The organism is Stenotrophomonas maltophilia group sp. msm1, from assembly GCF_032025805.1.
Lineage (GTDB): Bacteria > Pseudomonadota > Gammaproteobacteria > Xanthomonadales > Xanthomonadaceae > Stenotrophomonas > Stenotrophomonas hibiscicola.
On record NZ_JAVSKH010000001.1, the window covers coordinates 1062501 to 1515013 of the forward strand.

Genomic DNA, 452513 nt, shown 5'->3' on the forward strand with positions numbered 1-452513 from the left:
AAGCGTGCTTGACTGCAAGATCGACGGATCAAGCAGGTAGGAAACTAGGACTTAGTGATCCGGTGGTTCTGTATGGAAGGGCCATCGCTCAACGGATAAAAGGTACTCCGGGGATAACAGGCTGATACCGCCCAAGAGTTCATATCGACGGCGGTGTTTGGCACCTCGATGTCGGCTCATCACATCCTGGGGCTGTAGTCGGTCCCAAGGGTATGGCTGTTCGCCATTTAAAGTGGTACGCGAGCTGGGTTCAGAACGTCGTGAGACAGTTCGGTCCCTATCTGCCATGGGCGTTGGAGATTTGAGAGGGGCTGCTCCTAGTACGAGAGGACCGGAGTGGACGAACCTCTGGTGTTCCGGTTGTCACGCCAGTGGCATTGCCGGGTAGCTATGTTCGGAAGCGATAACCGCTGAAAGCATCTAAGCGGGAAGCGCGCCTCAAGATGAGATCTCCCGGGGCACAAGCCCCCTGAAGGAACCATGTAGACTACGTGGTTGATAGGTCAGGTGTGTAAGTACAGCAATGTATTGAGCTAACTGATACTAATGATCCGTGCGGCTTGACCATATAACCTCAAGTTGCCTTGGCTTTACGACAGCGTCGTAAGAGCATCCAAGTGCACGCTACGTCACAAGAACTACGAGAGGCAGGCGCCTTATCCAGCTGTACCGGATGGCGACGCTCCAACCGCCTCCCTGGTGAAATTAGCGCTGTGGAACCACCCGATCCCATCCCGAACTCGGAAGTGAAACGCAGCTGCGCCGATGGTAGTGTGGCTCAAGCCATGCGAGAGTAGGTCATCGCCAGGGTTTACACCCAAAACCCCGCTGCTTACGCAGCGGGGTTTTTCTTTATAAGTGAAGGCACTGCGTTTTCCGGGTTCCTTCCGCCCCAAGGGCAAAATCGCGAGCTGGCGCTGCAAGCGCTGCTGCAACCGTCTCCCTGGTGAAATTAGCGCTGTGGCACCACCCGATCCCATCCCGAACTCGGAAGTGAAACGCAGCTGCGCCGATGGTAGTGTGGCTCAAGCCATGCGAGAGTAGGTCATCGCCAGGGTTTACACCCAAAACCCCGCTGCTTACGCAGCGGGGTTTTTCTTTGTGCGTAGCAAACGCCGGTAGTGCCGGCCGCTGGCCGGCAACCCGATGGCGTTACATCGCCCGGTAGATTCATGCCATGCGTGGGTAAGATGGTCCCCACGGAAGGCGGTGCCAACCGAGGTTGGCACCCACCAATGGCAGAGCGTACAAAAAAAGCGGCGCCCCCCGGGGCGCCGCTTTGACCTCAACGATGTTCAGTCGAGCATGGCTCGACCCTACTTTGCAGCGGCCGCAGCCTTGTCCTTCATCATCGCGTCGCGGGCAGCCTTGAACGGGTTGCCTTCGTACCAGTTCGGCCAACGATCGCCACCGGCCAGTTCCTTGCCCACGCCGTACATCAACTGAAGGTCTTCGACGGTACCGTCCAGCTTCCAGGTGGCCGCGTCGAACTCGTCCTTCGGGCCGTGGTAACGGTTGGCGCCGTAGTCGGCTGCGGCCTTGCGGCCAGCGTCAACGCCGCCCTCGCGCAGGTCCTCGCCGCCATCGGCGTACAGGGCCGGCACGCCGGCTTTGGCGAAGTTGAAGTGGTCCGAGCGGAAGTAGAAGCCGCTCTGCACCGACGTCTCACCATGCAGCGTGCGGTCCTGGGCAGCGGCCAGCGGCTTGAGGATGTCCTCCAGCTCCGAACTGCCGAAGCCGGTGACGGTCACGTCCTTGGCACGGCCGGCCACTGACATCGCGTCGATGTTGATCACGCCAGCAATCTTGTCCAGCGGGAAAGTCGGATGGGCAACGTAGTACTTCGAACCCAGCAGGCCGGATTCTTCCAGGGTCACCGCCAGGAACACCACCGAGCGCTCCGGCTTCGGATCCTGGTGCGCCATGGCTTCGGCCACTTCGAGAATACCGGCGACGCCGGTCGCATTATCGACGGCGCCGTTGTAGATGTTGTCGCCGGTCTCGCCCTCATGCTTGCCCAGGTGATCCCAGTGCGCCATGTACAGCACCGCCTCGTCAGCGCGCTTGCTACCCGGCAACACACCCACCACGTTGCGCGACTGCTTCTGTGCGATCTGGCTCTTCAGGTCGACCGCAGCGGTGGCCTTCAGCGGCACCGGCTTGAAACCGCGCTTGCTGGCATCCTTGTAGGCCTGCGCCAGGTCCAGGCCGGCTCCGGCAAACAGCGCCTTGGCCGCGTCGGCACTCAGCCAGCCCTGCACCGGAATACGGGCTTCCGGGTCATCCTTGGCCGGCAGGTCGTACTGCGGGCCCGCCCAGGAATTCTTCACCACGTCCCAGCCGTAGGACGCGCCGGCGGTGTCGTGCACGATCAGCGCGGCAGCGGCCCCCTTGCGGGCAGCCTCCTCGAACTTGTACGTCCAGCGGCCGTAGTAGGTCATGCGCTTGCCGTCGAACAGCTTCTCGTCGTCGATATGGAAGCCCGGATCGTTGACGAACATCACGACGGTCTTGCCCTTCCAGTCCTGGCCGGCGTAGTCGTTCCACTTCTGCTCCGGCGCATCGACGCCATAGCCGACGAACACCAGGTCGCTGGCATCGACCTTCACCTCGGCCTGGCCGGTACGAGTCCCCACCACCATGTCGGTGCCGAACTTCAGCTCGGTGGTCTTGCCGCCCTGGGTGATCTTCAGCACGGTCGATTCGTCGGCCGTGGTCTCGGTCATCGGTACATCCTGGAACCAGCTGTCGCCGTTGCCGGGCTGCAGGCCGATGCGCTGCATCTGGTCGCGGATGTAGTTGACCGTCAGTTCTTCGCCCTTGCTGCCCGGCGCGCGGCCTTCGAACTCATCCGAAGCCAGGGTCTTGACCATCTCGGCGAAGTCGCCGGCATTGATCTCCGGGGAGAACGCATGCGCGGCCGGCTTGGCAGCTGCGGTATCGGTGGCCGGCGCGGGCGCCGGAGTGTCTTCGCCTTTGCAGGCACTGAGCGCGGCCGCAGCGGCCAGGCACAGGAGGAGTTTGCGGGGCATCGTCGATTCCTGGGTAACAAAGGGCGGCCGCGCGTCGTGCACGACCGGTGTCAGCGAGTATCACCGAACCCGAAGGCGCGGTGCGCTCAGTCCGCGGGAGCGGTTTCGGTGTCGAACGGGATCGGCTCGGCGCCGGTGACCGGGCCGATGCGCGCAGTGCGATGCACGTACAGCACCACCTCGCGTTCGAACTGCAGTGGACCCTTGACCACGGCATTCGGGCCGATGATCACACGCGGCTTGCGGCTGGCGGTCAGCGAGACACTGAAGTTCGGCTTGCGCACATGCACGCCGCCGTTGACCTGCGAACCGATACCGACGGTGATGTCACCGTTGACGGTCTCCACATCCTTGCCGACGCGGCTTTCGACCAGGCCGATGCCACCATTGACGGTCTCGACACCGCCTTCGACCTGGCTGCCGCGATCGGTGAAGATGCTGCCGTTGACGGTGCTGACGCCGCCGCTGGCGACCACTTCGCGGCCCAGGCGTACGCCGCCGTTGACCGTTTCGATCTTGCCGGTGCGCGCGCCGTCGGCGACCTTGACCCCGCCGTTGACGGTGTCGATGCTGCCGGTCTCGACGCCTTCGCCGACGCGGATGCCACCGTTGACGGTGTCCAGCTTGCCGTAGCGCTGGCCGGGTTCGGCGCTGATGCTGCCGTTGACCTTGCTGATGTTCTCCTGCGCACAGACCGGCCCGGTGGCCAGCAGTACGCCCAACAGCAGCGGAATGGAAAGAATTTTCATGGCGACCTCGATGGAAGTGCGGCTGGCAGGCCGCGTGCGGAGATGTCACCATTCCCCGGTAGCCCCCGCAACTGCCTGAAGTCACTGGAAAGCCCTTGCGCGACAACGTCTTCCCATCACGCCGACATCACATCGCCGCTGCCCGCGGCGGTCGCTGCCTGCTGCTGGGGCTGGCGTTTGCGCTGGCCCTGCCGCTGCCCAGCGGTGCGCAGACCACCCGCGAGACCGAGCGCAAGCTGCAGAAACTGCGTACCGAACTGAAGGGCGTGGCGCAGGAGCGACGGCAGATCGAGGGCCAGCGCGGGCAGGCATCGCGGCAGCTGCGCGAGGCCGACGAGAAGGTAGCCCGCACCGGCCGTGCCCTTGCGCAGACGGAAGCCGCGCTGCGCGAGCAGGGCCGCGCCCTGGCCGAAGCCGAGCAGCGCCGCAGCACGCTGCAGGGCAACCTGGCCCAGCAGCACCGCGAACTGGCCGGGCTGTTGCGCGCGGCGTATCAGCTGGGCAACCACGCACCGCTGAAGCTGCTGCTGTCGCAAGACACGGTGGCCGATGCCAACCGCGCCCTGGCCTACCATCGCTACCTGCAGCGCGAGCGTGCGCAGCGGATCACCACGCTGACCGCCGACCTGAAGGAACTGGAAGCACTGCAGGCGCAGATCGCCGAGCGCAAGCAGAAGCTGCAGGGGACGCAGCAGGACCAGAAACAGCAGGCAGCCGCCCTGGAAGCGGACCGCCGCGATCGCGCAAAGACCGTTGCCTCGCTGGAAGAGCGCTTCAAGGACCAGCGCGAGAAGGAACAGGCGCTGGGCCAGGACGCCAAGGCGCTGGAAACATTGCTGGCCAACCTGCGAGCGGCCGCTGCCCGTGCCGAGGCCGAGCGCCGCGCGGCTGCACGCCGTGCGGCAGCGGAGAAGGCCGCCGCCGAACGTGCTGCACGCCAAGCCGCCGCACAGGGCCGGCCGCCACCGCCACCGACCAAGGTGCCGCCTGCGGTCGCATCGGCACCGGCGCCGAAGGTGGGCGGCCTGGGCTGGCCGTTGTCCGGCAACCTGCTGGCCCGCTATGGCGGCAAGCTGCCCGATGGCCGCACCAGCAGTGGCGTGCTGATCGGCGCACCGGCTGGCAGCACGGTCACCGCCGTGGCTGATGGCACCGTGGTGTTCTCCGACTGGATGACCGGCTACGGCATGATCCTGATCGTCGACCACGGCAACGGCTACATGAGCCTGTACGCGCACAACGACACCCTGCTGAAGGATGCCGGTGCGCGGGTCAGCCGCGGTGATGCAGTGGCCAAGGTCGGCAATTCGGGTGGCCAAGGTGTCACCGCGCTGTACTTCGAGCTGCGTCGTGGCGGGCAGCCGGTCAACCCGGACAGCTGGCTGCAGCGGCGCTGAACCCGGCTCGTTACGCACGGGCCGGATTCAACGGGAATTTAGCTGTGCTTCGCGCATAATCGGTGCATGTGCCTTGGGCACCATGCCACCGTCGACAGGAGTGATCCATGCGCGCAGCCCGTACCGCCACCCTCTTGCTGGCCCTGTTGCCAGCGCTGTCCTGGGCGCAGCAGACCGCGCCTGCCCCAAGCCAGGAAACCAGCGGGCAGGCAGCGAACAGCGAGGAGGCGGTGACCTCGAAGGTGCCGCTGGAGGAAATCCGCCGGTTCGTGGCCGTGTACAACGCGGTGCGCGCCGCCTATGTCGACCCGGTCGATGACAAGAAGCTGATGCAGTCAGCCGTGCGTGGCCTGCTGCTCGACCTTGATCCGCACAGCACCTACTTCAACAAGGAAGACGCGCAGGCTTTCGACGAGCAGGCCAACGGTGCCTACGAGGGCATCGGCGTGGAGCTGCAGCAGCAGCCGGACAACGCCAGCATGAAGGTGATCGCGCCGATCGACGACACGCCGGCAGCCAAGGCCGGCATCCTTGCCGGCGATTTGATCATCGCCATCGACGGCAAGCCGATCAGCGCCATCGATGCGAGTGAACCGCTGCGCGGCCCGGCCGGCAGCAAGGTGGTGCTGACCATCGTGCGCGAAGGCAAGCCGAAGCCGTTCGATGTCAGCCTCACCCGCCAGACCATCCGCGTGACCAGCGTGCGCAGCCGCCTGCTGGAACCCGGCTATGGCTACATCCGCCTGAGCACCTTCCAGGCCGATACCGGCTCGGACTTCCAGAAGCACGTGCAGCAGCTGCAGAAGCAGTCCGGTGGCCAGCTCAAGGGCCTGGTGCTGGATCTGCGCAGCAATCCGGGTGGCCTGCTGACGGCCGCCGTGCAGGTAGCCGACGATCTGCTCGACAAGGGCAACATCGTCAGCACCCGTGGCCGCATCAGCATCAGCGATGCCCGATTCGACGCGACCCCAGGCGACCTGCTGAAGGGTGCACCGGTGGTGGTACTGGCCGATGCCGGTTCGGCCAGTGCCTCGGAAGTGCTCGCCGGCGCGCTGCGCGACAACAAGCGCGCCCGAGTGGTTGGCAGCCGCACCTTTGGCAAGGGCTCGGTGCAGACCGTGTTGCCGCTAGACAACGGTGATTCGGTGAAGCTGACCACCGCGCGCTATTACACGCCCAGCGGCAAGTCGATCCAGGCCACCGGCATCGTGCCGGATGTTGAGTTGAAGCCCGCCGCTACGTCGGCGGAGGATGCCCTGCCGGCCAGCCTGAGCGATTACAGCGAAGCCACCCTGCCAGGCCATCTGCGCGGCGACGACGAAGGCACCGAGGGCTACCACGCCGGTGCGGTGCTGCCGGGCGACGGCCCGATCAACGACGCGCTGGCCGAGCTGAAGAACCCCGGTTCGGTGGCTGTACGGTTGAAGGCCGAGGCCGAGAAGGCGGATGCCGCCAAGACCGCGAAGGCCGCTGCGGCGAAGCCGGAAGCGAAGGTCGAACCTAAGCCGGAAGCAAAGCCGGAAGCAAAGCCCGCACCGGCCCCGGCCAAGCCCTGACGGTAGCGCCGGGCCGTGCCCGGCGGACGCCCCGTTCATCCGGAAGGCGGCGCAGCCGAGGTGTCGCCCGATAGAATCGGTCCATGGATGATTCGAACCTCGCGACCACGATCAGCCAACTGCTTGGTCGCGATCCGCTGCCGATTGACCGTGCCACTGGCTTGCTGGAATCCTTGGCGAGTCGCCATGGAATTGATCCGTGCCTCGTCTATTGGTGGACCGGCAAAGCGTCGGCTGATCAGACGATCCTATACGACGGCAGCGATGAAGGCCTTTCCTGCTTGGCGAAACTGCTGGCGGAAGTGAACGGCGAAATCTGCTTGGTAGCGTCAGATGAGCGCGCATTGCCGTGGCCGATCTGGACTCTGCAGGCAAGTGAACTGATTCCTTTGCTCGGCGAGTTGCCGTTCTTTGAGTACTTCGTGGTGCTGGATGACGGCGCTACGCTGCTGTTCGATACCCACCACAACACGTTGGTGGTCAGTCGCGAGTGACGCATTCAGCATCATCGCGGACGGAGCAGATCCATATCGATGGAGGAGTCGAGCACGCTCGACGCTACGAACCGGCCGGTGAGCGTGGAGCCGGCCAGCGGCCGGCACTACCCGGCGTCAGAAGCCGTGGCGCTTGCGCAGTCGGCGCGCGATCGCAGCCCGCACGTAGACCCCGTACACCACGCCGAACACGAAGCCGCCGATGTGCGCCCACCAGGCCACCATGCCGAAGCTGGGGCCGATGTGGGCGAACACCACCTGCAGTGCCGCCCAGACGCCGATCAACAGATAGGCCGGCGCGCGCACGAACTCCAGGAACAGGCCGAGCGGGATCACCACGCCCAGCCGCGCGCCTGGGAACAGGGCCAGATAGGCGCCGATCAGCGCTGACACCGCGCCGCTGGCGCCGATGATGATCTGGTCCGGGCTGCCCATGGTGTAGATCGCGACCAGGTTCGACACTGCGCCGCCGACCAGGAACAGCAGCAGCAGCCGCCACGGCCCCAGCACCCGCTCGGCGGGCAGGCCGAAGATCAGCAGGAACACCAGGTTGCCCAGCAGATGTGACCAGTCGGCGTGCAGGAACAGGGCGGTGAACAGGCGCAGCACGCTGCCGTCCTGCAGGGTCGCCCACCAGTCCAGCGGGTGGGTCAGGCCGGTGGACAGGGCGCCCCAGTCCAGCCAGAGGCTGCCGCGGGCATCGTCCGGCCGCGAGATCGACCACAGGAACGCCAACCACAGTGCCGCAAACAGCACGGGCGTGGCCCAGCGCAGGGCCGCCTTCTTGCGGGACGGGAGGGAGACGAACATGGCACTAGCCTAGCGTGCGGGCGCTTGCGGCGGGGATTGTCCTGTTCAGCTTTCGAGACGAGAAAACCGACCGCACCGTTATTGTTTCATTAACGGCTCTGGGTAATACTCGCATACGGCGTCGTATGTCGGGAGGGGAATCCGGCGCGCTCCGATGGGTCCCAGGACCTGGCGGGCGCAGGCGCACTCAGAGCACCATCACCGCTTACCGGAGAGAGAGAACTACGATGCAAACCGCTTCCACCATTGCCCGACTGACCCTGCTGGCCGTCGGCGTTGCCGGTGCGCTGGCCGCCGCCGATGCCAATGCTGCCGCCTTCCAGCTGAAGGAAAACAGCGCCAAGGGCCTGGGCCGCGCGTTCGCCGGCTCCACCTCGACCGAAGGTGACGCCTCGGTCATCGCCACCAACCCGGCCTCCATGCGCCTGCTCGACGGCACCCTGGTCCAGGGCGACGTCAGCGCCATCAGCTTCGGCGCCAAGTTCCGCGGCCAGGGCCAGTACGGCAACGGCGCGCCGATTTCCGGTGGCAACGGCGGCGACGCCGGCATGATCGCCCCGGTTCCGGCCGCGTACTTCCACGTGCCGTTCGGCGAGAACGACAACATGCACTTCGGTGCATCGCTGACCGTGCCGTTCGGCTTCAAGACCGAATACGACCGCGACTGGGTCGGCCGCTACAACGGCGTCAAGACCGAGCTGCAGGCCATCGACCTGGGCGTGGCGTTCTCCTATGACGTCAACCCGTACCTGTCGTTCGGTGCTTCGGTGTTCGCCGAGCGCCTGAACGTCGACCTGACCAGCGCTGTCGATACCGGCACCGCGATCAACGCCACGGCCCAGCGCACCGCTGCGGCGCGTGTGCTGGCTGCAGGCGGCACCGCAGCCCAGGCTGCGGCGGCGTCGCAGGCGGCTGCACGCCAGGCCGCCCAGCTCGGCTTCTCGCCGGGCACCGCCGATGGCTACCTGCGCATCAAGGGCGACGAAGTGTCGGTCGGCTACACCCTGGGCATGACGGTCACCCCGGTGGAAGGCACCAACATCGCCTTCAGCTACCGCTCGAAGGTCGAGCACAAGATCACCGACGGCAAGGCCGACTTCACCATCCCGCAGAACGCTGCCGCCTTCCTGGCCACTGCCGCCCCGGGTACCTTCATCGACAGCAACGGCCGCGCCACCATCACCCTGCCGGCCAGCGCCACCATGGGCTTCACCCATCGCGTGAACGACCAGTGGCAGATCATGGCCGAGGTCACGCGCACGGCGTGGAGCAAGTTCGACCAGGTCACCGTCGACTATGACTCCAACCAGCCGGACAGCGTGCTGCCGTTCCACTACCGCGACACCACCTTCGCGTCGATCGGTACCGATTTCCGCGTGAACGACAAGCTGACCCTGCGTGGCGGCCTGGCCTACGACCAGACCCCGACCACCGACGCCCACCGTGACGTGCGCGTGCCGGACACCACCCGCAAGTGGCTGTCGCTGGGCCTGACCTACGCCGCTTCGGACAAGATGGAATACAGCGTGGGTTACACCCACCTGTTCACCAAGGATCCGAACATCACCTCGACCTCGGCCACTGCCAACACCGTGACCGGCAAGTACAAGGTGAGCGGCGACGTGCTGGCGGCGTCGATGCAGTACAAGTTCTGATCCGGGCGATTGCCTGAAGCAGCACGAGGAGAGCCCCGCGCAAGCGGGGCTTTCTTTTTGCGGAGGGTATCCACGCATGGCATGGATCTATTGGTCCGACGACGCAGGGCGCGGATCTACGCGACAATGGTGCGATGAACCTGTCCGACCCGAGCTTCCAGCTGGAGCTGGCCGCCAACATCGCCGTCGCCGGCTCGATCCTGTTGGCCGGCCGCAACAACGTGCACACCTGGTGGCTGGGCATCGTCGGCTGTGCATTGTTTGCTGCCGTGTTCGAACGCTCGCACCTGTACGCGGACATGGTGCTGCAGTTCTTCTTCATCGCGATCAGCGTGCTGGGCTGGTGGCAGTGGCTGCGCGGCGATCATGGTGCGCCGTTGCCGATTACTTCATTGCGGCCGCGTGCCTGGGCCTGGCTGGCGCCGCTGGCGGTAGTGGCCACCTTCGGCTACGGCTGGATGCTGACCCGACTGACCAATGCCTATGCGCCGTACATCGATTCGGCGGTACTGGTGCTGAGCGTGATCGCGCAGATCCTGATGATGCGGCGCAAGCTGGAGTCGTGGTGGGTCTGGCTGCTGGTAAACACCGTTGCAGTGCCGCTGTACTACAGCCGTGGCCTGCACCTGACCTCGATCCTGTACATCGGTTTCTGGGTCAATGCACTTGTTGCTCTCGGGCACTGGCGCAATCTGATGCGGGCCGAGGCCACGACGGCACCTGAATTCCTGTAGAGCCGAGCCCACGCTCGGCTGCGCCGGAAAAGCCGAGCATGGGCCCGGCGCTACAGGAAGCAAAACACAAGAAACCCCGCATTCGCGGGGTTTCTTGTTTACCGCACCAAGCAGGCGATCAGTCGCCCAGGGTCAGCAGCGAGGCGTTGCCGCCGGCGGCGGTGGTGTTCACCGTCACCGTCTTTTCGGTGGCAAAGCGCAGCAGGTAGTGCGGGCCGCCGGCCTTCGGGCCGGTGCCGGACAGGCCCTGGCCGCCGAACGGCTGCACGCCGACCACTGCACCGATCTGGTTGCGGTTGACGTACACGTTGCCGACATGGACGCCATTGCTGATGCGGTCAACGGTTTCGTCGATGCGCGAATGCACGCCCAGGGTCAGGCCGTAGCCAGTAGCGTTGATCTGGTCGATCACCGCGTCGAGCTGGTCGCCCTTCCAGCGGATCACGTGCAGGACCGGACCGAAGACTTCCTTCTGCAGCTGGCCCAGGTCCTTCAGTTCGTATGCGCGCGGCGCGAAGAAGGTGCCGTGCGCCGTTTCGGCGGACAGCTCGGCGGCGGCGATCAGGCGCGCTTCGCGGTCCATGCGCTCAGCGTGGTCCTGCAGGATCTTCAGCGCATCTGCGTCGATCACCGGGCCGACGTCGGTGGACAGCAGGCCCGGGTTGCCGACCTTCAGTTCCTTCATCGCGCCGGCCAGCATGGTCATCACCTTGTCGGCGATGTCGTCCTGCACGAACAGCACGCGCGCGGCCGAGCAGCGCTGGCCGGCGGAGGTGAAGGCCGAACCGATCGCGTCCTTGACCAGCTGTTCCGGCAGCGCCGAGGAATCGGCGATGAAGGCATTCTGGCCGCCGGTCTCGGCAATCAGCACACCGATGGCGGCGTCACGTGCAGCCATCGCGCGGTTGATCGCACGCGCGGTCTCGGTGGAGCCGGTGAAGGCCACGCCGGCCACGCGCGGGTCGGCGGTCAGCGCGGCACCGACGGTGGCACCGTCGCCCGGCAGGAACTGCACCACCTCGGCCGGCACGCCGGCGTCGTGCAGCAGCTTCACCGCGTAGTAGCCGATCAGGTTGGTCTGCTCGGCCGGCTTGGCGATCACGCTGTTGCCGGCGGCCAGTGCGGCGGCGACCTGGCCCAGGAAGATCGCCAGCGGGAAGTTCCACGGGCTGATGCAGACGAACACGCCGCGGCCGTGCAGCTGCAGCTCGTTGGATTCACCGGTCGGGCTGGGCAGCTTCTCGGCGTGGCTGAACTGCTCGCGCGCCTGCTTGGCGTAGTAGCGCAGGAAATCCACGGCTTCGCGCACTTCGGCGATGCTGTCGGGCAGGCTCTTGCCGGCTTCCTTCACGCACAGCGCCATGAACTCCGGCATGCGCGCTTCCAGCTGGTCAGCGGCGTGTTCGAGGATGGCGGCGCGGCTGGCGGCCGGGGTGCGGTTCCAGGCCGGTTGTGCGGCCACGGCGTTGGCCAGGGCCTTCTGCACGGTGGCGGCATCGGCGGCCAGCCACTGGCCGACCACTTCGCGGGTGTCGGCCGGGTTGGTCACCGGCAGCGCGGCGCCGGCCGGGTTGGCACCCGGTACCAGCGGCGAGGCCTGCCACGGCTTCACGGCGGCGTTGAGCTGCTCGGCCAGGGCGCGCAGTTCGTTGTCGTTGGCGAGGTTGGCGCCCATGGAGTTCTTCCTGTCGTGGTTCTGGCTGCGCAGCAGGTCAACCGGCAGCGGGATCTTGGGATGCGGAATCGATTCGAACGAGGCGACCATCTCGACCGGATCGCGGATCAGGTCGGCGATCGGCACGCGCTCGTCGGTGATGCGGTTGACGAAGCTGGAGTTGGCACCGTTTTCCAGCAGGCGGCGCACCAGGTACGGCAGCAGGTCTTCGTGCGAACCGACCGGGGCGTACACGCGGCAGGGCAGGTTCAAGCGGTCGGCCGGCACCACTTCGGCGTACAGGTCGTCGCCCATGCCGTGCAGCTTCTGGTGCTCGTACACGCCGCCGTTGGCGATGCTGCGCACGGCCGCGATGGTGTGCGCGTTGTGCGTGGCGAACATCGGGTAGATCGCGTCCGCATGGGTGAACAGCCGCTTGGCGCAGGCCAGGTAGGACACATCGGTGTTCTGCTTGCGGGTGAACACCGGGTAGCCCGGGTAGCCTTCGATCTGCGCGCGCTTGATCTCGGCATCCCAGTAGGCGCCCTTGACCAGGCGCACCTGCAGGCGGCGACCGGCACGGCGTGCCATGTCGGCCAGGTGGTCGATCGTGTACGGCGTGCGCTTCTGGTAGGCCTGCACGACCACGCCGAAGCCATCCCAGCCAGCCAGCGAGGCGTCGGAGAACACCTGCTCGATGATGTCCAGCGACAGTTCCAGGCGGTCGGACTCTTCGGCGTCGACGGTGCAGCCGATGCCGTAGCTCTTGGCCAGCTGTGCCAGTTCCAGCACGCCCGGCACCAGGTCCTTCAGCACGCGCTCGCGCTTGGCGTGCTCGTAGCGCGGGTACAGCGCCGACAGCTTGATCGAGATGCCCGGCGCGTTGTTGACGTCGCCGTCCGGACGGCCACCGCGGGCCTTGTGATCGCCGCCGATGGCGTGGATCGCACGACGGTAGTCTTCCAGGTAGCGCAGCGCGTCCTTCATGGTCAGCGCGCCTTCGCCGAGCATGTCGAACGAGTAGCGGTAGCTGGCGTTGTCGCCCTTGTGCGAGCGCGCCAGCGCTTCGCTGATGGTGCGGCCCATGACGAACTGGTGGCCCATGATCTTCATCGCCTGGCGCACGGCCAGGCGCACCACCGGCTCACCGACGCGGCCGACCAGGCGCTTGAATGCGCTGGGCGCATCGGCGCGCGTGGCGTCGTTCATCTGCACCAGCTTGCCGGTCAGCATCAGGCCCCAGGTGGAGGCATTGACCAGCACCGAGTCGCTGCCGCCCAGGTGCTTTTCCCAGTCGGCATCGGCCAGCTTGTCGCGGATCAGCTTGTCGGCGGTGTCCTGGTCCGGAATACGCAGCAGCGCTTCGGCCACGCACATCAGCAGCACGCCTTCTTCGCTGCCCAGGTCGTACTGGCGCATGAAGGCTTCGATCGCGCCCTGGTCCTTGGCACGCACGCGCACGCGGCCGACCAGGTCGGCGGCCAGCGCCTGCACCCTGGCCTGTTCCTCGGCGGGCAGGCGCGCCTGCGCCAGCAGCTCGCGGACGTGGCTGGCCTCGTCCTTCAACCAGGCATCGGTGATGGCCTGGCGGAACGGGTTGGGGGGCGCCGGCAGTTCCGGCGACAGCAGCGCGCCCGGACGCGGGGCGTCGTGGGCGGCAGGGGAGGAGGAAGGTGCGTTCATGCCGGTCCGGCCAGTGGAAAACTTGGCGATTTTAATCATTTTTGCGGCCTTCGGAAGTGCCACGCAGACACCTTCATGAAGGGCTGATAGCCACTAACGGTGGTGGATTCGGCGTGTTCAGCAAACCCGGCGATATTTGTGCTGAATTCGTCATCCGTGCCGCCGACCGCATGCTGTGTTGCAGCATCGGAAAAAGTGTGAATGCACCCTTGCTACCGGCGAGAGGGCGGGGCTACCATCGAGACGTTTCCCGCGGCAGGAACGCGGTTGCGACATGATCGAGGTGCTTCCAGCTCCGGATGGGTCAGGTACGCAGCTGCGGCTGCGTCCCCCACGGGCGCTCGATGCCCGGCAGTTCGTCCTGTTGTTCACCGTGTTGTCGGGTGCGATGTGGCTGGTGTCCGCCCTCGGGTGGTGGGCCGGCAATGCATTCGCCCCCCTGTTCGCGCTGCTGTACAGCCTGGTGCTGGCGGCGGCGCTGCGTGCCTTGTGGCGCAGCGGTGAACGGCAGGAGGAGATCCGGGTAGTGCCGGCGTACGTGGAGGTCATCCCCGTACCCGGTGGATCGCCGGTGTTCCGGGCCCACCCGCATTGGGTGCGCCTGCTCACCGACGATGAGAGGGTCCGGCTGGCGTCCAGCGGCCGGCAGGTGGAGGTGGGGAGTTTCCTCGCGCCGGCCGAACGTCAGACGCTTGCAGAGACACTTGAAAGCTTGCTCGCCGCCAGCGATGGCGGCAACCGACGACGCTAAGGGTCTAGGCAATGAAGCAAAGCAGCAGGTGGGGCACGAAGTGCGTGAACGCGGTTGCCGCAGTGCTGGCGACCGGGGGACTGATGCCGGCGTTGGCCTGGGCCCAGGCGGCCGATCCGAAGCCGTGGCAGCTGAACATGGGCAAGGGGGTGACCCAGACCTCGCGCCTGGCCTGGGAATCGAACAATCTCTCGTTGATCATCTGCACGGTGATCGGCGTCATCGTGTTCGGCGCGATGGCCTATGCCATCTTCAAGTTCCGCAAATCCAAGGGCGCTGTCGCCGCCACCTTCAGCCATAACACCAAGGCCGAGATCATCTGGACGGTGATCCCGGTGATCATCCTGATCGTGATGGCCTGGCCGGCCACCGCCAACCTGATCAAGATGTACGACACCCGCGATGCCGAGATGACGGTGAAGGTCACCGGCTACCAGTGGATGTGGAAATACGAATACCTCGGCGAGAACGTCACCTTCACCAGCCGCCTGGATCGCGAGTCCGACCGCGTGCGGCAGAGTGGCATCGTGCCGACCCGCGAAAGCCATCCGCATTACCTGCTGGACGTCGACAACCGGCTGGTGCTGCCGGTCGATACCAAGGTCCGCTTCGTCATCACTTCCGATGATGTGATCCACGCCTGGTGGGTGCCGGCGCTGGGCTGGAAGCAGGACGCGATCCCCGGCTTCATCAATGAAGCCTGGACCAGCATCGAGCAGCCCGGGGTGTATCGCGGCCAATGCGCCGAGCTGTGTGGCAAGGACCACGGCTTCATGCCGATCGTGGTCGAGGCGGTGTCCAAGGAGGACTTCAAGCAGTGGCTGGCGCAGCGCAAGCCTGCACCGCCGGCCGAGCCCGCCCCCCCTGCGGCACCTGCAGAACCGGCTGCCCCTGCGGGCGAAGCACCGGCGGCACCTGCTGCTGCCGAAGCCGGCAGCGCACCTGCGGTTGCGGCCAGCGGCGCGTGATGTAAAGCCCGCGGCCGCTCGCGGCCGTGGTGACAACCGATTCTGAGAGGTGTTTTGCAATGGCGCACTCGGCAGTTGGGCACGACGATCACCATCACCACCAGAGTTTCTTCGAGCGTTGGTTCTTCTCGACCAACCACAAGGACATCGGGACGCTGTACCTGGGTTTCAGCTTCATCATGTTCATCATCGGCGCGGCGATGAGCGTGGTGATCCGCGCCGAGCTGGCGCAGCCGGGCCTGCAGTTCGTCAAGCCCGAGTTCTTCAACCAGATGACGACCGTGCATGCGCTGGTGATGATCTTCGGTGGCGTGATGCCGGCGTTCGTCGGCCTTGCCAACTGGATGATCCCGCTGCAGATCGGCGCGCCGGACATGGCGCTGCCGCGCATGAACAACTGGTCGTTCTGGCTGCTGCCGGTGGCCTTCAGCCTGCTGCTGCTGACGCTGTTCCTGCCCGGTGGTGCACCGGCCGGCGGCTGGACGCTGTACCCGCCGCTGTCGCTGCAGGGCGGCTACAACGTGGCCTTCAGCGTGTTCGCCATCCACGTGGCCGGTATCAGCTCGATCATGGGTGCGATCAACATCATCGCCACCGTGCTCAACATGCGCGCGCCGGGCATCGACCTGCTGAAGATGCCGATCTTCTGCTGGGCCTGGCTGATCACCGCTTTCCTGCTGATCGCGGTGATGCCGGTGCTGGCCGGTGCGGTGACCATGCTGCTGACCGACAAGTTCTTCGGCACCAGCTTCTTCAATGCCGCCGGTGGCGGTGACCCGGTGATGTACCAGCACATCTTCTGGTTCTTCGGCCATCCCGAGGTCTACATCATGATCCTGCCCGCCTTCGGCGTGGTCAGCGAGATCATCCCGACCTTCAGCCGCAAGCCGCTGTTCGGCTACCAGGCGATGGTGTACGCGACCGCCGCGATCGCGTTCCTGTCGTTCATCGTCTGGGCCCACCACATGTTCACCGTGGGCATGCCGCTGGGCGGCGAGATCTACTTCATGTTCGCCACCATGCTGATCTCGATCCCGACCGGGGTGAAGGTGTTCAACTGGGTCAGCACCATGTGGCGGGGCTCGCTGACGTTCGAGGCGCCGATGCTGTGGTCGGTGGCCTTCGTCATCCTGTTCACCATCGGTGGCTTCTCCGGCCTGATGCTGGCCATCGTGGCGGCCGACTTCCAGTACCACGACACCTACTTCGTGGTTGCGCATTTCCACTACGTGCTGGTGACCGGCGCAGTGTTCGCGCTGATCGCGGCGGTGTACTACTGGTGGCCGAAGTGGACCGGACGCATGTACAGCGAGAAGTGGGCCAAGGTGCACTTCTGGTGGTCGATCGTGTTCGTCAACCTGTTGTTCTTCCCGCAGCATTTCCTCGGCCTGGCCGGCATGCCGCGCCGCATTCCCGACTACAGCGTGGCGTTTGCCGACTGGAACCTGATCAGCTCGATCGGTGCGTTCGGCATGTTCGTCACCCCGTTCATGATGGCCGCGATCCTGCTGTCGTCGCTGCGCAACGGTGAGAAGGCCGAAGCACGCAGCTGGGAAGGTGCACGCGGGCTGGAGTGGACGCTGCCGTCGCCGGCACCGGCGCACACCTTCACCACGCCGCCGACCATCCGCCCGGGCGATCTGGCGCATGACGACATCACGCATTGAGGTGGGGCATGCATAACGAGAGCCCACTGCAGACCTGTAGAGCCGAGTCATGCTCGGCTGACGTGGAGCAGCCGAGCATGGCTCGGCTCTACAACAGCCCGGGCGACGCCCCGGAAAACGGCATCGAACAGCAGCGCCAGCGCGCCAGGCGCACGGCGATGTGGGTGGGCGCCATCGCGGTGCTGGTCTACGTCGGCTTCATCCTCAGCGGGGTGATCGGCCGATGAGCGAGGCACCGGCCAGCACGCGGTCACCCAGTGCCGGGCTGCCGCGCCTGATCGGCGTGGCAGTGGCGGTGTTCCTGCTGACCTTCTCGCTGGTGCCGCTGTACCGCATTGCCTGCGAAAAGGTATTCGGCGTGCGCCTGGAACGCGGCCCGGGTGGTGAAGCCAGTACGGGTGCTGCAGCTGGCAAGCGCACCGTGCGGGTGGAGTTCGATGGCGGCGTCAATTCGCGCCTGCCGTGGTCGTTCCATCCCGAGCAGCTGACCATGGATGTGGTGCCCGGCGAACTCAACGAGGCGCTGTACTTCGCCCGCAACGACAGCCAGCAGGCGGTGGTCGGCAGTGCGGTGCCTTCGGTGGCGCCGGCGCGTGCCTCGGGCTTCTTCAGCAAGACCGAATGTTTCTGTTTCACCGCGCAGACGCTGCAGGCCGGCGAGAAGCGCGACATGCCGGTGCGTTTCATCGTCGATCCGGACCTGCCGCCGGAGATCAAGACGATCACCTTGTCCTACACCTTCTACCGCAACGACGCGCTGTCCGATCGGCTGGCCCCGGCCGCCACCTCGGAAGGCGCGCACGCCGCACCCTGACCCGGATACCGACATGGCCCAGACACCGACCGACGCCAACGTGTACTTCGTCCCGGCCCAGAGCAAATGGCCCTTCGTGGGGTCCATCGCGATGATGGTGACCATGGTGGGCGTGGCCAGCTGGCTCAACGATGCCAGCTGGGGGCGCTGGACGTTCTACATCGGCATCGCGATGCTGCTGTTGACCCTGTTCTGGTGGTTCAGCGACGTGGTGCGCGAATCGCAGGCCGGCAACTACAACCACCAGGTCGATGGCTCGTTCCGGATGGGGATGATCTGGTTCATCTTCTCCGAGGTGATGTTCTTCGGCGCCTTCTTCGGCGCGCTGTTCTACACCCGCAACCTGGGCCTGTCGTGGCTCAGTGGCGAAGGCCGCGGGGTGATGACCAACGAGCTGCTCTGGCAGGGCTACTCCGCCGGATGGCCGACCAATGGCCCGGCGGCGATCGGTGGCGCGTTCCAGACCATCCCGGCCTGGGGCCTGCCGCTGATCAATACGCTGATCCTGCTGACCTCCGGCGTGACCTTGACCATCGCCCACCACGCGCTGAAGGCCGGCAACCGCCGCCAGCTGCTGATCTGGCTGGGCCTGACCGTGGTGCTTGGCCTGGGCTTCCTGACCCTGCAGGCGGAGGAGTACATCCACGCCTACAAGGAACTGAACCTGACGCTCGGCTCGGGCATCTACGGTTCAACCTTTTTCATGCTGACCGGCTTCCACGGCGCGCACGTGCTGCTGGGCACGATCATGCTGATCGTGATGTGGCTGCGTTCGGCCAAGGGACACTTCACCCGCGACAACCATTTCGGTTTCGAAGCCGCCGCGTGGTACTGGCACTTCGTCGACGTGGTGTGGCTGATGCTGTTCCTGTTCGTCTACGTGCTTTGACCGCGCACGCATCGGTGGCCTCAGCCGCCGACGCCGTGCGGCTTGATCCAGCCCATGTAGATGCTCACGATCACCAGTACGATCAATGCCACCGACACCGCGATGCGACGTGTCAGCGCGTTGACCGTGCGCTTGGTCTGGCCGCGGTCGACCAGCAGGTAGTACAGGCCGGCGCCCAGATTCCAGACGATGACGATCAGAAACGCGATTACCAGCAGGGTCTTCAGCGAATCACTCATGCGCGGCTCGAGGGCAGGGTGGATGTGCCTATCTGACCGCGTTTGCGCGGACTTGTCATGATGCGCCAGCACACGCGCGTGTTCGGATGGCTGCTGGCCGTGCTGGCGATGGCCGGATTCACCGCATTGGGGCTGTGGCAGCTGCAGCGCATGCATGCCAAACAGGCAATGTTGGATGCACAGGGTCCAGCCGTGGCTCAGACGCTGTCGCTGGCCCAGGCGCTGGCCGCACCGGGCGCGTTGCATGGCGTGGCCGACCATGGCCGCTTCCTGCCCGGCGTGGTGCTGCTGGACAACCAGATCCGGCATGGCCGCGCCGGCGTGAAGATCTATCGCCCGTTCCGCAGTGACGAGGGCAGCGTGCTGCTGGTCGATCTGGGCTGGCGCGCGCTGCCGCCGGATCGCACGCTTCCGGAGGTGCCGTCGCCGCCTTCGCCGGTGGCCGTGCGCGGGTTGCTCGCGCCGCCACCGTCGGCGGGACTGGTGCTGGGGCCGGCATTTTCTGCCACCAGTGAGGCGGGGCGCTGGCTGGCCAGCCGCTTGCCGGCCGAGGGCATGGCCGCAGCACTGGGTGTGCCGGCGTTGCCGGAACGGGTCCTGCGCCTGGACCCGGCGCTGCCCTTCGGCGATGAGCGCGACCTGGACCTGCTGCCGAACACGCTGCCGCCGCAGCGCCACCTGGGCTACGCCGTGCAGTGGTTCGGCCTGGCCCTGACCGTGCTGGTGGTCGTGCTGGTACTGGAGTGGCGCAGGCGACGTGCTGCCTGGTAGTGCCGGCCGCTGGCCGGCAACCCCATTCCTGGATGCCGGCCAGCGGCCGGCACTACCGCGGCGTCACACCCGCATCCCTCACCCAACCATGAGAAAATGCCCCGCATGAACACTGCTACGTCCCCGCAGGCGCGCGGCTCCGGCCGCCGGACCCTGGTGCTGCTGTTTGCCGTGTTCTTCGGGGCGATGGCGCTGGCCGCGGTATTGCGCTTCTCCGGCTGGCAGCCCACCGGGCACCGCAATGCCGGCCAACTGCTGAAGCCGCCCGTGGACCTGCGCCAGCAGACGCCGACCCTGGCCAGTGGCCAGCCCTATCCTTGGAACCCCGAGGCCCGCACCTGGCGCCTGCTGGTGGCACCGGCCGGTGCCTGCGACGCGCAGTGCGTCACTTTGTCGCAGGGACTGGGCAAGGTGTGGCAGCTGTTCGGCCATAACGCCGATAATGTCGAGATCCTGTGGCTGGGTACGCCACCGGCGTCGATCGCCTCGCTGCCCGCGCTGCGGCCGCTGGCTCCGTCGCCAGCCCTGCGCGCGGCGCTGCCGGGCGTCGATGATCCGGCGGGACTGCCGGTCTACGTGATCGATCCGAACGGCTTCGTGATCATGCGCCATGCCCCGGGTTCCGACCTGGGTGGCCTGCGCAAGGACATGGCCACGTTGCTGAAACTGAAGTGAGTCCCGTTTGATGAGCCTTTCCGCGCGTCCGGCGCTGCACCGCAATTTCCACCGCCTGGCGTGGTTCGCCATGATCATGACCGCGAGCACGATCATGTTCGGCGCGTTCGTACGCCTGTCCGATGCCGGCCTGAGCTGTCCGGACTGGCCGACCTGCTATGGCCAGGCCACCTGGCCGCAGCACGTGGAAGAGACCATCGGCCACCCGGCGGCGGAGATCCGCCCGCTGGAGACCCACAAGGCCTGGCGTGAGCAGGTGCACCGCTTCCTGGCCGGCGCGCTGGGCATCGAGATCCTGACCCTGGCCCTGCTGGCCACGCGCAAGCGCCGCTTTGGAACCACGGCAGTGGTGACCGCCTGCGTGCTGGTGGCCGCCGGCATACCGCTGTACATGATGGGCTGGCATGGCACCGCCAGTACCTTGGCTCTGATCGGCGAGGCGATCCTGCTGATCGCCGCGCTGCGCTGGAGCAACATCGACCTGGCGCGCGCTGCACTGCTGACCCTGGCCGTGGTGATCTTCCAGGCCCTGCTGGGCATGTGGACGGTGACCCTGCTGCTCAAGCCCATCGTGGTGATGGGGCACCTGCTGGGCGGCATGCTGATGTTCGCGCTGCTGGCTTGGATGGCGTGGCGTGCCACGCACATGCCGATCACCCTGGCCGAGGCGCCGAAGCTGAAGTGGCTGCTGCGCATCGGCCTGGCCGTGCTGGTCACCCAGATCGCCCTGGGCGGCTGGGTCAGCGCCAACTACGCGGCGCTGGCCTGCGGCGGTGGCAGCGCCTCGCTGGACAACTTCCCGCGCTGCGCCAACCAGTGGTGGCCGCAGCACAACTTCGTCGAAGGCTTCACGCTGTGGCGTGGCATCGGCGTGGATTACGAAGGCGGCGTGCTCGACGGCGCCTCGCGTATCGCCATCCAGATGGCCCATCGCCTGTTCGCCGTGGTGGTGGCCGTCTACCTGCTGTGGCTGGGCGTGCGCCTGTTCCGTTTGCCGAGCATGCGCGGCTGGGCCAGCGCGCTGATCGCGCTGCTGGTGCTGCAGGTCACCCTCGGCATCCTCAATGTGAAGCTGGCGCTGCCGCTGGAAGTGGCGGTGGCCCACAACGGCGTGGCCGTTGCCCTGTTGTTCGTGCTGGTCAGCCTGCTGGCCCGCCTGCGCGCCCCGGACTGACTCCATGTTTTCCAATTACCGCCAGTACTGGGACCTGACCAAGCCCAAGGTCGTTGCCCTGATCGTCTTCACCGCCCTGGTCGGCATGGTCCTGGCAATCCCGGGCGTGCCCAGCTGGGAGCAGGTGCGCGCCGGCCTGCTCGGCTTCCTCGGCATCTGGCTGGCCGCTTCGGCGGCCGCCGCGATCAACCAGCTGCTGGATGCGCACATCGATGCGCAGATGGCACGCACGTCGTGGCGCCCGCTGGTGGTCGGCAAGGTCAAGCCATGGCAGGTGCTGGTGTTCGCCGGCGTGCTGATCGTGCTGTCGATGACCATCCTGGTGCTGTGGGTGAACCTGATCACCGCCGTGCTGACCTTCGCCTCGCTGATCGGCTACGCGGTGATCTACACCGTGTACCTCAAGCGTGCGACCTCGCAGAACATCGTCATCGGTGGCCTGGCCGGCGCGATGCCGCCGATGCTGGGCTGGGCGGCGGTCACCGGCATGCAGGGCTCGTCGGACTGGGCGTACTCGTCGCTGCTGGTGCTGATCATCTTCATCTGGACGCCGCCGCACTTCTGGGCACTGGCGATCTTCCGCCGCGAGGACTACGCCAAGGCGGAAATTCCGATGCTGCCGGTGACCCATGGCGTGGTGCACACCCGCAAGCAGATCATGGTGTATTCGGTGGTGCTGGCACTGGTCTGCCTGCTGCCGTACCTGGTGGGCATGAGCGGTGCGTTCTACCTGGGCGGCGCGATCGTGCTCAACGCCGTGTTCCTCTGGTACGCCTGGCGCATGCTGGACCCGCCGGACGAACTGTTCTCGATGAAGATGTTCTATTACTCCATCGTGTACCTGATGGCGCTGTTCGCCTTCCTGCTGGTGGACCACTGGATCCTGCCCTGGTTGTAAAGCGCCACCTGTAGAGCCGAGCCCATGCTCGGCTGGGGGGGGATGGAAGAGCAGCCGAGCGTGGGCTCGGCTCTACACTTGATCTCTTCCAGCGGCGTCGCCATTGCTGTTCCTGACCCCAAGGAAAGGAGCGAGCAGGGATGCATACGATCTTCCGTTGGACCACCGCGCTGATTCTGGCGCTGGGCATGGTCGTGACCGCGCATGCCGACGACACCGTCGCGCAGATCCGCCAGCATGCCGGTGAGCATCGCATCCTAGTACTGGGTGAGTTCCACGGTACCCGCGAGACGCCGCTGTTGGTACGGGAGCTGATGGAGGCCTACGCGGCCGATGGCACGCCGGTGCGGTTGGCATTGGAGCTGCCGACCGACGAGAACGCCGCGCTGGCGACCTATACGGCGTCTGCCGGCACAGCCGAGGCGCGCGCTGCATTGCGTGGCACGACGTATTGGAACGTCCGTAGCCGGATGCATGACGGCCGTCGCAGCGAGGACATGCTTGAGCTGATCGAGGCGGTACGCGTGCTGCGCAGCCAAGGGCGCGACGTGCAGGTGTTCGGCTTTGATCGCGTGCTTCCCGCCGACATGGCCGGCACTGGTACGCGTGACCGGGTGATGGCCGAAGAAGTAAGGGCGCGCGCGCGGGCACTGCCGAAGAACGGGCGGCTGCTGGTGCTGACCGGCAACGTGCATGGCATGCGTACGCAGCCGAAGATGATTGCGTACCCCCCGATGACGGCACTCCTGGAGGATCTGGACCTTTACAACGTGCGTATCGAGGCGCGTGGCGGGGAAGGCTGGGGCTGCACGGCACCTCAACGCTGTGGTGTACGTCCGCTGCCCAGTTACAACGGTGAGTCGCCCAGGCGGCACACTGCCGGTGACCGCAGTTTTGACCTGCAGGTATGGCTGCCGCGCTTCAGCGTGGCGCGGCTGCTGGACAGCGATTCGGTCTGGTGATCATCCACGTGCCATTCAACCGCCAGCCGAGCATGGGCTCGGCTCTACAGTAGATCCACGCCATGCGTGATGTTTTCCCGCAGCGGCCCACGCGCCCAGTAGATCCACGCCATGCGTGGATGATTTCCCGGATGGTCATGGCTTGCGCCGCGCATACCGCTGCGCGATCACGCCGCAGACGATCAGCTGGATCTGGTGGTAGATCATCACCGGTAGCACGATCGCGCCGAGGCTGCCGCCGGCGAACAGCACCTTGGCGATTGGCACGCCGGTGGCCAGGCTCTTCTTCGAGCCGCAGAACACGATGGCGATCTCGTCCTCGCGGTTGAAGCGCAGCCGACGCGCGATGAAGGCGATCAGCGGCATGGCGATGCCGAGCAGCACGGCAGCCACCACGGCCACGGCCAGCAACGAAAGCAGCGGCGTCTTGCTCCACAACCCTTCGGTCACCGCTTCGCCGAACGCCGAATACACCACCAGCAGGATCGTGCCCTGGTCGGTGTAGCGCAGCAGCGCGCGCTGCTTCTCCACCCAGCCGGCAATCCACGGCCGCAGCAGGTGGCCGGCCACGAACGGCACCAGCAGCTGCAGCATGATGCCGCCGATCGCGTGCAGCGGGTCGTGCACGCCGCCGGAGGTGCCCGCCAGCGCGGTCAGCAGCAGCGGGGTCAGGAATACGCCGAGAATGCTCGACAACGAGGCACTGCACACCGCTGCGGGCACGTTGCCATGCGCCATCGAGGTGAACGCGATGGACGACTGCACGGTGGAGGGCAGGGTGCACAGGAACAGCACGCCCAGGTACAGCTCCGGAGTCAGCAGCCAGCCCGACAGTGGCTTGAACATCAGCCCCAGCAGCGGGAACAGGAGGAAGGTGCAGGCCAGGATGGTCAGGTGCAGCCGCCAGTGCAGCAGGCCGCCGATGATCGACTCGCGCGGCAGGCGCGCGCCATGCAGGAAGAACAGCGCAGCGATGGCGACGGTGGTGACATCGTCCAGGACGATGGCGGCGGCGCCCTTCATCGGCAGCAGAGAGGCCAGGCCGACGGTGCACAGCAGGGCGAGGGTGAAGTTGTCCGGTCGCAGGCGCGACCACCAGCGGGTCATGGTGGGCAGAGTCCTTGGTGCGGAGGGTTCAGGGTGAGGTGACCGGCGTGGCCAGGCGTTGGCGGGTGGCGGCTTCCAGCGAGGTCAGGCCAGCACGCTGGCCCAGCTGAAGGGCCTGTTCGGGGCCGGCATGTTCGTAGCGTGCGTTGACCAGGCCGAGCACGGCGCCGGCGCGGTTGCCGGACGCACAGTGCAGCAGCACCGGCCCCTGGCTCTGCCGCAGGGCCTGGTGCACTGCGCGCACGTTGGCGGCATCGAGCCCGTCGGCACCGGCCACCGGAATGCGCACGTAGCGCAGGCCCAATGATTCGGCGAGGCGGGTTTCGTCGAAACCCCGGTCCTCGCCGGGCTGGCGCAGGTCGATCACGGTGCGCACCCCCTGCGCGGCAAGTTCGCGCAGTTGTGCGGCGGAGGGCTGGCCGCCGGCATACAGGCCCGGGCGGACTTCATTGAGCGGGCCATCTGCGGCCAGGGCCGCCAGTGGCGGGCAGAGCGACAACAACAGCAGGCAGGTCAGGCGCAGCAGCATGGTCCTCTCCGTGAAAACGTTCTGCCGCTACAGGCGCAGTCCGGCGCGCGCCTTCAGCAGCTCGCGCAGTTCGTACTTGTCAGTATCATCCAGGCCCTGCTGGCGCTGCTTTGCCAACAACTCCTCCAGGCGTTGCACCAGCAGCTGTTTCTCCAACTGGGCCACAGCATCGTGCAGTTCCTGGGTCCAGCTGGCCTCGGTGCCGGGCAGCGTCTGAGCGGCCAGCGTATGCAGCGACGCCTGTTCCTCGCGGCCGTCGAAGTGTTCCAGCAGGGCGCCGGTGCTGATGTCCGGGCGCTGTTCGACCAGCCCCAGCAGTTCCAGCAGCAGCTCCACGCCCGGCAGTCGCAGGCCCTGGAAGTGATGCTTTCCGCCCAGGGTCAGCGCCAGCGACGGCTGCTGCAGCAGCACGGCGATCGCGCCGCGCACCAGGCTGCGCTTGGCCACCGGCTGGATCGTCCGCTGTGGCTGGCGTTGCGGCATCGGCGCGCGCGTGGCCTGGGCAGTGCCGCCCAGGCCGGTCAGCTGCGCCAGCTGCTGCTTCATCAGGTCGCCGAAGGCACCGTCGGGAATCTGCGCCAGCATCGGCTTTGCGCGTTCGGCCAGGCGCGCCTTGCCGTCCAGCGTGCCCAGGTTGATCTCGCGGGTCAGTTCATCGAAGAAGAACTGCGACAGCGGCGTGGCCTGCTTCAGGCGCTCGTTGAAGGCCTCGGCGCCTTCCTTGCGCACGATGGTGTCCGGATCCTCGCCATCGGGCAGGAACAGGAAGAAGGCCTGGCGGCCATCCTTCATGCGTGGCAGCACCGACTCCAGGGCCTTCCAGCCGGCGCGGCGGCCGGCGGCGTCGCCGTCGAAGCAGAAGAACACGTCCGGTGCGTTGCGGAACAGCAGCTCGGCGTGGTCCGGCGTGGTCGCCGTACCCAGCGTGGCCACCGCCTGGGTGACCCCGAACTGGAACAGCGAGACCACGTCCATGTAGCCCTCGACCACGATCAACCGCTCGATCTTCTGGTTGGCCTGGCGCACCTGCCACAGGCCGTACAGTTCGCGGCCCTTGTGGAAGAGCGCGGTTTCGGGCGAGTTGAGGTACTTGGGGCCGTCGTCCTTCTCGAACACGCGCCCGCCGAAGGCGATCACCCGGCCACGACGGTCGAAGATCGGGAACATCACCCGGTCGCGGAACTTGTCGTAGACGTGGCCGCGATCATTCTTGGAGAACAGGCCTGCGCGGTCGAGCAGCTTCATGCGGCGCTCGTCCTTGCCCAGCGCATCGCGCAGGCCGCTGTAGCCATCCGGTGCGTAGCCGATCTGGAAGCGCGCGCGGTTCGCTTCGTCCACGCCACGGCTTTCCAGATACGCGCGTGCCTTCTCGCTGCCTTCCAGATTCTTCTGGAAGAACCTGGTGGCGGCGTCCAGCGCCGAGTACAGCTCGCGGCTGTCGTCCTGCTGCTGGGGGCTGCGCGGGTTTTCGTTGCGCGGTACTTCCATGCCGGCACGCTTGGCCAGCTCATCCACCGCGTCGAGGAACTCGAGGCGGTCGTAGTTCATCAGGAAACTGATCGCGGTGCCGTGCGCGCCGCAGCCGAAGCAGTGATAGAACTGCTTGGTGGGCGAGACCGTGAACGACGCCGAGCGCTCGTCATGGAACGGGCAGCGTGCGGCGTATTCCTTGCCCTGGCGCTTCAACGGCACGCGGCTGCCCACCACCTCGACGATGTCGGTGCGGGCGAGCAGGTCGTCGATGAAAGCGTCGGGGATACGGGCCATGGGCAACAGGGCAGGGCGCGGTGCAGGACCACGCGACGGAACCGGGGGCGGTCGGCCTAGTTTACCCCCTGTCGGGCACCTGGCTGGCGGTTGCCGGATCGATGCCGGCTGCGGCCAGGTGATGGCGCGCGCGCAGGCGCTCATCGATCACCGCCGTCATCAGGGCGCCAACGAAGAACACGACGGTGGCGTAGTAGATCCAAACCAGCGAGATCACCAGCGCACCCATCGAGCCGTAGGCACTGCCGGGGGCCACGGTGGCGATGTAGACGCCGATGCCGTAGCGGCCCAGTGCGAACAACGCCGAGGTGATGGCACCGCCGATGAAGGCCTGGCGCCATGCCACGCGGCGGTCGGGCAGGTAGTGGTACATGAAGGCGAACCCCACCGCGTACAGCAGCAGGCTGGTGACGTACCCCAGCGCGGGGAGGATCGAGGGCAGTTGCGCGAAGGCCACCTGCAGTACCGTGGTGGCAGTCATCGACAGGATCAGCAGGAAGCCCAGGGCCAGCACCACGCCGAACGAGAACACACGCTTGCGCAGCCAGGCCTTGATGCCCTCCAGGCGCTCGCCACTGGTGCGGAAGATCAGGTTGAGCGCGTTCTGCAGCTGCGCGAACACGGCGGTGGCGCCGACGAACAGCAGCAGCGTGCTCCACAGCCCTGCCAACGAGCCGACGTCGGGCTGGTTGTCGGCGTTCTTCAGGACGGTCTCGGCCACGATCGCAGCACTGCTGCCGGCCACCGAGCTGATCTGGTCGACCAGCGCCTGCTGTGCCGGCGGGTACAGCGAAGCGGTCAACCACAGCAGCAGCACCAGCAGCGGTGCCATCGACAGCAGGGCGTAGAAGGAAACGGAGGCGGCCTGGGTCAGCACGTCGACGTCGATGAAGCGCTTGGCCACCGCCATCGGAAAGCTGTCCTGCAGGCGCTTGAGGTACTTGTGCAGGGACACGGGAACGTTGGGCTCGGGTTCAACCATGGGTGTGGTTGTAGCAGGCGGCCGACGAAGGTGCGGTGAAGCGGGTGCATCAATGGGGTCAGAGCCCTTTCGCGTTGCGAAAGGGATCCGACTCCGTGTACCGGATTACGCCAGCTGCTGCTTGACCAGCTTGGACACCAGGCCCATGTCGGCCTGGCCAGCGAGCTTGGGCTTCAGTGCGCCCATCAGCTTGCCCATGTCGGCCGGGCCGGAGGCGCCGGTCTCGGCGATGGCGGCCTGGATGGCGGCCACGATCTCGGCTTCGCCCATCTTGGCCGGCAGATAGGCTTCGATGACCACGATCTCGGCGCGCTCGATCTCGGCCAGGTCTTCGCGGTTGGCCGCTTCGTACTGGCTGACCGAGTCCTTGCGCTGCTTGACCATCTTGTCGAGCACGGCGATCACAGCGGTGTCATCCAGCTCGATGCGCTCGTCCACTTCGCGCTGCTTGATGGCGGCATTGATCAGGCGGATCACGCCCAGCTTGTGCTTCTCGCCCGCCTTCATGGCGGCCTTCATGTCTTCGGTGAGCTGCTGCTTCATGCTCATGAGGAACCTCGTGGTGGTAGGTGGGGCGGGGCGGATGCCCGAACCCGGAAACGCAAAAAGCCGGCGACGCTCGCGCGTGCCGGCTTCGGCTCCATTGCGACGGGCAGGCCCGCCGCAATGAAGATGCGTCCGATCAGTACAGGCGCTGACGCTTGGTGACGTCGCGCGACGAGCGGCGCAGCTGACGCTTCACAGCAGCGGCGGCCTTGCGCTTGCGCTCCTGGGTCGGCTTTTCGTAGAACTCGCGCTTGCGGGTTTCGGCCAGCACACCGGCCTTTTCGCAAGTGCGCTTGAAGCGGCGAAGAGCAAACTCGAAGGGCTCGTTCTCGCGGACTTTGACGCTGGGCATGGAATCTCCGGGACACAGTAGAACCGGGTCACGCCCGGCGAGCCGCACATTATAGCGGCGAATCGACAAACTGCAAGCGGCCAACCCTGAATACGGGCCGGCGGTTCGAAAGCAGTGAGATCTGCACGTCCCCCGAGGGGGCGGCAGGGGCGTCATAATAGCAGGCATGCGAGTCCTTGGCATCGAATCTTCCTGTGATGAGACCGGCGTGGCGGTGTATGACACCGACCTGGCCGGCAGCGCGGCCCTGCGCGCCCATGCGGTCTACAGCCAGATCGCCCTGCACGCCGAATACGGTGGCGTGGTGCCCGAACTGGCCAGCCGCGACCACGTCCGCAAGCTGCTGCCACTGGTACGCCAGACCCTGGCCGACGCCGGTCTGGGTGTAGGCGATATCGATGGCGTCGCCTATACGGCCGGTCCCGGCCTGGTCGGCGCGTTGCTGGTCGGCGCCGGCGTGGCCCGATCGCTGGCCTGGGCGCTGGAGGTACCGGCCGTCGGCGTACACCATATGGAAGGCCACCTGCTGGCTCCGCTGATGGAAGACGACCCGCCGGAAGCGCCGTTCGTGGCGCTGCTGGTGTCCGGTGGCCATACCCAGCTGGTGGCGGTGGACGCGATCGGCCAGTACCGCCTGCTGGGCGAAACCCTGGACGATGCGGCTGGCGAGGCCTTCGACAAGACCGCCAAGCTGATGGGCCTGCCGTACCCGGGCGGCCCGCAGCTGGCCAGGCTGGCCGAGCAGGGCACGCCGGGCGCGTACCGCTTCGCGCGGCCGATGACCGACCGCCCGGGGCTGGATTTCAGCTTCTCCGGCCTGAAGACCCAGGTCCTGATGGCCTGGCGCGACAGCGACCAGAGCGAGCAGACCCGCGCCGATATTGCCCGGGGCTTTGAGGACGCGGTGGTCGAGACCCTGTCGATCAAGTGCGAGCGCGCGCTGGAAGCGGCCGGGACCAACGTGATCGTGGTTGCCGGCGGTGTAGGTGCCAACAAGCGCCTGCGCGCCCGCCTGCAGCAGATGGCCGAGCTCCTCGGCGGCCGCGCCTGCTTCCCGCGGCCTGCACTGTGCACCGACAACGGCGCGATGATCGCCTTCGCTGGCGCGCTGCGGCTGCAGGCTGGCCAGCACAGCCCGCCGAAGGTGGATGTGACCCCGCGCTGGGACATGGCGACCCTGCCGGCGGTGTGAACCGATAGCGTCGGGCCATGCCCGGCGGACGCATTACCGATGCACTGCCAACGGCGACGCCGCCAGCACGGTTGTCGCCCGCTCATGGCGCTGCAGCCAGCCCAGGGTGTGTGGGCAGCGGGCATGGATCAGCCGCCCGATCGCGGCCAGGTCGGCGCCGATGTCGCGCTCGAGGATGGGCTCGTGATGGGCGATGCGGTTGCGCAGGTGGCGGATGCGGCCAATATCCGCGTGGATGGCTTTCCGGATGACACTGGGGTGGGCGCAAGGCGCATGGCGCAGGACTCCGCTGAGTGCCGGTATCCACAGCGTGGAATCGAAGCGACATGTGAATAGCTGCTGCCAGAACACCATAGGCAGGTTGGCGACGATTTCAGGTGTATCGCTTGCGCGACTGGCAAGTTGTTCCAGTGCCGTGCGTGGAGAAGTACTGGACGAAGTTGGCAGCCTGCGTCTGAAGGCATCATTCCAGGGCCAACGTGGACCGTGCTGCCGAACAAGAACCATTGCCGCGGCGTTGCGGGTGACCACCTCGCACAGATGGACCGGCATCATCAGTGCACTGCACAGCCGCATGTTCCAGAGGTAGAGGGATTCGGCCGTGACGTCGGGGCCGCAGGTCGATGCGATTCTCTCGTAAGTAGACAGACGCTCCGCTGACAACGCGCGCCGCAGTACATCGTATGGAGCCATCGTCATGTGCGGTGGTGAAGGAGGGATCGATGTTCGCGAGAGTGGGCGGCGGCGACCATCAGGGAACGTCCTTGTCCGCGCGGCTGATTTTCTGCGTTTTGCCTCGGACGAATACCTGACCTGTCCTGTCGGATTTGGCCTTGACCGGCGATCTGGTCCTTGCCTAATCTGCGTGCCTGCGCCACCGGGACTCGCGGCTGGATTCCAGCTCCCCCTGGGGACAAACGGTAGTACCAAAGGGCCCCGCTAGCAGGGCCCTTTGTTTTTTCCGGGCCGCCCCACGCCGGTGGCCCACCGCCCGTTCCGGGCAGGCTCACCGCCGTGCCGTTACCATGGCCGCCTGTATTCGTGCCGGTAAGCGCAATGGACAAGGTTTTCATCGAAGGGCTGACGATCGACGCCCTGATCGGTATCTACGATTGGGAACGACGGATCCGCCAGGACCTGGTGTTCGACCTGGAAATGGGTTTCGACAACCGTCGCCCCGCAGCCACCGATGACATCGCCCACACCCTGAACTACAAGGCGGTGAGCAAGCGCCTGGAACAGTTCGTGCGCGAGTCGGAGTTCGGCCTGGTCGAGACGCTGGCCGAGCGCTGCGCGCAGATCGTGCTGGACGAATTCGACGTGAAGTGGCTGCGCCTGAAGCTGAGCAAGCCGGGCGCAGTGCGCGGCGCGCGTGCGGTGGGCGTGATCATCGAACGCTCGCGGGACTGACCCGGTAAATCCGGCTGACGGCGGGAAACCCCGGTAGTGCCGGCCGCTGGCCAGCAACCTTGGCAACAACGAAACAGACAGGAGACAACCGATGGTGGATGCGGTGGTGGCGGTACAGTGGCTGGAACGGCTGCAGAACACACTGGAACCCTATCCCGGCGCCTACCTGGCGTTGATGATCTCGGCGCTGCTGATCGCGGCCGGCCTGGCCAACTGGGTGACCAAGCGCATCCTGCTGCGTGGCCTGCGGCGCCTGCTCAGCCGCCTCCCCGGCGCTGACACCGGCCGCGGCAGCCATCTGATGCGGGTGATCTCGCGCCTGTCCAACGTGGTGCCCAGCCAGGTGATCGCCTCGGGCATCCGCATCGTGCCGGACCTGCCGCCGGGCCTGGTCAGCTTCATCATCGGCGCCTGCCAGGCGTGGGCGATCCTGACCGTGGTGCTGGCCATCTCGCATGCGCTGGATGCGGCCAACGATTTGTACGAGCGCCGCCCCGAGGCACGCAACAAGCCGATCAAGGGCTACCTGCAGGTCGCCAAGATCGTCCTCTTCGTGATCGCCGGCCTGTCGATCGTTGCCACCCTGGCGGGCGTCGACCTGCGCTATCTGGTCACCGGCCTGGGCGCGGCCACGGCGGTGCTGATGCTGATCTTCCAGGACACCATCCTGTCGCTGGTGGCCAGCGTGCAGATCAGCGGCGATGGCCGGGTGCGCATCGGCGACTGGATCGAGATGCCCAGCCAGAACGCCGACGGCGACGTCATCGACATCGCGCTGCACACCATCACCGTGCAGAACTTCGACAAGACCATCACCACCATCCCGACCAAGAAGCTGGTGACCGAGTCGTTCAAGAACTGGCGCGGCATGCAGGAAGCTGGTGGCCGCCGGATCAAGCGCGCGCTGTACCTGGACCAGCACAGCGTCGGCTTCCTGGACGAGGGCGACCTGGCCTTCCTCGGCCAGTTCGCGCTGCTGCGCGACTACCTGCGCGACAAGGAACAGGAACTGGGGCAGTGGAACGGGCGCCTGCGCGAGCAGGGCATGGCCGAGGTCAACAGCCGCCGGGTGACCAACCTGGGCACGTTCCGCGCGTATGTGGAGCGCTACCTGCGCAGCCATCCGGGCATCCATACCGACATGACCCTGCTGGTGCGGCAGCTGCAGCCGACCACCGAGGGCCTGCCGCTGGAGCTGTACTGCTTCACCCGCAGCACCGCCTGGGGCGAGTACGAGGCCGTGCAGTCGGACATCTTCGACCACCTGCTGGCGATCCTGCCAGCCTTCGGGCTGCGCGTGTTCCAGGCGTCCAGCGACGCCATGTTGATGGCCGGGCAGCGCCAGTTGGCCGGCTCGGAGTAAGCTGCGGTGGCCCCGGCGGAGCCATACGGACCCCGCTGGTGGCTGAAACTGAATGAAGAAACCTCTCGCCAAATGGCTCGGGATCGCTAGAATGCCGGGCTTGTAAACGTTTTCATCAAGGACTGCCGGTGGCCTCCGAACGCATCGAATCCCTCATTGCCCAGATGACCGTCGAGGAAAAGGTCGGCCAGCTGGGTGTCTTCGCGGACATGGTCCGCCCGTTCGCCCCGGACGTGAACCCGGAAGCCAACGTGCGCAATGCCGACCAGGTGCTGCAGCAGGTGCGCGAGGGCAAGGTCGGCTCGCTGTTCAATGGCGTGGGCGCCGAGCTGGGCCGTCGCATCCAGCAGGTCGCCACCGAGGAGAGCCGCCTGGGCATCCCGGTGATCCTGGCCGCCGACGTCATCCACGGCATGCGCACCGTGTTCCCGATTCCGCTGGGCGAGGCCGCCAGCTTCGAGCCGGACCTGGCCGAGCGCACCGCGCGCGCCACCGCCATCGAGGCCACGGCCGCTGGCCTGCACTGGACCTACGCCCCGGCCGTGGATATCGCCCGCGACCAGCGCTGGGGCCGTGGCGCCGAAGGGGCCGGTGAGGACGTGGTGCTGGGCTGTGCGTTCGCCGCCGCCCGCGTGCGCGGCTTCCAGGGCAGCGACCTGCGCGCCGCCGATTCGCTGCTGGCCACGCCGAAGCACTTCGCCGCCTACGGCGCGGTGATGGCCGGCATGGAATACAACATGGTGGACATCTCGCCGCAGACCCTGCGCGACGTGCACCTGCCACCGTTCAAGGCCGCCTTCGACGCCGGCGCGATCACCGTGATGTCCTCGTTCAATGACATCAACGGTGTGCCGGCCAGTGCCAACGCTGAACTGCTGACCGACATCCTGCGCGGCGAATGGAAGTTCCCGGGCGTGGTGATCTCCGACTACACCGCTGACATGGAGCTGGTCGCCCACGGCTATGCCGCCGACGACCGCGATGCCACCGCCAAGGCGTTCACCGCCGGCCTGGACCTGAGCATGCAGAGCGGCTTCTATGCTGAGCACCTGCCGGGCCTGGTCGAGAGCGGCGAGGTGCCGATGGCGGTGCTGGATGAGGGCGTGCGGCGCATCCTGTGGCTGAAGGAAACCATCGGCCTGTTCGACGACCCGTACCGTTCGCTTGACCCGGCACGCGAAGCCGATACCTCGTACCTCGACGCGCATGACCAACTGTCGCGCGACGCCGCGCGGCGTTCGATCGTGCTGCTGAACAACCGCGACAACGTGCTGCCGTTGCAGAAGACCGGGCAGAAGATCGCGCTGATCGGCCCGTTCGTGCAGGACCGCGAGAACATCGAAGGCTGCTGGACGCTGTTCGGCGACAAGCAGCGTTACGTGGACCTGGAGACCGGCGTGCGTGCCGCCATCGGCGACGAAGCGATGCTGGAAATCGTGCCGGGCTGCGAACTGGAAGCGGCCATTCCGGGCGGTACCGAAGCGGCGGTGGCTGCCGCGCTGCGCGCCGATGTGGTGGTGCTGGCGCTGGGCGAACCGCAGCGCTACAGCGGCGAAGCACAGTCGCGCGTGGAGATCACCCTGCCGCCGGCACAGCAGGCGCTGGCCGAGGCCGTGGCGATGACCGGCAAGCCGCTGGTGGTGCTGCTGCGCAATGGCCGCGCGCTGGCGCTGCAGGGCGCGGTGCGCAATGCACAGGCTGTGGCGGTGACCTGGTACCTGGGCACGCAGACCGGCCATGCCGTGGCCGATGTGCTGTTCGGCGACTACAGCCCGTCCGGCCGCCTGCCGGTCAGCTTCCCGCAGGTGTCCGGCCAGCAGCCGTACTTCTACAACCACCCGCGCACCGGTCGCCCGGAACTGCCAACGATGTCGGAGTTCAAGGCCCGCTGGCGCGAGATTCCGAACGAACCGCTGTACCCGTTCGGCCATGGCATCGGCTACACCACCTTCGCCTACGGCGTGCCGCAGCTGAGCACTGCACAGCTCGGCTGGGACGACACCCTGACCATCACCACCACGCTGACCAACACCGGCAGCGTTGCTGGCGAGGAAGTCGTGCAGCTGTACATCCACGACCGTGTGGCCAGCCGCGTGCGTCCGGTGCGCGAACTGAAGGACTTCCGCAAGGTGGCACTGCAGCCGGGCGAGTCGACCGACGTGGTGTTCACCCTGACCCGCGAGCAGCTGGCGTTTACCGGCCGCGACGGCGTGCTGCGTGCCGAGCCGGGCCTGTTCGACCTGTGGGTGTGCGCGTCCTCGGCGGCTGGCGAAGCGGTGCAGTTCGAACTGCTGAAGGCCTGATCAGAAAAAGGGGACGGAGGGGATTAAGTCGTTTGTGCCACTAACGACTTAATCCCCTCCGTCCCCTTTTTGTTGCCGTCACTGTGGCGGCGCTACCATCGGGCTTCCTGTTTCGATGGAGTGCGCGTATGCGCCGGATGGCCTACCTGATTCCCGCTCTGCTGCTGGCGGCCTGTTCGCAGCCTGAGCCGCCGGCGCAGCCTGCGGCGGATGCGCCGCCGCCGATGGAAGCGAACGCAGCAGCGACGCCTGCCGCTGAATCGACAGCGCCGGCTGCTGGCCCCGCCGACTTAGCACCGCCCGCACCGGCAGCCGAGGCGCCCGCCGAGGATGCGCGTGCGCGCATCGAGTCGCTGCTTGGCGATGCCGCGCAGTTCGAGAAGGTCTTCAATGCGTTCAAGACCGCCGTGGTCGGCGGGGATCGCGCTGCGGTGGTCGAGGAAGTGCGATTCCCGTTGAACATCAGCGGCGGAAAGAAGATCTCCGGCCCCGGAGAGTTCCAGCGCAACTACGAGAAGATCATCACGCCGGAGGTGGTCAAGGCAGTGTCCGGGCAGGACTTCGGCAAGGTGTTCGTCAACCAGCAGGGCGTGATGATCGGCAGCGGCCAGGTGTGGTTGAGCGGCCAGTGCCTGGACCAGGCCTGCACGAAGACCGAGGTGAAGGTCATCACCATCCAGTAAACGCAGACGGCCCCGCGTGCGGGGCCGTTTGGCAGGGTAGTGCCGGCCGCTGGCCGGCAACCGCCGGATGCCGGAAGGATCCGGTGCCGGCCAGCGGCCGGCACTACCGGGGCATCAGGTCTTCGGGGTGAGCTTCAGCAGGCGCGCCTTGCTGCCGTCTTCCAGCAGCCACAGGGCGCCATCCGGACCCTGTTCCACTTCGCGGATGCGCTCTCCCATGCTGAAGCGCTCAGCTTCGCGCGCGCCGTCGCCGTCAAAGGCCACACGCACCAGCGAGGTCGACGACAGGCCACCGATGAAGCCGCTGCCCTTCCACTGCGGGAACAGGTTGCCGCTGTAGATCACGAAGCCGGCCGGCGAGATCACCGGCGTCCAGGTCACCTTCGGCGCGGCGAATTCCGGGCGCGTGTCGTGGTCGGGAATCGGCCGGCCGTCGTAATGGTCACCATTGGAAACGATCGGGTAGCCGTAGTTGGCGCCGCGCACGATCAGGTTCAGTTCGTCGCCGCCGGCCGGGCCCATCTCGTGTGCCCACAGCTTGCCGTTCGCGTCGAAGGCCATGCCCAGAATGTTGCGGTGGCCCAGCGACCACACCTGCGCGGCAACGCCGCCCTGTGAGGCGAACGGGTTGTCGGCGGGCAGGCTGCCATCGTCGTTGAGACGGATGATCTTGCCGAGGTTGCCGCCCATGTCCTGGGCCGGATCGAACTTCTGGCGCTCGCTGGAACTGATCCACAGCTTGCCGTCGGGGCCGAACGCGAGGCGATGCCCGTAGTGGCCTTCGCCGCTGACCTTGGGGCTCTGCCGCCAGATCACCTTCAGGTCCTTCAGCTGGCCACCGCCGTTGGCATCCAGTGCCAGCGTGGCCCGGGCCACGGCAGCACCGCGGGTGTCCAGCGTGCCTTCCTCGGCGTAGCTGAGGTAGATCACGTGATTACTCGCGAATTGCGGGTGCAGGATAACGTCACCGAAGCCACCCTGGCCGCCGTAAGCGACCTTCGGAACGCCGGTGATCTCATGCTTCTGGCCGCTGGCCAGGTCCAGGTGCTGCAGCTTGCCGCGCTTTTCGGTGACCAGCAGGCTGCCGTCCGGCAGGAAGGTCATCGCCCACGGCTGGTCGAAGCGGCTGATTTCGGTGGCGGTGAACGGGCGCTGGTCGGCAGTGGTGGAGGCTGCGGGCGCTGCGGTCTGGGCGCCGTTGGCGGCCGGGTCGGCGGCATTGCAGGCGGAGGTGGCAAGGATCGGCACAAGGCCGAGGGCGAGCAGCAGGGGCGTGCGGGTCATGGGTATCTCCAGTGCGGGGATGCGGATGGCCGGGCTGTCCCTTGTATACCACCGGCGCCGTGAGCGTCGTGGCCCGAAGGTCCTGCGACCCCTGTGCGAGCGCGGCGGGATCGTCTAGGGTGGGCACGCCCGGGCAAAGCGTGCCCGTCTGCCTGCCAAGGACCTGCAATGAACACTGCCATGCCCCACAAGCCCTCCACCGCCTTCATCGCCGCCTCATGGGTGGCCCTGCTGCTGGGTGCGGCGGCCTACCTGATCGGCCTGTTCAATGCCACGATGGCGCTCAACGAGAAGGGCTACTACCTGACCCTGCTGCTGTTCGGCCTGTTCGCGGCGGTGTCGCTGCAGAAGAGCGTGCGCGACCGGGTCGAAGGCATTGCGGTGAGTGGCCTGTACTACGCGCTGTGCTGGTTCGCGTTGCTGTCGGCGCTGATGCTGCTGCTGGTTGGCCTGTGGAATGCCACGCTGGCACCGAGCGAGAAGGGCTTCTACGGCATGGCGTATGCACTGTCGCTGTTCGGCGCGGTGGCCGTGCAGAAGAACACCCGCGACCTGATCGCCGCCGGTGGTGGCGGGAGCAAGCACAGCGCGATCGTGCCGCCGCTGCCGGAACAGGAATGATCGATCCGGTGTAGAGCCGAGCCATGCTCGGCTCAGTCGAGCATGGCTCGACGTTACAGACGTGGTGCGAGAGCCGAGCGTAGGCCCGGCTCTACAGAAGCATGGCGCTATCGCTTCAACAGCGGGTCCGCCAGGTGCGCTTCGTCCCAGCCACGGCGCACGGCATTGCGTGCCTGCGCCCATTCCAGCCGGCTGCGGCCACGTTCATTGGCCCAGCGCGATTCCAGCTCGGCTTCGACCTGCTCGTAGGCGCGGATCATGTCCTGCGCACGCGCGGCGTGGCCGATGCGGTAGGCAGGCTCGTAGTCCTCGAAGAACAACTGGTCGTCGTAGTACGGCTCGGCCGTGTAGCGTTCGCGCCAGTAGTTGCTGACCGCGTCGCGCGGCGTGCTGTCGTCCGGTACGCGGCCGGGAATCTGGTACTCGGTCATGGAAGGCTCCGTTGTGGACGAAGCCTGATCGTGCCTGCGTGGCGGTTAACGGCCCGGTCCGGCAGCGTGATCACCAGATCAATCCGCCGGGCATGGCCCGGCGCTATCGGTCATCCGGCGTCGGCATCCTTGCGCGGCAGCTTGTAGATCACCGCGCCGATGGCGAACGCGATCAGTGCAGCTGCGATGTTCTGCCAGCTGGCACTGGCGAACAGGGCCAGGCACAGCAGCAGCGCCAGCACCGGAATCAACGGCCCACCGGGCAGCTTCAACGCGCCCGGGCGGTCGGCGTAGCGCTTGGCCAGTACCAGTACCGCAGCGGCCGTTCCGATGTAGGCGAACAGGCGCGTGGTCATCGACAGCAGGGCCAGCTGCACGAACGAACCGGACAGGGCCAGGCCCAGCGCGATCAGGCCTTGGCACAGGATCGACGCGGCCGGCGTGTGGAAGCGCGGATGCACCTGCGCCAGGATCTTCGGCCCATAGCCATCGCGGGCCAGTGCGAACAGGAAGCGCGGGCCCATCATCATCGTGTTGCTGTTGGTGCCGAGGATGGAGATGGTGGCGCCGACCGTCAGGATCAGCGCCAGTGCTTCGCCGCCGAAGCCGGCAGCGGCATCGGCCAGCGGCGTGGCCGAGCTGGCCAGGCCGGCCAGCGTGCCCTGTGCCACCACCTGCACCGCGCCGTAGATGACGGTGACGGTGATGATCATGGTGATCAGCGCGAACGGAATATCGCGACGCGGATTGCGGTACTCGCCGGCGGCGGCCGGGATGTTCTCGAAGCCGGCATAGGCGTACAGCAGCAGCAAGGCGGCCTCGCCCATGCGCTGCAGGTCATGCGGGTCCGGACGCTGGCCGGAGAAGGCCAGCTGTGGGTCGATGTAGAACGCACCGATGGCCACGAACAGCAGCAGCGGCAGCATCTTGCCGATCACCAGCACCACGCCGGTACGCGCGGCCGAGCGCACGCCGATGATGTTGACGCCGGTCAGGAAGCCCAGCGACACCACGATCACCGCGATGCGCCCCATGCCGGCACCGGCCCACGGCCAGAAACGCGCGACGGCATCGGCCAGCGCGTTGCTGAGTGCGGCCGCCGAGCTGATGCGGGTCAGCCAGATCATCCAGCCGATCTCGAAGCCGGCGAAGCGCCCGAACGCCTCGCGTGCATACAGGTAGCTGCCGCCGGGTTCATCGAAGTAGCTGGCGGCCTGCGCGTAGCACAGCACCAGCAAGGCCACGACGATGCCGGCGGCGACCACGCCCCACAGGCTGAAGGGGCCGAGCAGGGCGACGGTGGCGGCCGGCAGCAGGTAGATGCCGCTGCCGATCACATCGTTGATCGACAGGCCGACGATCTGCCAGCGGCTGACCGCGCGTTGCAGCTGCGGTTCGTCCTGTGCGCTCAATGGCCGTCTCCATTCAATGAAGGCAGCTCCCATTGCGCCTGCAGTCGCCTGTACTCGGCGCGCGGCAGCAGCACGAAACGCGGCGCGTCCTGCGGCCGCAGCCAGTCCAGCAGTGCCTGCATGCGTTCCTGCGGCATGGCCGTGCAGCCGGCGGTGGCCTCGCCGGGCTGGCGCCACAGATGGGCGAAGATGCAGCTGCCCTTGCCGGGCTGGTTGTCCGGGTTGTGGGCGATCACGAAGCCCTCCCGGTAGCGCACGTCGCCCTTGTTGTGCAGATCCAGCCGCATCGGCTCGGTGGAGCCCTTGACCGCTGCATTGCCGACCTTCTTTTCATCAACGATGCGGTTGTAGAACGGCGAACCGGGCACGTCCATGCAGTAGCTGCTGTCCAGCATCGGCTGGTAGGGCATGGCGGTGCCGCGGCGGGTGACGGCATAGCCGAACGCACTGCCGAGCGCGAATATGCCGGCCGGGCTGCGGCCATCGCCTTCCTGCTTCTGCGGGCCGTCGGCCTGCGCCGGGTGCAGGCCCAGGCCCCAGGCACTGCCGGTGCGGCCGAGTGCCACCGGGAACGCCTGTCCATGCGCGTGCCAGCCCTTGCCGTCGCGCACATAGGCCTGCAGTTGCCCCTGGGTGCTGTCCCAGCCTTCGCTGGTGACCACGATCAGCTGGCGCGCGCCATCCAGCGGCGCAGCGTGGACGCATACCGCCGTAGCAAGCAGCAGTGCAGCGGTAGCGAGACGGACCAGTGATTTCATCAACAGGTGCTCCGGTCAGGAATCCAGCAGGTGGTCGATCCGCTCCAGGTTCACCGCAAGCTGCTGCTGGCGGTCCGGATTGGTGTGGCAGAGCAGCACGAACAGGAAATCGAGCAGGGCGTGCATGGCGCTACGGTACAGCAGCTGCGCGACCTGCGGCGTACGATCGTGCGCGCACACCACCAGCGCTGCGTCAGCATGCGCGCGCAGCGGGTTGGCGGTATGGCGGGTGATGGAAATCATCTTGCCCCCCATGTCCTGGAACTGGCGCGACAGCTGCGATAGCTGCGGCAGGTTGCCGAATTCGGAGAACACCAGCAGCGCATCGCCCGGGCGCGCGGCCGAGAGGTTGGCCAGCATCAGGATCGGGTCGGTGTGGGGTACCACCAGCAGCCCGAGCAGCGACAGCCGCATGGCAAACTCGCGGGCGAACAGGCCGTCGTCTCCCAGGCCGTACACGAACAGCTTGGGCGCACCGTCGAGCAGCTGCACGATGCGCTCGATCTCCGCGCGTGGATTGGCCTGGCGTGTTTCCTCCTCGGCCTGCGCCTTGCTGCGGCGCAGCGCCTCGCCCAGGCGCAGGTAGTCATCGCCGCTGTCGGGTTCGTCGGGCGCCTGCTGCGGATCGGCACCGGCGCGGGCGACGTCCTGGCCGATGGAGTACTTCAGGTCCGGGTAGCCCTTGAAGCCGAGCTTCTGGCTGAACTTCACCACGCTGGACTGGCTGATGCCGAGCGCACTGGCCAGCTGCTGTGACGAGTAGTCGCGCAGCAGGTGGGCGTTGTCGAGGATGAAGTCGGCGATGCGGCGCTCGATGGCCGACATCTGCCCGCGCTCGGTGCGGATCTTCAGCAGGGGCGGCATGCGGGGTGTCCGGGCATGTGTGGGCGCGTTGCGGCTGGCAGCGTAGAGCGTGTCATGGAATGGGTCGAGCGGGTTCCAGCCTCGAAGAGGTTACGGAGCGCAGTTGTTGCTTTTGACGTTGAGTCCGCCCTCAAGCGAGCCGGGCACCGCAGGTCCGGCGAGGGCGAAGAGGCGCGGGTGTCTGAGCGTAGCGAGTTCCCGCGCCGTCCCTCGACGGGCCGAGGAGCGCAGGGAACCGGTGCGTAGCACCGGCTAGCGGCCGGCGGAGCGTTTCTTCTGGTTACTTTTCTTTTCGCGAAAAGAAAAGTAACGCGCGACCCAGCGCCAGTGGCACGCAACGTCAGCCGCAAGGCAGAAATCACCCCAGCATCTCCAGCCCACGCACCTCAGTAATGCCCAGCCCCGGCACGTCGCTGATGCTGATCTCCGATTCGTTGAAATGCACGCCACCGCTGACCGGGTCGAACTGGCCCAGCGAGGGACCGTCGAGGTCAACCTTGGTGATCACATCACTCTTGGCCACGGCCAGGTGCACGGCTGCGGCCACGCTGATGCTCGACTCGATCATGCAGCCGATCATGCACGGCACGCCGTAGATGCCGGCGATGTCGGCGATGCGGATCGCGTTGGACAGGCCGCCGGTCTTCATCAGCTTGATGTTGATGATGTCGGCTGCGCGCTGCTGGATCAGGTCCATCACCTGGCTGGGGCTGAACACGCTTTCGTCGGCCATCACCGGCGTGTTGACGCGGTCGGTGACGTACTTCAGGCCACTGATGTCCGCGGCCTTCACCGGCTGCTCCAGCAGCTCCAGTACCACGCCGGCTTCCTCCAGCGTGCGCATCGCATGCACCGCCTGCTTGGCGGTCCAGCCCTGGTTGGCATCCAGGCGCAGCAGGGCGCGGCCTTCCACGGCGGCATGGATCGCCTTGACCCGTTCGATGTCCAGCCCGATGTCCTTGCCGACCTTGATCTTCAACGACTCGAAGCCGCGTTCGATCGCCGACAACGAATCGGCCACCATCTTGTCGATGTAGTCCACGCTGATGGTGATGTCAGTGGTGATCACCGGGTCGCCGCCGCCGAGCATCTGGTACAGCGGCGCACCGTGCAGCTGCGCCCACAGGTCGTACAGGGCGATCTCCACCGCGGCCTTGGCGCTGGTGTTGCGCTCCATCGCGGTCTGCACCAGCGTGCACAGGTGGTTGAGGTTGACCACGTCCTGGCCGATCAGGCGCGGGGCGATGAAGTGGCGGATCGCCTCGATGATCGAGCCGTGCGTATCGCCGGTGATCACGGCGGTGGCCGGGGCTTCACCATAGCCGGTGTTGCCGCTGTCGGTGCGGATCAGCACCACCACGTCTTCCACGGTTTCCACCGTGCGCAGCGCGGTCTTGAACGGTGTCTTCAACGGCACGCGCAGCATGCCCAGTTCGATGGCGGTGATCTTCATTCGGGAGTCTTGGCCCGCAGGCGCTGGATGTTGGTGATGCGGTCGATGTAGCGGACGGTGTCGCTGGCCATCATCGGCTCCAGCGGCGTGACCGAAACACCATTGAGATGGGCCTGCACGCGCGTGCCGTCGGCACCGAACCAGCTGCCGCCCGCCGTATCGTGGATCACCCAGGTGCGGCCGTCGACGTGGCCGATGGCCATCATTACGTGGCCGGGGATGTAGACCAGGTCGCCGACCTTCAGGTCGGTGACGGCACGGTCGCGCGCGGCCTTGCCGACCTTCTCGGTGAACGGCAGGCGATCCAGTGCCGGGCTGACCGCCTGTGCACTGGTATTGCGCGGCAGCAGCACGCCGAAGCTGCGGTAGATCTCGGAAACGAAACCGCTGCAGTCGCGCGTGTCGTAGTCGTGGCCCCAACCGTAGCGCTCGCCGAGGAACTTGAAGGCCTGCTGCAGCAGCAGGCGCGGGGTCAGTGGCAGGTAGTCGGCGGCGGTGTCCTGCGAGCGCGGCAGCAGCGCCGGCACCAGCTTCAGGCGACCATCGGCTTCCCGCACCGGCAACTGCACCACCCACGAGGCGTGCGCCTGCTGGCCGTTCACCGGTTCTGAAGCGGGCCAGTCGGCCAGCACCGGCAGGCGCACGCCCATGTCCAGCTGCAGGCGCGAGACGCGCGGCTCCTCCGGGGTATAGGCGGTCTGTGCGGTGGCGCCGGTGACGATGCGGTAAGGGCCCTTCGTGCCATAACCGAGCACCGTGGCCTTGTCGCCGCCGGCGATGGCGTCGGCTTCGATCCACGCGCTGTAGCGCTCGCTGTGCACGAACAGCCAACGGCCGTCGGCGCTGCGGTGGACCACGGCGACCTTGTCGCCGGGGAACAGTGCCGATTCCTGGAAGCGGTCGATGTCGGTGTCACCGGCAGTGCTGAAGACCCGCTCGCGGGTGGGGAAGGTACGCAGTGCCGCGCGCTTCACCACCAGCCCGTAGGCCGGTGCCACCTTGGCAGGGATCGCATCGAGGCCGAGGTTGGCTTCGATCGCGCTGCGCAGCGCGGGTGCGATCGCCTGGCCCTTGTCGTTGTAGAGGGCGCGGGTGGGCCAGCTCGACAGCGCGGTGATGCTGGCGCGAACCGTCGCCGCATCAAGCTGGGCGGGCAGTGCGGCGATGTCCTGGATGTGGCTGTCCTGCGCCCGCATCCGCGCGTTCTGTGCTTCGATCTGCGCGCGATCCAGAATCGGCGCATCGGCGTTGTCCAGGCGCGCGGCCCAGTACTGCGGGGTCAGATAGGCCTCGTGCAGGCCGATCACATAGGGCAGCGGCGCACCCGGGTCGGGCGGTGGGGCCGCCTGTGCAAAGGCCGGAGCGGCCAGCAGGCACAGGGCCAGGGTCAAGCGGCGCGGCCAATGCCGGTGCCGTTCGCGGAAAGCCAGGCTCATGCGGTGCACACCCTCCTCGAATGCCTGTTGGAATATTTATTCCTTTTGGCATGGAAAGCAAGAATAAATTATTGACCGGCATCCCGGCCCGTGTTACACAGCCATTACCACCCGCGCTGGGGAAGTGTCGCTGTGGATCCTGCCGTTCGCAAACCGCGTCTGACTGCCGCCGCCGGCCTGGGTGCCGTGTTGCTGCTGTGGGTGTCGGCCACGCACGCGACGGATGGGCATAGCAGCCAGCAGCGGGCGCGCCAGACGCAGGTGATCGACCTGATCGACAGCGGTCGCTTCAGCGATGCCGAAGCGCTGCTGGCAACGGCAGGCGATACCACCGAGGGGACCTTCCAGCGCGAGCGCATGCGCCGCATCCGCCTGGATTTTTCCCTCGACGAGGCCGCGGCCAAGGCGGCCGTGCGCCGCTGGATTCCCGATCTGACCGACGAGGAGTTTGCGCGCTGGGACCAACTCGGCCTGATCGAGCATCTCGATACCGATGGCGAGCGTTGGTACTTCAAGCGCGCACCGTCGAACCTGTTCCTGCTCAGCGACGAAGCACGCGCGCGCCGCCGCACGGATGCACCGATGCCGCCTCCGGGCCCCAACGAAGTGCTCAACGCCCACCACGTAGGCGTGGTTGCCGCGGCCGAACAGAGTGGCCAGGCGTCGGTACTGCCGCAGCGCTACGAATTCACCCAGTCGCTCACGGTGAAATCCGATGTGGTGCCCGCCGGTGAAACGATCCGCGCGTGGATTCCGTACCCGCGCGAGATCCCCGGGCAGCAGGAACAGGTGCAGTGGCTGGGCAGCACCCCGGGCAAGGCGCGGGTGGCACCGGCCAGTACCCTGCAGCGCACCGCGTACCTGGAAGCCAAGGCAGTGGCTGGGCAGCCGACGCGCTTCGAGATCCGCTACGCGGTCACGATCCTCGCCCGGCATACCGCGATCGACCCGGCCAAGGTACAGCCAACCCCGGCTGATCCGGCCTTGAAGCCCTATCTGGCCGAGCAGCTGCCGCATGTGCGCTTCACCCCGGCGCTGAAGCTGTTCTCCGACCAGGTACTGCAGGGCGAGACACGTCCGTATGAAGTGCTGCGCAAGCTGTTTGCTGCCGTGGATCGCATTCCCTGGGCCGGTGCGCGCGAATACTCCACGCTCAGCAACATCAGCGATTACGCGCTGCATGCCGGCCATGCCGACTGCGGCCAACAGACCCTGCTGCTGATCGCGCTGCTGCGCATGAACGGCGTTCCCGCGCGCTGGCAGTCGGGCATGGTGTTCTCCGGCGATGGCAGCGGCTACAACAACCTGCATGACTGGGGGCAGGTCTACCTGGCGCCGTATGGCTGGCTGCCGATGGACGTGACCACCGGCGCGCTTGCCAGCGATGTGCCTGCACTGCGCGATTTCTACCTGGGTGGCCTCGACGGCTACCGCATCGCCTTCAACGACGATTTCGGCCAGCCCTTCGTGCCGGCCAAGCAGCACTTCCGCTCGGAAACGGTCGACTCGCAGCGCGGCGAGGCCGAGTGGGCAGGCGGCAACCTGTACTTCGACCAATGGAGCTACGACTTCCAGTGGCGGGTACTGCCAGCCAGGCAACGCTAGCGCGACACACCGCATTCCACACCATTCAATTCTTGCAGGAGAGAGCAGGGGATGAAGGCTTACAGCATCAAGCGGGCGGCGTTGTGCGTCGCCCTTGGGGCGTGTCTGGGCGTAGTGCTGCCCGGCATCGCGATGGCACAGAACGTGAGCGGCGCAGTTGCCGGCCGTGCAACCGCGGGCGACCAGGTGACCGTGGTCAGCAACAGTACGGGTCTGACCCGTACCGTCACCGTCGGCGCCGACGGCAGCTACCGCCTCGGCCAGCTGCCGGTAGGTGACTACCAGCTGCAGCTCAGCCGCGATGGCCAGAAGCTGGGCGATCAGATTGCTGTCAGTGTGGCAGTAGGCGGTACCACCACGGTCAACCTGGCCAGTGGCGGCGGCGTCACCAATCTCGATGCGCTGCAGGTGGTCGGCACCCGCGTGGTCAACCGCGTGGACGTCTACTCCACCGAGACATCCTTCAATATCAACCGCCAGGAAATCTCGCGGTTGCCGGTGGCGCAGGACCTGTCTGCGGTCGCGCTGATGGCGCCGGGCGTGGTCGGCGGCAACTCGTCATTCGGTGGCCTGTCGTTCGCCGGTTCATCGGTGGCCGAGAATGCGGTCTTCATCAACGGCCTGAATGTCACCGACATGTACACCCGTCGTGGCTTCAGCACTGCGCCATTTGCGTTCTTCAAGGAATTCCAGGTCAAGACCGGTGGCTACTCGGTCGAGTTCGGGCGCTCCACCGGTGGCGTGATCAATGCGGTGACCCGTTCGGGCAGCAACGAATTCGAGGGCGGTGTTGAAGTCACCGCCGAGCCCAGTGCGTGGCGCGCCAGTGGCGGCGATCATTTCCACCGCGACGGCACCCCGCATTCCTACGGCAGCCGCGACAACAACTCCTTCCTGAAGACCAACGTGTGGGGCTCCGGCCCGATCGTCAAGGACAAGCTGTTCCTGTTCGCGATGTACGAAGACCGCAGCGACAAGGGACACAACACCTCGTCCGATGGCAGTACCTGGTTCAAGAACGATTCCGGCAACGGCTTCTGGGGCACCAAGCTGGACTGGAACATCAACGACAACCACAGCCTGGCGCTGCTGGCGTTCTCGGATGAGGGCGATGTCACCAATGCGTCGTACGGTTACAACTGGAACGCCGACCAGCTCGGCGCCTGGGGCGGCGATTCGGTCACCGAGACCGGCGGCCGCAACTGGTCGGCCACCTACACCGGCCACTTCGGACAGAACTTCACCGCGCGCGCCATGGTCGGCCAGAACAACCAGCGTGCGTTCACCAATTCATCGCTGGATCAGGCCTGCAGCCCCGTGTTCACCGACAGTACCTACGGCCCGCGCCTGGGCAAGCTGCAGGGCCTGCGCGCAGGCTGCCACCCCACGGGGACGGCAGTGGCCGAGCGTGACGATACCCGTGACGTGGCGCGACTGGACTTCGAATGGCAGCTGGGTGACCACCTGCTGCGCTTCGGTGTCGACCGTGAGCTGATGACCACAAAGCAGTCCACCCGCTACCCCGGCCCGACCGAACTGAGCTACACCGCCTACGTGGCGCGCCCCGGCGATGAAGTCTGGGACGGTGCCAATGCCTACGTACCGGCTGGCGTTACCGAAATGCTGCGTGCGCGCAACCGCAAGTCGGGCGGCACGTTCGAGACCGAAGCCAATGCGCTGTACGTGGAAGACATCTGGAACATCACCCCGAACCTGATGCTGAACCTGGGCGTGCGCTGGGACCGTTTCGAGAACCGTACCGCCGCCGGCAAGGCGTTCATCAAGATGGATGACCTGATCGCACCTCGCGTCGGCTTCTCGTGGGACATGCGCGGTGATGGCAGCACCAAGCTGTTCGGCAACGCCGGCCGCTACTACCTGCCTGTCACCAACAACATCAACGTGAATTTCGCAGGTGGCCTGACCGACGAGTACAGCTACTACGTGCTCAATGGCTGGGAGCGGAAAACCTCGCCGACCGGCTCACCGTACATGGCACCGGTCGTCGGCCAGCAGATCGGGCCGACCGACACCCGCATGAACACCGGCGGTGCCGACCTGCGCCAGAGTGTGGATCGCGACCTCAAGGCGGTCTACCAGGACGAGTACATCCTGGGCTTCCAGAACATGATCAACCAGGCATGGTCGTGGGGCGTCAACGCCACCTATCGACGCATGACCCGTGCGCTGGACGACATCCGCATCAATTACACCCCATGCGGCCCGACCCCCAGCACGCTGTGGCCGATCGCCAACCCGGGCGAGAGCCTGACGATCTGGGGCGACAAGAGCATCGGCTGCGCCACCGAAGGCTGGATCACCATTGACACCGCCAACAGCGGCTATCGGAAGGGCGGCAGCGGCGAGGTGATCGGTTACTCCAAGCCCAAGCGCACCTACAAGGCACTGGAGTTCCAGATCGACCGTGCCTGGGACGAGAAGTGGATGTTCAACGCGTCCTACCTGTGGTCGAAGAGCGAGGGCAATTTCGAAGGCCCGGTGAATTCCGATACCAACTACGGCGACACGGGCATGGTGCAGTTCTGGGACCATCCGGCCACCAACGAGCGCTATGGCGTGCTGTTCAACGACTTCCGCCACCAGTTCAAGCTGCGTGCCGCTTACGCGCTGAATAAGCAATGGTCGTTCGGCACCACGCTGCAGGTGCAGTCCGGTGGCCCGATCACGGCCTACGGCGTGATGTGGCCAAACGATTCCATCGCCGGTGGCAGTACCTCCAGCGAAGGTAGCGGTGGTGGCACCGGCTGGCTGTGCGTGGCCAACTGTTCGGGCCCGTACAACCAGCGCCAGTTCGAGTACAGCCCGCGCGGCGCGTTCGGTCGCCTGCCGTGGACCTGGACCATGGGCGCCAACGTAACCTGGCGCCTGCCGGTGGAGGGTATCGATCTCAGTGCACGGCTGTCTGTGTACAACCTGTTCAACAACCAGAAGACCATCAACGTGCACCAGCGCTATGAAGCGCAGCCCGGCCAGTACCGCGAAGCGACGTTCGCCACCGGGACGCGCTGGCAGGCCCCGCGCTACACCCAGCTGGTGGTGACCTGGAACTTCTGAGGCCACGATCCGCGCCGTCCACCGTGACGGCGCGGGCAATGGAGGGGCTGCGCGCATGTACCACCTGCTGATCGTCGCGGCGGCACTGGCCGCACCGTCCGCTTCGCCGACCGATATCGCCTCCCTCGATGCCGACGTCGCCGCCGTGGTCCAGCACGAGCACCTGCCCGGGCTGGCCATAGCGGTGGTCGACAACGGGCAGGTGGTCTATCGCCACGCCGAAGGCGCGCGTGGCGACGGCGGCCGCATCGACCAGGACACGCTGTTCAAGATCGCCTCCAACAGCAAGGCGATGACCGCCGCGCTGCTGGCGCGGCTGGTGCAGCAGGGCAAGCTGCGCTGGGAGGATCCGGTGCAGCAATATCTGCCGGGCTTCCGCATGCACGATGCGTGGGTGGGCGAGCAGATGCAGGTGCGCGACCTGCTGATCCACAACAGCGGCCTTGGCCTGGGCGCCGGTGACCTGATGCTGTGGCCGGAGCCGAACGCGTTCACCCGTGCCGACATCATCGCGGGGCTGGCGCACCTGAAACCGGTCAGCAGTTTCCGCAGCCGCTACGCCTACGACAACCTGATGTACGTGGTGGCCGGGGAAGTGGCGGCGGCAGCGGGTGGCAAGCCGTACGACCAGCTGATGCGCGAGCAGGTGTTCGAACCACTGGGCATGACGCGCTGCCAGGTGGGGGCGTGGTCGGTGAAGCGCGTGGGCAACGTGGCGCAGCCGCATGCCTGGCGCGGTGATCGCAACGCGGTAGTGAACGCGGATGGAGCGATCAGCCCGGACCTGCCGTCGATGGCGGCCGGCGGCATCCGTTGTTCGCTGCGCGACATGACGCGCTGGATGCAGGTGCTGCTCGATCCCGCCCTGGCACCTGGCTGGTTGGACGCTGAGCAGCGCCGTACGCTGTGGACCCTGCACATGCCGATGGCGCTGGGTGAACGCCAGCGGCGTTGGGACAACGCGCATTTCTATGGCTACGGCTATGGCTGGCGGGTGTCGGACATGGATGGGCAGTGGAAGGTGGCGCACACCGGCACCCTGTCGGGCATGTACTCGTCGCTGGCACTGTTGCCTGACCGCGAGGTGGGCGTGGTGATGCTGATCAACGGTGAAGGCGAGGATGCGCGCACCGCATTGATGCAGGCCGCACTGAAACGCTTCACCGCCCCCGATGATGCGCGCCCGGCGATGGAATACCTGGCCGAACTGAAGGCGGACCAGGCCGCTCGTGCGGCAACCGGGCACCAGCGGCCGCCGACGTCGGACGCGCGGCAGGCGTCGGCTTCCGATCTGCCGCGTTGGCAGGGACGCTACAGCGATCCCTGGCTGGGGCCCGCATCGCTGTGCCCAGGCAAGGACGGCCTGCGCTTCAGCGTGGACAAGTCGCCCCGCCTGCAGGGGGCCGTGCTGCAGCTGCAGGGGCGCTGGCTGCTGCGCTGGGATACGCTGGGTGACGATGCACAGGCGTGGCTGCGGCCGGGCGAGGGCCCGGCACCGACACTGGACCTGCGCGCCATCGATCCGGACATCGACTTCAGCTATGACTTCCAGGACCTGCATTTCACTCGTACTGGCGATTGCCCTGGCGGCGACCACCGGCGCCGCTGAGCCACCGCGCGTTTCACCGGCCACCGACGCGGCCAGCGCCGGACTGGTGGAGATCCGCACGCTGTCGCCGCGCATCGACCTGGATATCCGTTATGCGGGTGCCAACAACTTCACCGGTGCGCGCGTGCCCGGCTACGAGGCGCCATCGTGCTACCTGCTGGCGCCGGTGGCAAAGGCACTGGCACAGGTGGAACAGGACCTGCGCGCCGATGGCTTCGGCCTGCGCCTCTACGACTGCTACCGGCCGGTGCGTTCGGTGCAGGCGTTCATGGCCTGGGTGAACGTTCCGCGCGAGCTCTCGCGCAAGGCGCAGCAGTACCCGGATCTGGACAAGCCACGCCTGCTGGCTGACGGCTACATCGCCGAGCGCTCCGGCCACAGCCGCGGTGCCACGGTGGATCTGGGCCTGCTGGATTGCCGCAGCGGTGCATGTGCGCCGTTGGACATGGGCACTGACTTCGACTTCTTCGGGCCACGTGCGCATACGCAGACGAGCGGGCTGAGCACTGTGCAGCAGGCGAACCGCCAGCAGCTGGTGCAGGCGATGGCGCGCCGTGGCTTCGTCAACTATCCGCAGGAGTGGTGGCATTACACCCTGCAGCCCGAACCGGATTCCGGCACCGCGTACGACGTGCCAGTGCTTTAGGCGGTATCGGCAGGGCACCGCCCCGCCTCTGACAGTTTCCCGCGTGGTCCGTTGTAGAGCCGAGCCCATGCTCGGCTGCTCCTTGTTCAATCGTCGAGATATTCGATTTGGATGGAGATTCATCCACGCATGGCGTGGATCTACTGTGGCTACCGGATCGGGTCCGGGGCAGATCCCTTACACTGGCCGCCTCTTCATCCCTGCCCACCCGATGAACCTTCCTCTGCACTTCGGCCTGCTCGGTACCCTGGAAGCTGGCGCCATCGCCCTGCTGGTCGGGCTGCTGGTGTACTTCCTGTGGTTGCAGCTGTGCCGGCTCCTGCACTGGACAGCGGGGCATGCGATCGGCTGGTCCTGCGTCATCGCCGTGATCATCTCCGCCGGCATCGATGCATGGAAGCTGTTCTACATGGGCATCGTGCGGCTGGAATCGCCGCTGTACGCGCGCATCTTCCTGGCCACCATCCACGATCCCAACGAGCTCGGCAGCCGTGTGGTGCTGGAAATCGCCGGTGCGCTCGCCGGTGTTGCTCTTGCATGGGTGTTGTTCAGTTCGCGGTCATCGGAAAAAACCGTCGACTGACGCAGGTTTTTCGTTGCCTGCCGGTTAAATGCAGAGGCGCTGAATGCGCATCTTATGAGCCACTCACTTCACCCTAACCACCGCGCTAAAGCATGCGTGGAGGCCAGTGGTTAATCGCGCGTGTGGGCGCCGGTCGCGGCGCAAAATCGATTCAGAAACGCGGTGGCAGGGTAGGTGCCGTGCGGAATCAACACGCCGCGCAACACCACCCAATCGGTAGGAGACACCCCTGATGACTATTCGCAACCGCAAGCCCCTGATCGCCCTGATCGTCGCCGCCGGCAGCGTGCTGGCCATCCCGGCGATGGCCCAGTCGGCCAAGCAGCAGGCCGCGCAGGCACAGAACGAGGCCGCCCAGGCGCAGCAGGCAGCGGCACAGGCGGGCCAGGCGGCTGACCAGGCAACCAATGCGGCCGCAGCGGCCTCGGCCCAGGCCAACGGCGGTGGCCAGACCTGGGCCAGCATCGATACCGATGGCAACGGCACCATCAGCAAGACCGAGGCGCAGGTGAACGCCGGCCTGGCCCAGGTGTTCGACCAGGCCGATACCAACAAGGACGGTGAGCTGAGCGCCGATGAGTACAAGGCCTATGTGGCCGCCCAGCAGGCCGGCGCCGGCGGCGCAGCGCAGGGTGCGCAGGGCAGGTAAGACCCGTATCGGGGCGTATGGGAACCCGGGCGGCTTCGGCCGCCCGGGTTTTTTTCGTCACCACGGCCCCTGTATCCTTGCGCGATGAACACCTCCACGCCTGCGCCGTCGCGCGCCATCGGCCTGGTCGGTTTTGACGGTGACGATACGCTGTGGAAGAGCGAGGACTACTACCGCAAGGCCGAGCAGGATTATCTTGACCTGCTGTCGCGCTACGTCGACGTGCATGACACCCAGACCGCGCGCCACCTGCTGGAAGTGCAGCAGCGCCACCTGGGCACCTTCGGCTACGGCGTCAAGAGCATGACCCTGTCGATGATCGAAGCGGCCATCGACATCACTGGCCAGCGCATCGAGGCCAAGGACATCCAGCGCATCCTGGAGATCGGCCACGACACCCTGCGCCACCCGGTCGAGCTGATCGACGGTGTGCGCGAAGCGGTGGCGGCCATCGCCGAGCACTACCCGGTGGTGCTGATCACCAAGGGCGACCTGTTCCACCAGGAAGCGAAGATCAAGGTCGCCAACCTGGCCGAGCTCTTCCCGCGCATCGAGATCGTTTCCGAGAAGGACCCGGAGACCTACGCCCGCGTGCTGGCCGAATTCGACCTGCCGATGCAGCGCTTCGTGATGGTCGGCAACTCGCTGCGCTCGGACATCGAGCCGGTGGTCACCCTGGGTGGCTGGGGCGTGCATACCCCGTACGCAGTGACCTGGGCCCACGAGACCCAGCATGGCGTGGCCGACGACGAACCGCGCATGGTCACTGCCGATACCGCCCACGACTGGCCGGCCGCACTGGCGGCGATCGAGGCCAAGGCCGCTGCGGCCTGACAGGGCCCGTCGGCTGCGGCAGAATCGGGGCATGAACCACCGACTGCGCGCGCTGATGTTGTCCCTGCTGTTGGCGCCGGCCACCGTGCTGGCCCAGCAGACCGCCGAGCGCTCAAGCGCCTACGAAGTGGACACCGGCGACAGCTGGGTCGATGCCCAGCTGCGGGACATCAACCATTACGCCGAACGCTACCCCGACGCTTTCCTCGACGAAGTGTCGCGCTATGCCGACGTGCCGCGTGGCTACATCAGCGCGCTGTTCACCACCCACGGCTGGCAGGCCGGAGACATCTATTTCGCCTGCTTCTGGGCCAAGGCCAGTGGCCAGACCTGCCGCGACAGCGTGCGTGCCTTCAGCCAGGACCCGGAGGGCGGCTGGGAGGCGGTGGTCAAGCGCATGCCCACCAAGCCGGACAATCTGCACTACCGGGCTGTGCGCCATGCCATCGTGGCCAGCTACCAGCACTGGGACCGGCCGATCACGCTGGATGCCACCCTGAAGCGCCAGCTCAAGCGCTAGTGCCGGCCGCTGGCCGGCACCTGCACCATTCCAGGCATCCGGAGGTTGCCGGCCAGCGGCCGGCACTACCGGTTTCCTTATGTTGCTCTGCGTATCGCCGCCGCCGGGCGCTCCGGCGACAATACGGGTCCGAGCTGTTCCCCGTTCCCGTAATCGAGTGACTGATGAGCGCCTCTTTCGTTTCGCCTGATGTGATCCGCCGCCTGTTTGCGCAGGCCATGTCCCGCATGTACCGCACCGAAGTGCCGCTGTACGGCACGCTGGTGGAACTGGTGGAGCGGATCAACGCGCAGGTGCTTGCCCATGACCCGGCGCTGGCCGCGCAGCTGCAGCGCAACGACGAGCGTGCGCGGCTGGATGAAGAGCGTCATGGCGCGATCCGCGTCGGCACCGCGCAGGAGCTGGCGACGCTGCGCCGCCTGTTCGCGGTGATGGGCATGTACCCCGTCGGCTACTACGACCTGTCGGTGGCCGGCGTGCCGGTGCACTCCACCGCGTTCCGCCCACTCACCGGCGCGGCGCTGGCACAGAATCCGTTCCGCGTGTTCACCTCGCTGCTGCGCCTGGAACTGATCGAAGATGAAGCGCTGCGTGCCGAGTCGGCGAAGATCCTGTCACGCCGCCGCATCTTTACCGACGGCGCACTGGCACTGATCGAGCAGGCCGAGCGTGACGGCGGCCTGTCGCAGGCCGATGCCGAGCGCTTCGTCGATGAAGCACTGGAAACCTTCCGCTGGCATGGTGACGCCACGGTCGACCTGCCGACCTACCGCGCGCTGCACAACGCGCACCGGCTGGTGGCCGACGTGGTCAGCTTCCGTGGCCCGCACATCAACCACCTGACCCCGCGCACGCTGGACATCGACGCGGCGCAGGCGGCAATGATCGAGCACGGCATGGCGGCCAAGGCGGTCATCGAAGGTCCGCCGCGCCGTGCCTGCCCGATCCTGCTGCGCCAGACCAGCTTCAAGGCGCTGGAAGAAGCCGTTCATTTCCCGGATGCCGAAGGTGGTGACGCCGGCACGCATACCGCGCGCTTCGGCGAGATCGAACAACGCGGCCTGGCGCTGACCCCGAAGGGCCGCGCGCTGTACGACCAACTGTTGTCGCAGGCCCGCGACGCCGGTGGCGAAGGCAGCACCGGCGGCGACTACGGCCAGCGCCTGCAGGCGGTGTTCGCCAGCTTCCCGGATGACCATGACACGCTGCGCCAGGAAGGCCTGGGGTATTACCGCTACCAGCTGACCGACGCCGGCCGCGCCGCGCCGGAGCGCGTGGCCGATCTTCCCGCTGAAGTGCTGGTGGCCGCCGGCCTGGCGACGGCTGACCCGATCGTCTACGAGGATTTCCTGCCGGTCAGCGCCGCAGGCATTTTCCAGTCGAACCTGGGTGGCGAAGAACAGCGCGCCTATGCCGCGCATGCCAACCGCGAGGCCTTCGAGCAGGCATTGGGCGTGGCGGTGAACGACGAGTTCGAGATCTACGAGCGGCTGCAGGCCGAATCGCTGGCGGCGCTGCGCACCGCGTGAAGGTAGAGCCGGCCGCTGGCCGGGCGCACCGCGTGAGGTAGAGCCGGCCGCTGGCCGGCTGTAGGGAAGCCGGCCAGCGGCCGGCTCTACCCGATGTCCGGACCCGGGGTCAGCCCTTCATCGTGCCCGTATCCAGCCAGCGCTCGTGCCACGACAGCGCTTCCGGCAGCAGGTGCGGGGTGTGCTTGCCGTAGCTTTCGCGGCTGGCACGGTCGAAGTAATCCTGCAACTGCGGGCGGAAATCCGGGTGCGCGCAGTTGTCGATCAGCACCTGCGCGCGCTTGCGCGGGGTCAGCCCGCGCAGGTCGGCCAGGCCCTGTTCGGTGACGATCACCGACACATCGTGCTCGGTGTGATCGACATGGCTGGCCATCGGCACGATCGCCGAGATGGTGCCGTTCTTGGCGGTGGACGGGCTCAGGAACGCTGACAGGAAACCATTGCGGGCAAAGTCACCCGAACCGCCGATGCCGTTCATGATGCGCGTGCCCATCACGTGCGTCGAATTGACGTTGCCGTAGATGTCCACCTCGATCATGCCGTTCATGCCGATGCAGCCCAGGCGGCGCACCAGTTCCGGATGGTTGGAGATTTCCTGCGTACGCATGATGATGCGCTCGCGGTAGAAATCGATGTTCTCCTTGAACGTCTCGTTGGCCTGCGGACTCAGCGCGAAGCCGGTGCACGAGGCGTAGCTCAGCACGCCATCGCGCAGCAGGTCGAGCATGCCGTCCTGGATCACTTCGGTGAACGCGGCCAGGTCGCGGAAACCGCTCTTGGCCAAGCCTGCCAGCACGGCATTGGGGATGTTGCCCACGCCCGACTGCAGCGGCAGCAGGTTCGGCGGCAGGCGGCCCTTCTTCACCTCGTGCTTGAGGAACTCGATCAGGTGCGAAGCGATCTGTTCGCTGGTTGCATCGATCGGGCTGAACGGGCTGTTGCGGTCCGGGCCGTTGGTGCGCACCACGGCCACGATCTTGTCCGGGTCGCAGCGCAGCGCGGTGTCGCCGATGCGGTCGTTGGCGTTCACCAGCGGAATCGGCTTGCGGTGCGGCGGCAGCGCGGTGCCGTAGTAGATGTCGTGCATGCCGTCAACGCCGGCCGGCTGCCATTCGTTGACCTCGACGATCACCTTCCTGGCCAGGTCCAGCCAGGTCTTGTTGTTGCCGACCGAAGTGGAGGGCACCAGCGAACCGTCCTCGCGGATGGCCGAGACTTCGATCACGGCGGTGTCGATCTCGCCGTAGAAACCGAACCACACGTGCTGGGCAACGTGGCTGAGGTGGATGTCGATGTAATCCAGCTTGCCCTCGTTGATACGGTTGCGCGCGTCCGGGTCGCTCTGGAACGGCATGCGCATGGCGATGCCATCGGCCTTGGCCAGCGCGCCATCGAGTTCCGGCGCGGTCGACGCGCCGGTCATCAGCTTGATCTGGAAGGGATTGCCCTGGGCGTGCACCGCTTCGATGCGGCGGGCCAGTTCCACGGGAACGGCCTTGGGATACCCGGAGCCGGTAAAGCCGCTCATGGCCACGGTTTCACCGGGCTGGATCAGCGCGGCTGCGGCCTCGGCGGAGACCACGCGGTCACGAAGACGCGCGTTGGCGATGCGATCAACAGACATGACGACAGTGTTTCTGGGGGGAATCCCGATTATCGGCCATCCTCATCCGTACGGGGGGTTCTACCTTCGTGGAATGGCTTTTCCCCCAAGGGGCTCACCCATACCCATCGGTTCTGTTTTGCAGTGCAGCGTGCAAAGTGCTTTCGCAGCCCGCACGATGGCCCTGCATCCCGACGTGGGGGAGGGAGCAGAGCCCGCTGGCAGTTCGCTGCAAGCGGGCTTTTTTATTGCCTGTCGCCCAGTATGAATGCGCGGCCTCCATTATCGGTAGTGCCGGCCGCTGGCCGGCAACTGCAGCAACCTTCGGCAGGATCATGGGATCTGCCGGCCAGCGGCCGGCACTACCGGGTCCGTCGCGTCCCGACCGGGTCGATACAATCCGCCCATGACCCTCGCCCCCGCTGACCTGCCCGCCTCCCTGCAGCCCCTTGTCGACCGCGCCCTGGCGCGCCTGGCCCAGGTCCTGCCCGAGCCCGTTCCTGCCGAACTGCTGCCGCTGCTGACCCGACTGGCGGTGGCCAGCGACTTCGCGCTGGACACCCTGGTGCGGCAACCGGCGCTGCTGGCGCAGCTGGCTACCCCCGGCTGCCCGCCGATCCCACCACCGGTGCTCGATCCGCTGCAGCCCAGCGACTGGCCGGCGCAGATCCGGCGCTGGCGTACTGCCATGTCGACGCGGCTGATCTGGCGCGACCTGGCTGGGCTGGACGACGTGGCGCAGACGCTGGCTGGCGCCACCACCCTGGCCGAGGACTGCCTGCGGCTGGCGCTGGACGCGCTGCAGCAGGAATTCGCCCAGCGCCACGGTGTGGTCCGCGATGGCGAAGGCGCCGCGCAGCAGCTGGTGGTGTTCGGCCTCGGCAAGCTCGGCGGCGGCGAGCTCAACTTCAGTTCCGATATCGACCTGGTCTACGCCTACCCGCACGGCGGCGAATCCGACGGCCCGCGCGCGCTGGCCGCCGAAGAGTATTTCGCCCGCCTCGGCCAGCGCCTGGCCAAGCTGCTGGACGAAACCACCGTCGATGGCTTCAGCCACCGCGTTGACCTGCGCCTGCGGCCGTTCGGCAGCGCCGGCCGCGTCGCGCTGTCGTTCGCGGCGATGGACCAGTATTTCCAGCGCGAAGGCCGCGACTGGGAGCGCTACGCATGGCTGAAGGCGCGCGCGGTAGCCGGCGACATCGCCGCCGGTGAGGCGTGGCTGCAGACCCTGCGCCCGTTCGTGTACCGCCGCTACCTCGATTTCACCGCGCTCGACGGCCTGCGCGAGATGAAGGCGGCGATCACCGCCGAAGTCGCGCGCCGCGAGCTGCACGAAGACATCAAGCGCGGCGCCGGTGGCATCCGCGAAATCGAGTTCCTGTGCCAGGCGCTGCAGCTGATCCGCGGTGGCCGTGAGCCGGCGCTGCGCGAGCGCCGCCTGCTGGTGGCACTGGACGCGCTGGTGGCCGCGGGGCAGATCGCGCCCGAGGATGGCAGCGCGCTGCGTGAGGCCTACCTGTTCCTGCGCCGGCTGGAGAACCGCCTGCAGATGCTGCGCGACGCGCAGACCCACGTGCTGCCCAGCGACGCGCTGGACCGCGCGCGCATTGCCATCGGCCTCGGCTACCCGGATTGGGAGGTACTGCGCGCGGCACTGGCCGAACAGCAGCAGCGGGTCAGCACCGAATTCGCCGCGCTGCTGGCCCCGCGCAAGGGCCAGGCCGCGCCCGACGCGCTGGCCAACTACTGGCGCAGCCTGCCCGAGGGCAGCAACGCGCCGTTGTTGGCGGAAGCCGGTTTCCTCGATGCCAATGGCGCCGACCAGTCATTGCGTGACTTCGCCCAGGGCACCGGCGTGAAGTCGTTATCCGATGCGGCGCGTGCACGGCTGGATCGCGTACTGCCGGCGCTGCTGCATGCGGCCACGCGCTCGCCGCAACCCGATGCCGCGCTCAAGCGCGTGCTTGGCCTGCTGCAGGCGGTGCTGCGCCGGACCAGCTATCTCGCGCTGCTGGACGAACAACCGAGCGCGTTGGCGCGGCTGGTGGATGTGCTGGCGCGCAGCGCGCTGCTGGCCGAGCGGCTGGCCGCGTACCCGCTGCTGCTGGACGAACTGCTGGACGTGCGCGTGTCCGGGCCGATGCCCGATGCGGCCGGCATGCTGGCCGAGTGCCAGCAGGTGCTGGCGGTGGAAGACCCCGAATCCGCACTGCGCTGGCTCAACGAGACTCGGCTGGCGCTCAGCTTCCGCATGGCGATGGCCACGCTGGACGGTCGCCAGGGCGCAGTGGACAGCACGCGGCAACTGGCCGAGCTGGCCCAGGCGGTGGTCACCACCGTGCTGGCGATGGCCGAAGCGGACATGCGCGCGGCACACGGCGTGATTCCCGGTGGGCGCTTCGCGATCATCGGCTACGGCAGCCTCGGAGGGCTTGAGCTGGGCTTCGGTTCCGACCTGGACCTGGTATTCCTGCACGACAATCCGGCCGGCGTGGAGGCCAGCGATGGCGCACGTCCGCTGGAACCGGGGCGCTGGTATGCGCGGCTGGCGCAGAAGGTGATGGCGCTGCTCGGTGCGGTCACCGCCGCCGGCCGTCTGTACGACATCGACGTGCGCCTGCGCCCGGATGGCGGCAAGGGTTCACTGGTGTCTTCGTTGGCCAGCTACACCGAATACCAGCGCGAACGCGCGTGGACCTGGGAACACCAGGCCCTGGTACGTGCACGCGGCGTGGCCGGTGATGCCAGCCTGCTGGCCGATTTCGAACAGGTGCGTGCACAGACGCTTGGCCGCGAACGCGATCCGGCCACGCTGTATGCCGATGTGTTGAAGATGCGTGGCCGCATGCGCACCGAACTGGACCGCAGCGATGCTGCGCGACTGGACCTGAAGCAGGGTGCCGGTGGCGTGGTGGACCTGGAGTTCCTGCTGCAGACCGGCGTGCTGGCGCGTAGTGCGCAGCATCCTGCGCTGCTGCAGCCGCGCGATACACCGTCGTTGATCGATGCGCTGGCGGTTGCGGGCTTCCTGCCCGGTGCCACCGCGCAGGCACTGCATACCGCGCATGCCACGCTGCTCGACGTAGGCCTGGCCTGCACGCTGGACCGGCGCCCGCGGCTGGCACCGACCACGCCCGCGATTGAAGACGCGTGTGCGGCGATTACGGCGGCGTGCAGAGCGGCGGCGTTGCCGTTCGGGTGATGGGTGCACCCATTAGAACAATTACCCGGGGATGATCCGCTGTTGGTAGGTGCCGACCGTGCTCATGTGCCATCCAAGGTTGGCACCTACCAGGGCAATGGCGGTCAGCTGGCCGCGCGCAGCGGCGCCATCTTCCACAACAACGCGCGGAACGGGGCCAGCAGGCAGACGCCGATCGCCAGCTTCACTGCCAGGTCGCCGGCGGCCCAGCTCACCCACGGCAGCGCGGAGCCGGCAAACGCGATCGACCAGAAAATGGTGGTATCCACCGTCGCGCTGCAGGTGGTGGCCACCATCGGTGCGCGCCACCAGCTGCCACGGCGCAGGCGGTCGAACACGGTGATGTCCAGCAGCTGGGCCACGATGAACGCCGAGCAGGAGGCAATGGCGATGCGCGGGGTGGCCACCCAGATCGACAACAACACCGCCACCGCGAAGCCGATCCACGCCACGCGGCGCGCCGGGCCCGGACCGAAGCGGCGGTTGATCAGGTTGCTGACCAGGAACGCGACCGGATAACTGAAGGCACCCCAGGTCAGCCAGTCGTTGATCGGGTACTGCACCAGCACGTTGGACAGCAGCACCACCGCGCCCATCGCCAGTACCGCCAGCACCAGGGCGCGCGGGGTCAGCGGGGCAAACAGAGGGGCAGGACGCACGGACATGGCGAGCCAGGGGGAGAAAGGGGATCACCCATTATCCGCCCGGGCCGTGGCAAAACCAAAAACGGTCGTTCAGCTTTACAGCGCTTCACTCATCACGTCACCGGCGGCGTAGGCGGTGGGGACGTAAGCCAGGGCCTGGCCCTGCGCGCTCTTCACGGTCCAGCCGGCACCGGCCTCGGTGGGCTCGAAATGCACCCGCTGGCCGACCACGAAGGCCGCCGTCTGGTCTTCATGTACGCGCGCCGGCCAGCGCAGGGTGGCGGTCTGATCGGCCTTGCCGGGCACCTGCAGCTGCACCTGGCGCTCGCCCGCCGCCGTGGTCTCCACCTTTTTCACTTCCATCGGCGGCAGCGGCACCGCCTTGGTGCGGGCCACCCTGCCATTGCGTTCGCTGGCCTTGAACGGCGCCTTGGACAGTTCGGACAGGCCCGCCGATGCAGCGAGCGGCACCGAGACCACGATCAGTGAGGTGATCAGCACGCTGGCCTCGCTGCTGTTCAACTGCGGCGCGGCGCCGGCATGGACGGTGGGCACCAGCAGCGCGGAGAGCAGCAATGCAGAAGCGGGAACGCGCAGGCAACGGAACATGGAGACCTCCTGGTCAGGGGGGAGACGGCGGCTCAGCGCCGGGTATCGAAGATATCGCGCGGGCCGGTGGCCTCGGGCAGGTACTCCAGCGGGCGGCCCTGGTTGTCCTTCAGCTGCCAGCCCTGGTCGTTGCCGGTTGGCTCGAAATTCACGGTCTGGCCCACGGTGAACTGCACGGCCGGGTCGCCGACGCCGCGCGGATACTGCATCGATGCGGTGTTCTGCGGATCGTTGGCATCACGCAGCAGCACTTCGCGGCGGCCATCCACGGTAGTGGAGATGGCACTCACCTCCATCTGCGGCAGCTTGATCTGCTGCGGGCGGGCCAGCGGCTGGCCGGCGTCGGCGGCATCCTGCGCTTCCTTGGCCGCTGCAGCGCGGGCCGAGGCTACCATCTGCGTGGACATTTCCAGGCTTGGTCCCTGCGGACCCGGGTCGTGGATGATCACGATGCGGCGTTCGGCGTGGGCGGCCGTGGACCAGGCCAGGCCGGTGACGATCACCATCGACAACACAGAGGTAAGCAGCGGACGCATGTCGTTCTCCTTGCGGATTCAGGGCGTGGAGGCAGTGGCACCGGCCACCGGCACATGGGGGATCACCAGTTCCTGCTGCAGCTGGCTGCGCTGGTGCAGGAAGTCGAACACCGATTCCACCGTCACCACCGAATAGTTGCCGGAGATGCGTTCGCCGGCTGGATGGTCGGTGGTGGTGGCGTTGGCTACGAACAGGCGCGCACCTACGCGCTTGCCAAGGCCGATGTGCAGCAGGCTGGGCTGGTACTTGCGCTGGCGCAGCCACTGCTGTGCCTGTTCGCGCTTGACGATGGCCGGCGCGCCTTCGGCCTGCGCCATCGCCGCTGCCAGCACCTCCAGCACCCACTGGTTGGAGTTCTGGTAGTCGGTGGCGAACGGGTAGGCGACCACGTTGTACTTCGCTTCGTGCAGCGCCTTGGGCTGGATCGAGGGGGGCACCAGCATCGCGCGCAGCGCTGCACGCAACGGTGCCGACGGCACGCCGATGCGCAGGTCGGTATGGCCGCCGCTCTCGCCGACGAAGTTGCCCAGCCCTTCGTGGTACAGCTGCGAGCGGTCGGTCTTGCAGCGGTTGAGCAGGTGCATCGCGCGCCAGCGGCCGTCGTCCTCGCGCAGCAGGAAGGCCAGGTGGCTGTGGCGCAGGCCGTAGCGGCTCAGGTCCTGGCCACCGCGCGCGGCCACCACCACGTCCACATCGGGCAGCGCGTCCAGGCGTTCGGCGGTGGTCCAGGCCACGTCCAGCATCGCCGCCTGCGAGGCCACGCTCGGGTAGCGCTCGCGGCAGGCGGTGCTGTCGGCCCAGGCCGGTGCGGTCGCCAGCAGGCTGGCGATCAGCAGCGCGGCACGGGGCAGGCGGGCAAAACGATCCATGTCGGTACCTTCAGCGGCGGGCAGGCCCGCGCGCCGATCATACGCTGCTCAGCGCAGCGGGCGATCCACGCCCTTGCGCTGGAGTTCCCTGTCGCAGGCATCGCTGATCGGGGCGATCGGCAGCGGCGGGCGCTCGCCCGTCTTCGGATCGCGCAGCGCCGGCTGCTCGCGGTACGCGTCCAGCTGCTGCTGGCACTGATAGGAGATCGGGTCCAGCTCGGTGGGCGCGGTCGAACACGCGGCGAGCAGGGCCAAGGGCAGCAGGAGCAGGGTACGCATGTAGATGTTCAGTCCAACGGGGGGCCTTGGACTGTAACCGTGGTGCCGGGTCGAAATGTTCAGAAAACGCTGCGCACCCGGGTAGTGCCGGCCGCTGGCCGGCAACGTCAGGTGTTCGGTAATGCGCACAGCGTTGCCGGCCAGGGCCGGCACTACCCCAATGCCAGGCGCTGCTTTACTTCCGCCGCCACGCGCGCGGTTTCGCGCAGTGGCTCGATGCGGTCGTACTGCCAGTCCAGCCAGTGCGGCTGCAAGCGCCCGCGCTCGCGCAGCTGCTGCTGGAAGCGGGCCAGCCGGCCCTGCGCGGTCTCGGCCAGCGCCACCATCACCGGCATGCGCGTGGCGCAGGCTTCAGAGAGCAGGTTCACCGAATCGGGCGAGACCACCACGCGGTTGGCCCAGCCGAGCAGGCCGCCATAGGGATTGGTACCGTCGCCACCATCGCCCCAGATCACGTGCGGTAGGTTGGCGAACTTCGCGCGCAGGATCTCGGCCAGGGCCGGCGGCGTGCGTCGCGAGGTGGTTGCCAGCAGGCTGCCGCCTTCATTGCGGATCTGCTCGGCCAGCGCCTGGAATACGCCGACCATCGCGTTCTCGTCCCACGGTGCCAGCGGCGTCGGCCCGCCCACCAGCAGCGCCGTGCGCGGGCCAGGCAGGGTACTGAAGCCGGCGAACGCGGCGCGGCCCCAGGCCAGCCAGTCGTCGTCCACCGGGTTGAGGCTGCCGAGCAGGGTGAGCACGTTGCTGCCACGCAGGGCATCGTGTTCGGGCACCACCACCACGTCCCAATGGCGGGCGCTGATGCGCGGGTCGAGGATCTGCACCACCTGGCTGCCGCGTGCGCGCAGCACGCGCAGCGCGCCTGCGGCCTGGCGCCCGCAGCCGATGGCCAGCGCCGGCGCCTCGTTGGCCAGTGACGCAAAGGCCTCGCCGTAGCCGTTGACATCGCCGGGCAGGCGCCGCGGCGACAGCCAGCGCCAGGGCGCGCGCGGTTGCAGGAGCAGCGGTCGGTGGGTGCCCTGGCGCAGTGCCGAGGCCAGCGCGACCGCTTGGCGGACATTGCCCGCACGGCCGTCGGTGACCGTCCATGGCGCGCTCGATCGTTTCACCATTGGCATTAATTCGTTTCAGCCCTGCTGGGTGTTGCAACAGTCGCGACACTCTACACTGCGGCTCGTCGTTTCGCCCCGCGCCGCCCGCGGGCACTGACTTCCTTTCGCCGCCCTGGAGATCCACCGATGTCCCACGCGCTCGACGCCGCCGCCCTTGACCAGCTGTTCCGTACGGCCCGCACCCAGAACGCCTTCCTCGACAAGCCGGTCCCCGAGAGCCTGCTGAAGGAACTGTACGACCTGGTGAAGTGGGGCCCCACCGCGGCCAACACCACGCCGGCGCGCTTCGTCTTCGTCACCTCGAAGGAGGCCAAGGACAAGCTGGCCCCGGCGCTGTCCGAAGGCAACCTGGCCAAGACCATGGCTGCGCCGGTCACCGTCATCATCGGTTTCGACCTGGACTTCCACGAGAAGCTGCCGTACCTGTTCCCGCACACCGATGCCAAGGCCTGGTTCGATGGCCCGCAGGAAGGCCGCCACGAAGCCGCCATCCGCAACGGCAGCCTGCAGGGCGCCTACCTGATCCTGGCTGCGCGCGCGCTGGGCCTGGATGCCGGCCCGATGTCCGGCTTCGACCCGGCCAAGGTCGACGAAGCCTTCTTCGCCGGCACCTCCATCAAGTCGAATTTCCTGGTCAACCTGGGTTACGGTGATCCGGCGGGCCTGTTCCCGCGCCTGCCGCGCCTGTCGTTCGACGAAGCGGCGCGCATCGCGTAAGTCGCTGTATCGGTTTCGGGCCCGCTGTTCCGCGGCGGGCCATTGCTGCACCGTGTACCCACCCTACGATCCGGAGAGTTCCTCAGATGAGCGCCACCCGTAAACTGCTGCTGCCGCTGGCCCTGACCCTGGCCATCGCCGCCTGCTCCAAGCCGGCCGACACCGCTGCCCCGGCTGCCGATGCCGCCGCCCCGGCCACCACCGAGCAGGCCGCCACCCCGGCCGCCGATGCCGCCGCTGCCGCGCCGGCCGCCGAAGCGATCAAGATCGCCTCGGGCACCTACAAGCTGGACCCGAGCCACACCGACGTGCTGGCGCAGTGGAGCCACTTCGGCTTCTCCAACCCGAGCGCGCACTTCGGCAACGTCGAAGGCACCCTGGTGTACAACGCCGAAGACGTGACCAAGTCCACCGTGGAAGTGAAGCTGCCGCTGAGCGGCCTGAACAGCTTCACCGCCAAGTTCGACGAGCACCTGAAGAGCGCCGACTTCTTCGACGCCGCCAAGTTCGCCGATGCCACCTTCAAGAGCACCAAGGTGGAAGCGGCCGGCACCAACAAGCTGACCGTCACCGGCGACCTGACCATCAAGGGCATCACCAAGCCGGTCACCCTGGACGTCACCGTCAACGGCGGCGGCGAGCACCCGATGGCCAAGGTTCCGGCGGCTGGCTTCGATGCCACCACCACCCTGAAGCGCAGCGATTTCGGCGTCGGCGCGTATGCCCCGAACGTCAGCGATGAAGTGAAGATCCGCATCACCACCGAAGCCACCGGCGAAAAGCCGGCGGCCTGATGCACCCCACTCACTCGTCGTGAGAAGGCAGAAGGCCCGCTGAAAAGCGGGCCTTCTTTTTGGGCTCTGCATGCGAGGTGCCCGATGCCGATGGGGTTGCCGGCCAGTGGCCGGCACTACCCGGTAGGTGCCAACCGGCATCTGGTGGGTGCGGACCGTTGGTCCGCACGATCCCTCAGCGCAACGCGCCCAACCATGCCACGCACGCTTCGCTCGGGCTCTGCTTGGCCTTCACCGCCAGCCCGCTCACCCGCACGAACGTCTGCGCGGCCTGCGCCACCACCTGGCGGGCGATCAACGCCGCCTGCTTGGTGGCAGCCTGCTGCTTGCGTAGCTGCACGATGTTGATCGAAGGCCGACCCACCGGCGCGTACTTCTGGTCGCGGCGCAGCACGTCGGCCACCTGCGCCACTTCGAATTCGGCCTGCAGGTAGCGGTGCTGTGCCTCCACCAGGTCGCGCAGCGGCGCGCGCAGTGCAGCGGTATCGGCGAAGGCGGCCAGGGCCGCGTCGCAGGCGGCGTCATCGGTGAAGCGGGTACGCAGCGCATCCACGCTGGCCAGGGTCAGTTTGGCCATGTGGGCCTCGTTGCTGCAGGAAAGGAGCGCGATTGTCGCATTGCTTGGCGGCTGATGCGTTGAACCGGGCGGCGGAATACCTGTAGAGCCGAGCCCACGCTCGGCTCAACGCGCGCAGCGCGAGGGTTCGCCGATCGCGGAACGAAGAGCAGCCGAGCATGGGCTCGGCTCTACACAGTCAAAGGCGTGCGGACCAACGGGCCGCACCCACCAGGGAATGTGCATGGCCGCCGATGACCCCTGTAGAGCCGAGCCCACGCTCGGCTTATCGCGCGCAGCGCGAGGGTTCGCCGATCGCGGAACGAAGAGCAGCCGAGCATGGGCTCGGCTCTACACAAAAAGCGTGCGGACCAACGGTCCGCACCCACCAGGGAATGTGCATGGCCGCCGATGACCCCTGTAGAGCCGAGCCCACGCTCGGCTCATCGCGCGTAACGCGAGGGTGGAGCGAAAAGCAGCCGAGCATGGGCTCGGCTCTACATGGTCAAAGGTGTGCGGACCAACGGTCCGCACCCACCAAGCAGGGTCCGCACCCACCGGCTGCCCGGTCAATCGCCGTCGGTTTCGTCCGGGTGCGCCTTCCAGTAGCCGGTGGAACGAATCCAGTCGCGCGGCACGCCCAGGTGGCCTTCGATGAACTTGCGCATCATCCGCGCGCGGCGCGATTCGGTGGCGATCCAGTAGAAGACATCGCCGTCCGGGGCCTCGAAGTCGGTCAGCATGTCTTCCAGCAGCGTACTGCTGGCCGCCGGGAAGCCGTTGCGCTCCAGCCAGTGGATGCGCACGTTCTCGTACTGCGGCAGGTCCTGGCGCTCGTCCTCGTCGCGCACTTCAATGAAGGCCTGCACCTCGGCACCGTCCGGCAGCACGTCCAGCCAGCGGGCGATGGCCGGCAGCGCGGTCTCATCGCCGATCAGCACGTAGGCGTCGTAGCTGTCGGCCACCACGAACGAGCCGCGCGGACCGCCGATCACCAGCGTGTCGCCGGGCTGTGCGCGCTCGGCCCACGGCCCGGCCACGCCCTGGTCGTGCAGCACGAAGTCGATGGCCAGCTCGCCGGTCTCGTGGTCCCACCACCGCGGGGTGTAGTCGCGCGACGGCGAAGGCTCCTTGCCGGCCGGGTAACTGCGGCCTTCAGCGGTCAGCACCGGCAGCACCATCTCGCCCGCAGCGTTGGGGAAGAACAGCTTGATGTGGTCGTCGGCGCCGGGCGAATCGAAGCCGGCCAGGTCGTCGCCACCCAGCACGATGCGGCGCATGTGCGGGGTGACCTCTTCGGTGCGCAGCACGGTCAGTTCACGGAAGCGCACATCCAGGCGCAGGCGCGTGTTGTTGTGTTCGGTCATGGGGGTTACCTGTAAAGGTGTCGCGCGGGGGCGCGCGGCATGGGGGAGACCTGGCTGGATTCAGTCTGGCTGGGTCGTTGAAAACGGTGGGCTCTCGCTGCCGGTGGCACCGTTGAGCAGGGCCGAGGCCCGCGTCAGCAGCGCCGCCACTTCGTCCGCCTCGCCCTCGGCCCAGCGGCCGTGGTGATGCACCAGCGCCCGCTTGAACTCGCGCAGGGCAGTGGCCAGCGGCGGCGGCAGCGAAGCCTTGGTGATCTCGCGGGCGCGGTCGAAGGCACGCCGCTGCGCCAGGCGTACCTGGGTGCGCTGCACCTTCAGCTCGAACTCGCCGGCAGCGGTGATGCGGAAGATCCGCTTGCCATCCACTTCCTCGGCCTCGATCCAGCCGGCCTGCTCGAAGCTGGCCAGCAGCGGGTACATGGTGCCGGCGCTGGGCGTGTAGGCCTGCATGAACTGGTTGCTGATCAGCTGCATCAGCTCGTAGCCATGGCGCGGCTGCTCGCCGATCAGGGCCAGCACCAGCAGGCGCAGGTCGCCGCGGCTGAGGACGCGCGGCTGGCCGTTGCGGCGCGGCACATCCGGATCGGTGGAACGGGCTCTGGCAGAAGCGGTACGGCTCATTTCGATATATCGGTAAACGAGTTTGCAAACGATATATCGATATGTCGAAAGCGACAACACTCGATCCGGCCACAAGCGGGTCTGTTTTGGGCCACGGCGGGCGGCGCGCGCAGAAACGGGGCGCCCTTTGCAGGGCGCCCCGGCAGCAACTGTGGAAGGGAGCGGGGCCTTGGGGCCAGCACTCGGTCTCTACCCTGCGGCCGCCAGCGGCGCACTTCCAGTGCCGGATGCGGCATGTTGCCGCTGGTTCAGTGCCCGGCGCCGGAAGCGGCCGCCCCCGACACCAAACCTGCCCCAGAAGCGTCATCGGCAGTAGTAACACTGCGTCCTGCGCATGGACGCAGCGGGCCTGATGCGACAGCGGGGCGCCGGCCGCAAGAGGCCGTAGCGGCCGGAAACAGGGGCCTGTCCTGCTGCTGGACAGGGCGGGACATGCCTTGCGGACACTGGCCGCATGCATCCATACGCCTGCGTAGCCAAGTGACGAAAGCCCTTGGTGCGCTACACTTTGCGGTCTAGAAATCTATACAACAGTCGCGCGCGTGCGTGCGGTTATGGGAGCGCTAATGAACTGGTTGAACGAGGTGCTGAACAACGACCCGAATCCTGTGGAAACCCAGGAGTGGATCGAGTCGTTGAAGGCCGTTATTGATGTCGAGGGCTCCGAGCGCGCGCATCAGCTGCTGGAAGGCATGGTGGAACTGACCCGTCGTTCGGGCGCCTACCTGCCGTTCTCTCCCACCACCGAATACGTCAATACCATCGAACCGCAGTTCGAGGCCAAGAGCCCGGGCAACGCCGAGCTGGAATGGCGCATCCGTTCGATCATCCGCTGGAACGCGATGGCCACGGTGGTGCGCGCCAACCGCAAGCCGGGTGACCTGGGCGGCCACATCGCCTCGTTCGCCTCCGGCGCCACCCTGTACGACGTGGGCTTCAACCACTTCTGGCGCGCCCCGAGCGAGAACCACCCGGGCGACCTGCTGTTCATCCAGGGCCACAGCGCCCCGGGCATCTACGCGCGTTCCTTCCTGGAAGGCCGCATCAGCGAAGAGCAGCTGGACAAGTTCCGCATGGAAGTGGACGGCGGTGGCCTGTCCTCGTACCCGCACCCGTGGCTGATGCCGGACTACTGGCAGACCCCGACCGTGTCGATGGGCCTGGGCCCGCTGGCCGCCATCTACCAGGCGCAGTTCATGCGCTACCTGGAAAACCGTGGCCTGATCGAGAAGTCCGACCGCAAGGTGTGGTGCTTCATCGGCGACGGCGAGAGCGACGAGCCGGAAACCCTGGGTGCCATCGCCCTGGCCGGCCGTGAAGGCCTGGACAACCTGATCTTCGTGGTGAACTGCAACCTGCAGCGCCTGGACGGCCCGGTGCGCGGCAACGGCAAGATCATCCAGGAACTGGAAGGCGTGTTCCGTGGCGGCGGCTGGAACGTGATCAAGCTGCTGTGGGGCGGTTACTGGGATGCCCTGCTGGCCAAGGACACCAACGGCGTCCTGAAGAAGCTGATGATGGAAACCGTCGACGGCGAATACCAGAACTGCAAGGCCTTCGGCGGCGCCTATACCCGCGAGCATTTCTTCGGCAAGTACCCGGAAACCGCTGCGATGGTCGCCGGCCTTTCCGACGACGACATCTGGCGCCTGAACCGTGGTGGCCACGACCCGCACAAGGTGTACGCCGCCTACCACCAGGCCGTGAACACCAAGGGCATGCCGACCGTCATCCTGGCCAAGACCGTGAAGGGTTACGGCATGGGCAGCGCCGGTGAGGCACTGAACCCGACCCACCAGACCAAGAAGCTGGACGACGAAGCGGTGCGCCACTTCCGCGACCGCTTCAACATTCCGGTGACCGACGCGCAGCTGGCCGACGGCCAGGTGCCGTTCTACCACCCGGGCCCGGATTCGCCGGAAGTGCAGTACCTGCAGGAACGCCGTGCCGCGCTGGGCGGTTACCTGCCGCAGCGCCGCCGCAAGGCCGACAAGACCTTCGTGGCACCGAAGCTGGAAGCCTACGAGCGCCTGCTGAAGAGCAGCGGCGAGCGCAGCTACTCCACCACCATGGCCTTCGTGCAGAGCCTGAACATCACCCTGCGCGACAAGGAACTGGGCCCGCACATCGTGCCGATCGTGGCCGACGAAGCCCGTACCTTCGGCATGGAAGGCCTGTTCCGCCAGATCGGCATCTACGCGCCGTTCGGCCAGAAGTACAAGCCGGTCGATGCGGACCAGCTGATGTTCTACCGCGAAGACCAGAGCGGCCAGGTGCTGCAGCAGGGCATCAGCGAGCCGGGTGCGATCAGCTCGTGGATGGCCGCCGGTACCAGCTATTCGGTCAGCAACGTGCCGATGCTGCCGTTCTACATCTACTACTCGATGTTCGGCTTCCAGCGCGTGGGCGACATCGCCTGGCAGGCCGCCGACATGCGTACCCGCGGCTTCCTGCTGGGTGGCACCGCCGGCCGCACCACGCTGAACGGTGAAGGCCTGCAGCACGAAGATGGCTTCAGCCATCTGGTGGCCGGTGGCATCCCGAACGTGCGCAGCTACGACCCGACCTTCGGCTTCGAAGTGACGGTGATCCTGCAGCACGGCACCAAGCGCATGATGGAAGACCAGGTGGACGAGTACTACTACGTCACCCTGATGAACGAGAACTACACCCACCCGGAAATGCCGGAAGGCGCGGCCGAAGGCATCGTCAAGGGCATGTACCTGCTGACCGACGCCGGCAAGCCGAAGAAGGGCGAGCTGCGCGTGCAGCTGCTGGGTTCGGGCACCATCCTGCGCGAAGCCATTGCCGCCGCCGAGCTGCTGGACAAGGACTTCGGCGTGACCGCCGACATCTGGAGCTGCCCGAGCTTCAACGAACTGCGTCGCGATGGTTTCGACGTGGAACGTGCCAACCGCCTGCATCCGGAAGGCGAGCAGCGCAAGGCCTACGTGACCGAGCTGCTGGAAGGCCGCCAGGGCCCGGCGATTGCCGCCACCGACTACGTGCGTGCGTATGCGGACCAGATCCGTGCGTTCGTGCCGATGTCGTACACCGTGCTGGGTACGGATGGCTTTGGCCGTTCGGATACGCGTGCAAACCTGCGCCGGTTCTTTGAGGTTGACCGGTACTACATCGCGCATGCCGCGATCGCGGCGCTGGCGAAGGACGGGAAGATGACCGCGAAGGATGTGGCCCGGGCGATCAAGCAGTACAAGATTGATCCGGAGAAGGCTAATCCTGTTGGGGTTTGATTGCGCGTAGTCGATCAGATGCTCAAAGGCGAGGATGACTGAGTTGTCCTCGCCTTTTGCAGTTTTGGAAGGCTGAAATTTAGACGGTTGATCAGGAGTAAACTCGATGGATGACTATGAGTCTGCGGCCGTCAGACACTTCAAGGATGCTGAAGCGCTTCGCCTGGCCGGTAGAAAGGACAACGCAGGGCATTTGATAGGCTTCTCTGCAGAGTGTGCTATTAACCACAAAATAAAAACTCTTCGAACCGACGCGTCCGCTCCTCACGGGCACTTTCCGGAGTTGCTAATGATTGCGAGGAAACATCTGCAGGGGCGTTCGCTCAGTGCCTCCATGCACTCACTTTTAAAAAATGATGTCCTTGTAGGGTGGAGCGTAAATCGCCGATATTATGTAACCGGATCAACCTCCGACGCTGAGTTGCAGGATTGGTTTGTAATTGCATCTCGGTTAATGGCAACGGCGGGAATTAAGCGATGATCAAAAAAAGTACGGTTACGTTTGACACTGCGCTGCCGCAATTTGCGCAGGTGCTGTTTAATGGCATGGGATTGGATTTTATCGAATCGGGAGTTTTTCTTAGAGATGTTTCCGGGAAGCTGACGTTCATAATTTCAGAAGAGGCATGGAGTGAGTCAGTTGATGTCGCATCTGAAGAGGTTGCGCGCCTGATTCCGAACTATGTTGATGGCCCGAAATACGCAATATCCACCCCTGACCGCTTGTTTGACGAGGCGTTGAGGGCGAGGGATGGCGCAACACAGGTTGAACTGGACTTTGGTGCCCCTGGGGATCGCAACAAGGTCTGGCTCATCGAGCGTCGCGCGGCAGGACAGGACTGGCTAAAGAAGCCTGTTAACAAGGCTGGAAGTGTCCCTATCATTGTCTTTGCTAGTATCAAGGGCGGGGTTGGCAGAACGACAGCGCTCTGTGTGCTCGCGTCACATTTGGCCTCCACGGGACGTCGCGTGCTTGCGCTCGATATGGACTTTGAAGCGCCTGGTCTAGGGACCATGTTGTTGACGCCGGACACGACACCCAAGTATGGATTGCTTGACTACATCGTTGAAACAGCAATTGGGCAGGTCGATACCAGCTTTGTTGTCGACACCGTAGGGCCGTCTTGGCTTGCAGCAGGCCGAGGGCGGATTGATGTTGTGCCAGTTGTAGGTACGGCGTCAATGACGAGTCCGGAAAATGTGCTTTCCAAAATTGCGCGTGCGTACTTGGCATCGAGTGAGCAGCTTGGGAGTGGTCTCTCAGAGACTATTTCGAATTTCATTGAAGTCCACTCGTTGGACTCGAGATACGACGTTATCCTGGTAGACGCACGAGCTGGTCTGCATGAAACTACTGCATCAGCAATTTTGGGGTTGGGTGGTGAAATATTTGTCTTCGGAGTAAATCAGCCACAAACGTTGCTCGGCTATGACTTTCTTTTCTCCCACGTCGCTGCACGAACACCGAAAGATGATGAGTTCTGGGGGCGCGTCAATTTTGTAGAGGCGAAGTCTGCTGGCGCAGAAGTGAATGTGACGTTTAAAAATGCTGTGGAACTTCTTTTGAAACAAAGGCTATTTGGTTTAAAGGATTCTTCCTCGGGGGAGGATCTGGAAGCAATGGGCGAAGGGTTTGAAGTTGATTGGGCGGACGAGCAAGATGCTGTTTCCAATGTGGCAGATGAAGAGGCGAGCGACTTTGTCGATGGTCTCTCATTTGTTAGCATTCCAGAGTCCGAGCTCTACCGCTCCTTTGATCCGCTGCTCAATCCAGACCTGCTGCAGCTCTCTACACACATGCAGCTCTACGGTCCTTTTGTAGGTGAGGTTGAGAGGGTGCTTGAAAACTATGGTCCAAGGGAGATTTGAATGTATCGTGAGCTGAAAATGGCATTGGCACGCATGCCCTCTGATCATGATGCTGCTGGTGATTACAGACCGTCTGTGGAGGAGGTTTTTTCACCTGATCAGCACGCTAATGCGCTGGATCCCAATTCTCCCGTAGTAGTGGGCGCTCGTGGCACCGGTAAGAGTTTTTGGGCGGGCGTTCTTGAGCAAGAGTCGACTCGAAGTTTTGCCGCAGCTGTCTATCCACACATCGGACTGGAAAGGCTGGAGGTTAAGGCGGGCTATACAGGATTCACTGGTAAGAACGCCATTACCGCAAAAGTTTTGGACGCTAGGGTTCCGGTGGGCGCGGAGCTTACCATCGGATACTTGCTTTGGAATGTCGTTGTTATTCGTGCTGCCCGATCTTTCCTTGATCCAGATGCGGACTTGCCCACCATCAAAAAAATGATGGGTGACTTTGAAGATCCAGAGGATCTAGAGCACGAGCTTGCGGTACTTGATAGGAAAATTTCTGCCTCAGGCAAGGTGCTTCTCGTAACTTTTGATGCTCTTGACACCTGGTCGACTGATTGGAAAAGATCGGTAGCATTGACGGACGCCTTGTTTCGAGTGGTCTGGTCGCTGCGTGTATGCAAAGCGATAAAGACCAAAGTATTCATTCGTCCTGAACAGTTGAACGATGAGATGCTGGAATTTGTGGAGATGCCCAAGCTTAGGAGTGGGCGTGTCCAACTTGAATGGAGCATCACGGACTTGTACGGTCTCCTCTATTGGAGAATGTCTGAGTTCTCCGGAGAGGCGAAGAGGCAGTTCTCTGAGCTCATAGGTGGGACGGTCCCCAGACCGGTCGCCGACCGAATCAAGAAGAGGCGTACTTGGCGGCTGCTTTTTGACAAAGACCTTCAGGAGAGGATCATGGAGGCAATGGCCGGAAAATACATGGGAAACGGCCATAAGAAGGGCAAAGTGTATGACTGGCCTTACAAGCATCTGGCCGATGCAAGAGGTGAGGTAACTCCAAGAAGTTTCATAAAGCTCTTCGCCGAAGCGGCGAAGGTCTCCGACTTGGATTCAACCTTGGTAATTCAACCCGAGGGTATGCGGCATGGTCTTCGTGAAGCCTCAAAAGTTCGTGTGGATCAGCTAGTAGTTGAGTATCGCTGGGTTAAAAGGGCACTGGCGCCGCTTGCGGGCTTGAGAGTGCCCTGCGAGACATCTCTGATCTACGAGCGTTGGGAAAAATCAAACACAGTGGACGTAATTATGCGCGCATCAAGGGATCCGGCGGCTGGTTTTATGCCTCCTTTCCCGCCTCGTTTGCCTAGAGGGACGGATAAGAATGGCCGTCTTCTTCATGCAATGGAGAGAATTGGCGTCGTCTCATTCAGGTCTGATAATAGGCTTGATATGCCAGACCTCTTTCGGGTTGCCGCTAACATGCTTAAAAAGGGCGGCGTTACTCCAAGAATATGATTTGCCCTGACTGTATCAGTGCCTTGTTTCCTCTGGGCCGAGGTTAACCTCGGCTCGGTAGTCCTAAGCTGGGATCTGTTCGTACTGGTTGGTTTGCCTGCTGCACATATCGCCAGGAACTCGCTCGAAATGTGTCTCGCAGGACCAACTCGTTGAGCGGAGTCCGGCTACTGGATTGACTCTGGCGGCTAGAGTTATCAAGTCCAGTCTCAATTTCTGGTTCGCGAGTAATTTGTTCTATTGAAGTTGGCCAATTATGCTGCTATCAATTGTTCTGTCAGGATGAGGCAAGGACAAGGGTAGGCATGGCAGCTTGGCAGTTCAGAATGCTCAATCCGAATGAAAATTCGGGTTCAAGCATTTCCGATGATAATTTTTCGATTGAAGAGCGTACGAACATTGAGATTCTCGTTCGTGAGACGCTTCAGAATCCACTAGACGCTCGATCGTCCGTAGAGGACCAAGTTAAGGTCAGCTACCGCATTGTTGAAATAGACCTTGCAGGCAGCAAGCTCGCGAGTGCCCTGTTTTCTGGTTTTTGGTTGGAGCATGCAAAGGCTGGGCAGCTTCTGCAGGGGCCATTGCCAAGCAAAGCACGCTTTCTTCTGATTGAAGACTTTGGAACGACAGGCCTCGAAGGAGCCTACACAGATTCATCAGTGGATGGTTCAAGCGAGAACTGGAACGCATTCTGGTTCAGAGAAGGCGAAGGTGCGAAGCATGCTCGCGCCAATGGTGGTGCGGGACAAGGCAAGATCACGCTCTACTTGGCAAGCGAGGTGCGAACCGTGATCGCGCTGACCAAGCGGAAGTCAGATGGGAAGGAACTCTTGTTTGGTTGCAGTCGATTCCTGCGTAACTACCGCTTGGAAGGCAAGACAGAGCGTTGGGCAAAGGAGGCCCGATGGGGAAGCGAGGTGGATCCTGACAAGCAAGGCACTCCGATCGTCGATAGATCGCTGATCGAGGCATTCAAGCAGGAGCTCGGACTTTCCCGCGGGGACGAGGCTGGAACGAGTTTTATCGTTCCCTTGCCACAGGAGAACCTCACAGAGGAGGGAATTCGTACCGCCGTCGTTAATGAGTTCTTCTTTGCCATCAGCCGCGGTCGACTTGAAGTCACTGTCGGTGACGCTGTTCTCAATGAGAGTTCAATAGCGGAGGCTTCAGCTGGACTTGCTGAAGCCAGTCGACAAAGCGCTTCGTTCAGAGAATTCCTCAGAATGGCGGCCGCAAAGAGCAAGCGGCCTGCCTTGGCAAGTGCCAAGCATGGATGGCACAACGGCAAGGCAATCGACGAGTCTTCATTTGAATCCGCGGATCTGACCAATCTTAAAAATTCCTTTGAGCTGGGGGATCCTATCGTTGTCGATCTTCCATTGTCGATCAAAACGAAGAAGGGATTGGTCCAATCGACGACGTTTCGAGTGTTCCTCCAGTCTGACGAAGAACTGGAGCGGAGTGAGGAACTTTTCATCAGGCAGGATCTTGCTATTGATGGGGAGAAGAAGTTGAAGTCAGTACGTGCAGCCCAGCCGGTACTGGCACTCACCTTCATCGATGACCAGAACCTATCCGAATTTCTCGTGTGTGCGGAGGAGCCGACACATCGAACCTGGAATGCCCAGCGTCCGAAGGTGAAGAACGCCTACATGACGCCTAACGTCTTCCTTGCTGCCGTTCGGAACGCAGCTGCGAAACTGGTGCAACTGGTTGCGCCCGTTGGGCAGCGAGATGAAACAGCACTGGCTGTCTACTTCGCGGATCCTGCTCAAGCTGTCAAAGTCAAAAAGGGGCCAAGTGGCGACGCTGGCAGTAAGGAAAGGCCGGGCGATATCGAGCTTGTTGATATTCCGGCTCCCCAGCCAAAGCCGGTCAGCTTCAAGCCAGGGAAGGACGGATTCACGGTCCGCGCGCATGCGCTGCCTGACTCAACCTTCGTGCCCTTGGAATGCCGCGTGGAAACCGGCTATGCCACGGTCCATGGCGACCCGTTCAGACTCTGGGATGCGGCAGACTTCTGGCTCGAAGACAAAAAAAGGTTCAGCATCGACGCCAGTGGCGTTACGGACTTGACCGTCGATGGCAACGAGCTCAGATTCCGGATGAACAAGGATGACGCGTCAATTGCCGTGCGCGGATTCGATGAGAACCGACAGCTCGAAGTGCGAGTGAAGTACAAGGAGGTTGCTGATGAAGCAGATATCGCGCAGAACTAATCCTACTGGCCTGAATGAGATTGATCGCCGCCACTTCTCGCTGCGGCTCAGCGACGACGGTAAGTCTGATCGGACCTTCTGGCTTGAGAGATTCGACTTCACAGCCGCCGGCATTGCGCCCGAAGTGCTGATCAATTGCGTCGCCACGTCAGGATCTTCCGAACAATACTTCGCGTTGGGGACGGTATCGAACTTCAGCAGGACCGCCCGACCCATCAACGAGCTGGTTCGCAACAAGCCGGTTCGCTTCAGATTTGTGTTTCACATGCCTGGTGAGAAGAGGTTGATCGGCTTTGCGGACGGCGTCAGGCCCATCGACGAGTCAGGCAATCTGGGTGGAAGTCTTGTTGACATTTTCCCAACGGATCTCAACGGACCAGTATGGGAGCTGGACCTGCCCCCGGCCAGTGCAGACGCCTCTGCCAAGCCATGCATTCTCGTGGAGCGCAGCATCTTTCCTGTTGCGCTGGCGGCGGTAAATCATCACTGGTTTGTCTCGCTGGTGATGCCGGAAGTCATGCGGAAGGTGGCAATGCGCATTGGAGAGCACTCCGGATCGCTTGACGATGACGATACTTGGACAGGGACATGGAAGGCCTACATCGATCAGCTCGATGTGGGGCCACCTCCGGAGGATGAGGACGACCTCGTCGAGGAGTGGGCTGCATCCGTTGTCCGCAGGTTTGCGTCTACTGGACACCTTCGCCTTCAGATCGATCGCCTGATCAGTGAAATGCATGGGGATATGACGGAATGATCCAGGTCAAAGCATTCAATGAGCAGGGTATCGAGCGATTCCGCGCCTGGCTGTCGGCACCTACTGGGCCTGCGCCTTCAGAGATTCTCACGAACGACGCGCTGTGTAGAGAGGCGTTTGGCGAGTGGTATGTCGACACCTCTCTGATGTTCGGTACGACGTACGAGATTGGCGTCTACTTGGTGAGTAGCGTATTTGGACCCGACGCCGATCGTTTTGCGATTAGAGCCGATAGAGGGATGTGGGCTTGGCTGTCTCTGGCGCTGCTTCCGAACTTGCTGAAGCGAGGCCGTGGGAACGATGGAAAGCCATTTGATGTTCCGCATTACATCGAGACTGACGCGCGTCGAGCCTATCGATTGATCGTTCGCACTGCATGGGAACTGGTCCATCTTCATGGAACGAGAGCCCGCGTTGCGCTGAGCTCCCCACGGACAGCTTGGGGGGATGTGGCCGAGCAGATCACGGCCCGGCAGGAGATCTACGCCCATCCTGGATTCTGGAAGGTGGCAGAGAGTATGTACTTGAAGTCCGACGGAACTCCGAAGGCTGGCGTCGCAACCATCAGAAAGAAGGAGCATCGAAAGGATCCGAAGAGCAGAGTCGGGTTAGGCGCAGCCAGGCGACTCATCAGCAGCTTCGGTCAATTCGAACGAACCTATCTGCTTCGTGAGATGAATGCCGAGGAGATCCTGGCCATCCTTCCTGCGGAGTACGCAGGATGGAGCGCTCCTTCTGGTGCTTGATGTATGAGCTGCCCCCGCACACTCTCGTGCGCGGGGTCATCCTGCAAGAAGCAACGTCGGCCGCTTTCGAGCCAGTTCTTCGTCAAAGAACTGCCGGAAGGAAATCACGTTCGTGTCGTGATAGTAGAGGGACTCGTTGGTCTTCATCTTCAACGACTCCGGCACGACCAGCGTGATCTCTGCCTTCTGCAGATCCGCAAGCGCTTCCTTCGAAACCCGGTCATCCACCGTAGCTAGGAAGATTGCGCAGTTGAAGCGTTCGTGGGTGATCTGCTTCCAGCGCTCGCGTAGAGTCGTCTTGGCCGAAAGAATTGCTGCGTCTTCATATCGCCTCTGCGTGTCCAAGGCGACCGTCGCCTGATCAGGAAGGACGAAGTCCGGGCGTCGCTGGCCAAGAATTGCCTGCGCCTCGAACCTCACTCCCCCTGCCCGCAACATGGCGGCCAGATGGGTCTCAAATGACTTTCCAGCACGGCTCTTCCGCTGTTGGCTTGCAGAGAGAAATATCGAGTTCAAGGACGAGAAACCGCGTACGGCCGCAGTCGCAGACCGGTCATGCTGGGCTAGAACTCTGGCGACTTCCACTGCCCTCATACGGAGCTCATGTCGGCGGTAGATTGAGAACTCGATGTCCCTGCTTACGCGCATGAGAGCGTCGCCAGGCTTTTTGATATCCCATGGGTTGAACGTCTTCGACCTCACAGATCTGAGGAAATCCAACCGCGCCTCATCCGCAAGCACAAGCGGATCAGGAAGCTTCGAATACTTCGCAACGAGCGTCTCGATGGTGCCAGTTCTGATCGCGGCATCGATCTCGCTGATCAGTTCCGCAGCTTCGTCCGACTCGATGGCCGAGGCGCGTTTGAACTTCGATGGATCGAAAAGATCGAAGTGGAAGTTCGCTTGGATGTCGAGACGACTCTCAAGCATTTCCGCTTCCGTAGAAGCTGAGTCAATCACCATGAACCAGTGATATGCATTCCCTTCGGGCTCTTCAAGCGTCCCGCCCAGCAGCCACGATGCGGGGTTGAGACCAGCAAAAAGCTCTGCGGGAATCCTTGTGAAATGGCACTCAGAGCCCTTGTTGCTGTAGTACTTGATACCAGAGTCGCTCCTGACCTCGCCGGTCTGGGGCCAGAATGATGGGCAGTCAGCTTCCAGGATATGCGGGATGTCTTCCCGGGCATGAAGCTCGGGAAAGAAGTCTGACTCGCGTACGGCGCGGGGCACATAGAAGCCGTACTGATGGCCGCCACCCTCATTTGCCCACGATGCATCATTGCGGGAGAGCTTTTTCAGAAACAGCTTGCCGCTGCGATTGACAAAGGACTCCATCAGCGACCACTGGTCTGAACTCTGCTCCAGAAAATCCATCTCCACGTTAGTTCTTCCTCAGTGTGCTGTTTGACGTAGGGTCTCGGCCAAGCGATCCAGAAATGAAGCCTGCTCAGTGGCGGTCTTGCCGCGCAGGGAGCACTCCCATACGGTCAGTACCCGCCAGCCCATGGCTTCAAGCTCAGAGGTAACGCGCTGGTCTCGCGTTCTGTTCTTGCCAATCTTATCTGCCCAGAACTCCGGTCGCGTCTTAGGCAACCTATAGAGCGGGCAGTCATGCCCATGCCAGAAGCACCCGTGGACGAACACCACCGCCCGATACTTCGGCAGCACGATGTCCGGCCTGCCAGGCAGCTTCGCGCCACCAAGCCGATACCTCAGTCCCCGCGCATGAAGGCCCTTGCGGACAAGGACCTCCAGCTTGGTGTTCGAACCACGGATCCGCGACATCTGCGCGGACCGCTGCTCCGGGGTAAGGCTGTCGACCAAGGTCAGGCCTTGGCCTTCTTCTTGGCCGGCTTTGCCGGCTCCGAATCAGCTTTCTGGAGCAGGTGAGGAACCATGATGCGGGCGACTTCAGCGATCACCGGCACAACCACTGAGTTTCCGAACTGCTTGTAGGCACGGGTATCGGAAACTGGAATGCGGAAGTTGTCATCAAAGCCCATCAGACGGGCGCACTCGCGCGGCGTCAGTCGGCGCGGATTCTTCTTCGGGCCTTGGGAAATGAGGATCTCCGAACCGTCCTTATAGTAGCGCGCAGAGAGCGTACGACAGGTACTTTCCGGGGTCACCAGACCAAAGCCGAAGCCATTGCCCTTGTCGCGGTGCTTGGCCGCATAGTTCTGCAGGTACTCCCAGAGCTTGTCCGACAGCGTGTACTTGTCCAGTACTTTGCCCTTCGCACCACCGATGTAGGGCTGATCCTCCCCCTCGCTGCCATCCTGCTTGTGCAGAACGGAGGCCATGCGGGGCGAGATGCCAAAGTCAGGCAGTTCGAGGTCATCGAAGGTGAATGCAGTTTCCTCGCGGAAACCCACGATGATGATGCGCTCGCGGTGTTGAGGGCCAAAGTGCTTGCCGTTGATGACCTTTGCCTGCACATGGTAGCCAAGCTCGTTCTGGAGCACGTCCATGATCGTTGAGAACGTGCGGCCCTTGTCGTGGCTCATCAGATTCTTCACGTTCTCCAGAAGGAAAGCGCGAGGACGCTTGGCGTCAATGATGCGCGCCACGTCGAAGAACAGCGTGCCTTGGGTCTTATCGGAGAACCCGTGGGGACGGCCGAGGGAGTTCTTCTTGGACACGCCCGCGATGGAGAATGGCTGGCAGGGGAACCCCGCCAGCAGCACGTCGTGATCCGGCACGTCGTTCTCATGGACCTTGGTGATGTCCGAGGCAAAGACGTGATCGGGACCGTCGTGGAAGTTGGCCTTGTAGGTCTTGATTGCGTACGGGTCCCACTCGCTGGTGAACACACAGCGGCCGCCCTGCTTCTCGAAGGCGGTACGGATGCCGCCGATGCCCGCAAACAGATCAATGAATCGGAACTGGCCCTCGCCCGAAGGCGGTTCGCCGAAGGGCAGCAGACGCTGGCGTATGGCATCTGCGATGTAAGGCTTGGGTTCGGTCTCGCGCAGCTGCCAGCGGCGGACCGTCTTCGGATCAACTCCCAGTGCCTGGGCGACCTCCTTGGGGCTGAAGCGCTGGAGGGAGAGGTCGATCAGTTCGTACGCGTTCATGGGTGCTCCGGGAATTCGGGGGACAGTATGTCCAATTTCTTCCCGTGGGGAAAGCGATCCGTCCAGCTGGCTGGGTCGTGGCAACTCAGTGACCCGTCCTGCTGGATCCGGTCACCAAGCCGCCGCGCGGGTGCGGGCGATCTCCGGCTCGTCGAGATCGGGCGAACCATAGCTGTTGCCGATCTCAAACGGTGCGACACCGCTGCGTGACGATTCATCCTGGAGCCGCCATCAGTGGTGCATCGACCGGCCGGGAAGTCGGTCCTGTAGGCAGTGGAGAGCGTGAGCTGGGGTTTTCACCGTACTGCACGGTGCTAAAGGTCCTGCTGTTGCGGCCGTAACCACCAATACGGCAACTTGGATGTTGTCCGTCAATTCACATTGAACTGAAGAAGGATGGACATGGCTGTTTTTTCATCGCTGGGCGAACTGGTCAAGCGCTTCAAGGCACTGGGTGCGAGGACAATCGTGTTCAAGCCGCTTGAGGAGAACGACAACAGGAAGCAGCAGATCTACGTCGGAGACTCTCTCGAAGCTGTCTATCATCTTCCTACGAAATGGAGGCACGAGAAGGGTACCGATGGAGACATTCAAAAATCGGATCTCAACCTGCGCTGGGTGGACACGACGAGAGAGGAGCGGGCTCCCGAAGCGAAGCTGATCTTCTATCCGCAGTATCCAGAAGTGAGACTTTCAGGGGTCCTGTCAGGCTGTCGCCTCGCGCCGCGGGAACACCTGCAGCCTGTGGCAAAGCCGGACCGGAAGGGGTACGACGAAAGGGTGCTGTTCCTCGGTATCAGCAGCGACGGCAGGGTAGTCGCTCACCTCGCTCCTGCCGGAAGTGCACTCTCGGCCGAAGCGCGTGGAATAGAGGACCAGGACTCACTGTTTACGCAGGTTATCTGAAGGCGCAGCCTTCGTGTCGCGCCTGCGAAGCTGTCGAGGTGTGCCGGTCCCGTACGTGTAGAAAGCCACCAGGGCGGTATCAGCCTGGTGGCAGACACTGCTGCGTCATCTTGGATGCCGGTGGCGATTTTTGCCTCTTCACCAATCGACACGCACTACGGTTACGGCACAACCCGCATGCTCCAATGCGAGAGCACCGGCACAACGCAGGGAACATCAATCTCCCTGCCCGCATACAGCACAATCACAAGCTGCTCCAAAGAGTTGTCCACCAGCATCACGGGTGCACCGTGACAGCTGACCTCGAAGTACCTTTCTCCCGCGTACCGCGCCTGCTGTACAAGGCCCTCGCGCACAAGTCGCACGGCATCCTCGCGCATGACAGCAAACTCAGCGTCGGACACCTTCCGAAACGTTCGCAGTTTCAAGCCAGCCTTGGGTATATGCCGGCTGGCGATCGGCGCAGCCACCGCTGCCAGCAGCACAGCGCCATAGATCACAGGCTTCATTTGATGCTGTGTAGATAGGGGATGGACTAGAAGACGAACGGTCAGCCGACAGCGCTTGGATGGCCAGGTCCAACTGGACTACTCCCGCACGTGCAACCGCTCAGCCACCTGCGCAGTCAACGCCACACACGCCATCTTCAATCCTTCCATCACCCGATCCCCCAGGTACTCCTCGGGCGCGCCGTTCTGCCGCGTCCGCTCCGCAGCCAGCATCAACTCCGCCACCACACGCAGCCCTGCCAACGCGCAATCCGCGTCTGCCAGTTGAAGACGCCGGCCAGGCAGTTGATGCCGCTCCGGCCAGGGCTGGCCATCCGCAGCCGCACCGGTTCCGATGCGGTGCAGCGTTGCGACGAAGGCGTTGGGATCGACGGACGGTTCGCGCTCGGGTTGGGCGTTGTCCGGATCGTACTGCGCGTGCAGGGAACGGAAGTCCGATGTGTTCATGGCAATGCTCCGTACAGGACAGACAGCAGCGCCACCGATAAAAGTGGCGGACGATGCGAGGCTCGAAAACCGGTCAACAACCAATCCGGCGGGTCCGAAGACCCCCACGCACCGCCCGCCATGGACCGCGAACGGATTGCCAGCCGGCGTCACACGAACGTGACGCCGGCTGACAAGCGCAAACACATGGTTGTTGACCGGGTTTTCGACGCCCGCGCCACCCTGTGTGAGGTGGCATGCCAAGGTGTACTCGCATGCTTGCGAGATGCCAAGAAACCGTAGGCCGCAGAGGCCGTAAATGCTGACGCTTACGGCATTGTTGCATGGCGCACGCGCGGCAGAACCCTTGCGGTGCAGTAGTTTCGGCCGGTGTTAAGTTATCGCCCGAATGCGCATTGAAAAGCACGGTTTGCAGCTGTTCGGGATCCCAAAAGCGACACGTAGCCCAGAGGGCCCGTTCGCGCAGCGTGCCGATTGCGACACAGCTTAACTTTGCCCCGTTACGCGCGGCCGAGGCCACAGCGCATCGTCGCGCTCCAGGTCGTAGTCGCTGCCGAACGCCAGGGCAGCCTCACGCGGCGGAAGGTCTGTGTAGCAGCCCAGCAGGTATTCATCCATGCCGGCACCGCGATGGTCGATGGCGAACAGGCGGAGGAGCTCCTTGTCGAAGGCTTCCAGCCATGCGGGGTCGATCTTGGTCATGCGCATCCTCAGTGGGGGAGGGAGAATGGTCTGCCTCCATCTCAGAGGATGCGATGGAGGGCAGAATCTGCCTCTCAGTCATCACTGGGCGGCATCAGCGGAAACCGTGAGCCTGTCGCTGCCTCGAAACGACCATGCCAAGAGGGGTAAGCTCCATCTGCGGTGTCATTGAAGCGAATCCAGGGACGCAGGAGATGAAGCAAAGCCCCATCCAAGGCCCTCAAGCGGGCCAGTACTACTTGTTCTCACCAGATCTGGAAAGCAGCCGTCCTTTCCGGGGCGCCGAGGTTGAGAACCTGTCGGTGTTGCTCGATCCACCGCGCATCATTCTCCGTCCGGACAATGGGGGTTTCCCGGCGCTTTGCGAGAAGCCACGCGTCGTCCTCGATGCTTCCAAGGGCCCTGAGCCGCGCGATCTGGAGGGTGGCTTCGGCGGGTACTGGCTCGTCTCGGAACGGTTGTGGTGGGTAATGAAATCCCTGGATCCGCAGGCGTTCGAATTCGTTGAGTGTGATGTTCGCCTGGCTGATGGCACACCTATGCCACGACGTTTCCTGTGCGACGTGGTACGTGACCTGGACGCGATAGACGAGGAGCGTTCAAGGCTTGATATCGAGATCGATGAGGACTTCGTGAATGGAAAGTTCTATTCGATTGCAGGAGGGGCAAGTCTGGCCATTCGCTCTGACGTGGTGCGAGATGGGCATGTCTTCCTGACTCCATTCAGCACCTTCGTGATCGCGAGCCGCGAATTTGTTGATGCAGTTCACGCGGCGGGGATTCCCATGAGTCCTCGGGATAGCGGCATCTCCTTCGTGGACGTTGCGGCAATCTGACCTTAGGGAGCAGACAACTGATGGCAAACCAGTTGCGACGTGTTGAACAGCCGCACGGTTCAGTCAGGCACCCCCGGCTGTAGCCTCTGCTCATCGTCCGGCCCCAGGTCGTAGTTGCTGCCGAACACCAGGACTGCCTCGTGCGGTGGAAGGTCCCGTAGCAGCTTACGAGCGACTTCGATTCACATTCACAGCGTGAGATGACAAGCATGGGATCAACTTCCACCCACCAGCCGCGCAAGGGCGAGTTCTTCAAGCTACGACCGGATGCTACCCGTGGAGGAGGGGGTCACGGGGTGGTTTTTGATAACGAGGACGCGTTGCTTGCGACTCCCAGGCTGATCTTCTTACCCGAGGCCGGTGGCTTTCCTCCACTGCGTGAAACCCCGCGCTTGGTCTATCGGGAGCGGCAGGGTGTCTCTCCACAGGACCTGGAAGGCGGGTTGAGCGGCTACTGGCTGGTCTCCGAGCGTTTGCGCCAGGACATGGAAGAGATTGACCCTGACGCGTTCGCTTTCGCTGATACCGACTACCGCTTGGAAGACGGTTCAAAGGGGCCAACCTACTTCCTTTGCGACGTGGTCCGCACGCTGGATGCCTTGGATGAGGAAGCATCCCAGCTCAACATCGTGATCAGCGATGAGTACAAGGCAGGGAAATACTACCGCCTGACCGGTGATGTCCGGTTGGCGTTCAAACGCGAAGTGCTGGGTTCGGCTCAGGTGTTCAGATTGCCGTTCCATGGCGGGGTACTCTGCGACCGAACGTTCAAAGATGGGGTGGAAGCTGCCGGCATCGTCACGGCCAAGAGATCCAACGGGCTCTGGTTTGAAGATGTGGTGAACTGCTGAGTCGGCCCCACCGGCGCCAACCTCGCGACCTATGCTGCAAGTGTGCGGAGTACGGTACATGCCTAAATTTGGAGAGAAACAAGCATATGCCCACGCTAAAACGTAATCAGCCTGTGCCTGGTGAATTCTATCTGCTGATGCCCGACACGACCCGAAGGGGAAGAGGGCATGGCGTTGAGATCGAGAATGAAGGCGCACTGCTGACGCCACCCAGGCTGATCATCCGCCCTGAAGAAGGTGGTTTCCCTCCTCTGGCGCAGAGACCGCGCCTGGTTCTCGAACCAAAGCTGGGGGATCCACCGCAGGATCTCGAGGCAGGAATGAGTGGCTACTGGTTGGTATCAGAGCGCCTCAAGATGGCCTTCACCGATATAGATCCCGTTGCCTTTGAGTTCGTGGAGTGTGATTACGTGCTTCCGAACGGCACAGAGGGCCCAACGTACTACTTGTGCGAGGTTGCTCGCGAGCTGGATGCCGTCGATGAGGAAGCATCGAAGTTCCGGGTCATCGTCGATGAGGGCTATCCGGGCGGAAAGTTCTACGACCTTCGTGGCGGAGCAAGCTTGGCATTCAAGAGGGACGTAATCGGGGACAGTCATGTCTTCAGGAGCCCGTACTCCGGCGATCTTGTCTACTGCGATCGCGTGTTCCGGGATGCCATACGCGCTGCGGGAATTGGAAGCGAGTGTGAAACGCGTGGCCTCAGGTTCAAGGACGCGGCCAATGTCTGACATGGCGCGCGTCAGTCTAAGCATAATCCGCATGTCAAAATTGAAGATGGCTGCGGCGCGTCTCATGGAACGGGATCGGTAGTCGAACTTAAGATGGATTTCACTTTTTGTGCGATTTCTTGCCGGTGCAGAACGGGCTAAAAAACAGCCATGCCTATTCAGTACTTGAGTTGAAGGCAGGGCGGTAAGAGGCAGGCCGCATCGGGACTTCAGAGCGGCCAGAGGAATTGGAGAGCAGCAGTAGTGCGCTATGTCGGCGGAGAGGACTTCAGGCTGTGAGCGCTCGGGCATGACTCGAGGAGGGCATGGAAGGTTGGCACCCTCTGATAAGCTCTTGGCACGCTTATTTAGATTGATTCTGAGGTGAGGCAAACAATGACTTCGAATCTGCCAAAGAAGGGCGAGTTCTTCGAGTTGCGCCCAGATGCCCGACGGCGCGGCAAAGGGCATGGCGTCGTTTTTGAGAACGAGTCTTCCCTGAAGACCCCTCCAAATTTCCTCTTGCGTCCCGATCAGGGGGGCTTCCCGCCTCTGCGCGAGACACCGCGTCTAGTGTATTACCCAAGTGAGGGGTGGCCACCGGAGGATCTTGAAGCTGGAATGAGCGGCTATTGGCTCGTTTCCGGGCGTCTCCGCGAGGTGATGGCGGCCGTGGACCCAAGTGCTTTTGCCTTCAGGGAGACTGACTATCGACTCGCTGATGGAGCAATGGGTGGCCCTTATTTCCTTTGCGATGTCATCAGAACCATTGATGCCTTGGATGAGGCAGCATCCCAGCTGAAGATCATCGTGAGTGACGACTATGAAGAGGGGAAATACTACGATCTGACTGGCGACGTCCGCTTGGCGTTCAAGCGGGAGGTCATCGGCGATGCTCACGTATTCCGGCTCCCTTACTACGAAGGTGTCTTCTGCGACCGCACTTTCAAGGAGGCGGTCGAAGCCGCGGGACTGATCGCCAGCGGTACGTCCAACGGTCTGTGGTTCTATGACGCGGTGAACTGCTGAGACCAGGCGATGCTTGAGTCAAGGAGGATTTGTGGCTGGACATTCCACTCATTTGCAGGACCATCACGCGATTGAGCAGCAGACGCTGAGGCACAGCCCGTTGCTCGCAAAGCTGCAGGAGGCCGGGCGATTCAATATTCACGCCCAAGAGAACCGGCTGTTCCTCCCCGCAAACCCTGCCTATGCAGATGCGATGGGCATTACGCCGCACAGTGGCGGACCGTTGGGTGAATACCAGAACGGAATGATTCGGCGCTTGAACGAGATTCAGAGAACGCGAGACGGTAAGGCCGCGCTACTGAATGACTCTGACGCCCTCGATAGAGTGATGGCACGTGTAGAAGCATTGCGAGACACGGTCAAGGTCGGGTTGATCAACGGCGATCTCAACACGAATACTCCGCTGGGAAGCACGCCTGCGATCACGAACAAACGAATCCGGGATTTTTTTGACGGCGTTCCTGAGTACCACCAAACGCATATCGCTCAGATCCAAGCCTTGAGAGGTTTCACCGGGGTCGACCTTGGCTGGGTGGCTGTCACTCATTCCGAAAGTGGTATCGTGACTACGCTCAATAGAATCGAGTATGACGCCAAGCCACTGACTCGCGGTGGAAACATTGAGTTGCAGCGAAGCGGCCTGTCGCTTGCCATTTCCAATGCCCACCACGGTGGCCGAGTTGTTCTGACAGACCCGGGTATCCAGACGGTCGAGCGCGTGCTCGGCGAGGAAGCCGGGCATCGCATTCGCAGCCCGCGCTCGCAGCAAGGCGGTGCGACATTGGACCTCCTAATCGGCGAAGCCTCCACCAGCCAACTTATCCGCTCCGGCGGCCTGCTCGCATCCGGCGCCGACGCCGTCATCACCGCCCGCCGAACCTCGCAGCTGCTGGAAGAAGGCAACGGCACCGCCGCCCAGTCCGAGCTCACCCATGCCTTGGCGCGCAACGGCGGTGGCTGGGTCGGTGGCATGGCCACGGCATCGGTGATCGGCACGTCCAGCTTCGTCCCTGCGGCCATCGTCGCGGGTGATGCGCTGCTGATGAGCAAGGCGTTCGACAAGGGCGCCGATCTGCTCGACAACCGCGCCATCTACCAGCAGACCGACAAGGCCGATGTCACATGGCAGTTCGATGGCCGCAACTGGCAGCGTCAGGCGGTCATGGACAGCGCGGGCGACGGCTTGGGCAATCCGGCTGAGCGTAGTGTGGGCGCCAGTTACGAGAAGGCCCGCGAGCTGGGCGCATATGCCCATGTAAAAGCGGTAGAGCTGGCGCTGGGCAAGGCGCCGCCGCCGCAGGATCCTTTCAGCATCCCGGCGAAGGACGGCGAGGGCCGTCTGGACAATCCCAACTGGCACCGCGATGCGCAGACCGAGCAGTGGACGCGGCAGGTCAAGATCGGCGTGTCCGGTGCCAACGACCGGGGTGTGTATGAGACGCAGACCGCCAGCCCCGAACGCGCCAACGAGTTGAATCGTGAGGCGGTGCAACGCATCGAGAACAACATCGCCAACGGCAAGGCCGCGATTGCCGCCAGCTACCTGGAGACCTACGCCGCTACCCGCGCCAGCGACTTCGTGCCGCTGGTGCCGGAAGCGGTGGAGCAGGCGCGTGCCAAGCCCGACGCCATCCAGGGCTCGGACAACCAGCTCTACCAGCGCGATGAAGCAGGGCAGTGGAGCCATGCTGGCCAGAACGCACAGGGGAACATGGCGCTGGAGCTGGAGCTGACCCGCACCATCCAGCAGCCGTCGCTCGATCAGTTCAACCAGACCATTGCCGCATTGGAATCGCGGCCGCTGCCGTCGGCGGCGGAAGTGAACCAGTACGAGCTGCGCCACAGCTACTACGCTGCGGGCGTCGCGCTGACCCCAGCGTGGGAGCAGGCCATTGCGCTGGCCACGACGCGCACGCGCGAGCAGCACGGCATTACGGGTCCCACGCTGCAGGAACTGGGGCCTGCAGCCGAGGGCAACGCGGGCGCCTCTCGGCCCATCACCCATTACCAGGTAGGCCAGGATGGCGTGGCACGCGCCGTCGCAACGACCAGTACGCAGGAGCTGCAGGCCGCATGGAATGAGGTGCGCGCGCGTGCCAATGAGCAGGCGCCGGTGCCGGAATCACCCGAGCTGCGCATTGCCGCGCTATCGGCGGGTGAGCAGGAGGCGTACCGGCAGGCACTGCAGGAGGCCAATCGGCTGGGTGCTGCGCAGGTGGATGCAGGGCAGGCTGCACGAGCAGCCGCGCAGGTGGCACATGGCGACAAGCCATCCGAGCAGGATGGTAACGTGGAAGTGCGGCCTGAAGAGCCGGCGACTGCGCAACCCATCGCGCCTGCGACGGTTGTGGCGGCGCCGCCCGCGGTAGCGGTCACGCCACCGCCTACGCCTGCGGCACAGGACAAGCCCGCGCCTCAGCGGCACGCCGAGCAGCGCGATCCGCCGCGGCGTGAGGCGGAGCCCCAACCTCGGCCCCATCCAAACAGCGAGGCGCCCACCGAAAACCGTACCGCCTCACAGACGCCGGAGCCCGCTGGGCCGATGCAGGCGCACCCGGTCGAATCCGAGCGTGCGACGCCACACTCTGCCGCGCCTCTGGCAGCGGCAACGCAGACGGTGCCCACGCAGCGCACAGAGCAGGCAGCGGAACCGGAGAAGATGGCCCCGATGCCTGCGGTTGCTCCCACTCCAAAGCAGGACATGGTAGTGCAGGAGAGTGAACCGTTGCCCTTCAAGGAGCCGCTGCCTGCTGAGCCTTCGCGCGATCCATGGCCTTTGGAGCAGGAAGCGGCACAACACGTGCCAGAGCCCGAACCGGCTCCATCGGATGACTTCCGGCCCGTCACTGCGGCTGTCACGGTTCCTGCCGCGCCCACGATAGTGCCAAGCCCCGAGCCAGCCGCGCCCGCACCGGATGAGGCATCGGGCTCGAACCGGGCGCTGCAGGACCCCACGCAGCCCGGCCACCCCGATCACGCGCTGTATCAGCAGATCCGCGAGGGCGTGGAAGCGCTGGACGCCAAGCACGGCCGCAGCTTCGACGAAGTCAGCGAACGCATGACGGCCAGCCTTCTGGTGCTGGCCAAGGACAACGACCTGGAACGGGTGGACCATGTGCTGGTGAGCAACGCCACGCACGAACACCCGGCTGGGCACACGCTGTTCGTGGTGCAGGGCGAGCCAAGCAATCCGGCGCACCAGCGCGCTGCGATGCCGACTGAGCTGGCGGCGCAGACATCAGTTGAAGAGTCACTGCAACAGTTCGACTCTGTCAGCCGTGAAGCGCATCAGCGTGCGCTTGCGAATCAGATGGATCAGCAGCTGGAAGATCAGCGGGTGCAGCACGACATCCAGATTCGTGCGGCCAGCGGGGGATGATCAACGTGTGAGCTGCACTGGGCGAACTGCGAAAAGGACCGAAGATGATGCCACAAGAAAAGCGCCGGATCTGCATGCTCGCTGGACTGCTCGTTCTTCTGGCTACGGGGTGCCGACCCGAGGCGGCTCGCGACGCAGGCTCGATAGCAGCGGCCCATCGTCCGGATCTGGTGCCGCTTGTGCGCGCCATGCCCACCTCGTCAATGGATGCACCATTGACGGTCGAGTTCGATGTGGCTGCTCCCAGCAAAGATTCCTCTCCAACGCTCATGATCGGCATTCGCGTTGACCGCACGGATAACACCGCGGCGTTTTGGGCACTGGCCGATGTTCGGGCGTCCGAGTTACAGGCGAAGGTTTCCATGCAGCGCCTGGAATCGAGTGGATGGAAGGACGTGCCCTTGCACCGGCTGGAATGGGTCATTGGGGAACCTGCCAGAACAATTCCCATCCCCGCCGATGGTCGAGTGACAAATGCGTGGCTGGACGATGTTGACGTGCTGGCGCTGCAGAATGCTGGGCTGGAACGACCCGATGATAACTATGCACAGCTGGCCTTCGCATGGGCACGCAATCCATCGCCGGGCCGATACCGGGTTGAAGTGCAACTGCACTCCCCTCTGCCACAGCTTGAGCCGTACCAGCCGGAACTGCTGGTTGCTTACCTGCGCAGGCCCAAGTAGCGAAGCAGTCAGCTTCTTGGATTGCTGGCTGGTTCGCACATTCAGCATGCCAGTCGTGGCCTCAACTTTGTCCTCCACCTGCCCCCCATCCCACCTATGCCATCATCCGCCCAGGACCGCAGCACCCATCAAGGCTGAACAGGCATGGAGCAGGCAACACGCTACACCGCAACGCTGTACCTGGCTGCCCCCGGTACCCCGCTGAAAAGCGGAGGCACCTCGCCGCGCGGCCATATGTACCTGCAGGTGGCCGCAGGCGACGAGGCCCACAGCTACGGCTTCGCACCGCCGCGCTACGCGCCGGGTGAAGCCCCCACCGGCGTGCAGTACGCGCAGGTGCGTCACGACGATGCCGACGAGCATCTGGACCCGTACTACAGCCGCACCCTGGAAATCACCGAAGAGCATTACGGCTGCCTGCGCGACTTCGCCGAGGAACCGGCCGAGTTCGAATTCGACGTGGATCGCCCGGCCACCATCAACCGCTGCAGCGATTTCGTATGGGCGGCGCTGCATTACGCGGGCCTGCATCCGCTGCCGGCGCCGCTGGATGGGGGCAGCAACCTCGGCGAGTTCGCGGTGCTGTTCAACCTGCCGGAAATCCAGTGCATTGCCGCGCCGTTCCCGGGCAGCGATCTGAATGCCGAAACCCACCACGCGATGCCCGAGCGCGAGGCCGAACATCATCGCCAGGGCGACCGTGCCAGCGATGAGCCGCCGCCGACGCCGATTGAAGTGGCCGGCACGCTGCTGGACCCCTCGCATCCAGACCACCGCCTGTTCTCGCAGCTGATCCAGAAAGTGGCCGAACTCGATGCCGCGCACGGGCGCCCGTTCGATGCCGCCAGCCAGCGCATCAGCGCCAGCTTGCTGGTGCTGGCCAAGCAGAACAATCTCTCGCGCGTGGACCACGTGCTGCTCAGCCGGCCGACGAAGAGCAGCCATGCGGCGGAGAGCATCTTCATCGTGCAGGGGGACCGCAACGACCCGGGGCACCGCCGCGCCAGCATCGCCACCGAGGTGGCGGCCAAGACCGATGTGGCCGATTCGCTGCGGTTGAAGGAGCAATGATGCGGCCACTGCGGCGGGGGCTGGTGGTACTGGCGGTGCTGGGCGCGCTGGCGGCATGCCGTGCGTCACCAGCGCCGGAGGTTGCGCCGCCCCTGCTGACGCGCGCACAGGCCGAGGCGCGCACGGTTGTGCCGTTCACGCGGGCCGTGCAGTTGCAGAAGGCCGGTCGGATTGCCGAGGTCACGTTTGATTTGCCGGCGCCCCAGAAGCCGGCCATTCCGATCCTGAACATCGGGTTGCGGCTGCAGGATACCGATGCGCGACGGCTGCTGGATGCTTCGGAGAAGATCACGCTGGGACGGCTGCCAACGCGGCTGCGCCTGGAGCGTATTGATGGCGGTGCACCTGGTCCTGTGCAGCTCTGGCAGCGTACTCGCGATGGACGCGATTCTCAGAAAATCGGGGAGGATGGCGTGGTAACAGACCTGACGACGGGAAGCGTGGACATCAACAGCTTGGCCGAGGCCGGGTTGTACTCTGAAGACGTGCTCTATCGCACGCTGCAGTTGGCGCAGGTCGGAGGCATTGCACCCGGGCGCTACGTTCTGCGGGTCGACCTTGTGGAGGATCGACCCCAGCTGGATGGCCTGAAAGCAGAACTGATCGTTGGCTACCAATCACTAGGAAAGTAGACATGCACAAGGACGATGCGGAACGCTACAGCGTAACCATCCATCTGGCGGCCCCCGGCACGCCGCGCTACGGCCGTGATGCTGAGGGGAACAGGTTTCTGCTGGAGCCCTCGTTCGCGGGGCACATGTTCCTGTCGCTGCGCCGTTCGGGTGAACCCTTGCCGGAGAGCATGGGTTTCACCCACGCAGGCACCGAGGACGAGCCGAACAGGGGCAAAGTCGATGACATGGACGTGTGGGTCTACGACAAGCCCCGCTTCGAGCGCACGATCGAGATCAGCAAGGAGCAGTACGACCGCATCCTCGAGTTCTCGGCAGACCCGAAGAAGCACGGCTTCGACATGAACTACGACTTCTTCTCCAACGCCTGCACCGATTTCGCTTGGGGTGCCCTGAACCACGCTGGGCTGCGCCCGGTGGGGCTGGCCGGGGAGATCACCAACTATGAGGGCGCTACCAGGGTCCTGGACAACATCCGCGCCGTCAATGCCATTCCGCAGCAGGTGAAGGGCAGCGAGCTGGACAAGGTGCAGTGGAACCCGATGCCGAAGCAAACCTTCCGCGAGTGGATGTTCACCGAGAACGGGGAGCAGTGGCGCGGCAACAGCGTGCTCGCGGCAAGCGGCACGCCCGCAGACCCGGCGCACGATGATCATGCCCGCCTCAACCAGATCCACCAGCAGGTGGCCGACCTCGGCGCTTTCGGTGCGCGCAACGGCAATGTCAGTGCCAGCCTGCTCGCGCTGTCGAAGGAGCAGCAATTCTCGCGCGTGGACGAAGTGGTGCTGGGCGAGCAGCGCGGTGATACCGCACCGAAGCTGTTCATCGTGCAGGGTGACCGCAGTGACCCGGCACACCAGCGCGCCAGCATGCCGGCGGAGTTGGCTGCGCAGGCACCGGTGGAGGCCTCGTTCGATCGCGTCGCGCAGTTGCAGCAGAACGAGCCGCAGCGAGACGCGCAGCGCCTGCAGGAGGAGCAGCAGCTTCAGCAGAGCCACGGTCCACGGATGGCATAGCGGCGGGCGCAGCATCGAGGTCGAGCGTCGGCCATACGCGCGCCGGCGCACGCCACGCCCCCCACCTGCTACCATTCCCCCGCAACCCCAGCCAGCCCACCCGCGCAGACAGATGCGGGGCGGGCCGTCGCAGTACGGCCCAGCGAGCCAGGACACCCTCCCGTGCCCATTCAAGGACGCTCGCATGTTCCGTACTCCTCTCTTCCGGTCGGCCGCCCTGGCCGTTGCCGTTTCGCTCAGCCTCGGCGCGCCCTCCGCGTTCGCCGACAACGCACCCGCTGCCAGTGCTACCACCGCCGCTGTGCAGCGCCAGGCCGTGGCCAAGGGCCTGTACGAGCTGGCCTACAGCCCGAAGCAGAACGCCGTGTTCGTGGCCTCCTCCGGCGGCTTCGGCGATGACGCCGGCCCGGCCCAGGTGCTGCGCCTGAACCCGGCCACGCTGGCGGTGGAAACCCGCATCCCGCTGGAGCGCAAGGCGTTCGGTGTGGTGCTGGATGACGCCCACGACCGCCTGTACGTGGGCAACACCGTGGACCTGTCGGTGACGGTGGTCGACACCGCACAGAACAAGGCCGTCGGCACCATCCAGCTGATGGAGAAAAAGACCGGCAAGGACGGCAAGGCCGCCTACACCCACGACCTGCGCGAGCTGGTGGTCGACAGCGCGACCAACCGCCTGTACGTGACCGGCCACAGCAGCCAGCCGGACGTGAGCAGCGTGCTGTTCGTGATCAATACCACCACGCTGAAGGTGATCAACACCATCGACGGCCTGGGCAATGCCAAGGCGCCGGGCCTGGCGCTGGATGCGGCCAACAAGCGCGTCTACACCAGCAACCTGCTGGCCGACCTGGTGGTGGTGGGCACCGATTCGAACAAGGTGGTGGCGCAGCACAGGATCGCTGCCGAGCAGCCGATGAACATCGCGCTGGACCCGGCCGGCAAGCGCCTGTTCGTGACCGACCAGGGCTCGGAATTCCTGCGTGGCTACCAGGCCAAGAGCAGCGGCTTGGTCAGCAAGCACCCGGGCCAGCGCGTGCTGGTGCTGGACCGCAGCACCGGCAAGGAGCTGGCCAGCATCCCGACCGATGCCGGCCCGCTGGGCATTCTGCTGGATGCACCGCGCAAGCGCCTGTACGTGACCAACCGCGAAGCCGGTACGGTGACCGCCTACAACAGTGACAGCTACCAGAAGGTGGCCACCTACACCGTGCCGACCCACCCGAACAGCCTGGCGCTGGATGCGAAGAACAACGTGTTGTTCGTGAGCATCAAGAACGGTGAGAAGGATGACAAGGGCGCTGACGAGAGCGTGGCGCGCATCCAGCTGTGATGCGCTGACGCAAGGCCCCGCGCCGTCGCGCGTCGCATGAAGAAGGCAGGGTGCAGGCCCTGCCTTTTTCTTTGCCTGGTTGCAGTGCCCAGCGCCAACCCGCTAGGGTTGAAGCCCATGGCAGGGAGCCAAAGGATCTGAATCGTGCTGGATATCCACCGCTGGCTGCGCGTCGGCCTGATCTTCACGCTGGCGGGCGTACTTGGCGCCTGCAACAGCCGCGTACCGGATGCGCTGGAGCTGCTGGATCTGGTCAAGCCGATCAACGTGGCCGAGTCCGGCCAGGCGGTGCGGTTCGAGTTCGAGACGAATGCCCGCAACTTCCACCCGGGTCGCACCTATGCGCTTGAGCTTGAGTTGCAGCACCAAGGGACGCGAAAGCGCGACGAGCCTGACGTGGGCACAATGAGGATCCCGTTCGAGGTGACCCTGCAGCAATGGCGTGCTGATGCCTGGAAGGATGTTCCCACCTACGACAGCTTTCAAGCCGGGGTGCTCAATGCCGGTGAGCAGCTTCCGGAATGGCATGCATCCAGCGAATGGCGGTATACGTCGCCGCACATGGGCAGTGATGGCCAGTACACGATGAGCCTGGTTGGTCTGCCAGTGGAAATTGACTCCCGCTACCGCGTGGACGTGCGCACGGTGCAGAGGACAGAGGCACTGCAGGGCTACTCGGCCCGTTTTCGGATCCATGCCGCCCGACCCGCTGGAAAGTAATCAATCGCCTGGTTGCGACGCCGTTGGTCACCCGCTAGGGTTGAGGCCTATGGCAGGGAGCCAAAGGATCTGAATCATGCTGGGTATCCACCGCTGGCTGCGCGCCGGCCTGATCTTCACGCTGGCGGGCGCACTCGGCGCCTGTAGCAGCCGCGTACCGGATGCGCCGGAGCCGCTGGATCTGGTCAAGCCGATCGACGTGGCCGGGTCCGGCCAAGCGGTGCGGTTCGAGTTCGAGACGAATGCCCGCAACTTCTATCCGGGTCGTCCCTATGTTCTGGATCTTGAAGTGCAGCGACATGGACCCGGACCTGACAGTGAGCCTGACATGGACAATGTTCATGTTCCCTTTCAGCTGTCCCTGCAGCGCTGGGTCGCAGGTGCCTGGCAGGACGTTGCAACGTCTGATGTCTATCAGGCACGGGCGCGCAATCTGGGTGAGCCGCTCCCCGAATGGCATGAGTCGGCAGACTGGCGTTACGCGCAGCAGGTATCGATGGACGCCAGCCGACACAGGTTGAGCATCGTCACGCTGCCGATAGAAATGGGTGCCCGCTACCGCCTGGATGTGCGCACGGTGCAGCCCACCGCTGCGCTCCAGCATTACCCGGCGCAGCTGCGGGTTCATGCCGACCCACTCTCTGGAAAATAGACGTCATCCCACTGCTGGAAGGAACTGAAGGATTTTTCTTATGGATAAGCCGCGCTACACCGTAGAAATCGTCATTGCCGCACCTGGTACGCCGTTGGTGGACGAGAGAGGTGTACAGAAAGTTGTGGACGGGGTTCCGCAGACATCCGGGCCCGGACACATGTTCTACGTGCTCCATGGGCCGGACAAGACCACGCGGAGTTTCGGCTTCGCGCCTACGGAGCATGGAAGCATGAACGGGCCGGGCGAGGTCATGAAGACCGATGCGGTCGAGTACAGGAACCCGCATTACAGCCGCACGCTCGAGATCAGCGAGCAACAGTACAGAAAGCTTGAGGCCTTCGGTGCGCACCCGGATAAGTACGGCTTCGATCTTCAATACAAGGACGTGCGCAACAACTGCGTGGACTTCACCTGGGAAGCCTTGAACCACGCAGGCATCCAGCGGAAAAGCAGCATCGACGTGAACGCGTTGGGAGGTCCCGCTGGCCAGCTTCTTCCGGATGTTCGCATTCCTCTTGACATCAAGGGGGCGGGCAAGGACGCATTCCGACCGCTGCGCAACATCCACGGTGTGGATAGCATTGATCCGCCGTTTCCGGACAGCGAGCTCAACCAGAGGAAAACCAATCCCCTGCCGGAGCGCAGTCTCAAGCAACACATGCTGAGTGATGCCGAGGGCATGGGCGAACGAAGCGGTGATCTTCTGGCCCGGCACAGCAACGACCCGCTGCTCTCGCAGATCCACCAGGGCGTGGCCCGGCTCGATGCAGAGCGGGGCCGTGCCTTCGATGCCACCAGCGAGAACATCAGTGCCAGCCTGTACGCGCTGGCCAAAGCCAATGGCCTGACCCAGGTTGACCATGTGCTGTTGAGCGATCGCACCGCGCAGCCCGACGCTGCGCAGAACATCTTCATCGTGCAGGGCGAGCGCAACGATCCGGCACAGCTGCGCGCCGGCATGCCAACAGCGGTGGCTGCGCAGACACCGGCAGAAACTTCGTTCGAGCGTGCCGAGCAGCTGTCGCAGTCTGCACAGGTGCGTACGCAGGATGAGCTGCAGCAGCGCCAGGTGCAGGAGCAGTCCGGTCCGCGCATGGCCTAGCGCAGCAAGCGCCACGGCGAGCCGCCGTACTCGCGCTGGGCCGCCAGTAACGCTGGAGGCGGCTCAGCCCAGACGGTGTGCCGGGTTCTGCTGCTGCTCCTGCTCACGGGCCTGCTGTTCGGGCACTAGCCCCACGGCCGGCTGCTGCGGGGCCAACCCCAGCTTCTGCATCGACTGCTCCACCGGCGTCTGCGCCGCCACCGCGGTCGGCATCATCGCGCGCAGGTGCGCCGGATTGGCCGGGTCGCCCTGCACCACGAAGACGTTGTGCCCGGCCGGGTGCTGGGCCGTGGCGTTGCTGACCAGCACATGGTCGACCTGCTGCAGGCCCTGCTCGCGGGCCAGCACGGTCAGGCTGGCGGTCAGGCGTTCGCTGGTCTGGTCGAACGCACGGCCATGCTGGGCATCCAGAGCGGCCACGCCTTGGCGGACCTGCTGGTTGAGGCCGTAGTCGGGGTGGTTGGGGGTGAGTTCTGCCATGGCGATCGAACGGTAGCGGTGGGTCGGGGTGAACCCCTTCAGTATAAATCCGGCCGGTGAAGGGCGCCGGAAAGGTCAGTCCGCCGGCCGATGGTCGTAGCTGATCACCCGTTCGGCCAACCAGCGCCCGTCCACGCGGCGCCAGACCTGGATGAAGCGGGCCTGGCCGGTCCAGCGTTCCACGCCATCCTTGCCGCGTTCATGGAAGCGGTGGTTGCCGATTTCGAGCGCCCGCTCATCGTGCAGCGGGAAGACCTGCAGCGAAGATTCCACCAGCTCGCGGCGCAGCTGCCAGCCACCCTTGCGCGCGCTGCTGCACAGGGTGGCCACGCTGCGACGGAAGTCCTCGCGGCTGCTGGCCGACTTGCCGTCCTTGTCATGGAAGAACTCCATGTCGTCGGTCGTCATCGCGGCGGCCCTGTCGGCATTGCAGGCCTCGAAGGCGGCGGCGAACAGCTGGGTGTCGGCCTGGCGGATCTGCTCGCGCAGGGAGTCGGCGGGCGCTGGCGCGGCAACGAGGCCGGCGGCCAGCAAGGGCAGGGTGGGCAGCAGCATGGTGAGGCTCCAGGGAGGGTTCACGCAGGCTCGCATGGCGTTTGGGCCACTGCAGCCGGCGTCCGACGAAACGGCCCTTCCACGGAGTGAACGTCCGCATTGGCGGCCCGGCGCCAGCGTCGGGGCCGTGGCTGTGCAGGCGATGTCATGAGCGGCCGGGATTCCCTCACGGCCGCCACAGGGCACGGCCACTAGCCTGAACGCCTCCCTTTCCACAGGAGCGCCCATGCCTGCTTCCCGCATCCGCCTGCACGTTGAAGACACAGGGGGCCACGGCCGCCCGGTCATCCTGATCCACGGCTGGCCGCTGTCCGCCGATGCCTGGAGGACGCAGGTGACGATTCTGCGCGACGCTCAACACCGGGTGATCAGCTACGACCGGCGTGGCTTCGGCCGCTCCGACAAGCCGGCCGAAGGTTATGATTACGACACGCTGGCGGCGGACCTGGCGGGGTTGATCGAGGAACGTGACCTGCGCGACGTCACCCTGGTCGGCTTCTCGATGGGCGGCGGTGAGGTGGCGCGCTATGTGGCCAACCACGGGCAGCAGCGCCTGCACAGCGTGGTGTTTGCTGCCGCCGTGCCGCCGTACCTGCTGCGCAGTGATGACAACCCGGAAGGCCCGCTGACCCAGGACAAGGCTGACGAAATGCGCAGTGGTCTGGAGAAGGATCGCGAAGCGTTCTTCGACGGCTTCACCCGCGATTTCTTCAGCGCCAACGGCAAGCTGATGGTCACCGAGGAAGCGCGCCAGGCGGCGATTGCGCTGTGTCATCAGTCCGACCAGACGGCAGCGCTGGGCTGCATGAAAGCGTTTGCCACCACGGACTTCCGCGATGATCTGAAGAAGATCACAGTGCCCACCCTGATCCTGCACGGTGACAGCGATGCCATCGTTCCGTTTGAAGGCTCTGGCCAGCGCACGCACCGGGCCATTGCGGGCAGCGAAGTGGTGATCCTTGAAGGCGCGCCGCACGGCTGCAATACCAGCCATGCCGACCACTTCAATCTTGCCCTGCTGAACTTCCTGAAGCGGTAAGCTGCGGCCATGCGCGAACCGAAGATGCCACCGTGGAAGAAGCCCAACCCCAAGGGCCAGACCTCGCAGCCGCTGTCTCCTGCACAGAAGGAGGCGGCGCGGCAGCGGGCGGAAGAGAATGGGCGGCGCTATCCGAATCTGGTGGACAACATGTGGGCCGCCAAGCTGCCGCGCGGACTGTGATCTGTAGAATTGAGCCATGCTCGACTCCGCTCTGCATCCATCCACGCATGGCGTGGATCTACGGCAAAAGCAGCCGAGCGTGGGCTCGGCTCTACAGCTTGGCCAGCGGCTTCCAGCCGGGTTCCATCCAGGGCGCGATCTTGTTCTGGCCGACGGTGATGGCCTCAACTGGTACCCCAGCCAGGCGTGCAAGCTCCGCACGCAGCAGCTCGGCATCCACCGACATGGCCGTAGCCACCTGCAGCCGATCACCCTGATGTCTCACCTGTACCGGTAGCGTGGCACGCGCGTCCTGCTGGCCGCCGGTGCGCCCGATCGGGTAGCGCATTGTTACCGGCCGTGACAGCTGCGCCAGTGCGGGCTGCCACGCCTGCAGCACGAGGGGCTGCCCGGCAGCGGGAACATGTATTTCAGCAATCGTGGCTGGGTAGCCGGTGAGGCTCTCGACCATGACCTGGAAGCGCGCGCCATCTGGTACGGCCAGCACGGCGGCGATCAATACGCACAGCGAAACGAATACCGCCGCCAGGATCCAGCTGCGCGGCGCGGTGGCCGGTCGAGTCGCGTTGCGCAGCCCCGGTTTGCGCCGCAGCTTGCGCGCGTAAATGCGCCGGTCCTTCCTGCGCGGGCTGCTGCTGTGCTCAGGCAGGTTCAAGGGAACGCGCGGAAGGCGCGCCACGCGGGCCTGGATCAGGCGCGAGAGCAGCATCCACGCGATCACGAACGCCAGCAGCGGGAGCAGGGTTCGCACCCACAGATACAACGTGACCATCCACAACACCTCTACAGACGACCATCCATGCTCGTCTACATCCTACCGGGACCACGCGGTGGTTGTCGTATACGCCAGCCGACAGGCACAGGATGCTTGGTTAGGATGGTCCTTTGTTGTCATGGATGAACCGATGGTCTCTGCCGCTGCCCGCTTCTGTCGCATCTGTGGTCCCGGCCCGATCCTGCTGGCGCTGCAGGTGGTGGCGCTGCTGGCGGTAGGCCTTGCAGCCGGCTTCTTCCACTACCGTGTGGGACTGCTGCTGGAGCCGGTGGATGACGCATGCGGTGGGCCCGACGCGGCCGCACGCATACAGGTGGCCGAACAGCTGCTGGCGCGATCCACTGCGCTTGCACCGTGGCAACCGTTGCAGTGGATTCCGATGGCGGGCGTGGTGCTGGCGCTGCTGGGCGCGATGTCGATCAGCGTCTATCGGCTGGGGCGGTTGTCCGGACGGCTGCGGCGGGCCAACCGGGTCTTGATGATGCTGCATGGCGCGTTACTGGTGCTGGCGGTGCGGGCATTGCATCTGTACGACATGGCATGGACCAGTGTGGCCAAGCTGGCGCCGACAACCTGCCTGATGGAACTGGGGGAACAGGGCAGTTTGCCGCTGGCACAGGCGCAGGAGGTGGTGTTCGAGATCCTCACCCACGAGCATGCCCCGCTGCTGCGCAATCCCGATGATCTGGCCCTGGTGCTGGTCGCAGTGATGCTGATGGCGATGGCTGCAGGATTCATGTTGTGGCGGGCGATCGTGCGCGAGCGGGAGGTGCAGTCGCCCAGCCCATAGCAGCTGCATGCCCGACCAGGCGTTCTCAATCACGCTAAAGTCCGTACTTCGCCCCTGCAAGGAAGTGCTGATGCGTTGGTTGCTTCGCGCTGTACCGCTACTGCTCTGTTCGTTGGCGGTACACGCCGCTGAAGTAGATCGCCGGATTGCGGTGACCATCGACGACCTGCCCTGGGCGCGGGTGGATGAGATCGTTCCGCCTGACCTGCAGGCGCGGCATGAAGCGCTGATGGACCAGCTGCGCGAGGCAGGCGTGCCGGTGGTCGGCTTCGTCAACGAGAACAAGCTTGAGATCGACGGGCAGATGCAGCCGGCGCGGGTGCAGATGCTGCGTGACTGGCTGGACGCCGGCTACATGCTGGGCAACCACACCTACTCGCACATGGACCTGAACGCCAAGGGCGTGCCTGCGTTCCAGCGGGATTTCCTGCGTGGCGAGACGGTGCTGCGGCCGTTGCTGGCCGAGCGCGGGCTGAAGCCGCAGTGGATGCGTCACCCCTATCTGCGTGCGGGGCGCACGCCGGAAGACCGCGCGGAAATGGACGTGTTCTTCAAGCAGCTTGGCTACCGCGTGGCGCCGGTGACGGTGGACAACGGCGAGTGGGTGTGGGCGTTCGCCTATGCCAACGTGATGAACGAGCAGGCGGATTCGCCCGCGCGCGCGGCGACGCTGGCGCAGCTGCGCAAGGGCTACGTGCCGTACATGCTGAACAAGCTGGACTATTACGAGAAGCAGTCGCAGGCGCTACTTGGGTACGCGCTGCCGCAGGTGTGGCTGATGCACGCCAATGAGCTCAACGCGGCGACCTTTGCCGAACTGGTCGCGGCCACGAAGCGTCGCGGCTATCGCTTCATTTCATTGGACGAGGCGATGCGTGACCCGGCCTACGCACGGGGTGCCGAGGGCTACAACGGCCGCTATGGCCCGAGCTGGCTGCACCGCTGGGCGATGGCGCAGAACAAGCCGAAGGACTTCTACGCCGGCGAACCCGAGGTGCCGGCGTGGGTGATGAAGCTGGCCAAGGTCGACTCGGAGTGACGCTCAGCGCTTGACGGCCAGCACGCCGTCCAGCGCCAGTTCGGCCTTGAAACCCGCCTTTTCCAGGCGCTTGGCCACTTCACGCGGCACGTCGCGGCCGCTGGTCAGCTTGTTCGGCGCGCCGGTGTAATGGAACAGGCGGCCGCCCTTGCGGATGACGCGGGCGAGGTGGTCATAGAACACCTGGGAGTACAGCTCGCCGGCGATGCCGAAGCGCGGTGGGTCGTGCAGGATCGCATCGACACTGTTGCTGGCCACCTGTTCGATCTGCTGCGAGACGTCACCGTGGCTGAACTGCAGGCGGCCACCGGCGGCAGCCGAGTCTGGATCCGGCGACCACGGGTTGAGCGTGCGCAGCCACATCACATCGGCGTTCTTCTCGAACGAGCGGATCTGGCCGACACCGGCCTCCAGCGCGCAGGCGGCGAAGTAGCCCAGGCCACCGCAGGTATCGAGGATGACCTTGCCGGCCGGCGCGACCAGCTCCACCTTGCGGCGCGCATCCTCGAACGGCGACAGCTTCGAGGTCGGCAGCATCTTGATGCCGTCGATCTCGAAGGTCGGTGCGCCCCATTCGGTCGGCACCAGCTTGATCAGCGAGCCGCTGTAGCGCGAGATCGGCGCGAAGTCCTCGCCATCCCAGTAGTACAGCGTGCGGTCCTTCAGCTTGCCCGGCCACGGGTAGGGCTGGCCCCGGAAGTGGAAGCCGTCGGCATCCAGCACCACGCTGTCCTGGCTGCGGCCGAGGTCGATCGAGCCCTGCCATTCGGCAGCGCCCTTGTCATGGGCACGGCGCAGGGTGTCAGCGCTGTCGCGGGTCAGCAGGGGGCCGAAGTAATGGGGCACGGCGGGTACCGGGGCGTTTCGGGGGAGGGCATGGTACCGCAGGGCGCATGATGGGTTGAAAGAGTGATTTATGACCATGGTCGTTGAAAACAACGGTCTATGGGGCATGTGCAACTAATCTCAGTATGACGGGATGCCGCGACGCGGCCTTCAGTGAAAGGCTGAAGGCCGCCTAAGATCAGTTGCCTACTGAGCGAACTGAGTTCCGCGATTGGATGCGCATTGCCTTGGTATGCACACGTCCAGCGAGGTGCTCACGAATCGTGACTCCATTATGGTGCAGACGACGCCAATTCCCTCGCTGAGATAGAAGGGGGATGAATAATGACGTGTATCGCTAAAATAGCATCTGCCGTTGTCAATACCAATCTTAGCTGTTCGGGCTCCGGCAACGGAGCTCTCTGCATTCATCTGGCCTGTTGAATAATAGGACACGCCCACAGGAACACGTCCATTCGGCGCAGTTGCCGTAACCCAGTCAATACTCTTCGAACTCCATTTTGAGGTTGGATTCCCTGGGGTGTTTTCACGAGTGCATGCCCAGCCTGCTGCCGGCCCTTCAATCGTCCCCTCCCCTTGAGATGGTTCCATATCCATGGAAGCGCAGAAAGCTTGGTGGTAGAGCTTAGTCGCCTCCGACTGGTCGCTGTATCGATAGATCAATCGTCCAAATCCATCAGGCTTCAGATGCTGATCAACTTGAATCTGCCCTCCATCGAAGTCTGGCCAAGTTGTACGGCGAACAATGATGATCTCTCCTTTGGCGCTGAGCTCCGTTCTGTCGACACTCAATGGTGTTTCTGCGAATGCAGGCGAGGCCGTGGCGATTGCCAGACACAGGATCAGTGTGCGATTACTCATCTGCGAGTCTTCGTTCTTCGGTTGCGGAGACACTAGGCTCAACAATGTTCAGTTTTCAGATTGTGACCCGCACCGTACTTGACCAGATTTCAAACTTTTCTTACTAGTTTGAATGTTGATCCATCGCTCAATCGCACTTCACCGCATACACCGGCCCAGCACCGATCAGCATCAACGCCATGTAGTCACTATCGCTGGCCTTGCCGTTCAACGTCGCGTCCTTGTTGAAGTGGAAGATGCCGAAGCCGCCCGCCATGCGGATCAACGCGCTGTCGATCTGCTCGGCGTCATCGCGGAAGTAGCGGCTGATCTCGCTGCGGGTGGCCTTGTGCAGGGCATTCGGCTCGCGTTGCCACTGGTCGCCGCGGCTGAAGGAGACGAAGTACTGGCCGCCTTCCTTGTCGATGCGGAAGTCGGCCGGCTTGCGCGCTCCGGTGGCGAAGCAGCCCTGCAATGGGTCGGCGGAGAAGGGACGCCGCGCATCGTCGCCGCAGGCAGTGAGCAGCAGGAGGGCACCGGGCAGCAGCAGGCGGAGCGCTCGCATGGGATGTCCCTACAGTGCAGGTGCGGCTAGTGTAGGCAGCACGCGGGCGTGGCCCGTACAGAAATTCGGCAAGGACACAGGGGTTTTCGGATGGCGCAGGGCAAGGCACCGTGGTGCGGCGTGGCCAGTTGGGTGGGTATTGCAGTGGGTTGGGGGGCAGGCACCGTAGCGGCACAGGCGGCGGTCGCTGCGGGTGGCAATGGCATGGCCGCAGGGCTGGGCGTGGGCGTGCTGGGTGCGGCGCTGGTGGGCGGCGGCTTGGCCGTAGCCTCGCGCGTGCGCGGTGAGCGCTGGCCATGGATCGGCATCAGCGGTGCGGTGCTGAGCGCGCTGCCGCTGCTGATGTACCTGCTGCGGATGATGCTGAAGCTCTAGCGGTAGTGCCGGCCGCTGGCCGGCACCTGCAGGTCGCATGCGGCGTTCATGGAGTTGCCGGCGCGGCCGGCACTACCGGATGCAGGTCAGGTGCTGCGGTGGATCTCCACGGTGACATGCACCAGCTCCTCATGGATCGCCAGCGCGTTGCGCAGGGTATCGGCATCCAGCGTGGCGTCGCTGGTGACCACGCTGGCGCTGACCGCGTACTTGCCGCGACCGACCTGCCAGACGTGCAGGTCGGCCAGGCGCGCCGGCCACGGGCCCTGTTCGATCACTTCGCGTACTTCGGCCACCACCGGAGCGTCCATCTGCGCGTCGAGCAGGATGCGGCCGCTGTCGCGCAGCAGGCCCACCGCCCACACCGTGACCAGCACGGCGCCGACCAGGCCCATCACCGGGTCCAGCCAGGTCAGGCCCAGCAGCTTGCCGCCGAGCAGGGCGATGATGGCCAGCACCGAGGTGGCGGCGTCGGCCAGCACGTGCACATAGGCCGAGCGCAGGTTGAGGTCGTGACTGTGCGCATGGCCGTGATCGTGGTGTTCGTGGTCATGCCCGTGATGATGGCCATGGTCATGCCCGTGGTGGTGATGCGCGTGGCCCGGGCTGTCGTGCAGCCACCATGCACAGAGCAGGTTCACGCCCAGGCCTACCGCAGCGATGGCGATGGCTTCGTTGTAGTGGATCGGCGCCGGTACCCACAGCCGCTCCAGCGACTGCACGGCCATCAACGCGGCCACGCCGAGCAGAGCGATGGCGCTGGTATAGCCGGCCAGGATCTCGATCTTCCAGGTGCCGAAGGCGAAGCGCGGGTCGTGCGCGTAGCGGCGTGCGCAGCGGTACGCAAACACCGAGAGCCCGAGCGCCAGCGCATGCGAACTCATGTGCCAGCCGTCGGCGAGCACGGCCATGGAGTTGAACCACCAGCCGCCGACGATCTCCACGACCATCATGCTGACGGTGAGCCACAGGGCGCGGCGGGTATTGCGTTCGGCCAGCGGGTTGCCGTCGTCGAAGCGGTGTTCGTGGCGACGGGCGGCGGCGAGGGCGTCCAAGTGCATGGGGGCGGGAGCTGGAGTGGATACCCCCATAGGGTATATGATCCCGCCATGGCGCACGTACACAAAAATCGTAAGCAGCTGCTGACCCGGGTGCGCCGCATCGCGGGCCAGGTGGCGGCGTTGGAGCAGGCGCTGGACCAGCCCGAGGGTAAAGCCGGCGACTGCGCGGACGTGCTGGTGCAGGTCGCCGCCGTGCGCGGTGCCGCCCACAGCCTGCTGATGGAGCTGCTGCACGAGCACCTGCAGGAACACGTGGTGGGCGCCGAAGACCCGCAGCAGCGGGCGGCCGAGGCCGAGGTGCTGGTCGAGCTGCTGCGTCGCTACGGCAAATAGGCCGAGGGGCGGTAGAGTCGACTGTCAGTCGACTGCTCTTCGTACAACCAACGAAAGACCCCGCGCTTCGCGCGATAGTCGACTAACAGTCGACTCTACCCCCCGTGGCGGTGCCGCGCGTTCCAGATGTGCGTGGCGGCCAGCAGCAGGCTGCCGGTGACCGTCATCGGTGTTTCCCAGTCGTGCGAGGGCAGCGCAAGCGCGCCGGCCAGCAGCAGGCCGAGCCCGGCGCCGGCGGTGGCCCAGGCCAGCACGGGGAGGCGACGGCGACGCTCGGCCCGCCACAGCGCGTAGCCGGTCAGCGGCAGGGCGATGGCCACGAACAGCAAGTGCACCCATTCCGCTTCGGCCCACGCGCCGAACAGCGGCAACGCGGCAGCCAGCAGCGGCAGCGCCAGGCAGTGCAGCAGGCACAGGCTGGACAGGGCGACAGCGCCGGCATCGAGCAGGGCGGCAGACGGCGACTTCATCGGGGGAGGCTCCTTGCGCGACAGATGTTATACAGTAACATTTCCGTTCCGCAGCCAACCCGCTCCGACATGAACACTGTTTCCCGCGCCGACCGTCGCCTTCCGGTCACCGTGCTGTCCGGCTTCCTGGGGGCCGGCAAGACCACCCTGCTCAACCAGATCCTGCGCAACCGCGCGGGCCTGCGTGTGGCGGTCATCGTCAACGACATGAGCGAGGTCAACATCGACGCGCAGCAGGTGCGCGAGGGTGGGGCCGAACTGCGCCGCACCGAGGAGACGCTGGTGGAATTCAGCAATGGCTGCATCTGCTGCACGCTGCGCGATGACCTGCTGCAGGAAGTGCGGCGCCTGGCCGACGCCGGCCGCTACGACTACCTGCTGATCGAGTCGACCGGCATCGGCGAGCCGATGCCGGTGGCAGCCACCTTCGCCGTACGCGACGAGCATGGCTTCAGCCTGAGTGACGTCGCGCGACTGGACACGATGGTGACGGTGGTGGATGGCAGCGCGTTCCTCGCCGACTTCGGCTCGACGCTGCGCCTGGCCGAGCGTGGCCAGCAGGCCGGGCCGGACGACGATCGCGGCGTGGTCGACCTGTTGTGCGAGCAGGTCGAATTCGCCGATGTGATCGTGGTCAGCAAGGTCGATCAGACGGAAGATGACTTGCTGCAGGACACGCTGGCCGTGCTGCGCGGCCTGAACCGCGACGCGAAGCTGCTGCTGTCCCGCTTCGGTGACGTGCCACTGGCCGAGCTGCTGGACACTGGCCGCTTCGACTACGAGCGTGCGCAACGTGCGCCGGGCTGGGTGAAGGAACTGCGTGGCGAGCATACGCCGGAGACCGAAGAGTACGGCATCGGCAGCTTTGTCTATCGCTCGCGACGTCCGTTCCACCCCGTGCGATTCGCCCGCGCGCTGCAGTCGGGCATGCCTGGCGTGATCCGCAGCAAGGGCTGGTTCTGGCTGGCCAACCGCATGGACTGGGTGGGCGAACTGAACACCGTGGGCGCAGCGACGCGCACGCAGGCGGCGGGGTTCTGGTACGCCGCGCGTGATCGCGTGCGCGCTGGGCTGGAGGACACCGCGCCATTGCTGCCGCCCACGCCGCTGCCGTACAGCGACCTCGGCTGGGCACGGCAGCAGGCCGATTGCTGGAGCGCACCGTTGCCGGGGCCGGAGGACTTCCCGGATGCGGCCGCGCATTCGGCGATGCAGCGCCTGTGGCATCCGTTGTGGGGGGATCGCCGCCAGGAGCTGGTGGTGATCGGCGTGCACATGGATGAGCGCGCGGTGCGAGCGGAGCTGGACGTGTGCCTGCTCAACGATCAGGAACTGCGTGCGGGGCCGTTGCTGTGGCAGCAGTTGCCGCAGGCGTTCCCGGTGTGGAAGCGGTGAGCGAACGGCTCCAGTAGATTCACGCCATGCGTGGATGGCGGTTCAACCGGTCTTTGCCCGCCTTGTAGAGCCGAGCCCACGCTCGGCTGCAATTGCAGTGGTTCCACGCCATGCGTGATGCGTCAGCCGAGCGTGGGCTCGGCTCTACAGAATCGAACCCACGCATGGCGTGGATCTACAAGGCATCGCGCCATTGCCAGGCGTCGGAGGTGACTCGCAGTACCCGCGTCGGTCGCAATGCCTGCAGCAGGTACCGGTCGTGGCTGACCATCACCAGTGCGCCCGGCCACGCCGCAAGCAATTCTTCCAACGCCTGCAATGCGCTCAGATCCAGCGCATTGCCCGGCTCGTCCAGCAGCAACAGCTGCGGTGCGGGATCGGCATACAGCACGCTGGCCAGCGCGCCTTTCACCCGTTCGCCATCGCTGAGGCTGCTGGCTTGCCGCTGGATGCGCTGCGCGTCCAGCCCAAGCAGGGCCAGCCGTGTGCGCAGTTCGCCGGGGGCCGCGCGCGGGTTGGCGGCCTGCACGGTGTCGAGGATGCTGCGCTCGCCGGACAGCCCCAGCAGCTGCTGGTCGAGCAGGGCCAGGGGCGCATGCCGTTGCACGATGCCGCTGCGCGCAGGCAACTGGCCGGCCAGCACGCGCAGCAGGGTGGATTTTCCAGCACCGTTGTCGCCGATCACGGCGATGCGTTGCCCGCGGCGGATCTCCAGCTGCAACGGCGCACTGCAGCCATGCGGCAGCACCAGGGATTCGGCCTGCAGCAGACGCGTGCTGCCACGTTCGCCTGCGACGGCAAACAGCGCCAGCTCCGGCGCCACATGCACCGCCGATGCCGCTGCGCGAAGCTGCTCTGCGCTGGCCTGCAGGCGTTCGGCCTGTACCAGCTGCGCGCGGCCGTGGCTGGCCTCGGCGCGCTGCTTCTGCCGGCCGAGCAGGATGGGGGCCTGGTTGGCCTGCTTCGCATCGCGATTGCCACGCGCCTGGCGTTGTTGTTGCCGTTCGTGCTGTTCGCGCGCGCTGCGTTGCTGCTGCCGGTGCTGGGCGCGCGCATGGTCGAGCTGGGCGGCGGCAGCTTCGCGCTCGGCGGCGCGCGCATCGGCGTAGTGCTGCCACGGTCCGCCGTAACGATGCAGCCCGCGCCCATCGAGCTCGACGATCTGCTGCATGTGCCCAAGCAGCTCGCGATCATGACTGACCGCCAGCAGGCCGCCGCGCCACTGCTGCAACTGCTCGTACAGCTGTTGGCGATGGCGTGCATCGAGGTGGTTGCTGGGTTCGTCCAGGATCAGCCAATCGGCACCGCTGGCCCAGGCACCGGACAGCGCCACCTGCATCGCCTGGCCACCGCTGAGACGCGCGGCAGGCTGGGCGGAGTCGAGGTCATCGGGCAGCCCGAGCATCTGCCATTGCTGCTGCAGGCATTCGCGCAGATCCCAGCGGTCGCCGATGCAGGCGAAGTCGGCCTCATCCACGCTGCCGGCCTCGATGCGTTGCAACGCGGCCAGTTCCGCGCCGACGCCGGCCAGCTCACCAACCGTGCCGGCGGGTGGATAACCGGGCGTCGGCAACAGGAACACCCGGCCACTGCCGCGTACCTGGCCGCTGTCGGGCAGCAGCCGGCCAGCCAGCAGGCGTGCCAGCACACTCTTGCCGGCGCCATTGGCACCGACCAGGCCGGTAGCAACCGGTTCGAAGGAAAACGTCAGATCGGAAAACAGCAGGCGGCCGTCGGCCAATCGATACGACACGCGATCGAGCGTGAGGGAATGCGGGGTCATGCGACCTCCATGGATGCCGGGTTCTCCCCTGCGCGCAGGGGGCGGGAAGAGTCAGGCCGTCTGGTGGGAAGACGGCGGCATCAATGGCGCATTGGTCGCGAGCCTCTTGGAGGAATGAGCGGCCAGTATAGCGGCAGTGGCTGAATGGTTTGATGGCTCTGCACTACAAGAGCATCCACGCATGGCGTGGATCTACTGTGGGCCGGGCATGGGTGGATTGCTCGTGGCTACGGCACGGTACCCAGGCGGGCGCCGACGAAGTCGATGAACACCCGCAGCTTCGGCAGTACGTGTCGGCCCGACGGCCACAGCAGATGGAAGGTGCCGCAGGAATGCACGTGTTCGTCCAGCACCGTGACCAGGCGGCCGTCGGCCAGGGCATCGCGCACCGAGTGCACCGGCACGAAGGCCAGGCCGATATGGCGCAGTGCGAGCGCCACCCGCGCTTCGATGGTGTTGGCCACCATGTGCACCGGAAGCTCCTGCGGCGTTTCATCGTCGGGCCAGTGGATCGGCCACGGTTCCAGCTTGCCGGTGGTGGGGAAGCGATAGTGCAGCAGCGTGTGCTGCATCAAGCCTGCCGGCGTGCGCGGAACGCCGCAGCGCTGCAGGTAGCCCGGCGAGGCAACGACGCGGCGCGGGAACACACCCAGGCGCCGTGCGTTCATGCGTGAGTCGCTGGGTTCGCCGACGCGCAGCACCGCATCGAAGCCCTCCTCGATGACATCAACCAGGCGGTCACTGAAGTCCAGGTCCAGGCGGATATCCGGGTACGCCGCCATGAATTCGGCCATCAACGGCAGGGTGAGGTCGCCAACCAGGGGCAGGCTGATGCGCAGGGTGCCACGGGGCGAGGCGTGCGGTTGTGCCAGCTCGGTGCGCGCGGCATCGCGCTCGTCCAGGATGCGCCGGCAGCGCGCCAGGAACAGCTGGCCCTCGGCGGTGAGGGTGATGCTGCGCGTGCTGCGATGGAACAGCCGTACGCCCAGCGCGTGCTCCAGCCGTGCCACGCACTTGCCCGCTGCCGAGGCGGAAATACCCTGCAGGCGTCCGGTCTCGACGAAGCTGCGGGTGTCGGCCGCGTGCACGAAGGTCTGCAGGTTGGCGAGGTTGTCCAGGACGGACATGGGCGTGCGGGCAATGAAAGCGGCAGGGTAGGGTGCGTGAACGTAGCGGGCGGCACCGCCATCGCAACACTGTGATGCGCGGTGGCGTGGGGACGGTTGCGGCCATGCAGTTCCGGCAATCATGCCGATTGCGGACTGGACGGTCCATGATGCCCGGAGCGGCAACCGGCTTTTTGCGCGGCCACCCGCTGCCTAACGTGGCGGCCTCTCCCCACGGACCATCGCGATGAATGCTGTTCCTTCCCTTGCCCCTGCGCCGACGCTGCCTTCAGTGGAGCGGCTGCTGCAGCAGGTCCACCCGCAGCGCCTGGTCGGCGCGGTGGTGCTGGTGCGCGAGCACGGCGTACTGCGCCATGCCAGCGCGACCGGGCTGGCCGATCGTGAATCGGTCACGCCGATGCAGCGCGACCAGCTGTTCCGGTTGGCGTCGGTGAGCAAGCCGCTGCTGAGCACGGTGATCCTGCGCCTGGTGGCCGAGGGTGTGCTCGACCTGGACACATCGGTACAGCGCTGGCTGCCGGATTTCCGCCCGGCGTTGGCCGATGGCACTGCGCCGCCGATCAGCCTGCGCCAGCTGCTCAGCCACAGCAGCGGGCTGGGCTACCGCTTCCTCGAAGCCGATGTGGACGGCCCCTATGCGCGCGCCGGGGTCAGCGATGGCCTGGACGCGAACCCGCTCTCGCTGGCCGAGAACGTGCGCCGCATCGCGCAGGCACCGCTGCTGTTCGCGCCGGGCAGCCACTGGCTGTACTCGCTGGGCGTGGACGTTGCCGGTGCCGTGGCTGAAGCAGCGACCGGTGAATCCCTGCAGGCACTGTTCGAGCGCTTGCTGGCCGCACCCCTGGGCCTGCGTGACACCGCCTTCGCTGCGCGCAACGCGGCACGGCTGGCCACGCCCTATGTGAGCGACACACCGCAGCCGCACCGCCTGCGCGAAGGCGAGGTGGTCGCTCCGTTCGAGGGTACTGTCGGTATCGAGTACAGCCTCGCGCGCGCCACCGATGCCAGTCGTTTCCCTTCGGCCGGGGCAGGCCTGGTCGGTAGCGCCGATGAAGTGATGGCGGTGCTGGAGGCCTTGCGTGATGTGCAGCGTTCAGGCCTGTTGCCGCCGGTACTGGCAGCGGAGATGGCCAGCCCGCAGGTGGGCGAACAGGGGCCGCCGGAACCGGCCGGCTGGGGCTTCGGCCTTGGCTTTGCGGTGCTGCGCGATGCGGCCGCCAGCGGTACGCCGCAGAGCGCAGGCACATGGCGTTGGGGCGGCGCCTACGGGCACAGCTGGTTTGTCGATCCTGCGCGTGGGCTCAGCGTGGTGGCGCTGACCAACACCCTGTACGAAGGCATGGATGGCGCCTTCGTCGATGAGCTGCGTGATGCGGTCTACGCCGATCTGGAGGCCGCCCGATGAGCGGCCATGCCATCGATGCGGCTGGCCCGGCCGGTGAAGCCACGCGCCTGCCGTGGGCGGGGCTGCTGGCGCTGGCCGGCGGCGGTTTCATCACCCTGCTGACCGAGACCCTGCCGGCGGGCGTCCTGCGGCCGATGGGCGAAGGCCTGGGCGTGAGCGATGCGGCGGTGGGCCAGCTCGTCAGCGTGTACGCACTGGGCTCGGTGATGGCCGCATTGCCGATGACTGCGTTGACCCAGCGCCTGCCGCGACGCGCCTTGTTGCTGGCCGCCATTGCCGGCTTCGTGGTGGTCAATACGCTGACCGCAGTGAGCAGCAGCTATCCACTGATCCTGGCCGCACGTTTCCTGGCCGGGGTGAGTGGTGGCCTGTTGTGGTCGCTGGTGGCCGGCTATGCGGCGCGCATGGTGGTGCCCTCGCTGCAGGGCCGGGCAATTGCGGTGGCGATGGTCGGATCGCCGTTGGCGCTGTCGCTGGGCGTACCGGCGGGCACGTTGCTGGGGCAGCAGCTCGGCTGGCGCTGGGCATTCGCCCTGATGAGCGTGCTGGCCGTGGTGCTGCTTGCCTACGCACGCTGGGCTCTGCCCGCGCTGCCGGCGGCGGCAGCCGGCCGGCGCACCTCGCTGGCGACGGTGTGGCGCATGCCCGGCGTGCGCAGCGCGCTGGCGGTAATGGTGCTGTACGTGCTGGCGCACAACGTGCTCTACACCTACATCGAACCGCTGGCGGTGGAGGCGGGGGCCGGCCCGTGGCTGGACCGCCTGCTGCTGGCCTTCGGGCTGGCGGCCATTGCCGGTATCGGTATCGCTGGCTGGGGTGTGGATCGCCACCTGCGCACGCTGGTGTGGGCGGCCGTGATCGGCTTCATCGTGCCGGTGCTCGCGCTGCTGCTGTGGCCGGGCGACGCGATCGCGCTGCTGCTGGCGACGATCCTGTGGGGCGTTGCCTTTGGCGCGGTACCTACGTTGTTCCAGACCGCATTGGCGCGGCGTGCCGGTGCCGCCGCAGATCTGGCGCAGTCGATGCTGGTGACCGGCTGGAACCTGGCCATTGCTGCCGGTGGCGTTGCAGGGGGTGTGCTGCTGCAGGCGGGCGGCCCGAACCAGTTGGGATGGCTGCCGTTGCTGCTGCTGGCGGTGAGCGTGGCGTGGTTGCTGGCACGGCCGAAGGCCTGGGCGTAGGCCCGGGTCAAACGTTACGGAGGTGCCGGCCAGCGGCCGGCACTACCGTGGTCCACGCCATCCACGCATGGCGTGGATCCACCGAGCGCAGCGACCCGCGTTTGCTTTTGCTTTTGCTTTCTTCTGTTGATTCCGTGGCAGGACGCCGCCGCAATGTGTCCGTGGCCGGGTGGGTGGGTTGCGCAGGGGCGTGAGCCGCATGGATGCGGCGACCGAGCTTACATGGACGTACTTGCAGCGCCCCCTGCGCGACCCATCCACCCGGCCCCAACTGATGGATTCACCGGGCGCGACCACGAGGGGCTCCGCCGTTCGCCGCCTTACTCCACGCCCTCACGCTCGATCGGCACGCTGCGCGGATTCTGCATGTGCTCCCGCGCCGCGCCATAGCGCTGCTGCCGCTTGTGGTGGAACACCACGAACTCGTCCCGTGGCAGCGGCCGCGAGAACAGCCAGCCCTGCGCGAACTCGACCTTGCGCGCATGCAGATATGCCAACTGCGCCTCGGTCTCCACGCCCTCGGCCACCACCCACAGGCCCAGCTCCTTGGCCATGTCGATGATGTGCGGCGTCACCGGGCTCGTCGCGCTCTCGGTGTCGATCGCATCGATGAACGACTTGTCGATCTTCAGCGCGTCCAGCGGCAGCTGCTCCAGGTACTGCAGGCTGGAGAAGCCGACTCCGAAATCATCGATGGCCACGCTGTGGCCGGCGCGACGTGCCTGCGCCAGCATCGTGCGGGCGCGGTCCAGATCGAGGAAGCCGCGCTCGGTGGCTTCCATCCAGATCTGCTGCGGCAGGATGCCGCTGCCGGTCATGTGCTTGGAGATCATCTTCAGCGCACGGCCGCTGCTGATGTCTTCGGCGGCCAGGTTGATCGCGATGTGTGCGCTGCGGTCGGCGACCAACAGATCGCGCATGTCGCGCACGACGTTCTCAATCACAAGATCGGTGATCGCGCCGATCATGCCGGCCTCTTCGGCCAGCGGAATGAACAGGTCCGGCCGTACCTGCGTGCCATCCGGGCGCTGCCAGCGCACCAGGGCCTCGGCGCCGACGCAGATGCCGGTATCCAGCTCGATGATCGGCTGGTAGTGCAGGTACAGCTCGCGGCGGCGGATCGCCGTGGCCAGTTCGCCGCGCAGGGACAGGCGGCGACGCGACAGCCACACCACCAGGCCGGCACCGGCAGCGGCCAGCAGAACACCGATCGGCACGAACAGCCACGCCTGCTGGCGGAAGGTTGCAGCCAGCGCGGTACGCGGCGTGGTTGCGATCGCCAGCCACTCTTCATTGCGGGCGGTGGCGTACAGGGTGTTGTGGTCCAGGCCTTCCTCGGGCGCACGCAGCAGGGTCTCCAGCAACGCGGGATCCATGCCGCTCTGCCTGGCCAGGAGGCGGCCATCCGGGCTGGCCAGGGCAAGGCGCACGTTCGGGTCGGCGATGACATCGACAAACCGGCGCGGATCGACCAGGACGTCGTAGTTGCCATACAGGATCGACAGCACCTGGCGCCGTCCGCTTGCCTCGGGGCGCACATCCACGGCAATGCCGGCGCCATCACTGGTGACGTGGTCGGCCCTGGGCTGGTTCACGTCGGACAGAAACGGCCCCCACGACGTGCAGCGCAGCTTGCCACCCTCGAAGTAGCCCATCTGGTCAACCGACGGCGAGGTCATCACCAGCGTCTGCATGCGCCGGATATGGTCCGGCCCGCAGGCGTCCTGGGCGCCGGCCTCGGCCGACTGCAGCGCCGCCAGTGCTTCCCGGTAGGACTGGTCGGCACGGCGCAGGGTACGACCGGCGATATCGCGCAGGCGCTGCTGCTCGACACTGACGGCCCGGTCCCAGGTGGCATAGGCCATCACCGCGATCGGCACGGCTGCGGCCAGAATCGCCAGCGCCGTGCCACCGATGATCACGCGCAGCCGGCTCATGGCCGGGGCTCCAGCGGGGTGGGCAGGGCAGGGCACATGGGCGGGCCGATCCTTGGGCAGGAACGGCTATCTGAGCATGGCGCAGGGCCGGGCGGAATGGGATCAATCCGGTATTCGGTCACATTGTGATGAAAGCGGCCAAGTTTGACGTGATTGACCCGTCCGATGCTGGCGCTCCGGGCGCTGGAGGACTACCGTCGAACGCTTCGCCGCCCTCTTGCCCGCGCCCATGACCGAGCCCGCAACGCCCCCCGAGCACCTGCGCCGCAGCCTGTCCAACCGCCACCTGCAACTGATCGCCATCGGCGGTGCCATCGGCACCGGCCTGTTCATGGGCTCGGGCAAGACCATCAGCCTGGCCGGACCCTCCATCGTCTTCGTCTACCTGATCATCGGCGCGATGCTGTTCTTCGTGATGCGCGCGATGGGCGAGCTGCTGCTGTCGAATCTGCAGTACAAGTCCTTCATCGATTTCTCCACGGATCTGCTCGGCCCATGGGCCGGGTTCTTCTGTGGATGGACATACTGGTTCTGCTGGATCGTGACCGCCATCGCCGATGTGATCGCCATTGCCGCCTATGCGCAGTTCTGGTTCCCCGGGCTGGATGCGTGGATACCGGCGCTGGCCTGCGTGCTGCTGTTGCTGGCACTGAACCTGGTGACCGTGAAGCTGTTCGGCGAGATGGAGTTCTGGTTTGCGCTGATCAAGATCGTGGCGATCTGCGCGCTGATCATCACCGGCGCTGGGCTGGTGGCATGGGGCTTCACCTCGCCCAGTGGCCACACCGCGTCGCTGTCGAACCTGTGGAATGACGGCGGCCTGTTCCCGATGGGCCTGGTCGGCTTCTTCGCCGGTTTCCAGATTGCGGTGTTCGCCTTCGTCGGCATCGAGCTGGTCGGCACCACCGCCGCCGAGACCGCCGACCCCGAGCGCAACCTGCCCAAGGCGATCAACTCGATTCCGGTACGCATCATCATCTTCTACGTGCTGGCACTGATTGCGATCATGGCCGTCACCCCGTGGCGCCAGGTGGTGCCGGACAAGAGCCCGTTCGTGCAGCTGTTCGTGCTGGCCGGCATTCCTGCCGCCGCCAGCCTGATCAACTTCGTGGTGCTGACTTCGGCCACGTCCTCGGCCAACAGCGGCATCTTCTCCACCAGTCGCATGCTGTACGGCCTTGCCGAGGAAGGCCACGCACCGCGGGGGCTGTCGAAGTTGTCGCGCGCTGCCGTGCCTGCCCGTGGCCTGCTGTTCTCGTGCCTGTGCCTGCTGGGTGGCACGCTGCTGATCTACCTGATTCCGAACCTGGTGACTGCTTTCACCCTGGTGACCACGCTGGCGACGGTGCTGTTCATCTTCGTCTGGTCGCTGATCCTGGTGGCTTACATGGTCTACCGCCGCCGCCACCCTGAACGTCACGCCGCCTCGATCTTCAAGATGCCCGGCGGCGTCGCCATGTGCTGGGCCTGCCTGGTGTTCTTCGCCGCGGTGCTGGTGCTGCTGAGCCTGCAGGCTGACACCCGCCAGGCGCTGATCGCCAGCCCGGTGTGGTTCGTGCTGCTGGGCGTGGGGTACCGGGTGCGTCTCAGAACGGTGAAATGACCGGGAATGCGGGGTTTCGGCAACGCCGGAAATCGAGAACGTCGGAAATCGGTAGAGTCGACTGTTAGTCGACTGCTCTTCCATGGGCTTCCGGAAAACCCTGCGCTGCGCGCGATAGTCGACTGACAGTCGACTCTACCGCTGCGGGCGCCGGCGCAGGTGCGGGGCGCAGCCCTGCCGACCCCCATTCACCCAACATTCGCGGGCGCGGCCGGATGATCCGGCCGCCATGTCCCGTCGCCCTCTTCTGCTTGTGCTGTTGCTGCTGCCCAGCCTGTGGCCCGGGCTGGCCGCCGCACGCACCGTCTACCGCTGTGTGCAGGGCAACACCGTCAGCCTGGCCACCGCGCCGGAACCGGGTTCGCGCTGTAGCCCGAAGGAAATCGACGACAACGCCATCCAGACCCCGAACCTGTGGGGCAACATGGGCGTGTTCAGCGGCGTACTGTACGAGCGCGAGCAGGATGGCGTGCTTGTCTACTCCACCCGCAACCTGCCCGGCTCGCGGGTATTCCTGAAGTTCACCGTGGCCACGCCGCCGGGCGAGCCTGCCCACGAAGGCCTGGGCAAGGTGGGCAAGCCGCAGCTGGCGCAGCACGCCAGGCAGTTCAAGGCCGCGGCCAAGGCCACGGGCGTCGACGATGCCTGGCTGCGCGCAATCGCCCATGCCGAAAGCAATTTCGATCCGCTGGCGGTGTCCAGCAAGGGCGCACAGGGCGTGATGCAGTTGATGCCGGAGACCGCACAGGAATATGGCGTGCGCGATCCGTTTTCGCCGCAGCAGTCGATCGAGGGCGGCGCGCGCTACATGCGCGCGCTGCTGCGCCGTTACAACGGCGATCGCCCGTTGGCGGCGGCTGCCTACAACGCGGGCATCGGTGCAGTCACCCGCTACAAGGGCGTGCCGCCCTACGCCGAAACCCTGGCCTATGTGGACAAGGTGATGGCGCTGTACGCGCGCTACCGCGAAGCGATGGGCATCCGCACCGAAGTGCCAGCCCGCTAGGCGGGAGGTGTAGTGCCGAGCCCACGCTCGGCTCCACAGGAAATCGGCTCAGCGCGAGGTGGACGTGCTGACCAGGTCGTAGCGCTCGATGCGGCCGACGCGTGCCACCTCGGCCTGCACGTCGGCACGCTGCTTCAGCACACGCCAGGCGGCATCGATCTTCACGTCGCCGGGCAGCGACGGATAGGTGCGCATGTCCTGCAGGGAGGCCAGTGCCTCGCCGCGCTCAACCGGTGAGCGCAGCTGTTCGATCAGCACTGCAGCGGCCGCGTCCAGATTGCCTTCCTCCAGCAGCATCTCGCGCTGGAACAGGCGCGCGTCATCGCCCTGGGCCAGGATGGCTGCGCGCGCGGCCTGTTCGGTCTTGGCATCGCCACGTTCACGGGCGGCAACGAACTGCAGCAGTGCCTGGGCCGCCTTGCCGTAACCGGCCAGGCCCGGCATGTCATTCACCGCGACAGCAGCGTCCTGCATGCGGCCCAGCGAACTGAGCAAGAAGCCGACGTTGAACTGGTGCTCGGCACCATCCGGGCCCAGCGCACCGATGCGTGCGGCCAGCCTGGCTGTGGCCAGCGCATCATCGTTACGGCCCAACCGGCGCAGCGCCATAAGCCGGCTGTTGAGCAGCCACGCCACCCATTCGGCTTCCGTCGCCGAGGGCGACTCACCTTCGGCCGCCACACCGGCCATGCCATCGGTCAGCGCAAGCACTTCCTCGTTGCGGTCCAGCATCAGCAGCGTGCTGCTGAACTCGGCCATGCGTGCGTCCAGCGCCCGGTCGAGCAGGCCGGAAACCCGCAGTTCGTCGAGGTGCTTCTGTGCAGCCTGCACTGGGTCGAAGCGGGCATCGTCGCGGTCGACATAGCGATCAAACCGCTTGTCACTGCGCAGGCGGATGATCTCGGCCGGGCCGGTGATGCGCGCCAACGTGGCCGGGATGTCGTCGCCCCGGCCATTGTCGGCCTGCAGTGTTGCCAGTGCCAGCCACAGTCCGGTGGGTTCCAGGCCGCCGCTCTTCCAGCCGTTGTCGAACAGCGCCTGCAGCAGTTCCATGCGCTGCTGGGGCTGGTCCCGCAGGCGGAACTGCAGGTAGTTGATCGCGTGGCGGTCCACCGGCAACGGCGCGTCGGCATGCTTCAGTGCCTGCACCAGGTGCTTCGTGGCGGGCGCTGGTTGGTTCTCGGACAGTTCCACCGAGACCAGGGTCAGCAGGATCTGCGCGTCGTCCGGCAGTGCTTCCTGTGCGCGCTGCAGGTAGCGGCGGGCCTGGTCCGGCTTCTTCTGCACCATCGCGGTCCAGCCGGCCACCTGCGCGGCGCGGCCGCGATGTTCGGCATCGAAGTCATCCAGCATCGGATCTTCCATCAGCCGTTCCATCGCGATCAGCGCGCCCAGCGTGTTGCCACTGCGTGACTGCTGGATGGCCTCATCCCAGCGCGTGGCATAGGCCATGTGCATCACATCGGCGGTGATTGACGGCTTCTGCGGCGCCACCGTGATCGAAGCGGTGGCGGATGTGCTGGCCAATGCGGCGGCCAGCAGGGCAGCAAGGGGGAGGATGCGGGGCATGGAGGATCTCCATCCGTGGGAACCGCATTGAACCTGCTGCAGCCAGCGAGAACAAGCGCGATGGATGGAACTCTGGCGTTTGGCCGTACGATTGGCCATGGCGGATCGTGCGTTCAGCGTCTATTGTCGGTGCCTCTTCAGGCAGCAGGCAGGCAGCGCAGCACGATGGCACGGTGGCAATGGATGGCGGCAGGCGTAGCGTTGGCGACGGTAGTGGCATTGGCTGCGACCTGGTGGGAGACACCGCTGCATATGCTGGCTGAACCGGCGGGCCCGGCTCCAACGCCGTTGGCGTGGACCGCGCAGATCGAACCGCTGGCCGGCGATGGCCACCCCGGTGACCGCGACGGCGCGTCCGCGCAGGCACGCTTCGCCGATCCCTATGCGTTGCTGCGCAGTGCCGATGGCAGTGTCTATTTCACTGATGCCGGTGATAACAACCGGATCCGTCGCCGCCTGCCCGATGGCCGCGTCGAAACGGTGGCCGGGCAGGGCGAGGGGCGCGTTGATGGCCCGGCACTGCAGGCCAGTTTCAACACGCCTTCGGGCATTGCCGCCGACGCGCAGGGCAACCTGTATGTGGCCGACACCGGCAACCATGCCATCCGCCGCATCGGCACCGACGGCCAGGTGACCACGCTGGCCGGTGGTGAACAGGGCCACGTTGATGGACCTGCCGCGCAGGCGCGCTTCGATGCGCCGATGGGCATCGCAGTGGATGCGCAGGGCCAGGTCTACGTGGCCGATACCTTCAATGACCGCATCCGGGTGATCGGTACCGATGGCAACGTGCGCACACTGGCCGGTGGCGATCGGCCGGGCCTGGCCGATGGCACGGGCGCCGCTGCGCGCTTCGATACGCCGGTGGCACTGGCCTTCGACGCGCAGGGCGCGTTGCTGGTGGCCGACCTGTTCAACAACGCGGTGCGCCGCGTCGGTGCCGATGGCACGGTAAGCACCGTGGTGGGTGGGGGTGGCGTGATCAATGGGCCGCTGTCGTTGGCCACCACCCACGATGGCGTGCTGTACGTGGGCGACATGGATGGCCGCATCGTGCAGGTGACGCCGCAGGGCCATCAGATCGCGCTGGTCGGCAACGGTCGACTGCCACGCCTGGCCCGCCCCAGTGGCCTGGCGATGGACGCCGACGGCAGCGTGCTGGTGGCCGACGCGACGGCCTATCGCCTGCACCGCCTGCGCCCGCTACCGGTGGGGGAACTGCCCGCACCGGCGCTGGTCGGCCCGGCCGCCGATGCCGCGCTGCCCGATACCGGCGGCCGTTGGCCGCTGGCGCCGCAGCAGGGCTGGCACGAAGTCGTCGGCACGCTCGGCGAAGTGCGCGGCAACTTCAAGGGCGAGAGTCGCCATCACCTGCACGGGGGCTTCGACGTGCGCGGTGATGTGGGCCAGACCGTGCTGGCGATTGCCGATGGCAAGATCAGCAGCCCGATGGCGGCCTGGAGCTTGGGCGAGCAGGCTGAGGGCCTGGCCGTGGATCGCCTCAAGTACATCCACATGCGGGTGGGCCGCACCCCACGCAATGAACCGTTCGATGCGCGCTGGCAGGCGCTGTACGACGAGCAGGGCAAGCTGGAGCGGATGCGCGTGCGGCGCGGCATGCGCATTCACGTCGGCGATCGCCTGGGTAGCATCAACAACCAGGCGCATGTGCACCTGGCGGTCGGCACCGGTGGTTTCGAGACCAACGCCGTGGCACTGGGCTTCCAGAACTACGCCGACCACTTCGCACCGCGCATCACCGATGTGGCGTTGCTGGACGACAACGACCAGCCGATGGCCGCAGGCAGCGATGGCGTGGTGATGGTGGCGCGCCAGGGACGCGGTGTGCAGATCGTGGTCGAAGCCTGGGACCAGGTCGGCAACAACCTGCCGCGGCGGCGCCTGGGCATGTACCAGGTGGGTTACCAGATTCTCGATGCGGGCGGCCAACCGCTGCAGGGCTACGAGCAGCCACGCTGGAACATCGTGTTCAACCGCATGCCGCCGCAGCGGGAAGCGGTGCGCGTGGCCTACGCACCGGACAGCGGCATCACCGTGCATGGCAGCGCGGTGACCCGCTTCCGCTACCTGGCCACCAACACCGTGCGTGACGGCCTGATGGAAACCGGGCGTTGGCAGCCGTCGGCGCTGCCGCCGGGCGAGTACATCGTGCGCGCCAGCGTGCGCGACTACAGCGGCAATGAAGGCATCGGCCCGCGCGAGATCAGGGTACGGCTGCTGCCGTAGCCGCAGCCGCAGCCGCAGCCGGCGCGCCGCAGCGTTCGCGCTCGGCGTCCATGTCTTCCAGCGGCCGCACTTCGATGCTGCCGAAGCGTGCCCACGGGAAGTCGCGGGCGATGCGCATGGCTTCGTCGCGGTCGCGGGCGACGATCAGGTTGAGCCGGCCAGCAGTTCGCGGGTTTCGGCGAAGGGGCCATCCAGTACGCGGCTGTGGCCATCACGCACGCGCAGGGTCTGCGCGGTGTCGACCGGCTGCAGCTTCTGCGCGGCCAGCAGCGTGCCTTCGGCCTGCAGCTTGTCGGCGTGGGCCAGGCAGTCGCGCATCAGCGCGTTGAATTCTTCGATGGGCAGGGCCTGCAGCAGGGCAGGCTCGATGTAGATCAGGAGCAGGTACTGCTGCATGGCGCGGTCCTGGCGGGGGCGGGGTGCCCATGATGGCGCAGGTCTGCGCGTGGGCATGTTGCAGCGCGGGAGGCGCGCCTTCGGCGAGGGTCGGCGAACGGCGGAGCCCCTCCGTGGTGGGGTTGGGTTGGTCGCTGAAAGCTGGCTTCCTGCGGGTGGGCCGGGCGGGTGGGATTGGCGGGGACGCCGTGAATCCATCCCTGGAGGCTTAGCCGCGCCATCCCTGGCGCGGATACCCCGCCAACCCCACCCGCCCGGCCCCAGACAGATTCCGGTTGCCGATCCACCACGGGAAATCACAAGCAAGAGCAAAAGCGGGTCGCTTCGCTCGCAAAGCCGAGGCCGCCAGCCAACCGCCGTTGCTGCTGTTGCTGTTGCTGTTGCTGTTGCTGTTGCCTTTTCTCTTGATCTTCCCGTGGTGGATACCGGAGGCAGGAAACTGTCCAGGGCCGGGTGGGGAGGCAGGGCAGGGGCGTGAGCCGCATGGATGCGGCGACCGAGCTTACATGGACGTACTTGCAGCGCCCCCTGCCCTGCCTCCCCACCCGGCCAAACCCATCAACCGAGCTTTCAGAGACCAACCCAACCCCACCACGGAGGGGCTCCGCCGTTCGCCGACCCTCGCCGAAGGCGCGCTTTTCCGCGCAAGAAAAAATTTCCAACAGACGTGTCGATTCCCAGCCCCTGGGTTCGTTGTACCCAGTGAAGGGCACGCACCACGCGTCCCCACGGGAGACTGCAATGAAAGTGATGGTGATCGTGAAGGCCAACGCCGACTCCGAAGCCGGCCGCATGCCCAGCGAACAGGAACTGTCCGAAATGGGCGCCTTCAACGAACAGCTCGTGGCCGCCGGCATCATGCTGGCCGGTGAAGGCCTGCACGCCACCCAGCGCGGCCGTCGCATTCATTTCGGCGGCGGGGCACCCAAGGTCGAGGCCGGTCCGTTCGGTCCTGCCAGCGAACAGATCGCCGGCTTCTGGCTGTGGGAGGTGCGGTCGCTGGACGAGGCCGTTGAATGGGCCAGCCGTGCGCCGTTCGGCGAGGGCGGCACGCTGGAACTGCGTCCCCTGATCTCCGCAGAAGACTTTGGTGAAGCCTTCACCCCCGAATTACAGCAGCAGGAACAGCGTCTGCGTGCACAGCTGGAAGGCTGACCCGATTCCTCTCCCTGCCGGGCACGCCCCGGCACTACCACCCTGAACAACACAACGGAGTATTGCCATGAGACTGATTCCCTTCCTCGGCTTCAGTGGCCAGGCCCATGAGGCGATGGCGTTCTACGCCAAGGCACTCGGTGGCCAGGTCACCTCGGAAATGAGGTACCGCGACATGCCGCCCTCCGATGGGTCGCCCGGCTGCAACGAGATGCCGCCGGAAACCCTGGACCACGTCGCGCACAGCCAGCTGGAAATCGGCAGCGCCATCCTGATGGCGGCCGACGGCCCCGGCGGTGGCGAGGGTGGTTCGACCACCATCAATGTCGACGTCGACAGCATCGAGGAGGCCGAGCGCGTGTTCGCGGCGCTGGCCGAAGGTGGCCAGGTGCAGATGCCGATCGCCGAAACGTTCTGGGCGCACCGCTGGGGCATGCTGATTGATCGCTACGGCAAGCCGTGGATGGTCAATTGCATGAAGCAGCCCTGATCCCTCCCTCTTTCCTCTTCATCCACAAGGAGCGTTACCAATGAGTGCACCACAACCGCAGATGATCTTCGTCAACCTGCCTGTGCAGGATCTCAACGCATCCAAGGCCTTCTTCGCCGCGCTGGGCTACAGCTTCAACCCGACCTTCACCAATGACGATGCGGCCTGCATGGTCATCAGCGAGAGCATCTTCGTGATGCTGCTGACCCAGCCGTTCTTCAAGCAGTTCACCACCAAGCCGATCGCCGACGCACGCAGCCAGACCGAGGTGATCACCTGCCTGTCGGCGGACAGCCGCAAGGCGGTGGACGTGTTGGTGGACAAGGCACTGGCCGCCGGCGCCAGCGAACCGCAGCCGGCGCGCGACCTGGGCTTCATGTACCAGCGCGGCTTCCAGGACCTGGATGGCCATCTCTGGGAAATCGCACACATGGACGGCGAGCCGGGCTGACGGCCGCCGCAAGGGAGAACCCACATGGCTTACGTGGATGCTTACGTGCTGCCGTGCCCACAGGACAAGGTGGCGGCCTACCGCCGCCTTGCCCGCAAGGCCGGCGCGGTGTGGAAGGACCATGGCGCGCTGCAGTACATGGAATGCGTGGCCGACGATGTGGAACCGGGCAAGAGCACCTCGTTCCCGCGTGCGGTCAAGGCGAAACCGGGCGAGACGGTGATCGTCGCCTTCGTGGTGTTCCGCTCGCGCGCGGCACGTGACCGCATCAACGCCAAGGTGATGGCCGACCCGCGGCTGGCGTCGCTGGGCCCGAAGGACATGCCGTTCGATACCAAGCGCATGTTCTGGGGCGGCTTCAAGCCCATCGTCGAAGCGTGAGCCATGGCGCTTGTGCGGGCCGGGCGTGCGTGCTGTGATCGGCGCATGCTCGATCCCGCACTGACGCAGCGTCTGGAAACCCTCTGGCGGATGGAGTCGCCGGTGTTGATCGCGCGCCTGGCGCGGCTGCTCGGCGGTGATGTCGGCCGTGCCGAGGAGCTGGCCCAGGACACCTGGCTGGCCGCGCTGGAGCGCTGGCCGGAACAGGGCATCCCGGACAACCCCGGAGCCTGGCTGATGACCACCGCGCGCAACCGCGCCATCGATGTGCTGCGCCAGCACCAGCGCGTGGCGAAGCAGCATGCGCAATGGGGTGAGGAACTGCATCCGGCACCCCTGCCAGCGCCGGATGACAGCCAGGCGCTGGAGGATGACCTGGGTGACGATCTGCTGCGGCTGATGTTCGTGGCCTGCCATCCGGTGCTGCCGGCCGATGCGCGGGTGGCACTGACCCTGCGCCTGCTCGGTGGCCTGACCACGACCGAGATCGCCCGCGCCTTCCTGCAGCCCGAGCCGACCATCGCCCAACGCATCGTGCGTGCCAAACGCACCCTGGCGCAGAAGCAGGTGCCCTATGAAGTGCCGCGCGCGGAGGCGATGCCCGAGCGGCTGGCTTCAGTGCTGGAGGCGATCTACCTGGTCTTCAACGAAGGCTATGCGGCCAGTGCCGGTGACGACTGGATGCGTCCGGCGCTGTGCGACGAGGCACTGCGACTCGCGCGCATTCTGGCGCACCGGCTGCCGGTGCCGCCGGTGCTGGGCCTGCTGGCGCTGATGGAGCTGCAGGCCTCGCGTGCCGCAGCACGGACCGATGCGCAGGGCGTGCCGGTGCTGCTGGACCAACAGAACCGCGCGCGCTGGGACTGGCTGCAGATTGAACGCGGGCAGCAGGTGCTGGCGCGCGCGCTGGCCGCCGGTGGCGGTGACGATCCCTATGTGCTGCAGGCGCGCATCGCAGCGTGCCATGCGGCGGCGCGGCGCGCCGACGCTACCGACTGGCCGCGTATCGCCGCGCTCTATGCACAGCTGCTGCAGGTGCAACCTTCGCCGGTGGTGGCATTGAACCGGGTGGTGGCGGTACTGCGCAGCGAGGGCGCGTTCGCTGCATGGGTACAACTGCAGCCGCTGCTGGTTGATGCGCGCCTGCGCGACTACGCGCCGCTGCAGGTGGTTCGTGGCGAGCTGTTGCAGGCACTGGGGCGTGAGCAGGATGCGCGTGACGCTTTTGGCGAGGCAGCTCGGCTCAGCCAGAACCGGGCCGAGCGCGGATTGCTGCGGCAACGGGCGGGCCTGCCCCGCACAGACTGAGCCGACAAGGACAGCACTTGTCGCCGCGCGCCTGAGCGGCTATGTTTCGCGCCCAGCGGACGCATCAGCGTCCGCATTCCGTGCGTATTGACCGAGGAGCGGTTGGATGTATTCAAGGACGAAGAGCGCATCGCGCGCTTTTGCGCGCCTGCTTGCCTGTGCCCTGTGCCTGGCCGTGTGGCCGATGGCCACGCAGGCGGCAGACAAATCACAGCAGGCCTATTGGGCAGGCTTCGCCTATACCGCTGACGCCGCCGCCGTGCAGGCGACCACGCCACATGCGCATGCGGTGCTGGAACGGCGTGGCCTGGTCCCGCTGAACCAGGCGCTGGCACAGTCGCTCAAGCGCCGCGCCCCAGCCCACCTGCAGCTGATCGACCAGCCGGTGGCGATGCTCGACGGCACCACCAGCGCGACCGTGCTGGCCGCGGCACTGGACCGCGAACTGGTCTCGGTCGAGCCGATCGGTGACCAGTACAAGGTGCTGGTGGAAGTGGCGCTGCAGGCGCTGTTCTTCGACTTCCGCGAGCGCCAGGTGATCGCGTCCTATCCGCTGACCCTGCAGCGCATCGACGTGCAGGACTACCGCCCGGACAACGACGATATCGACGCGATCGTCGCCGATCTGCTGTACGGCAGCGCCGATACCAGCCTGTCGCAGGTGCTGGCCGCCAGTCTCGCCCAGGCCAAGCTGCCCGATGCCGCCGTGCGTCGCCTGCAGGTCGGTGGCGTAACCCTGTCCGACGCGGTCCGCGCCAAGCTGCCCGACCCGAAGTGGGAAACCCCGCTGCGCGCCACGCTGGCCCATGAACTGTCCAAGACGCTGTCGTCCAATACCGGCGTCGGCCTGCTGCCGCCGGCCTCGGGCCAGGCGATCGGTGGTGCGATGGCCGCCCGCTTTGCCGACGGCAAGGTCTACCAGCTGAAGATCCCCGAGCCGGACTACGTCATCAACCTGCAGGTGGATGCGTTGAAGAACGGCGTGATCGAAGAAACCCCGGCGATGAAGACGATGCTGTTCGGCGCGTTCTTCACCGCCAAGGTGACCGAGCCGTTCTCCGGCAAGGTCTATTTCGAACAGCCGCTGCGCAAGGGGGCCACCAAGGTTGTGCCGGTCACGCAGTGGCAGGTCGACCAGTGGTCGGCCAGCTACGAAACCCTGCTGGCGGGCCTCGATGCCTTCGCCGGCGCCGCCGCCAAGCGCGCCGATTCGCGCGCCTGGCTGGACGAACAGAAGCCGGGCGGCCGCCCGTTGCAGCAGCAGACCCAAGCCCTCCAGGAGTTGATCAAGTCATGTCGTTGATGCGTACCATCCTGCTCATCCTCATCGCGCTGGTGGTGGCCTCGCCGGTCGCTGCGCAGACCGCCAGTTCGCGCGGTACTGGTTCGGCCAGCTACGGCCTGCGCCTGAGTGCCGACACCCGTGCCCAGGCCCTGAACAAGGCCAAGGTCAATGCACTGGAGGCGTACATCGCCGAAACCGGTGCGGCCAAGCTGCGCCTGTTCGAAGCGCGCCGCGCCGAGTTCATCGGCGAGATCGACCGCTACGTGCTCAGTGCCGTGCAGCTGTCGGACACCGAAGACAAGAAGGCCAAGACCTACACCGTCACCGTCCGCGCCGAGATCAACACCACCCTGCTGCAGACCAAGCTGGATGCAGGTTCGGCCGTGGCCGGTGCCACCGCCGCCCAGCGTTCGCTGCTGACCTTCCTGTTCATGGCGCGCTCGCAGGACACCGTGCAGTCGTTCCAGGACAAGGAATACCGCCGCGTCGACGCCAGCAGCAGCTACAGCGAGAACACCCGTGAGGGCGACAGCTTCCGCGGCAACTCGGTCAGCACCAACGGCAGCATCAACCAGAATGGTTCGGTGTCGGTCACCAGCGGCGGAAGCACCACCGCACGCGCCGACAACATCACCTGGAAGGTGGCCAACGCCGCCGAAGTGAACACCGCGATGACCGGTGCCTTCAGCGCCGCCGGCTACGAAGTGGTTGAAGCCGAATACGTGGAGGGCGAGTCGCGCGGCCTGCTCAGCATCGAGCGCATCCGCAAGGACTTCAGCACCGGCAACGACCTGGCCCCGGCCACCCTGCGTGATACCGCCAACGGCATCCGTGCGGCCAACATTCCGTACATCGCCGTCGGCACCCTCGACATCGGCATGCGCGACCGCGATCCGGCCAGTGGCAACACCCGCGTGTTCGTCACGGTCACCGGCAAGGTGCTGGACGTGACCGGTCGCTTTCCGCGCACCGTGTCGTCGGTGGGCCCGGTGCAGTTCTCCGGCACCGGCCCGAATGAAACCGTGGCCCGTACCAACGCGCTGCAGCTGGCTGCCGAAAAGGCCGCCCAGCAGATGATCAACGAACTGAACGTCAAGGCGGTCCGCTGATCCGCCGCCCCGGTGGGTGCCGAGCCCGCTCGGCATCGGCCTGGGATTACCGATTCCCACGTGCCGCTTGGCGGCCGTCTCTCCCAAAGGACACTCATATGATCCGCAATACTGCTCTTGTCGTGGCCATCGCCGCCGCCACCCTGTCGATGCCGGCGCACGCTGGCCTGGGCAAGCTGAAGGACCTGGCCGGTGCCGCCACCGGCGCCTCCAGCAGCAGCGCTTCCAGCGCCGCCGCCCCGGACGAAGCCGCGCAGGAAGCGCTGGTGCGTCGTTTCGTCAGCTCGCAGTCGCACTCGCTGCAGGCCCAGACCTCGTTCGCCCGTGCCTTCGGCCTGGCCGAGCAGGTGCAGCTGCTGGAAGCCGAGCGCCAGGCGCTGTCGTCGGGTTCGGTAAGCGTCGATGCGATGAAGAAGTCGGTGTCGGTCAGCGAAGCGGCACAGGCTGCGATCAACGAGCGCCAGGCCGCGCAGCCGGAACTGAACGCTGAATCCAAGCAGCACTACGCCGAAGGCCTGGTCTCGCTGCTGGCGTCGGCCGCCGAAGCACAGAAGCTCGGTGGCGAGGCCAGCAACTTCACCGCCGGCATGAAGAACCTGGGCGCGACCCAGCTGGCGACCGTCGGCCGCAAGCTGGCCGCCGGTGCATGGGTGGCCAAGGAATCGCCGGGCTTCATCCAGGGCCTGTACGGCTCGACCAAGTCGGCCGTGACCTTCGCCAGGAAGAGCAAGGTGAAGGTGCCGTCCAACGCCGATTCGATGCTCGACACGCTCTGATCCGAGGCGAATCTCCATGCGTATGACCTACCGTTTGATCGGCCTGGGCCTGGTTGCCGCGCTGCTTGCAGCCTGTGGCGAGCAGGACGCCCCGGCTGCCGCGCCCGCCAAGGAAAAGGCAACCAGTGCACTGGCCAGCAATGCGCCAGTGGAAGCGGCGCCCCTGCGTGGCACGCCGGATTTCGGCGGCACCACCCAGGTCGCGCGCGAGGCCGACGGCATCGGCAGCACCCCGGAACTGGCGGTGCTGGCGGCGTTGCAGTCGGCGGTGGCGCAGGTCAACGGCGTACGCGTGGCCAGCCAGATGCAGGGCCTGCGTGCAGGCCTGCATGTGGATGTGGATGACGAACACGTCGGCGACATCCGCGCCGACGCGTTCACCCAGCAGATGATCGCCGGCTCGCAGGGCGCGGTGCTGGGCTATGAAATCCTGTCGCAGGACGAAGTGCGGCAGCTGGACGAGGAGACCATCGCCCGTGTGCGCGCCAGCGACGAAGGCTGGAGCTTCAAGGGCTCGGCGTCGGCCAGTGCGTCCGGCGAAGCCTCGGCCAAGAGCGGTTCGGCTTCGGCCAGTGTCAAGCAGAGCTACGACGAGAAGGTCAACGTCGATGCCAAGCGTGGCGCCAGCTCGTTCGATTCCGACGTGACCCACCGCAGCATGCGCAGCTACTGGAAGGTACGCGTACGTGCCCAGATCGCCCAGTACCGCGCACCGGACGAGCAGGGCAAGCCGAAGATCGTGGTCGCGCTGCCGCGTACCAAGGCCGGCAGCTATGCCGTGGGCGATGGCCGCGTGAGCGCCGATGAAGTGGCCGACGCGATCCGCGCACGCCTGTCCGACACGCTGACCCAGACCCAGCGCTTCATCGTGCTGGACCGTGAGTTCGGCGACGAACTGCAGGCCGAGATCGACCACATCAACAGCGGCAACGTACGTTTGCAGGACACTGCCCGTGTCGGCCAGCAGCTGGCGACCGACCTGATCCTGATCCCGACCATCGAACGCTTCGAGTACCCGCGCAGCGTGCGCAACCTGCGCATGTCCGACCGCCAGGTGACCTCGTACTCCGGTGGCGGCCGCATCACCCTGCGCCTGGTCAACGCCACCACCGGCCAGGTGGTGATGTCCGACAGCTTCGACCACCAGCTGGCCTCGACCGGCCCCAGCACCCTGCCGCGTGTGGTCAACGGCCGCAACATGGCCGCGGCGATGATGGAATCGCTGTCCGGCCAGATCGGCACCAGCATCGTCACCACGCTGTTCCCGGTATCGGTGGTGTCGGTGGACGGTGACCAGGTGGTGCTGAGCCAGGGCGGTGACACCGTGCAGGCCGGCCAGCGCTGGCAGGCCGTGCGCCTGGGCGAAGAACTGAACGACCCGCAGACCGGCCGCTCGCTGGGCCGCAGCGAACACCCGTGCTGCACCATCCGCATCGACCGCGTCGCTGCACAGACCTCATACGGCACCATCGAAGACGGCGTCGACGCGATGCGCGGCGGTTTCCGTCCGGGCCAGATCGAACTGCGCCAGAAGCTGGGCAGCAAGCCGGCGGCCGCCGCCGCAGGAGCGACTGCCTCGGCCGCTCCCGCAGCTGCCGCACGCCCGGCCGCCAAGCCGAAGCCCAAGCCCGCTGCCGCGCCGGCCGAAGATCCGAACTGGTAACAGGCTCAAGCAACACACCGATGGGGTCAGAGCCCTTTCCCGCCGGGAAAGGGATCTGACCCCTTCCTGTTTCAGTCCGTGTCGACCAAGGTCGACACCCACCAACCGCAGCGGGAAGCTGTCGAAGGTGGGGTGGGTCCGGTTGCGGGGGTGTCCGCGGCATGGATGCCGCGGCCAAGCCCCCAAGGGTGAGGGCGCTTTGCTTGCGAAGCATTGCTTCGCAAGCGCCCGAACGCACAGCCGCCAGCGGCTGGGCCGGACCGCGGAGCGGGGTCTACGGCGTCCCCCGCAACCGGACCCACCCCGCCATCCCACCGAATGCCTGCTTCTGCTGTCGCTGTTGCTGTTGCTGTTGCTGTTGCCCTGGCATCGGCAGGTGCGGGGCGCAGCCCTGCCGAATCCCATTACACTCCAGAGAGATTTCCCTGCTGGAGAGAGCAATGAAACGAGTAGTACTGGGCGTGCTGGCCCTGTCGGTGTCGAGCGCACTGATGGCGGCCACCCCGAAATTCGACGGCGCTCGGATCTCCGCCGACGTCAAGGAACTGGCCTCCGACGCCCACGAAGGCCGCTCCCCGGCCACCGCCGGCGAAGAAAAGACCATCGCCTTCCTCAGCAAGCAGTTCGCCGATGCCGGCCTGCTGCCGGGCGGTGACCTCAAGGATGGCAAGCGCCTGTGGACCCAGGCCGTTCCGCTGCGCAAGGGCGACATCGTCGGCGCACCGCAGCTGGCGCTGCACCAGGGCGGCAAGACCGTTGCGCTGGAGCAGGGCAAGCAGATCGCCGTGCGCGCCGCCATGAACGGCGCCAGCAACGTCGATATCAGCAAGGCGCCGCTGGTGTTCCTCGGCTACGGCGTGAAGGCCCCGGAGCGCAACTGGGACGACTTCAAGGGCGTGGACCTGAAGGGCAAGATCGCCGTCGTGCTGATCAACGATCCGGACTTCGAGACCGGCCAGGGCGACTTCGACGGCAAGGGCATGACCTACTACGGCCGTTGGACCTACAAGTACGAAGAAGGTGCCCGCCAGGGCGCGCTGGGCGTGCTGATCGTGCACGAGACCGCACCGGCGTCGTACGGCTGGGCCACCGTGGCCGGCTCCAACACCAACACCATGTTCGATGTGGTGCGCGACAACCCGGCGGAAAGCCACCCGCTGCTGGAAGGCTGGATCCAGCGCGACCTTGCCGTGGAGCTGTTCCGCTCGGCCGGGCAGGACTTCGAAGCGCTGAAGAAGAAGGCGCAGCAGCGCGACTTCACCCCGGTGCCGCTGACCGGCGCCAGTCTGGACGCGAAGTACGCGGTGAAGACCGAAGTGATCACCTCGCACAACGTGGCCGCACGCCTGGAAGGCAGCCGCCACCCGGACGAGACCATCGTCTACAGCGCGCACTGGGACCACATCGGCGTGGGCGAGCCGGACGCGCGCGGTGATCGCATCTTCAACGGTGCGCTGGACAATGCCAGCGGTACCGCTTCGCTGATCGAGCTGGCCCGTGGTTTCGCCAAGGCCAAGCGCCCGGAGAGGTCAGTGCTGTTCCTGGCAGTCACCGCCGAGGAAAAGGGCCTGCTGGGTTCGGAGTACTACGCCACCCATCCGCTGTACCCGCTGGAAAAGACCGTGGCGGTGATCAACATGGATGGCATGGCGCCGTTCGGTCCGTCGCGCGATTTCGGCATCTACGGCGCCGCGCGCTTCGAGCTGCTGGACCAGCTGAAGGACGTGGCCAAGGGCTGGGATATCCGCTACACGCCGGACCCGAAGCCGGAAGCGGGCCTGTTCTTCCGCTCCGATCACTTCCCGTTCGCCAAGCGTGGCGTGCCGGCACTGTCGTGGTCGGCCGGCCAGGACTGGGTGGACGGTGGCGTGGCTGCGGGCAAGAAGGCCTCGGAAGACTACACCGCCAAGCGCTACCACCAGCAGGGCGACGAATGGCAGCCGGACTGGGTGTTCGCCGGTGCCGCCCGCGACCTGGAAGTGCTGTACACGCTGGGCAACCAGCTGGCCAACTCCCGTGCCTGGCCGAACTGGAGCAAGGACGAGTCGTTCCGCGCCGTACGCGACGCCAGCGCCGACCAGCGCAAATAAGGGAATGCGGGGCGCGCTGCCCCGCCAGCCCTGGTAGCGCCGGGCCATGCCCGGCGTTGCACTGAAGGCTTCCATCCCCGCTTTCGGGCCCTTCGTCGCAGCCCGCTTGCTTGCCCGGCGGGCCGCCCTATGCTCGGCTCACCCCCTTCCTCCAAGGCGCCGCCGTGTTCGCCAGCCTTTCTCTCCTGTTACGTCATCTGCTGGCCTGGGCTGCGGCGCTGTTCGTCGCAGGCATGGTCTGGAGCGGCATCTTCAGTGGCATGAACGATGGCCCGGGCTGGATTTTCGGCTTGCTGGCGATGTTCCTGATCATTTCCGCGCTGGGCAGTGCCATCACCCATATCCGCCGGGTCTGGCTGGTGGCCGGTCGCCTGGATGCCACCACCTTGTCCGGGCGCCAGCGCCGCCAGATCGAACTGCCGATGGACGCCGGCCACGCGTTCTCGGTAGTGGAAGCGGCGATCGCCGAACTTCCCCGCGTGGAGGATGTGGAAAGCTCGGCCGGCAGCCTGCAGGTGCGCGCCTATGTTCGCCGCGTGGATCTCTGGAATGGGCGTCAGCCCTCGCGCTGGAACCTGCCGGCGCGGCTGGCGATCAAGCGCAACAGCGTGCTGGCCACGGTCACGCCGGGGCAGGGCACCAGCACCGTCACCCTACTGTTTGAACCGGATGCGGGCTGGTGGGCCGACCTGCTGGCGCTGGACGAGGGCAGCAACTTCGAGAACGCCGAAGCGGTCACCCGTGCGATCAGCCGCCGCGTGGCCGACCAGCGACGTGACGAGCAGGCGGCCGCAGAACAGACCCAGGTGGAAAAGGAACTGTCGGTGGCGCGCTTGAATCTGCTGCACGCGCAGGTGGAACCGCACTTCCTGTACAACACGCTGGCCAACGCGCAGGTGCTGACCCGCACCGACCCGGCGCGTGCCGAACAGATGCTCGGCCACCTGATCCAGTACCTGCGCAGCTCGTTGCCGCAGGTGGACGAATCGGTGTCCACGCTGGGCGTGGAGCTGGAGCGCACCCGCGCCTACCTGGAGATTCTGCGTATCCGCATGGGCGCGCGGCTGGCGGTGGAAGTGCAGGTACCCAATGAACTGCATGGCGTGCACCTGCCGGCGATGGCGTTGCAGACACTGGTGGAAAACGCGATCAAGCACGGCCTGGAACCCAAGCCCGGCGGTGGCACGATCTGGATCCTCGCGCGTGGTTTCGATGACCACGTGACCGTGACCGTCGCCGACGACGGGCTCGGCTTCGGGCAGGGCACCAGCGGTACCGGCATCGGCCTGAAGAACCTGCGCGAGCGCCTGCGCCTGACCTGCGGTGAGCAGGCCGGTGTGGCGATCGTGGCCAATTTCCCCAGCGGCGTGGCCGCGACCATGACCCTGCCGCAGTCGCACAAGGAGCGCAGCCATGCCGCTTGAGGCACTGATCGCTGAAGACGAAGAACTGCTGCGGCAGTCGCTGGTGGAGCAACTTCGCCGGCTGTGGCCGGACCTGAAGCTGGTGGCCGAGTGCGAGGACGGCGCCAGCGCGCTGGAGCAGCTGGCCGAGAAGCAGCCGGACATCGCTTTCCTCGATATCCGCATGCCCGGTATCAGCGGCATCGAGGTCGCGCGCTCGCTGTCCGAGCTGAGTCCGCGCACCCAGGTGGTGTTCGTTACTGCCTACGACCAGTACGCCATCGATGCATTCGAGCAGGGCGCGATGGATTACCTGCTCAAGCCGGTAAGCGACGAGCGCCTGCTTGCCACCCGCGAACGCATCCTGTCGCGGCTGCCATCGACGCGGCAGGACGATGCCGTGCTGGAGCGCCTGCTGCAGCGGTTGGGCCCATCGCAGGGCACTGCAGAGCGACCGCCGCTGGCCTGGATCACCGCCAGCACCGGCCGCGAGACGCAGCTGATCATGCTGGAGGAGGTGGCCTACTTCCGCGCCGACAACAAGTACACCACCGTGGTCACTGCCGCCGGCGAGAGCCTGCTGCGCACGCCGTTGCGCGAACTGCTGGAAGTGCTCGACCCGCAGCATTTCCGCCAGATCCACCGCTCGACCATCGTCAACATGAAGGCCGTGGCGGCGGTCAGCCGCGACGATACCGGGCGGGGCGTGCTGCGCCTGCGTGGCCGAACGGAAACGCTGGTGGTCAGCCAACCGTTCATGAGCCTGTTCCGCGGCATGTAGCCGCAGCCGCATCCCCCCTGCACCGAGGAATGAACATGTCCCGTCTGCTGATTGCGTGCGTTGCCGTGCTGGCACTGGCCGGCTGCGAAAAATCCCGCAACACCTCGATCACCCGCACCCATGCCAACGGCGTGGACACGCTGTACAGCAAGAGTACGGTGGTCGACGGCGAGGCGCGCTTTCAGTGCATTGCCAGCAGCAGTGGCCACTGCCATTACCTGGTGCTGGACCCAGCGTGCAGCACCGATGCCGCGTGCACCACGCCGCCGCTGCGTCGGTTTGCGGTTGCGGCAGGCAAGACCGAGGCCATGCGTGGCCTGCCCGACGGCTTCCGCCAGTGCGTCAGCCAGGACCCGATAGAACACTGCCACCGCGAGTGAGCACGGTGGCAGTGTGGATCCCCCCGCTTCGCTGAAGGGTCAGTAGGCAGGCTGCAGCGTCAGCTCGTGATGGTGTTCGGTTTCGCCGACGTGGTTCAGGCGTCCGACCAGCTCCGAGTGCTGCTTCATCCGCCCGATCTCGGTCATGATGCGGATGTCCTCGTGGCGCAGTTCGCGCTTGGTGGTGACCGCCTGCTTGTAGTCCAGCACTTCCGGGTAGTGCTCGGCCAGGTCCAGTGCCTCGGCCACGTGCTCCACGCTGTCGGCCTTGGAACTGATGCGGGCGCGGCTGTTGAAGGCCTTCATCCAGCGCTCGAAGCCGGCCTGCTGATCGAACATGTTGGCCATGAACCAGATCACGAACAGGATCGAGACCCATGAGCCGAACACGATCACCACGCGGGTGAAGGTGATATGGAAGTCATCGCGCCACAGGTAGTTGGCGATCAGGCCCAGGATCAGCAGAGAGGCTGCCTGCCAGCCGATGATCGATGCGATCAGCCACTGGCACTTGGCCTGGGCCAGCACCGCCACTTCATCGCGGATCTGCTGCTCGCTGAGATTGCGCCAGTGCGCCACCTGTTTGTCGAACGGGCTGCTGTAGAGCTCGTTGTCGCGAAGCAGAATTCCCAAACCCTTGAACAAGGCAATCATGGCTGGCTCCTTGTGGAACGTGCGTCGATCAGCATTGGACGGTGTGGCGGGTCCAGTTCTAGCACTTCCAGCGGGCGGTGCAACGGGGGCAATGCCAAGCGGCGCAAGGGTTTGCCCGACGGGGGTGAAAATTGATGCATTGCATCATCGCGGTCACAGCCTGCGACAGGATGTCGCAGGGTGAAACGTGCTGCGGCCGCACATGAAACGGTCGCTGAGCGTGGAGGCTCGCCGCCTGCGCCGTGATCGCCGAGAATCGGGGCCGACCGCGCAAGATGCGACCGTTCTTCCGACTTTCCTGGACCCGTGATGCCGGCTTTGCTGCAGCGACTCTACCGCCCCGTCACCGCGCCGATCCGGCGCTGGGTACTGGACGCCTTCCCGCGCGGCCAGAGTGGCATCGACTACGACCATCCGCAGGGCGACCCGGGTTGGTTCGGCCCGAACAGCGTCACCTGGCGGCTGCACGCCGAATTTCCCTCGATGCTCGCCGGTGGCCTGTGCGCGCTGATGCTGCAGACACTGCACCCACGCGCGCTGGCCGGGGTCTACGACCACTCCAATTTCCGCCAGGACCTGGTGGGACGCCTGCGCCGCACCACCGCCTTCGTTGCCGGCACCAGCTACGCGCCCACTGGCGAAGTGGAGGCGCTGGTGGCCAAGGTGCGCCGTATTCATGCACGGATCCGCGGCCAGACCGCGCAGGGCGAGCCCTACGCCGCCGACGATCCGCAGTTGTTGACCTGGGTGCACGTGACCGAAGCCTTCGGGTTCCTGCAGGGTTTCCGCCGCTATGGGCGCGAGGTGCCGGGGGACATCGCCGACCGCTACTACGATGAGTACCGCCGTGTGGCCGAGGCGCTGGGTGCAGTGGATGTGCCGTGCAGCGAAGCCGAGGTGGCGGCGTACTTCTGCGCGCGGCAACCGGAGCTGCGTGTGGACGAGCGCTCGCGTGAAGTGCTGGAGGTGCTGTCCGGCGTGCGCCTGCCGGTACCGGTGCCGGGGCTGTCGCGCGAGGTGTTCCTCGGCGCGGGCGCGGCGCTGCTGCCGGACTGGGCCGAAGGCATGCTTGCACGCAGTGGCCGTCAGCGCGCCCAGGCTGCGGCGTCTGCGAAGCTGATGCAGGGCATGGCGCCGCTGTTCCGCCGTGCGCTGCCCGACGGCCTCGCCAGCCGCGCCTGTGCACGCATGGGCGCGCCGGTGGAGATCCTGCGCGAGTGGCCCGCGGTTGCCTGGTAGGTGCCAACCTTGGTTGGCACGCCTTTCACGCGGTGCCGCGGAAGCGCCAACCAAGGTTGGCATCTACCCGAGCGGATTCCGCATTAGATCCACGCCATGCGTGGATGGGCCTTACCCCGCCGACTTCAACCCACGCAACAACGCGTCCAGCGCCGCCGTCGCCTGACGCAGTCGCGCATCACCATCCTCTCCTTCGGCGATCCAGAACGCGGCCTCGGCCAGGCTGCCGTAGATCAGCGACGCCAGCGCCTGCGCGTCCACCGGTGCTACCACGCTCTGCGTGATCAGCTGTTCGATCAACCGCTGCATCGAGTGCACGCAGTGGCGCTGCGATTCCGGTGAGGCGCCACCGAGCACCGCACGTGCATCGCGCAGCACGATGCGATGGATCTCCGGCTCCAGCGCCATCTCCAGATAGGCGCGGCATCGCTGCACGAAGCCCTCCCAGGCATCGTCGGCGCTGTCACTGATCGCCTGCAGGCGCTGGTCGGTCTCGGCATCCAGCTGGGCGACCACCGCCGCCAGCAGGCCCTTCTTGTCGCCGAAGTGGTGATACAGCGCACCGCGGGTGAGCCCGGCCTGGGCAGTCAGGTCATCCATCGAGGTGGCGGCATAGCCATGCGCGCTGAAGACGCGACGGGCGGTGGCCAGCAGGGTGGCGCGGGTTTCTTCCATCTCGGCGCGGGTGCGACGGACCATCCGGAACTCCTTAGATACACAATGCATGATTGTTTACATACGAAGCGTATGAATGTAGCCTCTTATTCATACGCTCTGTATGTATTGTCGTGGCGCCGGGTGCGCCAGGCAAGCCGCTGCCCTGGAGATCCTGATGGCCACCCCCTACCGCGACCTGTTCGCTGCCCCTGGCACCGCCGGCCTCGCCCTGGCCGGCCTGCTGGCCCGCCTGCCGCTGCCGATGACCGGCATCGGCATCATCACCCTGCTGTCGCAGCTGCGCGGCAGCTATGCACTGGCTGGTGCGGTGTCGGCCACCTTCGTGCTGACCTACGCGCTGCTGTCACCGCAGGTGTCGCGCTGGGTTGACCGGCGCGGGCAGGGCAGGGTGCTGCCATGGGCTACTGCGGCCAGTGCGGCGGGGCTGCTGTTGCTGGTCGCGTGCACGCTGTTGGCTGCGCCGGACTGGACGCTGTTCATTGCGGCGATGCTGGCCGGTTGCATGCCCAGCGTGTCGGCGATGGTGCGCGCGCGCTGGACCGCGATCCATCGCGGACGCGCGCAGCTGCAGACCGCGTATTCGCTGGAGACTGTGTTCGACGAGGTGACCTTCATCGCCGGGCCACCGTTGTCGGTGGGATTGTCGGTTGCGGTGTGGCCGCAGGCGGGCGTGCTGGCGGCAGCGTTGCTGCTGGTGATTGGAGTGGCCGCACTGGTAATGCAGCGTGGCACCGAGCCGCCGCTGCAGCATCGCGAAGGTGCCGCACCCTCGCGTTCGTTGCTGCGGCAGCCGGAGATCCGCTTGCTGGCGTTGCTGATGCTGGCGATGGGCGTGATTGTCGGCACCGTCGACATCACCAGCGTGGCGCTCGCCGAAGAGCGGGGCAAGCCGCTTGCCGCCAGCGCGGTGCTGTCGGCCTATGCGCTGGGCAGCTGCACGGCGGGCCTGCTGTTCGGTGCACTGAAGCTGCAGGCACCGTTGCCGCGCCTGCTGCTGGCCGGCGCAGCGGCCACCGCACTGACCACGTTGCCGTTGCTGTGGGTGGGCAACCTGCCTGCACTGGCCGTTGCCGTGCTGCTGGCCGGGGTGTTCTTCGCGCCGACGATGATCGTAGCGATGTCGCTGGTCGAACAGCACGTGCCCGAATCGCGCCTGACCGAGGGCATGACCTGGTTGCTGGCCGGATTGAACATCGGCGTGGCGCTGGGCGCGGCGCTGTCCGGACAGAGCGTTGATGCAGGGGGCGTACGCAGCGGCTTTGTCGTTGCGCTGTTGGCAGGCGGTGGCGTGCTGCTGTTCGCCATGCTCGCGCAACGTGCACTGCGCCCGTCCGCCGCGTCCACATCCCCTGAAGGAATCATCCCGTGAGCGCTTCCTCGCCTGCGCACGCCGCGCCTGGGCCCCGCCATCCGTGGTGGGCAGTTTCCGCCGTCGGCCTCGCCACCTTCTCGGTGGTCACCACCGAAATGCTGCCGGTGGGCCTGCTGACCCCTATCGCCGAAGATCTCGGCGCGTCCACCGGTACCGCCGGTCTGATGATCTCGCTGCCGGCCCTGCTGGCGGCCCTGTTCGCACCGCTGGTGGTGATCGCAGCCGGTGGCATCGATCGCCGTCGCATCCTGTGCGCGTTGCTCGCGCTGCTGCTGGTCGCCAACCTTGCGTCGGCACTGGCACCGGGCATCGGCTGGCTGTTGGCCGCGCGCGTGCTGGTGGGGTTCTGCATGGGCGGCATCTGGGCCATCGCCGGTGGGCTGGCAGCGCGCTTGGTACCTGCGCAGCGCATGGGCCTGGCCACCTCGATCATCTTCGGTGGCGTGGCTGCGGCATCGGTGCTGGGCGTGCCGCTGGGCGCGCTGATCGGGGATGCATTGGGCTGGCGCAGCGCGTTCGTGGCGCTGGCGTTGTTCAGTGCGGCGGTGATGCTGCTGCATCTGCGGGTCGTTCCTGCGTTGCCTGTCAGTACATCGGTGCGGCTGCGGCAGTTCGTACAGCAGCTTGGCCAGCGCGACCTGCGGCGTGGCCTGTGGCTGACCGTGCTGCTGGTGTCCGGGCACTTCATCGCCTTCACCTATGTGCGGCCGCTGCTGACGTGCCTCTCCAGCATGGATGCGTCGTGGATCGGTGCACTGCTGTTTGCCTACGGCCTGGCTGGCATCGCCGGCAACTTCATCGCCGGGCCGCTGGCAGCACGCCATCCACGTGGCATGGTGCTGGCGATCGCATCGGGCCTGATGCTGACGCCGCTGTTGTTCCTGTGGGTGGGAAACACACCGTCCGCTGGCATCGCGGTGCTGCTGCTGTGGGGCCTGGCCTATGGCGGTGTATCGGTGGGCCTGATGAGCTGGATGATGAAAGCGGTGCCGCAGGCCGTGGAGATCGCCACCGCGCTGTATGTGGGTGTATTCAACATCGGCATCGCGCTCGGGGCGTGGGGCGGTGGACTGCTGCTGGATGGCATCGGGCTGCACGCCACGCTGTGGGCTGCGGCGGTGTTGGCAGGGAGTGCTTTGCTGATGGTTGCCACCACCGGCAGGTAGATCCGCGCCATGCCAACCAAGGTTGGCACCCACCGGAGCGGGGCATGTGCCAACCAAGGTTGGCAGCTACCCGCAAGTGAAACGGGCGCCTTGCGGCGCCCGTTCCGGTTACATCACCACACCTTGACCCGCTTGTCCGGGGCCAGGTACAGCTTCTGGCCTTCCTTCACGTCGAACGCCGGGTACCACGCGTCGATGTTGCGCACGGTGAGTGCGCGGAACTGGCCCGGTGCATGCACATCGGTCAGCAGCGAGTTGCGCAGCGCCTGCTCGCGGCTCTTGCTGCGCCAGGCCTGGGCAAAGCCGAGGAAGAAGCGCTGGTCCGGGGTGAAGCCTTCCAGGGTCTGGCCCGGCTTGCCCTGCAGCGACAGCTGGTAGGCGTCGTAGGCGGTACCCAGGCCGGCCACGTCGGCGATGTTCTCGCCCAGGGTCAGCTTGCCATTCACATGCACGCCCGGGAACGGCTCGTAGCTGCTGAACTGCGCGGCCAGCGCATCGCCGGCGGCGTTGAACTGCTTCAGGTCCTCGGCGGTCCACCAGTTGTGCAGCTTGCCGGTTTCATCGAACAGTGCGCCCGCGTTGTCGAAACCGTGGCTGATCTCGTGGCCGATCACGGCGCCGATCGCACCATAGTTCACGGCGTCGTCGGCGGCGCCGTCGAAGAACGGCGGCTGCAGGATCGCGGCCGGGAACACCAGGCGGTTTTCCAGCGGCACATTCATCGCGTTGATGGTCTGCGGCAGCATCGCCCACTCGCCGTGGTCGACCGGCTTGCCCAGCTTGGCGATGTTGCGCTGGTACTCGAACAGCTCGGCGCGCTGTGCATTGCCCAGCGGGTCATCACGGCGGATCTCAAGGCCGGTGTAGTCGCGCCACTTTTCCGGATAGCCCATGCCCACGGTCAGGCCGGCCACCTTCGCCTTGGCGCTCGCCTTGGTCTGCGGCGACATCCACGCCAGCGCGTCGATGCGCTTGGCGAAGGCGGCAATGATGTTCTTGGCCATCTCGTCCGCGCGTTCCTTGGTCTTCGCGTCGAAGTGCTTCTCGACATAGCGCTTGCCGATGGCTTCGCCGACGGCATGGTTGGCATCGTCCACGGCGCGCTTCCAGCGGTCGCTCTGCTGCGGCGTGCCGCTCAGCGCGGTGCCATGGAAGGCGAAGCGGGCATCGGCGAATTTCTTCGGCAGGTAGGCGGCGGCACGGTCCAGCGCGTGGAAGGCCAGGTAGTCCTTCCACACCTCCAGTGGCTCGGTGGCGACCAGCCTGGACAGGCCGGCCACGGCCTTGGGCTGCCACACGATGAAGTCCTGCTGCTTGCCCAGCGCGGCCGCGTCGAGGAAGGCGTTCCAGTCCATGCCGGGCGCCTTGGCGTTGAAGTCGGCCTGGGTCCACGGATTGGCACCCTTGGTCACATCATTGGTTTCTTCCTGGGTGGCATGCGCCTGCGCGATCTTCGTCTCCAGCGCCAGGATGCGTTGTGCCTTGCCGGCCGGATCGGCCACACCGGCCAGCTGCAGCATCTGCGCGATGTAGGCCTGGTACTGCTTGCGCAGCTCGGCCATGCGGCCGCCGCCCAGGTAGAAATCGCGGTCGGGCATGCCCAGCCCGCCCTGCACCAGGTACGGCGCGGTGCGGTCCGGCTGCAGCAGGTCCACCGACACCCACAGGCCGAACAGGCGGTCGGTGTAGAAGTTGGTGGCGTTGAGCAGGTCGACGTCGGCGCGCATCTCGCCGCCGAGGGCACGTGCCAGGCCAGCCTTGTCGGCGATGGTCTCGATGGCCTTCAGCTGCGGCTGCACCGGGGCGATGCCGTGCTGCTCGATGCCGGCTTCGTCCATGTAGGCGGCGTAGTAGTCGCCGATCAGCTTGTCGTCACCGCTGGCCTGCGCATTGCCGGCCGCACCCTCGAGGATGGCGCGGGTGTCGGCCAGGGTCTTTTCAGCAATGACGTTGAAGCTGCCGAAGCGCGAACGGTCGGCCGGAATCTCGGTGTTCTTCACCCAGGTGCCGTTGGCGAAGCCGAAGAAGTCATCGCCGGCCGCGATGCTGCGGTCCATGCCGCTGGCATCGAAGCCGAAGCTGCCCAGCATCGGCTTGGCGGCAGCGGGTGCAGCCTCGGCGGGCTTGGCGGTGCCAGCGGCCGGATCGGCCGGACGGTCGCAGGCAGCCAGGGACAGGCTGGCAACGATGGCCAGTGCCAGGGTGGGACGGCGCAGCTTGGACATGGACTTCTCTTGCAGCGGAAAACCCCAAGTCTAATCCGCCGCAGCCCGGCTGGCCGTCCCTGTGGCTGGCCGGTCCTGTGCAGGATCTGGCTGAACGCGCCGAAGCGATCTTCACGCCGTCACCGGGGTGGTGCATGCTGGGCCCTGGAACCCTGCGCGGACACGGGGAGGTGGCCATGCGGGGGCGGGTCAGGCGTCAAGAATGGCGTCCACCGGCCGTTGAGGTCGGGGACGTGGAGGATTCGTTCGCGCATGAAGCCAGCCGACTGCACAAGGAACACCCGCCGATGCCCGCGCTGAAACGCGCGTTGGCCCGGCCGCTGCGCGCCATTACCTGGGGCGGAGTGCTGCTGGGCGTGCTGCTGGTCACCGGGCTGACCCTCATGCTGGTCAATGACTACCACCGCCGCCTGGAAGCGGCGCAGCGCCAGAGCCGCGCGCTGGCGGTGGGCAGCGAGCGCCTGCTGGCGCTGGAACTGCGCAACCTGGAGCGGGCCATGTCCGGCATCGCCGCCGACGCAGCCGAGCTGTTCCGCAGCGTGCCGGCGCAGGCGCCGGCCCTGCTGGATGCATCCATCGGCGGGGTGCTGGGCCGGCATGCCGAACTGCACAGCATCGCCGTGCTCGACCGCCATGGCCGACCGCTGACGGCCGGCGAGGGCGACCTGCAGCTGCCGCTGTGGACCGACCCGCAGCGTCGTGGCCAGGGCAGCGCGCTGTATATCGGCCCGCCGCAGCGGGCCAGCGATGGCGGTTGGGTGGTCCCGCTGGCGCTGCCGATGGCCGGCGAACGCTGGCTGCTGGCACGGCTGCGCTGCGGCGAACTGCAGCGCATCGTCGGTGGCCTCGACGTCGGCCCCAAGGGACTGGTCTCGATCAGCGATGCCGAAGGCTACATGCTGGCCCGCGTGCCTGACCCGCATGGCACGGTGGGCCACCGCTATGACCTGCCACGCCGTGACCTGCTCGGCACGCAGGCAGTGGTCGAGCTGGGCAGCATGCCGGGCGTGGTGGATGGCGTACCGCGCATCCTCACCATCAGCACGCTCGAACGCAGTCCGCTGGCGGTGCAGGTGGGCCTGGCCGACGAAGACGTGCTGGCACCGTGGTGGCCCTACCTGCAGGCATCGGTGGCAATCGTACTGGCCTACATCGTGCTGCTGCTGGTGCTGCTGTATGCGGTGCGCCGAACCACCCGCAGCCAGCAGTCGATGGCCGAAGAGCTGAAGGCCGGCCACGCCGAGCTGCGCCTTGCGCACCAGGTCGGGCGTGTCTGCACCTGGTACGTGGACGAGGATGCCGCGCTGCTGCGCTGGTCACCCCTGGCGCGCGAGATCTTCGGCGTGCAGACCGATGCCCTGCCGGTGGCCGACTTCTTCGCACGCGTGCATCGCGACGACGCCGCACGCCTGCAGCAGGCCTTCGACCAGGCCTTCGCCGGCGGCGCGGTGCTCGACCAGGTATTCCGCCTGGTGCTGCCCGGAGGCGAGGTGCGCTGGGTCGGGGCACGTGGGCAGCGGGTGGAAGTGGCCGACAGCGAGCGGCGCATGATCGGTGCGCTGACCGACCTGAGCGAACGCTATCAGGCGCGCGAGCAGATGAGCGAAGTGGAACGCCGCTTCCGCCTGCTGTTCGACCGCAATCCGGCGCCGTTCTGGGTATTCGACCCGGACACGCTGCGCTTCATCGAGGTCAACGATGCCGCCGTGCGCCAGTACGGCTACAGCCGCGACGAGTTCCTGGCGATGAGCATCCTCGACATCCGCCCGCGCGAGGGCTGGGACGAGGTGCGTGGTGCCATCCAGCGCGCACAGGTGGGCGATCCTCCGGACGCGACCGTGCGCCTGCACCGGCGCAAGGACGGCAGCGTGTTCGAGGTGCGCGCGCACCTGTCCAAACTCGATTTCGACGGACAGCCCGCGTGCCTGGTGCTGGCCGAGGATGTGAGCGAACGGTTGGCCTACGAGCGCGACCTGGCCTACCAGGCACGGCACAACCCGGCCACCGGCCTGCTCAATGTGCGCGCCCTGACCGAACAGCTGGATGGGCAGGGCGAGGGCTATACCATCGCCTTCGTGCAGCTGCGCGGCCTGCAGCTGGTGGCCGATACGCTGGGCCGCGAGATCGGCGATGCGGTACTGCAGTCGATGGCGACCCGGCTCGGGGGCCTGGGCGCGCGCTATGGCACGCTGGCGTTCCAGCCGGCCGAAGATTTCGTCTTGGCCATTGGTGCCGGGCACGATCCCCAGCGCGTGCTGGACGACCTGCTGCAGATCGTCTCGGCGCCGATGCGCGGCAAGGACTCGCTGCACCAGTTCGAGCCGCGCATCGGCGTGGCCGTGCACATCGCCGGTGACGGGCACACGGCCGAACAGGTGATCGGCATGGCCGCGCAGGCGGCGCACGCGGCGCGTGCCGAGGGCAACGTGGTGGTCTGGTTCGACGCAGCGGTGACCACGCGGCTGGCCGACCGGTTGCGCCTGGCCGGGCGCATCCATGCGGCCATCGACAACGAGTTCCAGCTGTACTTCCAGCCGATCCGGCATGCCAGCGATGGCAGCCCGGCGGCGTTGGAGGCATTGCTGCGCTGGCCGCAGGCTGATGGCAGCTTCATTCCGCCCAATGAGTTCATCCAGCTGTGCGAGGACACCGGGCTGATCCTGGCACTTGGCCGCTGGGTGATCCGAGCGGCAGCGAAGGCGCAGCGGCGGTTGGTCGAGGCCGGGTGGGGCGAACTGCCGATTGCGGTCAACGTCTCGGCCGTGCAGTTCTTCAACAGCGACCTGGTGGCCGAGTTCACCCGCGCCCAGCAGGAGTTCGGGTTGGCGCGGGGTGCGCTGCATGTGGAACTGACCGAGAGCAGCCTGATGCGCAAGCCGGGGCAGGCGATGCAGACCATGCAGCGCCTGCACGAGCAGGGCATCAGCGTGTCGCTGGATGACTTCGGTACCGGCTATTCCAGCATGTCCTACCTGCAGCACCTGCCGCTGGACATCCTGAAGATCGACCGCAGCTTCGTGGCGGACGTGGAAACCAATCCGCGCAATGCCTCGATCTGCCGCGCGCTGCTGTCGCTGGGCCACAGCATGGGGCTGACCATCATCGCCGAAGGCGTGGAGACGCCGGGACAGCTGGACTGGCTGGCGGCACATGGCTGCGATCAGGTGCAGGGCTACCTGCTGGGACGGCCGGCACCGCTGGAACGGATCATCGACGCGCTGGATGAGGTCGCCGCCTAAGTGGTAGTGCCGGCCGCTGGCCGGCATTCGCCCAGGACCGGGAGGTGTCTGATTGCCGGCCAGCGGCCGGCACTACGGCAAACGCCAGGCTCGGCTACACCCCGGCCTCCACCAGGTGGTCGATGAAGCTGCGCACCTTCGGTGCCAGGTGGCTGCGGCTGGTGTAGACCGCGAAGATGCCGATCGGCGCGGCTTCCCACTCGGGCAGGACGCGCACCAGACGGCCGTCGGCCAGTGCGTCTTCCAGCAGGAAGTCCGGTTGCAGGATCACGCCCATGCCGGCGATCGCCGCTTCGCGCAGCACGTCGCCGTTGTTGGCGTGCAGCAGGCTGCTTACCGAGACCTTCACTTCGCCGCCCGGTCCCTGCAGTGGCCAATGGTCGCCAGCGGCCCAGTAGCTGTAGCTCAGGCATGCGTGTGCCTGCAGCTCCTGCGGGGTCTGCGGGGTGCCGTGTGCGGCCAGGTAGGCCGGCGCGGCGCACAGGCTCACCCGCGATTCGCCCAGGCGACGTGCGATCAGCGTGGGACCGGGCTCGCGGGTGATGCGGATGGCCACGTCGTAGCCTTCCTCGACCATGTCCACCAGCCGGTCGGACAGCGCCAGGTCCAGCTCCACCTGCGGGAAGCGCTGGCGATAACTGGCCAGCAGCGGGCCGAGGCGGGCAATGCCCCAGCTCACCGGTGCGTTGATGCGCAGCGTGCCCGAAGGCTCCAGCGCCTGCGCGCCGATACTGGCCTCCAGCGCGTCGAATTCGGCCAGCACGCGCACGCACTGGGCGTAGTAGGCGGCGCCGGCACTGGTCGGGCTGACCCGGCGCGTGGTGCGGTGGAGCAGGCGGGTGGACAGGCGCTTTTCCAGCGCCGCGACCTGGCGCGTGACGCCGGCGGTGGACATGTCCAGGGCCTGGGCGGCGGCACTGAAGCCGTTGCGCTCGACCACCGCCACGAACACGCGCATCGCCTCGAGGGTGTCCATTGTTGCGCCTTATGAAATAAATACGGTCAAACGATCGTATTTATCGGCCCGTGAAGGCGCAATAACCTGTGCCCACTCCCTTCAAGGTGCTTTCCGATGCACACCACCGCTGCTTCTGTTTCGCCGCTGGCGCCGTATGGCGCCACCCTGCTGCGCCTGGCTCTGGGCGTGCTGTTCCTGGTCCACGCGCTGACCAAGCTGCTGGTGTTCACCCCGGCCGGCACGGCGGCGTTCTTCGAGTCTCTGGGCCTGCCCGGTGTGCTCGGCTACCTCACCATCGGCGTCGAACTGGTGATCACCGTCGCGCTGCTGCTGGGCATCTACGCACGCTGGGTGGGCCTGGTCGGCGTGCCGCTGCTGCTGGGCACCATCGTTACCGTGCACGGCGCCAACGGTTTCGGTTTCGCCAATGCCGGCGGCGGCTGGGAATACCCGGCGTTCTGGGCATTGGCGCTGGTGGTGCTGTTCCTGCTCGGCGATGGCAAGTGGACCCTGCGTTCGCGCTGATCGCCGCCTGATCCTGCAACTGGAGAATTCCATGTCCCGCCTGCCTTCGCTGTACATCTCCCATGGTTCGCCGATGACTGCCCTGCAGCCGGGCCAGGTTGGCGTGCGCCTGGCCGAGCTGGCGCGCGATCTGCCGACGCCGCGCGCCATCGTGATGGCTTCGGCGCACTGGCTGGGCCGGCAGCCGCTGGTTGGCGCGCATCCACAGCCGCCGACCATCCACGACTTCGGTGGCTTCCCGCGCGCGCTGTTCGAACTGCAGTACCCGGCACCGGGTGATCCGGCACTGGCCGAAGAAGTGGCCGGCCGCATCGCCGCCGTAGGCCTGCCAGTGGCCATCGACCCGCAGCGTGGCCTCGACCACGGCGCGTGGGTACCGCTGCGGCTGTTGCGCCCTCAGGCGGACATCCCGGTGGTGCCGGTGTCGATCCAGCCGCTGCTCGGCCCCGAGCATCAGTTCGCGCTGGGCCGTGCGCTGGCGCCGCTGCGCGAACAGGGCGTGCTGCTGGTCGGCTCCGGCAGCATCACCCACAACCTGCACGACTGGGGCGACTACCAGGACGGCAAGGAAGCGCCGTACGTGCGGCCCTTCATCGAATGGGTGGAGCAGCGCCTGGCCGCCGATGACCGCCAGGCCCTGCTGGATTACCGCCGGCAGGCGCCGTTCGCCGAACGCGCGCACCCGACCGACGAGCACCTGCTGCCGCTGTTCTTTGCAATGGGCGCGGCCGGCGAGGGCGGCTTCGGTGCGCGTCGCATCGATGCCGGCATCGACGCCGGCTTCCTGGCCATGGACCTGTACCGCTTCGACGGGGCATGAGCCGGGGCTGGCGCGCGACGGCCCCGGCCGTCGCGGCCGTGGCCGCATGTGGTAGTTTTTTCCGGGTTTCCGGCGCTGGCCTTCAAGCCGCCCCACGCGCCGCTTCCTGGAAGAAGCATGCATACCATTGAAGTCGTCCTGGCGATGCTGGTGGCCGTTGTCGCCAGCGGCTACCTGGTTCGCGTCCTGCCGTTCTCGTTGCCGCTGCCGCTGGTGCAGATCGGCCTGGGCGCGGTCATTGCCGGGGTATTCAACCGCGGCCACGCACTGGAGCCGGAAGTGTTCTTCCTGCTGTTCCTGCCGCCGCTGCTGTTCCTGGATGGCTGGCGCATTCCCAAGCAGGGCCTGTTCCGCGACAAGGGCGCGATCCTCGAACTGGCGTTCGGCCTGGTGGTGTTCACCGTCATCGGCGCAGGCTTCCTGATCCACTGGCTGATTCCGGTGATGCCGCTGGCGGTGTGCTTCGCGCTGGCGGCGATCGTGTCGCCGACCGATCCTGTGGCAGTGGGGGCGATCGCCTCCAAGGCGCCGATTCCCAAGCGCCTGATGCACATCCTGGAAGGCGAGTCGCTGCTCAACGATGCATCGGGCCTGGTCTGCTTCCGCTTCGCGGTGGCTGCGGTGATGACCGGCACGTTCTCGCTGGCCACGGCCTCGCTGACCTTCGTGTGGGTGGCCGTGGCCGGCCTTGCGGTGGGCGTGGCGGTCACCCTTGGTGTGTCGACCTTCCAGCGCTGGCTGTGGCGCCGCTTCGGCGAGGAGCCGGGCGCGGCGATGCTGGTCAACCTGCTCATTCCGTTCGCGGCCTACCTGCTGGCCGAAGAGATCCACGCCTCCGGCATCCTCGCCGCGGTCGCCGCCGGTATCGCGATGAGCTACGTCGAGCTGACCGGCCGCGTCTCCGGCAGCATGCGCGTGCAGCGTGCCGGGGTCTGGAACATGCTGCAGTTCAGCTTCAACGGCATCATGTTCGTGCTGCTGGGCGAGCAGCTGCCCGGTATTGTCGAACGTGCCACCACTACCATGAACGAGACCGGCCACCAGAGCGCGTGGTGGCTGCTGGTGTACGTAGTGGTGATCAACCTGGCGCTGGTGGTGCTGCGCCTGCTGTGGGTGTGGCTGTCGCTGCGCTGGAACCTGCTGCGCGCGCGCCGCCGCGGACTGGAGCGGGGCGAAGCGCCGAACTGGCGCATCGTGGTGGCGACCTCGGTGGCCGGCGTGCGTGGTGCGATCACCCTGGCCGGCGTGTTGACCCTGCCGCTGTTCCTGCCTGATGGCAGTGCGTTCCCGGCACGTGACCTGGTGATCTTCCTGGCCGCCTCGGTGATCCTGTTCTCGCTGCTCGGCGCCAGCATCGCGCTGCCGCAGCTGCTGAAGGGCCTGCAGCTGCCGGCCGATTCGGGTGAACGCAAGGAAGAGGACCTGGCGCGCCGCCTGTCGTCGAAGGCGGCGCTGGCCGGGGTCGAGCGCATGCGCCAGCAGCTGGTGATGAACCAGAACACCGAGAACGTGCAGCTGTACAACGATGCGGCCTCGCGGGTGAGCCTGCTGTACCAGCGGCACCTGGAGAAGGACAACGACGGGCCCGACGTAGACCCGGAGAAGGTGCGGCGCATGGAGCTGGGCTACCGCCAGCTGCGCAGCGCCGGCCTCAACGCCGAGCGCGAGGAACTGTTCCGGCTGACCCGGCGCGGGGTGATCTCCGATGAGATCTCGCGGCGCCTGATCCGCAACCTGGACCTGCTGGAATCGCGCAAGCGCGAATGATGCCTGGGACCGGGCGTTGCTGACGCTGACGCGGATTCCGCCCTGGCATGTAGAGCCGAGCCCATGCTCGGCTACGCTTGCTTCAGGCGTCATGAACCCGGAACGAAAAGCAGCCGAGCACAGGCTCGGCTCTACATGCCGGTGCCGGTTATTCCGGTTTCTGGTCCAGGAAATACACCTCGACCTTGCCCTTGACCTTGATCGTCATCGGGTTGCCGCGGCGGTCACGGGCCTTGCCGGCCTGCACGCGGATCCAGCCTTCGCTGACCGAGTATTCCTCGACGTTGTCGCGCTCGATGTCGTTGAAACGCACGCCAACGCCGCGCTCCAGCGCCTGCGCATCATGGAAGGGGCTGGCCGGGTTGATCGCCAGGTGGTCGGGAGGGGTATCGCTCATCGCTTCATTCACAGTGACGGCCACCAAGGCCGGCTTCAGCGGCACAGGATAAACCGTAGAATGCCGGCCTGCCCCAAAGGACGTTCCGCCATGCCCGACAACAGCGATTACTTCGACTTCGAGGAAGACATCCACGACTTCGACGAGGAGGGCTTCGAGGCGCGGGTCTGGAACCTGCTGGTGCTGATCAACCCGGGTGACGAAGAGTTGGCCCTGCAGCAGTTCAACCGCTGGCGCGAGCACCTGGCCGAGGACGGTCAGCCGCTGGAAGCGGACAGCGACTGGCTGCCGGCGCTGTTCACCGCCATCGCCTGGCAGTCCGGTTTCGATGTGGAGCGTGAGGACCTGGAGTCGCTGCAGTCGGCGGTGAACGAGCTTTCGGCGCGCTTCAACCTGCAGCTGGACTGGGGTGGCGACCTGGACGACGAGGACTTTGCCGAAGGCCTGGACGGCGTGCAGCTGATGGCCACCGCCTTCGACCGCCTGCGCGAGCACAACTACACGCTGTGGAGCGTGGATGCCGGCAGTGATGGCTTTACCGGGGTGATGGCGCTGACCCGCGACGATGACGCGATGCTTGCGCTGTGCTCGCTGCTGAACGTGGAAATCCGGCTGGGCAGCGACCCGTTCTGATCGGGCCTGTAGAGCCGAGCCCACGCTCGGCTGCATTTCGCGTAGAGCAGCCGAGCATCGGCTCGGCACTACAGGAGGCACACGGCAGCCGAGCCTACGGCCGGTACTGCGCCCGGGCGTTGGCAATCACCGCCTTGACCAGCTCGCGGTCGGTGTGCCGTGAGATCGCCCGGGCGCCGAGCGCGATGGCCTGTGCGCGCAGCCCGGCAGTGACATCGTAGTGGGCGCCGCTGGCCTTGTTCTGGAAGGCGCGCGGGGGAATGCCGAGCTGCGCGGCCATTGCGTGCAGCTCGGCCAGGGTGTCGGCCATCAGGTGCGCCCAGCGCTGTCCGCGCCAGGGATGCACCGCGTCATCGACGTAGACCGTCACCGCCGCGGCCGGTTCAGGCCTGCGGCTTGCTGTCGCTGTCAGCGGCCGGGGCGGCCTCGGCAGCGGCTTCTTCGGCCGCGTCGCCCTCGACGGCTTCGCCTTCTTCGCCTTCAGCAGCGTCGACGCCTTCGAACTCGGACACCAGCTTGTCCAGGTATTCGTCGGCGGTCTGCTCGGATTCGGCCGCCAGGGTGTCCAGCAGCTTCTGCAGCAGTTCGGAGTACTCCAGGTTGACCTTGCGGCCTTCCTTCTCCTGCACGTTGGCCAGGTGCTTGAGCATGGCCAGCATCGGCACCGGGTTCTCGGCGTTGCCCATGGTCTGGCCGCCGATGGCCAGCAGCCACTCACGGCCCTGCAGGCCGATGGCCGCCACCACCTGGCCGTCTTCGTTGGTCAGCACGGCATGGTTCTGCACCTGCTGCTGCGCGTTCAGGCGGAGGAACGGGCGCTTGCCCTGCTGCTTCTTGCGCTTGTCGCGCTTGGCCTTGGAGTTCTGGGACATGGGGGTGAGATCACCTGGAAACGGAAAGACCGCCATTGTAGCGGGTGCGGCGTGGTGCGCTCGCCCGGCATGGCCCTGTGGATTCGGACCAAGGCGCGCACCCACAGCTTATTCCGCTTGCCCCTGCGCGGCCTGCACGTCCGGGTCGGCGGTGGGCGCCGACAGCCCCACCTGGGGGCCGGCACCCGCCAGCGCTGCCTCCTCGGCGGCCTTGGTCATCACCACGATGCTGATGCGGCGGTTGATCGGGTTCTGCGGGTCGGCCTTGTCGAACAGCACTGACGAGGACAGGCCGACCACGCGGGTGATCTTGCTGTCCTCCAGGCCGCCGTCCACCAGTGCACGGCGTGCAGCGTTGGCGCGGTCGGCGCTCAGTTCCCAGTTGCCGTAGCCGCGTGCGGCCGAATAGGCGGTGATGTCGGTGTGGCCGGTCAGGCTGATCCGGTTCGGCACGTGGTTCAGGTAGTTGGCCAGCTCGTGCAGGATCTGTTGCGTGTACGGCTTCAGCGTAGCGCTGCCGAGGTCGAACATCGGCCGGTTCTGCTTGTCCACGATCTGGATGCGCAGGCCTTCCGGAGTCAGGTCCAGCAGCAGCTGGTCCTTGAAGGGTTCCAGTGCCTGGCTCCGGCTGATCGCTTCCTGCAGCTCCTTCATCAGTGCTTCCAGCTGCTGCTTGTCGCGCTGCTGCTGGTCCACCGGTTGCGGCACTGCTTCCTTCTGGTTCTGGAAGGGATCGTTGCTGCTGCCCCGCGAGATGTCGGTGGCGCCGCCCAGCTTGATCATCGATGTGCTGGCGCCGCCCGGGCCGGCCATGCCGGGTGCCGGCGTGGCACTCTGCCCGCTCAGCGGGCTCGGGTTGCGGAAGTACTCGGAAATGGCCGCACGGTCGTTCTTGTTGGTGGTGGCCATCAGCCACAGCACCAGGAAGAAGGCCATCATCGCGGTCACGAAGTCGGCATAGGCCACCTTCCACGACCCTCCGTGGTGAGCGGCGTGGCCGGCCTTCCTGACCCGGCGGACGATGACGGTGGGCTTGTTCTCGGCCATGGCTTACTTGACCGTCTTCAGGTGCTGCTCGAAATCGGAGAAGGCCGGGCGCACGTTCGACGGCAGCGTCTTGCGGGCGAATTCCAGCGCGATCTTCGGGTTGTAACCGCGCAGGCAGGCCAGCAGGGCAGTCTTGACCGATTCGTAGATGCGGCTGTCCTGTTCGGCGCGGGCTTCCATCGCCGCCGCCATCGGGCCGACGAAGCCGTAGCCCAGCAGGATGCCGAGGAAGGTGCCGACCAGCGCACCGGCCACGTGGCCGCCGACCTCGACGATGTCGCCGCCGATCGAACCCATGGTGATGACGATGCCCAGCACCGCAGCCACGATGCCGAAACCGGGCAGTCCGTCGGCGACCTTGGTCAGCACCTGCGACGGTGCCATGGCCTCGGCGTGGTGCTTCTCCAGTTCCAGCTCCAGCAGCGGCTCGAGCTCGTGCGGCTCGATGTTGCTGCCGATCATCAGGCGCAGGCAGTCGGTGATGAAGTCGATCAGGTGGTGGTCGGCCTGCACCTTGGGGTAGTTGGCGAACAGGGCGCTCTCGGCCGGGCGTTCGACATGGTCTTCCAGTGCCATGAAGCCTTCGCGGCGCGCCTTGTTGAGCAGTTCATAGAGCAGGCTGAGGACATCGATGTAATCCTGCTGCTTGTAGCGCGGGCCCTTGAACACGCCGACCATGGCCTGCAGGGTCTGCTTGACCGTCTTGGCCGGGGTACCGACCAGGAACGCGCCGAGCGCGGCGCCGCCGATGATGACCAGCTCGTAGGGCTGCCAGAGGGCGCCCAGGCGGCCGTGGGCACCGAGGTAGCCCCCGATCACGCTGATGATGACGACCAGGAATCCAACGATGATGAGCATGGGGCGACGCAGGGAGAGGGGATATCTCCTTGTCGGCCCGTCGCCCGGGTTTCTGAAGAGGGAATTCTGTGAAATCGGTCAGCGGGGTGTTTCAGCCGGCCACGCCGCTTTCCGCGCCGCCACGCTGCAACGGATCGGGCCAGGGCTCGCCATTGCCGACGAAGGAAAGTGAGACGGAGTTCAGGCAGTGGCGCTCGTAGGTGGGCGGCGGACCGTCGGGGAACACGTGGCCCAGATGGCTGCCGCAGCGCGCGCAGGTGATCTCGGTGCGGACCATGCCGTGGCTGGTGTCGCGGATCTCGCGCACGTGCGCCGGGTCGAACGGGGCGAAGAAGCTGGGCCAGCCGGTGCCGGAATCGAACTTGGTGCTGGAGCGGAACAGCGGCAGCGCGCACAGCCGGCAGCAGTAGACGCCCTCGCGCTTGTTGTCGAGGAACACGCCGCAGAACGGCGCTTCGGTGCCGTGCTGCAACAGCACGCGGCGTTCCTCACTGCTGAGGCCGGCGACCAGGGCCTCGGTCTGGGTGGCGGTGGGGGGCGTCAGGTCGAAGGCGGTCATGGCGGCGCTCCGTGGGTCGATGGCCTGGGGATGCCGGAAAACGTGGGGGTGCCGGCGCGCGCTTGCAAGTGTGATGGCCGTTCATGGGTGGCACACGGGTGCGGGAGCAAGGTGGGTGTAATAGACGCCGGAGCGTGCCATGAAGCCGACTCTTCCCCTGCTGTTGATCGCCCTGTTGCCGGCACTGGCGCTGGCCCAGGTGCCCACCCCCGACCCCACGGCCACCCGCAGCGCGACCACCGTGGCGCCGCAGCCGGTGGCGCCACCGCCACAGGCGGCCCGGCCGCAGCCGCAGTTGCTGCCTACGCCGCAACCGCCGCAACCAATCAAGTCCACCGGTCCGGCCCAGGTCGCGCCGCCGCCAGCACCGAGGCCGGCCGACAAGGTCTACGACCGCAACGGCCGCATCGTGCCCGGCGTGCGCCCGGCCGGCCCGAACCGCGTGTTCGACTCGCGCACCGGCCGCTACTACGACAGCATGCCGGCCGGCGATGGCCAGCAGATCAAGCGCTGAACCCTGGTGCCACCAAGGTTGGCTGCTGGCTGGCGCTGAGCGGGCTGAACGCGCGAAAACAGCGTCCAGCCGATCACTGCTTTTTCGCCTGCGATTAACCGTTCCGGGGCCACCGTGGCCCTGCGCCGGCATCCCGCCGCCGCATGTCCTTCGTCCACTGGATCGCGACCATGAAAAACCAGCAGAACCGTCATCCCGGCAAGGAACCGCAGGGCCGCAACCCGCAGCAGCAACAGCAGCAACAGCAGATGGAGCCGCAGCAGCACAAGGGCGGCAGGCAGCAGGAACAGCGCCCGCATAAGCATCCGCAGCAGCGCTGACTGTCGCCATGGTCGGGGTCAGAGCCCGCTGTACGGGATCTGGCCCCACCCAGCAGCAGCCTCAGTCCGGAATCGGCAGGCTCAGTGTTTCCTTCACTTCTTCCATCACGATGTAGCTCTTCGACTCACGTACATGCGGCAGTGTCAGCAGCGTGCTGCCGAGCAGCTTGCGGTAGGAGGCCATCTCGCTGATCCGCGCCTTCAGCAGGTAATCGAAGTCGCCCGATACAAGATGGCATTCCAGTACGTTGGGGAGCTTCAGCGCGGCGCGCCGGAACTCCTCGAAGATGTCGCCGGATTTGTACGCCAGGCTGATCTCCACGAACACCAGCAGGCTCGCTTTAACTGCGGCCGGGTCGAGGTGGGCGTGGTAGCCGGTGATCACCCCTTCGCGCTCCAGCCGGCGCACGCGCTCGGTGCACGGGGTGGTCGACAGGCCCACCCGCTCGCCCAGTTCGGTGAGGGAGATGCGGCCCTCGGCCTGCAGGATGCGCAGGATCTTGCGGTCGATCTTGTCCAGTTCGCGGATCCGGGTGGCCATGACCGTCAACCTTCGGGAGTGAATTGAAGTGGAACATCCTGCCGGTTGATTTCAAAACAGGCAAATCAACTGGGAATGGCTGTCTATACTTCCCCAATTATGGTCCCTGTGCGCTCCAGTGCAGGGAATGATCGGGTTGGAGAAGTCCCATGCGAGTCCTAGTTCTCGGCAGCGGCGTGATCGGTACCACCAGTGCCTGGTATCTGCGACAGGCCGGGTTTGAAGTCACGGTCATCGACCGCCAACCCGGCCCGGCGCTGGAAACCAGCTTCGCCAATGCCGGCCAGCTGTCGTTCGGCTACACCTCGCCGTGGGCGGCCCCGGGCGTGCCGAAGAAGGCCATCGGCTGGCTGTTCGAGAAGCACGCGCCGCTGGCGATCCGCCCGGGCATGGACCTGGCCCAGTACCGCTGGCTGTGGCAGATGCTGCGCAACTGCACCCACGAGCGTTATGCGATCAACAAGGCGCGCATGGTGCGCATGTCCGAGTACAGCCGCGACTGCCTGAACGAGCTGCGCGCGCAGATCGGCATCGAATTCGAAGGCCGCGACCTTGGCACCACCCAGCTGTTCCGCACCCAGCAGCAGCTGGATGCTTCGGCGCAGGACATCGAGATCCTGGCCCAGTACGGCGTGCCGTACGAGGTGCTGGACCGCGCCGGCATCATCCAGGCCGAACCGGCCCTGGCCCATGTCGATGGCCTGGTCGGCGCGCTGCGCCTGCCGCGTGACCAGACCGGCGACTGCCAGTTGTTCACCCGCCGGCTGTCGCAGTTGTGCATGGATGCCGGCGTTGAATTCCGTTTCGACCAGGACATCACCGGCCTGGAGTTCGATGGCGACCGCATCACCGGCGTGCGCATCGACGGCAAGCTGGAAACCGCCGACCGCTTCGTGGTCGCGCTTGGCAGCTACTCGCCAGCGCTGGTCGCACCGCTGGGGATGCGCCTGCCGGTGTACCCGCTGAAGGGCTATTCGCTGACCCTGCCGATCACCGACCCGGCGATGGCACCGACCTCGACCATCCTCGATGAGAGCTACAAGGTGGCGGTGACCCGCTTCGACGACCGCATCCGTGTCGGTGGCATGGCCGAAGTGGCCGGCTTCGACCTGTCGCTGTCGCAGCGCCGCCGCGAGACTCTGGAACTTGTGGTCAGGGATCTCTACCCGAAGGGCGGCGACCTGTCGCGCGCGCAGTTCTGGACCGGCCTGCGCCCGGCTACGCCGGACGGTACGCCGGTGATCGGCGCCACGCCGTTCCGCAACCTGTACCTCAACACCGGACACGGCACGCTGGGCTGGACCATGGCCTGCGGCTCGGGCCGCTACCTTGCCGACCTGATGAGCGCGCGACAGCCGCAGATCAGCACCGAAGGCCTGGATATTTTCCGCTACGGCCAGTACGGTCACGCGCCGCAACACGAGAACCGCACATGCGTCCTGCCCGCGCGCTGATCGATCTGGGCGCCCTGCGCAGCAATTACCGCCTCGCCCGTGAACTGGGCGGGGGCAAGGCGCTGGCGATCATCAAGGCCGACGCCTATGGGCATGGCGCGGTGCGCTGTGCGCAGGCGCTGGAAGGCGAGGCCGATGGCTTCGGCGTGGCCACCATCGAAGAGGCATTGGAGCTGCGCCAGGCCGGCATCCGTGCGCCGATCCTGCTGCTGGAAGGCATCTTCGAGCCGAGCGACATGGCGTTGGTGGCGGAGCATGATTTCTGGTTCGCCGTGGGTTCGCCGTGGCAGCTGGAGGCCGTCGCCGCCTTCGACAGCCCGCGCCCGTTGACGGTGTGGCTGAAGCTGGATAGCGGCATGCATCGCCTCGGCCTGGACGTGGACAGCTTCCGCGCGGCGCACGCGCGCCTGTCGGCGCTGCCGCACGTCGAACGCGTCGTGCTGATGACCCACCTGGCGCGTGCCGACGAGCTGGACAGCGAACGCACCCACGAACAGGCGGCGACCTTCGCCCGCGCCATTGATGGACTGGCAGGCGAGACCAGCGTGTGCAACTCGCCTGCGCTGCTGGGCTGGCCGGATGTGCGCAGTGATTGGGTGCGCCCGGGCCTGATGCTGTACGGCGCCAACCCGCTGCCGGACAACACCGTGTTGACCGAGCGGCTGCGCCCGGTGATGACGATGCAGTCGAAGGTGATCGCCGAGCGCTGGATCGAAGCCGGTGAACCGGTGGGGTATGGCGCGCGTTTCGTGGCCAAGGCGCGCACCCGCGTGGGTGTGGTTGCACTCGGCTATGCCGACGGTTATCCGCAGTTCGCTCCAAACGGCACTCCGGTGCTGATCGACGGCCAGCCCGGTGCGCTGATCGGGCGCGTGTCGATGGACATGCTGACGGTGGACCTGACCGCGCATGCGCAGGCCGGCATCGGCAGCGTGGTGGAACTGTGGGGTTCTGCGCCGACCCTGTCGGAGCTGGCGCCGCGCTGTGGCGTGAGCGCCTACCAGCTGCCGTGCGCGGTCAAGCGCGTGGCGAAGGTGTACGTGTAGCGCCGAGCCCGCGCTCGGCACCGGTAGCGGCCGACCTCGATCGGCGCCGTGAATGCGTGTCGACCAAGGTCGACACCTGCCCGGGGGACCTAACGCGCGGCGGTCGCCTGACTGGCCAGCTGGCGCTTCACCCAGTCATCGATCAGACGCTTCTCGTAGCGCAGTGGATCGCTGTCGCTCTTCAGTCCCACGTTGTGTAGGTAGCCGGTATCGCTGAGGCGCGCATCGCCCTCGCTGACAATACGGCCGCTGGCATCCTTCAGCGTGTACTGCAGGGTGATCCGTGGCGGGTAGATGTCGCGCATGATCCGGATGTCGCGGCCACGCGGGCCGTGCCAAGGCTCGTAGTCACCGGCACGCTTGATGTCGACGAGGGTCACATCGAGGGTCTGCCCAGGCTGCAGCGGCTTGGCTGCGGTGGTCTGCAGGTAGCGGGCCAGCTGCTGCACCCAGTCACCGCGTTCGGCCTCGAAGCGGTTGCTGCTCTGGCGTATTTCGGTGAACTTGGCCGGATCTTCCCATCTCACGCTGACCGGTCCATCGGCCTGCAACGCACGCGGCGCGTCTGCATCGGTCACGGTGCGTGGCGCAGCATTGGCGCCACCGGCCGCCAGGGCGCCTGCCAGCAGGGCAATCGCGAGTGAGCGTTTCATGACGGTCTCCTGCGTCCCCGCGCTGGGGGGGTGTTGATCACGGATCGAGTGTGAGCCTGCTGCCGGACGACCGCAATGGCCGATTGCGTCGTGGGCAAGAGCGGTTGCCGCCAATTCATCGACGTCAACCATGACTGACGGCGCTTGACGCTGTGAATACGCCCTTTGGAAGATGCTGTGCTCCCAACCTGGCTTGCAAAGACTCCCTTGTCCACACTGCCGCCCCTCGTGGAGCGCCCACCGATGCTGGTGCCGGCGCCAGAACCCGACCTGCATCGTGGCGTGCTTGAGCGCATCAACGCCGGCTTCTGCGTGATCCAGGTGCTGTTCGAGGGTGATCGTGCGGTCGACTATTGTTTCATCGAAGTCAACGACGCGTTCGAGCGCCACACTGGGCTGAAGGACGCGCGTGGCAAGTGCATGACTGCGCTGGAACCCAACCACGAGCAGGACTGGTTCCGTATCTATGGCGAAGTCGCACGCAGCGGCCGCCCCGCTCAGTTCGAGATGGAAGCCCGTGCGCTGGGCCGCTCGTTCGCGGTCGACGCGGTGCGGGTGGGGCGGCCGGGAGAAGACAAGGTCGGCATCCTGTTCTTCGACATCACCGCGCGCAAGCAGATGGAAGTGGAGCTGGGCGAAAGCGAAGCCCGTTTCAGCGCGCTGGCAGACGGCCTGCCGATGCCGGTGTGGGTGCTCGATGAGCGCGGCCATGCGCGTTTCGTCAACAGTGCCTTCAGCGAGTTCTTCGGTGGTGATGAAACGCGTGTGCCGGAAGATGTCTGGCGCGGTCTCGTGCATCCGGATGACGCGTCCGTGTTCGAATACGAACTGCAGGAAGCGCTGAAGGCGCAGCGTTCGATGCACGCGCTGGTGCGTGCGCGGCGCGCGGATGGCCAGTGGCGCTGGCTGGAGATGAACGCCCGCCCGCGTTTTTCGCGGATGGGCCGCTTCATCGGCCTGGCCGGCAGCAGTCCGGATGTCACCGAACGACGCGAAATTGAACTGGCCCGCGAGGAGCTGCTGCAGTCCGAGCGTGCCGCGCGCAGCGCTGCGGAGAACATGGCGCGGCTGAAGGACGAGTTCCTGGCCACGCTGTCGCATGAACTGCGTACGCCGCTGACCACCATCCTGGGCTGGAGCGAACTGCTGCTGCAGCGCGTGGACAACACCAGTCCGCTGTACAAGGGCCTGAACGTGATCGCCAACAGCGCCGGTGCGCAGAAGCGGCTGATCTCGGACATGCTCGACCTGAGCAGCATGCTGCTGGGCAAGGTGCAGCTGGAGGTGGAGATACTGGACCTGCGCGACCTGCTGAGCGAAGCCATCGGCGCGCAGGAGCTGGTCGCCGAAGGCAAGGCGCTGGATGTGAGCCTGCTGCTGCCGGAACAGCCGTGCCTGGTGCTGGGCGATGCCACCCGCCTGCAGCAGGTGTTGTGGAACCTGCTGTCCAATGCGATCAAGTTCACCCCTGCCGAAGGCCGCGTCGACCTGCAGCTGCAGGCCGATGGCAATCACTGGGTGATCACCGTGCGCGACACCGGCGACGGCATCGCGCCCGAATTCCTCAACCATCTGTTCAGCCGCTTCCGGCAGGCTGATGGCACCACCACGCGCCGTCATGGCGGTCTCGGCCTGGGCCTGGCGATCGTGCAGCAGCTGGTCGAACTGCATGGCGGCACGGTCACTGCCGCCAGCGAAGGGCATGGCCACGGCGCCACCTTCACCGTGCGCCTGCCCCAGCACCTGCCGGATGCAGAGCGCCGACCGCTGCGCGAAGTGATCAGTGGGCCGATCCTGGAGCCGGTGGTCGTCGAACCCTATCCGCTGCGCGGCATGCACGTGCTGGCGGTGGAGGATCAGCCGGAAGTGCTGGAATACCTGCGCCGCATGCTGGAAGAGCAGGGCGCCACCGTATCGGCGGCCAGCTCGGCCGGCGAAGCGCTGGCACTGCTGGCCGACACCGGCCACCTGCAGTACCACGTGCTGCTGACCGACATCGGCATGCCGGGCATGGATGGCTATGGGCTGGTGCGCACCTTGCGCGAGGACATGGGCGTGGACGCGGCGACCTTGCCTGCGGTGGCGGTGACTGCACTGGCGCGTGCCGACGACCGCCGCCGCGCGCTGGCGTCGGGCTTCCAAGAGCATGTGGCCAAGCCGTACTCGGTAGCGCAGCTGGTGGCTGCCGTGCGCAAGGTGCAGGTGGCGCGCGCGGACAGTGCGCTGCACTGAGCATTCACGGCCGATCGGCGACCCTGCAGTCAGGAGGTCGCCGATGTCCCGCATAGCTCCACGTATCCACACCGATCCGGCGCAGATCGCGCGCCTGGAAGCCCTGCTGCCGCAGCTGGATGGCGAAACGCAGGTGGAACTGATTCTGCACGATGGCCGCCGCCTGCTCGGCACGGTGGCGGTGAGGCCAACTGTGCAGCAATACCGCAACGCCGCGGGTGATGAAGGCAGCAACGGCCAGTTGCGCCTGGATGACTACGACACGCCGGTGCAGCAGCACCATGTGTGGCTGGATGAAATCGCCAGTATCAACCGCCTGCCACCCAAGGCGCCTTGATCCGATGTAGAGCCGAGCCCACGCTCGGCTCTGCCGCCGCCCGAGCGTGGGCTCGGGCGCTACAGATGTGTCAGTGCTCGAACAACGTCGGCGTCGCCTCGAATCGGCGTGCGTACGCCCGCTCCTCTGCAACCCTCGCCACCTCGTCATCGGCCAGGTCCGGTGCCCCATAGACGGCGTAGGCAACGCTGCCGTCGGCACCATGACCGATCTGATGCAGCCGATAGCGCGAGTGGCCGCCGCCGGTGTCCTCGGGGTAGTGCACGGGCGGATGGCTGCCTTCCAGGTCCATTTCACTGTTGTCGACCACGCCACCGACGAACAAGGCTCGCATGCAGGTTCTCCTGGGTTTCCGGGGGAGCCTCTACCCTGAACGTTTCAATGTTTCTGGCGGATCAAGGCCCCGTTCGGGTTTCGCAAAGCGGGCCGCCGGGGCCGGCCCGGCCAAGCCGGTACAATGGACGGCCCTCACGCTTGAAGTACCCGCGCCGATGGCCTCCAGCGACGACGCCCCCCTGCAGACCCTGCTCCTGCCGTTCTCCCAAGGCGCCCTGCGCTGGCCGGAGGGCCCGGTGGCCTTCCTGCGTGCCCGCGATGGCTGGCCATTGCGCGAAGTGGCCGGCGATCGCGAGGTGCACTGCGAACAGAGCTTCGCCCCGTTCGCGCAACCGCTGCAGCAGGCTGCCGGCTGGACCGTCAGCGGGCAGCTGGATGACGCGGCCGGCAAGGGCCGCTACCGGTTGGTGCTGGTGCTGCCGCCGCGCCAGCGCGAAGAGGCTCGTGCGTTGTTTGCGCGCGCGCTGGCGCTGGTCGCCGACGGTGGCCGCATCGTCGCCTGCCAGTCCAACAACGAAGGCGCGCGCTCCGGCGAAGGCGACCTCAAGCAGTTGGCCGGCCTCGGCGGCAGCCTGACCAAGAACCATTGCCGCGTGTACTGGACCGCCCCACTGCAGGGCCAGCACGACGCTGACCTGGCCAAGCGCTGGTCGGCACTGGACGCGGTGCGCCCGATCGTCGGCGGTCGTTTCCTCAGTCGTCCGGGCGTGTTCGCCTGGGATCGCATCGACCCGGCCTCGGCACTGTTGGCCGAGCACCTGCCGGCCGAGCTGGCCGGGCGTGCTGCCGACCTGGGCGCTGGCTACGGTTACCTGTCACGCGAACTGCTGGAGCGTTGCCCGAAGATCACCGCGCTGGACCTGTACGAAGCCGAGCAGCGCGCACTGGCGCTGGCCGAGCTGAACCTGGCGCCGCCGCCGCGCCCGCTGCCGCTGCGCTTCCTGTGGCGCGACGTCACCGCCGGCATCGAGCCGGGCTACGACGTCATCATCAGCAACCCGCCGTTCCACACCCCATCGCGTGCCGACCGCCCGGACATCGGCCAGCGCTTCATCGCCGTGGCTGCGCAGGCATTGCGCCCGGGCGGGCGCCTGTACGTGGTGGCCAACCGCCACCTGCCTTACGAGCACACCCTCAACGACAGCTTCGGCGCGGTGCGCGTGGTCGCCGAACGCGACGGTTTCAAGCTGGTGGAAGCAGTGAAGGGGAAGGGCAAGTGAAGCTGGTCAAGCACATTGCCAATCTGGGCTATGGCAGCCGCAAGCAGGTGCAGTGGATGTTCCGCGAAGGCCGCATCACCGACGCCACCGGCGAGGTACTGTACGCCGACGACCAGGTGCCGCACGAGGTGATCCGGGTTGATGGCGAGCCGCTGGACCCGCCGGTGGGCCTGTCGATCGCGCTGCACAAGCCGGCTGGCTACACCTGTTCGACCAAGGATACCGGCCGCCTGATCTACGACCTGTTGCCGCCGCGCTTCCGCGACCGCGATCCGGTGCTGTCCACGGTGGGCCGTCTCGACCGCGAGACCAGCGGCCTGCTGCTGCTGACCGACGATGGCAGCCTGCTGCACCGGATCATCTCGCCGAAGTCGAAGCTGCCGAAAGTCTATGAGGTCGAATTGAGCGAGGACCTGCGCGGCGACGAGGTGGCGCTGTTCGCCAGCGGCACGCTGATGCTGGAGTCCGAGAAGACGCCCCTGCTGCCGGCTGAACTGGAAGTGCTGGATGCGCGTCGCGCGCGCCTGGTGCTGCACGAAGGCCGCTACCATCAGGTACGCCGCATGTTCGCCGCCACCGGCAACCACGTGCAGGCCCTGCACCGCAGTCGTGTTGGCGGGCTGGACCTGCAGGGGCTGGACGAAGGGCAATGGCGGCAGCTCACTTCCACCGACCTGGATACGCTGTTCGCTCCATGACCACCATCGCTGCGCTGCCGTTCCTCCCCGACGCCGTCATCTTCGACATGGACGGCCTGATGATCGACAGCGAGCGGGTCTCGCTGGCCTGCTGGAGCGAGGCCGCCGACGAATTCGCACTGGGCCTGGACGAGGCAGTGTTCCTGCGCATGGTCGGCCTCGGCGACCGGGATTCGCACGCGCTGCTGCGTGCGCAGGGTATCGAGGACAGCGTGATCGAGGCGGTCGCTGCACGCTGCCACGAACTGTACGAAGGACGCACACAGACCGGCCTGCCGTTGCGTCCGGGCATCCTGGAACTGCTGGAGCTGCTGAAGGCGCACGCGGTACCGCGCGCGGTGGCCACCACCACGTGGCAGCCGCGTGCCAACCGCAAGCTGGCGGCGGCCGGACTGCTGCCGTATTTCGACGCGGTGATCACCAGTGGCGACGTGGCGCGGCCGAAACCGGCGCCGGACATCTACCTGCTGGCCGCGCAGCGACTGGGCCAGGTGCCTGGGCGCTGCCTGGCGCTGGAAGACTCACCCGCTGGCACGCGCGCGGCATTGGCCGCTGGCATGACCGTGATCCAGGTACCGGACCTGGTGCATCCTGACGAAGAGCTGCGCGCGCTTGGCCATCGCATTGTCGGTTCGCTGGTGGATGCGCACGCGTTGCTGGTGCCGTTGTTGCCGAAATAAGCGGTAGGTGCCGACCGTTGGCCGGCACTGAGCCGAGCATGGCTCGGCTCTACATCTATTGGTGGGTGCCGACCGTTGGTCGGCACACCTGCCCCCATCACACCCGCCCGAACACCAGCGCGGCGTTGGTGCCACCGAAGCCGAAGCTGTTGGACATCACCGTGTCCAGCGTCTGCGCGCGGCTTTCGCGCAGGATCGGGAAGCTCTCCACCTTCGGGTCCAGTTCGCCGATGTTGGCCGAACCGGCAACGAAGCCATCGCGCATCATCAGCAGGCAGTAGATCGCCTCGTGCACGCTGGCCGCACCCAGCGAATGGCCGGACAGCGCCTTGGTCGAGGACAGCGGCGGCACCGCATCGCCGAACACTTCGCGGATGGCGTTGAGCTCGGTGACGTCGCCCAGCGGCGTGGAGGTGCCGTGGGTGTTGAGGTAATCCAGCGGGCGATCGACGCCCTGCAGTGCCATCTTCATGCAGCGCACCGCGCCTTCACCGGACGGGGCGACCATGTCGGCGCCGTCGGAGGTCACGCCATAGCCGATCAGTTCGGCATGGATGCGCGCGCCGCGCGCAACGGCGTGGTCGTAGTCCTCCAGCACCAGCATGCCACCACCGCCGGCGATGACGAAGCCGTCGCGGTCCTTGTCGTACGGGCGCGAGGCGCTGGCCGGGGTCTCGTTGAAGCTGGTCGACAGCGCGCCCATCGCATCGAACATCACGCTCATCGACCAGTGCAGGTCTTCGCCGCCACCGGCGAACATGATGTCCTGCGCGCCATGGCGGATCATGTCCGCGGCGGCGCCGATGCAGTGCGCCGAGGTCGCGCAGGCGGCCGACAACGAATAGCTGACGCCCTTGATCTGGTAGGCGGTGGCCAGGCAGGCCGAGACCGTCGAGCACATCGTGCGCGGCACCATGTACGGGCCGACCTTGCGCACACCACGTTCGCGCAGCAGGTCGACCGCGCCGATCTGCCATTCGCTGGAGCCGCCACCGGAACCGGCGATCAGGCCGGTGCGCAGGCTGCTGACCTGCTCGGCGCTGAGCCCGGCATCGGCGATGGCATCGCGCATGGCCAGGTAGGCGAAGGCCGCCGCGTCGCTCATGAAGCGCTTCTGCTTGCGGTCGATCAGCGCCTCCAGATCGAGGTCGACACGACCGCCGACCTGGCTGCGCAGGCCCGCTTCGGCGTGGTCGGCCAGGGCGGTGATGCCCGAGCGCCCTTCGCGCAGCGCGGCCGAAACGGTATCCAGATCATTGCCGAGGCAGGAGGTGATGCCCATGCCGGTGATGACGACGCGACGCATCAGAAGCTCCCGGTTTCGGTGAACAGGCCGACGCGCAGGTCGCGGGCGCTGTAGATTTCGCGATCATCCACGTACATGCGGGCATCGGACTGGGCCATCACCAGCTTGCGGTTGATGACCCGGCTGATGTCGATCTCGTAGCGTACGAGCTTGGCGTCCGGCAGTACCTGGCCGGTGAACTTCACCTCGCCACAGCCCAGCGCGCGGCCCTTGCCGGGGGCGCCCAGCCAGGTCAGGAAGAAGCCGGTCAGCTGCCACATGGCATCCAGGCCCAGGCAGCCTGGCATCACCGGGTCGCCGATGAAGTGGCAGCCGAAGAACCACAGGTCCGGGCGGATATCCAGCTCGGCGCGTACCATGCCCTTGCCGTGCGGTCCGCCGTCCTCGTGGATGTCGGTGATGCGGTCGAACATCAGCATCGGATCGTTGGGCAAACGGCCGGCGGCGGTGCCGAACAGTTCACCGCGTGCGCTGGCCAGCAGCTGTTCGCGGTTGAACGCGTGGAGACGGGTCATGAAGCACAATCCTGGAAGCGGGGAAACAGGGAAACAAGCGTTCGAGGATGCCCGTGGAAACTGCGCCGATCAAACATTTCAACCGTACGCAACCGTAGTGTTTTCAATGGAATACGCGCATCCTGTTGATGTGCAACGACCATACTTCGGCGTGTGGCCCGTTCGGCACGCCCCCGCCCTTTCCGCCTGACATGACCCGACTGCGCAAGATCATCCACGTCGACATGGACGCGTTCTACGCGTCGGTGGAGCAGCGCGACGATCCGTCACTGCGCGGCAAGCCGGTGGTTGTGGCATGGCGCGGCGCGCGCTCGGTGGTGTGTGCGGCGTCCTACGAGGCACGCGTGTTCGGCGTGCGTTCGGCGATGCCGGCGCTGCGCGCCGAACGCCTGTGTCCGGACGCGATCTTCGTGCCGCCTGACTTTGCACGTTACAAGGCGGTGTCACGCCAGGTGCGCGAGATCTTCCTGCGCCACACCGACCTGGTCGAGCCGTTGTCGCTGGACGAGGCCTACCTGGACGTGACCGAGCCGAAGAGCGGCATCGAACTGGCCACCGACATCGCCCGCACCATCCGTGCGCAGATCCGTGAGGAGACGAACCTGACCGCTTCAGCCGGGATCGCGCCGAACAAGTTCCTGGCCAAGATCGCTTCGGACTGGCGCAAGCCCGATGGCCAGTTCGTGATTCCACCGCAGCGGGTGGACGCGTTCCTGCAGCCGTTGCCGGTGAACCGGGTGCCCGGCGTCGGCAAGGTGATGGAAGGAAAACTTGCCGCGCGCGGCATCGCCACCTGCGGCGATCTGCGGCAATGGGCATTGACCGATCTGGAAGAGGCGTTCGGCAGTTTCGGCCGCAGCCTGTACAACCGCGCACGCGGCGTCGACGAGCGGCCGGTGGAACCGGACCAGCAGGTACAGTCGATCTCCTCGGAGGACACCTTTGCCGAGGACCTGCTGCTGGAAGACCTGGGCGAGGCGATCGTGCAACTGGCGGAGAAGACCTGGAAGGCCACGCGCAAGACCGAGCGCGTCGGCCACACCGTGGTGCTGAAGCTGAAGACCGCGCAGTTCCGCATCCTCACCCGCAGCTTCACCCCGGAGCGCCCGCCGGAATCGATGGAAGAACTGCGCGACATCGCGCTGGCCCTGCGCGCCCGCGTCGACCTGCCGGCGGAGACCCGTTACCGCCTGGTCGGCGTCGGCCTGGGTGGCTTCCGCGAAAAGGAGGCCGCGGTGCAGGGGGAATTGTTCGAGCACGGATCGAGCCATTCCGCAGGCAATTAAGCGTTCGCCAAACAGCTCTCCCACCCGCACGAACCTGAGGCGCTGACAGCAGCTTGGAGCGCCCCTAGGACTTCTTCAGTTCAATGGGGGCGGAGAGAATGCGTCGCGCTTCCTGCTCCTCATCGACATGGGTTCTTTCGAAATCTGTGCCGGGCAGCTCCACAACAATCACACCGCGCTGTCCGTCGATCATGATTCCCTGATGCTCCGGGAAAAGTTCTGCCACCTTTCCTGACTTCACTATCTGCTTCAGTTGCGTCAGAGAGTGGGTTGCCCCGACCGTGAAGCGGTAGGTGATGGTGCCATGGACAGTGCTCATAGTTCGGGATGGCACTGGCTCGGTCCCGGTCAAACGGACCGTCACGATCATCGGGTTCTCAGTGAAGCTCTTGCCAGCGAAGCGATCAGGCATTCCATCCAGAATGCGCGCAAGCTCTTCACCTGCCGCAATTCGAAGTCTGAGCCGCCTGTCGGCTTCTTGCGTGGTCAACCCCTCATGCTGCGCAAAGGCTTGAACAACGGGGTCGGTGGAGGGCGTCACCTGTTGAGAGAACGCGGGGGGCGCGACCAGCGCGGTGGTGGACAGCAGCAGTTTGGCCAACACACTCTTGATCTTCATCGCGAATTCTCCGTTCCATCGGTTTACTCAACTACGCAATCCATCGTACAGCTGTTGACGTTCAGGCCAGCTTTGGATGTTGAGGGTGCCGGCCAGCGGCCGGCACTACCGCAGGTGCAGGGCGCAGCCCCGCAAAAGAAAACTCCCTACCTCATGGCCACTGCATCTCGCCCTTGGCCACCTTCGCGCTCAGCTCCAGCGATGCCACGCCATCCAGCTTCGGGTAGCGCGACTGCATTGCCTGCACCAGCGCCGCACTGTCCTTCGCCTTTGCCGCTTCGATATCGAACGTGCGGATGTAGTCCGCAGTGAAGCGCAGTGCACTGGCATCCAGCGCCGCACCTGGCGCGTAATGCCCCGGCACCACCACCTTCGGCTTCAGCGCCTGCAGCTGCTGCAGGGTCTGCAGCCAGTCGGCATGTGACTTCGGCGTCTGCGTGTCGGCCATCCACACGTGCTCGCCCGCCACCACCGGAATGCCACCGACGATCGCGCGCAGCGACGGCACCCACAGCACGGTGCGGTCCGGGGTCGGTCCGTCCAGGCCGATCAGCGGCAGGCGCTGGCCTTCCAGTTGCAGGGCATCGCCCTCCAGCACCTGCGGCAGCACGATGCGCGCGGGCACGTCGGCAGCCATCTTCGGGCCCCAGTAGGCCAGCTTGCCGGCCTGTGTCTGCTGGATGTGGGCAACGGTCTGCGCGGTAGCGACGATGCGCGCCTGCGGGAACGCATCCTGCAGCGTGGCGAGGCCGAAGTAGTAGTCCGGATCGCCGTGGCTGATATAGATCGTGGTCAACTGCTTGCCGCTGGCGCGGATCAGCTCGACCAGTTTGCGCGCGTCGCTGGCACCGAACTGCGCATTGACCAGGATCGCGTCGTGGCGGCCTTCGATCAGCACCGAGGACACCGGGAACATTGCCTGCGGGCCGGGATGGAAGGTCTGCAGGTGCAGTTGGGATTTCGTCGCGGTGGTCGGCGCCGCGGTGGCCGGAGCGGCCAGCAGCGGCGCACTGGTGAAAGTGGCGGCCAGGGCGAGGGGAAGCAGCAGGGCAGCGGTACGCATGGGAATTCCTTGTCTAGAGCCGGGCCAATGCCCGGCTGCATGTTCGCGTAGAGCCGAGCGCGGGCTATGCCGGGCGTCCTTGCCCGGCCCCCTACGGGCCGTCGCAAGCGATGTTGGCAACGGCTCCTGCCGTTGCCTTCGGCTCTACAGGGAGGTAGCGCCGGGCCATGCCCGGCGGACGGCATGATCAATACGCTGCCGTGATGATCTGCTTCGGGTACTTGTGCGCTTCCAGCTCGGCGACGAACGCGGCGCCGTAGTCGGCATAACTGATGCGGCTGTGGCCGCTGGCGTCGGCCAGGAACGCCCTGGGCTGCACGCGGTAATGGCCACGCTCTTCGCCCGGGCCGATTTCGGCGGCCGGCGAGAAGAAGGTCCAGTCCAGGTCGTCCACCACCTGCAGTCGATTGAAGGCTTCTCGATGGGCCAGCGCGTATGGCTTGTAGGCCTCCGGGAAGGTGGAGGTATCGACCAGCTGCACGCCGGGTGCGACTTCCAGGCTGCCGGCACCGCCGACCACCACCAGGCGCGGTACACCGGCCTTGCGCGCGGCCGCGGCCAGCTGTGCGGCCACCTCGCCGACGCGGCCGATGTCATCGCCCGGGCGTGGGCCGTAGGCGCTGGCCAGCACGTCGTGGCCGGCGATGGCGGCGACCAGCGCGTCCTGGTCATCCAGCGAGGCGACCACCGGATGGGCGCCGGCCAGTTCGGCCGGAAGATCCTGCGCGCTGCGCACGATGACAGTGAGTTCGTGGCCGTTCGCCAGCGCGTGGCGGGCGATCTGGCGGCCGATGTTGCCGGTGGAACCGACGAAGGCGATCTTCATGGCAGGACTCCGTGGGGCGGTGTGGGGGGGACGCGGCCACTGTAGGCCGCTGCAGTCGCTCGAAAAACAGCGTATAACGCGCTTGTTTGTTGCATGGAGCGAGCATATGGACCGATTGACCGCCATGACCGTGTTCGTCGAGGTGGCCGAGCGCGGCAGCCTGACCGCAGCGGCAGAGGTGCTGGACATGTCACGGGCGATGGTCAGCCGCTACCTGGCCGAGGTCGAGGGCTGGCTGGGTGCACGCCTGCTGCACCGGACCACGCGCCGGGTCAGCCTGACCGGCCCGGGCGAGGCGGCGTTGGCGCGCTTCCGGCAGATGCTGGCGATCGGCGAAGAACTGCAGGGCGAGCTGGCCAGTGATGATCCCGAGCCGCACGGTACGCTGCGCGTGACCGCCAGCGTGTCGTTCGGGCAGAGCCACCTGGCACGGGCGGTGGCCGGTTTCGTCGCGCGCCATCCGGCGGCGCGCATCGAGCTGCTGCTGGTCGACCGCACGGTGAACCTGGTCGAGGAGCGCGTGGACCTGGCCGTGCGCATCGCGCGCCAGATCGACCCCAGCCTGATCGCGCGGCGGCTGGCCACCTGCCGCTCGGTGCTGTGCGCGACGCCGTCCTATCTGGAGGCGCGCGGTACGCCAACCGCTCCCGAACACCTGGCCGCGCACAACTGCCTGACCCACCACTACGTCGGCAAGAGCCTGTGGCAGCTGCACCGCGATGGCCGTTCGCTGTCGGTGGCTGTGGGCGGCAACATCAGTGCCAACGAGGCATCGCTGCTGCTGGAGGCGGTGCGGGCCGGTGCCGGTATCGCCATGCTGCCGACCTACCAGGTGGCGCCGATGCTGCGCAGCGGCGAACTGGTCGAACTGCTGCCCGGATTCAGTCTGGACGAGCTCGGCATTCATGCCGTGTACGCATCACGGCGACAGCAGCCCGCTATCATGCGGCGATTCCTGGACTTCCTGGGCGAGTGCTTCGCCGGCCCGGCCTTCCAGGATCTGGATTGGCGCCCGCCGGGCACGGAGGACACATGAACCATGGACAGGCCTTGATCGACCACAACCGTGCTGCCTGGGACCGCCAGGCCAGTGAAGCGCGCGAATGGTCGCGCCCGGTGGAAAGCTCAACGATTGCTGCCGCGCGCGCAGGCCGCTGGCAGGTGCACCTGACGCCGCGCGCGTTGCCGCTGGACTGGATGGGCGACGTGCGCGGCCGTCGCATCCTGTGCCTGGCCTCGGGTGGTGGCCAACAGGCACCGGTGCTTGCTGCCGCTGGCGCCGATGTCACCGTGTTCGACCTCTCCGACGGGCAGCTTGAACAGGACCGCGCGGTCGCCGCGCGCGATGGCCTGCAGCTGCGCACCGTGCAGGGTGACATGCGCGACCTGCACGTGTTTGCCAATGACAGTTTCGATGTGGTGTTCCACCCGATCTCGAACCTCTACGTCCCTGACGTGCGCCCGGTATGGACTGAATGCCGCCGCGTGCTGGCGCGCGATGGCATGCTGATGGCCAGCTTCTACAATCCGGTGCTGTTCGTGGGTGCACGCGATCCGCAGCTGGATGCACAGGGCCTGATCCGTCCGCAGTACGCCATTCCCTATTCGGATCTGGAAGACCTGCCGCAAGCCGAACGCGAGGCGAAGCTGGCCCGTGGCGACGCATTGACCTTTGGCCACAGCCTGACCGAGCTGATTGGTGGCCAGCTGGATGCCGGCTTCGTCATCGATCGCTTCATGGAAGACTGGCAGCCGCGGCCGCGCTTCCTGATCGACCGTTATCTTCCCACCTTCCTGGCCACCCGAGCGCGCCGGATCGGTTGAGGCGGATCGGCGCGGAAACCAGCGGCGTACAATGGGGGGCCCACGTCGTGCAGGTGCCGTTCCTTGTCATATCCCTATCCACTGGTCGTGTTCGACCTTGATGGCACGCTGGTCGACAGCGCAGCTGATATCGCCGAAGCGCTGAACCGCACGCTGGAGGACATCGGCATGGCACGCGTGCCGGAAGCCACCGTGCTCGGCTGGATCGGCGACGGTGTGCGCCGCCTGGTCGAACAGGCCGTGCATGCGGCAGGCCGCGAGGTCGACCTGGCCGAAGTGATGCCGGTGTTCATGGTGCACTACCGTGAATGCCTGCTGCGCAGCCCGCGCCTGTTCGATGGCGTGGCCGACGCACTGGCGCAGCTGCGCGCGCGCGACGTGCCACTGGCGATCTGCACCAACAAGCCCGAAGCACTGGTGCCGCCGCTGCTGCAGCACCTGGGCATTGGTGATGCGTTCGCGCTGATACTGGGCGGTGATTCGCTGCCGCAGCGCAAGCCCAGTGGCGAACCGCTGCGGCACATCGCCGCGCATTTCGCGCTGCCGGTGGAGGCGTGCCTGATGGTGGGAGATTCGTTGACCGACTACCGCGCCGCCGAAGATGCGGGCATGCCGATCGCGCTGGTGCGCTACGGCTATCCGCGCGGCCTGGACCTGGGCAGCGCGCACGCGGTGGCAGTGATCGACGACCTGCGTGAGTTGCCGGGGTTGGCCGCGGGCGTTCGGGCGTAGAGCTGAGCCCACGCTCGGCTGCTTCATTGCGTGAGCCGAGCATGGGCTCGGCTCTACAGTAGATCGACGCCATGCGTCGATGGCATCAGGAGGCGCCGGGCGATGCCCGGCGCGTGCCTTCATTTCGGCTGGTAACGCACGCTCAGCTGGTACTCGCGGCCGGGCTGGTTGAACCACGCCACGGTCTCGTAGCGGCGATCGAACACATTGGCGGCACGCGCCAGCAGCGTCCACGACGGCGTCAGCGCGTACTCGGCGCGCAGGTCCAGCGTACCGTAACCGCCGACCTTTATCGTGTTGGCCGCATTGTCATAACGCTTGCCTGAACCCTGAACCGTCAGGCCGGCGCGGAAGTCGCCGAAGCGGCGGTCGATGCCCAGGCGTGCGGTCTGCTGCGCGCGGCGCGGCAGCCAGTTGTCGAACTGGGTGCTGCCATGGGTACGGTTGCGCGGGTCGGTGTAGCTGAGCTGTGCGTTGATGTCGAAGCCGGCCAGCAACACGCCACCGGTCAGTTCGGCGCCGCGGATGCGGGCCTTCTCCACTTGCTGCATCCTGAAGGTCGCCGCATCGTAGGTAATCAGATCATCGATGCGGGTTTCATATACGTCCAGGCCCCAGTGCCAGCCCTGTCCCTGCTGCGAAACGCCCAGGTTGGCGCTCTTGGACTTCTCCGGGTTCAACGTCGGCACGCCGCTCCACGGGTCGTACAGATCGCTGAAGGTCGGCGCCTTGAACGCGGTGCCATAGCTGGCGTTGAGGCGCAGGCCGTGGCCCAGTTCCATCGCCCAGCCGGCGCTGCCGGTGGCGTGGTTGCCGAACTGCTGGTTGTCGTCGTTGCGTGCGCTGACCTGCAGCTGGTGGCGGCCGAAGCGGCCCTGGTACTGCACGAACACGCCGGTGTTGCGACGGCTGTCGACGAGGTACCCGGCGCTGCTGCCATCCAGGTTGTCTTCGCTCCAGTCCACGCCGGTGCTCAGCAGCTGGCCTTCGGCCATGCCGAAGTCGCCCTGCAGCGAGGCGCTGTCACGATGGGTCTGGGCGCTGCCACGGGCATCGAAGTCGCCGAAGTTGTCCGACTCGTTGTCACTGCGGCCGACATTGGCGGTGAACGCCAGGCGTTCGGACGGGGTGTAGCGCAGCTTGCCGGACAGCACCTGCTGGCGGGTTTCCGAATAGTTGTAGTAGCCGTCGTAATGGTTCTTTCCGTCGGCACGCAATGCACTGCCTTCCACGTTCCATTGGTCGTTGAAGGTGTAGCCACCGCGCAGGCTCTTGGACAGGTTGCGGTAGCCGTCGCGGTCATGCTCGTCGGCAAAGCAGCCCGCGGTGAACACCGAGGAGGAGCCGCGGCAGGCATCGATGCCATCGGAATGCTGGTAGGCGATGTCAGCGCCGAACCAGCCGCGTTCGGTGCCGCCGCCGATGCCGCCACTGGCCTCGCGCAGTCCATTGCTGCCGCCACCGAGCTGGAAATGCGGGGCGAAGTCACCCTGGCTGCGGCGGGTGAAGATCTGGATCACGCCACCGATGGCGTCCGCGCCGTACAGGCTGGACTGCGGGCCACGCACGATCTCCACGCGCTCGATCTGTGCCAGCGGCAGGTCCTGGTACATCGCCAGGCCGAGGTCGGCGCTGTTGATGCGCACGCCATCGACCAGCACCACGGTGTGGCCGGAGTTGGTGCCGCGCAGGAACAGCGAGCTCTGCTTGCCCAAGCCGCCGGCATTGGTCAGGTTGATGCCGGCGCGGCCGCGCAGCAGTTCCTGCAGCGAGGTGGCCTGGCTGGATTCGATCTGCGCGCGGTCGATCACCTGGGCCGGCGCGATGCTGTCCTGCAGGGCGATCGGGGTGCGGGTCGCAGTGACCAGGATCTGGTCGAGCGCGGTGGTGTCATTGGCGGCCTGGGCCAGCGCGGGCAGGGCGGCCAGCACGGCCAGGGACAACATTCGGGACTGCAGCTTCATGGGGGACTCCAGGTGCCACGCACGCCCGCGTGGCGAAGGGGAGGAGCCGCGAAGGCAGGCACGCGCCGATGCCGCAGCGCACGCCACGGTCATCCAGCGCCATGCCCACCGCATCGCGACCTGAGGCTTCCGGGCCGGTCTCCGGGCTTGCCGCCGGGCGGCGCGAGGCCGCCGTCCAGGCGCCTTCCCATGCCTGAGGCACAGTGGCAGTGTTGCCCGGAACTGACGTGCTTACCGTTGCGGGGGCAGCGCCGGCCTGGCGTGGAATCACGCGTCACCGGCTTCCCGTTTCAACCTGCCGGCCGTGGCCGCAGGTCACCTGGAAGTGCGCGCAGTCTACGGTATCGCAGGCAGTCCCGTTGCGTCGCGCCTGCTCGACTGCCTTTGCTGTGCCCTTAGAATGGTCCCTCGATCCCGTGGTGCCGTTGCCGATGTCCGCCCGTTTTCCGCTGTCCCCGCGTTGCCTGTACGGAACGCACGCATGATCCTCGACCTGGTCCGCCATGCCGGCAACGGTCGCGATGAGTTCCTCGATGGCCGCAGCGACCCACCGCAGCTGGCCCGCCTGCCGCAGGAACTGGTCGACGCCTACGCCGCGCAGCCCTGGGAGCGGGTGATCAGTTCGCCGCGGCTGCGCGCGCTGCACACGGCAATGGCGCTGGGCACGCCGCGCGGGCTGGACGTGGAAGCGGACGAGGAATGGGAGGAACTGGATTTCGGCGATTGGGACGGGCAGTCGCTGTTCGACCTGCCGGAGGATGCACTGGCTGCCTTCCATGCTGACCCGCATGCGTTCCCGCCGCCGAACGGCGAAAGCTGGGGCCACTTCGAGCGGCGCATCGCGCGCGCGCTGGATCGCCTGCTCGATGATGACGATCCGGTGCCGACGCTGGTGGTCAGCCATGGCGGCCCGCTGCGCATGGTGCTGTCGAAGGTCTGCGGCCTGCCGATGTCGCTGTGCTGGGCGCTGCGCATCGACCATGGCACGCGCCTGCGTGTGTGGCTGGAGCGCGGTGAGGCCGGGCTGGTGGGCGAATTGCTGGAGCTGCAGCAGCCCTGAGCTGCTCTTGTAGAGCCGAGCCATGCTCGGCTGCACTTCGATCAGAAAGGCCAGCCGAGCGTGGGCTCGGCTCTACAGGAGGGCGCGGCTCAATCCTCGTCCGCATCCTCGGCAACGCTGTCTTCCGCGTCATCGTCGGCATCGAAGCGCTGCTCATGCACCGGGCCCGACGCCGGGCCGGCTGCCTTCAGCGGATGCGCGGCGATGCGCGCTTCATAGTCCTGCACCAGCGCATCGCGCTGCGGCTCGCTCAGTTCCTGCCAGTGGCAGTCCAGCAACGCGCCTTCCAGGGAATACAGCAGGTTCAGGCTGGGCTTGAAGCCGGCACGCTTGACCTTGACGAAGGCACCGACCGCTCCGATCGCGACCAGGTCGTCGCGGCTGCGCAGGCCGACCTGGCGCAGCCAGGCCGCGCTCTTGGGGCCGATGTTGCGCAGCTTGGGTGCGTTCATCCCAGCGCCTCGACGAACACGCGGGCGATGGCTTCCAGGCCGGCCTGGTCGTCGGCATCGAAGCGGCCCACCTTCGGGCTGTCGATGTCGAACACGCCGATCAGTTCATCGCCGCGCAGCAGCGGCACCACCAGCTCCGAACGCGAGGCCGAATCACAGGCGATGTGGCCGGGGAAGGCGTCGACATCCTCCACGCGCTGGGTGACCCGCTGGCTGGCGGCGGCACCGCACACGCCCTTGTCCAGCGGGATGCGCACGCAGGCCGGCAGGCCCTGGAACGGGCCGACCACCAGTTCCTTGCCATCGTACAGGTAGAAACCCACCCAGTTCAGGTCGGGCAGGGCGTGGTAGACCAGTGCGGAGAGGTTGGCCGCGTTGGCGATGCGGTCGGACTCGGCGTAGACCAGGCCACGGGCCTGTTCCAGCAGCTGGGCGTATTGTTCCGGCTTGCTGCCGGTGAGCGAGGCATTGGCGAACATGCCTGCAGTCTAGCAAGTGCACCGGGCCGGCGATAATGCACGCACTGTTGCCCTGTTGGAGCCCATCGATGCCGTTGCCCGCTACGCTGCCGCCCGCCCTGTTCGTTACCGGCACCGACACCGAAATCGGCAAGACCGCGGCCAGCACCGCGCTGCTGCATGCACTGCGCCAGCGTGGCCTGCGCGCGGTGGGCATGAAGCCGGTGGCCAGCGGCAGCGAGGACCTGGGGCAGGGCCTGCGCAACGAGGACGCGCTGGCACTGCAGGCGGCCAGCTGGCCGGTGCCGGACTATGCCGACCTGAACCCGTATGCGCTGCGGCAGCCGCTGGCACCGGAGCTGGCGGCGGCCGAGGACGGCGTGCAGGTGGAACTGGCGCCGATCGTGGCCGCGTTCGCGCGACTGCGCGCGCAGGCCGATATCGTGGTGGTGGAGGGGGTTGGCGGTTGGCTGGCGCCGGTTTCGGCCACGCTGGACCAGCTCGACCTGGTGCGTGCGCTGCAGCTGCCGGTGCTGCTGGTGGTGGGCATGCGGCTTGGCTGCGTCAACCATGCGCGGTTGACTGCGCAATCACTGCAGGCCAGCGGCGTGGACCGCCTGGGCTGGATCGGCAACCACATTGATCCTGCGATGCAGCGCCAGGACGAGAACATCGCCACGCTGCAGCAGCGCCTGCCGATGCCGTGCTGGGGACGGCTGCCGCATCTGCCGGGGGCGGATGGTGAAGCGTTGAGCGCGCATCTGTTCGACGACCTGGGGTAGTGCCGGCCGCTGGCCGGCAACCTCGATGAATCACGTCCATGCAGTTGCCGGCCAGCGGCCGGCACTACCGTGCTGCAGCCGCCAGCTCCCGCGCAATCGCACCCAGCCGCTCCACCGCACCGATGAAGCGCGCATCCAGGCTCTGGCAGCACGACAGCCGCAGGCAGTGGCGGTAGCGTGCGCCGCGCGAGTACACCTGGCCCGGCATGAACACGATGTCCTCCAGCAGCGCTCGCTCGAACAGCTCGCGCGTGTCCACGCCCGGCAGTTCCAGCCACAGCAGGAAGCCGCCCTGCGGTTCGGTGGCGCGGGTGCCGGCCGGGAAGTGTTCGGCCACCAGCTGGCGCAGCCGCCCGACCTGTTCGCGGTACAGGCGGCGCATGCGGTGCAGATGGTGCTCGTAGCTGCCTGCTTCCAGATACGCGGCCACCGCATCGCCGAGCAGCTGCGGCTCGCCGCCGGTGGACTGGAACTTCAGCAGTGCGATGCGCTCTGCGAAGCGGCCGCCATCCAGCCAGCCGATGCGGTAATCCGGCGCCAGTGTCTTTGAGAAGCCACCCACCACCATCACCCAGCCATCGCGATCGAAGGCTTTCAGCAAGGGTGCCGGTGGTTCGCAGAACTGCAGCTCGGCGTACACCGCATCCTCGATCAGCGGCAGCTGCCGTGCGTTGACCAGCTCGGCCAGGCGTTGTTTGGCGGCGGTCGGCATGGTGCAGCCGAGCGGGTTGTGCACGGTCGGCATCACCACCAGTGCGGCCAGCGGCCTGTGCTCCAGCAGCGCATCCAGTGCATCCACGTCCAGTCCGTGCTGCGGGTGGGTGGGCAACTCGATGGCCTGCAGGCCGAGGTTGGCCAGCAACGGATACAGGTTGAAGTAGGACGGCGCCTCGATGCCCACCGCGTCACCGGGCTGGGTGACCGCGCGCAACGCCAGCTGCAGGGCTTCCATCGCACCATGGGTCAGCAGGAGTCGCTCGGCGTGGGTGTGCAGTCCCATGCGCGGACTGCGGCGCACGATCTGTGCCAGCAGCCGGGGGGAGCCGTTGGGTCTCGCATAGGTCTCCACCGTCTGCTGGCCGTGGCGCAGCACCTGCGCGGTATGCCGGGCCAGCTGCGCGCCGGGATAGAACTGGCGACCACGTGGGCCGGCGAAGGCCAGATCGACCACACCCGGGCGGCGCTGTGCTTCCAGTACCCGGGCCATCAGGACCTGCTGCAGCGGCGCGGTGGGCGCGGATGGGGTGTCGCGCAGCGAACGCTCCGGCACCGACAGCCGCGGCGCGACTTCGAAGCCCGCCTTCGGCCGCGGAATCACCAGTCCGGCGTCCTCCAGCTGGCGATAGGCGGCAATCACCGTGTTCAGGCTGAGCCTGCGCTGCAGGGCCATCTGTCGCAGCGAGGGCAGGCGGCTGCCTACTGGAAGCCGGCCGCCGTGGATGGCCTCGGCCAGTTCGTCGGACAGCCGTTGGTAGCGGGGTGGGATCATCGCGCTCTGGTCATCTGTATCCATCGAACTTCCCGCCATCTGGTGCTGTACCCATGATGAGGGCGAGCCTAGCATGTCGTTGTCGGCCGGGCCTGATCGGGGCACGGCCGATACTTCCCAAACGCACGGCTGGATGGCCGTGCGTCTTTTTTTGTGTGTAGAGCCGAGCCCATGCTCGGCTGCACTTCCGCCAACAGCAGCCGAGCGTGGGCTCGGCTCTACAGAGAGCACCGCCGAGCGTCGGTCAGCCCAAGGGGGAATGCCGGCTACCGCATCGGCACCAGCGCCGCCTCGCGCCGGTACAGCGCCGGGAACTGCTTGCCCAGCGCCGCAAGCTTCGGTGCGTCGTAGTAGCGGATGTAGGCCGCCTGCGGGTAGTTGGTCATGTAGTTCTGGTGGTAGCTTTCGGCCGGGTAGAAGCGCTGGCCGCTGACCAGCTGGGTGACGATCGGTGCGCGGTAGCTGCCGGCCTGGCCGAGCTGGGCGATGTAGGCGCGGCTGGCTGCCTGCTGGCGGGCGTCATCGGTGAAGATTGCCGATCGATACTGGCTGCCGTGGTCCGGCCCCTGGCGGTTGAGCTGGGTCGGGTCGTGTGCCACCGAGAAGAACACCTGCATCAACTGCCCGTAGCTGACCTGGCGCGGGTCGTAGTTGATCCTCACTGCTTCGGCGTGGCCGGTCTGGCCGCTGCTGACCCGCTCGTAACGCGCGTCGGCGGCGCTGCCGCCGATGTAGCCGGACACCGCATTGCTCACGCCCTTGACGTGCTGGAACACGCCCTGCACGCCCCAGAAGCAACCGCCGGCGAACACCACGCTGGCGTGGGTCGCGTCATCGCGGAACGCCGCATCGCCCGTGGGTGCCGGTACTGCCTGGGTCTGCGCGCTGGCTTCGACCGGCGCCGCAGCCGCGCCGTGGTCGACCAGCAGCACACCGGCGATCAATGCGGTGGCCACCAGTCCGGCGACACCGGCGGCGATGCCCTGTTCAAAGGAGAGTTTCATCATGTCCTCCCGTTTCAACCAAAAGTGAAGGCATAGGCCTGCACGCCCGCATCGAGGAATTCGATCTCGAAGCGGTGCGGACCGACCGTGCCGCGCTGGCGCACCAGCTGGTACAGGCGGTGCTCGTCGACCACGCCACTGCCATCGGCATCGACATCGCTGCCGGCATCGGCGGCGGGCAGCGGCTTGCCGTCCAGCCAGACGCGAAAGCGCACCGGCGTGCCGTCGCGGGTCGGTGCCAGCACCAGGTGCAGGTCGCGCGCATGGAACTGGAAGGCAATGCGGCCACCGGCCCGCTGCAGCTCTGCGGCCTCGTCGGTAATGGTCCAGTGGCCGGACAGTCCCCACTGGTTCAACGCCAGGGTGGTCGGCAGCGTGTAGTCGAACGCGCTGTCGCTGCGCTGTCCGCCGGGTGAGGCGAACTGCTCGGCACGGGCGTGGCCGAGGTAGGTTTCCGGCGAGCGCAGGTTGCCCATGTCGGCCTGCACGGCCACGCCCTTCAGGTCGGCGGCAGCGGGATCGGCCGGTGGCGGCAGGTTCGTCTGCCCGGCTTCGGCCAGCAGGCGACGGATCACCTGTTCCGAGCGCGCGTAGTTGCCTTCGCCGAACTGGTGGCCGCGGATGTTGCCCTGCGCATCGACGAAGTACTGCGCCGGCCAGTAGCGGTTGTTGAACGCGCGCCAGATCGTGTACTGGTTGTCGAGCGCCACCGGGTACTCGACCTTCAGCTGCTGCACCGCCTTCATCACGTTGCGTGGGTTACGCTCGAAGGCGAACTCCGGCGTGTGTATGCCGATCACCACCAGGCCGTGGTCACGGTAGCGGCGTTCCCATTCGTGCACGAACGGCATCGCGCGCAGGCAGTTGATGCAGGAGTACGTCCAGAAATCGACCAGTACCACCTTGCCGCGCAGCTGCTGGGCCGTCAGCGGTGGGCTGTTGAGCCAGCCGGTGGCGCCGTCCAGCGCGGGCAGGGTGCCTTCCACCGGCAGCGGTGCATCGGCTGCGGCGTTGGCACCGGCCATCATCATCATCGGCGGTGCCGCCGGCTGCGCGCCGGGTACCGCATCCAGCAGGCCCTGCTCGATGCGTGCGGTGCTGACCGTCGAAAGACGGGTGAGCAGGCCGGTATCCCAGCCCAGACCAATCGCCACCACCGCCAGCAGCGCAGCCACGCCCAGCACCTTGCGCAGTGCGTCGCCGAGACCAAGCCGCGCCTGCAGTGCGCGGAACACGCGGCCGCCCACCCACACCGCCAGTGCCAGCGCGGTGATCGCGCCCAGCGCATACGCCAGCAGCAGGGCACTGGTGCCGACGCTGGCGCCATGCAGGGCGGCACCGGTCAGCACCAGGCCGAGGATCGGCCCCGCGCAGGGCGCCCACAGCAGGCCGGTGGCGACGCCGATCAGCAGCGAGGTCCACGCGCCGCCGTGCCCCGCGGCATCCGCCGCATCGGCACGCGCGCTCAGCCGTGCGCCGACGCGCTGGAATGGCGCCAGCAGATTGTCGGCCAGTCGCGGCCACAACAGTGCCAGCGCGAACAGCGCCATCAGCAGCAGGGCGACCCAGCGTCCGACCTGGTTGGCCTGCGCCACCCATTGGCTGCCCACCGCAGCCAGGCTGGCAACCACGGTGAAGGTGAGCGCCATGCCCAGCAGCAACGGCAGCGTGCTGCGCAGGAAGGGGCGGTCGGCACGCGCGAACACGAACGGCAGCACCGGCAGGATGCACGGGCTGAGCAGGGTCAGCGCGCCGCCGAGGTAGGCAAGCAGCAACAGCAGCATCGTCAGGCTCCGGAAGCAGGGGAAGAACCGACCGGCACCCGCCAGCCGTCGGCGGTACCGTCCGTGGCGCCGGGAACGAACACCATCGCCGCACCGTTCATGCAGTAGCGCAGCCCCGTCGGGCGCGGGCCGTCGTTGAACACGTGGCCAAGGTGGCCACCACAGCGGCGGCAGTGCACCTCCACCCGCAGCATCCCGAAGGTCACGTCGCGGTCTTCGCCGATGGCGTTGTGCAGCGGTGCCCAGAAGCTGGGCCAGCCGGTGCCGCTCTCGAACTTGGTGGAGGAGGAGAACAGCGGCAGTGCACAGCCGGCGCAGGCGAAGGTGCCTTGCCGGTGTTCCTTGTTGAGCGGGCTGCTCCAGGGGCGTTCGGTGCCCTGCTGGCGCAGCACCGCGTACTGCGCCGGGGTCAACCGCTGGCGCCATTGCGCATCGCTGTGCATGACCTCGAACTGTCGCGGCGGGCGCGCTTCAGCGGCCGCCGGGGCGGCGCGGCTGCAGGCCCCCAGACCGAGCAGGCCGGCAGCGGTGGCAACACCACCCAGGCCCAGCAGATGGCGGCGGGACAGGGACATGGCGGACTCCGGGAAGGGGCGACGGGGCCATGCTGCACCCGCCCGGGTCAACGAATCCTCACGCAGGATTCAATTTTTCGTGAGGTATCGGCGGCCGCCCCGCGCCACAATGCTGCCAGCCTCCCCACTGGCCCCGAGCTGCCGATGTCGACCAAACGCGTGCTGATCGTTGAAGACGATGCCCACATCGCCGACCTGCTGCGCATGCACCTGGGCGATGAGGGCTACGACGTGGCCCATGCCGCCAGCGGCGATGCCGGCCTGCGCCTGCTGGAGCAGGAAGGTCCGTGGGATGCATTGGTGCTGGACGTGATGCTGCCCGGCGTGGATGGCCTGCAGGTCTGCCAGCGTGCACGCGCGATGGCGCGCTATGTGCCGATCATCATCATCAGCGCGCGCGGCAGCGAAACCCAGCGCATCGTCGGCCTGGAACTGGGCGCGGACGATTATCTGGCAAAGCCCTTCTCGATGCCGGAACTGGTAGCGCGGGTGCGCGCATTGCTGCGCCGCGCCGAGGCGATGGCGCAGAGCGCACGCATCGATGCCGGCGCGATCGAACTGGGCGGCCTGCAGCTGGATCCGGTCGCGCGCACCGCCTCGGTGGATGGCAACGCGCTGGAGCTGACCCCGCGCGAGTTCGACCTGCTGCTGTTCTTCGCCCGTCATCCGGACCAGGTGTTCGCGCGCATGGAACTGCTCAACCAGGTCTGGGGCTACCAGCACGATGGCTACGAACACACGGTCAACACCCATATCAATCGCCTGCGCAGCAAGATCGAGCCGGACCCGGCCAACCCACGGCGGTTGCTGACGGTGTGGGGCCGCGGCTACAAGCTGGTCGATCCGGCCGGGGCGGCGGCATGATCAAGCCGAACCTGTGGCAGAAGCTGGCGGTGGTGACCGCTGCGCTGATGCTGGCGTGCTGCATGGCGCTGCTTGCACTGCAGATGCGGGCCAACACCCGCCACGAGCAGGAGGTGGTACAGCGGCTGTCGCTGGGCCTGGCCGAGCACATTGCCCAGCGCAGCGAGCTGATGGATACCAGCGGCATGCGCGATGCCGCCGTGCGCGCGCTGTTCGGCCAGCTGATGGCGGTCAACCCGAGCGTCGAGGTCTACCTGCTGGACGACCAGGGCCGCATCCTTGGCCACGATGCGCCCAGTGGGCACCTGGTGCGCACCCGGGTGGACGTGGCGCCGCTGCGCCGCCTGCTGGCGGGAGCACCGTTGCCGATCCTCGGTGATGATCCGCGCAGCGCCGATGGCCGCAAGGTGTTCAGTGCTGCACCGTTGATCGTGCAGGGCCGCCAGGCCGGCTATGTGTACGTGGTGCTGGTGGGCGAGCACCGGCAGATGCTGGCCGACGACCTCGCCGCCGGCAGCCAGTGGAACACCACGCTGTGGTCGGTGGCACTCGTTGGTGGCCTCGGCCTGCTGGCCGGGCTGGTGGCCTTCTACTGGGTGACACGCCCGCTGCGGCGGCTGACCCGGCGCATCCAGGCCTTCGACATCGATGCACCCACGCCACTGCCGCCGGCGGAGCCGCTGCGCCCGGGTGAGCGCGATGAACTGGTGATCCTCGAACATGCGCATGCGCAGATGGCGCAACGGTTGGGCGAGCAGTGGCAGCAGCTGCGCCAGCAGGATCTGCAGCGCCGCGAGCTGGTCGCCAACATCTCGCATGACCTGCGTACGCCGTTGTCGTCGCTGCATGGCTACCTGGAAACACTGGCGTTGAAGGACGCCACGCTGTCGCCGGACGAGCGGCGCCGTTATCTCGGCATCGCGCTGGCACAGAGTGCCAAGGTCGGCCGGCTGGCACGCGCGCTGTTCGAGCTGGCGCGGCTGGAACATGGCGAAGTGCGCCTGGAGTGGGAAGTGTTCGCGCTGCCGGAACTGCTGCAGGACGTGCTGCAGAAATTCGAGCTGGCGGCGCAGGCGCGCAACCAGCACCTGCACGCCAAGTTCCCGCCCGGCCTGCCGCTGGTGCGTGCCGATCTGGGCCTGGTCGAGCGGGTGCTGACCAACCTGCTCGACAACGCGCTGCGGCATGCACCCGAGGGTGGGCAGATCGAGGTGCGCCTGCGCGCAACCGATGACAGCGTGGAGGTGAGCGTGGCCGATGATGGCCCCGGGGTGGCGCCAGCGCTGCGCACCCACCTGTTCCAGGCACCGGCCGCGCTCGGCGCTCGGCGTGGCGACAACGGCGGGCTGGGCCTGCTGATCGTGCAGCGCATCGTGCAGCTGCATGGGCGCAGGATCGAACTGCGTGACAGCGCGAGCGGCGCGTTGTTCGTGTTTGCCCTGCCACGCGCCGAACCGGCGGCCTAGCAGGCCGGTTCGCCCGTCACCGCACCGCCGCTTTCCAGCGGCAGTTTCAGGCGGATGCACGCACCTCCCAGTTCGGAGTCGGTCACTTCAACGTGGCCGCCGTGCTTGTCCGCCACCACCTGCACCAGCGCCAGGCCGAGGCCGAAGCCCGGGCTGCCCGGGTCCAGCCGCACGTAGGGTTGCAGTACCTGGCCGCGCAGTTCGGGTGCGATGCCGGGGCCGTCGTCCTCCACCTGCAGGCACAGCCAGCCGTCATTGACGGTGCTGGCAATACGGATCTGCCGGCGCGCGTAACGCAGTGCATTGCCGAGCAGGTTGCGCAGTGCCAGCTCCAGCATGTGCCGGTTGACGTTGACCAGGCCCACCGGCGACAGCGCCTGCTGAACCGGCACCGGCAGCGGCGCGAACTGGGCGACCACGCCGCGCACCAGCGCCGCCAGCTGCAGGCGCTGGCGGGTCAGCTGATGGCAGCGACCCAGTGCGGCGTACTCGACGCCGGCGTCGGTCAGGTGCTGCAGCCGATCCACATCGGTGCGCAGGCCGCCCAGCGCATCGCGCTGCACGTCGTCGAGTGCGCTGTCTTCCAGCTCGGCCAGGCCGAAACGCATCCGTGCCAACGGCGTGCGGACTTCGTGCGCCACCGCCTGCGCGAGCACCCGCTGGCTTTCCAGCAGTTGCTGCAGCTGCTCGGCCATGTGGTTGAAGGCATTGGCCAGCGGCCGCACCAGTGCGGTGCCGGCGCGCGGCGCACGCGTGTCCAGCTGGCCGTCGCGCATCCGCCGCGCCGCCTGGGCCAGCTGCGAGACGTCGCGCCACAGCCGGTAGACCATCACGTACATCGGCAGTGCCACCGCCACCATCAGGATCAGCAGCAGGATCGCCACGCCGGAGACTTCGCTGTCCTGCCAGCTTTCGTCAGGCAGCGCTTCGTCCAGCGGCCCCAGCATCAGCGCGTAGCCGCTGTCACCGATGCGCTGCAGGCTGCGCATGTGCTCCAGGTCGATCTGCACCCGGCCGTTGTTGAATGGCGGTCGCTGGCTGGACTGCAGCGCCTTCACCGCCTCGGCCAAAGGAACCAGGCGTAGGGCATAGGCGAAATCAGCGTCGAGTTCGCGGGCCAGCGCCGGCCACTGTTCACGCGGGGTTTCGGCGAAGCGATGCTGCAGCAGCGCGTGCGTGCCGCGCATCTCGGCCTGCAGGCCGGCTTCGGTGCGGTCTTCCAGCAGGGCATCCCAGGCCCACAGGCCCAGCACGATCAGCAACAGATGGGCGAGCAGGAAGCCGATGCCGTAGCGCAGGAAGTGGAAGGCGTGGCCGCGCATCGCCGACGGCGTGCGCGTCATCCCCATGCCGAGCGGCTGAACAGGTAGCCGCGGCCGCGAACGGTCTTGATCCGTTCTGGCTGCTCCGGGTTGTCGCCCAGCTTGCGGCGCAGGCGCGAGATGCGGGCATCGATCGAGCGGTCCAGGCCGTCGAAGGCGATCCCGCGCAGGCCGCGCAGCAGCGCATCGCGGTCCAGGATCTGGCCGGCGTTGCTGGCCAGCAGGAACAGCAGGTCGAACTCGGCCGTGGTGAGCTCCAGCAGGCCGCCCTGCAGGTGTACGTTGCGGGTGGAAGGGTCGATGTTCAGCTCGCCGAAGCGCAGGCTGCCGTCACGTGGCTCGACCCGGCGGTGGCGGCGCAGGTGGGCACGCAGCCGGGCCAGCAGCACCCTCGGTTCGATCGGTTTGCCGATGTAATCGTCGGCCCCCAGTTCCAGGCCCAGCACCTGGTCGATGTTGTCGGTGCGGGCGGTCAGCACGCAGATGATGCCGTCATAGTGGGGCCGGATCTGCCGACACACTTCGAAACCATCCTGGTCGGGCAGGCCGACATCGAGCAGGACCAGCGCCGGCTTTTCCGCCAGGATCCGGGCCACTGCCCGCTCGCCGCTGCGTTCATGGGCGACCTGGTAGCCATGCCGCTGCAGGTAGTCACTGACCATCGTTCCCAGGCGGGCATCGTCTTCGACCAGTACGATATCCAGCATTTCCAAGGCCTCCGTGGACGCAAACGTACCGCCACGGCACGAGCGCGGCGATGCTATCCCAGCCTGCGGGCCGCCCGGGTCCAGCGGGTGGGCGCCATTCAGCCGGGGTTGCTGGCGCTGGGGCCGCACTCCAGGCCTGGCAACAGCTTGGCGTTGAGCATAGCCTGAGGCTGTTACAAAGCGTTACCTTCGTGATACGTCTGGTGACCATCGCTGACAGCAACGCGACTGACGCGGGGCCGTCAGGGCGCAGAGCATGGAGTCTCCTCCGCTCCGCGTGCCGTTCCCATGTCGCCCGCCCTCTACCTGCTGAACCCGTCCCGTCGCTGCCGCTGCAGAGGTGCCCGATGAGTGGCGTGGTCGGGGCCTGGCTGCCACCTGCCGAGGACGAACACCTGCTGCAGCGCCTGGCACCGATGCTGCGCGCCCTGCAGCAGCGCGGCCGGGGCCGCATTGGCTACTGGACCGACGCCGGGGCCGGCCTGGCACTGGGCCACTGCCGGGCGCCCACCGATACGCCATTACAGCCGCTGAGCTCGGACTGCGGTCGCTACGTGCTGTGCCTGGACGGCCGCCTGTACAACCGCAGTGACCTGCAGGCGCAGCTGCGCGACCTGCCACGCAGTTGCAGCGATGCGCGGCTGCTGCTGCAGGCGATCGTCGAATGGGGCGTGGAGCGGGCGCTGTCGCGCATCGAGGGCGCGTTCGGTTTCAGTGTGTGGGACCGGGAGGCGCGCGAACTGTGGCTGGCCCGCGACCGGGTCGGCGAGCGGCCGCTGTACTACGGCTGGTACCAGGGCCAGTTCCTGTTTGCCTCGGAGTTGAAGGCGCTTCAGGCCTTCGCCGGATTTGCCCCTGGCATCGACCAGGATGCGCTGAGCCTGCTGCTGCGCCATGACTATGTGCCGGCACCACACACCATCTACCGCGGTATCCACAAGCTGGTGGCCGGCGCGATGCTGCGCATCGATCTGAATGACCATGCGGCTGGCGGTTCCAGCCAGGCCACACAGGGCGGCTCACGCTACTGGTGTGCACGCGATGCGATGCAGAGCGCGCTGCAGGAACCACTGCAGCCGGCACCCAGCCTGGAGCAGGCCACCGACCAGCTGGAAGCGGTACTGCAGAAGGCCATTGCCGCACGCATGCACTCGCCGCTGGCTTGCGGCGCGTTCCTGTCCGGAGGCACCGATTCCTCATTGGTAACCGCAATGATGCAGGCGCAGTCGACTCTGCCGATCGAAGCCTGGACGGTCGGTTTCGACGATCCCGGCCATGATGAGAGCGACTGGGCCTCGCAGGTCGCGCGTCACCTGGGCGTGCAGCATCACCTGCACCGCATGGACGCGCGCCAGGGCCTGGACCTGCTGCAGCGCCTGCCGCAGGTCTGGTGCGAGCCGTTCGCCGATGCCTCGCAGCTGCCGACCCTGCTCGCCAGCGAACTGCTGGGCGCTCGCAAGCCGGTTGCACTGACCGGTGATGGCGGCGATGAACTGTTCTTCGGTCACCCCAGCTACGGCCGCGCGCTGCGCAATGCACGCCTGTGCGGCGGCCTGCCGGACTGGGTGCGTGACCTGGCACGGCGCAGCGGCAACCGGATGAACGTGGAGCGAGGCCGCCTCGGCGGCTGGCGTGCGCTGGTGGCGGAAGTCGCCGCCAACGACGTGGAAGGCCACTACCTGCAGCGCGTGACGCGCTGGCGGCAGCCGGCGCAGGTAGTGCTGGGTGCGCGTGAGCCGCTGACGATCTTCCAGCAGCAGGACACGGCGCTGCCGGCCGAGGCGCGCATCCAGCTGCTGGATTTCCGCATGGACCTGGCCGAGGGCATCCTTGCCAAGGTTGATCGCGCGGGCATGGCGGCGGGCGTTGAAACCCGTGCGCCATTGCTGGACATGGAGGTGGTGCGCCTGGCCTGGCGCCTGCCGCAGCACCTGAAGTACCACGATGGCGAACACAAACTCATTCTGAAGAATCTGTTGGCACGTTACCTGCCCGAGCCGCTGGTGTACCGTCCCAAGCGTGGCTTTGGCCCGCCCATGGCGCGCTGGCTGGCCGGTCCGTTGCGCGATTGGGCGGAGGCGCTGCTGGACCCGCAGCTGCTTCGCAACCAGGGCTGCTTCGATGCGGCACGCGTGCGCGGCATCTGGGAAGCGTTCCTGCGCGGCGAGCGCAAGTGGCACACGCACCTGTGGAACGTGCTGATGTTCCAGGCGTGGCACCAGCACTGGCACGGTGGTCGCGGGCGCTGAGGTTCCTTTGCGGTGTGTTCTGCGTGGCGTGTGGCGGATTCGTTCTGCGTGGCGCAGGGCGGAGACCCTTGCGTACGAATGTCCTCCGGCGCCGGCCGTTGGCCGTCACCTCCCCCTTTACTTCGTACGCAAGGGCCTCCGCCCTGCGTTCGGAGTTCGTCGGTGCCTCATTGAAAAGTTGCCATGAGCACTGAGCTTTAGCTGCCGTAAGCCGAGCCTCGTCGGGGCGGGCAGGGGCCTGGGCAAAGTAAAGGAGGAGGTGACGGCCAACGGCCGGCGCCGGGGGACATTTGCCCAGGCCCCTGCCCGCCCCGGCGGGGCCCATCAGCTCGCAGGAAATCCAGACGAGGAAGCGCTCTTGAATCCAGACAACGGGCAAAAAAAGACCCGGCAGAGGGAGGGATCTGCCGGGTCCGGATTGCATGGGGGGAGGGACCCACGCAATGAGCGTTGCGTCGCGTCAGTGGTTGCTCGCGTCCGCCGTTGATTCGTTGTAACCCTGCACCAGTTCGGACCACGCCTTGCTGGCCACCAGGCCGAGACCGACCACGTCCTGCTGGGCCTGGCCCAGCCGCTGCAGGTTGTCCTGCCACAGCTGTGCGCCCTTGTTGAGCATCCCGGCCGCGTCGTCGCTGCGGGCCAGTTCGCCCAGCCAGCCGCCGGTCGCGGTCAGGTTGCGCTCCATCACCTTCAACTGCACGCCGAACATGCTTTCCGCGTTCTCCAACGCCAATCGGTTTGCGCGCGTTGCGGCGGCGGCGAACTGGCGGGTGGCATCACTGAAGCGATCGCTGAAGGCGGCGGCCATGGGGGCATCAGGGAGTGGCTTGATGCATTGCAGCATACGCCGTTGATGCGGCAATGCAACAAAAATAACAAAGGCGCTCAGGGCGCCTTTGAAAAGCCTTTCAGATCAATGGGTTGATCAGGCCGTCGGGCCGCGGTAGCGACAGCCGGAGGTGCAGGTTTCGTGCACGGTGATCTCGCTCAGCGCCGGCAGGCTGGGCTTGAGTTCGTTCCAGATCCACACCGCCAGGTTCTCGCTGGTCGGGTTCTCCAGGCCGGGGATGTCGTTGAGGTAGTGATGGTCCAGGCGGTCATAGATCGGCTGGAAAGCCGCCTTCACGTCGCCGAAGTCCATGATCCAGCCGGTCTGCGCGCCGGGCTCGCCCTCGACCTTCAGTTCCACCCGGAACGAGTGGCCATGCAGGCGCGCGCACTTGTGACCCGGCGGCACGTTGGGGAGGCGGTGCGCCGCCTCGAGCATGAAGACTTTGAAGATTTCCATGGCGCGATTGTACGCCGCAGGTGGCCGGCCATCCTGAGCGGATGTTGGACTTTCGTGAAGTAACTCCTTCCATCCGGATGAAGAGATGATAGTTTCTCTTATATCCGTATGAAGAGATGTTATTGGCCGGACCCCGGCCAGGCATGGACTACTGCGGAACTACGTCGCCCTTTCCACCTCCCCCACATCGTCATGCCCAAGCACACCCTGCTCGTGGCGGCCCTGGCCGTCGCTCTGGCCGCGCCTTTGTCCGCCGCCGCCGAAACCTCCGCCGACGCCAGTGGCGAAGCCAGCACCCTGGCCGCCGTGCGCATCACCGGTTCCAACATCAAGCGCACCGATACCGAGGCCTCCAACCCGGTGCAGGTGATCGGCCGCCAGCAGTTGGAACAGACCGGCAAGGCCACCGTCGCCGACGTGCTGCGCTCGATCTCGGCCAACACCGGCAACGCTGCCAACGAAACCACCAACAATGGCTGGGCGTCCGGCTCGGCCGGCATCGGCCTGCGCGGCCTGTCGCAGAAGAACACGCTGGTGCTGCTCAACGGCCGCCGGCTGGCCAACTACGGCTTCCCGGCCGGTGGCCTGTCCGACACCTTCGTCGATCTCAATGCGCTGCCGCTGGTCGCGGTCGAGCGCATTGAGGTGCTCAAGGACGGCGCCTCGGCGGTGTACGGCTCCGACGCCGTGGCCGGCGTGGTCAACATCATCACCCGGCAGAACTTCGAAGGCGCCGAGATCGGCGGCAGCTTCGGCGGTGCCGACCAGGGCGGCCTGCACGAGCAGAACCTGAAGTTCGTCGGTGGCCTCGGTGATCTGGACACCGATGGCTACAACATCCTCTTCAGCCTGCAGGGGTACAACCGTGAGCGCCTGGACCAGGACGAACGCAACCTGACCAGGAGCGGCATCTACACCGACAAGCCGGGTGGCCGCTGGAACGGCTGGTCGGCCAAGGGTGCGCGCTACCTGGTCAACGGCGTGTCGGTACCGATGCTCGACGCCAACGGCAACTGCCCGGCCGGCACCACCCGCGTTGCCAGCGCGCCGATTGATGGCCTGTCCGGTGACACCTGCGGCTTCAACCAGGCGCCGTTCACCACGCTGATCCCCTCGACCAAGCGTTACCAGGCCTATGCCAACGGCACCTTCCGCCTGAACGACAACGTCGAGGCCTTCGGCGAAGTGCTGTACAGCCAGATCAAGAGCGCCGCGTGGTTCGGCAGCAGCCCGTTCTTCACCCTGGAAAGCGGCCGCTTCGCGTTGAACGCCAACAGCGGCCTGGCCGAGCCGGTGTCGTCGCTGCTGCCGGCCAACAATCCGTACAACCCGTACGGCCGTGCGATCCCGATCGAGTACACGTTCTTCGACCTTGGTGGCACCATCAAGACCAACCGATCCACGGCCTATCGCGGCGTGTTCGGCCTGCGCGGCACCACCGCCAACTGGGACTGGGAAGTGGCTGCATTCGGTGCGCGCAGCAGCGAACGCGAGAGCGTGTCCGGCGGCTTCGCCAACCGCTGGGCGCTGGCCGATGCGCTGGCCACCGGCAGCTACAACCTGCTCAACCCGGCGGCCACGCCGCAGTCGGTGCGTGATTCGATCAACATCGCCACGCTGCGTCCGGCCGAATCCAAGCTGCAGGGTATCGATGCGAAGATTTCCGGCAGCCTGGGCCATACCTGGGCGGGTGAGATCGGCTTCGCGGCCGGTGCCGAGTGGCGCCGCGAAAAGCTCGACTCCAACAACCCGTGGCAGATCGATGCCGGCCTGCAGGTGCGCCCGGCCATTGCCGAAGTACACGGCAAGCGCCAGGTCAGTGCGGCCTACGCCGAAGTGAACGTGCCGCTGGCCTCGACGCTGGAGCTGTCCGCCGCCGCGCGCGCCGACCACTACGACGATTTCGGCGATGCGTTCTCGCCGAAGATCGGCCTGCGCTGGCAGCCCCTGGATGTCCTGCTGGTGCGTGCGTCCGCTTCGAAGGGCTTCCGCGCACCGTCGCTGTCGGAAAACTCCAACAGCACCAGCATCGCCTACGGCAGCGTGGTTGATCCGCGTGATCCGGACGTGCCGGGCTCGCGCCAGAACCCGACCTTCTTCACCGTCGGTAACAACGCACTGAAGCCGGAGCGAACCAAGAGCGTGAACTTCGGCGTGGTGCTGTCACCGTGGGCCAACACCAACCTGAGCGTGGACTATTACCGCATCCAGCTGGACAACCTGGTCGGCACCAACAATACCCAGACCCTGGTCAACGACAACGTGGCTGGCGCGGTGCAGCGCGATGAGCGCGGCAAGCTGCAGGCGGTCTACAACCGCTACCAGAACCTGAGCGAGCTGAAGACCTCGGGTATCGACGTCGAACTGCGCCAGCGCATCCCGACCGCGGCGCTGGGTGACTTCACCGTGTCCTCGGCCTACACCCACGTGCGCGACTACCGTCGCCCGACCGTGGTCGGTGGCCCGCTGGTGGACTACGCCGGCAGCAACCTGGGCGCGACCCTGCCCAAGGACAAGGCCACCACCACGCTGGACTGGAAGTACGGTGATTTCAATGCCGCAGTAACCTGGTACTACACCAGCAGCTACCGCCAGGAAGCCAGCACCGCAGCCAAGGCCGTGCAGCAGCGCGTCGGCAGCTATAGCCAGTACGACCTGTACCTGGGCTACACCGGCATCGACAAGCTGACGCTGTATGCCAAGGTGCAGAACCTGGCTGACAAGACGCCGCCGTACGACGCTTCGTTCCCGGGCATCCGCGCGCCATACGACTTCAGCCAGTACGACCTGCGCGGCCGCTACTTCACGCTGGGCTTCGATTACCGCTTCTGATCCATCCGCTGCGGCCGGTTTCTTCAGGGAGCCGACCGCGCGACCGTCTGCCGTTGTGTCCTGGGGAGTCACCGTGTCCTTGCATCGTCGTGCCGTTCTTCCGTTGCTGATCGCCGCCGCCACCGCACTGTCCTGCCCGCAGCCAGCGCAGGCACAGAGTGCGTACTTCTTCCCGCAGGCCGTCGACGCGGCCGCGTTCGATACGTCCATTCCCACACCCGAGCAGTTCCTCGGCTACCCGATCGGCAGCCGTTACACCCGGCACGACCAGCTGGTGGCGTACTTCCAGGAACTGGCGAAACGCTCGGACAAGATCAGCGTGCGCGAGATCGGCCGCAGTTACGAGGGCCGCCCGTTGCTGATCGCCACGGTAACCGCTGCCGGCAACCACGCGCGGTTGGAACAGATCCGCCAGCAGCACGCGACCCTGGTCGATCCGGCGCAGCCGCGCAGTGCGGCGGGCGACAGCCCGGTGGTGGTGTGGCTGGGTTACAGCGTGCATGGCAACGAGACCTCCAGCGCCGAGGCGGCGATGCTGACCGCCTACTACCTGGTGGCCAACCGCAGCGCGGAAACCCAGCAGTGGCTGCAGCAGGCGGTGGTGCTGTTCGACCCGGCGCAGAACCCGGACGGCCGCGATCGCGCCGCCAACTGGCACAACGCCTGGGCTTCTGATCCGGCTTCGGCCGACCCGGCCGACAAGGAGCACGTGGAGCCCTTCCCGCAGGGCCGCACCAACCACTACTTCACCGATCTCAACCGCGACTGGCTGGCGCTGACCCAGCAGGAGTCGCGGCCAAAGGTGGAACTGTTCCACCAGTGGTACCCGAACGTGCAGATCGATTTTCATGAGATGGGCAAGGACAGCACCTATTACTTCGAGCCCTCGCCGAAGAGCATGCACAGCCCGCTGATTCCGGCGGCGTCGTACGAATTCAACAGGACCCTGGCCAAGTACCACACGCAGGCACTGGATGCGCTGGGCTCGCTGTACTACACCGGCGAGAACTTCGACAACTTCTCGCCGGTATACGGCTCTACCTATCCGGACTTCCATGGTGCCGTCGGCGTGACCGTCGAGCAGGCCAGTTCGCGTGGCCGCGTGCAGGAGTCGGTGAACGGCCTGCTGACTTTCCCGTTCACCATTCGCAACCAGGTCGCTACCGGCCTCGGCACGGTGCGTGGTGCAGTGGCCGAGCGTAGTGGCCTGTTCGACCTGCAGAAGCAGTTCTTCCAGAGCGCGCTGAAGCAGGCCGCACAGCAGCCGGTGAAGAGCTTCGTGTTCGGCGACGCGCACGATCCGGCACTGACCCGCCGCCTGCTGGAACTGTTGCTGCTGCATCGCATCGAGGTACGTGCGCTGGAGCGTGCAGTCACCGTCGATGGGCAGCGCTTCGATGCCGGCAGCGCCTACGTGGTGCAGGTGCAGCAGGCGCAGTTCCGCCTGGTGCATTCGATCTTTGCCGAGACGCCGCCGATCAAGGGCGACGTGTTCTACGGCAGCACCAGCTATGCAATCGCACCGGCCTACGGCGTGGCCTTTGCCGGTAGCCGCAGCCGTATCGAAGGCGGCGCACGGGTGACTGCGTTGCCGGCGCAGCAGGGCGCGGTGCTGGGTGGCCAGGCCGGGTTCGCCTACGCGATCGACTGGCGCGACTACAACGCCGGGCGCGCGCTGGCCGCGCTGCAGGGCAAAGGCGTGAGCGCACGTGCAGCATTCCAGCCGTTCACCACCGCGACCGCGCAGGGCGACGTCAGCTTCGCCGCCGGCAGCCTGGTGATTCCGGTTGCCGGGCAAGCGCTGCAGGGCGCGGCGCTGCTTGAGGCAGTGACATCGGCCGCGCGCGAGGCAGGTGTGCAGGTGCACGCGCTGTCCAGTGGCCGCAGCCGCGAAGGCATCGATCTGGGCAGTGACGGCGTCAAGGCGCTGCGCAAACCCGCGGTTGCGCTGGTGATGGGTGAGGGCGTGGCCGCCACCGAGATCGGCTCGGCTTGGTTCCTGCTCGACCAGCAGTTGTATTTGCCTGCCAGCAAGCTGGACCCGCAGCAGCTGGGCAAAGTGTCCCTGGACCGCTACACCACGATCGTGCTGTCCGGGGGGACCTACACCGGCGTCGATACCACGGCGGTGGCTGCGCTGAAGCGCTGGGTGCAGGCGGGTGGCTCGCTGGTTACCTACGGCAGTGCATCGAAGTGGGCGATCGAGCAGAAGTTGGCCGACGGCGAGAAGCTCGGCAAGGAAGAAGAGACTGCCGACGAGAGCCGCCGTGCATTCGGTGACCAGCGCGACATCGCCGCGATCGAGCGGATCAGCGGCAACATCCTGAGCGCCGATGTGGACACCAGTCATCCGCTGGCGTTTGGCGTGCCGCGCCGGCAACTGGCGATCAACAAGGAGAGCACGGTGACGCTGCAGCCGAGCACGAATCCGTTCTCGACGGTGGTACGCATCGACACACCGCCGCGGGTGAATGGCTATCTTTCCGAGCGCAACCGTGCGCGGGTGGCGGGCAGCGCGTGGCTGCTGGTGTCGGCGCAGGGGCAGGGCAACGTGGTGCTGTTTGCCGATGACCCGGCGCACCGCAAGTACTGGCACGGGACGGATCGGCTGCTGATCAACGCGATCTTCTTCGGGAATCTGGTGAATCCGAGTAAAGCGCGGGGTTGAGGCGTTTGGCGCCGAGTCGTTGTTGTGCTTGGGAGGCAGGGGGCCTCAGCCAGGACACGCCGTGAACCCATCCATGGGGGCTCGATGGCGCCATCCTTGGCGCCAACGGTCCTGGCTGAGGCCCCCTGCCTCCCATGACAGTTTCCTGCGGGCGCGGACGCATCAGACCCCAAGGCGGGAGCAAGGGCAAAAGCAAAAGCAAAGGCAAAGCTAGGAATTGCGGCTTCGGCTTTTGACTTTGAATTTGAATTTGAATTTGATCTTTCTTCTCCCGGCTACCCGGCGGGAGAAGAAGGCGCGGGCAATGCTTGAAGCGGATGGGCGTGGGGCCAGCGCAAAACCGTGAGGCGCATGGATGCGCCGACCGAGCCCCCATGGTGAAGTGACCCCCGAGACTTGGACAGGGGTCAGGCGGCCGATTGGGCCTGTTGGGCCTGCTCCCGGTACTGTACCGGGCTCAGGCCCTTCAATTTCAATTTGATTCGCTCTTGGTTGTAGTACTGGATGTATTCCACCAGCCCCGCCTCCAGACTCTCGATGCTGTCAAAGCTGTTCAGGTAAAAGAACTCCGACTTCAGCGTCCCAAAGAAGCTCTCCATCGCTGCATTGTCCAGGCAGTTGCCACGCCGGGACATGCTTTGTTTCAAAGAGTGCTTCTCCAGTATGTGCCGGTAGTTTTCATGCTGGTACTGCCAGCCCTGGTCGGAGTGGATCATCGGTCGCTCATCCGGCGAAAGCTTCTTGATGGCCTCCTCCAGCATCTGACCTACCAGATCGAACACGGGCTGGCGCTTGATCTGATAAGCCACGATTTCGCCGTTGTAGAGGTCCATGATCGGCGACAGATACAGCTTCATGCCTTGTACCTTGAACTCGGTCACGTCGGTCACCCACTTCTGGTTGGGGCGCTCGGCGTGGAATTGGCGATTGAGGTCATTGCCAACCACAACATTGGCGGCCCCCTTGAAGGACCGGTAGCGCTTCACCCGTACCCGTGATTTCAGGCCCATCTCCCCCATCAGGCGCTGTACCCGCTTGTGATTGGTCCGATGACCCTGATTGGCCAATTCCAGCGTCACCGTGCGATAGCCATAGCGCCCTTGGCTTTGATCGTAGATTGCACGGATGCGCTCGCACAGGGCTGCCTCGTCCTGATCCGGATGGGCCAGGACATGGTTCTGGTAATAGAACGTACTGCGTGACAGCTCCGCCGCTTCGAGCAGAAGCGACAGCGTATGAACCTGCCTCAATCCTTGGATGGCTTGCGCTTTGCGTCTTGCGCCGCCTGCTCTTCCCGGATCAAGGCATCGAGTTTTTTTAGGTAGTCGGTCTCCGCACGCAGATAGGCGACTTCCTTGAGCAGCTCATCGCGGCTCATTTCCTCAGGTGGCTTGGACGAACGGGTCTTTTTCATCGGCTTTCGGGGCAGCGGCGGAGGCGGTGCCAACGCTTGGGCACCGCCTTGAGCATACAGGCGCCGCCATCGCCCCACCGCGCCGGCATCACCGATCTGGAAGTAGGTGGTGGCCTCCCGCCCGGACATGCCGTCCTGGCTCATTTTTTCCAGGACAGCCAACTTGAACGGGAGGTCATAGAACCGGGCCTGGCGATGAAATCCGCGCCAACCATGCAGCCGATAGGTCGCCACCCAGCGCCTGACCGTGGAGGCCTCCAGGCTGTGGCGACGAGCAACGGCTTTGACTGATGTGGAGGTCTTGCAGGCCTCTTTGGCGACCTGCAGTTTGAAACGAGCGTCGTATCTGTTCATGTATCCCTCGGGGTTGGATCTGGCGTCCAACTCCCGGGGGTCACTTCATGGATGGGTTTACGGCGTGTTTTGCGCTGGCCCCACGCCCATCCGCCCTCAGCGCAGCACACCGCCGGCTTCTACTCACGGTAGCCAGCAACAAAAAAGGACGGCGCGTCAGCGCCGTCCTTCGATAGCCCCCCGCGCAGCGGGAAGCACCCTCCATGTCAGCTGGGATCAGCCAGCGCGACCACCGCCGCCACCCTGGCCACGACCACGGCCGCCACCATTGCCACCACCGCCACGGCGCTGGCCCTGGCCGGCACCTGCACGCTGCTGGCCATTTCCTCCGCCTTCGCGGCGGCCACCGCCGGCCTTCTTCGGGCCGGCATGCGCATGGCGCGGCGCATCACCGTGCGGACGGCGCGCGTGGCTCTTGCGCGGTGCGCGCTCACCGGTATCGTGCTCGGCCTTGCCCGGCGCACTGTTGCCCCAGCGGATCGGAACCTGCAGTTCGAAGCCCGGTACATCGCGGATGTCCATGTCGCGGCCCAGCAGGCGCACGATCGCGCGCAGTAGCTTCACTTCATCCTGCGCCACCAGCGAAATCGCCTGGCCGGTCGCGCCGTTGCGGCCGGTACGACCGATGCGGTGCACGTAGTCCTCGGCCACCATCGGCAGGTCGAAGTTGATCACCTTCGGCAGCTCGTTGATGTCGATGCCGCGCGCAGCGATGTCGGTGGCCACCAGCACCGTCACGCGGCCGGCCTTGAAGTCGCCCAGCGCACGCAGGCGCTGGCCCTGGCTCTTGTTGCCATGGATCGCCGCAGTCTTGATGCCCGACTTTTCCAGGAACGTGGCCAGCTTGTCGCTGCCGTGCTTGGTACGGGCGAACACCAGGGTCTGCTCGCGGCTGTCCTGCGCCAGCAGGTGCAGCAGCAGGTCGCGCTTGCGGCCGGCATCGACCGGGTGCACGCGGTGGGTGATGGTTTCGGCCACGGTGTTCTTCGGCGTCACCTGGATCTGTTCCGGGTTGCGCATGAACTCCAGCGCCAACTGGCGGATGTTGTCCTCGAAGGTGGCCGAGAACAGCAGGGTCTGGCGGTTCTGCTTCGGCAGCTTGGCCAGGATGCGCTTGATCGACGGCAGGAAGCCCATGTCGAGCATGCGGTCGGCTTCGTCCAGCACCAGCAGTTCAATGCCGGACAGGTCGACGCTGCGACGCTCCAGGTGGTCGATCAGGCGGCCCGGGCAGGCCACCAGCAGGTCCACGCCACGGCGCAGGATGTCCAGCTGGTTGCCCATGCCGACACCGCCGTAGATGCAGGCGCTGGGGATACGCAGGTACTTGCTGTAGCCGCGCAGGCTGTCATGCACCTGGGTGGCCAGTTCGCGGGTCGGGGCCAGGATCAGCGCACGCGGCTTGCGCGGGCCGGCACGCACTTCCTGCGAGGCGGTGCCCAGGTGCTGCAGCAACGGCAGGCCGAACGCGGCAGTTTTGCCGGTACCGGTCTGTGCGCCGGCCAGCAGGTCGCGACCGGCCAGCGCCAGCGGGATCGCCTGCTGCTGGATCGGGGTCGGGTTTTCGTAGCCCTGCTCGGCAAGCGCACGCAGCAGGAAGGGCGCCAGGCCCAGCGATTCAAAAGACATTGAGATTGCTCCAGGTACAAGAAACGCCTGTCCGAACGGGCAGACGGGGGCAGATCAAAGTGATCGGCTGACTCGGAGCGTTCCCGTGAACCGCGCTGCGAGAAGTTGGGTGCAGCCGGCACGAAGCGCCGGCTGGAATGCGTGACGAACGGCGTCGGAGTGGGGGCGGGCGAAGAGGGCGGACCCTGGTCGCCGGCGATCCCGGAGGGAAACGGACGGCCGCTGCAGACCTGCCTAGTCTAACCGATGGCTGAGACCTCGCGCAAAAAGGCCTGTTCAGGTAAGGGGCTCGCTGCAGGGCTGCGCCCTGTACCCGCAGGGGCCCGAGCCAAGGCCAGAGCAACGTCAGAAGCCGGGTGCCTGCGGGTAGGCGGGGTGGGTCCGGTGGCAGGGGACGCTGCAAGTACGTCCATGTAAGCTCGGTCGCCGCATCCATGCGGCTCACGCCCCTGCAACCGGACCCACACCGCCCCACCCAACTCACAGGAAACCAGAGCCGCTTTGGCATTTGACGTTGCCCTGGCTTGACGCAGGTGCAGGGCTGCAAGCCCTGCCGACCCCCCACTACGGTAGGGTGGGCCGATGCCGCGCTGCAGCTTGGCGTCGTCGCAGATTTGATTACACTTGAAACTTGTTTGCCCACGACTCCGGACACCCACCATGAAGCTTGGTTCCTTGAAGGAAGGCGGCCGCGACGGCACCCTTATCGTCGTCTCGCGTGACCTGCGCCACGGCGTCCGCGCCACCGGCATTGCCGCCACCCTGCAGCAGGCCCTGGAGGACTGGAGCCACATCGCGCCGCGCCTGAACGCCCTGTACGAATCGCTCAACGCTGGCGACGCCGATGGCGTGTTCGACCTCGATCCGCAGGCGCTGGCCGCACCGATGCCGCGTGCCTATGAGTTCGTCGATGGCAGCGCCTACCTGCCGCACGTCGAGCGCGTGCGCCGCGCCCGCGGTGCCGAGGTGCCCGAGAGCTTCTACACCGACCCGCTGATGTACCAGGCCACCAGTGCGGGCTTCTACGGCCCGCGCGATGCGGTCAAGGTGGTCAGCGAGGACTACGGCATCGACCTGGAAGCGGAGATCGTGGTGATCACCGACGACGTGCCGATGGCAGCCACCCCGGAACAGGCCGCCAGCCACATCCAGCTGGTCGGCCTGGTCAACGATGTCTCGCTGCGCAACCTGATCCCGGGCGAGCTGGCCAAGGGCTTCGGCTTCCTGCAGTCCAAGCCGCGTTCGGCGCTGTCGCCGGTGTTCGTCACCCCCGATGAGCTGGGTGCTGCGTGGCAGGACAGCAAGGTGCACCTGCCGCTGCTGACCCACATCAACGGCCAGTGGTTCGGTGCGCCGGAGGCGGGCGTGGACATGCAGTTCAACTTCGCCCAGCTGGTCGCGCATGCGGCCAAGACCCGTCCGCTGGGTGCCGGCACCATTGTCGGTTCGGGCACCATCGCCAACGAAGACACCAGCAAGGGCGCCTCGTGCTTTGCCGAGCAGCGCGTGGTGGAAACCCTGCGCGACGGCAAGCCGAGCACGCCGTTCATGTCCTTCGGCGACGTGGTCCGCATCGAGATGCTTGATGCTGCCGGCAACAGCATCTTCGGTGCGATCGAGCAGCGCATCGAACAGGCGGCCAAGCCCTGAGCATGGAGGCGGCCATGGACATTCCGGTCGACGACGGCATCGTGCTGTACACCTACTGGCGATCCAGCGCCGCCTACCGCGTGCGCATCGGCCTGGAGCTGAAGGGCCTGGCCTGGGAGGCGCGGCCGGTGCATCTGGTGCGCGACGGTGGCGAGCAGCACCGGGATGCCTATCGCGCGCTCAATCCGCAGCAGCAGGTGCCGACGCTGCTGCATGAGGGGCATGTGCTGACCCAGTCGCTGGCGATCCTCGAATACCTGGACGAGCGCTTTCCGCAGGTACCGCTGCTGCCGGCCGACGCCGCCGGCCGTGCGCGGGTGCGGGCGCTGGCCCAGTTGGTGGCCTGCGACATCCACCCGATCAACAACCTGCGGGTGATGCAGTACCTGGAGCGCACGCTGCAGGTGCCCACCGACGCACGCACGCAGTGGACGCTGCACTGGATCGCCGAGGGCTTTGCGGCGATGGAAACGCTGTTGGCCAACAGCCGCGACACCGGCACCTTCTGCCACGGCGACCGTCCCGGCCTGGCCGATATCTGCCTGCTGCCGCAGCTCTACAACGCGCACCGCTTCGGTCTGGACCTGGCGCCGTATCCAACGTTGCGCCGGATTGAAGCGGCCTGCCAGGCGCTGGATGCCTTTGATCGCGCGCGCCCGGAAAACCAGCTCGACGCCGCCTGACGGGCCGCTTCGCTCGCCGGGCGCGGCCCGGCGCTACCGGTCCCCGGTCCGTGGTAGCGCCGGGCCATGCCCGGCGGATGCCCCATCCCCTCGCAACATCTGCCGAAGGTCTTCCCGGAACAGCCGATAGCCGGCCTCGCGGCGTGCATCGTCGGTCTGCCGCAACACCCACGCCGGGTGCACCGTGGCGTAGCCGCGCGTGCCATCTTCGAGGGTGTGCCAGCGTCCGCGGTCGCGTGAGAGGTCGAAGTCACGACCGAATACCGAGGCTGCCGCTGTCGCGCCCAGGCATACGATCACCTGGGGCCGCACACGCGCGATCTCGCCCATCAGCCAGGGGCGGCAGGCCTGGATGTGGCGGCTTTCCGGTCGCTTGTGCAGCCGCACCTTGCCGCTCCGCTCATGGTGGAAGTGCTTCACCGCGTTGGTGAGGTACAGCTGGGCGCGATCGATTCCCAGCTCCGCCAGTGCGCGGTCCAGCACCTGGCCGGCGGGTCCTGCGAACGGCTGCCCGCGCAGATCCTCGGTGTCGCCGGGTTGTTCTCCGACCAGCATCACCTCGGCCCCTGCCGGCCCCTGGCCGAACACGGTCTGCGTGGCCTGCTCCCACAACGGGCACTGGCGGCAGGCGCTGGCCTGTCCGCGCAGATTGTCCAGACTGCTGGCATCGGTTGCCGGCGCCGCAGCGTTCGCACGTGGGCGAATCCTGCGTTGCGGCGCCTGCGCCGGCCGGTCATGCATCTCCTGCACGCGGTCGGCCGCATCGCGCACCAGGCGTGGCAGCAACTGTGCTTCAGGCAGATGGCGCCAGTACTTGGCCGGCATTTCCTGCATCATCATCCGCGTGTTGAGCCGGGCCGGATTGAAGATGCTGGCGTAGTAGGTCTGCCACAGCGACTCGCGTGCATCCTCGGCCGGGGCATCTTCGCGCCGTGCACCGGGGCCGAAGGCAAGCGCCTGCCCATCCCAGGCGACGCTGCGCGAAGGCGTGAGGATGGCCCAGCGCATGCCGGTGAAGCGGCGCGCGAAGAAGGGCGCGACCCGGTCGACGATGTGGTGCTGTGGCTCGAACCAGGCGATGAACGCATCAGGCTGGCCAGGCACCTCGCGGAAGCGCACGAATGCCTTCATCTTGTGCGTGTCACGGCGGACCGCCTGTGCCATGGCCAACGCCCGCAGTACGTCGGCATCGGCGGGGTTTGACAGCACCGAGCGTTCGTCATGGGTGATGCGCCACAGCAACCGGTACAGGAGGGCCATGCGCTGTCCGTCGCGATGGCACAGGCAGGTGGCCGCCAGCTCCAGGAAGTCGCGCGGTACCGTCGGTGCGCCAGCATCGGCCTGTGCGGGCGCCGAGGTGACCGCTGGCGCGTCCAGCAGTGATGCGTCGCTACCCTCGAGCCAGTCCAGCTGCTCCGGCGCGACGCCGCGCAGCAGGGCTTCGCGCGCACCGCTGCGCCAGGCGTCCAGCGACCATGGCGGATCCACTCGCAGCGACCAGCGCTGCGCGTCAGGCCGCGGACGGGGCATCGAACAGCGAACCCTGGCGCGGCGGCGGGGCCAGCTGCGCGCGCAGCGCCGCCGGATCATCCAGTGCTTTGCGCGGGTGATGGTCGGCCAGCAGCACGAACGGCAGCAGCTTGCTCATCGGTGCTTTCAGGCGCGCGATGTCGGCCACGCGCAGCCGCCCGTGACGGCGCGCCATCAGCACGCGCTTGACGTTGCGCACGCCGAGGCCGGGCACGCGCAGCAGCATTTCCTTCGGTGCCCGGTTCAGATCGACCGGAAAGCGCTCGGGGTGGCGGATCGCCCAGGCCATCTTCGGGTCGATATCCAGGTCGAGCATGCCGTCCTGGGTGGTATCGGTAATCTCATCCACGCCGTAGCCGTAGAAGCGCAGCAGCCAGTCAGCCTGGTAAAGGCGATGTTCGCGCTGCAGCGGTGGCGGCTGCAGTGGCAGCTGCCGGCTGGCGTCCGGAATCGGGCTGAACGCGGAGTAGTAGACCCGGCGCATCCGGTAACTGCCGTACAGGCTGTCGGCGCTGGCCAGGATCTGCTGGTCGTTGGCCCCGTCCGCGCCGACGATCATCTGCGTGCTCTGCCCGGCCGGGGCGAAACGGGGAGGGCGCGGGCGTGCGCTGCGGCTGGCCGTCGGCGCCACCGCTGCGGGGGCCTTGCGCGCCTCCTTGGCTTCCTCGATGCGCCAACGCAGTTCGCCCATCGCGCCACGGATGGAATGAACCGTCTTCTCCGGCGCCAAGGCGCTCAGGCCGGCTTCGGTCGGCAGTTCCACGTTGATGGACAGGCGGTCGGCATAGCGCCCGGCACTGGCCAGCAGTTCCGGCGAGGCCTCGGGAATGGTCTTGAGGTGGATGTAGCCGGCGTAGCGGTGTTCTTCGCGCAGTTGCCGGGCCACCTCCACCATCTGCTCCATGGTGTAGTCCGCATTGCGGATGATGCCGCTGGAGAGGAACAGGCCCTCGATATAGTTGCGCTTGTAGAAGTCCAGGGTGAGCGTGACCACCTCGTCTACGCTGAAACGTGCACGCGGCACGTTGCTGGAGACCCGGTTCACGCAGTAGGCGCAGTCGTAGATGCAGAAATTGGTCAGCAGGATCTTCAGCAGCGAAACGCAGCGGCCATCCGGTGTATAGCTGTGGCAGATGCCCATGCCCTCGGTGCTGCCGATACCGCCGCTGGCGCGCGAATCGCGCTTGCCCGAGCCGCTGGAGGCGCAGGAGGCATCGTATTTGGCGGCATCGGCCAGAATGGCCAGCTTGCGGATGGTTTCCATCGAGGAAACCTACGGATGAGCGGTCTCATTGGATGAGACCGCCCCTGAATTCTTCAGGAAACGGGACGGAGGGCATCAAGTCGCACGTGTACAAACGACTTGATCCCCCTCCGTCCCTTTTTCGTGCGGTCAGAAGCCGTGGGTGATGCTGGGTGCGCCTGCCGAGAAATCGGCGTACGGGTCGTGTTCGCCGCTGCTGCCTTCGGACAGGCGGAACTTCAGGGCCAGGCCATCGCGCGAGTCGGCCGCGCGCAGGGCCTCCTCCTGCTCGATGGTGCCAGCCTTGGCCAGCCGGAACAGGCACTGGTCGAAGCTCTCCATGCCTTCCTCCAGCGAGGCTTCCATCGCCGCCTTGATTTCGTGCACCTGGCCGCGGCGCAGCAGGTCGCGGATCATCGGCGTGTTGATCAGCACCTCGGTGGCCGGCAGGCGTCGGCCCTCCTTGTTCTTCACCAGGCGCTGGCTGATCACCGCGCGCAGGTTCAGCGCCAGGTTCATCAGCACGTTCTTGTGCGCGCTTTCCGGGAAGAAGTTGAGGATGCGCTCGATGGTCTGGTCGGCGTTGTTGGAATGCAGGGTCGCCAGGCACAGGTGGCCGGTCTCGGCGAAGGCGATCGCCGCCTCCATCGTTTCCGCATCCAGGATCTCGCCGATCAGGATCACGTCCGGCGCTTCACGCATCGCGTTCTTCAGCGCGTTGTGGAAGGCATGGGTATCCAGGCCGACCTCGCGCTGGTTGACGATCGACATCTTGTGCTTGTGCAGGTACTCGATCGGGTCCTCGATGGTGAGGATGTGACCGGTGGTGGTGCTGTTGCGGTGGTCGATCATCGACGCCAGCGAGGTGGACTTGCCGGAGCCGGTGGACCCCACCACCAGCACCAGCCCGCGCGGGGTCATGATGACGTCCTTCAGCACCTGCGGAAGGTTCAGCTCCTCGATGCTCGGGATGCGGCTGCGGATGGCGCGGATGACCATGCCGACCTCGCCCCGCTGCTTGAACACGTTGACGCGGAAGCGCCCGGCGTCGGGCAGGGCGATGGCCATGTTGAGCTCGAGTTCGCGCTCAAACTGCGGCACCTGGCCCTCGTCCATCAGCGAGTAGGCAATCTTCTTCACCATGCCCGGCGGCAGGCCGGTGTTGCCCAGCGGATAGAGCTTCCCCTCGATCTTGATGTAGACCGGTGCCCCGGTGGTCAAAAACATGTCCGAAGCGTTCTTTTCGGTCATCAGCTTCAGGAAGTAGCCGATATCCATTGCGAATTTTCCCCAACGAAACGGCCGACGCCCGTTGCCAGCACGGTGTCGGCTTGACGACAATGGCCGTGAACCGACAACCGGTACGGCCTCCCCAATGAAACGACTTAGCTTCGCACGAATGCGCCATGGCCTGTATGTGATGGCGTTTGCATTCGCACTGTCTGCCCCCGCCTGGGCGCAGGACGCCGCCCTGGAACTGGCGCAGGCCCGGCAGGCGGTCGACAAGGCCACCCAGGCCGATGCCGACCAGTACGCCCCGGACCTGATCGGGCTGGCCCGGCAGGGGCTGGAGCAGGCCCAGCGCGCCGCAGGCGACCGCCGCGAGCGCAAGAATGCGCCGGCAATGGCCCTGCGCGCCGCCGCCGATGCCGACCTGGCCCGCGTTCGCAGCGAGGAAGCCACCGTCAGCGCGCAGCTGCAGCTGCGCCGCAACGAGGTCAACCAGCTGCAACGCCAGCTGTCGACTGGGGAGGACCGCCGGTGAAGCCGATGACCGCCGCAACCCTGGCCGCGCTGCTGGCGCTGCCGACCCTGGCCATGGCCGCCGACAACCCGATGGTGGCGCAGCTGAGCCAGCGCCTGATGGCCATCCAGGCCAACCCGGATACCGCTGAGCTGGGCGCGTTCGAGCGCATGCAGGCCCAGCAGGCCATCGCCACCCTGGACAAGGCCAAGCGCCGCGACCAGGAGCTGGCCACGTACCTGGCCGAGCGCCGGGTGGAGATTGCCGAGACCGCCGTGCGCACCGCGCTGGCCGCGCGCGAGGTCGACCGCCTGGATCGGACCCGCAGCGACCTGCTGATCGAGGCCAGCCGCCGCGATGCGGCCCGTGCCCGCCAGGAAGCCGAGCAGCTGCGCATGCAGGCGCAGATGCAGGCCGAGGAGGCCGAACGGTTGCGCCAGGCCGCCGAAGCCGAGACCCTGGCCCGCCAGGACGCCGAGAACGCCCTGACCAGCGTGGCCGGCAAGCAGCAGCAGCGCCTCAGCGCCGCCCAGCAGAACGCCGCCAAGCTGGCCCGCGAGGAAGCCGAGCTGGTGTCCGGGCAGAAGCTGCCCGGTTCGAAGTTCGACGCTCGCGGTGAGGTCTTCACCTTCGGTGGTGACGCGTTCGCCGCAGGCGCCTCCAGCCTGTCGGGTGGCGCCCGCAACCAGGCCAAGGCCCTGGCCGAGTACCTGAACATCGGCAAGAAGGGCCGCCTGCGCATCGAGGCCTACGACAGTGCCAACGGCGTGGGCCAGAAGCGTGCCGAAGCGCTGCGCGACGCCCTGGTCGCGGGTGGTGTCGCCAGCAACCGCATCCAGGTCAGCGGCAAGAAGGCCGCGTCCACCCGGGCGCGCTCGGCCGAGGTCATCATTGCCCCGTAATGCATTGATATTGTTTGTTTTTCGTTGTGATGAGCATTCAGCCTGAACCCCGCCCCGGCGGGGTTCGGTCTTTTTGACGCAGGGGTCTTGTACCCCGCCTTGAGCAGGCGTAGGGTCAATCGTCCGGGACGCAATGCCGCGGACCGGACGATGGGAGGGCCGGGCCGATGCAAGCAGGGCGCGAACCGCAGCAGATCGACGTGCGCAGGCCAGTGCCGCAGGTCGTTGCAGGCGTCCAGGTGGCCATCGACCGGCGCTCCTCCATGAACAACGCCCCGTGCCTTTCGGCCGGGGCGTTCGCGTATCTGTCGAAGGAGGTCCATCATGTTTGAAGATCAGCCCCAGAGCGAGATCGACGCACGTCGCGCGCGTGATCCGGAGTTCAGGGCACTCCATGACCAGCACCGCAAGTTGAACAAGAAGTGCATGGACGCGGAGTTGGGTGTACTCCCGATCGATGATGTCACCCTGGGTCGCATGAAGCGCGAGAAGCTGCTGGCCAAGCAACGTCTTCTGCGAATGTACGAAACACCGCTCCCAACGACGTCCCCCACGCTTTGACGCACATCGTCGCGCCCGGAACGGCGTGACCCGGCCATCGATGGCCCTGCCGGGGGCTCCTGCCCCGGCATCGCGGCAGCGCCGATGAGGCGGCCGCGCCAAGGCACCACAGGCGGTGGTGCCTTGGCCTTCAGGCACAACTCACCGATGCGGGCGGCACCGGTCTCCTCGTCGATCCGGGGCCGTCCGCATCCCTTTTTTGCGGGCTTCCGGCCCCGCGGCGCAACGACCTGACATTCATCGCCATCCGACGGATAATCATCGGTCCGGCCCTGCGCGGCGCGAATCGAAAGTCCTCCGAATGCCCATTCATTCTTCCGTCCTCGAACTCATCGGCCAGACCCCGATCGTCAAGGCCCAGCGCCTGGACACCGGCGTCTGCGAGCTCTACCTGAAGCTGGAGAGCGCCAACCCGGGCGGATCGATCAAGGATCGCATCGGCCTGTCGATGATCGAGGCGGCGGAGCAGCGTGGCGACCTGAAGCCGGGCGCGACCCTGGTTGAAGGTACCGCCGGCAACACCGGCCTGGGCCTGGCGCTGGTGGCACAGCAGAAGGGCTACAAGCTGATCCTCGTCGTTCCCGACAAGATGAGCCGCGAGAAGATCTTCAACCTGAAGGCGATGGGCGCCGAAGTGCGCCTGACCCGTTCGGACGTGGCCAAGGGCCATCCGGAGTACTACCAGGACCTGGCCAAGACCATCGCCGAGCAGACCCCGGGCGCCTACTTCATCAACCAGTTCGGCAACCCGGACAATCCGGCAGCGCACGAATTCGGTACCGGCCCGGAGATCCTGGAGCAGATGGGGGGTGACCTCGACGCCATCGTGTTCGGCTGCGGCAGCTCCGGCACCATGACCGGCCTGTCGCGCGCGTTCGCCAAGCTGTCGCCCAAGACCGAGCTGGTGCTGGCCGATCCGGTCGGCTCGATCCTGGCCGAATACATCAACGACGGCGTGCTCAACGACAAGTCGGGCAGCTGGCTGGTGGAGGGCATCGGCGAGGACTTCCTGCCGTCGATCTCCGATTTCAGCCGTGTCAAGAAAGCCTATGCAATCAGCGACGCCGAGAGCTTCCACACCGCGCGCGAGCTGCTGGGCAAGGAAGGCATCCTGGGCGGTTCGTCCACCGGCACCCTGCTGGCCGCAGCGCTGAAGTACTGCAAGGAGCAGACCACGCCGAAGAAGGTGCTGGTACTGGTCTGCGATACCGGCAACAAGTACCTGTCGAAGATGTACAACGACTACTGGATGCTGGACAACGGCTTCCTGCAGCGCCCGCAGCACGGCGACCTGCGCGACCTGATCCTGCGTCCGTACGGCCAGCGCGACACTGTCGTTATTGGCCCGAACGACCTGCTGACCACCGCCTACCAGCGCATGAAGCTGTATGACGTGTCGCAGCTGCCGGTGATGGACGGTGACCAGCTGGTCGGCATCGTCGATGAAAGCGACGTCCTGCTGCATGTCTATGGCGACGAAGCGCGCTTCCGCGACACGGTTGCCACGGCGATGGTCAGCAAGCTGGACCGGCTGGACGTGAAGTCGCCGATCGAGGCCCTGCTGCCGGTGTTCGACCGCGGCCAGGTGGCGATCGTGATGGACGGCGATGCTTTCCTGGGCCTGATCACCCGTATCGACCTGCTGAACTATCTGCGCCGTCGCGTGCAGTAAGCCGCCGATCACGGCAGTTCACCGCTGAATTCCGGTTTATTCGCGTCAAAGCTCGTTAAGGCTGCGCTGATAGACTCCCGATCCTTTGACGGCGCCGCACGTCGGCGCCATTCAGGAAACGACATGTCCAACTCCTCTTCGCCCGACCGCGCGCTGGCCCTGGCTACCCTGGCCATCCACGGCGGTCAGTCGCCCGACCCCAGCACCGGCGCGGTGATGCCACCGATCTACGCCACCTCGACCTATGCCCAGTCCAGCCCGGGCGAGCACCAGGGCTTCGAGTACTCGCGCACGCACAACCCGACCCGTTTCGCCTATGAGCGTTGCGTGGCGTCGCTGGAAGGCGGTACCCGTGGCTTTGCGTTCGCTTCGGGCATGGCGGCCAGCTCGACGGTGATCGAGCTGCTGGACGCCGGCAGCCACGTGGTGGCGATGGACGATATCTACGGCGGCAGCTTCCGCCTGTTCGAGCGCGTGCGTCGCCGCACCGCCGGGCTGGACTTCAGCTTCGTCGACCTGACCGATCTGGCGGCGTTTGAAGCCTCCATCACGTCGAAGACGAAGATGGTGTGGATCGAGACCCCGACCAACCCGATGCTGAAGATCGTGGACATCGCTGCGGTCGCCGCCATCGCCAAGCGCCACGGCCTGATCGTGGTGGTCGACAACACCTTCGCCTCGCCGATGCTGCAGCGCCCGCTGGAGCTGGGCGCGGACCTGGTGCTGCACTCGGCCACCAAGTACCTCAATGGCCACTCGGACATGGTCGGTGGCATGGTCGTGGTCGGCGACAACGCCGAACTGGCCGAGCAGATGGCCTTCCTGCAGAACTCGGTGGGGGGCGTGCAGGGCCCGTTCGACAGCTTCCTGGCGCTGCGTGGCCTGAAGACCCTGCCGCTGCGCATGAAGGCGCACTGCGCCAACGCGCTGGCCTTGGCCCAGTGGCTGGAAAAGCATCCGGCGGTGGAAAAGGTGATCTACCCGGGCCTGCCGTCGCACCCGCAGCATGAGCTGGCGACCCGCCAGATGGGCGGCTACGGCGGCATCGTCTCGATCGTCCTCAAGGGCGGTTTCGAGGCGGCCAAGCGCTTCTGCGAGAAGACCGAGCTGTTCACCCTGGCCGAGTCGCTGGGTGGCGTGGAAAGCCTGGTCAACCATCCGGCGGTGATGACGCACGCTTCGATTCCCGTGGCACGCCGCGAACAGCTGGGCATCAGTGATGCGCTGGTAAGGCTGAGCGTGGGCGTGGAGGATCTGGGGGATCTGCAGGTGGATCTGGAACGGGCGCTGGGTTGAAACGCAGTAGCGTCACTTCATGTGCTTACGCATGACTTCATTGGGAAAATTTTCAGATGAATCGAATTTCTCCCGGAGCGTTGTTGAATTCGCTCTGGACAAATCGTGGAATCGTGTGGTTGCTTGGAAAGAGAGACGTCCAGAGCAAATATAAGGGGTCATTTGCAGGCCTGCTCTGGGCTTTCATCAATCCGCTGCTCATGCTGCTCATCTACACATTTGTCTTCGCTGTAATCTTCAAGGCGCGCTGGCATGGTCAGGTGGGCGACAGCAGGGCGCAGTTTGCACTGGTGATGTTCGTAGGCGTGATTATCCATGGCCTTTTCGCCGAGGTGATCAATCGCGCCCCGGGTATCATTTTTGAGAATACAAACTATGTGACCAAGGTCGTTTTCCCGCTCGAGATGCTGCCAGTCATCAGCCTCGGATCCGCCCTTTTTCACTGTCTTGCCAGCGTATGTGTCCTGCTTGCGGGTCTTGTACTCTGCAACGGCGGTTTGCATTGGCAGGCTGTGTTCTTTCCTGTCGTTGTGACGCCCCTGCTTGTCATTGCGGTCGGTATTGCCTGGATCCTCGCCGCGCTGGGTGTATTCATTCGTGATTTGAAGCAGACAACGACGTTCATCACAACTGCAATGCTGTTTCTTTCGCCGGTCTTCTATCCGCAGTCCGCGTGGCCCGAAAAATACCAGAAGCTGTTCATGTTGAATCCTCTGACCTTCATCATGGAGCAATCCCGGCAGGTTTTGATCTGGGGCAAGTTGCCTGACTTCAAGGGGCTGATCGTCTATTTGATGATTGCCTCCGCTTTCGCTTTCATCGGATTCGCTGTATTCCAAAAAATGCGTAAAGGCTTCGCTGATGTCCTCTGACAATTCGCCCGACCCGTCGCCGGAAGTAGTGATCGATGTATCAGGCCTCGGCAAGTTTTACGAAATCTACGCAGATCCGAAGGATAGGTTGAAGCAATTCGTCCTGCCCGCGCTGGATCGAGCGCTGGGTGGCGAACCCAAGCACTACTATCGCGAATTCTGGGCGCTGAAGGATGTCTCGTTCAGTGTGCGTCGTGGCGAAACCGTTGGCATCATCGGTCGCAACGGTTCGGGAAAGTCGACTCTGCTGCAGCTTGTCTGTGGCACGTTGAGTCCGTCTGTGGGTGAGGTAAAAACAACCGGGCGAATCGCGGCGCTTCTTGAGTTGGGATCAGGGTTCAACCCTGAGTTCACCGGGAAAGAAAATGTAATGCTAAGTGGCGCGTTGTTCGGACTGACTGCCGAACAGATGGAGAGGCGCTACCCTGACATCGTTGAGTTTTCCGGAATTTCCGATTTCATAGATCAGCCGGTCAAGACATATTCAAGTGGTATGGTTGTGCGCTTGGCATTCTCGGTTATTGCACATGTCGATGCGGATATCCTCGTCGTCGATGAAGCGTTGTCCGTAGGAGACGCCTATTTCACCCAGAAGTGCATGAGATTCCTCCGGTCATTCATGAAGCGCGGGACTCTGCTTTTCTGCAGTCATGATATGGGGGCTGTCATCAATCTCTGCGAACGCGCAATCTGGTTGGACAAGGGCGATCTCCGCATGAATGGTGCGCCCAAGGAGCTGTCCCAGGCGTATCTTGCATCGCTTTTCGAGCCAGAATCTGCTGGCACGCCGGTGGTTGCGGCTGAACCTATTCTGGATGAGTTGGAAGAAACAGCGGAGAAGCCACGTGCTGCGACCGACGCCTTTGTCGAGGTCGCACCTGTTGAATACGTGGACATGAGGCAGTCGCTGATCGATGCGTCCAATCTGCGCAACGACATTCAGGTTTTCCAGTTCGACGAGAACCGGGCCTCGTTCGGAACAGGTGCCGCCACCATCACCTCTGTGCAACTGCTGGATGCTGGTGGCAATCCGGTTAACTGGGCCGTTGGAGGGCGGGACGTTACTCTGCAGGTCACTGTCCGGACTAGGGACGAGATTCATCGGCCGATTGTCGGGTTTGTTGTCAAGGATAAACTGGGCCAGATCATCTTCGCGGACAATACTTACCTGTCACAGCGAGACCTGGATATGAAGGTGCCACCGGAAACAACGCTGGTTGCCTCCTTCAATTTTACCTTCCCGGTATTACCTGGTGGGGAATACAGTATTTCACCTGCGGTCGCAGAAGGCACCCAGGCTGATCATGTCCAGCACCAGTGGATTCATGATGCCCTGATCCTCCACGTTCAATCGAGTGCCGTATGTCTCGGCCTGTTTGGCGTACCAATGCGCAGGATCGAAATGGAGATAAAGTCGTGATTAATGGTTCTGTGCCCATGTCCGAACACCATCTGGACTTCACCGGAGAACGCTTCATCCCGGGTGTGACCGGTGAGATCGAGATGGAACATTACCATCGATATCACCTGGCTTGCGAAATCATTGCTGGTAAGCACGTGCTGGACATTGCATGTGGAGAAGGCTACGGCTCCGCCTTGATGGCCCGACATGCTCAGAAAGTAATTGGCGTTGACATTGATCCTGGTGCCGTAGACCACGCTCGTGACGCATACAGGTCCGGCAATCTCGAATTCCATTGCGGCTCCTGCACAGCAATCCCTTTGCCTGATGCTAGCGTCGACGTCGTCGTCAGTTTCGAGACAATCGAGCACCATGATCAGCACCATGAAATGATGAGGGAAATCGTCCGTGTCCTTCGTCCCGACGGAGTGCTGATGATATCCAGTCCGGATCGTGTCGAGTATTCGGAGAAACCGGCATTCCACAATGAATTCCATGTCAAGGAGTTGGATCGTGCCGAGCTCGAGGAGTTGATTCTTCAGTACTTCCCAGCCTTCGAACTTTACGGTCAGCGCACCACCATGGCTTCGATGATCGGGCGGATCAGGCCGATCAGCCCGGTTGCTTCGGATCGTGCCGATGCGATCCGCCACTACTGGAGCGAAGAGGGCGGGCTTCTTGAAGAAGCGCAGAATGCGCAGATGCCTCGCCAGCCCGTCTACTTCGTTGCGCTTGCGTCTGCGGGGGAGATCCCGCGGTTACCTCAGTCCGTGTTTGAGGTTGCTGGCTACGTTGAGACGCGCGTTCGACAGGTGGCCAATGACTATCAGTGCGAGATTGCGAGGATAGCTCTTGAGCGCGACCAGATGCTTGTCGACAAGGATCAGGCGTGGGGACAGCGAGTTGAGCAGGTCGCCGCAGATTATAGGATGGAGATTGAACGAATCTCAATTGAGCGCGACCAGGCGCTTCTGGCCGAGGACAGTGATTGGAAGGCTGAAGTAAATAAGGTCGCAGCTGAGTATCAGGAGATGCTGCGGAGTATGGAGGGTGCGCGTGATTATGCTGTCCATGAAGAGAAGGCGCAGCGTCATCTCAATGAGGTGTCACAAGCTAAAAGGGCGCAGTTCGAGAAATCTCTCCCTCTGGTGAGCCTTATTGTTGTCAATTACAATGGCAAGCGTTTCCTGCAGCCGCTCTTGGAGAGCATCGAGAAGCTCGAGTATCCCCGATTTGAAGTAATTTTCGTCGATAATGCGTCGTCTGATGACTCCGTGGGCTATGTTGGATCTGCCTTCCCTTGGGTTCGCATCATCGAATCAAGGAAAAATCTGGGTTTTGCAGGTGGAAACAACCTTGGCATGACCCACGCAAATGGTGAGCTGATTGGGCTGATCAACAACGATACCGTAGTCGATCCGCTGTGGCTCTCGGCTTTGGTCGAGGAGCTGATGTCCCATCCGGCGGCATCAGCTGCTGGATCGAAGATTCTTTTCTTCCGGCGGTATGTCGAGCTCAACATCCAGAGCGGGGCATTCCGCCCGAGCGAAGCAGGTGGTTCGGGCGACACTCGAGAACTTGGCGTGCTTGTTGACGATGAGAGTTGCTTCATCGGAAGTGGTTACCGAAAGCTGATATATTCCGACGGCTTCTGGGGTCCGGAGTATCACGGTTCCAGAAAGGTCAACTGGACAAATGGTGACGCAACGCTACGAATCCCTTTGCCGCCAGAACCGACGGGCGGAAGTTTCAAGTTGAAGCTGGTGCTCTCTGGCTCTGAGATGGGAGGGGGCGGCGAGTTTACTGTCAAGGCAGGCGGGCGTCAGCTGGCATCTGGGCGGCTTGAGACAGGCTTCAAAGAATTCGTTTTTGACTGTGATGCAAGCTTCCTGACGGGTCTGGCGTTTGATGTGATCAACAATGCTGGAACCAACTTGAATGACAGCGGTGAAGCTGGCGATCGTGGCATCTACGAGGTGGACACCGGCCAGTTTGACGCCGCTGAGAACGTCAACGCGCTGTGTGGTGCATCGATGCTGATGCGGCGATCGGCATTGATCGAGGCCGGCTTGTTCGATTCCAGCTTCTTCATGTATTACGAGGATACAGATCTCTGCTGGCGTCTTCGCAAGGCGGGAGGCAGTCTCCGTTATGTTCCTGATAGTGTGGTTCGTCATGTACATACCGGGTCCAGTGTCGAATGGTCACCGACGTTCATCTTTTATGTGTCGAGAAACCACGTCTTGATCAAGATCAAGCATGCTCATGTATATGTAGCGGCAGCCGCATATGCGAGGGAGTTCGCCCGGTGCCTGCGGGCGTCCGTCGCTGCGGTGCGGCGCGGATTCCGGAACGAGAGATGCAATGCAGAGCTTCGTCTTCGACTTCGCATCCAGTATGGATTGCTCAAGCTCGCCCCCCTGGCCTTGCTGCACCGCTGGACCGGACACTTGCGCGCGACTGATATGATTGGGGCTAGAGCACGATGAAAGTTGGTATCTATAATCGCTATTGGTCCACGATGGGCGGTGGCGAGAAGCACGTCGGAACCATCGCAGAAGTATTGTTGTCTGAGGGCTACGAGGTTGACCTGATTCGCGTTGGTCCAGTTGATGAGGTCGAGTTCTGCCAGCGTATGAATCTGAAGCTTGATGGCGCGCGATGGGTGGACTGGCCTGCACAGTCGTGCGCCGAGCTCGCGCCCAGAAGTGCTGATTATGACTTGTTCATCAATTCAACCTATTGTTCGTCGATGGTCTCGCAGGCAGCCAGGTCGATCTATCTGGTGTTCTTCCCCCACGAGTTGGTTGAAAGCTCACGCGTCGCTCGCTTCCTGCAGCGGGCGGCAGGAAAGTTGAGTCGCGAGGGATTTCCGCGCTTTAGGCGTATTGCTAATAATGCAAGAAAGCTCGTTCGAGGCCATGTCTCGAAAGACCTGCGCCCTTTTATCGACAGTTACGATGTACCGTTGGCCAATTCAGAATTCACGGCTGCCTGGGTAGAGAAGCGTTGGGCGCGTAAAGCGGATGTTCTACCGCCCCCGATCGATACCGAACGATTCGCTGGAATTGAACTCGACGGCAAGAAAAGGGTAATCCTGAGCGTCGGGCGTTTCTTTGCCGGTGGGCATAACAAAAAGCACGTGGAACTCATTGGTGCCTTCAGGGGTATGTGCGACGCTGGCATGGTGCCAGAGGGGTGGGAGTACCACCTCGCGGGCAGTGTACATGCGGATACAGCCGCCCATCGAGAGTACTTTGAGCGGGTGAATGAGCTTGCTTGCGGTTACCCTATCAGAATCATGGGCAACCTTACTGCCAGAGAGTTGCTGGAGGAGTACTCCGTGGCCTCGATCTTTTGGCATGGTGCTGGCTGGGGTGAGTCGGAAACTATCGAACCGGAGAAGCTGGAGCACTTCGGCATGACAGCATGCGAGGCGATGGCTGCTGGTGCAATCCCAATCGTTGTTCCTATGGGGGGGCCGAAGGAAATCGTCACAGATGGCGTCGACGGATTCCACTTCCGTAGTGCGGATGACCTGCGCTTGAAAACCCGAGATTTGATGGCGCTGTACGGAACCGGAGCGCAGATCGAACTGGCCGAGAGGGCCCGTCAGAGCGTGGCCAAGTACTCAAATTCGAGTTTTCGAAACGGGTTCATGAAAATCATGCGCCGTCGTTGACAGTTGCGGAGGAGGAGTGCGCTGGCGCGTTGCTCCGTTGGTAGGCGGTTAAAGGACTGCATTGGTCGGGCTTGATTGCCTGAAAGTTTATGCAACGTGCATTTCCGCCATTCGTAGAGTCTAAGTGTGTTAGCGAAGAGAGATTCTTGATGAATGCAATTTCGGTCGGTTGCGAGAAGGCTAGGGGCCTGATTGCATTCACACTTTTCCTGTTTGTTGGTGTCGCCTTCTATCAATTGAGGGCAAATTCTTATCTCACGGCAGTGCCGGGCGATCTGATCGACGCAAGATTCAACTCGGTGGTGCTTGAGCACGTCTATCAATGGCTGCGAGGAGACGTAGAGTCTCTGTGGAGTCCGGGGTTCTTCTATCCTGTGAAGGACGTCCTGGCGCTCAGCGATAACCATTTCGGTTCTATTCTTCCTTATGCCCTGCTTCGCCTTCTTGGGTTTGAGCGGGAGCCGGCGCTTGCGCTCTGGTTGATGCTTGGAGGTATTCTGAACTATGTGCTTGCATACGTCGCATTCAGACGTTTGAAGCTCAGGCATTCAGGTGCCGCGGCTGCTGCGTTTGTCTTCGCGTTCTCCCTCCCGGTTCTGGCCCAGCAGGCCCACGCGCAATTTGCGTTTCGCATGTTCGTGCCGTTGGTATTTGTCACCTTCTATGCCTGGTTGGAGTCAGGAAAAACGTCATCTCTGGCGTGGACTGCCGTCTGGCTCATGGCGCAGTTCTACTGTGCAATCTATACCGGTGTCTTCGCTGTCTATCTTCTGATCGCGATGGTTGTCGGCTGGCTGTTACTGGGCAAGGCAGGGGCTATCCGCCGGAGCGTCATGCAGAGTGTCAGTAGAACCAATTTGTTTGGGACGCTAGCATCTGCATCCGTAGTACTTGTGTGCGGCGCGGCTGTGTTTGCATTGCTCGCAAAATACAAGCAAGTCACGCTCGCCCATGGGTTTGAGCGACCTCGCGATGAGATTCTCGGTATGCTCCCCAGGGTCTGGAGCTACCTGATTTCAGATTTTTCCAAGCTAAGCCATGTTGTCGGCGGATCGATCACCGACATTTCAATGCGGCATGAGCATCAGCTTTTCATCGGAGTGGGCGTTCTGCTCTTCTGTTTGGTGGGTGCACTGGTTGCGCTTCGCAGGATCGAGTACACCGATATTGGCCGGTTGGCGTTTGTGTCCTTACTGTTGCTGGTGGCTGGAACCCTGAATGTTAGTAATTTCTCCATCTATCGACTCTTCCTGCACGTTCCTGGGATCGACTCAATACGAGCTGTAACCCGTGTGATGCTGGTCATGGTCGTGCCTCTCGGTATCCTTGCAGGTATTGGTTTCCAGCGTGTTCTCACGCTTCTTGAGCGACGCGGTGCCCTTCGTCTTTGCATTGGAGGTCTGCTGGCGGTCGTTCTTCTGGTTGCAGAGTCAAGTACCTTTGAGGCGGGCAACGCAAGCTTCGCTGCCTGGCGGGCCAGACAGGCGAACTTTGAATCGAGGGTGCCTGCCGGGGCGGTTCGCGGGAGCGTGATCATGGCGGATCGATCATCAGATTCTCCATATCTCGATGACCTGGACGCGATGATCTATGCTCAGGATCATGGAATGGCTTCCATTAATGGATATTCCGGCTACGTGCCGCCTGGCGCTGGCGTGGCTGGAAGCTGTGAAAGCGCGGAGAGTTTCGTCCGCACACAGATTCAGTTTGGGCGAGTGAATGCGACTCAGGCGCAGCAGCTTCTGGATAGGATCGTGATGGTTCCCAAGCAAGAATGCGTTGGCGGACGATTGGCACGATTTTCGGGCCGGATCCCGGCAGGGGTCGCGCGCAATGTCAGCATTGCAATCGCAAGTGTGATCTATGATGAGGGCGGGGCGAGGGTCACTGTAACTATCCATAACGGATCTTCCCAGGACATCAGTACCCTTGAGGTGGCTGGACGCAATGTTCGCCTCTCATGGCGGGTCGTGCAGCCCGGTGAGGACAAGGCACCCCCGGGATGGGATACCCGCCAGGACTTGATGCTACAGTTGGCGCCGGGTGAATCGGCCAACGTGGAATTCCACGCCAGTGGATTGAACCGTGGGGCAGGAACCTTGCAGGCGAATTTGGTTCAGGAGACTGTTTTCTGGTTCAGCGACGAGGGAATGACGGTTGCCTCAACCCCGCTGAACCGCTGAGGGAACGCGGTTGGCTCCAGCCTCTGCGGGCCTCATTCATGCGGTCAGGGGAGGAGGGATGCGGGTCTCAGGAAGGTATTTCGCTGCAGCGGCTTTCGTGGTCTACCTGTTGGCGGGAGTCCTGATTTACTCGGATTACGCTGTCTCTTGGGATGAGCCAACGTCCCGGATGAATGGACTGGTCAACCTCAAGTATGTTGATGGCGTGGTGGGTTCGGGAGCTTTGCAGGAGGAGCTCAGATCGATACCCGACCTTTCAACGTGGCAGGACAGAGATTATGCAGTAGCCTTTGAGCTTCCGCTTGCCGCGGCAGAGCGGTTGACTGGGGTAGAGGGGGAGCGGATCTGGCCGCTAAGGCATCTGTTGACATTGGTGCTCTCTGCCTTGGGTGTTTTCGCCATCTATCGAACAGCCCGGCTTGCATACGCGAACCAGGCCGTCGCGCTCGCAGCGGCGATTTTAATGGCGCTTTCTCCCAGAGTTTTTGCTGAGTCGTTTTACAATTCCAAGGATATTGCGTTCATGGCTGCAATGGCCATATCGACGTGGACGTTGACGAGGGTGCTGATTTCCGGGCGTGTCGAAGCAATGGTCCTCCATGGAGTGGCCACGGGGTTTGCTATCGATATCCGAATCATGGGGGTCGTGCTTCTGCCCCTGACTATTATTCTACTTGTTATTCAGATGGTACAGGCAAAGAGATCCGGCGGCCATGTGTTCAGGTTGTTCCTGCTTTACACCTTTTGCACTGCGGCTGCCGTCTACGTAATGTTTCCATTCCTCTGGGGGGGCGCCTGTTCGGAATTTCATTTCGCTTTTGAACGAATGGCGCATCTCCGGTGGGATAATGAGGTCCTCTACCTCGGTCGTGTGTACCAAGCGACTGATCTTCCTTGGCACAACCTCCCGGTCTGGATAGCAATAACCACGCCGCCGGCAGTCCTAGTTCTGGCCGCGATTGGTACTGCTTCTGCGTTGGTCCAAATAGTGCGTCGGGGCGAGAGGATTGAACTGGCGATCGCCTATCTTTATTCGCCGTGCAGATCGGTTGGATGGTGATGGCGCACCCCCTGCAGAAGGTCTACTTCAACCTTCTTGCGGGCTCTGATTGGAAGCGACGATTTGAGGTCGATTACTGGGGGCTGGCAAACAGATCCGCGATCGAGTCTGTAGTTGATCTGAAGGGTGGACGGTTGATTTCAATAAAGGCCGTCAGTAGGACACCACTTGATATGGCGTTGCTGGATATGCCACCGGATTATCGAAAGCGCGTGGTCATTGTAGATGATAATGCGAGACCAGAGTTCATTCTTGACAACTATCGTGGCGCTTCGATTTGCGCGGATTCGTGCTTTTCAGGGGGCTACGAAGAGTATTTCCGGAAGCAGGTGGCGGGTGAGGACGTTGTGTTATGTAGTTCCCTTCGCTGGTCGAATTGCACTGGATGTGGCGGCCAGAATTGAGCTTCTTATCATGGAGTGTTCACCAGTGGTCGGTGGTGTCAGCGCTAGGGTTCGGATAAGAAATGGTTCAGATTCGATCTTGAAAACCATCGAGACTGAAGGGTGAAATGTTCGGCTTTCTTGGCGCTGGGTGCCTGTTGAAGGTAATTGCGCGCCGCCGGGTTGGGACGCACGCAAGGATCTTTCGCTTGAGCTATCGCCCGGGAAGGCGGTAGATGTTTCCTTCAACGCTGAGGCGCCTCCCGATCACTACATGCTTGAAGTAAGCTTGGTTCAGGAGTTGGTCTTCTGGTTCCACGACGAAGGCATGAGAGTGCCTAGGATGCTCGTGGTCATGTGATGCTTGGCAATACTGATAGAGAGACTATTGTGAAGATTGCGGTTGCGGGTACGGGTTACGTGGGATTGTCCAATGGTGTGCTTCTTGCTCGCCAGCATGAAGTTGTTGCTGTCGATGTCGTTGAAGAAAAAGTCAAGTTGCTCAACAGAGGCGTGTCTCCGATTGCCGACCCTGAGCTCGAGGCCGCATTGCAGGGCGGCGGGCTTGATTTCCGGGCGACACTGGATCCGGTCGATGCGTATGCTGGAGCAGCATTCGTCATCATTTCCACGCCTACCGATTACGACCCCGAAACAAATTACTTCAACACTTCGTCGATCGAATCGGTGATTTCTCAGGTGCTACAGATTGCTCCTGAGGCTACCATGGTCATCAAGTCCACCATTCCGGTTGGTTACGTGGAGAGTGTGCGAGCCAAGTTCGGGACCCGGAACATCATTTTCTCGCCAGAGTTCCTGCGAGAAGGGCGTGCTCTACATGACAATCTGCATCCTTCTCGGATCATCGTTGGCGAGAAGTCCGAGCGCGCGGAGATATTTGCGGCCCTACTGAGCGATGCGGCGATCAAGAAGGATGTTCCCATCCTGTTTACTGATCCAACCGAAGCGGAGGCAATCAAGCTTTTTGCCAACACCTACCTGGCCATGCGGGTATCGTACTTCAATGAACTGGATAGTTATGCTGTCAGCCACGGGCTGGATAGCAAGCAGATCATCCGGGGCGTAAGCCTGGATCCACGCATTGGTGGACACTACAACAACCCTTCTTTCGGATACGGCGGCTACTGCCTTCCGAAGGACACAAAGCAGTTGTTGGCGAACTACAGCAGCGTTCCTCAGAATCTGATCCGCGCGATTGTTGAATCCAATACCACGCGAAAGGATTTCATTGCCGAGCAGATCCTCAAGCGCAAGCCCAAGGTTGTTGGCGTCTACCGTCTGATCATGAAAAGCGGTTCAGACAACTTCCGCTCTTCAAGCATCCAAGGCGTGATGAAGCGCATAAAGAGCAAGGGAGTAGAGGTAATTGTCCATGAACCGAACTGCCCGGATCCAGAATTCTTCCGGTCGAGAGTCGTCAATGATCTGGCTCTCTTCAAGCGCGAGGCCGATGTGATCATCAGCAATCGTATGTCTTCCGAACTTGATGACGTCTCAGACAAGGTCTATACCCGGGACCTGTTCGGAGACAACTGAATCTGCTGGAAGCAGGGCACCCTGGGGGTGCCCTGCCCAAAGCATCAGCTTAGTGCCTTTTCCAGCTCCGGCAGGATCGCAAACAGATCCCCCACCAGGCCGATATCGGCGATCTCGAAGATCGGCGCATCGCCGTCCTTGTTGATCGCGACAATCGTGCCGGCATCCTTGATGCCGGTCAGGTGCTGGATGGCACCGCTGATACCCACAGCCACGTACAGTTCCGGCGCGATGATCTTGCCGGTCTGGCCAACCTGCAGGTCGCTGGGCACGTAGCCGGCATCGACCGCAGCGCGCGAGGCACCGACGGCGGCACCGAGCTTGTCAGCCAGCTGGAAGATGACCTTGAAGTTCTCTTCCGAACCGACACCACGACCACCGGAAACCACGCGCTTGGCGCTCTGCAGGTCCGGACGGTCGCTGGCACCGGCGGCCAGGCCGACGAAGCGCGTGTGGGTTGGCAGCGCGGCGTCGACGCTCGCCGCTTCAATGGCGGCGCTGCCGCCCTGGGCGGCTTCCGGCCACGACGCGGCACGCACGGTGGCAACCACGATCTGGTCGGCTGGGGCTTCCACGGTGATGATCGCATTGCCGGCGTAGATCGGGCGCTTGAAGGTGCGGCTGCCTTCGACGGTCATCAGGTCGGAGACCTGGTTGACGCCGAGCAGGGCGGCCACACACGGCATCAGGTCCTTGCCGAAGGTGGTCGACGGGCCGAACACGTGGGTGTAGCCCTTGGCCAGCTGCGCGATCTGCGGCGCCAGCACCTGGGCGATGGCCTGCGCGTTGGCGGCGTTGGCCACGGTCAGGACCTTGGCGACGCCGGCGATCTTCGCGGCTTCAGCGGCGACGGCGGCCGGATCGGCGGCCAGCACCACCACATCGATGCTGGCACCGCTGATGGCAGCGGCGGCGCTGACGGTCTTGGCGGTGGCGGCGTTGAGCTTGCCGTCGTGGTGTTCGGCGATGACGAGAATCCTGCTCATTACAGCAGCCCCTTCTGCTTGAGTGCGGCAACCAGTTCGGCCGCGTCCTTGACCATCACACCCTTGCTGCGCTTGGACGGCGCGGCGTACTGGGTGGTCTTGAAGGTGTCGGCGGCTTCAACGCCCAGATCGGCCAGCTGCAGGGTCTCCAGCGGCTTGGCCTTGGCCTTCATGATGTCCGGCAGCTTGATGAAGCGCGGCTCGTTCAGGCGCAGGTCGGTGGTGACCACGGCCGGCAGATCCACTTCCAGTGTTTCCAGACCGGCGTCGACTTCACGGGTCACCGTGGCCTTGCCGTCGGCAATCTCCAGCTTGCTGGCGAAGGTCGCCTGCGGGCGGCCCCACAGCGTGGCCAGCATCTGGCCGGTCTGGTTGGCGTCGTCGTCAATGGCCTGCTTGCCGAGGATCACCAGGTCCGGCTGTTCCTTCTCGATCAGCTTGAGCAGGGTGCGCGACGCGGTCAGCGGCTGGATGGCCTGGTCGGTGACGACATGGATGGCGCGGTTGGCGCCCATGGCCAGGCCGTTGCGCAGGTGCGCCTGGGCGTCGGCCGGGGCGATGGTGGCAACCACGACTTCGCTGGCGATGCCCTTGTCGCGCAGGCGCAAGGCTTCTTCCAGGGCGATTTCATCGAAGGGGTTGGGGGACAGCTTGACGCCGTCGGTGACCACGCCGGAACCGTCCGGCTTGACCTGAATGCGGACGTTGTAGTCCACCACGCGCTTGTACGCGACGAGGATTTTCATCTGGTACGGGGTCCTTCAGTAACAGGGAGAACGTCCGGTCCTGGAACAGCAACCGGTTCGGGGGTGGGACCCCGATTCTAGCTGGCTTGGGGTGACCATGCGAATGCGTATGGTTATGTTGCGGCGCGGCAAAAAAGCACCTCCGCGAGCGCGTGTTCACGTCACGCAGGCGATCGTGAAGGCCATCGGGATGTATCCTGTCACGCTGTGCTGGGGCGCCCGTGGGCGCTCCTTGGATGAATTTCGATCAGGAGAACAGGTAGTGCCCACATGGCTTGTCACCGGCGGCGCCGGATTCATTGGCGGTAACTTCGTTCTCGAGGCCGTCGCGCGCGGCGTCAAGGTCATCAACCTCGATGTGCTGACCTACGCCGGCAACCTGAAGACCCTGTCCAGCCTGGACGGCAACCCCAACCACCTGTTCGTGCAGGGCGATATCGGCGACCAGGCCCTGGTCGCGAACCTGCTGGCCGAACACCGGCCGGATGCCGTGGTGAACTTCGCCGCCGAAAGCCACGTTGACCGCTCCATCGACGGTCCCGGTGCCTTCATCCAGACCAATGTGGTGGGCACCCTGGGCCTGCTGGAAGCGGTCCGTGACTACTGGAAGGCGCTGCCGGCCGAACAGGGCGCGGCCTTCCGCTTCCTGCACGTGTCCACCGACGAGGTGTACGGCACTCTGGGCGAGACCGGCAAGTTCAGCGAAACCACACCGTACGCCCCGAATTCGCCGTACTCGGCGTCGAAGGCCGCTTCGGACCACCTGGTCCGTGCCTTCCACCACACCTACGGGCTGCCGGTACTGACCACCAACTGCTCCAACAACTACGGCCCGTACCACTTCCCCGAGAAGCTGATCCCGCTGGTGATCGCCAAGGCGCTGGCTGGCGAGCCGCTGCCGGTGTACGGCGATGGCAAGCAGGTGCGCGACTGGCTGTTCGTGTCCGACCACTGCGAAGCGATCCGCACCGTGCTGGCCAAGGGCCAGGTCGGCGAGACCTACAACGTCGGCGGCAACTCGGAAAAGCAGAACATCGAAGTGGTGCAGGCCATCTGTGCGCTGCTGGACCAGCGCCGCCCGCGCGCGGATGGACAGCCGCGCAGCAGCCAGATCACCTACGTCACCGACCGCCCCGGCCATGACCGCCGCTATGCGATCGATGCCTCCAAGCTGAAGAACGACCTGGGCTGGGAACCGGCCTACACCTTCGAGCAGGGCATCACGTTCACCGTCGACTGGTACCTGGACAACCAGGAATGGGTCAACGGCGTGCTGGATGGCAGCTACCGCCTGCAGCGCATCGGCACTGCCGCCTGAGGCCGGGAGATAACATGACGCAACGTAAGGGCATCATCCTGGCCGGCGGTTCCGGCACCCGGCTGTATCCGATCACCAAGGGCGTCAGCAAGCAGCTGTTGCCGGTGTACGACAAGCCGATGATCTACTACCCGCTCAGCGTGCTGATGCTGGCGGGCATCCGCGAAGTGTTGATCATCAATACTCCGCACGAACAGGCGCTGTTCCAGCAGCTGCTGGGCGACGGTTCGCAATGGGGCATGGACATCCAGTACGCGGTGCAGCCGAGTCCGGATGGCCTGGCCCAGGCCTACCTGATCGGCCGCGACTTCGTCGCCGGCAAGCCGAGCTGCCTGGTGCTGGGCGACAACATCTTCCACGGCCACGGCCTGCGCGAGGTGCTCAAGCGTGCAGACGACCGCGTGCACGGCTCGACCGTGTTCGGCTACTGGGTGAATGATCCGGAGCGCTACGGCGTGGCCGAGTTCGACCAGAGCGGCAAGGTGATCGATCTGGTGGAGAAGCCGGAGAAGCCGCGCTCCAACTATGCGGTGACCGGCCTGTACTTCTATGATGGCAAGGCCAGCGATTACGCGGCCGAACTGAAGCCGTCGCCGCGTGGTGAGCTGGAGATCACCGATCTCAACAAGCGCTACCTGGAAGAAGGCAATCTTCACCTGGAAGCGCTCGGCCGTGGCTATGCGTGGCTGGATACCGGCACACACCAGTCGCTGCTGGAAGCCTCCAACTTCATCGAGACCATCCAGACCCGCCAGGGCCTGCAGGTCTGCTGCCCGGAAGAAATCGCGTTTGGCCAGGGCTGGATCACCGCCGAACAGCTGGAGGCACTCGCCGCGCCGCTGATCAAGAATGGCTACGGCCAGTACCTGCACACGCTCGCCCAGCGTGGAGTCGTTCCGTGAAAGTAATTGAAACCAAGTTGCCCGGCTGCGTGGTGATCGAGCCGGCCGTGTTCGGCGATGCCCGCGGTTATTTCTTTGAAACCTGGAATGCCGAGCGTTTCGCCGCGCTGGGCCTGCCGGATCGTTTCGTGCAGAGCAACGTGTCCACCTCGGCGCAGGGCGTGCTGCGTGGCCTGCATTACCAGTGGCCGCGCCCGCAGGGCAAGCTGGTCAGCGTGCTGGAAGGCGAGGTCTATGACGTGGCCGTGGACATCCGCCGCGGCTCGCCGACCTTCGGCCAGTGGGAAGCGGTGGTGCTGAGCGCGGAGAACAAGAAGCAGTTCTGGATTCCGGAAGGCTTCGCCCACGGCTTTGCTGTACTGTCCGAGCGCGCGGTGTTCAGCTATCTGTGCACCGAGGTCTACCTGAAGGACTTCGATGCAGGCGTGCGCTGGAACGATGCGGATATCGCCGTGGACTGGCCGGTCAGTGCACCGACGCTGTCGGCCAAGGACGAGAACGCGCTCTTCCTGAAGGACATTGCCGAAGACCGCCTGCCGGTTTACGCGCCATGACCGTGCTGGTCTTTGGCGGCAACGGCCAGGTCGGCCAGGAGCTGCTGCGCGCGCTGGCGCCCCTGGGCAAGGTGGTTGCAACCACCCGTAGCGGCGTCCTGCCTGATGGCAGCCCCTGTGAAACCGCTGATTTCGGCCAGCCTGACAGCCTGACAGCCCTGCTGGACCGGCTGCGGCCGTCGGTGGTGGTCAATGCCGCGGCCTACACGGCGGTGGATCGCGCCGAACAGGACGCCGAGGCCGCGTTCGCGGCCAACTCGCAGGCACCGGGTGTGATCGCGCGCTGGTGCGCGGCGCATGGCGTGCCCTTCGTGCATTACTCCACCGACTACGTGTTCGACGGTCAGGGCAGTGCGCCCTACCGCGAAGACGAAGCGACCGCGCCGCTGGGCGTCTATGGCACCAGCAAGCGGGATGGCGAAGACGCCGTGCGCGCCGCCGGTGGTCGTCACCTGATCTTCCGCACGGCGTGGGTGTATGCCTCGCACGGTGCCAATTTCCTGCGCACGATGTTGCGGGTGGGCGCCGAGCGCGACCAGCTGCGTGTGGTGGCCGACCAGATCGGCACGCCGACCCCGGCCGCGCTGATCGCCGATGTCACTGCGCAGGCGCTGCAGTATCCGGATCCGTTGTCCGGTACCTGGCACCTGACCGCCAGTGGCCAGACCAGCTGGCACGGTTTTGCCGAGGCGATCTTCGCGGAGGCTCTGTCTTCGGGCGTGCTGTCGAAGGCGCCGTCGGTCGAGGCGATTCCCAGTTCCGAGTATCCGACCCCGGCCAAACGTCCGGCCTGGTCGGTGCTGGACAACCGCAAGCTGCAGCAGGATTTCGGCATCGTGCTGCCGGCCTGGCAGGATGGCCTGAAGCGGGTGATGACTGAGCTGGTACCGGCCAACGGCTGAGGTGTGGGGAGTACGCTCGGTTTGCCGGAGGCGACTCCTTGTTTTCGCATACAATCACCGCGATCAGTCTGTGCCTATCCATGTGTACAGTCCCATTCGCCTCCATGGTCGCAACTTCAAAATGCCGAGGTCAGCTTTGAAACTTGAAGAGCAAAAACGCATTCTGGTTACCGGTGGTGCCGGTTTCCTCGGTTCCCACCTTTGCGATCGGCTGATCGAGGCTGGGCACGATGTTCTCTGCGTGGACAATTTCTACACCGGAAGCAAGGCCAATGTTCAGGGTCTGCTGGACCATCCCCGCTTTGAGTTGATGCGACACGACGTCACATTTCCCCTGTATGTCGAAGTGGACCGCATCTTCAACCTGGCTTGCCCCGCCTCGCCCGTGCATTATCAGTACGATCCGGTGCAGACCACCAAGACCAGTGTCCACGGAGCCATCAACATGCTTGGCCTGGCCAAGCGTGTTGGGGCGCGCATCCTCCAGGCAAGTACCAGCGAGGTCTACGGTGATCCCGAGATCCATCCGCAGGTCGAAGGCTACTGGGGACGCGTGAACCCGATCGGCATCCGCAGCTGTTATGACGAGGGCAAGCGCTGTGCGGAGACCTTGTTCTTCGACTACTGGCGTCAACATCAGTTGGAGATCAAGGTGATGCGGATCTTCAATACCTATGGCCCGCGCATGCATCCAAGTGATGGGCGGGTGGTGAGCAATTTCATTGTACAGGCGCTCAAAGGTGAGCCTATTACGATCTACGGCGATGGTACACAGACCCGTAGCTTCTGCTATGTCGATGACCTGGTGGAGGGGATGTTGCGTCTGATGGATTCCCCCGCCGATTTCACTGGTCCAGTCAACATCGGCAATCCCGGCGAATTTACGATGCTGGAGCTGGCTGAGACGGTTCTGCGCCTTGTCGGCGGGCACTCGACCATCGAGTTCCGCCCGTTGCCTTCGGACGATCCGAAACAGCGTCAGCCCGACATCAGTCTTGCAAAGTCAACGTTCGACTGGGAGCCGAAGGTCTGTCTTGAGGATGGCCTGAAGGAAACCATCGCATATTTCCGTCACCGCCTGCAGGCATGAGGAAGAACTGATGCGCAAGGTCGTGGTGATGCCCGTGTACGAGGACTTGGAAGCGTCATCCAAGTTGTTCCTTGAGATTGCCCGAACGCAGGGGCTCGACACCTACATCGTGGCTGTCGATGACGGATCCGTGCGTCAGCCCCTTGATGTTTCGGCAATTCGGGCTGCGGCCCTTGATGGTGTGGTGATCAAGTTGCGCCGCAATGTAGGGCATCAACGCGCGATCGCAATTGGTCTTAGTTATGTAGCCGAGCACTTCGGGGATGATGTGGTTGTAGTTGCCATGGATTCCGATGGCGAAGATACGCCGGAAAGCATGACCGAGCTGGTTTCAGCGCTGGATTCGCCCGAGGTGGATGTGGTCGTCGCGAGTCGGAAAAGTCGAGTGGAATCCTTGAAGTTCAAGGCTTTCTATGTTGTATACAAGATGCTGTTCTCGCTTCTCAGTGGGCGCCGGATCAGTTTTGGCAACTTCATGGCAGCCAAGATGCCTGCAGTCCGTCGACTGGCCTCGATGCAGGAGTTGTGGACTCACGTCGCTGCTGCTGTGCTGGGGTCGAAGTTGCGGGTGCAGACCTGCTCGCTGGATCGGGGGCCGCGTTATGCGGGCCGCAGCAAGATGAATTTCGTCGGTTTGGCATTGCATGGCTTCCGTGCGCTGATGGTCTTTGCGGAGGACGTGCTCGTGCGTGTGGGTATTGCGTGCACACTGGTTGCAGGACTATCGGTCTGCGGTGGCGTTCTTGCTCTGCTCCTTAAAGCTCTCGGGTTCGCGACTCCGGGTTGGTTTTCTCTTGCGTTTGGAATCCTCTTGCTGGTGTTTCTGCAGACCGCTGCGTTGACGCTGATCATTCTGATGCTTTCGGGCATGATCCGTAGCGGGGGCGTCTTGGTTGCAGGGAGCTACCGGGAGTTCGTTGCAGAGATTCAGTATGCCGGCCGGCAGTGAGCGACTGTTGTCCGGCCAGTTCGTTCGCTACGTCATCAACGGAGTCGTAGCTACGGTCGTGCACTATGGGGTGCTGCATTTCAATATTGAAGTTCTCCAGATTCCTGTCGCGGGCATTGCCAATGCGATAGCCGCAGTTTTCGGTATCGCTGTCTCCTTCGTCGGTAATCGCTATTTCGTCTTCCACGGTCAGCAGGGCAGTCTGCTCAAGCAGGGCTCGCTGTTCCTGGTCGTGTATGTTGCGATAGCAGCGTTGCATGCCCTAGTGATGTACATCTGGGCAGATCGATTGGGATACGACTATCGCATTGGATTTCTCATAGCAACTGCGGTGCAGATGGCTTTCAGTTTCATAGCGAATAAACTTTTGGTGTTCAAATGAACAAGTACTTGCGGGCAGGTTTGGCAACTGCCGTCTTCATTGTTGCGCTGCTGCTCACGTACTACATCCATATGCGGTACTTCCGGGTCAACGTAGTTTTCTATGCCAGCGTGCTTGATGCGGCGATCGCATTGGTACTCGTGTTTGGCACGCTTCATTTATTCAAATGGTTCAGTGAATTCAGCAAGCTCGAGTTGATTCAGCTCGCTACAATCTGGTTGCTTGGCGGGTACTTGTTCGCAATTTCAGTGCCGACCGTCATTGATCGTTCGCTGTCGTTTTACATTCTTGAGAAGTTGCAGCAGCGAGGGGGAGGGATCCGGGAGGATGCGTTCCGTGAAGTTTTTACGGATGAGTACGTGCGAGAGCACCACCTGGTAGAAGTGCGCCTGACGGAGCAGTTGCAGTCCGGCACCATCGAGATCCAGCGCGGTTGTGTGAAGTTGACGGAGCGCGGTGAGAGGTTGGCATCTTTCAGTCGTTTCTACAGGAAGAATCTGCTGCCGACTCATAGGCTGTTGATGGGTCAGTACACCGATGCGCTTACTGATCCATTCCGAGACAGTCAGATGAGCAAAGACTACCGGTGCCAATAGTGTCGCTTTTTCGGTTGTCAGCCTGACACACCCTTAGTGGTCTCACTTTGCAACTGATCAACGAAAAAGCCAGGGTCATTGACCCTGGCTTTTCTCTGTAACGCCCTTGGCCGGTTGCAGGATTGGCAACCCACCTCAACTGCGCCCGTAGGTATCCTCGAAGCGCACGATGTCATCCTCGCCCAGGTAGCTGCCCGACTGTACTTCGATCAGTTCCAGCGGCAGTTTTCCGGGGTTGCGCAGGCGGTGGGTCACGCCCAGCGGAATGTAGGTGCTCTGGTTCTCGCTGAGCAGGATCACTTCATCGCCACGGGTCACCTCGGCGGTGCCGCTGACCACGATCCAGTGCTCGGCGCGATGGTGGTGCATCTGCAGGCTGAGCGTGCCACCGGGCTTGACCGTGATGCGCTTGACCTGGAAGCGCTCGCCGTTGTCGATCGAATCGTAGGCGCCCCACGGGCGATAGACCTTGCGATGCCAGGTGGCCTCGCTGCGGCCTTCGGCCTTCAGCTGTGCCACCACGGTCTTGACCTCCTGCATGCGGTCGGCTTTGCCGACCAGCACCGCGTCGTCGGTCTCGACGACAATCACGTCATCCAGGCCGACCAGCGCCACCAGGCGCTGTGCATAGGCATAGGTGTTGCGGCAGTCGATGGCGATCACATCGCCCTGGTGGGCGTTGCCATCGCCGTCCTGCTGCGAGACATCGCGCAGCGCCGTCCACGAGCCGACATCGTTCCAGCCGGCGTCCAGCGGAATCACCACGGCGTCTGCGGTTTTTTCCATCACCGCGTAGTCGATGGAGTCGGAAGGAACCGCAGCGAAGGCGTCCTTGTCCAGACGGGTGAAATCCGAATCGCGACGGGCCTGCTGCCAGGCCTGGCGGCTGCCGGCCAGCATGTCGGGCTGGACGTGCTCAAGTTCCTGCAGGTAGCGCGAGGCCTTGAACAGGAACATGCCGCTGTTCCAGTAATACTGGCCGCTGCTGACGTAACCGGTGGCGGTCTCAAGGTCGGGCTTTTCGACAAAGCGCTCGACCGCACGCAGGCCCTGGCCATCGGCGGCCTTGATATAGCCGTAGCCGGTTTCCGGACCGGTCGGGACGATGCCGAAGGTCACCAGCTTGCCGGTTTCGGCGGCACTGGCGGCGGCCTGCACGGCGCTGCGGAAGGCGGCTTCATCGGTGATCACATGGTCCGAGGGCAGCACCAGCAGCAGCGCATCGGCGCCGTCGCGGGTGGCCTCCAGGGCTGCGACCGCGATCGCCGGCGCCGTATTGCGGCCCACCGGCTCCAGGATGATGCCAGCCGGCTCGGCGCCGACCTGCTGCAGCTGCTCGGCAGCGACGAAGCGGTGCTCCTCGTTGGCGATCACCAGCGGGCCATGCGCGGCGATGGGAGCGACGCGCTGCCAGGTGGCCTGCAGCATCGTCAGCTCGCTGGCCAACGGCAGGAACTGCTTGGGGTAGGACTCGCGCGACAGCGGCCACAGGCGGGTGCCGGAGCCACCGGACAGAATGACGGGCTGGATGATGCTCATGGTCGTCCTTGGTTACTGCTGAAGGAGGTGGGAAATTTCATCAGTGCGGGCCTGCATCAGCCCTGCGTCGCCGCGGGCTTCAACGTTCAGGCGCAGCAGCGGCTCGGTGTTGGAGCTGCGCAGGTTGAAGCGCCAGTCGCCGAAGTCGGCACTGATGCCGTCGGTGTGGTCCAGTACCGGCGCTTGCGCCGCGAAGTGCGCCATGACGCGGGCCACAGCGGCCTTGGCATCGGCCACCTTGAAGTTGATCTCGCCACTGCACGGATAGGCCGCCATGCGGTCTTCGACCCAGTCGGCCAGCGAGCGGCCGCTTTCGGAAATCAGCTGGGCGATCAGCAGCCACGGGATCATGCCGGAGTCGGCATAGGCGAATTCGCGGAAGTAGTGATGGGCGCTCATCTCGCCGCCATACACTGCATCCTCGGCGCGCATCTTTTCCTTGATGAAGGCGTGGCCGCTCTTGCACTGCACCGGTACACCGCCGGCCTGCTCGACCATGTCCACGGTGTTCCAGACCAGGCGCGGGTCATGCACGACCTTGCCGCCCGGGTTACGCGCCAGGATCGCCTTGGCCAGCAGGCCCACCAGGTAGTAGCCCTCGATGAAACGGCCGGTATGGTCGAAGAAGAAGCAACGGTCGAAGTCACCATCCCAGGCAATGCCGAAATCCGCGCCGTGTTCGCGCACCGCGTCGGCAGTGGCGGCGCGGTTCTCCGGCAGAAGCGGGTTGGGAATGCCGTTGGGGAAGCTGCCGTCCGGTTCGTGGCAGATGCGGATGAACTCGAACGGCAGGTGCGGTGCCAGCAGGTCGACGATGGCACCGGCGCCGCCGTTACCGGCGTTGACCACCAGCTTCAGCGGCCGCAGCTTGCCGGCGTCGACATAGCTCAGCAGGTGCTGGATGTACGCGCTCTTGTCGTGCCGGGCGCTCTGCGCGGCACGCGGCGGTTGCGCCGCGGACGTATCGGCGGCAACCGCATCGGAAATCGCGAACAGGCCGGTATCGGAGCTGATCGGCCGGGCATTCTCCTTGACCAGCTTCATGCCGTTGTAATCCATCGGGTTGTGGCTGGCGGTGACCATCACGCCGCCTGCCGCGCCCAGATGGTCGGTCTGGAAATAGACTTCTTCCGTGCCGCACAGGCCGATGTCGATCACCTCGCGCCCGGTACCACGCAGGCCGGTGGCCAGTGAATCCTGCAGCGCCGGGCTGGTCAGGCGCACATCGTGGCCGAGGACCACTGGACCGGGAGCGAGCTGCGCGGCCAAGGCGACGCCGATGCGGCGGGCCAGGTCTTCGTTCAGTTCTTCCGGCACACGGCCGCGGATATCGTAGGCCTTGAAGGCGGGCAGGGGCATCGATCAGTTCCTTTGTGAGCTCAGTCCCCAATTGTAGTCCCAGTCATGTATGGGAATCGTTTCCATCGGGGAACGCCACCTGACTGGCGTCCGGAGGTCAGCTTCGTGTCGACCGCTTGCCCGCTTTGCGCAAACGCTTGCCGGGCAGGCCCGGCAACGGCGCCAGCAGCGCCTGCACGTCTTCTTCGCTGAAGCGTGGCCCCGTAGCGCCGCCGCCTTCGAGAATCGAGTCGGCCAGCGTGGCCTTGCGCTCCTGCAGCTCGGCAATCCGTTCTTCGATGCTGCCTGCGGCGATCAGCCGGTAAACGAACACCGGCTGCTGCTGGCCGATGCGATGGGCGCGATCGCTGGCCTGGTTTTCGGCCGCCGGATTCCACCACGGGTCGAAGTGGATGACGGTATCGGCGGCGGTCAGGTTCAACCCGACGCCACCTGCCCTCAGGCTGATCAGGAATACCGGCACCTCGCCCTGCATGAAGCGCTGCACCGGCGTGGCCCGGTCCCGGGTGTCGCCGGTCAGGGTCACATAGGCCAAGCCCAGCTGATCCAGTGCCTGCGCGATCAGCGCGAGCATGCCGGTGAACTGCGAGAACAGCAGGATGCGCCGGCCTTCCTCGACCATCGACGGCAGCATCTCGCGCAGCAGGTCCAGCTTGGCTGAGCCCGCATTGCGCGCCGGCGCATCACCAGGCAGCAGGCGCGGATCGCAGCAGACCTGGCGCAGCTTCAGCAACGCATCCAGTACCACGATGTGGCTGCGCGCCAGCCCGGTGCCGCTGATGGCTTCGCGCACCTGCTTTTCCATCGCTGCGCGCACGGTTTCATAGAGATCACGCTGGCCGCTCTCCATTTCCACCGCGCGGGTAATGACGGTCTTGGGCGGAAGCTCTGACGCCACCTGGTCCTTGCGCCGGCGCAGTATGAACGGACGCAGCCGTTGCGCCAGCAAGGTGGCGCGGCGGTGGTCGCTGCCACGTTCGATCGGATGGCGCCAATGCTGGTTGAACTGTTTCTCGCTGCCTAGCAGGCCGGGCAGCAGGAAGTCGAACTGCGTCCACAGTTCGCCCAGGTGGTTTTCCAGCGGCGTGCCGGTCAGGCACAGCCGGTGGCGCGCCTGCAGCGTGCGCAGGGTGATGGCCGCGCGTGACTTCGGATTCTTCACCTGCTGGGCTTCATCCAGAATCAGCAGATGGTAGGTATGTGCCTGCAGCGCCTGCTCGTCGCGCCACAGCAGAGGATAGGTGGTCAGTACAAGGTCGTGCCCGGGAATCGCCTCGAACAGCGTTTCACGTGCCGGCCCGTGCAGGGTCAGCACGCGCAGGCCCGGGGTGAAGCGTGCCGCTTCGCTCTGCCAGTTGTGCAGCAGCGAAGTGGGCACCACCAGCAGCGCCGGACGGTCCAGGCGACCGGCTTCCTTCTCGACCAGCACATGCGCCAGCGTCTGCACGGTTTTGCCCAGGCCCATGTCATCGGCCAGTACGCCCCCCAGGCCCTGCTGGCGCAGGTACTGCAGCCACGACAGGCCTTCGCGCTGATAGGCACGCAGCGTTGCCACCAGCCCTGCCGGCGGCGGCACTTCGCCCACTGCGGGTGCCTGCATCAGCCGCTGCACCAGTGCCTGGGTGTCCTTGCGCCCCCGGAACTGAAGGCGCGCCGTGTCCTGCAGCGCCTGCAGGCGGCCACGGTCAAGCGCAGACAGGCGCAGCGGCGCGCCACGCTGGGCGAACAGGTCCGCCAACAGGGCCATGATCGGTTTCAGTCGTGCGGCCCGCAATGCCAGGCGCGCGTTGTCGCCCGTCGTCAACAGGATGTTCTCATCGTCGCCGATGGCGTCCAGCTGGCCACGCATCCATCGGGGATCGGACTGCAGCACCTGCTGCAGCAGCGGAACCATCGACACGTTGCGGCCTTCCACCTGGATGTCCAGGCCCAGGTTGAACCAGCCCGCATCCGCCGGGTCCGCCTGGATGTCCAGGTCGATCTCATCCACCCGGGTGATGCGATGGCGGAAATCGTCGTCCGTCTCCACCTTCCAGCCCAAGGCTTCCAGGCGCGGTACGTCGTCCAGCAGGAACCGTGTCCAGTCATGGGTGCGCAGCTGGAACTGAGGTCCTGCGCCCTCCAATGGCGCCCGCGGCGCCGTGTCGCGGTGCAGCCCCACCGTGCGCAGCTCGGCCTCGCGCCGTGATTCCTCGGCCAGGTCGCGGGGCAGCAGCGCAAGCTGGCCCTCCGGATCGTGTGCGAACAGGCTCGGATCATCCAGGAACCGCACGTGCTCGTCGTATTCGAAGGCCACGGTGGCGATATCGGCCCATTGCGAAGGGTCGCGTGGGCCGAGCCACGGCGGACGGAACTCGACCGTATGCAGGCGCAGGACGGGGGTCATCGAACGGATCAGCAGCGTTGGCAGCGTGCTGCTGTCGTCGGGCATGGGGGGCGTATGGTCGATCTGCTGCAGCATCTGCGCCAGCACAGCCGCCACGTGCATGCAGTCGTGGCCGAGCGGGCAGGAACACCGGTTGCGCAGCAGGCTGCGCGGATGGCGAAGACTGGCGGCCAGGTCGATCTCCACCCGGTAGGAGTACTTGGCCGGGATCTTTACCTCAGCGACCAGAATGTCACCGAACAGACGCATGCTATGGACTTCCGACAGGCCATGGTCGCTCATTTCCAGCGTCCGGCCTTCCAGCCAGCGGAGCAGGTCTTCTTCGGTGTAGGTATGGGCCATCAACGAGGGTGGGGCGGGCACGGGGCCGGCCATTGGCAGGGGAACCCGGCATTCTACGGAACCCTGTGCGATGCCCGTGCAATGCTGCGGCGCATCCAGGCCCTTCGCCGCCCTCCAGCTAGAATGCGGTCATCCTCAACGTGCAGGGTAGTACAGCAATGCAGCAATCGACTTCCACCGGCAAGCGCAGCAAGCGTTTCGCCAGTGCGGCGGAGGCCCTGCAAGGGGTGGTCGCCGATGGCCAGACGCTGGCCGTGGGCGGCTTCGGCCTGTGTGGCATTCCCGAGGCATTGATCGCGGCGCTGCGCGACAGTGGCGTCAAGGGCCTGACCGTGATCTCCAACAATGCCGGCGTCGATGGTTTCGGCCTGGGCCAGCTGCTGGAAACGCGGCAGATCAAGAAGATGATTTCGTCCTACGTGGGCGAGAACAAGGAGTTCGAACGGCAGTTCCTGGCCGGCGAGCTCGAGCTGGAGTTCAACCCGCAGGGCACCCTGGCCGAGCGGCTGCGTGCCGGTGGCGCAGGTATTCCGGCGTTCTTCACTGCCACCGGCTACGGTACGGTGGTGGCCGAGGGCAAGGAGACCCGCGAGTTCGACGGCAAGCACTACGTGATGGAAACTGCGCTGCGCGCCGACGTGGCGCTGGTCAAGGCCTGGAAGGCCGACGAGGCTGGCAACCTGGTGTTCCGCAAGACCGCGCGCAACTTCAACCCGGCCTGCGCGATGGCCGGCAAGGTCTGCATCGTGGAAGTGGAGGACGTGGTGCCGGTCGGTGCGATTGATCCGGACCAGGTTCACCTGCCGGGCATCTATGTGCACCGCATCGTGCACAACGCGCATCCTGAGAAGCGAATCGAACAGCGCACCATCCGCGCGGAGGGCAACTGACATGGCGTGGACCCGCGATGAAATGGCGGCCCGTGCCGCCCAGGAACTGACCGATGGCGCCTACGTGAACCTTGGCATCGGCCTGCCGACCCTGGTCGCCAACCACATTCCCGACGGCGTGGATGTGTGGCTGCAGTCGGAGAACGGCCTGCTCGGCATTGGCCCGTTCCCGACCGACGCCGAGGTCGACGCCGACCTGATCAACGCCGGCAAGCAGACGGTCACCGCACGTGCGGGCGCCAGCTACTTCGGCAGCCACGACAGCTTCGCGATGATCCGCGGTGGCCACGTCAACCTGGCCATCCTCGGCGCCATGCAGGTCACCGACAAGGGCGACCTGGCCAACTGGATGGTGCCCGGCAAGATGGTCAAGGGCATGGGCGGCGCGATGGACCTGGTCGCCGGCGTGCAGCGCGTGGTGGTACTGATGGAGCAAACCGCCAAGAACGGCGAGCACAAGATCCTGGCCGAATGCACGCTGCCGCTGACCGGCGTCGGCGTGGTCGACCGCATCATCACCGACCTGGCCGTGTTCGACGTCACCGATGCTGGTCTGGTGCTGGTGGAAGCGGCGCCGGGTGTCAGCAATGACGAACTGAAGGAAAAAACGGGCGTGGCGTTCGCGCGCCGCTGACGTTCCGGGGCGGCCTTCGGTCGCCCCCCCTTTCCCTTGGGGCGCCCATGCTGTTCCCCCACGACCTTCCCGATGCCGACGTCCGCCACCTCCCGGCCTGGCTGTCTCCCGCCGAGGCCGATGCCTTGCAGCGCGATCTGCAAGCCGGCGTGCCGTGGGAGGTGCATCGCATCCGCATGTTCGGCAGCTGGGTGGATTCGCCACGGTTGAGCTGCTGGATAGGTGATCCGCAGGCGCGCTATCGCTACTCGGGGGCAGAATTCGTGCCGCACCCGTGGCCGCCGTCCCTGCAGGGCATGCGCGAGCGCCTGCAGGACGATGGCTTCGGCCGCTTCAACAGCGTGCTGCTGAACCGCTATCGCGGCGGCGGCGACTACATGGGATGGCACAGCGATGACGAGCCGGAGTTGGGTCCGGCCCCGGTGATTGCGTCGCTGAGTCTGGGCGCATGGCGTCGATTCCTGCTGCGCCGGCGCGATGATCCGGCGCGCAAGGCCGAGTACCTGCTCGGCCATGGCGATCTGCTGGTAATGGCGGGGCAGACGCAGAGGTTCTACCAGCACGCGCTTCCGAAGATGGCGCGGGTGCAGGGTGAGCGGATCAACCTGACGTTCCGCTGGATTGCGCCGCGCTGATCGATCAGCGCGCGACGTTAGGCTGGTCGGCCTGCCCGCTCACCAGTGTCCACCCCACCACATCCTGCGCCAGCTGCTGCAGGCCACGTTCGAACGCCGCAGTCACCGCCGGTACGTCGGTGCTGCCGACCGGCTGCGCCTGGCGGAACGTACGGTCGGCCACCACGCGCTGGTCGGCGACGTGGATCAGCTTGGCGTTGACCTCGATCACCACGGTCGGCGTGGCCTGGCCCTGGTAATCCGATTCGAAGCGGCGCACGTCGGTGGACAGCTTGTAGTCGGCACGGATGCCGGCGGTGCTGCGCGCCACGCCGCGGATGCGCCCGGAATCCTCGAAGCCGCGCAGCAGGGTGTCCTCGATCATGTCGGTGGCCGGCTGTGCCCAGCTGGCGCCCTTGTAGATCTCCATCTGCGAAGGCGTCGGCCGCACATTGATGCGCGGGCTGTCGACCAGGCGCGCGGCGCTCGGCTTGGCCAGTACCAGCTGCCAGCTGGCCTGTGGCCACGCCGGGTCGGCCTTCACCTGCACCGAGGGCGAGTACAGCGTCACCGCGGTTTTCTCGCTGCTGCCAAGAATGGAGCAGCCGCCCAGCAGGGCGACCATTGAAGCGGCCAGCAGCAGGCGCGGAAGGGGGGGCGGGCTCATTTGGGTTCGAACTCCTTCGGTGCGTCGCGGCCCAGCAGGTAGCGCGCGGGGTTGTTCTCGAGGCGATCGCTGACCCGGCGCAGGTCGCGGATCAGGCCGCGCAGCTCGGTCAGCGTCGGGCCGAGCTGGCCGAGGCCATCATTGGCGAAGCTGTTGATCGCGGCGCGGTTCTCGCCAAGGATCGAATCGGCGTTGCCGGCGGCCGAGTCGAGCTTGGCCAGGGTGGCATCGAGCTTGTCGATGATGCCCGGCAGCTGCTGCACCAGGTTCCTGTCCAGGCGCTCGATGGTGCCGTTGGTGGTCTTCAGCGTGGTGTCCAGGCTGCGGGCGGCATCGCGCGCGCTGAGCAGCAGCGCCTGGGTACCCTGGTCGCGGTCGGCCAGGCCACCGCTGATGGTCTCCAGGTTGGCCAGCGTTGCATTGATCGAGGCTACATTGCGGTCGCTGAGGATCTGGTCCATGCGCTCGACGATGCGGTTGGCAACATCGGTGATGTTCTGCAGCGCCGACGGCGTGGTCGGTATGATCGGTGCCGGGTCCTTGTTGACTGTGGTCAGCGCCGGCGACTGCGGCGTACCGCCGCTGAGCTGGATGATCGACGGGCCGGTGAGGCTGGTGATCGCCAGCTTGGCGCGGGTATCGGTCTTGACCGGGGTGGTCGAGTTCAGGCGGATGCGTGCGACCACCTGGCGCGGGTCGTCCGGCACCAGGTTCAGTTCGACGATCGACCCGACCGCGATGCCGTTGTACTGCACCGGGCTGCCCACCGACAGGCCGGTCACCGCCTCGCGGAACACCACGCGGTATTCCTGCCAGGTGCGGTCGGAAGAGTACTTGGCCGCCCACAGGCCGAACGCCAGCAGGGCCAGGCCGGTGATCAGGGTGAACGCGCCGATCAGCACGTAGTTGGCTTTGGTTTCCATGGCTCAGGCACTCTCGATCTGTTCGCCACGCGCGGCGCGCGCGCGGGGTCCGTGGAAGTATTCCTGGATCCACGGATGATCCAGTTTCTCGATTTCCGGGAGGGGGGCGTTGGCAACGACCCTGCGGTCGGCCAGCACGGCCACGCGGTCGCAGATGGCGTACAGGGTGTCCAGGTCGTGGGTGATCAGGAACACGGTCAGCCCCAGCGCTTCCTGCAGGGTCTTGATCAGTCGGTCGAACGCGGCCGCGCCGATCGGGTCGAGGCCGGCGGTGGGTTCGTCCAGGAACAGCAGCGGCGGGTCCAGCGCCAGCGCCCGGGCCAGGCCGGCGCGCTTGCGCATGCCGCCGGACAGCTGCGAGGGCAGCTTGTTGATCGCGTCGGCGGGCAGGCCGGCCAGCTTCACCTTCAGCAGTGCCAGCTCGTAATGCCAGCGCTCGGGCAGTTCGCGGTGGTGTTCCTTCAGCGGCACCTGCACGTTCTCGCCCACGGTCAGTGATGAAAACAGTGCGCCGTCCTGGAACAGCACGCCGGTGTTGCGTTCGATGTGCAGGCGGCTCTCGGCGTCGTCGGCACGCGCGTCGCGGCCCAGCACTTCGATCTGGCCTTCGTCGGGCGTGCGCAGGCCCAGGATGGAGCGCATCAGCACCGACTTGCCGGTGCCGGAGCCACCGACCACGCCCAGGATCTCGCCGCGACGCACGTCCAGGTCCAGGTCTTCGTGCACGGTCTGGCTGCCGAAACGGTTGACCAGGCCGCGCACGCGGATGGCCAGCTCGTGGCCGTCGTCGTCCTGCATGGGAATGTCTTCGGGCGTCGGATGCGTGCTCATGTCACCAGCCCATGTGCATGAACCACAACGCCGCGAAGGCGTCGATGATGATCACCAGCGAGATCGTCTGCACCACGCTGGAAGTAGTGCGTTCGCCTACCGACTGTGCCGTGCCTTCGACCTTCAGGCCTTCCAGGCAGCCGATCAGGCCGATCACCAGCGCGAACACCGGCGCCTTCGACAGGCCGACCAGCATGTGCCGCACCTCCATGGTCTCGTGCATGCGCGCGATGTACATCTGCGGCGGGATGTCGAGGTCGAACGCACCGACGGTGACGCCGCCGGCCAGGCCGGCGATCATCGCGATGAAGGTCAGCAGGGGCAGGGTGACCAGCAACGCCAGCAAGCGAGGCAGCACCAGCAGGTCGACCGGGTCCAGGCCCAGCGTGCGCATCGCATCGATTTCCTCGCGCGCCTTCATCGCGCCGATCTGTGCGGTGAAGGCGCTGGCGGTACGGCCGGCCAGCACGATCGCGGTCAGCAGCACCGCGAACTCGCGCAGGAAGGCGATGTTGACCAGTTCGACCACGTAGATCTCGGCGCCGAAGTCGCGCAGGATGGTCGAGCCGAGGAAGGCGATCACCGCACCGACCAGGTAGGACAGCAGTGCCACCAGCGGCACCGCATCCAGCCCGACCTGCTCCATCTGGTGCACGGTGGCGGTAAGGCGGAAGCGGCGCGGTTCCTTGACCAGGCGGGCCGCCTTGACCAGGTTCTCGCCGAGGAAACTGCACAGCGCCTTGATGTTGTGGCCTGTGGCATGGACGCTGACACCCAGCCGCTCCAGTGCCGCCAGCACGCCGAAGTCGCGCTTGGGCTTGGGCCGGTCGTCGGCGACTTCCTCGATGGTGCACACCAGCGCCTGGTGATCCGCGCGGAACTTCAGTGCGTCTTCGCCGAGGTCGGCGCGATGGGCCACGCGCAGCACCTGCAGCACGCCGGCCGAATCCATCTTCTCGATGGCGGTGGCATCGATGCCGGTCAGCGTGTCAGGAACGCCACGCAGGACCTCGGCCGCGGCCAGCGCGGTCTTCAAGGTCCAGGTGCCGGACAGGCGGATCACGCCCGGATCATGGGCGTCCTGTTCGAGCTGGGGGGCGTGGTTCGGGGTCACTTGGGCCATTCCGGTCGCAGCATAACCGTTCTGTATTGGCCATCGCGTCGAACTCGGATGAATTTCTCCGGTCAGGCCCCGCCTAGGTAATACTACGGCGCATGTCCGCAGATGCTCACACGATCCCCACGCCCCAGGCCACCTACGCGCAGCGGGTGGCCTTCGTTTCCGAGATCGCCGGACGCCTGCACAGCTATGGCACCACGGCCCAGCGCCTGGAAACGGCGGTGGTGGCACTGGCTCGCCAGCTCGACCTGGATTGTGAACCGTGGTCGAACCCCACCGGCATCATCCTCAGCTTCAGCGATCCGGCGCAGGCGATCGGCTCCAGTGACATCACCCGGGTGATCCGCCTGGCGCCCGGCGAGAACGACCTGCACAAGCTCAGCGTCGCCGACCATATTGCCGAAGAAGTGGCCAACGGCCGGATGAGCATCGCGCAGGGCCACACCGCGCTGCGCCAGCTGGACAAGGATCCGGGCCGGCGCGGCAAGCTGCGCACGATCCTCTCGTTCACCCTTGGCGCGGCTGGCGTGGCCGGCATGTGGAAGCTGCCGTGGCTGGACATTGCAACCGCCGGTGTCATCGGCCTGATGATCGGCCTGCTCGGCATGGTCACCGACCGTCGCCCGGCCACCCGCGAAGCCGCCGAGGCACTGGCCGCGCTGTTGGCCGGCCTGGTCGCCACCCTGGTTGCGTCCTTTATTGGTGCGCTCAACCTCAACACGGTGATCATCGCCTCGCTGGTAGTGCTGCTGCCCGGCATGTCGCTGACCAATGCGGTCAACGAACTGGCCAGCCAGCACTGGGTATCGGGCACCGCGCGCTTTGCCGGCGCGCTGACCACCATCATGAAGCTCAGCGTCGGCGCGATGATCGCGGTGACCCTGGCCGACGTGCTCGGCCTCGACCCGGTGATCCGCGCGGCTCGGCCGCAGGGGCCGTGGGTGGAGTGGGGCTCGCTGCTGACCGCGGCATTCGCGTTCGCGATGCTGTTCAAGGCCAATCGTCGCGACTATCCGTGGGTGATTGCCGCCTCGGTGGCCGGTTATGCGATCTCCAAGTTTGGCGGCCACGCCTGGGGCGCGCCGGCCGGCATCTTCCTGTCGGCGATGCTGCTGACCGCCGGTGGCAATCTGTTCGGTCGTCTGGTCGGGCGTCCGGGCGCGATCATCCGCCTGCCCGGCATCATCATGATGGTGCCCGGCAGCACCAGCCTGCGCGGCGTGCTGACCCTGGTCCAGCAGCAGGACGTGGGCGCCGGCCAGAGCGTGTTCCTTACCGTGCTCAACGTGGTGATGGCACTGGTGGCCGGCCTGCTGTTCGGCAATCTGCTGATGCCCGCCCGCAAGACTCTGTAGAGCCGAGCCCATGCTCGGCTTCGGATATGGATAGCCGAGCGTGGGCTCGGCTCTACAAACAAAAAGCGCCGGCTTTCGCCGGCGTTTTCCATTGCATTCCGATCCGGCCTCAGGCCTTCTTGATCAGGAAATCTTCCGGCTTCTTGTTGCCCTTGGCAGTCAGCTCAGCCATCCAGCGCGGCTGCTTGCCACGGCCGGTCCAGGTTTCCTTGGGGTTGGCCGGGTTGCGGTACTTCGGGGCAACCTTGCCCAGCTTGCGGCCGGCGGTCTTCGACGGGGCCTTGGCGGCCGGAGCGGCCTTGCGGGCACGCGTGGCCGGGGCGCTGCCGAACAGTTCTTCGATGGTGTAACCCTCGGTCTTGGCCAGCTTGGTCAGCTGGGCCCGGACCTTGGTGATCGGCCGGCGCTTGGCGACGATGGTCTGCTGCTTCTTGGCGGTACGGATCAGGGCGCCCAGCTCGCGTGCTGACAGGCCGGTCAGGTCAATGCTCATTTACGGTTACTCCGGAAACTAATGTGTGGACGGGACAAGCCAGTCCATGGCGTCGGCGGACAGAATAGAGATGAATTAATCACAGCACAAATGCAGGCGGGTCATGGCGTGGCGGCATGCAGGCGCCGTCGCGGTGATTTTGACCGGATTATGTCCGCTGCAATATCGGGGAAGACCGCGGCAGAAAAAAAAGACCGGGGCAGGGCCCGGTCTTTTTCCTGATCAGCCCTGCAGACGCTGCAGCAGGGAGGCCTTGTCCAGGCTTTCCGCTTCGCTGGCGCGGCGCGAGCGGTATTCGTAGGTACCGGCGGCCAGGCCGCGTTCGCTGACCACCACGCGGTGCGGGATGCCGATCAGTTCCATGTCGGCGAACATCGCGCCCGGGCGCAGGCCGCGATCGTCAAGCGCCGCGTCCAGGCCGGCATCGCGCAGTTCCTGCAACAGGTTGGCCGCAGCGTCGGCCACGGCAGCATCGCCCTTCGGGTTGATCACGCACACCACCACCTGCCACGGCGCCATCGCGTCCGGCCAGATGATGCCGGCGTCGTCATGGTTCTGTTCGATCGCGGCAGCTACCACGCGCGAGATACCGATGCCATAGCAGCCCATCGCCATCACCGCCGCCTTGCCGTTTTCATCCAGCACGGTGGCATCCAGCGCTTCGGCGTACTTGCGACCGAGCTGGAACACGTGGCCGACTTCGATGCCACGGGCGATCTTCAGTTCGCCACCGTCCAGTGCGCGGTCACCGGCACGCACGTTGCGGATGTCCGCCACTTCCGGTTCCGGCAGGTCGCGGCCCCAGTTGACGCCGGCCAGGTGGAAGCCGGTTTCGTTGGCGCCGACGACGAAGTCCGACATCGCCGCCACTTCGCGATCGGCGACCACGCGTATGGGCTTGGCCGGGGCGACCGGGCCGAGGAAGCCCGGCACGCTGCCCAGATGCTCGGCGATTTCCGCCTCGCTGGCGAAGCGCTGTTCGTCCAGGCCGGCAACCTTGGCCAGCTTGATCTCGTTGACTTCATGGTCACCGCGCACCAGTACCAGCACGAACTGCTGTGCCTTTCCTTCACCCGCGATCAGCGCCACCGACTTCACCGTGCGCTGCAGGTCGATGCCGAGCAGGGCCGCGACCTCCTCGCAGGTCTTCTGGGTGGGGGTGTCGACCTTGCGCATGGCTTCGCTGGCGGCCGCACGCGGCGCCGGATCGGCGGCAATCGCCGCTTCCATGTTGGCCGCGTAGTCCGAGCCGGTGGAGAACACCAGCGCGTCTTCACCGGAATCGGCGATCACGTGGAATTCCTGCGACGCATCGCCGCCGATTGCGCCGGAGTCGGCCTGCACCATGCGGAAGTCCAGGCCGAGGCGGGTGAAGATGCGGCTGTAGGCCGACTTCATGTTCTCGTATTCGCGCACCAGGCACTCGTCGTGCAGGTGGAACGAATAGGCGTCCTTCATCAGGAACTCGCGCGAACGCATCACGCCGAAACGCGGGCGGATCTCGTCGCGGAACTTGGTCTGTACCTGGTAGAAGTTCACCGGCAGTTGCTTGTAGCTGGACAGCTCGCTGCGCGCGAAGTCGCAGGCGGCTTCCTCGGCGGTCGGGCTGTAGCAGAACACCTGGTCCTTGCGGTCCTTGATCTTCAGCAGCTGCGGGCCGAACTTCTGCCAGCGCCCGGTCTGCTCCCACAGTTCCTTCGGCTGGATGGTCGGGATCTGGAATTCCACGGCACCGGCGCGGTCCATTTCCTCGCGCACGATGCGCTCGACCTTGCGCAGCACGCGCAGGCCCAGCGGCGACCAGGTGTACAGGCCCGATGCCAGCTTGCGGATCATGCCCGCGCGCAGCATCAGCCGGTGGCTGGTGAGCTCGGCGTCGCTGGGGGTTTCCTTGGTGGTGTGCAGGTGGAACTGGGAGAGGCGCATCGTCGGCTTCGGATAACGGCAGAGACGCCTATTCTGCCAGCCCGGCCGGGGGGAGGGGTATCGGCAGGGCTGCGCCTTGCACCCGCAGTAGTGCCGGCCGCTGGCCGGCAACCTCAGAAGCAACAGCCGAAGCAACAGCGGGCTTCCCGTGGGATGGCGGGGTGGGGCCGGTTGCGGGAGACGCCGTAAACCCATCCCTGGGGGATTGGCCGCGGCATCCATGCCGCGGACACTCCCGCAACCGGACCCACCCCGCCATTGACAGGCCCCGCGATCTGTTGGACATGCGGATGGGGTCAGATCCGTTTTCCGCAGGAAAACGGATCTGATCCCGGATTCAATTCGAGATCTGACAGATTTCATCCACGCATGGCGTGGATCTATTGGCCACCGGGAATCTGTCGGGGGTGGGGCGGTGTCGGATTGCGGGGTGTCAGCCGCATGGATGCGGCTGCCAAGCCTACATGGACGTACTTGCGGCGTCCCCGCAATCCGACACCGCCCCGCCATTCCACGGAATGCCCGCTTTTGACGTTGCCGTTGCCGTTGCATGCAGCCTCTGCAGGTGCAGGGCGCAGCCCTGCCGACCCCCTTAACTTGCCGGTGGGCAGTACGCCTTGATCGCGGCCTCCGCCAGCCCCTTCTGCGCGGTGCGCTGCTCCGGGCTCAACGGGGTATCGGCCTTGCCATCACCATCGGCGTCCTGCATCACCTGGCCGCCACCATCCAGCAAGGCCAGGTTGGCACGGGCGGTGCTGCACTGCTCGGGCACCGGTGCAGCCGGAGTCTGGGTGCTGGCTGCAGTCTGCGGGCTGCGCGCCTGCTCCCGGGTCTCGTACTTTTTGCCGGCCGGCGGGGTCTCCGAGTACTGGGTCACGCCATGGGCGTCCTTCCATTTATAGACCGGGCCAGCCACGGCGCTGGCACTGGCCAGCAGCAGCAGGCATCCAAGGCAGGACAGGGCACGCATGGCAAACTCCGCGGAATGGGCGTAGAACGCCGATTGCAGCATTGGCGCCGAGCACTGGCAAGTCGATTAAACTGGATTCCATGGACCCGATCACACCGCCGCCGCGTTCGCGCACGATTTACCTGCTGCCCAACCTGTTCACCACTGCCGGACTGTTCGCCGGCTTCTACGCGATCATCGCCGCGGCCAATGGGGATTTCGTCAACGCCAGCATCGCCGTGTTCGTGGCGGCGGTGATGGATGGGCTGGATGGGCGCGTGGCGCGCCTGACCGGCACCAGCAGCGAATTCGGCGTGCAGTACGACTCGCTGGCCGACCTGGTCAGCTTCGGCATGGCTCCGGCGCTGGTGATGTATCACTGGTCGCTGTCGTGGCTGAAGTTCGACGATCCGCTGCTCGGCCGCGTTGGCTGGGCCGTAGCGTTCCTGTACGCGGCCTGCGCGGCACTGCGCCTGGCCCGCTTCAATACCCAGGTGGCGGTGGTCGACAAACGCTGGTTCGTCGGCCTGGCCAGCCCGGCCGCGGCCGGCCTGATGATGTCCTTCGTCTGGGCGTTCGCAGATGGCAACCTGGGCTGGGACGGCAACCAGCTGCGCTACGTGGCGCTGGCGGTGACGATCATCGCGGCGCTGCTGATGGTCAGCCGCATCCGCTTCTGGAGCTTCAAGGGCGGCGGCGCCAAGGGTACCCGTTCCGACCGCGTGCCGTTCCTGGTGCTGGCCCTGGTACCAGTGGCCATCGCCATCGCGGTCATCGACCTGCCGCGCGTGCTGTTCGCGGTGGGCATCCTGTACGCCCTGTCCGGCCCGGTGATGTGGGCCGTGCAGCGCCTGCGCAAGAAGCCCGAGGCCGCGTGAGCCAGGACCTGCCCGTGCTGTGGTCTCCGGCCCAGCAGGCCTGGCTGCAGGCCATGGGCTACACCGTCTATCACGACGGCCAGCTGGCCGCCGAGCTGGACGCCGCGCTGCAGCTGAGCGTGGCCGAAGCCGAGGCGGCTGCCGCGCCAGCGGTGGAGCAGGCGCGGGCACCCACCGCGCCCGCGCGCGAACCTCTGGCTGCGCCAACACCGGTTTCCCGGCAGGAACGCCAGGCGCCACCACGTCGCCAGACCCCGGTCAACGCACCGGATACCGCGCCGGCGGCGGCCCGCCCGCTGCCCGGCGGCAATGCCCGGCAGCCGGTGGTGCGGCTGCCGGATCGCCTGCAGATCGCCTTGCTGCGCGCGTCCGGCTGCAATCCCAATGATCCGGCCACGCAGGCGCTGATGGACAGCTGGCCGTTGGACCAGCTGCGCCAGGATCCCGCCGCCAAGCGCGCGCTGTGGCCGCAGCTGCGTGCCCTGCGCAAGCGGGGCGCACCGTGAGTGCGGTCAGCCAGCCTGGTCCGGTCAGCCTGCGCGCGCTGCGCGAGAGTGACCTCAACGCGGTGATGGCGATTGAGGTACGCGGGTATCCGTTTCCGTGGACCCGCGGCATCTTCGTCGATTGCCTGCGTGCGGGCTATCCCGGCCTGGCCATGGAGCGCGATGGCCAGTTGATCGGCTATGGGGTGCTCAGCATCGCGGCCGATGAGGCACATGTATTGAACATCTGCATCGATCCGCTGGCGCAGTCGCGTGGGCTGGGTCGTCAACTGCTGCGCGCGCTGGTACAGCTGGCTGGCGACCGGGGGGCACAGCGTGTGTTCCTCGAAGTGCGTCCGTCCAATACGCCGGCGCTGGCGCTGTACCACAGCGAAGGCTTCAACGAGATCGGCCGCCGCCCGCGCTACTACCCGGCCGCACAGGGCCGCGAGGACGCGGTGGTGATGGCGATCGAGCTGGTCGATGGTGACCTGCAGGCGATGCCGCCGTTGTGACGGAGAAGGGTGCCGGCCCGCGGCCGGCACTACCGCTAGCCGCCAACCTTGGTTGGCACGCTTCTCTCACGCCATCCGCAGTGCGAGCACGCCACCCACAATCAACGCCGCTGCCAGCCAGCGCGCACGCGGAATCCGCTCGCGCAGCACGAATACCGAGATCAGCAACGCGAACAGGATCGAGGATTCGCGCAGCGCCGAGACCATCGCCACCGGTGCCTGGGTCATGGCCCACAACGCCATCGCGTAGGAGGCGGTGGTGCCGACGCCACCGGCCAGGCCCAGTGGCCAATGCTGCCGCGCATAGTCCAATACCGCGCCGCCGCGGGTGTACAACGCCCACAGCGGCAGCGGAATGCCCGACAGCAGGAACAACCACAGCGTGTAGCTGAGCGCGCTGCCGGACTCGCGCGCGCCGTGCGCATCGACCAGGGTGTAGGTGGCGATCATCGCCGCAGTCAGCAGCGGCAGGCGCAGCTGGCCGCCACGTGCACCCAGTGCCATGCACAGGATGCCGGTGCTCACCAGCACCACGCCCAGCCACGCCGCCGGGGGCAGTTGCTCGCCCAGCAGGGAGCCCGCCAGTGCGACCAAGATCGGCGCGCTGCCACGCATCAGCGGATAGGCCAGGCTCATGTCGACCCGCTGGTAGCAGCGTGCGACCAGCCCGTAGTAGGTCACCTGCAGCAGCACGGATGCAGCCAGCCAGGGCCAGCTTTGCGCGGCCGGGAACGGCAGGAAGGGCAGGGCCACCGCCGACAGCAGCGCAGCGCTGCCGGTCACCAGCACGGTGCCGAGGAACTTGTCCGGCCCGCGTTTGACGATCGCATTCCAGCTGGCATGCAGTGCCGCAGCGGCGAGGACCAGCAGGAAGATGGAAAGCGGCATCCGGTGATGATGCCATGCCGGGAAAATGTTCCGGGTTTGCTGGGTGCCAACCTTGGTTGGCACCCACCAGGGCGAGGTGTTACAGCTTCGCGCGCTGTTCGCGCAGGCCGGCCAGCTGGGTGTTCCAATCGGCCAATCGCACGCGCTCCTGCTCGACCACCGCCGGTGGAACCTTGTCGGTGAACCTGGCCAGCTTGGTTTCGCTCTTTTCCTGCTCGCCTTCCACGCGCTTGATCTCCTTGTCCAGGCGTGCGCGCTCGGCGTCCAGATCGACCAGGCCTTCCAGCGGCACCAGCAGCTTCAGCTCGCCCACGATCGCGGCGGCCGCCGGCGGTGCGCTTTCGCCTTCGGCCAGCCACTGGACGCTGTCCAGCTTCAGCAGGAACGACAGCGAGGCGCTGAAGCGTTCAATACGCACGCGGTCCTGCGCCAGGCCGGCCTGCAGGCGGAGCGGCACCAGCTTGGACGGCGCGACGTTCAGCTCACTGCGCACGCGGCGCACGGCACTGATCACCGCCTTCAGCCATTCCACGTCGGCCTCGGCCTGGGCGAAATCGCCTTCGAACTCGGCGGCGGTCGGGTACGGGCGCAGCGACAGCGTGGTTTCGGTCAGGCCCAGGCGCAAGGCCAGCTGCTGCCACAGCTGTTCGGTGATGAACGGCGTGAGCGGGTGCAGCAGGCGCAGCAGTGCTTCCAGCACGTACAGCAGGGTGTGGCGGGTGCTTTCGGCGTCGGCGGCGTCTGCACCGTTCAGTGCCGGCTTGCTCAGTTCCAGGAACCAGTCGCAGAACGCGTTCCAGGCGAACTCGTACAGGCACTGCGCCAGCAGGTCGAAGCGGTAGGCGGCGAAATGGCCCTGCGCTTCGGCGGTGGTGGCGGCCAGGCGCGCGAGGATCCAGCGCTCGGCATCGGTACGCGGCTTCGGCACGCCGGTGAACGCAGCGCCTTCGGTGTTCATCAGGGCGAAGCGGCTGGCGTTCCACAGCTTGTTGCAGAAGTTCTTGTAGCCCTCGGCGCGATTCATGTCGAACTTGATGTCGCGGCCGTGGGTGGCCAGCGCGGCGATGGTGAAGCGCAGCGCATCGGCACCGTGGGCAGCAATGCCGTCCGGGAATTCCTTGCGGGTGGCCTTTTCGATCTTCTCCACCATCTTCGGCTGCATCAGGCCGCCGGTACGCTTGGCGACCAGGTCGTCGATGGTGATGCCGTCGATGATGTCCAGCGGGTCGAGCACGTTGCCCTTGCTCTTGGACATCTTCTGGCCCTGGCCGTCGCGGATCAGGCCGGTGAAGTAGACGTCCTTGAACGGGATCTTTCCGACCAGGTTGTCGGTGGCCATGATCATGCGCGCCACCCAGAAGAAGATGATGTCGAAGCCGGTGATCAGCACCGACGATGGCAGGTAGCGGTCGAAGCCGCGCTCGGCCATGGCCTGCTCATTCGGCCAGCCCAGGGTGGAGAACGGCCACAGCTGCGAGGAGAACCAGGTCTCCAGCACGTCGCTTTCCTGGTTCAGCACCACGTCGCTGCCGAGGTTGTTCTTGGCGCGCACTTCCTCTTCGCTGCGACCGACATAGCAGCTGCCGGTGGCGGCATCGAACCACGCCGGGATGCGGTGGCCCCACCACAGCTGGCGGCTGATGCACCAGTCCTGGATGTTGTTCATCCAGTGGCGGTAGGTGTTGATCCAGTTCGGCGGCACGAAGGAGATCGAACCGTCCTCGACCAGTTCCAGGCCACGCTTGGCCAGGTCGTCCATCTTCACGAACCACTGGTCGGTCAGGTACGGCTCGATCACCTGGCCGGTACGGTCACCGCGCGGCACCTGCAGCTTGTGCGCCTTTGTCTCGATCAGGATGCCCAGGTCTTCCAGTTCGGCCAGCACGGCCTTGCGCGCTTCATAGCGGTCCAGGCCCTGGAAGCGCTCCGGCGCGTTTTCGTTCAGCGCTGCCACCGGCGTGAACAGGTTGATCATCGGCAGGCTGTGGCGCACGCCCACTTCGTAGTCGTTGAAATCATGCGCCGGGGTGACCTTGACCACGCCGGTGCCGAACGCGCGGTCCACGTAATCATCGGCGATCACCGGCACGCGGCGGCCGGTCAGCGGCAGCACCACGTTCCTGCCGATCAGGTGCGCGTAGCGTTCGTCTTCCGGGTGCACCATCACTGCGGTATCGCCCAGCAGGGTTTCCGGACGGGTGGTGGCGACGACCAGGTAGTCGCGGATTTCGCGCAGGGTTTCCACGCCATCGGCATCGCGCTCGACGTGCTCGTAGCTCAGGCCTTCATCCAACGTGTAGGCGATCGACCACAGGAAGCCGTCTTCCTCGGCACTCTCCACTTCCAGGTCGGAAATGGCGGTCTTCAGCACCGGGTCCCAGTTCACCAGGCGCTGGCCACGGTAGATCAGGCCCTGCTCGTACCAGCGCACGAAGGCTTCGTTGACCGCCGCCGACGGCTGCGGGTCCATGGTGAAGGTGCTGCGCGACCAGTCGGCGGAAGTGCCAAGTCGGCGCATCTGGCGCTCGATGGTGTCGCCGGACTGCTGCTTCCACTCCCAGACCTTGCCGATGAAGCCTTCGCGGCCCAGCGAATCGCGCGTCTCGCCCTTGCCCTCCAGCGCCAGATTGCGGCTGACCACCATTTCGGTCGCTATGCCGGCGTGGTCGGTACCGACCTGCCACAGCGTGTCGTAGCCGCGCATGCGGTGGTAGCGCACCAGCGCGTCCATCAGGGTCTGCTGGAACGCGTGGCCCATGTGCAGGGTGCCGGTCACGTTCGGCGGCGGCAGCAGGATGGTGTAGGGCTCGCCCTTGCCGGACGGCTTGAAGTGGCCGGCCTTCTCCCAGGCCTCGTAGAGGTCGGTCTCGAAGGACGTCGGGTCGTAGCTGGAGGCGAGTTGGGTCATGCGGGGGAACCAGGAGGTAATCGTTGAAGGATCAGGGCGCGGCGGCGGCCCATCAAGGGACCGGGGCGCGCTTACATGTCGTGCTTGTTCAGGTCGTAACCGGCGGCCTTGTACTGGCGCCAGCGTTCGCGCAGCGGTTCGCGCGCTTCCGGATCGGCCGGAACCACTTCCAGCACGCGCTCGCACTGGCCCAGCCAGGGCTCGTCGCGCAGGTTGATCACCAGCGGACGCACCGGTGCCTCGGTGCCGGGCACGGCGATCAGCACCAGGGCTTCTTCCTCGTCCATGTCTTCGCCGGCAATCTGGTGCGGGATGTAGGCATCGTTGTCGAACGCCCACAGCAGTTCGTCCAGCTCCTCGGCCTGGGCCTGGTCGCGGGCCAGTACCAGGGTGAACAGCCCGGCATCGTTGGCCTTGCGCGCCAGCTCGCAGACCAGGCGCAGGGGCTCGGTCAGGAAACGGGGCTTGGCGATCAGGTAGAAGTCGGCGCGGGGCATGGCAGGGTCCGGGTCAGGCAGGGTTCCGGCGGTGCCGGGCGAGGCCCGGGCCGGCGTCTGCCGGCCAGGGTCGGGTACGGCATCAGGCGCGGGCGGCCTGGTCCAGCAGCCACTGGCTCAGCAGGCCCACCGGGCGGCCGGTGGCCATGCCGCGCTTGCCTTCATCGCTGGCCACGCCGGCGATGTCCAGGTGGGCCCAGCGCTGGCCTTCGGCGAAGCGCGACAGGAAGCAGCCGGCGGTGATCGCACCGGCCCAGCGGCCGCCGATGTTGTAGACGTCGGCGAAGGTCGAATCCAGCATCGGCTGGTATTCGTCCCACAGCGGCAGGCGCCAGGCGCGGTCGAATACCTGCTCGCCGGCGGCCAGCAACTCGTTGGCCAGGTCGTCGTGCTTGCTCATCAGGCCGGCGGTCTGGTGGCCCAGGGCGACCATGCAGGCACCGGTCAGGGTGGCGACATCGACCAGCGCCGCCGGTTCGAAGCGCTGCGCGTAGGTCAGCGCATCGCACAGGATCAGGCGGCCTTCGGCGTCGGTGTTGCCCACTTCAATGGTTTTGCCCGACATCGAGGTGATCACGTCGGACGGGCGGTAGGCATTGCCGTCAATGGCGTTTTCCACCGCCGGCACCACCACCACCAGGTTCAGCGGCAGCTTGGCCTTGACCGCTGCGACGAAGGTGCCGATGACGTTTGCGCCACCGCACATGTCGTACTTCATCTCTTCAATGCCGCCCTGGGTCTTCAGGTTGACGCCACCGGTATCGAAGGTGATGCCCTTGCCGACCAGCACGTAGGGCTTGGCGTCGCCGCCATTGTTCCACTTCAGCACGACCAGGCGCGGGCGGTTGGCCGAGCCACGGGCCACGGCCAGCAGCGAGCCCATGCCCAGCGCTTCCATCTGGTGCTCGTCGAGGATCTCGGCTTCGGCACCGTCATGCTCGCCGGCGAACTTCACGCCCACCTCGGCCAGGTAGGCCGGGGTGCAGTAGTTCGGCGGCAGGTTGCCCAGCTCGCGGGCGAACTCGACACCGGCGGCGATGGCCTGGCCCTGGGCCAGGGCCTGCGCGTCGTCACCGGCGATGGCCAGCTGGGCCAGGCCGGCGTCGTCGGCCTTCTTCTTGCCCAGGGTGGCGGTGTAGCGGTAGGCGGCGTGATCGGCGGCGATCACCGCCTGGCGGATCGCCCAGGCCGCGTCGCGGTCCTTCACTGCCACTTCGGACAGGGTGAACAGTGCGCTGCGGGCAGCGCCGGCCTTCAAAGCACGCACGGCGTCGCCCACGGCCTTCAGGTACTGCGGCACGCCGAAGCGGGCGGCGTCGCCGAGGCCGACCACCAGCACGCGCGGCGCGCTCACGCCCGGCAGGTCGTGCAGCAGGGTGGTGGCGCCGGTCTTGCCGGACAGGTCGCCACGCTGGGCCAGGGAGGCCAGGCGGCCACCGCTGGCGGCATCCAGCGCCTGCGCGGCCGGGGTCAGGGTATGGTCGGCATACGCGCCGACCACCAGGCAATCAACGGTGGCGGCGGCCGGAGCAACGTGGTTCAGGGTGAATTCGAGGGCCATTGAGCAGATTCCATTGGCGAGTCCGTACAATCGCAGGCCGTTTACGCCCAGACAGTAGACTGGGCGGCACCGCGAACGAACCCCAGAGTTTAAACCACCGCCCCATGCTGAAGCTCGACCGATACCTGCTGGGCGATTTCGTCCAGAGTTTCCTGGCTACCCTGATCGTCCTGCTGGTGGTCAGCGTGGGCGGCGTGCTGGTGGACATCCTCGGCAACATCGCCGACGGGCGCCTGCCGGCCAAGCTGCTGTTCTCGCAGCTGGGCCTGCAGTTCATCGCCTACCTGCCTCTGATCCTGCCGCTGGCGCTGATGCTGGGCCTGCTGCTGGCCATCGCCCGCCTGTACCGCGACTCGGAGATGGCGGTCATCACCGCGATCGGGGTAGGCCCAAAGCGGCTGCTGCGGCCGCTGCTGATGCTGGTGGTGCCGGTGGTGCTGCTGGTCGGCGCCTGCTCGCTGTGGCTGGGCCCGTGGGCCGGCCGGGTGGCAGAGCAGATGGTCATCGAGGCCAACCGCAGCGTGCTGATGGCCGGCCTGGAGCCGGGCCGTTTCACGCCGCTGCCCAACGGCGGCGTGGTCTACCTGTCCTCGATCTCGCCCGACGGCACCCAGCTGGGCAAGGTGTTCCTGCAGCGGCAGAAGGATGATCGCCTGGAAGTGGTTTCGGCCAACAGTGGCCGCATGTACTTCGAGGGCACCCGCCAGCGCTTCCTGGAACTGGATGATGGCCACCAGGTGGAAGGGCCCGTGGCCGGTGGGCTCGACTACCGGCTGGCGACCTTCGCCCGCAATGACGTGGCCCTGCCCGACGGCGCACAGACCCGCACCGAGGACGACCCGGAACTGATGCCGACCCTGAAGCTGATCGGCGATGCGCGCCCGCAGGCGCAGGCGCAGCTGCACCGTCGCATCGCACCGCCGCTGATCGCGCTGGCGTTCGCCCTGCTGACCGTGCCGCTGGGCCGCAGTTCGCCGCGGCAGCAGCGCTATGGCCGCATGATGCTGGCCCTGATGGCCTACATGGTGGGTACCAACCTGATGTTCATCGGCAGTGGCTGGATTGCCAACGGCAAGATTCCGGCCGCGCTGGGCCTGTGGTGGTTGACGGTGCCGCTGCTGGCGCTGGCGATCTGGATGTATGCACGTGATGGCCGCCTGGGCCACCCGAAGGGAGCCCGCGCATGAGGCTGCGCCCGATGCGTTTCGACCTGTACCTGGGCCGGTCGGTGTTCACCACGGTGCTGCTGACCTGGGCGGTGCTGGTCGGCCTGGACGTGGTGATGGCCTTCTCCGGCGAGTTCAAGGACATCGGCAAGAACGGCTATACGCTGGGCCATGCCGCCGCCTGGGTGCTGTACACGGTGCCGCGCCGCGCCTACACGATGTTCCCCACGGCCGCGGTGATCGGCGCACTGATGGGCCTGGGCCAGCTGGCAGCGACCTCTGAACTGACCGCGCTGCGTGCACTGGGCCTGTCGCGCAAGCGCCTGAGCGTTTCGGTGGCGATCGCGCTGTCACTGCTGACCGCGGTGATGGTGCTCAGCGCCGAGACGCTGGGCCCCTGGGGCCAGGACCGCGCCGATGCGCTGAAGTCCAGCGCCAAGTGGGGCCGGGATATCGCGACCAGCCGCTACTCCGGCCTGTGGGCACGCGAAGGCGATACCTTCCTCAACGCGCAGAGCGGCGAGGAGCAGCTGGTCGGTGAAAAGGGCACCCGCCTGATCCTGCGCGACGTGCGTCTCTACCGCATTGCCGGGAACGGAGGGATCGCCTCGTTGACCCATGCCGCCACCGCCGAGCACGACAAGGACGGCTGGGTGCTGACCGGGGTGCGTCGCGACACCTTCGGCGAGCGTTCGGCGACCCGCCAGGAAGTGGCGCGCGAGCCGTGGAACTCGAATCTCGATGCGGCGGCACTGGCTACCGGCATCGCCAAGCCGCGCAACCTGAGCGTTGCCGAGCTGAGCACCAGCATTGCCTACCGCCAGCGCAACGGGCTGGATGCGCGCGATTTCGAGGATGTCTACTGGAGCCGCTGGTTCTACCCGGTGAACGTGCTGGCACTGTGCCTGGCGGCAGTGCCGTTCGCGTTTGGTTCGCTGCGCAGCGGCGGCATGGGCAAGCGCCTGTTCCTGGGCATCCTGTTCGCGCTGGGCTTCTGGCTGCTGCAGCTGTTCTTCGGGCGCATGGCCGGCGCGTTGAAGTTCGACTACCGCATTGCCTATGCGTTGCCGCCGATCGTGATGCTGGCGGTGTCCGGACTGTTGTTCCGGCGCAAGTCGGGTTGATTCTGGTAGCGCGGGGCCATGCCCGGCGCTACCGGGGCAATCCACCGCTTCGGCATCCGTGCCAGGACCACCAGCATCCCGGCCCAGCGTGCTGGATTCTGTAGAGCCGAGCCCATGCTCGGCTGCTTTTGCGCACCGCCTGCCAGCCGAGCACGGGCTCGGCTCTACAGGTCGTGCATCACCGTTTCGGCATGCGCACCAGACGGGTGCCGCTGGCGCGGTCGTGCCAGGTCAGGCGTTGACGGTCGACCCACGCCCACCAGAATCCCAGCCCGCCCAGCAGCAGTGACAGCGTACCTACCGCAAAGCGCAGCCACAGCTGGTTGCGCCGCAGTGGCGTGCCATCGCTCGATTGCACTTTAAGCCGCCATGGACGCATGCCCAGCGTCTGTCCGCCGCGGCGCCAGCTGGCCGTGGCGTACCACCCCGTGATCGCCCAGCACACCGCCCACAGCAGCCACTGCCAGGCACTGAATGGCGCGATGTTCTCGCGTTGCGCGTGGCCGCTGAGGGTGTAGGCGAGGGTGAACAGCGTGCCGGCGAGCATCCACAGTGCCAGCACCGGCAGTGCGTCGTAGACCATTGCCAGCATGCGCCACAGCAACAATGCGCGCGGATGGGGCATTTCGGCAGCAGCGGCAGAGGCCGTGTCGGTGGCAGGCTGGGACATGCGTCGAGCATACGCAAAGCTGGCCGTGCCCGCAGTGGCCCCCGTATCCTGCACGCATGGCCCATGTTTCCACCCCCGCCGAACGCCGCCAGCTGGTCCAGCAACTGCCCGAACTGCGCGCCGACGACAGCGCACGCATCCAGCGCTTCCTTGATGCGATCTGGGCCGAGAACGGCCTGGCCCGCGCCACCCTCGACAGCTACCGGCGCGATCTGGAAGGGCTGGCGCGCTGGATGGATGGGCGCGACGGTGGCCTGGCCGGCATCGAGCGCCCCGGACTGTTCGAGTATCTGGCCTGGCGCACCCGGCATGGCTGGTCGCCGCGCAGCAATGCGCGCCTGCTGTCGGCGTTGCGGGCGTTCTTCGCCGATGGCGTGCGCCGCGGCGAACGCAGCGAGGATCCCAGCGCGCTGCTCGACCCGCCGAAGTTGCCACGGCTGCTGCCCAAGGCGCTGGCCGAAAGCCAGATCGACGCGCTGCTGGCAGCGCCCGATACCGACAGCGCATTGGGCCTGCGCGATCGCGCCATGCTGGAACTGATGTACGCCGCCGGCCTGCGCGTGAGCGAGCTGGTGCTGCTGCCCGCGACTGCGGTCAACCTGCGCCAGGGCGTGCTGCGGGTCACCGGCAAGGGCAGTAAGGAACGGCTGGTGCCGTTGGGCGAGGAATCCCAGCACTGGCTGGAGCGCTACCTGCAGCACTCGCGGCCGCAGCTGGTCGGGAAGGGCAAAGTGCAGGCGCTGGCCGATGGGCAGACGCCGTTGTTCATCGAGCCGTCGCTGCATGCGCTGACCCGGCAGGCGTTCTGGCACCTGGTCAAGCGCCATGCGCAGGTGGCCGGCATCGACCCGGCGCGGATCAGCCCGCACGGCCTGCGCCACAGCTTCGCCACCCATCTGCTCAACCGTGGTGCCGACCTGCGCGCGTTGCAGATGCTGCTCGGCCACAGCTCGCTGTCCACCACCCAGATCTACACCCTGGTAGCGCGCGAGCACCTGCAGAAGCTGCACGCCCGCCACCATCCGCGCGGCTGAGCAGGCCCCTGAATCCCGGCCACAAGCCATGGGCGGTGCCGCTGTCCGGTACCGCCGGCTGTGTCAGAATCCAGGGTCTTCTTCTGTCGCGGATCGTTCCATGCTCCGATTTGCCATCGCCGCCGTGTTCGGTGCGCTCAGCCTGACCGCCTGCGCCCAGCCGGCCCCGCCGGCCGCCAAGGCGCCTGCTGCTGCCGCTGCGGCCAAGGCTGCCCCCGCCGCCAACGCGTCGGCCGACCAGGCGGTACGTGCCGCGTTGACCGCGCTCAATCCCGGTTTCCAGGTGGATTACATCGGTGCCGCACCGTTCCCGGGCTTCCGTGAAGTGGTGGTCTCCGGCCAGCTCCTGTACGTGTCCGATGATGGCCGTTACCTGTTCCAGTCGCAGCCTTACGACACCCGTGCCAAGGGCCCGGCCAACAGCGAAGGCCTGCTCGGCTACCGCCGCGATCTGCTGGCCAAGGCCAACCATGGCGACCGCATCGTGTTTGCCGCACCGAACGCCAAGTACACCATCAGCGTGTTCACCGACATCGAATGCGGCTACTGCCGCAAGCTGCACCAGGACATCGCCGAGCTCAACCGCAACGGCATCTCCGTCGAGTACCTGGCATTCCCGCGCATGGGCCTCGGCAGCAAGGACTACACCGACATGATCTCGGTCTGGTGTGCGGCTGATCGCCGCCAGGCACTGACCAACGCCAAGCGCGGTGGCAGCGTGCCGGCAAAGAACTGCACCAACCCGGTGGCGATGCAGTACGCACTGGGCCAGCAGCTGGGCGTGAACGGCACGCCGGCGATCTTCGCGCCGGACGGCACCCAGCTGGGGGGCTACCTGCCGCCGGCACAGCTGCGTGCGGCGCTGGAAAAGCTGTCGGCCAAGCGCTGACGCGACCGACCTTGTTTCTGTAGAGCCGAGCCCATGCTCGGCTGATGTTTCCGCAGCCGAGCATGGGCTTGGCTCTACAGGTAGGAAGCCGGGGGCGCGCAGCACCCCCGGCTTTTTTCTTACTTCAGGCCATCACTGACCGCCTTGGTCAGCGTGCCCTGCGCATCGTCATCACTGAACTCCCAGACGAACGCGCCGCCCAGGCCCTGGGTCTTCACGTAGCCCATCTTGCGGGTGATGTTGGCCGGGGTGTCGAAGCTCCACAGCGTGCTGCCGTTGTAGATCCAGGTGGCACCTGCGGTGTTGTCGGTGTAGCCCGGCCACGCCAGGTTCTTCAGCACCTTCCAGTCTTCGATGCCGGCTTCATACGTGCCCGGGGCAGCGCCGGTCGCGGTCTGGTACAGGCCGTTGTTGGCGTTGGCCACACCGGTCCAGCCACGCCCGTAGTAGCCGATGCCCAGGTTGAGCTTGGCCGCGGGCACGCCGCGGCTGATGAAGGCCTCAATGGCGTCGTTGCTGTTGTACAGCTTCTGGTCGCCGGTGGACGGATCATTGGGCGAATCGAACAGTGCCGACTGGTGATTGGTCTTCGCATCCCACGCGCCGTGGAAGTCGTAGGTCATCACGTTGATGTAGTCCAGGTACGGGTGGTACGCGGCCGGATCGGTGACGCGGATCTTGTCGATGCCGGCGCCCACCGCCACCGTCAGCAACAGGCCCGGACGCACCGCATCGAGCTGGCGGCGGAACTCGGCCATCAGCGCGGTGAAGTTGGCGTTGTCTTCCGGCTTGCCGCATTCGATGCCGCAGGCCACCGGGTATTCCCAGTCGATGTCGATGCCGTCGAACACACCCAGCGCGGCACCGGCACCACCGGCACCGTCGGTCACTGGCAGATTGCCCTTGATGTACGCGTCGATGCACGAGGCGACGAAGGCCTGGCGGTTCTCCGGGCGCGCTGCGCTGGAGAAGCCGCGCGACCAGGTCCAGCCACCCAGCGAGATCAGTACCTTCAGGTTCGGGTACTTGGCCTTGAGCTGCTTGAGCTGGTTCCAGTTGCCGCGCAGCGGCTGGTCCCAGGTGTCGGCGCTGCCGCTGACACTCTCGGCGGCACTGAAGGCCTTGGTGTAGTCGGCGAAAGCATCGCCACCGGCACCGCTGTTCGGATCCGAGGGTTGGGTGACGCCCACTTCGCAACGGTTGTTGCGCACGTTGCCGAACGCGTAGTTGATGTGGGTCAGGCGCGCGGCCGAACCGCTGCTGTCGATGTTCTTGACCCGGTAGTTGCGGCCGTAGATGCCCCACTGGGTGAAGTAACCGATGACCCGCTTGCCGGTGGTTCCGCCGTCGCCGGCCAGCGTGGTGGCGCTGATCTCGGTGCCCTGCGCTGAGGCATTGCCGGCATTGTCGCGGGCGCGTACGCGGTAGCGGTAGGTGGTGGATGCAGTCAACCCGCCATCGACGTAGCTGGCACTGGACGGTGAACCGACCAGGCTGCCGTTGCGGTACACGTCATAGCCGGCCACGCCGCTGCCACCGGTGTTGTCGGTGGACGGGCTCCAGCTGAGCGCGATGCTGTTGGCGGTACGGGTGCCGACCGCCAGCCCGCCCGGCACGCTCGGCGCGGTGGTGTCGCCGCTGGCGGCGTTGACGGTGATGGTGATGGTCGCCGTGCTGGTGGTGGCGTTGTTGTTGTCGGTGGCCACCGCGCGCAGGGTGTGGCTGCCGGCGCTGGCGTTGGCCCAGCTGGCCGCATACGGCGCACTGGTGGCCACGCCGAGCGTGCTGCCATCGCGGAAGAACTCGACCTTGGCGACGCTGCCGTCTGGATCACTGGCGGTGGCGGTCACGTTCACCGTGCTGCCGGCACTGAAGGTGGCACCGTTGGCCGGCGAGGTCAGGCTGACCACCGGCGGCTGGTTGGCGCCGCCGCCATCGCAGGCGCCGAGGTTGGTGTAGTAGGGCGCGCCGGCCGGATGGTCCGGCGGCGCGTTCCAGATGTCCTGGTTCGCCCGATAGAGGACGCCTCCTTTCTGCAGGGTATCGCCGGCCCGGTAGATCTTGGCCTGGTCCCATTCGGCCACCCCGGCACAGCTGGCGGCCTGCGCCAGGCCGGGCAGGACGGCGGCACCGGCGGCCAAGGCAAGCAGCCAGGCCAGGCGGCGGGGACGACAGCTTCGGGTCGAACGTTCGGCACTGCGCACAATCGGGTCGTACATGGGTAAGTCTCCGATCAAAGGGCGCGCGGGCCCCGATGGCGCCGCGCGTGACGCAGGTCCGGGCATCGCCGGGGAAGGCGACGGAGGGGCCGGACGGAGGGCACCTGGGAGGCCGGGGAGAGAGTCCGGCACCAGGTGGGGACAACGTTGTCATCAATTGCGTGGTCAATCCGTGAGCAAGCGCATGGTTCGGGGAATCGGGCGGAGAGCGCGCTGCGCGCGGTCGGCGGCCATCGGCGGAGCCCCTCGTGGCTGGGGCTTTCCGCGAACAGCGGATTTCTGGGGGTTGGCCGGGCGGGTGGGCTGCGCAGGGGACGCTGCAAGTACGTCCATGTAAGCTCGGTCGCCGCATCCATGCGGCTCACGCCCCTGCGCAGCCCACCCGCCCGGCCACGGACAGGTTCCTGCGCGGCCAGCCACGAAAGACAGAAGAAAAAACAAAGGCAAAAGCCGGTCGCTGCGCTCTTCAATGCCTGATTTCTGACATTTCCTGGGTGTCGGCCAGCGGCCGGCACTACCGGGGAGCATTCACGCATGGCCGCAGATCGCGGAAATCTGTCGGGGGCGGGGTGGTGGGGGCCAGCAGGACCGTTGGCGCCATGGATGGCGCCATCGAGCCCCCATGGATGGGTTTACGGCGTGTCCTGCTGGCCCCCACCGCCCCGCCAGCCCACAGGAAGCCAGCTCTTGCTGTTGCTGTTGCCGTTGCCCTGGCCTCGGCGGGTGCCGGGCGCCGCCCGGCCAGAGCCCTTCCCCCGCTTCCGGTACAATGTCGGGCCCGTTTCCCAACTACGGTTCCCCGGACATGATGGTCCTCGAGGGCGCGCCCGCCCTGTCGCCGTTCCGCCGCGAACGTCTTGAATCCCGCCTGCAGTCCATCGCTCCCTCCCTGCGCATCAGCGGTGCCTGGCACGTCTACTTCGTGCAGCCCGAAGGCAGCGCCGCCCCCGACCTGACCACGCTGTGCCGCATCCTCGAAGCGGCGCCGCAGGCCGAAGCCGTGGCCGAAGGCGCAGTCAGCCGCATCGTGGTGCCGCGCCTGGGCACGCTGTCGCCGTGGTCGAGCAAGGCCACCGAACTGGTCCGAGGTGCCGGCCAGCCGGTCAGCCGGGTCGAGCGTGGCCTGCGCATCGACGTGCAGGGTTGGCCGGCCGATGCCGCCGCCCAGCAGGCGCTGGTCAAGGCGCTGCACGACCCGATGACGCAGTCCGTGCTGGAGACCGTGGAACAGGGCCAGGCGCTGTTCTCGGCACCGGCCCGGGGTGAACTGGAGCGCGTGCCAGTGGACCAGCTGGAGGCCGCCAACCAGCGCCTCGGCCTGGCCATGGCCCAGGACGAGATCGACTACCTGCGCGAGCGTTTCACTGCGCTGGGCCGGTCGCCGTCGGACGTGGAACTGATGATGTTCGCGCAGGCCAATTCCGAGCACTGCCGCCACAAGATCTTCAACGCCAGCTGGACCATCGACGGCCAGGAGCAGGACCGCTCGCTGTTCCGGATGATCAAGAACACGCACCAGCAGACCCCGCAGCACACGCTCAGCGCGTACAGCGACAACGCCGCGGTGATTGAAGGCCATCCGGCGTCGCGTTACCGCCCGGATCCGGCCAGCGGCGAGTACCGCCGCGAGCCGCAGGTGCCCAGCGCGTTCCAGATCAAGGTGGAAACGCACAACCACCCGACCGCGATCGCGCCATTCCCGGGCGCCTCGACCGGTGCCGGTGGCGAGATCCGCGACGAAGGCGCGACCGGCCGCGGCGGCAAGCCCAAGGCCGGCCTGACCGGCTTCTCGGTTTCGCACCTGCGCATTCCGGAACTGCCGCAGCCGTGGGAGGCGCCGCGCGCGCTGAACCCGCGCATGGCACCGGCGCTGGAAATCATGACCGACGGCCCGCTCGGTGGCGCGGCGTTCAACAACGAGTTCGGCCGCCCGAACCTGCTCGGCTACTTCCGCAGTTTCGAACTGCCCGAAGGCGCCGATCTGGTGCGCGCCTACGACAAGCCGATCATGCTGGCCGGTGGCCTCGGCGCGATCGACCGCGTGCAGGTCGACAAGATCCCGCTGCAGGCCGGTGATGCGGTCATCGTGCTGGGTGGCCCGGCGATGCTGATCGGCCTGGGCGGCGGTGCCGCCAGTTCGGTGGCCTCCGGTGAAAGCGCCGAGGACCTGGACTTCGCCAGCGTGCAGCGCGACAACCCGGAAATGGAACGCCGCTGCCAGGAGGTCATCGACCGCTGCGTGGCGATGGGCGCCGACAACCCGATCAAGTTCTTCCACGATGTCGGCGCCGGTGGCCTGTCCAATGCCATCCCCGAACTGCTGCACGACTCCAGGGTCGGCGGCGTGATCGATCTGGGCAAGGTGCCCACCGATGATCCGTCGCTGTCGCCGATGCAGCTGTGGTGCAACGAATCGCAGGAACGCTACGTGCTGGGCGTGGCCCAGGAGCGCCTGGCCGAGTTCGCCGCGCTGTGTGCTCGTGAGCGCTGCCCGTTCGCTGCCGTTGGCGTGGCGACCGCCGAGGAACATCTGGTGGTGGCCTATGGCGCCGTGCCGGGCCACACCCCGGCCGACGCACCGATCGACCTGCCGATGGACGTGCTGTTCGGCAAGCCGCCGAAGATGCACCGCGACACTGCGCACCCGCCGACACCGCGCTGGCCGGCGCTGAAGACCGGTGGCCTGGATCTGCAGGAAGCAGGCCTGCGCGTGCTCGCGCACCCGACGGTCGCCTCGAAGAACTTCCTGGTCACCATCGGTGATCGCAGCGTCGGTGGCCTGACCGCACGCGAACAGATGGTCGGTCCGTGGCAGCTGCCGGTGGCCGATGTTGCGATCACCCTGGCCGACTTCGACGGCGTCGCCGGTGAGGCGATGTCGATCGGCGAGCGCACCCCACTGGCCCTGCTCGATGCGGCTGCTTCGGCACGCATGGCGGTGGGCGAAGCGCTGACCAACCTGTGCGCGGCGCCGGTCGATGCGCTGGATGAGATCAAGCTGTCGGCGAACTGGATGGCCGCGGCCGGCCACCCGGGCGAAGACGCACTGCTGTACGACGCTGTGAAGGCAGTGGGCATGGAACTGTGCCCGCAGCTGGACATCAGCATCCCGGTGGGCAAGGACTCGTTGTCGATGCAGGCGCAGTGGCACGACCAGGGTGAGGCGCACAAGAGCGTGTCGCCGGTGTCGCTGGTGATCTCGGCGTTCGCGCCGGTGGCCGACGTGCGCCAGCAGTTGACCCCGCTGCTCGACCGGGAGGTGGACAGCGAGCTGTGGCTGATCGGCCTGGGGGCCGGCAAGCAACGCCTGGGTGGTTCGATCCTGGCCCAGGTGCATGCCGACCACAGCGAACTGCCGGCCTTTGCCGGTGCCGCCCCGGACCTGGACGATCCGCAGCGCCTGCGGGGTTTCTTCGAACTGATCCGCGATGCGCGCCAGTCCGGCCTGCTGCTGGCCTATCACGACCGCAGCGACGGCGGTGCCTTCGCCGCGTTGTGCGAAATGGCCTTCACCTCGCGCCTGGGCCTGGACATCACCCTCGATGCCTGGGGTGACGATCCGTTCCGCAGCTTGTTCAACGAAGAACTGGGTGCGGTGGTGCAGATCGCACGCGAAGACCGCGCCGCGTTTGCCGACCTTGTCGAACGCCATGCATTGACCGAATGCGCGCAGCGCATCGCCAAGCCGACCACCGCACCGGTGGTGCGCGTGTCGCTGGGTGGCGAAAACCTGGCCGAATGGCGCTGGGAAGCGTTGTTCGACGCGTGGTGGTCGGTTACCCACGCGATGCAGAAGCGCCGCGACAATCCGGCCAATGCCGACGCAGAGCGCGAGGTGGCACGTGCCTTCAACGCACCGGGCCTGAAGCCGAAGCTCAGCTTCGATCTCAACGAAGACGTGGCCGCACCGTTCATCAGCAGCGGTGCGCGCCCGCGCGTGGCCGTGCTGCGCGAGCAGGGCGTCAATGGCCAGATCGAAATGGCCAACGCCTTCGAACGCGCCGGCTTCCGCGCCTTCGACGTGCACATGAGCGACCTGATCGAAGGCCGCGTGGCGCTGCAGGACTTCACCGGCCTGGTGGCCTGTGGTGGCTTCAGCTATGGCGACGTGCTCGGTGCCGGCCGTGGCTGGGCTACCTCGATCCTGGAGCGCAGCGCACTGCGTGATGCCTTCGCCGCGTTCTTCGCACGCGAAGACAGCTTCGCGCTGGGCGTGTGCAATGGCTGCCAGATGATGAGCCAGCTGAAGAACATCATTCCGGGTGCCGAGCACTGGCCGCAGTTCCGCCGCAATGCCAGCGAGCAGTTCGAAGCCCGTACCGCACTGCTGGAAGTGGTGGAGTCGCCGTCGATCCTGCTGCGTGGCATGGCCGGCTCGCGCCTGCCGGTGGCGGTGGCGCATGGTGAAGGCCAGGCAGTGTTCGACACGGCCGTCGACCAGGCCGCTGCCCGCGTCTCGCTGCGTTACATTGATGGCCATGGCAACGTTGCCAGCCAGTATCCGCTGAATCCGAATGGTTCGCCGGATGGCATCACCGGCCTCACCAGCAGCGACGGCCGGGTCACCATCATGATGCCGCACCCCGAGCGCACCCCGCGCGCGCTCAACATGAGCTGGGCGCCGGCCGAATGGCAGGGTGATTCGCCGTGGATGCGCATGTTCCGCAACGCACGGGTGTGGTGCGGCTGATCGCAGCATTGCGCGCACGGCGCAATGCCATCGCGTATGGAAAACCCGCCGCGTTGCCGGCGGGTTTTTCTTTGCGCGCGCGAAACCCTTGTCGCGCCCGCTAGTTACATCGATTTTCATGCGCCAGCAGTTCGTCACGTGTGCATAACGAAGTTCTTTTATAAACACGCGAAATGGTGAACTGCTTCACGGCAATAGGATTTGCCGTGTCAAAGTCTTGACGATCTGCAAAGTTGCCGTTAACACTTGAAGCCCGTTTCAGAATCATTCATTTCGCAGTAACCGCTTGGCGCATGCGCTCGGGTTTCTGTCGCTGCGCGCCGTTCGGCATTACCCGCAGTAAATCACGCGAATAGACGCCCCCAGGGGACGCTGGGCCAGAAGGCTCGGCGATGGCGTCGCTTTGCCCAAAACCAGTCCAATCAGGAGCCGTACCGATGAATCGGATTTATCGCAAGGTCTGGAACAAAGCATTGGGTCAGTTGGTGGTGGCCTCGGAGCTGGCCTCCTCCGACAGCAGCGGTGGTGTTGTCGACCAGCGCCGCGATACGACACAGGCCACGCCCGCGCTGTTGGCGGTGGCACTGGGCCTGGTATTGGGATTGGGCATGAGCAGTTCCGCCGCTGCACAGTCGGTGCAGATCGGTGGCAGCGCCACCTGTGTGGCACTCAGCGGCAAGCTGCTGGAAAAGTGCCTGGTTGAAGGCACGGCCAGTGCCAAGGGCAGCAACGCGGTGGCGATCGGTGGCAACAGCAGCGCCAGTGCAGCCAACAGCGTTGCGCTGGGCGCAGGCTCCAAGGCTACGCGCGCCAACACGGTGTCTGTCGGCGATGCCGGCAAGGAACGGCAGATCACCAACGTGGCCGCCGGTACCCAGGCCACCGATGCGGTGAACAAGGGGCAGCTGGATGCGCAGGTGCGCGCCACGCAGGCCGCGCTGGCGGATGTCGCCGCAGCTGGGGACCGCTACTTCAAGGCTGATGGCGCAGGTGATGACAGCGACGCGGCCAAGATCGACGGGCAAGGCGCGGTAGCCGCCGGTGCCGGCGCCCAGTCCTTGGCCAATGCCACCACCGCCATCGGCACCCAGGCCATTGCCGCCGGTCTCGGCGCCAGTGCGTTCGGACAAGGCGCATTGGCGATCGGCGATGCCAGCGTGGTGGTCGGGCAGAGCGCCGCAGCGTTCGGTCTCGGTGACACCGCCGTTGGCGCCAGCGCCTATGCCGCCAGCGAGAACGGCGCGGCCACCGCGCTGGGTGCGTTGTCCGAAGCAAGCGCCGACGGCGCCACTGCCGTAGGTGGTGGCGCCGTGGCGATGGGCCCAGGCAGTTCCGCACTGGGTCGAGGCGCCACTGCCGCAAACGAAGCCTCGATTGCGGTGGGTGCATTCAGTACCGCCGTGGGCGAATACAGCACCGCACTGGGCTCCAATTCGGCGGCGGTTGCCACCGGCAGCGTGGCGCTGGGCGCAGGCTCGCTGGCCGACCGTGTCGATACGGTGTCCGTCGGTGCGACCGAGTACGGCCTGACCCGGCAGATCACCAGCGTTGCGGCAGGTACTGAAGATACCGACGCGGTCAATGTCGGCCAGCTGAAGGACGTGGCTGCCGTGGCCGATGCCACCGCCAAGCGGTTCCAGGCAACTGGCAGCAGCAACAGCGATGCCGGCGCGCTGGCCGAAGGTGAGGAGGCACTGGCGGCCGGCGAGGCGGCCAACGCCATCGGCAACGGCGCCACCGCTGTGGGCGCGGGCGCCAACGCCATTGCGCAGAACGCGACCGCCGTGGGCAACAACGCACTGGCCTCGGGCCAGAACAGTGCCGCGTTCGGCAACAACGCACAGGCCAACGGCCCGGGCAGCGTCGCCGTCGGTGGTGCCGCTGTTGATGCCGATGGCAATCCGCTGATCACCAGTGGCGGCGTACCGGTGGAAACCGGCGCCACCAGTGCCGGCGTCGGTGGCACCGCGGTGGGCGCCAGTGCCGAAGCCAGCGGCTTTGCGGCGTCGTCCTACGGGGTAGGTGCCTATGCCGCCGGCGCGCAGGCATCCGCGTTCGGTGCGGTCGCCAACGCCATCGGTGATTACTCCACGGCGCTGGGTACGCAGAGCAACGCCACCGGCACCAGCAGCGTGGCCATCGGTGGCCCGGCCGACCTGATTCCCGGCCTGGGTTTCTTCGTGCAGACCCAGGCCAGCGGCGAAGCGGCGACAGCCGTCGGTGCCGGTGCCATCGCAAGCGGTGACCGCGCGGTGGCCAACGGCAGCCTGACCGAAGCCTCCGGTGCTGAAGCCACGGCCGTTGGCTACTTCGCTTACGCCCCGGGTGAGAATGCCAGCGCACTCGGCGCGCAGACCTGGGCCAGCGGCGCACAGAGCACGGCCGTCGGGTACTACGCCACCGCGCGTGGCGCCAACAGCGTCGCGCTTGGCGCGAATTCCGAAGCGGTGCGCGCCAACAGCGTGGCCGTCGGCAGTGCCGGCAACGAACGGCAGATCACCAGCGTCGCTGCCGGCAGCGAAGCCACCGATGCAGTGAACAAGGCGCAGCTGGACGCCGTGGCCAGTACCGCGGACAACACCGCGCGCTTCTTCCAGGCCCAGCCGGAAGCGGGCAGTAATGCCGGTGCGCTCGCCGAGGGCGAAGGCGCGGTGGCGTCCGGTTCGTCGAGCAATGCGATCGGCGTCGGTGCGGTTGCACATGGCGCCGCCGCTTCGGCGATCGGTGATGACAGCGTGGCGGTGGGTCGCAACAGCAGCGCCACCGGCAACGGCGGTGTTGCCATCGGTGGCCTCGGCCAGGCCTACGACGAGTACAACCAGCCGATCATCGGTGCCGACGGCACGGCGCAGCAGGTAGGCACCACCGCCGTCGCCAACGCCACCGCAGTGGGCAGCGGCGCACAGGCCACCGGCGCCGCCAGCAGCGCGTTCGGCAATGCGGCCAAGGCCAGCGGGGACAACAGCTTCGCTGCTGGCGGCACGTCGCGTGCAACCGGCAGCTATGCGGTCGCGGTTGGTGACAGCGCCTTCGCCAGCAGCGATGACAGCACCGCGGTAGGGGGTTACAGCTGGGCGACGGCCAGTGGCGCAGCAGCGTTCGGTTCGGGTGCGTGGGCCACCGCCACCAACGCGTCGGCCTTTGGCAACGCGGCCTGGGCCAGTGGCAGCGGCGCAACCTCCATCGGCTACAACAGCTGGGCCAATGGGGCCAGTTCCACTGCGGTCGGCCGCGGTGCGTTCGGCTATGGCGACAACAGCGTGGCACTGGGCTTCCAGGCGCTGGGCAACAGCATCAACAGCATCGCCATCGGTACCAATACGGTGGCCGGCGGCGAAAGTGCGATCGCGTTGGGCGCCGGCAGCAACGCCAGCGCCAGCAATGCTGTCGCGCTCGGTGCCGGTTCAGTTGCCAGCCGTGCACGCACGGTGTCGGTGGGCAGCAGCGGCAACGAACGCCAGGTCACCAACGTCGCTGCCGGTACCCAAGCCACGGACGCGGTGAACAAGGCACAGCTGGATGCAGTGGCAACCACCGCCACCACCACCAGCCGCTTCTTCCAGGCCAGCGGCAACGGCGACGACGTGACTGGTGCCCTGGTGGACGGTGACAACGCGCTGGCCGCCGGTGATGCGGCCAACGCCATCGGCAACGGCGCCACCGCGCTCGGCAGTGGTGCCAATGCGCTTGCCAACAACGCGCAGGCGATCGGCTTCAACGCGCTGGCCAGCGCCGCCAACGCCAGCGCCGTCGGTGCCAACGCGCAGGCCACCGGTGAGTACGCCACCGCACAGGGCGCGGAAAGCGAAGCCAGCGGCGAGCAGAGCGCGGCGTTCGGTGCCGCCAGCATCGCCAGTGGTGCCGGCAGTACCGCCAACGGTGTGTTGTCCGAAGCCTCCGGCGAGGAAGCCGTGGCGGTGGGCTACTTCAGCAATGCCAGCGGCGATGCGGCCACCGCTGTCGGCAGCGAGAGCGTGGCCAGCGGCACCGCGTCGGCAGCGTTCGGCATCGGTGCAGAAGCGACCGGTGGCTACAGCACCGCCATCGGTGGCTATGCGCAGGCCTCGGCGTTCAACGCCACCGCCTTCGGCAACTTCGCCAATGCCTCCGGTTCCAACAGTGTGGCAGTGGGTGGCGATGCGGAAGCCTCCGGTGCCTACAGCACGGCCACCGGCCAGGGCAGCCTGGCCACCGGCACCAACAGTGTTGCCGTCGGCGGTTCGCTGTTCGGCGTGCTGGCCACCGAAGCATCGGGCAACTACTCCACCGCCGTCGGTGGTGGCGCCTGGTCCGGTGGCATCAACAGCACCGCACTGGGCAACGCCGCCGAATCGCGCGCGTCCAACAGCGTGGCGCTGGGTGCCGATTCGATCGCCGACCGCGACAACACCGTGTCGGTGGGCGGTGGTGGCAATACCCGCCAGATCACCAACGTGGCTGCTGGCACGCAGGGCACTGATGCGGTCAACAAGAACCAGCTCGACGCCGTAGCCGCTGCAGCGGAAAAGACCAGCAGGCAGTTCCAGGCCAGTGGCAACGCCGATGGTGAAACCGGCGCCCTGGTTGAGGGCGACAACGCGTTGGCCGCCGGTGATGCGGCCAACGCCATCGGCAACGGCGCCACCGCACTCGGTAGCGGCGCCAATGCGCTGGCGGCCAACGCCACGGCGGTGGGCCTCGATGCGCTGGCCACCGGCGACAACGCCGCAGCGTTGGGCAGTGCCGCACAGGCCACCGGCGAAGACAGCCTTGCGCTCGGCACCGGCGTCAGCGCCAGCGAGCTGGGTGCCAGTGCCGTGGGTGCGCGTGCACAGGCCAGTGGTGCATACAGCACCGCGACCGGCACTGAATCCAACGCCAGCGGCACGCAGGCACTGGCCAGCGGCTTCCGCAGCGCCGCCTCGGCCGATGGCACCACCGCCGTCGGTGGCTATGCCGAAGCAAGCGGACGCCTCGGCACCGCGTTGGGCTATGGCTCGGCGGCCAGTGGTGCCAACACCACGGCAGTCGGCTTCGGCGCTGCCGCGGCCGGTACCGGTGCCGTGGCCGTAGGTCAGTCCAGCGAGGCCAGTGGCGAGGAGAGTGTGGCCATTGGTGGCAGCACCTTCTTCGGCTTGATCCCGTCGCGTGCCAGCGGCACTGGTGCAGCGGCATTCGGTGCGGGTGCGTGGGCGACCGAAGACTACGCGACCGCGATCGGCTGGAACTCGTGGGCGGATGCGGCGGATGCCACTGCGCTGGGTGCCGGTGCCACCGCCAGTGGGTTGAACAGCGTGGCGCTGGGCGCCGGCTCCAAGGCCGAGCGCGACAATACCGTGGCTGTGGGAACCGCGGGCGGTGAGCGCCAGGTGACCCATGTTGCAGCCGGCACTGAAGCCACCGATGCGGTGAACAAGGGCCAGCTGGACGCGGTGGCCAGCGTTGCCGACAAGACCAGCCGCCAGTTCCAGGCCAGCGGCAATGCCGATGGCGAAGCAGGCGCACTGGTGGAGGGTGACAACGCGCTCGCCGCTGGCAATGCGGCCAATGCAATTGGCAACGGCGCTACGGCGTTGGGCAGCGGCGCAACGGTGGTCGCTGCCAATGCCACGGCGGTCGGCGTCGACGCACTGGCCACGGCCGAGCAGAGCGTGGCCATCGGCAGCGGTGCCAGCAGCACCGCAGACAGTGCCGTTGCGCTGGGTGCACAGAGCAGCAGCGGCGGCGCCGCCAGCATTGCGATCGGCGCGCAGTCGCAGTCGCAGGGCATCGGGGCGACCGCTGTCGGTGGCATGGCCGAGGCCGCCGGCCTTGCGGCTACCGCAGTGGGCTACGGCGCGATCGCCGATGGCCGCGAAACGACCGCAGTCGGCAACTTCGCGCAGGCCAGCGGCTGGCGCGCCACGGCGTTTGGTGCAGGTGCCAGCGCCGGCTTCTTCGGCACCGCCGTAGGCAGTGCTGCGCAGGCCGCCGATGTTTCCACGGCGGTGGGCCAGGGCACCATCGCGCAGATCGCCGGCGCCGGCTTCGGCGTGCAGGCAAAGGCTGGCGAGTACGGCACCGCTCTGGGCAACAACGCCGCCACCGGGTTGAACGGCGTGGCGGTCGGCTTCAACGCACTGGCCGGACAGGATGCAGCCAGCGCCAGCGCCGGCCAGTTCACTACCGCCATCGGCAGTGAAGCGTGGGCCACCGAAGATGGCGCCACCGTGGTCGGTTACAACAGCTATGCGCAGGCCAGCAACGCGACGGTGCTCGGCAGCAACACCTGGACCACCAAGGACGCCGGTAACAGCGTCGCGTTGGGCGCGGGCTCGCTGGCCGACCGCGCCAACACGGTGTCGGTGGGTGCTGCGCAGGAGTGGGTCGATGCCGCCGGCGTCACCCACAGCGCGATCAACCGCCAGCTCACCAATGTCGCGGCGGGTACGCAGGCCACCGATGCGGTGAACAAGGGCCAGCTCGATGCAGTGGCCGCCACCGCCGATGCGGTCGGCCAACGCTTCAAGGCCAACGGTTCGGGTACCGCCAGTGCCACCGGCACCGATGCCGTGGCCATTGGCGGCAACGCCAACGCCAGTGGCGGCCGCAGCAATGCGTTGGGCAGCGGTGCCGCGGCCATCGGCAATGCGACGCTGGCACTGGGTGCCAACAGCGGCGCCAGCGGCAACAACTCGGTGGCATTGGGTGCCGGTTCGCGCGCGCTGGAGGCCAACGTGGTCTCGGTCGGCGGTGGCAACGGCACCGCCGGTCCGGCCACGCGGCGCATCGTCAACGTCGCCGACGGCCGCATCGCTGCCGGCAGCACCGATGCGATCACCGGCTCCCAGCTCAACGTCACCAACCAGCGGGTGGGAGCAGTGGAAACCCGCGTGGGTGACTTCGACTCGCGCATCGCGACGGTCGAGACCACGGCGGCCAGTGCGGTCGGCTACGACGACGCCAGCCGTGACCGACTGACCCTGTCCGGTTTCCAGGGCACCACCATCGACAACGTCGGTGCCGGCAGCATCGCCGCCGGTAGCCGCCAGGCGATCAACGGCGGGCAGCTGTTCCAGTCGCTAAGTGATGCCGCCAGCTTCCTCGGCGGTGGCGCCAGCGTTGGCATGCAGGGCGTGTTCGTGGCGCCGAACTACGTGATCCAGGGCGCCACCTACAGCAACGTCGGCGATGCGCTGGGCGCGCTGGACCGCAAGGTCAGCGAGATCGACCGTCGCACCGCCGGTGGCACGCGTGCCGGAACCGCCAGCCTGCGCGCGATGAGTGCCTCGCTGGATGACAGCCCGCTGGCCAGCGCCGCGGATGCGCGTGCAACAGCCGATGCAGCACCGGCCGGCACCGCGCGGGTGCAGGGTACGCCGACGGCCGCCGCGGCGGGTGCTGGCATTCCGGTCGGGACCCCGGCGACCGGCGCCAATGCGGTGGCCATGGGCGAGGGCGCCGTCGCCAGCGGCGCGTCGTCCACCGCGGTCGGCCAGGGTGCCAGTGCCACGGCTGCCAACGCCGTGGCACTGGGCCAGGGTTCGGTCGCCGATCGTGCCAACACCGTGTCGGTCGGCAGCGAAGGCAACGAACGCCAGGTCACCAACGTCGCCGCCGGCACCACCGCCACCGACGCCGTCAACAAGGGCCAGCTGGACCGTGGCGTGGCCACGGCGAACAGCTACACCGACAGCCGCGTCCAGGCCGTCGCCGACAGCTTCGATGTGTTCAAGGGTGAAATCGATGGACGCCTGCGCCACATGGACCGCCGCATCGACCGCCAGGGTGCGATGAGTGCGGCGATGCTCAACATGGCCACCAGTGCCGCCGGTATCCGCACCCAGAACCGGGTCGGCGTCGGCATCGGTTTCCAGGGCGGCGAGTCGGCGTTGTCGCTGGGCTACCAGCGTGCGATCAGCGATCGCGCCACGGTTACCTTCGGCGGTGCCTTCAGCAGTGACGACAGCTCGGTTGGCGTCGGTGCCGGCTTCGGCTGGTAAGCCAAACCACTGCGCCGGCGGCCACCCACGCCGGCGCCAAACCTGCAAACAGGGCCTGGGGGGAGGTCACGGCAATCCCGGCTGGGCCGGCCGGGAGTCGTCAAGGAATGATGGCCGCAGTGTTGGTTCGATCCATGACCCAGAAGAGGAATTCGACGTGATCAAGAAGCAGAACCTTCGCATCAATGTGCTTGCCGCCGCCGTGCTGTCGATGACCGCCGTCGGTGCCGTCCACGCCGCCGGGTTGCCGACCCGTGAACCGGTGCGCCAGGCCAGCACCGCCGAGCCGGGCACCCAGCGCATCATCGTCAAGTACCGTGCCGGCACCGCTGCGGCGGGCGACCGGTCGGCCAAGCTGTCCACCGTGCAGTCCGCGCTGACCCGCGCCAGCCTGTCCGGTGGCACTACCCGCGCCAGCGCGCTCGGCCCGCAGGTCGTGCGCAGGCTGGGCGTCGGTGCCGACCTGATCCGCCTGCAGGGGCGCCTGGCGCCTGCCGAACTGCAGCGCGTGCTGAAGGAACTGAAGGCCGATCCGTCCGTGCAGTACGCCGAGGCCGATGTGAAGCTGCGCCGTACGGAGCTGCGTGCCGGTGACGTGCAGCCGGCGCTGGCGCCGAATGATCCCTACTACCAGCAGTACCAGTGGCACCTGCACAACGCCACCGGCGGCATCAACGCACCGTCGGCGTGGGATGTATCGCAGGGCGAAGGCGTGGTGGTGGCGGTACTCGACACCGGCATCCTGCCGCAGCACCCGGACCTGGTCGGCAACCTGCTGGAAGGCTACGACTTCATCAGCGATGCCGAGACGTCGCGCCGTGCCACCAACGACCGCGTGCCGGGCGCGCAGGACTATGGTGACTGGGTCGAGAACGACAACGAGTGCTACACCGGCTCCGTCGCCGAGGACAGCTCCTGGCACGGTACCCATGTGGCCGGTACCGTGGCCGAGCAGACCAACAACGGCGTCGGCATGGCCGGCGTCGCGCACAAGGCCAAGGTGCTGCCGGTCCGCGTGCTCGGCAAGTGCGGTGGCTACCTTTCCGATATAGCCGACGCCATCACCTGGGCCTCCGGCGGCACGGTGGCCGGCGTACCCGCCAATGCCAACCCGGCCGAGGTCATCAACATGAGCCTCGGCGGCAGCGGCAGCTGCGACGGGACCTACCAGGAAGCGATCAATGGCGCGATCTCGCGTGGCACCACCGTGGTCGTGGCGGCCGGCAACGAGACCGACAACGCCTCCAAATACCGTCCAGCCAGTTGCGACGGCGTGGTGACCGTCGGCGCCACCCGCATTACCGGCGGCATCACCTACTACTCCAACTACGGCACCCGCGTGGACCTGTCCGGTCCGGGTGGTGGTGGCAGCGTCGACGGCAATCCCGGCGGCTACGTCTGGCAGTCCGGTTCCGATGCGGCCACCACGCCGGAGTCGGGCAGCTACAGCTACATGGGCATGGGCGGCACGTCGATGGCCTCGCCGCACGTGGCTGCCGTCGCTGCACTGGTGCAGAGCGCGCTGATCGCCAAGGGCAAGGATCCGCTGGCCCCCGCCGCGATGCGCACCCTGCTGAAGGAAACCGCGCGTCCGTTCCCGGTCAGCATCCCGACCGCCACTCCGATCGGCACCGGCATCGTCGATGCCAAGGCGGCGCTGGCCAAGGCGCTGGAAGAGCCGTGCACCGAGAACTGTGGACCGGTGGCGACGCCGCTGACCAACAAGGCCGCCGTGGGGGGGCTGAACGGCACGGCCGGCAGCAGCCGCCTGTACAGCTTCGAGGCAGCCGCTGGCAAGCAGCTCAGCGTGATCACCTACGGTGGCACCGGCAACGTGTCCGTCTACATCGCCCAGGGTCGCGAGCCGAGCGCCAGCGACAACGATGGCAAGTCGACCCGTCCCGGCACGTCCGAAACGGTACGGGTGAACAAGCCGGTGGCAGGCACCTACTACATCAAGGTAGTGGGCGAAGCGGCCTACAACGGCGTGAGCATCCTCGCCACGCAGTAAGCCTGACGTGTCGTAGTTGAACGGCCGAGGCCCGTCATCCTGTGTGACGGGCTTCGTCTTTTTACGAAAGCTGGCCGCAGGGCGGCGGAAATCATGGCTTAACTGCTAAAGTCGGTCCGATTGACAGGAGAGTCACGTGAACGCGCTCGCTGCAACCGTTACCGACGATGCCGAAGGCCGCATCCTGGATGCGCTGCTGGCACGCGGCCGGCTCAAGGAAGGAGACCTGGCGCGCGCGCGGCCGTTGCACGCCGAGGCCGGCGGCAGCCTGCTGGGCCTGCTGGTGCGCCTGGGCCTGGTGTCTGAACGCGACCAGGCACAGACCAGCGCGGAGGTGCTGGGCCTGCCGCTGCTGGAGGGCAGGCAGGTGCCGGAGGCCCCGCCACAGGCACTGGCCGAGGGCATGCCACTGTCGCTGCGCTTCCTGAAGCAGTTCCATGTGTGCCCGCTGGAGTTGAATGAACACGGGGTGCGTCTGTGGCTGGCCGATGCCCACGATGCCTATCCGCAGCAGGCCGTGCAGTTGGCGCTGGGGGTTCCGGTGACACCGGTGCTGGGCATGCGCGCGGAGATCGATGACTTGGTCGAGCGCTGGTTCGGCCAGGGCCGCAGCGCGATGGGCGCGATCGTGGAGACCGCAGACGGCGAGGGCGGCGCGGTCGACGATATCGAGCACCTGCGCGACCTGGCCTCGGAAGCGCCGGTGATCCGCCTGGTCAACCTGGTGATCCAGCGTGCGGTGGAACTGCGCGCGTCGGACATCCATGTCGAACCGTTCGAGAGCCGCCTGAAGGTCCGCTACCGTGTCGATGGCGTGCTGGTGGAGGGCGAAAGCCCGCCGGCCAACCTCACCGCAGCGGTGATCAGCCGCATCAAGATCATGGCCCGGCTCAACATTGCCGAGCGCCGCCTGCCGCAGGACGGCCGCATCATGCTGCGCGTGCAGGGCAAGGAGCTGGACCTGCGCGTGAGCACCGTGCCGACCGCGCACGGCGAAAGCGTGGTGATGCGCCTGCTCGACCGCGAGACAGTGGTGTTTGATTTCCACCGGCTGGGGTTCACCGATGCGTTCCTGCCGCAGTTCCGCAAGGTGCTGGAACAGCCGCACGGCATCCTGCTGGTGACCGGCCCGACCGGCTCGGGCAAGACCACCACGCTGTACACCGCGCTGAGCCAGCTCAATACCGCCGACGTCAAGATCATCACGGTCGAGGACCCGGTCGAGTACCAGATCGAGGGCATCAACCAGATCCAGGCCAAGCCGCAGATCGGCCTGGACTTCGCCAACGCGCTGCGCAGCATCGTGCGCCAGGATCCGGACATCATCATGATCGGCGAAATGCGCGATCTGGAAACCGCGCGCATCGCGATCCAGTCGGCACTGACCGGCCATCTGGTGCTGTCCACCCTGCACACCAACAATGCCGCCGGTGGTATCACCCGCCTGCTCGACATGGGCGTGGAAGACTACCTGCTCACCTCCACCATCAACGGGATTCTGGCCCAGCGCCTGGTGCGCCGGCTGGAACCGACCCACGCCGAGCGCTACGAGGCTTCGCCGGAGGAAATCAAACGCTTCGAGCTGCGCCGCCTGCAGCCGGAAGGGCCGATCCATCTGTTCCGCCCCAGGCCCTCGGCGCTGGCGCCGACCGGTTACCTCGGTCGTACCACCATCATGGAATTCCTGGTGATGAACGATGCGCTGCGGCGTGCGGTGATGCGCCGCGACGGCATGGGCGAGATCGAACGCATTGCCCGCGAAGCCGGCATGCGCACGATGTACGAAGACGGCCTGTCCAAGGCCCTCAGTGGGCAGACGACCATCGAGGAAGTCCTGCGTGTCACCGAGGAAAGCTGATGCGCGCAGGACGACGGGGCTGACATGCCGACCTACCGTTACAAGGCACTGAATCCGCACGGCGAGATCTTCGACGGGCAGATGGAAGCGGCCAGCGAGGCCGAGCTGGTCGCGCGCCTGCAGGACCAGGGCCATCTGCCGATGGAGACACAGCTGGCCGATGGCGGTGCGATCGGTGGCGGTACCTGGCGCAACCTGTTCCGCCAACGGCCGCTGCAGGGCGCGGCATTGCTGCAGTTCACCCAGCAGCTGGCGACACTGCTCGGTGCGGGCCAGCCGCTGGACCGCGCGCTGTCGATCCTGCTCGGGTTGCCCGAAGACGATCGTTCGCGTCGCGCGATCACCGACATCCGCGATGTGGTGCGCGGTGGCGCGCCGCTGTCGATCGCACTGGAACGCCAGCATGGGTTGTTCTCGCGCCTGTACGTGAACATGGTGCGTGCCGGTGAGGCCGGCGGCAGCCTGCACGAAACCCTGCAGCGCCTGGCCGACTACCTCGAACGCAGCCGGGCCCTGCAGGGCAAGGTGATCAACGCGCTGGTGTACCCGGCCATCCTGCTGGTGGTGGTGGGTGGTGCGCTGCTGTTCCTGCTTGGCTACGTGGTGCCGCAGTTCGCGCAGATGTACGAGAGCCTGGACGTGGCGCTGCCGTGGTTCACCAACGCAGTGCTGCAGCTGGGCCTGTTCGTGCGTGACTGGTGGGTGCTGCTGCTGGTGGTGCCGGCGCTGGTGGCGCTGTTCTTCGAACGCAAGGCGCGGCAGCCGGCCTTCCGGTTGGCGCTGGATGGTTGGCTACTGCAGCGCCGCGGCATCGGTCGTCTCGTCGGTGAACTGGAAACCGCGCGCCTGGCGCGCACGCTGGGCACCCTGCTGCGCAACGGCGTGCCCCTGCTGGGTGCACTGGGCATCGCCCGCAACGTACTGGGCAACCGCGCGCTGGCAGCCGACGTGGAAACGGCCGCCGATGAAGTGAAGAACGGCGCCGGCCTGTCGCTGGCACTGTCGCGAGGCAAGCGTTTCCCGCGCCTGGCCCTGCAGATGATCCAGGTTGGCGAGGAGTCCGGCGCGCTCGATACCATGCTGTTGAAAGCGGCTGACACCTTCGAACAGGACAGCGCCCGCCGCATCGACCGCCTGTTGGCGGCGATGGTGCCGGCGATCACCCTGGTGCTGGCCTCGGTGGTGGGTGCGGTGATCGTTGCCGTGCTGGTGCCGCTGTACGACCTGACCAATGCCATCGGTTGACGATGGATCCCTACGCAACCCCGACACTCCGCAACTGAAAGGACCGACCATGATTGCTTCCCGTCGACCGATCCGCCTTTCCTTCACCGCAGCGCGCAACCAGTCGGGCATGAGCCTGCTGGAGATCATCATCGTCATCGTGCTGATCGGCGCGGTGCTGACCCTGGTCGCCAGCCGCGTGCTGGGTGGCGCCGACCGCGGCAAGGCCAACATTGCCAAGGCACAGGTGCAGACCGTCGCATCCAAGGTCGACAACTACCAGATCGATACCGGCAAGCTGCCCGGCTCGCTCAATGATCTGGTGACTGCACCGGCTGGTGTGGCTGGCTGGCTGGGGCCCTATGCCAAGCCGGCCGATCTGAACGATCCGTGGGGCCATGCGCTGGAATACCGCACGCCGGGCGAGGGCCAGCCGTATGAGCTGATCAGCCTGGGCAAGGACGGCAAGGCCGGTGGCAGCAGTGTCGACGCCGACATCCGCTACCAGCCGTAACCGGGCATGTCGCGTTTCCTGCCGCGCCGGTTGCAACGCCCGCGCCTGCCCGGCAGGCGCGCAGCGGGCCTGTCGCTGCTGGAAATGCTGCTGGTGATCGCGCTGATCGCCGCGATCGGCCTGATCACCGCTGCCGGCCTGTCACGCGGTTTCGCTGGCATGCAGCTGCGCAGCGCCGGCAAGGACATCGCCAACCAGCTGCGCATGGTGCGCGCGCAGGCGATCACCCGCGGCGAGCCGCAGCGCTTTGTCATCGAGCCGGCCAAGCGGCGCTGGGAAGGCGCCAACCAGCGCCACGGTGACGTGCCGGCACAGCTGCAGGTGCAGTTCGAAGGCGCCGCGCAGCTGGCCACCGCGCCGGGGCAGGGCGTGATCGAGTTCCACCCCGATGGCGGCTCCAGCGGTGGCCGCATCCGGCTGCAGCGTGACGACGCCGAATGGCGCATCGACGTGGGCTGGCTGACCGGTGAGGTCCGCTCTGGCCCTTGGCGGGCGCAATGAAGCGGCGCGCCCGCGGCTTCACCCTGCTGGAAGTGATCATCGCCTTCGCCCTGCTGGGCCTGGCGCTGACGCTGCTGCTGGGCAGCCTGTCCGGTGGCGCAAAACAGGTGCGCGATGCCGAGCTGCGCACGCGCGCGGTGCTGCATGCGCAGTCGCTGCTGGCCGAAACCGGCGTCGCCTCGCCGCTGCAGGCAGGCAGCCGGCAGGGAGACTGGGAGCAGGGGCGCTACCACTGGGAATTGCAGGTCCAGCCGTGGGCGGAGCCGCGCGCAGGCAATGTCGCGCAGGCAACGTCACCGGGAACCCCCTGGCTGGCCGAACTGCAGCTGCAGGTGCGCTGGGGTGACAGCGAGCGCGAACAGCTGCGCTGGCGCAGCCTGCGCCTGTTGCCGCCCGACCTGGAGAATGCGCGGTGAAGCGCCGCGCCGCAGGGTTCACCCTGGTCGAAGTAATGCTGGCCACCGTGCTGCTGGCCGGCGGCCTGGCATTGGCCTTTGCCAGCGTGCGCTCGGCGATGGCGGTCAGCCAGCGCGGCGAACAGATCGCCGCCGAAAGTGAACGCATGCGGGCGGTCGAGTCTCTGCTGCGCAGGCAGCTGGCCGGCGCACTGCGCACCCCGCTGGAGGTCCCGGACCCCACCCGCGAACCGGTGTTCTTCCAAGGGGAAGAACAGCGCATGCTGTTCGCCGCCGACCTGCCCGGCTACCTCGGCCGTGGAGGCTCCTACCTGCACGCGCTGCAGGTGGACGGACGCGAGGGGCAACAGCGCCTGCTGCTGGACCTAGTGTTGCTGCAGGAAGGCGAGCGCATCGCCGAGAATCCGCCACGCCCGCCGGAGGTGTTGGTTGAGAACCTGAAGTCGGTGCAGCTGCGCTATCGCGGCATCGATGCGGGCACCGGTCAGATGAGTGACTGGATGCCGCGCTGGGACGATACCCGGCGGCTGCCGATGCTGGTGGAGATCAGGATCGTGCCCGCCAAGGGCGCGCCCTGGCCATTGCTGGTGGTGGCACCGCGCGCCGGTGGCAGTGGAGGTGCGCGATGAACCGGCAACACGGTGCGGCGCTGGTGCTGGTGCTGTGGCTGATCGCATTGATGACCGCGCTGGTCGGTGCGTTCGCGCTGAGCGCACGGGTCGAGCATCTGCAGCAGCGGGTACTGGATGACGAGGCACGCGGGCAGGAACGTGCGCGCGCCGGCCTGGAGTACGCGCTGCTGCGCCTGTCCGCTGATCCGCTGCGGGCGCCCTGGCGTGCCGATGGCCGCACCTACCGCTGGCAGTTCGATGACGCCAGCATCGAGATCAAGGTGCTGGACGAGAATGGCAAGATCAACCTCAACCTGGCCGACGTGACCCTGCTGACGGCGTTCCTCAAGGCACTCGGTGAAGACGAAGGCGCTGCCCGGCAGATGGCCGGCGCCATTGTTGACTGGCGTGATGAAGACAGCCTGCTGCAGCCCGGTGGCGGTGCCGAAGCGCCGGACTACGCGGCGGCCGGGTTGCCGTATGGCCCGCGCAACAAGCGCTTTGAGACACTCGGCGAACTGCAGCGGGTGCTGGGCATGCGCGGCCCGCTGTACAAGGCCATGCTGCCCCACCTGACCCTGTACAGCCGCCAGGCGCGCCCGGATCCCCAGTTCGCCAGCGCGCCGGTGCTGACCGCACTGGGGCTGGATGCGGATACCGTGCTGGCGCAGCGCGCCCAGCAGGAGCGTGACGCAGATACCGCTGGCGGTGCGACAACGCTTGCCAGCAGCAGCGGCACCTATAGTATCGAGTCCCGTGCAACCGACAGCAGTGGACGCCGGTCGGTGTTGCAGGCAGTGGTACGCAATGGCTCGGGCGGGGTTCCCGGGCGGTCCTACACAGTGCTTCGCTGGGAGCAGGGAATGACAGCAAGATGACGGCATGGCAGGACAGTGTGCGGCAGGTGCAGGGCCGGATCGGCCCGGGCGCCGGCCGTTTCCTGCGCTGGTGGCGGCAATCGCTGCTGGCGTGGGTGCCGGCCCGTTGGCAGTGGGCGCTGGGCTGGGCACAGGCGCGCCTGCTGCTGCAGCGCCAGGGTGACCAGCTGCAGGTCTGGCGTGAGGCCGGTGAACGCCGCGAAGCGGTTGCCAGCGTGCCATGGCCGCTGTCGCCGGTGGAACTGGACCGCGTGCTGGAACCGCGGCTGCGCAGCCTGCCACGGGTGTGGCTGCTGCCGGCCAGCGAGGTACTGCGTCGTCATCTGCGCTTGCCCGCGGCTGCGGCCGACCGCCTGCGCGCCGTGGTCGGTTTCGAGATCGACCGCCAGACGCCGTTCGAATCGAGCCAGGTCAGCTTTGACGTGCGTGAGCTGGGGGGCGCAGCCGAGGGCCAGCTGCAGGTCGAACTGATCGCCTGGCCGCTGCGCCAGCTGGAAGCGTGGCGGGCCAGCGTGGGCGAGTGGGCCGATGCACTGGCCGGTGTCGATGCCATCGACAGCGAGGGTGAGCCTCTGCAGGTGAACCTGCTGCCACCGGCGCAGCGCCAGTTGCGCGCGGATCCCATGCGGCGCTGGAATGTGCTGTTGGCGGTGGCCGCGCTGGTGATGCTGGTGCTGGCCGCCGTGCAGCTGCTCGACAACCGCCGTGACGCTGCCGATGCGCTGCGTGCGCAGGTCGAGCGCAGTGCACGCAGTGCGCGTGGTGTCGCCAGCGAACGCGCGCAGCTGCAGGCGCTGATCGATGGTGCCGCATTCCTGGAAAAGCAGCGCAGCCAGCGTGCCGGAACGGTGGAAATCTGGAATGAACTGACCCGGCGCCTGCCGGAGGGCACCTACCTGGAAAAGCTGGCCATCGAGAACAACAACCTGCAGCTGATCGGCCTGAGCCGCGAGGCCTCGCAGCTGGTGCAGCTGCTGCAGGATGCGCCGCAGTGGCGCAAGGTCAATCTGACCGGCGTACTGCAGGCCGATGGCGCCGCCAGTGGCCGTGACCGCTTCACCATGACCGCCGAACTGCAGCCGTTGCCGGCTGCGGCCCCGACCCGGGAGGCGGCCGATGCCGATGCCAAGCGCACGCCGTGACCGCTGGCTGGCACTGGCGCTGCTGCTGGCAGTGCTGGGCCTGGCCTACCTGCTGCTGGTGCACCCCTGGTTCACCCAGCCGCTGCGCGAAATCGATGCCGACGTGGCCGCCCTGCGCGAGCGCGAACAGCGCGTGCAGGCGCAGCTGCAGCAGCAGCCGCAGATCGAACAACGCCTGCGCGCCACCCGCGAGGCACTGCAGCAGCGGCCGGGCTTCCTGCGTGAAGCCACCGCCGAAGCTGCAGCCGCTGCGCTCGGCGCGAAGCTGCAGGATGCGGTGGCGATGGCCAGCCCGGGCAACCGCAGCTGCACCATCAGCAACCGCACGCCACTGACCGACAACCGTCGTGACGCCGAGTTCGTGCGCGTTGCCATGCAGGTGCGCCTGCGTTGCGGTGTGGCCGAACTGGCCACGGTGCTGCACAGCCTGGAAACCGGCAGCCCGCGCCTGTTCGTCGACAACCTCAACCTGATCGCGCAGCGCTTCCAGCAGTCGCCGAATGAATCCGGGCTCGGCCTGGACGTGTCGTTCGAACTGGCCGGTTACCTGCTGCCCGGTGCCGCTGCCGATGACGCTGCGGCGGCACCTGCAGCCGAGCCGGGCGCGGCGCCGCAACCGCCTTCGGCTGCACCGGCACCTTCACCGGCTGCGCCGGAAGAGGGGCAGGAGGTGGCCGATGAAGCTTGAGCAGATCAGCCTGCGCACCGGTTTCCTGCTGGCACTGGCCGGCTGGGCGGCAGCGGTCTGGCTGGCCACCGGCTTCGGGCTGGGCAGCCAGCAGCCAGCTGCCGGCGGCAATGCCGACGCGGTGCCCTCGTTGCCGGTGCTGCCGCCATTGGCTGCAGAACGCATGCCCAGCGCCGACAGCTACAGCGCAATCAGCGAGCGGCCGCTGTTCGCCGAGGACCGCAGGCCCAAGCCCTACCTGCTCGGTGGCAGCGAGCCCGCCGCCAGTGCCGCGCTGCGCCTGACCGGCGTGCTGCTGACCGGCAACTTCGGGATGGCCACTTTCACCACCGAGCAGAACCGCTCGCTGCGCCTGCGCCTCAACGGTGAAGCCGTCGACGGCTGGCAGCTGGTGGCGCTGCAGCCGCGCCAGGCCACCGTGATCGGCCCCGGTGGCAACCAGGTGCTGGAACTGGCGGTATTCAACGGGCAGGGCGGTGAACCGCCGACCGTACTGCGCGGCGCCAATGGTGTGCCGCCGGCAGGTGCGATCGTTGTGCCGCCCCCGGCAGGCGCTCCGCCGGCACCGCCGCCGGTTGCGGCAACCCCATCGCCGTCGCCTGCTGGCAGTGCGCCAGCGCCCTCGGCTGCGGCATCCGCCCCTGCCACCAACAACGGCCCCAGCGAAGCGCAGATGCAGGCCATCCGCGAACGCATCCAGGCCCGTCGCCGCCAGCTGCAGCAACAACAACAGCAGCAACAACCGTCGCCGCCCCCGGGCGATGGCACCAACCGATAGAGTGAATGCATGAGCCTGCGTTTCCTTCCCTGGTCCTTTGCCCTCGCGCTGCTGGTCGGCTGCAGCACCGTGTCCGCGCCGCATGTGCAGCGCAAGGGCAATCTGTCGCCCACTGCCGAGGCCGGCCAGGCGGCCAATGTCGCCGCGGATGCTGCCCGTGACGCGCAGGGCGCTCCGCAGGCAGTGATCCGCCGTGGCACCGGCACCATGATCAACCGCGAAGCAGCACGCGCACCGGCACCGGCACTGCATGGCGCCAGCACCGGTGAAGCAACCTTCAATTTCGAAGGCGAATCGGTGCATGCGGTGGTCAAGGCCATCCTCGGTGACATGCTGGGCCAGAACTACGTGATCGCACCGGGGGTGCAGGGCACGGTCACCCTGGCCACGCCCAAGCCGGTGTCGCCGGCGCAGGCGTTGAACCTGCTGGAGATGGTGCTGGGCTGGAACAACGCACGCATGGTCTACAGCGGTGGCCGCTACAACATCGTCGCCGCCGACCAGGCGCTGGCCGGTACGGTCGCGCCGAGCACGGCGCCCGCTGCCAGTGCGCGAGGCTTCGAGGTACGGGTCATCCCGCTGCAGTTCATCTCCGCCACCGAAATGAAGAAGGTACTGGAGCCGTATGCGCGGCCCAATGCGATCGTCAACGTCGACAGCGGCCGCAACGTGATCACCCTGGGTGGTACCCGCGCCGAGCTGGAAAACTACATGCGCACCGTCGAGATCTTCGACGTCGACTGGCTGTCGGGCATGTCGGTGGGCGTGTTCCCGATCCAGTCGGGCAAGGCCGAGCAGGTGGCTGCCGACCTGGAGAAAGTATTCGGCGAGGAGAGCAAGACGCCCAGTGCCGGCATGTTCCGCTTCCTGCCGCTGGAAAACGCCAACGCGGTGCTGGTGATCACCCCGCAGGTGCGTTACCTGGACCAGATCCAGCAGTGGCTGGACCGCATCGATACCGCCGGTGGCAGTGCCCGCCTGTTTTCCTACGAGCTGCGGTACATCAAGGCGCGTGACCTGGCCGAACGGCTCAGTGAAGCATTTGCCAGCAGTGGCAACCGCGGCGGTTCCAGTCCGGCCTCGCTGGCCCCGGGGGCGATGCCGTCGCAGCTGGGCAGCGACTCCGATCGTGGCATGGACAGCACCAACAACAACAGCAGCAGCTTCGGCTCGGTCCCGGGCAGCAGCTCCAGTGGCGGTGGCAACGGCAGCATGAACCTGCCGCAGCGCCAGTCCGGCAACGTCAGTGTCAGCCTGGAAGTGGAAGGCGACCGCGTGGGCGTGTCGGCGGTGGAGGAGACCAACACCCTGCTGGTGCGTTCGACCCCGCAGGCCTGGCGGTCGATCCGCGAGGTGATCGAGAAGCTGGATGTGATGCCCCTGCAGGTGCACATCGAAGCCCAGGTGGCCGAGGTCTCGCTCGATGGCGACCTGAAGTACGGCGTGAACTGGTTCTTCGACAACGCCGTGGCCGGGCGTGCCCTGACGGGCGCATTGGGCGGCGTGACCCTGCCGGCGACAGCGGGTGGCTCGTGGAGCAGCTTCGCCGGTGCCGCAACGGGCGGCGAAGGCCTGGGCTGGGCATTCACCGGCCACAATGGCGCGGCGGTGGTGAGTGCGCTGGACAAGGTCACGGATGTACGCCTGCTGCAGACGCCTTCGGTGTTCGTGCGCAACAACGCCGAGGCCACGCTCAACGTCGGTGACAAGGTGCCGATCAACACCACCACGGTGAATACCGGCATCGGCACCAGCAGCTACAGCTCGGTGCAGTACATCGACACCGGCGTGATCCTGAAGGTGCGCCCGCGCGTGACCCGCGACGGCACGGTGTTCCTCGACATCGTGCAGGAAGTGAGCAGCGCCTCGAACGTGCCCGACAACTGCAATCCGACCGAGCGCAACTGCAACCCGCGCATTTCCACAAAGAAGCTGTCGACCGAAGCGGCGGTGCAGAGCGGCGACACCATCATGCTGGCCGGCCTGATCACCGATTCGGGCACCGATGGCAGCAGCGGCATTCCCGGCCTGAGCCGGATTCCGGTGGTTGGCGCGCTGTTCGGGCAGAAGAGCCGCTCCAGCCGCCGTTCCGAAGTGATCGTGCTGCTGACCCCGAGCATCGTGCGCAACAGTCTGGAAGCGCGGAATCTGACCGACGAGTACAGCCAGCGTTTCCGCGCGATGGAGCCACTGAACCAGCCGCGCGCAAAGAAGTAAGGGGTTTGCGGCCGGGCTGCGCCCGGCACCCGCCGAGGCCGGAGCAACAGCAACAGCGGGTTTACTGAGGGATGGCGGGGCACTGCGGGTTTGCGGGGACGCCGTGAATACGTCCATGTAGGCTTGGTCGCCGCATCCATGCGGCTCACACCCCGCAAACCCACAGTGCCCCGCCTTCGACAGTTTCCTGCTTGCTGTTGGTAGGTGTCGACCTTGGTCGACACGATCCACGCCATGCGTGGATGACTCTCCATCGAAATCGAATATTTCGATATCTGTGAGATCTGAGCCGAGCACGGCTCGGCTCTACAGAAGAGCAGGCAGGTCGCGGAAAACTGTCGACGGTGGGGTGGGTCCGGTTGTGGGGGCGTGAGCCGCATGGATGCGGCGACCGAGCTTACATGGGTGAGGGCGCTTTGCTTGCGAAGCACTGCTTCGCAAGCGCCCGAACGCACAGCCGCCAGCGGCTGGGCCGGGCCCCGGAGGGGGACTTGCAGCGTCCCCCGCAACCGGACCCACCCCGCCAACCCCAGGAACCCAGCTCGTGCTTCGGCTGTTGCTGTTGCCCTGGCCTGAAGCGGGTGCCGGGTGCAACCCGGCCGATACCCTCCCGGTGCTAGGCTGTGGCTAACGACAACCACGGAGGCGGGATGGGGGCGATCGTGTTGTTGCCGCTGTGCGTGGACGATGCCGCGCTCGACCGCTGCCTGGCCGCACTGGATGCCGGCACCGCGCCGGGCACCGCGGTCTGGTTGGCCGACGATGCGCAGACCGGGCCGCGCGCGCAGGCGGTGGTGGAACATTGGTTGGCGCATACGCCACTGCAGGCCGAGTACACCCGCCGCGCGCGGCCGCTGGGCGAGGTGGCCCACCTGGACGAGATGCTGCGCGCCTGCGATGGCCTGGACGTGGCCGTGCTGGCACCGGACAGCGTGCCTGCGCCGGGTTGGCTGCAACAATTGCAGGATGCCTTCGCCCGCGATGCCGCCATCGCGACCGCAACCCCGTGGTGCAATGCCGGCGAAACCGCAGCGTGGCCACGGTTGGGCGAGATCAATCCCGAGCCCGAGGATGCGGCGCTGCTGGCACAGACCTGCGCCGCCTTGCCGGCGCTGCACCCGGAACTGCCATCGGCGGTCACCCATGCGGTTCTGGTGCGTGGCAATGCGCGCCGCCGCGCCGGTGGCCTGGATGTGGACAGCTACGCTGGCTGGAACGCGGCCCTGGTCGACCTCAGCCTGCGCATGGCCGGCCTGGGCTGGCGCAACGTACTGTGCGAGACCGCCTTTGTGAGCCGGGCGGGCGAGGCGGCCAGCCGCGATGGCGACCTTGAGGCGCTGGCTGCGCGTTGGCCTGGCTGGGTGCCGCGCCTGGCCGATTTCCTGATGCACGATCCATTGCACGGGCTGCGCGCCGACCTGCAGCAGCGCATGCGGCAGGCGATAATGCCGAAGGAACAGGGCGACCTGTTCGTTCCTTCCGCGCCGGAGTCACTCGCTTGAATGTTGCCATCGCCGCCATCGTCGTGACCTACCAGAGTGCCAGCACCATCGATGCCTGCCTCTCGCGCCTGCGCCAGGCGCAGGACGTGGCCGAGATCCGGGTGATCGACAATGGCTCGATGGATGGCACGCTGGACATCGTGCAGCGCCATGCCAGCCACGATCCGCGCGTGCGTTTCGTCGGCAACCCGGACAATCCCGGCTTCGCCGCTGCCAACAACCAGGGCGTGGCCGATTCGCGCAGCCCCTGGTTGGCCTTCATCAACCCGGACCTGATGGTCGAGCCGGAGACGTTGGCCGCACTGCGCAGCCGGGCGGAAGCACTGGGCGATTGCCTGCTCGGTGTCGAGCAGGTGGACGAGCAGGGCCATGCCGACGAAGCCGTGCGCCGCCGCGACCCGGATTTCCTGATGATGCTGCGCTCGCCGGGAAAGGGCTCGAAGCTGGCGCTGCCGCGTGACCCGCAGCAGGTGCTGCAGCGGGTGCCGGCACTGTCTGGCGCACTGCTGATGATGCCGCGTGCATTGTTCGACCGGATCGGAGGCTGGGACGCCGGGTATCGTCTGCACGCCGAAGACCTGGACCTGTGCCGGCGTGCACGCGAAGCCGGGGCCGTGGTGGCGATTGCAAACGACCTGCAGGTCACCCATGTACGTGGCGTCTCGAGCCGATCGCGGCCGTTCTTCGTTGAATGGCACAAGCACAGGGGCCTGTGGCGCTACTTTCAGAAGTTCGAGGCCAGGCAGCGTTCGCTGCCGGTGCGCGTGGCGGTGTGGGCCGCGATCTGGGGGCACGCCCTGATGCTGGTACCGCGCCTGTTGCACAGGTCGTTGTAGGGCCGAACCTGCATCCACGCATGGCGCGGATCTACCCACGCGGAGAGCCGAGCGTGCCCGCGGCCACCCCGGTTCACCCGTCCGGGCGCATAATCCGCCTCATGCCTATCATCCAGTCCCTGCTCGACACCGACCTGTACAAGTTCACCATGATGCAGGCGGTGCTCCACCAGCACCCCGGTGCCCAGGTGCAGTACCGGTTCAAGTGCCGCACGCCCGGCATCGACCTGGCCCATTACATCGACCAGATCGACGAAGAGATCGACCACCTGTGCAGCCTGCGTTTCAGCGACGCGGAACTGGACTACATGCGCGGCCTGCGCTTCGTGAAGCCCGACTTCGCCGATTTCCTCGGCTTGTTCCATCTGGACCGCAAGTACATCCAGCTGCGCGCGTCGACGGCCGTGCCCGGCGAAATCGAACTGGACATCACTGGCCCGTGGCTGCATACCATCCTGTTCGAAGTCCCGCTGCTGGCGATCATCAACGAAGTCTGGTTCCGCAACACCACCACCGCCGACTTTGCCGAGGGCGAGCGTCGGCTGCAGGCCAAGGCGGCGCTGCTGCGTGATACTCCCGGTTTCGAACAGTGCCGCATTGCCGACTACGGCAGCCGCCGCCGTTATTCGCGTGACTGGCATGCGCGCCTGCTGCCGCTGCTGCGCGATGCGCTCGGCCCGCAACTGGTCGGCACCAGCAACGTGCACTTCGCCCGCCTGTACGGCATGACCCCGCACGGCACCATGGCCCATGAGTACCTGCAGGCATTCCAGGCACTTGGCCCGCGCCTGCGTGATTCGCAGGTGGCGGCACTGGAATCGTGGGCACGCGAGTACCGCGGCGACCTCGGCATCGCGCTGTCCGACGTGGTCGGCCTGGATGCGTTCCTGCGCGATTTCGACATGTATTTCTGCAAGCTGTTCGACGGTGTCCGCCACGACTCGGGCGATCCGTTCGACTGGGGCGACCGCATGCTGGCGCATTTCCAGCAGCGCCGGGTGGATCCGCGCACCAAGGTGCTGGTGTTCAGCGATGGGCTCGACATCGCCAAGGTGATGCGCCTGTACGACTACTTCCGTGGTCGCTGCCAGGTCGCCTTCGGCGTTGGCACCCACCTGACCAATGATCTGGGGCCAACGCCGCTCAACATCGTCATCAAGATGGTCCGCTGCAATGGCCAGCCGGTGGCCAAGCTCAGCGATTCGCCAGGCAAGAGCATGTGCGACGACCCGGGCTACCTGGCCTACCTGCGCCAGGTGTTCGAGCTGCCGCCGGCGTAAGCGTGCCGGCTTACAGGTAGTCGACCACCACCAGATAGGCGCCCTGCAGCGGCTGCTGCGTCGACGCCTGCACGCTGTAACGCTCGGAGAAGGCGATATCGCCGGCGCGCAGCGCGCTGGCCGACACCGACAGCTTCTGGCCGTGGCGCTTGCCGTCGCGCAGCGTCGCGGCCTGGCCGTTGGCCAGCGCCGTCACTTCCACCGTCGAGCCCTTGGCCGACGGCGGGCAGGCGGCCAGGCTCAGCTCGCCCTGGGACAGATTCGTCGTGCAGCCCGGCTCGGCGATGCGGCCACTGAAACGGATGCTGCCGCTGCTGGCCTGGGCCAGCGCACTGACGGACATCAGGGCCACGCACAGCAGAATGGAATTCCTCATGACACGTTCTCTGGTTCGGTGTGTCCTAGTTAGCGACAGCTTCGATCAGCCTTTAATAGGACGATTCCGAATCTGCTAGGGCCATCACCAAGAAAGAGTGATGCGCATCAAAGAAGACGATTTCCGCCGGGAAAAGGTTTGTTTCCGTGCATGCCGAACGCGCCACCCGAAGCGTCATCCAGGGTCGCTTCTGACCTGATCCGGCGACCGTCGGGTTCCCGAACCCCCGTGGGTCCTGATTTCGGCTATCACGTCACATTTCCAGCGTCAATGAATTGACGTTCAGAAAAATAATGAGACTTTCATCACACTTGCACCTATACTTGCGTCACGGATTCAGGGAAAGCTACGTCCGAGTCCGGCCACAGGTGAGACGCAAGGATGGGTCTTGTTAGCCCGGCAGTGCTCCTTGCTTCCTCCTCTACTTCTCATCTCTTCAGTAGGGTTAGGTAAAAGCGAATGCACAAGATCAATATCATCGCCGCTCTGATGCTGGCCGCCGCTCCGCTGGCCGCCAACGCCGCCGACGGCACCATCACCTTCAATGGCAAGGTGACCGACAAGACCTGCACCATCTCGACCCCGGGCGGCAAGGACTTCGCCGTGACGCTGCCGACCGTGTCCAAGAACACCCTGGCCACCGCCGGCGCCGTTGCGGGCCGTACCCCGTTCGCCATCAACCTGACCAAGTGCAGCGCCGGCAACGTCGCCACCTACTTCGAGCCGGGTTCGACCGTCGACTTCAACAGTGGCCGCCTGGTCAACCAGGCCTCGGCCAACGCTGCCACCAACGTGCAGCTGCAGCTGCTGGGCTCGAACAACCAGTTCCTGCCGATCAAGGCGGCTGGTGCTGGCCTGGCCCAGACCAACTCGCAGTGGGTCACCGTCGGCACCGACGGCTCGGCCGACCTGAACTACTACGCTGAGTACTACGCCACTGCCGCCGCCACCCCGGGCGACGTCACCAGCAGCGTCAAGTACACGATCATCTACAACTGATCGCAGTCATGCCCCCACTGGCCGGCGTTCGCGCCGGCCGGTGTTCCGCGGCCGCTGGCCACACCCCTCGAGCGTAGTACTTCCGATGAAAGCATTCTTTCCCCGGGCGCTGCTGCTGGCAGCGTTCACGCTGCCCTTCTGCCAGAACGCACTGGCCGGCGTGGTGGTCAATGGCACGCGAGTGATCTATCCGGCGCAGGCGCGCGAAGTCACCGTGCAGGTCGACAACGTGGGCGATTCGCCGGCGCTGGTGCAGGCCTGGATCGACAGCGGCGACGCCAACCAGACCGCCGATACCAGCGATGCCCCGTTCGTGCTTACACCGCCGATCGCGCGTGTCGAGCCGGGCCGCAGCCAGGCGCTGCGACTGATCTTCTCCGGCGCGCAGCTGCCGACCGACCGTGAGTCGGTGTTCTGGCTCAACGTGCTGGATGTGCCGCCGTCCCCGGACAACGCCGAAAGCGGCGAACAGAATTACCTGCAGGTCGCGTTCCGTTCGCGCCTGAAGCTTTTCTACCGGCCGCAGGGCCTGAAGGGCGTCGCCAACGACGCGCCGGCAGCGCTGCGCTGGACCCGCAATGGCGACCGCCTGCGGGTGGAAAACCCGAGCCCCTTCCACGTCACTCTGGCCGAAGTACATGCCGTAACCGGCAGCAGTGAAAAGGCCGTCGAGGACAAGGGCGCGATGGTCGCGCCGAAGCAGAGCCTGGAGTTCGCCGCACCGGCGGGCACCGGCCAGGTCCGCTTCATCACCATCAACGACTACGGCGGCCGGGTGGAACACACCATCCGCCTCGGCAGCACCGGGGGCTGAACGCGCCGCGCCGGCCCCTGGCCTGCGCATCCCGCCACCGCCGCTGTGCGGCGAATTGAAGGAATGTCAGTGTGATCGGAAACAGATTGACATTGTCGATCCATCAGGCGCTTTGCCTGTTGGTTGCTGGTGTGGCCTGCCCAGGATGGGCGCTGGCGGCACCGGCCAATCTCGGCGAACAGGCGCTGATGGCGCAGAGTGGTGCGGCCAATGCGCGTGCACCGGAATCGGCCCAGTTCAACTCCAGCTTCCTGTCTGGCCAGGCCAAGCAGGTCGACCTGGCGGCCTTCAGCAACGGCAATCCGATGGTGGCCGGCAACTATCGTGTCGACGTCTACGTCAACGGTGCCTGGCAGGGCCGTCGCGATCTGCAGTTCAAGGCCGATGCGCAGGGCCGTGTCGACGCCTGCCTGCCGCTGCCGATGCTGGAAGAAATGGGCGTGGACAGCGAGGCCGTGCTGCTGCAGCAGGATCCGTCCGTGCCCACCGACAAGACCAGCTGCGTGCCGGTCCAGCAGCGCATGGCCAATGCCTATGGTGTCTATGACAGCGGCAACCTGCGCTACGACCTCAGCATCCCGCAGGTGTTCCTGCGCCGTGAGGCGCGCGGCTACGTCAACCCGGCGCTGTGGGATCGCGGCATCAATGCCGGCTTCGTCGGCTACAGCTTCAATGCCATCGACAGCGACAGCCGTGTCGAAGGTGGCCAGCGCAACCGCAGTGCCTACCTCGGCCTCAACGCCGGCATGAACCTGGGTGGCTGGCAGTTCCGCCACGATTCGAACCTGACCTGGTCCGAGGGCGATGGCCGCCATTGGCAGAGCATCGCCACCTATGCACAGCGCGGCATTCCGCAGGTGCGCGGCATGCTCACCATCGGTGAGGCCTACACCACCGGTGAACTGTTCGACTCGATCGGTTACCGCGGTGCCAGCCTGGCCAGCGACGACCGCATGCTGCCCGATTCGCTGCGCGGCTACGCGCCGGTCGTGCGCGGCATCGCCGAGACCAATGCACGCATCGAAGTGCGCCAGAACGAGCAGCTGATCTACTCCTCCACCGTGTCGCCGGGCAGCTTCGTCATCGACGACCTGTACCCGACCGGCTACGGCGGCGACCTGGAAGTGAGCGTGATCGAGGCCGATGGCCGCCGCCGCGAATTCAAGGTGCCGTTCGGTTCGGTGCCGCAGATGCTGCGCGAAGGCGTGTCGCGTTACTCGCTGACCGCCGGCCAGGTGCGCAACAAGCTGCTGGCCGACGAACCCTGGCTGGTGCAGGGGACCTACCAGCGTGGCATCGGCAACCAGCTGACCCTGTACGGGGGCACTGCGCTGAGCGACGGCTACCTGTCGCTGCTGTATGGCGTCGGCCTGTCCACGCCGGTCGGTGCGTTCGCTGCCGACGTCACCCATGCGCGTACCTCGTTCAACCACTACGGCAGCCACACCGGCGCCAGCGTGCGGCTGAGCTACAGCAACATGATCGGCGAGACCGGCACCAATCTGACCCTGGCCGCCTACCGCTATTCGACCGAAGGCTTCTACAGCCTGCAGGATGCGCTGTATGGCCGTGATTCGGACACGCGCGGCATCGATCCGACCACCCGTGGCCGTCAGCGCAGCCAGTTCCAGATAACGCTGAACCAGCCGCTGGGACGTCGCGGCGGCGCGCTGTACGTGACCGGCTCGGTGCGCGACTTCTATGATCGTTCGGGCACCTCCAAGCAGTACCAGGTGGGCTACAACAACGCCTGGCGCTCGGTGAACTACGGCTTCTCGGCGCTGCGCACCGAAGAGGGCGTGCTCGGCCGTTCCGACACCCAGTACCTGCTGTCGATGAGCGTGCCGCTGGGCCGGGGTACCCACCCGGTGTCGTTCAGCGCCGATCTGGGCATGCGCGATCGTGGTGGCTACGACAACAGCCGCGTCGGCATCACCGGTTCGGCCGGCGTCGACAACAACTTCAGCTACGGCGTGGCGCTGTCCGATTCCCGCGAGGGTGGCACCACGGCGGTCGGCAACGCCGAGTACCGCAGCCGCTACTCCGCGTTGAACGCGACCTACAGCCACTCGCGCGATTTCCGCCAGGCCTCGGTCGGTGCCAACGGCAGCGTGGTCGTGCATCCGGGCGGCTTCACCTTCACCCCGCAGCGGGGCGACACCATGGTGCTGGTGGAAGCGCCGGGTGCGCGCGATGCGATCGTCAGCAACGCCCCGGGCCTGCGCGTAGATGGCCGTGGATATGCAGTGGTTCCGTACGTATCGCCGTACCGCCTCAACACCGTCACCCTTGACCCGCAGGGCATGGCCCATGACGTCGAGCTGGAAAGCACCAGCCAGTCGATCGCGCCGTTCGCCGGTGCCATCAGCTACCTGCGCTTCGATACCCGCAAAGGCAATGCGCTGCTGATCCAGGTACGCAATGCCGATGGCCGCAGCATGCCGTTCGGTGCGCAGGTCAAGGATGAGCAGGGCCAGCCGGTGGGCATGGTCAGCCAGGGCGGCCGCCTGTACGTGCGCAGTGAAAAGAGCCAGGGCCGCCTGCTGGTGGAGTGGGGCGCCGGTGCAGACCAGCGCTGCACCATCGATTACCAGGTTCCGTCGGGCGCCGATGCGTCCAAGACCGGCTTCATCCCGCTGGAGGCAGCATGCCGATGATTTCTTCCCGCAGCCGCACGCTGCTTGCCGCCATGGCCGTGATGGGGGGTATCGCCGTGGCCAGCCCGGCGTTGGCGACCTGCTATATCACCCAGCAGGGCTTTGTCGCGCAGGACGTGCAGATGGACATGGGGCAGATCGTGATCCTGCCCAGCCTGCCCGTCGGTGGTGTGATCAAGGAGTTGATCGTGCCGATCAACCAGCGCGACAGCATCGGTTACTGCGATCGCTGGGGCGGTAGTGCCAACGGGCGTTTCGTCAACGCCGCACAGCAAAACGCAGTCCCGGGTTTCAGCAACGTCTATGCGACCGATGTAGCGGGAGTGGGTATCCGTGTCTATCGTGATTCGGGCACCATCCAGACCTACTACCCGCACACGCTGCAATTGGGGGGCAACCGGACGTTGACCCTCAATGGTGGCCGCTTCCGCGTGGAGCTGATCAAGACCGCCGCGCAGACGGGCTCGGGCATCATCGCGCCCAACGGCCGCTTCACCACCTACTATCTCGACGGCGACGGTCCTGGCCGTCCGGAGCTGACCTCGACGTTCAAGGGCTCGGGTACCACCGTGGTCAGCCCCACCTGCGAAGTGCAGGCCGGCAGCCGCAACATCGCCGTCGATTTCGGCAGCGTGCCCAACACCACCTTCACCGGTGTCGGCTCCAAGGCCGCTGATCGCGATTTCGAGATCCGCCTGAACTGCCAGGGCAGCAACGTGGCCGCCTACCAGAGCAAGATCGGCATCCGCCTCGACGCCGACCAGGACAGCTCGAACATGCCGGGCGTGCTCAAGCTCAGCGCGGCCAGCAACAGCGCCACGCGCATCGGCATCCAGATGGTCCAGCGCGACGGCAGCACCGAGCGAGAAGTGCGCTTCGGCCAGACCATCAACGTCGGCACTACGGCGCCGGGTACCAGCGTCATGGCGCTGCCGTTGCGCGCGCGCTATGTGCAGACCCAGGCAGGTACCGTCGGTGCGGGCACCGCCAACGGGCAGGCGACGTTCACCATCCAGTACGAGTAGCGCAGGTCTCCCATTGCTGAGTTTGGAGCCTCACCCCCCCGCTCCGCGGGGGGCGTTGACTGCGTCTTGATCCCGCAGACGTGAAGATCAGGGCTATCATTGCCGTACAGACACATGAATGTGATGTGCGTCATGGAAATGATCCCCTCTCCACTGCAGCGCCCCCGCTGCCGGGCCGTCGGCCTGGGTGAGGGGCAATGAAAGGATCCGGCGTGCCAGCAACACACCTTGCCATTGCCGGACTGCCCACCGAACTGGTGGAGATGCGCAGCGGGGGCCTGTATTGGGTCGTTGCCGCGGGCAGCGCGCCGACGGATCTGCTCGGTGCCGGTGTGCTGGCCACGGCCGACGCACTGGATGAGGCCGTGCTGGTCACGCTGGGGCGGGGGGCCGAATCGATGCTGACGCTGCTGCCGGCAGATCAGGGGCCGGCCCGCCTGCGGCTGTTCCAGCGGTCGCATCACGGCATGCAGCAGGCGCTGCGCGGGCTGACCGGCGATCTGCCGCGCACCGCCTCGGTGCGCACCCGGCTCAGCGTGGTGCAGTTCCCGGTGGCGGCGCTGGACGGCTGGGATGATGCCCGGCTGGCGCGCTGGTGCCAGCAGCTGCAGGACTGGGCCGGGCAGGCGCAGCAGGTGCTGCTGTTGCTGTGCCATGGCGAAGTGGCGACCCTGGCCCCGCGCCTGTTGTCATTGAACCGGAGCTGCGCCGGTGTGGCCCAGCTGCATCCGCATCGTGGTGCCCTGCAGCTGCTGCTGCACTACTGGTCCAACAGCCATGGCGTGGTGGCCCAGCGATCGTTCGGCGTCGAGCAGGAAAGCCGCGGGCTGCGCCATCTGGCCGAGGCCGATGCCGCCGGGACTGGGGTCGATGCCACCAGTGGCAGTGATCGCGATGTCTTCCTGGCCCAGACCGAAGTACTGGACGGTGCGCCGCCACTGTCGGCAGCCTGGCACCTGTATGACGGCTGGGCTGGATTGTTGCCGGCCGCGCTGCAGGCGCGCGAGGCCACCGTAGTGCTGGCCATCGACGAGAACGCCAAGGTGGATGCACTGGCCAGACTGCTGCACCGCCTGCGCCGGGAACGTGGCAATGCACTGAAACTGGTGGTGCGCGAGCTGCAGCCCTGCCTGCGCTACGCTGATGAGCGGCTGCTGATGCAGTGCGGCTGCAGCCTGGTAGTGCCGTCAGCCACGCCGTTGCCGCGCCTGCTGACCCTGCTGGAAACCGTGCAGCGTCAGCGTTGGCAGGGCCAGCTGGCTGACGATCCGGAGCCGCTGATCCGTGCGCATCGGCCGCCACCGGTAAGCGGCCTGGTCAACGCCGCACGCTTCCGCCAGATCGCCGGCGAACGCATCGACCAGGACGGCAGCGCGGTGGAAAGCGCCGTGCTGGCGTTGCAGCCGGTGGCCGGCCTGCGCGCCGAGCAGACGTTGCAGCAGCTGCGCATCCGCCGCCAGGGCGATCTGGCCTGTGTCTACCGCGGGCAGGTGCGCCTGTTCCTGTTCGGGTGCCGGCGTGATGCGGTCGAACAGGCCCTGGGCAATCTGTTCCGCCTGCCCTGGCGGGAGCTGTTCGATGGCTACCAGCGTCTGGCCGAATACGACATTGCAGCGATGAACGCCGGCAGCAGCGATCCGGAGGCCGAGGTCCTGCCCGAAGCCCCCGCCGTCCTGCCGCCGGTGGCCCCGGCGCTGGAGGCGCCTGTTTTCACTGTCCCGAAGCCGCTGCGACTGGGAGATCGCGCATGACCACCGACCAGCAACTCTGGACCCTGATCGTCGCCTGTGCGCTCGTGATGATTCCCTTTGGTGCCATGCTCGGTACGCTGTGGCGTGCGCTGCGCCGCCGTGCCGCGCGCTGGCTGCCCCCTCGCCACCTGCGCCGCGCCGGTGTACGCCTGCGTGCGCCGCGGGGGGCTGCATGAGTCCGCAGGTGGCTCCCGCATCGCCCTTCGCCTGGGCCGACCTGCGCGGCTGGAACCTGTATTTCCTGTCCAAGGTGGTACTGGCCTGGATGGGCGCGCTGGATCTGAAGATCCTGCCCAACCTGCTGTTCCTGAGCGCGCTGCTGGTTCCACTGCGCTGGCGCTGGGCACGCATCGCGCGTACTGTCGCTGCGGTACCGGTGGGCGTGGCGCTGTACTACTAGGACACCTGGTGGCCGCCGTTCCGGCGCCTGTTGGTGCAACCTGGCGTGCTGGACTTCTCGGCGGATTACTGGCTCGAGCTGGCCCAGCGCTTCATCAACTGGCAGATGGTGGCGGTACTGGCGATGCTGGTGCTGGCCTACGTACTGCTCAAGCCGTGGCTGCGCATCACCACTCTGAGCGTGCTGGGCATGCTTGGCCTGGCTGTGATGGCGATACCGATGCCGGCGGGTTGGAACTGGGGGCAGGGTACCGCCACCGCGGCCACCACCAGCGTCGCAGGCACTTCAGGTGGCGGCCTGCCGCCGGCCAACAACGAGACGCTCAACGCATGGCTGGCCGGCTTCTACCAGCAGCAGGCCAGCCTCAAGACCAGCTTCCCGGCACCGGGCAGCGGCGCGCCGTTCGACGTCATCATCCTCAACATCTGCTCGCTGGCATGGAGCGATCTGGATGAAGTGGGGCTGCGCCAGAACAATCTGCTCGACCACATGGACGTGGTGTTCGACGACTTCAACTCGGCAACCGCCTACAGCGGCCCGGCGGCGATCCGCCTGCTGCGCGCCAGCTGTGGCCAGACCTCGCATACCGGGCTGTTCGATCCGGTGCCGGCCGAGTGCCAGCTGTTCTCGAACCTGCAGCGTCTGGGCTTCCAGAGCGAGCTGGCGATGAACCACGACGGTCACTTCGACGACTTCATCGGTGAACTGCACCAGTACGGCGGGCTGCAGGCACAGCCGATGGATATCAGCGCGTTTCCTAAAGCGCTGGTGGCGTTCGACAAGTCGCCGCTGCGCCGCGATGGCGATGTGCTGATGGCGTGGTGGAAACAGCGGCTGGCCGGGTCCAGCCAGCAGGTGGCGCTGTTCTACAACACGATTTCGCTGCACGATGGCAACCGCATCGTCGGCGCCGATGGCCGTTCGAATGCCGCCGACTACAAGGCACGTGCGGAAATGGTGTTGGGCGACATGGCCGGTTTCGTCGATGCGGTGGAGAAGAGTGGCCGCCGCGCGATGATCGTGGTGGTACCCGAGCATGGCGCGGCCCTGCATGGCGACCGCATGCAGATTCCGGGCATGCGCGAGATTCCCAGCCCGTCGATCACCCACGTGCCGGTGGGCGTGAAGCTGATCGGCATGGGCGCGCCGGCGGCCGGCGGCCCGCGTCATGTTCCCGAACCGAGCAGCTACCTGGCCGTGTCCGAGCTGGTTTCGCGCGTGTACGCGCTCAATGCCCAGTCGCCGCCGAGCGAGCGCAACTGGGACAGCCTGCTGAAGGGGCTGCCGCAGACACCGTCGGTGTCGGAAAACGAAGGCGCCAAGGTCATCGAGTACGCCGGCAAGCCCTGGCTGCAGCTGCAGGGCAGCCAGGCCTGGAGCCCCTACCCCGAGGAGGCACGCTGATGCCTGCCGACATCCTTGCCGTACCGGTCACGCTGTCCGTGGAAGAGGACGATATCGACCTGCTGCGGCGCAGCCTGGGCATGCCGGGGCTGCCCTACGTGGACTTCTCTGCCCAGCATGAGCGTGCCCAGGCGCTGGCGCGCTGGCCGTTGCTGGCCGAACTGGAGCCGCGCCGATGAGCACCGTGCTGTCGCTGCAGGGCATCCATGGCGGAACCGGTGTCACCACGGTGCTGGCCGCACTCGGCCAGGGCTTGCACGCGCAGGGCCAGCGCGTCCTGCTGGTCGAATGCAGTCCGGACCAGATGCTCGGCCTGCACCTGGGGCTGCCTGCCGACGTGGACAACGGTTGGGGGCGCGCGCAGCTGGACGGCACGGACTGGCGTGATGCCGCCTACGCCGTTGCAGCAGGACTTGCGGTGCTGCCCTATGGTCGCGTCGATAGCGAGGCCGCAATGCGCATCGAACAGCAGCTGCAACAGGCACCGGGCACCTGGGCCGAACGCATTCCGCTGCTGGAGACCCAGTTCGACTGGATCCTGTTCGACCTGCCGCAGCGCCTGCCGGCGCATGCAGCGGCCATCAACCAGCACGTGCGCTGCACGCTGCCGCTGCGCCTGGCCTGTGTCGATCCGGTCAGCCACGTGTTCCTGCAGCGGCAGCCGGAGGACACACGCCTGTTGCTGGCCAACCGCTATGACCCGGTCATCCCGGTGCAGCGCGATCTGATGCAGCTGTGGCTTCACGCGCACGGCCCGCGGCTGGTGCCGCAGCCGCTGCACGAGGATGCGCGGGTGCCCTCCGCGCTGGCCAGCAAGCAGCCACTGGGGCGCTATGCGACCGATTCGCTGGCCGCTGCCGATGTCGATGGCCTGGTGCTGTGGTGCCTGGCCGAGGCCGCACGGCGCCAGCCCGTTGCGGGGACACGCTGATGGGCGCCCGCGTCTACTACCTGGACTGGGGGCGCCTGCGCGAACGCGTGCATGCGCGTTGGCCAACCCGCTCGCTGCTGTGGCTGCTGCAGTGCGTGGGCTGGGCGTTCCTGCGCCTGGAAGGGCCGGCATGGCAGGCACAGGCCCCGCGCCTGCGCAACGCCTTCCCGCAGATCCAGGGTGACCGCCGCTGGCGCCCGGGCGATCCACTGCGGTTGTTGATCCAGGCCATGTGGCTGTCGGTGGTGCGGTTGGTACCGCAGCCCTCGCTGAGGCGGCAACGGTTGGCCCGGGCCCGGCGCGAACGCATTGCCGAACTGCGCGGTGCGGCCGGTCGCGGCCGCCTGCGCTACCTGCGCGCCATGCGCGATGCACCCAGTGAATTCTGGAACAGCCGCGTGGCGGCATGGTTCGGCCGGAAGATGGGCAGCCTGTCGCCGCGTTCGCGGCACCTGCTGACCCTGCTGGTCGGGTTGGCCACGCTGGGGCTGGCGGCGCTGTGCATCACCCAGCCGTTCACCTATCTGGCGCAGTTCGTGTTCGTGGTGCTGCTGTGGGCCATCGCGCTGCTGGTGCGGCGCATGCAGGGGCGCTATGCGACGCTGGTGCTGGTCGTGCTGTCGATCACCGTGTCCTGCCGGTACCTGTGGTGGCGCTATACGGCCACGTTGAACTGGAACAGCACCTTCGACCTGGTCTGTGGCGTGGTGCTGCTGGCGGCGGAAACCTACTCGTGGCTCGTGCTGATGCTCGGTTACGTGCAGGTGGCCTGGCCGCTGCGGCGCCGCCCGGCGCCGTTGCCGGCCGATATCCGCCAGTGGCCGACGGTGGATGTGCTGATCCCCACCTACAACGAAGACCTGGCGCTGGTGCGGCACACCGTGTACGCGGCGATGGGCCTGGACTGGCCGGCCGACAAGCTGCGCATCCACATCCTTGATGATGGCAAGCGCGAAGAATTCCGCGCATTCGCCGAGCGCACCGGGGTCAACTACATCACCCGTGCCGACAACCGCCATGCAAAGGCCGGCAACCTCAACCATGCGTTGACCCTGATCGATGGCGAGCTGGTGGCCATCTTCGACAGCGACCACCTGCCGGTGCGGTCGTTCCTGCAGATCACCTGCGGCTGGTTCCTGCGTGATCCCAAACTGGCGCTGGTGCAGACCCCGCACCACTTCTTCTCGGCCGATCCATTCGAACGCAACCTGCAGGTGTTCCGCAGCGATCCCAACGAAGGCGAGCTGTTCTACGGCCTGGTGCAGGACGGCAACGACCTGTGGAACGCGGCGTTCTTCTGCGGCTCCTGCGCGGTGCTGCGGCGCGAAGCCATCGATGCCATCGGAGGGTTTGCCACCGAGACCGTCACCGAGGATGCGCACACCGCGCTGCGGCTGCACCGCAAGGGCTGGAACTCGGCCTACCTGCGCATTCCGCAGGCGGCCGGCCTGGCCACAGACAGCCTCGGCGCGCACGTCAACCAGCGCATCCGCTGGGCGCGTGGCATGGTGCAGATCTTCCGCATCGACAACCCGTTGCTGGGCAAGGGCCTGAGCCTGTTCCAGCGCTTCTGCTATGCCAACGCGATGCTGCATTTCCTGGCTGGCATTCCGCGCCTGGTGTTCCTCACTGCGCCGCTGGCGTTCCTGCTGCTGCATGTGTACATCATCTACGCACCGGCGCTGGCCATCCTGTTGTTCGTGGTACCGCACATGGCCCACGCCAGCCTGACCAACGCACGCATCCAGGGCAAGTACCGGCGTCCGTTCTGGGGTGAGGTGTACGAGACGGTGCTGGCCTGGTACATCGCACGGCCCACCACCGTGGCGCTGTTCAGTCCGGGCCGCGGCAAGTTCAACGTCACCGACAAGGGCGGTACCCAGGCCGGCGATCGTTTCGACTGGCGCGTGGCGCAGCCCTACCTGGTGCTGGCGCTGCTGAACGTGCTGGGCCTGTGCTTTGCCGTGTGGCGCTTCGTGCACGGCCCACTTGACGAACGTGGCACGGTGATCGTGAGTTCGCTGTGGGTGCTGTACAACCTGCTGATCATCGGCGGTGCGCTGGCGGTGGCGGCCGAAGTGCAGCAGGTGCGACGCACGCATCGCGTCACCACCCGTCTGCCGATGGCGCTGCAGGTGCCCGATGGCCGCCGCCTGCGCGGCGTGCTGCAGGATTACTCCAACGATGGCGTGGGCGTCGAACTCGGCGAAGACGCACAGCTGGCCGAAGGCCAGCGCGTGCAGGTGCTGCTGGGGCGGGGTCGCCGCGAGTTCGCATTCCCGGCGCGCGTGCAACGCACGGTCGGCCAGCGACTGGGCCTGCTGCTGCTGTTCGAGGACGAGCGCCAGCGCGTCGAGTTCGCCCAATGCACCTTCGCCCGCGCCGATGCCTGGCTTGACTGGCACGCCGGTTACCAGCCCAAGAGCCTGCCGCGCAGCCTGTGGAGCGTGCTGGTCCTGGGCTGGCGCGGCTACCGGCGGATGGGTGATTTCGCACCGTTCGACCTCGACCGCCCCGCACATTGGAACCGTCGCCTGCTGCGATGGCTGGCCAGTTTTGCTCCGCAACGTCCGCTTCCTTCCCACCCGGCTGACCCAGCCGCTGATCCAGGGCTTCGTCCATGACCCGTCCGTCCTCTCTGCGTTGGCTGCTGCTGCCCCTGCTGGCCCTGCCCGTGGCGTCAGGCAACAGCGCGCCTGCCCCGGCGCCGGTTGTCCCTCCCACTACCGCGCCTGCCGCTCCGCCGGCGCCGGGGGTGCCGGCCGCGCCAGCCACCACGCCTGCCACCGGTACCGAGCCCGCGCTGGCGCAGACCTGGGCGGGCAGCGCCTGGCCCTGGCAGCGGCAGAACACCTTCGCGCAGCTGGGGCGCCGCCAGGACACGCTGCTGTCGGGCGTGCGCAATGCCACCACCTTCGAGTTCCAGGTCCGCCGTGACCGCCTGGTCCGCGATGCCGAGCTGGATCTGAGCTTCACGCCTTCACCGTCGCTGCTGCCGACCCTGTCGCACCTGCGGGTCTATCTCAACGACGCGATGATGGGCGTGGTGCCGATCAGCAACGAGCAGCTGGGCCGCCCGGTGCAGGCCAAGCTACCGCTGGACGCGCGCCTGATTGCTGATTTCAACCAGGTCCGCCTGGAGTTCGTCGGCCACTACACCGACATCTGCGAAGAGCCGACGCACAGCTCGCTGTGGGTCAATCTCTCCAGCAACAGCACGCTGCGCCTGGGCGGCCAGCCGCTGGCGATGCAGGACGACCTGGCCAACTTCCCGCTGCCGTTCTTCGATCCGCGTGATACAGCACGGCTGGAACTGCCAGTGGTGTTCGCCGCTGCGCCGAGCCTGGCACAGCAGCGGGCGGCGGCGGTGATGTCCTCGTACTTCGGCAGCCTGTCCGGCTGGTGGCGCCAGGCACGTTTTCCGGTCAGCTTCGGCACGTTGCCGGACAAGGGCCACGCGGTGGTGCTGGCGGTCAACGGCAGGTTCCCGCCGGTGATCGCCAACCATGCTCCGGTGAAGGGCCCGATGATCGAACTGATGTCGCTGCCGGAGGATCCGCAGCGGAAGCTGCTGCTGGTGCTGGGCCGCAACGATGACGACCTGCAGAAGGCCGTGGCTGCGATGGCGGCCGGCAACGTGCTGTTCCGCGGCCGCCAGGTCAGTGTCGATGAGGTCAAGCCACTGGCCCCGCGCAAGCCGTACGACGCACCGAACTGGGTGCGCACCGACCGCGCCGTCCGCTTGGCTGAACTGCTCGACTATCCGCAACAACTGCACGCCAACGGCGTGTCGCCGCAGCCGATCACGGTCAACCTCAACCTGCCGCCGGATCTGTTCATCTGGCGCAACCAGGGTATTCCGCTGAACCTGCGCTACCGCTACACGCCGCCGTTTGGCAGCGATGAGTCGCGGCTGGGCGTGGCGATCAACGACCAGTTCATCTCCAGCTTCCCGCTGGTGCGCCGCAACGGCAAGCAGGGCCTGGAGGAAATCCGCTTGCCGGTGCTGGCCGGCGATGCCGGTGCCGATGACGGTCGCCTGCTGATTCCGGCGCTCAAACTGGGCGACCGCAACCAGCTGCGTTTCGATTTCAACTTTGCCAGCGTGATGGGCAGTGCGCAGCGCGATCATTGCCAGACCGTGCTGCCGCCCAACCTGCAGGCAGCGATCGAAGACGACTCGACCATCGACTTCTCCGGATTCCATCACTACATGGGCCTGCCGGACCTGTCCGCGTTCGCGCTCAGTGGATTCCCCTTCACCCGCATGGCCGATCTGTCGGAGACTGTCGTGCTGGTGCCGCCCCAAGCCAACGAGGCACAGGTCAGCCTGCTGCTGAACCTGATCGGTGGGCTGGGCGTGCAGAGCGGCTATCCGGCCTATGGGCTGCGCCTGTCCGATGACTGGAAGCAGGCCAGCGCGCTGGATGCGGACCTGCTGATGCTGGGCGCCCTGCCGGCCGAACTGCGCGGTAGCCAGCAGCTGTCGCTGCTGATCGACGACCAGCGCACGCGCCTGCTCAATGGCCAGTCTCCGTCGCCGCAGCAGGCGATGGAACAGGCCCGCCGTGGCAGCCGCGATGGCGATCCAGCGGTGACCGAAGTCGCAGTGAGCGCGCAGGCACCGTTTGCCGCGATCATCGGCATGCAGTCACCGACGCATGCGCAGCGCAGCATCGTTTCGCTGGCCGCCAGCAATGCCGCCGACTACGGCCTGCTCCACGATGCACTCAGCGATACCGGCAAGCGCGAAGCCATCGCCGGCTCGGTGGCGATCCTGCGTACCTCGGGCATTCACAGCCAGTTCGTCGGTGATCACTACTACGTTGGCGCGCTGCCGTGGTGGCTGCTGCTGTGGTACCACCTGGCCGACCACCCGGCGCTGCTGGCGGTGCTGGCCACGCTGGTGGTGCTGATGGTCGCCTTCCTGCTGTGGCGCGCGCTGCGCTGGGTCGCGGCCAAGCGCCTGGACCCGGGGCACTGATGGCACGTACGCGGCATCCGCTGGTCACCGCGTCCGGCCTCGTCCTGTTGGGACTGGCCGGTGCCGGGCCCTGCGCGGCGCAGGCCTTGCCCGATACGCCGGGCGGAACCGTCGCCGAGCAGCGCCAGTGGCTGTTGCAGCAGGTGCGCATCGGTGAGGCCACCGGTCGCCAGAGCCTGATCGAAGACGCCCTGGCGCGGCTGCGCATGCTGGCACCGGATGATCGCGGCACCTTGGTGGCGATCCTGGAAGTGCAGCTCTCGCAACAGAAGCTGCAGGATGCCGAGGCGACCCTGAAGCGCCTGCGCGAGATCGGTACAGGTACCCGTGAACTGGCCGCCGGCGAACGCCTCTGGAGGGCCTACCGCGGTGATCTGCAGCAGGATCTGCAGCAGGCGCGCCTGTTCGCTGCCGGTGGTCGCAGCGCCGAAGCGCTGGCGATCTACCGCCGCCTGTTCAACGATGATCCACCCGGCCTGCAGCTGGGCCTGGAGTACTGGCGCCTGCGCGGCGGCCAGGCGGATGGGCGTGCACAGGCGATCCGTGCGCTGGGCGAACTGGACCGCGGTTATCCGGGCAATGTGCCATTGCTGCAGGCGCTGTCGCAGATGCTGTTCGCTGCCGGCCGCGATGCAGAGGCGCTCGCCGCGCTGCAGCGCATGGGGCGTAATCCGGAGGCCCGCGGCATGGCGGCGGACGCCGAATGGGCCTACCTGAAGGATCAGCCGGCCGACGACCGCAGCGTGCGCCGGCTGCAGGACTTCATCACCCGCAACCCAGCGTTTGCCGACATCGCGTTGGTGCGCGAGCGCTACACCGACCAGCACAAGCGGGTCAGCGACCCGGCGTGGCGCGCCGGCCTGCGCGGCCAGCAGCTGCTCGACGCAGGCCGCAATGCAGAGGCCGAGCGCGCTTTCCTGCAGGCGTTGCGCGGCTATCCGCGCGAGCCCGACCTGTTGGGGGGGCTGGGCATGGCGCTGATGCGCCAGGGCCGCCGCGAGCAGGCCATCAGCTATTTCCAGCGTGCGGTGCAGGCCACCCCGGCCGGCGACAGCAACGACAAGTGGCGCGACCTGATCGCCAGCACCCGCTACTGGCTGCAGCTGGACCAGGCCGATGCGGCGCTGGCGGCCGGCCGGCTGGACGAGGCCGAGCGCCTCTATGCGCAGGCGCATCGCCAGCAGCCCCGCGACGTCAATGCTGCACTGGGCCTGGTCGACGTGGCCGTGGCCCGCGGTGACGACGCCGCAGCCGAACGCCAGCTGCATGTTGCGCGGCGGATGGCGCCCAACGATGCCAACGTGATCCGCAAGCTGGTGCAGCTGTACGGCCGCACCGACCCGCAGCGGCTGGAAGCCTTCATCAACGCATTGCCCGCTGCGCAACGCAGGTTGTATGCCGAAGACCTGCGCCAGCTCCAGATCAGCCGCCTGCGTGAGCGTCGCGAGCAGGCGCTGGCTGCCGGTGATGCGACCACCGCGATCACGCTGGGACAGAAGCTGCGCGGCGAACTGCCGGGCGATGCATGGCTGGCCTATGCGCTGGCCAACGAGCTGCGCGCCGCTGGCCGGCAGGACGAGGCCGACGCGGCGGTGGCCGACATGGCCACGCATAACGACAGCGCCGAAGCGCGCTACGCGCAGGCGCTCTACCTGTCGGGATCCGATCGGCTGCCGCAGGCGCTGGCGGTACTCGACGCGCTGCCGCAGGCCAAGTGGAACGACGACATCCGCGCGCTGTCGGCGCGCCTGCAGCGGCAGCAGCTGGTCGATCATCTGTGGGATCTGCGTGCGCAGGGCAGGGAGGCCGAAGCCATCGCGCTGCTGCAGCAGCAACCGCCCAGCACCGACAATGATCTGATGATGGCCGAGTGGGCGCGCCTGCGCGGCGATCACGCGCAGGCGCTGCACTACTACCAGCGCGTGCTTGCCGCACAGCCGGACAATGTGGATGCGCAGCTGGGCCAGGTCCAGGCCTGGATTGGCACCGGCGATCTGGCCAGCGCACGCCGCCAGATGCACGACGCACCGCCGGCAGTGGACGATGACGAGATCGGCCAGCAGCGTCAGCTCGCCACCATCTGGACCGACCTGCGCGAGGACACGAAGGCCCTGGCGATCCTGCGCGCGTTGCTTGCGCGCAAGACCGGGCCCGACGCACAGTCCTGGCGTGATGCGGCACGGCTGGTGCGCCGCGATGATCCGCAGCAGGCGCTGGACATGTACGCGCAGGCGATGGCCGACAACGGCGTGTTGGCTCCCGGCCAGGTCACGCCGCGCGACAACCGCGCGTTGACCCTGGCCAGCCGCGAGACAGCCGGCGATGACTGGTTGCGGCGCAGCCTGCGCAGCGATGTGGAAACCCTGTACCAGCAGGAGAATCCCACCCTGACGGTGATGCAGGACACCGGTCGCCGCAGCGATGGCACGCCGGGCATTTCGCGGCTGTCGCGCGATACCCGCATCGCGCATCTGGACGCGCCACTCGCCGGTGGCCTGGGCTGGGCGCGCATCGAGCAGGTCAGCTTCGATGCGGGCCGCTTCCAGACCGATGAGAGCGGCGCCTACGACGAGGATTTCGGCAGCTGTGACCTGGATCTGCTGCAGGCCGACGACAGCCGCCTGCGCGCACCGGGCTGCACCCGTTTCGTGCACCAGCGGCGCACCTCCGGTGCCGGCTTCGCCGTCGGCTGGCGCACCCTGGATGACCGCTGGAACGTCGATATCGGCCACACCCCGTCCAACTACGTGGTCGGCAACTGGCTTGGCGGTGTCACCCTCAATGGCGACCTCGGGCGCTTCGGCTGGGGCGCCACGCTGTCGCGGCGGCCGATGACCAATTCGCTGCTGTCGCAGGCCGGTGCGGTTGATCCGCGCAGCGGCATCAGCTGGGGCGGCATCACCGCCAACGGCGTGACCTTCAGCCTCGGCTACGACCAGGGCGGCCGCGATGGCGTGTGGTCGAACTGGAGCTGGCATCGGCTGACCGGGCACAACGTGGTCGACAACACCCGCGCACGCGCGATGGTGGGCTGGTACCACAAGCTGATCCAGCGCCCCGACATGCGGCTGGATGTGGGTACCACCGCGATGTACTGGCGCTACCAGAAGGACCTGGGCGGCTACTCGCTGGGCCAGGGCGGCTACTACAGCCCGCAGCGCTATGCATCGCTGAGCCTGCCGGTCAGCTTTGCCTGGCGCAACGACGTGTGGTCGGTGCGCCTGGATGGCTCGGTCAGTGTGTCCAGTGCGCGTACCTCGTCGATCAGCCGTTTCCCCGACCAGGCCTTGATCGAGCGCGTGATTGCACAGCTTGAGCCGCAGTACGGCCCGCTGCGGCTGGACGAGGCCGGCCTGTACACCGGTGACAGCAGCAGCACGGGCACCGGGTACCGCCTGTACGGCGCGGTGGAGCGCCGCCTCGGCGACCACTTCGTGCTGGGCGCTGCCGGCACCCTCCAGCGCAGCCGCGATTTCTCGCCGAATTCGTTCCAGCTCTACCTGCGCTACACCTTCAAGCCCTGGCAGGGAAACCTGCCGCTGCCCGTATCACCACTGGTGCCGTATGGCGAATTCCGCTGACCTGCGGCGACGGCGCCTGCTGCAGGCGGTCGCCACGCTGCCGCTGCTCGGCGTGTGCCGTGTGCAGGCCGCGCCCGCCCCGCGCTGGCCGGCGTGGCAGGTACTGCTCGACAGCAGCCTGAGCCGCGACGGGCGCATGATCGATCGCAGCCAGGACGATCAGCGCAGCACCTCCGAAGGCCAGTCCTATGCCTTGTTCTTCGCCCTGGTCGACAACGACCAGGCGCTGTTCGACCGCATCCTGGGCTGGACCCAGGACAACCTTGCCGGTGGCGACATGGGCAAGCGCCTGCCGGCCTGGCTGTGGGGACGCGATGACGCCGGCGCCTGGCGGGTGCTGGACGACAACCCGGCCTCGGACTCCGATCTCTGGCTGGCCTACGCGCTGCTGGAAGGCGCGCGGCTGTGGCGCCGTCCGGCGCTGAAGGCCATCGCGGAGGGCATGCTGGTGCAGGTGCGGGCGCGCGAGATCGTGGGTCTGCCCGGGCTCGGCCCAATGCTGTTGCCAGGCCCACAGGGGTTCATTGAAGGGGACGCCACGCGGGTCAACCCCAGCTATCTGCCACTGCCGCTGCTGCGCCGCTTTGCGGCGGAGGATCGCAGCGGGCCGTGGCAGGCGCTGGCGCGCAACAGCGTGCAGTTGCTGCAGCAGAGCAGCCCGCACGGGTTCGCACCGGACTGGGCGGCGTGGAAAGGCGATCGCTTCGTCGTCGATCCGGTGCGCGGTGCGGTCGGCGGCTACGACGCCATCCGTTGCTACACCTGGGCAGGCATGACCGCATCGCGCGATCCGTTGTTCCGCGCGCAGCTGGCGGCGCTGTCCGGACCGCTGCAGCGCCTGCGCAGTGGTGCACCGATGTGGGAAAAGATCGACACCCGCAGTGGCCAGGGGCAGGGCGAAGGCAACTACGGATTCCGCGCGGCCCTGCTGCCCTATCTGATCGCGCAGGGCGAAGCGGAGCGCGCGCAGTCGCTGCGGGCCAGCCTGCCCAGCGCCGAGCAGCAGCGCGCCGATGCACCGGCCTATTACTCACAGATGCTGGCCCTGTTCGGCGTGGGTTGGGCCGAAGGACGCTGGCGCTTCGCCACCGACGGCCGCCTGCAGCCGCGCTGGTAGCTGCAGCGCTGCGGGGTCAGGTACCTACGCAGCGCAGTGGGCTCCGACCGACCCTCAGCCAGGCATCATTCCAGCGCGTAGCGCAGGGTGAACAGCACCGCCACCAGCCACACCGCCGGATGCACTTCGCGCCAGCGGCCGGTGCCCGCCTTGAGCGCGGCATAGGCGATGAAGCCGAAGGCCAGGCCGTTGGCAATGGAGTAGGTGAACGGCATTGCCAGCGCACACAGCGCGGCCGGCACCGATTCGGTCAGGTCGCTCCAGTCCACCTCCACCAGTTCGCGCAGCATCAGGCCGGCCACGAACAGCAGCGCCGGTGCGGTGGCATAGCTGGGCACCATCGACGCCAGCGGCGAGAACAGCAGCGCGGCCAGGAACAGTGCCGACACAACCAATGCGGTCAGGCCGGTGCGGCCGCCCACCTGCACGCCCGAGGCGCTTTCGGCAAAGGCCGTGGTGCTGCTGGTGCCGAGCACCGAACCGGCCACGATGGCGGTGCTGTCGGCCAGCAGCGCGCGGCCGAAACGCTTCTGCGCGCCGGGCAGCTTCAGCAGGCCGGCGCGACCGACCACGCCGTACAACGTGCCGGTGGCATCGAACACTTCCACCAGCACGAACACCAGCACCACCTGCAGCAATACGGCGATCGGCGCACCACCGTCATGGTGCAGCAGGCCCGGCAGGTCCAGCTGCAGGAAGGTCGGCGCCAGGCTCGGCGGCAGCGAAACCAGGCCCTGGTACTGCACATCGCCCAATGCCCAGCCGGCGCCGGTCACCGCCAGGATGCCGATCAGGATCGCACCACGCACGCGGCGCACTTCCAGCACCGCGATCAGCAGGAAGCCGGCCAGTGCCAGCAGCGGCGGCGCCGTGTTCAACGGTCCCAGTGCCACCAGCGTATCTTCATTGCCGACAATCACGCCGGATTTCTGCAGCGCGATGATCGCCAGGAACAGGCCGATGCCGGCCACGATGGCCGAGCGCAGCGACGAAGGAATGCCCGATACCAGCCATGCCCGAACGCCGGTCAGTGACAGCACCAGGAACACCAGGCCGGAGATGAACACCGCCGCCAGCGCCTGCTGCCACGGCAGGCCGGCAGCACCAACCACGGTGAAGGCGAAGAACGCGTTCAGGCCCATGCCCGGTGCCATGCCGACCGGGAAGTTGGCGGCCAGCGCCATCACCGCCGAACCCAGTGCAGCAGCCAGGCAGGTGGCCACGAACACCGCGCCGGCGTCCATGCCGGTGGTGCCGAGGATCTCGGGGTTCACGAAGACGATGTAGGACATCGTCAGGAAGGTGGTGACACCGGCCAGCAGCTCGGTGCGCACGGTGGTGCCGTGCTGCTGCAGCTGGAACAGGCGCTCGAACAGGGACATCGCAGATCTCTCATGCCTGCGCGCCCTGCCGCCCCGGGGGACCTGCGGGTACGTCGCCAGGCGGTTAGAAGTGGTAGTTCAACTTCAGCGTAACGCTGCTGTAGTCGGTATGGAAGCTGCGACGCGCCGCAGCGGGGTAGTTGGGGTCTTCCAGGGTCACCGGGCTGGAACCCAGGTGGGTGTAGCGGTATTCGGCACCGGCCGAGAGGCGCTCGTTGAAGCGGTACAGCACGCCTGCGGTGGCGTGGGCGCCGGTGGAAAGGTGCGAGGCGCGGGTCTCGAACTCGGCCACGCGGCAGCCGTTGGTGGCCTCCACCAGCGACTTGTCGCAGCCCAGCGTGAATTCCTGCTGGGCCACGGTCACGCCCGCGCCGACATAAGGCAGCCAGCGGCCCATCGCACGGCCCAGCGTTACATCGAGGGTGCCCGAACGGGTCAGCGCGTCTTCGCCGTAGTACGGGCTGTACTGGTGCTGTTCGCGATCCTTCCAGTCACGGGTGACGTTGCCGAACGACAGCGTGCCTTCAACGCCGACCACGATGCTGTTGTCGAACTGCCAGCGACGGCCGCCCTGCACGCCGCCGGTGAAGCCGCGCACGCTCTTTTCCGAGGCGTTGGCATTGCTGCGGTCCTTGCTGTGCCCCTCGCCATGCGAGGCCTGGGCACCCAGGTAGAAGCCGTCCCAGTCGGTGGTCGCGGCCGTGGCCGTGCCCGACAGCATCACGGCTGCCGTGGTGATGATCAGTGCTTTCATTGGAATTTCCTACGTTGGGGGATGAATCGGGGCGTAGGAAAACCGATGTGGGCGCGCGGAAACATACAACGAATTGCAAAGTCCGATTACGACAGGGATTCAAGCCCGCTTGAGGCGCCCGCGTTCATCAACGGTTGAATCGCGGCCAGCGAAAACGCCCGGAAAGCGGGCGTCAGGAACGCCTGAAAGACGAAAGGCCGCGCGAGCGCGGCCTTTCGTTTTCTGCGGCGGGGCTTACTTCAGCGCCTTGAAGCGCAGGCGCTTCGGCGCAGCGTCGTCGCCCATGCGGCGCTTCTTGTCTTCCTCGTACTCGCGGTAGTTGCCCTGGAAGAACTCCACGTGCGAGTCGCCTTCGAAAGCGATGATGTGCGTGGCGATGCGGTCCAGGAACCAGCGATCGTGCGAAATCACGAAGGTGTTGCCCGGGAACTCCAGCAGCGCATCTTCCAGCGCACGCAGCGTTTCGATGTCCAGGTCGTTGGACGGTTCGTCCAGCAGCAGCACATTGCCACCCTGCAGCAGGGTCTTGGCCATGTGCAGGCGGCCACGCTCACCACCGGACAGCGAACCGACCATCTTCTGCTGGTCCTGGCCCTTGAAGTTGAAGCGGCCGATGTAGGCGCGCGACTGGATCTCGATGCCGTTGATGTTGAGGATGTCCAGGCCGCCGGCGATTTCCTGGAAGACGTTGTGGTTGCCTTCCAGCTTGTCGCGGCTCTGGTCCACGTAGGACAGCTGCACGGTCGGGCCGATCACGATCTCGCCCGAATCCGGCTTTTCCTGGCCGGTGATCATCTTGAACAGGGTCGACTTGCCGGCGCCGTTCGGGCCGATGATGCCGACGATCGCGCCCGGCGGAATCAGCATCGAGAGGTTGTCGATCAGCAGGCGGTCGCCGAACTTCTTGGAGACGTTCTTGAACTCCATCACCATGTTGCCCAGGCGCTCGCCCGGCGGAATGAAGATTTCGTTGGTCTCGTTGCGCTTCTGGTAATCCTGCGACTGCAGCTCTTCCAGGCGGGCCAGACGGGCCTTGCCCTTGGAACGGCCGCCCTTGGCGTTCTGGCGCGACCACTCCAGTTCCTTCTGGATCGCCTTCTGGCGGGCCTTCTCCTGGTTTTCTTCCTGCTTCAGGCGCTCATCCTTCTGCACCAGCCATTCGGTGTAGTTGCCCTTCCACGGAATGCCGCGGCCGCGGTCCAGTTCCAGGATCCACTCGGCGGCGTTGTCCAGGAAGTAGCGATCGTGGGTAACGGCCACCACGGTGCCGGTGTAGCGCGCCAGGAACTGTTCCAGCCATTCCACCGACTCGGCGTCGAGGTGGTTGGTCGGTTCGTCCAGCAGCAGCATGTCCGGCTTCTGCAGCAGCAGGCGGCACAGCGCCACGCGGCGCTTTTCACCACCGGACAGGTTGGCGATCTTGGCATCCCACGGCGGCAGGCGGAGCGCATCGGCGGCCACGTCCAGCTGGTTTTCCAGGGTATGCGCATCACCGGCGGCCAGGATCGCCTCCAGGCGCTCCTGCTCCTTGGCCAGCGCGTCGAAGTCGGCACCTTCCTCGGCGTAGGCGGCATACACCGCTTCCAGCGCAGCCTGCGCCTGCAGCACTTCGCCCACGCCTTCCTCGACCGACTCGCGCACGGTCTTGTTCGGGTCCAGTTCCGGTTCCTGCGCCAGGTAGCCGACCTTGATGCCCGGCTGCGGGCGGGCCTCGCCCTCGAAATCGGTGTCCACGCCGGCCATGATCTTCAGCACGGTGGACTTGCCGGCGCCGTTCAGGCCCAGCAGGCCGATCTTGGCACCCGGGAAGAAGGACAGCGAGATGTCCTTGATGATCTGCCGCTTGGGCGGGACCACCTTGGACACGCGGTTCATGGTGTAGATGTATTGCGACGACATGAGGTCTCCGTAGGCGCGGCCCTGCACCCGACCCGTCACGGGAACATCCCGTTGCGGCAGCGGGCACAGACTGGAATGGAATACCGCCAATTATAGCCGGAACCGGTTCCGGGCCGCGCCCGGCGCAGGGGCGCCGGCTGGCCGTGGCCTGAATACTCCGTCACAGTCCTGCAGCGGGAAGCGTTTCCAGCCGGAAACGGTTCAGATCGGTTGCGCAATATGGGCTCACCACCACCCAAACAGAGGTCTGACATGCGCATCAATCGAGTAATGGCCAGCGCCGTGGCCTCTGTGCTGGCGCTCGGTGCCGTGGCTCCCGCCTTTGCCGACAACGACCACCGCCGCGGCCACGACCGCCGCGAGTGGCGCGAGGACCGCCGCGAGTGGCGACAGGACCGCCGTGACTGGGAACGCGACCGCCGCGACTGGCACCGCGACCATGACCGCTACTACCGCCCGGCACCGCCGCCGCGCGTGGTCTATCGACCGGCCTATGGCCCGGGCTACGGCTGGAAGGTCGGCCACCGCTACCGCGACTACTACCGTGGCCCGATCTACGTGGTGAACGACTACCCGCGCTACCACCTGCGCCGCCCTCCGCATGGGCACCACTGGATCCGCGACGACCGCGGCAACATGCTGCTGGTGGCTGTGGCAACCGGCATCATCGCCGACTACATCATCAACAGCCGCTGAGCCGGCGGCCACGTCCACGCATGGCGTGGATCCACTGGCATGCACGGGGCCGGATTCCTTCGGGAGTGCCGGCCCCGTCCTTTTCGGCCCCGGCGGGCCGGTGCGGGGCTACAATCAGGGGCTGAGCCGTACCCCTTTCCCTGCCTGCTGGAGTACCCGATGTTCCCGCGTGACGTCCGCATCGAATCCTACGATCCCGAACTGGCCAAGGCCATTGCCGCTGAAACCCAGCGCCAGGAAGACCACGTCGAGCTGATCGCCAGCGAGAACTACACCAGCCCGGCGGTGATGGAAGCCCAGGGCAGCCAGCTGACCAACAAGTACGCCGAAGGCTACCCGGGCAAGCGCTACTACGGCGGCTGCGAATACGTGGACATTGCCGAGCAGCTGGCGATCGACCGCCTCAAGCAGCTGTTTGGTGCCGACTACGCCAACGTGCAGCCGCACAGCGGCTCGCAGGCCAACCAGGCCGTGTACTTCGCCCTGCTGCAGCCGGGTGACACCATCCTCGGCATGAGCCTGGCCCACGGCGGCCACCTCACCCACGGTGCCAAGGTGAATGCCTCGGGCAAGCTGTTCAACGCCGTGCAGTACGGCGTGAACGACCAGGGCCTGATCGATTACGACGAAGTCGAGCGCCTGGCCCTGGAGCACAAGCCGAAGATGGTCGTTGCCGGCTTCTCGGCCTATTCGCAGGTGATCGACTGGGCGCGCTTCCGCGCCATCGCCGACAAGGTCGGTGCCTACCTGTTCGTCGACATGGCCCACGTGGCCGGCCTTGTCGCCGCTGGCGTCTACCCGAGCCCGCTCGAGCACGCCCACGTGGTGACCTCCACCACCCACAAGACCCTGCGCGGCCCGCGTGGCGGCATCATCATCGCCAAGGGCGCCGACGAAGACCTGGTCAAGAAGCTGCAGTCGATCGTGTTCCCGGGCATCCAGGGCGGTCCGCTCATGCACGTCATCGCCGGCAAGGCCGTGGCCTTCAAGGAGGCGCTGGAACCGGCCTTCAGGACCTACCAGCAGCAGGTGGTGAAGAACGCCCAGGCGATGGCCAACACGCTGATCGCGCGCGGCTACAAGATCGTCTCCGGCGGCACCCAGAACCACCTCATGCTGGTGGACATGATCGGCAAGGACGTGTCCGGCAAGGACGCGGAAGCCGCGCTGGGCAAGGCTCACATCACCGTCAACAAGAACTCGGTGCCGAACGACCCGCGTTCGCCGTTCGTGACCTCGGGCCTGCGCCTGGGCACCCCGGCGGTGACCACCCGTGGTTACGTCGAGCAGGACTGCGTGGACCTGGCCAACTGGATTGCCGACGTGCTCGACGCACCGAACGATGACGCCGTCATCGCCCGCGTGCGCGACGCCGTCAGCGCGCAGTGCCGCAAGTACCCGGTCTACGGCTGATCGGGTTGGGGTCGGACCCCTTCCCGCAGGGAAGGGCTCTGACCCCGGCATTGCAGCGATCGCGCATGGATGAGCGCCGCCTCAAATACCTGTACGCCACCCTGGCCGTGCTGTTCGGCCTGCCCAGCCTGGTGGCCGGCGGCTTTGCCGCATTGATGCTGCTGCTGACGGGGCTGGGCCAGTTCGGCCATGGCACGCTGGCCTCGGTGACGGTGATGCCGCTGTGGGGCCTGGCCGGCATTGCCGGCTGCCTGGCCTGGTTGTGGCTCAGCGCAGGTTTCCTGATGCAGGGGCGTGCCGGGCTGTACGCGCACCGTCTCTGGTGGTGGATGCTGCTGGCGGGCGGTCTAGCCGCTGTGCCCCCACTGGGGCTGGCGCTGTGGTGGAGCATCACCGTCCACGCCGAAGGCATCGCCCTGCTGCTGTTGGGCCCGTCGATGCTGGTGCCGGCTGCGATGCTGGTGTGGATCAAGCGCCGGGCATGACGCGGCCATGGAAGGACATCGAACGCATGGATGAGCGCCTGCACAAGCGCGGGATGGCCATTGCCGGCCTGCTGGTGGGCCTGCCCACCGTGGCGGCAGGCGGCACGGGTGCCGTGCTGGGGCTGATGGCCGTATGGGACGGCAAGTACCTGACGGGCGACGAGTACACGCTGTTGCTGCTGTGGTCGTCGGCCGGCATCATCGGCCTGCTGTCGTGGCTGTGGCTGAGCGGGCTGTTCCTGTGGCGCGGTGTTGCCGGCCTTCGCCAATCACCGGTCATGGCCTGGGTCGGCCTGGCGTTGGGTGGCTTGGCCGCTTCGGGCGTGGTCGTCGCCACGCTGTACTCCACGATCAGCAATGGCGAGATCTCGACATTGGGCTTTCTCGGGTTTGGCCCGCCGCTGCTGGTGATGTCCGGGCACTTGGCGTGGCTGCGCTGGGCACGCATGGCATCGCCGCCACCCGCACCCGGTTGAGCCGGGCATCCGAACTCGCCGGACACGCTGGGTAGCCAGAATGCAGGCGCTTCCGCGCAGGCAGCATTTGCTGCGGCGCCCTTTCTCAGGTACCTTTGCGACGCTGCCATGACCGTGGCAATTGCTCCCTGAGCCAGGCGTTCCATGCATTGCCCCTTCTGCCAACATGCCGATACCCGGGTCATCGACTCGCGCGTCTCTGAAGACGGCGCGACGATTCGCCGTCGGCGGGAATGCGAAGCCTGCGGCGAGCGCTTCAGCACCCTGGAAACGGTCGAGCTGAAGCTGCCGGCCATCGTCAAGAGCGATGGCACCCGTGAAGCGTTCGACCAGCGCAAGGTCCGCGCGGGGTTCGATCGCGCGCTGCAGAAGCGCGCGGTGCCCGAAGAAAAGATCGAAGCAGCGGTACGTGCGGTGGTGCACCAGCTGCGTATCAGCGGCGAGCGCGAAGTGCCCTCGATCAAGGTGGGCGAGTTCGTCATGAACGAACTGCGCAAGCTCGACCACGTGGGCTACGTGCGCTTCGCTTCGGTGTACCGCAGCTTCGAGGACGTGGCCGATTTCCGCGAGGAGATCGAGAAGCTCGAGCGCGAGCTGCCGGCCAGTACCGAACAGCTGCAGCTGCTGGGCGATGTGATTGCCCTGACCAAGAAAAAGAAAGGCTGACTGCCTCTGCCTTGGGGGTGCCAACCTTGGGGGGCACCGGTGGCCGCATTCACTGGTGGGTGCCAACCGTTGGTTGGCACTGACGGCATGGATCCACACCGGCGGCGTTACCATGGCCGCATGACCACCCCTTTCTCCGCCCTCGACCACCTGCACATGGCCAACGCGCTGCGCCTGGCCGAGCGCGCTGCCTATACCACCCGTCCCAATCCTATGGTCGGCTGCGTCATCGCCCATGGCGAACGCGTGGTCGGGCAGGGCTGGCACCAGCGCGCCGGTGGCCCGCATGCTGAAGTGTTCGCGCTGCGCGAGGCCGGCAGCGACGCCCGTGGCGCCACCGCCTACGTCACCCTGGAACCCTGCGCGCACTACGGGCGCACGCCACCGTGTGCGCTGGCACTGATCGAAGGGGGCGTGTCGCGTGTGGTCGCGGCGATGCGCGATCCGTTCCCCAAGGTCGATGGCGGTGGCTTCGATCTGCTGCGCAATGCCGGCATCGAAGTTGTCGAAGGGCTGATGGCGGCACAGGCGCGCGAGCTCAACAAGGGTTACCTGTCGCGCGTGGAGCGCAACCGCCCGTGGCTGCGGGTGAAGCTGGCCGTCAGCTTGGATGGCCGCACCGCGATGGCTGATGGCAGCTCCAAGTGGATTACCGGGCCGGCCGCGCGCGAAGACGTGCAGCACTGGCGCGCACGTGCGGGTGCAATCCTGACCGGCGCCGATACCGTGATTGCCGACGACCCGATGCTGACCGTGCGCCTGGCCGATACCGAGGTGATGCCGCCACTGCGCGTGGTGCTCGATTCGCGCCTGCGTTCGCTCGAATGCAGCCGCGTGCGCGAAGGCGGGGCCCCGACGCTGTACCTGCACGATGCGGCGGTGAGCGCGCCGGATGCGGCCGACGCCGAATTCGCCAGCGTGCCCAGCGCAGAGGGGCGGTTGGATCTGGGCGCGGTGCTGGCGTTGTTGGCCGAGCGCGGCATCAACGAAGTGCACACCGAAGCCGGCGCCACGCTGGCCGGTGCGCTGCTGCGCGGCGGCTGGGTCGATGAGCTTCTGCTTTATCAGGCCCCCACGCTGCTGGGCGACAACGGACGCCCGCTGCTGGCTGGCCTCGGCATTGATGCCATGGACCAGCAGCGTCGCCTGCGCGTGGTTGACCAGCGCCAGGTCGGCGAGGACAACAGGCTGCTGCTGCGCCCATGAAGGAATGACGCAGAGCAGGGGCTACGCCCATGGCGTCAGGCCGCTTCGTCGTCTTCTTCGCCGACCGGGCACTGGCCCTTCCACTGCTGCTTCCACAGCACATGCAGGTCGCGGCAGTACGCGCCGAGCGCCTCGCCCGGCAGTTGCCTCGCCTTGAACCGCAACCGGCGACGCGTAAAACCGTCGTCGTACTCATCCGGCAGTACCAGCACGGCACATTGATCGTGGTACATCAGGAAGTCGCGGCAGTGATCATCCTCGCTCATCCACGCATCCAGGTGCCTGTCGCTCAGCTGCGTTGACTCGAAGGCGACCGAGGGTTGGACGACGATGATCTTCGTGGCTTTGAACCTGGACGCCTCGGCCTGCCAGGACGCCATCAGCGCCAGCACCATGATCGCGGTCGACGTCATACGGTGTTTCATGCGGTTGCCCCCGGTGGAAGAGGGCAACAGCATTGACCATGCAGGTCGCTCAGGGCCATGCAACGGTTCTGAAAGTGCGCTCGCCGTTGCCGCAGGTAACGAGCAGCCTGGCGTGGACCCGGCTCTAGCTCGCGCTTATGCGCATTCGTCGGTCCACATCATCTCGGCGATCGGGCGCAGCGCCTTGCACTCCTGCGTCATCTCATCGGCTGACTTCACCTGCGCCTTGGCCTTCAGTTCCTCGGCCATCGCGTCCACGCCGCTGATCTGGTCGGGCGCGATCTTCGCCACGCAGGCGCGGTGCTGCTGCAGCAGCAGGTCGCAGCCGGGTACGCCGGTCACTTTTGGCGCGTTGGCCGCCTGCGCGTCCTGTATCCAGTCCTCGAACGGTGCCAGCGCACCGGCTACGGTGCCCACCAGGTCATCGAAGTTGCCGCTGTACCAGTAGCCGTTGTCCTTGGCCGGGTACAGGGTGAAGGTGCCGCTGACCGGCACGCGTGCGCCACTCTGCAGTGCCTGGGCATAGGCATCGGTGAACTGCTTGCGCGAGGCCGGGCTGGCATCGTCGGCCAGGCTGGCGGCGAACAGCGGGCGGACCTTGCCCAGGTCGGGCAGCTGGCAGCTGTAGGTGATCCGCGCCAGCTTCTGGTCTTCAACGTATTCGTTGTCTTCGATCACGCTCTTGGTCGCGCGGCACTTCGAATCACGCAGGGCCTTGGCATACAGCGCTTCGGTGGCGGCCGCGTCGGCCTTGGCGCCGGTGCTGGCAAGCACGACCTGCCACGGTTCGGCCAATGCCTTGGCCAGCGCACCCGGGTTGGGGGTCACCGCGTCCTGGCCCTCGAACGCCGGCTTCAGTGCGTCGTTGAGCGTGCGCGTGGCGGTGGCATCGTCCTCCAGCAGCACGCGCGCATACAGGTCGAAGGCCTGCTCGGGTGCCAGTTGGGCCGGTGCAGCGCTGGCAATCAGCGGGGCGCACAGCAGCACGCTGGCCAGAAGGGTACGGGTGGGGGTCTTCATGACGGTGTTTTACTGTTCCAGAGGCGCGCAAGCCTAGCGCATCTACCCACACTTTCGACGGCGCGATGCAGCCAGGTGACGGTGTGCAGCGGACAAAAAACGGGCCCCTTGCGGGGCCCGTTCGATCGCACGACGAGGAGCGATCGTTGGATCAGAAGCTGGCGCGGACGCCGGCCGAGTACTGGGTGACGTCGCGGTAGCCGGAGATCTCGCCCACCAGACCCCAGGTCTTGGTGAAGTTGATCTGGCCGCCGACGGTGCCGACCCAGGTGCCCTTGAAGTTGTTGCCGCCGTCCATGTAACCGGCCTTGACCCAACCTTCGGTCATGCGCGACGGCTTGCCACGGATGCCCATGGTGACGCGGCCCAGGTTGGTGTGGTCCTTGTTGCGCAGGCGACCGTAGAAATCGGAGTTGACGGTGATTTCGGCCTGCTGGCGGACCCAGGCGGCGTCAGCGGTAAAGTCGACGCGGTCGGTCCACGGCATGTGGTAGCCGATGCCCAGCTCCGGCTGGTTCAGCTTCAGCTTGTAGGAGCCGTAGTCGTAGTTGTACGACTTGCTGGCGTAGGTCCAACCACCGAACACATGGACCTGTTCGGCGATCGCCACGGAACCACGCAGGTAGCCGCCGTCGACCTTCGGGTCGTCCAGTGCGTTGTCGTCAACCTTGACCTGCGTCCAACCGCCTTCGACGTAGGTGTAGCTGAGGGCGTCGGCCGAGGCCGAGAACGGGGCAGCGGCCAGCAGGGCGGCCACGATCAGCATCTTGCGCATGGGAATTCCTGTGAATTTCAGTCCATTGGCGGGCCAGCCCTCTCGGCTACCCGTGGGCGACCTCATGTCGTCCGCTGCGAATTTTAATGAAAGTTTTACAAATTGCGAGCGACGGCCGTCACAGCTGTGGCATCCAGCCCCGTTCAGCCCGGGCTGGTACACTGGCCACGCCGGTTCGCCGGTACACAAACGTCTTCAGGGCGGGGTGCAACTCCCCACCGGCGGTAGGTGCGCAAGCACGAGCCCGCGAGCGCTCCGGCCCACGGCCGGGGGTCAGCAGATCCGGTCCAATGCCGGAGCCGACGGTCATAGTCCGGATGAAAGAAGACGGTGCCACAGGGCCTTCGCGGCCCTGCGCCCGCCTGTTTGCCTTGCGGCGTTTTTCGCTCACTTTTCGCGGAGAACGTTTCTTGTTTACTGGAATCATCGAAGGCGTCGGCCGTCTGGCCGCACGCGAATCCATCGGCGGCGATGTCCGCTTCACCTTCAATGTCGGAAACCTGCCGTTCGACAACGTGCAGATGGGCGAGAGCATTGCCATCAACGGCGTCTGCCTCACCGTCATCGCATTCGACGCCAGCAGCTTCCAGGCCGATGCCTCCACCGAAACCCTGGGCCTGACCACGCTGGGCCAGCTGGGCGAAGGGGCGGTCATCAACCTGGAGCGCGCCATGCGGCCGACCGACCGCCTCGGCGGCCATCTGGTCAGCGGCCACGTCGACGGCCTTGGCCAGGTCCTGTCCATCCACGAAGACGCGCGTGCCCAGCGTTGGCGATTCGCCGCGCCGGCCTCGCTGCGCCGCTACATCGCCAGGAAGGGCTCGATCTGCGTGGACGGCGTCAGCCTCACCGTCAACGAAGTGGACGATGAGGGTTTTGAAGTCGCCCTGATCCCCCACACGGTAGCCAACACCGCCTTCTCCGCCACCGGCGTGGGCAACGCTGTCAATCTGGAAATCGATCTGGTCGCCCGTTACGTGGAGCGGCTGATCGGCGTGCCGACCAACGGTCAGCACCCCCAGGGAGACGTCGCATGAATTTCGCCCCGATCCCGGAAATCCTGGAAGACATCCGCCAGGGCCGCATGGTGGTCATCGTCGATGACGAAGACCGCGAGAACGAAGGCGACCTGATCATGGCCGCCGAGCTGGTCAAGCCGTCGGACATCAACTTCATGGTCACCCACGGCCGTGGCCTGGTGTGCCTGCCGCTGACCCGCACCCGCGCCGCCGACCTCGGCCTGGCGCCGATGGTGCAGGCGAATACCGCCCAGTTCCAGACCAACTTCACGGTCAGCATCGAGGCTGCCGAGGGCGTCACCACCGGCATTTCGGCGCATGACCGCGCGCATACCATCCGCACCGCGGTGAAGCCCAATGCCAAGCCGTCGGACCTGCACCAGCCGGGCCACATCTTCCCGCTGATCGCCCAGCCGGGCGGCGTGCTGACCCGCGCCGGCCATACCGAAGCCGGCGTGGACCTGGCCATGCTGGCCGGGCTGGAACCGGCCGGCGTGCTGGTGGAGATCCTGAACCCGGATGGCAGCATGGCGCGCCGCCCGGAACTGGAAGTGTTCGCCCGCAAGCACGGCCTGAAGATGGGCTCCATCGCCGATCTGATCGCCTACCGCCTGGCCACCGAAAAGACCGTGGAACGCGTGGATGAGCGCGAGATCGAGACCGAGTTCGGCCCGTTCAAGCTGGTGACCTACCGTGACCGCATCGCCCACGACCTGCATTTCGCTCTGGTCCGCGGCACCCCGGACGCGGACACCCCGACCCTGGTACGTGTGCAGGTGGAAAACCCGCTGGCCGACCTGCTGCACTGGCGCCGTGACGACTTCGGCGTGGCGGCCACCGATGCCTTGCGTGCGATCGATGCCGAAGGCGCCGGCGTGATGGTGGTGCTGTCGGCCCCGCGCGATGGCGAAGCCCTGCTGGCCCGCCTGCGCCAGCAGCCGGCGCCGGTGGTGCCGGGCAAGGACAAGGATGTGGGCCAGTGGCGCCGCAACGGTGCCGGCGCGCAGATCCTGTCCGACCTGGGCCTGGGCAAGCTGCGCGTGCTGGGCACTCCCCGCCGCCAGGTCGGCCTGGCCGGGTACGGCCTGGAAGTGGTGGAGACGGTCACTCTGTAATGGGTAGGGGGCCGGGGGGCCCCCCCCCCCCCCCGCCCGCGGGGCGCCCCCCCCCCCCCCCCCCCCCCCCGGGGGGGGCCCCCCCCCCCCCACGGGGGGGGGGGGCCCCCCGGTGGGCGCCCACAGCCCTGGCCCCGCCAGCCACGGCCGGGGCCCATCCACGCTAGAATTACCCCCTTATCGAGTCCCCCAAGCCGCATATGAGCCACTACGAAGGCGATCTTCGCACTCCCGAGTCGGCGCGCTTCGCCATCCTGGCCAGCCGCTGGAATGCCCGCATCACCGACACGCTGGTCGCTGGCGCCCGCCAGAGCCTGGCCGGCAACGGCATCACCGAAGCCAACATCGACGTGATCCGCGTGCCGGGTGCGTGGGAACTGCCGCTGGTGGCCGCACGCCTGGCCGCCGCCCATGAACACGCCGCCATCCTCACCCTGGGCTGCGTGATCCGTGGCGACACCCGCCACTACGAACACGTGGCCGACCGCTGCGCCGAAGGCCTGATGCGCGTGCAGCTGGACTTCGGCGTGCCGGTGCTGAACGGCGTGCTGGCGGTGGAACGCGTTGAAGACGCCGAGGCCCGCGCAGGCGGCAGCCACGGTAACAAGGGCGAGGAAGTCGCACTCGCCGCATTGGAAATGGTCAATCTTCTGGAGCAGCTGCCATGAACAAGAACACCCAGGGCAAGCCCTCCGGTAAACCCGTCCGCCGCGATGGCGTCGATCCGGTGCTGCGCTCGCGCGCCCGCCGTCGTGCCGTGCAGGCCATCTACGCCTGGCAGATCTCCGGCGGCAACGCCCAGTCGCTGATCGCCCAGTTCGCCCACGAGCAGGCCCGCGAAATCGCCGACCTGGCGTACTTCGAGGCGCTGGTGCACGGCGTGCTCGACAACCGTCGCGACATCGACGAAGCGCTCGGCCCGTACCTGGACCGTGCCATCGAAGAAGTGGACGCGATCGAACGCGCGGTGCTGCGCCTGGCCGCCTACGAGCTGCGTTACCGCCTGGACGTGCCATACCGCGTGGTGATCAACGAAGCCATCGAATCGGCCAAGCGTTTCGGTTCCGAACATGGCCACACCTACGTCAACGGCGTGCTGGATCGTGCCGCCGTGGAATGGCGCAAGGTCGAATCGGGTCACTGACCCGATTCCTGTAGAGCCGAGCCATGCTCGGCTCACCGTGCAGCGCACGGTTGCGTCCGGCAGTGCGGCGCGTGATCGAACTGCAGCCGAGCATGGCTCGGCTCTACATGAAAGTAGAACGCCCCATGTCCCTGGCCGAATTCGCCCTCATCGAACGCATCCGCGCCCGTACCCTCGAGCGCGACGACATCCTGCTCGGCATCGGTGACGACGCCGCGCTGCTGCAGCCGCGCGCCAACGAGCAACTGGTGGTCACCGCAGACACGCTCAACAGCGGCGTGCACTTCCCGGTGGAAACCCCGGCCTTCGACATCGGCTGGAAGACCCTGGCGGTCAACCTGTCGGACCTGGCCGCGATGGGCGCGCGCCCGGCGTGGTGCACGCTGGCACTGTCACTGCCGGAAGCGTCTGAAGACTGGATCGAGGCCTTCGCCGATGGCTTCTTCGCCCTGGCCGACCAGCACGACATCGCGCTGATCGGTGGCGACACCACGCGCGGTCCGCTGTCGCTGTCGGTGACCGCGATGGGCCAGGTCGGGCGTGGCCAGGCCCTGCGGCGCGACCGCGCACAGGCAGGCGATGACATCTGGGTCAGTGGCACGCTGGGCGATGCCGCCGGCGCGCTGCGCCTGTGGCAACAAGGTGCGTTGAGCATCGCCACCGCGACGCTGCTGGCCGACTACGAAAGCCTGCGCCTGCGCCTGCTGCGGCCGACGCCGCGCGTGACCCTGGGCCTGCGCCTGCGGGCCTTCGCGCACGCGGCGGTGGATGTGTCCGACGGCCTGCTGGCCGACCTCGGTCATATCGCCACGCGCAGCAACGTGGCCGCGCATGTGGATGCCGATTCGCTGCCGATCTCGCACGCGCTGCGTGAGCTGCTCGGCCGCGACGGTGCACGCGATTGCGCATTGCGCGGTGGCGACGACTACGAACTGTGCTTCACCGCCGCCGCCGACCAGCGCGATGCACTGCACTACCTGGCCGAATCGCTGGACGTACCGCTCACCCGCATCGGCCGCGTTGCCGAAGGACAGGGCGTACATGTAGATGGCGAAGCCGCCGACGGCGGATACCAGCACTTCGCGTAGCCGAAGCGTTACTGCGCTGGTGGGTGCCAACCTTCGGGGTGGGGTCAGATCGATGTTGCTCTGGTAGGTGCCAACCTTGGTTGGCACGCATGTGTCAGCCGCTCGCGGCAACACCGTGTCGACCAAGGTCGACGCCTACCGAGGTAGGGTGTATCGGCATCGCTCAGCGCTACGCCGCGTGCAACTGCACATCCACATACTCGGCCAGCCCACGGCAGGCCAGCAGCAGCCCTTCGCGCACGTCATCCCCTATCTGCTGATCATCATCGCCATCCACGCGCACGCGTTCGGTGGCATGCAGCAGCTCCAGCAGCAACGTCAGGCCGGCATTGGCCCGGTCCGCACGTGCCATCGCCATGCATTGTCCCGATGTACGGCCCTTGCCAGGCCACGGCTGGCCGTCAGCGGCCTCCACATGACGGATGCGCTGCAGGCACGCCAGCAAGGTGTTGTGGGTTGGCACAGTGCTGCCGTGCGTGGCACTGAGCGTGGTTTCCAGTGCGCGGGCGATGGTCTCGGGCAGCTGGTTGGCAGCTTCACCGAGGGTGGCGAACAGGTAAGGGTAGTGCGCAGCAGTCATGGCGGCATCCTTGTGCAGGAAACAAGGGGCCACCCCGCTTAACAGCGAGGGTGACGGACGGTGCGTGGTTCCAATACCGGAGGTCGATGTAGAAGCGCCGGCGGGCACAAGGCCCCCACGCACCGCCCGCCATGTAAGCGCGGACAGAATGCCTGCCGACGCCACCCAACAAGGAAGAGCGACGCCGGCAGGCAAGCGTAACCAACACATCAACCTAACGGGATTGGAAGCCCATGCCACCCGTTGTCGGTGGCGCTACATGATTTGCATGGAGCGCCCATGCTGCCAATGAGAATTGTTGGAAAACGCGAAAACGTTGCAGATGAGCGGCGCGCACAGGCGCGCGCCAGTTGCGACATTTTCTGTAGAGCCGAGCCCACGCTCGGCTTCATTCAACGAACGACGGCGGCCTTGGCATCACGCGGCGTGCCGTAATCGTCCAGCCACTGGAACGTCACCGACGTGGGCATCGCCGCACCACTCGGAAGCGGCAGACGTACCTGCGCGCCCGGTGCGATCATCTCTGCTTCCACCTTGCGGCCGTCGGGCAGGGTCAGCGTGCTTACAGTCACGTGATACGCGCTGGGGTTGCTCACCATCAGGGCACCGGCCTGCGCACGCCATTGCAGTTGCCCGGCCGCATCACGCGGCTTGCCGGGCAGGCCGGCCGGGCGGTGGAACAGCTTCACCCGCGTGCGCACGGCGAACTGCAGCAGGTTCTTGCCGGCGGCATCGGCGGGTTTGGGCGGAATATCCAGCAGGTTGAAGTAGAAGACCGATTCACGATCCGTCGGCAACGGTGTCTCCGACGGGCGCGGCGCGTAAGTAATGCGGTACGCCTGCCCCTGATGGGCCTGCAGCAGGCGCGGGTCGGCCGGCGTCAGACGAAAGGGCGTGCGCACGTTCTCGGGGCGCGCATGGCTGTCGCCATCGTCAATCCAGACCTGCACCATGGCGGCCTTGTCGCCACCGTTGGTGGCTTTGACGGTTACATCGCGGCCCTGGGCCGCGTCATGCACGATACGCGTGCCCTGCAGCGTCACCGCTGCTGATGCCGGCAGCGCCAGGACGCCAGCCAGCAGCGCGGTCATCCACGACATGGCACGGATCTTCATCAGGTCATCCTCCAATAAGGCGCGCCGCCACGGGGGTGGCGCGCAGGGATATGCGTTACTTGTAAAGCACGACGAAATCGCCCGAGGCGTTGGCCGTGCCGGCCGTGGCGTTTTTGCCCGGCGAGGAATACCAGGCGCTGTAGTCCAGCTGGCCTTTGCCGGCAGCCGGAATATTCACCCACTGCAGCGGATCCTCGCCCAGCTTCTGGTGGTTGCCCGCAGCGTCATACAGCGCCACGCCCACGTTGGTGGCCGTGGACGCCGCAGTCAGCGCCAGATTGCCGGTGCTGCCGTCGGGCGTGCCGCCGAAGCGCACGCCGACATCCTGAGCGGCGCCAGAGCCGGAGCAGTCGAGCAGGATGCTGAAGTTCTTCATGCCGGCACGCTCGGCTTCATTCACCCACGCGACGTCCACCTTGCCCATCGGCACGGTGATGGTGCCGCCGGTGGCATCCACCGAGCACGTGCTGGTCATCAGCTCGCCGGTGATTTCCAGCTTCTCGGCGAATGCGGCGGGAGACAGGGCCAGCGCGAGCGCACCAGCAGCAATCAGGTTCAGTCGGTTCGGCATTGAGATGTCCTTGGTTGGGAGTCAGGGGGGCCGCAGTGAATGCGCCAGCGGATGCGCACAGTGTTCCCGGACGGCCGCAGGGCGGACATCCAATTAGTTGCAAGCGTGCTGCGGGTCCCTTGCGATAGCCGCGTCACTCAGGCCGGTGTTGTCGCTTTGCAACAAATTCAATGGGAAGGCAGGGGGGCGCTGTCTACGCTGCGGCCCTCATCGACCACGAGCGATGTCGCCCGCGACCTCATCGAATGAAGCCAGCCATGAACAACTGTCCCTTTCCTCGTTGGACATCACGCCGTCCTGCCGTTCGTGTGCTGGGCCTGGCGATTTCCGTCGCGGTGGCATTGACCATTGCCGGTCATGCCCGTGCGCATGGTGACGAGTCCCTGCAGTTCAGTGAAGGCTTCCTGATTGGTGGCCGGGCCATCGACATGCAGCGCTATGCGCTGGGCAATCCCACGGAGCCTGGCGTGTATTCCTTGGACGTGGTGGTCAATGGCCGGTTCCACGACAAGCGCGACATCACCTTCGTGGCGGCACCGGCGCCTCTTGGTGCGACCCCGTGCCTGCCCGCCGGGCTGGTACGCCAGTTGCCGTTGAAGGAAATGTTCCTGGCCGAGCTGGACCAGGAGGATGAAAGCTGCGTCGCGCTTCCCAGCCTGATCGTCGGTGCCACCGTCGAGTTCGACGAAGGCAACCTGCAGCTTCTGGTGAACGTGCCGCAGGCAGCACAGGCGCGCAACGCGCGCGGATACGTGGCACCTGCACAGCGCGACCACGGCGTCACGGCCGCCTTCTTCGATTACAACATCAACCACAGCCGCAACCAGGGCAAGCAGTCGACGTATCTGGGGCTGAACTCGGGCGTGAATCTGGGCGCGTGGCGGCTGCGCCATCGTTCGTCCTTCAGCCAGGGCAGTCATGGCTCGCGTCACGATGTGATCAGCAGCACGCTGCAGCGCGATCTTCCGGCGTGGAATGCCCAGCTGCTTCTGGGGCAGGGTACGACCGCTGGCGAACTGTTCGAGTCGCTGTCATTTACCGGTGTGCGGGTGGCCAGCGATGAGCGCATGCTGCCGGACTCGCTGCGCGGCTTCGCGCCGGTGGTGCACGGCGTCGCTGAAACCAACGCGGTGGTGAGCATCCGCCAGAACGGCCACGTCATCCACGAAGTAAGCGTGGCGCCGGGGCCGTTCTCCATCGAAGATCTGTACCCGACCAACTTCGGTGGCGACCTGGACGTCACTGTCACCGAAGCCGATGGCCGCCAGCAGCAGTTCACTGTGAACTTCTCTGCAGTGCCGCAGGCGCTGCGCCCCGGCGCCAGCCGTTTCAGCGCCACCGCGGGCGAGCTTCGCGACGCACGCGGTGTGCGTGAAGCACTGCGCTTTGCCGAAGGCACCTACGCACGAGGCATCAGTAACCATTTCACCGCGCTGGGCGGGGTGCAGATGGCCGAAGACTTCCGGTCCGCACTGTTCGGCGGTGCAGTCAATACGCCGCTCGGTGCGTTCGGCGCCGACATCACGCATTCGCGTGCGCGCCTGGCCAACGGCGAACAGGTGACCGGCAACAGCTTCCGGCTGAACTACCAGCGCTATATCACCGCAACGGGGACCAATTTCGGTCTGGCAGCGCTGCGCTACAGCACGCGCGGCTATCTCTCCCTGAATGATTTCGCCCAGGCGTACAACGACGACTGGGGCGTCAGTGGCCGCGCGCGCCAGCGCTTCCAGGTGAACTTCTCGCAGCGCATCGGCGAGCGCAGCACGCTCTCGCTCAATGGCGGACAGGTGCGCTATTGGGACAGCGCGCAGCAGCACAACGATCTGCAGTTGCGCTTCCAGACCAGCATTGGCCGCGCCAATCTGAGCCTGTCTGCCATGCGCCTGCAGATCGGCGATGGCCACCAGGACACCCGCTATGCGGCGACCTTCAGCATTCCGTTGGGCTCGGCCCCGCGTGCACCGCGCTTGAGCACACAGGTGGCCCATTCGGCACGCGGTGATCAGGGCCAGCTGGGCCTGAATGGAACGCTGGGTGCCGATCAGCAGCTGAGTTACAGCCTGTCTGCCAGCGAATTCAGTGACGGGGCCGGCGGCGCCAATGCCTACGCGTCCTATCGCGGTGGGCATGGCACGGTCACCGCCGGCTACAGCCGGTCGGGCGACTACAGCGCCATTAATGCCAGCGCTGCCGGCAGTGTGGTGGTGCACCGCGATGGCATCAACGTCGGTGCGTCGGTGGGCGACGGCTTCGCGCTGGTGCAGGCCGATGGCGCGCAGGGCGCCCGCATCGGCTACGGCAGCGACGTGCGCATCGGTCGCAACGGCTATGCGCTGCTCCCGCACGTGAGCCCCTACCGCTGGAACCAGATCGAACTGGACCCGTCGGGCCTGCCGATGGATGTGGAACTGCTGCAGACCTCGCAGCGGATTGCACCGACGGCGGGCAGCATCGTGCGGGTTGCGTTCAATGCCAAGCGCGAACGCACATTGTTCATTGACGCCACCGATGCCTTGGGCCAGCCGCTGCCGTTTGCGGCACGTATCGAAGATGAGACCGGCCGCAGCCATGGCGCAGTGGGCCAGGGCGGTGTGATCCAGCTGCGTGGCGCGCCCGAACAGGGCCAGCTGATCGTCGACCCGTACGGCCGGCATCGCTGCCGCCTGGAGTACACGACCCCGGATGCGCCCGATGCCTATGGGCTGTCGTGGAGCCAAGCGGTGTGCATGCCGTTGCCACTGCCCAGCCCTTGATTGCAGGCCGCACTGAGTACGACCGATGCCACGCAGCTCTGATTCCTCCCACCAGAACACCACTCCAAGGAACACTCGCATGAACAGGTTCTACCGTGCCGCGCTGTGCGCTGCGCTTCTGGCGGCCACGCCACTGGCTCTGGCCGACAGTGCCACCCTCACCATCAGTGGCAAGGTGCTGCCCGGCACCTGCACCCTCAACGCCGCACCAATAGCGCTGGACCCGGTCAAGGCCAGTGATCTGACCCCGGGCGCGGACAGTCAGATCAAGGCAGGCGCGTTGGAGTTCACCGGTTGCGTGGGTGTCAACAAGGCGCTGCTGTCGTTCTCCGGCACCGCTGCCGATGGCGACGCCGAGCGCTGGAAGAACACGGCGGCCAGCGACCCGGCCAGCGGTGTGTCCATTTCGCTGCTGGCCGGTGCAAGCGGTAGCATTTATCTGAAGGATGGTGACACCGGCATCGATGTGCCGGTGACCGGTGCGGCGGCACGCTACGACCTGCGCGCGGCCTACTTCCAGCCCAGTGGTTCGGCGCCAAGCGCGGGTGAGGTCTCCACGGAGATCGTGGTGACGGCCGACTATGAGTAGGCGCCGTAAGGATGAAGTGCGCCTCGAGGGATGCAAGGGACCAACGGCGGTACCTTACCCCGGTCGACCCGACGAGCGCGTGGCCGGCCCGATGGGTACGTGGCTTGCCCGCAGCGACAAGCGTACAGGCCGCCGCCTGATATCCACCCTGGCGCTGCCCTTCACGGCAATGCTGGTGGTAAGCGGCGCCGCGCAGGCGTGCCAGGTAAAAGTGCAGGCGCCGATCGTCGTTGATCGGGACAGGCCGGGTTATACGGAGAATGTGCGGATGATCTGGGACGATGGTACCAACGTCTCGATCAGCGGCTGTCCCAGCAGTGCACCGCTGGAGTTGCAGGTGGATCTGCAAGGCGCCGATCTGCGCTGGGTTGGCGATATCGAATTTGATGCGTATCCCGTTCTTGGAAAGCTGCCTGTCTATGAAAGCGGCCCGGAGTCGGCGCTGATGGGATTTGGGCTCATGACTGGTGGCGCCGTGCACCCCTTTCGCCAGGGCTCCAATGCGGTACAGGTTCCCGGCGACGGCGGTGTGGTTCCCCTGTTGTTCGTGCTCAGTCGCGGCAGCAGGATGGCGGACTTCCAGACCCAGGTAGCCATGCAGTTGAGCGCGCCGGCACATCCGGCATTCGGGGATACTGTGCCCATCAGCATCAACATGCGTTTTCCACCTACGACGTGCCGCATGCAGGATGTATCGGAGGTGTTGCAGGACGTATCGCTCGAACAGCTGGACAATGCCGGGGATACGGCGATGGAGAAACAGGTTTCGCTGTTGATGGACTGTGGCATTGTGAAGCCACGCGCCGATATCGTACTGAACGACGCGGGAGACTTTGCCAATACGGGAAGCATACTGACGCCCAGTGCCGACTCGACCGCGGAAGGTGTACGTGTGCAGTTGCTGAGCGGGGCCAGCGAAGTTCGGTTTGGTACGCCATGGTTCTTCAACCCGGGCGGTGGTGGCGTGCACGCCTTTACCTACACTGCGCGCTATATCCGCACCAACGAAGCACTGAAGCCTGGCGTCATCAAGGGCGAGGCTGTGCTGAATGTCGACTACTGGTAGTGGCGCTCACGGCCCCGGCGGAGGGTGGGAGTCCTCCGCCGGAACCCGGTGGACGTTGCTTCTGCAGGCCCGCTTTCACGCGCGGCTGATTACCCTCCTATCGAATTGCGGCCGAGAATGGACTCGGCTCCAAAACGTTCGTTAGGCTGCCCGCAACTGGACATCTACATACTCGGCCAGCCCACGGCAGGCCAGCAGCAGCCCTTCGCGCGCGCCATCGCCCATCTGCTGGTCGATATCACCGTCCACGCGGACGCGTTCGGTGGCGTGCAGCAGTTCCAGCAGGAAACTCAGCCCCGCATTGGCGCGGTCGATGCGCGCCAGGGCCAGGCGCTGCCCGGGTGTACGGTTGCTGCCGGGCCACGGTTGGCCATCGGCCGCATCGCCCTGGCGAATGTGCTGCAGGCAGGCCTGCAGGGTGATGGTCCCTGCGCTGCTGCTGCTCTGTAGTGCAACGAAGGTGTCTTCCAGCGTGCGGGCCAGGTCATCGGGCAGGCGCGTGGCGGCCTCGCCCAGGGTGGCGAACAGGTGCGGGTAGGGGAAAGTGGTCATGGCGGCGTCCTTGTGCAAGCGGCAAGGGGCCACCCTGCTTAACAGCGAGGGTGGCGGACGGTGCGTGGTTGCAATACCGGTGACCGATGTAGAAACGCCGGCGGGCACGAGGCCCCCGCGCACCGCCCGCCATGTAGGCATAGACGGAATGCCTGCCGACGCCGCCCAGGCACAGGGGAAGGAGGCGACGCCGGCAGGCAAGCGTAAACAACATCGATCAAACGGGATTGCAAGCCCGTGCCACCCGTTGTCGGTGGCGCTACATGATTTGCATGAAGCGCCAATGCTGCCAATGAGAATTGTTGGAAAGTTCGAAAGCGCTGCAATCGTGCGGCGCACGCCACAGCGTGGCAATCGCGACATTCGTGTAGAGCCGAGCCGGCGCTCGGCTCATCACAATCTTATCGAGAAGCAGCCGAGCATGGCTCGGCTCTACAGAAAGTAGAACGCGCTTCTACCTCACCACTTGTACGACATGCTCAAATTGGCCGTCGCTTCGCGATACCCATGGTCACCCCGCATCACGCCGAAGCCACCCCACGCACTCAGCCCGGAACGGAAGTCCACGCGCGCACCGGCATTGAGCTCATAGCGGTTGCGCGGCACGCTGGCCTTCAGTGCTTCATCGTCGAACGCCATGCCGTTGCTGGCGCCGTCGCGGTACCAGTTGGCCACGACATACGGGCTGACCGACGCACCGGCGGCACTGCGGCCTTCGCCCTGCAGGCGCAGACCCACGCGGCCGGACAGGCCGCTGTCGCCCAGGCTGCGCACCACCGTGCCGTTGGCTTCCTCGTGGCGGTCGGTATTGGCGTCGGTGTAGACCAGCTGCAGTTCCGGCTGCAGGCTCAGCGCGGTGCTGCCGATCTGGCCGATGCCGATGCGGTAGCCGGCTTCCAGCGAGCTCTGCCAGATATCCGAGTCGTAGCGTTCCTCGGCCAGGCCTTCGCCGTGCACGCGGTTGCGGAACTGGCCGCGCTGCACGCTGGCATCCACATACAGTGCATCGGTGCTCCAGTTGCCGTACACGCCCAGCGCACCGCCGTTGACCTTGCCGCGTGCGCTGTAACCGGTCAGCTGCGAACGCGAAGTGGCATCGGACTTGGCCAGCGTGCCCATCACGCCCACGCGGCCTTGGCCGCTGTCGAACACACCGATGTCGGCGCCCAGCTGCAGGCGCGAGCGGTCCACGCGCAGGTCCAGCTGGTCTTCCACGGCAGACAGTTTGCTCTGCGTGCCGTCCACGCGGGCCCAGCCACGCACGCCATCAGCGGCGGAGGTGTTGCCGCCCTGGCGGTCGCGCCAGCCGTGGCGCAGCATCTGGTCCATCGCGAACTGGTTGGCCAGGTAGGCGCCGGCTTCCGGGCGCAGCACTGGCGTGGGGTCAACCGGATCGACCGGGTCCACCGGATCGACCGGCGTGCACTCCGGCAGTGTGGGATCCACTACGCACGGGTCCGGCGTGCCGGCCAGCTCCGAGCGCAGGTACCAGCCGCCGTTGGTCGCGTCCTTGAACAGGAAGTACTCGTACTGCCCGCCCACCGCACGGCCCTGCAGGTCGAACTGCGCATTGGACGCACCGCCCACGCGGATCAGTTCGATGCCCTTGTCGGTCTTCGCACCGGCACCGCCAGCGTTAAGCACGCGCACGTTGGCCTGGCCATTGGCATCGCCCTTGATGATCAGTCTGTCGGTGGCCGAGCTGTCGTCTCCCAGCTGGGTGTTGAACAGCAGGGTGCCGCCGGCGCCATCGAAGGTATCCACGGTAAGGGTGTTGAACGTGCTGCCATTACCCAGCGCGACGGTGCCGGTGTTGCCCAACGCCAGATGGCCGACAGTGCTGTCGCCGGTCATCAGCCAGGTGCTGTCGCTGTCGATGCTGGCCGAGGTAACGTTGATGAAGCGGCCGTCGATCTGTGCCTTGTTGCGCAGGAAGACGTCGAGGGAGCCACTGACGCTGGCGAGATCGAAATTGACATTGCCGGCCAGGCGCGCGTCATCCACGGTGAAGGAGACAGCGGCTTTCGTTGCGCTTGCGCCGAAGTTCTGGACATTCAGCAAGTTGCCGTCGCCACCGCTGAGCTGAGCACCATTGGCCACGGTAATATCGTAATTGGCTGCATCGCCGGTCGGTCGCACCCAGATGGCGGCGTTGCGTCCGGACTCCACTAGCGAGTCGTCAACGCGTACCGCAATGGGCTTCAGCACACCCGGATAAGCCGCCAGCAGGATGCCGGCATTCTCTGCAAAGATCCTCGAGCCATTGCGGATATCGGCCTGGCCCTGCATCAGCCGCACGCCATGGCCATTGTTGAGGTCATTTCCCGTTGGTGTTTCGCTAACAACGATTGTGGTGTTGTCGATGGTTGCACGCGTGTTGTCGGAAACATCACCAAATACGCTGAGCAGATCCACGCCGATGCTGTAGGCATCGGTGGGCAACAGGCCACTGCCGATCTTCGAGTAGATCGTGCTGTTGCTGATGGTGGCGGTGGAATCTTTCATCACCTGAATGCCGCCCAGGAACGTACCGCGATTGGCGGTGAGGCTGGAGCTGCCATCAAGAATCAACGCTACCGACGAGCCCGCCGTCGGGGCGCGCTTGACGTTGCCATTGTTGATTACTACGTCGGAATCCATTGCCTTGATCTGGTAGGCGTCTCCACTGTCAGTCAAGGTCAGCTTCGACCCGTTCTTCAGCGTCCAGGCTTCGGCAGGATCGGTGCCGGTCACCTCTGCCTGCTGGTTGTCCAGGTCGCCAGCAAAGGCAATGGCCATCGGTGCGCCGGCCAGGGCCAGCAGCAGGCCGCGCGCCAGCGGTCGCAGCGACGGAGTACGGTCGGGTGAATTGCGCATGGTGAGTCCTCGGGATCGAAAGCGGATGGGACTGCGCACTGCGATGACCTGGATCCCCCGTTCAGGTAGATGGCGTATACGCCAACGTTGTGTGAAGGCGGGGTGATCCGGGCTGTTTGCGTCAGTGCGTGTCTGGAACGGAGCCCAGTGTTCCAGCCACGACCAGGCGATCCCATGCAATTTGTTGCAAAGCTCGCTTGACCTCCGGCGTGCGGCCGGGGGCCGTTCAGGCAGGCTCCTCGCAGCTGCGACGAACCGCCGCACCTGTGGCGGAACGCAACGAATTCGATAGCCCCGGGGGTGTGGCGTCCCGAGCATATCCGGCACTCTTTCCGGAGACTTGCCATGCACTTTCCGCTTCCGCGCCGCAGTACCCTCGCCCTGGCGCTGGCCACCGTACTTTCCACAACAGCGCCGGTACTGGCGCAGCAGGTGGTTGCCGACGGCGATGAGCAGACGCCCGCAGCCGGTGATTACAGCACCACCGAGCCGGTGGACGCGGGCAGTACCGCGGGTTATGCCTTCCATGCGCTCAATGGCGGCAGCATTCTTCCCGCCGGTGAGATCAATCTGCGCACGGAAGGCAATGGTGCGGCTGCGGCGAGGGCGCAGGGCGCGGGGAGTCTGATCCGTATGGAAGGAGGCACCATCACTACGCTGGGCAGCAGTGCTGCAGGTGTATCGGTGGTGGACGGCGGCCGGGTCGAACTGAGCGGCACCCAGATCGAGACCCTCGGGCGGTCGTCAGTGGGCATCGTGGCGTCCCGGGCCAGCGTGTCCGCAACCGGGGTCGGCATCGTCACTCATGGCGCCGGCAGCCACGGCGTGCAGGTGAGCAATGGCGACCTTGCGCTGCGCGACAGCCATCTGCAGATCAACGGCGATGCCAATGGCATCCATATGCAGGGCAGTACCGTGACGGCTGAGAACCTGCGCATCGAACAGAACGGCGCGGGCCACGCGCTGTGGATTGCCATGGGTTCGGACGCGGTACTGCGCAACGTCCAGATCAGTGCCAGTGGCGCGGGCGCGAACGGTGCGCTGGTGGCGATGGGCAGCAAGGCGGTGTTCGAAGATCTGCAGATTGATCTGGGTCATGAGCGGTCCGGCATCGGGTTGGATGCGGGAGGCGACGTCGAAGTCCATGGCGGCGCCATCCACGCGCGCGGTGAGTACGCCAGCGCAGTCAGTTTCGCCACGGGAGGAGGAGGTACGCTGCTGCTGGACGGTGTTGATCTGTCCGGACATTTCGGTATCAACATGACCGAAGGTTCTGAGCTGACCCTGCGCAACAGCCAGCTGGTCAGCGAGAGCATCGGCATCGACATCAATGAACGTGATGGCAAGGCCAGCGTGGAAGGATCGGTCATCACCGCGCGCGATGGGGTCGCCGTGCGTCTGATGAATGAAGGCAAGCTCGACATCGAGCGTTCGCAGATCACCGCCGAGGGCGACCGTTGGCAGGCGGTTGCGTTGTACGCGGGTACCACGCAGATCGGTGCCAGCCAGTTGCGCACACTCGGCCTCAATGGGCATGGGCTGTATGTGCAAGGTGGGCCTGGGCAACGGCCATTGGCCGAGGTAAGCGGCAGCGACATTCTGACCGAAGGCGATGGCGCCATCGGTGCGATCGCGCGCCTGGGTGGCACCGTGCATCTGGCCGACAGTGTAGTGCGCACCACCGGCATCAACTCACACGGTGTGCTGTCTGGCGGCACCGGCGAAATGACGCTGAGCAACACCCACGTGCGCACCGAGGGCGAGGGCGCGTGGGCGGCGGTGATCAATGACAACGGGCGGATGCGTATCGATGGCGGTTCGCTGGTGAGCGCCCAGCATGGCGGTGTATGGCTGCGCAGCAGCCGCGATGCAGGCCTGACCCTGTCCAATGGCGCGCTGGTATCGGGCGGCAACGGCATCGCGCTGGCACTGGATGCCGCAGTGGCCGGACGCTTCGATGTGGTGCTGGAGAGCGGCTCGCAGATGGAGGGCGACATTGTCATCACGCCGGAGGATGAGGACGCGGGATTGCCGCCACAGTCCGACGTGCACGTGCGGCTGGCGGATGGATCGCTCTGGCAGGGTTCGTCGGGTCTGGTGCGGACGATGGCGATCGAGAGCGGCAGCCAGTGGACACTGGCCGGTGATGCCACGGTGGGCGAGCTGCAGCTGCTCAACAGTGGCGTGGCATTGTCCGACGGCAGTGGCCGATTCAACACGCTCACCGTGGACGGTGATCTGCACAGCGAGGGCGCGACGTTCCTGTTCCAGGGCGCGCTGGCCGGCGACGACAGCGCGATGGACCGCCTGCACGTGCGCGGCGACACCTCCGGCGACGCGCTGATTGCGGTGAAGAACATGGGGGGCGGGGGTGCGCCGACGGTCGATGGCATCCAACTGATCGAGATCGACGGTGCATCACGGGCGAGCTACGCACTGAGCGGCCGCGCGGTGGGCGGATCGTACGAGTATTTCCTGTTCAAGGGGGGCGTGACGGATCCCACCGATGGCAACTGGTATCTGCGTTCGCAATGGTTCGATGTCTGCCAGGACAACCCGGCTGCGCCGGGGTGCGCGGTCGATCCGGGCCCGGATCCGATCGACCCGACGGATCCGGTGGATCCAATCAATCCGATCCTGCCGCCGCCGGTACTGCGCCCGGAAGCCGGTGCCTATCTGGCAAACCAGTCAGCAGCCATCAACATGTTTTCCCATCGTATGAACGACCGCATCGGGGCCGTATCGCTGGATGAAGGCCGTGCCGCGTGGGCGCGTGTGGGCCGGCAGCAGGCGGACTTCAGTGCGGTCGGCGGTCAGCTGTCGATCGACGGCAACACCTCGGTGCTGCAGATCGGCAGTGACCTGGTTCGCCGAGGCAATGCAGCGTTCGGCGTGATGTTGGGCACGGGGCGTGCTGACAGCAGTGCAGTGTCCGATCTGACCGGCTACAGCGCCAAGGGGCGGGTGCGTGGCAGCGCGGTGGGTGTGTACGGCACCTGGTTGCAGGCGGCTGACGGCACGCAGGGCGCGTACATGGATGCGAACCTGCAGTACGGCCGCTTCGATAACCGGGTGCAGGGCATCGGCCTGGCGCCGGAGCACTACGATTCGCGCATGGCCAGTGTGTCGCTGGAGACCGGCTACACCTTCAACGTGTGGCAGGGCAGCGCCAGCGCGCTGTACGTGCAGCCGCAACTGCAGCTGAGCCATGTCGATTTCCGCGCCGATCGCCACGTGGAGAGCAACGGCACGGTGATCGACCACGCCGATGCCGGTGGCCTGAGCGGGCGCCTGGGCGTGCGTGTGTTTGGCCATGGCACTGCAGCCGACAATGCCGTGCAGCCGTACCTGGGCGTGAACTGGCTGCGTGGCAGCGGCGCCAGCACGTTGCAGTTCAACGGTGACACGCTGGGCGCGGACGTGCCACGCAACCGTTACGAGGTGCAGGCCGGTGCCGAGCTGAAGCTGGGCCAGCGCTGGGGTGCGTGGGGTGGCCTGACCGTGCAGCGCGGCGACCACGGTTACCGCAACGTGGGCGGCCAGCTGGGCCTGCGCAAGGCCTGGTAAGCGGGCGTGCAGCGGGGTCGGATCCCATTGCCTGGGCAATGGGCTCTGACCCCTGGCTGCTGCCGTAGAGCCGAGCCTACGCTCGGCTCATCGCAATCTGAACGAAGAGCAGCCGAGCATGGCTCGGCTCTACAACTGCCTCGAGCAGGGGCGGGTCCTGAACGATGTCCATGTCTGTCGCGATCGTCCATTGAATGACTGCGCAAACGGTGGCGATGCTGCCGGTCACCCGCATGTCCCCTCCCGAACGTTCCCACAATGCGGCCATTGACGGCCTGCGCGCATTGGCGGTGCTGGCCGTCATCCTGTTCCACACCAATGCGGCATGGTTGCCCGGTGGCTTCACCGGCGTGGACCTGTTCTTCGTGGTGTCCGGCTTCGTGATCAGTCAGTCGTTGGCCTCGCGCACCAACGCATCACTCGGCGCACTGCTGCTCGACTTCTACCGTCGACGCGTGCTGCGCCTGTTGCCGGCGCTGCTGGTAATGCTGATGGCCACCTTCGTGCTGTCGGCGCTGTTCATTCCCCGCGCGTGGCGCAACGAGCAGTTCGACCAGACCGGCTGGGCCGCGCTGGTCGGCTTCAGCAACATCGTGCTGGCTGGGCAGCAGGACGACTATTTCTCACCCGGCGCCGAACTCAACCCGTTCCTGCACACGTGGACGCTGGGTGTGGAGGAGCAGTTCTACCTGGTCTTCCCGCTGCTGTTCTTCGTCTGGCTGCGCGGGCGTGAGCGCTGGCCGTGGTCGCGTTGGCTGTTGCCGGTGCTCACCGCGCTGTCGCTGGCGTGGGCAGGTTGGCAGGCGCAATCGGCACCAGCGGCAGCGTTCTATCTGCTGCCTGCGCGGTTCTGGGAGCTGGCCGCAGGCGCGCTGCTGTACCAGTGGATGCGCACGCGCACGCGCACGCGCACGCCGGGCCAGAACGCTGACATGGTCGCAGCGGCCGGTCTGGCGCTGCTGGCCGCAGGTGCGCTGATCGCCCCGCAGCTGGCGATGCCGGTGCCGGGTGTGCTGGCGACCGTGGCCGGTACCCTGCTGTTGTTGGCGAGCGTGTCGACAGCGGGGTCATCGCGCATCGCCCGCGCGCTGGGCTGCGCACCGCTCGCTTACCTGGGGCGCTTGTCCTATTCGCTGTACCTGTGGCATTGGCCGTTGCTGGTGCTGCTGCGCTGGACCTACGGTCTGCAGGGAGCGGCACTGTGGCTGTACCCGGTGCTGCTGCTGGCGGTATCCGCTGCGTCCTACCACTTCATCGAACGTCCGCTGCGCCGTGCAGCGCCCCTGCTGCGGCTGGCACCGACCAAGGTGCTGGCGATGGCGTTGCCGGTGGTGGCGCTGTGTGGCGCGGGTGCCTGGGCCACCGTGGAGTACCACGAGCAGGTCTCGCTGAGCGTTACCCGTGACGGCTATGCATGGCAGGCGCGGCGCTACCCGGCATGGCGTCCGCTGGAGCCGGTGAGCGCGCCGGCGCTCGAAGGGCGGCGGCTGTTCGTGGTGGGGGATTCGCACGCGGCGGCGTATCGCACCATGACCAGCATGGTCGCGCGCCAGACCGGCATGGAGGTGCGCCAGCAGGATCGCGGCGGCTGCAGCTTCGTCAACCTGCTGCGGGCCAGCCCGTACGACTGCCAGGGCTTCATTGAGGACGCGTTGTCGACCATCGAGCGCGAGGCGCGCCCGGGTGACATCGTGGTGCTGGCGGCATTGCGCATGCCGGAGCTGCGTGGATTCGACTGGCAGCGGCAGGATGCACAGGAAATCTATCGTCAACTGCTTGCCGAGCGCACCCCGACCAATGCGCAGGCCGCGCGTGATGAGGCTGATCGTATTCTTGGACGTCTGCAGAAGCTGGGCGTGCATGTGGTTTTGGATGCACCACTGCCGTTGTTCAAGGCCGGTGCGTACCGCTGTTCGGACTGGTTCAACCGCCGCAACCCGGCTTGTGCCGGGGGCCTGAGCATGCCGCGCGCTGATTTGGAGAGGCTGCGAGCGCCGCAGATGGCGTTGCTGTCCGAACTGGCAGCGCGCTATCCATCGCTGACGGTGTGGGATCCACTGCCGCTGCTGTGTGGGCCGCAGACCTGTTCGGCCGTGGAAGAGGGCGGACCGTTGTTCTTCGACAACGATCATCTGAGTGGGCGCGGTAATCGCGTGCTGCTGCCCAGTTTCCGGCAGACCCTGATCGATATTGCGAACGACAAGCCTTTGTAGAGCCGAGCCCACGCTCGGCTGCTCTTCGTTCCGCAGGCGGGAAGTCCGCGCTGCGCGCGGTGAGCCGAGCATGGCTCGGCGCTACAGGAGTGCGCGCGGTCTACACCGGCGGCAGCACCTTGCCCGGGTTGAGAATCCCATCCGGGTCCAGCGCGGTCTTGATCGCGCGCATCGTCGCCAGCGTGGCCGGGCTGAATGCCTGCGCCATGAAATCGCGCTTGGCCAGGCCAATGCCGTGCTCGCCCGACAGCGTGCCGCCCAGTGCCAGGGTCAGCTCGAAGATCTTCGGCAGCGCGGCATGCGCGCGCGCGTTTTCGTCGGCATCCTCCGGATGGTAGAGGATGTTGACGTGCAGGTTGCCGTTGCCGGCATGGCCGAAGGTGACGATGGTGAGTCTGTAGTCACGCGCCAATGCCTGCACGCCAGCCACAAGCTCTGGAATGCGCGACACCGGCACCACCACGTCTTCATTGATCTTGCCGGGCGCGACGGTGCGCAGTGCCGGCGACAGTGCCTTGCGCGCGGCCCACAGCTGGTCGCGTGCACGGCCTTCCATCGCCACGTCCAGTTCGATCATGCCGTCGCCTTCAGCGGCGCTGGCCAGTGCCTGCAGCAGATAGGGCAGGGTGTCGTGGTCACCATCGGCTTCCACCAGCAGCATCGCACCGGCCTCCGGCACGTCCGCACCGTTGAGACGCAGCAGCTCAAGGCTGCGCGCGTCCATGAATTCCAGGCGCGTGGGTACCACCGGCTGCGACATCAGGCGTGACACTGCGGCGGCGGCCGCATCGGCGTCGCGGTACAGCACGCGCAGTCCGGCCTGGCTGACCGGCAGCGGGGTGAGCTTGAGGGTGGCTTCCACGATCAGCGCCAGCGTGCCTTCGCTGCCCACCAGCAGGTGGGTGAGGTCGTAGCCGGTGGAATCCTTGGTGTAGGCACCACCGCAGCGGATCACCTCGCCGGTGCCGGTCACCGCCACCAGACCCAGCACGTTGTCGCGGCTGGTGCCGTACTTCACCGCGCGTGGGCCACCGGCATTGCAGGCCAGGTTGCCACCCACGCTGCAGATCTCCGCGCTGGACGGGTCCGGCGCCCAGAACAGGCCATGCGGGGCCAGCGCCTGCTGCAGGGTTCCATTGAGCACGCCCGGCTGCACCACCGCGCAGCGATCACCGGCGCGGATCGCCACGATGCGGTCCATGCGGGTGAACGACAGCACGATGCTGCCCGGCAACGGCACGGCCGCGCCGGTGGTGCCGGTGCCTGCGCCGCGCGCGACCAGTGCCACGCCATGCGCACGGCAGGCACGCACCAGCGCCTGCACCTGTTCGATGCTGGCGGGCAGCGCGACGGCGGCAGGGCGCTGGTGGCGCCACGAGTTGTCCTGTGCGTTCGCCTCCAGCGCGTTGTCATCCATGCGCCAGCCATCGGCACCCAGCAGGGCGGACAGTTCGGCAACCAACGCGGCGGGCAGGACAGTACTCATGATGGATCTCGCGGGACAGCAGGGGCGGGTTGGATCAGTTTCCAGGCAACAACGGCGCCGGCCAGCGGCAGCCAGACCCAGCGCAGTTCAGAGAGCAGGGTGGCGATGCCGCGCGCGCTGAAGAACTGTGGCGCGAACGGTGACACGCGGATCGGTCGCCACGGTGCGAAGAAGCGGTGTTCGCTCCACGGCCAGGCGAGGGCAACGCCGAGGCCGCCGGAGGTCATCGCATCCAGCAGCGGATGGCTGGCTGCGCAGACGAAGACGAATGCAGCGGCTTGTACGGTAGATGCCAACCTTGGTTGGCACAGAAACGCCGACCAAGGTCGGCGACTACCGGAGCTGTGCTGCGCCGACCATGGTCGGTCGCTACCAAAGAACGCCAACACCGCGGCCAATGCAGCCAGCACGCCGGCAAACAGCAGTGAATGACTGGCGCCACGATGGCCGAACGCATCGGCGTAGGGAATGTGCAGCGCAAAGGCCAGTACATCGGCATCGGGCAGCATCGCCGCGACCACACCCGCAGCGAGCAACCACGCAGGAATGCGGCCACGATCCGCGGCGCACCACAGCGCCAACGGCACAGCGGCATGGGTGATGATCGAAGGCATCAGTCACGCACCGTGGTCGTGCCGGCCAGGCTGCGCGCTGGTAGGTGCCAACCTTGGTTGGACAGAAGCGCCGACCAAGGTCGGCCTCTGCCAGAGCGGACGGAAACCATCAGCAGTCATCCAGCCGGAACGCATCGCGCAGCCACTGCAACTGCGGCGGCTCGCCCGTAGCTTCCACCACATCAAAGCGGCAGGGCGCATCGGCAAGCGCGGGATGGTCCTGCAGGTACAACAACGCAGCATGCGCCAGGCGCCGACACTTGCGCACATCCACCGAGGCCGCGCCGCCACCGAAATCGGATCGCGCGCGATAGCGCACTTCCACGAACACCACGGTGCCGGCATCGTCCATCACCAGGTCCAGTTCACCGCCGCGATAACGCACGTTGCGCGCACGCGGCCGCAGTCCGGCCTGTTGCAGATGCTGCTCGGCGGCGGCTTCCACCGCCGAGCCACGTTGGCTGCGCTCAGCGACCACCGACGATCGGCATCGGCCGGCCGCCATTGAAGGTCGACCAGGCCGGCTGGCGCAGGATGTTGCCATTGCTGTCCAGGAACAGGGTGCCGGTGGCACCGTCCAGGCCGCCTTCGTTGGACAGCTTGTCCAGGTAGGCGGTGATCTTCCAGGCATCGGCGCCGAAGGCGAACAGGCGGCCGGCGGCACCGCGTGCGCTGGGCAGGGTGCTGGCGACCTGGCTGGCCGAGGGCAGGCCGGACACGCTGCGCACGTTCCAGGCTTCGTTCGGGTAGATGATGCCGTCCAGCGCCACGTCTTCTTCCACCTTGCCGCTGCCGACGGTCAGCTGCGAGGTGCCAACGCGGGTGGCGCCACCGGCACCGGCCAGCGCCAGCTGCGGCGCCAGCAGGCGGGCCTGCGGCGCGCGCACGGCGAGGAACACGGCATCGACCTGGCCGGCATTGCGCACCTGCGCACCGACATCGCCAACCGCGTCGCTGACGCCGACGGTGGCCACCACCTGGCCACCACGCTGGGCGAAGCGCTGGGCGAAGGCGGCGGCGGCACGGCGGCCGGTATCGTCGGCGCTGTTGATCACCAACGCCTTGCCGCGCTCGCGGCCGCGCAGATATTCGGCAGCGACGATGCCGTCGTCTTCCGGTGCCAGCGAGAAGCCGGCGCTGCCGGCCGGCGGCGCGTCCTTGCCACGGTTCAGGGCCAGCACCGGCACCTGCAGCTGCTGGCGGCCGTACACGGCGTCCACTTCGTCGCGGCCCAGCGGGCCGACCACGAAGTCGGCGCCGGAGGCGACGGCCTTGTCATAGGCGGCCAGCGCACCGGCCGGGGTACCGGCGGTGTCGATGAAGTTGATGTCCGGGCGGCGGCGGGTCTCGCCGTAGTACGCGGCCAGCAGGCCATCACGCACCGGCTGCGCGGCGGTGGCCAAGCGGCCGCTGAGCGGCAGCAGCACGGCCAGCTTGGCCGGCGGACGGTAGCCGTCGCTCATGGCCGGCGGGCGCTTGCTGGTATCGAACTGGGCGGCGCCATCGCGGTCGAACGGGCGCGGCAGCGGCAGGCCGCGCGCGATCAGTGCGCGGCCTGCGAAGTTGTACAGCGGGTCGTTGGCCGGCAGCGCGGCGGCACGGCTGCGCAGGGTGGCATCGTCAAGCGTACCGAGCAGACCGGCGATGGCGGCCTGGTTCTCGCTGCGTGCGCTGCCGGTCAGGCTGGCGTGGGCGCGGGCGCGCTCGGTGGCGGCACCGAAGGCATCGCCGGTGCCCTGCAGCGCGTTGGCGCGGGCTACGTGCCAGCGCGTGCGCAGCGCGGGGAAGACGTTGTCGCCCTGTTCCTTCAGCAGGGCCAGGGCCTGCGCCGGCTGCTTGTCGGCCAGTGCCAGCTCGGCGCCGGTCAGCTGGTACCGCTGCAGGCTGGCGCCGGACAGCTGGCGGGCGGTGAGCTGGCCAAGCAGGCTGCGCGCGCGGGCACTGTCGCCGGCCAGGTGCCAGGCCCAGGCGGCATCGGCCAGGGCGTTGCTGCGGGCGCCACCTTTCAGGGTTGCGGCCAGCGCTTCCAGCTGCAGGGCGGCGTCGCGCGGTTTGCCTTGTTCGATCAGCGCCAGCGCCTGGCTCTGGGCCGGCGATTCGGGCGCGCTGGTCAGGCTGGTGGTGGCACAGCCGGCCAGCAGCATCAGCGACAACGACAGGGCGGAGATCCGTGCGGCGGGCTTGTTCATGATCGGGTCCATGCGATGAGGGCAGCGGCCTTGGCCGGGTACACGCTACGATTCTACCCTTGCCCCGTGAGTACCGCTGAAATGAGTGTGCCAACCCTGTACGTCGTCGCCACCCCGATCGGCAACCTGGCCGATCTGAGCCCGCGCGCGCAGGAGGTGCTGCGTTCGGTGGCGGCCATCTGTGCCGAAGACACCCGCCGCAGCGGCCAGCTGCTGTCCCATTTCGGCATCCAGCAACCGCTGGTGGCCCTGCACGAACACAATGAAGAGGCCCTGGCGCAGCGCCTGGTTTCGCGATTGCAGGCCGGCGAGTCGCTGGCGCTGGTCAGCGATGCCGGTACCCCGCTGGTCAGTGACCCCGGTTTCCGCCTGGTGCGTGCCGCGCGCGCGGCGGGTATCAAGGTCAGCCCGGTGCCCGGTGCCTGCGCCGCCATCGCCGCGCTGAGCGTGGCCGGCCTGCCCAGCGACCGTTTCAGCTTCGAGGGTTTCCTGCCGGCCAAGGCCAGCGGCCGCCGCGACCGCCTGCAGGCGCTGGCCGGCGAAGTGCGCACGATGGTGTTCTACGAATCCTCGCACCGTATCGCCGAGTCGCTGGCCGACATGGCGGCGATCTTCGGCGGCGAGCGCCCGGCGGTGCTGGCCCGCGAGCTGACCAAGCTGTTCGAGACCGTGCTCGACGGTGACCTGGCCGGCCTGTTGGCGAAGGTGGAAGCTGACGAGAACCAGCGCAAGGGCGAGTTCGTGGTGATGGTGCAGGGCGCCGGCGACGATGAGGAAGCGCAGCTGGCGCATGGCCGCCGCGTCTACGCCAAGCTGGGCGAGCATCTGCCGCCGTCGACCGCCGCGAAGCTGGCCGCGGAACTGACCGGCGCACCGCGCAAGGCGTTGTACGGCAGTTGATGGATCGTGCGGACCAAGGTCCGCACCCACCAGAGCGGAATCCGCACCCACCAGGGCAGCGGCATCGGTAGATCCACGCCACGCGTGGACGGATGAACCAGACGCCGCGATCGGCACGGCAGGAAAGGCGTGCGTACGCTAGAATGCGCGCTGGCGGAGTCGGCCAGACAGTCGCGTCATCCCTTCGGGGGTGCCGAGGAAAGTCCGGGCTCCATAGGGCAAGGTGCCAGGTAACGCCTGGGCGGCGCAAGCCGACGGAAAGTGCAACAGAAAGATACCGCCTACGTCTTCTTCGGAAGGCCGGTAAGGGTGAAATGGTGCGGTAAGAGCGCACCGCGAGTCTGGCAACAGACCGGCACGGCAAACCCCACCTGGAGCAAGACCAAATAGGGATCCTTTGGCGCGGCCCGCGTTGGATCCGGGTAGGTTGCTTGAGCGTTGCGGTGACGTAACGCCTAGAGGAATGACTGTCCACGACAGAACCCGGCTTATCGGCCGGCTCCGCCTCTTTCTTACGGTAGGCCGAGCATGGCTCGGCTCTACAGTAGAGCCGAGCCATGCTCGGCTGCTCTTCGCCCAGATGCTTGGGATGTTGTTCAACCCGGCGTGCGGTACTGCCCGGCGGAAATGAACTGCTCGAACCGTTCGCACCACACCACTACGGTGGTGTAATCGTCCACGTTGACGCTTTCAGGCACGTCCACCAGGAAACGGTTGAAGGTCTTCACCTCGCCGATGCGCTGGGCCTGTGCCTTGATCTTCAGGAAATCGGCCTTGTTGTCGACGAAGTCGCGCACGAGGTAGACCTTGTAGTCCGGCCCCGGGCCCATCTTGCCGTCGAACGCGACCTGGCGCGGGCTGACGCTGACCTTGCCGTCGGCCCAGTGCACGGCGTCGCTGCCCTTGAGGTCGCGACGGAAGGTGGTGTGGTAACGGGCGTCGCCCATCGCCGCCTGTACCTGCGCGACCGGCGGGTCGTCGGGAGCGATCAGGATCGGCAGCAGGTAGATGCCAAGGCCGAAGCCCAGGCCGAGGGCGAGCAGGTGGGTGACGACAAGTACGACAACACGGCGCATCGATGACTCCCTGTGGATCGGTGAGGCGCGCGGCAGAACCGCGCCGGGTCATCGTGTGGCGTGCGTGCAGACATTTATAGACACAGAAAACAGGTACAGGGTCAGAAATCGACCTGGCTCTGGCCGAGGGCGACACCCTGAGGGCCGAAGCGACGCTCGTGGATCTGCCCGTGCCCTTCGGCATCGATCAGCAGCACCGTGCTGGCGCGGGTGCCATAGTCGTCGCCGCGGATGAAGGCCGGGCTCAGCCAGCGCTCGCGTTCCAGTCCGATGCCGGTGTCGGGCAGGTCGCTGTCGGCGGGGCGATGTTCGTCCGCCAGGGCGGCCCAGAGCGGGGTCAGGTCCTCATCGCCGGCCTCGAACCAGGCTTCAAGCGCGGCCATCAGTCGTCGGGTCTTCGGCCAGGGTGCGTCCAGCGCGCCGTTGGACATGCCATGCACGCCCGGGCCCAGGCGCTGGCGCTCGGCAGGGTGGTTGCCCAGGTACTCCAGGCTGTCGCCATCGGCCAGCAACAGATTGAATGGGGCGTAGGCACCCGCCACCGTTGCCAGCCGCTCGATATGCACGGCGGCCGGGTCGCGGCCGCGCAGGAAGTCGGCCACCAGCGCACCCCGTGAAGGACCGGTCTGTGCGGCCAGCGGGTCGCGGACATTGGTGACCACAGCCATGCGTCCACCCGCACCGACGCCGGCCCAGCCGCCGCCGGAGCGCAGGTCGCGCCCCCCGATGACGGAGGTCTCATCTTGCCAGGGGGCCAGCGCCGCTGTCGGGCGGGCGTGGAACTCATCACGGTTGCCGGTCATCACCAGCCGCCAGCGCGGGTGGTGCATCCAACCAAGAGCGAGCAGGCACATGGCCTCATTGTGCACGGTTTGCGCAGTCTGGCGCCGCTTCCTGCCCGTCCCGGATGAATGCGCGAGCGATGTTTCACGCTCTGTCCACACCCCTGAACTTCCGTTCAATCTCAAAAATTGAGACGGATCAGCAACTTGTGGATAAGCCTTGAACAATTCTCTAAAGGTTGTTGCAAGCCATTGATGCGGCTGGCGATTTCCCCGCTGAAAAGTTGTTGACAACCCTTCGGCCGCTGCTAAGGTGGGCATCAGAGGGAAATCCGGGTGTTTTGTGGGTTTTCGTGGTTCAATGTTTCACCGGGCGAAGGATAGGTGCACGCGTCGTGTTCCAGGGCGAGACGGCCATCACAGTTGACGATAAAGGGCGCATGGCGGTTCCCACCGCTTACCGCGACCTCGTCGCGCGCGCCAGCAACAACCGTCTCGTGCTGACCTACAACCCGTTCGAAGCCGGCTGCCTGTGGCTGTATGCAGAGTCGGAATGGGAGCGGGTGCGCGACGACGTCATGTCCAAGCCCAACACCCAACGCGTCGTGCGCCTGTTGCAGCAGAAGCTGGTCGGCTCGGCCGCCCATCTGGAACTGGACGGCAACGGTCGCATCAGCATCCCCGCCAGCCACCGCGGTGCGGTGGGCATTGAAAAGAAGGCGGTATTGCTCGGTATGGGCGACAAGTTCGAATTGTGGAGCGAGCAGGCGCATCGGGCCCTGATCCAGCAGACGTTGTCTGACGAGGATCTGGGTGATGGGTTGCTCGACCTGAAGTTGTGAGCCGGGGTGCCCGGATGCGCCCAGAAGCGCAGACCGGTCACCTTCCGGTGTCGCAGTCGCCGGCGGTGCACCTGCCGGTCCTGTACACCCAGGTCCTTGAAGGCCTGAGGGTGATCGAAAACGGACGTTATCTGGATGGCACGTTCGGTCGTGGCGGTCATGCACGTGGCGTGCTCACCCAGCTCGGTCCCGAGGGGCGCCTGCTGGTCATGGACAAGGATCCGGAAGCCATCGCCGTTGCCGAGCGCGATTTCGCGCCGGACCCGCGCGTGTCCATCTTCCGTGGCAGCTTCGCCCAGCTGCTGCAGTGGGATGCGACGGCCGAAGGCCTGGACGGCGTGCTGTTCGACCTCGGCGTGTCGTCGCCGCAGCTGGACGTGGCCGAACGTGGCTTCAGCTTCGGCAAGGACGGCCCGCTGGACATGCGCATGGATCCGGACAGTGGTGAAAGCGCCGCGCAGTGGATCAACCGCGTGGAAGAGCGCGAGATCGCCGATGTGCTGTGGACCTACGGCGAAGAGCGCCAGAGCCGCCGCATCGCCCGTGCCATCGTGGCCCGCCGTGAGAAGCAGCCCTTCTCCCGCACCGCCGAACTGGCCGAGCTGATCGCCTCGGTGATGCCGCGTGGAAAAGACAAGATCCACCCGGCCACGCGCAGCTTCCAGGCCATCCGCATCCACATCAACCGCGAGCTGGCCGATCTGGAGGCCGGGTTGGATGCCGCCGTCGAACGGCTCAAGCCCGGTGGCCGCCTGGCGGTGATCAGCTTCCATTCGCTGGAAGACCGCATCGTCAAGCAGTACATGAACCGCCTGGCCAAGGCGCCGCCGGCCAACCGCCGCCTGCCCGAGGCGGTCGCGTTCGTGCCGACGCTGGACCTGATCGGCGGTGCCATCAAGGCCACCGACGAAGAGCTGGCCGCCAACCCGCGTGCCCGCAGCGCCGTGCTGCGCGTGGCGCAGAAGCGGGAGGCCGACGCATGAGCCGGTTGCTGCTGATCATCCTGCTGGCTTCCACCGTGGCCTCGGCGATCGGCGTCGTGTTCGTGCGTCATCGTCACCGGCAGACGTTCATCGAACTGTCGCGCGCCGAGCGCAAGCGCGATGACATCAACCTGGAGTTCGGTCGCCTGCAGCTGGAACAGGCCACCCTGGCCGAAGCCAACCGTGTCGATCGCATCGCCCGCGAGAAGCTCGGCATGAAGTTCCCCGAGGCCGCCGACATCGTGGTGGTGCGGCCATGAGCAAGACCGGCCGCAACCGCCCGCGCAACGCCTTCAACCTGCGCCAGCGCCTGCGCTGGGTCGCGCTGGCGCTCGGCCTGTGCTCGGTGTCGCTGGTCGGTCGTGCCGCCTACGTGCAGATCATCAACAGCGACTTCTACCAGCGCCAGGGCGAGGCCCGTTACCTGCGCGAGCTGCCGATCAAGACCTCGCGCGGCATGATCACCGACCGCAACGGCGAGCCGCTGGCGGTGTCCACCCCGGTCGCCTCGATCTGGGTCAATCCGCAGGACCTGCTGCGTTCGCCCGAGCGCATTCCGGAGCTGGCCCAGGCGGTCGGCATGTCTGTGGATGAGCTGAGCAGCCGCCTGTCGCAGAAGTCGGACAAGGAATTCATGTACCTGCGTCGCCGGATCAATCCGGACGAGGCAGAAAAGGTGGTCGCGCTGAAGATTCCGGGCGTGGCCGCGCAGCGCGAGTTCCGCCGCTTCTACCCGCAGGGTGAGGCGATGGCGCACGTGCTGGGCTTCACCAACATCGACGACCGCGGCCAGGAAGGCCTGGAGCTGGCGTTCGACGAATGGCTGCGCGGCAAGGCCGGTGCCAAGCGGGTGATCCGCAACCGCAAGGGCGAGACCGTCGAAAGCGATCTGCTGCGCGCCGCCGAACCGGGCAAGGACCTGACGCTCAGCATCGACCGCCGCATCCAGTACCTGGCGTTCAAGGAACTGCGCAACGCGCTGGTGGCCAACAAGGCGGCCGGCGGTTCGATGGTGATCATGGACGTGAACACCGGCGAGATCCTGGCCATGGTCAACCTGCCCACCTACAACCCGAATTCGCTGACCGGCGCGCTGCCCGATGCGCGCCGCAACCGTGCGGTGACCGACCTGGTCGAGCCGGGTTCGACGATGAAGCCGTTGACGATTGCCACGGCGCTGCAGGCTGGTGCGGTGACCAAGGACACCATCATCGATACCAACCCGGGTTACATGCAGGTGGCCCGCTTCACCATCCGCGACGTGCCGCGCAACAACGGCGTGCTGAACGTAACCGGCGTGATCACCCGCAGTTCCAACATCGGCGCGGCCAAGGTCGCGGCAAAGATGCCGGACCAGGTGTTCTATGACGGCGTGCGCCGTTTCGGCTACGGCTCGGTGCCGCACAGCGGGTTCCCGGGTGAATCCGGTGGCGTGGTGCGGCGCCCGGCCAACTGGGACGGTGCCACCAAGACCACCATGTCCTACGGCTACGGCCTGAACGTGACACCGCTGCAGATCGCCACCGCCTACTCGGCGCTGGCCAATGGCGGCAAGTTGATCGCGCCGACCTTCGTCAAGGGCCAGCGCAACGAAGCGCATCAGATCATCGACGAGAGCGTCGCCAGGCAGGTGGTGGCGATGATGGAAACGGTGGTCACCCAGGGCGGCGCCAAGCAGGCAGCAGTGCTGGGTTACCGCGTAGCCGGCAAGACCGGTACCGCGCGCAAGACCGGCCCGGGTGGTTACGAGCGTGGCCATTACAACGCGCTGTTTGCCGGTGTGGTGCCGGCCACCAACCCGCGCTTCGCCACCGTCATCGTCATCAACGATCCGCAGGCCGGCAAGTTCTACGGCGGCCTGGTGTCGGCGCCGGTCTATCACAACGTGATGGAAGGCACACTGCGCCTGATGGACGTGCCGCTGGATGACCTGCAGTCGTGGCTGGCCGCACAGCAGTCGGGCAAGGTCGGCCACTCGGCCTCGATCCTGCCCGCGCCGCCGGCCGAGACCGCGCTGCCGGTGGATGCCGCCGCTGAATTCGATGCTGCGCTGCCGAGCGCGCACGCCCAGACGCCCCCCGTTACGGGAGGCACGCAATGAGTCCTTCGATGTTGCTTTCGCAGTTGCTTCCCGACGTGGCCCTGGCGGGCCATGATCCCGTTCTGACCGGGCTGGCGCTGGACAGCCGCGCCGTGCGTCCCGGCAATGCCTTCGTCGCCATCGCCGGTTTCGGCGCGCATGGCCTGAACTTTGTCGAGCAGGCCCGCGCGGCCGGTGCCAGCGCCATCCTGTTCGAGCCCCCGGCACCGGCCGAACTGCCGGCGCCAGCCGATGCGATCGCCGTGCCGGGCCTGCGCGCACGCATGGGTGCGATGGCCGACCAGTTCCATGGCGCGCCGTCGCGGGCGATGGCGATGGTGGGCGTGACCGGCACCAACGGCAAGACTTCCACCGTGCAGTTGCTGGCCCAGGCCTGGCACCTGCTCGGAACGCCCAGTGGCAGTATCGGCACGTTGGGCGCCGGACTTTATGGTGCGGTCGAGCCGACCGGTTTCACCACGCCGCTGGTGCTGCAGATGCATGCGCTGCTGGCACAGCTGCGCGACGCCGGTGCGCGCGCGGTGGCGATGGAGGTCAGCTCGCACGCGCTGGACCAGGGCCGCGTCGATGCCGTGCACTACGACGTGGCGGTGTTCACCAACCTCACCCGCGATCATCTGGATTACCACGGCGACATGGCCAGCTACGGCGCGGCCAAGGCGCGGCTGTTCCATCGTCCGGGCCTGAAGGCAGCGGTGATCAATCTGGACGACGCCTTCGGTCGCCAGCTGTTCGCCGTCCTGCCGGTGGGCGTGCAGCCGGTCGGCCTGAGTTCGCGTGGTGCCAGCGATGCCAGCGTGCGCGCCGAAGCGTTGCAGCTGGATGGTCGTGGCATTGCGTTTGAACTGGTCATCGACGGCCAGCGCGCGGCGGTGCAGTCGCCGCTGCTGGGCCGCTTCAACGTGGACAACCTGCTGGCGGTGGCCGGTACTCTGCATGCGCAGGGCCAGTCGCTGCCGCGCATCGCTGAAGTACTGTCGGCGCTGCAGCCGATCCGTGGCCGCATGAACCGCCTGGGCGGCGAAGACGGCCTGCCGACCGTGGTGGTCGACTACGCACACACCCCGGACGCGCTGGAACAGGCGCTGGACAGCCTGCATGGCCACCTGCACGGCGCGCTGTTCTGCGTGTTCGGCTGCGGCGGCGAGCGTGATACCGGCAAGCGCCCGCAGATGGCGGCCATTGCCGAGCGTCTGGCCAACCAGGTCATCGTCACCGACGACAACCCGCGTGGCGAAGACGGTGACGTGATCGTCGCCGACATCCTGGCCGGCTTCCAGAATGCCGATGCCGTGACCGTGCAGCGCAGTCGCGCGCGTGCGATCGGCCTGGCGGTGAAGCGTGCCGGTGCCGGCGACATCATCCTGATTGCTGGCAAGGGCCACGAGCCGTACCAGGAAGTGAACGGTGTGCGCCATGACTTCGACGACACCGAGGTGGCTGCCGCTGCACTGGCGGCCAAGGCCGGTGTACTAGAGGCGCAGGCCGGGGAGGGTGCCGCGTGAAGCGCACTCTGCTTTCGCTGATCGCCCACTGGGCCGGCGGTGAGATCCACGGCGACGACGTGGCCATCGACGCGGTCAGCAATGACACCCGCAGCCTCGGTCCGGGCAGCCTGTATGTGGCGCTGCGCGGCGAGCGCTTCGACGGCCATGACTTTGCCGCCGACGCACAGGTGCGCGGTGCCAGCGCGCTGCTGGTCGAGCGCCTGCTGCCGGTCGAGCTGCCGCAGGTGCTGGTGGCCGACAGCGAGCTTGCACTGGCGAAGATCGCCACCGGCATGCAGCGTGACCGGGACACCGAGGTGTTCGCGATCACCGGCAGCAACGGCAAGACCAGCGTGAAGAGCCTGCTGCTGTCGATCCTTCAGCAGGTGGCCCAGCACGCCCACAAGGTGGTCTACGCCAACCCGGGCAACCGCAACAACGAGATCGGCCTGCCGCTGGCGGTGATCGATGCGCCGGAAGATGCCGACTACGCCGTCTACGAGATGGGCGCCGGCAAGCCGGGTGATATCGCCTACCTGACCGAAATCGCCCGCCCGCGCTATGCCCTGGTCAACAACATCGCCCCGGCACACCTGGAACGCATGGGCAGCCTGCTTGGCGTGGCCGTGACCAAGGGCGCAATCTATGCCGCACTGCCGGCCGATGGCGTGGCGGTGATCAACGCCGACGATGCCTACGGCCGCTGGTTCGAACAGCATTTCGTCGGTACCCCGGCACGCTGCCGCGTGCTGCGCTACGGCCTGGAACATACTGCTGATGTGACCGCGCGCGACATCCGCGCAGGTGCGCAGGGCAGCCAGTTCACCCTGGTCTCGCCGGCCGGCGAGGCTCGCGTGGTGCTCGGCCTGCCGGGTCGCCACAACGTCAGCAATGCGCTGGCTGCCGCCAGCCTGGCGCTGTCCGCCGGTGTCGATCTGTCGCTGATCGCGGCTGGCCTGGCCGAGGCGCAGCCGGTACCGGGCCGCCAGATTGCCCATCTGCTGCGCAATGGCGCGGTGCTGGTGGACGACAGCTACAACGCCAATCCCGGTTCGCTGGCCGCGGCCATCGACGCCCTGGCCGCCGCGCCGGAAGAGGGCTGGCTGGTGCTGGGCGACATGCGTGAGCTGGGTCCGGACGCCGGAGCGCTGCACGCGCAGGCCGGGCTCCGCGCGCGGTCGGCCGGCCTCAAGCGCCTGTATGCGCTGGGCCCGCTCAGTGCCGCTGCCGCTACCGCTTTCGGCGAAGGCGGCCGTCATTTCGCCACCCATGACGCGCTGTCGAAGGCGCTGAAGGACGAGCTGCACGCCGGCGTGCGCTGCCTGGTCAAGGGTTCCCGTGGCAGCGCCATGGACACGATTGTCAAAGCGCTGCTGGCGCAAGGAGAGGAATCCCCGCATGTTGTATGAACTGGCTCGATGGTTGCAGCAGTTGGAGAGCCTGTTCGGGCTGTTCAACTACCAGACGTTCCGCGCCATCCTTGCCGCGCTGACGGCCCTGTTCCTGTCGCTGTGGCTCGGCCCGGCGATGATCCGCAAGCTTGCCCAGTTCAAGGGCGGCCAGCCGATCCGCAAGGACGGTCCGCAGACCCATTTCTCCAAGGCCGGTACGCCGACCATGGGTGGCTCGCTGATCCTGCTGACCGTCACCCTGTCGGTGCTGATGTGGGCCGACCTGCGCAACCGCTACGTGTGGCTGGTGCTGGCAGTGATGCTGTGCTTCGGTGCCATCGGCTGGTATGACGACTGGATCAAGATCGTCCGCCGCGACCCGAACGGGCTGAAGTCGCGCTGGAAGTACCTGCTGCAGTCGATCTTCGGCCTGGCCGCCGGCCTGTTCCTGTTCCATACAGCCGACGTGCCGGCAGCGCTGACCTTCTACATCCCGATGTTCAAGTCGGTGGCGCTGCCGCTGGCCGGCATCGGCTTCGTGGCCATCGCCTACTTCTGGATCGTCGGCTTCTCCAATGCGGTGAACCTGACCGACGGCCTGGATGGGCTGGCGATCATGCCGACCGTGCTGGTGGCCTGCGCGCTGGGCGTGTTCGCCTACGCCTCGGGCAACGTAGTGTTCGCCAACTACCTGCAGATCCCGCAGATCCCGGGGGCCGGCGAACTGGTCATCATCTGCGCGGCCATCGCCGGCGCGGGCCTGGGCTTCCTGTGGTTCAACACCTATCCGGCCATGGTGTTCATGGGCGACATCGGCGCGCTGGCGCTGGGCGCGGTGCTGGGCACCATCGCGGTGATCACCCGCCAGGAGCTGGTGCTGGTGATCATGGGCGGCGTGTTCGTCATCGAGACGCTGTCGGTGATGATCCAGGTGGCCTCGTTCAAGCTGACCGGCAAGCGCGTGTTCCGCATGGCGCCGATCCACCACCATTTCGAACTGAAGGGCTGGCCGGAGCCGCGCGTGATCGTGCGCTTCTGGATCATCTCCGTCGTGCTCGTGCTGATCGGCCTGGCCACGTTGAAGGTGCGCTGAGATGAACGACCTGTCCCGCCAGGCAACACGCCTTGAAGCCATCGAAGGCAGCTACGACAAGTGGCTGCTGGGCGCGATCATCGCGCTCACCGGCATTGGCGTGGTGATGGTGGCGTCCAGCTCGATCGCGCTGATGAGCAGCCCGTTCTACTACCTCAACCGCCACCTGATCTTCCTGGCGGTGGGTATCGTGCTGGCGGTGCTTGCCGCCCGTACCGAGCTGAAGTCCATCGAGCAGTACAACCAGATGCTGCTGCTGGGCTGCTTCGTGCTGCTGCTGGCGGTGTTCGCGCCGGGCCTGGGCAGCACGGTCAACGGTGCGCGCCGCTGGATCAACCTGGGCATCTCCAAGTTCCAGACGGTCGAGGCGGTGAAAGTGCTCTACATCGTCTGGCTGTCCAGCTACCTGGTGCGCTTCCGCGACGAGGTCAACGCGACCTGGCCGGCGATGCTCAAGCCGCTGGGCGTGGCCGGTGCGCTGGTGGTGCTGTTGCTGCTGCAGCCGGACTTCGGCTCGTCCACCCTGCTGCTGGCGATCACCGCCGGCATGCTGGTATTGGGCGGGGTGAACATGCCGCGCATGTCGATGCCGGTGATCATCGGCCTGGTCGGCATGAGCGCGCTGGCGATCATCGAGCCTTACCGCATGCGCCGCATCACCTCCTTCCTGGACCCGTGGGCCGACCAGCAGGGCGACGGCTACCAGCTGTCCAACGCGCTGATGGCGGTGGGCCGTGGCGAGTGGACCGGCGTCGGCCTGGGCAACTCGGTGCAGAAGCTGTACTACCTGCCCGAAGCGCATACCGACTTCATCTTTTCGGTCACCGCCGAGGAATTCGGCTTCCTGGGCACCTGCGTGATCGTGGCCCTGTACGCGCTGCTGGTCGGCCGGACCTTCTGGCTGGGCATGCGCTGCGTGGAAATGAAGCGCCACTTCTCTGGCTACATCGCCTTCGGCATCGGCCTGTGGATCAGCATGCAGACCTTCGTCTCGATCGGCGTGAACCTGGGCATCCTGCCGACCAAGGGACTGACTCTGCCGCTGATTTCCTCCGGCGGTTCGTCGGTGCTGATGACCTGCGTTGCGATGGGCCTGTTGCTGCGCGTGTCCTATGAACTCAAGCGTGCCGAGCGCCGCCAGGCCGTGCGCATCGGTGGTGCCGAAGACGCAGCTGCTGAGCCGGTGGGCGAGCCAGCCGTGCAGGTGGCCGCCAGCGCGCCGATCAGCGCCGGGGCGACGGCCGCAGCTCCAGCTCCAGCAAACGCCGCGCGCGGCACCAGCCGCCTTCAGTCGCGTATCGAACCGACCTTCGGGAGGCTGTCATGAGCGCGGCCACCGATAGCGTGCGCCCGGTGATGATCCTGGCCGGTGGCACCGGCGGTCACATCTTTCCCGGCCTGGCTGTGGCCCGCGTGCTGCGCGAGCGCGGCGTGCCGGTGACCTGGATGGGCGCCGACGGCGCGATGGAAACGCGACTGGTACCGCAGCACGACATTCCAATCGACACGCTGGCCATCACCGGCCTGCGCGGCAAGGGCAAGCTGGCCCTGCTGGGCGCGCCTTGGCGGCTGATGCGCGCGCTGCGCGCTGCCGGCATGATCATCCGCAAGCGCCAGCCGCGCGCGGTGGTCGCCTTCGGTGGCTTTGCCTCCGGCCCCGGTGGCATGGCCACCCGCCTGCACGGCCTCCCGCTGCTGGTGCACGAACAGAATCGCGCGCCCGGCATGACCAACCGCATCCTGTCGCGCTATGCGCGCCGCCTCCTCACCGGCTTCCCGGGTACCTTCGCCGAGCGTGAGGAGTTCGTCGGCAATCCGGTGCGCGCAGAGATCGCCGCCACCGCACCGCCGGAACAGCGCTTCGCCGACCGCCACGGACCGCTGCGCGTGCTGGTGGTTGGCGGCAGCCAGGGCGCGCGTGCACTGAACACCGGCGTGCCGCAGGCGATCGCCGCACTCGGCCCCGGCATTCCGGTACAGGTGCGCCACCAGAGTGGCGAGAAAATGCACGCCGAAGCGGTGGAGGCGTATGCAAAGGCCGGCGTGCTGGCCGACATCACGCCGTTCATCGCCAACATGGCCGAGGCCTTCGCCTGGGCCGACCTGGTGGTGTGCCGCGCGGGCGCCTCGACGCTGGCCGAGCTGTGCGCGGTCGGTGTCGGCAGTGTGCTGGTGCCATTCCCCGCTGCCGTCGACGATCACCAGACCCGCAATGCGGAGTATCTGGTCGAGCGCGGTGCTGCGGTTTTGCTGAAGCAGGACGGAACGCTGGCCGACGGCATTGCCGCACTGCTGCGCGATCTGTCCGAAAATCCCGCCCGCCGCATGCAGATGGCGCAAGCCGCGCGTGCCCTGGCCAAGGTCGATGCCGCCGAGCGCATCGCCGATATCATTCTTGAGGAAGCTGTATGAAGAAGGCATGCCACCGCGCCTGCCCTGCGCGAGGCCGCCCATGATCCGTCGCCTGCACGACACCAACGACCTGGTGCGCGCGTTCCCGCGCGTGCATTTCGTCGGCATCGGCGGCACCGGCATGAGCGGTATCGCCGAAGTGATGCTGACGCTGGGCTATGAGGTGTCCGGCTCGGACAACGCCGACAACGTGGCAACCCGTCGGCTGGCCAGCCTGGGTGCGCGCATCATGCGCGGCCACTCGGCAGCCAACGTACTGGGCACCGACTGCGTGGTGGTCTCCAGTGCCATCCGCGAAGACAACCCGGAACTGATGGAAGCGCGCAGCCAGCGCATTCCGATCATGCCGCGTGCGGCGATGCTGGCCGAGCTGATGCGCTTCCGCCGCGGCATCGCCGTGGCCGGTACCCATGGCAAGACCACCACCACCAGCCTGACTGCTGCGGTGCTGAGCGAAGGTGGCCTGGACCCGACGTTCGTGATCGGTGGCCAGCTGCTGGCGGCCGGTGCCAACGCCAAGCTGGGCGGAGGCCAGTGGCTGGTGGCCGAGGCCGACGAAAGCGATGGCAGCTTCCTGCGCCTGAACCCGCTGATGTCGATCATCACCAACATTGATGCCGACCATCTGGAAAACTACGGCAACGACTTTGCCCGCGTGCAGGCGGCGTTCGCCGAATTCCTGCAGCGCCTGCCGTTCTACGGCCTGGCCGTGCTGTGCATCGATGACCCGGAAGTGGCCGCGCTGGCCGCCAAAACCCCGCGTCACGTGATGAGCTACGGCATGAGCCCGCAGGCCGACGTGCGCGCCGAGAACGTGGTGCAGGAAGGGCCGCGCATGCGCTTCACCCTGCGCCTGCCGCAGGGCACCAGCCAGGAAGTGGTGCTGGCGCTGCCGGGCAGGCACAACGTGCTCAACGCGCTGGCCGCCGCCGCAGTGGGCTGGCAGCTGGGCGTGGCGCCGGATGCCATCGCGCGTGCGTTGGAAAGCTTCGCCGGTGTCGGCCGTCGCTTCAACGATCTGGGCGAAGTGACCACCGCCAGTGGTGCCAAGGTCCGTATCATCGATGACTACGGCCATCACCCGAGCGAGCTGGAGGCCGTGTTCGCCGCGGCCCGCGGTGGCTGGGCTGACAAGCGCCTGGTGGTGGCCTTCCAGCCGCACCGCTACAGCCGCACCCGTGACCAGTTCGACAAGTTCGCTGCGGTGCTGTCCAGCGTCGACGCACTGGTACTGAGCGAGGTCTACCCGGCCGGTGAGGAACCGATTGCCGGTGCCGACTCGCATGCGCTGGCCCGCGCCATCCGCGCCCGCGGTCGCAGCGAGCCGGTGGTGGTGGGCAAGGCTGCCGAACTGGCCAGCGTGCTGCCGGACGTGCTGCAGGACGGTGACCTGCTGCTGATGATGGGGGCGGGCGATATTGGCGCCGTGGCCACCCACATCGCGGTGGAAGGCTTCAAGGGGGAGGGCGAGGCGTGAGCACGCTGACCTTCCCGCCGCTGCGCGTGACCGACCCGGCTGTGTTCGGTCGCGTCGCCGTGCTGCTCGGTGGCACTTCCAGCGAACGCGAGGTGTCGCTGGATTCCGGCCGCAACGTACTGGAAGCACTGCAGTCGCGCGGTGTCGATGCGTTCGCGGTGGACGGCATTCCGGCGCTGGCCAAGGCGCTGGCTGCCGGCGGCATCGACCGTGTGTTCAACATCCTGCACGGCCACAACGGTGGTGGTGAGGACGGCATCGTGCAGGGCCTGATGGACGCCTTCGGCGTGCCGTACACCGGCTCGGACGTGCTGGGTTCGGCGCTGAGCATGGACAAGATCCGCACCAAGCAGGTGTGGCTGTCGCTGGGCCTGCCGACGCCGCAGTACCGCAAGGTCGACGCGTCCACGGTGCATGCACTGGCGGCCGAGCTGGGCCTGCCGGTGGTGGTCAAGCCGGCCAACGAAGGCTCCAGCGTGGGCATCAGCCGGGTCACTGACGAGGCTGGCCTGGACGAGGCCGTGACCCTGGCCGCGCGCTACGACGGCCAGTTGCTGATGGAGCAGATGGTGGTGGGCGATGAGCTGACCGTGGCCATCCTCGGCGACGTTGCCCTGCCGTCGATCCGCATCGTGCCCAAGGGCCAGTGGTACGACTACAACGCCAAGTACATCGCCGAGGACACCCAGTACCTCTGCCCGGGCCTGGAGGGTGGCGACGAAGCGGAAATCCGCCGCATCGCGCTGGCCGCGTTCCGCGCGGCCGGCTGCCGTGGTTGGGGCCGCGTGGACGTGATGCGCGACCGCAGCAGCGGCCGCTTCTTCCTGCTGGAAGTGAATACCGCGCCGGGCATGACCAGCCATTCGCTGGTACCCAAGGCGGCCCGCCAGGCCGGCATCGGTTTCGAGGAACTGGTGTGGCGCGTGCTGGAACAGACCCTGGAGGCTTCGCACGCATGAACGCGGTGCTACGCATCTTCGTCTGGCTGTTGGCGCTGTCGGTGGTTGCACTGCCGGTGGTGGCCGTGGTCAATGGCTGGGTCGGCGCCGAGCGCTGGCCGCTGGCGAAGCTGCGCGTGCATGGCGAGTTCAAGCGGGTACCGGCCGAGCAGCTGCAGCAGGTGCTGCTGCCGTATGCGCGCGCCGGCTTCTTCGCGGTCAAGCTGCAGGACGCGCAGGACGCACTGGAAAAACTGCCGTGGGTGGAAAGCGCGCGGGTGCGCAAGCAGTGGCCGGACGTGCTGGAAGTGACCCTGGTCGAGCACAAGCCGTTCGCGCGCTGGGGCAACGACCGCCTGGTTTCCGAGCAGGGCAAGTTGTTCCCCACGCCGAAGAAGCTGGCCGACCTGGCGTTGCCCGAACTGGACGGCCCGGACAGCCAGACCGAAGAAGTGATGAAGCTGTACAGCGACTCGCGTGCATTGTTCGCACCGGCCGGCGTCGATGTGCGCCGGGTAACGATGGATGCACGCGGCAGCTGGTCGCTGGTGCTGAGCAATGGCACCGAAGTGGTGGTCGGCCGTGACGATGCGCGCTCGCGCCTGCAGCGCTTCGTCAAGGTACTGCCACAGCTCAACCGCCAGGACGCGCCGATCGAGCGCGCCGACCTCCGCTACACCAATGGTTTCACGCTGAGCTGGGGTACCCCGGCCATGCCGGCGAAAACGCCGGCGACCCCAGTCAGCAGGACGCAGGAAAGGACATGAATCGCAAGGGTGACAAATCGCTGATCGTTGGCCTGGACATCGGCACCTCCAAGGTGGTGGCGCTGGTGGGCGAGTATTCGCCGGGCAACCCGATCGAAGTGATCGGCATCGGCTCGCACGAATCGCGCGGGTTGAAGCGCGGCGTGGTGGTGGACATCGAATCGACCGTGCAGTCGATCCAGCGCGCGGTGGAAGAAGCCGAGCTGATGGCCGGCTGCGAGATCCGCTCGGTGTACGCCTCGATCTCCGGCAACCACGTGCAGTGCAAGAACTCGCCCGGCATCGTGCCGATCCGCGACGGGGAAGTGACCTGGGGCGACCTGGATCGCGTGCTCGATGCGGCCAAGGCGGTGGCGATTCCGGCCGACCAGAAGATCCTGCACGCGATCCCGCGCGAGTACGTGCTGGACGATTCGCAGGAAGGCATCCGCAACCCGGTCGGCATGACCGGCGTGCGCCTGGAGGTGCATGCGCACCTGGTGGTGTGCGCGCAGTCGGCCGCAGCCAACATCAGCAAGTGCGTGCAGCGCTGTGGCCTGCAGGTGGACGACCTGGTGCTGTCCTCGCTCGCCTCAAGCGTTGCGGTGCTGACCGCTGACGAACGCGAGCTGGGCGTGGTGCTGGTCGACATGGGCGCCGGGACCACCGACATCGCGGTGTTCGTGCAGGGCGCGATCTGCCACACGGCCTCGCTGCCGATCGCCGGCGACCACGTCACCAACGATATCGCGCACATGCTGCGCACGCCCACCCCGGAAGCCGAGCAGATCAAGGTGCGCTACGCCTGCGCCCTGGCCCAGCTGGCCACCGCCGAGGAAAGCATCCAGGTGCCGTCGGTGGGCGACCGTCCACCGCGCCGCATGCCGCGCCATTCGCTGGCGCAGGCGGTGCAGGGCCGCTACGAGGAGATCTTCGAGATGGTGCAGGCCGAACTGCGCCGCTCCGGCTTCGAGGAACTGGTGCGCGCCGGCATGGTGCTGACCGGTGGCGCCTCGAAGATGGAGGGCGTGGTCGAACTGGCCGAGGAAATGCTGCAGATGCCGGTGCGCGTGGGCATCCCGCAGCACGTCACCGGCCTGGGCGAAGTGGTGGGCAACCCGGTGCACGCCACCGGCGTGGGCCTGCTGCTGATGGGCAGCCAGATCGAGCACCCGCGGCGGCCATCGCTGCCGACCGGGCGCGCTGGAAGCATGTTCAAGAAACTCAAGACCTGGTTCCGCGGCGAGTTCTGACGCGGAACCCGCAACTCCGGGCCCGGCCCGGCGCAACACCCGCAGTACCCGCATCACAACGCAACAACGCAACAACGCAATACACAACCCACACAGCCGCAACGGCAACATGACACGCGAAGGCAGGAGGCCCGACCGTCCATGCCACCGACAAGCGGATACAACGAGGACACGGACATGGCGCATTTTGAACTGATCGAAAAGATGGCACCCAATGCGGTGATCAAGGTGGTTGGCGTGGGCGGCGGCGGCGGCAATGCCGTGGCGCACATGGTCAACTCGGCGGTGGACGGCGTGGAATTCATCACCGCCAACACCGACTCGCAGGCCATCAAGAATTGTGGTGCCAAGCTGCAGCTGCAGCTGGGTACCAACGTGACCAAGGGCCTGGGCGCAGGCGCGAACCCGGAAGTCGGCCGCCAGGCCGCGCTGGAAGACCGTGAGCGCATCATGGACGCGCTGCAGGGCGCGGACATGGTGTTCATCACCGCCGGCATGGGCGGCGGCACCGGCACCGGCGCTGCGCCGGTGGTGGCACAGCTGGCCAAGGAAATGGGCATCCTGACCGTGGCCGTGGTCACCAAGCCGTTCCCGTTCGAAGGCCGTCGCCGCATGCAGGTGGCGCTGAAGGGCATCGAGGAACTGAGCCAGCACTGCGACTCGCTGATCACCATTCCGAACGAGAAGCTGATCACCGTGCTGGGTCGCAACGCGACCATGATCCAGGCCTTCCGCGCCGCCAACGACGTGCTGCAGGGCGCCGTGCAGGGCATCGCCGACCTGATCGTGCGTCCGGGCCTGATCAACGTCGACTTCGCCGACGTGCGTACCGTCATGTCCGAAATGGGCCTGGCGATGATGGGCACCGGCACCGCCCGTGGCGATGACCGCGCCCAGGCCGCCGCCGAAGCCGCCATCCAGAACCCGCTGCTGGACGATGTGAACCTGGCCGGTGCCAACGGCATCCTGGTCAACATCACCGCCGGCGCCGACTTCACCATGGCCGAGTTCGACGAGATCGGCCGCACCATCGATGGCTTCGCTTCCGAAGACGCCACCGTGGTGGTCGGTACCGTGCTGGATCCGGACATGCAGGACGAAGTGCGCGTGACCGTGGTCGCTACCGGCCTGAACCGCGTTTCGGCCAGCAAGACCCAGCGTCCGGGCGAGCGTGCGCCGATCAAGCTGGTCCGCAATGCCACGACCGGCCAGCCGGAGTTCGGCGACTTCGACAACGGTGGCGACGCCGTGTCCAAGGCCGTCGGCGGCATGGGCCTGGGCCTGCGTCGCGCCAGCAGCGATACCGCGGCCGCTTCGGCCCCGTCGGCGCCGTCCTCCTCGGCCCCGGCTGCGGCGGAACTGCCGAACGACTACCTGGACATCCCGGCGTTCCTGCGCCGCCAGGCGGACTGAGCGGGGCGGCCCGGGGTTGTCCTCCCCGGGTAGCGCCACCATGTCCTGAAAAACGCGGGCGCCGGGCCAGGATGGGCCCGGCCGCCCTGCTTCACGCGCGTCCTGCCGGCGTTTCAGCCGGGGTAGGGGAGCGTGCGTGTTAATCTAATGTGTCACTTCCGGTCCATCCCCCATGATCCAGCAACGCACCCTCAAGAACACGATCCGCGCCACCGGCGTTGGCCTGCACAGCGGCGACAAGGTCTACATGACCCTGCGCCCGGCACCGGTCAACCATGGCATCGTGTTCCGCCGCGTGGACCTGGACCCGGTGGTGGAAGTGCCGGCCAAGGCCGAGCTGGTCACCGAAGTGACCCTGTGCACCGGCCTGACCTGCAACGACGCCAAGATCCAGACCGTCGAACACCTGATGTCGGCGCTGGCTGGCCTGGGCGTGGACAACATCATCGTCGAACTGTCCTCGGCCGAGCTGCCGATCATGGACGGTTCGGCCGGCCCGTTCGTGTTCCTGCTGCAGTCGGCAGGCATCGTGGAACAGGATGCGCCCAAGCGCTTCATCCGCGTGCTGAAGACCGTGGAAGTGACCGAGGGCGACAAGGTGGCCCGCTTCACCCCGTACGAGGGTTACAAGCTGGGCTTCACCATCCAGTTCGACCACCCGATGATCCCGGCCAAGCAGTCGCGCCAGGAAATCGAGTTCTCGACGCTGGCCTACACCAAGGAAATCTCCCGCGCGCGCACCTTCGGTTTCATGCGCGACCTGGAATACATGCGCGAGCGCAACCTGGGCCTGGGCGGTTCGATGGACAACGCCATCGTGCTGGACGAGTTCCGCGTGCTCAACGAAGACGGCCTGCGCTACGCCGACGAATTCGTGCGCCACAAGATCCTCGATGCGATCGGCGACCTCTACCTGGCCGGTGGCCAGGTGCTGGGCGCTTACGAGGGCTTCAAATCCGGCCACGCGCTCAACAACAAGCTGGTGCGGGCGCTGATGGCCGACGCCACTGCCTGGGAATGGGTCAGCTTCGACTCGCCTGCCACCCCGGGTCCGGTCGAATACGCCACTCCGGCCTATGCCTGATTCCGTAGGTCGTTGAATTTAAAGATAAAAACGCCGCCATCCAAGGCGGCGTTGTTGTTTCCGGCGCAGACGACGCATTCAGTGTGCTTGAAAAGGCATCAAGGCCGGTTCGAGGTCACGGTTTTGTGAACCTGTTGGATCCGAAGCCTGAATTTAACGCCGTTTTAACAACAATCTAACGACAGGCCCCTGGATGGCCGCTAGGATGCGACCCGGCCCCCGAAATGTTTCACGCCGTGGTGACACGCGCGACGGGGAGCGGAGCCGGATGCTCCGTTGCCATCATGACCGTTTCTTCGGTTTGGAAGGAACGTCCTGCAGGCAAGCCAAGGCGTCGCGTAGCCCTTTGTGCGTGGCGGCTGAAACTGCGTGGGGTCCATTCCGGTTGTCGAGCGCTGGGGAGCGCGTGGGAGTGGGAGACGCAGTCTTGATGGTCACCTTGGTGGCCTTCAGCCCGATGGAACGGGCCGCGTCGAGCAACTGGGCTTCGGCAAGCCGCAACTTGGCATGCCAGACCGGGGATTCGACGAGAAAAACGAGGTGTTCCCCGTCCACATTGGCCAGCCGGCAGCGGCTGCGCAGAGCTGGCGGCAACTGGGGGCGCAACTGTCGGTCCAGCGCGTCGAGCCACAGGGCACGCCGCAGCGGGTTCCCGCTTTTGTCCGCCATTACCGCATCCAGCGCCGGTTTCGGCGCCGACGCGGGGCGAACGCTGGATTTCGGCTCAGACATGAAAACTCACTGATGGCATTCAAAAAGATCGTAATCAAAACGCGTGAAGGACAGGCCAAATCGTCGCCGATCACGCGTTTGCGGTTCTATTTCGAGGACCGCCCCCGCGCCCTGCTGGGCAGCGTGCTCGGGGTAGGCTGCATTATCGGCCTTGCTGGCGGCATGGGCGTCAGCGCGCTGAATGATTCCCGGCTGCAGGCCAAGGTCGAGCGCCAGGATGCGGAGCTGGCCAAGGTCAAGCGCGATGCGCAGACCCAGGTCAACGCGCTGGCGGCCCGTCTCGGCGAGCTGCAGGCCCAGGCCACCCGCCTCAACGCGCTCGGCGAACGGCTGACCCAGATGGGCAAGCTGGAGGACGGCGAGTTCGACTTCAACGAGACCCCCGGTCTCGGTGACGGTGACGCAGGCGGTCCGACCAGCGACATCCCGGTCAAGGACGTCAACGCCGACTTACAGGTGCTGGAGCAGCGCTTCGCTGCTTCAGGCCGCCAGTTGTCGGTGATGGAGTCGCTGATGTTCGACCACCAGCTGCAGCAGAACGCCGTGCCTTCGCGCATGCCGATCCGCAACAGCTACGTGACCTCCGGCTTCGGCACCCGTGCCGACCCGTTCGGCCGAGGCGCCGCCACCCACAAGGGCATGGACTTCCACGCCAAGGTCGGTGACCCGGTGATGGCCGTGGCCGAAGGCGTGGTCAGCTTCGCCGGCGTGAAGGGGGGCTACGGCAACGTGGTCGACGTCGACCACGGAAATGGCTACGTCACCCGCTACGCGCACAATTCCCGCCTGGTGGTGAAGGCCGGCGACCTGGTCCGTGCCGGCCAGGAAGTGGCCAAGGCCGGTTCCACCGGTCGTTCGACCGGCGCCCACGTGCACTTCGAGGTGTGGGAGAACGGCAACGTGGTCAACCCGCGCAAATTCCTCGGCGACGGCGGCAACACGCCGGTCGGCCGCGTCAGCCGCGGCTGATCCCGGGTCGGATCCCTTCCGCGCCGCGGGAGGGCTCTGACCCGATGCGGTTGACCTGGTAGTGCCGGCCGCTGGCCGGCAACCTCATGATCTTCGGCAGCATCGCGGATCACCGGCCAGCGGCCGGCACTACCCCCTCGGGGTTGAAACCTCAGCCGCCCGTCCCAAGCTACAATGGGTGTTGCCATCGACAGGGCGCCAGGCGCCCTGTTTCGTTTGCGGCGGACGGATCCCCAGGGGGAGGCCGGGCGTCGTGTCCATCCAACCCGGTTCCTTCAATGATCAACAGCCTGCTTACCCGCGTATTTGGCAGTCGTAACGAACGACAGCTGCGCCAGCTCAACCGCATCGTCGCCAAGATCAATGCGCTGGAGCCGGAGATCGAGAAGCTTTCCGACGAGCAGCTTCAGGCCAAGACGCCGGAGTTCAAGCAGCGCATTGCCGGTGGTGAAGCCCTGGACAAGGTGCTGCCGGAAGCGTTCGCGGTGTGCCGCGAAGCCGGCCGCCGCGTGCTGGGCATGCGCCATTACGATGTGCAGCTGATCGGCGGCATGGTGCTTCACCTGGGCAAGATCGCAGAAATGCGTACCGGTGAAGGCAAGACCCTGGTGGCGACCCTGCCGGTGTACCTCAACGCGCTGGAAGGCAAGGGCGTGCACGTGGTCACCGTGAACGACTACCTGGCCCGCCGCGACGCCGCGCAGATGGGCAAGCTGTACAACTGGCTGGGCCTGAGCGTGGGCGTGGTGTATCCGGGCATGCCGCACAGCGACAAGCGCGAAGCCTACGCTGCGGATATCACCTACGGCACCAACAACGAATTCGGTTTCGACTACCTGCGCGACAACATGGCGCTGTCCAAGGCCGACCGCTACCAGCGCGGCCTGCACTACGCCATCGTCGACGAAGTCGACTCCATCCTGATCGACGAAGCGCGTACTCCGCTGATCATCTCCGGTCCGGCCGACGATTCCCCGGAGCTGTACATCCGTGTCAACCGCGTCGTGCCGCACCTGGTCAAGCAGGAGAGCGAGGACGGCGAAGGTGATTTCTGGGTCGATGAGAAGGGCAAGCAGGTGCACCTGTCCGAAGCGGGCATGGAGCACGCCGAGCAGCTGTTGGTGGAAGCCGGCATCCTCAACGGCGAAACCGAAGGCCTGTACGCGGCGCAGAACCTGACCGTGGTCCACCATCTCAACGCCGCCCTGCGCGCGCACGCGATCTACCAGCGTGACGTGGACTACATCGTGCGCGACGGCGAAGTGGTCATCGTCGATGAGTTCACCGGGCGTACCCTGGCTGGCCGCCGCTGGTCCGATGGCCTGCACCAGGCGGTGGAAGCGAAGGAAGGCGTGCCGGTCCAGCGCGAGAACCAGACGCTGGCGAGCATCACCTTCCAGAACCTGTTCCGCATGTACAAGAAGCTGTCCGGCATGACCGGCACGGCCGATACCGAAGCCTTTGAGTTCCAGAGCATCTACGGCCTGGAAGTGGTGGTGATCCCGACCAACCGCCCGACCATCCGCAAGGACAGCCCGGACCAGGTGTTCCTCAACCGCAAGGGCAAGTTCAATGCGGTGCTGGCCGACATCGAAGAGTGCGCCAAGCGCGGCCAGCCGGTGCTGGTCGGTACCACCTCGATTGAAACTTCGGAAATGCTGTCCGAGCACCTGAGCAAGGCCGGTGTGAAGCATGAAGTGCTCAATGCCAAGCAGCACGACCGCGAAGCGACCATCGTCGCCAACGCCGGCCGTCCGGGCGCGGTGACCATCGCCACCAACATGGCCGGCCGTGGTACCGACATCGTGCTGGGCGGTTCGCTGGAAGCAGAGCTCCACGCGCTGGGCGAGGACGCGACCGACGAGCAGAAGGCCGCGGTCAAGGCCGACTGGCAGAAGCGCCACGAGGCAGTGAAGGCGGCGGGCGGCCTGCACATCGTCGGCACCGAGCGCCATGAGTCGCGCCGTATCGACAACCAGCTGCGTGGCCGTTCCGGCCGCCAGGGTGACCCGGGTTCGTCCCGCTTCTACCTGTCGCTGGAAGACAACCTGATGCGCATCTTCGCCTCCGACTGGGTGCAGAAGGCCATGCGCATGATGGGCATGAAGGAAGACGACGTCATCGAAGACCGCCTGGTCAGCCGCCAGATCGAGAAGGCGCAGCGCAAGGTCGAGGCCCACAACTTCGACATCCGCAAGAACCTGCTGGACTTCGACGACGTCAACAACGACCAGCGCAAGGTGATCTACGCCCAGCGCGACGAGCTGCTGGACGCCGAATCGGTGAAGGACAACGTCGACGGCATCCGCGACGACGTGATCTTCGACGTGGTGGCCCGCTTCGTGCCGCCGAACTCGATCGACGAGCAGTGGGACCTGCGTGGCCTGGAAGCGACCCTCGAGTCGGACTTCGGCCTGCAGATGTCGCTGACCGACCTGGTCAAGGAACACGAGGAGCTGGACGCCGAGGCGATTGCCGCCAAGGTGCAGGAACGCGTCAACCAGCACTTCGCCGAGAAGGAAGCCGGCGTGGGCGAAGAGACCATGCGCGCGCTGGAGAAGCACGTGATGCTGACCGTGCTGGACCAGAGCTGGAAGGAGCACCTGGCGCGCATGGATTACCTGCGCCAGGGCATCTACCTGCGTGGTTACGCGCAGAAGCAGCCGAAGCAGGAATACAAGAAGGAAGCCTTCGAGCTGTTCTCGGACATGCTGGAAAACGTCAAGCGCGAAGTGGTGACCCTGCTGTCGCGCGTGCGCATCCGCAGCGACGAGGAAGTGCAGGCGCTGGAAGCGGCCGAACGCCAGCAGGCCGAAGCCCGCCTGAGCCAGTCGCAGTTCCAGCACCAGGACGTGGGCGGCTACAGCGCCGACGAGGAAGCCGCGCAGGTGCAGGCTGCCCAGCAGGGCGTGGCGCAGATGCAGCGCGACGAGCCGAAGATCGGCCGCAACGATCCGTGCCCGTGCGGCAGTGGCAAGAAGTACAAGCACTGCCACGGCCAGCTGAGCTGATGCCGAAGAGCCCCGCGAAAGCGGGGCTTTTCGTTTGTGGCAGGGGAGTTGCAGCGGATCCGCGATTGCGCCGGCCGCCCTGTTCTGGGCATGCTTCCCCCCATGCCTGCCCCCACCCGATCGATCCATGTCGTGGCCGCCGTCATCACCGACGCCCGTGGCCGCGTGCTGCTCAACCGCCGTACCGAGAACCGCGACATGGCCGGCCTGTGGGAGTTTCCCGGCGGCAAACGCGAATCCGGCGAGACCTCCGAACAGGCGCTGGTGCGCGAGCTGCGCGAGGAACTGGGCATCGAGGCCGATGTCGGCGAGTGGCTGATGGATGTGCCGCAGTGCTATCCGGACAAGCACCTGACCCTGGAGGTGCGCCACGTGCGCAGCTGGAAGGGGACACCGCGTGGGCGGGAGGGCCAGGCGATCACCTGGGTGGCGCCGGACAAGCTGGGCCGCTATTCAATGCCGCCGGCAGACCTGCCGGTGGTGGCCGCCCTGCGCCAGCCCGACAGCTACCTGATCACCCCGGCGCCGGCCGATGATGAGGGCGGCGTGCAGCATTGGCATGAACAGCTGCAGCGCGTGGTGGCTGCGGGCCAGCAGCGCATCCAACTGCGGTTGCCGACGGCCCATCCGCAGCGGCAGGCGATGGTCGAGCAGGTCGTGCGTGCGCATCGCCGCAGCGGCGTGCAATGGTTGCTCAACCGCGATATCGAACTGGCGCGTGCGTTGGGCGTGGGCGTGCACCTGGGCAGCGAACAGCTGCTGCAGCTGTCGCAGCGCCCGCTACCCCAAGGCCAGCTGGTGGCTGCATCCTGCCACGACCTGCAGCAACTGCAGGAGGCACAACAGTTGGGCTGCGACTTCGCTGTGCTGGGCCCGGTGCAGGCCACGCCCAGCCATTCAGATGCCGTGCCGATGGGTTGGGATGCCTTCGCCGAGCTGCGCGCGCAGGTGTCACTGCCCATCTATGCGCTGGGCGGCATGGGCCGCAGTCACATTGCCGAAGCGCGCCGCCATGGCGGGCAAGGCATTGCCGCCATTCGCGGGCTGTGGCCGGAGTGAGCCGGCATGCGGGGTCAGATCCCTGCACAGCAGGGCTCTGACCCCTCCCGATCACAACGTGATCCAGAAACACCCGTACTGCCGCCGTAATCCCACCACCGTCGAGGCACGCGCCACGCTGCCTGGCAGGGTCTGCTCCAGGCGCAGGCCGACCGGATGGCGAACAGCCGTCGGCTCAGGGGCGGATCCCTGCGCAGCAGGGCCCTGGCCCTCGTCAGTCACTGCGTCCTGGCCCTGTCCTGGATACACCGGCACGACGTCCACCAGCGGCCGCCGCACCAGCGATTCCAGTTGACCGAGGATTCGCTGCGCGCCCGCATCGGAGACCGCGCCCCACAGGTACAGCGAGGACAGCCGGTTCACATCATTGCTGACGATGCCGTTGCGCAATGCGTCCACCAGTTCACTCAGCCGCCGCGGGCAGCGTGCCCCCAGGGTATCGCGCTGCAGGATGTTGCCGCTGGGCGCAGGCGGTGGCACCCGCGACCGCGCACCCACACTGTCGCAGGGTCGGTCGGTATACACGCTTTGGCCCTGCGCATCGGTGCAGCGGTTCAGGCGCGTGGACTGTGCGTGGGCGACGCTCGACAGCACGCACAGCGGCAGCAGCAACAGCAGGAAGGAAAGCCGGATCATGCCCGCAGGGTAACGCCGATCATGCTCGCGCGGCGTGCTTTCAGCCCTGCAGCAGCCTCAGCACCGAGGTGGTCGGCTTGGCCAGGTTCAGCGTGTAGAAGTGCAGGCCGGGCGCGCCGCCTTCGATCAGGCGCTGGCACAGCCGGGCCACCACTTCCGTGCCGAATGCACGCACCGACTCCGCATCATCGCCATAGGCCTGCATCTTGCGACTGATCCAGCGCGGAATCTCCGCACCACACTGTTCGGAGAAGCGGCGCAGCTGGCTGAAATTGGCGATCGGCATGATGCCCGGCGTGATCGGCACCTGCACGCCCAGCCGCCGCACTTCATCGACGAAATGGAAGTACGCGTCCGGATTGAAGAAATACTGGGTGATGGCCGCATCGGCACCGGCATCGATCTTGGCCTTGAAGTGCTTCAGGTCAGCCAGTGAATCGGAGGCCTGCGGATGCGTCTCCGGATACGCGCCCACTTCGATGTGGAACGCATCGCCGTGCTCGGCGCGGATGAAGGCGATCAGTTCGGCGGCATAGCGCATGTCGCCGGGAAAGCCCATGCCCGAGGGCAGGTCGCCACGCAGCGCGACCAAGCGGCGGCAGCCGATGGCGCGGTACAGCTTGAGCAGCTCGCGGATCTCCTGGCGGGTGCCGCCCACGCATGACAGGTGCGGCGCCGCATCGAACCCATGGTGCTGGTTGAGGTGGCGCACGGTCTCGGAGGTGTAGCTCAGGGTCGAGCCACCGGCGCCGAAGGTACACGACACGTACTCGGGGGCGTAGTCCTTCAGCTTGGCCGCAGCACGGTCCAGCTGGCTGCGCTGTTCGTCGGTCTTGGGCGGATAGAACTCGAAGCTGATGGCGGTCATGGCGCGGATGGCGGCGGTCGGTGCGAAGCAGTATATCTCTTCATCAAGATGGATGCTTGAAGATTGCGTGAGGGCCAGCCGTCCCCAACCCGCGACCGTTCGCCCCGCCGTCCGGCCGCTGCTCCGAAATCGCAACCGGCATGCGTCGGTCGGGCCCACGCTGCTCCCATCCCGGCAGCACCCACCCGATGAAGGAGCAGACGATGAAGATCTTCCTGGCACTCTGGTACGCAATGAAGGCGCTGGCCCGGCTGGCGATGATCGGCATGGCGATGGCGGTGCTCGGCTCCGGTTCGGCCCATGCGGCGGCCGCCACCGGCACCGGCAAGGTGCAGGTCGAGGTGGTCGGCAAGGGCCGTCCGCTGCTGATGATCCCCGGCCTGAACAGCAGCGCCGAGGTCTGGCGCGAGACCTGCCTGGCGCTGAAGGACGTGCAGTGCCATCTGGTGCAGCTGCCGGGCTTTGCCGGCGCTGCGCCTGCCGACCCGCGCCCGGTCGAATTCCTGACGGCGATGCGCGGGCAGCTGCTGGCCTACCTGCACGACCAACAGCTGGGCCCGGTGGTGGTGATCGGCCACAGTCTTGGCGGCCTGCTGGGGCTGCAGGTGGCGCAGGCCGAGCCGAAGGCGGTCAGCGCACTGGTGGTGGTCGATGCATTGCCGTTCCTGCCGGCCGCGCGTGACCCGAACGCCACCGCAGACAGCGTGCGGCCGATGGCCGACCAGCTGCGCAAGGGCATGCTCGCCGCCGATGTCGCGCAGTGGCAGGTGCAGCTGAAAGCCGGCCTGCCGGGCATGACCCGCGATCCGCAGCGGCAGGCCGAACTGGGGCGCTGGGGCGAAGCCAGCGACCGCCAGACCACCGCTGACGCCATGCATGCGGTGATGACCACTGACCTGCGCGACAGCATCGCCTCGATCACCGCACCGACACTGGTGCTGGGCAGCTGGGCCGGCTACCAGCCGATGGGCGGCACCGAGGACAGCACGCGCGCGGTGTTCCAGGCGCAGTACGCGAAACTGCAGGGCGTGCAGATCGCGATGAGCGCGCAGGGTTTCCACTTCCTGATGTGGGATGATCCGCGCTGGCTGCAGGAGCAGGTGCAGCGTTTCCTCGCCGCGCACCCCTGACCCTTGTCCTCGCCGAGAGCCCGCATGGACGCCACCACCTCATCCCGCCGTTTCTGGACGCTCAATGCATTGGCATGGGCGGGTTATGCGATGTACGGGCTGTGGGCGGGGATGCGGATCGGCGGCGGCGTGGTGTTCAGCGGCATCGTGTTGATCACCGTCAGCGTGGCCGCCTGCCTGTGGCTGTGCAGCGGCATGCTGCGCGCGGTGGCGCTGCGCCAGCGCTGGTGGGAGGGGAGCCTGGGCAGCCTGGTGTTGAAACTGGCCGCCGGTGTGGTGGCCGGTGCCAGCGTCGCACAGGCGATGACGGCGGCGCTGCTGCTGCCGGCGCTGGCACTGGGCTGGGTGCAGCTGCCCGGTGGCCACGCGGATTACCGATGGTCTTCGCTGCTGGTGTACTGGATGAACACCGCGCTGTTCCTGCTGATGTGGACCGGCCTGTGGGCCGGCCTGCACGGTCTGCGCCGGGCGCGCCACAGTGAACTGGCCCGGCTGCGAGCCGAAGCCGAACGCAGCGCACTGGAGCGCGATGCACTGCGCGCACGGCTCAACCCGCACTTCATGTTCAATGCGCTGAACAACCTGCGCGCGCTGATCCTGGAAGATCCCGAGCGTGCGCGTGACATGGTCACCCGCCTGTCGCGCACACTGCGCCAGGCGCTGGCGCACAACCGCAGTGAGCAGGTCACGCTGGCCGAAGAACTGGCGGTGGTGGACGACTATCTGGCGATCGAGGGCATCCACTTCGAGCAGCGCCTGCAGGTAGCTCGACACATCGATGCCGACGCCCTGCAGGCACAGTTGCCGGCGATGGCGTTGCAGTTGCTGGTGGAAAATGCGATCAAGCACGGCATCGCCAGTCGTCCCGGCGGTGGCGGGATAGAGATCCGGGCCACGTTGGACGACGACGTGTTGCGCCTTCAGGTGGACAACCCGCTGGGCAATGCCAGCGAGCCCACCCACGGGCATGGTGTGGGTCTGGCCTACCTGCGTGCGCAGCTCGGTTCGAGCGGGCGTTTCACCCTGCAGCCGGTCGGCGATCGCATGCAGGCCCTGCTGGAGATTCCGCAATGAGTCGCGTACTGCGTGTACTGATCGTCGATGACGCACGGCTGGCACGGCAGGAGCTGCGCACGCTGTTGTCGGCGTTGCCCTGGGTGCAGTGCGTGGGTGAAGCCGACGATGTGCCTGCCGCGCGCGAGGCGATCGCCACGCTGGCGCCGGACCTGGTGCTGCTGGACGTGCAGATGCCTTCCGGCAGTGGTTTCGATGTGCTGGACGGCCTGGAGACGGTGCCTGCAGTGGTGTTCGTCACCGCCTACGACACCTACGCCGTGCGCGCGTTCCAGGCCAATGCGCTGGATTATCTGGTGAAGCCTGTCGAGGCGCCACGCTTGCTGGAGGCGCTGGAGCGGGCGCGCCAGCGCGAGGTGGTGGCGGGCGAAACGCGGGAGCCGCGCAGCACACTGGGCGCGCAGGATCAGGTGTTCGTGCGCGAGGGAGAACGCTGCTGGTTCGTGGCGGTCTCCGAGATCCGCCGGCTGGTGGTGGATGGCAACTACACCCGGCTGTGGTTCCGCGACCAGAACGCCTTGCTGACCCGCAGCCTGAGTGCGCTGGAAACACGCCTGCCGCAGGATCTGTTCTTCCGTGCCAACCGCAATACCCTGGTCAACCTGCGCCGCATCCGTGGCGTAACGCCCAGCATTGCCGATGGTTACGAGCTGACGCTGGATGATGGCAGTGAGGTGGAAGTGTCGCGGCGGCAGGCACGTGAACTGCGCGAGCGGATGGCGTTGTAGGGGCGGCTACAGATCGGCACTGACCGGGCTGGACCGCCGGAGGCGCTTCATGTCTCGGCTGGCTGCCCCCTCAAGCGGGCGATCACCCCGCCACCGCCGTGCTGGATGACCAGTTCGAGCCCGTAGTGGCTGCACAGTCGCCGCATGATATCCAGGCCCAGGCCGTTGCCCTCGCTGCCATCACGCTTGTCGAATGGCCGCGGCTCGGGCCAGTTGCCAAGGAAGGGCGAAGTACCTGCCGTGTTGTACACCAGCAGCTGACCGTCCTGCCATGCAATCAGGACCTGGCCCTGCGCGGTATGCGCGAACGCATTGCCGACCAGATTGGCCAGGACTACGTGCAGGGCCGCCTCGGGCGCGCGCAGCGTGGACTCGTCGGGTACGGTCAGCTGTATCTCGACCGGTCGTGCAGCCAGCAACGGAGACTGCTCGATGATCACCCGTTCCAGCAGCGGTACAAGTTTGACCGGCGGAGCACCGTGGCTGGCGGTTTCCTCGCGAGCCAGCGCGAGCAGCGCCGCAATGGCCTGCTGCAGCTGCAGTGCCGAAAGACGGATATGCTGCACATGCTGGCGGCCACGCTCGGACAGGCCCGACTCGCCGGCCAACTGGCCTGCCGCACTGGAGATGACGCTCAAGGGGGTGCGCAGTTCGTGGCTGGCATCGCGCGTGAACGCATGTTCGCGGGCAACGAAGGCAGCGACGCGTGCGGACAATCCATCCAGGGCGCGCGCGAGCACGCCAATCTCGTCATCGTCGAAACGTGCTGCCAGGTGCGCGCCGGGGCCTGGTTCCGGCTGCAGCGCTTCAACCTCCTCGACCAGCGCGTAGAGCGAGCGTGTGCTGCGATGGGCGAGCCAGATGCCGACGACAATCGCCGCGATCAGGACCAGCAGTGCTGTGCCGGCAAGCAGCATTACGACCCGATCGCGGATCGGCCGGACCACCAGTCGCCCACTGACCTCCGAAACAAGCCAAGCAGGGGGAGCGCCGGCCGGGGGATCGATCCGCTTGAGATGGTAGTGCCGACCATCGACACCCGCGAACTCCGAGCGCCACGGTTCCTTTGCGAACTCGCTGCGCAGATCGTCGGGGAAGGTAGAGGGTGAACGATGCAGCCGGATTGCGGCATCGGCAGGTGTCCGCCAGTCCCCTTCGTGCGCGTGCCAGGCGAGCTGAGCCCGTGCTTCACGGGCCAGTTGGTCGTTGAAGATGCTGTCTTCCACCACATACATGAATACCAGCGAGTAGGTGCCGAACACCATGGCGGTGAACAGCGCGAAGGCTGTGAATGTGATCAGCAGTCGACGGCGCAGGTGCTGGGCGGGCGGCAGTTTCATGGCGAAGCTTCCAGACGGAAGCCGACACCGTGGACGGTGCGCAGCATCTCGCCTTCGAACGGCCTGTCCAGTACCTGCCGCAACAGGTACAGATGCGAGCGCAGCGGATCGGAAGGGGGTGCTTCATCCCCCCACAGACGTTGAACGAGCTCGCTGCGGGTGACGGTTCGCGGCCAGGCCTCGGCCAGTACGAGCAGGATGCGCTGCGGAACCTGTGCCAGCTCCAGCAGCAATCCCGCGCGCCAAGCCTGGCCGCTGCGGCGGTCGATGCTCAACGGTCCAATCTGCAGGAGGTTCGGTTGACCCACGCGATGGCGGCGGGCGAGGGCGAGACAGCGGGCGAGAAGCTCGGCATCGTCGAAGGGCTTGACCAGATAGTCATCCGCGCCCGCAGCGAAGCCCTGCAGCTTGTCGTCGATCGCATCGCGTGCGGTCAGCATCAGGATGGGGACGTGCCGATCACTGCACTCGCGCAACCGACGGCAGACCGTCGTACCATCCGTGCCTGGCAATCCGATATCGAGCAGCAGCACATCCGGCGGTGACGCCAGCGCCAGCTGCAGCCCGACGTGTCCGTCAGCGGCGAAATCGACCAGATGGCCATGCGCCTGCAGCATGTCGATGATGGCCGAGGCCAACGGCAGGTTGTCTTCAATCAACAGCAGGCGCAGGCGCTCGGCGTCCATGGTCAGGGCTGCATGCGGGCCAGGAGAGCGTTAGCTTCGTCCAGACCGGGCTGCTTTTCCAGCACAGCCAGTACCTGCGAACGGGCCAGATCGGTCCGGCCCAGGCGCCAGTGCGCTTCTGCCATCGCGACCTGCAGCCTCGGCTCGTCCATATGCGGGCTGGCCAACTGCATGATGGACAGCGCGTCGGCGGTCGCAGTGGCGTCCTTTGCCGCTTTCAGCTGGTAGAAACCCAGCATGCCGATCAGCTCGACGTGATGGTCGGACGGGCGCTGCGCCAGTATCTGCGCCGCCTGCCCATCGCGCTGCTGCAGGTGCTGCTCCACCAGCGCCATGCTGCGCTCATCGCGCCATGCCTGGCGTGCCAGTGGGACACGCCCGCTGGCGCGCACGAAGGCGTCAGCCAGCGCAGCGGTCGAGAACGGGTTCTGACCGGTCAGCAGGCGTCCATCGACTACGACCTTGGGCATCATCAGTGGTGCCTCCTGCCAGCGCGCGCCCAACTCGCGCATGCGCGGTTCAAGCTGGAACGCGAATTCCTTTGCCCAACGTTTGCCGAACAATGCTTCTTCCTCTTCCGTGAATCCGGTCATGGCGCGGCCTTCCACCATGGCCCGGCCATCGGGAAGGCGAACACCTGCCAGTGCGGCCGGACCATGGCATACCGCCGCGACCAGTCCTCCCTGCTGCCAGATTCCGGCAATCGTGGCATGCAGGGCCTTGTCGGCCGGAAGATCGAACATGGCACCCTTACCGCCGATCACCAGGATGCCCTGGTAGTCGCCCGCGCGCAGTTGTGCAGTGGGCAGCGTCGCGGCAAGCTTGCCCATGGCCTGGGAATCGGCAAGGACGGCTGCGTTGAAGGCCTCGGTGGGGTTGTACTTGTCAGCCTCAACGGCGCCTCCACGCGGACTTGCCACGTCGATGTCGAAGCCGTTCTGCTTGAGGATGAGCCAGGCCTGGGCGAATTCGTCCATCTCGAAGCCCGGGCGGGTCTTCCCTTGGTCCCGGCCTTCGCTGCTGACAACGAGCAGCACCCGCGATGGTGCGGCAAACGCGGAAGATGGGGCCATGGCAGGGAGGAGAAGGACGGCCAGCAGGCCGGACAGCAGGGGGGAGCGGAAGCGGTTCATGCAGGACTCTCCGGGACATGTGCGTGCACTGTGGCCGGCAAATGTGAAGCAGACTTCAAGCGCGTCGACCGTTACCCTGAGGGCCTGTTCCCGTTCGTGCATGCCATGTCCATCGTCCTGACCGATTTCGCCCGTCCCCGCCTGTTCCCGCGCGTGCCGCGTGGCAACACCATCCAGGACTGCACCGCCGAGCAGTTCGAGGCACACCTCAATGCGCACGCGCCACTGAAGGTACTCGATGGCTACGCGCCGTTCTGCAAGCTGTTCGTCTACGACAACTGGACCAGCACGCGCTGCCTGACGGTGCCGATCACCGAGGCCAACCGCCACCAGCTGCGCAGTGGCTATGAGGCGCGCAATCGTGACGAGCTGCCGGTGCTGGTGCGCTGGTTCGAGGGTGTGGAGTCCCCGCGTGCGAACTACCTGGTGGTGATCCTGTACAGCGCCGAGCAGCTGGCCAGGGAAGGTTCGCCGATCGAGGCCGACTGGGGCATCGTCGGCTGCATCTACACCGCCGAACCGGAAGAGGTGCCAATGGCGCCGATCACGATGATGCGCAATGCGCTGGGCGTGGAGGAGGGCGGCTCCGGCGTGCCGCTGGACCGTGAGGCGTACCGGCGTTCTGTCGAGTTCTGGGAGAACAACGCGAACTGGCGGCCGTGAGCAATATTTGCCATCCACGCATCGCGTGAATGTGCGGACCGCAGTAGAGCCACGCCATGCGTGGCTGCTTGGCCTTCAGGCAGCTTTCCATTCCCACCACGGGTAATGGTACTCGCGGTCGATGGCCTGCCAATGCTGGCCGCATTGCGTGCAGGCAACGGTATGGCAATCGCCCCAACCATCCTCGGCCTCCTGCAACGAGATCAGCTGCATCTGCCCTTGTTCGATCAGGCGACGCGGATCGAAGAACGGGTAGCCGGGGTTGAGCGCACACAGGCATCCCTTACGCGCCTGCCAGTAGCGTAGCCGTTGCAGGCCCGCCTTGAGGTGTGCCTGGTTGCTGATCAGCATGCCGCCCAGGGCGATGCCCTCGCAGCTGCGTTCGATCAGGTCGACATGTGTGGCCAACGTGTCCAACGATAAGGCACTGAACAGCCGTGCGACGCTACGTGCGGCATCGGTGATGCGCGTTGCGTCGCGCGACAGCAGGTCCTGCAACAGCACATCGGCCTGTGCATCGTCGAGACGGGGTATCCGCGCTGCAGACCAGGGCCAGCGCATCAGCGAGACTTGCCGATGGCAGCGTAGTGGCCGGCGGTGAGGCGCAGCAGGTCAGCCGGAGCCAGTTCCACTTCCAGGCCGCGGCGACCGGCGCTGACATGCAGCGCGGGCAATGCCTGAGCGCTGGCATCCAGGAAGGTGCGCAGGCGCTTCTTCTGCCCGAGCGGGCTGATGCCACCGACCAGGTAACCGGTCGCGCGCTGCGCGGCGTCAGCAGCAGCCATCTCGCACTTCTTGCAGCCGGCCGCTTCGGCCAGTGCCTTCAGGTCCAGCTGGCCGGCCACCGGTACGATCGCCACCAGCAGTTCGTGTGTCTCGGTGCTGGCCAGCAGGGTCTTGAACACCTGGGCTGGATCGAGGCCGAGCTTGTCCACGGCTTCGCCGCCATAGGATTCGGCGTGGGCGTCGTGCACGTAGCTGCGCACGGTGTGGGCGATCTTCTCGCGCTTGAGCAGGTTGATGGCCGGGGTCATGGCTGCATCGTAGCGCGCGCTGGGCGCGTTGCCTTGACCGAAGCTACTGCCGGAGCATCCACGCATGGCGTGGATCTACCAGTGGGGACTGGACGCGGGGTGTACGACCACACGCCAACGCAGAACGGGCGCCCGAAGGCGCCCGTCCGTGTCGCATGCACCGGTAGTGCCGGCCGCTGTCCGGCACCCTGAAGGCATCAGTAGCGATAGTGGTCCGGCTTGAACGGGCCTTCCACCGGCACGCCGATGTAGTCGGCCTGTTCCTGGCTCAGGGTGGTCAGCTTCACGCCGATCTTTTCCAGGTGCAGGCGGGCCACTTCTTCGTCCAGCTTCTTCGGCAGCAGGTAGACCTTCTTCTCGTAGCTGTCCTTGTTCGCCCACAGGTCGATCTGTGCCAGGGTCTGGTTGGCGAAGCTGTTGGACATCACGAAGCTCGGGTGGCCGGTGGCGCAGCCCAGGTTCACCAGGCGGCCTTCGGCCAGCAGGAAGATCGCGTTGCCGTTCGGGAAGATGTACTTGTCCACCTGCGGCTTGATGTTGACATGCTTGATGCCCGGGTAGGACACCAGTGCGTCGACCTGGATCTCGTTGTCGAAGTGGCCGATGTTGCAGACGATGGCCTGGTCCTTCATCGCGCTCAGGTGCTCGATGCGGATGATGTCGCGGTTGCCGGTGGTGGTGACGTACAGGTCGGCACGGCCCAGGGTCGATTCGATGGTGTTGACTTCATAGCCTTCCATCGCCGCCTGCAGGGCGCAGATCGGGTCGATCTCGGTGACGATCACGCGCGCACCGTAGGCACGCAGCGAGGCCGCGCAGCCCTTGCCGACGTCGCCGTAGCCGCAGACCACGGCCACCTTGCCGGCCAGCATCACGTCCATCGCGCGCTTCAGGCCGTCGGCCAGCGACTCGCGGCAGCCGTACAGGTTGTCGAACTTGCTCTTGGTGACCGAGTCGTTGACGTTGATCGCCGGGATCAGCAGGGTGCCGGCCTGGGCCAGCTGGTACAGGCGGTGCACGCCGGTGGTGGTCTCCTCGGAGACACCCTTCCAGTCCTTGACCACGCGGCCCCAGTAACCGGGGCGCTCCTTGGCCACGCGCTTGAGCAGGTTCTTGATGACCTGTTCTTCGTGCGAGGCGGAGGCGGTGTTGACCCAGTCGCTGCCGTTTTCCAGCTCGTAGCCCTTGTGGATCAGCAGGGTCACGTCACCGCCGTCGTCCACCACCAGCTCCGGGCCGGTCAGGGTGCCATCGGCCAGGGTGAAGGTCAGCGCGTCCAGGGTGCAGTCCCAGTACTCTTCCAGGGTCTCGCCCTTCCAGGCAAACACCGGGGTGCCGGTGGCGGCAATGGCGGCGGCCGCGTGGTCCTGGGTCGAGAAGATGTTGCACGAGGCCCAGCGCACGTCGGCGCCGATGTCCTTCAGGGTCTCGATCAGCACGGCGGTCTGGATGGTCATGTGCAACGAGCCGGTCACGCGCACGCCCTTCAGCGGCAGCTCGGCCTGGTACTTGCGGCGGATCGACATCAGGCCCGGCATTTCGTGCTCGGCGATGTCCAGTTCCTTGCGGCCCCAGTCGGCCAGCGTGATATCGCGGATCTTGTAGTCACCTTCGGTGGAGAAGGTCTTGGCAACAGCGTTCATTCGTGTGCTCCGGTTGTGGACGAGCGGGTGCTCGCATCTAGCCGGGCGCCGTTGTTACAAAGCCACCTTACCGAGCCTGGCCGGGCCTCGTGGGATCCGGTCGCAGCGCCCCTCGGCAGGGGAGGACCCCCATTATATCGCGGCCCCGGCATGACATCGGCATGACCCAACCATCGGCAGATGGGGTCGCGTGCACGGCCTGTTAAGGTCGGTGTTTTCACGCATCACACAGGTGGAACGATGAGCATGCACGCGCGCCGTACGCGGCGCTGGACCGGCCTGGTCCTGTCGATGGGGCTGCTGGCGGTGGCCCCGCTGGCCTGGGCGGCCGCCTCGCAGCCAGCTCCGGCGCAGGCGCAGGGCGTCAATGGCTACGAACTGCCATCGGCCGCACTGCAGGCAGTGGTCGACGCCCCGCGCGCGCCGTCGCTGTTCCTGTCGCCGCGCCGCGACGTGGCCGCGATGATGCAGATGCCGTCGCTGCCTTCGATCCAGGTGGTGGCGCAGCCGGAACTGAAGCTGGCTGGCCTGCGCATCAACCCGCGCACGTTCTCCGACAGCCGCTTCAGCTTCGGCGAGAAGCTGTGGCTGATGAACGTGGCCGACGGCAAGGAGCGGCAGATCAGCGGCCTGCCGGCCAAGCTGTCGATCACCAGTGTGATGTGGTCGCCGGACCAGAAGTGGCTTGCCTTCAACCAGGTCGACGCTGCCAGTGGCGCCAATGAACTGTGGCTGGTGGACGTGGCCGGCGGCAGCGCCCGTCGCCTGGTTGCCGGTCTGAACACGGTGATCGGCAGCGGCTACCAGTGGCTGCCGGACAGCCGCGGCCTGGTGGTGTTCACCCGCCCGGCCAACCTCGGTGCGGCCCCGCCCGCCGATGGCATTCCGACCGGCCCGGCCGTGCAGCAGACCAGCCAGGGCGGCGGCGTGGTGTCGATCCGTACCTACCAGGACCTGCTGAAGAACGAGGCCGACGCACGCCAGTTCGACTACTACGCCACTACCCAGCCAATGGAAGTCGGCCTGGATGGCAGCACCCGCGCGATCGGCGCGGCCGGCATCTTCATGGGCTTCTCGGTGTCGCCGGATGGCCGCTTCGTGCTGCGCCAGCCGGTGCAGCGCCCGTACTCCTACGTGGTGCCGGTGAGCAGTTTCCCGCGCCGCATTGAAGTGATCGACCGTGCCAGCGGCAAGCTGGTGCACACCGTGGCCGTTCGCCCGCTGGTGGAAGGGCTGCCGACCGGCAACGATGCCGAAGTGACCGGCGTGCGCGACATCAGCTGGCGCGGTGATGCCGACGCCACCCTCGTCTGGGCCGAAGCGCAGGACGGCGGCGACCCGAACAGGGACGCCAAGGTGCGCGATGCGGTGCTGATGCAGGCCGCGCCGTTCGACAAACCGCCGGTCACCCTGGCCCAGCTTGGCAGCCGCCTGGCCGGCATCAGCTGGGGCCGCGGTGACCTGGCCCTGCTGACCGAATCGTGGTGGAAGACCCGCAGGACCAAGACCTGGCTGATCGCCCCGGACAACGCCGGTGCCGAGCCGCGCCTGCTGTGGGATCGTGACGCGCAGGACCGCTATGCCGATCCGGGCCGGCCGCTGCTGGCCAGTGACGAGCGGGGTCGTTCGCTGCTGCAGACCAGCCCCGATGGCAGCAGCCTGTACCTGGCCGGTGCCGGTGCTTCGCCGGAAGGCGACCGTCCGTTCGTGGACCGCTTCGACATCGCCACGGGCAAGGCAACGCGCCTGTTCCACTCGCAGGCGCCGAGCTATTCGCTGCCGGTGGCGTTGCTGGACGACCAGGCCAGCTCGCTGCTGCTGAGCCGCGAGAGCCCGGATGAGCCGGCCAACTTCTACGTGCAGTCGCTGGCCGATGCCGGTGCTGCACCGCGCGCGCTGACCCGTTTCGCGCACCCGCTGCCGCAGTTGAAGGGCGTGCAGAAGGAGCAGATCCGCTACAAGCGCAAGGATGGGGTCGACCTGACCGCGACCCTGCTGCTGCCGCCGGGCTACGACCCCAAGCGGGACGGCCCGCGGCCGCTGCTGATGTGGGCCTACCCGGGTGAGTTCAAGAGCGCGGCTGCGGCCAGCCAGGTGACCGATTCGCCGTACCGCTTCAACGCGGTCAGCTACTGGGGCCCGCAGGCGTTCCTGGCCAAGGGCTATGTGGTGCTGGCCAGCCCGTCGATGCCGATCATCGGTGAGGGCGACAAGGAGCCGAACGACACCTACATCGAACAGCTGGTGGCCAACGCGCAGGCAGCGGTGGATGAGGTGGTGCGCCGTGGCGTGACCGATCGCGATCACATCGCCATCGGCGGCCATTCCTACGGTGCGTTCATGACCGCCAACCTGCTGGCACACACCCGCCTGTTCAAGGCCGGCATCGCCCGCAGCGGCGCCTACAACCGCACGCTCACCCCGTTCGGCTTCCAGGCCGAGGAACGCAACTACTGGCAGGCACAGGAGGTCTACCAGAAGATGGCGCCTTTCAACTACGCCGACAGGATCAAGGATCCGATCCTCTTCATCCACGGCGTGGACGACAACAACTCCGGCACCTTCCCGATCCAGAGCGAGCGCATGTTCGCCGCGGTGAAGGGCCTGGGCGGCACCGCGCGGCTGGTGATGCTGCCCAACGAATCGCATGCCTACCGCGCACGCGAATCGATCATGACCATGCTGGCCGAGAGCGAGCGCTGGCTGGAGCAGACCATTGGCCCGGCCGAGCAGGGCAAGGCGAAGAAGAAGCGCTGATACGTGCATGAGGGTGGCCGCTGCAACAGCGGCCGCCTGTGCGGCTGCGCCGCCGCCCGAGCATGGGCTCGGGCGCTACACGGTGTCACGCGCCATGACGCTTGTAGAGCCGAGCCCATGCTCGGCTGCGTCCGCCATGGATACGTGCAGATGAAACCATTTTTGCATCGCAGCACGCTGCCCGTTCTGGTTTAGGCTTGGGGTCTGGATCCGTTGACCGAGGCCTGTGCGTCGCTGATGAACGAGTACCGCAGCAGCATCGAGTTTGCTTCTCCCGATCTTCCGCTTCGCGATGACGTGCGCCGGCTCGGCGCGCTGGTCGGCGACCTGCTGGTTGAACAGGTCTCCGCCGCGTTTCTCGACGATGTCGAGGACGTGCGCACCCGCGCCATCGCCCGCCGCGAGAACCAGGCGGCGTTGTCCGAGCTGGCCGAAGGGCTGGCCGGGCGCACGCCGCAGCAGGCCGAGACCATGGTGCGGGCGTTCAGCACCTATTTCCAGGTGGTCAACATCGCCGAGCGCGTGCATCGCATCCGCCGCCGCCGTGACTACCAGCGTGCCGGTACCGCAGGGGCGCAGCCCGATGGCCTGCAGGATGCGCTGCAGCACCTGAAGGCGCAGGGCGTGACGCTGGACGAGCTGGCGCAATGGCTGCCGCGCATCGACATCGAACCGGTGTTTACCGCGCACCCGACCGAAGCGGTGCGCCGCGCGCTGCTGGAGAAAGAGCAGCTGATGGTGGCCAGCCTGGTCGACAACCTTGATGGCCAGCGCACGCCGGGGGAAGCGGCCGCCGATGCCGCGCGCTTCCGCATGGCGCTGACCGCTTCGTGGCAGACCACCGATTCCTCGCCGGTGCGGCCCACCGTGGACGACGAGCGCGAGCACGTCGGCTTTTATCTGGTACAGGTGCTGTACCGGGTGATCCCGGTGCTGTACGAATCGCTGCAGCAGGCGCTGCGCGATACCTTCGGCGAAGAACTGCCGCTGCCGCGCCTGCTGCGCTTCGGCACCTGGGTGGGCGGCGACATGGACGGCAATCCGAACGTGGATGCCACCACCATCCGCAACACGCTGGATGCACAGCGGCGGGCAGTGCTGGGGCGCTACCAGAAGGAACTGCTGCAGCTGGCCAGCCTGCTCAGCCAGTCTACCGAGCGAGTGGGCGTGAGTGATGCGTTGCAGGCACGCGTGGCGCAGTACCAGCAGCTGCTGCCGCAGGTGCAGTCGCGCCCGCGCCATGCCGACATGCCGTACCGCCTGCTCAACGACCGCATGCGCGCACGCCTGCAGGCCACGCTGGATGATGGCAGCGGCGCCTACGCCGGCCCCGCCGAACTGATCGACGATCTGCAGCTGATCCTCGACAGCCTGCGCGCCAATCGCGGCGAACATGCCGGCGGCTTTGCCGTGCAGCGTCTGCTGTGGCGGGTGAAGACGTTCGGCTTCCATCTGGCGCGGCTGGATGTGCGCCAGGAATCGAGCGTGCATGCGCGTGCGCTGGCCACGGTGCTGGGCAGTGACGTAGCGTGGGACGATCTCGATGCCGTGGGGCGTGCGCGCCTGCTGGCGCCGCATGCGAGTGGTGACACGCCGTTGCCGAAGGGCGACGACGAAGGCAACCAGCGGCTGGATGCGGTGTTTGCCGCGCTGGCTGATGCACGCGCACGCCATGGCGGCGATGCACTGGGCAGTTACATCATTTCGATGGCGCACGACCGCAGCGACGTGCTGGCGGTACTGGCGCTGGCGCGGCGTGGTGGCCTGGTCGACGCCGATGACACGGTGCCGCTGGACATCGCGCCGCTGTTTGAAACCGTGGATGACCTCAAGCGCGGCACCGCCACGCTGCGCGACCTGCTGGACGACCCGGTGTACCGCACCCATCTGCGCGCGCGCGGCGACGTGCAGATGGTGATGCTCGGCTACTCGGACAGCAGCAAGGACGGTGGCATCGCCGCCTCGCGCTGGGGCCTGCAGCGCGCGCAGGTGGAACTGCTGGAGGTGGCGGCCGAGGCGGGCATCCGCCTGACCTTCTTCCATGGCCGTGGCGGCTCGATCAGCCGTGGCGGTGGGAAGACCACGCACGCGGTGGATGCTTCACCGCGCGGCAGCATCGATGGCCGCCTGCGGGTGACCGAGCAGGGCGAAGTGATCCATCGCAAATATGGCATCCGCGCGCTGGCCCTGCGCTCGCTGGAACAGGCCACCGGTGCGGTGCTGCGCGCCAGCCTGCGCCCGCGTGCCGCCGAGCCGCGCGAGGATGCGTGGCGGCCGGTGATGGACGCGGTGTCATCGGCCAGCAGCGAGGTGTATCGCGCCTTCGTTGGCCAGGCCGGCTTCATGGACTACTTCCGTACCGCAACACCCATCGACGTGATCGAGCGGATGACGCTGGGCTCGCGTCCTTCGCGCCGGCTCGGCCAGGATGCGGCACTGGGCAACCTGCGTGCGATTCCCTGGGTGTTTGCCTGGAGCCAGGCGCGTGCCGTCATTCCCGGCTGGTACGGCGTGGGCAGCGGCCTGCAGGCGGCGGTGGACGCTGGCCATGAAGAGACCCTGCGCGAAATGGCGCGTGACTGGCCGTTCTTCCGCACCTTCCTGGACGACATCGCGATGGTGCTGTCCAAGGGCGATATCACCATCGCCGAGCAGTTCTCGCTGTTGTCTGGCGACCTGCACGGGCGCTTCTTCCCGCAGGTACAGCGCGAACTGGAACTTACCCGGCACTGGCTGCTGGCGCTGATGGACCAGAAGACGCTGCTGGACCATGATGCGCGGCTGGCGCTGTCGATCCGCCTGCGCAATCCCTACGTCGATCCGATCAGCGTGCTGCAGGTGGATCTGCTGCAGCGCTGGCGGGCCAGCGGGCGCGAGGATGACGAGCTGCTGCGCGCGCTGGTGGCGTGCGTGAACGGTGTTTCGCAGGGGGTGCAGAACACGGGTTGATGCGTATCCGCCGGGCATGGCCCGGCGCTACCTGCCTCGGTGGGTGCGGGGCGTGCCCCGCACACCCTCACTCCTCCGGCGACGGAGGATTCGATGCCAGCAGTTCCAGGTGGCGCTGTTCCATTTCCTGGCGCAGTTGGCGGCGGATCAGCGCTGCGGCCTGGCGGCGCTTCTCGTCCGAGGTGACCGGCTGCAATGTTGGCACCGGCGTCGGCCGGCCTTCCTCATCCACGGCCACCATCGTGAAGAAACAGCTGTTGGCGTGGCGCACGCTGCGCTTGAGGATGTCTTCGGCCACCACCTTGATGCCGATCTCCATCGACGAGGTGCCGGTATGGTTCACCGAGGCCAGGAAGGTGACCAGCTCGCCCACCGCGATGGGCTGGCGGAACATCACCTGGTCCACCGACAGGGTGACCACATAGCTGCCGGCGTAGCGGCTGGCACAGGCATAGGCGACCTGGTCGAGCAGCCTCAGGATCGCGCCACCGTGGACCTTGCCGGAGAAATTGGCCATGTCCGGCGACATCAGCACGGTCATGGACAGCTGGTGGGTTTTCAGTTCGGTCGACATGGGCCGATTGTATCGGCGTGGCGTAGCTCTTGTAGAGCCGAGCCCATGCTCGGCTGCTCTTGTCGCAGGAAAAAGAAAGCCGAGCATGGGCTCGGCTCTACAGAAAGCAGAAGGGCCGCGTGAGCGGCCCTTCGTGTTTCTTACTTCAGCTTCGCATCGGCGCGCAGGGCGGCGGCGCGGTCGGTCTTCTCCCAGGAGAAGGCCGTGGCGTTGACGGTCTCGCCTTCGCCGTTGAGGTAGCTGAACTCCTTCGGCTTGCGGCCGAAGTGGCCGTAGGCCGCAGTCTGCTGGTACATCGGGTGGATCAGGTCCAGCATCTTGATGATGCCGTACGGGCGCAGGTCGAAGTGCTTGCGGATCAGCTTCTCGATCTTGTCATCGCTGATCTTGCCGGTGCCGAAGGTGGTGACCGAGATCGAGGTCGGCTCGGCCACGCCGATGGCGTAGGAGACCTGCACTTCGCAGCGGTCGGCCAGGCCGGCAGCAACCACGTTCTTGGCGACGTAGCGGGCCGCGTAGGCAGCCGAACGGTCGACCTTGGAGGGGTCCTTGCCGGAGAACGCGCCACCACCGTGACGGGCCCAGCCGCCGTAGGTGTCGACGATGATCTTGCGGCCGGTCAGGCCACAGTCGCCCACCGGGCCGCCGATCTCGAACTTGCCGGTCGGGTTGATGTGGAACTTGGTGCCCTTGTGCAGCCACTTGGCCGGCAGCACCGGCTTGATGATTTCTTCGCGGACGGCCTCGATGAGGTCCTTCTGCTTGATGCCCGGGGCGTGCTGGGTCGACAGGACCACGGCGTCGATGGCCGAGACCACGCCGTTTTCATAGCGCAGGGTGACCTGGCTCTTGGCGTCCGGGCGCAGCCACGACAGCGGCGAGTTCTTCTTCTTGCGGATCTTGGCCTGCTGCTCGACCAGGCGGTGCGACAGGTGGATCGCGGCCGGCATGTAGCTGTCGGTCTCGTTGGTGGCATAGCCGAACATCAGGCCCTGGTCGCCAGCGCCCATTTCTTCCGGCTTCTTGCGGTCCACGCCCTGGGCGATGTGCGGCGACTGCTTGCCGATCAGGTTCAGCACGCCGCAGGTGGCGCCGTCGAAGCCGACGTCGGAGCTGTCGTAGCCGATGTCCGTGATGACCTTGCGGGTCAGCGCTTCCAGGTCGATCCAGGCGCTGGTGGTGATTTCACCGGCCACGATGGCAACGCCGGTCTTGACCATGGTCTCGCAGGCCACGCGGGCACGCTGGTCCTGGGTCAGGATCGCGTCCAGCACCGCATCGGAGATCTGGTCGGCAACCTTGTCCGGATGGCCTTCAGAGACCGACTCGGAGGTGAAGAGATAGCTGGACATCAGGCGTAATATCCCTTGATTCGGATGGAAAGATGGGCGCGCATGATACACGGGGTGCGCCGCCTGTGCATTGTGAACCGGTACCGGTTGCCGGTGGTTAAGCCCGCGTAGGCCTGGCAGGGGCCGTCGTGACGGGATTGGGGCCCGGCCTCGAGGCCCAGTGTTCCACCAGCGTGACGACGGACGGGGCTGTCCAACCCCGGACCGCGCAGGCCGCGACCCTGCCGGACCGGCCGTCATCGTTCTGCCCCGAAACCGCCATCTGGCTGCCGCCTGCCGGGCGCAGGCTGTCGGCCAATCCGGCCGCCGGGCATGAGTGGATCCGCCATGCAGGAACTCGAACAGCGTCTCCAGCAACGCTTCCCCGATTGGTTCCATGGCCGTCGTGGCCAGCTGGCACGGCCGCTGCTGCGCAGCGTCGGTCGCTGGTCGCGGTTGGACCAGATCGAGGCCTTCCTGAAGCGCAGTGCAGGGTTGCGCGGATTCGGCTTCGTCGCCGCCGCCCTGGAATTCGTCGATGGCCAGTACCAGGTGGATCCGGCCGCGCTGGCGAAGATCCCGGCCACCGGCCGCCTGCTGATTGTTGCCAATCATCCGTCCGGGGCGCTGGACGCGCTGGCGCTGCTGGACGCGGTCGGACGCATCCGCCGTGACGTGCGGATCGTGGCGAACGATCTGTTGGGGGCTATCGCGCCACTGCAGGATCTGCTGTTGCCGGTGCGCATCCTTGGCGGCAAGGCCCAGCGCGGCAGTCTGCACGCGGTGGAGGAGGCGCTGGCCGCCGAGCAGTGCGTGATCGTGTTCCCGGCCGGCGAGGTCTCGCGCCTCTCGCTGCGAGGCATCCGCGATGGTCGCTGGCAGCGCGGGTTCGTGCGCTTTGCCCGCGCCGCCGGGGCGCCGGTGCTGCCAGTGCGGGTGGAAGCGCGCAACTCGGCGCTGTTCTACGGCGCATCAACCCTGTTCAAGCCGGCCGGCACCGCCCTGCTGGCACGCGAGATGTTCACCCGTCGTGGCCGCCCGCTGCGGCTGAGCATCGGCGAGCCGATGCGGCTGGGCGATGGCGGTGACCCGGGCGCACAGCTGCTGGCGGTACGTCGCGCGCTATATGCGCTGGGCCGCAATGGCGCGGCCGGCAATGCCGCTGCCTGCGCAGGCCCTGAGCCGCTGGCCGCCCCGGTGCCCCCTTCGCAGGTCGCTGCAGGGATTGCCGCAGCGACCCAGCTGGGCCAGACCGCCGATGGCAAGCAGATTCTGCTGGCCACCTGTACTGCCGATTCGCCGCTGCTGCTGGAGCTGGGCCGCCTGCGCGAACTGACCTTCCGCCAGGTGGGCGAGGGCACCGGGCGCAGCCGTGACCTCGACAACTACGACCCGCAGTACGAGCACATCGTGATCTGGGACGCCGCCGCGCAGCGCATCGCCGGCGCGTACCGGATCATGCGCGGCGCCCACGCACTGGCCCGGCACGGCCTGTCCGGGCTCTACAGCGCGTCGCTGTTCCGCTATTCCGACGACGCCATCACCCACATCGCCGAGGGCCTGGAACTGGGCCGCAGCTTCGTGGTGCCCGACTACTGGGGCAGCCGCAGCCTGGACTATCTGTGGCAGGGCATCGGCGCCTACCTGCAGTGCCGGCCGGGCATCCGCTACCTGTTCGGCGCCGTGTCGATCAGCGCGGCGCTACCGCGTGAAGCGCGCGAGCAGCTGGTAGCGTACTACCAGCGCTATTACAGCGGTACCGCTGGCATGGCCGAATCGAACCGCCCGTTCCAGTACTTCGCCGCACCGCCCAGTTTCGGTGAGCTGGATGCAGGCGCCGCGTTCGAGGTGCTCAAGGCCAACCTGGCTGCGCTCGGTACCGGCGTGCCCACGCTGTACCGCCAGTACACCGATCTGTGTGAACCCGGTGGTGCCCGCTTCCTCGCCTTCGGTGTCGACCCGGACTTCAGCGATTCGATCGACGGCCTGATCGAAGTGGACCTGTGTGCGATCCGGCCGAACAAGCGCAAACGCTACCTGCGCGACGCGGGGACGCCGGCATGAGCGCGCTGGCGAACCTGTCGCCGCACCGGCGCGCAGTGTTCGTCTCCGATGTGCATCTGGGTTCACGTCATTGCCATGCCACCGAGCTGGCACGGTTCCTCTTGCAGCTGCGTTGCGAACGGTTGTACCTGGTCGGCGACATCATCGACCTGTGGTGGATGGCGCATCGCCGGGCCAATTGGCGGCAGTCACACAGCGAAGTCATCCAGGCCCTGCATGCATTGCGCCGTGCGGGTACCGAGATCATCTACATCCCCGGCAACCACGATGCCTCGCTGCGCCAGGTCTGTGGGCTGATGCTGCCGGCGATGCAGGTCCGCCGTCGCGCCATCCACGTGACCGCCGATGGCCGCCGGCTGCTGGTCGCGCATGGGGACGAGTACGACGGCGTGACCCACTTCGGTGGCCTGCAGGAGAAATTCGGCGATTGGCTGTACTACCGCATCCTGACCGGCAACCAGGCGCTGAACGCGGTGCGGCGGCTGCTGGGCATGCGCTACTGGTCATTGTCTGAATTCCTGAAGAAGCGCAGCGGCGCCGCCGAACGCTACATCGAGCGCTTCGTGCAGGCCGGGCTGGACGATGTCCGCCGTCGCGGGCTGGATGGCATCGTCTGTGGCCACATCCACCGAGCTGCGTTGATTGAACGCGATGGCCTGGTCTACGCGAACGACGGCGACTGGGTGGAAAGCCTGACCGCGCTGGCCGAAGACCATGATGGCGCGCTGCGCCTGCTGGACCACAACGGCCAGACGCTGGCGGAGCTGCCGGGCGCACGCATGTCGCAGGCGGCGTAACCCGCCCGCGTCTGTACCCTTGTAGAGCCGAGCCCATGCTCGGCTGCCGTTACACGCAATGAAGAGCAGCCGAGCATGGGCTCGGCTCTACATGCACCGCCCGCAAGCCGCTAGCATCGGCCCATGGACTCCCTGACCCAGATCGTGCTCGGTGGCGCCGTCGCTGCTGCCATCGCCCCGCCTGGCCACCGCCGCGCGGCCCTGCTGGCCGGTGCCGCGCTTGGCACCCTGCCGGACCTCGACGCCCTGTGGCTCGGTTTCACCGCAGCCGATCCGGTGGCGAACATGATCGAGCACCGCAGTTTCAGTCATTCGCTGCTGGTGCTGCCCTGGGTGGCCGCATTGATCTGGTGGCTGTTCAAGCGCTTCGGCAATGGCCGCGTCGCGCAGTCACCGCTGCGCTGGTTCTGGGCGATCCAGCTGGCGCTGGTCACCCATCCGCTGTTGGATGCGTTCACCGTCTACGGTACCCAGCTGTGGTGGCCGTTGCGGCCGCACCCGACCATGGGTTCCAGTGTCTTCATCATCGACCCGGGTTACACGGTGTGGCTGCTGCTGGGCTGCGTGCTGGCCTGGTTTGGCCGCGCCCGGCCGTGGGTGGGCAAGGTGCTGGGCGTGGCGCTGCTGATCAGCAGTGGCTACTTGGGCTGGGGCCTGATCGCCAAGGCACAGGTCGACCGTGCCGCGCAGCAGAGCCTGGACGCGATGGGCCTGGGCGATGCGCCGCGCTTCTCGGTGCCGATGCCGTTCAACACCCTGCTGTGGCGGGTGGTGGCGATGACGCCCAACGGCTACGTGGTGGGTGATCGCTCGCTGGTGGCCGACCACGGACCGATGCGGTTCGAGGGCCACGCGTCCAACGTGCAGGCCTTGCGCGAAGCGGGGGGCATCCCGGCGGTGCAGCAGCTGCAGTGGTTCAACCGCGGCTTCATGCGTGCGCGGGTGGTGGACGGCCGGCTGGTGCTGAGTGACCTGCGCATGGGCCTGGAGCCGGACTACACCTTCAACTTCGTCGTGGCCGAGCAGGCCGACGGGCAGTGGCGGGCGATCGTTCCCGAGCAGGTGCGCGTGGACTACAGCAGTCCCGCCGCGCGCGCTGATGCCGGGCGCCGGCTGGCGGCGATGTGGCAGCGGATCTGGCATGCGCCCGTAGTCGGCGCTGTCGAGTAGATCCACGCCATGCGTGGATGCGGGAGCATTGGTGCCGCGTCGGCTCAATACACCGTGGCGCGGCCCTGCACGAACGAATAGAAGAACACCGCATTCGGGTCGTTCTGCACCAGGCGGAACTCGCGGCGCATGCCTTCCACGGTTTCCTCGTCTACCGAGCCGGCCTGCAGCAGCTGGTCGGCCGCCGACAGCAGCAGCTGCTCCCAGAACGCGATCATCGTCTTGCGGCGCGCCGGTTCACGGTTGTCCAGGTGGATGGTCTTGATCTCGGTGTGCACGTCGCGGAAGCCGCCGGCCAGCAGCAGGTTGCCCAGCTTGGCGCCGACGAACGGGTCGCCACCATGGTCGTACTGGAAATCGTTGAACGCCATCCAGTAGCGCCAGATGTGCGGCGAATACGGATCGAGCAGGAAAGAGGCGTTCATCACCTCGGTGATGTACACCGGCGAACCCGGTGCCAGCACGCGGCGCACTTCGCTGAGTACGCGCGCCGGTGACGGCACGTGTTCCAGCACCCAGCACAGGAACGCGGAGTCGAAGCTGCGGGCCTCGAACGGCAGCTCGCCGGCATCGGCCTGCTGCAGGGTGTAGCGGTCGCTGCACCATGGCGTACGCGCCAGGTTTTCGCGTGCGGTAGCCAGCTGCGCTTCGCTCAGGTCCACGCCGGTCACGTGCAGCTCGGGAAAGCGGCGCAGCAGGATCTCGGTCTGTGCACCAACGCCACTGCCGACTTCCAGCAGGCGCCGCGCGCCGCTGTAGTCGATCTGGCCGAAGATGCTCGATTCCAGCAGCCGGGCCTGGGTCATGAGGCGCTGCTGCTCGGTGCCGGAAAACCCGTGGAGGTAGGTGGGAGAGGAGATCGGCGGGGTCATGGAGGCGGGCTCTCGGAGTTCAATTCGGTTGAGCAGGCTCGACGTTGCGACGCGGCAGGGCGGTCAGGCGGCCGAAGGCAGCGCCGGTTCCCCGGCGATCAGGCGGTCGAAGTACTCGGTGGTCAGCGCGATCTGGCTCTGTGGGTCTTCGGCACGGTTGACCACGGCGCGGAAGGCGGCGTTCTCCGGCCGGTCCTTGGCATACCAGCCCAAGTGCTTGCGCGCGATGCGCACGCCCTGCGGCTCGCCATAGAACGCATGCAGCGCATGCAGGTGGCCGAGCAGGATGTCGCGCACTTCCGCCAACGACGGCGGTGGCAGTTCCTCGCCGGTGGCCAGATAGTGCGCCACTTCGCGGAAGATCCACGGCCGGCCCTGTGCGGAGCGGCCGATCATCACCGCGTCCACGCCGGTTTCCTTCAGCACGTAGGCCGCCTTCTGCGGCGAATCGATATCGCCGTTGGCGATCACCGGAATGCGCAGTGCGGCCTTGATCTCGCCGATGGTGGCGTACTCGGCCTGGCCGGTGTAGTGCTGGTCGCGGGTGCGGCCGTGCACGGCCAGTGCAGCGATACCGCTGTCCTCGGCGATGCGCGCGATCAGCGGGCCATTGCGGTGGTCACAGTCCCAACCGGTGCGGATCTTCAGCGTGACCGGCACGTCCACCGCGTTGACCACGGCTTCGAGGATCCGCGCCACCAACTGCTCGTCGCGCATCAGCGCCGAGCCGGCCCAGGCGTTGCACACCTTCTTGGCCGGGCAGCCCATGTTGATGTCGATGATCTGCGCGCCGTGGTCGACGTTGTAGCGCGCGGCCTCGGCCAGCTGCTGCGGCTCGGTCCCGGCGATCTGCACGCTGATCGGTGCCGGTTCGCCGTCATGGTCCATGCGGTGGATCGACTTGCGCGTGGTCCAGAAGCGCGGGTCGCTGATGGTCATTTCCGAGGCGGCCAGGCCCGCGCCCAGCCGTTTGCACAGCAGGCGGAAGGGTTTGTCGGTGACGCCGGCCATGGGCGCCAGCACGACGTTCGGAGCAATGGTGTACGGGCCGATCTGCATGCGCCCATTGTAGGGCGCCGACAGCGACGCGGCCGTATCGGCTGCGCCCCGGTTCAGGCCGATCGGCACCGACCTCATGCCGTACCGGCATCAGCAGATGCTTGACGGTTGCTTCCGCCGCCCCCAAGGGCGGGCGAAGGTGGGCGGCTACCCCAGGCGCTGCCAGGCCTGGCGGGTACCCAGTGCGAAGGCCAGCCCCAGGCTGAGGCAGACCAGTGAACTGACCATCCAGAAGCGCCGGCCGTTGTGGCCGGGCCGCAGCAGCGCCAGCCCGAAGCCCATCGCGGCGCGCAGCAGCAACAGCAGGGCGATGCCCGACAGGACCAGACGACTGGCCGGCAGTGGCGAATGCCAGCCCGCAGCGGCCAGTGCGTACAGCGTCCAGGCCACCAGCACGGCCGTGATGCCGGCGGTCATCAGCGGTGGCCACCAATGCCCGGCCTGTGCCAGCCGGACCACGCGCTGGCCGGCACCGAAGTACCTGTACCACGCGGCGCCGAAGGCGATGCAGCCGATATGCAGCAGCGCCGCAGCGGCACTGCCTGCGGCCGCGACCAGCAACCAGGGGAATCCGTCCATGTCCTGCCCGTGCAAGGAAGCTGCGCGGATCGTGAGCGAGGGGCAGGATGTGGGCAATGCGACAGGCGGTCGCAGGGGCTGGGCAATGGGCGAAAGAAAGGCCCAGGTGCCTGTGCACCCGGGCCTTGTCATCCACGCGTGGCGTGGAATTACTTGGCTTCGGCGTCGGCCGGGGTGAAGCGCGGCATCGCCGCTGCAGCGCCTTCCTTCTCGGTCGAGCGACCGGCGAACTGGTTGGCAAAGCGCACGTGGCGGGCGAACGGTGCATCGGCCACCTGTGCCAGCGACGCAGCCAGCGCACCGTTGAAGGCATCACCGGCACCGGTGGTGTCGATGGCCTGCACCTGTTCGGCACCGACGCGGTAGTACGGCTGGGTATCGCCGCGCAGGTTCTCGTCGGCGTGAGAGACGAACACGCCCACCGAACCCAGGGTCACCACCACCGTGCCGTTGCCGACCAGCTTGCGGCACAGCGCATGCAGGCTGGCGCCATCCAGCGCCGCGACGTCGTTGGCATCCACGCGCTCGCCGACATGGCGGCCGAGCAGGGCGGCGAACTCGGTCTCGTTCGGGGTGATCACATCGGCCAGCTTGAGCAGGCCGATGGTCGAGGGCGCATCGGCCGGCGCGGTGTTGAGCACGGTGGTGACACCGGCCTCGCGGGCCGTGGCCAGCGCCGCTTCGATGGTCTGCACCGGCGATTCCAGCTGCACCAGCACCACCTTGGCACCGGCCAGCAGGGCCTGCTGCTGTTGCAGGAAATCGGTACCCAGCGCGGCATTGGCGCCGGGGCCGATCACGATGGTGTTGCGGCCACGGGCATCGACGTAGATGCCGGCGGTGCCGGTCGGCTCGCTGCTGGCCTCGGCGATCAGCGCGAAGCCATCGTGCGCAGCCAGTTCGCGCGCAGTGGCGCCACCGGCGTCATCGCCCAACGCACACACGAAGTGGGTGTCCGCACCAGCGCGGCAGGCCGCCACGGCCTGGTTGAAGCCCTTGCCACCGGGGCCGGTGCTGTAGCGGCCGGCAATGGTCGCACCCGGTGCCGGCAGCGTTTCGCACCGCCACACGTGATCGACATTGAAGGAACCGACGACAACGACACTGCTGCTCATAGGAAATCTTTTCTCAACCAGGGGTTCAACTGAAGTGCGTCAGCACGCCGGCGATGGTCGCCGTCATGAAGGTGGCAATGGTACCGCCCAGCACCGCGCGCAGGCCGAACTTGGCCAGGTCGTGGCGGCGCTCCGGCGCCAGGCCACCGATACCGCCGATCTGGATCGCGATCGAGCTGAAGTTGGCGAAGCCGCACAGCGCGTAAGTGGCAATCAGGCGGCCTTCGGCGGACAGGCTCACGCCCGGGATCTGGCCGTTCACGATCTGCGACAGTTCGGTGTAGGCGACGAACTCGTTGATCACGACCTTCTGGCCGATCAGCGAGCCGACGGTGGTGGCGTCGGCCCACGGCGTGCCGATCACCCAGGCGATCGGGGCCAGCAGATAGCCGAAGATGGTCGACAGGTTGGTCGGCTTGCCGATGGCAGCGGCCAGGCCGGTCACTTCGCCCACCCAGGTCAGCGGCGCGTTCAGCAGCGCGATAAGGGCGATGAAGGCCAGCAGCATCGCGCCGATGTTCAGTGCCAGCTTCAGGCCGTCACCGGCGCCGGCAGCGGCGGCATCGATGATGTTGCTGGAGGTCTTTTCGACTTCCATCTTCACCGTGCCGCGGGTCAGCGGGGTGCCGGTTTCCGGAATCAGCAGCTTGGCCACGACCAGGGTGGCCGGGGCCGCCATGATGCTGGCCGCCAGCAGGTGCTTGGCGTAGAAAGCCTGCTGCGCCGGATCGCCGCCGCCCAGCATGCCCACGTAGGCCGCCAGCACGCCGCCGGCGATATGCGCCATGCCGCCGATCATCATGGTCAGCAGTTCGGACTGGGTCATCCTGGCGATGTACGGGCGAACGGTCAGCGGCGCCTCGGTCTGGCCGATGAAGACGCTGGCGCAGACGCTGGTGGTTTCCGCGCCGGACACGCGCATCACCTTGGTGATCGACCAGGCCATCACGCGCACGATCGCCTGCATGACGTTGAGGTGGTACATCACCCCCATCAGCGCCGAGAAGAAGATGATGGTCGGCAGCACCTGGAAGGCGAAGATGAAGCCGTAGTTCTTGGTGTCCATCAACGAGCCGAAGATGAAGCCCGAGCCCTCGTTGACGAAGCTGAGGATCTTGACGAAGCCCTTGCCCAGCGCATCGAACACGTCGCGCCCGCCCGGCACCAGGATCACCAGCGCCGCAAAGGCGATCTGCAGGGTGATACCGGTGGCAACCAGCTTCCAGTCAACTGCACGCTTGTTGTTGGAAAACAACCAGGTGATGCCGATCAGCACCGCCAACCCGAACAGGCCGAAGCCGATCCTGCCCAAACCTTCGACCATGTGAGTGACTCCCCTGGGGCGTCGCGAAAAACGGGAAGCCTAGTGCAGGGCAGGGGCCGGGGCAAGAAAAAGCAGCGTGCGCGCACCCAACGGTACCGATCGGGCCAGCAACGGCAAGGGCTTGCGGCCGGCGGCGGCAGGTAGAATGGAGTTCGATCCCGGCCCGGATGCGGGCCCGCAGCAGGAGATTCGCATGCAATACCGTCGCTTGGGCTCCACCGGCCTGCCGATTTCCGCCCTGTCCTTCGGCGCCTGGGTGACCTTCGGTGACCAGATCCCGCGCGACGAGGCCCGCAACCTGGTGGCGGCCGCCTGGGATCATGGCGTCAACTTCTTCGACAATGCCGAGGGCTATGCCAACGGCCGCGCCGAACAGGTGATGGGCGATGTGATCGCCGACCTGCGCCTGCCGCGCGACGGTTTCTGCGTCTCCAGCAAGGTGTTCTTCGGCAGCGCCAAGGACCCGCGGCCGACCCAGCGCGGCCTGTCGCGCAAGCATGTGACCGATGCCTGCCACGCCGCGCTCAAGCGCCTGCGGGTGGATTACCTGGACCTCTATTACTGCCACCGCCCGGATCCGGACGCACCGGTCGCCGAGACCGTGCATGCCATGGACACCCTGGTGCGGCAGGGCAAGATCCTCTACTGGGGGACCTCGGAGTGGTCGGCCGTGCAGATCCAGCAGGCGCTGGACATCGCGCAGGCGCGCAACCTGCAGGGCCCGTCGATGGAGCAGCCGCAGTACAACCTGCTGCACCGCGAGCGCGTGGAGGTCGAGTACGCGCCGCTGTATGCCGGCGCCGGACTGGGCACCACCATCTTCTCGCCGCTGGCCTCGGGCCTGCTCACCGGCAAGTACGACCAGGGCATTCCGGCCGATGCGCGGCTGGGCCGGGAAGGCATGCAGTGGTTGCAGGACCTGGTGCTGGGTGCCGACGCCGAAGCCCGCCTGGCCCAGGTGCGCCGCTTCAGCGAGGTGGCGCGTGCGCTGGGGCAGGCGCCGGCCACGCTGGCCATCGCCTGGTGCCTGCGCAACCCGAACGTCTCCAGCGTGATCCTCGGTGCCAGCCGGGTCAGCCAGCTGCTGCAGAACCTGCAGGCACTGGAAGCGCTGGAGCAGGTCGACGCCGCCGGCTGGGCCGACGTCGAAGCCGCCTTCGCCTGAACTCCGGGGCCGACCGGGCCTGGGCCTCGGTAGAGTCGGCTGTTGGTCGACTGCTGTTGCTCGAAGCAGTCGACCAACACTCGACTCTACACACATGCGTCGCCATTTGATTGATGCGATCTATCGAATCTGAAAATTCGATCATTAATCCAATCAATCAAGTTGAGAATGGTTGTTGATTGTCAACTGAGAATCATTATCATTTAACTCGTCCCTCGCACGAGTCCAGATGCTCATGAATGCTCAACCTGTACTGCTGCGCCCCGAAACGCTGACCCTCCGCGATCGTCCGGTCCGTGTCGTTCCGCCGGAAGAGGTCATCGACAGCGAAGCCCTGCTCAAGGGCCGTCGTGAAATCCTGATCCAGCACGGCGACCGCTTCTATCGCCTGCGGCACACCAGCAACGACAAGCTGATCCTGACCAAGTAATCGCGGTCTGGTCGCCCGCCTCCCTCCCTCCTGCCGGCAGCGCCGACAGGGTGGGCGCCCCGTCCGCTCCCGCTCTCTCCCCCTCGGTCTACCGCGTGCACCTTCCGGGTGCGCCGGTAACCGGGGGTTCCCCTGCCTGACCGAACGAACCCGATGACCCGCCATACCGCCCTTTGCCTTGCTGTCTGGATGGCGCTGCCGCTGTCCGCCCACGCTGCTGCCACTGCTGCCCCCGATGCGCGCGAATTCGATCGGGTGCAGGTCACCGCCACCCGCACCGAGCGGGCGCTGAGTGACGTGGCGGCCACCGTGGATGTCATCGACCGTGAGCAGATGGACCGGCACCTGGTGCAGGACATCAAGGATCTGGTGCGCTACGAGCCGGGCCTGTCGGTCACCCGCAGCGCGACCCGCTTCGGCCTGGATGGTTTCCGCATCCGTGGCCTGGACGGCAACCGCGTGCGCATCCAGACCGACGGCATCGTCATGCCGACCCGGTTCGACATCGGTTCGTTCGCCAGTTCCAACCGCAACTTCACCGACCTCGATACGCTCAAGCGCGTCGAGATCGTGCGTGGACCGGCCAGCCCGCTGTACGGCTCCGATGCACTCGGTGGCGTGGTCGCGTTCGTGACCAAAGACCCGGCCGACTATCTCAAGGACGGCAAGAACAGCTACTTCGGCCTGAAGTTCGGCTACGACGGTGAGTGGAAGGGCCTGCTCGGCGGTGCCACGGCCGCCTTCGGTGGCGACCACTGGAGCGGCCTGGTCAACGTCAATCACCACCAGGGGCAGGAAACGGACAACAAGGGCACGGTTCGCAGCGACAACGACACCCGCACCGCGTCCAATCCGCAGGATCGCGACGGCCGCAGCCTGCTCAGCAAACTGGTCTATGCACCCAGCGAGGACCAGCGCTTCCGCCTGACCGTGGAAGGCAACGAAGACACCACCGATACCAATGTGCTGTCGGCGATCGCCAGCGTTGCACCGCGCCCCGGCGCGATGGCTGCGGCCACTGGCATGAAGTCCCACGACACCCAGAAGCGCAACCGCGTCTCCTTCGCCCACGAGATGGATGCGCTGGACCAGCCGTTCGCCGACAGCCTGCATTGGCAGGTGTACGCGCAGAACAGCGAAACCCGGCAGCAGACCGACGAGACCCGCACCGACGGCACCCGTCGCCACCGCGTGTTCTCCTTCGACCAGCATGCCTATGGCCTGCAGGCGCAGTTCAACAAGGCGTTCGCCACCGGCAGCGTCGAGCACGCATTGACCTACGGTTTCGAAGGCACCCGTACCGAGATCCGCCAGAAGCGCGACGGCTATCAGGTCAGTAAGGCTGGCGTGGTCAGCAACACGGTGCTGCCGGACACCTTCCCGGTGCGTGACTTCCCGATCAGCAAGACTACCGAGCTGGGCCTGTATGCACAGGATGAGATGCGCTTTGCCGATGGCAGGCTGTCGCTGGTGCCGGGCGTGCGCGTGGACCGCTACGAGCTGAAGCCGGAAGTGGACAGCATCTTCGCCGAAGACAACCCGACCACGGCCGTGGCGCAGCTGAAGAAGACCAGCGTGTCGCCGAAGCTGGGCATGGTCTGGCGCTTTACCGACGAATGGTCGCTGTTCGCCGGTTATGCGCGTGGCTTCCGTTCGCCGCCGTACAACGACGTCAACATCGGCCTGACCAACATCGCCTTCCGCTATACCGCCATCGCCAATCCGGACCTGAAGCCGGAAACCAGCGACGGTTACGAACTGGGCCTGCGCTTCATCGCGCCGGCGGCGTACGTCAGCGTCAGCGGCTACTACAACGACTACAAGGATTTCATCCAGTCCAACGTCGATACCGGTCGCAACGCGCAGGGTTTGACCGTGTTCCAGTCGCAGAACATCGCCGACGCGCGCATCTATGGCGCGGAAATGAAGGCCGGCATCGAGTTTGGCGAACTCAGCCCGGCGCTGAAGGGCTGGGCGCTGCGCAGTGCGTTGGCATGGTCGCGTGGTGACAACCGGACCGATGACGAACCGCTGGCCTCGGTCGATCCGTTGCGTGGCACGCTGGGCCTGATGTACGACACCGATACCTGGGGCGTCGAACTGGCCGGTACCTTCGTGCAGCGCAAGAAGCGCCTGCCGCCGCCTGCGGCGCAGACCAATCCGAACGCACCGGCGCCGTTCGTCTACCAGCCGGCCGGCTACGGCGTGCTGGACCTGATGGCGCACTGGAACTTCGCGCCGGGTGCCACCTTCAATGTCGGCGTGTTCAACCTGGCCGACAAGCGCTACATCGAATGGTCGTCGATCACCCCGAGCCTGATCACCGATCGCGCACTGAGCGATCGTTTCAGCAGCCCGGGCCGCACCTTCTCCGCCAGCCTTGCCGTTTCCTGGTGATCTCATGAGCCGAGCCTTGTCCGCACGCAGGAATGACTCCATCGCCGCGCCGAACAGCGCGGCCTGGCCGACCCCGGCACAGCTGGCCACGCTCGGCACCGTGTTGTGCCTGTACCACGCCGACGGCAACGAGCTGGGCGGCTGGCGCCAGGCCGTACGCGTGCACGCCTGCCAGGGCGTGGACAGCGAGGGCCTGCGCGAAAGCCTGTGCTTCCTTGATGGCCGCGGCCGCTGCGTGTGGCGCCTGTACCTGCTGCCGGACAGCGACTTCCTGGCCTGGGACCGGCTGGTAGCCGCGCTGCCGCCGGGGCCGGAACACGACAGCGATGGCAGCGTCGGCGAACGCCTGTGGCGGCGCCTGGCCGGCCATCTCGGTGGCCAGCGCTGGCGCCTGTGCGCGCTGCGCCTGCATGCCGCCGACGACGGGCGCACGCTGGCTGCCAGCCTGTCGACCCTGTCTTCGCTGGGCGCGGCCACCGCGCGCCGCATCGCCCGCCTGGAAAACGCTGAAGGCGAACTGGCGATTGACGACTGCTGCTGTGCCGATGCCGCGCGGCGTCCGGCGCTGCGGGTTCCCGGCGACCTGCCGCTGATCCGCCTGTGACCCTCTCCTGATGGAACGCCCGTTGGCCACGGATGGCCGCTCAATGAATCTGCAACCCCGAAGGAAGACCCGATGAAGCTCCAGACAGCCAGCGCCCTGCTTGTGCTTGCCGCCAGCGGCGTGGCCAGCGCGCAGCCCTCCGATATCGCCCGCGACCACGACAGCATCCTTGCCATGCAGGGTGAGTACACCGTGGACTTCGCGTTCGACGAGACCGTGCTGCTGAAGCCGGGCTACGAGCGTGCACCGGCGATGCGCAGTGGCGGCAGCGAAGTGGTCATCGTGGTCGAGGACACACCGAAGCGCATCGTGCTGCAGCACCTGCTGCTGGACGAGAAGAGCGGTCACATCACCAAGCACTGGCGCCAGGACTGGGTCTACGAAGCGCCGAACCGCTTCGAGTTCAGTGCCGACCAGACCTGGCGGGTGCGCAGCATTCCGGCGGCGACCAACCAGGGCGCCTGGACCCAGTGCGTGTACGAAGTGAGCGATGCGCCGCGCTACTGCGGCACCGGCACCTGGACCTACACCAACAACGTGCCGAGCTGGACCAGCGACCTGAGCTGGCGCCCGCTGCCGCGCCGTGAGTACACCAAGCGCAGCGACTACAACGCGCTGGCCGTGGTCAACCGCCACACGCTCACGCCCAATGGCTGGACCCACGAGCAGTTCAACACCAAGGTGCAGCGCAACGCCGACGGCAACCAGGTGGAGATCGCCCGCGAGTTCGGCTTCAACGACTACGTGAAGACCACCGAGGTCGACTTCACCCCGGCGCGCAATTACTGGAAGGCCACTGCAGGTTACTGGGCCAAGGTGCGCCAGCGCTGGGACGGGTTCCTGAGCCAGGCCCCGGGCGTGCACCTGAAGACCAGGATCGACGGCATGGCGATGATCATTCCGCTGTTCACCCAGGCCGAAGAAATCCAGTCCGGCAAGAAGGTGAAGGACAAGCAGATTGACGACGTGTTCGCCAAGTACGTGGAAAAGGCCCAGTAGAGCCACGCCATGCGTGGATGTGCTTGTTCCTTGAACACTGGCAACGCCGTCATGTGCACTTGGTAGGTGCCGAGCTTGCTCGGCACGCGCCCCGGTCCGGCGCCGCCTCAGGCCTCACGCAGCGCCAATGCCGGCGGCGTATGCAGGATCGCCCGCGTACCCCACCAGCCCGCCAGCAGGCTCAAGCCGATGCCGATTACGCCGCCGACCAGCAGCCCCGGCCACGGCGGCAGCAAGGGCAGTTCGAACACCTTCTGCGAGACCGCCACGCCGATGGCAGCCGCTGCGCCCACCGCCAGCATCGCCGCCAGCGTGCCCAGCGCGCCGAACTCCACCAGCACCGCACCGCGCAGCTGGCGCCGGGTCGCGCCCAGCGTGCGCAGCACCGCGCTGTCGTAACGGCGCTCGCCCGCCGTGGCCTGCAGTGCGGCCAGCAGCACCAGCACGCCGGCCAGCAGGCTGAACACCATCACCAGCTGCACCGCCTGCGCGACCCGCTCCATCACATCGCGCACCTGCGAGATCACCGCGTCCACGTCCAGCAGCGACAGGTTGGGCTGCGCGCGCACCAGCTCGCCCAGCCCAGCCGCGTTGCCGGCCGGCAGATGGAACGCCGACAGCAGGTTGTGCGGGGTGTCGCCCACCGCATTGGGATTCAGCAGCACGAAGAAGTTCGGCCGGAAGGTGTTCCAGTCGGCCTTGCGCACACTGGTGACGGTGAACTCGCGCTCCTGCTCGCCTACTGAAATGGTGATGCGGTCGCCCGGATACACGCCGTAGCGCTTGGCCCAGCCGATTTCAACCGACGCCTCCGCCGCCGTGCTGTCGGGCGTCCAGAAGGTGCCGTTCATCAGCGTGTTGGCCGGCGGGAAGCTGCTGCGCCAGCTGAAGTTCAACGGCCGGTTCTCGTCGTCGTCATCGCGCTGGGCTTCGCCTGACGCCGGCTGCCCGCTCTGGTCCGGCGAGCGATCCACGCGCAGCGGCGGCTTGCCGTTGATCGCGATCAGGCGACCGGTCGCCATCGGTTCGATGCTGGCGTCGTTGGCCCCCAGTCCGCGCAGCGCGGCCAGCACGCTGTCACGCTGTCCGGGCTGGATATTGATCAGGAAGTAGTTCGGCGTATCCGCGGGCAGGCGTTCGCGCCACTGCTGCAGCAGGCCGGGGCCGGTCACCGCCAGCAGCAACAGCGCGCACAGCGACAGCGACAGCCCGACCAGCTGCATCACCGCCAGCATCCGGCGCCGGGTCAGCGCCGCCAGGCCCAGCCGCCAGTGGCCGTGCAGACGGTGCTGCAGGCCGCGCAGCAGCTGCAGCAGCACGAAACCGACCACGCCGGCCGCCACCGCCAACGCGGCCAGGCCGCCCAGCACCCATAGCGCCAGCTTGAGATCACCGGTCACCTGCACCGCCAGCAGCAGGCTGGCCGCCAGCGCTGCTACGTAGGCCAGCAGCGAGGCCGGGGGCAGGGCGGCGAAGGAGCGGTTGAGCACGCGCATCGGCGGCACCCCGCGTAGGCGCAGCAGCGGCGGCAGGCCGAAGCCGAACAGCAGCAACAGGCCGATGCCGGCGCCGGTCAGCGCCGGCATTGCCTCGGGTAGCGGCAAGCGCTGCGGCACCAGGCTGCCCAGTACCTGCACCAGACCTTCCTGCGCAGCCATGCCCAGGCCGATGCCGAGTGCGCAGGCCGGCACTGCCAGCATCAGCAGCTGCAGTGCCAGACCGGACAGAATGTCGCGCTGGCGCGCGCCCAGGCAGCGCAGGATCGCCACCTGGTCGATGCGGCGCAGGGCAAAACGGTTGGCCGCCAGCGCGGTCGCCACGCCGGCAAGCAATACCGCCAGCAGCGCGCTCAGGCCGAGGAAGCGCCCGGCAAGATCAAAGGCCTGGCGCACGCCGCGCTGGGTGTCGTCCACGCTCAGCAGGCGAAGGCCTTTCACCTGTGGCAGCAGCCACTGGCGCAACGCGGCAACCTGGTCGGCGGAGCCGGCGAACATCAGCCGGTAGTTGATGCGGCTGCCGGGGCCAAGCAGGCCTGTGCCTTCCACATCGGCGCGGTTGACCAGCAGGGTGGGGGAGAGCGTCAGCAGGTCGCCACCGGTATCCGGTTCGGCCTCGATGATGCCGGCGATGCGCAGCGTGCCGGCGCCGAATTCGAGGTCATCGCCGGCTTTCAGCCCCAGTCCCTGCAACAGGCGCGGGTCGGCATAGGCCTGGCCCTTGGGCGGCATGCCGGCATCGGCGATCAGGGCGCCGCCGGGTGTGGCCCGCACCCGCAGCGTGCCACGCAGCGGATAGCCCGCCTGCACCGCCTTGATGCTGGCCATCTGGCTGGCATCACCGTTGAACAGCACGCTGCCGAAGCTGGCGATGCGGGTGTAGGCCAGTCCACGCCGCTGTGCCTCGTCGGCGAACGCCTGCGGCGGGTCATCGCGCCCGACGATGCCAAGGTCGCCGCCGAGCATTTCCGCAGCGCTGCCGGTCAGCGCCAGGTTGACCCGGTTGACCAGCGTGCCCACCGCGGTCATCACCGCCACGCCCAGCACCAGTGCGGCGAACACGGTCAGCAGGTCACCGGCCAGGGCCTCGCGACGCAGCGCGCGCCACGCGTGCCGCAGCAGGTTCATGCCTGCGCCCCATGCTCGACCGGCAGCAGCCGGCCCTCGTCGATGCGATGGATGTACTGGCAGCGCTGGGCCAGGCGCAGGTCGTGGGTGACCAGCACCAGGGTGGTGCCGCTGCCGGCGTTGAGTTCGAACAGCAGGTCGCTGATGTGCTGGCCGGTGGCGTGGTCCAGCGAGCCGGTCGGTTCGTCGGCGAACAGGATGCGTGGGCGGGTGACGAACGCACGCGCCAATGCCACGCGCTGCTGCTCGCCGCCCGACAACTGGCGCGGATAGTGGCGGGCGCGATGGGCCAGCCCGACCTGGGCCAGCACTTCATCGACCCGCGCCCGGTCTTCGCGCCCGGCCAGTTCCAGTGGCAACGCGACGTTTTCGGCGGCGGTCAGCGCCGGTAGCAGGTGGAAGCTCTGGAACACGAAGCCAACCTCACGCGCGCGCAGCTGGGCCCGCGCTTCTTCATCGAGGTCGCCCAGGTCCTGGCCCGACAGTGCAATGCGGCCGTGGCTGGGCAGGTCCAGCCCGGCCAGCAGGCCGAGCAGGGTGGTCTTGCCCGAACCGGAGGCGCCGACGATGGCCGCGCTGGTGCCTTCATGGACGGTCAGGGTGATGTTGTCCAGTATGTGGACTTCACCCTCCGGGCCCTGCACGGATTTGCCGACCTGGTCGACGGCGATGGCGACGGGCGCGCTGCGGGGGGACAGGCTGTCGATGAGGAGACTCCAATGCGCAAGACGGGATGGAGCCGGCGAGCCGGCGCGATGGTGGTGCTGCTGCTAGGGTTCCTGCTGTTGCCGGGGCTGGCCTGTGCCAAAGGTCCGGCCCGCACCGTGCTGGTGCTCGGCGACAGCCTCAGTGCCGCCCACAATATCCCTGCCGACGCCGGCTGGGTCAGCCTGCTGCAACAGCGGGTCAGGCAGCAGTCGAAAACCCCGGCGCGCATCGTCAACGCCAGCATGAGCGGCGAGACCACCGCCGGCGCGCTGACCCGCCTGCCGGGCCTGCTGGCGAAGGAAAAGCCGACGGTGGTGGTGATCGCGCTGGGCGGCAATGACGCATTGCGTGGGCTGACCCCGGCGCAGGTGCAGGGCAACCTGGAAAAGATGGTGCACGCCAGCCAGAAGGCCGGCGCGAAGGTATTGCTGCTGGGCATCGACGTACCGCCCAACTACGGGCCGGCCTATCGCCAGCGCCTGGCTGCGGCCTACAAGGCGCTGGCCACGCAGTACGAGGTGCCGCTCCTACCCTTCCTGCTGGAAGGCGTGGCCCTGCAGCCGGGCATGATGCAGGCCGACGGCCTGCACCCGACCGCAGAGGCGCAGCCGAAGCTGCTGGACAACGTCTGGCCGCTGCTCAGGCCGCTCCTCTGAACCGTTTGTGTACCTCTTGACGGAACTTCACATCGCGTCCACCGTCGATCCGGCATGTTTCACAAAGCTGAAGTTAGAGGGAATCACATGCGTCAGACGAAGGAGACCTCCGGCTTGGTGCTGGTGGTCGAAGACAACCGCAACATCTCCGAGATGATCGGCGAATACCTGGAAGGTCGCGGCTTCGAAGTCGACTATGCACAGGACGGCCTGGATGGCTACCGCCTTGCGGCGGAGAACAGCTATGACGTCGTGGTGCTCGACTTGATGCTGCCGCGCCTGGATGGCATCGAAGTGTGCCGTCGCCTGCGCAACGATGCGCGCAAGTCCACCCCGGTGCTGATGCTCACGGCACGCGACACGCTGGACGACAAGCTCACCGGCCTCGGGTTCGGCGCCGATGACTACCTGACCAAGCCGTTCGCGATCCAGGAGCTGGAAGCCCGCCTGCGCGCGCTGATCCGCCGCGAACGTCGCCAGGTGGGTTCGGAGGTGCTGAAGGTCGCCGACCTGGTGCTCGATCCGGTCAGCATGCGGGCCACCCGTGCCGGTACCGAGCTGCAGCTGTCGCCGATCGGCCTGCGCCTGCTGACCATCCTGATGCGCGAATCGCCGCGCGTGGTCACCCGCCAGGAGATCGAACGCGAGATCTGGGGCAATGGCCTGCCGGACTCGGACACGCTGCGCAGCCATCTGTACAACCTGCGCAAGATCATCGACAAGCCGTTCGACCGTCCGCTGCTGCACACTGTGCAGAGCGCCGGCTACCGCATTGCCGATATCGCACAGCCGATGGCCTGATCGGGGCCGGGCCGGTGCAGCATCAGGCCCGGCCGGGCAACGACCCCGCATCGGGCACGGATGACCGGCCGGCGCTGCCGCCGGTCAGCGTCCGTGCACGACTACGGCGCAGCGCGCTGCCTATAATCGCAGCGCTCTGACCGGGACCCCGCAATGCCGCACGGCCTGCCGCGCAAGATCCGTATCGCCTTCATCCTGCAGGCAGTCCTGGCCAGCCTGGGCATCCTGCTCGGTGCCTGGCTGGTGTCGCTGGTCATCAAGCACAGCCTGGTCGGCGCCGCCCTGCGCGAGGAAGCGGCCTATTACTGGACGCTGCACGAGGCGTCGCCGGTGCAGCCGCCGCCCAACACCCAGAACATCCGCGGCTACCTGCTGGAAAGCGGGCAGTCGGCGCTGTCATTGCCGGCCAACCTGCGCAACCTGGAGCCCGGCTTCCACGAACTGCCTCAGGATGACCAGCTGGTGCTGGTCGATGTGCGCCCCGCCGGTCGCCTGTACCTGGTGTTCCTGCGTTCGCGTGCGGAGATGCTGGCGTTCTGGTTCGGCATCGTGCCGGTGCTGCTGACCCTGTTGGCGGTGTATGGCGCCAGCTGGGTGACCTATCGGGCTTCCAAGCGCCTGGTGTCGCCGGTGAACTGGCTGGCACGGCGCGTCTCGCGCTGGGACCCGGGCCACCCCGAAGCGGCCGATCTGGAGCCGAACAAGCTGCCGGCGGACATGCAGGGCGAGACCCGCCAGCTGGCGGCCGCACTGCATTCGCTGGCCAACCGGGTCAGCGCGCATGTGGCGCGCGAGCGCAATTTCACCCGCGACGCCAGCCATGAACTGCGCACACCGCTGACCGTCATCCGCGTCGCCAGCGACATGGCCCTTGGCGATGAAACCCTGCAGCCGCGCCTGCGCCGCAGCCTGCAGCGCATCCAGCGGGCTGGCCGTGACATGGAGGCGGTGATCGATGCGTTCCTGATCCTGGCCCGCGAGGCCGATGTCGAACCGCAGATCGAGCTGTTCGACGTCAACGACATCGTCCGCTACGAGGTGGACAATGCCAACGAACTGCTGGGGTCTCGCCCGGTGTCGGTGCACCTGCACAGCGACGGCCCGGTGCAGTTGCATGCGCCGCCGCGGGTGCTGCAGGTGGTGATCAGCAACCTGGTGCGCAATGCCTGCAGCTACACCGACGAGGGGCGCATCGACGTGCATGTGCACAACGACCGGGTGGTAGTGCGCGATACCGGTATCGGCATGTCTGCCGACGCCCTGTCGCGGGCCTTCGAACCGTTCTACCGCGCCGAGCCGAGCCGCCCGCAGGGCACCGGCCTGGGCCTGTCGATCGTGCGCCGGCTGTGCGACCGCTTCGGCTGGAAGGTCAGGCTGGCCAGCGAGCCAGGCCAGGGCACGGAGGCCACGGTCATCTTCCGCTGATCCTCCGACCCCATGGCCCGTGATTCAGTAGATCCACGCCATGCGTGGATGGGGTTGCGGTAGCGCCGGGCCATGCCCGGCGTCCGCAGTCCCTCAGTTGCAGTTGACCTTCGGCGCCAGCGCCTTGGTCCAGATCGCATAGCCGGCCGGGGTCATGTGCAGCATGTCCTCGCGGAACAGCGTTGCATCCGGCTGGCCATCGGTGCCCAGCATCGGCGTGTAGATGTCGGTGAAGCCGGTGTTGGGCAGCGTGGCCAGGGCGGCCTTGATCAGCGTATTGGCCTCGTTGATCGCCGGCAGCAGATGCGCACGCGACGGGCTCGGCTTGATCGACAGGTACTCGACCCGGGTCTTCGGCAGGTCGCGATGCACGCGCTGCACGAAGGCAACCACATCGTCGCGCACCTGCACGGCGCTGCGGCCGCTGTTGAGGTCGTTGTCGCCCGCGTAGAAGAACACCTTGCACGGTGCATACGGCACCACGATGCGATCGGCATACCAGGTGCTATCACGCACTTCCGAACCCCCGAAGCCGCGGTTGAACACCGGCTGGCCGGGGAAGTCGGTGGCCAGGCTCTCCCACATGCGGATCGAGGAGCTGCCGATGAACTCGATACCGCCACGCGGCGGCGGGCTGGCCTGGTCGGCGCTGGCGAAGTGGGCCATGTCGCTGGCCCAGGCCACGTTGGAGACCTGTTCGGGTACCCGCGGTGACTTGGCCGGGCCCAGGGCCTGGGCAAGGGGGGCGGCGGTCAGCAGGCCCAGCATCAGCAGGCAGGTACGGCGATGGGACATCAGGCGCTCCGGCAGGGTAGGGACGACCATGATAGAAGCTGGGGCAGGTCGAAGCTTGCCCCTGGCAGTCCGTTCACCGGGCCGGTGCCGGGCGGCGGCGGGCGGCCTTGTGGCAAAATGGCGGCCATCTGCCTATTCCTGTGCGCCCATGATCCCCTGCCGTGCGTCTGAGCGGTCGCTGCGCCGCGTCCCTGTTGCTGGATGTTCGCCCCGTGGCTGATCAGTTCGGCCATCTGCCGCGCGGCCCGCGCCGCATCTTCCAGGCCGCCCGCTGGTCCTGGCAGGGCCTGCGCGCTGCCTGGCTGCACGAGTCGTCGTTCCGGCTGGAGGTCTACCTGCTGATCCTGCTGACGCCGCTCGCGATCTGGCTAGGCCAGACGCCGGTCGAACGCGCGCTGCTGATCGGCTCGATGCTGCTGGTGCTTGCGATGGAGCTGGCCAACTCGGCCATCGAAGCGGTGATCGAACGTTACGGCAGCGAGATCCATGAACTGGCCGGCCGCGCCAAGGACATGGGCTCGGCGGCGGTCTTCGTGCTGATGATGAACGTGCTGCTGTGCTGGGCGCTGGTCGTGGTTCCGCACGCGCTGGCCGGCAACTACGGCTGAAACCCCATTCCCCCACTGCCTTGAAGAGTTTCCATGTCCTTTGAGTTCCTCGCCGACCCCAATGCCTGGGTAACCCTGTTCACGCTCAGCGCGCTGGAAATCGTGCTCGGCATCGACAACCTGGTGTTCATTTCCATCGCGGTCAGCAAGCTGCCGGAAGAGCGTCGCCCGTTCGCCCGCAAGCTTGGCATCGCGGTGGCCTGCATCACCCGCATCGCGCTGCTGGTGTCGCTGGCCTACCTGGCGCACATGGCGGCCAACCTGTTCACCGTGGCCGGCATGGGCATCTCCATCCGCGACCTGGTGCTGATCGTTGGTGGCCTGTTCCTGATCATCAAGGGCTGCATGGAGATCAAGGAGCTGATCAGCGGCGGCGAGGATGAAGATCCCAGCACCACCAAGGCCTCGGCCGTGTTCGGCTACGTGATCGCGCAGATCGCGGTGATCGACATCGTGTTCTCGCTGGACTCGGTGATCACCGCCGTCGGCATCGCCGACCACATCCCGGTGATGGTCGCCGCGATCCTGCTGTCGGTGATGGTGATGCTGCTGGCCGCCAACCCGCTGGGCCGCTTCATCGATGCCAACCCGACCGTGAAGATGCTGGCCCTGGCCTTCATCCTGATGATCGGTGCGGTGCTGATCCTGGACGGCCTGGACGTGCACGTGCCCAAGCCCTACATCTACGCCGCGATGGGCTTCTCGGTGCTGGTGGAGTGGCTGAACCTGCTGATGCGCCGCCGCGCCCGCGAGCACAACGTGCCGGGTGCCGGCAACTGGTAAGCGCGCCACAGGCGTGTGAGTCCCTCAGAACCCCCGGCATGCCGGGGGTTCTGCGTTGTGGGGGAGGTTGGCTCTGCAACGGCACTGCGGTTTTTGCACTTTTGGCTGCGTTCCGGCCTCCACTTGTGAATCAGGATCAACAGTGTTTTCCCGGGGCGAGGCTTAATCCGGCGCAGCAAAGCGCGCAGGCTACGCACTCCCGATTCCCGCCCCCCAGGACTCCCCCATGAATTCCAGAGCCGCCTTGCTGGCGCTTGCCGTTGGCGCCTTCGCCATCGGAACCACCGAGTTTGCCCCGATGGGCCTGTTGCCGGTCATCGCCGACGGCGTCGGCGTTGGCATCCCCACTGCGGGCATGCTGATCACCGCCTATGCCGTGGGCGTGATGCTGGGCGCGCCGGTGATGACCCTGCTGATGGGGCGTTTCGGCAAGCGCACCGCGCTGATGCTGCTGATGTCGATCTTCGTCGCCGGCAATCTGTTGTCTGCGCTGGCGCCGAACTACGGGATGCTGCTGCTGTCGCGCCTGGTCACCAGCCTCAACCACGGTGCCTTCTTCGGCATCGGTGCGGTGGTCGCTGCGAGCCTGGTGCCGAAGGAAAAGCAGGCTGCGGCCGTGGCCACCATGTTCATGGGCCTGACCATCGCCAACATCGGTGGCGTGCCGCTGGCGACCTGGGTCGGCCAGCAGCTGGGCTGGCGCCTGTCCTTCGCCGGTACTGCGGCGCTGGGCCTGGTCGCGATCACTGCGTTGGGCTTCGCGCTGCCCGCGTCCGCACCGGGACCGCGCCCGGACGTGCGCCGCGAACTGAAGGCGATCCTGCAGCCGCAGGTGCTGCTGGCCATGGCCACTACCGTGCTTGGTGCGGGTGCGATGTTCACGCTGTACACCTACGTCGCACCAGTACTGACCGAGTTGACCGGCGCCTCCAATGCCTTCATCGCGATGGCGCTGGCCCTGATCGGCATCGGCTTCACCTTCGGCAACGGCATCGGTGGGCGCATGGCTGACTGGTCGCTCGATGGCGCCACCCGTATCCTGCTGGCTGCCCTGGCGGTGCTGATGTTCGTGCTGCCGCTGGCTTTCATGAGCCACGCCACCGCGGCGCTGGGTGTACTGCTGTTCGGCGCGGCGACCTTCGCCCTCGTGCCGCCGCTGCAGATCCGGGTGATGCAGGTGGCCAGCGAGGCGCCGGGCCTGGCGTCGTCGATCAACGTGGGTGCATTCAACCTGGGCAATGCGGTAGGAGCTGCGCTGGGTGGTGCGGTGATCAGCTCGGGACTGGGCTACGCCGCGATTCCGGTGGCCGGTGGCCTGCTGGCCGCGTCGGGCCTGCTGCTGGCATGGCTGGGGCGTAGCCGCACTGCGGTGGCTGAGGCCTGCTGAGTGATATGGGGTTCCGGCAGGGCTTGCAGCCCTGCACCCGCCGAATCAACGTCAACGTCAACGGCAAAAGCCTGCATTCCGTGGGTTGGCGGGGTGGGTCCGGTTGAGGGGGACGCTGCAAGTACGTCCATGTAAGCTCGGTCGCCGCATCCATGCGGCTCACGCCCCCTCAACCGGACCCACCCCGCCTTCGACAGATTCCCGCGATCTGTCGTAACGGCGTTCCGCTCTGGTAGGTGTCGACCTTGGTCAACACGAATGCCTGAAGAACCGGCGTTTGCTTTTGATTTTTTCCTTTGATCTTCCCGCGGTGCGCAGGAAACCGTATGAGGCCGGGCGGGTGGGCGTGGCGGGGGTATCCGCGCCATGGATGGCGCGGCTAAGCCTCCAGGGACGGATTCACGGCGTCCCCCGCCATGCCCACCCGCCCGGACTACCCAGGCGATCCATGAGCACAACCCACCGCGGAGGGGGCGGCGCCCGATGGCCGGTCTTTCACCCGAACCATGGCATGCTCGGCGCCAAGCCCACCCGGAACCTCCGCCATGCGCCTGTTCACCCGTGTCCTGCCCCTGATGCTGCTGGCCTCCCTGCTGTCCGGCTGCGGCTACAACGCCATCCAGCAGAAGGATGAGGCGGTCAAGGCCAGCTGGTCCGAAGTGCTCAACCAGTACAAGCGGCGCGCCGACCTGGTGCCCAACCTGGTGCAGACGGTGAAGGGCTTTGCCAGCCAGGAAGAGCGCGTGCTGACCGAAGTCACCAACGCCCGCTCGCGTGTCGGCCAGATCAACGTCAACGCCGATGACGAAGCCTCGCTCAAGCAGTTCCAGCAGGCCCAGGGCGAACTGGGTAGCGCGCTGTCGCGGCTGCTGGTGGTCACCGAGAACTACCCGGTGCTGAAGTCGGACCAGAACTTCCGCGACCTGCAGGCCCAGCTGGAAGGCACTGAAAACCGCATCACCGTCGCCCGTGGCCGCTACATCCAGCAGGTGCAGGACTACAACACCTACATCCGCTCGTTCCCGCAGGTGGTCACCGCCAAGATCTTCGGCTACAAGACCAAGCCGAACTTCACCGTGGACAACGAAGCGCAGATCTCCAACGCGCCGGCGGTCGATTTCGGCAGCGCGCCGCAGCAGCAGCCGGCACCGCAGCCGGGCCACTGACCCATGCGCCTGGCCACTGCGCTGCTGGCTCTGCTGCTGTGGCTGCCGCTGGCAGCGCAGGCTCAGCAGCTGGCGCCGGTTCCGGCGCTGGATTCGCCGGTGGTCGACACCACCGGCACGCTGGATGCCGCGCAGAAGCAGGCGCTGGTACAGCAGGCGCTTGACCTTCAGCAGCGCAAGGGCAGCCAGCTGCAGGTGCTGGTGGTACCCACCACCCAGCCGGAAGACATCGCCCAGTACACCACGCGGGTCTTCGACCAGTGGCAGATCGGCCGCAAGGGCGTGGATGACGGGGTGCTGCTGGTGGTGGCCAAGGACGACCGGCGCGTGCGGATCGAGCCGGGCTACGGCCTGGAAGGCGCGATTCCCGATGCCATCGCCAACCGGGTCATCCAGGAGTACTTGGTGCCACGCTTCCGCAGCGGCGACTACGCCGGGGGCATCACTGATGCCACCGCCGTGCTGGTCAAGCTGATCGATGGCGAAGCGTTGCCGGCACCGGTCAGCGGTCATCGCGGGCGCGAGCCCGGCGGTGGCGGCGACACCTGGTTCCTGGCGCTGTTCATCGGCGTGTTCGCCGGCAGCATCCTGCGCGGCGTGTTCGCGCGCGTGCCGCGCCCGCTGCGTGGCCTGCTCGGCGGCGCTGGCGCAGCCGTGGCGGCGTTCCTGTTTACCTCCACCCTGCTGGCCAGTGGCCTGGCCGGCCTGGTTGGCCTGATCGTGGCGATGCTGTCCGGCCACCCGGGGCGCTTTGCCGGCGGTGGTGGCTGGGGCGGCGGCAGCTGGGGCGGGGGAGGCGGCTTCGGCGGTGGTGGTGGATTCGGCGGCGGAGGCGGCTGGGGCGGCGGCGGTGGCCGTTCCGGTGGCGGTGGTGCTTCGGGAGGCTGGTGATGATCCAACGTCTGTTCCGCCATGTATGTTCGCCGTCGGTACGTCGCGCGTTCCCGCCAGCCACGCTGCAGGCGATCACCGAGGCCATCGCCGCCGGTGAGCAGCGCCACGGCGGTCAGGTGATGTTCTCTGTGGAGGCCGATCTGCCTCTGTCCGCGTTGTGGCACAAGGTCACCCCGAGGCAGGCCGCCGAGCATGCCTTCGCACGCCTGCGCACCTGGGACACCGCTCACAACAACGGGGTGCTGATCTACCTGCTGCTGGCCGACCATGCCATCGAGATCGTCGCCGACCGCGGCCTGCGCGGCCGGGTCAGCCCGGCGCAGTGGCAGCGGGTCTGCACCCATCTGCGCGAGGGCCTGCGTGGTTCCAATCCGGTGGAAGCGCTGCAGGATGCCATCGACGAGGTTTCCAGCCTGATCGAAGGGCACTTCCCGGCCTCGACGCGGTCGAACGATGACGCGTTGCCGAACTCGCCCCAGCTCCTTGGTTGAGCCGGGGCGGCACTGGCCCGAGAATAGGCGTTCAACCGCAAGGCACCTTCCATGATCTATTTCCACGACATCGACCCCATCGCCCTCTCGCTGGGGCCGATCAAGGTGCATTGGTACGGCATCATGTACCTGCTGGGCTTCACCGCTGCCTGGCTGCTGGGACGCACGCGCATCGCCGCCGGTCGCCTGCCGGGCGTCGACGCCAACGGCTTCTCCGACCTGCTGTTCTACGCCATGCTCGGCGTGGTGCTGGGCGGGCGCATCGGCTACATGCTGTTCTACGCGCTGGGCGATTTCCTGCACAACCCGCTGCTGCTGTTCAAAGTATGGGATGGCGGCATGAGCTTCCACGGCGGCCTGCTGGGCGTGCTGGGCGCCTGCTGGTGGTGGTCGCGCAAGCACCGCCTGCACTTCTTCGACACCATGGATTTCATGGCGCCGCTGGTGCCGCTGGGCCTGGGTTTTGGTCGCATCGGCAACTTCATCGGCGCCGAGCTGTGGGGCAAGTACACCGACGGTACCTGGGGCGTGGTGTTCCCGTCGGGCCTGCCGGCGCCGCTGAACCAGCTCGACCACGCCACCTTGCAGGCGCAGTTCGCCACCGGCGCGCTGAACCAGTTCGCGCGCCATCCCTCGCAGCTGTATGAAGCGCTGCTGGAAGGTCTGGTGATGTTCGTGGTGCTGTGGACTGTCTCGGCCAGGCCGCGCCACCGCTACCTGGTCGGCGGCCTGTTCGCACTGATGTACGGCCTGTTCCGCTTCGCGGTGGAGTTCGTACGCATGCCCGACAACGGCGTCTACGTGGCTTTCGACTGGCTGACCCGCGGCCAGATCCTCAGCCTGCCGCTCATCGCCTTCGGCCTGGTGCTGCTGGCGATGTCGCGCCGCGCACCCGTGCTGCAGCCGCAACCGGTGATGGCTGCGGAGGGCAAGGCATGAAGGCCTACCTGGATCTGCTTGCGCATGTGCTGGAACATGGCGCGGAGAAGAGTGATCGTACCGGCACAGGCACCCGCAGCGTGTTCGGCTGGCAGATGCGTTTCGACCTCAACAAAGGCTTCCCGCTGGTCACCACCAAGAAGCTGCACCTGCGCTCGATCATCCACGAGCTGCTGTGGTTCCTGAAGGGCGATACCAACATCGGCTACCTGAAGGACAACCAGGTACGCATCTGGGACGAGTGGGCCGACGAGAACGGCGATCTCGGCCCGGTCTACGGCAAGCAGTGGCGCAGCTGGGCCACCGCCGATGGCCGCGAGATCGACCAGATGCAGTGGCTGGTGGACGAGATCAAGCGCAACCCCGATTCGCGCCGGCTGGTGGTCAGCGCCTGGAACGTGGGCGAGCTTTCGCAGATGGCGCTGATGCCGTGCCACAACCTGTTCCAGTTCTACGTGGTGGACGGCAAGCTCAGCTGCCAGCTGTACCAGCGCAGCGGCGACATCTTCCTCGGCGTGCCGTTCAACATCGCCAGCTATGCGCTGCTGACCCACATGGTGGCGCAGGCCACCGGCCTGGGAGTGGGCGACTTCGTGCACACGCTGGGTGACGCGCACCTGTACTCGAACCACTTCGAGCAGGCCCGCGAGCAGCTGGCGCGCGAACCGCGCGCGCTGCCCAAGCTGTGGTTGAACCCGGAGGTGACCGACCTGTTCGGATTCCGGTTCGATGACATCCGCATTGACGGCTATGACCCGCACCCGGCGATCAAGGCGCCGGTGGCGGTGTGAGTGCCATGAAGCTGTCGATGATCGTGGCGCTGGACCGCAACCGTGGGATCGGCCAGGGCAATGCCATGCCCTGGCACCTGCCGGATGATTTCAAGCACTTCAAGGCGCTCACCCTGGGCAAGCCGATCCTGATGGGGCGCAAGACGGCCGAGTCGATCGGCCGCGTACTGCCGGGGCGCACCAACCTGGTGCTGACCCGCAGCGGCCAGGTGCCGTTCGCGGGCATGCGCGCGGTGGCGTCGCTGGACGAGGCCAAGGCGATTGCCGAAGGCGAGGGCGCCCGCGAGTTGTGCATCATCGGCGGCGGCGAGATCTTCCACCAGCTGCTCGACCAAGCCAGCGACCTGTACCTGACCTGGGTCGATGCCGAAGTGCCTGCCGATACCCATTTCCCCGAAGTCGACATGCAGGACTGGCGGGAAGTCAGCAGCGAGCCGCACCCGGCCGACGAACGCCACGTCTACGCGTTCCGCTTCGTGCATTACGTGCGCCGCTGATCGCGCAAATACCAACGAAAACACCGACGGGGATATCGACGGGGTAGAGTCGACTGTTAGTCGACTGCTCTCGGCGGCCCCCCGAAAAACCCGCGCTGCGCGCGATAGTCGACTGACAGTCGACTCTGCCTGGGCTGTCGCTACGGCATCCGGTAATGCCCGATGATGGCGTGCTGGAACCGCGGGTCCTCTTCGCGCGTGCTGCGCCCAGCGGCGAAGACGCGCAACGGCTGCGATGGACCGTGGGCGGTGCTTCCACCGCCGGTGGTGGCCGGGCCCGGAGTGGGCAGCGGCACCCGTCCATGGTGCCGGGAACGATCAGGTCACGCCTGCGGCGGGGCCCCGTTGTTGCCAGGGCCTGCGGAGCCGCCCCCACCGGCGCCACGGCGACGACGGCGGCGCGGGCCACGGTTGCCCGGGTTGGCGGCCGCGGCGCTGGCCCCGCCCGGATCCCTGCCCTGCGCCGATGCAGCCGGGCGCTCGCGTGCTGGTCGCGCTGGCATGCGTGCGTTGGGCACGGGTGCGGGGACATCGCGGCCCGGCACCTGCACCACGCGCAGTTCATCGGTATCGAGCTGGATCGCGGTCAGCTTGCCGCCCCAGACTGCGCCGGTGTCGATGGCATGCACGCCCTGGGTGATGGTCAGGCCCAGCGCCGACCAGTGGCCGCAGACGATCTTCAGGTCGCGCTCGACCCGGCCTGGCACTTCGAACCAAGGGTACAGTCCCTGTTCCTGCGTGCCCGGCGTGCCCTTGTCCTCGATGCCGATGCGCCCGCGCGGGGTGCAGTAGCGCATACGGGTGAGCACATTGATGATCGCCCGTGAACGGTCGTAGCCGGACAGGTTCGGCGCCCAGCTCGGCTTGTCGCCGTACATGTTGCGGAACAGCTTGCGGTAGCCGGCACCGTGCAGTTGCGCCTCGACCTCGGCGGCATGCTTTTCGGCCATCTGCGTGGTCCACTTCGGCGCCAAGCCGGCGTGCACCATCATCCAGCCCAGCTCGCGGTCCACGTGCACCAGCTTCTGCAGGCGCAGCCAGTCCAGCAGTTCGTCGCGGTCCTCGGCCTGCACGATGCGCAGCAGGTCCGGGTTGACCTTGCGCTGTTCCTCTTCGGTGCGTGCACCGACGGCCAGCAGCGAAAGGTCATGGTTGCCCAGCACCACCACGCTGTGCCCGCGCAGCGAATGCACCAGCCGCAGCGTTTCCAGCGACTGGCCACCGCGGTTGACCAGGTCGCCGCAGAACCACAGGGTGTCCTGCGCCGGGTCGAAGCGGATCTTCTCCAGCAGGCGCTGGGTGACGTCGTAGCAGCCCTGCAGGTCGCCGATCGCCCACACACTCATCGTTCGGCCTCCGTGTCAGTGCAGGGTACGCGGGATGGCCAGCACGAAAGGTGCGACCGGCGCGGCGAATTCGGTGCCGTCGTCGGCGACCATGTCGTAGTGGCCCTGCATGGTCCCGTGATCGGTCCCCAGCATGACACCGGACGTGTAATGGAAGTCTTCACCGGGACGCAGGCGCGGCTGCTCGCCGATCACCCCGTCGCCATCGACATGCTCGACGCGGCCATTGGCATCGGTGATGCGCCAGTGGCGTGCAACCAGGCGCGCGGCAACACGGCCCTGGTTGTGGATGCGGATCGTGTAGGCGAACGCATAGCGCCCGTCTTCCGGCGCGGATTGGTCGTCGAGGAAGCGCGGTGCGACTTCGACGGAAATGGCGTAAACGTCAGCGTCTTCCATACCGGCAGTGTAATCAGGAGGCATTGGCCAAAGCGATGAATTCAGCCACATCCAGCTGTTCGGCGCGGGCATCGGGGCGCACGTCGGCGGCGACGAACTGCTCGGCCGTCACGACGTTGTTGAGCGCATTGCGCAGGGTCTTGCGGCGCTGCCCGAAGGCGGCCCTGACCACCTCGGCGAAACGGGCGTGGTCGTTGATGTTGATCGAGGCCGGGTCACGCGGCACCAGCCGTACCACGGCCGAATCGACCTTCGGCGGCGGCCGGAACGCGCCCGGCGGCACCACGAACAGCGAGGTCACCTGGCAATAGGCCTGCAGCATCACGCTGAGGCGGCCGTACACCTTGCTGCCGGGGCCGGCGGCCATGCGGTCGACCACTTCCTTCTGCAGCATGAAGTGCATGTCGCGGATCACCGCGGCATGTTCCAGTGCATGGAACAGGATCGGCGAGGAGATGTTGTAGGGCAGGTTGCCGACCAGGCGGATCGGCTGGCCGGCAGCCAGCTCGGTGAAGTCCACGCGCAGCACGTCGCGGTGGACGATGGTCAGCTCGCCCAGCGGCTCGGCGGCGGCGGTCAGCGGCGCGATCAGGTCGCGGTCGAACTCGATCACCGTCAGTTTCGGATGCACGCGCAGCAGCGGCAGGGTGATCGCGCCCTGGCCGGGACCGATCTCGACCAGGCGATCGCCTTCTTTCGGGTTGACCGCCATCACGATCTTGTCGATGTAGTGGCGATCGGCCAGGAAATGCTGGCCAAGCTGCTTCTTGGCCGGTGCGGTGAACACCGGGCCGGAGGGGGAATGCGGGGAATTCATGCGCTCAGTGTACGTTGCCGCGCAAGCTGCGCACACAGCGTCGTTGCCGCCTGCAGGCTGGAAGGATCGGCAATGCCGCGGCCGGCCAGGTCCAGCGCGGTGCCATGGTCTACCGCCACGCGCGGGTAGGGCAGGCCCAGGGTCAGGTTCACCGCCTGCTCGAAACCGGAGTACTTCAGCACCGGCAGCCCCTGGTCGTGGTACATCGCCAGCACGGTGTCGAAACCGGCCAGCTTGGCCGGCAGGAACGCGGTATCGGCCGGCAGCGGCCCGACCAGGTCCATGCCCTCCGCGCGCAGGCGCTGCAGCAGCGGGATGACCAGGTCCAGTTCCTCGCGGCCCAGATGGCCGTCTTCGCCGGCGTGCGGGTTCAGGCCGAGCACGGCGATGCGTGGCGCGGGCAGGCCGAACTCGCGGCACAGCGCGGCGTGCACGGTGCGAAGGGTGTGTTCCAGGCTGGGCGCGGTGATCGCATCGGCCACCTCGCGCAGCGGCAGGTGGGTGGTGGCCAGGGCCACGCGCACGATGGGGTTGGCCAGCATCATCACCACCTTCACCCCGGCCTGGTCGGCCAGCAGTTCGGTGGTGCCACTGTAGGCGATGCCGCCTTCGTTGATGACCGCCTTGTGCACCGGGCCGGTGACCACGCCGTGCAGTTCGCCGGACAGGCAGGCCTGGCCGGCAGCGAGCAGGGCGCCGATGACGGCCCCGGCATTGGCCGGGTCGGCCTGGCCGAAGTGGCTGGGCATGGCATTGGCCACCGCGCGCACACGCAGGTCGCCCGGGGCGCGGGCTTCGGCGTCCTCGGGCAGCAGCTGCAGGGGCAGGTTCAGCGCGACGGCGGCCGCGCGCAGGGTATCCGGGTCGGCGAAGGCCAGCAGCCGGCAATCTTCACGCGGCTGCTGGACGAGGCGGACACACAGCTCCGGGCCGATCCCGGCGGGCTCGCCCGGTACCAGAGCGAGCTCGGGGCGCATCGGTCAGGACTGCGGCGGCGTGGCGGTATTTTCCGCGCGGTCCCCGCTGCGGAAGCTGACATAGGCTTCGCCACGCAGTTCCTGCAGGAAGCGGTTGTACTCGTCTTCCAGCTTGCGACGGCCAATGGTCTCGCGGATCTGGGCGCGCTGGTTGTCGTTGGTCACGTCGGTCTGGCGGGTGGCCACGCGCTGCACGATGTGCCAACCGGCATCGGTGCGGAACGGCTGGCTGACGCCGCCGTCCTGGATGCCGGCCACCTGCTGGCCAAACGCCGGACCGAACGCGTCGACCGGGAACCAGCCCAGATCGCCGCCCTGGCCCTTGCTGTTGTTGTCCTCGGAGGATTCCTTGGCCACGGTTTCGAAATCCGCGCCGCCGGCGATGCGGGCGCGCAGGGTATCGATCTTGGCCTTGGCGGCAGCGTCGGTCTGGTGATCGTCCACGCGCACCAGGATGTGGCGGCCGTGGTATTCGGTGACCGTGTGCGCGCCACCGCTGGCGGCGCTGGCATCACGCACTTCCACCAGCTTCAGCAACTGGAAGCCGCTGGGGCCGCGGATCGGGCCGACCACTTCGCCGGGCTTCATCTTTTCCATCAGCTGGGCAAAGGCCTGCGGGATTTCATCCAGGCTGCGCCAGCCCAGATCGCCGCCTTCCAGCGCGTTCGGGCTGTCCGAATAACGCACGGCGGCAGCGTTGAAGTCCAGCTCACCCTTGTCCAGCAGGGCCTTCACGCCCTCGGCCTTCTTCTGGCCGGTGGCGATCTGGTCGGCGTTGGAGCCGTCGGGCAGGGCGATCAGGATGTGTGCCAGGTGGTACTGGTTGCCCACCGTGGCCTGCTGCTTCAGCGCGGCGTCCACTTCACCCTCGCTGACGCTGATGCGACTCTGCGCGAAGCTCTGGCGCAGGCGCTGCACAGTGATTTCATCTCGCACCGAAGCACGGAAATCGTTGAAATCGATGCCGTCGTGGGCCAGGCGCTGGCGCAGTGCATCCAGGTCCGAGCCGTTCTGCTGGGCGATGGCATTCATCGCCTGGTTCAGCTCCTGGTCGCTGACGCGGATGCCGCTGCCCTGGGCGCGGGCGACCTGCAGCTTGACCAGCACCAGTCGCTCGAGCACCTGGCGGCTGAGCACGTCTTCCGGCGGCAGCTGGTTTTCACGGCCGGCGTACTGCGCCTTGATGTTGGCGATCGCACGCTGGAGCTCGCTCTGCAGGATCACGTCCTCGTCGACGACGGCGGCGATGCGGTCCAACGGCTGCGCCTCCTGCGCGAGCACCTGCAGGGGGGCGGACACGCTGGACACCGCCAGCAGGGAGGCGAGAAGAACGGGGAAGCGCTTGGTCATGGGATCTGATTCGGATCGTAGTCATCGCGGGTCACCCCGGTGTTGCTGGGCGGCACGAGATAGAGGTCGTCGCGGTTGTAGCCGAGGATAGCACGGCGCAGGGTGCGGTCCGTGTCCTGGCCGATGGAGCTCAGGCCCTTCAGTACGAACTCCACCTGGATGGAATTGTTCATCTCGCCCTCGCGATTGCGGACGTAGCGGCGGCCGACCACGCGCACGGCCAGGCAGCAGCTGTCCCACTGCACGCCGCCGATGATTTCCAGCGGCTCCTTGTCCTGCAGCGAGTAGTAATAGCGACCGACCAGGCTCCAGCGCGCATTCAGCGGGTACAGGAACGACAGGTCAGCCTGCTCCAGCAGGGTGCGGCCATGCTTGTTGGCCGTCGCCGGGGCGCCGGCGTTGATGCGGTAGCGGTAGCTCAGGTTGATCACGCCATCGTTGGGCATCAGGTAGCGGGCGCGGACGCTGGCCAGATCCTCGCGCTTGTACTTCGGGTCCCACTGGTAGGTGGCGCCCAGGGTCCAGCGGTCGTTGATCATGTAGTTGCCGTCGGCGATCCACGCCGACTTGCCCTTCTCCACCGGCGCGCCGCCCGGCGTGACGGTCACCCGCGACTCGTCGAAGTACTGGATCTGGCCGATCGAGGCCGAGAACCGCTCCTTGCCGGTGGTCTGGTCGATGAAACGGGTACTCAGTGCCAGGGTCAGCTGGTTGGCATCGTTCTGGCGGTCGGCGCCGGTGTAGCGCGAATCGCGGAACAGCTGGCCCCAGCTGAAGGTGAAGTCACGGGTGTCGAAGATCGGCAGTTCGTCCTGGTTGCGGTACGGCGTGCGCAGGTAGAACAGGCGCGGCTCCAGCGTCTGCAGGAAGGACTTGCCGCCGATGCTGGTCTCGCGGTCGAAGAACAGGCCGGCGTCGATGCTGCCGATCGGCAGGCTGCGGCTGGGCGAGGTGTTGCCGCGCAGCTGTTCCGGGGTGGCGGTGGTCGGGTCGATGCCCTGCGAGCGCAGAATCTGGCCACGGATGCCATTCACGCCGTCGACCAGGCCGCGATCGAGCTGGTAGGCCGTATACCGATACGCCAGGGTCGGCGTGATGTACCAGGCCGCGCCGCTGATGGGGAACGACACGTACGGCTTCACGTCCAAGCGCGAACCACCGCTCACACCGATTCCGGATCTCTGTTGGACGCCATTGCGCGTGTACTGCAGGTCCGGACCGGCATCGGCGCCGTACTTGAAGTTGATGTCGTCGTGGGTGAAGCGCACGGCCTCGGCGTAAATGCCGGTTTCCAGCCACGGCAGGATCGGCTTGTCCCAGTTGAAATACAGGCGCGGCTGGCGGTTGTAGGGCAGCGCGCTCTCGTTGAGGGTGTAGTCGGTCAGTTGCCAGCGGTCGGCCATGATCCCGGCCGTCCAGTTCTGGCCGGTGCCGTACAGGCCAATGGTGCTCTGCAGGTTGGAGGCGGTCACGCCCACCAGGCGGTTGGCGAAGTCCTCGACATAGCGCTCGTCGCTCACCCAGGCCAGGTTGGCGCGGGCCTGCCAGTGGCTGTTCACGTTGTGGTAGCCGTCGAACATCACCCGGCCGCGGTCGCGGTCACGCAGCCTGTCGCTGGGCATGTAGCTGGTCAGCACCTCGCCACGGCCGCCGTTGTAGAGGTAGCGGAACTCGTTGTCGAGCAGCAGGCCGCGCCGGCTCATGTAGCGCGGGGTCAACGTGTCGTCGTAGTTCGGCGCCAGGTTGAAGTAGATCGGCTGCGCGTAGTCGAAACCGTTGCGGCCGGACATGCCCAGCTGCGGGAACAGCAGGCCGGTCTTGCGGCGGTCATCGATCGGGAACTTGAAGTACGGCGCCCACAGCACCGGCACCTTGCCGATCCGCAGCACGGCGTTGCGGGCGGTGCCGAAGCCCTCGTCGTTGTCCACTTCGATCTGCGGCGCCGACAGCTTCCACACCGGCTGTGACGGGTCGCAGGTGGTGTAGGTGGAGCGGTGCATCTGGCCGACCGCGCCCTGCAGGTCGACCGACTCGGCATCGCCGTTGCCGCGGCGCGACACCAGCTGGTACTTGATGTCGGTGATCTTGTGGGTGTCGCTTTCCTGGTTGCCTTCGGCGCGCTTGGCGACCATCCGGATCGACCCGTCCTGGTAGCGGACATTGCCGTCGGCGATGTAGTTGCCGGTCTCGGTGTCGAAACTGAGCTTGTCGGTACCGACGAACTGGTCGCCCCGGCGCAGCGCCACGTTGCCCTCGTACTGCGGCACGGTGGTGGTACCCAGCAGCTGGTCGCCTTCGATGTCGGTCGGCTGGTTCTCGCGGGCGGCCGCAGCGGCAGCCTTGTCCTGGCCCGGGACCGGCGTGGGGGCGTCGGTGAACGCGGGAATGACGTCGGTGGCCGGGCACAGGCCCCAGTTGAGCGGCTTATCATCAGCCATTGCCGGAAGGCTGATGGCGATGCTCAGAGGCAGGGGAAGCAGGCGGAGGGCTCGGCGCACGCGGTTCGGATTCGGGCGAAAACGGACGGTAGCTTGCCCCATCCCTTGCATAGGGGCAATGAAGGACGCCGGAGCCTGCCGGTTCGGGTTCATCCGGCGGAGGTGCCGGCGGATGGCGTAAGCAGGGCCTGGACATGGGCCACGCTGCACTCGGCCAGGGCCTGCAGGTCATAGCCGCCCTCCAGCATCGACACCACCCGGCCAGCCGCGTGGCGGCGTGCCAGCGCGTGCAGCTCACCGGTGATCCAGGCGAAATCGTCGGTCTCCAGCATCAGATCCGCCTGTGGATCACGCAGGTGGGCATCGAAGCCGGCCGAGATCAGCAGCAGCTGCGGGCGGAAGTCGTCGATGGCCGGCAGCATTTCGTCGGCCCAGACGTTGCGGAAGCGGAAGCCGCCGCTTCCCGGCGGCAGCAGGATGTTCATCAGGTTGCCGGCACCGCGGTCGCGGCGCAGGCCGGAATTGGGGAACAGCCCGGCCTGGTGGGTGCTGTAGTACGAAACCCGGGCGTCATGCTGGAAGATGTCCTGGGTGCCATTGCCGTGGTGCACGTCGAAATCGACCACCGCGATCCGTTCCAGGCCATGGCGGTCGCGGGCATGGGCGGCGGCGATGGCGATGTTGTTCAGCAGGCAGAAGCCCATGGCGGTGCTGCTGGTGGCGTGGTGGCCCGGTGGGCGTACCGCGCAGAAGGCCAGCGGGTCCTCGCCCAGCATCACCGCATCGACTGCGGCGACGCCGGCACCGGCGGCGTGCACGGCGGCGCTGGCCGAGCCCGGCGAGGTCCAGGTGTCCATGTCCAGCTGGCGCAGCGGTGCGGTCTGCGGCTGCAGCACGAAGTCGAGCAGGGCGCTGTCGTGGACCCGGGTCAGTTCGCCGAACTTCGCCGGCGGCGCCTCGCGCCAGTCCAGCTGGCCGGGGAAGGCGGTGTGCAGCGCGTCCAGCACCTGCTGCAGCCGTTGCGGGCATTCGGGATGGCCGGGACCGGGGTCATGCAGCAGGCAGGACGGGTGGGAATAGACCAGCATCGTGCCGACTCAGCGCTGGCGCTGCTGTGGCTGCCACAGCGCTTCGCCATGGCCGTCGGCGCGGGCCAGCACCCGGGCCAGCACGAACAGCAGGTCCGACAGCCGGTTGAGGTATTGCAGCGCCTCGCTGCGGACGGCCTCGTGGCGGGCCAGGGTGACCGTCTCGCGCTCGGCGCGGCGGACGATGGCGCGGGCCAGATGGCAGCGCGCGGCAGCTTCGCCGCCGGCCGGCAGGATGAATTCCTTCAGCATCGGGAGGTTGGCGTTGTAATGGTCCAGCTGCTGCTCCAGGGCCGAGACGTCGGCGGCATGGATCGCGGCGTGGCCGGGAATGCACAGCTCGGCGCCCAGATCGAACAGCTGGTGCTGCAGATGCACCACCAGCGCGCGTACACCCTCGGGCAGGGGCGCGGCCAGCAGCAGGCCGAGCGCGGCGTTGGCCTCGTCGACGGTACCGAAGGACGCCACGCGGGCGTCATCCTTGGCCACGCGTTGGCCGTCGCCAAGGCCGGTACTGCCGTCGTCGCCGGTGCGGGTGTAAATGCGCGAGAGGCGATGACCCATGGCGCGCGGCTCAGTGGCGGATGTCGCGGCGGGCCTGCTGGAGCTTCAACACCTGCTCCACGGCCAGCTGCAGGGCAGCGGCCAGCGCCACATAGATCGCCGTAGTGCGCAGGTAGGGCCCGAACCACTGCGCGTAGTTCTGTGCCCAGCCGGCCAGCGTCGGCTCGGCCACGTTACGGCTGGTCCAGTAGAAGCCGCCCTGCGCCAGCAGGTGGCAGATCGCCACCGACGCGACCAGCAGCAGCGCACCCTTGGCCAGCACCGGCCAGCGCGCGCCCTGGTAGTTGCGGCCCAGCAGCATGCCGCCGGCCCACAGCGAGAAGTACGCCGGCAGCAGCAGCCAGTAACCCGGCGACACGCAGTAGTGCTGCCAGAAATCCAGGCCGCTGCTGCGGATCACGATCCAGTCCACCAGCACGGCGAACACCATCAGCAGCGGAAACGCCCAGCGTGTCCACGTGGCCAGATAGAAGCCACCGATGAAGAACACCGCCCAGGAGGCATCCGGAATGGCCGCGAAGTGGTTGACCCGGGTCGCCGCCAGCAACAGCACGAGGACGGACAGGACGAAGGCGCGGTTGGCGGTGGCGGACATGGCAGCGGGCCCGGAGCGGATTCAGGTTTCATTCTAGCCCGCCGCGCCGGTTGGCGCAGGCGCCGCTTGTTCGGCGTACAGTCGGGGCGAGCGCGTATCATGAACACATGAGTGAACGACATGACGTGCTGATTGTCGGTGGTGGCCTGGTGGGTGCCAGCCTGGCCATCGCCCTGGACCGGCTGGGCCGCGACGTGGGCCTGCTCGAGGCCAGCCCGGCCGGCGAGCTGCCTGCGGTGTTCGACCAGCGCAATCTCAGTTTCGCCGCTGCCACCGTCAATGCGCTGACCGCGCTGGGGGTGATGCAGAAGCTGGCGATGGCACCGGGCCCGATCCGGCGCATCCATGTCAGTCGTGCCGGCGATTTCGGCCGTGTGCAGCTCGAAGCGGCCGATTACGACCGGCCGTGGTTCGGCCAGGTGGTGGTCGCGCGCGATTTCGGCCAGGCGCTGGAAGCGCGGCTTCAGGAGCTGCCGCGCCTGCGCCGTTATCGGCCGATGCGGTTCCTGGGACTGGGCGAGGTGGTGGACGGCTACCGCCAGGTGCGGGTGGCTGACGAGGCGGGTGAACGCGTGCTGCTGGCACGTCTGGTGGTGGGGGCCGATGGCACCACCAGCGGCGTGCGTGGCGCGCTGGGCATCGAGGTCGACCGCCATGATTTCCAGCAGACCCTGTTCGTCGCCCGCGTGCGCAGCCAGCGTGCGCCGGATGGCACGGCCTGGGAGCGCTTCACCGATATCGGCCCGACCGCCCTGCTGCCGCGCGGTGACCGCCACTTCGGCACCGTGCATGGCGTGGCCCGCGATCAGGCCGATGCGGTGATGGCGCTGGACGATGCGGCCTGGCTGCAGCGCCTGCAGGACGCGATCGGCTGGCGTGCCGGCCGCCTGCTCGAATCCGGTCCACGCAGCGCTTATCCGCTCATCCAGGTGCTGGCGCGCGCATTGGCCGGTGAACGCACGGTGCTGCTGGGCAATGCCGCGCAGACCATCCATCCGCTGGGTGCGCAGGGCTTCAACCTGGGCCTGCGCGATGCGCTGACCCTGGCCGAACTGCTGGAGAATGCGCATGAGGATGCCGGCAGTGATGCATTGCTGCAGGCCTATGTTGCACGCCGCGAGGAAGACCGCCGGCAGACGGTGGCGTTCTCCGGCGGCCTGGCACGGCTGACCAGCAACCCGGCGCCACTGATGCGGCCGCTGCGCAGCCTCGGTCTGGTGGCCGCACAACGCGCCTCGGTGCAGTCGATGCTGGTCGGTGGTGCGATGGGCTTCCGTGGCGAAGTACCGCGGCTGTGCCGTGGAGAAACCGCATGAGCCGGCGCGCGCGCCTGGATGTGGCCATCGTCGGCGGTGGCGTGGTCGGTGCCGCGTGCGCGCTGGCGCTGGCCGATGCCGGCCTGTCGGTGGCGTTGGTGGAAGGTCGTGAGCCCGCGCCGTGGCAGGTTGCGCAACCGGACCTGCGCGTGTTCGCCTTTGCCGCCGACAACGTGCAGCTGTTGAACCGCCTCGGCGTGTGGCCGGCGATCGCCCAGGCCCGTGCCTGGCCCTACCGGCGTATGCAGGTGTGGGATGCGGCCGGTGGCGAAGATCTGCTGTTCGATGCCGATCGCTTCGGCCGTCGCGAACTGGGCTACATCGTCGAGAACGGCCTGCTGCAGGACCGCCTGTGGGCGGCGCTGCCGGCGGCGGGCGTGCAGCTGCACTGCCCGGCACGGGTGGAAGCACTGGAGCAGGACGAGGATGGCGTGCGCCTGCGCCTGGATGACGGTCGCCGCCTGGAAGCGGCGTTGGCGGTGGCCGCCGACGGTGCCGAATCGACCCTGCGCCAGCTGGCCGGGATCGAGGTTGAAAAGCATGACTACCACCAGCGTGGCGTGGTGGCCTACGTGGACAGCGATCTTTCCAACCAGGCCACGGCCTGGCAGCGTTTCCTGCCAAGCGGGCCGCTGGCGTTGCTGCCGGTGGCCGAGCGCCGCAGCTCGATCGTCTGGACCCTGCCCGAGGACGAGGCGGCGCGTGTTCTGGCGCTGGACGAGGACAGCTTCAACCGCGAACTGACCCGCGCCTTCGCGGCACGCCTGGGTGAGCTGCGGTTGGCCTCCCCGCGAGCGGCATTCCCGCTGCGCCGCCAGCTGGCCCGTCACTACGTGGCCGGTCGTGTACTGGCGTTGGGTGACGCGGCGCATGTGGTGCATCCGCTGGCCGGGCAGGGCGTGAACCTGGGGCTGCGTGATGTCGCCGCCCTGCAGCAGTGGCTGGCACCCTCGGCAGAGCGCCGCGGCCAACCGCGGCTGTCGCCGCAGCGCCTGCAGCGCTGGGCACGCGAACGGCGGAGCGACAACCACATCGCCGCCTACAGCTTCGATGCGATCAACCGCCTGTTCTCCAACGACGAAATGCACCTGACCCTGGCCCGCGGTCGTGCGCTGGGCTGTGTCGGCAAATGGCCGCCGCTGGTGCAGGCATTCTGGAAGCGCGCCGCCGGGGTGTAGCAGAATGCAAACCGCTCTGGTGGGTGCCCCACGTCAGTAGATCCACGCCATGTGTGGATGAAGATCGCGGGTGGATTCAATCCACCAGCCAGCCGGCCAGGTCTGCACGATCCAGCTTGCCGCGACGCTTCACGTCCAACGCATTGAACTCATCGGCCAGCGCCGGATTCGCCTGCGCTTCCTCGCGGCTGATGAAACCATCGCCGTTCACATCCAGCGCAGCGAAGTGGATGCGGTACTGGCCGACCACGCTGCTTGGTTCCAGCGAGCGCACGGTCACCTGTGCCTCGCCGGCCTGCTGCGGAATCTCGACGCTGCCGCTGACCCGGCCCGCATCCAGCGGTTGCTGGCGGATCGCGCCGCCGGTGGGGCCCAGCGGCTGGCTCTGCGCAGGGGTGTGCGGCAATTGCTGGGCCACCGCTGGTGCGGCGGCCAGCAGGGTGATCAACATGGCGAGCGAGTGGTATCGCATGGTTCCCTTCCTCGGTAGCGCCGGGCCCATGCCCGGCGGGCATGTTCCTCAGCGCAGCGGCGAGGCCAATACCGTGATCTCCTCACGGTCGTGATAGAGCTGCTTGGCGCGTACCACCAGCGGCTTGCCGGCCTGGTCCTGGAACAGGTCCAGGCACAGGCGGGTTTCGTCCCAGCGCTTTTTCATCGGCAGCTTCAGATTGAAGATGGCGTGCCTGCACCAGCCTTCGCGGAACCAGGTGGCCATGCGTTCGGCCACGCGGCGCGGCTGCTCGACCATGTCGCAGACCATCCAGTCCAGCGGCTGTTCGGGGTGCCAGTGGAAACCATCGGCGCGCAGGTGCTCGACCAGACCGGTGTCCAGCACGTGCTGGCGCAGCGGGCCGTTGTCGACGCTCAGCACGTGCATGTGCTGGCGGGTCAGTACCCAGGTCCAGCCGCCGGGGGCGGCGCCCAGGTCGGCCGCACGCATGCCGGGCTTGGCCAGTGCTTCGCGTTCTTCCGGCGTCAGCAGGGTCAGCAGTGCTTCGTCCAGCTTCAGTGCCGAACGCGAAGGCGCCTCGGGCAGCAGCTTCAGGCGCGGGATGCCCAGTGCCCACGGCGCGCTGTCGGCCGGGTCGGCCACGCAGACGAAGGCATGGGTGCCGTCGACGAACACCACGTGCAGGCGCGGCAGGCGGTTGTTTGGCTTATCAGTGAGCTTGCCGGCCTTGCGCAGCGCCGGGCGCAGTGCATTGCCGAAGGCACGGGCCAGCCCGGACAGTGGCTTGCCAGCGTCCGAATCGGGGTGCTCCACCCACAGGTCGCCGAAGCGCGGCGCATCGGCCAGCACCTCCAGCATCGGGGTGATGCGATCGCTCGGGTCCAGCTGCGGCAGCTCGGCCAGCACGACCAGCTTCTGCCGCGCGAAGATCAGTTCTCGCCAGCGCAGGCGTGGCGCCAGTGCTGCAGCGTCGTCGCACATGAAAAGCACATAGCCGTCATTGCGCTGGGTGCGCGCATAGCCAGCGAAACCGGCTTCACCGGCGCGGAACTGCAGCTCGCCGGCCAGCTCGGGTTCAAAGCCCTGCCGGCACAGGCACAGCAGGCCGATGCCGGTCTCAGTAACGGGCGCCATCGCTTTCCCCATAGGTTCGCAGCACGCTGCGCGCGGCGTCGCGGTCCAAGCCCTGCACCACTTCGATGCCACGCTTGTTGAGCTCGCCGACCCAGTCGGCCGGCAGCGGGCCTTCATCGAACGGGGTCAGTTCCTCGACGTCGGCCGCACTGGCACCGATCAGCAGGCGGTCGATGCCGGCCCACACGGTAGCGCCATAGCACTGGCAGCATGGCTGCGAACTGGTGGCCAGGGTGACCGGCGACAGCACCGCGTTCAGGCGCGGGGTCTGCAGGCGCTGCTGGGCCAGCATGTAGGCCATGTTCTCGGCGTGCGCCAGCGAAGTCGCGTGCGGCATCACCCGGTTCACGCCAGCGGCGATGACCTTGTCGTCCGGGCCGAACACCACCGCACCGAACGGGCCGCCACTGGCGTGCTCGACGTTCAGCCGCGACAGCTCGATCGCCAGCGCGACCTTGGCCTCGTCGCCCGGATATCGACGATCCAGGTCGATCTGGTCGTGGATCCAGGCGGGAAGGGTCAGGTGGACTTGCGCGTACAGCATCGCGGGGGTGCCTCGTGTGGGATGGAAAAAAGTGCGGTTGCTTGGGGAACCGGCGCGCAGTGTAGCCGCACCGGCCTGTATCGGGTGTGGGCGTGGGTCAGCCTGGCGAGCCGGTGCGGACCACCACGTACTGCTTGCGGAATTCCAGCCCTGCCTGCGGCCAGCTGGCCGCGTAGGCGCGCAGCAGGGGCAGGGCGGCGGCGAAGTCGTGGCCGTTGACCCGGCAATCGGCCTCGCACAGGCCATCGGCATCGCGCGAGGCGAACAGGCGGATGGCCAGGAAAGAACGCGTCTTCAGCAGCGCATCGAATGCATCGATGCTGCGCGTGAACAGGCAGCAGGGGCAGGAGCCATGATCGTCTTCGCTGCGGGGGCCGGTGTCCATCTCATGCTCGCGGTAATGCGCCAGTGGACCGAGCACTACGGTGCGTTCGAGTTCCTGGCCGTCAGCGCCGGCCGGATAGGTCAGGCCCATCATCGGCAGGCCCTGCGCGTCTTGGGCGCCGATCGCGGTCTGCAGGGTCACCAGGTCCACCCGGGCCCAGGCCTGGAAGCCGGACAACAGCGATGCCTGCTCATCGGCACCATTTGCGTGCTGGTACTCGAACAGGCCATCGGCGAACAACTGCGGATGCTGGCTTTCAATGACGGTGGAGGTCTGCCAACCACCGTTGTCGCGCGCGTGTGCGGCCATTGCATGCGGGGTCAGGCGCAGGCCGCTGTCCAGCAGCAGCGCGTTGCCGTCGACGCGGCTGGCGGTGCCGGCGTCCTGAAGGACCTGCTGCAGCAGCGGGAGGAGGGCAGCGGAGGTCGTGGTCATGTCAGGCCTGTCGGTGGATGGGGTGGAACATCCAGGCAGGGCCTGGAAAATCTAATGGTCGAGCGCGTCGAGCTCGGCGCGATATCGCTGCGCGTCGGGCTGCTGCTGCGGATCGTTGCCGTGGTCGCGCAGCCAGGTTTCCAGCTCGCGGCGATAGTCCGCGCGGAACTCGGCATTGCCCGGGCTGAAGTGCAGCTTGCGCGCCGCTACCTCCACGCGCTCGCGCGCACTGGCACGGGCCTGGGCGATGCCATGCGGGGATTCGTTGGTGAGGATGACGAAGTTGCGTGGGAAGCCCGGCGTGTACTTGACCACGAACGGCTGGTCGCGCGCCGGGATGCGGATGGCGTTTTCCAGCGGCCACAGCGAAGCGGTGTTGGTGTAGAACACCACGTCCACGTCGCGGCCCTCGGCGGTATGCAGCACCCCTTCGTAGCGCCAGATGTACTGTTCGTTGAGCGTGGAACTGGTTCGCTCGGCCTTGACGATCACCGCTTCACCACGCTCGCCCACCACGTTGAGGAAGGTGGCGTTGAGGAAGTGGCCGAGGAACATGTTGAGCATCGCCAGCGGGAACACCACGATGGCGTAGCCCGGAAAGCGCCGCCACCACGAGACCAGTCCGGCCAGCACCATCGCTGCAAAGAACGTCAGCAGCGGATGCTGCGAGATGAACCAGAACAGGACGGAGAGGGCGGTGATCATTGTCGATGGCGTGCGGGCGCCATGCTGGCGCCCGCGCAGGTCCTCAGGCCGACCAGGTATCGCGCAGGGTCACGCTGCGGTTGAACACCGGCTTGGCTTCGGTGTGGTCGCGGCGGTCGGCGACGAAGTAGCCGGTACGTTCGAACTGGAACGACTGCTCCGGTGCGGCGCTGGCCGCGGCCGGCTCGACATAGCCGGTGACGGTGCGGCGCGATTCCGGATTGAGGTAATCGCGGTAGGTCTTGCCTTCCGAGTCATCATCCGGGTTCGGCACCGAGAACAGGCGGTCGTACAGGCGGATCTCGGCCGGCACGCCATGCACGGCGCTGACCCAGTGGATGGTACCCTTGACCTTGCGGTTGGCGCCTTCCATGCCCGGACGCGATTCCGGATCCAGCCAGCCGCGCAGCTCGGTGATGGTGCCATCGGCATCCTTGATCACTTCGTCGCAGCGGATGATGCCGGCGCCGCGCAGGCGCACTTCGCCACCCGGCACCAGGCGCTTCCAGCCCTTCGGCGGCACTTCGGCGAAGTCCTCGCGGTCGATCCACACTTCGCGGGCGAACGGCACTTCGCGGCTGCCGAAGCTCTCGTCCTTCGGGTGGTTGCTGAAGGTCAGCAGCTCTTCGTGGCCTTCCGGCAGGTTGGTCAGCACCAGCTTGACCGGATCGACCACCGCCATGCGGCGCGGTGCTGCGCTGTCCAGGTCTTCGCGCAACGCGCCTTCCAGCACGCTGAAGTCGATCAGCGAATTCTGCTTGCTGATGCCCACGCGCTCGGCAAACAGGCGCATCGCAGACGGGGTATAACCACGGCGGCGCAGGCCCTGCAAGGTCGGCATGCGCGGGTCGTCCCAGCCGTCCACCAGCTGTTCGGTGACCAGCGCCATCAGCTTGCGCTTGCTCATCACCGTGTAGTTGATGTTCAGGCGCGAGAACTCGATCTGGCGCGGCTTGGCAGCTTCGCGCGGCAGGCCGGCATCGACCAGCGGCTGGGTCAGCGCATCGTCATGGGCGAAATCGACGTTGTCCACGCACCAGTCGTACAGCGGGCGGTGGTCTTCGAACTCCAGCGTGCACAGCGAGTGGGTGATGCCCTCGATCGAATCACCCAGCGCGTGGGCGAAGTCGTACATCGGGTAGATCGGCCACGCGCTGCCGGTGTTCTGGTGCTCGACGTGCTTGATGCGGTACAGCGCCGGATCGCGCAGGTTGATGTTGCCGCTGGCCATGTCGATCTTCGCGCGCAGGGTGCGTGCGCCATCCGGGAATTCACCGGCGCGCATGCGGCGGAACAGGTCGAGGTTCTCCTCGACGCTGCGGTCGCGCCACGGCGACGGGCGGCCCGGCTCGGTGAGAGTGCCGCGGTAGGCGCGCACTTCCTCGGCCGACAGGTCGCAGACATAGGCCTTGCCCTGTTCGATCAGCTTCTCGGCGGCCAGGTAATAGGCCTGGAAGTAGTCCGAAGCATGGCGCAGCTCGTTCCACTCGAAGCCCAGCCAGCGCACGTCGTCCTGGATCGCGGCCACGTACTCCGGATCTTCCTTGGCCGGGTTGGTGTCGTCGAAGCGCAGGTTGCAGACGCCGCTGAATTCGCCGGCGATGCCGAAGTTCAGGCAGATCGACTTGGCATGGCCGATGTGCAGGTAGCCGTTCGGTTCCGGCGGGAAGCGGGTCTTGATCGCCTGGTGCTTTCCGCTGGCCAGGTCCTCGCGCACGATCTGGCGGATGAAATCGCGCTTTTCGTGGCTGTCGGCGGGGGTCTCGGGGCGGGCGGGGGTGTGCTCGGACATGAGTCTGGGGCGAAAAAGGGCAGAAAGACCAACAGTCTAGCGCGTACCGGGCGGGGTTGCCCGGTGGGGTGTGGGGATGCCGGCCAGCGGCCGGCACTACCCTTGCCTGCAATGCCGGCCCACCTTCTGGTAGTGCCGGCCGCTGGCCGGCAACTCTCGGATCCCGCCCCCGGCACCATTCAGCCCCCGGGCGTATGCTGGACCCTTGCCCCGAGGAGCCGCCGCATGCACATCGTGTACAAGGCCGACAACCTGTTCGACGCCCACCTGGTCAAGCACGCGCTGGAAGACGCCGGCATTCCCGCTTTTGTATTTGGCGAGTCATTGCTGGGCGGCATGGGCGAGCTGCCGCTGTTTGGTGTGCTGCGGGTCGGTATACCCGATGCGGCACGCCCGCAGGCCGAGGACATCGTGGCCGCGCTGGACTTGGGCCACGCGCCGGACGCCCCCATTTCAGATGCAGACGACATAGCCGGCCTTCCGGCGTAGGAGCGCATCATGTTGGGAATTGGCCAGGGCATCCTCGGCATCGGGGCCTTCAAGCAGCGCCTGCCGCGCCCGGAAGAGGCGCTGCCGGGACGCGAGCAGCCGTTGCCGCTGCACAGCAACCAGCACTTCGTGAACAGCCATCCGCTGAAGGACCGCTTCGCCGGCCTGCAGCAGATCCGCTTCGCGCTGGGCTGTTTCTGGGGCGCCGAGCGCAAGTTCTGGACCGAACCGGGCGTGTACAGCACCTCGGTGGGCTATGCCGGCGGCATCACCCCGAACCCGACCTATGAAGAGGTCTGCTCGGGCCTGACCGGCCACACCGAAGTGGTGCAGGTGGTGTTCGACCCGGCGGTGGTGAGCCTGGAACGGCTGCTGCAGCTGTTCTGGGAAAGCCATGACCCGACGCAGGGCATGCGCCAGGGAAACGACACCGGCACCCAGTACCGTTCGGCGATCCATGCCACCGACGAGGGCCAGTACAAGGCCGCGCTGGCCAGTCGCGAGGCCTACCAGGCGCAGCTGGATGCGGCCGGCTACGGCCCGATCACCACCGAGATCGTGTACCCGGCACCGGCGTACTACTACGCCGAGGACTACCACCAGCAGTACCTGGCGAAGAATCCGAACGGCTATTGCGGCATCGGCGGCACCGGCGTGAGCTGCCCGATCGGATTGGATGTGGAGGCGCCGCGCTGACGCGCGGTGGTCCGCCTGCGGCGGGCAACGTCAACGGCTGAAAGCCAAAGCCAAAGCCAAAGCGGCTCTGGGTTGCTGCTTGTTGGGTGGGGCGGTGTGGGTTGGCAGGACACGCCGTGAACCCGTCCCTGGGGGCTCGATGGCGCCTTGCTCGTGTGCGCTGTCCTGCGCACACGGCAAGACCGGGGTTGGGCGTCCTGCCCAACCCGCCCGAGGCATGCCTCGGGCCCGTGGCGCCAACGGTCCTGCCAACCCACACCGCCCCACCCCCGACAGTTTCCCGGTGACGGTAAGAAAGAGCATTGGGTTACTGACGAACTGATGGAAAACAAAAAGGACGCGGCGTTCGCCGCGTCCTTTTTGTTTGGTTCTGCATTGCCCTTGTAGAGCCGAGCCATGCTCGGCTCCGAGCAAGCGAAGCGCGCGACCCGCTGTTGCTCTTCTTTCTTTCTTCCGTGGCGGGCGGCCGCAGGAAACTGTCGAAGGCAGGGTGGGTAGGCCGTGCAGGGGCGTGAGCCGCATGGATGCGGCGACCGAGCTTACAGGGACGTACTTGCAGCGTCCCCTGCACGGCCTACCCACCCTGCCAACCACATGACCCGCTCTTCGCGACCAAGCCCCCCGCCACGAGGGGCTCAGCCGTTGGCCGGAATCCTCACAGTGCCGCGCGGATCCGCTCGCGCAGTGCTTCCAGATCCTTGGCAAACGCCTCGATGCCGGTCGCCAGCTTCTCGGTGGCCATCGGATCGGCCGCCAGATCCGCCGCGAACTTCGCCGCATCGATCGGCGTCACCGCCGTGCCATCGGCTGCACCGGCTACCAGCTTGCGCGGCAGCTCGCCGTGGTCGGCGTCCAGCTTCTCCAGCAGGTCCGGCGAGATCGTCAGGCGGTCGCAGCCGGCCAGTGCTTCGATCTGCGCGGTCGAACGGAACGAGGCGCCCATCACCACCGTCGGCGAACCGCGACGCTTGAATTCGGCGTACACGCCGCGCACGAACTTCACGCCCGGGTCTTCGTCGATGGTGGCCGGGGTCTGGCCGTTGGCCACGTACCAGTCGAGGATGCGGCCGACGAACGGCGAGATCAGGAACGCGCCGGCTTCGCTGCAGGCCAGCGCCTGGGTCGGGTTGAAGATCAGCGTCAGGTTGCAGTCGATGCCTTCGGCCTGCAGGACGCGCGCGGCTTCCACGCCTTCCCAGGTCGCGGCGATCTTGATCAGGATCTTCTCGCGCGGCACGCCGGCGTCGGCGTACATCTGGATGAACTGGCGGGCCTTGGCCACGGTGGCCGCGGTGTCGTGAGCCAGGTCGGCATCCACCTCGGTGGATACCCGGCCCGGCACCAGCGTGCTCAGCAGCGCGCCGACGCCGATGGTCAGGCGGTCGGCCACCGCGTGCACCACGGCTTCGCGGTCGCCACCCTGCTGGCGGCCCCAGGCCAGTTCGCGTTCGATCAGCTCGGCGTAGACCGGCAGGTCCAGCGCCTTCTTCACCAGGGTCGGGTTGGTGGTGCAGTCCACCGGCTGCAGGCGCTTGATCGCCTCGTAGTCACCGGTATCGGCGACGACCACGGACAGTTCACGCAGCTGGGACAGTTTGGACGGGGTACTCATTGCGGCTCCTGGTGCAAGGGAATCGAATCGCGCGCGGTGCGCAGCGGTAATCAGGGGCGGTCGTTATGGACCGCGGTCACGCGCAGGCGCAGCTTCCGGCCACCGGGCGCGTTCCAGTCGATGCTCTGGCCGATCGAAAGGCCGAGCAGGGCACTGCCGACCGGGGCCAGCACGGAGACCTTGCCTTCATCGACGTTGGCTTCGCGGGGGAAGACCAGGGTCAGGACGTGCTTTTCGCCCGACACTTCATCTTCGCATTCCACGCGCGAATGCATCATGACGATGCCTTCGGGAATCTGGTCCGGTGCCATCACGGTGGCCCGGTTGAGTTCTTCAGCAAGCGCGAGCGCGGCAGGCGTCTGGCTCAGCGCGGGGGATTCGAGCATGGCGTCCAGGCGGTCCATGTCGAAAGTAGAAACGGTGATCGACGGCGGCAGGCCGCTGGCGGTACTCATGGTGAAGCTCCTTGGTTGAAAGCCATGCAAAAGGCGGCACCTGCTGGCGCCGCCTGTCTGTATTGTGGGGACAAATGCGGCCGGAATCGACTCCTGCCGATTCCAGGCCGGTACTGCGGGGGCTCAGCCGTTCAGCGCGGGGCCGGGCAGGGCCGGTGCATCGCTGCCGGCATCGAGCGCCTCCAGCGTGAACAGCGCCTGCGGCAGGCGCTTGAACTGGTCGGCCAGCTCCATCAGGAAGTCGTTCATGGCCGAGCTGCGACGCCAGATCATGGCGATGCGGCGGCTGGGACGGCCCTCGCCGGTGAAATCGAGCAGGCGGATGTTGTTCGAGCGCGGCACCGGCGGCTGCACCGACAGACTTGGCAGCAGGGTGATGCCGACGTCGGCGGCGACCATCTGCCGCAGGGTTTCCAGGCTGGTGGCGCGGAATTCGGACTTCTCATTGGCGCCGAACAGGCGGCACACTTCCAGCGCCTGGTCGCGCAGGCAATGCCCGTCTTCCAGCAGCAGCAGCTTCTGCGTCGCCAGTTCCTGCACGTCCAGATGTTCGCGACGGGCCAACGGGTGGCGCCCGGAGACGGCCAGCAGGAACGGCTCCTCGAACAGGAACTCGGCATGCAGCTGGTCGTCCACCACCGGCAGCGCCAGCAACGCAGCATCCAGCTTGCCTTCGCGCAGGCGGTCCAGCAGCACGTCGCTCTTTTCCTCGACCAGCAGCAGTTCCAGCTCCGGGAAGCGCTCGCGGATGCGCGGGATCACATGCGGCAGCAGGTACGGGCCGAGGGTCGGGAAGATGCCCAGGCGCACCGTGCCGGCTTCCGGATCGCGGCTGCGTCGCGCGGCTTCCTTCAGCTGTTCCACTTCGGACACGATCACCCGCGCCCGTGCCGCCGCTTCCTGACCGGCCGGGGTCAGCATCACCTTGCGCGGTGCGCGTTCCACCAGCGGCAGGCCCAGCTCTTCTTCCAGCTTGCGGATCTGCGTCGACAGCGTGGGCTGGCTGACGAAGCAGGCGGCGGCAGCCCGGCCGAAATGCTTGTGGTCGGCCAGGGCTACCAGGTACTTCAGATCACGTAGGTTCATCCTTACACCCCAGGGGTAACGGACCGGCTGACGGCGTGGTTACCCGACAGGCAGACAATGTTCCCGGTGATCTGGGAACGGTGGATCAGGCCGCTTCAGCAACGGCACCGCTGCTGTTGCTCACCGACGAGCGGATCAGGTGGTCGAACGCGCTCAGTGCGGCGGTGGAACCGGCGCCCATGGCGATGATGATCTGCTTGTAGGGCACCGTCGTGCAATCGCCAGCAGCGAACACACCCGGCAGGTTGGTCTGGCCGCGGTCATCGATGACGATCTCGCCACGCGGCGAAAGCGCCACCACATCCTTCAGCCACTCGGTGTTGGGCAGCAGGCCGATCTGCACGAAGATGCCTTCCAGCTCGACGCGGTGGGCATCGCCGCCGATGCGGTCCTTGTACACCAGGCCGGTGACCTTGCTGCCGTCGCCCAGCACTTCGGTGGTCTGTGCGCTGGTCAGCACCGTCACGTTGGCCAGGCTGCGCAGCTTCTTCTGCAGCACTTCGTCGGCACGCAGGCTGGAATCGAACTCCAGAAGGGTTACATGCGACACGATGCCGGCCAGATCGATGGCCGCTTCCACGCCGGAATTGCCGCCGCCGATCACCGCCACGCGCTTGCCCTTGAACAGTGGGCCATCGCAGTGCGGGCAGTAGGCCACGCCCTTGTTGCGGTACTGGTCTTCGCCCGGCACGTTCATCTGCCGCCAGCGTGCGCCGGTGGACAGGATCACCGAACGGGACTTGAGCACCGCACCGTTCTCCAGCTGCACCTGCACCAGGCCGTCTTCGCCGGCCGGCACCAGCGCGCTGGCACGCTGCAGGTTCATGATGTCCACGTCGTACTCGCGCACGTGCTGTTCCAGCGCCGTGGCCAGCTTCGGGCCCTCGGTCTCCTTCACCGAAATGAAGTTCTCGATGGCCATGGTGTCCAGCACCTGTCCACCAAAGCGCTCGGCGGCGATGCCGGTGCGGATGCCCTTGCGCGCGGCGTAGATCGCCGCTGCCGCACCGGCCGGGCCACCGCCCACCACCAGCACGTCGAACGCGTCCTTGGCGGCAATCTTCTCGGCATCGCGCTTGCCGGCATTGGTGTCCAGCTTGGCCACGATCTGCTCCAGGGTCATGCGGCCCTGGTCGAACACTTCACCGTTGAGGTACACGGTCGGCACCGACATGATCTCGCGCTTCTCGACTTCGTCCTGGAACAGCGCACCATCGATGGCCACGTGCTGGATGCGCGGGTTGAGCACTGCGGCCAGGTTCAGCGCCTGGACCACGTCCGGGCAGTTCTGGCAGGACAGCGAGAAGTAGGTTTCGAACCGGTAGTCGCCTTCCAGGTTCTGCACCTGCTCGATCAGCTCGGCGGTGGCCTTGGACGGATGACCGCCCACCTGGAGCAGCGCCAGCACCAGCGAGGTGAACTCGTGGCCCATCGGCAGGCCGGCGAAGGTCAGGTGGATGTCCTGGCCCGGGGTGCCCAGGTCGAAGGACGGCACGCGGCCCTGCCCATCGCGCAGCACCTGCAGCGAGATCTTGTCCGACAGGCTCTCCAGGGTCTGCAGCAGGTCCAGCATTTCCTGCGACTTGGCGCCATCGTCGGCGTGCGCGGTGATCTGGATCGGGCGGGTCACGCGTTCCAGATAGGTCTTCAGCTGCGACTGCAGGTTGGTGTCCAACATCGGGTCATCTCCTGGCTTCAGGCAAACAGGGGGCGTGGCACCGCTGTAGAAGGTAGCGGACCAGCTGGGGGTAGGGGTGAACCCAAGACAGCGACCGTGGAAGGGGCTGGCTGGCCAAGGCGGGCGAGCGTTGGCTGTCTTGGGTTCACCCCCACGCCGGCGGGGGGACCGGCACGGGGATGAAGGGCGCGCCGTGGCGTGGGGACACGGCAGGCCGGTAGGGCTTAGATCTTGCCGACCAGGTCCAGCGACGGGGTCAGGGTCTTCTCGCCTTCCTTCCACTTGGCCGGGCAGACCTGGTTCGGGTTGGCGGCGGTGAACTGGGCAGCCTTGAGCTTGCGCAGGGTCTCGGACACGTCACGGGCGATCTCGTTGGAGTGGATCTCCAGGGTCTTGATCACGCCTTCCGGGTTGATGATGAAGGTGCCGCGCAGGGCCAGGCCTTCTTCTTCAATGTGCACGCCGAAGGCGCGGGTCAGCTGGTGGGTCGGGTCGCCGACCAGCGGGAACTGGGCCTTGCCGACGGCCGGCGAGGTCTCGTGCCACACCTTGTGCGAGAAGTGGGTATCGGTGGTGACGATGTAAACCTCGGCGCCGGCCTTCTTGAACTCGGCGTAATGGTCAGCGGCGTCTTCGATCTCGGTCGGGCAGTTGAAGGTGAAGGCGGCCGGCATGAAGATCAGGACGGACCACTGGCCCTTCAGGCTGGCGTCGGAAACCTTGATGAACTCGCCGTTGTGGTAGGCGTTGGCTTCGAACGGCTGGATCTGGGTATTGATGAGGGACATCATTTTTCCTCTTGGTGAAGGGGAGTGGGTGAATCGACAGGAGCTAGGTTACCCATTCGCTCGCGATAAGAACAATCCATTGATTGCATCTATTCGATAGATGGAGTCTATCGAATGGCCCTTAGCAGACACTGAACCTCGCCATCGCCATCCTGCAATTGCCTGTGTGACAAGGGAAATCTCGGCAGACCGCTGCTTGGGGCCGATAGTCCCTCCTTATCCCGCCCGGCGGAACCTGAACGGATTCCGGTTTTTGTAGAGCCGAGCCTGTGCTCGGCTGCTCCAGAAGCAGCCGAGCACAGGCTCGGCTCTACAATTGCAGCATGTCCTTTCAAGCCCAACCCACCCTGCGTCAGGTCGTAGCCGACGCCAGTGCTCGCTTGGGCAGCAGCGACGCCCGCCACGAGGCGGAACTGCTGCTGCTGCATGTACTGGACCGCCCGCGCAGCTGGCTGTTCGCGCACGCCACCGATCCGCTGGCCGCCAATGACCAGGCCGCCTTCGAGGCGTTGCTGGCCCGCCGCGTGGCCGGTGAGCCGGTGGCCTACCTGACCGGCCGTCGCGGATTCTGGACGCTGGACCTGGAGGTCGACCCGGCCACGCTGATCCCGCGCCCGGAAACCGAGCTGCTGGTCGAGCTGGCGCTGGAGCGCCTGCCGCCAGACCAGTCGCTGCAGCTGGCTGACCTGGGCACCGGCAGTGGTGCGATTGCACTGGCACTGGCCAGCGAACGGCCGCAGGCGCAGGTGCTGGCCACCGACGCCAGCCCGGGCGCGCTGGCCGTGGCCGCGCGCAATGCCGCCCGCCATGATCTGCGCAACGTCCGCTTCGCCGAAGGCGGGCACGACTGGTATGCGCCGCTGCAGGGCGCGCGTTTTGATCTGATTGCCAGCAACCCGCCGTACATCGCCAGCGACGATCCGCATCTGGAGCAGGGTGACCTGCGCTTCGAGCCGGCCACCGCACTGGCCTCGGGTCCGGATGGCCTGGATGACATTCGCCGTATCGTCGACGGTGGCCAGGCCCACCTGCGGCCCGAGGGCTGGCTGTTGATCGAGCACGGTTGGGACCAGGGCGCGGCGATCCGTGCGCTGTTCGACGCGGCGGGATTTGTCGAGGTGCAGACCGCACAGGACCTGGAGCAGCGCGACCGCACCACCCTGGGCCGGCGTCCGGCCTAGAATGGAGGTTCTCCTGCCCCGGCAGGGCATCATCCTGGAGCTGCAAGCATGCGTACGCTGTACCCCGCCATCACCCCCTACGACGTCGGCACCCTGAAGGTCGACGACCGCCACACGCTGTACTTCGAACAGTGTGGCAACCCGGAAGGAAAGCCGGTGGTGATGCTGCACGGTGGCCCGGGCGGCGGCTGCAGCGACAAGATGCGCCAGTTCCACGACCCGTCCAAGTACCGCATCATCCTGTTCGACCAGCGCGGTGCCGGCCGTTCCACCCCGCACGCGGACCTGGTCGACAACACCACCTGGGATCTGGTGGACGATATCGAAAAGCTGCGCGAGCACCTGAAGGTCGATCGCTGGCAGGTGTTCGGTGGCAGCTGGGGCTCGACCCTGGCCCTGGCCTACGCCGAAACCCACCCGCAGCGCGTGACCGAACTGGTCCTGCGCGGCATCTTCATGCTGCGTCGCTGGGAACTGGAGTGGTTCTACCAGGAAGGCGCCAACCGCCTGTTCCCGGATGCGTGGGAGCATTACCTCAAGCCGATTCCGCCGGTGGAGCGCCATGACCTGATCTCGGCCTTCCACCGCCGCCTGACCAGCGACGACGAAACCACCCGCCTGGAAGCGGCCAAGGCCTGGGCGGTGTGGGAAGGCGCGACCAGCTTCCTGCATGTCGATGATGACTTCATCAACAGCCACGAAGACCCGCATTTCGCGCTGGCGTTTGCCCGCATCGAGAACCACTACTTCGTCAACGGTGGTTTCTTCGAGGTGGAAGACCAGCTGCTGCGCGACGCGCACCGCATCGCCGACATCCCGGGCGTGATCGTGCACGGCCGCTACGACGTGGTCTGCCCGCTGGCCAACGCCTGGGACCTGACCAAGGTGTGGCCGAAGGCGAAGCTGGAAATCACCCCGGCCTCGGGCCATTCGGCGTTCGAGGCCGAGAACGTGGATGCGCTGGTGCGCGCCACCGATAGCTTCGCCTGATCGGTAGTGCCGGCCGCTGGCCGGCATTGCTTCACCATCAGCGCCGGGCATCGCCCGGCGCTACCGGCCTCATCCACGCATGGCGTGGATTTACCAGTCCCCGGCCAGCAACGCGTCGGCCAGCACCTGCAGCTTCGGCGAGTGCTGGCGCGACGGCGGGTAGATCAGCGACAGCGCACGGCTGCGGCCCTCGAACGGCTGCAGCACGCGTTGCAACCGGCCGTCGGCCAGCGCGTCGGCCACGGCGAAATCCATCACCTGCACGATGCCGATACCGGCGATGGCCGCTTCCACCAGCGGATCGCCGCTGTCGAACACCATCCGCGTCGGTGGTGTGACCTCACGCAGTTGCCCGTCCTGCAGGAACTGCCAGTCCACCAGCCGGCCACTGCGCAGGTTGCGCACGGCCAGGCACGCGTGGCCCTGCAACGCCGCCACATCGTCCGGTGCGCCACAGCGGGCCAGGTAGCCGGGGCTGGCCACCGTCACCCAGCGCAGCGGCCGCAGTGGCCGCGCGACGATGCGCTGGTCGGCGATGACGCCGGTGCGCAGCGCGGCATCGAAACCTTCCTCGACCAGATCGACCAGGCGGTCGTTGAGCACGGCTTCCACCTGCAGTTGCGGGTGCTGCTGCAGCATCGGCCCCAGCAGCGGTACCAGCACCTTGCGCCCGAACATCGAGGGCGCACTGATCTTCAGGGTGCCCGAGGGCGTGCACGGACGGTCGGCCAACTGGCGTTCGGCGTCTTCGAGACCGCACAGCAGGGGCGCGACCTGATCGACGAACTGGCGACCATCCGGGGTCAGTGCCACGTTGCGGGTGTTTCGCTGCAGCAGCTTCACCCCCAGCGTGGCCTCCAGCCGACTGATCGCGCGCGACAGGCCTGACTGGCTCAGGCCCAGCTGCCCGGCGGCGACGGTGAAACTGCGTGCTTCGGCCACCTGCACCAGCATGCGCACGGCATTGAGGTCCATCGAAGTTCCATTCATGCTGAAAATCATGACAGATATGGCTGGAAAGGGGTTTATTGATAGCTCTGCATCAATGAGACTGCGCTCCCCCACAGCACCGGACCGTCGATGCCTCCCCTCAAGTACCCGCGCTGGGCGCTGGCCCTGCTGGCCACCGCCCAGCTGATCATCGCCCTGGATGCCACCATCATCTTCGTCGCCCTGCACGACATGGGGCGCGCGCTGCAGATCAACGCACAGCAGCTGCAATGGGTGGTCAGTGCCTACACCGTGGCCTTTGGCGGCAGCCTGCTGCTGGGGGGCCGTGCCGCCGACCTGATCGGCCGTCGCCGCTTCTACCGGCTGGGCATGCTGCTGTTCGCACTGGCGTCGCTGCTCGGCGCGCTGGCGCCGAACGCCACCCTGCTGATCATCGCGCGTGCGGCGCAGGGCATCGGCGCGGCACTGCTGTTCCCGGCCACGCTGGCGCTGATCAACACGTTGTATGCGGAAGGTCCGGTGCGCAACCGCGCACTTGCGATCTGGAGCATGGCCAGCGCGGTGGGCCTGGCGCTGGGCACGCTGCTCGGTGGCGTGCTGACCCAGGCGTTCGGCTGGCCGGCGGTGCTGGCAGTGATCGTGCCACTGGCCACCACCTGCGCGGTCGCTGCGGGCGCGTGGTTGCCGGCCGATGGCCCGCGTCTGCAGGGCCGTTCCTTCGATCTGGCCGGTTGCCTCACCGTCACTGCCGGCGGCAGTCTGCTGGTCACTACCCTCGTGCAAGGGCCGGAGTGGGGCTGGACTGCGCCGGCCACGCTGGGCTGCCTGCTGCTGTCGGTGCTGCTGCTGGTGGCGTTCGTGCAGATCGAACAGCGCAGCCGCGATCCGCTGATGCAGTTCGCGTTGCTGCGGCTGCCCGGACTGCGCGCGGCACTGGGCCTGACCTTCGCCTTCATGAGCAGCTATGGAGTGCAGTACTACTTCATGGCGCTGTACTTCCAGGACGGCTACGGCTGGAGCCCGCTGCAGGCCGGCCTGGCTTTCCTGCCGGCGACGGCGGTGTGCACGGTCGGCATCCAGCTGGCGGAGTGGGCGCTGAAGCGCTGGAGTGCACGCAAGGTGCTGGTGCTCGGCCAGCTGGCCGGTGCCGTTGGCATCGCCTGGGCCGCAGCAACACTCCCGCACGCCTCGAACTTCTGGCCGCTGCTGCCCGGCGTGGTAGTGCTGAGCATCGGCCAGGGCATGACCTGGACCTCGATGTGGATCGTGGCCGGGCAGGGCGTGCCGTCCGCACAGCAGGGTGTTGCATCTGGCATGGCGGCGACCGCGCAGCAGATCGGTGGTGCGCTGGGCCTGGCGGTGCTGGTGATGGTGGCCAATGCCCATGCGGGTGCAGCCGGTTCGCCGAGTGCACTGGCCGGGCTGGTGCGCGCCGAATACGGTGCCGCCTTGTTTTCACTGTTCGGCGTGGTGATCGCGCTGGGCCTACGCCCGGTGCCGGCCGAATCGGCCGCCACCGTCTGCCCGGCCAACGAGGCATGATTGAAGGCGCTGCCGTGGGTGGATGTGCCGCGCCTGGGCATTGCCGGCCGCTGGCCGGCAAACACATTGATCCAACTACCCTGAGGTTTCCGGCCAGCGGCCGGCACTACCGATCCGGAATGGATCCACGCGCATTCAACCCAGCGCCAGCAACTGCGGCTGCAACGCGCTGAAGATCCGCGCCAGCCGCTCTGCCCACGCCTGCTGCCCGGCGGCATCGGCGATCAGGTCCTGGCGGATCTCCAGTTCCACGTGCACCAGGCCGCGCCCTTCGCCATGCACCGGTACCGCGTAGTCGCTGGTACTGCTGACCGAATACGGTTCGTTGTCACCGACCACCAGGTCGCCTTCATCGCGCAGTGCCTGCAGCAGGGCATGCGCAAAGCGCGTGTCCTGGTGGTACAGCACGCCGGCGTGCCACGGTCGCTGCGCGCCGTTCATCACAGGGGTGAAGCTGTGCATCATCACCAGCAGGGTGGGGCGGCCGGCAGCGCGGCGCGCGTCCAGTTCCGCATCGATGCGGGCGTGGTACGGTGCGTGGATCGCATTGATGCGCTGCTGCCGCTGCGCCGCCGACAGCGCGGCATTGCCGGGCACCACGGTGTGGTCGCTCACCTCCGGAATCAGCGTGGGCGAGGCCAGTGGGCGGTTGCAGTCGATCAGCAGCCGCGAATAGGTCTGTTCGATCGCCCAGGCATCCAGCCGTTCGGCCAGTGCACGAGTGGTGCCGGCAATGCCGATGTCCCAGCCGATATGGCGGTCCAGTTCGGCCTGCGGCAAGCCCAGGCCTGCGAGGGCACGCGGCACCTGCTGGCCGGCGTGGTCGGCCAGCAGCAGGTACGGCGACGCGCCCTGCGGCTGGTGGACGGTGTAGATCGCCGGGTCGTCGGCGCCGAGCAGCGCCGGCAGCGCATGCAGGTCGGCGTCAGCCACGCGGGCGTCCGTCCAGGTGATGCTCGATCATCCACAGCCCGGCCCAGAGCTTGGCGTCCAGCTCGTAGCCTTCGCCCATCTTCTGCACCAGCCAGGCCGCTGCCTCACTGCGCGGAATCTCGTGGACGATGATGTCCTCGCTGTCGTCGCCACCCCCTTCGCCGATCCGGCGCAGGCCGGTGGCGCGCACGAAGGCGATCTTCTCGCTGCTGGCGCCGGAAGAGGTCGGGCCGATCAGCAGCACTTCGGCGTGATCGGCGGTCCAGCCGGTTTCTTCCTCGAGCTCGCGCACGGCCGAGACTTCAATCGATTCGCCGGCGTGGATGTCGCCGACCAGGCCGGCCGGCATCTCGATGGTGGGGGCCTGCAGCGGTACACGGAACTGTTCGACGAACAGCACCTTGTCCTCCGGGGTGACGGCGATGATGATCGCCGCCAGGCCGCCGGCGTGGGTGCGTTCGCTGTATTCCCAGGTACCGCGCACGACCATGCGCTGGTACTTGCCTTCATAGACGACACGCGGGGCTTCGGTATTGCGCTGGCTCATGCGGGCTCGCTGTGGGTGGGAAGAGGGTCGGCCACGCCAGCGGCATCGAACAGCCGGCGGCGGGTCATCGGGCCGAATCGAAGGGTCTGGCACAGGCCACCGAGCAGTTCCGGGTCGGCCGCCTGGCGCAGCAGGCCGGGTTGGCTGCCTTCCAGCGGCGCGTCCAGCGCGATGGTGGTCAGCTGGCGCCAGAGCCGGGCATGCTCGCGCTGCTCGCGCAGGCGCACCGCCATCTGGGCCGCGCCGCGCAGGCGCAGGAACGGCACTTCGTCCAGGCGTTCGTACAGTGCATCCATGCTGCCGAAATGGGCCAGCAGCACGGCGGCGGACTTGCTGCCCACGCCACTGATACCGGGAATGTTGTCCACCGCATCGCCGCACAGCGCCAGGTAGTCGGCAATCTGGTGCGCGTGCACGCCGTGCCTCGCCTTCACTCCGGCCACGTTCCAGCGCTGGTTGCGCGCATAGTCCCACTGCTCGTCATGGTCGGCCAGCAGCTGCGACAGGTCCTTGTCGGCGGAGATGATCACGCCGCGATGGCTGCTGCGGTGAACGTGCAGGGCGCTGCCGATCAGGTCGTCTGCCTCGTATTCGTGGTGCGCCAGCACCGCCAGGCCCAACGCCGCGCATAACGCCTTGCAGTGCACGAACTGCCGCTTGAGTGCTTCCGGTGCCGGATCACGGTTGGCCTTGTAGGCCGGGTACAGGCGGTGGCGGAAGCCGCTGTCGAGCGCTTCATCGAAGGCGATGGCGATGTGCTGCGGGCGCTCGCGCTCGAGCAGGTCCAGCAGGAAGCGGGCGAAACCGTGCACGGCATTGGTCGGCCAGCCCTGCGCGTCCTGGAACTGGTCCGGCAGCGAGTGCCAGGCGCGGAACACGTAGATGCTGGCATCGACCAGGTACAGCGAAGGCGGCGGTGCCGGCAGGCTCATGCCGGCGTCGTCCAGTCGCGCAGCAGCGCGGCCGGGTCCGGACGCTCGCGCTCGGGTACGGCGGCCTTCGGCGTACCGATATGGATGAAACCGGCGACGCTCTCGCCCTCGGCCAGGCCCAGGTAGGCGTGCACGGCGGGGTCGAAGGCCATCCAGGCGGTCAGCCACTGCGCGCCGAAGCCCAGCGCCTGTGCGGCCTGCAGCAGGGCGAAGCAGACGCAGCCGGCGGTCATCAGCTGCTCCTGTTCGGGGACCTTCGGGTCCGGTCGCGGGCTGGCCACCACCACGATCACCAGCGGGGCATGACTGAAACGCTGGCGGTCCTTCTCGAATACCGCCTCGCCGGCATGCGGGTCGCGCTGGCGGCTGCGCTCGGCCAGGAAGTTGCCCAGAGTGTGACGTGCATCGCCGGCGATCTTCAGGAAGCGGAACGGTACCCGCTTGCCGTGGTCGGGCACGCGTACGGCCGAGGCCAGCATGCGCTGCAGGGTTGCCGGGTCCGGGCCGGGCTCGCCCAATTGCCGCGAGGGCACCGAGCGGCGGGCATCCAGGGCAAGCAGGGCAGTGGGGTCGGGCATGGAGTCTGAACCGGTCATCACGGGCATTTGATTATAGTCGGGGTGGTCGAAGACGCCGTCTGGGTCGCGTCCAGCCCCTGAATACCAAACTGTGATGAACATCATGCCACTGGCGGGAAAGGGACGGCCGCCTGCTCTCGCCTCGTGGGCCTTGCACGGCTTACGATATCCATCTTGCCGGGCCGCCGGTCATGAGGTTTGAAGTGAGGACTGTTTCACTGTCCGTGACGGGCTGGCCGGCCTACCATCGACGTACCGGTACATGGGGTGTGCCGGCCGCCGCGATGTCCATGCTGACTGTCGTACCAGAGAAGGTGGGGAGCCTTCCCGAATGATGAGCGCGCCCACACCGATGGGATCGCCGGGTCGTGACCCGGTCCAGTTGCAGCGTGCCCGGGACATGGTCCTGCCCGCGCTGTGCCAGGTTTTCGGGGCCGCACTGGCGCGTTTCGACGACGCACTGTTCGACCGCGCCGGCAATGCCGGTTCGTCGCAGCTGCTGTTCCTGGATGCGATGCGTGAACTGCGCCGCCGCCGCGAGGACATCGCCGGTGCCTTCGCCGGCCATCTGCAGCGGGCTTGGGACGCGCTCGCCAGCGGCGAGCCGCTGTCGGCCGAGGCGACCCTGTCCGGTCCTGCCGAAGATGGCCTGAGCCTGCTGGCCGAACATGTACTGGAATCGCGGCTGGCGGTGCGCAATTTCGCC

At 66.4% G+C, this 452513-nt stretch carries 400 protein-coding genes, 3 rRNA genes, 1 other RNA gene, 4 pseudogenes and 3 riboswitches (2 of these 411 cut by a window edge); of the genes and pseudogenes, 246 read left to right on the plus strand and 162 right to left on the minus strand.

The genetic code is table 11. From position 1 onward, the window contains the following. The 3 genes from ROV95_RS04680 to rrf (ROV95_RS04690) all read left to right on the plus strand — a co-directional run. Positions 1–568 (plus strand): 23S ribosomal RNA (locus ROV95_RS04680); it begins 2306 nt to the left of the window's first position. 127 nt (positions 569–695) lie between these two features. Then, positions 696–810: ribosomal RNA gene (rrf, locus tag ROV95_RS04685) — 5S ribosomal RNA — on the plus strand. A 132-nt stretch (positions 811–942) separates the two neighbouring features. Continuing rightward, positions 943–1057, plus strand: a 5S ribosomal RNA gene (gene rrf, locus ROV95_RS04690). Positions 1058–1316: 259 nt separating this feature from the next. On the opposite strand, the gene ROV95_RS04695 is transcribed toward rrf (ROV95_RS04690), so the two are convergent. Both ROV95_RS04695 and ROV95_RS04700 read right to left on the minus strand, forming a co-directional pair. Continuing rightward, positions 1317–3032 carry a M28 family metallopeptidase gene (locus tag ROV95_RS04695; protein ID WP_171953307.1) on the minus strand — a complete coding sequence of 572 codons (1716 nt, stop codon included), beginning with the start codon at positions 3030–3032 and terminating at the stop codon, positions 1317–1319. An 86-nt stretch (positions 3033–3118) separates the two neighbouring features. After that, positions 3119–3781: a hypothetical protein gene (locus tag ROV95_RS04700; RefSeq protein ID WP_312543267.1), complete on the minus strand. Its 663-nt coding sequence runs from the start codon at positions 3779–3781 to the stop codon at positions 3119–3121. A gap of 158 nt (positions 3782–3939) precedes the next feature. Between ROV95_RS04700 and ROV95_RS04705 the strand changes: the two genes are divergently transcribed. The 3 genes from ROV95_RS04705 (at position 3940) to ROV95_RS04715 (ending at position 7228) form a co-directional block, all read left to right on the plus strand. Beyond that, a complete protein-coding gene (locus ROV95_RS04705; protein ID WP_258014327.1) occupies positions 3940–5178 on the plus strand; it encodes a peptidoglycan DD-metalloendopeptidase family protein in 1239 nt (412 codons plus the stop codon). A 107-nt stretch (positions 5179–5285) separates the two neighbouring features. Beyond that, positions 5286–6734 carry a S41 family peptidase gene (locus ROV95_RS04710; RefSeq protein WP_111102234.1) on the plus strand — a complete coding sequence of 483 codons (1449 nt, stop codon included), beginning with the start codon at positions 5286–5288 and terminating at the stop codon, positions 6732–6734. A gap of 83 nt (positions 6735–6817) precedes the next feature. Then, a complete protein-coding gene (locus ROV95_RS04715) occupies positions 6818–7228 on the plus strand; it encodes a hypothetical protein (RefSeq protein WP_005414993.1) in 411 nt (136 codons plus the stop codon). A gap of 117 nt (positions 7229–7345) precedes the next feature. Here the strand turns inward: ROV95_RS04715 and ROV95_RS04720 are convergent, their stop codons facing one another. Continuing rightward, positions 7346–8038, minus strand: coding sequence for a rhomboid family intramembrane serine protease (locus ROV95_RS04720; protein WP_019662230.1), 693 nt, complete (start codon positions 8036–8038; stop codon positions 7346–7348). A 227-nt stretch (positions 8039–8265) separates the two neighbouring features. On the opposite strand from ROV95_RS04720, the gene ROV95_RS04725 reads away from it, so the two are divergent. Next, complete coding sequence (locus ROV95_RS04725) at positions 8266–9693, plus strand: outer membrane protein transport protein (protein WP_019662229.1); 1428 nt, start codon at positions 8266–8268, stop codon at positions 9691–9693. 134 nt (positions 9694–9827) lie between these two features. Beyond that, entirely contained in the window at positions 9828–10427 is a 600-nt protein-coding gene (pnuC, locus tag ROV95_RS04730; RefSeq protein ID WP_019662228.1) for a nicotinamide riboside transporter PnuC, read from the plus strand. A 118-nt stretch (positions 10428–10545) separates the two neighbouring features. On the opposite strand, the gene putA is transcribed toward pnuC, so the two are convergent. Next, positions 10546–13764: a bifunctional proline dehydrogenase/L-glutamate gamma-semialdehyde dehydrogenase PutA gene (putA, locus tag ROV95_RS04735; RefSeq protein WP_005414998.1), complete on the minus strand. Its 3219-nt coding sequence runs from the start codon at positions 13762–13764 to the stop codon at positions 10546–10548. 274 nt (positions 13765–14038) lie between these two features. Here putA and ROV95_RS04740 point away from each other — a divergent pair, with 274 nt between their 5' ends. From ROV95_RS04740 to ROV95_RS04765, 6 genes are all read left to right on the plus strand, one after another. Then, positions 14039–14515, plus strand: coding sequence for a DUF2244 domain-containing protein (locus tag ROV95_RS04740; protein ID WP_021202927.1), 477 nt, complete (start codon positions 14039–14041; stop codon positions 14513–14515). A gap of 11 nt (positions 14516–14526) precedes the next feature. Next, positions 14527–15483 (plus strand): cytochrome c oxidase subunit II, encoded by a 957-nt coding sequence (coxB, locus tag ROV95_RS04745; protein WP_312543269.1) that lies wholly within the window; start codon positions 14527–14529, stop codon positions 15481–15483. Positions 15484–15542: 59 nt separating this feature from the next. Continuing rightward, positions 15543–17150: a cytochrome c oxidase subunit I gene (gene ctaD, locus ROV95_RS04750; RefSeq protein WP_005407790.1), complete on the plus strand. Its 1608-nt coding sequence runs from the start codon at positions 15543–15545 to the stop codon at positions 17148–17150. Positions 17151–17227: 77 nt separating this feature from the next. Then, a complete protein-coding gene (locus ROV95_RS04755; RefSeq protein ID WP_021202929.1) occupies positions 17228–17377 on the plus strand; it encodes a hypothetical protein in 150 nt (49 codons plus the stop codon). Further along, positions 17374–17964: a cytochrome c oxidase assembly protein gene (locus ROV95_RS04760; RefSeq protein ID WP_151355094.1), complete on the plus strand. Its 591-nt coding sequence runs from the start codon at positions 17374–17376 to the stop codon at positions 17962–17964. The genes ROV95_RS04755 and ROV95_RS04760 overlap by 4 nt, the downstream gene beginning before the upstream one ends. A 13-nt stretch (positions 17965–17977) precedes the next feature. Then, the gene (locus ROV95_RS04765) at positions 17978–18853 is read left to right on the plus strand and encodes a cytochrome c oxidase subunit 3 (RefSeq protein WP_312543271.1); all 876 of its coding nucleotides are present in this window, start codon (positions 17978–17980) and stop codon (positions 18851–18853) included. A 20-nt stretch (positions 18854–18873) separates the two neighbouring features. On the opposite strand, the gene ROV95_RS04770 is transcribed toward ROV95_RS04765, so the two are convergent. Further along, positions 18874–19092: a twin transmembrane helix small protein gene (locus ROV95_RS04770; protein ID WP_049416782.1), complete on the minus strand. Its 219-nt coding sequence runs from the start codon at positions 19090–19092 to the stop codon at positions 18874–18876. A gap of 57 nt (positions 19093–19149) precedes the next feature. Here ROV95_RS04770 and ROV95_RS04775 point away from each other — a divergent pair, with 57 nt between their 5' ends. The 5 genes from ROV95_RS04775 to ROV95_RS04795 all read left to right on the plus strand — a co-directional run bounded on the left by ROV95_RS04775 (position 19150) and on the right by ROV95_RS04795 (position 23572). Then, positions 19150–19863 carry an SURF1 family protein gene (locus ROV95_RS04775; protein WP_312543272.1) on the plus strand — a complete coding sequence of 238 codons (714 nt, stop codon included), beginning with the start codon at positions 19150–19152 and terminating at the stop codon, positions 19861–19863. 105 nt (positions 19864–19968) lie between these two features. Beyond that, the gene (locus ROV95_RS04780; RefSeq protein ID WP_005415005.1) at positions 19969–20538 is read left to right on the plus strand and encodes a hypothetical protein; all 570 of its coding nucleotides are present in this window, start codon (positions 19969–19971) and stop codon (positions 20536–20538) included. Between the two features lie 10 nt (positions 20539–20548). Further along, the gene (locus ROV95_RS04785; protein ID WP_111102240.1) at positions 20549–21712 is read left to right on the plus strand and encodes a COX15/CtaA family protein; all 1164 of its coding nucleotides are present in this window, start codon (positions 20549–20551) and stop codon (positions 21710–21712) included. A gap of 4 nt (positions 21713–21716) precedes the next feature. Beyond that, positions 21717–22610, plus strand: a complete 894-nt coding sequence (gene cyoE, locus ROV95_RS04790) for a heme o synthase (RefSeq protein WP_164167394.1) — start codon at positions 21717–21719, stop codon at positions 22608–22610. A gap of 140 nt (positions 22611–22750) precedes the next feature. Beyond that, positions 22751–23572 carry a calcium-binding protein gene (locus ROV95_RS04795; protein WP_312543278.1) on the plus strand — a complete coding sequence of 274 codons (822 nt, stop codon included), beginning with the start codon at positions 22751–22753 and terminating at the stop codon, positions 23570–23572. A gap of 135 nt (positions 23573–23707) precedes the next feature. Here the strand turns inward: ROV95_RS04795 and ROV95_RS04800 are convergent, their stop codons facing one another. From ROV95_RS04800 to rpsU, 6 genes are all read right to left on the minus strand, one after another. Further along, positions 23708–24679, minus strand: a complete 972-nt coding sequence (locus tag ROV95_RS04800; RefSeq protein WP_312543280.1) for a bile acid:sodium symporter family protein — start codon at positions 24677–24679, stop codon at positions 23708–23710. Between the two features lie 28 nt (positions 24680–24707). Next, entirely contained in the window at positions 24708–25208 is a 501-nt protein-coding gene (locus ROV95_RS04805; protein ID WP_312543282.1) for a protein tyrosine phosphatase family protein, read from the minus strand. Between the two features lie 27 nt (positions 25209–25235). Continuing rightward, positions 25236–26975, minus strand: coding sequence for a DNA primase (dnaG, locus tag ROV95_RS04810; protein ID WP_312543284.1), 1740 nt, complete (start codon positions 26973–26975; stop codon positions 25236–25238). Between the two features lie 61 nt (positions 26976–27036). Next, a complete protein-coding gene (locus tag ROV95_RS04815; RefSeq protein ID WP_312543286.1) occupies positions 27037–27957 on the minus strand; it encodes a YihY/virulence factor BrkB family protein in 921 nt (306 codons plus the stop codon). A 105-nt stretch (positions 27958–28062) separates the two neighbouring features. Beyond that, positions 28063–28506 (minus strand): GatB/YqeY domain-containing protein, encoded by a 444-nt coding sequence (locus tag ROV95_RS04820; protein WP_005415013.1) that lies wholly within the window; start codon positions 28504–28506, stop codon positions 28063–28065. A 133-nt stretch (positions 28507–28639) separates the two neighbouring features. Continuing rightward, positions 28640–28855: a 30S ribosomal protein S21 gene (gene rpsU, locus ROV95_RS04825; protein WP_002808376.1), complete on the minus strand. Its 216-nt coding sequence runs from the start codon at positions 28853–28855 to the stop codon at positions 28640–28642. A 166-nt stretch (positions 28856–29021) separates the two neighbouring features. Between rpsU and tsaD the strand changes: the two genes are divergently transcribed. Then, complete coding sequence (tsaD, locus tag ROV95_RS04830; protein WP_312543287.1) at positions 29022–30047, plus strand: tRNA (adenosine(37)-N6)-threonylcarbamoyltransferase complex transferase subunit TsaD; 1026 nt, start codon at positions 29022–29024, stop codon at positions 30045–30047. 33 nt (positions 30048–30080) lie between these two features. On the opposite strand, the gene ROV95_RS04835 is transcribed toward tsaD, so the two are convergent. Further along, positions 30081–30746 carry a hypothetical protein gene (locus tag ROV95_RS04835; protein WP_021202940.1) on the minus strand — a complete coding sequence of 222 codons (666 nt, stop codon included), beginning with the start codon at positions 30744–30746 and terminating at the stop codon, positions 30081–30083. A 357-nt stretch (positions 30747–31103) separates the two neighbouring features. Between ROV95_RS04835 and folB the strand changes: the two genes are divergently transcribed. The 4 genes from folB to ROV95_RS04855 all read left to right on the plus strand — a co-directional run bounded on the left by folB (position 31104) and on the right by ROV95_RS04855 (position 35806). Further along, positions 31104–31457 carry a dihydroneopterin aldolase gene (folB, locus tag ROV95_RS04840; protein ID WP_005415016.1) on the plus strand — a complete coding sequence of 118 codons (354 nt, stop codon included), beginning with the start codon at positions 31104–31106 and terminating at the stop codon, positions 31455–31457. Positions 31458–31548: 91 nt separating this feature from the next. Continuing rightward, complete coding sequence (locus tag ROV95_RS04845; protein WP_134731197.1) at positions 31549–32820, plus strand: mechanosensitive ion channel domain-containing protein; 1272 nt, start codon at positions 31549–31551, stop codon at positions 32818–32820. Positions 32821–32948: 128 nt separating this feature from the next. After that, entirely contained in the window at positions 32949–35123 is a 2175-nt protein-coding gene (locus ROV95_RS04850; protein ID WP_171953318.1) for a glycoside hydrolase family 3 N-terminal domain-containing protein, read from the plus strand. Positions 35124–35251: 128 nt separating this feature from the next. After that, positions 35252–35806: a hypothetical protein gene (locus ROV95_RS04855; RefSeq protein WP_312543289.1), complete on the plus strand. Its 555-nt coding sequence runs from the start codon at positions 35252–35254 to the stop codon at positions 35804–35806. A gap of 114 nt (positions 35807–35920) precedes the next feature. Here ROV95_RS04855 and ROV95_RS04860 read toward each other — a convergent pair whose 3' ends face one another. Beyond that, entirely contained in the window at positions 35921–37090 is a 1170-nt protein-coding gene (locus tag ROV95_RS04860) for a PQQ-dependent sugar dehydrogenase (RefSeq protein WP_312543290.1), read from the minus strand. Positions 37091–37258: 168 nt separating this feature from the next. Between ROV95_RS04860 and yiaA the strand changes: the two genes are divergently transcribed. Further along, positions 37259–37711 carry an inner membrane protein YiaA gene (gene yiaA, locus ROV95_RS04865; protein ID WP_171953321.1) on the plus strand — a complete coding sequence of 151 codons (453 nt, stop codon included), beginning with the start codon at positions 37259–37261 and terminating at the stop codon, positions 37709–37711. Positions 37712–37818: 107 nt separating this feature from the next. On the opposite strand, the gene ROV95_RS04870 is transcribed toward yiaA, so the two are convergent. The 6 genes from ROV95_RS04870 to ROV95_RS04895 form a co-directional block, all read right to left on the minus strand. Continuing rightward, positions 37819–38142, minus strand: coding sequence for a hypothetical protein (locus ROV95_RS04870; protein WP_069139911.1), 324 nt, complete (start codon positions 38140–38142; stop codon positions 37819–37821). A gap of 110 nt (positions 38143–38252) precedes the next feature. Continuing rightward, on the minus strand, positions 38253–39554 hold the full coding sequence (locus ROV95_RS04875; RefSeq protein ID WP_164144987.1) for an amino acid permease: 1302 nt from the start codon (positions 39552–39554) through the stop codon (positions 38253–38255). Further along, positions 39551–40312: a L,D-transpeptidase family protein gene (locus ROV95_RS04880; protein WP_312543295.1), complete on the minus strand. Its 762-nt coding sequence runs from the start codon at positions 40310–40312 to the stop codon at positions 39551–39553. The genes ROV95_RS04875 and ROV95_RS04880 overlap by 4 nt, the downstream gene beginning before the upstream one ends. Before the next feature lie 15 nt (positions 40313–40327). Continuing rightward, positions 40328–41176, minus strand: a complete 849-nt coding sequence (locus ROV95_RS04885; protein ID WP_019662204.1) for a MurR/RpiR family transcriptional regulator — start codon at positions 41174–41176, stop codon at positions 40328–40330. A gap of 358 nt (positions 41177–41534) precedes the next feature. Continuing rightward, positions 41535–42629, minus strand: a complete 1095-nt coding sequence (locus tag ROV95_RS04890) for a dipeptide epimerase (RefSeq protein ID WP_005415027.1) — start codon at positions 42627–42629, stop codon at positions 41535–41537. After that, on the minus strand, positions 42626–44065 hold the full coding sequence (locus ROV95_RS04895; RefSeq protein ID WP_312543297.1) for an SH3 domain-containing protein: 1440 nt from the start codon (positions 44063–44065) through the stop codon (positions 42626–42628). Before ROV95_RS04895 ends, ROV95_RS04890 begins: the two co-directional genes overlap by 4 nt. A gap of 132 nt (positions 44066–44197) precedes the next feature. Here ROV95_RS04895 and ROV95_RS04900 point away from each other — a divergent pair, with 132 nt between their 5' ends. The 9 genes from ROV95_RS04900 (at position 44198) to ROV95_RS04940 (ending at position 55115) form a co-directional block, all read left to right on the plus strand. After that, positions 44198–45670 carry a transglutaminase domain-containing protein gene (locus tag ROV95_RS04900; protein ID WP_312543299.1) on the plus strand — a complete coding sequence of 491 codons (1473 nt, stop codon included), beginning with the start codon at positions 44198–44200 and terminating at the stop codon, positions 45668–45670. Positions 45671–45721: 51 nt separating this feature from the next. Then, on the plus strand, positions 45722–48745 hold the full coding sequence (locus ROV95_RS04905; RefSeq protein WP_180832988.1) for a TonB-dependent receptor: 3024 nt from the start codon (positions 45722–45724) through the stop codon (positions 48743–48745). Positions 48746–48800: 55 nt separating this feature from the next. Continuing rightward, on the plus strand, positions 48801–50354 hold the full coding sequence (locus ROV95_RS04910) for a serine hydrolase domain-containing protein (RefSeq protein WP_312543300.1): 1554 nt from the start codon (positions 48801–48803) through the stop codon (positions 50352–50354). Further along, complete coding sequence (locus ROV95_RS04915) at positions 50287–51000, plus strand: M15 family metallopeptidase (RefSeq protein ID WP_312543301.1); 714 nt, start codon at positions 50287–50289, stop codon at positions 50998–51000. The genes ROV95_RS04910 and ROV95_RS04915 overlap by 68 nt, the downstream gene beginning before the upstream one ends. Before the next feature lie 211 nt (positions 51001–51211). Next, positions 51212–51583 carry a hypothetical protein gene (locus ROV95_RS04920; RefSeq protein WP_180832986.1) on the plus strand — a complete coding sequence of 124 codons (372 nt, stop codon included), beginning with the start codon at positions 51212–51214 and terminating at the stop codon, positions 51581–51583. 232 nt (positions 51584–51815) lie between these two features. Beyond that, on the plus strand, positions 51816–52232 hold the full coding sequence (locus tag ROV95_RS04925) for an EF-hand domain-containing protein (RefSeq protein WP_019662197.1): 417 nt from the start codon (positions 51816–51818) through the stop codon (positions 52230–52232). A gap of 84 nt (positions 52233–52316) precedes the next feature. After that, positions 52317–53066 carry an HAD family hydrolase gene (locus ROV95_RS04930; RefSeq protein WP_021202954.1) on the plus strand — a complete coding sequence of 250 codons (750 nt, stop codon included), beginning with the start codon at positions 52317–52319 and terminating at the stop codon, positions 53064–53066. A gap of 31 nt (positions 53067–53097) precedes the next feature. Further along, positions 53098–53586, plus strand: coding sequence for a hypothetical protein (locus ROV95_RS04935; RefSeq protein WP_155028856.1), 489 nt, complete (start codon positions 53098–53100; stop codon positions 53584–53586). A gap of 164 nt (positions 53587–53750) precedes the next feature. After that, positions 53751–55115 carry a VOC family protein gene (locus tag ROV95_RS04940; protein ID WP_227854375.1) on the plus strand — a complete coding sequence of 455 codons (1365 nt, stop codon included), beginning with the start codon at positions 53751–53753 and terminating at the stop codon, positions 55113–55115. A 109-nt stretch (positions 55116–55224) separates the two neighbouring features. Here ROV95_RS04940 and ROV95_RS04945 read toward each other — a convergent pair whose 3' ends face one another. Beyond that, a complete protein-coding gene (locus ROV95_RS04945; RefSeq protein WP_312543307.1) occupies positions 55225–56739 on the minus strand; it encodes an acetyl-CoA hydrolase/transferase family protein in 1515 nt (504 codons plus the stop codon). A 385-nt stretch (positions 56740–57124) separates the two neighbouring features. On the opposite strand from ROV95_RS04945, the gene glnE reads away from it, so the two are divergent. Then, a complete protein-coding gene (gene glnE / locus ROV95_RS04950) occupies positions 57125–59920 on the plus strand; it encodes a bifunctional [glutamate--ammonia ligase]-adenylyl-L-tyrosine phosphorylase/[glutamate--ammonia-ligase] adenylyltransferase (protein ID WP_312543308.1) in 2796 nt (931 codons plus the stop codon). Positions 59921–60024: 104 nt separating this feature from the next. Here the strand turns inward: glnE and ROV95_RS04955 are convergent, their stop codons facing one another. The 6 genes from ROV95_RS04955 to ROV95_RS04980 all read right to left on the minus strand — a co-directional run bounded on the left by ROV95_RS04955 (position 60025) and on the right by ROV95_RS04980 (position 63970). Continuing rightward, positions 60025–60585 carry a queuosine precursor transporter gene (locus ROV95_RS04955; RefSeq protein WP_312543309.1) on the minus strand — a complete coding sequence of 187 codons (561 nt, stop codon included), beginning with the start codon at positions 60583–60585 and terminating at the stop codon, positions 60025–60027. Positions 60586–60660: 75 nt separating this feature from the next. Further along, positions 60661–61173: a hypothetical protein gene (locus ROV95_RS04960; protein WP_312543310.1), complete on the minus strand. Its 513-nt coding sequence runs from the start codon at positions 61171–61173 to the stop codon at positions 60661–60663. Positions 61174–61205: 32 nt separating this feature from the next. Continuing rightward, entirely contained in the window at positions 61206–61709 is a 504-nt protein-coding gene (locus tag ROV95_RS04965; RefSeq protein ID WP_031269949.1) for a hypothetical protein, read from the minus strand. A gap of 18 nt (positions 61710–61727) precedes the next feature. Beyond that, positions 61728–62579, minus strand: coding sequence for a DUF2145 domain-containing protein (locus tag ROV95_RS04970; protein WP_312543311.1), 852 nt, complete (start codon positions 62577–62579; stop codon positions 61728–61730). A gap of 48 nt (positions 62580–62627) precedes the next feature. Then, the gene (locus tag ROV95_RS04975; protein ID WP_005415044.1) at positions 62628–62858 is read right to left on the minus strand and encodes a hypothetical protein; all 231 of its coding nucleotides are present in this window, start codon (positions 62856–62858) and stop codon (positions 62628–62630) included. A gap of 152 nt (positions 62859–63010) precedes the next feature. Then, a complete protein-coding gene (locus tag ROV95_RS04980) occupies positions 63011–63970 on the minus strand; it encodes a mitochondrial fission ELM1 family protein (protein ID WP_058980935.1) in 960 nt (319 codons plus the stop codon). Positions 63971–64096: 126 nt separating this feature from the next. Here ROV95_RS04980 and ROV95_RS04985 point away from each other — a divergent pair, with 126 nt between their 5' ends. Further along, positions 64097–64687: a malonic semialdehyde reductase gene (locus ROV95_RS04985; RefSeq protein WP_005415046.1), complete on the plus strand. Its 591-nt coding sequence runs from the start codon at positions 64097–64099 to the stop codon at positions 64685–64687. Between the two features lie 86 nt (positions 64688–64773). Beyond that, positions 64774–65481 carry a YceI family protein gene (locus ROV95_RS04990; RefSeq protein WP_005415047.1) on the plus strand — a complete coding sequence of 236 codons (708 nt, stop codon included), beginning with the start codon at positions 64774–64776 and terminating at the stop codon, positions 65479–65481. Between the two features lie 175 nt (positions 65482–65656). On the opposite strand, the gene ROV95_RS04995 is transcribed toward ROV95_RS04990, so the two are convergent. From ROV95_RS04995 to ROV95_RS05005, 3 genes are all read right to left on the minus strand, one after another. After that, the gene (locus ROV95_RS04995; RefSeq protein WP_312543315.1) at positions 65657–66058 is read right to left on the minus strand and encodes a hypothetical protein; all 402 of its coding nucleotides are present in this window, start codon (positions 66056–66058) and stop codon (positions 65657–65659) included. 548 nt (positions 66059–66606) lie between these two features. Next, positions 66607–67404, minus strand: a complete 798-nt coding sequence (locus ROV95_RS05000) for a siderophore-interacting protein (RefSeq protein ID WP_312543316.1) — start codon at positions 67402–67404, stop codon at positions 66607–66609. Positions 67405–67464: 60 nt separating this feature from the next. Beyond that, positions 67465–68025 (minus strand): PadR family transcriptional regulator, encoded by a 561-nt coding sequence (locus ROV95_RS05005; RefSeq protein ID WP_312543317.1) that lies wholly within the window; start codon positions 68023–68025, stop codon positions 67465–67467. 566 nt (positions 68026–68591) lie between these two features. Between ROV95_RS05005 and aceE the strand changes: the two genes are divergently transcribed. The 7 genes from aceE to ROV95_RS05040 all read left to right on the plus strand — a co-directional run bounded on the left by aceE (position 68592) and on the right by ROV95_RS05040 (position 78325). Next, the gene (aceE, locus tag ROV95_RS05010) at positions 68592–71279 is read left to right on the plus strand and encodes a pyruvate dehydrogenase (acetyl-transferring), homodimeric type (protein ID WP_099604734.1); all 2688 of its coding nucleotides are present in this window, start codon (positions 68592–68594) and stop codon (positions 71277–71279) included. A 106-nt stretch (positions 71280–71385) separates the two neighbouring features. Continuing rightward, positions 71386–71760 carry a hypothetical protein gene (locus ROV95_RS05015; protein WP_312543318.1) on the plus strand — a complete coding sequence of 125 codons (375 nt, stop codon included), beginning with the start codon at positions 71386–71388 and terminating at the stop codon, positions 71758–71760. Further along, on the plus strand, positions 71757–73148 hold the full coding sequence (locus ROV95_RS05020) for a ParA family protein (protein ID WP_164262221.1): 1392 nt from the start codon (positions 71757–71759) through the stop codon (positions 73146–73148). The genes ROV95_RS05015 and ROV95_RS05020 overlap by 4 nt, the downstream gene beginning before the upstream one ends. Beyond that, positions 73149–74603, plus strand: coding sequence for a hypothetical protein (locus tag ROV95_RS05025; protein WP_164262222.1), 1455 nt, complete (start codon positions 73149–73151; stop codon positions 74601–74603). It begins immediately after the preceding gene. Between the two features lie 305 nt (positions 74604–74908). Next, positions 74909–76822: a hypothetical protein gene (locus ROV95_RS05030; RefSeq protein ID WP_312543320.1), complete on the plus strand. Its 1914-nt coding sequence runs from the start codon at positions 74909–74911 to the stop codon at positions 76820–76822. Continuing rightward, positions 76797–77579 carry a hypothetical protein gene (locus ROV95_RS05035; RefSeq protein ID WP_312543322.1) on the plus strand — a complete coding sequence of 261 codons (783 nt, stop codon included), beginning with the start codon at positions 76797–76799 and terminating at the stop codon, positions 77577–77579. The genes ROV95_RS05030 and ROV95_RS05035 overlap by 26 nt, the downstream gene beginning before the upstream one ends. Beyond that, positions 77576–78325, plus strand: a complete 750-nt coding sequence (locus tag ROV95_RS05040; RefSeq protein WP_206620636.1) for a hypothetical protein — start codon at positions 77576–77578, stop codon at positions 78323–78325. The genes ROV95_RS05035 and ROV95_RS05040 overlap by 4 nt, the downstream gene beginning before the upstream one ends. Positions 78326–78361: 36 nt before the next feature. Here ROV95_RS05040 and ROV95_RS05045 read toward each other — a convergent pair whose 3' ends face one another. Genes ROV95_RS05045 through dcm form a run of 3 tightly spaced genes read right to left on the minus strand, consistent with a single transcriptional unit; the run spans position 78362 to position 81402 of the window. After that, positions 78362–79699 (minus strand): type II restriction endonuclease, encoded by a 1338-nt coding sequence (locus ROV95_RS05045; RefSeq protein ID WP_262238550.1) that lies wholly within the window; start codon positions 79697–79699, stop codon positions 78362–78364. Positions 79700–79717: 18 nt separating this feature from the next. Next, positions 79718–80149, minus strand: coding sequence for a very short patch repair endonuclease (locus tag ROV95_RS05050; protein WP_111188405.1), 432 nt, complete (start codon positions 80147–80149; stop codon positions 79718–79720). Between the two features lie 2 nt (positions 80150–80151). Further along, positions 80152–81402 carry a DNA (cytosine-5-)-methyltransferase gene (gene dcm, locus ROV95_RS05055; protein WP_312543327.1) on the minus strand — a complete coding sequence of 417 codons (1251 nt, stop codon included), beginning with the start codon at positions 81400–81402 and terminating at the stop codon, positions 80152–80154. Positions 81403–81804: 402 nt separating this feature from the next. Between dcm and ROV95_RS05060 the strand changes: the two genes are divergently transcribed. Next, positions 81805–82308, plus strand: a complete 504-nt coding sequence (locus ROV95_RS05060; RefSeq protein WP_312543329.1) for a hypothetical protein — start codon at positions 81805–81807, stop codon at positions 82306–82308. Between the two features lie 161 nt (positions 82309–82469). Here ROV95_RS05060 and ROV95_RS05065 read toward each other — a convergent pair whose 3' ends face one another. The 3 genes from ROV95_RS05065 to ROV95_RS05075 all read right to left on the minus strand — a co-directional run bounded on the left by ROV95_RS05065 (position 82470) and on the right by ROV95_RS05075 (position 83966). Next, entirely contained in the window at positions 82470–82817 is a 348-nt protein-coding gene (locus ROV95_RS05065; RefSeq protein WP_312543331.1) for a hypothetical protein, read from the minus strand. Positions 82818–82895: 78 nt separating this feature from the next. After that, positions 82896–83264 carry a hypothetical protein gene (locus ROV95_RS05070; RefSeq protein WP_312543332.1) on the minus strand — a complete coding sequence of 123 codons (369 nt, stop codon included), beginning with the start codon at positions 83262–83264 and terminating at the stop codon, positions 82896–82898. Between the two features lie 486 nt (positions 83265–83750). After that, positions 83751–83966, minus strand: a complete 216-nt coding sequence (locus ROV95_RS05075; RefSeq protein WP_312543333.1) for a hypothetical protein — start codon at positions 83964–83966, stop codon at positions 83751–83753. Between the two features lie 194 nt (positions 83967–84160). Here ROV95_RS05075 and ROV95_RS05080 point away from each other — a divergent pair, with 194 nt between their 5' ends. The 13 genes from ROV95_RS05080 to ROV95_RS05140 all read left to right on the plus strand — a co-directional run bounded on the left by ROV95_RS05080 (position 84161) and on the right by ROV95_RS05140 (position 97983). Then, positions 84161–84802 (plus strand): DUF1629 domain-containing protein, encoded by a 642-nt coding sequence (locus ROV95_RS05080; RefSeq protein WP_312543335.1) that lies wholly within the window; start codon positions 84161–84163, stop codon positions 84800–84802. A 209-nt stretch (positions 84803–85011) separates the two neighbouring features. Next, on the plus strand, positions 85012–85653 hold the full coding sequence (locus ROV95_RS05085; protein WP_312543337.1) for a DUF1629 domain-containing protein: 642 nt from the start codon (positions 85012–85014) through the stop codon (positions 85651–85653). A gap of 86 nt (positions 85654–85739) precedes the next feature. After that, positions 85740–86384, plus strand: coding sequence for a DUF1629 domain-containing protein (locus ROV95_RS05090; protein WP_312543338.1), 645 nt, complete (start codon positions 85740–85742; stop codon positions 86382–86384). A gap of 351 nt (positions 86385–86735) precedes the next feature. Further along, complete coding sequence (locus ROV95_RS05095) at positions 86736–87392, plus strand: DUF1629 domain-containing protein (RefSeq protein ID WP_312543822.1); 657 nt, start codon at positions 86736–86738, stop codon at positions 87390–87392. A 31-nt stretch (positions 87393–87423) separates the two neighbouring features. Continuing rightward, positions 87424–90771: an XVIPCD domain-containing protein gene (locus ROV95_RS05100; RefSeq protein ID WP_312543339.1), complete on the plus strand. Its 3348-nt coding sequence runs from the start codon at positions 87424–87426 to the stop codon at positions 90769–90771. A 44-nt stretch (positions 90772–90815) separates the two neighbouring features. Further along, positions 90816–91454, plus strand: a complete 639-nt coding sequence (locus ROV95_RS05105) for a hypothetical protein (RefSeq protein WP_312543341.1) — start codon at positions 90816–90818, stop codon at positions 91452–91454. A 144-nt stretch (positions 91455–91598) separates the two neighbouring features. Continuing rightward, positions 91599–92525, plus strand: coding sequence for an XVIPCD domain-containing protein (locus tag ROV95_RS05110; RefSeq protein WP_282255434.1), 927 nt, complete (start codon positions 91599–91601; stop codon positions 92523–92525). Next, positions 92525–93157, plus strand: a complete 633-nt coding sequence (locus tag ROV95_RS05115) for a hypothetical protein (protein ID WP_312543344.1) — start codon at positions 92525–92527, stop codon at positions 93155–93157. The genes ROV95_RS05110 and ROV95_RS05115 overlap by 1 nt, the downstream gene beginning before the upstream one ends. 2 nt (positions 93158–93159) lie before the next feature. Then, a complete protein-coding gene (locus tag ROV95_RS05120) occupies positions 93160–94173 on the plus strand; it encodes an XVIPCD domain-containing protein (protein ID WP_312543345.1) in 1014 nt (337 codons plus the stop codon). Positions 94174–94357: 184 nt separating this feature from the next. Next, the gene (locus tag ROV95_RS05125; protein ID WP_312543346.1) at positions 94358–95506 is read left to right on the plus strand and encodes a YncE family protein; all 1149 of its coding nucleotides are present in this window, start codon (positions 94358–94360) and stop codon (positions 95504–95506) included. Between the two features lie 144 nt (positions 95507–95650). Further along, positions 95651–96226, plus strand: coding sequence for a hypothetical protein (locus ROV95_RS05130; protein ID WP_312543348.1), 576 nt, complete (start codon positions 95651–95653; stop codon positions 96224–96226). Between the two features lie 76 nt (positions 96227–96302). Next, positions 96303–96878 (plus strand): hypothetical protein, encoded by a 576-nt coding sequence (locus ROV95_RS05135; protein ID WP_312543350.1) that lies wholly within the window; start codon positions 96303–96305, stop codon positions 96876–96878. Positions 96879–96918: 40 nt separating this feature from the next. Next, positions 96919–97983 carry an XVIPCD domain-containing protein gene (locus ROV95_RS05140; protein ID WP_312543352.1) on the plus strand — a complete coding sequence of 355 codons (1065 nt, stop codon included), beginning with the start codon at positions 96919–96921 and terminating at the stop codon, positions 97981–97983. A 63-nt stretch (positions 97984–98046) separates the two neighbouring features. Here ROV95_RS05140 and ROV95_RS05145 read toward each other — a convergent pair whose 3' ends face one another. Beyond that, positions 98047–98463, minus strand: coding sequence for an XVIPCD domain-containing protein (locus ROV95_RS05145; protein WP_019660874.1), 417 nt, complete (start codon positions 98461–98463; stop codon positions 98047–98049). A gap of 75 nt (positions 98464–98538) precedes the next feature. Beyond that, a complete protein-coding gene (locus ROV95_RS05150; protein ID WP_019660875.1) occupies positions 98539–99018 on the minus strand; it encodes a nuclear transport factor 2 family protein in 480 nt (159 codons plus the stop codon). A 226-nt stretch (positions 99019–99244) separates the two neighbouring features. Here ROV95_RS05150 and ROV95_RS05155 point away from each other — a divergent pair, with 226 nt between their 5' ends. Further along, positions 99245–100057 carry an alpha/beta hydrolase gene (locus ROV95_RS05155; protein WP_312543354.1) on the plus strand — a complete coding sequence of 271 codons (813 nt, stop codon included), beginning with the start codon at positions 99245–99247 and terminating at the stop codon, positions 100055–100057. Between the two features lie 9 nt (positions 100058–100066). Next, positions 100067–100240 (plus strand): hypothetical protein, encoded by a 174-nt coding sequence (locus tag ROV95_RS05160; RefSeq protein ID WP_167692772.1) that lies wholly within the window; start codon positions 100067–100069, stop codon positions 100238–100240. 91 nt (positions 100241–100331) lie between these two features. On the opposite strand, the gene ROV95_RS05165 is transcribed toward ROV95_RS05160, so the two are convergent. Continuing rightward, positions 100332–101012, minus strand: coding sequence for a hypothetical protein (locus ROV95_RS05165; protein ID WP_312543355.1), 681 nt, complete (start codon positions 101010–101012; stop codon positions 100332–100334). Between the two features lie 133 nt (positions 101013–101145). Between ROV95_RS05165 and ROV95_RS05170 the strand changes: the two genes are divergently transcribed. Both ROV95_RS05170 and ROV95_RS05175 read left to right on the plus strand, forming a co-directional pair. Beyond that, positions 101146–101805 carry a hypothetical protein gene (locus ROV95_RS05170; RefSeq protein WP_181451832.1) on the plus strand — a complete coding sequence of 220 codons (660 nt, stop codon included), beginning with the start codon at positions 101146–101148 and terminating at the stop codon, positions 101803–101805. Between the two features lie 70 nt (positions 101806–101875). Further along, on the plus strand, positions 101876–102844 hold the full coding sequence (locus ROV95_RS05175; RefSeq protein WP_134731148.1) for a polysaccharide deacetylase family protein: 969 nt from the start codon (positions 101876–101878) through the stop codon (positions 102842–102844). A gap of 3 nt (positions 102845–102847) precedes the next feature. Here ROV95_RS05175 and ROV95_RS05180 read toward each other — a convergent pair whose 3' ends face one another. The 3 genes from ROV95_RS05180 to ROV95_RS05190 all read right to left on the minus strand — a co-directional run bounded on the left by ROV95_RS05180 (position 102848) and on the right by ROV95_RS05190 (position 105095). Continuing rightward, positions 102848–103690, minus strand: coding sequence for an MnmC family methyltransferase (locus ROV95_RS05180; protein ID WP_312543357.1), 843 nt, complete (start codon positions 103688–103690; stop codon positions 102848–102850). A 186-nt stretch (positions 103691–103876) separates the two neighbouring features. After that, positions 103877–104551 carry a hypothetical protein gene (locus tag ROV95_RS05185; RefSeq protein WP_134731146.1) on the minus strand — a complete coding sequence of 225 codons (675 nt, stop codon included), beginning with the start codon at positions 104549–104551 and terminating at the stop codon, positions 103877–103879. 127 nt (positions 104552–104678) lie between these two features. Beyond that, on the minus strand, positions 104679–105095 hold the full coding sequence (locus ROV95_RS05190; protein WP_312543360.1) for a hypothetical protein: 417 nt from the start codon (positions 105093–105095) through the stop codon (positions 104679–104681). A gap of 90 nt (positions 105096–105185) precedes the next feature. Between ROV95_RS05190 and ROV95_RS05195 the strand changes: the two genes are divergently transcribed. After that, positions 105186–105470, plus strand: coding sequence for a hypothetical protein (locus ROV95_RS05195; RefSeq protein WP_171953349.1), 285 nt, complete (start codon positions 105186–105188; stop codon positions 105468–105470). Positions 105471–105556: 86 nt separating this feature from the next. Here ROV95_RS05195 and dmeF read toward each other — a convergent pair whose 3' ends face one another. Beyond that, complete coding sequence (gene dmeF, locus ROV95_RS05200) at positions 105557–106531, minus strand: CDF family Co(II)/Ni(II) efflux transporter DmeF (protein ID WP_021204444.1); 975 nt, start codon at positions 106529–106531, stop codon at positions 105557–105559. A 48-nt stretch (positions 106532–106579) separates the two neighbouring features. Here dmeF and ROV95_RS05205 point away from each other — a divergent pair, with 48 nt between their 5' ends. Next, positions 106580–106864, plus strand: coding sequence for a metal/formaldehyde-sensitive transcriptional repressor (locus ROV95_RS05205; protein ID WP_111098371.1), 285 nt, complete (start codon positions 106580–106582; stop codon positions 106862–106864). Positions 106865–106959: 95 nt separating this feature from the next. Here the strand turns inward: ROV95_RS05205 and ROV95_RS05210 are convergent, their stop codons facing one another. After that, the gene (locus ROV95_RS05210; protein WP_021204442.1) at positions 106960–107334 is read right to left on the minus strand and encodes a MerC domain-containing protein; all 375 of its coding nucleotides are present in this window, start codon (positions 107332–107334) and stop codon (positions 106960–106962) included. 69 nt (positions 107335–107403) lie between these two features. Between ROV95_RS05210 and ROV95_RS05215 the strand changes: the two genes are divergently transcribed. Beyond that, a complete protein-coding gene (locus ROV95_RS05215) occupies positions 107404–108729 on the plus strand; it encodes a GTP-binding protein (protein ID WP_312543365.1) in 1326 nt (441 codons plus the stop codon). 175 nt (positions 108730–108904) lie between these two features. Here the strand turns inward: ROV95_RS05215 and ROV95_RS05220 are convergent, their stop codons facing one another. Both ROV95_RS05220 and ROV95_RS05225 read right to left on the minus strand, forming a co-directional pair. Beyond that, entirely contained in the window at positions 108905–110512 is a 1608-nt protein-coding gene (locus ROV95_RS05220) for an ATP-binding cassette domain-containing protein (protein WP_312543367.1), read from the minus strand. Between the two features lie 227 nt (positions 110513–110739). Further along, positions 110740–111639, minus strand: coding sequence for a LysR family transcriptional regulator (locus tag ROV95_RS05225; RefSeq protein ID WP_312543369.1), 900 nt, complete (start codon positions 111637–111639; stop codon positions 110740–110742). 226 nt (positions 111640–111865) lie between these two features. On the opposite strand from ROV95_RS05225, the gene ROV95_RS05230 reads away from it, so the two are divergent. Both ROV95_RS05230 and ROV95_RS05235 read left to right on the plus strand, forming a co-directional pair. Beyond that, a complete protein-coding gene (locus ROV95_RS05230) occupies positions 111866–113044 on the plus strand; it encodes a serine hydrolase domain-containing protein (RefSeq protein WP_312543371.1) in 1179 nt (392 codons plus the stop codon). After that, complete coding sequence (locus ROV95_RS05235; RefSeq protein ID WP_197575946.1) at positions 113041–114225, plus strand: MFS transporter; 1185 nt, start codon at positions 113041–113043, stop codon at positions 114223–114225. The genes ROV95_RS05230 and ROV95_RS05235 overlap by 4 nt, the downstream gene beginning before the upstream one ends. Positions 114226–114545: 320 nt before the next feature. Here the strand turns inward: ROV95_RS05235 and ROV95_RS05240 are convergent, their stop codons facing one another. Then, positions 114546–116162, minus strand: a complete 1617-nt coding sequence (locus ROV95_RS05240; RefSeq protein ID WP_019660889.1) for an EAL domain-containing protein — start codon at positions 116160–116162, stop codon at positions 114546–114548. Between the two features lie 229 nt (positions 116163–116391). Here ROV95_RS05240 and cycA point away from each other — a divergent pair, with 229 nt between their 5' ends. Both cycA and ROV95_RS05250 read left to right on the plus strand, forming a co-directional pair. Further along, positions 116392–117765 (plus strand): D-serine/D-alanine/glycine transporter, encoded by a 1374-nt coding sequence (cycA, locus tag ROV95_RS05245; RefSeq protein ID WP_312543372.1) that lies wholly within the window; start codon positions 116392–116394, stop codon positions 117763–117765. 229 nt (positions 117766–117994) lie between these two features. After that, entirely contained in the window at positions 117995–118771 is a 777-nt protein-coding gene (locus ROV95_RS05250) for a lytic transglycosylase domain-containing protein (RefSeq protein WP_019660891.1), read from the plus strand. 48 nt (positions 118772–118819) lie between these two features. Here the strand turns inward: ROV95_RS05250 and ROV95_RS05255 are convergent, their stop codons facing one another. Then, entirely contained in the window at positions 118820–120340 is a 1521-nt protein-coding gene (locus tag ROV95_RS05255) for a hypothetical protein (RefSeq protein WP_312543374.1), read from the minus strand. Between the two features lie 165 nt (positions 120341–120505). Here ROV95_RS05255 and ROV95_RS05260 point away from each other — a divergent pair, with 165 nt between their 5' ends. After that, positions 120506–122587: a gluconolaconase gene (locus ROV95_RS05260; protein WP_312543375.1), complete on the plus strand. Its 2082-nt coding sequence runs from the start codon at positions 120506–120508 to the stop codon at positions 122585–122587. Here ROV95_RS05260 and ROV95_RS05265 read toward each other — a convergent pair. After that, positions 122565–122983 (minus strand): annotated as a pseudogene (locus ROV95_RS05265) (YciI family protein). The gene ROV95_RS05260 and the pseudogene ROV95_RS05265 overlap by 23 nt on opposite strands. 741 nt (positions 122984–123724) lie before the next feature. Here ROV95_RS05265 and ROV95_RS05270 point away from each other — a divergent pair. The 13 genes from ROV95_RS05270 (at position 123725) to ROV95_RS05330 (ending at position 136255) form a co-directional block, all read left to right on the plus strand. After that, on the plus strand, positions 123725–124138 hold the full coding sequence (locus tag ROV95_RS05270) for a YciI family protein (protein WP_053500761.1): 414 nt from the start codon (positions 123725–123727) through the stop codon (positions 124136–124138). Positions 124139–124205: 67 nt separating this feature from the next. Beyond that, positions 124206–124628, plus strand: a complete 423-nt coding sequence (locus tag ROV95_RS05275) for a VOC family protein (RefSeq protein ID WP_312543377.1) — start codon at positions 124206–124208, stop codon at positions 124626–124628. A 40-nt stretch (positions 124629–124668) separates the two neighbouring features. Beyond that, entirely contained in the window at positions 124669–125079 is a 411-nt protein-coding gene (locus ROV95_RS05280; protein WP_312543378.1) for a VOC family protein, read from the plus strand. Positions 125080–125103: 24 nt separating this feature from the next. Beyond that, positions 125104–125460, plus strand: a complete 357-nt coding sequence (locus ROV95_RS05285) for a DUF1428 domain-containing protein (protein WP_032128771.1) — start codon at positions 125104–125106, stop codon at positions 125458–125460. A 45-nt stretch (positions 125461–125505) separates the two neighbouring features. After that, positions 125506–126768 carry a sigma-70 family RNA polymerase sigma factor gene (locus tag ROV95_RS05290; protein WP_312543380.1) on the plus strand — a complete coding sequence of 421 codons (1263 nt, stop codon included), beginning with the start codon at positions 125506–125508 and terminating at the stop codon, positions 126766–126768. Positions 126769–126874: 106 nt separating this feature from the next. Then, positions 126875–128071, plus strand: a complete 1197-nt coding sequence (locus ROV95_RS05295; RefSeq protein WP_312543382.1) for a hypothetical protein — start codon at positions 126875–126877, stop codon at positions 128069–128071. Then, the gene (locus tag ROV95_RS05300; RefSeq protein WP_032953880.1) at positions 128062–129162 is read left to right on the plus strand and encodes a hypothetical protein; all 1101 of its coding nucleotides are present in this window, start codon (positions 128062–128064) and stop codon (positions 129160–129162) included. The genes ROV95_RS05295 and ROV95_RS05300 overlap by 10 nt, the downstream gene beginning before the upstream one ends. 98 nt (positions 129163–129260) lie before the next feature. Continuing rightward, on the plus strand, positions 129261–129938 hold the full coding sequence (locus tag ROV95_RS05305) for a hypothetical protein (protein ID WP_312543383.1): 678 nt from the start codon (positions 129261–129263) through the stop codon (positions 129936–129938). Between the two features lie 16 nt (positions 129939–129954). Further along, positions 129955–131601 (plus strand): CsgG/HfaB family protein, encoded by a 1647-nt coding sequence (locus tag ROV95_RS05310; protein WP_312543384.1) that lies wholly within the window; start codon positions 129955–129957, stop codon positions 131599–131601. Positions 131602–132041: 440 nt separating this feature from the next. Next, positions 132042–133691 (plus strand): M28 family metallopeptidase, encoded by a 1650-nt coding sequence (locus ROV95_RS05315; protein ID WP_312543386.1) that lies wholly within the window; start codon positions 132042–132044, stop codon positions 133689–133691. Between the two features lie 164 nt (positions 133692–133855). After that, the gene (locus ROV95_RS05320; RefSeq protein WP_021204365.1) at positions 133856–135115 is read left to right on the plus strand and encodes a histidine kinase; all 1260 of its coding nucleotides are present in this window, start codon (positions 133856–133858) and stop codon (positions 135113–135115) included. Then, positions 135105–135875, plus strand: coding sequence for a LytTR family DNA-binding domain-containing protein (locus tag ROV95_RS05325; protein ID WP_312543389.1), 771 nt, complete (start codon positions 135105–135107; stop codon positions 135873–135875). The genes ROV95_RS05320 and ROV95_RS05325 overlap by 11 nt, the downstream gene beginning before the upstream one ends. Before the next feature lie 35 nt (positions 135876–135910). Beyond that, complete coding sequence (locus tag ROV95_RS05330; protein WP_031270794.1) at positions 135911–136255, plus strand: hypothetical protein; 345 nt, start codon at positions 135911–135913, stop codon at positions 136253–136255. Positions 136256–136294: 39 nt separating this feature from the next. Here ROV95_RS05330 and ROV95_RS05335 read toward each other — a convergent pair whose 3' ends face one another. Beyond that, on the minus strand, positions 136295–136909 hold the full coding sequence (locus ROV95_RS05335) for a hypothetical protein (protein WP_021204368.1): 615 nt from the start codon (positions 136907–136909) through the stop codon (positions 136295–136297). A gap of 309 nt (positions 136910–137218) precedes the next feature. Between ROV95_RS05335 and ROV95_RS05340 the strand changes: the two genes are divergently transcribed. Then, positions 137219–138148 (plus strand): oxygenase MpaB family protein, encoded by a 930-nt coding sequence (locus tag ROV95_RS05340; protein ID WP_312543392.1) that lies wholly within the window; start codon positions 137219–137221, stop codon positions 138146–138148. A 111-nt stretch (positions 138149–138259) separates the two neighbouring features. On the opposite strand, the gene ROV95_RS05345 is transcribed toward ROV95_RS05340, so the two are convergent. After that, positions 138260–138847, minus strand: a complete 588-nt coding sequence (locus tag ROV95_RS05345; protein ID WP_312543393.1) for a TetR family transcriptional regulator — start codon at positions 138845–138847, stop codon at positions 138260–138262. Positions 138848–138980: 133 nt separating this feature from the next. On the opposite strand from ROV95_RS05345, the gene ROV95_RS05350 reads away from it, so the two are divergent. Continuing rightward, positions 138981–140195 carry an MFS transporter gene (locus ROV95_RS05350; RefSeq protein ID WP_312543394.1) on the plus strand — a complete coding sequence of 405 codons (1215 nt, stop codon included), beginning with the start codon at positions 138981–138983 and terminating at the stop codon, positions 140193–140195. After that, positions 140192–141364, plus strand: a complete 1173-nt coding sequence (locus tag ROV95_RS05355; protein ID WP_312543395.1) for an MFS transporter — start codon at positions 140192–140194, stop codon at positions 141362–141364. Before ROV95_RS05350 ends, ROV95_RS05355 begins: the two co-directional genes overlap by 4 nt. A 113-nt stretch (positions 141365–141477) precedes the next feature. Here ROV95_RS05355 and ROV95_RS05360 read toward each other — a convergent pair whose 3' ends face one another. After that, a complete protein-coding gene (locus ROV95_RS05360; RefSeq protein WP_312543396.1) occupies positions 141478–143589 on the minus strand; it encodes a M13 family metallopeptidase in 2112 nt (703 codons plus the stop codon). A 176-nt stretch (positions 143590–143765) separates the two neighbouring features. On the opposite strand from ROV95_RS05360, the gene ROV95_RS05365 reads away from it, so the two are divergent. After that, complete coding sequence (locus tag ROV95_RS05365) at positions 143766–146828, plus strand: EAL domain-containing protein (protein WP_312543823.1); 3063 nt, start codon at positions 143766–143768, stop codon at positions 146826–146828. Positions 146829–146922: 94 nt separating this feature from the next. Here ROV95_RS05365 and ROV95_RS05370 read toward each other — a convergent pair whose 3' ends face one another. After that, positions 146923–147804, minus strand: a complete 882-nt coding sequence (locus ROV95_RS05370; protein ID WP_312543397.1) for a LysR family transcriptional regulator — start codon at positions 147802–147804, stop codon at positions 146923–146925. A gap of 96 nt (positions 147805–147900) precedes the next feature. Here ROV95_RS05370 and ROV95_RS05375 point away from each other — a divergent pair, with 96 nt between their 5' ends. From ROV95_RS05375 to ROV95_RS05385, 3 genes are all read left to right on the plus strand, one after another. Beyond that, positions 147901–148311: a DoxX family protein gene (locus ROV95_RS05375; RefSeq protein WP_049459294.1), complete on the plus strand. Its 411-nt coding sequence runs from the start codon at positions 147901–147903 to the stop codon at positions 148309–148311. Between the two features lie 31 nt (positions 148312–148342). Next, complete coding sequence (locus ROV95_RS05380; RefSeq protein ID WP_312543399.1) at positions 148343–149131, plus strand: class III extradiol ring-cleavage dioxygenase; 789 nt, start codon at positions 148343–148345, stop codon at positions 149129–149131. Positions 149132–149248: 117 nt separating this feature from the next. Then, positions 149249–150898 (plus strand): Na+/H+ antiporter, encoded by a 1650-nt coding sequence (locus ROV95_RS05385; protein ID WP_019660908.1) that lies wholly within the window; start codon positions 149249–149251, stop codon positions 150896–150898. A gap of 148 nt (positions 150899–151046) precedes the next feature. Here the strand turns inward: ROV95_RS05385 and ROV95_RS05390 are convergent, their stop codons facing one another. Then, the gene (locus ROV95_RS05390; RefSeq protein ID WP_026347120.1) at positions 151047–151295 is read right to left on the minus strand and encodes a DUF3297 family protein; all 249 of its coding nucleotides are present in this window, start codon (positions 151293–151295) and stop codon (positions 151047–151049) included. A gap of 90 nt (positions 151296–151385) precedes the next feature. Between ROV95_RS05390 and ROV95_RS05395 the strand changes: the two genes are divergently transcribed. After that, positions 151386–151928 (plus strand): hypothetical protein, encoded by a 543-nt coding sequence (locus tag ROV95_RS05395; protein WP_019660910.1) that lies wholly within the window; start codon positions 151386–151388, stop codon positions 151926–151928. A gap of 94 nt (positions 151929–152022) precedes the next feature. On the opposite strand, the gene ROV95_RS05400 is transcribed toward ROV95_RS05395, so the two are convergent. The 5 genes from ROV95_RS05400 to msrB (ROV95_RS05420) all read right to left on the minus strand — a co-directional run bounded on the left by ROV95_RS05400 (position 152023) and on the right by msrB (ROV95_RS05420) (position 155264). Then, the gene (locus ROV95_RS05400) at positions 152023–152298 is read right to left on the minus strand and encodes a DUF4031 domain-containing protein (RefSeq protein ID WP_019660911.1); all 276 of its coding nucleotides are present in this window, start codon (positions 152296–152298) and stop codon (positions 152023–152025) included. Positions 152299–152311: 13 nt separating this feature from the next. Beyond that, positions 152312–152800 carry a hypothetical protein gene (locus ROV95_RS05405; protein WP_019660912.1) on the minus strand — a complete coding sequence of 163 codons (489 nt, stop codon included), beginning with the start codon at positions 152798–152800 and terminating at the stop codon, positions 152312–152314. 108 nt (positions 152801–152908) lie between these two features. Continuing rightward, positions 152909–153847, minus strand: coding sequence for a flagellar motor protein MotB (gene motB / locus ROV95_RS05410; protein WP_019660913.1), 939 nt, complete (start codon positions 153845–153847; stop codon positions 152909–152911). 3 nt (positions 153848–153850) lie between these two features. Next, on the minus strand, positions 153851–154705 hold the full coding sequence (motA, locus tag ROV95_RS05415) for a flagellar motor stator protein MotA (RefSeq protein ID WP_014645799.1): 855 nt from the start codon (positions 154703–154705) through the stop codon (positions 153851–153853). A 91-nt stretch (positions 154706–154796) separates the two neighbouring features. After that, positions 154797–155264 carry a peptide-methionine (R)-S-oxide reductase MsrB gene (msrB, locus tag ROV95_RS05420; protein ID WP_019660915.1) on the minus strand — a complete coding sequence of 156 codons (468 nt, stop codon included), beginning with the start codon at positions 155262–155264 and terminating at the stop codon, positions 154797–154799. A gap of 139 nt (positions 155265–155403) precedes the next feature. Between msrB (ROV95_RS05420) and ROV95_RS05425 the strand changes: the two genes are divergently transcribed. Beyond that, positions 155404–155778: a classical arabinogalactan protein 4 gene (locus ROV95_RS05425; RefSeq protein WP_312543401.1), complete on the plus strand. Its 375-nt coding sequence runs from the start codon at positions 155404–155406 to the stop codon at positions 155776–155778. Positions 155779–155921: 143 nt separating this feature from the next. Then, positions 155922–156098, plus strand: coding sequence for a hypothetical protein (locus ROV95_RS05430; protein WP_058980698.1), 177 nt, complete (start codon positions 155922–155924; stop codon positions 156096–156098). 61 nt (positions 156099–156159) lie between these two features. Here ROV95_RS05430 and ROV95_RS05435 read toward each other — a convergent pair whose 3' ends face one another. Beyond that, positions 156160–156639 (minus strand): winged helix-turn-helix transcriptional regulator, encoded by a 480-nt coding sequence (locus ROV95_RS05435; protein ID WP_312543404.1) that lies wholly within the window; start codon positions 156637–156639, stop codon positions 156160–156162. Positions 156640–156788: 149 nt separating this feature from the next. Here ROV95_RS05435 and ROV95_RS05440 point away from each other — a divergent pair, with 149 nt between their 5' ends. Together ROV95_RS05440 and alr are read left to right on the plus strand one after the other, a co-directional pair. Then, positions 156789–158093 carry a D-amino acid dehydrogenase gene (locus tag ROV95_RS05440; protein ID WP_058980697.1) on the plus strand — a complete coding sequence of 435 codons (1305 nt, stop codon included), beginning with the start codon at positions 156789–156791 and terminating at the stop codon, positions 158091–158093. Beyond that, positions 158072–159139: an alanine racemase gene (gene alr / locus ROV95_RS05445; protein WP_312543405.1), complete on the plus strand. Its 1068-nt coding sequence runs from the start codon at positions 158072–158074 to the stop codon at positions 159137–159139. Before ROV95_RS05440 ends, alr begins: the two co-directional genes overlap by 22 nt. Positions 159140–159228: 89 nt before the next feature. On the opposite strand, the gene ROV95_RS05450 is transcribed toward alr, so the two are convergent. After that, the gene (locus tag ROV95_RS05450; RefSeq protein WP_312543406.1) at positions 159229–159792 is read right to left on the minus strand and encodes a DUF3016 domain-containing protein; all 564 of its coding nucleotides are present in this window, start codon (positions 159790–159792) and stop codon (positions 159229–159231) included. Between the two features lie 243 nt (positions 159793–160035). Between ROV95_RS05450 and ROV95_RS05455 the strand changes: the two genes are divergently transcribed. Together ROV95_RS05455 and ROV95_RS05460 are read left to right on the plus strand one after the other, a co-directional pair. Further along, positions 160036–162024, plus strand: a complete 1989-nt coding sequence (locus tag ROV95_RS05455; RefSeq protein ID WP_026347121.1) for an ATP-binding protein — start codon at positions 160036–160038, stop codon at positions 162022–162024. A 43-nt stretch (positions 162025–162067) separates the two neighbouring features. After that, positions 162068–162361, plus strand: a complete 294-nt coding sequence (locus tag ROV95_RS05460) for a DUF3247 family protein (RefSeq protein ID WP_019660923.1) — start codon at positions 162068–162070, stop codon at positions 162359–162361. Positions 162362–162431: 70 nt separating this feature from the next. Here the strand turns inward: ROV95_RS05460 and ROV95_RS05465 are convergent, their stop codons facing one another. Next, positions 162432–162695 carry a hypothetical protein gene (locus ROV95_RS05465; RefSeq protein WP_005415125.1) on the minus strand — a complete coding sequence of 88 codons (264 nt, stop codon included), beginning with the start codon at positions 162693–162695 and terminating at the stop codon, positions 162432–162434. Between the two features lie 157 nt (positions 162696–162852). Between ROV95_RS05465 and ROV95_RS05470 the strand changes: the two genes are divergently transcribed. From ROV95_RS05470 to ROV95_RS05480, 3 genes are read left to right on the plus strand one after another with little or no spacing between them, the layout of a single operon-like run. Continuing rightward, complete coding sequence (locus ROV95_RS05470) at positions 162853–163917, plus strand: class I SAM-dependent methyltransferase (protein WP_312543407.1); 1065 nt, start codon at positions 162853–162855, stop codon at positions 163915–163917. Next, entirely contained in the window at positions 163914–164615 is a 702-nt protein-coding gene (locus ROV95_RS05475) for a 16S rRNA pseudouridine(516) synthase (RefSeq protein WP_262212313.1), read from the plus strand. The genes ROV95_RS05470 and ROV95_RS05475 overlap by 4 nt, the downstream gene beginning before the upstream one ends. Continuing rightward, complete coding sequence (locus ROV95_RS05480) at positions 164612–165295, plus strand: HAD family phosphatase (RefSeq protein ID WP_312543411.1); 684 nt, start codon at positions 164612–164614, stop codon at positions 165293–165295. Before ROV95_RS05475 ends, ROV95_RS05480 begins: the two co-directional genes overlap by 4 nt. Positions 165296–165392: 97 nt before the next feature. Here ROV95_RS05480 and fabB read toward each other — a convergent pair whose 3' ends face one another. Together fabB and fabA are read right to left on the minus strand one after the other, a co-directional pair. Beyond that, positions 165393–166601: a beta-ketoacyl-ACP synthase I gene (fabB, locus tag ROV95_RS05485; protein WP_019660927.1), complete on the minus strand. Its 1209-nt coding sequence runs from the start codon at positions 166599–166601 to the stop codon at positions 165393–165395. Further along, positions 166601–167116 carry a 3-hydroxyacyl-[acyl-carrier-protein] dehydratase FabA gene (gene fabA / locus ROV95_RS05490; protein ID WP_014035851.1) on the minus strand — a complete coding sequence of 172 codons (516 nt, stop codon included), beginning with the start codon at positions 167114–167116 and terminating at the stop codon, positions 166601–166603. The genes fabB and fabA overlap by 1 nt, the downstream gene beginning before the upstream one ends. 191 nt (positions 167117–167307) lie before the next feature. Here fabA and dinB point away from each other — a divergent pair, with 191 nt between their 5' ends. Then, positions 167308–168402 (plus strand): DNA polymerase IV, encoded by a 1095-nt coding sequence (gene dinB / locus ROV95_RS05495; protein WP_312543413.1) that lies wholly within the window; start codon positions 167308–167310, stop codon positions 168400–168402. 64 nt (positions 168403–168466) lie between these two features. Here dinB and ROV95_RS05500 read toward each other — a convergent pair whose 3' ends face one another. The 3 genes from ROV95_RS05500 to ROV95_RS05510 all read right to left on the minus strand — a co-directional run bounded on the left by ROV95_RS05500 (position 168467) and on the right by ROV95_RS05510 (position 170910). Next, positions 168467–169021, minus strand: coding sequence for a hypothetical protein (locus ROV95_RS05500; protein ID WP_312543414.1), 555 nt, complete (start codon positions 169019–169021; stop codon positions 168467–168469). Positions 169022–169172: 151 nt separating this feature from the next. Beyond that, positions 169173–170084, minus strand: coding sequence for an MBL fold metallo-hydrolase (locus ROV95_RS05505; RefSeq protein WP_019660929.1), 912 nt, complete (start codon positions 170082–170084; stop codon positions 169173–169175). Between the two features lie 187 nt (positions 170085–170271). After that, the gene (locus ROV95_RS05510) at positions 170272–170910 is read right to left on the minus strand and encodes an NAD(P)H-binding protein (RefSeq protein WP_312543416.1); all 639 of its coding nucleotides are present in this window, start codon (positions 170908–170910) and stop codon (positions 170272–170274) included. A gap of 106 nt (positions 170911–171016) precedes the next feature. On the opposite strand from ROV95_RS05510, the gene ROV95_RS05515 reads away from it, so the two are divergent. From ROV95_RS05515 to gph, 3 genes are all read left to right on the plus strand, one after another. Further along, positions 171017–171946 carry a LysR family transcriptional regulator gene (locus tag ROV95_RS05515; protein ID WP_312543417.1) on the plus strand — a complete coding sequence of 310 codons (930 nt, stop codon included), beginning with the start codon at positions 171017–171019 and terminating at the stop codon, positions 171944–171946. Beyond that, a complete protein-coding gene (locus ROV95_RS05520) occupies positions 171943–172734 on the plus strand; it encodes a class I SAM-dependent methyltransferase (protein WP_019660932.1) in 792 nt (263 codons plus the stop codon). Before ROV95_RS05515 ends, ROV95_RS05520 begins: the two co-directional genes overlap by 4 nt. A 63-nt stretch (positions 172735–172797) precedes the next feature. Next, positions 172798–173466, plus strand: coding sequence for a phosphoglycolate phosphatase (gph, locus tag ROV95_RS05525; RefSeq protein WP_019660933.1), 669 nt, complete (start codon positions 172798–172800; stop codon positions 173464–173466). Positions 173467–173585: 119 nt separating this feature from the next. On the opposite strand, the gene btuB is transcribed toward gph, so the two are convergent. After that, positions 173586–175430 carry a TonB-dependent vitamin B12 receptor gene (btuB, locus tag ROV95_RS05530; RefSeq protein WP_312543419.1) on the minus strand — a complete coding sequence of 615 codons (1845 nt, stop codon included), beginning with the start codon at positions 175428–175430 and terminating at the stop codon, positions 173586–173588. 114 nt (positions 175431–175544) lie between these two features. Next, positions 175545–175768: riboswitch (cobalamin riboswitch) on the minus strand. A gap of 143 nt (positions 175769–175911) precedes the next feature. Between btuB and ROV95_RS05535 the strand changes: the two genes are divergently transcribed. Then, positions 175912–176490: a histidine phosphatase family protein gene (locus ROV95_RS05535; protein WP_312543421.1), complete on the plus strand. Its 579-nt coding sequence runs from the start codon at positions 175912–175914 to the stop codon at positions 176488–176490. Positions 176491–176579: 89 nt separating this feature from the next. Here the strand turns inward: ROV95_RS05535 and ROV95_RS05540 are convergent, their stop codons facing one another. After that, positions 176580–176942 (minus strand): TfoX/Sxy family protein, encoded by a 363-nt coding sequence (locus tag ROV95_RS05540; protein WP_021203374.1) that lies wholly within the window; start codon positions 176940–176942, stop codon positions 176580–176582. Beyond that, the gene (locus tag ROV95_RS05545) at positions 176939–177421 is read right to left on the minus strand and encodes a GAF domain-containing protein (protein WP_005407940.1); all 483 of its coding nucleotides are present in this window, start codon (positions 177419–177421) and stop codon (positions 176939–176941) included. The genes ROV95_RS05540 and ROV95_RS05545 overlap by 4 nt, the downstream gene beginning before the upstream one ends. A 68-nt stretch (positions 177422–177489) precedes the next feature. Between ROV95_RS05545 and bioD the strand changes: the two genes are divergently transcribed. After that, positions 177490–178182: a dethiobiotin synthase gene (gene bioD, locus ROV95_RS05550; protein WP_312543422.1), complete on the plus strand. Its 693-nt coding sequence runs from the start codon at positions 177490–177492 to the stop codon at positions 178180–178182. 64 nt (positions 178183–178246) lie between these two features. Here the strand turns inward: bioD and ROV95_RS05555 are convergent, their stop codons facing one another. The 4 genes from ROV95_RS05555 to msrB (ROV95_RS05570) all read right to left on the minus strand — a co-directional run bounded on the left by ROV95_RS05555 (position 178247) and on the right by msrB (ROV95_RS05570) (position 183034). Next, positions 178247–179695, minus strand: coding sequence for a PLP-dependent aminotransferase family protein (locus tag ROV95_RS05555; protein WP_171953376.1), 1449 nt, complete (start codon positions 179693–179695; stop codon positions 178247–178249). Positions 179696–179937: 242 nt separating this feature from the next. Further along, the gene (msrA, locus tag ROV95_RS05560) at positions 179938–180675 is read right to left on the minus strand and encodes a peptide-methionine (S)-S-oxide reductase MsrA (RefSeq protein WP_312543423.1); all 738 of its coding nucleotides are present in this window, start codon (positions 180673–180675) and stop codon (positions 179938–179940) included. A gap of 14 nt (positions 180676–180689) precedes the next feature. After that, on the minus strand, positions 180690–182459 hold the full coding sequence (locus ROV95_RS05565; RefSeq protein WP_312543425.1) for a cytochrome c biogenesis protein CcdA: 1770 nt from the start codon (positions 182457–182459) through the stop codon (positions 180690–180692). Between the two features lie 2 nt (positions 182460–182461). Beyond that, positions 182462–183034 (minus strand): peptide-methionine (R)-S-oxide reductase MsrB, encoded by a 573-nt coding sequence (msrB, locus tag ROV95_RS05570; RefSeq protein ID WP_111097713.1) that lies wholly within the window; start codon positions 183032–183034, stop codon positions 182462–182464. Between the two features lie 144 nt (positions 183035–183178). On the opposite strand from msrB (ROV95_RS05570), the gene ROV95_RS05575 reads away from it, so the two are divergent. After that, positions 183179–183898, plus strand: a complete 720-nt coding sequence (locus ROV95_RS05575) for a response regulator transcription factor (RefSeq protein ID WP_005407947.1) — start codon at positions 183179–183181, stop codon at positions 183896–183898. Beyond that, positions 183895–185364: a HAMP domain-containing sensor histidine kinase gene (locus ROV95_RS05580; protein ID WP_312543427.1), complete on the plus strand. Its 1470-nt coding sequence runs from the start codon at positions 183895–183897 to the stop codon at positions 185362–185364. Before ROV95_RS05575 ends, ROV95_RS05580 begins: the two co-directional genes overlap by 4 nt. Here ROV95_RS05580 and ROV95_RS05585 read toward each other — a convergent pair. After that, complete coding sequence (locus ROV95_RS05585) at positions 185361–186707, minus strand: ATP-binding protein (RefSeq protein ID WP_111102060.1); 1347 nt, start codon at positions 186705–186707, stop codon at positions 185361–185363. The genes ROV95_RS05580 and ROV95_RS05585 overlap by 4 nt on opposite strands. After that, positions 186704–187393 (minus strand): winged helix-turn-helix domain-containing protein, encoded by a 690-nt coding sequence (locus ROV95_RS05590; RefSeq protein WP_010484092.1) that lies wholly within the window; start codon positions 187391–187393, stop codon positions 186704–186706. Before ROV95_RS05590 ends, ROV95_RS05585 begins: the two co-directional genes overlap by 4 nt. A 347-nt stretch (positions 187394–187740) precedes the next feature. On the opposite strand from ROV95_RS05590, the gene asnB reads away from it, so the two are divergent. Continuing rightward, on the plus strand, positions 187741–189642 hold the full coding sequence (gene asnB / locus ROV95_RS05595; RefSeq protein WP_308305313.1) for an asparagine synthase (glutamine-hydrolyzing): 1902 nt from the start codon (positions 187741–187743) through the stop codon (positions 189640–189642). Positions 189643–190102: 460 nt separating this feature from the next. Here the strand turns inward: asnB and ROV95_RS05600 are convergent, their stop codons facing one another. Then, a complete protein-coding gene (locus ROV95_RS05600; RefSeq protein ID WP_019660945.1) occupies positions 190103–190450 on the minus strand; it encodes a phasin family protein in 348 nt (115 codons plus the stop codon). A gap of 117 nt (positions 190451–190567) precedes the next feature. Then, complete coding sequence (gene queD, locus ROV95_RS05605) at positions 190568–190930, minus strand: 6-carboxytetrahydropterin synthase QueD (protein ID WP_005407953.1); 363 nt, start codon at positions 190928–190930, stop codon at positions 190568–190570. Between the two features lie 192 nt (positions 190931–191122). On the opposite strand from queD, the gene ROV95_RS05610 reads away from it, so the two are divergent. Together ROV95_RS05610 and ROV95_RS05615 are read left to right on the plus strand one after the other, a co-directional pair. Beyond that, complete coding sequence (locus tag ROV95_RS05610) at positions 191123–193762, plus strand: TonB-dependent receptor (RefSeq protein WP_312543428.1); 2640 nt, start codon at positions 191123–191125, stop codon at positions 193760–193762. 73 nt (positions 193763–193835) lie between these two features. After that, entirely contained in the window at positions 193836–196430 is a 2595-nt protein-coding gene (locus ROV95_RS05615) for a M14 family metallopeptidase (RefSeq protein WP_312543429.1), read from the plus strand. Between the two features lie 407 nt (positions 196431–196837). Here the strand turns inward: ROV95_RS05615 and ROV95_RS05620 are convergent. Together ROV95_RS05620 and ROV95_RS05625 are read right to left on the minus strand one after the other, a co-directional pair. Next, positions 196838–198198, minus strand: a protein-coding gene (locus ROV95_RS05620) for an IS3 family transposase (protein ID WP_312542110.1) whose coding sequence is annotated in 2 segments (ribosomal slippage) — positions 196838–197728 and positions 197731–198198 — 1359 coding nt in all. Because the reading frame shifts where the segments join, the coding sequence is not laid out codon by codon here. 216 nt (positions 198199–198414) lie between these two features. Next, positions 198415–199827 (minus strand): DEAD/DEAH box helicase, encoded by a 1413-nt coding sequence (locus ROV95_RS05625; RefSeq protein ID WP_019660948.1) that lies wholly within the window; start codon positions 199825–199827, stop codon positions 198415–198417. A 660-nt stretch (positions 199828–200487) separates the two neighbouring features. On the opposite strand from ROV95_RS05625, the gene ROV95_RS05630 reads away from it, so the two are divergent. After that, positions 200488–201477 (plus strand): fumarylacetoacetate hydrolase family protein, encoded by a 990-nt coding sequence (locus tag ROV95_RS05630; RefSeq protein WP_005415155.1) that lies wholly within the window; start codon positions 200488–200490, stop codon positions 201475–201477. Between the two features lie 14 nt (positions 201478–201491). After that, positions 201492–202160, plus strand: a complete 669-nt coding sequence (gene maiA / locus ROV95_RS05635; RefSeq protein ID WP_312543432.1) for a maleylacetoacetate isomerase — start codon at positions 201492–201494, stop codon at positions 202158–202160. A 33-nt stretch (positions 202161–202193) separates the two neighbouring features. Here the strand turns inward: maiA and ROV95_RS05640 are convergent, their stop codons facing one another. The 3 genes from ROV95_RS05640 to ROV95_RS05650 form a co-directional block, all read right to left on the minus strand. Next, entirely contained in the window at positions 202194–203690 is a 1497-nt protein-coding gene (locus ROV95_RS05640; RefSeq protein ID WP_312543433.1) for a UdgX family uracil-DNA binding protein, read from the minus strand. Next, a complete protein-coding gene (locus ROV95_RS05645; RefSeq protein WP_312543435.1) occupies positions 203671–204954 on the minus strand; it encodes a putative DNA modification/repair radical SAM protein in 1284 nt (427 codons plus the stop codon). The genes ROV95_RS05640 and ROV95_RS05645 overlap by 20 nt, the downstream gene beginning before the upstream one ends. A 129-nt stretch (positions 204955–205083) precedes the next feature. Then, positions 205084–206211: a PilT/PilU family type 4a pilus ATPase gene (locus ROV95_RS05650; RefSeq protein ID WP_049416904.1), complete on the minus strand. Its 1128-nt coding sequence runs from the start codon at positions 206209–206211 to the stop codon at positions 205084–205086. A gap of 121 nt (positions 206212–206332) precedes the next feature. On the opposite strand from ROV95_RS05650, the gene ROV95_RS05655 reads away from it, so the two are divergent. The 13 genes from ROV95_RS05655 to ROV95_RS05715 all read left to right on the plus strand — a co-directional run bounded on the left by ROV95_RS05655 (position 206333) and on the right by ROV95_RS05715 (position 222247). After that, positions 206333–206698 carry a DUF4398 domain-containing protein gene (locus ROV95_RS05655; RefSeq protein ID WP_019660954.1) on the plus strand — a complete coding sequence of 122 codons (366 nt, stop codon included), beginning with the start codon at positions 206333–206335 and terminating at the stop codon, positions 206696–206698. Beyond that, positions 206695–207579 (plus strand): hypothetical protein, encoded by an 885-nt coding sequence (locus ROV95_RS05660; protein ID WP_312543437.1) that lies wholly within the window; start codon positions 206695–206697, stop codon positions 207577–207579. Before ROV95_RS05655 ends, ROV95_RS05660 begins: the two co-directional genes overlap by 4 nt. Positions 207580–207903: 324 nt before the next feature. Beyond that, on the plus strand, positions 207904–208140 hold the full coding sequence (locus ROV95_RS05665; RefSeq protein WP_005407964.1) for a YdcH family protein: 237 nt from the start codon (positions 207904–207906) through the stop codon (positions 208138–208140). Between the two features lie 301 nt (positions 208141–208441). Then, positions 208442–209812 (plus strand): pyridoxal-phosphate dependent enzyme, encoded by a 1371-nt coding sequence (locus tag ROV95_RS05670; RefSeq protein WP_021202680.1) that lies wholly within the window; start codon positions 208442–208444, stop codon positions 209810–209812. Between the two features lie 123 nt (positions 209813–209935). Further along, a complete protein-coding gene (locus ROV95_RS05675; RefSeq protein ID WP_312543441.1) occupies positions 209936–211108 on the plus strand; it encodes a cystathionine gamma-synthase in 1173 nt (390 codons plus the stop codon). Between the two features lie 56 nt (positions 211109–211164). Beyond that, a complete protein-coding gene (locus ROV95_RS05680; protein WP_312543442.1) occupies positions 211165–211980 on the plus strand; it encodes an ABC transporter permease in 816 nt (271 codons plus the stop codon). Next, positions 211970–213400 (plus strand): ABC transporter ATP-binding protein, encoded by a 1431-nt coding sequence (locus ROV95_RS05685; protein WP_312543443.1) that lies wholly within the window; start codon positions 211970–211972, stop codon positions 213398–213400. The genes ROV95_RS05680 and ROV95_RS05685 overlap by 11 nt, the downstream gene beginning before the upstream one ends. Before the next feature lie 17 nt (positions 213401–213417). Then, positions 213418–215871, plus strand: a complete 2454-nt coding sequence (locus ROV95_RS05690) for a methyltransferase domain-containing protein (RefSeq protein ID WP_312543445.1) — start codon at positions 213418–213420, stop codon at positions 215869–215871. Continuing rightward, positions 215868–217064, plus strand: a complete 1197-nt coding sequence (locus ROV95_RS05695; RefSeq protein ID WP_312543447.1) for a glycosyltransferase family 4 protein — start codon at positions 215868–215870, stop codon at positions 217062–217064. Before ROV95_RS05690 ends, ROV95_RS05695 begins: the two co-directional genes overlap by 4 nt. Positions 217065–217213: 149 nt before the next feature. Further along, complete coding sequence (locus ROV95_RS05700) at positions 217214–219247, plus strand: hypothetical protein (protein ID WP_151458211.1); 2034 nt, start codon at positions 217214–217216, stop codon at positions 219245–219247. A gap of 97 nt (positions 219248–219344) precedes the next feature. Beyond that, positions 219345–220307: a glycosyltransferase family 39 protein gene (locus ROV95_RS05705; RefSeq protein ID WP_312543451.1), complete on the plus strand. Its 963-nt coding sequence runs from the start codon at positions 219345–219347 to the stop codon at positions 220305–220307. Then, positions 220307–220711, plus strand: coding sequence for a hypothetical protein (locus tag ROV95_RS05710; protein WP_151458209.1), 405 nt, complete (start codon positions 220307–220309; stop codon positions 220709–220711). Before ROV95_RS05705 ends, ROV95_RS05710 begins: the two co-directional genes overlap by 1 nt. A 369-nt stretch (positions 220712–221080) precedes the next feature. Further along, positions 221081–222247: a nucleotide sugar dehydrogenase gene (locus ROV95_RS05715; RefSeq protein ID WP_049410588.1), complete on the plus strand. Its 1167-nt coding sequence runs from the start codon at positions 221081–221083 to the stop codon at positions 222245–222247. A gap of 44 nt (positions 222248–222291) precedes the next feature. On the opposite strand, the gene ROV95_RS05720 is transcribed toward ROV95_RS05715, so the two are convergent. After that, a complete protein-coding gene (locus ROV95_RS05720; protein ID WP_312543454.1) occupies positions 222292–223233 on the minus strand; it encodes an electron transfer flavoprotein subunit alpha/FixB family protein in 942 nt (313 codons plus the stop codon). After that, entirely contained in the window at positions 223233–223979 is a 747-nt protein-coding gene (locus tag ROV95_RS05725) for an electron transfer flavoprotein subunit beta/FixA family protein (protein WP_012509979.1), read from the minus strand. The genes ROV95_RS05720 and ROV95_RS05725 overlap by 1 nt, the downstream gene beginning before the upstream one ends. Before the next feature lie 262 nt (positions 223980–224241). On the opposite strand from ROV95_RS05725, the gene rfbB reads away from it, so the two are divergent. The 8 genes from rfbB (at position 224242) to ROV95_RS05765 (ending at position 230672) form a co-directional block, all read left to right on the plus strand. Further along, positions 224242–225297, plus strand: a complete 1056-nt coding sequence (rfbB, locus tag ROV95_RS05730) for a dTDP-glucose 4,6-dehydratase (RefSeq protein WP_010480669.1) — start codon at positions 224242–224244, stop codon at positions 225295–225297. A 14-nt stretch (positions 225298–225311) separates the two neighbouring features. Next, entirely contained in the window at positions 225312–226199 is an 888-nt protein-coding gene (gene rfbA, locus ROV95_RS05735) for a glucose-1-phosphate thymidylyltransferase RfbA (protein ID WP_312543455.1), read from the plus strand. After that, complete coding sequence (rfbC, locus tag ROV95_RS05740; RefSeq protein WP_049410527.1) at positions 226196–226753, plus strand: dTDP-4-dehydrorhamnose 3,5-epimerase; 558 nt, start codon at positions 226196–226198, stop codon at positions 226751–226753. Before rfbA ends, rfbC begins: the two co-directional genes overlap by 4 nt. Further along, a complete protein-coding gene (gene rfbD, locus ROV95_RS05745; RefSeq protein ID WP_049410530.1) occupies positions 226750–227655 on the plus strand; it encodes a dTDP-4-dehydrorhamnose reductase in 906 nt (301 codons plus the stop codon). The genes rfbC and rfbD overlap by 4 nt, the downstream gene beginning before the upstream one ends. 136 nt (positions 227656–227791) lie before the next feature. Next, positions 227792–228745 (plus strand): UDP-glucuronic acid decarboxylase family protein, encoded by a 954-nt coding sequence (locus ROV95_RS05750; RefSeq protein WP_312543459.1) that lies wholly within the window; start codon positions 227792–227794, stop codon positions 228743–228745. 10 nt (positions 228746–228755) lie between these two features. Then, positions 228756–229694 carry a glycosyltransferase gene (locus ROV95_RS05755; RefSeq protein WP_049410534.1) on the plus strand — a complete coding sequence of 313 codons (939 nt, stop codon included), beginning with the start codon at positions 228756–228758 and terminating at the stop codon, positions 229692–229694. A gap of 7 nt (positions 229695–229701) precedes the next feature. Next, on the plus strand, positions 229702–230076 hold the full coding sequence (locus ROV95_RS05760; protein WP_225792004.1) for a GtrA family protein: 375 nt from the start codon (positions 229702–229704) through the stop codon (positions 230074–230076). Further along, on the plus strand, positions 230073–230672 hold the full coding sequence (locus ROV95_RS05765; protein WP_049410539.1) for a hypothetical protein: 600 nt from the start codon (positions 230073–230075) through the stop codon (positions 230670–230672). The genes ROV95_RS05760 and ROV95_RS05765 overlap by 4 nt, the downstream gene beginning before the upstream one ends. A 135-nt stretch (positions 230673–230807) precedes the next feature. Here ROV95_RS05765 and ROV95_RS05770 read toward each other — a convergent pair whose 3' ends face one another. The 3 genes from ROV95_RS05770 to ROV95_RS05780 form a co-directional block, all read right to left on the minus strand. Further along, positions 230808–232211 (minus strand): mannose-1-phosphate guanylyltransferase/mannose-6-phosphate isomerase, encoded by a 1404-nt coding sequence (locus tag ROV95_RS05770; RefSeq protein ID WP_312543461.1) that lies wholly within the window; start codon positions 232209–232211, stop codon positions 230808–230810. A gap of 12 nt (positions 232212–232223) precedes the next feature. Then, positions 232224–233570: a phosphomannomutase gene (locus ROV95_RS05775; protein ID WP_088611007.1), complete on the minus strand. Its 1347-nt coding sequence runs from the start codon at positions 233568–233570 to the stop codon at positions 232224–232226. Between the two features lie 97 nt (positions 233571–233667). Further along, on the minus strand, positions 233668–236298 hold the full coding sequence (locus ROV95_RS05780; RefSeq protein ID WP_312543827.1) for a DEAD/DEAH box helicase: 2631 nt from the start codon (positions 236296–236298) through the stop codon (positions 233668–233670). 158 nt (positions 236299–236456) lie between these two features. On the opposite strand from ROV95_RS05780, the gene ROV95_RS05785 reads away from it, so the two are divergent. Genes ROV95_RS05785 through ROV95_RS05795 form a run of 3 tightly spaced genes read left to right on the plus strand, consistent with a single transcriptional unit; the run spans position 236457 to position 238457 of the window. Beyond that, a complete protein-coding gene (locus tag ROV95_RS05785) occupies positions 236457–237188 on the plus strand; it encodes a CoA transferase subunit A (RefSeq protein WP_088611005.1) in 732 nt (243 codons plus the stop codon). A gap of 1 nt (position 237189) precedes the next feature. Next, entirely contained in the window at positions 237190–237822 is a 633-nt protein-coding gene (locus tag ROV95_RS05790) for a CoA transferase subunit B (RefSeq protein ID WP_312543464.1), read from the plus strand. Positions 237823–237869: 47 nt separating this feature from the next. Next, positions 237870–238457 (plus strand): alpha-ketoglutarate-dependent dioxygenase AlkB, encoded by a 588-nt coding sequence (locus ROV95_RS05795; RefSeq protein ID WP_312543465.1) that lies wholly within the window; start codon positions 237870–237872, stop codon positions 238455–238457. A 4-nt stretch (positions 238458–238461) separates the two neighbouring features. Here ROV95_RS05795 and ROV95_RS05800 read toward each other — a convergent pair whose 3' ends face one another. From ROV95_RS05800 to ROV95_RS05815, 4 genes are read right to left on the minus strand one after another with little or no spacing between them, the layout of a single operon-like run. Beyond that, positions 238462–239103, minus strand: a complete 642-nt coding sequence (locus tag ROV95_RS05800; protein ID WP_021202701.1) for an ABC-type transport auxiliary lipoprotein family protein — start codon at positions 239101–239103, stop codon at positions 238462–238464. Next, positions 239100–240026 carry an MlaD family protein gene (locus tag ROV95_RS05805; protein WP_019660980.1) on the minus strand — a complete coding sequence of 309 codons (927 nt, stop codon included), beginning with the start codon at positions 240024–240026 and terminating at the stop codon, positions 239100–239102. The genes ROV95_RS05800 and ROV95_RS05805 overlap by 4 nt, the downstream gene beginning before the upstream one ends. Positions 240027–240029: 3 nt before the next feature. Continuing rightward, positions 240030–240857 carry an ABC transporter ATP-binding protein gene (locus ROV95_RS05810; protein WP_021202702.1) on the minus strand — a complete coding sequence of 276 codons (828 nt, stop codon included), beginning with the start codon at positions 240855–240857 and terminating at the stop codon, positions 240030–240032. Position 240858: 1 nt separating this feature from the next. Next, positions 240859–241980 (minus strand): ABC transporter permease, encoded by a 1122-nt coding sequence (locus ROV95_RS05815; RefSeq protein WP_019660982.1) that lies wholly within the window; start codon positions 241978–241980, stop codon positions 240859–240861. 92 nt (positions 241981–242072) lie between these two features. Here ROV95_RS05815 and ROV95_RS05820 point away from each other — a divergent pair, with 92 nt between their 5' ends. Beyond that, entirely contained in the window at positions 242073–243332 is a 1260-nt protein-coding gene (locus ROV95_RS05820; RefSeq protein ID WP_019660983.1) for a threonine/serine exporter family protein, read from the plus strand. Positions 243333–243441: 109 nt separating this feature from the next. Here the strand turns inward: ROV95_RS05820 and ROV95_RS05825 are convergent, their stop codons facing one another. The 3 genes from ROV95_RS05825 to ROV95_RS05835 form a co-directional block, all read right to left on the minus strand. Beyond that, the gene (locus tag ROV95_RS05825) at positions 243442–243825 is read right to left on the minus strand and encodes an H-NS histone family protein (protein WP_010480700.1); all 384 of its coding nucleotides are present in this window, start codon (positions 243823–243825) and stop codon (positions 243442–243444) included. A gap of 222 nt (positions 243826–244047) precedes the next feature. Continuing rightward, positions 244048–245751, minus strand: coding sequence for a proline--tRNA ligase (locus tag ROV95_RS05830; protein ID WP_058981022.1), 1704 nt, complete (start codon positions 245749–245751; stop codon positions 244048–244050). A 592-nt stretch (positions 245752–246343) separates the two neighbouring features. Continuing rightward, positions 246344–246721 carry a DUF4124 domain-containing protein gene (locus tag ROV95_RS05835; protein WP_171953400.1) on the minus strand — a complete coding sequence of 126 codons (378 nt, stop codon included), beginning with the start codon at positions 246719–246721 and terminating at the stop codon, positions 246344–246346. A gap of 80 nt (positions 246722–246801) precedes the next feature. On the opposite strand from ROV95_RS05835, the gene pssA reads away from it, so the two are divergent. The 3 genes from pssA to rimI are packed head-to-tail and all read left to right on the plus strand — an operon-like array spanning position 246802 to position 248578. After that, a complete protein-coding gene (gene pssA, locus ROV95_RS05840; protein WP_019660986.1) occupies positions 246802–247578 on the plus strand; it encodes a CDP-diacylglycerol--serine O-phosphatidyltransferase in 777 nt (258 codons plus the stop codon). Next, a complete protein-coding gene (locus tag ROV95_RS05845; protein WP_058980477.1) occupies positions 247575–248084 on the plus strand; it encodes a hypothetical protein in 510 nt (169 codons plus the stop codon). Before pssA ends, ROV95_RS05845 begins: the two co-directional genes overlap by 4 nt. Continuing rightward, positions 248081–248578: a ribosomal protein S18-alanine N-acetyltransferase gene (gene rimI / locus ROV95_RS05850; protein WP_019660988.1), complete on the plus strand. Its 498-nt coding sequence runs from the start codon at positions 248081–248083 to the stop codon at positions 248576–248578. Before ROV95_RS05845 ends, rimI begins: the two co-directional genes overlap by 4 nt. A 66-nt stretch (positions 248579–248644) precedes the next feature. Here the strand turns inward: rimI and ROV95_RS05855 are convergent, their stop codons facing one another. The 4 genes from ROV95_RS05855 to ROV95_RS05870 all read right to left on the minus strand — a co-directional run bounded on the left by ROV95_RS05855 (position 248645) and on the right by ROV95_RS05870 (position 254432). Further along, positions 248645–249466: an EamA family transporter gene (locus ROV95_RS05855; RefSeq protein ID WP_312543470.1), complete on the minus strand. Its 822-nt coding sequence runs from the start codon at positions 249464–249466 to the stop codon at positions 248645–248647. Between the two features lie 79 nt (positions 249467–249545). Continuing rightward, entirely contained in the window at positions 249546–252374 is a 2829-nt protein-coding gene (locus tag ROV95_RS05860; protein WP_312543471.1) for a valine--tRNA ligase, read from the minus strand. A gap of 71 nt (positions 252375–252445) precedes the next feature. After that, complete coding sequence (locus tag ROV95_RS05865; RefSeq protein WP_019660991.1) at positions 252446–252871, minus strand: DNA polymerase III subunit chi; 426 nt, start codon at positions 252869–252871, stop codon at positions 252446–252448. Between the two features lie 82 nt (positions 252872–252953). Then, a complete protein-coding gene (locus tag ROV95_RS05870; RefSeq protein ID WP_312543473.1) occupies positions 252954–254432 on the minus strand; it encodes a leucyl aminopeptidase in 1479 nt (492 codons plus the stop codon). A gap of 104 nt (positions 254433–254536) precedes the next feature. Here ROV95_RS05870 and lptF point away from each other — a divergent pair, with 104 nt between their 5' ends. Then, complete coding sequence (gene lptF, locus ROV95_RS05875; protein WP_019660993.1) at positions 254537–255619, plus strand: LPS export ABC transporter permease LptF; 1083 nt, start codon at positions 254537–254539, stop codon at positions 255617–255619. Continuing rightward, positions 255616–256722, plus strand: a complete 1107-nt coding sequence (lptG, locus tag ROV95_RS05880) for an LPS export ABC transporter permease LptG (protein WP_134735590.1) — start codon at positions 255616–255618, stop codon at positions 256720–256722. Before lptF ends, lptG begins: the two co-directional genes overlap by 4 nt. A 178-nt stretch (positions 256723–256900) precedes the next feature. Here the strand turns inward: lptG and ROV95_RS05885 are convergent, their stop codons facing one another. Then, complete coding sequence (locus ROV95_RS05885; protein ID WP_312543475.1) at positions 256901–257392, minus strand: RDD family protein; 492 nt, start codon at positions 257390–257392, stop codon at positions 256901–256903. 56 nt (positions 257393–257448) lie between these two features. Here ROV95_RS05885 and xerD point away from each other — a divergent pair, with 56 nt between their 5' ends. Both xerD and ROV95_RS05895 read left to right on the plus strand, forming a co-directional pair. Continuing rightward, on the plus strand, positions 257449–258426 hold the full coding sequence (gene xerD / locus ROV95_RS05890; protein WP_021203464.1) for a site-specific tyrosine recombinase XerD: 978 nt from the start codon (positions 257449–257451) through the stop codon (positions 258424–258426). Between the two features lie 100 nt (positions 258427–258526). Continuing rightward, entirely contained in the window at positions 258527–259315 is a 789-nt protein-coding gene (locus tag ROV95_RS05895; protein WP_021203463.1) for a DsbC family protein, read from the plus strand. A 119-nt stretch (positions 259316–259434) separates the two neighbouring features. Here the strand turns inward: ROV95_RS05895 and ROV95_RS05900 are convergent, their stop codons facing one another. Further along, positions 259435–261534 (minus strand): glycosyl hydrolase family 18 protein, encoded by a 2100-nt coding sequence (locus ROV95_RS05900; RefSeq protein ID WP_312543477.1) that lies wholly within the window; start codon positions 261532–261534, stop codon positions 259435–259437. A gap of 805 nt (positions 261535–262339) precedes the next feature. Here ROV95_RS05900 and purL point away from each other — a divergent pair. From purL to pncB, 17 genes are all read left to right on the plus strand, one after another. Continuing rightward, positions 262340–266224 (plus strand): phosphoribosylformylglycinamidine synthase, encoded by a 3885-nt coding sequence (gene purL / locus ROV95_RS05905; protein WP_154081343.1) that lies wholly within the window; start codon positions 262340–262342, stop codon positions 266222–266224. Positions 266225–266661: 437 nt separating this feature from the next. Continuing rightward, complete coding sequence (locus ROV95_RS05910; protein ID WP_312543479.1) at positions 266662–274185, plus strand: ESPR-type extended signal peptide-containing protein; 7524 nt, start codon at positions 266662–266664, stop codon at positions 274183–274185. A 157-nt stretch (positions 274186–274342) separates the two neighbouring features. Next, positions 274343–276196, plus strand: coding sequence for a S8 family peptidase (locus ROV95_RS05915; protein WP_021203162.1), 1854 nt, complete (start codon positions 274343–274345; stop codon positions 276194–276196). A gap of 136 nt (positions 276197–276332) precedes the next feature. Continuing rightward, a complete protein-coding gene (gene gspE, locus ROV95_RS05920; protein WP_058980469.1) occupies positions 276333–278054 on the plus strand; it encodes a type II secretion system ATPase GspE in 1722 nt (573 codons plus the stop codon). Positions 278055–278078: 24 nt separating this feature from the next. After that, the gene (locus ROV95_RS05925; RefSeq protein ID WP_312543480.1) at positions 278079–279299 is read left to right on the plus strand and encodes a type II secretion system F family protein; all 1221 of its coding nucleotides are present in this window, start codon (positions 278079–278081) and stop codon (positions 279297–279299) included. Positions 279300–279348: 49 nt separating this feature from the next. Beyond that, positions 279349–279792 carry a type II secretion system major pseudopilin GspG gene (gene gspG / locus ROV95_RS05930; RefSeq protein WP_021203164.1) on the plus strand — a complete coding sequence of 148 codons (444 nt, stop codon included), beginning with the start codon at positions 279349–279351 and terminating at the stop codon, positions 279790–279792. Between the two features lie 6 nt (positions 279793–279798). Then, positions 279799–280293 carry a GspH/FimT family pseudopilin gene (locus ROV95_RS05935; protein ID WP_019661005.1) on the plus strand — a complete coding sequence of 165 codons (495 nt, stop codon included), beginning with the start codon at positions 279799–279801 and terminating at the stop codon, positions 280291–280293. Continuing rightward, on the plus strand, positions 280290–280709 hold the full coding sequence (locus ROV95_RS05940) for a prepilin-type N-terminal cleavage/methylation domain-containing protein (RefSeq protein ID WP_312543481.1): 420 nt from the start codon (positions 280290–280292) through the stop codon (positions 280707–280709). The genes ROV95_RS05935 and ROV95_RS05940 overlap by 4 nt, the downstream gene beginning before the upstream one ends. Beyond that, positions 280706–281338, plus strand: coding sequence for a type II secretion system protein J (locus ROV95_RS05945; protein WP_019661007.1), 633 nt, complete (start codon positions 280706–280708; stop codon positions 281336–281338). The genes ROV95_RS05940 and ROV95_RS05945 overlap by 4 nt, the downstream gene beginning before the upstream one ends. Further along, on the plus strand, positions 281335–282198 hold the full coding sequence (locus tag ROV95_RS05950) for a general secretion pathway protein GspK (RefSeq protein ID WP_134735097.1): 864 nt from the start codon (positions 281335–281337) through the stop codon (positions 282196–282198). The genes ROV95_RS05945 and ROV95_RS05950 overlap by 4 nt, the downstream gene beginning before the upstream one ends. Then, positions 282195–283340, plus strand: coding sequence for a PilN domain-containing protein (locus ROV95_RS05955; RefSeq protein WP_312543482.1), 1146 nt, complete (start codon positions 282195–282197; stop codon positions 283338–283340). The genes ROV95_RS05950 and ROV95_RS05955 overlap by 4 nt, the downstream gene beginning before the upstream one ends. Then, positions 283321–284028, plus strand: coding sequence for a type II secretion system protein GspM (gene gspM, locus ROV95_RS05960; protein ID WP_312543829.1), 708 nt, complete (start codon positions 283321–283323; stop codon positions 284026–284028). Before ROV95_RS05955 ends, gspM begins: the two co-directional genes overlap by 20 nt. Next, positions 284018–284806, plus strand: a complete 789-nt coding sequence (locus tag ROV95_RS05965) for a hypothetical protein (RefSeq protein WP_312543483.1) — start codon at positions 284018–284020, stop codon at positions 284804–284806. The genes gspM and ROV95_RS05965 overlap by 11 nt, the downstream gene beginning before the upstream one ends. Before the next feature lie 9 nt (positions 284807–284815). Next, positions 284816–287023 carry a type II secretion system secretin GspD gene (gene gspD / locus ROV95_RS05970; RefSeq protein WP_312543484.1) on the plus strand — a complete coding sequence of 736 codons (2208 nt, stop codon included), beginning with the start codon at positions 284816–284818 and terminating at the stop codon, positions 287021–287023. A 650-nt stretch (positions 287024–287673) separates the two neighbouring features. Further along, positions 287674–288525 (plus strand): glycosyltransferase, encoded by an 852-nt coding sequence (locus ROV95_RS05975; protein WP_021203169.1) that lies wholly within the window; start codon positions 287674–287676, stop codon positions 288523–288525. Beyond that, positions 288522–289361, plus strand: a complete 840-nt coding sequence (locus tag ROV95_RS05980; protein ID WP_312543486.1) for a glycosyltransferase family 2 protein — start codon at positions 288522–288524, stop codon at positions 289359–289361. The genes ROV95_RS05975 and ROV95_RS05980 overlap by 4 nt, the downstream gene beginning before the upstream one ends. Before the next feature lie 101 nt (positions 289362–289462). Next, the gene (gene pncB / locus ROV95_RS05985; protein WP_021203170.1) at positions 289463–290641 is read left to right on the plus strand and encodes a nicotinate phosphoribosyltransferase; all 1179 of its coding nucleotides are present in this window, start codon (positions 289463–289465) and stop codon (positions 290639–290641) included. 10 nt (positions 290642–290651) lie between these two features. Here the strand turns inward: pncB and ROV95_RS05990 are convergent, their stop codons facing one another. After that, positions 290652–291017: a hypothetical protein gene (locus ROV95_RS05990; RefSeq protein WP_111098855.1), complete on the minus strand. Its 366-nt coding sequence runs from the start codon at positions 291015–291017 to the stop codon at positions 290652–290654. Between the two features lie 459 nt (positions 291018–291476). Between ROV95_RS05990 and ROV95_RS05995 the strand changes: the two genes are divergently transcribed. The 13 genes and pseudogenes from ROV95_RS05995 (at position 291477) to bcsZ (ending at position 310680) form a co-directional block, all read left to right on the plus strand. After that, positions 291477–292016 (plus strand): fimbrial protein, encoded by a 540-nt coding sequence (locus ROV95_RS05995; RefSeq protein WP_019661017.1) that lies wholly within the window; start codon positions 291477–291479, stop codon positions 292014–292016. An 85-nt stretch (positions 292017–292101) separates the two neighbouring features. Continuing rightward, positions 292102–292830, plus strand: coding sequence for a molecular chaperone (locus ROV95_RS06000; RefSeq protein ID WP_019661018.1), 729 nt, complete (start codon positions 292102–292104; stop codon positions 292828–292830). A gap of 92 nt (positions 292831–292922) precedes the next feature. Next, positions 292923–295487, plus strand: coding sequence for a fimbria/pilus outer membrane usher protein (locus tag ROV95_RS06005; RefSeq protein WP_312543489.1), 2565 nt, complete (start codon positions 292923–292925; stop codon positions 295485–295487). Beyond that, positions 295478–296512: a fimbrial protein gene (locus ROV95_RS06010; RefSeq protein ID WP_021203174.1), complete on the plus strand. Its 1035-nt coding sequence runs from the start codon at positions 295478–295480 to the stop codon at positions 296510–296512. The genes ROV95_RS06005 and ROV95_RS06010 overlap by 10 nt, the downstream gene beginning before the upstream one ends. A 212-nt stretch (positions 296513–296724) precedes the next feature. Further along, on the plus strand, positions 296725–298263 hold the full coding sequence (locus ROV95_RS06015) for a BcsE family c-di-GMP-binding protein (protein ID WP_019661021.1): 1539 nt from the start codon (positions 296725–296727) through the stop codon (positions 298261–298263). Then, the gene (gene bcsF, locus ROV95_RS06020) at positions 298260–298439 is read left to right on the plus strand and encodes a cellulose biosynthesis protein BcsF (RefSeq protein ID WP_019661022.1); all 180 of its coding nucleotides are present in this window, start codon (positions 298260–298262) and stop codon (positions 298437–298439) included. The genes ROV95_RS06015 and bcsF overlap by 4 nt, the downstream gene beginning before the upstream one ends. Continuing rightward, positions 298436–300067 (plus strand): annotated as a pseudogene (bcsG, locus tag ROV95_RS06025) (cellulose biosynthesis protein BcsG). Before bcsF ends, bcsG begins: the two are co-directional and overlap by 4 nt. After that, positions 300067–300246 (plus strand): cellulose biosynthesis protein BcsR, encoded by a 180-nt coding sequence (bcsR, locus tag ROV95_RS06030; RefSeq protein WP_021204328.1) that lies wholly within the window; start codon positions 300067–300069, stop codon positions 300244–300246. Before bcsG ends, bcsR begins: the two are co-directional and overlap by 1 nt. Further along, positions 300243–300998, plus strand: coding sequence for a cellulose biosynthesis protein BcsQ (gene bcsQ / locus ROV95_RS06035; RefSeq protein WP_021204329.1), 756 nt, complete (start codon positions 300243–300245; stop codon positions 300996–300998). The genes bcsR and bcsQ overlap by 4 nt, the downstream gene beginning before the upstream one ends. After that, entirely contained in the window at positions 300998–303622 is a 2625-nt protein-coding gene (bcsA, locus tag ROV95_RS06040) for a UDP-forming cellulose synthase catalytic subunit (RefSeq protein WP_312543490.1), read from the plus strand. Before bcsQ ends, bcsA begins: the two co-directional genes overlap by 1 nt. After that, positions 303619–305982, plus strand: coding sequence for a cellulose biosynthesis cyclic di-GMP-binding regulatory protein BcsB (gene bcsB, locus ROV95_RS06045; RefSeq protein ID WP_026347130.1), 2364 nt, complete (start codon positions 303619–303621; stop codon positions 305980–305982). Before bcsA ends, bcsB begins: the two co-directional genes overlap by 4 nt. Then, positions 305982–309563, plus strand: a complete 3582-nt coding sequence (gene bcsC / locus ROV95_RS06050; protein WP_312543491.1) for a cellulose synthase complex outer membrane protein BcsC — start codon at positions 305982–305984, stop codon at positions 309561–309563. The genes bcsB and bcsC overlap by 1 nt, the downstream gene beginning before the upstream one ends. Continuing rightward, complete coding sequence (bcsZ, locus tag ROV95_RS06055; RefSeq protein ID WP_312543493.1) at positions 309547–310680, plus strand: cellulose synthase complex periplasmic endoglucanase BcsZ; 1134 nt, start codon at positions 309547–309549, stop codon at positions 310678–310680. Before bcsC ends, bcsZ begins: the two co-directional genes overlap by 17 nt. A gap of 65 nt (positions 310681–310745) precedes the next feature. Here bcsZ and ROV95_RS06060 read toward each other — a convergent pair whose 3' ends face one another. The 3 genes from ROV95_RS06060 to ettA form a co-directional block, all read right to left on the minus strand. Next, positions 310746–312062, minus strand: a complete 1317-nt coding sequence (locus ROV95_RS06060) for an NCS2 family permease (RefSeq protein ID WP_312543494.1) — start codon at positions 312060–312062, stop codon at positions 310746–310748. Between the two features lie 64 nt (positions 312063–312126). Next, on the minus strand, positions 312127–312816 hold the full coding sequence (locus ROV95_RS06065) for an outer membrane beta-barrel protein (protein ID WP_058980447.1): 690 nt from the start codon (positions 312814–312816) through the stop codon (positions 312127–312129). 234 nt (positions 312817–313050) lie between these two features. After that, the gene (ettA, locus tag ROV95_RS06070) at positions 313051–314715 is read right to left on the minus strand and encodes an energy-dependent translational throttle protein EttA (protein ID WP_005415249.1); all 1665 of its coding nucleotides are present in this window, start codon (positions 314713–314715) and stop codon (positions 313051–313053) included. A gap of 252 nt (positions 314716–314967) precedes the next feature. Between ettA and ROV95_RS06075 the strand changes: the two genes are divergently transcribed. The 6 genes from ROV95_RS06075 to ribD all read left to right on the plus strand — a co-directional run bounded on the left by ROV95_RS06075 (position 314968) and on the right by ribD (position 319657). Then, positions 314968–315411, plus strand: a complete 444-nt coding sequence (locus tag ROV95_RS06075; RefSeq protein ID WP_312543497.1) for an RcnB family protein — start codon at positions 314968–314970, stop codon at positions 315409–315411. Between the two features lie 159 nt (positions 315412–315570). Then, a complete protein-coding gene (gene glyA / locus ROV95_RS06080; RefSeq protein ID WP_019661033.1) occupies positions 315571–316824 on the plus strand; it encodes a serine hydroxymethyltransferase in 1254 nt (417 codons plus the stop codon). A 65-nt stretch (positions 316825–316889) separates the two neighbouring features. Next, on the plus strand, positions 316890–317309 hold the full coding sequence (locus ROV95_RS06085) for a hypothetical protein (RefSeq protein WP_312543499.1): 420 nt from the start codon (positions 316890–316892) through the stop codon (positions 317307–317309). Between the two features lie 26 nt (positions 317310–317335). Next, complete coding sequence (locus ROV95_RS06090) at positions 317336–317785, plus strand: hypothetical protein (RefSeq protein ID WP_308304895.1); 450 nt, start codon at positions 317336–317338, stop codon at positions 317783–317785. A 144-nt stretch (positions 317786–317929) separates the two neighbouring features. Further along, the gene (nrdR, locus tag ROV95_RS06095; protein ID WP_019661036.1) at positions 317930–318451 is read left to right on the plus strand and encodes a transcriptional regulator NrdR; all 522 of its coding nucleotides are present in this window, start codon (positions 317930–317932) and stop codon (positions 318449–318451) included. Positions 318452–318571: 120 nt separating this feature from the next. Continuing rightward, the gene (gene ribD / locus ROV95_RS06100; RefSeq protein ID WP_312543501.1) at positions 318572–319657 is read left to right on the plus strand and encodes a bifunctional diaminohydroxyphosphoribosylaminopyrimidine deaminase/5-amino-6-(5-phosphoribosylamino)uracil reductase RibD; all 1086 of its coding nucleotides are present in this window, start codon (positions 318572–318574) and stop codon (positions 319655–319657) included. Positions 319658–319692: 35 nt separating this feature from the next. Here ribD and ROV95_RS06105 read toward each other — a convergent pair whose 3' ends face one another. The 3 genes from ROV95_RS06105 to ROV95_RS06115 form a co-directional block, all read right to left on the minus strand. Beyond that, positions 319693–320115, minus strand: coding sequence for a hypothetical protein (locus ROV95_RS06105; protein WP_312543503.1), 423 nt, complete (start codon positions 320113–320115; stop codon positions 319693–319695). Between the two features lie 102 nt (positions 320116–320217). Continuing rightward, positions 320218–321102 (minus strand): hypothetical protein, encoded by an 885-nt coding sequence (locus tag ROV95_RS06110; protein WP_058980444.1) that lies wholly within the window; start codon positions 321100–321102, stop codon positions 320218–320220. 151 nt (positions 321103–321253) lie between these two features. Continuing rightward, entirely contained in the window at positions 321254–321877 is a 624-nt protein-coding gene (locus ROV95_RS06115) for a hypothetical protein (protein ID WP_058980443.1), read from the minus strand. Between the two features lie 187 nt (positions 321878–322064). Continuing rightward, positions 322065–322210, plus strand: a riboswitch (FMN riboswitch). A 77-nt stretch (positions 322211–322287) separates the two neighbouring features. Between ROV95_RS06115 and ROV95_RS06120 the strand changes: the two genes are divergently transcribed. The 5 genes from ROV95_RS06120 (at position 322288) to thiL (ending at position 326243) form a co-directional block, all read left to right on the plus strand. Next, positions 322288–322914, plus strand: a complete 627-nt coding sequence (locus ROV95_RS06120) for a riboflavin synthase (protein ID WP_312543505.1) — start codon at positions 322288–322290, stop codon at positions 322912–322914. Next, positions 322911–324011, plus strand: coding sequence for a 3,4-dihydroxy-2-butanone-4-phosphate synthase (gene ribB / locus ROV95_RS06125; RefSeq protein ID WP_058980442.1), 1101 nt, complete (start codon positions 322911–322913; stop codon positions 324009–324011). Before ROV95_RS06120 ends, ribB begins: the two co-directional genes overlap by 4 nt. A gap of 200 nt (positions 324012–324211) precedes the next feature. Further along, positions 324212–324679, plus strand: coding sequence for a 6,7-dimethyl-8-ribityllumazine synthase (ribH, locus tag ROV95_RS06130; RefSeq protein WP_010481977.1), 468 nt, complete (start codon positions 324212–324214; stop codon positions 324677–324679). Beyond that, positions 324676–325155 carry a transcription antitermination factor NusB gene (gene nusB, locus ROV95_RS06135; RefSeq protein WP_312543506.1) on the plus strand — a complete coding sequence of 160 codons (480 nt, stop codon included), beginning with the start codon at positions 324676–324678 and terminating at the stop codon, positions 325153–325155. Before ribH ends, nusB begins: the two co-directional genes overlap by 4 nt. A gap of 125 nt (positions 325156–325280) precedes the next feature. After that, a complete protein-coding gene (gene thiL, locus ROV95_RS06140; RefSeq protein ID WP_312543508.1) occupies positions 325281–326243 on the plus strand; it encodes a thiamine-phosphate kinase in 963 nt (320 codons plus the stop codon). A 169-nt stretch (positions 326244–326412) separates the two neighbouring features. Here thiL and ROV95_RS06145 read toward each other — a convergent pair whose 3' ends face one another. The 3 genes from ROV95_RS06145 to ROV95_RS06155 form a co-directional block, all read right to left on the minus strand. Continuing rightward, a complete protein-coding gene (locus tag ROV95_RS06145; protein ID WP_312543510.1) occupies positions 326413–326823 on the minus strand; it encodes a hypothetical protein in 411 nt (136 codons plus the stop codon). A 392-nt stretch (positions 326824–327215) separates the two neighbouring features. Beyond that, complete coding sequence (locus tag ROV95_RS06150; RefSeq protein WP_312543511.1) at positions 327216–327938, minus strand: fimbria/pilus periplasmic chaperone; 723 nt, start codon at positions 327936–327938, stop codon at positions 327216–327218. 55 nt (positions 327939–327993) lie between these two features. Beyond that, a complete protein-coding gene (locus ROV95_RS06155; protein ID WP_312543513.1) occupies positions 327994–328509 on the minus strand; it encodes a fimbrial protein in 516 nt (171 codons plus the stop codon). Between the two features lie 257 nt (positions 328510–328766). On the opposite strand from ROV95_RS06155, the gene ROV95_RS06160 reads away from it, so the two are divergent. From ROV95_RS06160 to ROV95_RS06170, 3 genes are all read left to right on the plus strand, one after another. After that, on the plus strand, positions 328767–331265 hold the full coding sequence (locus tag ROV95_RS06160) for a fimbria/pilus outer membrane usher protein (RefSeq protein WP_312543515.1): 2499 nt from the start codon (positions 328767–328769) through the stop codon (positions 331263–331265). A 79-nt stretch (positions 331266–331344) separates the two neighbouring features. After that, positions 331345–331854: a fimbrial protein gene (locus tag ROV95_RS06165; RefSeq protein WP_312543517.1), complete on the plus strand. Its 510-nt coding sequence runs from the start codon at positions 331345–331347 to the stop codon at positions 331852–331854. Positions 331855–331945: 91 nt separating this feature from the next. Further along, positions 331946–332920: a fimbrial protein gene (locus tag ROV95_RS06170; protein ID WP_312543519.1), complete on the plus strand. Its 975-nt coding sequence runs from the start codon at positions 331946–331948 to the stop codon at positions 332918–332920. A gap of 141 nt (positions 332921–333061) precedes the next feature. On the opposite strand, the gene ROV95_RS06175 is transcribed toward ROV95_RS06170, so the two are convergent. Further along, positions 333062–333472: a hypothetical protein gene (locus tag ROV95_RS06175; protein ID WP_312543520.1), complete on the minus strand. Its 411-nt coding sequence runs from the start codon at positions 333470–333472 to the stop codon at positions 333062–333064. A gap of 148 nt (positions 333473–333620) precedes the next feature. Here ROV95_RS06175 and ROV95_RS06180 point away from each other — a divergent pair, with 148 nt between their 5' ends. Beyond that, positions 333621–333917, plus strand: a complete 297-nt coding sequence (locus ROV95_RS06180; protein WP_312543522.1) for a hypothetical protein — start codon at positions 333621–333623, stop codon at positions 333915–333917. A gap of 14 nt (positions 333918–333931) precedes the next feature. Here the strand turns inward: ROV95_RS06180 and ROV95_RS06185 are convergent, their stop codons facing one another. Continuing rightward, positions 333932–336328, minus strand: coding sequence for an autotransporter outer membrane beta-barrel domain-containing protein (locus tag ROV95_RS06185; RefSeq protein WP_312543523.1), 2397 nt, complete (start codon positions 336326–336328; stop codon positions 333932–333934). 345 nt (positions 336329–336673) lie between these two features. Here ROV95_RS06185 and ROV95_RS06190 point away from each other — a divergent pair, with 345 nt between their 5' ends. Both ROV95_RS06190 and ROV95_RS06195 read left to right on the plus strand, forming a co-directional pair. Then, positions 336674–339895 carry an autotransporter outer membrane beta-barrel domain-containing protein gene (locus ROV95_RS06190; RefSeq protein ID WP_312543524.1) on the plus strand — a complete coding sequence of 1074 codons (3222 nt, stop codon included), beginning with the start codon at positions 336674–336676 and terminating at the stop codon, positions 339893–339895. Positions 339896–340089: 194 nt separating this feature from the next. Beyond that, positions 340090–342108 carry an acyltransferase family protein gene (locus ROV95_RS06195; RefSeq protein WP_312543525.1) on the plus strand — a complete coding sequence of 673 codons (2019 nt, stop codon included), beginning with the start codon at positions 340090–340092 and terminating at the stop codon, positions 342106–342108. A gap of 100 nt (positions 342109–342208) precedes the next feature. Here the strand turns inward: ROV95_RS06195 and ROV95_RS06200 are convergent, their stop codons facing one another. From ROV95_RS06200 to ROV95_RS06215, 4 genes are all read right to left on the minus strand, one after another. After that, on the minus strand, positions 342209–343594 hold the full coding sequence (locus ROV95_RS06200; RefSeq protein WP_312543526.1) for an FAD-linked oxidase C-terminal domain-containing protein: 1386 nt from the start codon (positions 343592–343594) through the stop codon (positions 342209–342211). Continuing rightward, complete coding sequence (locus tag ROV95_RS06205; protein ID WP_312543528.1) at positions 343591–344208, minus strand: metal-dependent hydrolase; 618 nt, start codon at positions 344206–344208, stop codon at positions 343591–343593. Before ROV95_RS06205 ends, ROV95_RS06200 begins: the two co-directional genes overlap by 4 nt. 109 nt (positions 344209–344317) lie before the next feature. Further along, positions 344318–344686 (minus strand): YraN family protein, encoded by a 369-nt coding sequence (locus ROV95_RS06210; RefSeq protein WP_181453528.1) that lies wholly within the window; start codon positions 344684–344686, stop codon positions 344318–344320. After that, complete coding sequence (locus ROV95_RS06215) at positions 344676–346397, minus strand: penicillin-binding protein activator (RefSeq protein WP_312543530.1); 1722 nt, start codon at positions 346395–346397, stop codon at positions 344676–344678. The genes ROV95_RS06210 and ROV95_RS06215 overlap by 11 nt, the downstream gene beginning before the upstream one ends. Before the next feature lie 81 nt (positions 346398–346478). Here ROV95_RS06215 and rsmI point away from each other — a divergent pair, with 81 nt between their 5' ends. Further along, on the plus strand, positions 346479–347297 hold the full coding sequence (rsmI, locus tag ROV95_RS06220) for a 16S rRNA (cytidine(1402)-2'-O)-methyltransferase (RefSeq protein WP_312543531.1): 819 nt from the start codon (positions 346479–346481) through the stop codon (positions 347295–347297). A 155-nt stretch (positions 347298–347452) separates the two neighbouring features. Further along, positions 347453–347804, plus strand: an RNA gene (gene rnpB / locus ROV95_RS06225) — RNase P RNA component class A. 89 nt (positions 347805–347893) lie between these two features. Here rnpB and ROV95_RS06230 read toward each other — a convergent pair. Both ROV95_RS06230 and ROV95_RS06235 read right to left on the minus strand, forming a co-directional pair. Further along, a complete protein-coding gene (locus tag ROV95_RS06230; protein WP_312543532.1) occupies positions 347894–348373 on the minus strand; it encodes a DM13 domain-containing protein in 480 nt (159 codons plus the stop codon). A 101-nt stretch (positions 348374–348474) separates the two neighbouring features. Further along, the gene (locus ROV95_RS06235; protein ID WP_312543534.1) at positions 348475–349227 is read right to left on the minus strand and encodes an NRDE family protein; all 753 of its coding nucleotides are present in this window, start codon (positions 349225–349227) and stop codon (positions 348475–348477) included. Positions 349228–349550: 323 nt separating this feature from the next. Here ROV95_RS06235 and mraZ point away from each other — a divergent pair, with 323 nt between their 5' ends. From mraZ to lpxC, 15 genes and pseudogenes are all read left to right on the plus strand, one after another. Next, positions 349551–349997 carry a division/cell wall cluster transcriptional repressor MraZ gene (gene mraZ / locus ROV95_RS06240; protein WP_004143635.1) on the plus strand — a complete coding sequence of 149 codons (447 nt, stop codon included), beginning with the start codon at positions 349551–349553 and terminating at the stop codon, positions 349995–349997. A 14-nt stretch (positions 349998–350011) separates the two neighbouring features. Then, complete coding sequence (gene rsmH, locus ROV95_RS06245; protein WP_012479154.1) at positions 350012–350980, plus strand: 16S rRNA (cytosine(1402)-N(4))-methyltransferase RsmH; 969 nt, start codon at positions 350012–350014, stop codon at positions 350978–350980. After that, positions 350977–351240, plus strand: a complete 264-nt coding sequence (gene ftsL, locus ROV95_RS06250; RefSeq protein ID WP_005412242.1) for a cell division protein FtsL — start codon at positions 350977–350979, stop codon at positions 351238–351240. Before rsmH ends, ftsL begins: the two co-directional genes overlap by 4 nt. Beyond that, a complete protein-coding gene (locus ROV95_RS06255) occupies positions 351237–353081 on the plus strand; it encodes a penicillin-binding protein 2 (protein ID WP_019661067.1) in 1845 nt (614 codons plus the stop codon). Before ftsL ends, ROV95_RS06255 begins: the two co-directional genes overlap by 4 nt. Next, positions 353078–354586: a UDP-N-acetylmuramoyl-L-alanyl-D-glutamate--2,6-diaminopimelate ligase gene (locus ROV95_RS06260; protein WP_312543536.1), complete on the plus strand. Its 1509-nt coding sequence runs from the start codon at positions 353078–353080 to the stop codon at positions 354584–354586. The genes ROV95_RS06255 and ROV95_RS06260 overlap by 4 nt, the downstream gene beginning before the upstream one ends. After that, the gene (murF, locus tag ROV95_RS06265; RefSeq protein WP_134731232.1) at positions 354583–355977 is read left to right on the plus strand and encodes a UDP-N-acetylmuramoyl-tripeptide--D-alanyl-D-alanine ligase; all 1395 of its coding nucleotides are present in this window, start codon (positions 354583–354585) and stop codon (positions 355975–355977) included. The genes ROV95_RS06260 and murF overlap by 4 nt, the downstream gene beginning before the upstream one ends. Continuing rightward, a complete protein-coding gene (mraY, locus tag ROV95_RS06270) occupies positions 355967–357052 on the plus strand; it encodes a phospho-N-acetylmuramoyl-pentapeptide-transferase (RefSeq protein WP_019661070.1) in 1086 nt (361 codons plus the stop codon). The genes murF and mraY overlap by 11 nt, the downstream gene beginning before the upstream one ends. 1 nt (position 357053) lies before the next feature. After that, the gene (ftsW, locus tag ROV95_RS06275) at positions 357054–358379 is read left to right on the plus strand and encodes a putative lipid II flippase FtsW (RefSeq protein WP_019661071.1); all 1326 of its coding nucleotides are present in this window, start codon (positions 357054–357056) and stop codon (positions 358377–358379) included. Then, positions 358376–359464 (plus strand): undecaprenyldiphospho-muramoylpentapeptide beta-N-acetylglucosaminyltransferase, encoded by a 1089-nt coding sequence (murG, locus tag ROV95_RS06280; protein WP_312543538.1) that lies wholly within the window; start codon positions 358376–358378, stop codon positions 359462–359464. The genes ftsW and murG overlap by 4 nt, the downstream gene beginning before the upstream one ends. A 40-nt stretch (positions 359465–359504) precedes the next feature. Then, complete coding sequence (gene murC / locus ROV95_RS06285; RefSeq protein WP_019661073.1) at positions 359505–360941, plus strand: UDP-N-acetylmuramate--L-alanine ligase; 1437 nt, start codon at positions 359505–359507, stop codon at positions 360939–360941. Then, entirely contained in the window at positions 360938–361900 is a 963-nt protein-coding gene (locus tag ROV95_RS06290; protein WP_312543540.1) for a D-alanine--D-alanine ligase, read from the plus strand. Before murC ends, ROV95_RS06290 begins: the two co-directional genes overlap by 4 nt. Then, a pseudogene (locus ROV95_RS06295) lies at positions 361897–362571 on the plus strand (cell division protein FtsQ/DivIB); the annotation flags it as partial. The gene ROV95_RS06290 and the pseudogene ROV95_RS06295, both read left to right, overlap by 4 nt. Positions 362572–362642: 71 nt before the next feature. Continuing rightward, positions 362643–363878, plus strand: a complete 1236-nt coding sequence (ftsA, locus tag ROV95_RS06300) for a cell division protein FtsA (protein WP_005408083.1) — start codon at positions 362643–362645, stop codon at positions 363876–363878. Positions 363879–364055: 177 nt separating this feature from the next. Beyond that, positions 364056–365291 (plus strand): cell division protein FtsZ, encoded by a 1236-nt coding sequence (gene ftsZ, locus ROV95_RS06305; protein WP_058980418.1) that lies wholly within the window; start codon positions 364056–364058, stop codon positions 365289–365291. A gap of 172 nt (positions 365292–365463) precedes the next feature. Beyond that, positions 365464–366375, plus strand: coding sequence for a UDP-3-O-acyl-N-acetylglucosamine deacetylase (gene lpxC / locus ROV95_RS06310; protein WP_019661076.1), 912 nt, complete (start codon positions 365464–365466; stop codon positions 366373–366375). A 282-nt stretch (positions 366376–366657) separates the two neighbouring features. Here the strand turns inward: lpxC and ROV95_RS06315 are convergent, their stop codons facing one another. Beyond that, positions 366658–367107, minus strand: coding sequence for a DUF721 domain-containing protein (locus ROV95_RS06315; protein ID WP_312543544.1), 450 nt, complete (start codon positions 367105–367107; stop codon positions 366658–366660). A 12-nt stretch (positions 367108–367119) separates the two neighbouring features. On the opposite strand from ROV95_RS06315, the gene ROV95_RS06320 reads away from it, so the two are divergent. The 3 genes from ROV95_RS06320 to ROV95_RS06330 all read left to right on the plus strand — a co-directional run bounded on the left by ROV95_RS06320 (position 367120) and on the right by ROV95_RS06330 (position 372146). After that, entirely contained in the window at positions 367120–368076 is a 957-nt protein-coding gene (locus ROV95_RS06320) for a M23 family metallopeptidase (protein ID WP_155028958.1), read from the plus strand. Between the two features lie 278 nt (positions 368077–368354). Then, on the plus strand, positions 368355–371087 hold the full coding sequence (gene secA, locus ROV95_RS06325) for a preprotein translocase subunit SecA (protein ID WP_111108789.1): 2733 nt from the start codon (positions 368355–368357) through the stop codon (positions 371085–371087). Between the two features lie 102 nt (positions 371088–371189). Further along, a complete protein-coding gene (locus ROV95_RS06330) occupies positions 371190–372146 on the plus strand; it encodes a Nudix family hydrolase (RefSeq protein WP_312543547.1) in 957 nt (318 codons plus the stop codon). Positions 372147–372197: 51 nt separating this feature from the next. On the opposite strand, the gene ROV95_RS06335 is transcribed toward ROV95_RS06330, so the two are convergent. Both ROV95_RS06335 and metF read right to left on the minus strand, forming a co-directional pair. Continuing rightward, positions 372198–372782 carry a DUF4124 domain-containing protein gene (locus ROV95_RS06335; protein WP_058980414.1) on the minus strand — a complete coding sequence of 195 codons (585 nt, stop codon included), beginning with the start codon at positions 372780–372782 and terminating at the stop codon, positions 372198–372200. A 40-nt stretch (positions 372783–372822) separates the two neighbouring features. Continuing rightward, a complete protein-coding gene (gene metF, locus ROV95_RS06340; protein ID WP_164145421.1) occupies positions 372823–373650 on the minus strand; it encodes a methylenetetrahydrofolate reductase [NAD(P)H] in 828 nt (275 codons plus the stop codon). 203 nt (positions 373651–373853) lie between these two features. On the opposite strand from metF, the gene ROV95_RS06345 reads away from it, so the two are divergent. The 3 genes from ROV95_RS06345 to ROV95_RS06355 are packed head-to-tail and all read left to right on the plus strand — an operon-like array spanning position 373854 to position 376582. Next, positions 373854–374780, plus strand: a complete 927-nt coding sequence (locus ROV95_RS06345) for an alpha/beta hydrolase (protein ID WP_312543549.1) — start codon at positions 373854–373856, stop codon at positions 374778–374780. Positions 374781–374804: 24 nt separating this feature from the next. Next, complete coding sequence (locus tag ROV95_RS06350; RefSeq protein WP_164145422.1) at positions 374805–375854, plus strand: histidine kinase; 1050 nt, start codon at positions 374805–374807, stop codon at positions 375852–375854. Next, positions 375851–376582 carry a LytTR family DNA-binding domain-containing protein gene (locus tag ROV95_RS06355; RefSeq protein ID WP_312543551.1) on the plus strand — a complete coding sequence of 244 codons (732 nt, stop codon included), beginning with the start codon at positions 375851–375853 and terminating at the stop codon, positions 376580–376582. Before ROV95_RS06350 ends, ROV95_RS06355 begins: the two co-directional genes overlap by 4 nt. A gap of 47 nt (positions 376583–376629) precedes the next feature. Here ROV95_RS06355 and ROV95_RS06360 read toward each other — a convergent pair whose 3' ends face one another. The 3 genes from ROV95_RS06360 to ROV95_RS06370 are packed head-to-tail and all read right to left on the minus strand — an operon-like array spanning position 376630 to position 379843. Beyond that, a complete protein-coding gene (locus tag ROV95_RS06360; RefSeq protein WP_312543552.1) occupies positions 376630–377922 on the minus strand; it encodes a HAMP domain-containing sensor histidine kinase in 1293 nt (430 codons plus the stop codon). After that, complete coding sequence (locus tag ROV95_RS06365; RefSeq protein ID WP_312543836.1) at positions 377919–378593, minus strand: response regulator transcription factor; 675 nt, start codon at positions 378591–378593, stop codon at positions 377919–377921. The genes ROV95_RS06360 and ROV95_RS06365 overlap by 4 nt, the downstream gene beginning before the upstream one ends. 17 nt (positions 378594–378610) lie before the next feature. Continuing rightward, positions 378611–379843 (minus strand): type 1 glutamine amidotransferase domain-containing protein, encoded by a 1233-nt coding sequence (locus ROV95_RS06370; RefSeq protein WP_312543554.1) that lies wholly within the window; start codon positions 379841–379843, stop codon positions 378611–378613. A gap of 3 nt (positions 379844–379846) precedes the next feature. Between ROV95_RS06370 and ROV95_RS06375 the strand changes: the two genes are divergently transcribed. Next, a complete protein-coding gene (locus ROV95_RS06375; RefSeq protein WP_312543556.1) occupies positions 379847–380404 on the plus strand; it encodes a DUF3228 family protein in 558 nt (185 codons plus the stop codon). 75 nt (positions 380405–380479) lie between these two features. Here the strand turns inward: ROV95_RS06375 and ROV95_RS06380 are convergent, their stop codons facing one another. The 3 genes from ROV95_RS06380 to ahcY all read right to left on the minus strand — a co-directional run bounded on the left by ROV95_RS06380 (position 380480) and on the right by ahcY (position 383081). After that, a complete protein-coding gene (locus ROV95_RS06380; protein WP_312543557.1) occupies positions 380480–380965 on the minus strand; it encodes a hypothetical protein in 486 nt (161 codons plus the stop codon). Next, entirely contained in the window at positions 380965–381438 is a 474-nt protein-coding gene (gene ybaK, locus ROV95_RS06385) for a Cys-tRNA(Pro) deacylase (RefSeq protein WP_049399794.1), read from the minus strand. Before ybaK ends, ROV95_RS06380 begins: the two co-directional genes overlap by 1 nt. 197 nt (positions 381439–381635) lie before the next feature. Then, positions 381636–383081, minus strand: a complete 1446-nt coding sequence (ahcY, locus tag ROV95_RS06390; RefSeq protein ID WP_033834449.1) for an adenosylhomocysteinase — start codon at positions 383079–383081, stop codon at positions 381636–381638. A 36-nt stretch (positions 383082–383117) separates the two neighbouring features. Beyond that, positions 383118–383201, minus strand: a riboswitch (S-adenosyl-L-homocysteine riboswitch). A gap of 120 nt (positions 383202–383321) precedes the next feature. Here ahcY and ROV95_RS06395 point away from each other — a divergent pair. Together ROV95_RS06395 and ppc are read left to right on the plus strand one after the other, a co-directional pair. Next, positions 383322–385838 (plus strand): prolyl oligopeptidase family serine peptidase, encoded by a 2517-nt coding sequence (locus ROV95_RS06395; protein ID WP_312543559.1) that lies wholly within the window; start codon positions 383322–383324, stop codon positions 385836–385838. 237 nt (positions 385839–386075) lie between these two features. After that, complete coding sequence (ppc, locus tag ROV95_RS06400; RefSeq protein WP_312543838.1) at positions 386076–388787, plus strand: phosphoenolpyruvate carboxylase; 2712 nt, start codon at positions 386076–386078, stop codon at positions 388785–388787. A 67-nt stretch (positions 388788–388854) separates the two neighbouring features. Here the strand turns inward: ppc and ROV95_RS06405 are convergent, their stop codons facing one another. After that, complete coding sequence (locus ROV95_RS06405; RefSeq protein ID WP_019661090.1) at positions 388855–389361, minus strand: acyl-CoA thioesterase; 507 nt, start codon at positions 389359–389361, stop codon at positions 388855–388857. 140 nt (positions 389362–389501) lie between these two features. Continuing rightward, on the minus strand, positions 389502–390713 hold the full coding sequence (gene metK / locus ROV95_RS06410; protein ID WP_005408103.1) for a methionine adenosyltransferase: 1212 nt from the start codon (positions 390711–390713) through the stop codon (positions 389502–389504). A gap of 327 nt (positions 390714–391040) precedes the next feature. Between metK and ROV95_RS06415 the strand changes: the two genes are divergently transcribed. From ROV95_RS06415 to ROV95_RS06425, 3 genes are all read left to right on the plus strand, one after another. After that, positions 391041–392756: a lysophospholipid acyltransferase family protein gene (locus tag ROV95_RS06415; RefSeq protein ID WP_134731252.1), complete on the plus strand. Its 1716-nt coding sequence runs from the start codon at positions 391041–391043 to the stop codon at positions 392754–392756. After that, positions 392753–393553, plus strand: coding sequence for a UDP-2,3-diacylglucosamine diphosphatase (locus tag ROV95_RS06420; protein ID WP_312543561.1), 801 nt, complete (start codon positions 392753–392755; stop codon positions 393551–393553). The genes ROV95_RS06415 and ROV95_RS06420 overlap by 4 nt, the downstream gene beginning before the upstream one ends. Positions 393554–393676: 123 nt before the next feature. Next, complete coding sequence (locus ROV95_RS06425; RefSeq protein WP_312543563.1) at positions 393677–394723, plus strand: metal-dependent hydrolase; 1047 nt, start codon at positions 393677–393679, stop codon at positions 394721–394723. A gap of 44 nt (positions 394724–394767) precedes the next feature. On the opposite strand, the gene ROV95_RS06430 is transcribed toward ROV95_RS06425, so the two are convergent. The 5 genes from ROV95_RS06430 to ROV95_RS06450 all read right to left on the minus strand — a co-directional run bounded on the left by ROV95_RS06430 (position 394768) and on the right by ROV95_RS06450 (position 399672). Continuing rightward, positions 394768–395595, minus strand: a complete 828-nt coding sequence (locus ROV95_RS06430) for a class I SAM-dependent methyltransferase (RefSeq protein WP_019661094.1) — start codon at positions 395593–395595, stop codon at positions 394768–394770. Positions 395596–395658: 63 nt separating this feature from the next. Beyond that, a complete protein-coding gene (dusB, locus tag ROV95_RS06435; protein WP_227844925.1) occupies positions 395659–396654 on the minus strand; it encodes a tRNA dihydrouridine synthase DusB in 996 nt (331 codons plus the stop codon). Between the two features lie 147 nt (positions 396655–396801). Continuing rightward, positions 396802–397233: a hypothetical protein gene (locus tag ROV95_RS06440; protein WP_111098003.1), complete on the minus strand. Its 432-nt coding sequence runs from the start codon at positions 397231–397233 to the stop codon at positions 396802–396804. Between the two features lie 149 nt (positions 397234–397382). After that, positions 397383–398348 (minus strand): ribokinase, encoded by a 966-nt coding sequence (locus tag ROV95_RS06445; RefSeq protein ID WP_019661097.1) that lies wholly within the window; start codon positions 398346–398348, stop codon positions 397383–397385. 25 nt (positions 398349–398373) lie between these two features. After that, complete coding sequence (locus tag ROV95_RS06450) at positions 398374–399672, minus strand: nucleoside transporter C-terminal domain-containing protein (RefSeq protein ID WP_019661098.1); 1299 nt, start codon at positions 399670–399672, stop codon at positions 398374–398376. A 193-nt stretch (positions 399673–399865) separates the two neighbouring features. On the opposite strand from ROV95_RS06450, the gene ROV95_RS06455 reads away from it, so the two are divergent. The 5 genes from ROV95_RS06455 to ROV95_RS06475 all read left to right on the plus strand — a co-directional run bounded on the left by ROV95_RS06455 (position 399866) and on the right by ROV95_RS06475 (position 405267). Next, entirely contained in the window at positions 399866–400837 is a 972-nt protein-coding gene (locus tag ROV95_RS06455) for an aldo/keto reductase (RefSeq protein WP_134735121.1), read from the plus strand. Positions 400838–401072: 235 nt separating this feature from the next. After that, complete coding sequence (locus ROV95_RS06460) at positions 401073–401267, plus strand: hemin uptake protein HemP (RefSeq protein ID WP_005412278.1); 195 nt, start codon at positions 401073–401075, stop codon at positions 401265–401267. A 153-nt stretch (positions 401268–401420) separates the two neighbouring features. Further along, a complete protein-coding gene (locus tag ROV95_RS06465; RefSeq protein ID WP_312543570.1) occupies positions 401421–403664 on the plus strand; it encodes a TonB-dependent hemoglobin/transferrin/lactoferrin family receptor in 2244 nt (747 codons plus the stop codon). Positions 403665–403668: 4 nt separating this feature from the next. Then, complete coding sequence (locus ROV95_RS06470; RefSeq protein WP_312543572.1) at positions 403669–404268, plus strand: Hemin transport protein; 600 nt, start codon at positions 403669–403671, stop codon at positions 404266–404268. Between the two features lie 72 nt (positions 404269–404340). Continuing rightward, positions 404341–405267: a DUF6607 family protein gene (locus tag ROV95_RS06475; RefSeq protein ID WP_312543574.1), complete on the plus strand. Its 927-nt coding sequence runs from the start codon at positions 404341–404343 to the stop codon at positions 405265–405267. 107 nt (positions 405268–405374) lie between these two features. Here the strand turns inward: ROV95_RS06475 and ROV95_RS06480 are convergent, their stop codons facing one another. Together ROV95_RS06480 and ROV95_RS06485 are read right to left on the minus strand one after the other, a co-directional pair. Continuing rightward, positions 405375–407891, minus strand: a complete 2517-nt coding sequence (locus tag ROV95_RS06480) for an FtsX-like permease family protein (protein ID WP_312543575.1) — start codon at positions 407889–407891, stop codon at positions 405375–405377. Further along, positions 407888–408535: an ATP-binding cassette domain-containing protein gene (locus ROV95_RS06485; RefSeq protein ID WP_312543577.1), complete on the minus strand. Its 648-nt coding sequence runs from the start codon at positions 408533–408535 to the stop codon at positions 407888–407890. The genes ROV95_RS06480 and ROV95_RS06485 overlap by 4 nt, the downstream gene beginning before the upstream one ends. Positions 408536–408610: 75 nt before the next feature. Between ROV95_RS06485 and ROV95_RS06490 the strand changes: the two genes are divergently transcribed. The 3 genes from ROV95_RS06490 to ROV95_RS06500 all read left to right on the plus strand — a co-directional run bounded on the left by ROV95_RS06490 (position 408611) and on the right by ROV95_RS06500 (position 411481). Then, positions 408611–409255 carry an arylesterase gene (locus ROV95_RS06490; RefSeq protein WP_312543578.1) on the plus strand — a complete coding sequence of 215 codons (645 nt, stop codon included), beginning with the start codon at positions 408611–408613 and terminating at the stop codon, positions 409253–409255. Positions 409256–409342: 87 nt separating this feature from the next. Further along, entirely contained in the window at positions 409343–410056 is a 714-nt protein-coding gene (locus ROV95_RS06495) for a response regulator transcription factor (protein ID WP_002811889.1), read from the plus strand. A gap of 153 nt (positions 410057–410209) precedes the next feature. Beyond that, the gene (locus ROV95_RS06500) at positions 410210–411481 is read left to right on the plus strand and encodes a HAMP domain-containing sensor histidine kinase (protein WP_019661107.1); all 1272 of its coding nucleotides are present in this window, start codon (positions 410210–410212) and stop codon (positions 411479–411481) included. Positions 411482–411574: 93 nt separating this feature from the next. On the opposite strand, the gene ROV95_RS06505 is transcribed toward ROV95_RS06500, so the two are convergent. Further along, positions 411575–412276: an SGNH/GDSL hydrolase family protein gene (locus ROV95_RS06505; RefSeq protein ID WP_019661108.1), complete on the minus strand. Its 702-nt coding sequence runs from the start codon at positions 412274–412276 to the stop codon at positions 411575–411577. Between the two features lie 212 nt (positions 412277–412488). On the opposite strand from ROV95_RS06505, the gene ROV95_RS06510 reads away from it, so the two are divergent. The 9 genes from ROV95_RS06510 to ROV95_RS06550 all read left to right on the plus strand — a co-directional run bounded on the left by ROV95_RS06510 (position 412489) and on the right by ROV95_RS06550 (position 419832). Next, complete coding sequence (locus ROV95_RS06510) at positions 412489–412884, plus strand: diacylglycerol kinase (protein WP_019661109.1); 396 nt, start codon at positions 412489–412491, stop codon at positions 412882–412884. 33 nt (positions 412885–412917) lie between these two features. Next, positions 412918–413667, plus strand: a complete 750-nt coding sequence (locus tag ROV95_RS06515; protein ID WP_019661110.1) for a TerC family protein — start codon at positions 412918–412920, stop codon at positions 413665–413667. Positions 413668–413893: 226 nt separating this feature from the next. Then, a complete protein-coding gene (locus ROV95_RS06520; protein WP_197575277.1) occupies positions 413894–415054 on the plus strand; it encodes an MFS transporter in 1161 nt (386 codons plus the stop codon). Between the two features lie 545 nt (positions 415055–415599). Next, entirely contained in the window at positions 415600–416220 is a 621-nt protein-coding gene (locus tag ROV95_RS06525; protein ID WP_312543583.1) for a LemA family protein, read from the plus strand. Between the two features lie 3 nt (positions 416221–416223). Beyond that, positions 416224–417111 carry a TPM domain-containing protein gene (locus ROV95_RS06530; RefSeq protein WP_312543584.1) on the plus strand — a complete coding sequence of 296 codons (888 nt, stop codon included), beginning with the start codon at positions 416224–416226 and terminating at the stop codon, positions 417109–417111. Then, entirely contained in the window at positions 417111–417605 is a 495-nt protein-coding gene (locus ROV95_RS06535; protein ID WP_312543586.1) for a TPM domain-containing protein, read from the plus strand. The genes ROV95_RS06530 and ROV95_RS06535 overlap by 1 nt, the downstream gene beginning before the upstream one ends. 51 nt (positions 417606–417656) lie before the next feature. Further along, complete coding sequence (lgt, locus tag ROV95_RS06540; RefSeq protein WP_312543588.1) at positions 417657–418544, plus strand: prolipoprotein diacylglyceryl transferase; 888 nt, start codon at positions 417657–417659, stop codon at positions 418542–418544. After that, positions 418541–419335 carry a thymidylate synthase gene (locus ROV95_RS06545; protein WP_021203184.1) on the plus strand — a complete coding sequence of 265 codons (795 nt, stop codon included), beginning with the start codon at positions 418541–418543 and terminating at the stop codon, positions 419333–419335. Before lgt ends, ROV95_RS06545 begins: the two co-directional genes overlap by 4 nt. A 5-nt stretch (positions 419336–419340) precedes the next feature. Then, positions 419341–419832 carry a dihydrofolate reductase gene (locus tag ROV95_RS06550; protein ID WP_155028976.1) on the plus strand — a complete coding sequence of 164 codons (492 nt, stop codon included), beginning with the start codon at positions 419341–419343 and terminating at the stop codon, positions 419830–419832. A 323-nt stretch (positions 419833–420155) separates the two neighbouring features. Here ROV95_RS06550 and ROV95_RS06555 read toward each other — a convergent pair whose 3' ends face one another. The 9 genes and pseudogenes from ROV95_RS06555 to ROV95_RS06595 form a co-directional block, all read right to left on the minus strand. Further along, positions 420156–421178 (minus strand): symmetrical bis(5'-nucleosyl)-tetraphosphatase, encoded by a 1023-nt coding sequence (locus tag ROV95_RS06555; RefSeq protein WP_312543589.1) that lies wholly within the window; start codon positions 421176–421178, stop codon positions 420156–420158. Between the two features lie 15 nt (positions 421179–421193). Further along, a complete protein-coding gene (gene apaG, locus ROV95_RS06560) occupies positions 421194–421577 on the minus strand; it encodes a Co2+/Mg2+ efflux protein ApaG (RefSeq protein WP_005412297.1) in 384 nt (127 codons plus the stop codon). Positions 421578–421590: 13 nt separating this feature from the next. Further along, positions 421591–422394 (minus strand): 16S rRNA (adenine(1518)-N(6)/adenine(1519)-N(6))-dimethyltransferase RsmA, encoded by an 804-nt coding sequence (gene rsmA, locus ROV95_RS06565; RefSeq protein WP_312543590.1) that lies wholly within the window; start codon positions 422392–422394, stop codon positions 421591–421593. Further along, a complete protein-coding gene (pdxA, locus tag ROV95_RS06570; RefSeq protein WP_019661120.1) occupies positions 422391–423371 on the minus strand; it encodes a 4-hydroxythreonine-4-phosphate dehydrogenase PdxA in 981 nt (326 codons plus the stop codon). The genes rsmA and pdxA overlap by 4 nt, the downstream gene beginning before the upstream one ends. Positions 423372–423389: 18 nt before the next feature. After that, positions 423390–424721: pseudogene (locus tag ROV95_RS06575) on the minus strand (peptidylprolyl isomerase); the annotation flags it as partial. Then, positions 424718–427312, minus strand: coding sequence for an LPS-assembly protein LptD (gene lptD / locus ROV95_RS06580; RefSeq protein ID WP_312543593.1), 2595 nt, complete (start codon positions 427310–427312; stop codon positions 424718–424720). The pseudogene ROV95_RS06575 and the gene lptD, both read right to left, overlap by 4 nt. Further along, positions 427309–428247, minus strand: a complete 939-nt coding sequence (locus tag ROV95_RS06585) for a histone deacetylase family protein (protein ID WP_019661122.1) — start codon at positions 428245–428247, stop codon at positions 427309–427311. Before ROV95_RS06585 ends, lptD begins: the two co-directional genes overlap by 4 nt. Positions 428248–428256: 9 nt before the next feature. After that, positions 428257–428811 (minus strand): cob(I)yrinic acid a,c-diamide adenosyltransferase, encoded by a 555-nt coding sequence (locus tag ROV95_RS06590; protein WP_312543596.1) that lies wholly within the window; start codon positions 428809–428811, stop codon positions 428257–428259. Positions 428812–428821: 10 nt separating this feature from the next. Next, positions 428822–429406 carry a hypothetical protein gene (locus tag ROV95_RS06595; RefSeq protein ID WP_019661124.1) on the minus strand — a complete coding sequence of 195 codons (585 nt, stop codon included), beginning with the start codon at positions 429404–429406 and terminating at the stop codon, positions 428822–428824. A gap of 107 nt (positions 429407–429513) precedes the next feature. Between ROV95_RS06595 and ubiH the strand changes: the two genes are divergently transcribed. Beyond that, entirely contained in the window at positions 429514–430722 is a 1209-nt protein-coding gene (gene ubiH / locus ROV95_RS06600) for a 2-octaprenyl-6-methoxyphenyl hydroxylase (protein ID WP_312543597.1), read from the plus strand. After that, positions 430719–431900, plus strand: coding sequence for a UbiH/UbiF family hydroxylase (locus tag ROV95_RS06605; RefSeq protein ID WP_312543600.1), 1182 nt, complete (start codon positions 430719–430721; stop codon positions 431898–431900). The genes ubiH and ROV95_RS06605 overlap by 4 nt, the downstream gene beginning before the upstream one ends. Before the next feature lie 76 nt (positions 431901–431976). Here the strand turns inward: ROV95_RS06605 and ROV95_RS06610 are convergent, their stop codons facing one another. The 6 genes from ROV95_RS06610 to ROV95_RS06635 all read right to left on the minus strand — a co-directional run bounded on the left by ROV95_RS06610 (position 431977) and on the right by ROV95_RS06635 (position 437349). Further along, entirely contained in the window at positions 431977–432372 is a 396-nt protein-coding gene (locus ROV95_RS06610; protein ID WP_312543602.1) for an EF-hand domain-containing protein, read from the minus strand. 48 nt (positions 432373–432420) lie between these two features. After that, positions 432421–433488 (minus strand): 23S rRNA (cytidine(2498)-2'-O)-methyltransferase RlmM, encoded by a 1068-nt coding sequence (gene rlmM, locus ROV95_RS06615; RefSeq protein ID WP_312543604.1) that lies wholly within the window; start codon positions 433486–433488, stop codon positions 432421–432423. Then, entirely contained in the window at positions 433472–434032 is a 561-nt protein-coding gene (locus tag ROV95_RS06620; RefSeq protein WP_019661129.1) for a nucleoside deaminase, read from the minus strand. Before ROV95_RS06620 ends, rlmM begins: the two co-directional genes overlap by 17 nt. Positions 434033–434129: 97 nt before the next feature. Continuing rightward, positions 434130–434852 (minus strand): DUF6348 family protein, encoded by a 723-nt coding sequence (locus tag ROV95_RS06625; protein ID WP_021203194.1) that lies wholly within the window; start codon positions 434850–434852, stop codon positions 434130–434132. 51 nt (positions 434853–434903) lie between these two features. Further along, a complete protein-coding gene (locus tag ROV95_RS06630) occupies positions 434904–435557 on the minus strand; it encodes a hypothetical protein (RefSeq protein WP_312543607.1) in 654 nt (217 codons plus the stop codon). A 43-nt stretch (positions 435558–435600) separates the two neighbouring features. Beyond that, on the minus strand, positions 435601–437349 hold the full coding sequence (locus ROV95_RS06635; RefSeq protein ID WP_312543610.1) for a glutamine--tRNA ligase/YqeY domain fusion protein: 1749 nt from the start codon (positions 437347–437349) through the stop codon (positions 435601–435603). 225 nt (positions 437350–437574) lie between these two features. Between ROV95_RS06635 and ROV95_RS06640 the strand changes: the two genes are divergently transcribed. Together ROV95_RS06640 and msrA (ROV95_RS06645) are read left to right on the plus strand one after the other, a co-directional pair. Then, positions 437575–437838 (plus strand): DUF2007 domain-containing protein, encoded by a 264-nt coding sequence (locus tag ROV95_RS06640; RefSeq protein ID WP_010481810.1) that lies wholly within the window; start codon positions 437575–437577, stop codon positions 437836–437838. Between the two features lie 30 nt (positions 437839–437868). After that, on the plus strand, positions 437869–438534 hold the full coding sequence (msrA, locus tag ROV95_RS06645; RefSeq protein ID WP_031270096.1) for a peptide-methionine (S)-S-oxide reductase MsrA: 666 nt from the start codon (positions 437869–437871) through the stop codon (positions 438532–438534). 655 nt (positions 438535–439189) lie between these two features. On the opposite strand, the gene ROV95_RS06650 is transcribed toward msrA (ROV95_RS06645), so the two are convergent. From ROV95_RS06650 to ahpC, 5 genes are all read right to left on the minus strand, one after another. Further along, positions 439190–440146, minus strand: coding sequence for a transaldolase (locus ROV95_RS06650; protein ID WP_312543613.1), 957 nt, complete (start codon positions 440144–440146; stop codon positions 439190–439192). A gap of 50 nt (positions 440147–440196) precedes the next feature. After that, the gene (rnk, locus tag ROV95_RS06655; RefSeq protein WP_019661134.1) at positions 440197–440601 is read right to left on the minus strand and encodes a nucleoside diphosphate kinase regulator; all 405 of its coding nucleotides are present in this window, start codon (positions 440599–440601) and stop codon (positions 440197–440199) included. A gap of 123 nt (positions 440602–440724) precedes the next feature. After that, positions 440725–441687 carry a LysR substrate-binding domain-containing protein gene (locus ROV95_RS06660; protein WP_312543615.1) on the minus strand — a complete coding sequence of 321 codons (963 nt, stop codon included), beginning with the start codon at positions 441685–441687 and terminating at the stop codon, positions 440725–440727. 85 nt (positions 441688–441772) lie between these two features. Next, entirely contained in the window at positions 441773–443365 is a 1593-nt protein-coding gene (gene ahpF / locus ROV95_RS06665; protein ID WP_308305588.1) for an alkyl hydroperoxide reductase subunit F, read from the minus strand. Positions 443366–443589: 224 nt separating this feature from the next. Then, a complete protein-coding gene (gene ahpC / locus ROV95_RS06670; protein ID WP_005415368.1) occupies positions 443590–444153 on the minus strand; it encodes an alkyl hydroperoxide reductase subunit C in 564 nt (187 codons plus the stop codon). A 323-nt stretch (positions 444154–444476) separates the two neighbouring features. Here ahpC and prmC point away from each other — a divergent pair, with 323 nt between their 5' ends. Continuing rightward, positions 444477–445334, plus strand: coding sequence for a peptide chain release factor N(5)-glutamine methyltransferase (gene prmC, locus ROV95_RS06675; RefSeq protein ID WP_312543620.1), 858 nt, complete (start codon positions 444477–444479; stop codon positions 445332–445334). Between the two features lie 48 nt (positions 445335–445382). Beyond that, a complete protein-coding gene (gene pip / locus ROV95_RS06680; RefSeq protein ID WP_312543622.1) occupies positions 445383–446324 on the plus strand; it encodes a prolyl aminopeptidase in 942 nt (313 codons plus the stop codon). Between the two features lie 90 nt (positions 446325–446414). Here the strand turns inward: pip and ROV95_RS06685 are convergent, their stop codons facing one another. Further along, on the minus strand, positions 446415–447299 hold the full coding sequence (locus ROV95_RS06685; protein WP_312543843.1) for a LysR family transcriptional regulator: 885 nt from the start codon (positions 447297–447299) through the stop codon (positions 446415–446417). A gap of 105 nt (positions 447300–447404) precedes the next feature. Between ROV95_RS06685 and ROV95_RS06690 the strand changes: the two genes are divergently transcribed. Continuing rightward, on the plus strand, positions 447405–448817 hold the full coding sequence (locus ROV95_RS06690; protein WP_312543624.1) for an MFS transporter: 1413 nt from the start codon (positions 447405–447407) through the stop codon (positions 448815–448817). Between the two features lie 135 nt (positions 448818–448952). Here ROV95_RS06690 and ROV95_RS06695 read toward each other — a convergent pair whose 3' ends face one another. From ROV95_RS06695 to ROV95_RS06710, 4 genes are read right to left on the minus strand one after another with little or no spacing between them, the layout of a single operon-like run. Further along, positions 448953–449750 carry an N-formylglutamate amidohydrolase gene (locus ROV95_RS06695; RefSeq protein WP_155028989.1) on the minus strand — a complete coding sequence of 266 codons (798 nt, stop codon included), beginning with the start codon at positions 449748–449750 and terminating at the stop codon, positions 448953–448955. After that, positions 449743–450297 (minus strand): NUDIX hydrolase, encoded by a 555-nt coding sequence (locus tag ROV95_RS06700; protein ID WP_019661142.1) that lies wholly within the window; start codon positions 450295–450297, stop codon positions 449743–449745. Before ROV95_RS06700 ends, ROV95_RS06695 begins: the two co-directional genes overlap by 8 nt. Beyond that, positions 450294–451229: a 5'-3' exonuclease H3TH domain-containing protein gene (locus ROV95_RS06705; RefSeq protein WP_019661143.1), complete on the minus strand. Its 936-nt coding sequence runs from the start codon at positions 451227–451229 to the stop codon at positions 450294–450296. The genes ROV95_RS06700 and ROV95_RS06705 overlap by 4 nt, the downstream gene beginning before the upstream one ends. Beyond that, positions 451226–451807: a nitroreductase gene (locus ROV95_RS06710; protein WP_312543626.1), complete on the minus strand. Its 582-nt coding sequence runs from the start codon at positions 451805–451807 to the stop codon at positions 451226–451228. Before ROV95_RS06710 ends, ROV95_RS06705 begins: the two co-directional genes overlap by 4 nt. 331 nt (positions 451808–452138) lie before the next feature. Here ROV95_RS06710 and ROV95_RS06715 point away from each other — a divergent pair, with 331 nt between their 5' ends. Then, on the plus strand, positions 452139–452513 hold the start of the coding sequence (locus ROV95_RS06715; RefSeq protein ID WP_021203205.1) for a DUF1631 domain-containing protein. Its footprint extends 1947 nt past the window's final position; the window shows 375 of its 2322 coding nt (coding positions 1–375); the start codon lies at positions 452139–452141; the stop codon falls past the right edge of the window.

What these genes read in the sequence shown, in the direction of transcription:
- ROV95_RS04695 (WP_171953307.1), bottom strand. Translation starts at nt 3,032, where the DNA reads ATGCCCCGCAAACTCCTCCTGTGCCTGGCCGCTGCGGCCGCGCTCAGT.
- ROV95_RS04700 (WP_312543267.1), bottom strand. Translation starts at nt 3,781, where the DNA reads ATGAAAATTCTTTCCATTCCGCTGCTGTTGGGCGTACTGCTGGCCACC.
- ROV95_RS04710 (WP_111102234.1), top strand. Translation starts at nt 5,286, where the DNA reads ATGCGCGCAGCCCGTACCGCCACCCTCTTGCTGGCCCTGTTGCCAGCG.
- ROV95_RS04715 (WP_005414993.1), top strand. Translation starts at nt 6,818, where the DNA reads ATGGATGATTCGAACCTCGCGACCACGATCAGCCAACTGCTTGGTCGC.
- ROV95_RS04720 (WP_019662230.1), bottom strand. Translation starts at nt 8,038, where the DNA reads ATGTTCGTCTCCCTCCCGTCCCGCAAGAAGGCGGCCCTGCGCTGGGCC.
- ROV95_RS04725 (WP_019662229.1), top strand. Translation starts at nt 8,266, where the DNA reads ATGCAAACCGCTTCCACCATTGCCCGACTGACCCTGCTGGCCGTCGGC.
- pnuC (WP_019662228.1), top strand. Translation starts at nt 9,828, where the DNA reads ATGAACCTGTCCGACCCGAGCTTCCAGCTGGAGCTGGCCGCCAACATC.
- putA (WP_005414998.1), bottom strand. Translation starts at nt 13,764, where the DNA reads ATGAACGCACCTTCCTCCTCCCCTGCCGCCCACGACGCCCCGCGTCCG.
- ROV95_RS04740 (WP_021202927.1), top strand. Translation starts at nt 14,039, where the DNA reads ATGATCGAGGTGCTTCCAGCTCCGGATGGGTCAGGTACGCAGCTGCGG.
- coxB (WP_312543269.1), top strand. Translation starts at nt 14,527, where the DNA reads ATGAAGCAAAGCAGCAGGTGGGGCACGAAGTGCGTGAACGCGGTTGCC.
- ctaD (WP_005407790.1), top strand. Translation starts at nt 15,543, where the DNA reads ATGGCGCACTCGGCAGTTGGGCACGACGATCACCATCACCACCAGAGT.
- ROV95_RS04755 (WP_021202929.1), top strand. Translation starts at nt 17,228, where the DNA reads ATGGCTCGGCTCTACAACAGCCCGGGCGACGCCCCGGAAAACGGCATC.
- ROV95_RS04760 (WP_151355094.1), top strand. Translation starts at nt 17,374, where the DNA reads ATGAGCGAGGCACCGGCCAGCACGCGGTCACCCAGTGCCGGGCTGCCG.
- ROV95_RS04765 (WP_312543271.1), top strand. Translation starts at nt 17,978, where the DNA reads ATGGCCCAGACACCGACCGACGCCAACGTGTACTTCGTCCCGGCCCAG.
- ROV95_RS04770 (WP_049416782.1), bottom strand. Translation starts at nt 19,092, where the DNA reads ATGAGTGATTCGCTGAAGACCCTGCTGGTAATCGCGTTTCTGATCGTC.
- ROV95_RS04775 (WP_312543272.1), top strand. Translation starts at nt 19,150, where the DNA reads ATGATGCGCCAGCACACGCGCGTGTTCGGATGGCTGCTGGCCGTGCTG.
- ROV95_RS04780 (WP_005415005.1), top strand. Translation starts at nt 19,969, where the DNA reads ATGAACACTGCTACGTCCCCGCAGGCGCGCGGCTCCGGCCGCCGGACC.
- ROV95_RS04785 (WP_111102240.1), top strand. Translation starts at nt 20,549, where the DNA reads ATGAGCCTTTCCGCGCGTCCGGCGCTGCACCGCAATTTCCACCGCCTG.
- cyoE (WP_164167394.1), top strand. Translation starts at nt 21,717, where the DNA reads ATGTTTTCCAATTACCGCCAGTACTGGGACCTGACCAAGCCCAAGGTC.
- ROV95_RS04795 (WP_312543278.1), top strand. Translation starts at nt 22,751, where the DNA reads ATGCATACGATCTTCCGTTGGACCACCGCGCTGATTCTGGCGCTGGGC.
- ROV95_RS04800 (WP_312543280.1), bottom strand. Translation starts at nt 24,679, where the DNA reads ATGACCCGCTGGTGGTCGCGCCTGCGACCGGACAACTTCACCCTCGCC.
- ROV95_RS04805 (WP_312543282.1), bottom strand. Translation starts at nt 25,208, where the DNA reads ATGCTGCTGCGCCTGACCTGCCTGCTGTTGTTGTCGCTCTGCCCGCCA.
- dnaG (WP_312543284.1), bottom strand. Translation starts at nt 26,975, where the DNA reads ATGGCCCGTATCCCCGACGCTTTCATCGACGACCTGCTCGCCCGCACC.
- ROV95_RS04815 (WP_312543286.1), bottom strand. Translation starts at nt 27,957, where the DNA reads ATGGTTGAACCCGAGCCCAACGTTCCCGTGTCCCTGCACAAGTACCTC.
- ROV95_RS04820 (WP_005415013.1), bottom strand. Translation starts at nt 28,506, where the DNA reads ATGAGCATGAAGCAGCAGCTCACCGAAGACATGAAGGCCGCCATGAAG.
- rpsU (WP_002808376.1), bottom strand. Translation starts at nt 28,855, where the DNA reads ATGCCCAGCGTCAAAGTCCGCGAGAACGAGCCCTTCGAGTTTGCTCTT.
- tsaD (WP_312543287.1), top strand. Translation starts at nt 29,022, where the DNA reads ATGCGAGTCCTTGGCATCGAATCTTCCTGTGATGAGACCGGCGTGGCG.
- ROV95_RS04835 (WP_021202940.1), bottom strand. Translation starts at nt 30,746, where the DNA reads ATGACGATGGCTCCATACGATGTACTGCGGCGCGCGTTGTCAGCGGAG.
- folB (WP_005415016.1), top strand. Translation starts at nt 31,104, where the DNA reads ATGGACAAGGTTTTCATCGAAGGGCTGACGATCGACGCCCTGATCGGT.
- ROV95_RS04845 (WP_134731197.1), top strand. Translation starts at nt 31,549, where the DNA reads ATGGTGGATGCGGTGGTGGCGGTACAGTGGCTGGAACGGCTGCAGAAC.
- ROV95_RS04855 (WP_312543289.1), top strand. Translation starts at nt 35,252, where the DNA reads ATGCGCCGGATGGCCTACCTGATTCCCGCTCTGCTGCTGGCGGCCTGT.
- ROV95_RS04860 (WP_312543290.1), bottom strand. Translation starts at nt 37,090, where the DNA reads ATGACCCGCACGCCCCTGCTGCTCGCCCTCGGCCTTGTGCCGATCCTT.
- yiaA (WP_171953321.1), top strand. Translation starts at nt 37,259, where the DNA reads ATGAACACTGCCATGCCCCACAAGCCCTCCACCGCCTTCATCGCCGCC.
- ROV95_RS04870 (WP_069139911.1), bottom strand. Translation starts at nt 38,142, where the DNA reads ATGACCGAGTACCAGATTCCCGGCCGCGTACCGGACGACAGCACGCCG.
- ROV95_RS04880 (WP_312543295.1), bottom strand. Translation starts at nt 40,312, where the DNA reads ATGAAATCACTGGTCCGTCTCGCTACCGCTGCACTGCTGCTTGCTACG.
- ROV95_RS04885 (WP_019662204.1), bottom strand. Translation starts at nt 41,176, where the DNA reads ATGCCGCCCCTGCTGAAGATCCGCACCGAGCGCGGGCAGATGTCGGCC.
- ROV95_RS04890 (WP_005415027.1), bottom strand. Translation starts at nt 42,629, where the DNA reads ATGAAGATCACCGCCATCGAACTGGGCATGCTGCGCGTGCCGTTGAAG.
- ROV95_RS04895 (WP_312543297.1), bottom strand. Translation starts at nt 44,065, where the DNA reads ATGAGCCTGGCTTTCCGCGAACGGCACCGGCATTGGCCGCGCCGCTTG.
- ROV95_RS04905 (WP_180832988.1), top strand. Translation starts at nt 45,722, where the DNA reads ATGAAGGCTTACAGCATCAAGCGGGCGGCGTTGTGCGTCGCCCTTGGG.
- ROV95_RS04910 (WP_312543300.1), top strand. Translation starts at nt 48,801, where the DNA reads ATGTACCACCTGCTGATCGTCGCGGCGGCACTGGCCGCACCGTCCGCT.
- ROV95_RS04915 (WP_312543301.1), top strand. Translation starts at nt 50,287, where the DNA reads ATGACTTCCAGGACCTGCATTTCACTCGTACTGGCGATTGCCCTGGCG.
- ROV95_RS04920 (WP_180832986.1), top strand. Translation starts at nt 51,212, where the DNA reads ATGAACCTTCCTCTGCACTTCGGCCTGCTCGGTACCCTGGAAGCTGGC.
- ROV95_RS04925 (WP_019662197.1), top strand. Translation starts at nt 51,816, where the DNA reads ATGACTATTCGCAACCGCAAGCCCCTGATCGCCCTGATCGTCGCCGCC.
- ROV95_RS04930 (WP_021202954.1), top strand. Translation starts at nt 52,317, where the DNA reads ATGAACACCTCCACGCCTGCGCCGTCGCGCGCCATCGGCCTGGTCGGT.
- ROV95_RS04935 (WP_155028856.1), top strand. Translation starts at nt 53,098, where the DNA reads ATGAACCACCGACTGCGCGCGCTGATGTTGTCCCTGCTGTTGGCGCCG.
- ROV95_RS04940 (WP_227854375.1), top strand. Translation starts at nt 53,751, where the DNA reads ATGAGCGCCTCTTTCGTTTCGCCTGATGTGATCCGCCGCCTGTTTGCG.
- ROV95_RS04945 (WP_312543307.1), bottom strand. Translation starts at nt 56,739, where the DNA reads ATGTCTGTTGATCGCATCGCCAACGCGCGTCTTCGTGACCGCGTGGTC.
- glnE (WP_312543308.1), top strand. Translation starts at nt 57,125, where the DNA reads ATGACCCTCGCCCCCGCTGACCTGCCCGCCTCCCTGCAGCCCCTTGTC.
- ROV95_RS04955 (WP_312543309.1), bottom strand. Translation starts at nt 60,585, where the DNA reads ATGTCCGTGCGTCCTGCCCCTCTGTTTGCCCCGCTGACCCCGCGCGCC.
- ROV95_RS04960 (WP_312543310.1), bottom strand. Translation starts at nt 61,173, where the DNA reads ATGTTCCGTTGCCTGCGCGTTCCCGCTTCTGCATTGCTGCTCTCCGCG.
- ROV95_RS04965 (WP_031269949.1), bottom strand. Translation starts at nt 61,709, where the DNA reads ATGCGTCCGCTGCTTACCTCTGTGTTGTCGATGGTGATCGTCACCGGC.
- ROV95_RS04970 (WP_312543311.1), bottom strand. Translation starts at nt 62,579, where the DNA reads ATGGATCGTTTTGCCCGCCTGCCCCGTGCCGCGCTGCTGATCGCCAGC.
- ROV95_RS04975 (WP_005415044.1), bottom strand. Translation starts at nt 62,858, where the DNA reads ATGCGTACCCTGCTCCTGCTGCCCTTGGCCCTGCTCGCCGCGTGTTCG.
- ROV95_RS04980 (WP_058980935.1), bottom strand. Translation starts at nt 63,970, where the DNA reads ATGGTGAAACGATCGAGCGCGCCATGGACGGTCACCGACGGCCGTGCG.
- ROV95_RS04985 (WP_005415046.1), top strand. Translation starts at nt 64,097, where the DNA reads ATGTCCCACGCGCTCGACGCCGCCGCCCTTGACCAGCTGTTCCGTACG.
- ROV95_RS04990 (WP_005415047.1), top strand. Translation starts at nt 64,774, where the DNA reads ATGAGCGCCACCCGTAAACTGCTGCTGCCGCTGGCCCTGACCCTGGCC.
- ROV95_RS04995 (WP_312543315.1), bottom strand. Translation starts at nt 66,058, where the DNA reads ATGGCCAAACTGACCCTGGCCAGCGTGGATGCGCTGCGTACCCGCTTC.
- ROV95_RS05000 (WP_312543316.1), bottom strand. Translation starts at nt 67,404, where the DNA reads ATGACCGAACACAACAACACGCGCCTGCGCCTGGATGTGCGCTTCCGT.
- ROV95_RS05005 (WP_312543317.1), bottom strand. Translation starts at nt 68,025, where the DNA reads ATGAGCCGTACCGCTTCTGCCAGAGCCCGTTCCACCGATCCGGATGTG.
- aceE (WP_099604734.1), top strand. Translation starts at nt 68,592, where the DNA reads ATGAACTGGTTGAACGAGGTGCTGAACAACGACCCGAATCCTGTGGAA.
- ROV95_RS05015 (WP_312543318.1), top strand. Translation starts at nt 71,386, where the DNA reads ATGGATGACTATGAGTCTGCGGCCGTCAGACACTTCAAGGATGCTGAA.
- ROV95_RS05020 (WP_164262221.1), top strand. Translation starts at nt 71,757, where the DNA reads ATGATCAAAAAAAGTACGGTTACGTTTGACACTGCGCTGCCGCAATTT.
- ROV95_RS05025 (WP_164262222.1), top strand. Translation starts at nt 73,149, where the DNA reads ATGTATCGTGAGCTGAAAATGGCATTGGCACGCATGCCCTCTGATCAT.
- ROV95_RS05030 (WP_312543320.1), top strand. Translation starts at nt 74,909, where the DNA reads ATGGCAGCTTGGCAGTTCAGAATGCTCAATCCGAATGAAAATTCGGGT.
- ROV95_RS05035 (WP_312543322.1), top strand. Translation starts at nt 76,797, where the DNA reads ATGAAGCAGATATCGCGCAGAACTAATCCTACTGGCCTGAATGAGATT.
- ROV95_RS05040 (WP_206620636.1), top strand. Translation starts at nt 77,576, where the DNA reads ATGATCCAGGTCAAAGCATTCAATGAGCAGGGTATCGAGCGATTCCGC.
- ROV95_RS05045 (WP_262238550.1), bottom strand. Translation starts at nt 79,699, where the DNA reads ATGGATTTTCTGGAGCAGAGTTCAGACCAGTGGTCGCTGATGGAGTCC.
- dcm (WP_312543327.1), bottom strand. Translation starts at nt 81,402, where the DNA reads ATGAACGCGTACGAACTGATCGACCTCTCCCTCCAGCGCTTCAGCCCC.
- ROV95_RS05060 (WP_312543329.1), top strand. Translation starts at nt 81,805, where the DNA reads ATGGCTGTTTTTTCATCGCTGGGCGAACTGGTCAAGCGCTTCAAGGCA.
- ROV95_RS05065 (WP_312543331.1), bottom strand. Translation starts at nt 82,817, where the DNA reads ATGAAGCCTGTGATCTATGGCGCTGTGCTGCTGGCAGCGGTGGCTGCG.
- ROV95_RS05070 (WP_312543332.1), bottom strand. Translation starts at nt 83,264, where the DNA reads ATGAACACATCGGACTTCCGTTCCCTGCACGCGCAGTACGATCCGGAC.
- ROV95_RS05075 (WP_312543333.1), bottom strand. Translation starts at nt 83,966, where the DNA reads ATGACCAAGATCGACCCCGCATGGCTGGAAGCCTTCGACAAGGAGCTC.
- ROV95_RS05080 (WP_312543335.1), top strand. Translation starts at nt 84,161, where the DNA reads ATGAAGCAAAGCCCCATCCAAGGCCCTCAAGCGGGCCAGTACTACTTG.
- ROV95_RS05085 (WP_312543337.1), top strand. Translation starts at nt 85,012, where the DNA reads ATGGGATCAACTTCCACCCACCAGCCGCGCAAGGGCGAGTTCTTCAAG.
- ROV95_RS05090 (WP_312543338.1), top strand. Translation starts at nt 85,740, where the DNA reads ATGCCCACGCTAAAACGTAATCAGCCTGTGCCTGGTGAATTCTATCTG.
- ROV95_RS05105 (WP_312543341.1), top strand. Translation starts at nt 90,816, where the DNA reads ATGATGCCACAAGAAAAGCGCCGGATCTGCATGCTCGCTGGACTGCTC.
- ROV95_RS05110 (WP_282255434.1), top strand. Translation starts at nt 91,599, where the DNA reads ATGGAGCAGGCAACACGCTACACCGCAACGCTGTACCTGGCTGCCCCC.
- ROV95_RS05115 (WP_312543344.1), top strand. Translation starts at nt 92,525, where the DNA reads ATGCGGCCACTGCGGCGGGGGCTGGTGGTACTGGCGGTGCTGGGCGCG.
- ROV95_RS05120 (WP_312543345.1), top strand. Translation starts at nt 93,160, where the DNA reads ATGCACAAGGACGATGCGGAACGCTACAGCGTAACCATCCATCTGGCG.
- ROV95_RS05125 (WP_312543346.1), top strand. Translation starts at nt 94,358, where the DNA reads ATGTTCCGTACTCCTCTCTTCCGGTCGGCCGCCCTGGCCGTTGCCGTT.
- ROV95_RS05135 (WP_312543350.1), top strand. Translation starts at nt 96,303, where the DNA reads ATGCTGGGTATCCACCGCTGGCTGCGCGCCGGCCTGATCTTCACGCTG.
- ROV95_RS05140 (WP_312543352.1), top strand. Translation starts at nt 96,919, where the DNA reads ATGGATAAGCCGCGCTACACCGTAGAAATCGTCATTGCCGCACCTGGT.
- ROV95_RS05145 (WP_019660874.1), bottom strand. Translation starts at nt 98,463, where the DNA reads ATGGCAGAACTCACCCCCAACCACCCCGACTACGGCCTCAACCAGCAG.
- ROV95_RS05150 (WP_019660875.1), bottom strand. Translation starts at nt 99,018, where the DNA reads ATGCTGCTGCCCACCCTGCCCTTGCTGGCCGCCGGCCTCGTTGCCGCG.
- ROV95_RS05155 (WP_312543354.1), top strand. Translation starts at nt 99,245, where the DNA reads ATGCCTGCTTCCCGCATCCGCCTGCACGTTGAAGACACAGGGGGCCAC.
- ROV95_RS05160 (WP_167692772.1), top strand. Translation starts at nt 100,067, where the DNA reads ATGCGCGAACCGAAGATGCCACCGTGGAAGAAGCCCAACCCCAAGGGC.
- ROV95_RS05165 (WP_312543355.1), bottom strand. Translation starts at nt 101,012, where the DNA reads ATGGTCACGTTGTATCTGTGGGTGCGAACCCTGCTCCCGCTGCTGGCG.
- ROV95_RS05170 (WP_181451832.1), top strand. Translation starts at nt 101,146, where the DNA reads ATGGTCTCTGCCGCTGCCCGCTTCTGTCGCATCTGTGGTCCCGGCCCG.
- ROV95_RS05175 (WP_134731148.1), top strand. Translation starts at nt 101,876, where the DNA reads ATGCGTTGGTTGCTTCGCGCTGTACCGCTACTGCTCTGTTCGTTGGCG.
- ROV95_RS05185 (WP_134731146.1), bottom strand. Translation starts at nt 104,551, where the DNA reads ATGAGTAATCGCACACTGATCCTGTGTCTGGCAATCGCCACGGCCTCG.
- ROV95_RS05190 (WP_312543360.1), bottom strand. Translation starts at nt 105,095, where the DNA reads ATGCGAGCGCTCCGCCTGCTGCTGCCCGGTGCCCTCCTGCTGCTCACT.
- ROV95_RS05195 (WP_171953349.1), top strand. Translation starts at nt 105,186, where the DNA reads ATGGCGCAGGGCAAGGCACCGTGGTGCGGCGTGGCCAGTTGGGTGGGT.
- dmeF (WP_021204444.1), bottom strand. Translation starts at nt 106,531, where the DNA reads ATGCACTTGGACGCCCTCGCCGCCGCCCGTCGCCACGAACACCGCTTC.
- ROV95_RS05205 (WP_111098371.1), top strand. Translation starts at nt 106,580, where the DNA reads ATGGCGCACGTACACAAAAATCGTAAGCAGCTGCTGACCCGGGTGCGC.
- ROV95_RS05210 (WP_021204442.1), bottom strand. Translation starts at nt 107,334, where the DNA reads ATGAAGTCGCCGTCTGCCGCCCTGCTCGATGCCGGCGCTGTCGCCCTG.
- ROV95_RS05215 (WP_312543365.1), top strand. Translation starts at nt 107,404, where the DNA reads ATGAACACTGTTTCCCGCGCCGACCGTCGCCTTCCGGTCACCGTGCTG.
- ROV95_RS05220 (WP_312543367.1), bottom strand. Translation starts at nt 110,512, where the DNA reads ATGACCCCGCATTCCCTCACGCTCGATCGCGTGTCGTATCGATTGGCC.
- ROV95_RS05225 (WP_312543369.1), bottom strand. Translation starts at nt 111,639, where the DNA reads ATGTCCGTCCTGGACAACCTCGCCAACCTGCAGACCTTCGTGCACGCG.
- ROV95_RS05230 (WP_312543371.1), top strand. Translation starts at nt 111,866, where the DNA reads ATGAATGCTGTTCCTTCCCTTGCCCCTGCGCCGACGCTGCCTTCAGTG.
- ROV95_RS05235 (WP_197575946.1), top strand. Translation starts at nt 113,041, where the DNA reads ATGAGCGGCCATGCCATCGATGCGGCTGGCCCGGCCGGTGAAGCCACG.
- ROV95_RS05240 (WP_019660889.1), bottom strand. Translation starts at nt 116,162, where the DNA reads ATGAGCCGGCTGCGCGTGATCATCGGTGGCACGGCGCTGGCGATTCTG.
- cycA (WP_312543372.1), top strand. Translation starts at nt 116,392, where the DNA reads ATGACCGAGCCCGCAACGCCCCCCGAGCACCTGCGCCGCAGCCTGTCC.
- ROV95_RS05250 (WP_019660891.1), top strand. Translation starts at nt 117,995, where the DNA reads ATGTCCCGTCGCCCTCTTCTGCTTGTGCTGTTGCTGCTGCCCAGCCTG.
- ROV95_RS05255 (WP_312543374.1), bottom strand. Translation starts at nt 120,340, where the DNA reads ATGCCCCGCATCCTCCCCCTTGCTGCCCTGCTGGCCGCCGCATTGGCC.
- ROV95_RS05260 (WP_312543375.1), top strand. Translation starts at nt 120,506, where the DNA reads ATGGCACGGTGGCAATGGATGGCGGCAGGCGTAGCGTTGGCGACGGTA.
- ROV95_RS05270 (WP_053500761.1), top strand. Translation starts at nt 123,725, where the DNA reads ATGAAAGTGATGGTGATCGTGAAGGCCAACGCCGACTCCGAAGCCGGC.
- ROV95_RS05275 (WP_312543377.1), top strand. Translation starts at nt 124,206, where the DNA reads ATGAGACTGATTCCCTTCCTCGGCTTCAGTGGCCAGGCCCATGAGGCG.
- ROV95_RS05280 (WP_312543378.1), top strand. Translation starts at nt 124,669, where the DNA reads ATGAGTGCACCACAACCGCAGATGATCTTCGTCAACCTGCCTGTGCAG.
- ROV95_RS05285 (WP_032128771.1), top strand. Translation starts at nt 125,104, where the DNA reads ATGGCTTACGTGGATGCTTACGTGCTGCCGTGCCCACAGGACAAGGTG.
- ROV95_RS05290 (WP_312543380.1), top strand. Translation starts at nt 125,506, where the DNA reads ATGCTCGATCCCGCACTGACGCAGCGTCTGGAAACCCTCTGGCGGATG.
- ROV95_RS05295 (WP_312543382.1), top strand. Translation starts at nt 126,875, where the DNA reads ATGTATTCAAGGACGAAGAGCGCATCGCGCGCTTTTGCGCGCCTGCTT.
- ROV95_RS05300 (WP_032953880.1), top strand. Translation starts at nt 128,062, where the DNA reads ATGTCGTTGATGCGTACCATCCTGCTCATCCTCATCGCGCTGGTGGTG.
- ROV95_RS05305 (WP_312543383.1), top strand. Translation starts at nt 129,261, where the DNA reads ATGATCCGCAATACTGCTCTTGTCGTGGCCATCGCCGCCGCCACCCTG.
- ROV95_RS05310 (WP_312543384.1), top strand. Translation starts at nt 129,955, where the DNA reads ATGCGTATGACCTACCGTTTGATCGGCCTGGGCCTGGTTGCCGCGCTG.
- ROV95_RS05315 (WP_312543386.1), top strand. Translation starts at nt 132,042, where the DNA reads ATGAAACGAGTAGTACTGGGCGTGCTGGCCCTGTCGGTGTCGAGCGCA.
- ROV95_RS05325 (WP_312543389.1), top strand. Translation starts at nt 135,105, where the DNA reads ATGCCGCTTGAGGCACTGATCGCTGAAGACGAAGAACTGCTGCGGCAG.
- ROV95_RS05330 (WP_031270794.1), top strand. Translation starts at nt 135,911, where the DNA reads ATGTCCCGTCTGCTGATTGCGTGCGTTGCCGTGCTGGCACTGGCCGGC.
- ROV95_RS05335 (WP_021204368.1), bottom strand. Translation starts at nt 136,909, where the DNA reads ATGATTGCCTTGTTCAAGGGTTTGGGAATTCTGCTTCGCGACAACGAG.
- ROV95_RS05340 (WP_312543392.1), top strand. Translation starts at nt 137,219, where the DNA reads ATGCCGGCTTTGCTGCAGCGACTCTACCGCCCCGTCACCGCGCCGATC.
- ROV95_RS05345 (WP_312543393.1), bottom strand. Translation starts at nt 138,847, where the DNA reads ATGGTCCGTCGCACCCGCGCCGAGATGGAAGAAACCCGCGCCACCCTG.
- ROV95_RS05350 (WP_312543394.1), top strand. Translation starts at nt 138,981, where the DNA reads ATGGCCACCCCCTACCGCGACCTGTTCGCTGCCCCTGGCACCGCCGGC.
- ROV95_RS05360 (WP_312543396.1), bottom strand. Translation starts at nt 143,589, where the DNA reads ATGTCCAAGCTGCGCCGTCCCACCCTGGCACTGGCCATCGTTGCCAGC.
- ROV95_RS05365 (WP_312543823.1), top strand. Translation starts at nt 143,766, where the DNA reads ATGCGGGGGCGGGTCAGGCGTCAAGAATGGCGTCCACCGGCCGTTGAG.
- ROV95_RS05370 (WP_312543397.1), bottom strand. Translation starts at nt 147,804, where the DNA reads ATGGACACCCTCGAGGCGATGCGCGTGTTCGTGGCGGTGGTCGAGCGC.
- ROV95_RS05375 (WP_049459294.1), top strand. Translation starts at nt 147,901, where the DNA reads ATGCACACCACCGCTGCTTCTGTTTCGCCGCTGGCGCCGTATGGCGCC.
- ROV95_RS05380 (WP_312543399.1), top strand. Translation starts at nt 148,343, where the DNA reads ATGTCCCGCCTGCCTTCGCTGTACATCTCCCATGGTTCGCCGATGACT.
- ROV95_RS05385 (WP_019660908.1), top strand. Translation starts at nt 149,249, where the DNA reads ATGCATACCATTGAAGTCGTCCTGGCGATGCTGGTGGCCGTTGTCGCC.
- ROV95_RS05390 (WP_026347120.1), bottom strand. Translation starts at nt 151,295, where the DNA reads ATGAGCGATACCCCTCCCGACCACCTGGCGATCAACCCGGCCAGCCCC.
- ROV95_RS05395 (WP_019660910.1), top strand. Translation starts at nt 151,386, where the DNA reads ATGCCCGACAACAGCGATTACTTCGACTTCGAGGAAGACATCCACGAC.
- ROV95_RS05405 (WP_019660912.1), bottom strand. Translation starts at nt 152,800, where the DNA reads ATGTCCCAGAACTCCAAGGCCAAGCGCGACAAGCGCAAGAAGCAGCAG.
- motB (WP_019660913.1), bottom strand. Translation starts at nt 153,847, where the DNA reads ATGGCCGAGAACAAGCCCACCGTCATCGTCCGCCGGGTCAGGAAGGCC.
- motA (WP_014645799.1), bottom strand. Translation starts at nt 154,705, where the DNA reads ATGCTCATCATCGTTGGATTCCTGGTCGTCATCATCAGCGTGATCGGG.
- msrB (WP_019660915.1), bottom strand. Translation starts at nt 155,264, where the DNA reads ATGACCGCCTTCGACCTGACGCCCCCCACCGCCACCCAGACCGAGGCC.
- ROV95_RS05425 (WP_312543401.1), top strand. Translation starts at nt 155,404, where the DNA reads ATGAAGCCGACTCTTCCCCTGCTGTTGATCGCCCTGTTGCCGGCACTG.
- ROV95_RS05430 (WP_058980698.1), top strand. Translation starts at nt 155,922, where the DNA reads ATGTCCTTCGTCCACTGGATCGCGACCATGAAAAACCAGCAGAACCGT.
- ROV95_RS05435 (WP_312543404.1), bottom strand. Translation starts at nt 156,639, where the DNA reads ATGGCCACCCGGATCCGCGAACTGGACAAGATCGACCGCAAGATCCTG.
- ROV95_RS05440 (WP_058980697.1), top strand. Translation starts at nt 156,789, where the DNA reads ATGCGAGTCCTAGTTCTCGGCAGCGGCGTGATCGGTACCACCAGTGCC.
- alr (WP_312543405.1), top strand. Translation starts at nt 158,072, where the DNA reads ATGCGTCCTGCCCGCGCGCTGATCGATCTGGGCGCCCTGCGCAGCAAT.
- ROV95_RS05450 (WP_312543406.1), bottom strand. Translation starts at nt 159,792, where the DNA reads ATGAAACGCTCACTCGCGATTGCCCTGCTGGCAGGCGCCCTGGCGGCC.
- ROV95_RS05455 (WP_026347121.1), top strand. Translation starts at nt 160,036, where the DNA reads ATGCTGGTGCCGGCGCCAGAACCCGACCTGCATCGTGGCGTGCTTGAG.
- ROV95_RS05460 (WP_019660923.1), top strand. Translation starts at nt 162,068, where the DNA reads ATGTCCCGCATAGCTCCACGTATCCACACCGATCCGGCGCAGATCGCG.
- ROV95_RS05465 (WP_005415125.1), bottom strand. Translation starts at nt 162,695, where the DNA reads ATGCGAGCCTTGTTCGTCGGTGGCGTGGTCGACAACAGTGAAATGGAC.
- ROV95_RS05470 (WP_312543407.1), top strand. Translation starts at nt 162,853, where the DNA reads ATGGCCTCCAGCGACGACGCCCCCCTGCAGACCCTGCTCCTGCCGTTC.
- ROV95_RS05480 (WP_312543411.1), top strand. Translation starts at nt 164,612, where the DNA reads ATGACCACCATCGCTGCGCTGCCGTTCCTCCCCGACGCCGTCATCTTC.
- fabB (WP_019660927.1), bottom strand. Translation starts at nt 166,601, where the DNA reads ATGCGTCGCGTCGTCATCACCGGCATGGGCATCACCTCCTGCCTCGGC.
- fabA (WP_014035851.1), bottom strand. Translation starts at nt 167,116, where the DNA reads ATGACCCGTCTCCACGCGTTCAACCGCGAACAGCTGCTGGCCAGCGCA.
- dinB (WP_312543413.1), top strand. Translation starts at nt 167,308, where the DNA reads ATGACCCGACTGCGCAAGATCATCCACGTCGACATGGACGCGTTCTAC.
- ROV95_RS05500 (WP_312543414.1), bottom strand. Translation starts at nt 169,021, where the DNA reads ATGAAGATCAAGAGTGTGTTGGCCAAACTGCTGCTGTCCACCACCGCG.
- ROV95_RS05505 (WP_019660929.1), bottom strand. Translation starts at nt 170,084, where the DNA reads ATGCGTACCGCTGCCCTGCTGCTTCCCCTCGCCCTGGCCGCCACTTTC.
- ROV95_RS05510 (WP_312543416.1), bottom strand. Translation starts at nt 170,910, where the DNA reads ATGAAGATCGCCTTCGTCGGTTCCACCGGCAACATCGGCCGCCAGATC.
- ROV95_RS05515 (WP_312543417.1), top strand. Translation starts at nt 171,017, where the DNA reads ATGGACCGATTGACCGCCATGACCGTGTTCGTCGAGGTGGCCGAGCGC.
- ROV95_RS05520 (WP_019660932.1), top strand. Translation starts at nt 171,943, where the DNA reads ATGAACCATGGACAGGCCTTGATCGACCACAACCGTGCTGCCTGGGAC.
- btuB (WP_312543419.1), bottom strand. Translation starts at nt 175,430, where the DNA reads ATGAAGCTGCAGTCCCGAATGTTGTCCCTGGCCGTGCTGGCCGCCCTG.
- ROV95_RS05535 (WP_312543421.1), top strand. Translation starts at nt 175,912, where the DNA reads ATGATCCTCGACCTGGTCCGCCATGCCGGCAACGGTCGCGATGAGTTC.
- ROV95_RS05540 (WP_021203374.1), bottom strand. Translation starts at nt 176,942, where the DNA reads ATGAACGCACCCAAGCTGCGCAACATCGGCCCCAAGAGCGCGGCCTGG.
- ROV95_RS05545 (WP_005407940.1), bottom strand. Translation starts at nt 177,421, where the DNA reads ATGTTCGCCAATGCCTCGCTCACCGGCAGCAAGCCGGAACAATACGCC.
- bioD (WP_312543422.1), top strand. Translation starts at nt 177,490, where the DNA reads ATGCCGTTGCCCGCTACGCTGCCGCCCGCCCTGTTCGTTACCGGCACC.
- ROV95_RS05555 (WP_171953376.1), bottom strand. Translation starts at nt 179,695, where the DNA reads ATGGATACAGATGACCAGAGCGCGATGATCCCACCCCGCTACCAACGG.
- msrA (WP_312543423.1), bottom strand. Translation starts at nt 180,675, where the DNA reads ATGAAACTCTCCTTTGAACAGGGCATCGCCGCCGGTGTCGCCGGACTG.
- ROV95_RS05565 (WP_312543425.1), bottom strand. Translation starts at nt 182,459, where the DNA reads ATGCTGCTGTTGCTGCTTGCCTACCTCGGCGGCGCGCTGACCCTGCTC.
- msrB (WP_111097713.1), bottom strand. Translation starts at nt 183,034, where the DNA reads ATGTCCCTGTCCCGCCGCCATCTGCTGGGCCTGGGTGGTGTTGCCACC.
- ROV95_RS05575 (WP_005407947.1), top strand. Translation starts at nt 183,179, where the DNA reads ATGTCGACCAAACGCGTGCTGATCGTTGAAGACGATGCCCACATCGCC.
- ROV95_RS05580 (WP_312543427.1), top strand. Translation starts at nt 183,895, where the DNA reads ATGATCAAGCCGAACCTGTGGCAGAAGCTGGCGGTGGTGACCGCTGCG.
- ROV95_RS05585 (WP_111102060.1), bottom strand. Translation starts at nt 186,707, where the DNA reads ATGACGCGCACGCCGTCGGCGATGCGCGGCCACGCCTTCCACTTCCTG.
- ROV95_RS05590 (WP_010484092.1), bottom strand. Translation starts at nt 187,393, where the DNA reads ATGCTGGATATCGTACTGGTCGAAGACGATGCCCGCCTGGGAACGATG.
- asnB (WP_308305313.1), top strand. Translation starts at nt 187,741, where the DNA reads ATGAGTGGCGTGGTCGGGGCCTGGCTGCCACCTGCCGAGGACGAACAC.
- ROV95_RS05600 (WP_019660945.1), bottom strand. Translation starts at nt 190,450, where the DNA reads ATGGCCGCCGCCTTCAGCGATCGCTTCAGTGATGCCACCCGCCAGTTC.
- queD (WP_005407953.1), bottom strand. Translation starts at nt 190,930, where the DNA reads ATGGAAATCTTCAAAGTCTTCATGCTCGAGGCGGCGCACCGCCTCCCC.
- ROV95_RS05610 (WP_312543428.1), top strand. Translation starts at nt 191,123, where the DNA reads ATGCCCAAGCACACCCTGCTCGTGGCGGCCCTGGCCGTCGCTCTGGCC.
- ROV95_RS05625 (WP_019660948.1), bottom strand. Translation starts at nt 199,827, where the DNA reads ATGTCTTTTGAATCGCTGGGCCTGGCGCCCTTCCTGCTGCGTGCGCTT.
- ROV95_RS05630 (WP_005415155.1), top strand. Translation starts at nt 200,488, where the DNA reads ATGAAGCTTGGTTCCTTGAAGGAAGGCGGCCGCGACGGCACCCTTATC.
- maiA (WP_312543432.1), top strand. Translation starts at nt 201,492, where the DNA reads ATGGACATTCCGGTCGACGACGGCATCGTGCTGTACACCTACTGGCGA.
- ROV95_RS05640 (WP_312543433.1), bottom strand. Translation starts at nt 203,690, where the DNA reads ATGCCCCGTCCGCGGCCTGACGCGCAGCGCTGGTCGCTGCGAGTGGAT.
- ROV95_RS05645 (WP_312543435.1), bottom strand. Translation starts at nt 204,954, where the DNA reads ATGGAAACCATCCGCAAGCTGGCCATTCTGGCCGATGCCGCCAAATAC.
- ROV95_RS05650 (WP_049416904.1), bottom strand. Translation starts at nt 206,211, where the DNA reads ATGGATATCGGCTACTTCCTGAAGCTGATGACCGAAAAGAACGCTTCG.
- ROV95_RS05655 (WP_019660954.1), top strand. Translation starts at nt 206,333, where the DNA reads ATGCGCCATGGCCTGTATGTGATGGCGTTTGCATTCGCACTGTCTGCC.
- ROV95_RS05665 (WP_005407964.1), top strand. Translation starts at nt 207,904, where the DNA reads ATGTTTGAAGATCAGCCCCAGAGCGAGATCGACGCACGTCGCGCGCGT.
- ROV95_RS05670 (WP_021202680.1), top strand. Translation starts at nt 208,442, where the DNA reads ATGCCCATTCATTCTTCCGTCCTCGAACTCATCGGCCAGACCCCGATC.
- ROV95_RS05675 (WP_312543441.1), top strand. Translation starts at nt 209,936, where the DNA reads ATGTCCAACTCCTCTTCGCCCGACCGCGCGCTGGCCCTGGCTACCCTG.
- ROV95_RS05680 (WP_312543442.1), top strand. Translation starts at nt 211,165, where the DNA reads ATGAATCGAATTTCTCCCGGAGCGTTGTTGAATTCGCTCTGGACAAAT.
- ROV95_RS05685 (WP_312543443.1), top strand. Translation starts at nt 211,970, where the DNA reads ATGTCCTCTGACAATTCGCCCGACCCGTCGCCGGAAGTAGTGATCGAT.
- ROV95_RS05690 (WP_312543445.1), top strand. Translation starts at nt 213,418, where the DNA reads ATGTCCGAACACCATCTGGACTTCACCGGAGAACGCTTCATCCCGGGT.
- ROV95_RS05695 (WP_312543447.1), top strand. Translation starts at nt 215,868, where the DNA reads ATGAAAGTTGGTATCTATAATCGCTATTGGTCCACGATGGGCGGTGGC.
- ROV95_RS05700 (WP_151458211.1), top strand. Translation starts at nt 217,214, where the DNA reads ATGAATGCAATTTCGGTCGGTTGCGAGAAGGCTAGGGGCCTGATTGCA.
- ROV95_RS05710 (WP_151458209.1), top strand. Translation starts at nt 220,307, where the DNA reads ATGGCGCACCCCCTGCAGAAGGTCTACTTCAACCTTCTTGCGGGCTCT.
- ROV95_RS05720 (WP_312543454.1), bottom strand. Translation starts at nt 223,233, where the DNA reads ATGAGCAGGATTCTCGTCATCGCCGAACACCACGACGGCAAGCTCAAC.
- ROV95_RS05725 (WP_012509979.1), bottom strand. Translation starts at nt 223,979, where the DNA reads ATGAAAATCCTCGTCGCGTACAAGCGCGTGGTGGACTACAACGTCCGC.
- rfbA (WP_312543455.1), top strand. Translation starts at nt 225,312, where the DNA reads ATGACGCAACGTAAGGGCATCATCCTGGCCGGCGGTTCCGGCACCCGG.
- rfbD (WP_049410530.1), top strand. Translation starts at nt 226,750, where the DNA reads ATGACCGTGCTGGTCTTTGGCGGCAACGGCCAGGTCGGCCAGGAGCTG.
- ROV95_RS05755 (WP_049410534.1), top strand. Translation starts at nt 228,756, where the DNA reads ATGCGCAAGGTCGTGGTGATGCCCGTGTACGAGGACTTGGAAGCGTCA.
- ROV95_RS05765 (WP_049410539.1), top strand. Translation starts at nt 230,073, where the DNA reads ATGAACAAGTACTTGCGGGCAGGTTTGGCAACTGCCGTCTTCATTGTT.
- ROV95_RS05770 (WP_312543461.1), bottom strand. Translation starts at nt 232,211, where the DNA reads ATGAGCATCATCCAGCCCGTCATTCTGTCCGGTGGCTCCGGCACCCGC.
- ROV95_RS05775 (WP_088611007.1), bottom strand. Translation starts at nt 233,570, where the DNA reads ATGCCCCTGCCCGCCTTCAAGGCCTACGATATCCGCGGCCGTGTGCCG.
- ROV95_RS05780 (WP_312543827.1), bottom strand. Translation starts at nt 236,298, where the DNA reads ATGGCCCATACCTACACCGAAGAAGACCTGCTCCGCTGGCTGGAAGGC.
- ROV95_RS05785 (WP_088611005.1), top strand. Translation starts at nt 236,457, where the DNA reads ATGCAGCAATCGACTTCCACCGGCAAGCGCAGCAAGCGTTTCGCCAGT.
- ROV95_RS05790 (WP_312543464.1), top strand. Translation starts at nt 237,190, where the DNA reads ATGGCGTGGACCCGCGATGAAATGGCGGCCCGTGCCGCCCAGGAACTG.
- ROV95_RS05795 (WP_312543465.1), top strand. Translation starts at nt 237,870, where the DNA reads ATGCTGTTCCCCCACGACCTTCCCGATGCCGACGTCCGCCACCTCCCG.
- ROV95_RS05800 (WP_021202701.1), bottom strand. Translation starts at nt 239,103, where the DNA reads ATGAGCCCGCCCCCCCTTCCGCGCCTGCTGCTGGCCGCTTCAATGGTC.
- ROV95_RS05805 (WP_019660980.1), bottom strand. Translation starts at nt 240,026, where the DNA reads ATGGAAACCAAAGCCAACTACGTGCTGATCGGCGCGTTCACCCTGATC.
- ROV95_RS05810 (WP_021202702.1), bottom strand. Translation starts at nt 240,857, where the DNA reads ATGAGCACGCATCCGACGCCCGAAGACATTCCCATGCAGGACGACGAC.
- ROV95_RS05815 (WP_019660982.1), bottom strand. Translation starts at nt 241,980, where the DNA reads ATGGCCCAAGTGACCCCGAACCACGCCCCCCAGCTCGAACAGGACGCC.
- ROV95_RS05820 (WP_019660983.1), top strand. Translation starts at nt 242,073, where the DNA reads ATGTCCGCAGATGCTCACACGATCCCCACGCCCCAGGCCACCTACGCG.
- ROV95_RS05825 (WP_010480700.1), bottom strand. Translation starts at nt 243,825, where the DNA reads ATGAGCATTGACCTGACCGGCCTGTCAGCACGCGAGCTGGGCGCCCTG.
- ROV95_RS05830 (WP_058981022.1), bottom strand. Translation starts at nt 245,751, where the DNA reads ATGCGCCTCTCCCAGTTCCACCTGCACACCACCAAGGAAACCCCCAGC.
- ROV95_RS05835 (WP_171953400.1), bottom strand. Translation starts at nt 246,721, where the DNA reads ATGCGTGCCCTGTCCTGCCTTGGATGCCTGCTGCTGCTGGCCAGTGCC.
- pssA (WP_019660986.1), top strand. Translation starts at nt 246,802, where the DNA reads ATGGACCCGATCACACCGCCGCCGCGTTCGCGCACGATTTACCTGCTG.
- ROV95_RS05855 (WP_312543470.1), bottom strand. Translation starts at nt 249,466, where the DNA reads ATGCCGCTTTCCATCTTCCTGCTGGTCCTCGCCGCTGCGGCACTGCAT.
- ROV95_RS05860 (WP_312543471.1), bottom strand. Translation starts at nt 252,374, where the DNA reads ATGACCCAACTCGCCTCCAGCTACGACCCGACGTCCTTCGAGACCGAC.
- ROV95_RS05865 (WP_019660991.1), bottom strand. Translation starts at nt 252,871, where the DNA reads ATGCCCCGCGCCGACTTCTACCTGATCGCCAAGCCCCGTTTCCTGACC.
- ROV95_RS05870 (WP_312543473.1), bottom strand. Translation starts at nt 254,432, where the DNA reads ATGGCCCTCGAATTCACCCTGAACCACGTTGCTCCGGCCGCCGCCACC.
- lptF (WP_019660993.1), top strand. Translation starts at nt 254,537, where the DNA reads ATGCTGAAGCTCGACCGATACCTGCTGGGCGATTTCGTCCAGAGTTTC.
- lptG (WP_134735590.1), top strand. Translation starts at nt 255,616, where the DNA reads ATGAGGCTGCGCCCGATGCGTTTCGACCTGTACCTGGGCCGGTCGGTG.
- ROV95_RS05885 (WP_312543475.1), bottom strand. Translation starts at nt 257,392, where the DNA reads ATGTCCCAGCCTGCCACCGACACGGCCTCTGCCGCTGCTGCCGAAATG.
- xerD (WP_021203464.1), top strand. Translation starts at nt 257,449, where the DNA reads ATGGCCCATGTTTCCACCCCCGCCGAACGCCGCCAGCTGGTCCAGCAA.
- ROV95_RS05895 (WP_021203463.1), top strand. Translation starts at nt 258,527, where the DNA reads ATGCTCCGATTTGCCATCGCCGCCGTGTTCGGTGCGCTCAGCCTGACC.
- ROV95_RS05900 (WP_312543477.1), bottom strand. Translation starts at nt 261,534, where the DNA reads ATGTACGACCCGATTGTGCGCAGTGCCGAACGTTCGACCCGAAGCTGT.
- purL (WP_154081343.1), top strand. Translation starts at nt 262,340, where the DNA reads ATGATGGTCCTCGAGGGCGCGCCCGCCCTGTCGCCGTTCCGCCGCGAA.
- ROV95_RS05910 (WP_312543479.1), top strand. Translation starts at nt 266,662, where the DNA reads ATGAATCGGATTTATCGCAAGGTCTGGAACAAAGCATTGGGTCAGTTG.
- ROV95_RS05925 (WP_312543480.1), top strand. Translation starts at nt 278,079, where the DNA reads ATGCCGACCTACCGTTACAAGGCACTGAATCCGCACGGCGAGATCTTC.
- gspG (WP_021203164.1), top strand. Translation starts at nt 279,349, where the DNA reads ATGATTGCTTCCCGTCGACCGATCCGCCTTTCCTTCACCGCAGCGCGC.
- ROV95_RS05935 (WP_019661005.1), top strand. Translation starts at nt 279,799, where the DNA reads ATGTCGCGTTTCCTGCCGCGCCGGTTGCAACGCCCGCGCCTGCCCGGC.
- ROV95_RS05940 (WP_312543481.1), top strand. Translation starts at nt 280,290, where the DNA reads ATGAAGCGGCGCGCCCGCGGCTTCACCCTGCTGGAAGTGATCATCGCC.
- ROV95_RS05950 (WP_134735097.1), top strand. Translation starts at nt 281,335, where the DNA reads ATGAACCGGCAACACGGTGCGGCGCTGGTGCTGGTGCTGTGGCTGATC.
- ROV95_RS05955 (WP_312543482.1), top strand. Translation starts at nt 282,195, where the DNA reads ATGACGGCATGGCAGGACAGTGTGCGGCAGGTGCAGGGCCGGATCGGC.
- gspM (WP_312543829.1), top strand. Translation starts at nt 283,321, where the DNA reads ATGCCAAGCGCACGCCGTGACCGCTGGCTGGCACTGGCGCTGCTGCTG.
- ROV95_RS05965 (WP_312543483.1), top strand. Translation starts at nt 284,018, where the DNA reads ATGAAGCTTGAGCAGATCAGCCTGCGCACCGGTTTCCTGCTGGCACTG.
- gspD (WP_312543484.1), top strand. Translation starts at nt 284,816, where the DNA reads ATGAGCCTGCGTTTCCTTCCCTGGTCCTTTGCCCTCGCGCTGCTGGTC.
- ROV95_RS05975 (WP_021203169.1), top strand. Translation starts at nt 287,674, where the DNA reads ATGGGGGCGATCGTGTTGTTGCCGCTGTGCGTGGACGATGCCGCGCTC.
- pncB (WP_021203170.1), top strand. Translation starts at nt 289,463, where the DNA reads ATGCCTATCATCCAGTCCCTGCTCGACACCGACCTGTACAAGTTCACC.
- ROV95_RS05990 (WP_111098855.1), bottom strand. Translation starts at nt 291,017, where the DNA reads ATGAGGAATTCCATTCTGCTGTGCGTGGCCCTGATGTCCGTCAGTGCG.
- ROV95_RS05995 (WP_019661017.1), top strand. Translation starts at nt 291,477, where the DNA reads ATGCACAAGATCAATATCATCGCCGCTCTGATGCTGGCCGCCGCTCCG.
- ROV95_RS06000 (WP_019661018.1), top strand. Translation starts at nt 292,102, where the DNA reads ATGAAAGCATTCTTTCCCCGGGCGCTGCTGCTGGCAGCGTTCACGCTG.
- ROV95_RS06010 (WP_021203174.1), top strand. Translation starts at nt 295,478, where the DNA reads ATGCCGATGATTTCTTCCCGCAGCCGCACGCTGCTTGCCGCCATGGCC.
- bcsF (WP_019661022.1), top strand. Translation starts at nt 298,260, where the DNA reads ATGACCACCGACCAGCAACTCTGGACCCTGATCGTCGCCTGTGCGCTC.
- bcsR (WP_021204328.1), top strand. Translation starts at nt 300,067, where the DNA reads ATGCCTGCCGACATCCTTGCCGTACCGGTCACGCTGTCCGTGGAAGAG.
- bcsQ (WP_021204329.1), top strand. Translation starts at nt 300,243, where the DNA reads ATGAGCACCGTGCTGTCGCTGCAGGGCATCCATGGCGGAACCGGTGTC.
- bcsA (WP_312543490.1), top strand. Translation starts at nt 300,998, where the DNA reads ATGGGCGCCCGCGTCTACTACCTGGACTGGGGGCGCCTGCGCGAACGC.
- bcsB (WP_026347130.1), top strand. Translation starts at nt 303,619, where the DNA reads ATGACCCGTCCGTCCTCTCTGCGTTGGCTGCTGCTGCCCCTGCTGGCC.
- bcsC (WP_312543491.1), top strand. Translation starts at nt 305,982, where the DNA reads ATGGCACGTACGCGGCATCCGCTGGTCACCGCGTCCGGCCTCGTCCTG.
- bcsZ (WP_312543493.1), top strand. Translation starts at nt 309,547, where the DNA reads ATGGCGAATTCCGCTGACCTGCGGCGACGGCGCCTGCTGCAGGCGGTC.
- ROV95_RS06060 (WP_312543494.1), bottom strand. Translation starts at nt 312,062, where the DNA reads ATGTCCCTGTTCGAGCGCCTGTTCCAGCTGCAGCAGCACGGCACCACC.
- ROV95_RS06065 (WP_058980447.1), bottom strand. Translation starts at nt 312,816, where the DNA reads ATGAAAGCACTGATCATCACCACGGCAGCCGTGATGCTGTCGGGCACG.
- ettA (WP_005415249.1), bottom strand. Translation starts at nt 314,715, where the DNA reads ATGTCGTCGCAATACATCTACACCATGAACCGCGTGTCCAAGGTGGTC.
- ROV95_RS06075 (WP_312543497.1), top strand. Translation starts at nt 314,968, where the DNA reads ATGCGCATCAATCGAGTAATGGCCAGCGCCGTGGCCTCTGTGCTGGCG.
- glyA (WP_019661033.1), top strand. Translation starts at nt 315,571, where the DNA reads ATGTTCCCGCGTGACGTCCGCATCGAATCCTACGATCCCGAACTGGCC.
- ROV95_RS06085 (WP_312543499.1), top strand. Translation starts at nt 316,890, where the DNA reads ATGGATGAGCGCCGCCTCAAATACCTGTACGCCACCCTGGCCGTGCTG.
- ROV95_RS06090 (WP_308304895.1), top strand. Translation starts at nt 317,336, where the DNA reads ATGGATGAGCGCCTGCACAAGCGCGGGATGGCCATTGCCGGCCTGCTG.
- nrdR (WP_019661036.1), top strand. Translation starts at nt 317,930, where the DNA reads ATGCATTGCCCCTTCTGCCAACATGCCGATACCCGGGTCATCGACTCG.
- ribD (WP_312543501.1), top strand. Translation starts at nt 318,572, where the DNA reads ATGACCACCCCTTTCTCCGCCCTCGACCACCTGCACATGGCCAACGCG.
- ROV95_RS06105 (WP_312543503.1), bottom strand. Translation starts at nt 320,115, where the DNA reads ATGCTGTTGCCCTCTTCCACCGGGGGCAACCGCATGAAACACCGTATG.
- ROV95_RS06110 (WP_058980444.1), bottom strand. Translation starts at nt 321,102, where the DNA reads ATGAAGACCCCCACCCGTACCCTTCTGGCCAGCGTGCTGCTGTGCGCC.
- ROV95_RS06115 (WP_058980443.1), bottom strand. Translation starts at nt 321,877, where the DNA reads ATGCGCAAGATGCTGATCGTGGCCGCCCTGCTGGCCGCTGCCCCGTTC.
- ribB (WP_058980442.1), top strand. Translation starts at nt 322,911, where the DNA reads ATGAATTTCGCCCCGATCCCGGAAATCCTGGAAGACATCCGCCAGGGC.
- ribH (WP_010481977.1), top strand. Translation starts at nt 324,212, where the DNA reads ATGAGCCACTACGAAGGCGATCTTCGCACTCCCGAGTCGGCGCGCTTC.
- nusB (WP_312543506.1), top strand. Translation starts at nt 324,676, where the DNA reads ATGAACAAGAACACCCAGGGCAAGCCCTCCGGTAAACCCGTCCGCCGC.
- thiL (WP_312543508.1), top strand. Translation starts at nt 325,281, where the DNA reads ATGTCCCTGGCCGAATTCGCCCTCATCGAACGCATCCGCGCCCGTACC.
- ROV95_RS06145 (WP_312543510.1), bottom strand. Translation starts at nt 326,823, where the DNA reads ATGACTGCTGCGCACTACCCTTACCTGTTCGCCACCCTCGGTGAAGCT.
- ROV95_RS06150 (WP_312543511.1), bottom strand. Translation starts at nt 327,938, where the DNA reads ATGAAGATCCGTGCCATGTCGTGGATGACCGCGCTGCTGGCTGGCGTC.
- ROV95_RS06155 (WP_312543513.1), bottom strand. Translation starts at nt 328,509, where the DNA reads ATGCCGAACCGACTGAACCTGATTGCTGCTGGTGCGCTCGCGCTGGCC.
- ROV95_RS06160 (WP_312543515.1), top strand. Translation starts at nt 328,767, where the DNA reads ATGAACAACTGTCCCTTTCCTCGTTGGACATCACGCCGTCCTGCCGTT.
- ROV95_RS06165 (WP_312543517.1), top strand. Translation starts at nt 331,345, where the DNA reads ATGAACAGGTTCTACCGTGCCGCGCTGTGCGCTGCGCTTCTGGCGGCC.
- ROV95_RS06170 (WP_312543519.1), top strand. Translation starts at nt 331,946, where the DNA reads ATGGGTACGTGGCTTGCCCGCAGCGACAAGCGTACAGGCCGCCGCCTG.
- ROV95_RS06175 (WP_312543520.1), bottom strand. Translation starts at nt 333,472, where the DNA reads ATGACCACTTTCCCCTACCCGCACCTGTTCGCCACCCTGGGCGAGGCC.
- ROV95_RS06180 (WP_312543522.1), top strand. Translation starts at nt 333,621, where the DNA reads ATGCCTGCCGACGCCGCCCAGGCACAGGGGAAGGAGGCGACGCCGGCA.
- ROV95_RS06185 (WP_312543523.1), bottom strand. Translation starts at nt 336,328, where the DNA reads ATGCGCAATTCACCCGACCGTACTCCGTCGCTGCGACCGCTGGCGCGC.
- ROV95_RS06190 (WP_312543524.1), top strand. Translation starts at nt 336,674, where the DNA reads ATGCACTTTCCGCTTCCGCGCCGCAGTACCCTCGCCCTGGCGCTGGCC.
- ROV95_RS06195 (WP_312543525.1), top strand. Translation starts at nt 340,090, where the DNA reads ATGACTGCGCAAACGGTGGCGATGCTGCCGGTCACCCGCATGTCCCCT.
- ROV95_RS06200 (WP_312543526.1), bottom strand. Translation starts at nt 343,594, where the DNA reads ATGAGTACTGTCCTGCCCGCCGCGTTGGTTGCCGAACTGTCCGCCCTG.
- ROV95_RS06205 (WP_312543528.1), bottom strand. Translation starts at nt 344,208, where the DNA reads ATGCCTTCGATCATCACCCATGCCGCTGTGCCGTTGGCGCTGTGGTGC.
- ROV95_RS06215 (WP_312543530.1), bottom strand. Translation starts at nt 346,397, where the DNA reads ATGAACAAGCCCGCCGCACGGATCTCCGCCCTGTCGTTGTCGCTGATG.
- rsmI (WP_312543531.1), top strand. Translation starts at nt 346,479, where the DNA reads ATGAGTGTGCCAACCCTGTACGTCGTCGCCACCCCGATCGGCAACCTG.
- ROV95_RS06230 (WP_312543532.1), bottom strand. Translation starts at nt 348,373, where the DNA reads ATGCGCCGTGTTGTCGTACTTGTCGTCACCCACCTGCTCGCCCTCGGC.
- ROV95_RS06235 (WP_312543534.1), bottom strand. Translation starts at nt 349,227, where the DNA reads ATGTGCCTGCTCGCTCTTGGTTGGATGCACCACCCGCGCTGGCGGCTG.
- rsmH (WP_012479154.1), top strand. Translation starts at nt 350,012, where the DNA reads ATGCGCCCAGAAGCGCAGACCGGTCACCTTCCGGTGTCGCAGTCGCCG.
- ftsL (WP_005412242.1), top strand. Translation starts at nt 350,977, where the DNA reads ATGAGCCGGTTGCTGCTGATCATCCTGCTGGCTTCCACCGTGGCCTCG.
- ROV95_RS06255 (WP_019661067.1), top strand. Translation starts at nt 351,237, where the DNA reads ATGAGCAAGACCGGCCGCAACCGCCCGCGCAACGCCTTCAACCTGCGC.
- ROV95_RS06260 (WP_312543536.1), top strand. Translation starts at nt 353,078, where the DNA reads ATGAGTCCTTCGATGTTGCTTTCGCAGTTGCTTCCCGACGTGGCCCTG.
- mraY (WP_019661070.1), top strand. Translation starts at nt 355,967, where the DNA reads ATGTTGTATGAACTGGCTCGATGGTTGCAGCAGTTGGAGAGCCTGTTC.
- ftsW (WP_019661071.1), top strand. Translation starts at nt 357,054, where the DNA reads ATGAACGACCTGTCCCGCCAGGCAACACGCCTTGAAGCCATCGAAGGC.
- murG (WP_312543538.1), top strand. Translation starts at nt 358,376, where the DNA reads ATGAGCGCGGCCACCGATAGCGTGCGCCCGGTGATGATCCTGGCCGGT.
- murC (WP_019661073.1), top strand. Translation starts at nt 359,505, where the DNA reads ATGATCCGTCGCCTGCACGACACCAACGACCTGGTGCGCGCGTTCCCG.
- ftsA (WP_005408083.1), top strand. Translation starts at nt 362,643, where the DNA reads ATGAATCGCAAGGGTGACAAATCGCTGATCGTTGGCCTGGACATCGGC.
- ftsZ (WP_058980418.1), top strand. Translation starts at nt 364,056, where the DNA reads ATGGCGCATTTTGAACTGATCGAAAAGATGGCACCCAATGCGGTGATC.
- lpxC (WP_019661076.1), top strand. Translation starts at nt 365,464, where the DNA reads ATGATCCAGCAACGCACCCTCAAGAACACGATCCGCGCCACCGGCGTT.
- ROV95_RS06315 (WP_312543544.1), bottom strand. Translation starts at nt 367,107, where the DNA reads ATGTCTGAGCCGAAATCCAGCGTTCGCCCCGCGTCGGCGCCGAAACCG.
- ROV95_RS06320 (WP_155028958.1), top strand. Translation starts at nt 367,120, where the DNA reads ATGGCATTCAAAAAGATCGTAATCAAAACGCGTGAAGGACAGGCCAAA.
- secA (WP_111108789.1), top strand. Translation starts at nt 368,355, where the DNA reads ATGATCAACAGCCTGCTTACCCGCGTATTTGGCAGTCGTAACGAACGA.
- ROV95_RS06330 (WP_312543547.1), top strand. Translation starts at nt 371,190, where the DNA reads ATGCCTGCCCCCACCCGATCGATCCATGTCGTGGCCGCCGTCATCACC.
- ROV95_RS06335 (WP_058980414.1), bottom strand. Translation starts at nt 372,782, where the DNA reads ATGATCCGGCTTTCCTTCCTGCTGTTGCTGCTGCCGCTGTGCGTGCTG.
- metF (WP_164145421.1), bottom strand. Translation starts at nt 373,650, where the DNA reads ATGACCGCCATCAGCTTCGAGTTCTATCCGCCCAAGACCGACGAACAG.
- ROV95_RS06345 (WP_312543549.1), top strand. Translation starts at nt 373,854, where the DNA reads ATGAAGATCTTCCTGGCACTCTGGTACGCAATGAAGGCGCTGGCCCGG.
- ROV95_RS06350 (WP_164145422.1), top strand. Translation starts at nt 374,805, where the DNA reads ATGGACGCCACCACCTCATCCCGCCGTTTCTGGACGCTCAATGCATTG.
- ROV95_RS06355 (WP_312543551.1), top strand. Translation starts at nt 375,851, where the DNA reads ATGAGTCGCGTACTGCGTGTACTGATCGTCGATGACGCACGGCTGGCA.
- ROV95_RS06360 (WP_312543552.1), bottom strand. Translation starts at nt 377,922, where the DNA reads ATGAAACTGCCGCCCGCCCAGCACCTGCGCCGTCGACTGCTGATCACA.
- ROV95_RS06370 (WP_312543554.1), bottom strand. Translation starts at nt 379,843, where the DNA reads ATGCACGAACGGGAACAGGCCCTCAGGGTAACGGTCGACGCGCTTGAA.
- ROV95_RS06375 (WP_312543556.1), top strand. Translation starts at nt 379,847, where the DNA reads ATGTCCATCGTCCTGACCGATTTCGCCCGTCCCCGCCTGTTCCCGCGC.
- ROV95_RS06380 (WP_312543557.1), bottom strand. Translation starts at nt 380,965, where the DNA reads ATGCGCTGGCCCTGGTCTGCAGCGCGGATACCCCGTCTCGACGATGCA.
- ybaK (WP_049399794.1), bottom strand. Translation starts at nt 381,438, where the DNA reads ATGACCCCGGCCATCAACCTGCTCAAGCGCGAGAAGATCGCCCACACC.
- ahcY (WP_033834449.1), bottom strand. Translation starts at nt 383,081, where the DNA reads ATGAACGCTGTTGCCAAGACCTTCTCCACCGAAGGTGACTACAAGATC.
- ROV95_RS06395 (WP_312543559.1), top strand. Translation starts at nt 383,322, where the DNA reads ATGAGCATGCACGCGCGCCGTACGCGGCGCTGGACCGGCCTGGTCCTG.
- ppc (WP_312543838.1), top strand. Translation starts at nt 386,076, where the DNA reads ATGAACGAGTACCGCAGCAGCATCGAGTTTGCTTCTCCCGATCTTCCG.
- ROV95_RS06405 (WP_019661090.1), bottom strand. Translation starts at nt 389,361, where the DNA reads ATGTCGACCGAACTGAAAACCCACCAGCTGTCCATGACCGTGCTGATG.
- metK (WP_005408103.1), bottom strand. Translation starts at nt 390,713, where the DNA reads ATGTCCAGCTATCTCTTCACCTCCGAGTCGGTCTCTGAAGGCCATCCG.
- ROV95_RS06415 (WP_134731252.1), top strand. Translation starts at nt 391,041, where the DNA reads ATGCAGGAACTCGAACAGCGTCTCCAGCAACGCTTCCCCGATTGGTTC.
- ROV95_RS06420 (WP_312543561.1), top strand. Translation starts at nt 392,753, where the DNA reads ATGAGCGCGCTGGCGAACCTGTCGCCGCACCGGCGCGCAGTGTTCGTC.
- ROV95_RS06425 (WP_312543563.1), top strand. Translation starts at nt 393,677, where the DNA reads ATGGACTCCCTGACCCAGATCGTGCTCGGTGGCGCCGTCGCTGCTGCC.
- ROV95_RS06430 (WP_019661094.1), bottom strand. Translation starts at nt 395,595, where the DNA reads ATGACCCCGCCGATCTCCTCTCCCACCTACCTCCACGGGTTTTCCGGC.
- dusB (WP_227844925.1), bottom strand. Translation starts at nt 396,654, where the DNA reads ATGCAGATCGGCCCGTACACCATTGCTCCGAACGTCGTGCTGGCGCCC.
- ROV95_RS06440 (WP_111098003.1), bottom strand. Translation starts at nt 397,233, where the DNA reads ATGGACGGATTCCCCTGGTTGCTGGTCGCGGCCGCAGGCAGTGCCGCT.
- ROV95_RS06445 (WP_019661097.1), bottom strand. Translation starts at nt 398,348, where the DNA reads ATGAGCAGCAGTGTCGTTGTCGTCGGTTCCTTCAATGTCGATCACGTG.
- ROV95_RS06450 (WP_019661098.1), bottom strand. Translation starts at nt 399,672, where the DNA reads ATGGTCGAAGGTTTGGGCAGGATCGGCTTCGGCCTGTTCGGGTTGGCG.
- ROV95_RS06455 (WP_134735121.1), top strand. Translation starts at nt 399,866, where the DNA reads ATGCAATACCGTCGCTTGGGCTCCACCGGCCTGCCGATTTCCGCCCTG.
- ROV95_RS06460 (WP_005412278.1), top strand. Translation starts at nt 401,073, where the DNA reads ATGAATGCTCAACCTGTACTGCTGCGCCCCGAAACGCTGACCCTCCGC.
- ROV95_RS06465 (WP_312543570.1), top strand. Translation starts at nt 401,421, where the DNA reads ATGACCCGCCATACCGCCCTTTGCCTTGCTGTCTGGATGGCGCTGCCG.
- ROV95_RS06470 (WP_312543572.1), top strand. Translation starts at nt 403,669, where the DNA reads ATGAGCCGAGCCTTGTCCGCACGCAGGAATGACTCCATCGCCGCGCCG.
- ROV95_RS06475 (WP_312543574.1), top strand. Translation starts at nt 404,341, where the DNA reads ATGAAGCTCCAGACAGCCAGCGCCCTGCTTGTGCTTGCCGCCAGCGGC.
- ROV95_RS06480 (WP_312543575.1), bottom strand. Translation starts at nt 407,891, where the DNA reads ATGAACCTGCTGCGGCACGCGTGGCGCGCGCTGCGTCGCGAGGCCCTG.
- ROV95_RS06490 (WP_312543578.1), top strand. Translation starts at nt 408,611, where the DNA reads ATGCGCAAGACGGGATGGAGCCGGCGAGCCGGCGCGATGGTGGTGCTG.
- ROV95_RS06495 (WP_002811889.1), top strand. Translation starts at nt 409,343, where the DNA reads ATGCGTCAGACGAAGGAGACCTCCGGCTTGGTGCTGGTGGTCGAAGAC.
- ROV95_RS06500 (WP_019661107.1), top strand. Translation starts at nt 410,210, where the DNA reads ATGCCGCACGGCCTGCCGCGCAAGATCCGTATCGCCTTCATCCTGCAG.
- ROV95_RS06505 (WP_019661108.1), bottom strand. Translation starts at nt 412,276, where the DNA reads ATGTCCCATCGCCGTACCTGCCTGCTGATGCTGGGCCTGCTGACCGCC.
- ROV95_RS06515 (WP_019661110.1), top strand. Translation starts at nt 412,918, where the DNA reads ATGTCCTTTGAGTTCCTCGCCGACCCCAATGCCTGGGTAACCCTGTTC.
- ROV95_RS06520 (WP_197575277.1), top strand. Translation starts at nt 413,894, where the DNA reads ATGAATTCCAGAGCCGCCTTGCTGGCGCTTGCCGTTGGCGCCTTCGCC.
- ROV95_RS06525 (WP_312543583.1), top strand. Translation starts at nt 415,600, where the DNA reads ATGCGCCTGTTCACCCGTGTCCTGCCCCTGATGCTGCTGGCCTCCCTG.
- ROV95_RS06530 (WP_312543584.1), top strand. Translation starts at nt 416,224, where the DNA reads ATGCGCCTGGCCACTGCGCTGCTGGCTCTGCTGCTGTGGCTGCCGCTG.
- ROV95_RS06535 (WP_312543586.1), top strand. Translation starts at nt 417,111, where the DNA reads ATGATCCAACGTCTGTTCCGCCATGTATGTTCGCCGTCGGTACGTCGC.
- lgt (WP_312543588.1), top strand. Translation starts at nt 417,657, where the DNA reads ATGATCTATTTCCACGACATCGACCCCATCGCCCTCTCGCTGGGGCCG.
- ROV95_RS06545 (WP_021203184.1), top strand. Translation starts at nt 418,541, where the DNA reads ATGAAGGCCTACCTGGATCTGCTTGCGCATGTGCTGGAACATGGCGCG.
- ROV95_RS06550 (WP_155028976.1), top strand. Translation starts at nt 419,341, where the DNA reads ATGAAGCTGTCGATGATCGTGGCGCTGGACCGCAACCGTGGGATCGGC.
- ROV95_RS06555 (WP_312543589.1), bottom strand. Translation starts at nt 421,178, where the DNA reads ATGAGTGTGTGGGCGATCGGCGACCTGCAGGGCTGCTACGACGTCACC.
- apaG (WP_005412297.1), bottom strand. Translation starts at nt 421,577, where the DNA reads ATGGAAGACGCTGACGTTTACGCCATTTCCGTCGAAGTCGCACCGCGC.
- rsmA (WP_312543590.1), bottom strand. Translation starts at nt 422,394, where the DNA reads ATGAATTCCCCGCATTCCCCCTCCGGCCCGGTGTTCACCGCACCGGCC.
- pdxA (WP_019661120.1), bottom strand. Translation starts at nt 423,371, where the DNA reads ATGCGCCCCGAGCTCGCTCTGGTACCGGGCGAGCCCGCCGGGATCGGC.
- lptD (WP_312543593.1), bottom strand. Translation starts at nt 427,312, where the DNA reads ATGAACCCGAACCGGCAGGCTCCGGCGTCCTTCATTGCCCCTATGCAA.
- ROV95_RS06585 (WP_019661122.1), bottom strand. Translation starts at nt 428,247, where the DNA reads ATGCTGGTCTATTCCCACCCGTCCTGCCTGCTGCATGACCCCGGTCCC.
- ROV95_RS06590 (WP_312543596.1), bottom strand. Translation starts at nt 428,811, where the DNA reads ATGGGTCATCGCCTCTCGCGCATTTACACCCGCACCGGCGACGACGGC.
- ROV95_RS06595 (WP_019661124.1), bottom strand. Translation starts at nt 429,406, where the DNA reads ATGTCCGCCACCGCCAACCGCGCCTTCGTCCTGTCCGTCCTCGTGCTG.
- ubiH (WP_312543597.1), top strand. Translation starts at nt 429,514, where the DNA reads ATGAGTGAACGACATGACGTGCTGATTGTCGGTGGTGGCCTGGTGGGT.
- ROV95_RS06605 (WP_312543600.1), top strand. Translation starts at nt 430,719, where the DNA reads ATGAGCCGGCGCGCGCGCCTGGATGTGGCCATCGTCGGCGGTGGCGTG.
- ROV95_RS06610 (WP_312543602.1), bottom strand. Translation starts at nt 432,372, where the DNA reads ATGCGATACCACTCGCTCGCCATGTTGATCACCCTGCTGGCCGCCGCA.
- rlmM (WP_312543604.1), bottom strand. Translation starts at nt 433,488, where the DNA reads ATGGCGCCCGTTACTGAGACCGGCATCGGCCTGCTGTGCCTGTGCCGG.
- ROV95_RS06620 (WP_019661129.1), bottom strand. Translation starts at nt 434,032, where the DNA reads ATGCTGTACGCGCAAGTCCACCTGACCCTTCCCGCCTGGATCCACGAC.
- ROV95_RS06625 (WP_021203194.1), bottom strand. Translation starts at nt 434,852, where the DNA reads ATGACCACGACCTCCGCTGCCCTCCTCCCGCTGCTGCAGCAGGTCCTT.
- ROV95_RS06630 (WP_312543607.1), bottom strand. Translation starts at nt 435,557, where the DNA reads ATGATCACCGCCCTCTCCGTCCTGTTCTGGTTCATCTCGCAGCATCCG.
- ROV95_RS06635 (WP_312543610.1), bottom strand. Translation starts at nt 437,349, where the DNA reads ATGTCCGAGCACACCCCCGCCCGCCCCGAGACCCCCGCCGACAGCCAC.
- ROV95_RS06640 (WP_010481810.1), top strand. Translation starts at nt 437,575, where the DNA reads ATGCACATCGTGTACAAGGCCGACAACCTGTTCGACGCCCACCTGGTC.
- ROV95_RS06650 (WP_312543613.1), bottom strand. Translation starts at nt 440,146, where the DNA reads ATGAGTACCCCGTCCAAACTGTCCCAGCTGCGTGAACTGTCCGTGGTC.
- rnk (WP_019661134.1), bottom strand. Translation starts at nt 440,601, where the DNA reads ATGAGTACCGCCAGCGGCCTGCCGCCGTCGATCACCGTTTCTACTTTC.
- ROV95_RS06660 (WP_312543615.1), bottom strand. Translation starts at nt 441,687, where the DNA reads ATGAACCTACGTGATCTGAAGTACCTGGTAGCCCTGGCCGACCACAAG.
- ahpF (WP_308305588.1), bottom strand. Translation starts at nt 443,365, where the DNA reads ATGTTGGACACCAACCTGCAGTCGCAGCTGAAGACCTATCTGGAACGC.
- ahpC (WP_005415368.1), bottom strand. Translation starts at nt 444,153, where the DNA reads ATGTCCCTCATCAATACCCAGATCCAGCCGTTCGAAGCCAACGCCTAC.
- prmC (WP_312543620.1), top strand. Translation starts at nt 444,477, where the DNA reads ATGTCCTTTCAAGCCCAACCCACCCTGCGTCAGGTCGTAGCCGACGCC.
- pip (WP_312543622.1), top strand. Translation starts at nt 445,383, where the DNA reads ATGCGTACGCTGTACCCCGCCATCACCCCCTACGACGTCGGCACCCTG.
- ROV95_RS06685 (WP_312543843.1), bottom strand. Translation starts at nt 447,299, where the DNA reads ATGGACCTCAATGCCGTGCGCATGCTGGTGCAGGTGGCCGAAGCACGC.
- ROV95_RS06690 (WP_312543624.1), top strand. Translation starts at nt 447,405, where the DNA reads ATGCCTCCCCTCAAGTACCCGCGCTGGGCGCTGGCCCTGCTGGCCACC.
- ROV95_RS06700 (WP_019661142.1), bottom strand. Translation starts at nt 450,297, where the DNA reads ATGAGCCAGCGCAATACCGAAGCCCCGCGTGTCGTCTATGAAGGCAAG.
- ROV95_RS06705 (WP_019661143.1), bottom strand. Translation starts at nt 451,229, where the DNA reads ATGAGCCTGCCGGCACCGCCGCCTTCGCTGTACCTGGTCGATGCCAGC.
- ROV95_RS06710 (WP_312543626.1), bottom strand. Translation starts at nt 451,807, where the DNA reads ATGCCCGACCCCACTGCCCTGCTTGCCCTGGATGCCCGCCGCTCGGTG.